Genomic DNA, 461373 nt, shown 5'->3' on the forward strand with positions numbered 1-461373 from the left:
GCATAGAACCGCCAACAAGATTCTCCCGCCATCCAATGGCCAGATTGGCAACAGGTTAAACAGCGCAATCGTCAAATTGCTTACCAAGAAAAAGCGGGCCCACTCTTCCGTCCATATCCCCATAAACCAAAACAAGTAGGAGGCAGCCATCATCACCATATTTAAGAAGGGCCCTGCCAGTGCCACGACAATCTCATCCAATGGATCCGTAGCGTATGAGTCTTCCATCGTCGCTACTCCACCAAAAGGCAGAAGCTGCACTTCTTTTACGGTCCATCCGAGCTCACGCGCCATCGCTACATGCCCTAATTCATGGATCAGCACGATGACAAACAAGGTAATGACCTCCAAAAAATGGCCTGTCACCACGGACAAGCCAATCACCACCCAAAATAGCAGATGAATGCGAAACCGAATGTCGAGCCAGCCTCCCCTATTCAAATGGAATCACTTCCAAGGGATTGACAAATTGCTCATTCACTTTCGCCCCTAGATACAGTTGACGTGATGTCTGATCCATTACCCGAGCGGTTCCGATGACCTTACCAGGTGCAAGGACCTCGTCCTTCGTCACCCCTATACTATCGAGATTGCCCAGCCATATCTCCCGCCCTTTGGTTAGGCGAACAATCACTGTCGTCCCATAATCAGGCTTTTCACCGACAAAAGCAACCCAGCCAGCTTCTCCGATCGTGATTTGATCGTTCATTCCCGTATGCAAGATCACATTTGCGCTCTCTGGATCATAGGATTTAACGATTTCCCAGCTACTTGGGAGCTTCCACACAGCAGCTACACCCTTTGTTGTGCTCGTAGCTGGCACGGCAGGGGGATTGGTAGGCATCGAAGGAAGCATCGTCGGAATCGGTCCAAATCTCGCTTCATACCAGTCCGCTACCCCAGAAAAATTAAAGTCCCGTGTCATGACTTCCCTCGCGGAGCTTTTCCAAGAGGCAGGGATCAGCGTTGTTTGAAACAATACATAAGCGGCACCAATCAATAAGACAGATGCTAAAATTTGCACGCCCCACTTTTCATGAGACGGTGGCTGGTCCATCATATCGTTCTCAGGCGGCGAGTAACTGAATGGGTTTGGCGTTTCTTCGATCGGATCTTTCCAATCATCGACGTAGGGAGTATAGCCGTCTCGTGACTGTGTTCGAATTCGTTCCAAACGCTCCCTCCGTCTTTCTTTTGCGCGATCTACTCTTTCAAACATGTCCATCCCTCCGCAGGCCAAGCCTTTAGTATCATCCTATGACTTGTCTACCTGCTTTATGACGACCGTCGCCCCTCTCCAACTCCCCAGCTTATCGGGTAGAAACATGCAAAAAAGACAGTCTCCCCATAGAGAGACTGCCTTTGAATCTGTCAATTTTACAGTTTAGTTACGCTAGCAGCTTGTGGTCCACGGCTACCTTGAACGATTTCGAACTCAACCTTTTGACCTTCGTCAAGAGATTTGAAACCTTCTGACTGGATTGCGCTGTAGTGTACGAATACGTCGTCGCCACCCTCAACTTGGATGAAGCCGTATCCTTTTTCTGCGTTAAACCATTTTACGATACCTTGTTGCATGAAACAAAACCTCCCTGAACATTACGCCCCACGAGGCGAAAGAGTGTAGCGTTAACCTCTTTTTTACAGATAAGCCTTTTGCGTCAAGGAAAAAAAGTCATACGAATTGCGATTGACAATTGGTGACGTCACTCACAATACGTACGACTCCATACCAATCAATCAAACACTATAACTTGTAAAAATGGTTAACTTAGGATGATTTTAGCATAAGTATTTGCATTTGTCACGCATTTCATGAGTATCCAAAAAGTCTTCTATTCCGCACCGAGAAAGCGGGCGAACTGAAGACTTTTTGGAACAACTATTTAATCAAAACGCAACTTGTCCTTACGCATCCCAATGTTGAGCACCACACCAATGATCAGGAAGTTGGTTACGAGCGAGCTCCCTCCGTAGCTAATGAACGGAAGCGGAATACCCGTAATCGGCATCAACTGAATCGTCATGCCGATGTTCTCAAAGATCTGGAAAGTAAGCATCCCTACGACACCCGCAACAACGTAGGAGCCGAACGGATCTTTTGCCTCCATCGCGATGCGGATCATTCGGTAAATCAAGACGAAAAACAAAATCATCAGCAAGCCCGCTCCGACAAAGCCCAGCTTTTCTGCAATGACGGTAAAGATAAAATCACTTTCTCCAACCGGCACCCATCCAAAGCTCGCTTGTGTCGGCGTATCAAGCCCTTTTCCGAACAGTTGCCCAGAGCCGATAGCAATCAATGCTTGCTTGAGCTGGAACCCTCGTCCCATCGGTTCAAGATCCGGGTTCATCCAAAAGACGATCCGATCCCATTGATACGGCTTGATAATCTTGAAAAAGATATCCTGCTTGTATTGATACAACAGTGTCATGGCGGCAAAAAAGCTGCCGACCAGCCCGCCCATATACAATACATGCTTCATCCGTATACCACCAACGATTAGCATAGTGGCAAGCATACCTGTATAAACCATTGCGGTACCCAAATCGGGCTGCATCAAAATCAAAAGCAACGGAAAGCCAACCAAGGACATTACCGGAATCAGTTTGTAAAAGTAGTAAAAGCGGTCTTGATCGTTTGCCCTCTTGGACAAGAAGCGTGCAACGGTCAATATCGTGAACAGCTTCATTGGTTCGGAAGGCTGAAACAACACAGGGCCAAGGTCGTACCAACTCGTGGCATTATTAATCGCCCTCGTCTGAAATACCCCGATCAAAAGAATCACACCGATCGCATACAAAACATAGGCCGTGTTTTGAAAGAGCCGGTAGTCAAATAGCAATGTCACACCTAGCACAATAAAGCCGATGACATACCAAAGGACCTGCTGATGCGCCTTATCTACACCTGCCGCAGAACCGGAAATCCCCAGATAGCTGAAGACACCTAGCCCTGCCAAAATCAAAATGATGGTCCAGTCAATTGTTTTTAAATGACGTTTTTCCAGGTCCATCCGTTTCCTCCTAGAAAACGTGACTCCCCTCTATAAAAGAAGGGAGCCAAGTATTACCTATTTTAATCCAAAGAATTTACGCATTTTGTGGAACACGCCCGCTTTTTCTTCCAATGGTTGCAATGGAACAGCTTCACCCAAAAGGCGTCGCGCTACGTTCCGATAGGCGATGGAACCACGCGATTCATGGTTCATCACAGCAGGCTCACCTTGGTTCGCGGATTTTATGATATGATCATCATCCGGCACTACACCAATTAAGTCAATGGCTAACAAATCCAAAATGTCTTCTACATCCAGCATGTCGCCATTTTTCACCATATGGGAGCGAACACGGTTGATCACCAGCTTCGGCATTCCGATTTTTTCTCGCTCTAATAGGCCAATAATCCTATCAGCATCACGCACAGCGGCTTTTTCAGGTGTAGTCACGACGATTGCTTGATCAGCCCCTGCCACCGCATTGCGGAAGCCTTGCTCAATACCCGCCGGGCAATCGATGATGACATAATCATATTCACGTTTCAGTTGCGTAATGATTTCTTCCATCTGCTCAGGAGTTACTGCGGATTTGTCCTTGGTCTGAGCAGCCGGGAGCAATGCCAGATTTTCAAACCGCTTGTCTTTGATCAGAGCTTGTGGCAGTCGGCATGCGCCTTCGGCAACGTCTACCAGATCATAAATAATTCGGTTCTCAAGTCCCATGACTACATCCAGATTGCGCAAGCCAATATCGGTATCTACCATGCACACTTTTTGTCCCAACAATGCGAGCGCCGTTCCCAAATTGGCGGAAGTGGTCGTCTTACCCACGCCGCCTTTACCGGAAGTTATGACAATTCCTATCCCCACGTCCGTTCCTCCTCTTTCCCTCAACCCTCACGCTTTTTCTCACCCAATTCAGGGCGGATTCGCGACAAGTAGTTCATTTTCGCTACCAGCATGATCTCATTTTCCAGATAGGCGAATTCTGTGCCTCCAGAATTATTCGTCCATTCCTCACCCGGCTTGCTAATCACTTCTGCAATCCGCAACTGAGTAGGACTCATGACTGCAGCCGCAATAATTACCTGTGAGTCACCGGAAATACCTGCGTGCGCGTACCCTCTGAGATGCCCTAGCACGTAAATGCTTCCTGTACTGCGAACCGTCCCCCCGGGATTGACATCTCCCAATAAGAGCAAATCACCGTCAAACTCCAGAACTTGCCCAGAGCGTACCGTATTTACCTGTATGGAAAAATGGGTTTTCAGGCGTTCAGCCATCGCTTCTTCCCGCGTGATCAAATCAGATTCGATTGTATGGATCACCAGGTTGCCCTTAGTTCGAATAATTTGAGTCAACTGCTCTTGTTGCTCTGGTGAGCAGTATCGTTTTCCCAATTTTATAGATACCCGAATGAGTGGCCCCGACAAAATCTGTTGGTGGCTATGCTCTATTTTTTCACGCATATCGGCCAGCAGTTCGTCGAAGGAACAGGTATCATCCATAAAGAAGACGAGACCCTCTTTAGTCCCTTTGATCGTGACCTTGCTTTTCACAGTCGTCACCGGTTTCACCTCGACCGATACCATTCGCCATGCAGAAAGATTTTTCCTGCTCTGCGTAAAAAAATTGCCGAAACGGGTCAGATAGTGGCGTTTTACAAGAGCTTGACTCAATTATTCTCTTGGGCTTCATTGCCCTGGACAACTTCTGGTTACTTCGAGGACGTTGGATTCGGCTTCGGAACCCCACCAGTAAGGACACCTGGATTCAGTTCATTGTAAGCTTCGAGCAATCGACGCGAGATCGGACCAGTAGCATCAGAACTGGATGTACCATCTCTCAAACTGTTCGGGGCAACGACGACGAAAACCAGTTGAGGATTTTCATAAGGCGCAAAGCCGACAACCAGTGCGTTTTCCGCTGGCTGCGACGTTTGTGCCGTACCAGACTTGGCTGCAACCGTGAACGGCAACCCCTTGAAGCGTTGAACGGTACCACCTGGTTGAGTAACCAGCCGCATCCCTTCTCTTACCACCTGTATATACTTCGGATCGATATCAACCCGGTTGAGAACTTCTGGTTCAATAACGGAGAGCGTTTGACCTGGTTTCTTCGGATCGGTGGTTCCTTTGCGAATTTCTTTTACAAGATGGGGGCGTATTCGATATCCTCCATTGGCAATGGTCGAAACGTATTGACCCAACTGCATCGGCGTGAACAGATCATATTGACCAATCATCACGTCCGCCAAGTTCCCGAAGTACATGTTCTGGTTTTCCCAACCAGTATGTTCATTCGGCAGATCCACACCTGTTTTCACACCAAGACCAAACTGGGCATTGTAGTAATCATAGACAGAGAACTGCTTCTCCCAGCCATCTTTTCCTTTTCTTGCTAAGCGAAGCGCCATTTCGTACATATACGTATTGTTCGACACCTGCAAGGCACGACGAGCGTTAACAGCTCCATGACCACCCGCCTTCCAGTTGCGTTTATACGTGTTTCCGACATACAATCCGCCTCGGTCATAGATGACTTCGTTCGGTGTAGTCAGCCCCTCCTGAAGCGCAATCATGACAGACAGTGGCTTGTAGGTAGAAGCAGGTGGATACGGCGTATAGATGAATCTGTTTGATTCGTTCGGCAAAATAAGCGAGGCGTAATTCTCGTTGAATTTCTTACGGTCGTAATACAGATTCAAATTGTAATCTGGATAACTCGCCATCGCCAATATTTCGCCTGTATTCGGATTCATCACCAATACGTGTGCGTCTTTAAATGCTTTTGGTGTAGACGGGCGCTTCTTGAATGCTTCAACCTCTTCTTTCAAGATGGCCTCTACCTTGCTTTGATAACGCCAGTCCAAAGCCAAAACAAGATCGTTTCCTGGTTCAGGGGCTTGGCGCATCTGCTTCTCTACCGTCTCCGAATTTTTGTTCACGTGCACTTCCATAATCCCGTTTTTGCCACGCAAATAACGTTCATAGGAGCTCTCCAGCCCAGTTACACCGACACGGTCGATAGCATTGTAGCCTTGTGCCTGATATTCTTTCAAGCTCTCAGGACGAATCGCATTGATGTACCCAAGAAAGTGAGTACCAAATGCCGAACCATCCGGATCTTCGAAAATTTGGCGCACTGGCTCCAACTCCACACTAATTCCCGGCAGCTCGGTGCGTCGTTCTTCGATTTGGAACATTTCCTGCTCTGTGATGTTGACCTTGACACGTCTTGGAATGTAGCTGGCCATCTGCGGTGAACGCATTTCCTGCAGCAAAGAGAGCTTGTGCCACTGAAATTGGCGTTGCTGCTCTGTCAACGGCAGTTTGACATCCATGTCGAACAACGAGGCATAGCGCAGCAAATCCATGTCAGACTTATCTGCTAAGCCTTCCGGGGTTGGCAAAGCTGAAATCTGTTCCTTCACTTTTTTGGCGAGGTCATTGCGATCTTCCTTGTCGAGTTTCAGAGCGAGGGTCATATTGGCGTTTATCGCCATTTTTAACAGCTCGAAGTCCGTGGTGTTCGCTTCCGTAATAGCGGGTGTACCTGGTTTGGCAGCATTCAGTTTCTTAATAAGATCTGCTTTCTCCTTGTCATCAAAAGGAGAACGAACGCGCATTCCCAGATATACAGCGGTTTTTACCAACTGGAAGTCAGACATCTGATCAACGGTCTCGACTTTCGGAACGACTTTTAACTTCGTCGCGACCTTTGCCTTGAGATCGTTCGTTTCTTGCCCATTGAAAGCAACAGGCAAGGTTGATCTCAATTCAATCGTCTTCTTTAACAATTCCTTATCCGTACCAATTTTGCCGCCATCGGGGATGAGGATTTTTGCCAGACGATCCGCAACTTTCTCTTCATCAATGTCCTGTCCTTGTTCTTCAACGTATTGCACAGTGTACACAGGCTTATTCGAAACGAGTACCTCGCCATTTTTATCCAAGATACGGCCTCGAGGAGCGGAAATCGGCAGTTCCCGAATACTGAACTTTTCCAATTCATGCTTGTACTGTTCGCCTTCCACCAGCTGCACGATGGATAGCCGCAAAATAATGGCGGCGAAGAACAAAAATACAATCACAAACAATATATTGAGCCGAATAGGTATGTCTGATTTCGGTTCTTTGACTTCTTCCACGAACTCTCCTCTCCTTTGTCCTTACTGCATGTGCATTTCCTTTTTCGCCAGAATCTTGTTGCATACATTCTTGATCGGAAAGTATACCAGTAAGCCAAAAGCGAGATTAAACAGCACACTAGGCAAAATTTGATGCGTCAAAATCCATCGAACATCGAAGGGGGCGGCGGAAAACAAGCGGAACAACGAATACAAAAGCCACTCATGTCCGAACAAAATCAGGAAGCTAGTAATGAAAACCATCCCGAATCCTCTCTGGAACAAAAGAACGATCATCCCTGCAAAGTAGCTGGCCACCATCATGGACATGGTATAGATTCCAATTAGTTGTCCAAATAGGACATCTTGTAAAAACCCGAAGGCGATCCCGTAATACAAACCTTCGCGCCTGCCGAGATACATCGAAATAAAGATGCAGCAGACAAGCGCAAACCGGGGTACCGTCAACCAAGACAGACCCCATGCATCAGGTGAAAATACTTGCATCACAGTTCCTTCCAAAACAAACACAATCACGACGCCCAACGTCAATAAAAATCGAGCCATTACTGACCACCCCCGCTAGCAGGTGGAGCCGGAGGGACAGTTTTTTGTGTCTGACCAGCTGGCTGTTGCGGGATCAATTCACCATTGGGGCCAATTGTGAAGTCTCGTTCCACAACCATGACTTCATTCAATTGTGAAAAATCAGCGCTTGGCTGGATGTAGGCGGTTTGAGTCAAGCCATAATCATCTGGCTCTACGCGAACAATATAGCCGATTGGCAAATTGCGAGGGACAACTCCTCCCAAGCCGGATGAAATAACTTGCTGATCTTTTTTAATTGCCTGTCCCCAAGGGATTTTGCGCATGACGAGCAATCTCTTTTGCGCGTCGTACTCTTCAATAACACCACTAACCTGACGGTACATAGGCTTGCCGTCAACGATCTGCTCAGTCAAAATATCCGCTGAGATATGGTCACGTCGCTCGTAGCTCGTCAACAATTCAACCGTAGCTGAAAAGTTGGCAACACTTTGTATGCGCCCGACCATTCCTTTGGCTGTAATGACAGCCATATCCTTTTTGATACCACTTTTTAATCCTTGATCGATGGTAACGACGTTGTTCCATGTATCAGGGTTTCTCGCCACAACTTCCGCGAAGTGAAGGTTGTAAGATTTAAGTGAATCTTTTGCCCCCACCATTTCTCGAAGGCGATCATTATCTGCCTTGAGTGTGTGCAATTCGGCACTTAGACGTGCGTATTGATCCAAGCTTGCCTTAAGTGCCTTGTTTTCTTCATACACGCCGTACGCTTCTTCTATTTCCTGAAAAAAGCCAGAAACAGCCTGGGCAGGACGATAAAAAAAGCCCTGCACCACGCTGAAGGTATCTTTGAAGAACATTTCTGGCCAGGTCAGGCTAACCCGTTCACGAGAAGTGAAGCCCACGACGGAGATAAGCAGGACCAAGCCTACAAGTACAATGATAAGCCGCTTATTCCCGAAAAACGACATGCCCTACCCTCCGTTTATTTACCCCGTTTTAGTCGGGAAGAGGTGATGCCTTGCTTGGATTTGAAGAGGTGAATGTTCTCCAATGCACGACCTGTTCCAATCGCTACGCAATCCAGTGCGTTTTCCGCGACATGCACGGGCATACCCGTTTCCTTACTTAACAGGCGATCCATGTTGCGCAAGAGCGCACCGCCGCCTGTGAGTACAATTCCACGATCCATGATGTCCGCCGCGAGCTCAGGCGGGCTTTTTTCGAGTGTTACCTTCACCGATTCCACGATAGCAGAAATGGTTTCCGCCAATGCTTCCGCAATCTCTGTGCTGCTTACCGAGAGCGTTTTTGGCAATCCGGTTACAAGGTCACGACCGCGAATGTCAACGTTTTCGACCTCATCAGGAGCAATCGCAGAGCCGATCTCCAACTTGAGTGTTTCTGAAGTCCGTTCCCCGATCATCAAGTTGTAACGGCGCTTGATGTACTGAATGATCGCCTCGTCCATCTCATCCCCGGCCACACGAATAGAGCGGGATGTCACAATCCCCCCGAGAGAAATGATTGCAACTTCTGTCGTACCGCCGCCAATGTCAACGACCATACTACCAGTCGGCTCCCACACCGGCAGGTCTGCACCGATCGCTGCTGCAAACGGCTCTTCAATCGTATATGCTTCCTTCGCCCCAGCCTGCTTCGTAGCATCTTCGACCGCGCGCTTTTCCACCGCAGTAATTCCCGAAGGTACACAGACCATTACGTTTGGACGACGTGTAAACAGCCCTTGATTTTTTTGTGCTTGATTGATGAAATAGCGCATCATTGTCGCAGTTGTATCAAAGTCAGCGATAACCCCGTCTTTCATTGGGCGAACCGCTACGATATTGCCTGGCGTACGACCGATCATACTTTTCGCTGCATTCCCTACTGCTTCAATGGAATTGTTATTCGTGCGGATCGCTACAACAGAAGGCTCACGCACCACAATTCCTTTCCCCTTCACAAAAACAAGTGTATTGGCAGTGCCGAGGTCAATCCCCAAGTCACGTGTAAATCCACCAAACATAAAAAAACTCCTTCCAAATATTAATCCAAATGACAAGCATAAGAGAACCTCTTTCGAGGCCTCTTCAAGGTAGAGCGACCGCGTTTTTGGGGAAGGTTTTCAAACATGCTACAAGTACCCTTGCTCTTTGAGACTAACGTACTTGCCTTCCCCGATAATAACATGATCCAACAATGAAATCCCCACCAGTTCACCAGCGTCACGCAATGTATGCGTAATCGCAATGTCTTCCCTGCTAGGTGTCGGATCACCGCTCGGATGGTTATGTAGGCATATCACCGATGCGCTGCTACGACGGATCGCTTCTTTAAAGACTTCTCTCGGGTGTACGATGGAAGCGTCCAGACTGCCTACAAAAATCGTCTGCTTGCCAATCACATGGTTCTTGGTATTCAGAAAGAGACAGACAAAATGTTCCTGTGTCAAATGAGCAAGCTCTGGCGACATCAAATCAGCTACGTCCCGTGGTAAACGGATAGAAGCCCTATACTCTCGAGGCACTCCCATCAATCTACGCCCAAGCTCAAACGCAGCATGCAATTCAATCGCTTTGACTGGACCAATTCCTTTTAGCTCTGTTAACTCAGCATGAGAGGCTTGGGCTAAACCACGCAGGTCTCCAAACCTGGCTAACAAGCGCTGAGCCAGCTGATGAGCCGTCTCTTGTTCCCTGCCTGTCCGCAGTAAAATGGCAAGAAGTTCAGTATCAGACAGATGGACCGCTCCTTCGCGAAGCAGTCGTTCACGTGGACGGTCATAGTAAGGGACGTTTTTCAACAGCATTTTGTTACAGGTATTTGTTGCCATTTTATATCCGCCTCCAGCCATATTCACATTATCGAAAACGGCTGACATGGAGATGTTCATGAGGCGTATGGCCGTCGCCGCTTGCTTCAAGCATGACAACTTTACAAAATTGGCATCCCAAAACGTGTCAAAAGAGTAGACGTCAGGCCTAACGGAAGACCAACAACAGTGAAGTAGTCTCCGTTTATTCCTTCCACGATCGTGGCTCCAATACCCTGAATGGCGTAAGAGCCCGCTTTATCCATCGGCTCACCTGTCGCGATGTACGACTTGATTTCTTGCTCTGTTAAAGCTCGAATTCTTACGTGCGTTAGACTATGTGAGACTTCAGTACGACCTGTCTCCACATCTATCAAGGCGACTCCACTATAAACGGTGTGCTCTTGCCCCTGGAGCATGGACAACATACGATATGCGTCCATTTCATCAACAGGCTTGCCCAGTATTTGGTCATCAAGAACGACTACCGTATCAGATCCTAAAACGACGCCTTCCGTCAAGCGAGAAGCCACTTCCTTGGCCTTGCGCAAAGACAATTCTTCTACTACTTCGCTCGCAGATAAATGCTCTGCGGTCGTCTCATCTACATCACTGGTGATGACGGTAAATGATAAGCCTAAAGTTTGCAGAAGCTCCCTTCGACGCGGCGAAGATGAAGCCAGAATGAGAGGAACATTTTTTTTCGTCATTTTTCAACCTACTTTATTCGTCGATGTATCCAAAACGCGAGGGCTAAGCCTCCGATACTGGCTAGATTTAGTTTTACCTGAAAGTTCAGTTCGTACTTCAAAATTTCTAAATCTGCCGCAGGCGACCAAGTAATCTCTTTACTCTTGGCCAAAAAAGGTAGCCAAGGACTTACAATCTCCCCGATAATGCTACCAAACAAAAGTCCACTCACCAACAGAAACACGAGAGTAAGCGTTTCTTTCCCCATTTTCCCAACTCCCTTTTTATAAGGGATTCTCTTTTTGCCAAACATAAGTTTAGCAAATGGGGAGAAGCGAAACAATCCCTGATTGCTCCTGGTAATTACTGTATAGAAAGAAAAGGCCTCCTGCAAGAAAACCTTGCGGAAGACCATATAAACTTGTATTTATGTGGATGAACGTGCCTTTTGAATCCAACTCGCGTAGCTCTCGAAAAAAGCAAGGACACCTGCCTGTACTTGCCACGCATAGGATTCCGCGCTTTCCACCTTTTTGCCAGCGCTTGCTTCCGCCATTTTGTCCCTGGCTGCCAGCGCTTGATTCACCCCATTTACCATCCCATCAAGCAATGGCTTCCAGGCCTCCTTGGCTTCCATTTTACGGCTTTCCTCCAGAAATTGGCGGTGAATTTCCTTTATTTCTGCCGTTTCTTTTGCGGTTGGCGAAAGTTGACCCGTCGTAATAATCAGCCCCGATTGTGCGGAAAGTGTTTGGACGAGTTTGACTCCGTGGGTGAAAAAGGCATTCACGTTAGGGTCACCAGATGCGTTGGCGGCTTTTCCCACAGGGATAGATCCTTCAAAAGCGGGAAAGGAGAATTCTTTGACGTATATATCCATGCCTTTGTTTTTCAAGCTGGCGGCAAAGCCTAGCACAGCATCTCTTGTGGGAGCAGCGGCTGCGAACATGTACTGCTTGCTTGCGTCTTTATAAAGCAGATGAGGAATGCCCGCCTTCTCCAGTGGTTCTACAGCTGTTTGCGGCGATGCATCCGGCTGGAATACTCCCGCCTGTGCAACGTACATGTTTACGGCTGGCAGTTGTAGAGCTACCGCTGTTTGACCCACTGCGTTACCATTCGTCGCGTTACCATTCGTCGCCTTACCTTTCGCTCGCTGACTTTCATCTGGCAAAGCGGGACCTGCCACGCCATTTTTCCCAGATGTTTGTTCAGTGCCTGCACCCAGCGCGGTCAGTGTCTGAACCGTTTCACTCAGAACATTTCCGTACGACTCGGAAAATTCCTTTTGGGAAAAGACCGTCAATACAAGAAATCCGAATAAGAGGCCGATGGCTACAGCCCCACCTGTTGTTAAAGTCGTACGCCAAAAGGGCCCCTCTGGCCATAACGCTTCGAGTCGACTCATCGGACGACTCCTGTATCCCTTTTCTTCGGTATCCTCGAAGGAAAAATCGGATTCGCTGGAGTCGTTTGGCGTCTGATCGAGTTCAATACTCGGCTTCGTTTCTTTTGCGGCAGCTCCTCGTAGCTGCATCATCCGTTCCCATGCTTCGTTGCCCTTCTCCTTAAACGGGTCAGTAAACGGTAAGGGGGGGGCTTGAAAACGAACACGTGGCGTATCGTCCTTTGGCGTGCGCTTTCTACTTGCTACCTTTGTGCTGTCGTCCCGCTTTTCATCCCAGAACCTTCCGTTCATTTTGACCGTCACACGATTTTTATTTTGTCCGCTCATACGCTTGCCCTCCTAGTCACAGGCTCTTTGTACTAGCATACGTTTTGCTCGGACGGGTTATGACTTCTATCTAGTGATTCTATCGAATTTGTTTCTACTACGATTCCACAAGGCATTTCAAGAGGCTTCACTCATAAATAAAAGGACAGCTAACCCCATCGTGACAAAAGGCGCAAACGGCACTTCGTATTTTATACTTACTTTTCGTATCAGCAACAAAACGAGAGAGACGAGCAATGCAGCCAAGCTCGCAACCGTAAGAACGACTACAAAATCGCGAATCCCGAGTCCATAGCAGACTAGAGCGAATAGCTTCACATCCCCCATCCCAAGCGCAAGAGGCTTGTAATAGCTAATCCATCCAAACACCAGTAAACTGAGAATCGCAAAAAGTCCAGCCATCAGCCATTCCATTGGCGAAGAGAGAGCGAGCTCGAGAAAAGAAATCAGTACAACCCCTGCAACTAATGCGCGATTGGGTATTCGTCTATGATGAAAATCAACCCACGAAAGGTAAAGGCAGAGTACGAATAATATCATAGCGTTCGCCATTTTTTGTTCCCCCAGTTGAACCTGTCCTCCGAAAAGGATATCTACCATTCCTGGGACAAAAAAACTGCCCAGAACAATTCTGGACAGCCTCTCCATTTTCGATATAGCCACTTTTACGGATTCCAAGTGAACAAAAGACCACCGTGGACGAGACCACCGCCAAACCCATACACCAGGATCGTATCCCCTGCCTTTACTTTGCCTTCCTTGATCCCCAAGGCGAGCGACAATGGGATGGTAGCCGCTGATGTGTTCCCGTAATGTGTCAGACTGTACAATGTCTTATCGAGAGGGAACTGACTCTTCTCACAAATGGATTCGATCATGCGCAAATTGGCACTGTGCGGGATAAACCAGTCCACATCTTCGAGCGTTTTACCCGCCCGGTTCACCACCTCTAGCATCCCCTTTGGAACAGTTGTTACTGCCCACTTGTACACTTCTCTCCCGTTTTGGACCATGCATCCATTCCCGCTCAATTCTCGTCCGTTCATACGCGTGGACAAGCCCGCTCGGTATACATGAATCCCTCCGTCTCCCTTTGAGCCTAAATAGGCGGACAAAAAACCAGGAGCTGTAGAATCCTGCTCAACCAGCACCGCTCCCGCTCCGTCCCCGAATAGGATGCACGTCGTACGATCCGTATAGTCAGTTACTTTTGTTAGCGTTTCTGCACCTACCACCAACACTTTGCGATGCAAACCAGAGCTGATGAGCGCATTAGCTGTATGGAGCGCATACGTAAATCCTGCACAGGTAGCAGAGAGGTCCATGGCTCCCGCCTGCTCGACTTGAAAATGCGCTTGGATTTGACTCGCGACGCTTGGAAATGGATAGTCTGGGGTACTAGTTGCGACCAAAATCATATCGACATCGCGGACATCCTTCCCATAATTTGTAATCATATCATGGATAGCAGCGATAGCCAGATCACTGGTAAATTCATCTTCCCTTGCCATACGGCGCTCATGTATACCCGTTCGTTGCAAAATCCACTCATTCGATGTATCTACTAGCTTTTCCATATCTGTATTGGTAAGAACGCGACTCGGCACATACGTACCGATGGCGGTAATTCGTGATTTGAAGGGGGTTGTATTTGTCATCATCCGAACATCACCTTTCGATTTTTATGATCTGATTATAACACTAGATATTAGTATCTGGTACTAATTTTTTAGAAAAATAAAAGTCTATGTTGAGTCGTCATAGGGGAGGAGAAGAAAAAGCACAGGTCTCTTCGACTCTGACACGCCCGCATGGGGGATTCACTGGACGTCTCCATTTAAAAAAGGGGACCGTCGATCCAAAGCCACCCTACGGGCGGACGTTTCTCAAGGAAGAAGTGTTCGACAAGCGTGGTCTCCTTTTTTAAGTTCCGACTGGGTAGGCTTTGTCAAGGTCTACGAGCCCTGTGCTTTTTCTTCTCACTAGCTTGGTTGGTAGCTCGATACTTTTTTAAATATAGGTAGATCAAAATAAAAAGACTTGAAACCCGTAGGTTCCAAGTCTTCATACAGCTCTATCTGTTATTTCTCTAGCCTTTCAGCCAGCCAGTAAGCAGATTTCCAAATGTCTCCTGCACCCATTGTCAACACGAGGTCGCCCTCTTGCAATCCTTTGAAGACATGCTCCTGCATTTGTTCCTTTGTAGGAATGTACTGCGCACGCGGGTGGCTGTTGGTGCGGATTTTTTGAACCAGCACCTCGGAGGTTACTCCTTCGATTTTTTCTTCGCCCGCTGGGGAGTAGATGTCCGTGATGATCACTTCGTCTGCTTCTGCAAAGGCACGGCTGAATTCATCCATAAGGAAATACGTGCGTGTGTAGCGTTGTGGCTGAAACACAGCGATTACACGTCTGCCCGATGCCCTTGCCCCGCTAAGTGTCGCGATAATTTCTGTCGGATGATGCGCGTAGTCGTCTACGACTAGGACACCTCGTGCATCCCCAATGATTTGAAATCTGCGCTTGGCACCGCTAAAGGTAGACAGCGCCTGTGCAATTTTATCAAAGGAAAGGCCAATATCCAGACATACAATGATCGCAGCTAGTGCATTTGCAATATTATGCTTGCCTGGGACTACGAGACACAATTCACCCAACCGCTCATCCTTGTGATAAACCTGGCACGTGCTGCAACGATCTCCACATTCAATCGAAGTGGCAGAAAACTGTGCTTGTGCCACAAAGTTCGGATCAACTGCATACGTCACGACCGTTTTTTCGACGGACGGCATGACTTCGCGCACATGTGAATCATCGATACACAGGATCGCTTTTCCATCCGGTTTAAGATGGCTCAAGAACTGGACATACGCCTGTTTCAAATTGTTGAAGTCGCCATCGAAATGCTCGAGATGATCTGGTTCGATGCTCGTCACAATTTCATACATCGGCCTGTATTCCAAAAAGGAACCGTCGCTCTCATCTGCTTCGGCAATAACATAATCACTGGTACCTGCCTTTGCGTTGGTACCAGCACTCATCAATTCACCGCCAATGATGAAAGTCGGGTCTACACCGCACTCTTCCAGCACGTGAGAGATCATCGATGTCGTGGTCGTCTTGCCGTGTGCTCCGGCTACTGCTACTCCTGTGCGTTCATTCAATATGCGAGCAAGCATTTGGGAACGGTGCATGACCGGAATTCCTAGTGCTTGGCCTGCGATCACCTCAGGATTGTCTTTAGAAATACTGGTGGAGTATACGATGCTGTCTGCTCCCTCCACGTGGGCAGCATTATGGCCAATATGAATGACCGCCCCTCTTGCTTCCAGCTTTTTCGCCAAATCGTTCATGGCGACATCGGAGCCGGTTACCTTGTATCCAAGGTCGATCAAGACGCGGGCAATGGCACTCATGCCATAACCGCCGATGCCCACAAAGTGGACGTGTTGGGCCTGATCCACCCTATTCACCTGCCTCTTCTACTATAGTGGGAAAGAATGCGCGTACTTGGGCGATGAAGTAGAGCGAACCGCAGACGACCAGCCAGTCATCCGCCTTCGCTAATTGCTTCTCCCGCATCCAAGAAAGGAGAAACGCCCGCCAGTCTGGGACTGCATCGAGAAACTCTTGCTCCCAGCCTCCGGCTAAAAACGACTCTTGTAAGCTATTGGCTTCGGCTGCACGCGGAAAATCAAAGGTTGTCACATGCAGCTTTTTGATTTTTGACTTAACTGGTGCGAGCGACTCTGCCATTTTGGCGAGCGGCTTATCTGCCAATCCAGAAAAGAGCAAATGCAACTGTACTCCGTCCGGCAACAACCGATCCAGACTGCTTACAAGCGCCTCCATTCCTTCCTGATTGTGTGCCCCATCCAAGATAACCATTGGTCTTGGAGAGATGACTTCTAGACGACCAGGCCAACGCGTTTGTTGCAAACCACGAGATATTTCTTCTTCCTCCAGCAAGAAAGAGAAGTAATTTCGCAGGACATCGATAGTCATTAAAGCAACGGCTGCATTGGTTGTTTGGTGAATGCCATTCATGGTAAGACGGTAGGATGCTTCCGCACGACGGTGAATGCTTTTGTAACGAAACTGTTGATCACCCAGCTGCTCCTCTACCTGCTCTGCCTGGAAATGTTCACCTATATGATACAGCGTACTCTTCATTTGTCTCGCGCGCTCCTCAAAAACCGCGAGAAGTTCCGGCCTAACCTCACCTGTGACTACAGGAACACCCGGCTTGATAATCCCCGCTTTTTCCCGGGCAATATCTTCCAAGCTTTCTCCCAGCACTTGTGTATGGTCCATGCCGATATTCGTGATGACTGAAACAAGCGGAAGGACGACGTTCGTCGAATCCAATCGCCCGCCTAGTCCTGTTTCCCAAACGACTACCGCTGGTCTCGCCACTCTTGAAAAATAAAGAATGGCGATCAGCGTAATCACTTCAAATTCGGTAGGGGAACCATACTCTGTTTCTTGTTCGCATCGTTGCACCCACACCTTAACTTCATTCACCAGCTGCAATAGATCTTCTTCCGCGATCATGCTGCCGTTATAACGGATGCGTTCACGGAAATCCACCAAATAGGGGGAGGTAAATGTACCTACACTATATCCGGCTTCCATCAGCATTTGCGTCAGGAATGCGCAGGTTGAACCTTTTCCATTGGTGCCAGCCACATGAATAAACGGGATTCTCCGCTCAGGATGTCCTACCTGCTCCAAAACCCACTGCATTCTCTCAAGCCCCGGCCGTTGACCGAACCTGAGTAGTCCATGCAGCCAGTCGAGCGCTTGGGTGTATTCTACAAACCCTTCTTCTGCATGCATACCACAATGCTCCATTCTCAAAAATATGCGATGGTATGGCGGATCATTCGCCCTTCAATTCAGCAAGTCGTGCAATCACCTTATCCCGCTTATCCATGTAGTCTGCCATCTTCGCTTTTTCCTCTTCGACTACTTTTTCAGGTGCCTTGGCCATAAATCCAGCATTGTTAAGCTTTTTCTCAATGCGCTCCACTTCGCCGTTGAGTGTCGCCACTTCTTTTTCCAGGCGCTTCAGCTCTTGCTCGATATCGATCAAGCCCGCCAGTGGAAGGAACAGTTCTGCTCCCGTGATTACGGAAGACATCGCTTTATCAGGCGTAGCTAGATCCAGGCTGATTTCCAGACGCTCAGGGTTGCAGAAACGAGTGAGATACTGCTCACCGCGTGTCAGTCGCTCAGCGGACAGTGCATCGCTTGGCTTGATCAAGAGCTCAATTTTCTTGGACATCGGTACGTTTACTTCAGCGCGGATGTTGCGTACGCTGCGGATGATATCCATCAACTGGTTCATTTCGCTTTCTGCTTCAGCAAACATCCATTGCTCGTTAACGGTTGGCCAAGGTGCTACTGTAATGCTCTCGCCTTGGTGCGGCAATGCCTGCCAAATTTCTTCCGTGATGAACGGCATGAACGGATGCAACAGCTTGAGCGTTTGATCCAGAACCGTTACCAGAACGGATTGGGTGGTTTTCTTCGCCGCTTCATCGGTACCGTACAATGGCAGCTTCGCCATCTCGATATACCAGTCACACAAGTCATCCCAAATGAAGTTGTAAAGCACACGGCCAGATTCACCGAATTCAAATGCATCAGACAGACGGGTTACATCTGCAATTGTTGCTTGCAGGCGGGAGAGAATCCATTTGTCTGGTGTAGACAGCTCACCGCTCAAATCGATTTCCTCGTATTTAAAGTCAGTCAGGTTCATCAAGGCAAAACGGGACGCGTTCCAAATCTTGTTTGCGAAGTTGCGATTTGCCTCCACCTTTTCCCAATAGAAGCGTTGGTCATTCCCTGGAGAGTTCCCTGTCGCCAGTGTGTATCGCAGCGCGTCCGCTCCGTACTTCTCGATTACTTCCATCGGATCGACACCGTTGCCGAGTGATTTGGACATTTTGCGGCCTTCGGAGTCGCGAATAATGCCGTGGATCAAAACGGATTCAAACGGACTTTTCCCGGTAAATTCAAGACCTGAGAACATCATACGAGCTACCCAGAAGAAGATGATATCGTAGCCTGTTACCAGGACATTCGTTGGATAGAAGTACTTCATGTCCTCGGATTCTTCTGGCCAGCCCAGCGTCGAGAACGGCCACAAACCAGAGGAGAACCATGTATCGAGAACGTCGTTGTCCTGCTCCAGCTTGTGGCTGTGGCAGCTTGGGCACTCAGTCACATCCGCGCGAGATACAATCGTTTCGTTACAATCTCCGCAATACCATGCAGGAATTCGGTGACCCCACCAAAGCTGACGGGAGATGCACCAGTCGCGGATGTTTTCAATCCAACGCAGGTAGTTCGTCTTGAAGCGCTCTGGGACAAACTTCACACTCTCAGGGCTATTTGCATTAGCCAGTGCTTCGTCAGCCAATGGCTGCATTTTTACGAACCATTGGGTAGAAAGGTATGGTTCTACGACTGCATCGCTGCGCTCACTATGTCCAACCTGATGAATATGCTCCTCAACCTTGAACATAACGCCTTGCTCCGTTAAGTCTTTGATGATTTGCTTGCGGCATGCAAAGCGATCCAAGCCTTTGTAGATACCGGCCAGCTCGTTCATCGTGCCCGTCTCATCCATGACAACGATTTGTGGCAACTGATGACGAAGACCCAATTCAAAGTCATTCGGATCGTGTGCTGGCGTAATTTTTACAGCGCCAGACCCAAACTCAGGATCAACGTAGTCATCTGCTACGATTGGAATTTCGCGTCCTACGATTGGCAAAATCACGGTTTTGCCGATCATGTCCTTGTAACGCTCATCTTCCGGATGTACCGCTACAGCCGTATCACCTAGCATTGTTTCAGGACGGGTTGTAGCTACTTCGATATAACCGGTGCCATCCGCCAATGGGTAACGCATGTGATGCAGCGCACCTTTTACTTCCTTGTAGATTACTTCAATATCGGACAAAGCCGTGCGGGCTGCAGGGTCCCAGTTAATGATGCGATTGCCGCGATAGATCAAGCCTTTTTCGTACAAGCGAACAAATACTTCGCGTACAGCTTGGGACAAGCCCTCATCCATGGTAAAACGCTCGCGGGAGTAATCCAGAGCAAGACCGAGTTTTTCCCACTGCTCACGAATATGCGAAGCGTAAATATGCTTCCACTCCCATACCTTTTCCACGAATTTTTCGCGGCCCAGGTCATGACGAGAGATGCCTTCTTCTCGCAAGGTAGCCTCTACACGCGCTTGTGTTGCGATACCGGCGTGGTCCATACCTGGCAAGAACAAGGCGCTGTAGCCTTGCATACGCTTGGTACGTGTAATGATATCTTGCAACGTCGTATCCAGTGCGTGGCCCAAATGCAATTTGCCAGTAACGTTCGGCGGTGGAATAACAATCGTAAACGGACGTTTATTCGGGTCACGTTCTGCCTTGAAAAATTGTTTTTCGATCCAATACGGATACCATTTGTTCTCTGCTGCTTTTGGATCATAGTTTTTCGGCAGCAATTGGTCGATGTCGGTTGTTGGCTGTGTAGACATGTACGACTCCTCCTATTAGCATGGCTTGCTTTGCAAAAAATAAAAAAACCCTTCATCGCAAAGGACGAAAGGATTATTTTCGCGGTACCACCTTTGTTAACACACGATAAACGTCATGCTTATGGCGTGTTCACTCTGACAAGATAACGGTTGCGAACCGGTCTCGGCTAGGCACATGCTTTCACCGAAAAAACTCCTGGGCGACCTTCAGCCATTCATGACCTTAGAGAATCTCGCAGCTACTGATTCTCCTCTCTGCCAAGGCGTCCTGACTTACTCTTCCCACTCATCGTTCATATCGTATGTAGTTGTCTTATTGTTAGCTTTCACTATTATATACAATCACGCTGTTTGGCGTCAAACCCGGGTTTCGCCCACTTTTCCAACTGCAATGCCCAGTGCTTCGGTAAAACCGAGAACGCCCAAAATATCGAGAATTTCTTCTCGGACATTGACGATTTCTACCTGCTTGCCCATGGCCAACAGTTCTTTCGTGGTAAAAAACAGGCTTCCAATACCGGAAGAATCTACAAAGGAGACACCTTGAAAATCGACGGTAACGGATTGATTTCGCCCTCCATACTGCTGGAGCAATTCACCCACTCGATCTCCTACAGCCATGTCCAACTCTCCGACGAAAAACAATGTAGCTTGTCCGTTCGCCTCTGTTGCGCGGTAGTCCATGCTCAAACTCCTCTCAATAGGTATCGGTACACCCAATCTGCTCGTCCTTTTACTATATTACCCATTTTCATTCACTTGCAAACATTTGGCTTTTTGGAAATCGTTGCTTAACGCGAAAGGTTACATTCTAAAATAAGCTTTGTACCCGCCAGCGAGCTGCTCAAATATACGCGATCACAGTATTGCAGGATCACGTGAAAGCCGGCTCCAAGTGAGTGGCGTGTAGAAAATCCTTGCTGTAAGGTAGCACGCGGAATATCCTCGAGCAAAATTCCTTGGCCTTCATCATGGATCACAGCCCGGCACATCTGCCTGTCGCTCGACAAGTATAACGTGACCACACCGCCATCTCCGTGCTTCAACGTATTCGAAGCAGCTTCGTTGACCGCAACGAGAAACTGCAGCAATCGTTTATCAGAAATGCCTTGTGGTTCCAAGGCCTGCTTGAACAATTTACGCAGTTCTGCAAGCTGCTCCGGTAAACGGATGTCGATCGCCAAGAGCTTATGCCCTTCCCGGAGCAAGAAAAATAATTCTTCATCACTTAGCAACAACAGCTTACCTTCCGTGACCACACCCAGAATATCTTTGTAGATCTCCCATTCCCGTCTTTTGCGTTTTCGTTCTTCTGCAATGACGGCGGTGACATCAATCAAGGCGATTCCACAGGTCCGATCTGGCAATACAGATGTGTATAAATCAAACACCTTTGTACCATCCGAGGTGACAATTTGCTCCCTCACAGGTCCGCCCGTTCCCGCCGCCTCTTCGACCAGGCGTTGCATTTCTCGCTCTACTTCCACACTTGCACGAGCGTCACCCAGCGGACGCACTTCCCCTTCATCGTAAAGATAGAGGAAAATGGTCTCGATCTGACGCAGTATCGATAGCTTTTGAATCTCTTGTTTGATTAATCGCCCCCGCTCGTCGTCTCGATCCTTCCAATGTAACAAGACGTCTGTAGGGTCCAATTCGCCACTCATGTGCCACGTGTGAAATTCTTCCAGAAGCAATCGCTCCAGGACATCTTCCCGTCGCAAAACCTTTTCGATATCGATAATGTGGTAAGGATCACCTGCTATACCACGCAATCCGCTACCGATAATTCGGAAATCATAGGCGAGCTCTATTTCTATGCGTCCGTGCAAATCATGATCAGAACTGCTTAACCCAATGGTCGTCCGACTCACTGCTACCAGCTTCGCCTGGTACGATTCCATCGTTGCTAGGTTCGTCACCTTAACAGTGCGGGGCGGAACGACTTTATTCGCTGCACCGCCAGAACGTAGCGCGACAAGGCAATTATCACAAGTGGGATTGTCCGGACAACGCTCACACAAAATCACAGTTCATCCTCCTATTCACTGACGCAACTACACGAGGGCTATACTCTCTTCAGGCTCAAATTGAAGAATCAACACAGAAATATCATCCGTTTGTTGTCGCTGCTGTGTTATCTCCATTAAGTAGGACTCAACTCGATCCATCGACTCCTGCTTATTGTCACCAGGCATATGTAATAAGGAGGTTAGTTCTTCTAGCCAATGCCTGCTTCCTCGAAACACATCTTTTCTCCCTGTATCAATCAGACCATCTGTGTAGAGTAATAGCATACCCTCTTCTTCTAAGGGTACCTCCTCCATTTGGTACGTGCTATCGGGCGAAAGCCCTAGGCCTACCCCACCCTTGCAACCTAATACGGTTGGATTCGATTTGGACAAATAAAAAGGCTGAGGATGTCCTGCCCTGCTAAATCGAATTTTGTGTTCCACCTCATCATAGACAGCAACCAGCATCGTAATGTAAGAACGGGTTTTCACCAAATCTGCATAAAGCAACTGATTGAGTTTTTCCAAAATCTCATCCGGCAAATAGCTGGACTGCAACACCTGCCGTACAGCAATCCTAATCCCCGTTGCCCAAATACTGGCCAAAAAACCGTGACCAGACACATCCGCAATGATAAAACAAGTGTAGCGATCATTAATTTGTCGATAATCGATGTAATCTCCGCCGACATAATCGACTGGTACGTAAACCGTTCTTGTTCGCAAACTGGTCAACTGCAATTCTTCTGTGGGAATGAGCATCGACTGCATGCGCCTAGCCAGCTTCATCTCCATCTCAATTTCTCGCTGTCCTGATGACTGGTCCTGTTGACATCTGAGAATCAACGCCCGGATGTTTACGAGGAGTAACCCATAAAAAGATTTCTCCAGTTCCTTTAGCTCACGGTCGTTGACGTTACTCTGGGCGAACAAACGGACATAACGCGGTGTTTGAGCGGTATCACACTGTTCCGAGACAACAATGCGCTCCTCTACTTCGCGCTGCACTTTTGCGCTCTCTTTGTTCCCACGCTCGATTCGAAAATAGACAAAACCTAAAGCCGATTCAAACGAGATCGACAGGAAGCAGGGCTTGTCCATTTTCACGAACCACGTATCGACCAACTCTTCTATAAATGGCATGAGACTCTCGTAATTGACCTGGCGCTTGCTTTGCTCATTGCTGGTCATCACCAGATACTCATAATTTTGTTTCAATTCCATTAGTTTGACCAATTGCTGATTCATCCCTGGGCCACTCCCATACACACTTTAGCATAATTCTTTCTTTCGGGAATTGCGCAAAGGGTTTTGGCAATTTTCAAAAACATTATGATCACCTTTATTCGTTTCGTCCTAGCCTTCCTGCCCTACACCTTCCCTTTTCAGGCGCCATTCAAACCACTATCTACTTTCCACGAAAATGTTTTAGGCGTTTGTTCAAGGTTGTAGACACTGTCCAAAGTTAACGCGCATATGCTGGAATGAGGTGATTGTGATGAATTTTCGTTGGAAGTATAACCCCACGTATTTACGGATCAAATACGGATGCAAACAGGTTCTCTTTCCGCTGTTGGTTTTTCAGTTTGTCCGAACGGTTGTGTTTCCTACCTCTTTTGATGTCATCCTTCTTGGTTTGCTGGCCATGCTCTATGTTGCCATCTCTCTTGAATGGTTATAAAAAGAAAAACAACGCCCCACGCGGTGAGACGTTGCTCATTAAAAGGCTTGCTGGACCCAACGATGCAGGCGCATCAGGCGGTCCATATCTTTTTCAAAACGTTGGACAGCGTAAAGCTCGCTCCACTCGCGGGGATGATGATAGTAAATATCCAGGTCCCTCATGATCCTCTCCGGATAGGACAGAAACGAAGCCATCAGTTCAATTTCTTCCGGTTGCAGCGGAAATATCTCGGCGTAGCGATGGAATAGTTGAGAAGCCCCAACCTCATCGCCCGCCATTTGAAAATAAGTGCGATAAAACAGCGTCAAATCGCGTACTGGTGTATCAAAACTGGCACGATCAAAATTAAGCAGCCGTCCTTTTCCCGATCGATCTGGCACAACATGCTCTGGATTCGGGTTACCATGGATCAACGATAAGCGAAAATGAGCATGTGTCTCATGACGTTCTCGCCAATCGGTCAATAAGTCTGTCGCTGTTTGGGCCATTTCCTCAATAAACTCCTTATTTGCCAAAAACACCAGATCAAAAGGAGAAGGGTATTTGCGCTCCTGCGCAAGAGTTGCCGCCTTATTCATTTGTTCTTGCCAATATTGCCAGCGGTTCAGCAAGGAGTCGACAAGCGGCTCTACCTGTCTAGGGTCATCGTAGCGATAGTTTTGTGTCAAATGATGAAGCTCCGCCAAACGTTCCAAGGCAGGGGGCGCCCAAGACAAGGGTTGCTCGGCCCATTCCTCACTCCCTGGCTGCCAGGGGGTTACATAATAGGCAGTGCTACCCTGTTGAACAAAAGGATCATCGTATTTCGTATACGTAAAAGGAACAGCCCCATCCCATCCGCGGTGCTGCAATTGGCGCAGCATATCGCTGACGAAAACAAGACGTTGCGCGGGTACTTGCGCTCGTTTGCATACGAAGGAGCCGTAGGGAGTCGTCGCCTTAAAAACATTTGGCTCCTTTAAAACGTCAATGCTCTGGGCATACATGTCATACTCTTTGAACAAAGGAGCAATGTCATCATACCGACTCATAGACTCCCTCCCTCCTCGAACGCTCGGCCCGCTCTGCAATATGTCGAAGTAGCAAGTCAACAGATTGTTGGCTCTGCAAGGCGTGCTCAATACCAGCGATCGACGCTTCTTGATTCAGTGATACACGTTTCACGTAGGATTCGATACCCCTGTACAGTTCACGGGGACGAGCCATAAAGGCTAGTATCAACGAATAATTTCCATAGGTAAGGGGCTTGATTTCTTCATAGCCGTCAAAAAAAGCGTCTATCTGCTTCAAATCCTTATGGGTTAAAAAATGATCGCGCAAAAAGGTGGCAACGTCGCGTTGCTGGACTGATATGACCGGTCTGAAGAAGCCTCTCAAGTACAGCTTCCCGTTTATCAATCCCCAGTTGTTACGCAAAAGGTCCCGATGGGATACAGCGACTGCCTCCGTGGTAATTCGCTCATGGGCCAACATCGTAGCGGAACGGTCCATTCTTTGCAGCATAGGGGTCATGAGTTCCGAAACCCAACGATTTTCCTTAGAATTCCTCTCATATTTGGCTCGAAATGATTCGACCAGCTCTTTGGCACGTCTTCCTTTTTCTTCTACTTGCTGCTTTTCCTGCTTGAGCAAATCACTTCCGGACAGTAAAGGACTCTCCTGCTGAGACTGATGCATCATCGCGATCACCCGTCCGCATTGCCTCGCAGTGTCCTGGCCAGGCTGATAGTCTTCGATTTGTCTGTGGTGGTCCGTCATGGTAACACCGCGTTTGCCCAAAATCAAAAATGGCTTGGTGTCTCTCGTCCGAATAAACCGCTCCACTTCTCGAAACCCCTGACGAGCCAGTCGTTCGCGCCAGGCAAACGACCAGCGCATCACATCTACACGCGGCCAAACGTGGAGTTCTTTGGGGCCCCGGTTTGTCTCCAATAAATAGCAATCATCAAGGGGCGTAATCCGGATTACGCGGGCTCGATATTGCTGGCAAACCTCGGAGAGATCAATTTTATCCACGGTCCCCCACTCCTCTATTGTGGGATGTACAGAATCTGCCCTGCTACGAGCTGCTCAGAAGTTAATCGGTTTACTTCCACGATTTTGGAAACTGGCAAGGAGTATCGCTGTGAAATATGCTCTAACGTCTCATCGCGCTGAATAATGCACATTTTCAGCTGACTGGAGCGCTCTTCTTTTTTCCGGACAAACGATGTGAGATTCTGCATGGCCTCCACCGTAGAAGGGCTGGCATTCGCCGCAGACCCATATCGTGAAGAGCTAGATGAAGATTCCGCCTCCTGCGCCATCGCTTCCTGTTTAGCACGACTCGCTTGAGAGAAGATGGAAGTAATGTTCACGCTACTTTTTTCTTCCTTGGAGGGTTTCCCTGAAATCGCCACTCGTACTTCTACATCTTCCGCGGCAGCCTCTGGTTCTGCTACGACTGCTTCTGCAACGACTGGTTCTGCTTCTTGCTCAGGTTCTGGCTCAGATACTACACTAGCTTCCACCGCTTCTTGCACAGCTTCCTGTGACTCTGCTTCGACTGATGAGCCAGTAGGTTCATTAGAAACTGGTTGGTATCCGATTGCCTGTTGATCGTGTAGAGCCAGTATTGGCTCCTCATGTCCTTGTTCTTTTTCGGCTATTTCTCTCATCTGTTCTTGCTCATCTGCCAATACCGGCTGCTCGGAATAGGAGTCAGAAGAATCGTACAAAGCAGTTTGTTGGGAATCGAAGTCATACGAAATCGGAGCAGTCTCCCAAGACTCTGGTGGATCGGGCTGAGCCACTTCCAGTACATCCCCATATTGCTCGTAGTATTCATCTTCATTGGATTGAGCAATAGCCGGGGTATCGAACATGGAAGGAGATTCGGTTGATTCATAGGATGCTGGCAATGCCTGCCGCTCCAATTCCTCCTCCAGCGCACTCAGCTTTTGATCAATGTCATCGAGGGACGTCTGCTCCGTATATTCTTGCCCATCATCCCCAGCAGCGAAGGTGTATTCCCATGCTTCTTGGTCTGGACCGGCAGCCTGCGTTTCGATTTGCTCTGCTTGTTCATTTCGATTCCCAAGGACTATCCCTAAAATCTTCAGATCGGCATCGATTAGCATTTGATGTGGTGATTCCAGTTTGTAGTCAAAGCTGTCCACAATCGCGTAGATGTCGCCGATCTCCGTAATCCGATCCAATGGAATGGTGATATTCAACGGAATGCGATGACCGATCTGTTCCTCCCAGCCATAAAAGGCTTGATCCGATGCTTCCTGGCGAAAGGGAGTAAAAGTCATGGCCTCAACCAGCGATTCTCCTTCGCCGCCTGTTGCTTCTGCGGCTTCCCTGATTGGCTCGTACTTCCCTACTAATTGCAAGCAACCCGTGATCGAGATGTAGGAATCGTTTTCCAGCACCTCCACATCTGGAACCAATTCCAGCTCTTGCAATTCACCTATTCCAGCTCTATCGGATGAGAGGAAAATGGTCTCCTTGATGGCAAAAGAGAGTTGCCCATCCTGTAATGCCATTCGTGCTCCTCCTTTCAAGTGCAGGACATTTCCCTATACTATATGGACAGGACGAGCCGTTTAGCACCGAAAAAAAAGGAAAAACCGGGGTTATCTATCTCCCCGGTTTTACTGACGCTATCCATTCTGCTATTGCTTTTTTCCCCTGATCAATACAATCTGGTACACCTACGCCACTGTACGACGCACCTGCCACGATAACACCAGGGAGTTTTTCTTTTAATTGATTGTTCACATCCTGCACCCAAGCCTGATGTCCAACAACATATGGAATGGCATTTTGCAAGCGTGATACATTATAAAAATCCGGCTCTGCTCGAATCGTCATGATCTTGCGCAGATCGCGGAGGACAACCTCCAAAATTTCCTCGTCCGTCTGCTCCATGAAGGATTGCTCTCCTGCTCTCCCTATAAAGCTACGCAGCAAGGCTTTGTTTTTCGGCGTCGTATGCGGCCATTTGCGATGAGCCCACGTACACGCCGTAATTTTTGCGCCAGAATTCCGCGGTACAATAAATCCTGTCCCTTCCATCCCTAAATCAATGGCTGACTCTGGAAACGCCATCGCGATGGTTGCCACCATATGCGGCTTCGCTTGTGGCAAGGTAGGAACTTGTACATACGGACGGAACAATGGCTCTGCCACAGCATGTGGTATGGTAAACAGCACCGTATCCGTCTCTAGCGTTTCTCCATTTTTCAATACCAAGGTGTACTTCCCGTCTGGCCGTTTCACCAGTTCTTTGACACCAGTATTCTTCGAGATGACTTCTTCAGGCAAGCTCTTCTCGATTGCCTCAACAAAAGACTGCAAGCCGTTTTTCAACGTCAGGAAGATGCCTTTTGGCTTTCCCTGCGTTTTTGCTTGCGGGCGCGAATGCTTCATCGCTACAATCAAGCTGCGATGCTGCTCTTCCATTTTAGCGAATTGAGGAAAACTCGAAAGCAAGCTGAGATTGTCGAGATCCCCTGAGTAGACACCGGACAATAAGGGCGCTATAAGATTATCAATAACTTCATTACCTAGCCTACGCCGAAAAAAGTCACCCACGGAGATATCGCCGCCTCCTTTTGAGGCAGGAAGAACGAGATCCAAAGCAGCCCGAAGCTTGCCCGGCCAAGAAATGAGATCGGTCGTGACAAAAGGCATGACCTTTGTCGGTACACCCATGACCGCTCCTTCTGGTATAGCCTTTAGGCGATCCTGATGCCAAATATAAGCTTGGCCTGTACTGTTGCGAACGAGATCATCCCCAAGCCCCAAGTCCACTGCCAGCTCAGCCGCGCTTGTCTTCCGCTCGAGAAACGAATCGGGACCTTGCTCAATGACAAATCCTTCGTGACGCCATGTCTTAATTTTCCCACCAAGTCGTCCCTGCTCTTCAAGCAGTCGAAAACGGATGGGCAAGCCTTTTGCTTCGATTTCCTTTTGTAAGTAAAAAGCAGCGGCCAACCCTGTTATGCCGCCGCCTATAATTGTAATATGATAGGTATTATCGCTCATATGATCGATCCCCTAATTCGCCAGCTTCTTTCCGACTGCATCAGCCAGACAGGAAATGAACGCAGCTCTGGCGTTAGGCATCGCTGGACGATAGTAATGTACCCCTAGCTCATCTGTAACCGCTTTGCATTCCACATCATTATCAAACAGAACTTCCAAATGCTCCGCAACAAATCCAACCGGACAGTAAACAAATGCTTGGTAGCCTTTTGCTTCGTACAGCTCTCTGGTCAAATCCTGTACATCTGGTCCCAACCACGGATCAGGTGTATTTCCTGCGCTTTGCCATCCGATTGCATAGGAAGTGATCCCTGCTTGCTCGGCAATGAGCTTTGCTGTCTCTTCCAGTTGCATTGGGTACGGATCACCTGACTTCAAGATTTTTTCTGGCAGGCTGTGAGCGGAGAAGATTACGACTGCTTGTCCACGCTCTTCATCCGTCATCGCGGCAAACGTCTCTTGAATAGCGTCCGCCCAATATCCGATGAAGCCTGGTTCCAGATACCAGCTCTCAATGCTGTGGATAACAGGGCCGCCAATTGCAGCGGAATGCTCTTGTGCTCGTCCATTGTATTCTTTGACGCTGTAGCTGGAATAATGAGGCGCCAGAACAAGACTGATCGCTTCCGTAATTCCATCGCGTTTCATTTGCTCTACTGCGTCTTCGACAAACGGAGCGATATGCTTCAAACCAAGGTACCCTACAAATTCACGGTCTGGGTAGCGTTTGTTCATTTCCTGCTCGAGCGCGCGCACTTGCTCATCTGTAATGTCTGCAAATCGATTCAATCCATCTACAGCCTCGTAACGCGCCATCAAATCATCGAGCAGTTCTTGTGGTGGCTTACGACCACGGCGAATGTGCGTATAGTATGGTTCAATCTGTTCAGGACTGCGTGGCGTTCCATACGCCATTAACAAGAGTCCAATCTTCTGCTTTGACATGTAAGCGCCCCTCCTGATTAGATGTCCCTTTTGTAACGATGGATGAACTTCGTGAGTTGTTGCAGCGTTTCTACTTTAGCGTCTGGGAATACACCGTGTCCCAGATTGAAAATGAAGCCTGGCTGTTTTGTGCCCTCATCCAAAATTTCCTTCGCCTTTGCTTCGAGCTTTTCCCACGGGGCCAGTAGAAGCGTTGGATCCAAATTGCCTTGCAGCGTCTTCGTCACACCCATTTCACGAGCAGTTGTAATCGAAGTACGCCAGTCCAGACCAACCACATCAACAGGCAAGCGGTTCCAATCCATCAAAAGATGACCAGCGCCGATACCAAAATAGATCGTTGGCACACCAGTATCTTTTAGTGCGTTGAAGATACGGGTCATGACTGGTGTAATGTACTCGCGGTAATCTTCGTCATTCAATGCACCGACCCACGAATCAAATACTTGAACAGCTTGCGCACCTGCTTTAATTTGCGCTTTGAGGTAGGTAATCGTCATATCGCCCAGTTTTTCCATCAGCGCCTGCCAAGCAACTGGCTCGGTATACATGAATGCTTTTGTCTTATGATAGTGCTTGGAAGGGCCGCCTTCGATCAAATAGCTAGCCAGTGTAAATGGTGCCCCTGCGAAACCGATTAATGGAACAGATAATTGCTGACGCAAGATCTTAATGGATTCAAGTATGTACGGCACATGTGTTTCCGGATCGAGCTCAAGCAGACGCTCAACATCCTTCAAGGATTCGATTGGGTTTGCGATTACAGGACCAATCCCCGATTCGATATTCACATCTACGCCAATCGGTTTTAGTGGCGTCATGATGTCTGCAAACAAGATTGCAGCGTCAACACCCAGTTGCTCAACGGGCAGACGTGTCACTTCCGCACAAACTTCCGGTATGTAATTCATTTCAAAAAAGCTATGCTTCGCGCGGATGGCGCGGTATTCTGGCTGATAACGCCCCGCCTGACGCATGTACCAAACCGGAACATGCTCTGTCGCTTCACCGCGACATGCTTTCAAAAACGTATCGTTAAAAGTTTTTGCGGTCATGAATAAACCTCGCTTTGCACAATTATGTTTCCTTCAATATGATACCATTCGTCATTCGACAAGGAATGTCTCTTTTGTGTCAAAATCTTTTCGTTTCTTCCGTTTCCAATCCTATCCACCATTGTTTCCAAACTTCTCCTATTGAATGCGAACGTCCCCAGTAGAACTTCGTACAGTCATTTTGGGTCCACCCGATCCAACCGATGCCTTCACTCTGTATTCCTCGTCTTTTTCATAGGTAAGGTTCGACCAGGTGGTTTCGATGGAACCTGTATCTGTCGTCACATCCAGCTGTGCTGCAATAGGCTCCTTGGCTACCGTCACTCGAATATCCCCCGTATCCGTTCGGATGGAAACGTCATGGGTCAGCTCTGGCATTGTCAGTTTATCAATCTCGCCAGTAGAGCTTACAATGGCAACGGCCGAGCGAACATTCGCCAAATTGATATCTCCTGTAGCTGTCTGGACGTCAAGCGCTTCTCCTTCATAACCCGACACGTTCACATCTCCATTGCCGGTGGATATTTTCGTGTTCTTTGCATGCAGCATTCCACTCTTGATATCCCCTGTCATCGTTTCAAGCTGGACGTTTTCATACACCTTTTCCGGCAGGAAGAGCTCCAGCTTTACCTTCCCATTGCGAGGGTAAAACATATTGACGTGAGGACGTTCACGCAGTTCTACGAGCAGCGTACCATCTGGTGAGATTACACTCCGAAACTCCAGTCGCTCCTGTTGTTGTTCAGATACTTCCCCGACCATCCGTACGCTCGCTTTTGATTGCTTGCTTGCCAAGATTTCCACATCAGATGCTTCCGTCCGCACCTCAATCGCTTTAACCTCTTGTTCGATCACGCGCTCTTCATTCACTTGTTTTAACGAAAAGGAGAAATTTTCTTGCTTTGTAAAGAGCCAGATGATTCCACATACACCGATGATGAATAAAAGAAGACTTATGCCAAAGAGTCTTTTCCCTAAATTTCGCATCTTATTTCCCCCTGATCATCTTTACGTTGAACTGGAGATAACGCAAGAACTGGCGATACAGCCATTTTGTCAATCGCAGCAAGCCGATGGCAAGCATACCCCCCAAGCCTACGGAAACCATGCTTGAGAATAACAAGAAAAGTCGCTCTTGAGATGGAGCAGGAATCCCGTAATCCAGGAATATTCCGACTGGCGCGACCAACAGTGCCGCAGTCATCGCATACAACCCCATCAGTATACCGATCAGGCCTAGAAATGGCCCCAAAACAAAGACGAGATTGAAAAAACCCAAGCTGATCGTCGCGACAATCGCTCTCGTCATATTCCCTACCGATGCAGTGGACTGAGCTTGATCAATTCGGTAGCCAGCCAAAAGCTCGCGTGCCACTAGCTTCGGACTTCCCAATCCTTCCGCAATTTCGTGCTCCGTCTTCCCTTGATTCATACCCGAGAGAAAATGCTCTGTATAATCGGCAAGGATGTCTAAGCGTTCTTTATCGGGCAAAGCGCTAAGTAATGCATTTAACTCATCCATAAACTCACGCCTTGTCATATCCGAGTCCCTCCTCTATGATCTCATTTACCCCGCGGTTAAATATTCGCCACTCCAAGATAAGGTCATTCATGTATTGACGTCCGCGATTTGTCAGCTGGTAATATTTCCGTGGGGGTCCCTCTTGTGATTCCGCCAAATAGGTCGTAAAAAATCCTTCCTGGGTCAATCGGCGAAGCAAGGGGTAAACTGTTCCTTCAGAGATATGGAATTTTTCAGAGATGCTCGCAACTAGTTCGTATCCGTATCTGTCCTGCTTAGCTGTCAAGACGAGAACACACAGCTCCAGAACCCCTTTTTTAAACTGTACGTTCATCAACATCACCCATGTAAAAGCTTACCAAATGGCTACTCTATATTGCAAGGTACTTCATAATAAAAGACGGACAGGGAGGTTTTTCTCCACCCCTGTCCGGTCAGACCTTATTTTTTCACTTCAACAATGCGGTCTTCTACTTTTGGATTGACAGTTTTACGCTTGACCAGACCTTCCTCCACAATGCTGTACATGGACAGGCCTGTGTTGAAGAATGGCTTTTTCAACGATTCGTAACCATCTCCACCTGCTGCCAGGAAGTCGATCGTTGCCAATTTATACGTTTTCGTCAGGTCAAGCGGCTTGTCGCCAACTTTTACTTCTACTACGCGCTCACCAGCTGGCTTGGATGGGTTGTACGTGAAGCTCATGCCGCTCACTTGCGGGAAGCGTCCTGCTCCCTCTTCTACCTTGCTCACGCCGTTTTCGAGGGCTTGCTTCAGCTCTTCGCCTGTTACTTCTACGACTGCCAGTGTATTGTTCTCGAATGGCAGGAGCGTGTACAGACCTTTTTTCGTGATATCGCCTGCTGGCAGCTGTGTACGAATTCCACCGCCGTTCGCCAGTGCTACATCTGCCTCATAGCCTTTGATGGACTTCGTGCGCTCCAGCATGATATCTGTGATCAGGTTACCAACGTTTGTTTCTTTCGTACGTACCAGTGCACGGTCACCATCGAGTGGCACTTCGGATTTCGCAATGACAACATTCATAACCGTATCGATTTTGCTCACGATTTCTTTAACCATCTTATCTACATCTGGATCAGCCACAACTGCTTCATCGTACTCTTTCAAACCGCCGCTGAATGCTACCAGTTCTTTTCCGAGGTAGTAGAGGTCAGCGCGTCCGAGAGACTTACCGTACTCCCAGTCTTGTACGATGTATGTGCCGTTTACGAGTTCAGGTTCTTTCAGCGGAGTATGGGAGTGACCACCAACGATCAGGTCAATGCCAGGAACGTTTTTCGCGATTTCACGGTCTACGTTCACGCCGATATGGGAAACAACAATCACGTGATCTGCTTCTTTTTTCAGCTCAGGTACAAGTGCTTTTGCCACTTCTACCGGGTTTTTAAATGTCAGCCCTTTTACGTTGTCAGGGTGAGTCAATACAGGTGTGTCTTCCGCTACGAAACCAACAAAGGCGAATTTCTTCCCGCCAATCTCTGCTTTGAAAACAGGTGGCAGCAATTCTTTTCCATCTGACTTAAATACGTTAGCAGAGATAACTGGATGCTCGAGCATGTCACGCAGCTTGAGCAGTTGCTCATAACCGAAGTCAAACTCGTGGTTACCTGCAGCCATTACGTTGTAGTCAAGGCTGTTGAGGATCGGAACAACAGATTCGCCTTTGAATTGGTTCACGAAAACGGTACCTTGGAAGGTATCACCAGCGTCCAAGAGCAAGAAGTTTTCGTTCTCTGCACGCCATTCCTTGAGCAAGGTTGCGATTTTAGCAAAGCCGAATTCTTTTTGGTTCTTGTCTTCTTGAATATGACCGTGTGTATCGTTGGTATGGGCAATCGTTACATGTGTGGTAGCCGCATCACCCAATGCCTGGAAAAATTCACCGCGCGTGACAGTCGCCTTGTTGTCGAGCTTCACTTTGTAGCCCAGTTTGTCAGCCATTTGTGTAAGCTTCGCAGATGTTACCGCTTGCGCAGGGTTTTTATAGTCATCTTGAGTAAGAGCACCTTTGCTCTTTGCCCAGTCAAAGTAAGGGGTAGACCAATGAGCACCTTTAGCGGCAGCTCCCACTTTTACCTCTTTCAATTTGGAGAAAACAACAGTCGCTTCTGCGAGAGTCACGGCACGATCCAAAGCAAGATCGCCATTTTGACCCGCTGATACAATTGCCTTTTTCACCATCCAGTCAACGTGCTGTACGGGATGCAAGGGTGCTGCAAATGCTGAGGAAGACATCAGCGATGCAAATACAACAGATGCAAACGCCGTCATCGTAATCCGACGTGCCTTTTTCATGATAATTTCCCCTCTCGTCTATGTATAAATAAATAGGATAACGTTTTCATTATAGCAAAATCTGCTAGGACTATGGTGTGATATTTGTTTAGTTTCTGTTTAGAAAGCTCTTGAAGGCTTCTGCCATTTTCTCTGGCGATTCAACCATGCCCATATGCCCAGCATCAGGCAACAGCACTTGTTCGACGTTATTTTTATCTACTGTAAAAGTTTTTTTAGCAGGAATGATCTGATCCTCTGTTCCTGCGACTAATAGCACAGGTAATGTCGTTTCTTGCAGCACATGATTGCGATCCACTCGATCACGCATAGCGATTAATGTTTGGACGGCTCCAACCGGGCTCGTCGCAAAGCCAATTTCTTTTGCCAGCTGGACTTCTTCTCTCATCGTGTCGATATGGGAAGGTGCGAACAGCTTCGGTACGAGGGCTTTGATAAACGGCTCCATTCCATTTTGGCGGATGTTGTCTGCGCCTTTATCCCGATTGGCTTTGGCAGCGTCGTCATCCGGATATGGCGTCGAATGGACCAAGCCAAAGCTCGCCAGTTTGTCCGCGTATTGATTTGCAAATGCCAAGGTCACATAGCCACCGAGCGAATGTCCAAACAGATGAATCTTCGCTAAACCAAGCTCCTCTACAAGCAAAGCCAGATCGTCTGCAAAGCGCTCGATCGAATACGGTTCATCAGGCGCCGAGCTGTCTCCATGACCACGCAAATCGATCGCAATGACACGATGCGTTTTAGACAAGAGCGGCACTAGCTTATGCCAGTAAGCTGAGCTCCCGCAAAAACCGTGGATCAAAACAAGCGATTCCCCCGTTCCTTCTTCTACATAGGCTATTTTGATGCCGTTACTTAGTTGGACTTCCTTTTTCATCAGTCATACTCCTTTATTGTTTGTTTACTTCTTGTCAAGAAGTGCTACTGACCCTTAGGATTGGAAAATAACCCTTGTTCCAAAGAACATGAAAGAGGTGTAGCTAGTAGATGGTATACCCAAAAACAGGTTCCGTGATCGTCAGGGACGGCAGAGAAATGACGTACACGCACATTCAGGCAAATCAGACGCCATCTCGCTCCGTCTGTTTTTTCTTTCCCGGAGCCAGCTATTCGTTCGACAGGCCGTATCTGTATTATTCTACCATGCTTTTTTTGAACAAACAGATCGATCTGGTCCATGTACATGCAAATTACGGACGAGAAAATACGGATTTATGGAATCGCTCATTCGGTGAACGAAGTGCTTGGATTAGCGAGGAGATGCAAACCGTTGTTTCACGTGTGCTGGATGTTCACGAGTATGAACGAGTTTTCTTCCTCGGGAAGTCACTCGGTACGGTGCCGATTATATGCGGATTACTCAAGGAATCTCGTTTTGCCCGATCATCAGCTATCCTGTTGACTCCATTGCTGGCTGAGGACATGTTTCATGCGGAGTTACTAAATCTTACCCAACAAGTATTCCTTGTCTCAGGTACTGCCGATCATTACTACAACCAGGATGTGGTTGATCAGCTTGCCACATCCAAACCGAACCTCCAGCTCCATCTCCCGCAAAACGCCAAGCACTCCCTTGATGTCGATCTCTGCGTCGATGATTCCCTTCAAGTGCTTCAGTCTGTCATGGGTGAACTGGCACGCTTCTTGGACAAGCAAATGGATTGACATCAAAAACAACACCTCTTGCTCGTGCAAAGTAGGTGTTGTTTACTTGTTTTTTACCGAAGCGGGATAAAAATTTCATACGCATTGTCGACGCGAGCAGACTCATGCACAGAGGGAACGTACCGCTGGTCGTAGCGCTCCATGCGAAGAGCTTGCTCGTTCACTTGATGACCATTCTCGTTGAGCCAGCCAAACAGACTGTGGTATGTGTTTTGGACCTGTTCCATCGGTCCTGTGTGAGTAAAACGAGCGTATGTCTTCGCTGGGATGGTGAACCCCACCATGCCCTCAGGGATATGCTCAAAACGCTCTACCTCCACCACAATGTACTCGGTATACATTTGGTGCGTCCGATTCTCGTCGCTGATGTCGTAGCGTACATCTGGTGAAATCACGAGAGGAATCTCATCCTGACGTTTCAAAAAAGTCTCCCATAGTTTGGGCATGTACTCGACAAGCATCGGAAAAGAACCGGAGAAGCTAAGCCCAATCAGATGTTTTTGCGGTACGTGAACAATCGTCCCTTCCATCTCTCCACCTCATTCATCGGCATTTTCCTTCGTATTTTGACAGGAGATAGGAAAATCCTGCTAAAAGTCAAAAAAAGCACCTCCCGCATCAGCAAGGAAGTGCTTTCTTCTTTTCATTCTTTATTCAAACGCTTTTTTCATCGCTTGGTAGCTTGCTTCAATCGTCCGTTCGATATCTTCATCCGTATGAGCCAAGGAAACGAACATACCCTCAAACTGGGACGGCGGGATCATGACGCCTTCCTCCAGCAGATAGCTAAAGTATGCTGAGAAACGCTCCAGATCGGATGTTTTCGCTGTTTCATAGTTGATCACCGGCGTCTCTGTGAAGAACAGGCAAACCATGGAGCCTACGCGATTGAGCGTGTGCGGAATGCCCAGCTTCTTAGCATTGTCAGCCAAGCCTTCAGCCAAACGAGCGGACATCTTCTCCAAGCGCTCGTAAGCACCTGGTTTGCTGAGCTCTTGCAAGGTAGTCAAACCAGCAGCCATCGCCAAAGGATTTCCTGACAGCGTCCCTGCCTGATAGATTGGCCCTGCTGGAGCCACTTGCTGCATGATCTCCCGTTTGCCGCCGTATGCACCTACTGGCAAGCCACCGCCGATGACTTTTCCCATCGTTGTCAAATCCGGAGTAATGCCGTACAGCTCTTGTGCACCGCCCAATGCTACACGGAAGCCAGTCATGACTTCATCGAAAATGAGCAGTGTCCCATGTTTCTCCGTAATTTCACGCAGCCCTTCGAGGAAGCCTGGCTGTGGAGGAACAACCCCCATGTTGCCGCCGATTGGCTCCACAATAACTGCTGCCAGATCATCGCCAAACGCTTCAAATGCCAGTTTGACACTTTCCAGATCATTGTAAGGAACCGTAATCGTGTTGTGTGCTGTTCCTTCTGGTACGCCTGGGCTGTCTGGAAGTCCTAATGTAGCCACACCGGAACCAGCTTTGATCAACAGGCTGTCGGCATGACCGTGGTAGCAGCCTTCGAACTTCATGATTTTGTTGCGTCGGGTATAGCCACGCGCGAGGCGCAGAGCGCTCATCGTCGCCTCTGTACCGGAGTTTACCATGCGCACGACTTCGACAGATGGCACGATCTCACAAACGAGCTTTGCCATTTCTGTTTCCCGCTCAGTCGGTGCACCAAAGCTGGTTCCAAGCGCAGCTACTTCCGTAATCGCTGCAAGGACACGCGGGTGCGCATGACCCAAGATCAACGGACCCCACGAGCCGATGTAGTCAATGTAGCTGTTTCCATCTACATCAAAAATGCGGGAGCCTTCTCCTTTTTCGATGTAAACAGGATTGCCTCCTACGCTCTTAAACGCACGAACCGGACTGTTTACTCCGCCTGGTATGTAATGCTGTGCTTCTGCAAATAACTGAGTAGATTTTTCTCTATTCATCTCGTGCTCACCTCGCCAGCCATTTTGCAACATCTTTTGCATGGTACGTAATGATCATGTCTGCACCTGCGCGTTTGAAGCCAACCAATGTTTCCATAACGATACGCTCTTCATCGATCCAGCCATTTAAAGCTGCCGCTTTTACCATGGAATACTCGGCACTCACATTGTAAGCCACGATCGGCAGGTTGAAGTTCTCACGCAGACGAAGAACCATGTCCATGAAGGCAAGACCTGGCTTGACGATCAAGAAGTCCGCGCCTTCTTTTACATCGGAAGCTGCCTCGCGCAGACCTTCACGTGCATTGGCCGCGTCCATTTGATAGCTTTTGCGATCGCCGAATTGTGGAGTGGAGCCTGCCGCATCGCGGAACGGCCCGTAGAAGGCAGAAGCATACTTCACCGCATAGGACATGATCGGAATGTGCTCAAAACCAGCCTCGTCCAAAGCTTCACGGATTGCAATCACGAAACCGTCCATCATATTGGAAGGTGCAATAATATCTGCTCCAGCTTTTGCTTGGGAAACGGCAGTCTGCCCCAAAAGCTTCAAGGTTTCATCATTCACAACTTCGCCTTCGTGAATGACACCACAGTGACCATGGTCGGTGTATTCACACAGGCATGTATCTGCAATCACGATCATTTCCGGATGGGCTTCCTTGATCAGACGCATCGCCTGCTGGGTAATCGCATCATCATTGTACGCCTCTGTTCCGCATGCGTCTTTATGTGTTGGTACCCCAAACATCAGAACAGCTTGAATTCCCAGAGCTACGATTTCCTTCATCTCTTCGGCCAGTGTGTCCAAGGAGAGCTGATACACGCCTGGCATGGACGGAATCTCGTTCTTAATACCGGTTCCTTCCACTACGAACAACGGGTAAATCAAGTCTTCCACCCGTACGTGGTTCTCCCGCACCAGATTGCGCATAGCCGCGCTTTTGCGAAGGCGGCGATGACGGTCAAATGTTTGTGCCATGTCGATTCCCTCCCAGATTCTCTATGATAGCTGCTAGTAATCCTTCCACGGTGTACTCACTTGCTACTGCATGAACAGAAAGTCCGTTTTGCTTTGCTGTATCTGCCGTTATCGGTCCGATACAGGCTATCTGAACGTGCTTAAGCCAGTCTAACGATGCATAGGGCTCCATCGTTGCCATGAAATGCGTCACCGTTGAAGAGCTGGTAAACAAGATGATATCAATGAGACCTTGCTGTAGCTTTTCCGCTGCTTCTGGAGCGTGCTCTGCATCAATAACAGTGTGATACACGTCTACCTCTGTCACAGCAAGCCCCAAGCGAGCCAACTCCTTTGGCAATGCCTTGCGCGCAATATCTGCACGAGGCAGCAGAACGCGCTGACCAGGGTGCAACTGATCATACAAGCTCGACAGCAAGCCCTCCGCGACGTAATCAGACGGGATGACAGCTACTTCGAGCCCGTGATGCTCAAGCGCCTTGGCCGTCTTCGGACCGACCGCAGCAATTTTGCCAGTGAACCCTTCAAGGCCAACCCCGACCTCGCGCATGCGCTCCAAGAAGAAGCGCACGCCATTCACACTCGTGAAGACCACCCAGTCGAATGCTGGCAACTGGGTGATGGCTTCGTCGAGCTTGGCAGTGTCCGTCGGCGGCATCATTTTTAGCAGGGGAAAAGCGTATGCTTCTCCACCCAACCGCTCGATCTGTTCAACGAGCTCGCGAACTTGACTTCTTGCCCGGGTGACCATGATGCACTTGCCAGTCAGCGGCTTGTGCGATCCGTGGACAATCATTGCTCATTCTCCCGCAATACTTCCGCAAGTACGTCTCCCGCTCCTTGCGCCAGAAGTGCTTCTGCTACTTGAATGCCCAGCGTTAACGGATCCTGGCCAGTCGCCGTGTTTTTGAACATTTGCTTCCCATCTGGGGAGCCAACCATTCCGGTCAACGTAATTTCATTGTTCTCTCCAACTGTCGCATATGCGCCAATCGGCACCTGACAGCCCCCTTGGAGCTTGTGCAAGAAGCTCCGCTCTGCCGTTACCGCCAAACGCGTCGGTGCGTCATCAAACTGCTTCAAGAGAGCGAGTGTCTCCTCATCGTCTGCTCGGCATTCGATGGCAAGCGCACCTTGACCGACTGCTGGCAAGCTGATTTCAACAGGCAGGAACTGTGAGATTTCCCCTTCAAAATTCACGCGCTCAAGTCCAGCCGCAGCAAGGATGATCGCATCAAAATTTCCTTCCGCAAGCTTGCGCATGCGTGTATCAATATTTCCACGCAAAGATTCGATTTGAATATCAGGGCGATAGGCGAGAATCTGTGAAGAACGGCGCAAGCTACTGGTCCCTACCAAAGCGCCTTGTGGTAATTCATCCAACGTCTTGCCGTCCTTGGAAAGCAGGACATCTCGAGGATCAACACGCTTCGGAATCGCGCCGATTACCAAGCCCTCTGGCAATTCAGCAGGCATATCCTTCAAGCTGTGTACCGCAAAATCGGTTTCCTTATCGAACAAGGATTGCTCGATTTCTTTGACAAACAATCCTTTTCCGCCAACTTTGGACAAGGTCACATCGAGGATTCGATCGCCTTTCGTCACGATTTCATGCAATTCAAAATCAGCCTCAGGTGCGAACCCCTTCAGTTTATCAACGACCCAATTCGTTTGAGTGAGCGCCAATTTGCTGCGACGCGTTCCCACTTTCCATTTTCCCATGACAGCCTCCTTATGAACAGCTCCTACCACCAGTCGTGAAATGTAGAAGTAGTGAAGCCTAAAAAATTGATAAGCAGTAACAAAAACGCCACGACGTTCCACTGCGCGAGTCTGCGCATCTGCATCGTATCCCGATAGCGCTGGTACAGCCACAGCGAATAAATCGCAACGACCAGCACGGAGAGCACTACTTTTGAATCTAGCAGAAATTTCTCCGGCAAAACCATTTTACCCCAAATGATCCCTAATACAATCGAGAGCAAGAGCATTGGTACACCCAGCATGTTCATTCGGTACGCGTAGCCTTCCAATTGATCGAGGCTAGGCAAACGCCTGAGCAACGGTGACCACCGTCTTCCCTTGAGCATTTTGTGCTGGAGCAAGTACATGGCCGAGAAAATCATCGAGAGCGAGAACGCCCCGTAGCTGAACATGGCCAGTGTCACATGCGTCAACAATAGTTCAGAGGTCAAAATGCTCGATACAGCCTCAATCGGCGTTTCCGGTAAAAACATCGACATAACGAGCACGACAAACCCGATAATATTGGTAAAAAAAACCAGCAAATCAATCCGAAAAAAATAGTGAATGGCAAGCGACAAGCCTACCAGCACCCATGAATAAAAAAAGAGTGTCTCAAACAGCGTAATGACTGGAAAATACCCCTTCATGACTGCTTGCGAGACAAAAAATGCGGTTTGCAAGGCCCAAACGACAACAAGCAACCCGAAAGCCAGACGATTGACTTTCCGGTTGCTTTGCAAGAAGTCGTTAAAATAGAAGAGAACACTTGCAGCGTAGAGAAAGATCGTCAAGTCGTAGATCCATCTCACCTCGGCCATGCACTCTCTCCCCCACTTTCCCAATCGGTTTCTAACAGTGCGTGTTCAAAAAGTCGGCTTGTATTAGCTTTCTGAGCTACTTCGTGATCAAAAGACGACTTTTTGAACAACCTCTAGTAGCAGATAGATTGTCAGGTCAGGTCAGCTTAGTCAGGGAACCGGGAAACCAATACTTGCTCCCGAGAAGAAGATGTCTGTTTATTTTTATCGTTAGCCCAGATTGCTTCCTGTTCTTTTCGCTCCAGGATCTCCTCCAACGCAAACATTTTCTCGAAAATATCCAGTACTTCTTCCCCATCTTTGGTAGCTGCCATTTCTTTTAAACGTACGACCGGATCGTGCAACAGTTGATTGACAATGCCCTTGGTTGTCTTGCGGATGATGTGCATCTCCCGCTCAGACAAGTTTGGCAGCTTGTTTTCGATTTTTCGCATCGCTTCGCTTTGGATCGTGTTTGCCTTGTCACGCAGTGCAGCGATCAGTGGTGCTACGCCAAGCGTTTGGTACCAAGTCGTGAATGCCACGATCTCTTCTTGAATCATGACATCCAGACGTTCCGCTTCACGAGAACGTTCCGCAACATTACTCGCAACGATGCCTTCCAGATCGTCAATATCATATAAAAATACGTTATCAAGATCATGCAAGTCAGGATTCAGATCGCGAGGAACTGCGATATCCACCATGAACAACGGACGATGCTTTCGTTGTTTCATGATCGGAGCCAGTTCTTTTTTACCGAGGACATAACCTGTCGCTCCGGTCGAGCTGATGACGATGTCTGCTGTGAGCAGTGCCTCAGGCAGCTGCTCCATCGTACAGGAGTCACCCTTGAACTTCTCTGCCAAAAGCTGCGCTCGCTCCAATGTACGATTGGCAACCATGACGCGTTCCGATCCATTTGCGTGCAGATGCTTGGCGGTCAGCTCGCTCATTTTGCCCGCTCCGACGATCAGGACAGACTTCCCTGCAAAGGAACCGAAGATCTTTTTCCCCAGTTCGACAGCAGCGTAGCTAACAGAAACCGCATTTTGTCCAATCGCTGTCTCTGTATGGGCACGCTTGGCAAACGTGATCGCTTGCTTGAACAAGGTGTTGAAGACAGTCCCTGTCGTTTGATGCTCCTGCCCCAACAGGAACGCATCCCGGACTTGTCCGAGGATTTGTGTTTCTCCCATTACCATCGAATCAAGACCGGAAGAGACGCGGAACAAGTGCTCGATTGCCTGTTCGTTCTCTTTTATATAGAGATGATCCTTAAATTGTTCTTTCTCCACGCCGAACCATTCAGCCAAAAAACGGCGGGTATAGTCTCGGCCTATATTTGCCTGGTCGCAAACGACGTAAATTTCCGTCCGGTTGCACGTCCCCAGGATGATACATTCTGCGATACTCTTCGTCTGGGAGAGTAGATGAAGAGCGCGTGCTGTCCCATCGTCGCTGAATGTAAACTTTTCGCGAATTTCGACAGGAGCTGTTTTATAGTTTAAACCCAGCAAAAGAATATCCATAATGTCCTCCCAGAATAACAAACCTGTTAGCGGCATATGTAAAATGCACTATTATTATATCATTATGTCCCGAATCGGATAGGAGTAATTGTGAAAAGTTTTTTAACGGAGCGCACTTTGCGTTTATCCTATATAATCCGCTTGCGTTCCTTCCGGGAATCCCTTATGATGTCGCCTATACATGAAAACCGAAGAAAAATTGTGAAAATGTCAGAAAGGAGAGGAAAGAAGCTTTGAGAAAACCTTGGATGGCAGATATAACGCTGCTCCTCGTCGCAGTTATCTGGGGAACTACGTTTTTGATCGTACAGCAGGCAATCGCATCGCTGCCTCCCAATACGTTTAACGCTGTTCGTTTTACCATTGCTGCGCTATTTTTATTGATCATCTATTTCATCCGCAATCGTCATCGTGGGCAAACCTCTGAATGGAGAGGGCCACTGCTTCGTGCAGGCGTCATTCTCGGCTTTTGGCTCTGTCTGGGATACGCCTTACAGACCGTAGGACTATTGTATACTTCGCCGTCCAAAGCTGGCTTTATCACTGGATTAGCCGTCGTATTGGTGCCGCTCTTCTCGTTTTTGCTCTTGCGTGAGCGCGTCAAGCCTTTCGCTATCTTCGGTGTGATTCTGGCAGCATTCGGCTTGTATTTGCTAACGCAGAACCAGTCATTCTTCTTTAATCTCGGTGATGCTCTGATCTTCGTCGCTGCCATCTGCTTCGCCATGCAAATCGTCTTTACCGGTAAATACGCACCTCGTTTTGCAGCATTGCCCCTTGCCATCACGCAATTAGGCACAGTAGCTGTAATGAGCTGGCTGTACGCCTTTTTCTTTGAGGATTGGAGTCGTGCTTTTGATCCGGCGATTTTGTTCATACCCGAGGTGGCCTTTGGTTTGATCGTCACTTCTATTTTCGCCACGGCACTGGCCTTTCTCGCGCAAACGGCCTTGCAAAAGCAAACCAGCTCGACGCGGGTCGCTCTCATTTTCGCTTTGGAGCCCGTATTTGCTGCAGTCACCTCCTACGTCTTTATTTATGAAATATTAAGTGGAAGACAGTTAACCGGATGTCTCCTGATTTTCACCGGCATGATTCTCGCTGAGCTGCCGATTCAAGAATGGGTGCGGAATTTCCGTCAGAGAAAGCCAAATGACGGTCGTGAATCCGCCTGATGCGAAAAGCAAAAAAGTTCCTTCTCCCCTGCGGGATTAGGAACTTTTTTTATGAGCTCTTCTTAACCTCTAGCATTACGGCATCCACAAAAAGCTGCATAACGGGTCCACACACTTCTTGCGGGTAACGCTCCGTTCGTTTGAGCCACTGTTTGAGGCGGAGCAAGTGATAGACTGCTTGTGGCATTCGCCCTCTTGTCCCATGATCGATGAGAGCGACTGCCGACAGACCGACTTTGGTCCACAGATGGAACTTCTCCACCCACGGCCTCGTTTCTGCTGCAAGCTTCTCATTCGCCATCCCTGCCAACAGCTTGTTTGCCGCCGCCTCCATCTTCTGAAAAAGAGCCGTCAAGTCCGCAATGGCCTTTTGTCGATCTCCTTCCAAGAAATGAAAGCGGAAGGTCAGGATCGCTTCTAGCAATAGCGGCGATTCCACCTCGCATAAAAACGAGCTTTGCACGTTATTCGCAAAGGTGAAGAAAGCATCCGCATCCTTTTGTCCCGCTACTTCCTCGACAGCTTGTTTCCATACCGTCTCAGGGTCGTAGCCGATCGGATCTCGCAAATAGGCTGCCGTCGTAATCAAAGGAATCTTCGAGCATTCTGGTCTAGACATCGCATTCGCCACATAGCCTGCTGCGTATTGCCAAAGGTCAGGGTCACGGTGACGCAATGGACCGATATGTAGTTCGTTCGCCATGGCCAAATCATTCACCGGGTAGTTGTCCCAATAAAATGGCTGATGACCGGTGTACTCTTGAAAGCGAATCGCATCACCGTCCGTCAGGTAAGGCGAGCAGACGAATCGTCCCGTCCAGAACAAATCGATTTCTGGAGGTAAATGCTTGCCGAGGTACATGATATACGCTTCTTTTCCTATCCCGTTGTATTGTGTAGGACAGACAACCAGCTTGACTGGATCGCCCCAGCTGCGTATCAAATCCCACACATAAAGCGTCGTATGGGCATGCGCCTCCGCCAAATGGGCAAACTCGGCTACATCTTTCTCATGCAACAGGTGCATGGGGATATCATCGAACAATAGCGCAAAATAACGCACACCGCGATCATACAAATCCCGATACTTCTTACCTAACAGCTCCAAGTGCTGACGATTCGTATATTCCATGCTAAGTCCGGGACCCAGACAATAAATAAACTGCATGTTGTGAGTCTTTGCCCGCTGGATCAGCTCATCTAACTGTTGATTGGCTTTCACAGGAAGCGGCTTCATCCAGCGTTCCCTCAGATACTCGTCATCTTTGGGAGCGTAGAAATACGCGTTGTAATCATATCGGTGTAAAAAGTCGATCATATCCAGCCGCTCTTCATGTGTCCAAGGTGTTCCATAGAAGCCTTCGATCACACCACGTACAGCAAAGCAAGCACTCCCGCTCACTTAGATGCTCCCTTCCCCACGACGAATTGGGTCTAAGAATTACTCACTGGCTGGAGCAATCTCTTCTGCCCTGGCAGCCGTCTCCCTTGCCATTTCCTCACCAGCACGGATACGACGCATGATTTCTGCCCACAGCTCATCCTTGCCTTGACCTGTCTCCGAGGAAAATACAATGATCGTATCATCCCCGCGCAAATTCAGGCTTTGACGGATGATCTTTGTATGCTGTAGCCAACGCCCGCGAGCGATTTTATCACCTTTCGTCGCTACGACTACGGTAGGGAGCCCGATTTGCTTGCACCAATCGTACATCGCAATATCGTCTTTACTCGGAGCATGGCGAATATCGACCAGTTGAATAATGAAGCGAAGCTCATTCCGGTTTTTCAAATAACCCTCGATCATTTTTCCCCATTGTTCCTTGATCGTCTTCGCTACCTTTGCATACCCATAACCCGGGAAGTCAACGAAGTAGAGCATTTGATTGACACGGAAATAGTTCAATGTCTGGGTTTTACCCGGACGAGAACTAATCCGGGCAAGCCCTTTGCGGTTCATCATTTTATTGAGCAATGATGATTTTCCTACGTTAGAGCGTCCTACCAACGCGATCTCATGGAGGCCATCTGTCGGATACTGCTTCGGTCCAACCGCACTGATAATAAACTCTGATGATGTTACTTTCATGCTTTGTCACCTACTGGCTGTTTAGTTAGCGCGTGACGCAGCACTTCATCTAAATGGTCAACTGGATAGAATGTCAGTTCACCGCGTACGCTCTCCGGGATATCCTCGATATCCTTCTCGTTGTCTTTTGGCAAAATGATCGTGGTTAAACCTGCACGGTGAGCGGACATGCACTTTTCTTTCAGTCCGCCAATCGGCAGTACCCGACCTCGCAAGGTAATCTCCCCGGTCATCCCCACCTCTTTTTTCACAGGGATTTTCGTGAGAGCGGATACGAGTGCGGTTGCCATCGTAATCCCAGCAGACGGACCGTCTTTTGGAATCGCCCCTTCCGGAAAGTGGATGTGGATGTCGTTCTTCTCGTGGAAGGCAGGATCGATTCCCCACTGTTCTGCACGGGAGCGAATATAGCTGAATGCAGCCTGCGCAGATTCCTTCATGACGTCACCCAGTTTCCCTGTTAGGGTGAGCTTTCCTTTTCCAGGCAAAATGCTGACTTCTACATTCAGCGTATCTCCGCCTGCTTGTGTCCAAGCCAGACCCGTAACGGAGCCGACTTGATCTTTTATCTCCGCCAGACCGTAGCGGTAGCGCGGTTTGCCGAGCAGCGTCTCCAACGTTTTGACCGTAACCACGACACGCTTTTTCTCACCGCCCACAATCAGCTTGGCAGCTTTGCGGCATACGTTTGCTGCTTCGCGATTGAGGTTGCGAACTCCCGCTTCCCGCGTGTACAAACGAACGAGCTTCAGCATCGCATCGTCGTTCATCTTCAGCTTATCTTTGCCCAGACCGTGATCCTGCATTTGCTTCGGCAAGAGGTAATCACGCAAAATGTTCAGCTTTTCCAGTTCGGTATAGCTGGAAATCGAGATGACCTCCATCCGGTCCAAGAGCGGACGCGGAATCGTATCGAGACTGTTTGCGGTCGTAATAAACATGACGTTCGTCAAATCATAGGTCTCTTCGATATAGTGATCACTGAATTTATCATTTTGGTTTGGATCTAGCACTTCAAGTAGGGCAGACGCAGGGTCTCCGCGGAAATCGGACGCGAGCTTGTCGATCTCATCCAGCAAAAAGACAGGATTAACCGTGCCAGCTTGCTTCATTCCTTGGATGATTCGTCCTGGGAGAGCTCCTACATACGTACGGCGGTGACCGCGAATTTCTGCTTCATCGCGCACTCCCCCCAAGGAAATGCGAACGAATTCACGCCCGATTGCACGTGCTACAGAACGGGCCAAAGATGTTTTCCCGACACCCGGAGGACCAACCAGACAAAGGATCGGTCCACGCATGGAGTTTACCAGCTTTTGTACTGCCAAATACTCCAAGACGCGCTCTTTTGGTTTATCCAAGCCGTAATGATCTTCATCGAGAACTTGCTGTGCATGATGAATATCCAGATTGTCTTCTGTCGCCTTCGTCCACGGTAGCGCAAGCAAGGTATCGATATATGTGCGAATGACTGAGCCTTCCGCAGAAGTCGCCGGCATCTTTTCCAGACGCTCGAGCTCCTTCTCGATCTTCGCTTTGATCCGTTCAGGAGCGTCCGATTTTTCGAGCTGAGCACGTAGTTCATCTACTTCACCTTGGCGGCCATCCTTGTCGCCCAGCTCTTTTTGGATAGCTTTCATTTGCTCACGCAGGTAGTATTCCTTTTGCGTGCGCTCCATCTGTTTCTTCACGCGGTTGCCAATCTTGCGCTCCAGCTCAAGTACCTCGCGCTCGTTGTTCAAAATGGTCAAAAGAATTTCGAGACGTTCCTTGATGTTGGTCGTCTCCAGAATTTCTTGTTTGTCCTTCATCTTGAGCGGCAGATGGGAAGCAATGACATCGGCCAAACGTCCTGGTTCCTCAATATCCTGCACAGAGGTCAGTGCCTCTGGAGAAACCTTTTTGGACAGCTTGATGTACTGCTCAAAATGACCCAGCAAGGAACGCATTAAAGCTTCCACTTCATTTTTCTCTGTCTTTTCATCTTGCAAATATGTAATCGACACGACGAAATAATCTTCCTGCTGAAGATACTCCTCGATCTTCGCGCGTTGCAAGCCTTCTACCAAAACACGGATTGTCCCATTTGGCAGCTTCAGCATTTGTTTCACACGCGCAACGGTACCAATCCTGTAAATTTGCTCAGCATCTGGCTCTTCTATGTGGACCTCTTCTTGTGTCGCAAGCAAAATCTTGTTATCGTCTACCATGGCTTGCTCCAATGCGCGGATGGACTTTTCCCGTCCAACGTCCAAATGGAGTACCATTGTCGGATAAACAAGCAATCCTCGCAACGGGAGAAGCGGTAATTCTCGTTTACCGGAACGTTCGCCCAAGCGGATGCACCTCTCCTTGTTGATCTACCCTCTTACAAAGAGCCTTATAACAGACAAAAACGGCCCTCAAAGCCGTTTTTTAAACGCCCACCCGGCCCCAAAAAACGAGACAAAAAAGATCATACACAATCATTTTTTGTGGAGCTCGTTTCAGGCCGGGCAAGGCCTCTGGCTCTTTGCAAGCAGAAGCTTTTTTCCATTGTAGCGCAAACACAATCCGATGTCTAATTTGCGAGCATACCCGACTGTTACAGGGATAGCGGAGAGGAAGCGAGATCCTCTTCTGGGATTTGCAAAGTAAATCCCGTCGCCTCCTCTTCTTGCATGGTAGCTTGCGGTACAGCTAGCTCGATTACTTCAGAGACTGTAGACACCGGAATGACTTCGATCCCATTCATGTCCACAAAAATACTTTGCCAGTTTTCCTGTGGAATGAGGACTCTAGTCGCTCCCGCCTGTTTGGCAGCTTCCACCTTTGCCACTACACCCCCAACTGGCTTTACCTTCCCATGTATACTCACTTCGCCAGTCATCGCCAGTAAATTATCGACAGGCTGATTCACAATCGCCGAGTAGATCGCAGTGGCAATGGTAATGCCCGCAGAAGGCCCATCGACAGGGATGCCTCCCGGAAAATTGATATGCAGATCATAATCATACGGACGGACGCCCATTCTGCTCAAGACAGTCAAAACGTTTTCGATCGAGCCTTTTGCCATCGACTTTCGGCGAATCGTCCGGCTACGGCTGCCCATTTCCTCTTCCTCTGCCATTCCTGTCATCGCCATTCGACCTTGACCAGGAACAGCTGCGGGTGATGCCGTCACTTCAAGCTCCATCACACTGCCCATGTTCGGACCGTACACAGCAAGACCGTTGACCAAACCGACCTGAGGTGTATCATGCACTTGTTTTTCGGGGCGAGGCGATTTTTGACTGCTGTGCATTACCCATTCCACATCGGCAGCCTGGATGTCTTGGCGTTCTTCCGTCAAGGCAATTCCCGCGGCGATTTGCAAGGTATTGATCGCTTCACGTCCATTGGTCGCGTAGCGCTCGATCACAGAAACAGCGCTATCTTCTATATTCATATTCATTTTAGGCACGGCTGTACGCACGATACACCCAATTTCCCCAGCCTTTAATGGACGGAAAAAGATTTCCAGGCAACGGGAACGAAGCGCAGCAGGCAGTTCTTCTGGCAGCCTCGTCGTCGCTCCAACCAGACGAAAGTCGGCGGGCAAACCGTATTTGAAAACGTCATGAATATGCGAAGGAATTTGGGTGTTTTCCTCGCTGTAGTAAGCACTCTCCAGCATGACTTTACGGTCTTCGAGAACCTTTAGTAACTTATTCATCTGAATAGGATGAAGTTCCCCGATTTCATCAAGAAAAAGCATACCACCGTGCGCTTTTGTTACAGCACCTGGCTTTGGCTGCGGAATCCCTGCCTGCCCAAGCGAGCCTGCCCCTTGATAAATCGGATCATGTACGGAGCCGATTAACGGGTCAGCAATCCCACGCTCATCAAACCGCGCAATCGTCGCATCGATTTCAATAAACTTGGCATCAGAAGAAAACGGCGATAGCTGATTTTTCTTCGCTTCTTCCAGTACGACCCTAGCCGCTGCGGTCTTGCCTACACCTGGTGGTCCATAAATAATGACATGCTGCGGGTTGGGACCGCACAAAGCGGCACGCAACGCACGAAGCCCATCTTCTTGTCCTACAATTTCTTCCAAAGTGGCCGGTCTTGTTCTCTCTGATAGAGGTTCTGTCAACGCAACCATTCTCATTTTCCGAATGGAATCAAGATCCTTGCGCGATTCCTTTTCGGTTGAGGTTTTCGTGTTTCTCTGCGCTCGCAGCAAGTTCCAAAAGTAGGTGCCGATCACGATACCAACAACCACTTCAATGACAGCAATGACCAATGTCGTATAGTCCATATGCAGTCCCTCCCATGCGTCTTCGCTTGCGGTCAACTTTTGTCCTCCGAAGAGAGAGGAACACGTTCATGACCGTTTTGTGCATATGTAAAGCTTCTCTTGAACGATATCAAGTAGTATTGCCCCGCAAGCGTAGACGTAAACCACCAACAAAAAAACCACCTCGCAGATAACGAGATGGTTTTTGTAGACAATGCTTAGGCTGTTTCTTCGTGCAATTCCTGTCCTTCTTTGGTCAACAGTTGCGGCTTCACTTTGTCGCGTACCGTTTCTTCGGTAATGACACACTTGTTGACGTCTTCTCTGGAAGGAAGCTCATACATCATATCGAGCATGATTTGTTCGATAATCGCACGCAGTCCGCGAGCACCAGTGTTGCGCTTAATCGCTTCTTTGGCGATTTGCAGCAGCGCACCGTTATCGAACTCCAGCTCAACACCGTCGAGACTCAGCAGTTTTTGGTACTGTTTCACCAAAGAGTTTTTCGGCTCTGTCAGGATACGAACGAGCGTCTCCTCATCCAGCGGCTCCAAAGTAGCCAGCACTGGCAAACGACCAACGAACTCCGGAATCAGACCAAATTTCAGCAGGTCTTCCGGCAAAATGTATTTCAGGTATTCTCCGGCTTTCAGATCGCCTTTTACGCCATCGCCGAAGTCTGCACCGAAACCGATGACTTTTTTACCCAAACGACGCTTGATAATCTGCTCGACGCCATCAAATGCACCACCGCAGATGAACAAAATGTTCGACGTGTCGATTTGGATGAACTCTTGGTGAGGATGCTTGCGTCCGCCTTGTGGTGGAACACTCGCAACCGTACCTTCCAAAATTTTCAAGAGCGCTTGCTGAACGCCTTCACCAGATACATCACGCGTGATGGATGGGTTTTCCGATTTGCGGGCTACCTTATCAATCTCGTCGATGTAAATGATTCCTTTTTCAGCCTTCTCCACATCATAGTCAGCAGCTTGAATGAGCTTGAGCAAGATGTTTTCAACGTCTTCGCCCACATAGCCTGCTTCTGTCAGAGAAGTTGCGTCCGCAATCGCGAAAGGTACATTCAGAATGCGCGCCAATGTTTGCGCGAGCAACGTTTTCCCGCTACCAGTCGGACCGATCAGCATGATGTTGGATTTTTGCAGCTCCACATCCTCGATCTTCGCCCCGGAATTAATCCGTTTGTAGTGGTTGTACACCGCTACAGACAAGGATTTCTTCGCCATATCTTGACCGATAACATAGTCGTCCAAGATTTTGCGAATTTCCACTGGCTTTGGAATTTCTTTCATATCGATTTCTTCTTCAGTGCCCAGTTCTTCCTGTACAATTTCATTGCACAGTTCGATACATTCGTCACAAATGTAAACACCAGGACCAGCTACCAGCTTGCGCACCTGTTCCTGGGACTTGCCGCAGAAGGAACACTTCAGTTGGCCTTTGTCGTCGTTAAACTTAAACATGCGCTTCACCTCACAACGGGTCAGTTTTTGCGTTCGATAATAGAGTCAATCAATCCGTAGGCCTTTGCTTCTTCTGCACTCATGAAATTGTCGCGGTCTGTATCTTGCTCTACGCGTTCATAAGGCTGACCTGTCCGCTCAGACAAAATCTCATTCAGCTGGCGCTTCGTTTTCATAATCCATTCCGCATGAATGCGGATGTCTTCTGCTTGCCCACGCACACCGCCGAGCGGTTGGTGAATCATCACCTCGGCGTTTGGCAGAGCAAAGCGCTTGCCTTTTGCACCAGCAGCCAACAGGAAAGCACCCATACTGGCAGCCATGCCCACACAAATCGTGGACACATCCGGTTTGATGTACTGCATGGTGTCATAGATGGCCATTCCTGCTGTAACAGAGCCACCTGGAGAGTTTATGTATAGCGATATGTCTTTGTCCGGATCTTCTGCCTGCAAGAATAGCAGCTGAGCGACAACCAGATTGGCGATTTCATCATCAATCTCGGTGCCCAAGAGAATAATCCGGTCTTTCAGGAGGCGCGAGTAAATATCGTAGGAACGCTCTCCCCTGCTTGTTTGCTCGATGACCATAGGGATTAACATTATGTATTTTCCTCCTTTGCCGAAAAAAGTCAATGGTGGAAAAACAAGGCACGATACACTCGTGCCTTGTGGTCTTGACAGCCAGCGTCAGGGTTAGCCTGCCCACTGACCAATCATGCGTTCTTCTAAGCTTATGCTGTTACTTTGCTTTCTGCAACCAGCAAATCTACTGTTTTGCGAGTTTGCACATCGCGGTACAGCGCAGCCATGCCATCTTGTGCGGAGAAGATTTTGCGCAGCTCATCTGCTGGGCGGCCGTATACGCCAGCCAGTTTATCCAGTTCTGCGTTTACGTCTTCTTCTGTTGCTTCGATGTTTTCTGCTTTGCCGATTGCTTCCAAAGTCAAGGAAGTGCGAACGCGGGATGTTGCGTCTGCACGCAATTGATCACGCAGTTGGCTCTCATCCATGCCGGAGAACTGGTAGTACAGTTCCAGCGTCATGCCTTGGTATTGCAGACGTTGACCAAATTCATTAACCATTTGATCCAATTCATGCTCAACCATTACTGCTGGCAAATCGATCTCAGCGTTTTCAGCTGCTTTCAGAACGAGTTGCTCACGAACATATTGATCTTTTTCTTGCGCTGTTTTTTCTTCGAGTTTTTTCTTGGTGTCTGCTTTCAGCTCTTCCAGCGTGTCGAACTCGCTCACGTCTTTGGCAAACTCATCATCCAAAACAGGCATGTTTTTGCGCTTCAGGCTGTTCAGCTTTACTTTGAATACCGCTTCTTTACCAGCGAGGTTAGGAGAGTGGTACTCTTCAGGGAAAGTTACGGTAATTTCTTTTTCTTCGCCGATGTTCAAACCAGCCAGTTGCTCTTCGAACCCTGCGATGAAAGTACCGGAACCCAGTTCCAGAGAATAATCTTCTGCTTTACCGCCTTCAAAAGCTACTCCGTCTTGGAAGCCTTCGAAATCGATTACAGCGATATCGCCTGTTTGTGCGGCACCCTCTTCTACTGCTACGAGCTCAGCATGACGCTCTTGCATGCGCTTCAGTTCAGCGTCAACGCTCTCTTCTGTTACAGAGAAGTCTTTTTCTTCGATGGACAGACCTTTGTAGTCGCCCAGCTTCACTTCAGGCTTCACAGTTACAGTCGCTTTGAAGATCAGGTTTTTCCCTTGTTCCATTTGCGTTACGTCTACTTCTGGACGATCTACTGGCTCGATACCAGCTTCACGAACAGCTTGTCCGTATGCAGTTGGAAGCAGAATGTCAAGAGCGTCTTGGTACAAAGATTCTACACCAAAACGGGATTCGAACATTTTGCGTGGTACTTTTCCTTTACGGAATCCTGGAACTTGAACTTTTTGAACCACTTTTTTAAACGCTTGATCCAATGCTGCGTCTACTTGCGTAGCATCTACTTCAATCGTCAGGACTCCCTGGTTATTCTCTACCTTTTCCCAATTTGCTGCCACGTAAACTTCCCCTCCTAAATCGAATAACAGAACATCGCCAGCCGCGCCATGGTATCTTCGCAGGCTCGGATGATAATATTCTAGCCATTATAACCATTCTAGTATAGCACAAATCTTTTAGTTTTCAAGAAGACCTCATTGGTCGACGAACAGAATAGTTCCCTCCCAATTGTGGAACCAGGTTGCCAGCATGATCATAAAACGCCACGGATATGTAAGTTTCTGTCGGACTCGTTCCTGTCTCTTCTAAAAGAGCGTATGTCGGTACGTGAAAACCTCGTGGCATTTGCAGGCTACCTGGATTTAGAAACAAAATGTCTCTTTCTACTCCACAGACAGGTACATGGGAGTGACCGAATACGACTACATTTGCCCCGACCTCTTCTGCACGGTAATGAAGGCGCAGAAGAGAGCCTTTCACTCCAAAAAGATGCCCGTGCGTTTGCAGGATGTGAAGGTCGCGCCATTTGGTCTCTTGCTCAGTCGGCACCTCTTGTGTCGAATCGCAATTGCCTCGGACAAGCGTCATGTTGGAAAACGGCTCGCGCTTATGATCGACACAAAAATCGCCACAATGCAGAATTTTTTCGACATGATGTCGGTTGACGACCTGGCTTACTTCCCGAACCAAGCCGTGGCTATCGCTCATGATGAGTATTCCCATCACGCTTCACTCTCCTGTTTTCTCTCTTGTCTACTTGAGGATTGCAAGCAGTTGCTGCATGGCACGAGCGCGGTGGCTAATCTGGTTCTTTTCTTCTGGCATGAGTTCGGCCATCATTTTGTCCATCGATGGGACGTAGAATACCGGATCGTAACCAAAGCCATTTGTCCCTTTTGGTTCACGCGCAATCACGCCCTCACAAGCGCCTGTGGCAATGATTGGCTCTTCCCCCGGAATCACCAACGCCAACGTACAACGGAAGCGAGCTGTGCGTTCCTCTGTCGATACCTCTTCCAGCTCTTTCAACAATTTACGCCAATTCTGCTCGTCTGTTGCATCTTCCCCAGCGAAGCGTGCGGAGTAAACACCTGGGCGTCCTTCCAGCGCATCTACTTCCAAACCGGAATCGTCACCCAAGGCTGGCATGTTCAAGTATGTAGAGATTTCGATTGCTTTTTTCAGCGCATTTCCTTCGAAAGTGTCCTTGTCTTCTACCACCTCAGGCACACCATCAAATTCAGCGAGGCTAATCCCTTCCCAACCTGCATCTGCGAACAGCCTGTTGAATTCTTTCACTTTTCCTTGGTTCCGTGTTGCGAGAACGACTTTTTTTCGATTAGGCATGACTTTCCTCCGCTACCGATTGTGCAAAAGAGAGCGTAACATCAGCGAGCGCCTCTTTTTGACTGTGGATCAAGTTGTCAATGCCGACTTTTGCAAGGGCAATCATTTCTTGTAGCTGTTCAGGCGAAAACGGTGCATCCTCCCCTGTTCCTTGCAGTTCGACAAACTTTCCTTTTCCCGTCATGACGACATTCATGTCGACAATTGCTGTAGAATCCTCTTTGTAGTTGAGATCGAGCACGGCTTCCTCGCCGACTACCCCTACTGAGGTCGCTGCCAGGAAATCGTTTAACGGAAGCTGTTTCCAGGTGCCACTATCCACCAGCTTTTGCATCGCGTCTACCATTGCCACAAACGCTCCGGTAATCGAAGCTGTCCGTGTACCTCCATCTGCCTGAATGACATCGCAATCCAGCCAAATGGTGCGTTCACCCATTGCTTCAAGGTTTACAACGGAGCGCAGAGCACGTCCGATCAGACGCTGGATCTCCATTGTTCGTCCACCGACTTTTCCTTTTGACGACTCACGCGCGTTGCGGGTCGCTGTTGCTCGGGGAAGCATGGAATACTCGGCTGTGATCCAGCCCTTCCCGCCACCACGCATAAAAGGCGGTACCCGTTCTTCCAAAGTCGCCGTACAAATCACCTTTGTGTCTCCGACTTCAATCAGGCAAGATCCTTCTGCGTGTTTAATGTAATTGCGCGTAATGGTTACTGGGCGCAATTGGTCATGGGCACGGCCATCCACTCTCATTCCAAGTTCCTCCTAAATCGCTTTGTTACACTCCGCTCATTATACCAGAGGCGGGAAACGATCTGCCACTGCACAAACGCCTCTTTCCTATTTACGTGAATTGCAAATATTCTTGTCACTTCCTTCCTCATAAAAAATTCCTTGCCGTCACTCAACTATTTAAAATATTATCTAATTAGATATTCAATTAATTTGATGGTAGGTGAATCTGCTTATGAGCTTCTTGTTTCTTTTGAAAAAACCGAATCTGCGGCGCCTTTTAACCGCCAATTTCTTAAGCGGAATCGGAGATTGGTTTAACAGCGTTGCTGTACTCGCACTGCTGCTCGAAATGACGGGAACAGCTATTGCGGTCGGCATTACCCTCGCACTACGCACGCTGCCTCACTTAATTTTTGGTCCCCTGGGCGGTCTGATGGCAGACCGTTTTGATCGTAAAAAAGTGATGGTCGCCTGTGATCTCGTTCGCGGCTTCGTTGCTCTTTCGTTTTTGTTCGTATCTGAAAAATCAGATGTATGGATGGTCTATGCAGGTACTTTTTCGTTAGTTGCCTTTTCTTCCCTTTACAATCCTGCACGAATGTCCCTGCTCCCCAAAATCGTTGACCCTGAGGAATTGGCGACTGCGAACGCACTTGATCAAAGTATCTATGGAATCGTCATGGCCATCGGTTCGTTGATCGGGGGTATTTTTATTGCACTGTGGGGAAGTGATCTCGCTTTTCTTTTCAATGCCCTCTCCTTTTTCGCCTCGGCTCTGTTTTTGGCTAGGCTGAAGGTACCCGCCTCCCCAAACGACTCCGTTTCTAACGTACAGTTGCAGCAGTCTGCTAAAGTCTCTTCCTACGGAGAGGTGATTCGCGCCATTACATCCACACCGATTGTGTACGCTATCCTTTTGCTGAAAGCGGTGTGGCCAATCGGCGGGGGGATCATCAATGTCTTGATCAGTGTCTATGCCTATCAAGTATTTACTGCCGGTGAATGGGGAATTGGTCTGTTGTACGGAGCGATCGGAATTGGCTTCATCATCGGAGGAATACTTGCTCAGCGCTTTCAACGATACTTTTACGAAGTGGCTGCCAGCAGCTTTGCTGTGGAAGGCTTTGGAATGCTTTTGACCAGCTTTTCACCCACGATTTATGTAACAGTACTGTTCTTTACGCTATCCACCGTGGCGGGAGGAATGGGAAACGCCAGCCTGAATACGTTGATCATGCGGCATGTCAACCCCAGCTACCATGGCAGAGTATTCGCTTTGGATGCGACGATCTCAAACATCCTGATCGGTCTGTCCATGCTCCTTGGCGGCTGGATTTTGACGATGGCAGACCCACGTATAGTCGGCTTTGTGGCAGGTCTTTTGATCACGATCCCTTCGCTTGGGCTCGGGCCCGTTATTTGGAGAACCGTACGGGCTGGTGACAACGAACCATTGGCGAACAAAAACCACGCTCGTTAATACGGGCGTGGCTCGTTCCTTACATCTGTATGGGATTGAGTTGAACCGGACGGCTCACTGGCTTGGTAAACGCGCCACTAGCGAGCGGTTTTCCTTCCACCAGCAGCTGCACTTGCTTGGCTCCTGTCGTCTCTGTCAATGACAAGACGAGCGATTGCAGAGCTTCTGGGCTCGCTTCCTTGCCATCGTCATACTTGAGGATGTCACTGCTCAAGTTGACTGTCACCAAATCTTTTTCCTGCTTCACATTCAGAACACGTGTCGTACGCAGCAAGGAACTAAAGAGCTGGGATCCTTGTTTCGGTCCTTTGATCAACTCTTCGACCGTTGCCTTGGCGATGTCAGTTGTTTCAGGAACCAGACGAGTGACCGGGACATAATACGTACGTGTATCATCCAGCTGACCTTGGAAATAAACCGTTACGCTGGAGGTATCTCCTGGCACTGCCCCATCGCCCAGTTCGAGATTGACTCCTTGATTCCGGTCTAATAGCGTGATGGGTGTTTTGGTTGCTGGCATTTCTGTTAATGGTGTTCCGTTCACCCAAATTTGCACAGTCTTGACGGTGCTAAATTCCGTCAACGCCCGGGTGACTGCATCGACAATTTTCTTCTCGTCCTTCTCTTCGTACGTTTTGAAGTCTTTGGAAAAATCGACAGTGGCTACGCCGTTCTTAATGACAAGTCCTTTTACTTCTGTCCCTTTCGGCAAGACAGCGGAGAAGCCACCCTGGAGCATGCTCTCAACCGGTCCACCTTTTACCATGTAGCTCAATACTTGTTTGGCAGGACCGTCTGATTTCGGAAGAGTCATCGAGACAGGAACGATATATCCGTTAGCATCCTGCAAATACACCATTCTCTCCCCAGTCTCCTGAACGACCGGTTGTGCACCTTCTTTTGCAGCATCCGGGGACGGCGTGCCGTTGGGCAAATCCACAGATACCTCTGACTGTGGTGGTGCATCAATACTAATCGTTTCCTTTTCCGGGCCAAAGAGACCGCAGCCCGACAAAAGCACTGCGCTAACTCCCAGCACGGCCGTCATTTTCCCGATGTGCCTTATCTTCATTTCCCCAGCCTCCTCCACACACTTTGTACTACCATGTATACGAGCTAGGCTTGGGTTTATGCGTTGAAAGTTTGTCTCGCCAGACAAGGTCTTCTATCAGGGCTGGACAGTTTTTTCCAGTGAGTTGTGCTGGACGTTCACTTTGCAATCTAACCATTCTTCTGCAATGGTCCGGAATTTGTTAGCATCCCCACTCGTCACAAACAGATGCTCCGGGCGCTCTAATTGCTTGCGTTCGGCGTCCGTCGCGATTTGTAGGGACAATTCTCGCGCTGTTTCTTCTGCGGAGTTAATCAGGCGTACTCGGTCTCCCATCACTTCCGAAATAATTGGTGCTAGCAACGGATAGTGTGTACAACCCAAAATTAACGTGTCCAAATCTTCGTGCAAGAACGGGGCGAGCGTTTCTTTTACAACTCTTCTTGCTTCCTCCGTATTTGCCATGTGGCTCTCCACAAGTGGCACAAATGCGGGACAAGCCATTCCTGCGACGTACAGATCAGGCTGAATCCGCAAAAGCGCACGTTCATACGCCTTGGTACGAATGGTCGTTTCCGTCCCGATGACACCGATCCTTCCGTTTTTCGTTACTTGAACAGCCGCACGCGCCCCTGGCTCAATCACCCCGATGACGGGTAGCGGCAAATCCCCTATCGCTTCCTCCAGCACGACGGCAGTCGCAGTATTACAGGCGATCACCAATGCCTTTAACGGTGTGCGCATCACATAGTCGATCATTTGAAAGCTGTAGGTACGAATCTCTTCCGGCGATTTGGAGCCATACGGACAACGGGCATTATCGCCTACATAAACAATCCGTTCTTCGGGTAGCTGACGCATGACTTCCTTCGCAACAGTTAATCCTCCCACTCCTGAATCAATAACGGCAATCGCTCGTTCTCTACTCATACTAATGTGTCTCCCCTGTTGAAATGAATATAGTACAGCATACCACTCAAACATTTGTGCTACTACCATATGCGTAGATGAAATTTCTTGTACTCCGCAAATGTCGCACCTTCTCTAGGCGCCTTTCATAATGTGAGGAGTGATGATGTGCCCACGAGGAGGAGAATCTTTTGGTAGAAGAAGCCAAGAATTTGCTGGACTGGAGCCAATGGGGGCGACAATGGATCGAACATTTGCGAAAACATAAGACCCTCAACCGAGAACTCGAACGGCATCTGCACAAATTCGAAGAAACATTTACACGGATCGGAAGGCAAGCATCCAAGCTTGATTCAACAAAAGACAGCGACGAACTCCCTACTCTCATCACTCGCGCAGAACAAGTGCAGGAGCAATTCCATCACTTTTTACGACTGGCACAGTTGAGTGAGGATGACCAACTGGAAGAAGAAGCGAAGGAACCTGTTGCGGAATCAATAAATGCACAGCCAGCGGTGGCAGAAGAAGTACAAGTGCCTGTTGTACCAGAACCCGTTTCCTATCCCGGTGCACGTGAGCCAGTCCGTGCGGCACGCCCCGTGGCTGTCGGTCGGCATACCCTCCCCCCGCTCCCTTATGCGTACAATGCTTTAGAGCCGTACATCGATGAAGCTACTATGCAAATCCATCACAACAAACTGCACCAAAAATATGTAGACGATCTCAATGCAGCAGAGAGGAAGCTATCGGATGCGCGAGAAAGTGGCAACTTCGATCTCATACGCCATTGGGAACGCGAGCTAGCCTTTAATGGGGCCGGTCATTACTTGCATACGATCTTTTGGTCATCCATGAGTCCAAATGGGGGTGGCACTCCCTCTGGTGATCTCGCAGCGGCAATCAATCGGTATTTCGGTTCCTATGACGCCTTTCAAAGACAATTTAGTCAGGCGGCAGAAAAGGTAGAAGGTCCGGGGTGGGCGATCCTCGTTTGGGCCCCGCGCGCACATCATCTGGAGATTCTTACAGCCGAAAAGCACCAGAACCTGTCACAATGGGATGTGATTCCGTTACTGGCTCTGGACGTATGGGAGCATGCCTATTTCCTGGCGTATCAAAACCAGCGAGACAAGTATGTAGAGAACTGGTGGAATATCGTCAACTGGACCTATGTGGAAGAGCGATTCGAAAAAGCACGAAAACTGCGCTGGGAGCCGTATTGACTTGTCTCTCCCCTTCATTGACAAACCCCCTCCTCATCCCAAATTTCAGGAATGAGAGGGGGTTTTTGTTGGCAAAACTTATTCGCTATACGGGACAAATTCGATCTTTTGTACCTTGATCGGATTTTGGATGGGCTTTGCATTCTCATCTGTTTTCTGGGCTGCGATCTTGTCTACGACCTCCATCCCGGCAAATACATGACCAAAAACAGTGTGACGATTGTCGAGGTAAGCTCGTCCGCCAATTTCTTTATACTTCGCTTCTGCATTCAGCGGCAGCGCCGACAAATCGAGGTACTCCTGATCTACCTTCGGGCTTTGTACAATGTAGAAATGCGTGCTATTGGTATTAGGTCCAGCGTTCCCCATGCTGAGTGCTCCTCTGAAATTGAACAGATCCCGGCTAAACTCGTCCTCAAACGACTCGCCGTAAATACTCGGCAGCTCCTTGCCATCGGGCCCTTTCAAATCTCCCGCCTGAATCATGAAGTCGTTGATTACACGGTGAAATATCATATTGTTGTATTGCCCTTTTTTCGCGAGTGTTTTAAAGTTTTCCACCGCTTTTGGAGCTTTGTTCGGGAACAGTCTCAGCTTGATCACACCCGCATCTGTCGTGATCACGCATACTTCTTCGCCTTTGCGCGGCTTCTCTAACTGAATCAGCTTCACATCTGACACATCGATGCCAGAGTCCTGCCAAATGACGCCCCACGCCTTCCAGTTTACCGGGTCTGTCCCGAGTCTTGCCAAGCCGAGATAATCCGTTTTTTCAATGGCCTTGTTATCTGCGGTATACCCGACGTATTTGAATTTTACAATCGCGCGATAATTATTGAAGGCGTCCTCTTTCGTGACGGTGTACAGCTTGTCTACCTTTGCTTCGATCACCTGAATGTTTTTGTATTGCGCCAATCCTTCCATATAGGTTTTCATCGCAAAATTCGTCAAGGAGTCATCTGCTACCAGCTTTGCTACTTCAGCAGGATTGGATCGTTGCTTCACCAAGGACGCGATGAAATCATTCACTTCCTGCTTATCTCCCCCATGTGGGCGGAACTGGTTGACCTGAACTTCATTCCGATAGTCATGAATAGCGTTTGCAGCTGCTTGTTGGACAAAAGTTGGACTTAGTAACGGGATCGCAATACTTGCAACGACTGCCAAAGAAACGAGTTTTTTCATTCTTTCCGCCCCCACTAATTAGAAGATTGTTCCATAAAGACAGTATAGCTCAATCCGTGAATTGATGTCTGAAATATTTTAAAATTCTGCTAAATATAGCGAGAAAATCCCGTTTTTTCCATGAAACATCTCGCATCTTTTTGCACCCTTCCCCCTTTTTAGTTGTCAGATTATTCTGGGAGGATAGAAAAGCTGTGAACAAGATAGGAAAGTTCCTGGCGACTCTATATAATAGGCTCTCAAGAGCGCTCTTTTTTGTTTGTTAGTTTATATCAGGGGGGTTCATGATGAATACCAAAACTGTTGTTTATGAAGCCAGCTATCGTGATCAATTGGTAGATATTTGGTATCGTGCTGTTTGCTGTACGCACCATTTTTTGACAAAAGAAGATATTGCGTTTTATAAAAACATGGTAAAAAATGAAGCACTATCTGCTGTTGAGGTATGGATGGAAATAAACGAAAAGAAAGAGCCTGTAGGCTTCATTGGGCTTGATGGAACGAAAATTGAAATGCTGTTCGTTGATCCAGAATATCACGGGAAAGGGATTGGGAGCAGATTACTCGAACATGCAGAGCGTAAGTATGGCCCGCATTTGAAAGTAGATGTCAACGAGCAAAACGAGGGGGCCCACGCTTTCTACAAACGGTATGGATTTGTGCAAACAGGACGATCTGAACTGGATGGTTCCGGAAGGCCGTTTCCTTTGCTTCATTTAGTTTTACAACGTTAATTTTCGGTTTAGCAAAAAACAAGACTGCCTCGTGTAGTAGAATTCTCTACTAGCGAGACAGTCTTGCTCTACTTATGTGTCTGAAAAACTACCAAGGGCATTCACACAATGGGCCATTTTTTATGCATCCTTTTTGGCATCCTGCAAATCCACTTGCTCCGAGCTTTTGGAGTAATTTCTTGAACATTCTGATCGCTCCTTTGGTATAAATTGTATTTACAGGTATATAATACAATGATTATATGAAAATTGAAAGCGTTTTCTGAAATTTCAGGAATTCATATGTTTGTCGCTTCTTCTACTGTACTCTTCTGCTGCTTCCATTTTATTAATGAACGTCCCGACCACCTTTAATACTTGAAACAAGACGACCAAAATTGCGATGACCGTCACCCATAATACCCCGAACCCAATCATCCAGCCTGTAGACATGTTCATCCCTGCCTTTTTCGCAAAATATGTTTGAACGTACTGATTTCTCCGCTAATCGCCATGAGCAGTGAGATGCATACACTCGAAAAGAAGATAGCCATAACTCCGTTGGTGATTTCGAAACTACCGGACATTAAATAATGGTCAACACTCGCCCAGCCCCCGCTCCATTGCCCCACACAGACTGCCAAACTGATGAATACGAGGTTACGCAATACAAGCTTCCACGATAAAAAATGGTTTCCCGCCATTCCGCCGCATCCGCATGAAATCTTCTTTCTCCCTTTTGCTAGATTGATACTGATCGCAAGTGTGTACGCCCCTAGCAACAAAATCGCCAAGAACAGTCCCAGCGTTGTAAAAAGACCGATTAGCAAGGATACCGCTACAGTGACTTGCAACCCCAGATCCAGATACGTAAAGCTTTTTGACCACGAGTAGGGTATGATCTGATAGGCTCGCACAATGGACAAATGCGTGCCCATATCCCTTATTTTTGAAATAAACGTACTGAGAAATAAAAACGCGAGAATCAGCCGAAACAGCAGCCCAAGCTCCTCCATAACACCCCTCCTTTGTTACGCAAACCATTTCGCCTGCATGCGGTACATGCGCGAATATTCTCCGTTTGCATCCATGAGCTCATCATGATGCCCGACTTCGATCAGCTGGCCTTGCTTCATGACAAAAATCCGATCCGCCATTCGTGCCGCAGCCATCCGATGGGAAATAAAAATCGCCGTCTTATTCTGGGTGAGGGCATCAAACTGCTGAAATACTTCCAGCTCTGCCTGCGGATCAAGTGCCGCCGTAGGCTCGTCCAGAATAAAAATCTCACCTCTTCTGTATAAAGCCCGCGCCAACGCGATCTTCTGCCACTGTCCACCTGACAAGTCTTCGCCATCCTGTAGCGTCCGCCCCAAAATCGTATCGTAACCACTGGGGAGCCGACGAATAAAGGTATCTGCACCGGTTTCAACCGCTACCTGCCTCATCTGGGCGGGATTGACTTCCTGCGTCACTCTCCCAATGGTGATGTTCTCTCCAGCAGTGAAGTTGTACCGTATGAAGTCTTGGAAAATGACCGTGATATTTCGTTGCAGGTCGGAAATATCGAGCTCACGAATCGACTGATTGTCGAACAGAATATTTCCCGAATGGATCGGATAAAGCCCCATCAGACATTTGACGAGCGTCGTTTTTCCAGAGCCATTATCGCCGACAATCGCAATACGCTCCCCCCGCTTGATCGTAAAGGAAACTTCATCGATCACATTGCGCTCCATTTTGGGATAGCAAAACGAAACCCGATCAAACGTAATACCAGATTGCAGCTTGGCGGGAAACTCAGCTTTGCCAGTGAGCTGCGGAATCGTTTTATCCTCGTATTCCAGAAAGTCAAACAGATCAGCGATGTACAAGCATCTGTTGACGATATGTGCGAGGTTAAAGGTCATTTGCGAAAGTAGCTGCTGCGTATTCTGTACCGCTTGTGCAATCGCTACAAAATCCCCTACCATCAGGGCACTTGCACGAAGCAAAGATACGACCAATCCCAAGCAGCCAATATACATCGAGGAGGTAAAGATCCCGGAGAGAATCAGTGCTTTTTCTCTGCGGTGGAGCAGACGAAGTACCTCTTTCATATTTTTCAAATACAGGCGAGACCATCTGCCTAGCAAAAAGTCCTTGAGCTGAAACAGTCGGACCTCTTTGGAGCTGTCGCGCTCATTCAGGATCGAGCTAATGTAGGAGGCTTCGCGAATCTCTGGCGTCTGTAGCCTTGCAAGATAGTATTCCGACATACCAAATTTGATTTGGACAATTAACAGCGGGATCACGGCCAGCAAGCTCATCACAGCTAATCCCCAGTGAATGCTAAACAAAAATACCGCAAATGAAATCAGAGTAATCAGATTTTTCCCGAGATCCAATACCCTTTCCAGAGGGTCCAGGAAGCGTTCCCCCATTGCTTCTGCCCGAATGCGGTGATGATGATTGTAAAATTCCGGATCATCGAAATAGGAGAGCGGAACAGATGCTGCTTTCTTTGCTACCATATGCTCCAAATGATATTCCAGTCGTTGCTCCGTATGGGCATTGAGAACACGCAAGACCGTTTCCAACGCATTCGTCACCAACGTCACGGAAAACAATCCAGCAAGCAGCCAAAGCAATGGCTGGTAATCATCCGTGTGGTCCAGCGCAATGGCTGTAACCTCGTTCACCATTTCTTTCATAATCCAGATCGTAGCTAACGGGGAAAATGCCAGGATGATTCTGAGAGCAATAGAACAAATGAGCCATAGCTTGCCATGTGTCCAAATTAATCGAACGGTTTTTGCAAAATAGGAGCGAATCATGCTGGTTCACCTGCTAGCGCCAGGAGCTTCTTTTTGGATTCCACGGCGGTTATCGGCTTGGCACGAATGACGTCCTGCTCATCGATCACAAAAACACTGGGGAAATGGTTGATCTGGTATGCTTCCAGCATGGGTTCGTTGCCGATCAATACTGGTATGCCGGATATGTTGTTTTCTTGTAGCCATTGGGAAGTGGAAATGTATTCGGATTCTGTCGAGATGATTACGGATGCATCTGTGAGTACCCTTCCCTCGGATAATAGTTCGTGCACATGATTGGCACAGTGCCCGCAGCCTGTATGGGTAAAGTTTACGATGAGTGGACGGGGCAGGTGATTTAGTTGTTGCTCTAGACCGTTTAGTGTGCGGAAAGGTAGCGATTGTAGTTTGGTGCCGATTGCTGGTCCGGTTTCTGGGATGAATGGGTGGAAGTGATGGACCTGATCTTGTGTTTGTTTTAGTAGGGTAAGAAGTTTTGCCAGTATGAAGGCAAAGATAAGTAGAAAGATCAGGTTTATGGCTATGAGCAAATCTATCGATCTCCTTTCGTGCGACTCGAGATTATACGCGAGGCGTGACGTATTTTTACAGAGAAAATACCATAATATTCAAATTTTGTCATTGTTTTATGGTTCAAATATGTTTATTGGTAGAAAAAAATTGGTGGTTGCAACTGGCTCTTGAAGGAGGGGGACTTGGGGTTAACCGCTTGCTTCGATTGCAAAGGGTGAGGTACATATATAAAAAACCACATGGAGTTATAAACTCACATGCGGTTGAAAAATTATATCTTCTTAATCTCAGTCCCTAAAAGAGCGATAAGTGATCATCCTCTACGTCACCGGATAAGTTAAAGATCATCTTATACATTCCGGCATATTGATCTTTGTAATGCATTCAAACGGCAACGATTACATGATTATAACCATCATCTGGCCAATTGGTGATTCGGAGGGAGACAGTATCAACGGACAGCTCAACATGGTTAGCATTGTAATCAGGAAAATCTTTATGAAATTCCACGATATTCTTTTTGGTAGTTATTAAAATAGTTCCAAAATCCAGTAATACTCCGCTCCTCCAAATGATGTGTCAGTACGAAATCTTTTTTCATCTGGATATTCAAATACTCAAGACATAGATTCTTAAATTCCTAGAAAGTCGCTCTTTCCCTGCTTCTCCTCACTACGAATCATTCCTTTTTGGGGAGCGCTAGAAGAATTTATTTTGTCTATAGCGATAACGATTTGTTTTTTTCGATCGGGTTTAATATTGTACGGAGTTGATATTTTATTCTCTATCAACCAAATTGCCCCCAATTTTTACCATTTAAATACTTATCCACGATTGCTCGGTAGATGAGGCGCTTTGTCACCTATTCTTATCATAATAATAAGGGAATGGCGGCTTGCCTTTTATCCATAAGGAATGCAAAAAATCGCAATGAATTAATCCTCTTGTCCAATTGCTTCAAAAAGATAACTTGATTTTATAATTTTTTCTAACCTTTCATCCCAATCACTTCCTAAATGGGAATTTAATAAAACTATGATGTTTTCGAAATTCATAATAGTTATCCTTTCATCAATATTGCTTAAAGAACCATTGGCATAACCCGTACAGAAAATTACTCCCCTATTAATCTTGTCGTTAGTAACTGTATATGCAAAAGACTTAACATGGGTAGTATTGAGTTCTGATGTATTGTATAGCTTACATTCAATGTAAACTCTTTCTTCTCCGTCAGGTCTAACAATTGAAGCGATAATATCTTTCCCTCCATCACGTGTAGCTGGAGTTAAATGTGTTTTGTATCCCATTGATGAATATAATCTCTCAATTAACCTTTCAAATTCAACAGGCTTTAGCTTTAATAATTTTTGTTTGGATTTATCGACATATATAAACTTTTCATAAATAATTTTTACGCATTGATCAATTCCAATAATTCTATCATCTGGTAAACCCATTTTTGAGTATGAATATCCTTCTAATGCGATTACCGCTTGGTACGGAGAGTATGGCAATAATTCTAACACCCAAGTTAAACCGTCCCAAGCATTATAACCTTCTTCAATTCTTTTATATTTTTCATTAGAATCCATACCATCTCTAAGTTTCATTAACTCACTATCTAGTTTTTTTTCTAGTAATAATCTCTCGTACATTTGATATTCGGTAATGTCTAGCATTCTGTTGATAGGAAAAAGCAGATGTCGTAATAAGGTTTTGACCTCTTTAATGCTTTTGCTTTTGACTTTTGCAAGATATTCTTGCAACCATTCGTCATAAGGAATCCTAATCTGAGGGTAAACATCTTCTCCATTAACAATAAGTTGAAACCATTCGTCAAAGGATTGATAGTTGTCTGAATATAAATGTTGGTTTAGTTCCATAAAAACCATCCTTATAGTAATGTTATGTATTATTTTAATTCAAATAAACACATTTAAGCTAAAAATAAGATGTTTTTACAAATAAGTGCAATCATTAAAGAGGACTGTAATTTTTAATAGTCTTCTTCTTTAGAAATGCGTCGAAAGCTACGTCACACCGCACGAACAATATCTGATCGGCGTATTCTCGAATTTGTTCGAGCCAATGACGGAAGTAAACAAGCGACTTCGGATAGATTTCAATCCTCAGCGTATTCTTACGGGTTTTCGGAGCAAAAACCAACTTGTAGGAGATATGCAGGAAGTGTTCTCCTGTATTGATTTTGATGCGGTATTGAAATCCTCGTTCCCCCACCGTCATCCTGACCCCGTAATAGTGACAGATCCGTTTATGGAACTCGTTGAAGAAGTCCTAGTATACGTCTGTAAAGTCGATGACAATACGCTCAATAGATACAGTGACCCCTTTCATGTGCCGCCCCCTCCCGAATTTTTTCATGAATTTCGGGCTTAATTAGAGGGCAGGTGGCTAGCCTTTAACACATGACCTTCCCGTTGATGATAATCATCAGATATGTCCTGACAATATAGTGGTCGGAATATCCTACAATTAAGTTGCGATGCTCTCGACACTATAATCATCGGGGTATCTATTCGTAAAGTTGCGATTATTTTCAATAACCTGTGAGAAGACGAAGATAACAAAAAAACAGGTCAATCATGGTGGTATCTGACCATAATCGACCTATTAAACGTAACGGAATAGCGTTATTTAGGGTATAAAATTCAAGCATTGATGTGCGTACAACCGAAATGGAGAAATCTTTATACGGGTATTGCATGGGTTATATGTGTTACTAGGTGAATGATGGGTTCATTCGTCACCCACCCCCTCAAAAAAAGAAACCCTGAAAGGCATTAAGCCAATCAAGGTTTAGACTAGTATCTCTCGGCAAAATTGCTGTAGTTCTCCTTAATTTCTATTCAACCAGATAAACCATAAAAGATTTAGCCTTACCTTCAACAACAACTTCTTTTACTTCCTCCTGCCAAAATGGCAAGATCACGTCAGTGAAATCGGTAATAATTTCTTTTTTAAGTCTCGGATCATCCTTAAGAAAATCAGAATAGCCATAAATAATTAGCACATATCCATCCTTGTCCAACCAATCTAAATCCCTTATCCAGTCAAGGTATCTATCCATGCTGTCTAAGCAGGACGTTGGGAACTTGAATTTCATTTGTATCTCGGAAATATAATCTTTCCAAGATTGAATATTTGCTCCACTCATTTCAACGATATGAAAGCCTTCGGTAGTCGCCAGTTCCACTTTAAGAGATTCTATCTTTTCTCTATTTGTTTCTAAGACTTTATTATTTGTAATCTCATCCATTTCTTCACATCCCTTATTTCACTTTAGTAAAGGTTACATAATGATCGTCTGTATAATATACTGAACCATCACTGCCTTGTACAAACCTTTGGGCATCTCTTCCTTGATTTGGAAGTTTGTTGTTAACATCGAACTCTTTATAGGTAACAGCATTTCCTCCACTATCCGTCCCAGGCAGCTTTCCATCTTTATTCAAATATTTACTTCCTGCTGCTGTTCCCTGTGTTTGACCGGCGACATTGCCTTTCCATCCATTAGCGTCGTATTTTCCAAACATGTCTTGTGCATTCTGAGGTAAAGAATCAAGCTTGCCGCTCTTTACAACTTGTCCCGTCCCCTTAGACGTATTTTTCAACGTCCCCGCCGCCAATGCACCGGTGGCAGAAGCTGCCAATCCCAAGTCGGGAGCATCTCCATGATTCACCCAAACCGCAGTATTAAATGTTACGACAGCTGTCGAAAGAACTTCCTCCTGTAAATGCGTTGGTACATACAGTCTTACTGCATCTTCTGGATCTATCCCTCTTGCATAAGCCTCCCTTGCAGCAACATTTGCCCAATGCACGTACTCTGCTACTTGTGATGAATAGCCCTCGAATCCTCCAACTCCTCTTTCAACTTGGTGCCCACTAGGATCAACATATTTCTGCGGATTATTATGCACATACGTATACCTGTTCAACGTCAACGGATTATCCACTTGCCCTTTATACGTATCCTCCGAGATAAACCGCCCTATCTTCGGATCATAATACCGGGCACGCAGGTAGTAAAACCCGCTCTCTTTGTCATACATCTCCCCCGCATACATAAACGGGTTGGAAATCGTTTCTTTGACCTTATCCGCAATCAAATTGCCCCAAATGTCATACTCATAAGTATTCAGGACATTCCCACTCGGGTCTTTGATCTTAACTACATCACCGTGGCTGTTGTAGTAGTAATTGCCTTCAAGATTCGACGCATAGTCTTTTCGCCAAATCAACTGGTTACCAAACACATTCCTTGCCTTTACTCTACCATCCTGCGTGAGCTCTTCAATGACTTGCCCATTCAGGTAAACGTAGTGGGTCGTATCCGTCACGCTGCCAGTCTGTTGCTTCGTCGCCCGCAGTCCACCTGGATAATACGTGTACGTCGTTGTCCCCTTCTCGTCCTTGTACTCCTGCAAACGATTAAACAAATCGTGCTTCATTTCATAGGAGCGCAGGATATCTACCGGAGCGTTTGCATACACTTGGCGGTTGCCGCGCTTGTCATAAGCGTATTGCTTGACGTTTCCTTCGACCGATTCTTCCTTGATCCGGGAAAGCTTGTCATACACAAACAATCCATAATTCGTACCGGAGCGCTTTTGACTGGTGATATTCCCAAACAGATCGTAGCCATTTGTCTCATTCCAGCCGTCTGCGTGATTCAAGGCTGTTTTTTCACCAAATGAGCTAACCGACTGCTGCATCGCTTTCGGTTGTCCCGGATACGATACTGCATTGGTTTCTCCTGAGTTACTGATATCGTACGTGTACGTGGTTGTTCCGACTCCCGGTATCACCACCGAATTTAAGCGGTTTGCGTTGTCATAAGTGTATCCGACACTTAGAGATGGAGCTGAACCAGATACCGCCCCCCTTGCCGGGTATACGAGTGTATCTATCGTATCGTCGTTATCAGAATAGAGAAGCTGGTAGTCCTTGCCCATCATCGTTTGGCGATTCTTCCGATGGAATCCATCGTAGCCATAGCTGATAGCGTTTCCTGTGTGATTATTTTCGCTCAAAAGCAGACCAGACTGTGGATCGTACACCCGGTCTTCATAGAAAGAAGCTCCGGAAGAAACTTTCTTCAACTCATTGAAAGGCGTGTAGTCGTAGTTGAATGTGACGCCGTTTTTGTCCTTGTAGCTCTTTACAAGACCGCTTTTTTCGTAGGTGTACGTCTCCGCTTTTGTCTCCGGATTCTTCTCCGAGAGCTTCCACGACAAACTATTGTAGGTATACTCTGCCGTAGTCGTGCCATTCTCCAATACACTGGTGAGATTGCCTAGCCCATCGTACCCGTATACATTTACGTTATTTTCCGGGTCCTGCAAATAAACCAGATTGTCGTTGTGATCGAAGCGCATACTCCAGGCTTGAGAAGTCTTGCCGTCAGAGATTTCTTTATTGGTTACTTTCCCGAATCGATCCGTTTGGTAGTTCGTCACGCGATGGTGACTGCCACTTTGGGTCGTCTCCTCTGTGCTCTCCACTTTTCCATACAAATCGCGGTAGGTGGTCGCGATAAAGCCATTTGGAGAGAGCGTTTGTTCCGTCAAACGAGGTAAGTATCTTGTTCCATCCGAGTAGGCATTATTTCGATGGTGCTTGGTGGTTCCTAGTGCATTCGTCGTTTGATACAAAAAGCCATCCCAGTCATACAGGTATGAGGTGCTTTGCTCCTGCTTCCCAAAAGGAACCGTGCGGCTAACCTCTAACCCATCCGACGTGAACTCGTTTTCTACCAATGGACGTTTCGCACCTGTCGTGCCCACCTGCTCTTGATAGGCGGTATCTCCATATGGCGTGTAATAAGTAATGAGCTTCGATGAATCTGGTGCAATTTTCTCCACGATGCCTGGTCCCTCTGTACTCGATCCAGAAGCTTGGCCGTCCCGATAGACATACGTAATGGTTCGTTTTGCGCCTTGATTTTGAAAAGTCTCTGATAGAGGTCTTCCTAATTCATCGTATTCATACGTAGCCTTGCTTCCGTTCGGATAGGTCTGGCTTTTGATTTGGCCTTTGTCATCGATGTCGTAGGAAAAATTCAATACATCCGATTTACCGCTTTCCAACTCAACACCTGCCAGTGCGATTTGTGTTGGCTGAATGCCATATTGATCATAGGCAGTAAAGGTCTGGGTCCTTGTCTTTCCTGCGCCAAAGTTTTCCGTAATCGAATAGAGCTGTTTGTTTGTGTACTCGTATGTCCGTTCAACCGATTGACTTTTGGGCGTATTGATTAAATTGACAGGGAACGAGTTGATCTCTGTTTCCTTCCGGAGCAAATATTGATCGTTGTACTCATAGGTGGTATTCGAATAATACGGATCACCAGAAGCTGTCGTTGATTGTGTTCTGGCTGCCTTCAATACAGAGAAGGTAAGGAAGCCCCGTGGATTCAGCGCCACTTCATCATATGTCCATGTGCTCATAATCCCGTTTGGCGCAATCTGCTTGATCAGTTGTCCATAATGGTTGTATTCCAGGTACGTCTCTTGTGCGTAATTGTTGATCTTGGCTGCATACCGTGAGCGATTGGAAAGGTTCGGGTCTTTCAAGTAGGAATTGTAAACATCCAGATCGCTAACTGCCGATGTCGGTTCCAGGAAAACGTATTGATACGTCGGCTTTGTGTTCCGGCCTGAATAGGCATAGGTTGTGTACGTAGTTGGATTGTACTCGACTCGATACTTCGCGCCAGATACATTTGTTCCGCCTTTGCTCACGCCTGTTGTCTTTTCGCTTCGCAGCAACGTATTTCCGTCCTGATTGACCTTGTAAATGGAATTCTTCGTGTAACGAGAAGCCTCAGATTCGGTGACCTGGATGGTATCCCCATGGCGTTCCGCAAAATTCTTCAATCGAGGCAGTTGTTCCTTTGGTACCTTCCATATTTCGCGGAGGTTGTCGTTATTGGCATAGTTCTTTTCGAGCTTATAGGTATTTGTACCACTCGGTGTTTTCTGCGTGTAGCTGTACGATACTTTATTGACTGGATGATAAGCTACATAGCTTAGTGCATGCTTGTCTTGAAAAATCCGTACGAGTCCGTCATTGAAGGTAGTCTGACCTAGTTGATAGGGACGATAGTCGTAGTTGATTTTTAATCCTTGCAACGGATAGGAAACCTCTTGCATGAGCAAGTAATCGATTTCCTTACGCTTCTTTGTATCCGACTCCCAATACTTAGATGAATCTTGAAGGCTTTGATCGGCTGGGAGCTTATCCAGCGTATATTTTTTGTTTAAATTGAAATAGGCTATGCCCTTTGTTTTGGGATCATGATAGGCATAATGCGCCACTGTATATGCGCTGCTTCCGCTTCCTGCTGTCGGCAAGACTTCTACTCGAACAAGCTGATGATAAGCGCTCAATGCGAACTTTCGTTCAAAATGGTAGCGAATGTGCTTGAGCACCGTGGTCTCGGTCTTGTCTTTGTAGACGATCAAGTCTTGCGTGGTGTCGTTTTGCTTTCGGTTCAATACCACATAGCGACCGACACTATCTTCGATGCTGCCCTTCTCTCCGTCGCTACTCAGATTGTACTTGATCGTATCCCCGTAAATATTGGATTTGACGACCATTCCTCGAGTCATATCAAATTCATACTTCAGATTACGGTAATGCAGCGTGTACTTCCGATTCACTTCGTCAATCGTGAAGCGGATGTCTTGATACGGATAATTCACAAACTTGTTGAACCGGTATTCTAAAGATGTACCGTCTTCTAAGGTAATGTAATACCGATTACTCGATGGATCCTTATCTACCTTGGTAGAGTAAATTTGTAGACTTGGATCATAGGCATCGTCCCTTACCGTTACGGCCTGCTCCCGACTGACGATATCCAATCTCGGCATATTAAAATCCCAGCCGGTTGCAAATTTGTCAGTGTCATGTAGGGCTTCATTCTTGTCTAGATCATCATCCCAGGTTGGCACACTGATTTTACTGCTCATGGAGTGGTATCTACGCTTTATATCCAGATCCAGTCCATTCTTTCCTGGCAAGTAGAGATCTTGCTCGACGAGGTTTGCAGCGCGATATAGATTGTCGACGGATTGCTCTGTTTTTGAACGAGCAAAGCGAAACTCCTGATCCTGTTCGGTGTATTTTACCGGAGGAAGCGAAGTGGATTGGACCTCCATCTGTTCTTCCAGTTGCTTGATTTCATTGATTTTAGATAAAACGAGAGGGGTTAACCGCTGCAACAGGTCTTTGCTTTCCTGACTCAAATTCTCGAATTGGGTGATAATCTGCTCAGAGGAAAGGCGTTTGACTTCTTCTTGTTCTTCTGGTGTTAGTAATTGCAGCAGTTCGGAATAGAAATAGGCTGCGAATTTTAACAATGCTCTGTCAAAACTGCGATGAATGTCAATAACAGTGTCTGTCTTTAGCTGCGTCCATGTAAGCGAAGAAATATCCGTTTCCGTGTACTCGGTCGGATTTTTTGCTTCTCCTTTGCCATTGGTGATTGACTCGCCCATGGCTTGTTGAATCTCTTCGATTGTCGTGTCAGGAGTTGCTGCTTTCTCACCTGACGTAACTGGAGAGATGGAGTCGGGTGTGGATTCATTTGCGAACGTCGTTCCAAGCGGCAGCATCGTCGTGCATAATGCAAGGCAAAGCACAACGATCATGAGTGATTTTATGGAAAAATGTTTCATAATGCCTCCGTTAGAGATATTCGTCCCCCCACGATGCGAAGGGGGGGACTGCATGAACATGGATTAGGGTACAACCGTAATCGTTATCGTTTTAAACTGTCCGTCGTAAGACACCCTGGCCTCTGTAGTTCCAGGATTCATCCCATACACAACGCCTTTCACGATAAATCCAACTCTAGAATCTACCACCGAGTAAAGGCCTTGTGTTGTTACATCCAGCGTACTGCCGTCCTCCTTTGTTGCTGTGACCTTGATCGGTCGCGTGCTGCCAGCTCGTACCTCCACCTTTTCCTGATCCACATGTAATACGGTTCCTTTTGGTGGAAGCGTCACTGCATGCTTGACACTTTTCAAAATGTTTCCATTCTCATCATGAATGAAGGTTACGGATTCTACGCCATTTTCTTTAATCGCCTTAATCCGATTGTTTTGATCGTATACGTACTCATAAAGAGTCCCACCAGGCGGGGGAGCAAAAACAGTGAAGGAAACACTCACCGGATAACTCTCGGTATTGGTCAATTTGATCGTGTAGTTCCCCATCCCCAGCTCATAATTGCTTTCGGAAGGAGTTGGCGTCTCTTTAGGAGTTATGGCATTTCCATTGGACAGTACCGTGACACCTGGATATTTATGCGTCTGATTTTTCAATTGTGTCGTCATGCGATACTTGCCAGAAATGATCGTATTCATGGCCATCTCTACCGTTTGACCAGGCTGAAGCGTAATTTCCTTTGGTTGGTTAAAGGTAAATGCCTCTCCACCCGGCTTTGCCAGGAGCGTAGCGTAGATGGAATCCTTAGCGACAATTTTTACATAATAGGTTTTTCCTGCAACAAACACGGGGTTGACTCTTCCGTTGGCACCCGCCGCAATCTCCTCATGTGCCTGCAGGCTTGCCGCTTTATAGACGGATAGGGTTGCATTTGCAGGTGAACCCGAATCGTTGTTTAACGTGAATAAATAGGTTCCATTTGTTCCGGCAACGATTTTCATGTATTGCGCCTCATTTGCAGGGAAATACATCCGCACGGGGCTATTCTCAACCATTCCATTAAAATTGCCTTCTGCTGGTTTCGTTTCAACCGTAATCGAACTGCCGTAGCTGCTAATTCCGGCTGAAGTATACGCCCAAAGTTTAATGGTATACACACGGGAAGGCTGAAGGCCCGCGATCGTATGATTAGTGACGTCACCCACTTTTTTAATACCGCCACCATCGACTTGGATTCCGTAGTCTATGGCCCCTACAGATGGACTCCAATAGATTTTGAGTGAATTGGTTTCGGCCTCCACGTTAACGATACTTGGTGCATCCGGCTTGTCTTCTACCGTTAAGCTTCCACTGTAATAGGCCACAATCGGCTCCGTCACTTGGATATTTTCGTACGTGCCCGATCCGAGTTCCCGCCCCGTCCAATTCAGCTCCCACTGACCAGAGGTTCCTGTTGTTGTGAATTTTTTGGCAGAATGAGAGGAGGACACTTTGGCTTCAATCGTTTCTCCAGAGGTAAGCTTCGTGTATGTTCCATCCAATGTAAAGATGTCATCAAGGTCCATGACTCTCTTGGCAACCGGCGTGTAGATCACGATTTTCGGAAGTGCTTCTTCCAGTCGGACGGAATAGTTAACCTCTGGTGTCCAAGCTCCCCGGTTATCCTGCGCCTGTACTGTCCAGTAAATGGTCTGGTGCAGCATATCTTTTGTAAGCGGGAAGGAATACCTGCTAACAACTTGTCTGTTTTGAGAAGCCTCCGGGATTAGCACCTCTTTTTCAACAATCTCGTTTCCACCTGGCGTGAAGCCCACTCGTAATTTTGTCGAAACGATTTTGTCTGTGACATCATTTTCATCGAGCGTGTAGTTGATGGTTCCTGTAAGCCATCTGTCCAAGGTGACAAACCCCGTACTGGCTACGACAGGTGCTTGATTGGCAGCCAGAACACTGAAATTCAACTTCGCCGTACCACCATAAACATAAGCAGGCGTCTTCGGCATAATCGTGCGAATTCGTGCTTCCACTCGGGCATTTTTCTCGATCACACTTGTATCAAACACGTAGGAACGTGCTGTGCCTGTCAATTTTTCGCGGATCGTTGAGGTGACACGCCCACCTTCGCTTATATAAATAAGTAATTCTTGCGATTCGATTTTACTGGAGTGCCCACCGTAGCCTACATATTCCCATGTCAGTAAAACCTTTTCTCCTTTTGAAATTTCGGTTCCATCCTTCGGAGATTTCCAGTCTGCGACAACCACAATGTCTTCCTTTTCGGCTTGCGCTATCATGTCCAGGGTGAAGTCTACTTTTTCACTGAGTGATCTTCCGGACTTTTGGTCGACTGCCCAGACACGAAGAGAGTAAAGAACATCCGGTTTCAGGTGATGAGTGGGCAGGTTGAACAAAAATGGTTGGGGCTTTTCCGAAGCCGTAAATCTCGTCAACTCTTGTGGATCTTCATCATCCAGCTGGTACCAAATGTTAACCTGATCTCCCATATTCGGGTCCATGGCAAAACCTGAGATCGCAACAACATCTTTGCCATCAACGGTGGAGACCGCTGCCCCCACAGAAGGGGAGGTCAAATAGATTTTGGGAGACGCATTATCGTTAACGGCGTTGCTCATGTAGGTAATTTCAGGTGTCCATTTTAGTAAATCGCCGATGCTATTTTCTTTTTGATCCACTTGAAACAAGAGCGCATCTCCTTGCTCTACCTCAAGTTCTTCTTGGATTTCCACACCAATTTCATCGTTGAATTCAATGGCTTGCCAGCCAGTAGCCGGCCAAATTTGTTCATCGTTTTTCATCAATCGGACGTTTACCCCATCGCCCTCATCGACTTGAATTTTGGAAATCCAACCGCTGACCTGGATTTTTCCTGATCGTGGCGCTTCCCATTTGATGACAGGGTTTGTGCTGCCAACTTTTATCCAGGTATTCCCGATGGCCGTATCGTGATTGCCCTTCCATTCTTCTGTTTGCTTATTCCATGTCAAATCAGCATGTTGATTCCATGACACCTCTTGATAGGACCAATTGTCCTTACCTTGCTGATCTGAAAATTGCAGCCAATAGGTGTATTTGTCCTGAATCGGTTTCACAATCGTGATCGCCTTTTCCATGCTGGTCTGTTTCCCGTCTTTTTCCGTTACCAGAACAGTCAGCTGATGCTGTCCCAAGTCCAGATCATTCACTTCCAATAGATAAGAAAAACCGGGTTTTACAGGTGGTGCCTCTGGGTACATTCGCAAAATATCTGGGCGCTCCAATCCATATTTCGCCTCACCCAATGCAACGCCATCCATCTGCACTTCGATTTTTTCCACTTCACCGGAGGTCATGAACCAGCCTGTTAGGTTATAGCTTCCACTAATCTGTTCATTCTCTCCTGGAGCATCAATCGCACCTGTCGTCGTTAGAGCGCCACCCTTCACATGAATAGGCACTTGCTGAACGATGCCAGCAAAAGTAACGGACAAAACGGTATTCCCTGGTGCTAGGCCCGTTATCACACCAGTTGCGTCTATTTTTGCAATGGCTGGGTCTTGAATCGCGTAGGTGGCTTCGCCCGTTACGTCCTTTCTACTCTTGTCCCGATAAGCTGCTACAACCGTGAGAGAAGCAGTCTTTTCTTTCTCAAGGTCAATTGAGGAGAGGTTGGTAGTAATCCCTGTTACGGGGCCAACTGTTACCTCTTTATCGAGGACGAGACTTTCTACTCCCTTTTTATTGGTTACTCGTACGGTTATTTTGTGCTCGCCTTCATTAAAGCCATTTGTATGGAGTTGATACTGAAACCCTGCATTTGCATTCTCATAGCGTGGATACAGGGCAAAAATGTCTGGGCGAGGTCCGCCATATACTGCCGTTCCTTGTAGCTGCCCATCCATCCAAACTTCAATCTTGGCTACAGCGTCCGGATCAAGAAGCCATCCTTGAATCGTTGTGGTTCCTCCAATTTCTGCTTTGTCCATCGGAATGTCGATCTGTCCTTTTGCAACCAGTGGGCCTGATTCTGTTTCCGTCACAACCACTGGAATCGTTAGGTTCTGACCTCCATAACTGACGACAATCTTGGTCATTCCTACTTCGAGTCCTGTGACGATTCCCAGTGGACTCACGTGGATCACATTGGCATTCTCGTACGAATATACGGCATGCGCAGTCACATCTTTTGGACTTTGACCAGCTGTAGTTGCGATAATCCGTAGCTTCTGCATCGACGATTTTGCTAAGCTAATTCCCGATTCCGTATGCTTCAAACTATCTGCCGGAGCTATTTCTCCAACCACAAAGCTTTTCTCTGGCAACGGATATTGTTTGCCTTCGCTATCCGTCACCACAACAGAAACCGTATGATGACCAGATTGCAAATCGGACAAGTCCATCGTATAGCTAAATCCTGCATGCGTATTCTGATAGTCCGGATGCAGTAGGGCAATGTCGGGACGAGCTATACCCGATTTGGCTTGTCCGACTTCTTTTCCATCAAGGAAGACCTGATAACGAGTAGGCGTAGAAGGATGCAAAAACCAGCCCGCTATCGTATACGAACCATGGATAACCGCGTCATTTGCTGGCGTTTCTATTTCGCCGATTGCCTTTTGTACTTCTGCTGCTGTAATGACGACTGGTATCTGGATACTCTGATTTCCGTATTTGATCGTAAGGCTCGTATTGCCCTGCGCGAGAGCCGTAACTACGCCGTCTGGACTCACTTTTGCAACAGATGGATTTTCTACGGTGTAGAGGGCTAGCTTGGTCACATCCTGCTTGCTCTGATCCTTTAGCTCTGCTTTGACAGTGAGTGGATGTGTTTTTCCTTGAGAAAGCTGCAGCTCGGCGATATCTACGTGCAATCCAATTGCCGGGATCAATTCGACCACCTGAACGGTTCTTGACCCCAGCATCGTTTGATTTCCATCCTTGGCTGTTCCACGAACAGAAATGGTATGCTTTCCTTTTTGGAGAAGAGCTGTGTCGAGGCTGTAATGAAATCCAACGTTGCTACCCGGTAAAGAAATATCCGTAATCTCGATTTCGGGACGTGGAACTCCATACGTGGCTTCACCGATTACAACGCCATCCACCAATACCTCAATGCTCGAGACGCCACTTGAGGCGATAAACCAGCCTGTTACAGGGTAGATTCCGCTAATCGTCGCGTTGTCGAGAGGACTGTCCAATCCCCCTTGGGAAGCTCCAGCAGCTGCTTTCACCGAGATCGGTAACGTCAGCACTTGTCCCTGGTAGTCGACAATCACCGTGGTCTGTCCCATCTGAAGACCAGTGATGATTCCGTGACCGGAAATGCTGGCAACGGTAGAATCCTCAAGGGTGTACTTCGCTTCTCTTGATACATCTCTGATTTGGTCATTTTGCAAAACAGCCGAAATGGTAAGTTGCTGTGTATTCCCTTGTGATAGCTCGACCTTGCTTACATTTGCAGCTATACTCTTGGCTGGTTGTGAACGCTCGATAGACACGGAGCGCTCCGCCAGCACTTGCTCTTTGCCTTCCTGATTCACAGCCATCACCGATATGGTGTGCTGCCCTTCCGTCATTTGAGTCGTATCCAAAAAATACTGAAAACCAGAAGTAGCATTTTGATAAGCTGGGTACGCCTGTGCGATATCAGGTCGCGATTGCCCGTAAAGAGCTTCCCCGACTAATTTCCCATCTACATGGACAGCTATCTTTGCTACACCTGCCGGATCTAAATACCAGCCTTTCATGAGAGAGACTCCCGTCATTGTGGAATGATCGGCTGGACTCTCTAGTTCCCAACGCGGTATGAGCGCGATTTTTTCCTGGATCGTGACAGGAAGCGTGATGGCTTGTCCTTCATAGCGAATCGTCACAATCGCTGTTCCCATTCCTATTGCTTTTACGAAGCCAGTTGGGGATACCGTTACGATACTTTCATCCGAAGAAGTGTATTCAGCCAGCATCGTGACATCTTTTAGCGTTTTATCATCGAGAATCGTAGAGACAACGAGCTGATGCGTATTCTCCTCCGTTAGCTCCAGCTTGGAAACATCCGCATGAAGGCCTTCTACTGGCTGCTTGGTGCCAATATAGAACGTATTTCCTTCGATAACCGACTGCTCTCCACTCTTGTTTTGAATGGCAAGCGAAATCGTATGCAATCCTACGCTCATTTCTCTTGTATCCAGGTTAAAATGAAAGCCTGCGTTTCCATTTTGGTACGCTGGATACTTGGCCTCAATATCGGGTCTTGAGTCACCATAAGTTGCCTCTCCAACCTTTATGCCATCAACCATGATACTGATTTGGGACACGCCTGCTGGATCTAGATACCATCCCTTCATTACATACGTACCGACAATGAATTCACCATTTTCTGGGGTATCAAGACCACCACGTGGGGTCAAAGGTACCTTTTCACTAACCACTACCGGGATTTCGATCGTCTTGTCTTCAAACGTTACGATCAATCGCGTCTCACCAATGCCAGTCGCGATCACCAGTCCTGTTGGCTTTACTGTAGCGATTTTTTCATCGTTACTGGCATAACTCGCTTGCTCGGTAATGTCCTTGGTCGTGTCATCTGTCAGCTTCGCCTTGATCTTCAATGGATAGCTCTGCCCTACGGAAATAGCCAGCTCGTTAGGATTAGATTCAATCGCCTGAATCCCGGTAGACTGTGTGCTTCCTCTCTCCAAGGCTTTTTCCAGGTTCACCAGCCCTTTACCATAAAAACGTGGCTCCCCTAAAGGTGTTGCACTCTCGATCAAAATATCCCGGACTTCATCGTTGGTTGCCTTTCCCTTCTTCGACCAAATGACTGCTGCGACACCTGCCACGTGAGGAGCAGCTAGCGAAGTACCCGAGCGCATTTCATATCCTTTGTGAAGCGAAGTACTTAAAATATCCACGCCCGGAGCCATCAGGTCCAAACCCGCTCCTACACTGGAGGTATCTGCACGCTGGTTATCCCGATCAACGGAACCTACCGACAAGGCTTCCGGATAATGTGCCGGGAATAATTGAGTATCCTCCCCCAGGCCTCGATTGCCCGCTGCTGCAATGATCAGAATTCCATGCTCATTTGCCCTTTTAATCTGGTCGTGCAACGCTTGACTGTCCACGGACCCACCTGCACTGATCGAGATAATATTCATGCCATTCTGGATGGCCCATTCTATTCCCTGAATCATACTCGAATACTTGCCATGACCTTTTTCATCAAGAACTTTGATCGAATAGATTTCCGCTTCTGGCGCGACCCCTACTATTCCAAGATGATTGTCTTTTCCTGCGATTACCCCAGCTACTGCGGTACCATGACCATGGGCATCATCGTAATCCACTTCACCTTCTACATAGGAAATGCCGCCATTCACTTTCAAATCTTCATGACGTGAGATTCCGGTATCCAAAATTCCTATCTTCACATTTTTACCTAAGTAATTTTTGCTATGTGCTTGAAGTGCACCTACATGCTCGACTCCCCATGGGATCTCCTGTTTTTCTGTCAGGTCGATCTCTGCTAACTCAGTGTCACTATCTTCCTCTATGTACGCGACATTTCGATCTTGAGATAACTCCTCCCTTTCGCTTTCAGTTAAGGTAGCCACCATAATTTTGGAGCTAAGTTGTTGCACAGACGTTCCTTGAATGGCGCTCCTTTTTGTTCGCTTACTGTCCTTGAAACCAATCAAGTAAGTTTTGCTTTTTTCCGTTGCGTGCGCCTGCTCAGGGACCGTTTGCAAAAACAGTAAAGAGAGCAGGATAAATACGTTACAAATACTGATGGAACGGATGAATTTACTGTTCATCTCTAAGACTCCCTCCCCCATACCGGTTCAAAACCGAAAGAAAATAAGTACAGGTAAAATTAGTGAAATATTCCTTAAACACACAATTCGAATTATAATGAATTCCTTATATTGGATCAACAGGAAATAAAGACAAAAAAAGACGTTCTTAGACAAGAACGCCTTTCACCTTTCCTTATTTATCCTCTCATTTGCCCCGCAATCGTCAAATGCGCCTCACCTGCTACACGAATAACAGGCTCCCCTCCAGATCGATCAACTGTTACATACAGCTTTCCTGGCCGACCAATCGCATGTCCTTGCCCTATGACGAGCTCTGTCACTTTTCCAGCAGGCAGCAACTCTTCCAATGCCAGATAGCCAGCCAGAGCCCCGTTTGCAGCACCTGTTACAGGATCTTCTGCAATCCCAATCGCAGGCGCAAAATCTCTCGTGTACAAGTCATAGCCTTCAGGAGCATCCCACGAAAACAAATGGGTGGTTGTGATGCCGTGCTCCCTATTCATTTCTGCGAGGGAAGCGAGCAATGGCTGTGCTGCATCGATTGCCTGACGGGTGCGGACTGGAACGAGTAGATGCCTATTTCCAGTGGAAGCGAGCTTCATCGGATAGCGATCATCCAGATCGGCCAATGTTATGCCTACCAGCCTCGCTACCTCTTCGCTGTCTACATCAATCTCCTTCACAGAAGGCTTGATTTGGGTCATTTCCACTCGCTGTAACTGGCCATCCTCCATCATCAATTGAACAGGAATCAAACCAACGTTTGTCTCAAACACGATACGACTACCCTTTTCCAACCATCCACGCTCTGTTGCCAATAGCCAAGCAGAACCCACTGTCGCATGTCCGCAGAAATCGATCTCAACCGAAGGAGAAAAATAGCGAATGCGAAAATCAGCTTCTGGATGGTCGGATGGCATCAAAAAGGCAGACTCAGGAAGATTCAACTCATTGGCAATTTTCTGCATTTGGTGTAAAGTCAAAGTACCTGCTTCCGGGATGACGCCCGCGGGATTGCCTGCAAACGGCTCTCTCGTAAAGGCGTCCACATGATATACGCTCACATGATTCATGGTTATTTCTCTCCTTTTGTTAAACGAATGCTTCTCTTGCTTTTCATCTTAAAGTGGTGCAAGCGCGCTGTAAAATGAAGCTTTCGCATACCAACCATGATAAAAACTTCATGAAAGGAGAAGCTCTATGACTTTGTTTCAAATGGAAGTCCTTGTGGCTGTCACCAACGCTGGCAACTTCACGCGAGCTGGGGAACAAATCGGATTGAGCCAGTCGGGTGTAAGTCATACGATCGGCGCACTGGAGAAAGAGCTCGGCATTTCCTTGTTCACCCGCAATCGAAGTGGTGTTAAGCTGACCGCAGCTGGCGAAAAAATCGTCGCCTCTGCCCGGATCATATTAGAAAACGTCTCAGTGATTAAACAGGTGGCTGCCGAATCAGGCGAGCATGTGGAGGCAACGCTCCGGATTGCTTCTTTTCCCAGCGTAACCGCTCAGCTTCTACCCAAATTGCTAAAGTCGATAGAAAGTCACTATCCGCATATACAAACAAAGCTATATGAAGGAAGCTATCAAGAAATAAAAGAATGGGTTCGCTCGGGGGTTGTCGATGTCGGTTTTCATGTGTGGCCAGATGACGAGCTGGAGGGAATTCTGCTGACGACAGACGCCCTGTATGCTGTCGTGCCAGGCAATCATCCTTTAGCAAAAGAGCACTCTCTCACCTTGGAGCAATTAGCCCGCGAATCGTTTCTCATGCCTATGGCGGGTTGTCACTTGTTGATTGGCGCGGAGTTTGCCAAAGCTGGGCTTACGCCGAATGTTGTCTATGAGATCGCTGATAATACAACGATACTAGCCATGGTAGAAAGCGGTGTTGGGGTGACAGTCGTTCCGTCACTGACTCTACCAGCGCAACTACCCGATGTCGCTGTCATAGAAATCACACCGCCTCTCTCTCGGCAAATCGGCTTGGCTGTACGCTCGCTTCGTGAAGCCCCACCTGCCGTTCAAGCTTTTTTGCGGGAGGCAGAGCGCATTGCACCCACACTATAAAAAGGACGTGCTTCTTCGTTGAAAAAATGGCCCATTCTCCTACTCGCTCTCTCCATAATCAGCAGTGTGATTTTAGGAATTACCATTCAAGCCGGTACGTTGGTGCCATTGATTAACCAGAGTTTTTTAATCGGTCTTTTCCTGTTGATCGTAGGGAGTATTGCCGTCGTGACACGCTCTGGGTTTTTCACGATTTTTCTGCGTGGATTCAAGCAATTGAAAGGGATGTTCTTTCGCAAGCCGCGCATGATGGACAGTGACATCGTCCAAGCTAACGACCCTGCTTTCGAAGAAAAGAAGGAGTCGTTCGTGCGAATCGGAACCTCGCTTTTTCTTACATCGGGCACTGGACTGATTGTCTTCTCAATCGTTCTTACCTGTTTCTACTATTTATAATCTCACAAGAAAGGGCTGTCCCATCGATCGGGAACAGCCCTTCTTCCTCTCTTACGACTCTATCAAATGACATGCCACCCAATGCCCGGGTTGTGCCTCTTGCCACCTCGGCACTTCTTCCGCACAACGAGATTGAACGAGTGGGCAGCGTGTGCGAAATCCGCAGCCACTCGGCTTGTTCGCTGGACTCGGCAAATCTCCCTGCAAAACGATACGCTCTCGCTTTACCGTCGGGTCAGGCACTGGCACAGAAGAGAGCAAAGCCTGTGTATAGGGGTGCAACGGACGAGCGTACAGCTCATAGCTCGATGCCAGCTCGACCATTTTGCCCAAATACATGACGCCAATCCGGTTGGAAATATGTTTGACCATGGACAGATCATGCGCGATGAACAAATAGGTCAATCCGCGATCATGCTGCAAATCCTCCAATAAATTGACGACTTGCGCTTGAATCGAGACGTCGAGTGCGGAGATCGGCTCATCGGCAATGATAAATTCCGGTTCCACTGCCAACGCACGCGCGATTCCGATCCGTTGGCGCTGTCCCCCACTGAATTCATGCGGAAAACGCTGCGCATGATCCTTATGCAAGCCCACTAGATGGAGCAGCTCCGCCACACGCTCTCGTCTCATCCCGCGGTTCAAATGGTGGATGTCCAAGCCCTCTGCAATGATATCCTCTACGGTCATACGCGGGTTCAGACTTGCTTGCGGGTCTTGGAAAATCATCTGGGCATCCCGATTGAACTGCCCCGCTTCTTTTCCCCGAAGCTGATGAACGTTCTTCCCTTTGAACAGCACTTCGCCATCTGTATGGTCATACAGGCGAATAATCGTCCTGCCCAGCGTAGACTTCCCGCAGCCACTTTCGCCGACCAGACCGAACGTCTCCCCTCTGTTGATCGTAAACGAGACACCATCGACTGCTTTCAAATCAAATCCTGTTCCAAGCGAAAAATACTTCTTCAAATCGCGAACATCAAGCAACGCTTCTGTCATACTCCCTGCCTCCCCGCTGCCACGAGCTCCTCTATTCGCGGTGCCCGTGGATCGTGAAGCCAGCAAGCAGCCTGATGTCCACGACCGAATTCGCTCGTCACGGGCATCTGCTGTTCACATATCTCCATCGCAAAATCACAACGGGCAGCAAACGGACAGCCGACTGGCGGATGAAATAAATCCGGCGGACTGCCTTCGATGGGAATCAGCCGTTGCTTTTCGCCTTCATCCAGACGCGGAAGCGAGCGCATTAGTCCCCATGTATACGGGTGACGAGGATTTGCAAAAACATCCTCAACCGTCCCAGTCTCAACCACCATCCCCGCATACATGACAACCATGCGATGAGCAATCTCGGCTACGACTCCCAAATCATGGGTAATAATCACCACTGATAACGCCTGTTCCTCTTGCAGTCGTTTGAGCAAATCCAAAATCTGCGCCTGAATCGTCACATCCAGTGCTGTCGTCGGCTCATCCGCAATCACTAGCTTGGGTTGGCAAGCAAGAGCAATCGCAATGACCACTCGCTGACGCATCCCTCCGCTGAATTGGTGCGGGTACTGATCGATTCGCTTTTCCGGATCGGGAATTCCTACGAGGGAAAGCATCTCGATCGCTCGCTTTCGCGCTTCCTCTCTCGATACTTGGTGACTGCGAACAAACCCCTCTACGATTTGTGTCCCTACCTTCATCGTCGGATTGAGCGCGGTCATCGGGTCTTGGAAGACCATGCCGATCTGCATTCCGCGAATACCCAGCAGCTCTTTTTTGAGCAGGTGGCTGATTTCGGCTCCTTCAAATACAACCTTTCCCCCGACGATTTTTCCAGGTGGATGAGGGATTAATCCCATGATCGCTTGAGCCGTAACGCTCTTGCCACATCCACTCTCCCCTACGATGGCAACCGTCTCCCCTTTGTCCACGTAAAAGGACACGCCCCGCACGGCCTGAACCTCTCCGCCATACGTCTTGAAATTCACCCGCAAGTCATCGATTTTCAGCAAATGCTGGTTCATCCTCATTCCCCCTGTCGTCTCTAATCGCGTAGACGCGGATCAAGCGCATCCTGCAAACCGTCGCCGAATACGTTGAAGGCGAACATCGTCAGCGAGATCATCAATGCCGGGAAAAACAGTCGCCACCAATCACCTGTCAAAATAACGCCCAAGCCATCGTTTGTCATCGTCCCCCAACTGGCGACGGGAGCTTGTACACCGAGTCCAAGAAAGCTGAGAAACGATTCCGCAAAAATGGCCGATGGAATCGTAAAGGTCAAATTGACGATAATGACGCCAAATGTGTTGGGAATCAAATGCTTAAGCAAAATTCGTGAAAACTTCGCTCCCAGTACTTGGGCAGCCAGAATGAACTCTTGATTTTTCAATTGCAGGATTTGTCCGCGCACCAACCGCGCCATGCCAACCCAACCCGTAGCAGACAGGGCAATAATAATCGTCAGCATTCCCGGCTCCATCACCACCATGAGCAAAATGACGACCAGCAAATACGGCAGCCCATACAAAACCTCGATAATACGCATGATGATCGTATCGATGCGATCCCCTCGTTTGCCTCGTCCTGCCATATAGCCTGCAATGCCCCCGACTGTCACCCCGATGACCAGGTCGATCAATGCCGCGACAATGCCAATCGTCAAAGAAATCCTCGCCCCATACCACGTACGGGCAAACATGTCACGTCCCAGCTCATCCGTCCCAAACCAATGCTCTGCGGAGATTTCCTGATTTTTGGTCAGCAAGCTCTGATCGGAATAACTATACGGCACGAGATTCGGGCCAATGATCGCCATGCCAACCAAAGCGAGAATAATGAACAGCCCAAGCATAGCCAGCTTGTTTTTCAGCAGCTTCCGAATGACCTGCTGCCCTTTGCTGAGACTGGGTCGTGCAATGACATTCGCCTGCGTGTTTTTCGCCAACGGACGAAATAACGGGTCCACTTTGTGCTCCATCGCCACAGTTTATCTCTCCTTGTTGGTCAGCTTGATCCGCGGATCAATCAGGGTGTATGCCATATCAATCAGGAAAATGGTAAAAATCAGAATCGCACTGTAAAAAATCGTCGTACCTAAAATGACCGGATAGTCACGGTTGAAAATGCCGTCTACGAAGTACTTGCCAATGCCGGGAATCGCAAAGATTTTCTCCACGACAAAGGTCCCCGTTATCAAACTGGCAATCAAAGGTCCTAGAAAGGTGACAACAGGCAGAATCGCATTGCGAATTCCATGTCTGACGACGATGATAAACATCGGAATCCCCTTTGCTTCTGCTGTTCGAATGTAGTTCTGGTTCATGACTTCAATCATGCTGGCACGCATGTAGCGGGTAATGACCGCAACTGGACCAATGGCGAGCGCCAGTGAAGGCAGTATCGTATGCATCCAGGTTCCCCATGTCGCAACGGGAAAGAGCGGCAGCTTGATCGCGAAAAAATTGATCAGAAGCGGTGCCATAATGAAGCTCGGAATCGCTACCCCCAATACGGCAAGCGCCATGGCAAGGTAATCCAGCCATTTGTTGCGATTGAGCGCTGCGATAATGCCCAATGTAATGCCGAAAAGGAGTGCGACCCCGATCGCTTGTGCACCCAACCAGGCTGATGCAGCAAAGCCATCGGAAATCATGTCATTGACTCCACGAGAGTCTGACTTGATGGATGGGCCCAAGTCGAGCATTAACAGATTTTTCAGATATAAAATATATTGAACAGGCAACGGCTCGTCCAGGTTGTATTTGGCACGTAAATTATTGAGAATTTGCTCGGGTAACTGATCCGACTCGGAGGCAAACGGGTTCCCCGGAATGGCATGCATCAAGGCAAACGTCAGCGTCACGATAATCCACAGGGTGACGAACATCATCAAAATACGTTTTACCAGATAGTTTGACATGGAAGTCCTCCTCGTTTACTTAGCCAGCTCGTAAATGGCATGCGCGTAAATCGCCATGGCACGCAGCAGGTCGTCAATCTCGGCATATTCATCAGCGAGATGGGCCATAGATTCCTTCCCCGGAAAGAGCGGACCGAAAGCAACACCATGCGGCATGATTTTGGCGTAAGTTGCTCCTCCTGAGGAAAGAAGGGTCGCTGGCTCTCCCGTGTGCTCCTCGTACACGCGCGACAAGGTTTGGATCACAGGATGCTCTTTGGGTACAAAATGCGACTTGGATGTCCGCAGAGCGGAAAGCGTCCAGCCCAGCTCAGCAGTCCTTTGCTTCAATTTCTCAACGTATTCTTCACAGGAAATGGTCGCCGGATAGCGGATATTGAGCCGAACTGTCCCCCCTTCGCTGGAATCGTAATGTAAAATCCCCGCGTTGACCGTCAGCTTACCTGACACTTCATCCTCGCAAGCCATATGGAGATGGTGAGCAAAATAATCTTCATGCAAAACATCAGCCAACATCGTAAGAAAGGACAAACAGGAGCCACCAAACGGGTACGCTCGTAAAAAAGTAGCCAACAAGGTTCCCGCATTCACGCCTTGGAATGGCGCCATCCCATGAGCTGGCTTTCCTGCGAGCGTGAATTGCAGCTGTCCCAGCCCTACCAGCTCCATACGACCAGTTGTGTGCTTTTCATTCAGAAACATCTCCCATTCTTCCGCCAATCGGGAAAGGACGACCTCCTGCCGTGCCTCGGAGTCCAGTCGTACTAGAGCGACTGCTTTTTCGGGTACACTGTTGCCTTGATCACCGGAGACAAACGACGCTAACTGCCATGCTCCATTTCGTTCGATTGGTTCCATCACGGGAATCGTCAATGTCGGGTTGATTTGTCCCTTCTCGGCATGTGTCATCGGGAAGGAGGAATCAGGTGAGAAGCCAATCGGCGGGATGCGATCATGCTGGGCAAAATGCTTCATGCACAGCCAGCCGCTCTCTTCATCCGTTCCGATGATCATGCGAACACGTTTGGTTAGTGGCAAGCCTGAATCCTTGACCAGCTTCAGCGCATAGTACGCAGCCATCGCTGGGCCTTTGTCGTCAATCGCTCCCCGCGCATAGATACGACCGTCGCGAATGCTCGGTTCAAAAGGCGGGGTCGTCCAGCCTTCTCCCACAGTGACAACATCAATATGAACGAGCACACCGATCTCTTCTTTCCCATCGCCGAACTCGATTGTCCCAGCGTAACCATCCAGGTTTTTGATCTGGAAGCCATCCAGCTCACCGCGTCCGAGCATGGCTTCAAGCGCCGCTGCAACACCTTCACCAAATGGCTTTCCTTCTTTTGCCGTCGTCATGTCTTCGATGCTGTTAATGGAAAGAAAGGATTTCAAATCATCCAGGTACTGCTCTCTTTGCAGAAGCGCTTGCTGCCTCCAGTAATCGCTCATATACGTTCCCCTGCTTTCATCCGATGTAAATAGGCAAGAAACGACTCACCTTTCGAGGAAATCTGACTCCCTTGTCTTCCTTTTCCCACTTGAATCAGCTCATCCTGCTGCAAAAGCTTCAGGCGATAGCGCAGCTGTTGCAACGTAACCGAGTGACCTTGTTCTTGCAACTGCGCAAGTAGCGTATAGCGCCCACCGCTTCCTTGTCTCAGCTCCTGCAAAATAGCGATGATTTCATTTAGAAATCCTCGCTTTTTATATTCAGTAACGATGCTCTCACATTCATTGTGTAGACCATCTACAGGCAACGGCGCTTCCGGTATTTCCCGCAGAAACGGCAAATGATACGGATACGCTTCCTCCTCCACGACATGCGCTAAATACTCGATCACATTTTCAAGCTCGCGAATATTTCCAGGCCAATCGTACTCATGGAGCGCCCTCATGGCTTCATTGGTCAACGTAAACGGCGGGCGGCGTAAATCATAGGAATATTTCTTTATAAATTGTTGGGCCAACCACGGGATATCCTCCCGTCTGTTCCGTAGCGGCGGCAAATGAATTGGCAAGATATTCAGGCGATAATACAAATCAGCACGGAAGGCTCCTTCCGCAATCATCCGCTGCAAGTCTTGATTCGTTGCTGCGATGACGCGAATATCTGTCGGGATGATCTTGCTCCCTCCTACGCGCATAATCTGACGTTCTTGCAATACACGCAGCAGTCGGTTTTGAATAGCGATGCTGGCATCCCCGATCTCATCAAGAAAAATGGTCCCTTTGTGGGCCAATTCAAACCAGCCGATATGTCCACCTTTACGCGCTCCGGTAAAAGCCCCTTCTTCATAGCCGAATAGCTCGCTTTCCAAAAGAGATTCCGATATGGCAGCGAAGTTGACCCCAACAAATGGCTCTCTTCTGCGTGGCGAAGCATTGTGGATAGCCTGGGCGAGCAATTCCTTCCCTGTCCCTGTCTCTCCCAACAACAGCACGGTGGAGTTGCTTCTGGCGATTTTGCGGGCAATCTGAATGACTTTTTGTACAGGGGCACTCTCCCCATAAAAATCATCAAACTGGTATTTGGCTATCAATCCTTTGCTGTAAAGGCGCATGCGGTAATCATGCTCCAGCTTTTCAATTTCTGCCGCCTGACGAAATAAAAGCAGACTCCCCAGAAAGCTGCCTTCCATGACGATGTGCATTTTGCGGAAAAAGTAGGTCTTGTTCGCCCAATCTACCAAAACATCCTTGTTCTCTTCACACTGCCGGATCAACTGATAAAAACTCGCGGGCAAGCAATTGGACGCCCGCTCACCGACGACTTCATTCCCTTCCATTTGCAACGTATCGATTGCTTTCTGATTGACAAAACGGATGTTTTCTTTTTCATCCATGGCAATCACTGCGTCCTCGATTCGATTGACGATAGCCTCCAAATATTTGCTCAACAGATGCGCATGCTGAATCTCGTTGTTCAGCTCTTTGGTGATATCGACCAACGATTGCATAGCGCGTGCGGTCACCTTTTGAAAATTACCGTTTTTAAAATGAGAGTAGATGGCAAGCCATGTAGATAAATCGATGATCCGATACCCAATATCGACAACTTTACGAATGTGCGTGGGGACATGCTCTGCCTCTCCTGGCGTAACCGCAATTTCGATGTCAGGTGGATAGTCAGCACCTGGATAATAGGGATACAGCTCAAAATCCATCCCTGAAGCACGCAGCAATTCCACATTTTCTTCAGCAGTTTCCTTCGTGTCACTGACGAGAAGCACTTTCACGCCTTTCGGGATTTCCAGCATGCCGCGTAAATTATGATACGGTAGCATTCGCTTGGCAATGATGATGCTGGATTCTTTCGGCATATACGGTTGTACAAGAGGGACGATCCTTTTGGTGGATACAATGACGAGAGCACCAGGCGTGATCGGGCGTAACGGAAGCTGGTCGACTCGCATCGCCTCGACATGGATATCATCGCCAATTCCTAATTCATGGTATTGACTAACGACAGACTGTAGAAACTCATCCATTCTCGCAATAAATATGATCGATTTTTTGTCCATTTCAGCCGCTCCAAGATGTAAAGTGAAGACAAGAACGTTTCGAATATTCGCTCTTGTCTTCGCTTATTTTACTTACTACTTATTGCCGATTTCTACCCATTTGTAGTCAATCGTACCGACTGGATGGCGAATAATGGCTTTTATGTTTGGCTGCTCCATAAATACTTTTGTCCCGAAATAGATAGGTACGAGTGGCATATCATCCATAAAAATTTTCTCCGCGTCATGCATGAGTTTGAAGCGCTCGGGTTCGTCGGCAGTGTTACGAATCTTCTCGACAAGTGCGTCATACTCTTTGTTGCTGTAATTGATACGATTCCCAGGATGGTCAGTCACGAACAGCTCCAGGTAATTGACCGGGTCTCCGTAGTCGGCAGGGATCGTCGAGCGGGAGAATTGGAGAGTGCGAGCACGCTGCTCTGCCAGGAATACTTTCCACTCTTTGTTTTCCAGCTTCACATCTACCCCAAGGTTTTTCTTGTACATTTCCTGCAAAACTTGCGCGATGGCCTTATGTGCATCACTGGTGTTATAGGTCATGGTAACAGGCGGCAGGGTTGTCCAGCCTTCTTCTTCCATCCCTTTTTTCAGCAATGCTTTTGCCTGCTCTGCATCGTTATCCTTGAAGAAATCTCCGCCCTTTGTGCGGAAATCCGCTCCGTCTGGCTCCGGGAAGCCCAATGGAACGTGGGCCATGGCAGGTGTTTGCTTCCCTTGCACGACATTGTCGATTAAGGTTTTGCGATCGATGGCCAATGCAAATGCCTTCCGAATGTTGGCGTTCGTGAACGGAGGAATTGTAGTGTTCATTCGGTAGTAGTAGATGGACGCTTCCGTCTCCACTTTTGCTTCTCCGGAATCGATCAACTGTTTCTTCATATCATTGGGAACGGTCTGGATCATGTCGAGCTGACCTGTTTTGTACATTTGGAATTGTGTATTTTCATCGTTGACCATGACAAACTCGATTCCCGCATATTTGATCGAATCACGGTCCCAGTAGCCATCGTTTTTCACCAGCTTCACTGTCTGGTCATGAACCCAATCTTCCATTTTGAACGGTCCATTCGTCACGATGCTTGCAGCGCCTTCCGCCCATTTCGGATTGCTCTCCACGACTTTTTTATTCACTGGGAAGAAGGTCGGCTGCGTCAGGATGTGGAGGAAATAACCTGTTGGCGCCTTCAGCTTTACCTCAAACGTCCTCTCGTCTACGGCCTTTACTTGTACGCCATCTGCATTTCCTGTTCCTTTGTTGAACGCTTCTGCTCCATCGATGTAATAGGCGAGGAAAGCAGAAGGGAATGCATTGTTCGGATCGACAATGCGCTTAAACGCAAACTCGAAGTCCTGCGCTGTCACTGGTTCACCATTCGACCATTTGCTATCGCGCAGGGTAAAGGTATACGTTTTTCCATCCTCACTCACTGTCCATTTCTCGGCCATGGCTGCTTGCGGCTTGTGATCCTTGTCCAGTCGAACCAAGCCTTCCATTGTGGCGTTCAACACCTCGTTGGAAGTACTGTCAAAGCCCTTTGGTGGATCTAGCGAAGGTGGTTCGGTCTTCAGATTGAGCTTGAGCTTTGCAGCGACATTTGCTTGTCCACCTGAATCTGTGGACGCTTGACCTGCTGTCCCTCCCCCTCCTGGCTGTGTCGGCGTTGCCGACTGACTACAACCCGTAATGGCAAGAACAGTGACAAGTGCAGCGGTACTAAGCAGCTTCCATCCTTTTCGCATGTTCATTGCATGTGACCCCCTTTTCTTTTTAAACAGCATGTAGCCTTTGATGCTTTATGAATAAACGGCACGCTGGGAATGCCATTTATACACGCAATGAAAAATCTGTCTTGGCGAGACGAAAGGAAGTCTCGATCCGTCCAACAACGTTCCCACTCATGTTTGTAATAGGCGGATTGGTATATTCCGCGAGCGCTTCCAATGGACCGTCCATGCCGATTCCCAATTGACGAAGCACTTCATTGACGACCGGGTTGATCGCTCGTGGTCCTCCATCCTCGATTTTGATGGCAATGCCCCATCCTGTTTCTCTATCGCCCAAGCAATACACAGACTCTGCGCCTGCCTTCCCTACGATACGACCGCTAAACGCTGACATGAGGTCTGTGCAATATCGATTCTCGCCCCCGACCATTTCGGGATGAGCGGTCATGGCATCCGTAATTCGCTGAACAGCTTTTCGTCGCTCGGGATTCTCAATCACCTCTGGTCTCGCCAGCTTGGCGAAGGCCCACGCGTAATGAGCGAGCGGCAATTGATGGACGGGAACCCCACATCCATCTGTCCCGAGGTTGATTTTGTCTTTGGGGTAGCCTGTTATGTCCTCGATTACTTCGAGAATTCGCTGTTGCACCGGATGAGTAGGCAAATGATAGGTAGTCACGTCCTCCCCCATATGTGTCGCAGTGGCAATCATGCCGGAATGCTTACCGGAGCAATTCGAGAATACGGGTGTGAGCGGCTTGCCCTCCCGGATTAGCTGTTTGTAGCTCTCCTCATGACGTGGCACATGTGTCCCGCATTGTAATGCCGCTTCTGGCTGACCTGCTCGCGCAAGCATCGAGAGCGCCCGTGTGCGATGGCGTGGCTCTCCACTGTGAGAAGCGCAACAGAGCGAGAGATCAGCCGGCTCAAAACCATACCGATCTGCCGTCCCCGTCTCGATTACCGGAATCGTCTGCAACGGTTTCATACTGGAGCGTGCATATGTGAGGCGATGGGGGTCCCCGTACGAATAGAGCAATCTCCCCTGCGAATCAACAACTGCGATATGTCCAAGATGTGAGCTCTCTACCTGTTCTCCCCGGTATACGTTGGCAACGACGTTCATAGCAAGTCTCCTTTGAGTGTGAATAGTAGAATGGTTGTACTTTTCTACAGTAAGCAATTAGCGTGCCAACGCAAGGATATGACAGTTAATATTGAATTTTCTGCTATTTTATCTGTGAGTAGTGGGACAAAAATAGCCATCCGCACAATGAATGAGTCACCCCATAAACATTAATAGGTTGTCCTTTTCGATAATCAGGCTACCTTCATGATCAAATAAAAGAAAAACACCCCTTTTTCTCCCGCAATCGGAAATAGGGTGTCCTGAATAGCCTTTCTCTTATTGTTTGGCAACCCTCTGCATATCCGCTTCGACCATCATGTAAATGAGCTCTTCCAGCTTCGTTCTCGGTGTCCAGTCGAGCTCTCTTTTCGCTTTTTCCGGATTCCCCAACAAAATGTCCACTTCTGCTGGCCGATACAATTCCGGGTCGATCACGACATAATCCAAGTAGTTCAACCCAACATAATCGAAGGCGATTTTGCACATCTCTTCCACCGTCGATGTTTTTCCTGTCGCGATGACATAATCATCTGGCTTATCCTGCTGGAGCATCAGCCACATCGCTTCTACGAAATCTCCAGCAAAGCCCCAATCCCGCTTCGCCTGAATATTCCCCAGCCGCAGTTCCTTTTGCTTGTTGGCGGCAATCCTTGCAACAGCATGCGTCACTTTCCTCGTAACGAATTCCAGCCCACGCAAAGGCGATTCATGATTGAATAAAATGCCGTTGGTGCTAAACATCTGAAAGCTTTCCCGATAGTTTTTGGTCATCCAGTAGCCAAACAGCTTGGAGACTGCATATGGGCTTCTTGGGTAAAAAGGCGTTTGCTCCGATTGCTGTGGCTCCTGGATTAATCCGTACAGCTCACTTGACGAAGCCTGATACATTTTGATAGCAGAGTCCGTTTCCCGAATCGCCTCCAGAACATGCAGGACACCCATTCCCGTTACTTGCGCGGTCAAAATAGGTTGTTCCCACGACGAACCGACAAAGCTCTGTGCACCTAGATGATACACTTCCGCTGGTTTACATGCCTTCAGCGCACGCGTCAACGACGACACATCCAATAGATCGCCGTCCTTGTACTCTACCTGATCTGCGATGTTCAAATACTCCAGCCGCCACCTGTCCACTGTACTCCGACGTGGAACCAGTCCCACCACATGGTATCCCTTCTCCAGCAGAAATTTTGCCAGGTAGGCTCCATCCTGACCTGTAATTCCTGTGAGGAAAGCTGTTTTCATCCGCTTCTACTCCCCTTCTTCAGGCTGTGCCGTAATGTTGATTCCGGTAAGTTCCCTTGAGCATCTCTTAAGCTTATGCCGGATCATGTTGATACGTTCAGTTGTCAGGGTGAGGGTCAAGAATAGAAGTCCGTAATAAACTAATGAAAGCAAGCAAGCCGTTGTCATAGATCAATAAGGAGGTAGGCAGGTGACATGTCGCTCATTACCGTCGTGATTCCAACCTATAATCGGGCGAAGTATCTCCCCACAGCCATCGAAAGTGTGTTGAACCAAACACACAAGGAATGGAAGCTCCTCATTGTAGATGACGCCTCTACTGATCACACACAAGCCATCGTCGAAAAGTACCTCGATGATCCCCGCATTCACTACGTGCTACTCCCTGAAAATTCAGGGATTGGAAAAACAATGGCTGCTGCTCTGGAACGAATTGATACGCCCTACTTTGTCTCACTTGACTCGGATGACTGGTTCGACGGAAAAACCTTAGAAATTTTGTTGGATGAGATGGAACGCCAGCCGGAAACCACGAACGTCGTGTTCTCCAACACCGTTTTTTGGAGGGAAGTGGGTGACACGCGTGAACTATCCGAAATCTTGCGGCCTCGGAGCTATGAAGATAAGTATGATTACCTGGAAGCCCCAATGGTTTGGCCTCGTTTTTATCGGACACAAGCGGTTCGTGATGTCGGCGGATTTGAATGTGACGATCCCATGCAGGGAAGGTTTTCTCATGACAAGTACATGTTATTAAAATTGATCGGAACAGGTGATATTCACTGGGTCGATGCGAACCTCTATCATTATTTGATTCACGAGAGCAACAATTCCCACACAAAGAACTGGCCGCAATGGACAAAAGCAAGAAAGTACATTCTAACGAAAATCTTGAAACTGTGGGGAGACGAGTACGAGCCTGTTTTTGTGTACACACCCCAGGGCTGGGTCTATGTGAGCAAGCTCATACCAAAAGAGAAGCCTTCCTAACTATTCTGCGACAATCTGCTTAAACAAGGTCAATGCCCGCGCCACCGCTTGATCCATGTTGTAGTATTGATAATCCGCGAGTCTGCCCGCAAAAAGCACCTGATCTCGTATTTGCTCTGCTTCTTGTTTATAGAGGCTGTACCGTTGACTGTTTTCCTTGCGGGGAATTGGATAATACGGCTCGTTTTCGCCAGGAGAATACGACTGTGGATATACGAAGGATATAGTTGTGTGAGGAACGACTTGACCTGTGAGGTGCTTTTGTTCGAGGATTCTGGTGAAATCATACTCATTGGGATAATTGACAGTCCCCACTTCTTGATACCATGCCTTTTGATGCGTTTCAAAATGAAAGCGCAGGCTTCGATAAGGCAATTGCCCATGCTTATAGCCAAAAAAGGAATCGATCGGGCCGGTGTAGATCATTCGTTTATACCTAAATTCATCCGCGATTTCTTGATAGTCCGTATTGAGGAGCACCTTTATATTCGGATGGTCGAGCATGCGATGAAACATTGCTGTAAAGCCATGCAACGGAATTCCCTGATACGTGTCCTGAAAAAACCGATTGTCCCTGCTGACACACACAGGAACCCTTGCGGAAACAGACGGATCCAGCTCCTCCGGCTTCAAATCCCATTGCTTGACCGTATACCGATGAAATACTTTTTGATAAATGAACTCAGCCAAAAAGCCAAGCTCTTCATGAGCACTTTCCCGAAGCTTCAGAATTGGAATCTTCGCCCCGAATCCATATTGACGGATCAGCAAGCTCTCCAGTTTCTGAGCATATTGCGGAGAAAACAATGCGGACAATGCATTTAGATTGAAAGGCAACGGTATTTTTATGCCATCGACATAGGCACGCACCTCATGGAAGTACGGCCGCCACTGGGTAAAACGCGATAAATAGTCCCAGACCAGCTTGGAATTCGTATGAAAGGTGTGCGAACCGTATTTGTGAATCAGTACCCCCTGCTCATCATAGCAATCATAGGCATTTCCTCCGATATGATTGCGTCCCTCTACCACCAACACTTTCTGATCAAGCTCATTGGCAATCCGCTCTGCGAGTGTAGCACCCGTGAATCCAGCTCCGACAATCAGCCAATCCACCTTCATGTTAGACTCACATCCTCCCGTCTTAATCACATCCACTCACTCACTTACCATTCCGTTAATACCCTAGTAAATGATGTCGTACTCTACACGCGGGAGTGAATTCTATATGAATGCAAACTGGTACACACACTACACACGCTGGAACGAGTGTGAATCCCTCGATTCAGAGCTTCGTCAGCAGTTAACCGCCATGCACGCTGATGAAAAGCAGCTTGCGGATTGCTTCTCTGCCCCGATTGCATTTGGAACCGGAGGGATGCGCGGGGTCATGGAGCCGGGAATAAACCGCATCAACCTTTACACGATTCGCAAAGCAAGCGCAGGGCTGGCTCTTTATTTACTCGAAACATACCCGGATCTGGCCGTCAAAAAAGTCGTCATTGCCTATGATTCACGGAAACACTCACAGATGTTTGCCAAGGAAACCGCCAAAGTTCTCGGGCAGTACGGGATTACTACATGTATATTCAAACAGCTGACTCCTACCCCTCTGCTTTCCTTTGCCGTGCGCCACTATCGTGCGTGTGCTGGCATTGTCATTACAGCAAGCCATAATCCGCCCGAATATAACGGCTACAAAATTTATGGCGCAGACGGGGGACAAATTACGCTCGCGACAGCCGAACGACTGATGGACCATATCGCTAATGCCGGAAATGAACTCGAAATCACTCCAGCAGATGAGCAAGAGCTGCACAAGAATGGACTGCTCCACTACATTGACGATTCTCTCTTGCATGCGTATTTGGAAAAAGTAAAGCAATTGCGCGTTCATCCAGACTTATCTCCTGCGATCCGAGAGCAAGTGAAAATCGTCTTTACTCCCCTGCACGGCACGACCCATGACTCGATCACGCGTGGATTGAAACAGTTCGGGTATACACAAGTGAGTGTTGTTCTCGAGCAAGCTATCCCCGATCCTAACTTTTCGACGGTAGACTCGCCTAATCCCGAAGAGCCTGAGGCCTTTCGATTAGCGATTTCATACGCCAAAAAGATGGATGCCGACATGATCATGGGGACGGACCCTGATGGAGATCGCCTTGGCGTGCTCGTCAAAAATAAGGCAGGAGACTACAGCGTCCTGACAGGAAATCAGTTGGGAGCCATGCTTCTTCATTACCTGCTGGAAACCAAACAAAAAAAGGGGGAGCTCCCCACAAACGGCCTTGTCTTGAAAACAATCGTCACGTCCGAAATGGGTAGAGCCATCGCGGCAGACTTCGGTGTATCGACAGAAGACACCCTGACAGGCTTCAAATATATTGGCGAAAAAATCGAAGCCTATAAAAAAAGTGGAGCGTACGTCTTCCAGTTTGGGTACGAAGAAAGCTACGGGTACTTAATCGGTGATTTTGTCCGGGATAAGGATGCCGTACAAACCGCTTTGCTACTTGCTGACATGTGCGCGTATTGCAAATCACAACACAAAAGCCTCGCTGACACACTGAATGACTTATTCGACCGTTACGGTCATTATGCAGAAGAGCTGATTTCTTTCACATGCAAAGGGGGAGAAGGCATGCAAAAAATATCGGCAACGATGTCTTCCCTGCGCAATCAGCCACCTTCCCAAATCGCCTCCCACCCCATCCTAGCCATCGAAGATTATGCCAGCGGAATCCGCACGGATTGTCAAACAGGTACAACCACACCGCTCACCTTGCCAGCCTCGGATACAATCAAATACTTTTTCCACGATCATGCGTGGTTTTGTGTCAGACCCTCAGGCACGGAGCCCAAAATCAAAATTTATTTAGGAGTGAAAGGAACGAGTAGTCAAGATAGCCAAGAAAAGCTCTTCACCTTGAAGCAAGCTGTCTTGCAGCTGCTCGATTTCTAGTCAGGACTAGATTTCCAAATAGGGACCGGACTGAGGAGGATGTCCGCCCGCGACTGATCCGTAACGAGGAGGATGATAAGCCTGTTCTGGTGTTAATTCAGGGAAACCGGATTGAAGAAGTAAGTCGCGTCTTACAAAAAAAGCGTTGACGCCCTTTGAATCTGTCCCCACCAAGGCATATCCCAAGCTGGTTCCCAAAATGGCCAGGGAACTCAAGCTGGCACCATAGTAGGTATTGCCACCCCATTTAAAATCCGGTTGATACACGATCACCATTTTTTGTGGAGGCGGAAAAGCCGCATTGTACTCAATAACGACAAGTCTCGGGGTGTAAGCAGAAAGAGCTTGCCATACCCAGTAGTCATTGCCGTCAATGTCGATAGAGAGCAGATCAAATTCTTTTTGGACACCATTTTTTTCGAATAAACCAGCAATATTTTCTCTCGTGATTAACTCATTCTTGATGATGACCTGGGGATAGGCAGCATAATCCGCAGACATTTTATTGCAGCTGTTCAGGTCGCCTTCCATCGCCAATCCGCTCCATCCATGCTGCGTGACGAGATTTTTTATCAAGCATTCCGAGCCATCGCCAACCCCGAATTCTACACAATAGCGATTCGTAGTTCCGATTCGCGAAAATATTTCTTCAATGATGCCGTCCTCTCCATTTTGAGAATACACTTGCCTTTCATATCGGTTTAACAGATCCATTCTCTCCATGCCTCCATTCACAACGTCCCTCTTTTCGTATCTTATTTATCTTTTTGCGGATACGATTGGTCATTCAATGAACAGGCCGCAAAACAGGCTATTTGCATGGTTTCAAGGCCCTCCTCGGGACAATATATTAGGATAGAGTTTATCAATAGGAGCCTAGCAGGCATTTTGTAAGACAGAGGAGATGTATAATTGTGAGTTTGCCCATCGTGTTTATTCACAGAACGGCTGAAGAGCATGTAGGATTATGCATGCAACAGGCGAAATACAGCAACCCTTCTTCTCGTGTCATTCTTATCGGGAGCCCAGAAAACAAGTATCTTTCTACCGGAAATACAGAGCACTTCCTGTTGAGTCATTTCTACCAAAGCGCCCAAGCTTTCTCTCATGTTTACAAGCACTCCACTTCCAACACCTACGAATACAATCTGTTTTGCTTCCAACGCTGGTTTATTTTGCGCGATTTTATGAGGAATCAAGGGATAGAACGTTGCTGTTATCTGGACTCGGACGTCATGCTATTCACCGATATCAGCAAGCGATACAACGAGGAGTTCGATGACTTTACATTTGAGTATACCTGGACGACTGTATGCGATCTGGAAAAACTCAATCAATTTTGCGATTACGCGACCAAATTTTTTCGCGACCCTCTTCACTACGAGACTCTGCTTCAATTCGCAAAAGAAATCGGAGATGTCCCCATTTCCGACATGGTATTGTTTATCCTGTTTCACAATTACGCGCTTCGCCGTAAAGCTACGTATGGTATAGTCGCCAACGGCTTTTTCGATCATAATCTCAACTGTCCTTTTGCTCCATCCTGCCCGCAGGCTGACAGTCAAGATGGGAAGAAGCAGATTTATCAAAAGGCTGGTGCTCTTTTTTGCAAAATAACGGGCACGACTGACTACCTTCCTGCTCATTCCTTGCATTTTCAAGGACACGCAAAAGCCTATATCCCCTTCTTTGGCTCACAGGCTATCCCGAACACAGATGATTTCATGTTTTTCGACTATGCGACCTGCAAATGGGTGCATGCCGAGCCCTGATCCCCATAAAATTCCCTCTGGAAACGAGCTGTACGCCGTGCCATTTTTCACGTTTTTCCATATTCATAATATGTTAAGCTGTTCATCCTTCGCTACGAGCATCATGGACAGGGGGGATTCGACTCATGAAGGCATTGATTACCGGAGTAACGGGATTTGCCGGCAGTCACTTGGCTGAGTATCTACTGTCGCGGGGAGATGTAGATGTTTACGGTACATTCCGGTCCCTTACCAAAAAGGAGCAGCTGGGGCACCTGATAGACCGCGTGCATATGGAAAACTGTGAATTAAAAGATCCCCAATCTGTAAATGAACTCATCCAGAGAATAAAACCTGATCTCATTTTTCACCTGGCTGCCCAAAGCTTCGTCCCCACCTCGTTGTCATCTCCTGCGGATACGATGGTGAACAATATTGTCCCACAGTTACATTTGTTCGAGGCGGTACGCAACCATGCTGTTGCTTGCAAAATTCAAATCGCATGCTCCAGTGAGGAGTACGGTTTGGTTTATCCGGAGGAAATCCCCATAAAGGAGACCAACCCACTCCGTCCTCTTAATCCATACGCGGTCAGTAAAATCGCCCAGGATTATCTCGGATATCAATACCACCACAGTTACGGTCTGGCGATCATCCGTACACGTACGTTTCATCATACAGGTCCGCGAAGAGGCGAAAGCTATGTGACCTCCAATTTTGCCAAACAAATTGCCCAGATTGAGCTTGGTCTGCAAGAGCCAAAAGTGCATGTCGGCAATCTTGAGGCCATTCGAGACTTCACGGATGTGCGGGATATTGTCAAGGCGTATTGGTTGGCGATTACCCGAGGTGAACCAGGCGATGTCTACAATATTTCCGCGGGTACTCGCTACACCATCGAGGACATGTTGAAGACACTACTGGCCTTGACCGATGTGCAGGTAGAAATACATGTAGACACCAATCGGTTGCGCCCCTCTGATGTGGACATTGTATTGGGAGACTCTTCGCTGTTCCGAGAAAAGACGGGATGGGAGCCTGAGATCTCCTTCCAGCAAACGATGGAAGATTTGTTGAATTACTGGCGCTCTGTACTACGCCAACAGATCACCCCTTGAAAACGTCGAGTGGATGAGTAGAAAAAATCAGGAGGGAACTTCTTATGTCCATGCAATCCCTTCCTCTCGTCAGTGTCATCACCCCTTCGTACAATCAGGCAAAATTTATCAAACGAACAATCGAAAGTGTACTGACACAGGACTATCCCCATATTGAGCATATTGTGGTAGATGGCGCCTCCACTGACGGTACACAGAATATTTTGCAGCAGTACAGCCACCTGGCAGACCGCTTCCGCTACGTTTCCGAACCAGATCGCGGCCAATCCCATGCCATTAATAAAGGATTACAAATGGCACGTGGCGAGATTATCGGTTGGCTCAATTCAGATGATACGTATTTCCCCGGTGCCATTCGAAAAGCTGTGACAGCCTTGCAGCAAAATCCCGATTGGGGCGTGGTATACGGTAAAGGGCTCCACATTGATGAGGATGACAAAGTAAAATATCCGTACATTTGGGTGGAGTTTGACAGAAAAAAATTGTTTCATTTCAACATCATCTGCCAACCCGCTGCTTTCCTGCGAAAGCATGCCTTTGAAGCAGTTGGTGGTGTAAATGAAGAACACGACTGGTGCATGGATTACGATTTGTGGAACCGGATTTCCCTGCATTATCCGATTGGAACGATACCGGAATTCTTGGCTAACTCACGCTTATATGACGCATGCAAAACGTTTGTCTATGAATTGGAGCCAGGGTTTTCCGAAATTTTGAAAACAAGCGTGAAGCATCATGGCACCATCTCAAATGAATGGCTCTATCACTATACGCAGAATCATTACAAGCAAGGAGCCTTTTGGTTTCTCAATAAACTAAAAGCGTATCATGCTTTCGGGCCCTCTCCCCAAATCATCGCATCCAACCGTTACTCGGACTCATGGGCTCCCCAAAACCTGCGAATGACCATCGAAGCCAGCCATGGACCGATGAACGCTTTGCTTATCAAAGGAAGCAATCAAGATATCGCCCCCCTTCTTCATTTCCATGTCATGAGGAATGGAAAATTCGTATACAAATTCCAAGTTACCCAAGGGCGTTTTCAAGTCGTGATTCCCATTACCTCAGAGGGACAGCAATGTGAAGTGAGTATTTTTTGCAGCCAGCAGATTCTTCAGAACCACCCCAACATTCCTGAAGTCAAACGCTCTGTCAGCTACCACCTGGAAGAAGTCCTCCCGCTTTCCTATGAGGAGTACCAATTTTATCAGGAATTTACCAAAGGCAAGGCCCAGATCGAAAATTGGGTAAATCGCAGAGTCCCTTCGCCTCGAATTTGAATGCGGACGAGAAAGGCAGGTTGACAAGAATTGAATCTGGCGAAAAAACGGATTGTGGTTACGGGTGGATCAGGATTTCTAGGAAGCCACGTCGTTCATCATTTGCGCAAGCTGGACTGTACGGACATCTTCATCCCTAGAAGCCATGAATACGATCTTCGCAAAGAACATGATGTGAACAAGATGTTGCAGGATTTCCGTCCTGATATCATTCTTCACTTGGCTGCCGTCGTTGGCGGAATCGGCGCTAATCAAAAAAATCCCGGGAAATACTTTTACGATAATTTGATCATGGGGACTCAGCTCATGGAGCAATCCCGTTTATTCGGTGTCGAAAAATTTGTAGCTATCGGAACCATTTGCTCCTACCCGAAATATGCTTCTGTACCGTTCCAGGAAGAAGATATATGGAATGGTTACCCTGAAGAAACCAATGCTCCGTATGGCTTAGCCAAGAAAATGATGCTGGTGCAATCACAAGCCTATCGCGAGCAATACGGGTTCAATTCCATTTATTTGCTCCCTGTCAATTTGTACGGCCCAGGCGACAACTTCGATTTGGAAACCTCACACGTCATCCCTGCCATCATTCGAAAATGCGTAGATGCTATTCGCAATGACGAGAAGAAGATCGTTCTCTGGGGAACAGGCAGCGTCACACGCGAGTTCATCTATGTCGAGGATGCGGCACAGGCGATTATTGCGGCAACCATGAACTATGATCAATCCGAACCGGTCAATATCGGTTCTGGTCAAGAAATCTCCATCAAAAGCTTAGCAGAAACGATCAAGCAGCTAAGCGGCTTCCAAGGAGAGATCGAATGGGATAAAACCAAGCCAGACGGACAGCCGCGCCGCCTTTTAGATGTGACCAAAGCAAAAGAGCATTTCGGCTTCGTGGCACAAACGTCCTTACTCGCTGGCTTGGAGAAAACGATCACTTGGTACATGGCACATCCTCACGTGCAAGGGAGGATCCCTACATGAGAGTCGGAATAAACCTGATGTCAGTGATTCCTGGCAAAATCGGCGGGATGGAGCAGTATGTCAGGAACTTGCTGGCCTACTCGATGAATGCTGGGGATGGCCATCAGTGGTTTCTTTTTTTATCCTCACACAATTTCCATACCTTTGAGGCGCAAAAAAATGTGCGCAAATTCATGGTCCCTGACCACGGTAATGCACACGCGATGCTTCATTTCTGGATAAACTCCCTGCAGTTGAATTTGTGGTTTTGCCCGCTGCTTGTATTGAATCCAGCCGATGTCACAATCCCTTCTGTGATCAACATTCCTGATATCCAGCACGAGTATTACCCGGAGTTTTTCGATGCACATTCCTTGCGTTGGCGACTAGACAACTACAAATCGTCTGCAGAGCGTTGTAGTGCCGTGCTGACGCTGTCGGAGTTTTCCAAACAAACCATCCTCCAAAAATTCGGGCTTGCTCCGCATAAAGTACATGCGATCCACCTGGATGCCTCCCGGGAATTTTCCTTGCCGCATAATGAGGCACTCAACCAACAGGTCATACAAAAGTATAAGCTGCCCAGCGAATACGGCTTTTTCCCCGCGAATACATGGCATCACAAAAATCACCTGAATGTATTCAAAGCACTTGTCACTTTGCGGGATAAACACCAAATCCGAATTCCCATGGTTTTCACCGGTTTTGCTCAAGAAGCTCATCAAAACGTCATGAATTACATCACAAATAACCAGCTATGGGACCAAGTCAAATGGCTTCATTACGTACCGCAGGAAGAGATGCCTTACTTGTATCGGAATGCCCAGTTTCTTTGCTTCCCTTCCCTCTTCGAAGGCTTTGGCATTCCGTTGGTAGAAGCCATGAAGTCCAACATTCCAATTGTTTGCTCCAATGCAGGGAGCATTCCTGAGGTGGTGGGTGACGCTGCTCTCACCTTCGACCCGAATATTTCCGATGATATCGCGGTGAAGCTCGCCCATATTTATCTGACACCTGAGGCACGAGCAGACCTGGTTGCCAAAGGCATCCATCAAGCCAAGCATTTTTCGTGGGAGAAATGCGCGCGCGAAACTTTGGCTGTCTTTTCTTCCGTCGCACGCTAATGTCATTTGAAAGGAGGTCATCCTTGTATGTCACGCATGCAGCAAATTCGGGATACGTGGAGGAAGGAGCGCCGAATCCCGTTTCCGTTAACCGAACAAGAAACTTGGGATTTTTGGCTGTTGGAAGCACCGACAAACGATTTGAAAAAGTCGAAGATCAAGCATATCGCAAAAACGATGGGCATCCGCACCTTGATCGAGACAGGTACGTTTAAGGGCGACATGTTGCAAGCAATGAAACACCATTTCGACTTGCTTGTTTCCATCGAGCTGGATGAAGCATTGTTTATCGCGGCAAAAGAGAGATTCTCAGGCGACAGCCACATCCATATCCTCCACGGTGACAGTGGAAAAGTATTGAGCAACCTGATGCACTCTGTTACATCACCTTGCCTGTTTTGGCTGGACGGTCATTACATCCCGCGCTCAACGGAGGCAGCCAAGGGGGACCTGGACACCCCTATCTTGCATGAGCTGGCTGCCATTTTGCAGCATTCTGTTTATAATCACGTCATTTTGATTGATGATGCTCGTTGCTTTATTGGTCCCAATCCATTGTTGAAAGATTATCCTACTATCCAAGAACTACGAGAATTCGTTCATTCTCTTCGTCCCGACCTCTTATTCGTCGTAGGAAATGACATCATCATGATCTACAATCCACTTGAAGGAGCAACAAATTCGATGAAGAAAGTTGACTTTCACCTGCCGTTTGACAATCAAACCTTTACCGTCTATGGGGACGACTCTGATCAAAGCGTCCTGTATTTTATGGAGTATTACAAAGGGTACTATGAAGACTACGTTATCCATCCTCTGAAAAAAATCGTACAACCTGACCATGTTTGCCTAGACATCGGAGCGAACATCGGTGCGATCTCGCTCGCCCTAAGCTATCTCGCGCCTCAAGGCAAGGTGTACGCATTTGAACCCTCCGATGTCAATTATCCTTATCTCCTGCGAAATCTTGCCGAGAATCACATCACCAATGTCGAGCCACTCCAGCTGGGAATAGCCGATCGCAACGGGAACATTCATTTTAACGACGACCCGCGTGGGGGCGGATGGTCTTATATCCCGCATGAACCAGAGGCCGTGGAGAAATCCACCCAATTCATATCATGTGTCAGGCTGGATGACTGGGTAGAGCAGAATATGATCTCGCGCATCGACCTGATTAAAATTGACGTGGAAGGCTCTGAGGTCATCGTCTTGGAAAGTGCCATGCGAACGCTTAAGCAGTGGGACCCGGATGTGATCATTGAATTCAACCCTGAGAGCATCACGGAAAACTTCGGCAGACATCCACTCGTGCTCTACACATTGCTGGAGAAATTGTTTACCCATCTGTATATGTTTAAACGGGACAATACAGTGGTAAAGGTGAAGAACTACAACCACTTACTAGACGAAATGAAACCTTTTCACGCTGATCTGTTTTGCACAAACAAGACGTTCCTCAATTAAACGCACATGAAAAAACATGGCTGTAAGCTCGCCATGTTTTTTGTTGCGTTGCTATTTGAAAGTAGCCATTACCTTCCTCAATCCATCCTCCAGCTTCACTCGATGATTCCACCCTAGTGCTTGCAGCGATTGTGTATCTGCTTGTGAATGCATGATTTCCCTATCTGTATACGCAATCGATCCGAACCTCAAGACCGTGCTTGATTGTGTCATCTGATGAACCAGTTCTACAAACTCTCGTATCGAAGTAGCCGTACCTGTCCCTACCTGGTATTCCGTAAAGCCTGCGGGTAGATGAGCAGCATGCGCCAACAGCACGCGAAAGGCAGCAACAACATCCTCCACATAAATAAAGTCTCTTGCTTGCTTCCCTTCTGTAAGCCTTAGTTCAGGTTGATTTTCGAGACAGCTTTTGATGACAGAAGTGACAAATTTATTCGCATTGTCATAAGGGCCATACACATGCTCCAGCCTGACGTTGATGAATTGTAGGGGAGAGGTATCTGCTAGGCATTTTCCCCATTCTCGAAACTGACGCTTCGTCAAATTGTATGGTTGCAGATGCTTGGATAATCGGATGGGCGCACTGGAAAACGTATCTGTATTTAGAAAAACAGGGGTACCAAAGCGCATGGCCATATCCAGCAGTTTCAGCGGAAAGGTCACATTGGCATCTACCATCGTGGTAATGCTCTCGTTGTTTCGTCCATAACAGGTTGCCGTATGGATGATTGCGTCGATTCTCCCCTGCTCAAAAAAAGGAGCTTCCCATTGACCGCGATCCGCATCATACGTAATCAAATCAGGCAATATGTCCTGGATACGCGAGCAATCGGAAGTACTCCTTTTCAAGATAATGACAGTATGTCCGTCCAATCGCAGCGCTTTTACGAGCTGGCTTCCGAGAAAGCCTGTCGCGCCGGTCACTAGTATCTTCATTCGGGATCGCTCCCCTTCACCTGCTCTACAATCGTCTTATATCCAGTTCAAGTCGATGTTGTGAATTTGTTTTTCTTGCATGACCCTCCGAAAGTGATCGGCTTTCGTTTTCAAGCCTTCAATCAGCCATTCATGATTTTCTACGACGATTTTTTCGATTTGCAGGTGTAAATTTTGCTCTACGATTTTTTCCAACAGTTCAAATTCTGCCCCCTCAATATCTATTTTGATTAATTTGATCGGCCGATTGAGCATCTGGATGAACTGTGTCAAATCAATGACCTCTACTTCTACATACTTATGGGGATTCGTAACAGGATGATTGTTCAAAAGGGAAGAGGCGTAAGCAGACCCTGCCGGATCCGTATGGTAATGTTCGTGCAAATGCAAGCGGAGCTTATCGTTTTTATGCCAAACGGCTTTGTTGATACATATGACATTGGGATAGGCGCCTACCCTTTTTTTCAATTCCTCAAATACGTATGGATTCGGCTCAAACGCAAAGACGAGAGCGCCTTTATCCGCCATTTTTTGAGAAATGACCCCATAATTTGCCCCACAATCGATCGTTATGTCCCCGTATCCGATCGGAGAAAAAACTTCTTCACTGTTCTCGTTTAATCCGCCCACTCCTGCTTCCTCCTTATGTTCGGCTAGATGCCCATGCTGCCTTTCCGGATTTCCACAGTTCTTCCAAGTAGTTTTTATCTCGGAGCGTATCCATTGGCTGCCAAAAACCGGTATGCTTGAAGGCCATTAGTTGATTCGCCTTGGCCAATCCCTCCAACGGCTCTTTTTCCAATACCGTCTCATCACCCGCCATATAATCAAATACGCCTGGCTCCATGACAAAAAAACCAGCATTGATCCATCCGCCGTCCCCTTTTGGCTTCTCCTGGAATCCTGTTACGGTGTTCCCATTGGCAATATCCAATGCTCCGAATCTGCCTGGCGGTTGAGTCGTAGTGATCGTTGCGAGTTTTTTATGCGTGCGATGAAATTTTACCAGCTGTTCAATATTGATGTCGGATAAGCCATCTCCATACGTCAGCATGAATGTATCTTCTCCCACATACTTCTGTATCCGCTTCACCCTTCCACCTGTCCCTGTGTCTTTCCCCGTATCAATCAATGTGACTCGCCACGGAGCAGCATTGTGATTGTGAAAAGTGACCTGATTGTCGTTACGAAAATCAAACGTCACATCAGAATGGTGAAGGAAGTAGTGCGCAAAGTACTCCTTGATCATGTAGCCTTTGTACCCGAGACAGATGATGAAATCATGGAAACCGTACTTGGAATAAATGGACATGATATGACAAATGATGGGCCAATCACCGATCTCAATGAGCGGCTTCGGACGAAGATGCGTTTCTTCTCCAATGCGCGTGCCATACCCTCCTGCTAGGATGACGACTTTCATTGGCTTCCCTCCTTTCTCTGTTGTTCACTTGGCCTCATTGGTATACGCCGCGATTTGAGCCAAACAAATTTCTCTTACGTCTTGCTTTCGCTGATAAGCCTTCTGCCAAGAAATGATACTGTCCAAGGTCCGTTCGAGCGACCAGTTGGGCTTCCAGCCTATTACGCCTTTGGCTTTGGAACAGTCCAGCTTTAAATATTTGGCTTCGTGCCATTGTGGCTCGGTTCGCTCTGCTTCAAAACGAGCACCAGCCCCCCAACGCTCACACAATTGCCGGACGATCCACTCTACCGATCTGGCATCTTCCTCATTCGGACCAAAATTCCAGCTCTCGGAGTAATCCTTGCCATTCGCCCACATTTTTTCAGCGAGCATCAAGTACCCCTTCAAGGGCTCCAGGACGTGCTGCCACGGTCGAATTGCTTTTGGATTTCGGACGACGATGGTCTCTCCCTTTATCAAGGCACTTAGGCAATCCGGTATCAAGCGATCCATCGCCCAATCACCACCGCCTATCACATTGCCTGCTCGCGCTGTAGCAACGGCGACGCCATGCTGATGATACTGGTCAGGGTGGAAAAAAGCATAGCGATAGGAAGCAGTCACTTGCTCCGAACATGCTTTACTGTTGGAATACGGATCATAGCCGCCCAGCACATCCTGCTCACGGTATCCCCACACCCACTCCCGATTTTCATAAACCTTATCCGTCGTAACATTGATAATTGCTTTGATTTTCATTCCGTTTTGCACAGCCACTCTCGCCGCCTCGAGTACATTCACCGTACCCATGACATTGATTTCGAAGGTTTCCGCTGGATATTGATACGATAAACGCACCAGCGGCTGAGCGGCCATGTGAATGATGATATCCGGGTTTGCTTGGTTGATTGCTTTTTGAACACTTTCCTTCGATCTGACATCGTCAATGATTGAATCAACCAATGAACTGATTTGGGCGCACTCAAAAATACTCGGATTTGTTGGCGGCGACAGCGCATACCCCGTTACCTTCGCCCCCAAGTCATGCAGCCATAAGCACAGCCATGCGCCTTTGAAGCCTGTATGACCAGTGATCAACACTTTTTTGTCTCGCCAGAACGCAGGATCAATCATTGTGATCACCGTGCTTCCCAATCTGCTCCAGAATCGCTGACCACGTCATCCCAAGTCGAACGATATCTTCTTCTACCAGCTGACTGCCCATCTGTACCTCGATGAATGCCAGCTCAGTCGTAGCTTTGATTGCATGCTTGGCTCCTACCGGGATTTGCAATACGTCACCAGGTCCAACCTGGCTCAGCTGATCATCCAAAATGAACTCTCCGCTGCCCTCTACGATGATCCATACTTCGCTACGGTGGTGATGGTACTGATAGCTCAAATTTTTCCCGGCGTATACATGGATTTGTTTCGTTAATACTTCCCCCGCGTCTTCATTTTTCTGAAAATGCATAACCTGATACCATCCCCAGCGCCGCTCTTCATACATTGGGCGCTTTGTCCAATCCAAAGACAAATTTTTGACCATATGACTTTGTTCCTTGGAAGAAACGAGGATGCCATCCGGACTCGCCGCCACGATCGTATCCGATAGACCGATGGACACGATAGGGATGTCCAATTCGTTGATAACGTGCGTATTGGTGCAGCTCTCATCCAGCAAAACCTTACCAATTGTATTCCTGCTCATTTCTTCCGTGAGCGTATTCCACGTCCCTAGGTCCTTCCAGGCTCCCTCATACGGGAGAACGACTACTTTCTCTGCCTTTTCTACAATCTCATAGTCAAAGCTGATGGCAGGCATTTGGCTATATTGCTCAAGCATGCGGTTGTATTCAGTAGGCAATCCTTTTTGCTCCAATTCGCGAATCAGATAGCCCAATCGAAAAGCAAAAATTCCACAATTCCACAGGGCCTTCTTTTCTACTAAATCCTGCGCTTGCTCAAGGGACGGCTTTTCTTTGAAGCTTTTTACTTTTTGATAGGCATGAGGCCTTTTACCCTGATCCGATTGTGATTCTAGCTGTGGAACAATGTAGCCGTATTTCGTAGATGGATACGTAGGTTTCACTCCGATTAATGCGAGATTCGCGCCAGATTTGAGGATGACGTTCTCTAGCTCCTTGATCCTGTCCATGAAGCGGTCCTCAACGAATGGATCTACAGGCATGATGGCAATGACTTCATCCGGGTCCAATGTCAAAGCAGAGTACAAATAGGTTACCGCTAAAGCAATGGCAGGGAAGGTATCCCTTTTTTCCGGCTCCACGATCAAAGGAACGTCTTCACCTAGTTGGCTTTGAAGCAAATCAACATGTGAGCGGCCTGTTGAAATATAAACAGGCTCCGACCAATTGCGGGAGGCTAGCTGCCTCCACACTCGTTGTACCATCGCCTCTGGTTGGGCATGTGCATTGCCTATCAACTTCAAGAACTGTTTGGACCTGACATCATTGGAGAGCGGCCACAGCCTTTTCCCAGAACCACCCGATAGTAATATCAGTTTCACTCAGGCCACCTCGATCCGTTTATCGTGTTGTATGCACCATCTTATGCGTCTGTCGCAGTCGATGCTCTATCGTCCAATGAAAATGGTCAACTAACACGAGGAATGATAGAAGCCTATAGAAACTGAATCCAACGGTTAGAAATATAGTCGAAAATGTAAGAACCGGCTTGCGGGAGAGAGGGAGCCGTGAAAAACTTCATATGGTGCTTCGTATATCCTTGAAAATGAAGAGAAAACACTGGAAGATATCGCCCCGTTGCCTTATCCTTGCAGCACAGGACACCATTTATCGAGTAAATTTTCTTATAGCCGTACAAATTTTCCATTGATGTCGCCTGCTGAATATTCCCGTCAATTAAGCCATCCTGAAACAAGCCATTCGTGATTTGGTAACCCTTGAGCCGCTCAAGAAAGAGCAAGGCCAGCACCATATCCGTTATGAGAGGTTGATTGAATCGTACGTGTTCCTTTCTCCGCATGGTATATTGAACAACTTGCGCGAATGCAATCGGATTGGCAAAATGAGACTTCATGAACTCACAATATAGTTCCAACTTCTGCCTATCTACGAAATTTGTCCATACGAATTCCATCGTAAAGTTTTCAAAGCGCGGATGGTTCACGTCGGTAAACAGCATGACATCCGTATCGATATAACAGCATTTCGGAATCTGATGCCTTTCCATAAACGCCAACAAAATAAACCATCTTTGAAAACAAAACAGATTGTACTCATAGGGCATAAAATGAATATGTTTATAGACTCTCGTCATTTCACTAGCAGCAGGCATGTAATCGTCTATCATCTCATGAATGATCCCGTTCACGGCATACCTTCTGTTTCCCCCGTTCCCTATCAGATAGACAGGCGAATGGGGATTACTTCTTTTCGCTTGCTGCAAGCTGTATGTGAGATAATCATCGTCCCCCCGATGGATGATCACGATGGGCAAGGGCATACTCTTTCCGCCTCCTTTTTCTCCCCATACTTTATGTATGTGACAGACAACGAGAAACGGGCATATGCCTTTTTTCCGAAAACCTCCTTGTTGCCAAGCAACTTTAGACGTGAATAGGACGAAATTAATGCATTTATATCATTTCCCCCAGCACGGTCCGAACATATCGTATAGGGCAAGCACTCTGCAGTGGAGGGGGACATGTCGATGGGAAGATTTTGGACAGATCAGGAAATCCTCGATGAGATCAACAAACGACGATGGTACCATAAAATCGAGTTGCGACCTGGTATTGTCACTCCCGGGATTACGCTTCTGGAAAATATATGGAATATGACGAGACAATCCAGAGAATACATCCCATATTCGGGGAAACGCGTTCTTGATCTGGCTAGCTTTGACGGTATGTGGGCTTTTGAAGCGGAGCAGCGAGGGGCAAGTCTTGTCGTGGCTACGGATTGTATGCAGCCGCTCTATTTGAATTTTGAGTTTTGCAAGAACATCCTGCAAAGCAAAGTTTTGCCGCTGTACAATACCAGCCCTTACAAACTATGGGAAGGGCTGCAAGTTTTGCTGATGGACGATTTTATAGAACCACTGCCATTTCCTCAACAAATACGGCACAATCAATTTGATGTCGTCCAGCATCTTGGACTGCTCTATCATCTGCGCGATCCGATGTGGACATTGTCGCAATGCCGAAGCGTGATTAAGCCAGGTGGGCACCTCTTGTTGGAAACTGCCTGTATTCTGGATACGAATCAGTCCATCATGGTCTACAACGGAGCTCCTGGACAAATGAATCGGATTTATAAGGACGATACGACTTGGTGGTTGCCATCCGTACTTTGCATTGAGGAGATGCTGAAGAGCACGTTGTTTGAAGTTATTCCTGAATCGGTTCGGACCATCCCCTCTGGCAAAATAAACAATTACGATGCGGGTCGCATCAGCCTCGTGGCAAGAGCCATTCCTGGTAGCGCGATCGACCAGAATTGTCACGCGGAGTTACTCCGTATATTCCGCAATCCGGGGATCATTCCGGACTACCTGTAATATCCGGGGAATTTGAAATCGGGTGCACAAGATCGACGATGCTTGTGTACCCGATTTTCCATTCTTTCATAGTCTGATGGTAGTGCATGCATTTTTTATGATGGAAAGATGGGAGTGAATCTCGTGTCCCACTCACAGCAACCATTAGTGAGTATCATTACCCCCTCTTTTAACCAAGGCCGGTTTATTCGTGAGACGATAAATAGCATATTGACCCAGGACTATGCAAACCTTGAGCATATCGTGGTAGATGGAGGCTCGACTGACGATACGCTCTCCATCTTGCAAGAATATGCACAAAAAGATCCGCGCTTCCGTTATATTTCCGAACCGGATCGCGGACAGTCTCATGCGCTTAACAAAGGTCTGGCAATGGCAAGAGGGGAAATCATTGGCTGGCTGAATTCAGACGATACCTATGTACCCGGCGCCATCATGATGGCTGTTCACGCTTTTGCGAGCAACCCGAGCTGGGGAATGCTTCACGGCAATTGCCAAGTGATGAACGAGTACGGTCAAGTATCTAGCACCTACCCGTCCGAACAGGCTGATTCCAAGAAGCTGTATCAGAGCTGCGTGATTTGCCAGCCATCCGCTTTCATCAGGACCCACGTTTTCAGGCATATGGGGGGCGTGGATGAAAAATTGCAATTTTGCATGGATTACGACCTGTGGATGCGCATCGCCAAATTTTATCCCATCGGTTATGTGCCTCACTACTTAGGAAACGCCCGAATCCACACGACCTGCAAATCAGCTACACAATGGCATTCTGTCGGCGTACCTGAAGTATTGCGTTCACTAGCGAAAAATTATTCGTCCATCCCCAGCCATTGGATATCGTACGTCCCACACTACAAAGGCATGGGTGTACTCGACCTATTGAGGATCTATAAGTCCTTTCCATCTAATACAACCAGAATTACAAGCATGAACCGGGGGATGGACTTGTGGGCGCCTCCTGTCCTGCGTGCGATTGTCGAATCAGATCCATCTGCACCGGCTCAAATGTTGTTAGTGAAGGGCAAAGTCCCTGGCTCCCCTGCAAAATTGCCAAAGCCCATTGTTTTGACTGCGCTCGTGAATGGCGTAAACGTAAAAAGCTACACCGTTGATAAACCCACCTTTGCCCTCGAAATCCCACTCGATCCGAATGCCACGACACACCGTGTGGACATCGCTTCTTCTAGTGTCGGTGTACCGAACACCCCGCAAGTCCAGCAAAGAATCGTGGGTGGATACATGGCCGAAGAGATTATTCCTCTTTCGTATGACGAAGTGATCGTGTACAGAATTTTTTCAAGGAGTTAACCATTCAACTCGTATATAGCTTCGTTTCAATGACAGCCGCCGCTCCGGCTATGGCAAGCAGGAGCAGCAACGGATAGGCGGCTGGCACATACATATACAACCCCACGATCAAGGCCCCCACCCAAATTCCCACGCACCAATGGCAGCTCAATAATCTGCCTATCCATTGGCGCACCCTTCCGCCTTTAAATTGAAAGTCCCGAACCATTTGCCCCGACTCGTCGGGTACATAGAACACCTGGTAAAATGGGTTTCGCAAAAAAGACGTGATCTCATCAAAAACAATCAAATGCGTGAGACGAAAGCTTGCCAGCACGAGAATGATTAGGTCGATCCAAGAGAGGTCAAACATTCCACCTCCACCTCTTTCCAATATTTTGTGCTTTTCTCATTTGTTCCACATTTAGTACCATTGTGGTGCGACAAAACAGAGAAAGGCGTGATGAGATGAATCGCAACATAAAGAAAATGGCAACCATCCTTTCCCTGTCCGTCCTCGTTACCATGATCGGACAACCTGCATTTGCGAAAACAAGCTTTACCTCTTTGAAAAAAGGGATGAAGAACTCGCGCGTGCTTGAAGTGGAAAAGATGCTCGATGCACTCCATTACGACTACAAGCTGGTAGTGGACAAGACATACAATAGCTACACAGTTTATAACGTCAAAGCTTTTCAGAAAAAATACAAGCTGCCGCAAACCGGAATTGTAAACAAAACCACCTACGATAAACTGACGAGCGTGTACCAAGCTCGCAAGCAAGTGCAGCCAACACAACCAGCACAGCCAAGCACACCGTCCAAGCCTAGCAATCCTGCTGAGTCCAATGATTACGCTACGCTAAAATTGGATGCTAGCGGTGAACGCGTGAAGGAATTGCAAACGATGCTCGCTGGCCTCGGTTACAAAGTAACAGCATCGGGACAATTCGATGAATCTACACGTTTTGCCGTCATGCTGTTCCAGTCGCGCAATAAACAAACCTTGACTGGTGAAGCCGATGCCAAAACTTATACAGCCATTCAAACGCAATACAAGAACAATCCCGTGCAGCCCAAACCAGATACGAAGCCAACCACTCCAACAAATCCACCGACTCCCGTAACACCTAACAAGCCTGAGCAGCCGCAAAACCCTGGTGCTGACGCGCAAGTTCCTCTACCCGCTGGTTTGACGGCTGAGGAAAAAGAAATGGTTCAGCTCGTGAATCAAGAGCGCACCAGCCGCGGACTCGCACCCTATCAAGTGGACATGCAGTTGGAGAACGTTGCACGTGTAAAAGCTCAAGAGATGGTAAACAAAGGCTACTTTAGCCACACCTCTCCCACTTACGGCTCACCGTTTCAAATGATGGACACTTTTGGTATTCGCTATTTGGCTGCTGCTGAAAATATTGCCCAAAACAATTCTGTAAGCAGCGCTCATCAAATGTTCATGAATTCCTCTGGGCACAAAGCTAATATCATGAATCCAACATACGACTACGTTGCCATTGCTGTTGTAAATGGCGGTCCGTACGGGAAAACGTTCGTACAAATGTTCTTGAAAAAATAAAGGCGCGGAACGGAAAAGCCATCATTTCTTCTGAAATGGTGGCTTTTCTTCTCTATTAGAACGACACGGCGATCCGGTTATTGGCGGAAAAGTGTACGGTCTGATCGTTGCACAGCACGACACCCTCGACGACGATTCCCTTCCCCGCTTCTTGTTTCAAAAATGAAATCTGGAAATTCTGGAAGGATTCCGTCGATTCCGGTGCAATGGTTACAGGCTGGATCGGCGCTATCCAATATTCCCCTCTCTCCATCGCTTGGGCAAACCAATCGTCTTCCAAGTATCTCCATCCTTTTAAACCCGATGTACCTTGCACGGCCATCGTCTCCACGAGCTTCGGCGGCAATACCTGGCCTCCCATTTTGATCGAATCGACAGGTGAAACACGCAGGCAAACGATTGGATTTTTCAGTTCAACGTTCCCCGTATTTTTCACCTGAAGCGTCCCAATCAACAGGTACGGCTTCTCAGCTGATTCTGAGTGAATCAACGTGTAATCAAAATACACTTCTGCCGCTGTACGCGTTTCAACCTGTTCTGGCACTTCTTCGACCGGGTGAATGGTCACTACTTGATCCAGCAGTTCTTCTTCTGCCAAGATCATCAGCTCTTCCCGTTCACTGTCTGATTCACTGTTTCCTTCTATATTTGAGTCACTGTCCTCAGCACTCGACTGGTTACTTTCCTGAATCGTGCTTTGTTCCTCTACCCATGGCTTTTCATCTGCTCCCTGCTGACTTTCGTTGTCAGAGGTAATGAGCATGGTGGAATAAAACAGCTTTAAAATAGTGGGTGGTAAAAACGCCATTGGTTGAATGTGCAATCCATTTTGGAAATACTCCAAAACCCCTGACGCTAAATGTAGCGCAATTTTTTCCGCATAGAGCTTACGCTTGCTCACTTCCGTAAAAAGCGGCAACTGCAACTGGATGTGAACGATCAATGGTTGCTTTTGGTTTTTGGTTACTTTGTAGTGACACGGGATTCCAGACTGCTGCAATTCTGCACGCAAACACTTGACCAGGTCTTGCCGCTTTTCATCCTCCGACTGAAAGAAAATCAGTCTTGGCTTTTCCAGGACTCTCATTTCCTTCAAGCTGAAACGTATAGCGACATCCGTATTTTTCGCCAGAGACGGATTGTTTTGGCTAATGACAACTTCCATCCCGCTATCAGAAAGAAATTTTTGAACGTTCCCCAATACCTCCCACTCATAGGCAGTTCCTCCTCCTGAAGATATGCCTGTAAAGAGAACGCAAACTTTTCCTTTCAACCCCGAATCCAGGTCAACTCTTTTATTCGTCGAATCCCACTTCAATTGAAAGCCATTTTGCTTGCAAAATAAACGAAACGCTGGCAGAGCCGCGTACGGCATGGTCCCGCCACGTTGACCACTGTAATATACCTCAACATCCATTCCCATCTCTCCTCACGAAACTTTCCGTCAGTCCGCGATATTGTATGAATGCCCAGTGTCCAAAGTGAACATTTTTGGCGATGACTGTTCCGAAGAAACGCTTTGCGCATACGATGCTACAGAAAGGAGTGGTCATATGCCCACCTCACAAATGCCCCTAATCTCCATTATCATTCCTGTCAAAAATGAGGGGGACAATGTGCGTTCTACCATCACTTCCCTTTTGAATACAAGAACCACGTTTCCGTATGAAGTGATCGTAGTCGATGATGCCTCAACTGATAACGGTTGTCACTTTTTACAAGGCCAAGGGCAGAATGAAAAAATAAAATTAATCACGACAGAAGGCATTGGAGCTGCAGCAGCACGAAACTTAGGTGTGAATCATGCCCGTGGCAACTACTTCATTTTTTGCGATGCCCATCTGTCTTTTGAAAACTTTTGGATCGATCGCATGATGGAGCTCATTCTGACAAAGAAAGCCGATGGCGTTGCTCCCGGAATCGCTTCCATGACAGAGCCACATAAAATCGGATATGGGCAAAATCTGAATCAGAAGCTCGAAATCACCTGGTATCCAAAGCCAACAGGCCCTTCACCGGTTGCGATATTGCCAGGGGGTTGCTTCCTGGTCACCCGTGAAGCTTTTATGAAGATCGGGGGTTTTGACCGTGGTTTTCGCATTTGGGGATTTGAAGATATCGAATTTTCCATTAAGATGTGGCTCTTTGGGTATACGTGTATGGTCCAGCCATCCGTAAAAATCTTGCATTTGTTTAGGCAAGTTCACCCTTACACAGTTGCACATGAGCACATTTATTACAATATGCTTCGAATGGCGTACAGCCATTTTAACGAGCGGCGGATTGAGGCTGCGAAAAAACTTGTGCTCTACGCAAATGCGAGTGAAATTGCGGATGATGTGCTGACTTGCGGAGCTGCTGCTCAGCGTGTTCGATACACTTCCCAAAGAAAATTCGACGACAATTGGTTCTTCCAAAAATTCCAAATTCCTTTCTGACAAGATAGTGACCTAAAAAATAGGCGCATGCTCAACATGCCAAACTCCCGTTGCCCACATAGTATGTAACTGCAAAGCAAACTCCCTAGGAAAGGAAGGATTCTTACGGTGAAACATCACGTGAAGCCCATTATGGGTCGCCAGCTCCCTACACCGACGCCTACAGCAACTCCTCCTATATCGAACAACCTGCAGGAAGAGTGCATTCGCGTCAATAAGGTGTATGACTGGGTAGTATTAGCGAACAGCTACCGAAACAAGATTGCCCTTCCCGACGATTGTCAAGCTCTGGTAGACGCTGCCATTCGTGCTGGGCAAGATATCACGCTCTCCTGCGTTGAGCCAGTTTCTCCTGGTCCTACTTGCAGAGTCGTCAGTATTCGCCGCGAGAACATTACAGTCAATGGGACCACTGTTCGGGTCGGAGTCGTTCGCTTTGTGTTCGGAGCCACTGTGCTCGTTCGCGTTTTCGCAGACGGAACGCCTCTCTGCGAATTCACAACGACAGTGCAATTCGATCAGGAAGTCGTTCTCTGCTTGCCTGAACCGCTTGACGAGGACAATATCTTGTGCCGAATCAGTGCTTTCGAGTGCTCACCGACCGGTACTGTTCTCCTCGGAGGCATGGTTCAACTCGACGTCATTGTCTGCGTAGAAATCCAAGTAGAAGCAGAAGTTAAACTGGAAGTATTGGCGAAATTCTGCTCTCCACGTCCAAACAGCATTCCAATTCCATCGCCAACGCCATCTTTCCGTTGCCCGCCGATTACATTCCCGCCACAATGCCCACCAATCTTCCCAGTACGCAACTGCGATTGCCAGGCGTCCGTCAACGCGTTGGTACCAAACGTTTCCATTTCTATTGGTATCCCACTCGCCGTTGCCGTCGGTACGATCCAGCTCATCGCAGATATCTGCCCAAGCTGCGATCCATCCAGCAGCTCGTTTACCTTTAACTTCTTTGATGCTCTCCTGCCTGATGTCCTTGGCGATCAAAGCTTCAGCTTCTCTCCAACGACTATCAGCTCTCCGACATGCATTACCGTACTGCCTATCCTGCCAATTGTGACAGGTCTGGTCGTAACAGGTACTGGTGTACGGACATTCACAGCAACAGGCGCACAAGAAACCCTGACCTACTCTCTGACACTCGCCGAAACAGGACTCGGCCTGCCAGACGTTATTATTCTCACACTCACCGACTCTTCTGGTGTTCTCGTCTTCAGCGCCACCATTACAGTCGTTCCGGACGAACAATTACTGGTTGCCGATTGCATCACGTTTGGGGATATTGTCATTACCACTCCATAAGAAAAAAAGATTCGTTTCCAATCAGGCGGGAGAAGACCACCACTTCTCCCGTTTTTTCTATAGAGGAACCGTCACTTCAATACAGGCACCAATTCCCACCCCGTACATATGTCTATATGGGTAAGCCAGACGGTAAAAGGAGGACAACACTGTGTACAAAAGGAGAATCTCCAATGCGAACAAGTCGAAAGAGAGAGAAAATGAGAAGCTCCTCCTGCTAAAAAAACAAGCACACTACTACGAAGAAAAAACAAAACAACTCATGCAAGAAGTGTGGCACCTACAAAAGCTGATCGAGGAAACATCCCAAAAAAACGAAACATATAGAGAGCAACTTGAACATCTGAACCAGAACCTCCACGATTTGGACAGCAAAGGGGCCGAATGGAAGCAGCGCTTGAACGATTCACAAGACATGCTTCAAGAAATGAAGGGCAAGCTCGACTACTACGAACATCTCTTGAAACAACGCGAAAATGCCATAACCGACCACCAGGAAACAGAGGCAAAACTAAAGCGTTCAATTGAGAGCTTGCAAACCGAGATCAGAGAACAACGAAAAGGTCCACGACTGGAAGAAATCATGTCCAAACATCAAGCCCAGGAAGCACACTTGCGCGAGCACATTGATTTGCTCCAGCGGCAAGTACAAAGCTACGAACAAAAAGAGGCACACTGGCAAAAGGCGTTACACGAGCAAGATCAGCAGCAGCTGAGTCAAATCGAGGAGATCCTGCATGAACGCCAGCAGCATTTAGACATGATCGCGCATCTGGAGCAGCAACAACTTACATGGAAACAAGCTTTGGATCATGCAAATGAAGAGTTTGAGAGTGCGCAGATAAGACAGCACGAGCAACTATCCAAAATTGAATCATTGAATCAGCAGTTGGAGGATGCACGGGCACGGGAAGAGCAAACACTCTCTAACCTACAGCAGCTTACAGTAGCAAGCGGAAATTGGGAGCAGCGGGAGCAGGAGCTACAGATGCGAGAACAAGAACTACAGGTGCGCGAGCAAAACCTCCACGCATTTGAGCATAGTCTCCAAGCTCACGAGCAGGAGCTGCACGATCTTGAACAAGAGCTGCGGGGGCAAGGGCAGGAACTGCAATCCCTATCGAGTAGCCTTGAGACGAAAGAGCAGGAGCTACACTCTCAGTCGCAACACTTACAAAAACGGGAGCAGAAACTGCTCGGTCTTGAACAAGAGCTTCAGACCGAATGGTTAGAACTGCATACGCAAGCGGATCACCTGCAGACCAAAGAACAGGAGCTGCTTGCCACAGATCAGAAGCTCGAGGCTAAGGAGCTGGAGCTGCATTCTCAGACACAAGAGCTTCAAGCACGACAGCAGGAACTTCTCGGTTTTGAACAAGAGTTGCACGGGCAAAACCGAGAACTGCAATCTTTAAAACATGACCTGCAGACCAAAGAACAAGAGCTGCTTGTTACTGAGCAAAAGCTCGAGACTAAGGAGCAAGATCTGCATTCTCAGACACAAGAGCTTCAAGTACGGCAGCAGGAACTTCTCGGTTTTGAACAAGAGTTGCACGGGCAAAACCAAGAACTGCAATCTTTAAAACATAACCTGCAGACCAAAGAACAAAAGCTGCTTGTTACTGAGCAAAAGCTCGAGGCTAAGGAGCTTGAGCTGCATTCTCAGACTCAAGAGTTTCAAGCACGGCGTCAGGAACTTCTCAGTCTTGAACAAGCGTTACAAGCGCAAGGACTAGAAATGCACGCTCAGGCACAAGACCTCAACTCACGTGAGCAGGAACTTCACGTTCTCAAACAAGAGCTTCAGACACAAGACCAAGAACTTCAATCCTTAAAGCATAACCTTGAGACGAAAGAACAACAGCTCCAGTCCCAAGAGCTAGTGCTGCATTCCCAAACACAAGACCTTAACTCACGAGAGCAGGAACTTCTTGATATCGAACAAGTGCTTCAGACAAAAGGCCAAGAACTTCAATCCCTAAAGCATAACCTGCAGACGCAAGAGCAACAGCTTCAGTCCAAAGAGTTTGAGCTGCATTCCCAAACGCAAGACCTCAACTCACGTGAACAAGAACTTCTTGAGCTCGAACAAGAACTTCAGACGCACAACCAAGAACTTCAATCCCTAGCTCAAAACCTGCAAACGAAAGAACAACAGCTTCAGTCCAAAGAGCTTGAGCTGCATTCCCAAACGCAAGGCCTCAACTCACGGGAACAAGAACTTCTCGAGCTCGAACAAGAGCTTCAAACACAAAGCCAAGAGCTTCAATCCCTAGCTCAAAACCTGCAAACGAAGGAACAACAGCTTCAGTCCAAAGAACTTGAGCTGCATTCCCAAACGCAAGGTCTCAACTCACGGGAGCAGGAACTTCTCGAGCTCGAACAAGAGCTTCAGACACAAGGCCAAGAACTTCAATCCCTAGCTCAAAACCTGCAAACGAAAGAACAACAGTTTCAGTCCAAAGAGCTTGAGCTGCATTCCCAAACGCAAGACCTCAACTCTCGAGAGCAGGAACTTCTTGATATCGAACAAGTGCTTCAGACACAAGGCCAAGAACTTCAATCCTTAAAGCATAACCTTGAGACAAAAGAACAACAGCTCCAGTCCAAAGAGCTTGAGCTGCATTCTCAAACGCAAGACCTCAACTCACGGGAGCAAGAACTTCTCGATATCGAACAAGTGCTTCAGACAAAAGGCCAAGAACTTCAATCCCTAAAACACAACCTTGAGACAAAAGAACAACAGCTCCAGTCTAAAGAGCTTGAGCTGCATTCCCAAACGCAAGACCTCAACTCACGTGAACAAGAGCTTCAATCCCTAGCTCAAAATCTGCAAACGAAAGAACAACAGCTCCAGTCCAAAGAACTTGAGCTGCATTCCCAAACGCAAGGCCTCAACTCACGGGAGCAGGAACTTCTCGAGCTCGAACAAGAGCTTCAGACGCAAAACCAAGAACTTCAATCCTTGGTTCAAAACCTGCAAACGAAAGAACAACAGCTCCAGTCCAAAGAGCTTGAGCTGCATTCCCAAACGCAAGGCCTCAACTCACGGGAACAAGAACTTCAATCCCTAGCTCAAAACCTGCAAACGAAAGAACAACAGCTCCAGTCCAAAGAGCTTGAGCTGCAATCCCAAGCGCAAGACCTCCACGGACGGGAGCAGGAAGTTCTCGAGCTCGAACAACAACTCCAGTCCAAAGAGCTAGTGCTGCATTCTCAAACGCAAGACCTCCATGCACGAGAACAAGAACTTCTCGAGCTCGAACAAGGACTTAAAGTTCAAGGGCAAGAGCTTCTCACCCAGACGCAATACCTTCAAGCTCGAGAGCAAGACCTATACACCCTTGAGCAAGAGCTACAAACGCGCGGGCAAGAACTTCACTCTCAGAATCATAACCTCCAGACAAAAGAACAAGAGCTGCTCGCTTTCAAACAAGAGCTTCAGGCCCGAGATCAAGAAATTCTCGAGCGGACGCGAGACCTTGAAGCACGTGAAGAAGAACTAAACGATGTTGAACAAGAGCTCCAGGCCCAAGGAAAAAAACTACATGCTCATGCACAGGCCTTGCAGGTTCAAGAACAAGAGCTCAAGAGCCATGAACAGGGGCTTCGGGATTGGGAACAAGCCAACCTCTCTCAGGAGCAAGCACTTTTAACGCAGAGCCAAGAACTACAGGTTCACGAACAAGGACTTCAATCCCGAGAGCAAGCGCTGCAGCTTCGCGGGGAAGAGCTTCTCTCTCATGAGCAGGAAATCCACTCCCACGAGCAAGAGCTACTCACGATGAAACAAGAGCTGAACGCCCGAGATCAAGAACTGCACAACCAAGAGCAGGAGCTGCACGCTCAAGCGAATACCTTACACACTCGTGAACAGGAGTTGCTTACTCGGGAGCAAGAACTAAACACACTAGAACAGGCACTACTCTCTTTGGAGCAAGAAATCCAAGCTCAAAGGCAAGGGCTGCAAACCCAGGAGCAGGAGCTACAAGTGCAGAATCAAGACATTTACACCCGAGAACAAGAACTCGAAGCGCAAAAACAAGATTTACGCACGAAAGAGCAAGAGCTAGAAGCCACTCGCCGTGAGATGTTGCAAAAAGCAATAGATCTCGAGCAAAGTTGGACAATAAAGCACGAAGAGACTTCTCAGCAATTAACGGAAGCTCTGCTTGAGCTGGAAGCAGCCCGGTTAACGAAAAATCAACTCGTCGCCGATTATAAAAAGCTGGCCGAATCGCATTCCCTGCATGAGCAAGAATTGCAGCAAAGCATCCAACAACGCGACGAAGAAATCCAACAAACACAAAACACTGTTAAGAGTCTCCATTCGGAGTTAAAAAAAGCTCAACAGCAATTAACCGATGCACAGGATCGTATCAAAGCTTTTCAGCAACAAGCCAAGGAAACCGATGAAAAGCTCTCGAACGTCTCTCTTCAAAAAAATAAATGGAACGAAGTACTGGAGAAAACAACCCAAAAATATGACTCTCTGTTAACAGAAAAGGAAAAAACCATTGAGCAGCTTACATCCCAGGAGCAAGTGTTGAAAAAGACGATAACCGGACTTAAAAACATGGTGAAAGAACACCAAAACAACGAAGAAAAATACAAGCAAATCATCAAGGAATTCACGCAAAAAGAAGCTCGATCCAATAAAGCCTTCAGTCAACTCCAGCAAAATGTCCAATTTCAGCCAAACACGCAATTTCAACCAAGCGCCCAATTCCACCCAAACACCCAATTCATGCCAAGCTCTGATCCCTCCACTCAACAGTTATCTTCATCTTCCACACCAGTAAAAATGCAGATGCCCTATCCCAAAAATGCCAACGAATTCAACCCGTTTCGTTGAAAAAGTGAAAATGTGCAAGAGCCGTTACCATGTGAATCTAACCTGAATACAACATAATACAGTCCAGAAAGGGAGGAAAAACCATGACCCCTGAACAAATGCGTGCACTGTATCATCAACGTCAACAACATCAAGTCCAACCTGCCCAGCGCCCATCGAAAATGCCGCGATCGCCATTGCCAAAATCCGGTCCGGTTCATAGAGTCCAACCGTCCGTCCAGACTAGAACAAGCGGAGGCTGCTGCGGCAGGCGTTGGCAGGGCTAATCTTTCAGAACCCCCCTTTTCCATGACCCGTACCGTCTGGGATGAGATCATCCGAGATTCCCTGGAGAAACGACCAAATGAAACGTGTGGATTGCTCTCCGGTAGAAATGGAAGTGCACAGAAGGTTTGGCGAATGGAAAATACGTTGAAAAGCCCGGTCGCCTTCGCTATGGACCCCAAGCAGATTCAACACGTTTTCCACGAAATGGCGTTGCGCGGGGAGCATTTGGTCGGGATCTACCACTCCCACCCTACTGCACCTCCCATTCCGTCACCTGAAGATATTGCTTACTGTCGCTACCCGGAGGTCGCGTATCTCATCGTTTCACTCGCTTCTCCACAACCAGTTCTCGGCTGTTTTCGAATTGAGGGGTCTTTTGCTCGGATGTATCCTTATACAGTCCGTAACTAGTGATCAAATTCCTCAAAACAAAAGAACAGCGGGAATCTACTCCTGCTGTTCTTTCTGTTTTGGAAGATCGCTTTGTTCCAATGAACTGGGCAACAGCCATTCCCTTTTCTCCCAGCTGACAAAATCATCTTCCCACATTATCTGGAAGCGGTCCTCCTCCATATGAATGACGACTCCCTTTGCCCCATCCTTTACATATATGACCAGATCACCTACTTGTATCACCGCTTATCGCCGCCCATTACCCGAGTCTGAAGATGATTCCGTGTCCACCCTTCGGATACACCCACTTGATATTTTCATACGGGCAACCAATACGGCAGCTCCCACATTCGTGACATCCTTCGTAACCGACGTGCATCCGCACTTCTTCCCATTTGTATACTTCCGCAGGACAAAAGATGGTACAGAGCTTATCAGGGCATTGCGTCGCACAAACATCAGCAGAGAGCACATGCAGATGTGACTCCGTATCCGCTTTGAAACGCACGAGATACTGTTTCTCCTCGATTGACTGGCCCTTCGGTATATCCTGCATCACTTCATCACCCTCCACGCATTCATCAAGTCACGCGCCATTTTCCATTTGTCCTTCGCGGAGCCGAGGTCGCTCCAGATTTTCTTCTGCTTGCTCCATTTCGAGCTGCCATCAACCGTGAACATCTGACTCGCCGCTTTGTTCATCATTGGAATATACTGTTCGAAATACTGCGGGAATTTTTCAAAGTGATGCGTTGCGTCCTTGTATTTTTTCAAATCTTGACCGACAAAGCTATTCAACAGATTGATTCGGTATCCGTCGAGCATTTTTTCGGAATAGTCCCCCGCCTCTTTTGCCGCCAGGATCGTTTCCGCCGCCATGACACCAGATGCCATCGCCATATTCGATCCCTCTCGATGGATCGCATTGACGAGCTGGGCAGCATCTCCTACGACAAGGACACCATTGCCGACAATTTTGGGAATGGAACGATAGCCTCCCTCGGGAATCAGGTGCGCCAAGTATTCCTGCTGTTCACACCCTTGGATATACGGCCGAATCATCGGATGATTCTTTACATAGTCCAACAACTCATACGGCTTAATCTTATTTTTGATCAGACCCGACAGCATCGTCCCTACCCCAATGTTCAAGCTGTCCTTATTCGTATACAACCAAGCCGTCCCCAAAATCCCTTTGGTCGAATCTCCGAAAATTTCAATCGTACAACCGTGATCGCCCTCTAGGTTAAAGCGATCCTCGATTATTTTACGATCCAGTTTCAGTACTTCCATGACAGCGAGCGCTACTTCATCTGGACGAAACTCTTTATGAAACCCTAACGATTTCGCCAGCAAGGAGTTCACGCCGTCTGCCAGAACGACAACATCTGCGTATAAATCCCCATCCGGTCGATCTGTTTTCACACCGACTACTTTGCCATTTTCAACAATGCACTGCAAAGCCACGGTCTCATTAAGTAAAAGTGCTCCCTGCTGCACAGCTTTGTCTGCAAACCATTGGTCAAATTTCGCCCGCAGCACCGTGAAATTGTTATAAGGTTCCTGGGCCCACTCCATGCCTTTATAACTGAAATTGATGGCTGATTCCCTATCGAGCATCATGAATCGCTGTTCGACGATCGGTCTCTCAACAGGCGCCTCCTTGTAAAATTCGGGGATGATGTCTTCCATCGTTTTGCGATACAAAACACCTCCCATGACGTTTTTGGAACCCGGATATTCCCCGCGCTCCATCAACAGTACATTTACACCCGCTTTGGCAAGCGTATAAGCACAAGCTGTTCCAGCCGGGCCTGCTCCGACAATGATTACATCAAATTTCTCAGCCATACGTTACCTCCTTGTCCGGCTCCTTTTGGAATGCTTCCATGAGCAATGGCACAATTTCAAAAGCATCACCGACAATACCGTAGTGACAAGCCTGGAAGATGAGTGCATTCGGGTCTTTATTGATGGCAATGATCAATCCTGAGTTACGCATGCCGACCAAATGCTGGATAGCTCCTGATATGCCGATGGCAAAATAGATTTTTGGCGTGACCGTCACTCCCGTCTGTCCGACCTGATGTTCATGACCGATCCAGCCAGCTTCCACCGCATCTCTGCTGGCCCCGACGGTTGCCCCGATTCGTTCTGCGAAGCGATGAATAAGCGCAAAGCCTTCCTTGCTTCCGAGTCCCTTACCGCCAGCGATGATCACATCTGCCTCATCCAACCGCACCTTTTCCTTCGTCTCCCGGACGATTTTCAGTACTTTTGTGCGAATGTCTTCTTCACGCAGCTCCATGGTTTCCTCGATGATCTCTCCTGTACGTGACTCGTCTGGCTCAAGCGCTTTCATGACTTTTGGGCGAACGGTCGCCATTTGCGGTCGATGTTTTTTGCACAAAATCGTCGCCATGATGTTACCACCAAACGCTGGACGGCTCGCCTCCAACAATCCTGTCTCCGCGTTCACATCGAGCATGGTCGTATCGGCGGTCAGCCCTGTCTCCAAATCCGTCGCAACAGCGCTAGCCAAATCTTTTCCCGTGGACGTCGCCCCATACAAGATAATTTCCGGCTTGTGCTTTTGGACACATTCGATGACAGCTCGCATGTAGGACTCTGTACGGTACTCATGAAAAATCTTCTGATCGTATACATACACTTGATCCGCACCGAAGGGAAACGCCGTGTGGGCCAACTCCTTAACTCCATCTCCGATTAACAAGCCAGCAAGCGGCACGTCTCGCTTGTCAGCCATTTGTCTTCCCGCCCCCAACAGCTCGAGTGATACTGGGGCGATACGGCCATCACTCACCTCTAAAAACACCCAGATGCCACGAAAATCATCCAGATTCATATCTGCTCCTCCTTCACCCGAAACAATCGCTGTTTATCGTGCAAAACTTCCATCAAGCGTGCGATTTGCTCGCTGACGCTTCCTTCGAGCATTTCGCCACCCTTTGGCTTCTCTGGGGGCCACACTTTTGCAACAATGGTAGGAGAGCCCTTCAGACCTAACTGCGTCCGATCGATATCCCCCAAGTCATCGACGGACCAAACAACAGGATTATACCTAGCAGCTCGAAGCATGTTGGGCAGCGGAGAATACGGTACCTCATTAATCTCCTTCTCCACAGAAAACAAACAAGGCAAGGTCGACTGGATGACTTCATAACCATCCTCCAGCTTTCGATGCACGATAGCGTAACCTTGTTCTTTGTTTATCTCTACTACTTTTTTCACACACGTAAGCGGCGGAATGTCCAACCGTCTGGCGACTCCTGGTCCGACTTGTCCCGTATCACCGTCGATGGTCATCTTTCCGCAAATGACGAGGTCGACTGGCTGGCTTTCTGCAATCTTCTCGATGGCTTTGGTAATCGCATAGCTGGTTGCCAATGTGTCTGCTCCAGCAAATGCACGATCCGTTACCAGATAGCCTGCGTCTGCTCCGATCTCGATGCACTTCCGAATGGCCTTCACCGCTGGCGGCGGTCCCATGGTGACGACGGAGACCACACCCCCATATCGATTTTTCAACCGAACGGCTTCTTCTACCGCATGTGCATCATACGGGTTAAGAATAGCTGGTGCACTGGCGCGATCCATCGTATTCGTCTTCGGATTCATCTTGATGATTTTGGTGTCCGGCACCTGCTTAATGCAAGCGACAATATGCAGCATGATTGATCCCCCCTTGCTGCCGGGCGCGATTCCTATGCCTGTACAAAAGGTTGCCTTTCTTACGCGCAATCAGTTCGGGCAGCTTGTCGTTCATTGTTATAGCCTATTTCGATGCAGCCGAGCTTAGACCAGTAATCAGAGAAACGAAAAAGACGCCAAACATCAGCTTGGCGCTGTGTGGCGTCTTTTGACTTATTCATTAATGTTTGTCAATGGAGAACTCAACCGTAGCATCCGTGAACTTCTTGGAAGCTCTTTTCAGTTTGATTTGCAAACCGATTTGCGGCAGGATTTTACCGACTTCCGGTACTTCTGGCATCGAGTAGTCATCACTGTCGTCAAACTCCTTAACGCCTTTCAACGGATCGTATTTCATCGTTCCATAGATGTAATCCAGATCCATACCGGATGTGTTGTTCGAGCTAAACGCAGCATCGTTCACCTGATAGCGGGAGTCTGCGATTGCGCTTTTGTTACCCTCATCATTGTTCCAGTAACGTACTTCCTGATGGGCATCTACTACACCGAGCAAGCCGTAGCCTGGATGCTGGCTCGTATTGTTATCACGTGTTCTTTCGTAGCGACCATCAAAGTACCAGATCACCATACCTGGATCATACGTGAAGAAGGAGTCATTTCGGCGGAAGTACTTCAGTCCAGCGTCAATTCCTTCGTGAGAGCGAAGCTCAACCAAATAGTACGAATCGTACATTTTGCCTTTTCCATCGAAGTGGATGAAGCCATCCAACTTGAACTTCTTCTCACCCTCTGCATCATCCGCGAAGATAACTTGCCCATCTGCCTCTACTTCAAAGTTATCGAGATAGAAGCCGTCCAACACGTAAGCGACGTCCGTCACATAGTTAAACTCGACTTGCACTTTTTTGCCGACAAACTCATTCAGGCTGATTTCTTCTTTGTCCCAGCCTTTTGTTACATCATCGAATTTCTGCACTTCTTTTTTCTCACCTGTATCCGCATCGATTACATTGACGGAGAGGTAATCATAGCCTTCCTCAATGTTTCTCCATGAGTCGAATTTCATCGTGGCGGAGCTGACCCCAGTCAAATCGATCACATCGGAAGTCATTTTGGTGTTCAATTTGTTTCCTTCATCCGAGAAGTATGCGTAGCCACCATCTTTTGGCTCAACCGGCGGTTTCTTTTCAACTTTCGGCATATTCAGCTTGACGACTTTTCCGTTTTTCTCAATGCTGCTCGCATCAATGAGCTGAACCGTTTTCTTGCGTTTTTCTACATCTTTGTAGTCCAGAACAGTCGGAGCAATCCAGTTGCCGCCAAACATTTGTTGTAGAACCATTTTGGACCAAGGATCAAGGCCTGTAGGTTCTGTTTGGAAGACCTTACCTGTATGGCTACCGGACGACATGAGGGACCAAGCGCCTACTGGCGAATCTTTTCCGGCTCTTGTCGTGTCATACAAGTCTGGCAAACCGAGATTGTGTCCGTATTCGTGAGTGAATACACCTGGGGCGCCATCTTCAGGCTGGATCATGTAATCAAATGCCTTGAGGCTTGTTCCAGGAATTTCCACCGGTTTTTTCAAAGTCCAACGGTGAGACCAGATCGCATCTGGATCTTCCCCTGTCTCTTCTCCGATCCCCGCATGAACGAGCATGAGGTTGTCCAGATTGCCATCCGGCTCCATTAGGTCTCCATCACCATCGATATCATACGGATCTCGCTGATCGTACAATTCCTCTTTCCCAGCAATGGATTCCCCAACCGCCGCCAAGGTCTCGATTACCAGATCGCGCGGATTGGAATCGTCACCAGCCTTGGAGTTCCTTCCATAATACTTGTAGCCGTTCTCTGCCATTTGCCATGGCGTTACCACACCATCAACGGTCCACGTTCTTCCCGATTGCAGATAGAAGTATTTCGCCATTGTTGTCATGCCGATTCCTTCAGGAGTTTTGTACCCCTCCTGATCAAACAGCATTTCTTTGTAATGCTTTTCGTTGAAGTCTTCCGTCCAAAGCGAGTCACTCACTTTTGGCAGCTGGTTATGCTCCCGGTCAGGGTACTCGACAAGAGCGACAACGATGTTATCGGTATGTAGACGCTTGGAAGCACGCACTTCATCGCCGTCTTCCATCTCAGCTATTTTCTGCACAGCATCAGCCAATGCTGCCTGCTGTCCTCTGCTCGCTTCCTTACCGTAAGAAGACGACTCATCAATGCCGTGCGGTACTTTTTTGTCTTCGAAGTACTCGAGCAACGCCTCGTCAATCTCTTCCTGATCGGCGTCTTCATCAATAATTCCTTGCTCCATTAACCCTTTAATCAGTCGATCCAGGTTAATAGTGGACAAATCTACATGCAGATCATGCTTGTCCTCTTTTGGTTTGGCCAAACCCGTTGCAGGTGCAGCCACGAAAGTACTGAGCACGAGTGAGGAGGAAAATAAAACGGATAAGAGCTTTTTGCTTTTCTTCACTGCGGTTCACCCTCTTTTTCTATCTATTTGTGATGCATCGGAAAATTAAACCCCCAATTCCGACTATTTTTAATTATTACGCGATACGTAATCTTTGCCAAATTTTTTCCTTCGACAAAAAAACCTTCACGTTCAAAAGAAATTGCTCAATAAGGCTATCGACCTACTTGCAACAAGTGCCGAATTTTCGGCTGATCATTTACACATAGGGTCTCTATTTGATATATGCTTGGTATGTCTACTGCCTAAGGACCTACAAGAATTTCGTCGAATTATGTCGAAAAAACCCGATAATTTTCGATAAAATATTCCTTTCGCCCCTCCTCTTTCTTGCAAAACACCTCGATTATCGGTACGATCGAATAAAAATGCTCGTGTTTTCCATGGAGGATTTTGATGCTACAAACATTTGGTTTTTCTCTGTATGAGAGTAAAGTTTATGAAGCGTTGGCGTCTAGCGGCGAGCCTCTCGATGCTGCAATGGTCGTGAAGCATTCGGGGGTGCCAAAGGCCAAAATTTACGAGGTACTCAATCGTCTGGTAGAAAAGGGGATGGTCCTTGACACCATCTCGGAAAAGAAGAAGCGGTATACAGCCCTTCCTCTGGATAGCCTGGTAGAAAAGCTGACCCGCCAATTTCAAACGGACGTCAAAAAATTGACCAGCTCCCTATCTCATAAAACCGTACGTGATGACCGAGTCTGGAGCCTGAAGGTTGACGAATCGATTCGCGCAGAATGCAAACAACTGATCCAACGAGCGACTCGGTCTATTCGTATCTCCGCCTGGTCCGATGATTTTTTAGAGTATGTCTCCCTACTTGAGAAGAAAGAAAAGGAAGGCGTCGAGATCGAAGCCTTGGTGATCGGGCAGATTTACACCACGCTTTCCTGTGTTCATTCCTTTATCCCGGTGCAAGAGCATCAAGGCTTGGAGCGCTATCAGCTAATCGTAGTGGACCAAGATGAAATGATTTTTGCAGGTGAGGAGGACACAGGCTGGCATGCGATCAAGACACGCGGTCAACCGTTCGTCAAATTTTTTGCCGATTCTTTTTACCATGATGTCGCACTGACAAAAATCACCCAAAAATATGTGGATCAACTGTTTGACGATGAAGAAATCCGCAAGATGATCATCCGTCTCCGATACTGATAATCCCTGGACTTTGGCTTTTTGCCGGAGTCTTTTCTATTTATATGGAGAATTTTCTAGTTGCACAAGAATAAAAAGGTTACTATTATGGTAGTAACCTTTTTTACTTGAGAGGAGCTATTGTCTTGAATCCACGTGTCTTCATCTTAGCGATTGCTACCTTTGTCGTAGGTACGGTGGAATTGATTATCGGTGGTACGCTCGATCTGATTGCTCGTGATCTTCAGGTATCGATTAGCGCTGCCGGACAATTAATCACCATTTTCTCGCTTGCCTTTGCCATTGCTGCTCCTCTGCTCCTGCATGTTACAAGGCGCGTCGAGCGTAAAAAGCTATACTTGTATGCATTAGCAGCCTTTTTCCTGAGTAATGTGCTCGCTGCACTTAGTCCGAGCTACGCTGTATTAATGACGGCGCGCGTCTTGAGCGCAGCAAGTAGCTCCATCCTGATTGTGCTGTCGATTACAATTGCAACGAATCTTGTGGAACCTGCTTATCGCGGCCGCGCCATTGGGGTTATTTTCATGGGGATTAGCGGTTCGCTCGTACTCGGCGTCCCTGTTGGACTGGCTCTGGGGAATGCCTTCGGATGGCGTGCCCCCTTTTGGCTCATTGCAGCTCTGAGTATTGTCGCGATGATTTTTATCCTCTTGTTTTTGCCAAAAGTTCAAACCGCACCGCCGATTCCGCTGCGTGATCAAATGACTACCCTCCGTAGCGGCAAGCTATTCAGCGCCTTGTTTATCGTTTTGTTAATGCTGACAGGTCACTTGACGCTGTATGCATACTTCACTCCTTATCTGCAAACGACGATGAATGTCGATGGAACGACACTGAGCTGGATTTATCTCTTGTTTGGGCTTGCAGCCGTTGCTGGCGGTGGGATTGGCGGTTGGATCGCAGATAAATGGGGAGCAACCAAAAGCATACTGTTCATCATCCCAGTGTTCGGCTTGATCATGTGTGTCCTTCCGTTTTTTACAGGCTCGCTTTATTTGTTCTTGCCGATCATGGTCATCTGGAGTGCGCTTAGCTGGGCTATTTCGCCAGCGCAGCAAAACTATTTGATCTCCTGCTCACCTGCTACTGCGGATATTCAATTGAGCTTGAATACTTCTGCCCAGCATTTAGGTATCGCCCTTGGCTCTCTGGCTGGCGGCCTCGTTGTCGAACGGTCATCCGTCATCTACACGCCTTGGATTGGAGCCGTGTTCGTCCTGATTTCATTCGGATTTGCCTTCTACTCGATCTCACGTCCATTTCATGCACAGGAAAACCAAGTGGTGCAGCCTGCGCCAGGACACCATGCATAGAGACTCGCAAAAGCAAAAAGCCGCCAACTGTTTGACGGCTTTTTCTTATCATCCTTGAATCATTTTTGTTATGAGCCTATTTCACTGGCAACCAGACGGTAAATCTCGTGATTCCCCGCTCAGACCAAACCTCAATTTTCCCCCTGTACTTGTGAACGACTGCATCTACGATCGTCAGACCCGTTCCACGCGAGCCATATTGTTTCTCTGTTTTCGTTGTATAGCCACGCTCGAAAATACGTGCACGTTGTTCTGGCGTTATTTCCGGGCCTGTATTTTCAACTCGGAAAATAACGTGTTCTTCATCACAGCAAAAATAAATGCTGACTCGCTTTTCCCCATCCGCTAATTCAGCCGCTTCAATTGCATTATCAATAAGATTCGATAAAATTTTGATCAGATCAATGGAAGGAATGCTATCGATTGGATCAGAACATTCTTCAAATTGCATCACGATTTGTTTGGATTTAGCCTGCTCCCATTTGGTGTGAAGCAATACCATTAAGGCAGGATTCGCAAACCTCACGGTGAGGTCCAAAAGCTTGGTTTCTTTCAGCAACGACTGCACGTAATCTCGTGCTTTTGGATAATAGCCGCATTCAATCAAACCGTAGAGCACTTGCATGTGATTGACGAAATCATGGCGTATGGAGCGCATCGAACAAATGACTGAGCGCAATTCATCCTGATAGGTTTCTTCCGTCTCGTCAACTGCTGCCTTGATGGCACGTTGGTACCAGCGTTCCATGCAAAGAACCAGGAAGATCAGTACGACGACAAACAAACCTTGAATCGCAAAAACAGGAATGCTGCTACGAACGACATCATCTCCAATGTCCTCGACAATGGCTACGTCTGTATCTACTCCGATGATTCCGATGATTCTTCCTTCTTTATCTCTAAGCGGCGCGCCAGCAGACAAGTAGACCCCGTAATTTGGATCCCTGATAATATCTGAGTAGTACGCTGATGATCCTTCGTAAATCATTTGAATGTGCTCAGAAGATAGAACAATAGGCATACCGATATCAAAAGTTTGCTTCGCATTTGGAGGCCTTGCGACGATCATTGCGCGACCACTCTGCCTGTCTTCACTGATTTGAATCGTGTATAAATACAGCAGACCGAACTGCTCACGCGCTTGATTCAATTGCTGTTCGATTCGATTATAGGCGGGGGTCCCTTTTACCGGATTTCGTAAAAACTCCTGATACGCGTCAACATCTAGACTGTCTGCTACTGTAGAGGCAGCTTTCATGCTTTGATTCGCAATGGAGAGTCGGACGGATTGAATCGTATTGAAATAAGAAATCGCGATGCTTACACAAGTCAAGATCAAAACAAGGATGCTAGAAACGAGCATAATGATTAGAACTCTGGGGTTTTTTGGGTGTGTACTCGTCATAATCTCCTCAATCCATCTGTGCAAAAAGTCGTCTTTTGTTTATTTGGTTGTACTAAAAACACGACTTTTTGAACATGTCTCTCTAATATTCTAGAGATTTCTACTGGAAATGTCTACATAATATGAATGTAGCTTCATTATAGTTATCGAAATCATACATTGAATTATGATTCGGAATATTTTTATAATAAGGCGAATACGAAATACCAATCTCTTTCCCTAGGAAAAAGGAGTGGGTTCGATGGAAGAAAAATGGTTTGCCCGGCTACAGGAGATTTATCCAGAGCTTGTTACATTCAGACGTGATTTGCATATGTATCCCGAGCTTTCCTTTCAGGAGGAAAACACAGCGAAGAAAGTAGCAGACAAGCTGGCTTCTTTTGGTATAGAGGTACAAACAGGTGTCGGTGGTATGGGTGTTGTCGGTCTCTTGAGGGGTGGAAAGCCAGGAAAAACAGTTGCGTTGCGCGCTGACTTCGATGCCTTACCCATCCATGATGAAAAAGAAGTACCGTATAAGTCCCGCATTCCAGGCGTCATGCACGCGTGCGGTCACGATATACATACCTCCGGACTTTTAGGAGTCGCACAAGTGTTGAGCGAGTTTCGCGATGAGCTCCCAGGAAATGTGGTATTCCTGCATCAGTTCGCGGAAGAGCTGCCACCCGGTGGCGCCAAAGCCATGGTGGAGGCGGGTTGTCTCGAAGGAGTCGATGTTGTGTATGGCGCACACGTTGCCTCCGAACTTCCCGTAGGCACTGTCGGAATCGGTCATGGCTACATTACAGCAGCAGCAGACAGCTTCGAAATCGTTTTGTACGGAAAAGGTGGACACGGTGCTTATCCTCATACCTCCGTTGATCCAATCGTATTGGGCAGTCAGGTTGTCATGAATTTGCAGCAGATTGCCAGCCGTCAGGTAGATCCGCTGAAACAAGTCGTTCTGTCTGTTTGCTCCTTCGTGGGCGGGGGCGAAGCGTTCAACGTCATCCCTGATCAAGTGAGGCTCAAGGGGACTGTCCGCACGTATGACGAGGAAGTAAGAGTAGCCGTCGAGCAATCTCTGAAACGTATCGTGGAAGCCAGCTGCCAGGCAGTCGGCGCTACTTGCGAAATCATGTACCAACGCGGCTACCCCGCTACTTGGAACGATGAGACAGAAACTCCGCTACTTGCAGAAGAAGCCAAACGTATTTTTGGTGAGGAGCGCGTCTTGAAAATCCCACCTGGCATGGGCGGAGAGGATTTTGCTTACTTTGCCCAAGAGCGCCCCGCTACCTTCTTCATGGTCGGTGGACGCAATCCGGAGATTCAAGCGACATATCCGCATCATCATCCCAAATTCGATGTCGATGAGCGCTCCATGATTCAAACCGGTCAGTTATTCATTGCAGCGTTGCTTGCCTATCAGGCACGTCATCAATAAGCGGAAAAAGTCGAAAGGCAAGGGCCTCATGCTCCTTGCCTTTTTTCTGCCGCCGTATTCACACCTCGTGTCCGACAATCCAGTCCAGTCTTCTGCTCTGGATACGGGCAGGGATCGTTTTTAGCAGGAAATGACGAGCCGCGATCGCGAGCGGATTTTCCCATTGGGTGACTGCCCCCATCAAGCGGGAGCCTTTCACAATCGCATTCGCTCGCTTCTTTCGTATCTCTTCATACATGCGCAAAGCGTGAGCCGAGTCCGTGTCGTTATCTGCCAGGCATCTGGCCAGCACAAGTGCGTCTTCCATTCCCTGACCCGCTCCTTGCCCCAGATTCGGCAGCATCGGATGTGCCGCATCGCCCACTAATGTAACCCGCCCCTCACTCCATTTCCTGAGTGGTGTACGATCGTAAATATCATGCCGCAAGATGGCTGCATCCTCTGTCGCCTCAATCACTGCACGTACTGGCTCATACCAGCCGTCCAGTCGGCGCAAAGTCTCTCGCTTCCGTCCCATCGGCCCATCTTGTTCTCCCTCAGGTGCATTGATGGCGGCAAACCAGTGTATTCGATTGTTGCCGATATGGGAAAATCCGAAACGAATTCCCTTGCCCCATGCTTCAAAGCCTCCCCCTGATTCCAGTGGATAACGAGGGTCTTGATAAGTAGCAATTCCGCGAATCGCCGTATACCCGGAGTATCTCATCAACTCTTCACCGAACAAGCTCTTCCGTACACGGGAGTGAATCCCGTCCGCTCCGATCAGAATCGTCCCATGTGTACGTGACCCATCTGCAAAAACGGCATGAACTCTTTCTTCTTCTGGAGAAAATGAAACGAACTGCTTGCCTAAAACCAATTCATGCGTCGAGATTTTCGCCAAAAGAGCCTGCTGTAGATCAGCCCGATGAATCAAGTAGCTGTCAGCCCCGTACCGTTCTGCTTGTTCCGCGACGGGCAGCTCGACTAACAAATTTCCTTTCCAGTCGCGAATCCGTGCTGAACGGACAGCTGCCCCAAGTTCGCGTACTTCCTGTCCAACTCCCAGCTTATCCAATGCCTTCATGGCATTGGCAGCCAAAACAATTCCAGCGCCGATGCCTTTATGCTCCTTTGCCTGTTCATAAAGCGTCACTTGCCAGCCCTTTTGCTTCAAAGCAAGCGCAGTTGCGAGCCCACTCAAGCCTGCCCCGAGGATCACCGCGTGTTTTTCGTTGCTCATCGCCTTTTCTCCTCATTAGAAAAGATTCATACTCAAATACCGCTCCCCCGTGTCAGGCGCAATGCAAACGACTCGCTTCCCCACTCCGAGCCTTTTGGCAATCGTGATAGCAGCAAAGACCGAGGCACCCGATGAAGGGCCGACGAGAATCCCTTCCAACGCTGCAAGCTGCCTCATGCTTTGTAGGGCGTCTTCGTCTGCGATTTGAATGATTTCATTATAAATGCTTGTATTGAGGATTTGTGGAACAAAACCGGGGCTCGTGCCCACCAGTTTATGTGGACCAGGCTTTCCGCCAGACAGAACCGGGGAGCCTTTTGGTTCAACGACAGCGATATACAGCTCCGGGAGCTTTTCGCGCAACGCTTCGCCTGTTCCGGTAATCGTTCCTCCCGTCCCAGCTGTGGCGACAAAAGCATCCAGTCGACCATTCATTTGCGCAAAAATTTCCTTAGCTGTCGTCGTTCGATGAATGTCCGGGTTCGCCTGATTTTCGAATTGCTGGGGAATAAAGCTGCGCGGAATCTCTTTTTGCAGCTCTTGCGCTTTGGCAATCGCCCCCGGCATCCTTAGCTCGCTCGGAGTCAAGACAACCTCTGCCCCATACGCTTTCAATATATTGATCCGTTCCTTCGACATATTATCAGGCATGACCAAAATTGCACGATAGCCTTTTGCTGCGGCATTCATCGCCAAGCCGATTCCGGTATTGCCGCTCGTTGGCTCTATGATCGTATCCCCCGGTTGAATCAGTCCTGCTTGCTCAGCCGTCAAAATCAAATTGTAGGCAGCGCGGTCCTTCACACTCCCTGACGGATTGAATTTCTCCAGCTTCACAAAAACTTCTGCTGCTCCTTCAGGAACCATGCGCCTCAGTCGAACAATCGGCGTGTTTCCAATCAATTCGGTAATGTTCTGGTAGACGCTCATCGTACTCCTCCTGGAAAATATGCCTTCATGTCATTATCCCTTAGTAATACTATAAGAATAATACAATTTTTCCGACCTGAAAACGATAAGGGTGCTTAAATGAGAAAAAGCTCTCGAAGGAGAGCCTTGTTCCTGTCTAAAAACCATACTTTGCTTTTGTCTGATTCAGTACATTCACCGCTTGTTGATACAGACCGTTCGCGGTTTCTTTCACTTTTGCTTGTCCGCTTTTGTCTACCGAGCCTTGGCGCTGCTTCGCCTGCGCGATTGAATCAGTCGCCGTCTTGATAGCCGCATGGACTGCTTTTTCCCGTTTCTCGGCATCCGGCACGCTCGCTTTGATTTCCGCCCAAATTGTTTGGAGGTCCTTCATGTCGGTCTCCATGATGGCGATCATTTCCTGCATGTTTTTGTTTTTATCCTGGATCGAGCCATCCATGGTGTTCATCCCATCGACCAACACCTTCATACTGCCCAGCGTTCCTTGCATGACCTCGAATTCCATCTTGCTCAAGCCTGGCTGCGTCGAATAGGTACGAATCTCTTCCAACAGTCTTTGCAGCTCCGCTATTTGATCGTTTAAAAACTGCGCCTCATCCGTAAATTGCAGCTCGTCCAAATACTTTGCCGTTTCAATCAGATCAGCCTCTAGCTTTCCTGTCTTTTCTACTTTTTTGGCGAAGTCCACACGCGCTTTTTCTTTAGCTTGTTGTTCTGCTGCTGCTTTCTTTTTTACCTCTGCTTCCTCGTTGATGCGCTTGGTTAATGTCGTCAATTTGCTTTCGTACGCGCTTTTGTTTGTGGCAACAAGACTCGTCTGTCCCTTATTTCCTTCCATCAGCAGCCCGTCAAATTGAAGCTCGTCCCCCTGCACTGTACCGATGATATCCTGACCAGTCGCCGGATTTTTGAGAGTCATCTGCTCCCCATCCATCGTTCCCTCTAGCAAGATCGACTCGGTTTTCAGAACGGGGATGCTGTCTTCCGTTTCGACGATGGAATCTGTTATTTCTACGTTTACTTTCTCGTTATTTACCGTGACACTCGTGTATACCATGCGTGTATCGTCTTCGTACAAATACCCTTCCGCCAGTGTCACAGGACCAAGGAAACGATAGCCTGCGTATCCCAGCAATGCGACGATGACCAGAGCCATTACGATCATGATGCTTTTGTTTTTTCCCTTCATGCTGCGGCGACCCCTTTACCCACAAATTCTATTACGTTTGACCTGTTTTTCCTGCCAAAACGTGCCATAGTTTTATGATACATGAATCGCGGGGGAAAACCCTATGAGTCTAAAGGCCAAAACAAGATTAATAGAACGTATTACCAAAATCGTGACTGAAATCGAGTGTTTGACCTTCTTCGATTGTAATCGTGGAGAGTTCATATTTTAAATGTAATAGACTAATCCTTACAAATGAATCCCAATTTCTGATGTAAGGTTTCAATATACTTGTGAAATATTCATCAATAGGCTCATTAATATTGCGAGTGGTTTGTGCTGATACGACCAAGATGTGATATTCTCCAGCCGGTAAGTTACCAACCTCGTAATTTCCATATCCATTTGCTTTTGCAGCAAATAATCCCACGTTTTTTTTTGGTACTGTACCTATTGCAAATATACTCTCTTCATCATCAGTGAGCGTATTCTTATCATAACCTTTGGAAATGAGTAGAATCCTTGCATTCACATCCGGCTTCGTCCCAACAAAATCGTTATACTGCCAAGTAATCGTACCCTTGAGCGATCCCTTTTGGGTAGGAATTGCTGGTTGTGCTACTTGTCCTACGACATTATTTTGTTGGCCTACCGTTTCAACCGGATAAGCTGCCGGCATCGCCACGTCCGTTGTACTTTTCCCCTCCGACGATACAGCTACAGCATTTGACTGCTGATTTGTGCCCGCTTCCTGACCTGTAGACACTGGATTTACGGGTGCAGGCTGATTCGTTTCCTTTTTTGCTACGGGGCGCGATCCTAGCAGATCCTCAAGGTTTTTCCCAGATAAATAGAAAATAGCACCGCTAGCAATTCCGAGGATGATGGCAATTACCAATAAAAAAGTAAGGAGTTCTTTGAAAAATCCGGGCTTCTTCGCTGCTTTTGCTGTTTTGGCCTCTGCCATGGTACCCCTCCGTTAGTCTCTCTATCATGTTATGTGAAGATTCTTCCAATCAATATTTACCAATAGATAGAATCTAGGTCTAGGCTCCTATGACTCGTTCATATACAGGAACAGGGAAAAGCCGATGTCTACCAAACATCGGCCTCTCGCACTTTCATTCCGTTATACCTCAACCATTTCACGCTCGGACGGATAATACATACCCGCTGCACCGAGCACACCTGCTTCCGCACCAATTGTCGTCAACTGGATGCTCGCTTGGTTTGCCATCCGAGAGATTGAACGCTCGCGAATGACGTTCTTCGCTTCTGCAAGCAGCAGCTGTCCGTTCTTCATCACACCGCCACCCATGACGATCACCTGCGGATTAAACAGGTGGATCAGATTAGTCAGTCCGACCCCGAGATAATAACCCGCTTCCTTCATCAAGGTCATGCTGAGCAAATCTCCGCGAACCGCTGCCTCTCCGACCTCTCTGGCCGTTATCCTGCTCAGGTCATTCCCATTTTCAACAAGCAACGAGCTTGTAACCCCCTGTAGAAGCTGCTCCCTGGCTCTGCTTGCCAAAGCCAGCCCAGATGTATAGTTTTCCAGGCATCCTCTATTCCCGCACACGCACAACGGTCCTTCTGGATCAAGCGAAATATGCCCGAACTCCCCGGCACTATCGCCAACACCAGTAATCAGCCGTCCTCCACTAATAATGCCAGCACCAACACCCGTACTGACCGTTACATAGATCAAGTCTTTCGTGCCTCGTGCACTTCCAAACGCCCATTCTGCTACCGCTGCTGCATTGGCATCATTGATCAATTGCACGGCTACACCAAACCGCTCCTGAAGCATCGCGCCGATCGGCACATCGCTCCAGTTTAGATTGCTCGCAAAAATAACCATTTGGCGCTGCGTATCAATAATTCCCGCAGTTGCAATCCCGATCCCGCGAATACGAGAGAGATGGATGCCGCTCTCGTCTAGGACCGTCTGCACCAAATCACCGATGCGTCCGATGACTACCTGCGCTGCCTCTTCTGTTTGGGTCGCTGCGTTCGCCTGCCTGAGGATGTTGCCATGCTCGTCGACGATCGCAGCTATGATCTTCGTGCCTCCCAGATCAATCCCGATGGCATATGGTTTGTCTTGATTCATCTTCCGCTTCACATCCTTGCTGTCCATTCACGATTGAAAAATGGCGTCCAACGCTTGGGCCGTATGCGCGATTAATTGCTCAGGCAACTGGCTATAAGGCGAGATTTCCGGGATGATGTAGCCGTCATACCCGATCTCACGCAACGCTTCCACCACGCGGTTCCATGGAATATCGCCAGCGAGCAGCGGCACGAAACCTGTGATGTTGCCTGTTGTTGTCTTAAAATCTTTGACGTGAATAGCTTGGATTCTCTTGCCCAAAATGCGAATCCATTGCTCAGGAAAACCGAATTGCAACACGTTGCCTACATCAAAATAAGCGCCTACCCACGGACTATCTACTTCATCGATCAAGCGAGCCATCTCCAGTGGACTAAGCAAAAACTTGTTCCACACGTTTTCGACACCGATGTATACCTGATGCTGCTCCGCCTTTTTCGCCAAGCGCTGCAATGCTTCACGTGCCCGTTCATAGGCCGTATCATACGACACCTCAGCTGTTACGAGACCTGGAACGACGAGAACGGTTCGCGAGCCAAAAATGCTTGCCGCCTCTATCATTTTCTCGACAACACGAATGCCTTGCTCGCGGGTCGCTTCCTCATTGTGCGTCAACGGATATTTCCATAAAAGAGCAGTAGAGACGCTTGGCAGCTCCAAACCGAGCTCGCGAGCCTCGTCTGCCAGCCCCTTTAATTCCTGCTCTGTCATCCCTAGATGAAAGGGAGCATCTCCCTCGTCCAAATTCAGTTCTACCCCTTGATAGCCATGCGCTTTCGCCTGGCGAAACATTTCTTGCACGCTCGTTTCCTTTGGGAAGCACCAAGCATTGATTCCCTTTTGAAAAGCCATGCGCCTCACTCCCCTTTTCTCAAAATGGTGACCGGCTTTCCTTCTTGTGCCGATTGATTCGCTGCCAATGTTACTTCCAGCGTCTTTCTCGCTGATTCATACGGCGACAGAATCAAGCTGCGATCCCCTGTAACAATTGCTGTGATAAACGCCCGATCTTGCTCCACGTACATATCCACTGTACTCTCTTTCGTACGCGCTCCCTGCTCATCGATGATCGATAATTGCTTCCCGTCAATCATGACGCGGAAATCTTTGCCCAAGATTTCTACATTCGTACGGTGATCCGGCTGAATGAAGCACGTATCCAGATGTCCTAGCGCCCCTGACTGAAACACCATACTAATGGAAGTCACGTCTGGAATATCGATGTTTGGAATGTCACGCGAGACGAGCAAGGCCATCTGCGCATAAACCTTCTCAATATCGCCAGCCAAATACCGCATCATGTCCAGCGTATGTGTCGCCTGCTCGACAAGCTGTCCACCCGACTTGCCCATTTCTCTCCACCAAGGTGTCGTGACGAACTTGGTCAAATAATGACCGCGGACGAGCGCAATCGACTTGCCTTCCAAGTACGCTTTCGCTTCCTGTACGATATCGAGATAACGCAGGCAATAGCCAGTCGCAGTGATAATCCCTGCCCTTTCAATCGCTGCTTGCTTTTCATTTACTTTCTGTATGTCCAGCCCAATTGGCTTTTCCACAAATAGATGAATCCCTTTCGCAGCCGCCGTTTCCTCAATCTCTTCATGGGCAAAAGGTGGGACGCACACAAACAAAGCATCCAGCTTTTCTACCTCTACTAGCTCCCGCCAAGAGGTGTAGCCATGCGCACCAATGCGCTCAGCAGTCTCAGCAGCCGCTTCTTGGTTCACGTCGCATACTGAAACGACCTTTACCCTCTCGTCGGTCAACAAGCCTTTTAGATGATGCTGCCCGATTCCACCTACGCCGATCATGCCTACACGTACACTCATGCGTCCTTCACCGTCCTAGCGTAATACGACTGGTTGCTTCTGTTCAGCGGATCGATAAGCGGCGAGTGCAACTTCCACAGCCCGCAAGCCGTCTTCACCCGTAATGGACGGCGCTTTCTTTTCTCGCACGCTGGTGACGAAATCCTTGACCAATTGACTGTCCATGTCATCGCCCCAGTTGACCCACTTCAAGCCTTTTTCATTGGAATACACATCCAGCTTTTGAGAAAAAGCGTCGAGCGAAATTGTGCCCTCTGTCCCGATAATTTCCATCGTCACGTCTCCCCAAGTTGGGAACGCCTTGTTGCGAGACCAGCTGCAATCGAGTGTAGCAAATACCCCATTCTCAAATTCCATGGTCAAAATGCCGCAATCATCAATCGGCGTATCGGAAAACTTGCTGTCTATCTCCGCGTAAACCTCACGCACTTCAGCGTTCATAAACCAGCGCATCAAATCAACAACGTGAACCGTGTGATCGATCACTGCACCTCCGCCGGATTTTTCCGGATCGACGAACCAACCACCAGGATTTTGTCCACGGTTCGTACCCCGGATTGCCATGATCCGCCCGACCTTGCCTTGCTCCACCAATTGCTTTGCTCGAACAACAGCTGGATGGAATCGCACTGGGAATGCCGTCTGCAAAATGACGCCCTGTTCACGGCAAAAGTCGATCATCTCTTGAGCAGCCTCTGCTGTTGTCGCCAGCGGTTTTTCGCACAGGATGTGCTTGCCTGCCTTCGCTGCCGCTATCGTATGCTCTTGATGCTTGGCGTTTTCCGAGGTCACGATGACCGCATCGATATCCGTTGCGAGCAACTCATGATAATTAGCGAAGAACGGAACGCCAAACTTTTCAGCCGCCGCCTTTCCACGCACGTCATCCTCGTCTGCTACCCCGACTAATTGAACCCCATCTAATTTCGCAACCGCATTTGCGTAACTGTAGGCATGCATATGTGCAACACTGATGATTCCGAGTTTCATGTCCAGTCCCCTCCTACACCAAAGTTACGGGTTTGCCCGTTTCGATTGACACAAGCGCGGCACGAGCGATTTCTACCGCTTTCACGGCGTCTTCTGCCGTCACGAGTGGCTCCAGATCATGGTCGATGCACTCGATGAAATGCTTCAGTTCTCTGAAATACGGGTTTTCACGCAACGGGCTCTCCGGAACTGCGACTCCATTCATGCCAGCTTGCTTCGAGCGATTAACCGCCACAAGAGGTTTTTCCTTCGAGCTGTCGTAGGAAATGATGCCTTCTTTGCCTGCCAGCTCCATTTTCATCGCGAAGCCTTCATGTGCCCACGAGCCTTCCACATGTGCAATCATGCCGTTCTTAAAGCGAAGCGTGACCAGCGCGTAATCCATCCGGGCAAAACCTCGACCAAGCAAGCCTTTCGCGTACACACGCTCCACATCCCCGAAGCACCAACGCAAAAAGTCAAAATCGTGAATGATCATATCTAAAACAAGGCTGCCACTGTTTTTGTAGTCGGCGTACCAGTCATTCCACGCTGTCGGGAAGATACCACCGCGGAACGTCCGTGCCACACCAACGTTGCCAATCGCACCGTCATTAACCAGCTGACGGGACTTTTCGTACTCCGGGAAGAAGCGCAGGACGTGTCCGACAAACAGCTTGACGTTTTTCTCCCGGCAATAATCAACGATAAAACGAGCTTCTTCCTTATCACGAGCCAACGGCTTTTCGCAAATGACATGCTTGCCTGCATCCGCAGCCTTTTTCACATAGGTCTTATGAAGGTACGTAGGCAAACACACGTCTACGATATCTACCTGCGCCAGTTTTTCTATGGCCTCTTCATAGCTCTCAAACCATTCTGTTTTTGTCTCGGCTGCCAGCTCTTTTCCTCTCTCGCTGCGGATATCGACGATCCCGACCAGCTTGACGTTTTCCATGGCAGCATACGATTTCGCGTGAACAGTCCCCATGGTTCCTGCTCCGATTACCAGAACATGATTCATAATGGTTTCACTCCTTTTGGGAAAAAGTCTATTTGGACCCAGTTAGGGTAATTCCCTCGACAAAATGCTTCTGCAAGAAAATAAAGACAATGATCATCGGCCAAATGGCAAGAACGGAGCCCGCCATCAAAATCGGGTAGTTCGTCAAATTGGTGTGCTCGCCCGTCAAGTACGCCAAGCCAGCGGAGAGCGGCATTTTATCAGGCGTGCTGTTGACGATCAACGGCCACATCAGGTCGTTCCAAGACCACAACGCTACGAAAATAGCGAGTGCGATCAAGCCGGGCTTCGCCAACGGCAGCATAATTCTCCAATAAATCTGAAAATGGTTGCAGCCATCGAGCTTCGCCGCTTCTTCCAGTTCTTTTGGCAGCGACATGAAAAACTGACGCAGAAGAAACGTACCGAATGCACTGAACAATCCAGGTACAATCAGTGCTGTCAACGTATTCAGCCAGCCAAGCTCCTTCATGATCATAAATTGCGGGAGCAGAAACACCTGACCTGGCACCATCAAAACGGTCAAGAACAGGATGAACAAGGCGTTTCGCCCTGGAAATTCAATTCGCGCAAATGCGTACGCCGCAAGCGAGCAAAGGAATACTTGTCCGATTACCTTCGCCACAGTTGTGATCACGGTATTCCAATAAAAGTCCAGGAAGGGCAGCATCTCAAAAATATGGGTGTAATTCTCCCACTGGTACTTGGTCGGCAAAATGACCGGAGGCACCTGTGTTGATTCACCTAGTGACTTGAGCGAGGTGAGAACCATCCAGACGAATGGCGCAATCATCACGAGAGCGCCTGCAATCAACAGCAGATGAATCAGCAACTTCTTGCCCATTTTGTTCCGACTCGTATATACACTCATTCCATATCCCTCCCGTCTGTTCAGCGTTGATTAATCATAGTGAACCCATTTTTTCTGCAACTTCATTTGAATCGCGGTAACAATCAGGATCATCACCAGAAGCACGACAGCAACTGCGGCCGCATAGCCACCGTTCCCTGATTCAAATCCATTCGTAAAGAACAAGTACGCCATCGTCTGCGTTTGTTCAGTCGCTGGATTGCCCATTTTGCTTCCAAGCATCAGGTAAATCAGGTCAAATACTTGAAAAGCCCCAATCAAGGAAGTGATACTGACGAAAAAAATCGAAGGAGTCAACAGCGGCAATGTAATCTTGAAAAACATGCGAACCGGCCCCGCTCCATCAATTTCTGCCGCTTCGTAATAGCTTCTCGGGATGCCTTGCAGTCCGGCCAGGAAAATCACCATGTTGTATCCGATGGAGCTCCAAACAGCAACGATAATCACCGCATACAAAGCAATGGCGGGATCAGATATCCAGCGTGGGCCCTCAATACCTATCGATCCCAGCAAATAATTGATCAGACCGTAATCAGCGTTGTACAACCATCTCCACACCATCGCCACAGCTGCTGCCATCGTCACAACAGGCAGGAAGTACAGGGTGCGATAAATCGCAATCCCCTTAATTTTCTGATTAAGTAGCACAGCGATAAAAATGGAGATAGCGATACCTACCGGAACTGCGATTACTGTATAAATCAGCGTATTTTTCAGCGCGATCCACAAGTTAGGGTCCTTCAGCAACAGCTCGTAATTATGTAAGCCAGCCCACTTGTACTTGCCGAAGCCTCCCCATTTGGTAAAGCTTAAATAAATGGTTTGTACGATCGGCCATAAGTAGAAGACACCCAACCCGATCAGTGTGGGAGCAATCATGAGATACGCCCAGAACCAATCACTTCTCTTCATGCGATTCAACGATTTATTCGTTTTTGGCTGGACGGCGGCGTGCATTTCAGGCTGCAACTGGCTGCTCATCGCATTCATTCCCTCCTTACATCAGCTTTTCAAAAAAGGATGGCCTCGTCCATGATGCGAAGCCATCCATCATAGACCTTTTATTCTTGGCTAAGCATTTCGTTCATTTTTTGCGCGAGCTCTTTGGATGCATCCTCTACGCTCATTTGTCCAGCCCAAGCCTTGGTCATGAGCTCTGTTTCCAGCTTGGCCCATTTTGCCGTGTCCTTCGAGATCGGATACGGTTTCGCCACAGCTGCCTGATCAATAAAAATTTTCAAATGAAAGTTCGGCATGGATTGCATCCATGTATCCTGTGTTCCGTTAAATGCCGGAATCGCAGCACCCGATTTTGCCAGAATTTCTGCCCCTTCTTTCGAGCCCAAGAATTTCACGAATTCCCATGCTTCCTTCGGATGCTTGGTATTAGCCGAAATCACGTTGCCCAGGCCGTGAATGACGCTTGTGTTCTCTTTTCCTTTTGGAAGATACGTCACGTCCACCTTGTCCTTCGTATATTCATTCTTATGAAAAGCGGATGCCATCCATGAACCGTTGTACATCATCGCGATCTTGCCTGACTCAAATAGCTGTGTTGCCTCTGTTTCGGACAATTGCGCTGCTGTTGGTGATGCTTTTTCGTTGATCAGGTCTGTCCAAAACTTGAGGCCCTCGATCGTTTCCGGTTTGTCATAGCCGGACGTTTTCTTGTCTTCCGAAATGATGTAGCCACCGTTTTGAAGGATTGTGTTATAGAAGCCGTCCTGTCCATAAGGAGGTGCTGCAATTCCCCAAACGCCTTTTTTCTCATCCGTCAGTTGCTTTGCTACTTCCTTCAGCTTGTTCCAATCCCAGGTTTCGTCTGGATATGGTACTTTTGCATCGTCAAACAGCTTCTTGTTATACCAAAGGCCAATGGTGTCGAAATCTTTCGGTAGCGCGTAGTTTTGTCCATCGTAGGTGTAGAGATCAACGAGAGCTTTCGGATAATTGTTCAGATCGATGCCATCTGCCTTAATTTGATCTGTTATCGGCAAGAGCATGTCATTATCTGCGTATTTAATGATACGCGGACCATTAATCCAAAAAATGTCCGGCAGGGTGCCACCCGTTGCGGCTGCCTCCATTTTTGTCCAGTATTGCTTGTTAGGTGTTAGCTCGATCTTGATGTCCACGTTCGGGTTCTTTTCGTTAAACTTTTTTGCCATTTCCTCCATCGCAGGCATTTGGTTTTTGTCCCACAGCGCATAGGTGAGCGTTACCTTTTCACCTGAAGCAGCACTGTCAGTTGTTCCAGCTGGTGCGGAGCTCTGCCCGCCGCCCGAACATCCTGCTACTGCTACCAAGAGAGCAGCCATTGCAATCGAAACCAACTTCTTCATCAGAAACCCCTCCTCGATTTACGTTCTCCTCTTTTACCCCCAAAATATGGCCCAACTCGACGCGCTTTCCTTTTCGACTCGCCCCCTTTCAACGAATTAGATGGGGTAAACTTTCTTTTTCCAATGACCAAATAAAGTATATAAAAAGATGTTACAAGCTGAAGTGAAAAACATCTTGTAACAAAACAGCAGCAGCAGCCTTGACCTCGAAATCAGCCCCCAGTACAGTTGGACGGAATTCCAGCCCTTCAACCATCGTCCCCATCGCTTGGGCCATCACTTGTTTTTGGATGCGCTCAAACAACACTTGGTTGTCCCGGATCATTTCTCCACCCAGAATGATCAGGCTCGGGTTGAACAAATTCACCAGATTCACGATGCCGATTGACATGTATGAAGCGATTTCGTCGACGATGTCTTGGCATACCTGATCCCCTTGATGCAGTGCTTGGCGAAAGACATCAAATGTGATTCTTGTCATATCTCCGTCAGCCAAATCCATGACGAGCGTTTCTTTTCCACGTGTAACGGCGGACAGTATGCCTGAGTAAATGGCCGGCCACGCCACGTAGTTTTCCAAACAGCCGACATTACCGCAGTCACAGCGCATCCCACTTCGATCAACAGTCGTATGCCCGAATTCACCTGCTCCACCTCGACTTCCGCGGAAGATGGAACCGTTTACAACGAGGCCCGAACCAACCCCTTCTCCTACAGTAACAAACAGGAGATTGTCAGCATTCAGACCACCACCGAAGTTTTTTTCCGCCAGGGCGATTGCATTGGCATCGTTGTCGAGCCATGTGTTTAGCCCAAAACGCTCTTCTGCCATGTCCTTTAATGGAACATCATGCAAACGTAGCTTGGAGTTGAAGCGAATGACCCCGCTCGCTGCATCGACAATCCCTGGTGCGATGATGGAAATGCCCAAACAACGGCTGACATCATCCACCGACTGGAGAAAGTCCCCGATCGAATCCAGCACATACTGGATGATCAGGTCACTCACTAGACCAGCTTTGACAGGATAGATTTTCTTTTGCTTTGTAGCCGCTTCCAAATTCATTTCAGCTATCGTAATCGCTGTATTCGTAATCGAGACGCCAATCAAAAACTTCCCGTCTGGACAAAAGCGAACCATAATCGGCTTACGACCACCCTTTGACTCACCAGTTCCATCTTCTGCAACCATGCCGTCACGGATTAGCTCGTTGACTGCCGAGGTGACTGTAGTGGGGCTGATGCCCTGCTTTTTGGCGATATCACTTCGCGAGATAGGCCCAAACTGGCGAATGGTGTCGAGTATAATAAAGCGATTGAGCTCTTGAATTAGTTTTAGATCTCCAGTTCTGCGCATCGTATTCGTTCATCCTTTATTTTTCCAATGACTTTATAAAGTGATCATACTGAAGTTTGTATTTTGTGTCAATTTCGTTTTTTCTCAGATTTCGATCAACTTTTTCTGATTGAATCCACTTCACCGATTTATACCTACTCCTTTTTGCAAAAACGGCTCCACCCACTATGAACGAACCTACCATTTTTATTATGAGGGAGATGTGGAAGCCAGGCTGGTGGAGATTGCCAATACTTTTAATCAAAATAACCTCCCTTAATCCGTTGGAAAGGGAGGTTATTCTTGCTTTATTTCTTATCTGTGGACCCGTAGGAATAAAACTCGCCCGACAACGCATCTATTTTTGCATCGAATAGCATCGGCAACGTATAGACGAGAGTAGCTTTGCCTTCTTCTTGCAAGATATACTGTAGCTGCAATGGATATTTCTTGAGCAAAGAGGCTGCCGCTTCTTCTTGGGAGATTGCCTTCTTCGGATCAGACATCACGCCATCGACCTTTTCATTGAGATCGATCCCCATGACTTTCCCGTTGCTGCCGTTGATCGAGATATGCGTCAGCCAATCCTCAACAGGAATCTCTTGCTCTTGCCTCACAAAAAAGAATTCGTATTGATTTGTACTTTCATCATATTCTCCGGGCTGAAGTAGCAGCAGCTCGCCTATACCAGCTGGAGTGATCTCTGCTAATTCATTTATGGCTAATTGCAAAGCCTGCTCTTGCGTCAATTTTTTGGTAGCGGTCTTTGACAAACTTGTATCGATGACATGATAGCTCACAATTGACCCTGTCTTCGGTTCGATTAGCATGCTCCCAATCCATCCGTCGTCTGTTCTCCACGAATAATTAGTACGTCCCTCCCATTTCTTTGTTTTCCAGAAATATTTGATAATCACGGGTTTTTCACCAGTTAAATCTTCAAAAAAGACATTCCCTTTTGCAAAATCATAACCCGTACGCTGAGTCAGATAAGCCTGCGCTTCTTCACGTGATTTTGCTACGAGCTGGCTGGTACCCTTTGGTTTCACATTCACTTTACTATGATAAGGCATATTTACGCTGTCTTTGTCTTTGCCGGACACAGCATCCAACTGACCGGAAAAAGCTGGGACGTAGAGGAGCTTGTACGTTTTTCCGTCTTGATCGAGGGAATACCGTAATTTCATATAGGTGGACAACTGTTTCTCGGCTTTTTCTTTGGATAAGATCTGATCTAATTTCACGAAGGAGATTTTTTCGATATTCATGCCAAGGGATTTTCCTGTGATTTGTCCCTCATGATCAACTTGTACCTGTATCATGTCGTCTGGAAAAGGAACCCCGTTGATCACACGCACAAATTGAATTGTATTTGTTTGGCCATCGAATACCTTCGCAACCCCATCCCCATCCAGTTGGTATCCTGCCATGTCTTCTCCGTACCACTTTTTCATAAAGGAAATGGCTGCTTCTTTCGATTTGTCGATCGGGTAAAGCGTTTGGCTCTGGTGATTATTTAGCTCGTATTTGCCAAACTCAAGTATGTCACCAGTATTTTTATCGAGCACTAGGCTAACAAATTCAGCAGTGTTTTCTTTAAACTTGTAGTTGTTCACGAGCAGATAAGGAGTGTCTTTCACTACTACTTCTCTAACAGGATAATCTTTCAAATAAGGGATGAGACTAGCTGCTTTCTTTACCCCTTTTTCTACCAGCCTATTTATTTCAGGAGTCATTTGCTCTACTTTTATTTTTTCCAGCGTATTCTCCCTAGCCATTGCACCAGTAGAAGATGACATCGCAATACTTGCAGCCATCAGGAGGAACACAGCGTGCGTAACTTTTTTCATCATTTCTCTTCCTCTCGTCTGTCCATATTTGTTTTCTCACACTCATTATTCGAACCTGAATCTGTTTTGTTTCATTTTCCTAAAAAAAAGTAACATATACATACATTCCTCAGATGAATCGAAGAAACGATGGGCGTCTATGCCCGCTCTGCCTTCCTTGGTAAGAAGGCGGAATGCTCCCCTTTGCTTTTCATAAGTCTCTAACAGTCTTATGGCTTGGCTTTTTTCTTGTGTATGTTAAAATTTACAAAAAAGGGAATGGGGCGTTAGTATGAGTGAGCAGCCCTTTTGGTTTAAAGCGACCGTGACCGTTGTTTTTGTCATTGGAATTCTAGCATTTCTGACAGGTGTCGCTTTCATTCAGCTATTAGCAATGGTAGGCTTAGTCGTTATGTGTGCCTCGAAAGGCGTATTGGAATGGAAAAAGAACAGAAACTGGGCTGTCAAAATTTTTGGACTAGTTGCCTTACAAATCGTTATTTTTATCAAGTCATTGTATGACTTTTTCACATAAGCCACTTATTATTTCAGTGTAGGTGGAAAATATTTCTTGATTCCTATTATGAACATTAATATAATAATAGTGAATTTGGAATTTTAAGGAGGGGCTTCTATGAATACGGCAATTGCGATCCTTACTTTTATTGGAGATCTTATTCCATTAGTCCTCCAACTGTTAAAAGCCTTTGCTTAATTTCCAAACGAACAAATAGGGGCTGTTCCTCCGTCATTTTCATGACTGGAGGGACAGCCCCTTCCTTACTTATTGAGTATCTGCATTTCCTTCTGTTTCCTCCAAAATCTCCTCATCTAAATAACCATCGACTTCTTCTACTGCTGCTTGCTGTTGAACCTGCCAGAGAGCTGGTACATTTGCTGGCTCCCACCCTACGAGAGAAGTGTGAGGTTGCAGACATTTGTATACCTTGCCTTGATAGCTGACCAAATCACCAGCTGCATAATTTACATTTGGCGCCCATGCAGGAGTTCCTGGATTTGACGCATCTGTTACGCCTACGACCTCGATGCTCTTTTGCGAAGCATTACCTGCTGCATCCTTCGCTACCACAGAGAAGGTATACGATGTGTTAGGTGTGAGTCCTGTGATAGTTGCAGTCGTAGTCGTTACATCCGCTGCTAATGCTGTCCCGTTGTAAACCTCGTAATTTGTCACCGCAATATTGTCTGTAGAAGCAGCCCAGCTCAGACTGATACTCGTGCTAGTTTTCCCTGTTATGACTAGATTGGTAGGTGTGCTAGGAGGTTGGTTGTCTGGCTGAATCGTATCCGTCGTAACCGTCACCTCATTGCTTGCTACTGAGGAATTCCCTGCTGCATCTTTCGCCTTCACAGTGAATTGGTACGTAGTGCTAGCTGTCAGCCCGCTAATCGTTGTATTTGTACCCGTTACCGTTTTCGCAAGCTGGGTGCCATTGTATACCTCATAGCCAGTAACCCCTACATTGTCAGTAGCAGCCCCCCAACTCAGGCTAACACTTGTTGCTGTTTTGGCGGTCGCTTGGAGATTAGCTGGTGCTGTCGGCGGAACGTTGTCGACTGGTGCTGTCCCGCCCAGAAGATCGCCATTCACTTTGTCTAGCAGAACTTTATTACGGTCCCCGCTAAATTCCCAGAACATTGCGCCTGCCAATCCTTTGGATGTAATATAAGAAGTTTTGTGACCGATTGAAGTCACATCGTCATAGCTAATATATGTTTTCGAAGCCGGGTTGAAGAGATAGGGCACTTTTGCAGCGTCATTCCAGTGGCGTGTGAAGCCATTTTTGTTCACATAATTATTTTGGATATCCGTGAAGTCAAGCATGCCAGGTTCCCACGTTCCTGTTGAAGCCCCTGTGCAATTTTGATATTCCCCATTGTTCGCTGTTCCGCAACCCGACCAGCCCCTGCCGTAAAACGGAAGTCCGAGAACGAGCTTGCTGGCAGGAACCCCGTCACGAAGATGACCCTCTACTGCTGTTTGGACGTTATAGGTCTCGGCATTTGGCAAACCTGCTGCTCCTGCTGCCGGATCATAGGCCAACGGTGCGTTATGTCCAGTCTGCTTTTGGAAGGCTCCATAGAAGTCGTAGGTCATAATATTGATCCAGTCCACAACCCGGGCAATATTTCCAAGCTCTGTATTTGCGGCATAGCTAGGGCTGGCACCAGAGGCAATCGTCAAATAGTACTGTTTGCCATCCGTTACCTCAGCCGCATCGAGTTTGTCCCTGACAGCCTGTAGCAACAACGTATAATTTTGCTTATCTGCTGGACGTGTGCTGTTTCCAGGCAAACCTCCACCAACCGGGTACTCCCAATCGAGATCGACCCCATCCATCTGATATTTCCGGATGAAATCGACTGAAGATTGTGCAAATACTTGGCGTGCAGCCGGATCTGCTGCTACATCCGAGAAGCGATTGGACCACGTCCAGCCCCCGATCGATATCAATGTCTTTAATTGAGGGTTTTTTTGCTTTAATTTTGCCAATTGATTCAGATTTCCGCGGATCGGCTGATCCCATGTATCCCCGGGATAGGATTTTTGCACATCAATCCATGGATCTCCGAGAACAACCGTACCATTTGGGGCATTAATATTGCCTACTTCATCCTGGCAAGCCCACGTTTGTGGATTGGGCCCCGTTGGATCTGGGTTGCCGTGTCTGCCATTCCAGCAAATATCCGCAAATGCATAGTTAATATGTGTTACTTTATTAGGATCGATATCCGTTACATTGTAGTTTCGTCCATAAGCCCCCCATGAGGGATAGTAGCCAATAATTTTGTAATTGGATACCGCAGTCGCCTCCGCTTGATTTTCCTCTGCTTGCGCCACCTGTGCCGCCATCGGCAAAACGGAGGTGACAAGCAGGGCCCCTACCATTAGCACATTCCTCACACATTTCTTGAATTTCATAGTATCCCTCTCGATCTTCGTGGATTTTATTACAAATCCATCTTATTACGCCTTACATTACAATATGCTAATGCGCTTACATAAATGGTAATAAAAGGTTAATCCAAAACGAATGTACATTAAAAAACCCTCCCTTCCGACCAAGGGAAGAAAGGGGGGCTCTGAGTAGGTTACCTTGGCCACTTTCACATCCAATAATTCCTTAACAGTTACATTTTTCCATTATCCTCGTATTTATTAATGAAACCAATTTATATGAAAGTAGGAAAAAATATGAAGATAAGGAATATTGTCGCTTTGAATCTTTTAACTTTAGCCGTTACTTTAACACCAACGGCTTTCGCAGCGGAGGCAAGTAATTTGAGTCAGCCTGGTAAAATGAACGAAGCACCCTTTTTGTTAGAAGCCCCTATTCATGATCCCTATGTCATTTTCTCTGATTTCGGCTTGCAAATAAATCCCGAAACCAAGAAATCAAAAGGACATAACGGATTGGACTATGCAACCACTAAAGGTACAGCTATCTTTGCAGCAAATGATGGTGTCGTTCTTTTCGCTGAAAGCACAGAAGGATTTGGAGAAACAATAATAATCAAGCACAATTCCGAATTCAGTACTCTCTATGGTCACATTCTCCTTGGTTCATTTCTTGTGAAGCCCGGAGATACTGTAAAGAAAGGTCAAAAAATAGCAGAAGTAGGGTCATCCGAAACAGGAGATATGTTGCATTTTTCTGTTATGAAACAAGGAACTATGGTAAATCCTATCGATTTTTTACCTAAAAGTACCCAATGAGGATCTAGTCACCTTCCGTAAGGAATGGTGGCTTTTTTCATTCACATACCCAACTGATTATTCGGTATCATTATCCATATATCGGAGGTGCTTTACATTGTTGCTCCTATCTAAAATTTTCTTAGCGTTGCTCCTTTTTTTGTGGGTTGGTGCGGAAGTTATCTTTTCTCCAAGTCCCAAAAAGGTTAGAGCAAGAATATTGTTTTTCATCGCATTAGTCGTAATCAGCGGAGCCATTTACTGGATAGGGTATTGGTTATAAGGTCTTGGTTTTCTCACTTCAATCTCTCCCCTTATCACAACACTTCCAAAAACCTGTAGACCAAAGGAATCTGCCGGGTAAACTATCAGCTACAAACTTAGGCCCTGTTCCCCTCCCTCGTTTTTGGTTTTTCTTGAATGAGATTCCGAAAAAACTCAATAAAATCTCTATATTCACATTTCTGTAACAAATTCACCAATACATCCAAAGGAAAACCATTGATAGACAAGAAATTCATATTGAATTGGAAATAAATTACAAATAAGGAGTGTTTTTCATGAAGCGAACCTTGTCTTTCCTTTCTGCTACATTACTTTTAGCAAGTATGTTAGCTACACCATCGTATGCCGAAGCAAATAAGACGACTGCCACCTCCCAATCTTCAAAGTCAAATCAGTCAATCCAAGCAATAGCAACAGATCCATCTCTATTGAATGGTTTTCGAGTGAAGGAAACGAACAGCGCAACTGTATATGTAGTCATGGATGGTAAAAAGAGAGGCATTGTCAGTGCCGATGTTTACTTTAAATTGTTTAATAGTTGGGATGGTATTAGGGAATATCCGTCTCTCAGCAGTATTCCTGATGGGCAAGTCATTGGCGAAAATGCTCAACTGATAAGGTTTCAAAGCAGTGCAACTGTCTATCTTTTAGATGAAGAAAACGGAAGAGTAGTTAAGCGTGGCATCACAAGCGCATCTGTTTTTAACAAATACAATTTTGATTGGAATAAAATTATGGTACTTGCTGACTCTCTAAAGAATGCATTTCCCGATGGTTCCTTACTAGACAAATAACAAAGTTTGCGAATAGACACACCTCTTACATTGGGTAAGAGGTGTGTTGCCGTTTGCGTAATCATTTGGAGGGTCCGAAATGAAGGTCAAACGAATTGTCGCCAATATAGACACCCAGGATATCGCCGCAGCTAAATGCTTTTATCAGGACATACTCGGCCTACATTTATTGATGGATCATGGTTGGATCGCAACTTACGGAACTGACGAAGAAATGAGCGTTCAAATTAGTTTTGCTTCACAGGGAGGTTCCCACACGCTTACTCCTGATCTATCCATTGAAGTCGATGATGTCGATACAGCGCTTGAACGGATGAAGCATGCAGGGTTTCCAATTGAATATGGGCCAGCAGATGAGCCTTGGGGTGTTCGGCGTTTCTACGTCCGCGACCCATTTGGCAAGCTCATCAACATTCTTGGTCATCTACAGTCCAATTGAAGCCTATTCATAATTCAGTGCTGTTCGTCCACTTCTGCCTGCCGTCGATTTCATGCGGCTAGCCACTCTAACCATGCAGTTGCGATCCATCGGTTTCACTCCCTACACATTGTGTCAACCACCATAAAAACAACTTTTTTTCCACCCATTATTTTTTTCATGTACAAACGCCCTTACATAATTCGTTAGATGACATACCTTAATTTGGGGAGTACCCTCAATCACAATTAAGGAGTGACATTCATGAGCGCTGGCTTTTTTGATGACTTTTCTTTAATTTTGGTTCTCTTCGTCCTGTTGGTAATTGTTGCTTGCAGTTGCGAGTAATTTTCAATGTTTTTGGGTAGCTTTATAAGCTGCCCTTTTTACATAATTTCCCGCTAAACTTGTCGTTCATTTGGATATGCCTTTAATAAATAAATTTGCGCATTCATTAGCACATTTACGTTTACCATAGGCTCGTATCAGTTGCCAAGCATCCCCTATTTGCATTCCCTATACCATGTGAGAGAAGCGAGTTGAGAAATCTGACGTACGGAGGCGAAGTATACGCATCTCTCTCACAAAAACATCAAATAGAGTATGCAAGATCGTTTAAAAGGAGGTGCGAGAATTGGCGGCACAAAAAGGTGTTACAACTTCGTCGAGAAGAGTGTCCTTAGAAATACAAAGAAAGAATCGGAGAAAAGCAGTCCGATTAATCAACAGAATCGTTGTAATAAGAACCATATTCGATACATTTACTGGATGTCTTCTCAGTGTCGGACCAAATGGTTATCGTGTTCGGGTCTACACTGGTAGCAATGAGACGTTCACCATCATCACCATTCCATTAAATTTCGTTATAAACCTCTTTCCTTTCCCTTGCAATTGCTAGGTTCAAGGCCCCGGTCCAACGGGGCTTATACATATTCCCTCTCTTTTTTTCAAACCTCTATTTGAGCATTGTGATAAGTCTTGTAAACAACGGCAATAATGTTCATGAAAAAGAATTTGAGGAGAAAACAAAGCAATGCTTATAAACATTTTGCTTGGCTTCGTATTTCCATGGATTTTTGGAATCTGGTTGTATTTGCGATCACCTAAAATAGTTCTCACGATTGGTCCATTTGCATCGGTCCTGTCGTACATCGTTAATGTCTGGGGGATTTATAACCATTACTGGATATTGACACCTGTTTTAGAGGTCAAGACCGCTTCCGTGCTTCCAATGAACCTCGGACTATTCCCTGTTATTGCCTGCTGTACTTACTTTCTCATTTTCCGAACGAAAACCCAGCCAGTTCTCTGGATACTATTGTTTTCTGTTGCCCAAACGCTTTTGGAATCTATCGCCTATTATTTTGGCAAAGTACAATATTTTAATGGTTGGAATATTGGAGGAACCTTCTTATCCTACTTGATCCCGGCCCTAATTACATACATATACTTCGCTCTTTTGATATCCAAAGGGGTATTGGAAAAGAATGATCCCCATTTAACCTAACGCCTGCATCCTGACATATACTTCACTCATAAGAACAGAAAAGCGAATCTTTCATTTTACTTCACCTTCTAGGGCAAAACTAATTGCAACAGATTAAGAGCAGCTTTATGATGATAAAAAACAGAGGTGTCCATTTTATGTATTTCATACCATTTACGGATGAGTTAATCTCAGAAGCTGGGCAACTATTGTCCAAACGTCATAAACTAGATCGGGAAATCCTTTCGGTACTACCAATTGAATGTGAAAATGAAAATTATGCAACGACTGCTGTTAAAACGATATGGTCAAGACCAAACAGTAGCGGAGTCGCAGCAATGGAAGATGGTAAATTAATCGGATACCTCATTGGACAAAAGATGGAAAACCCTCTTCGGGGTCGACATGTCTGGATGAATTTGGAGGGTCATGCCATTTCTCGCAATACCTCCGTTGAATTATATAGAGATCTTTATTCAGAGGCTTCTCAACTATGGGTAGATGAGGGATATTTCAGTCATTTTGCGCTAATTCCAGCCAGTCAACCGGAATTACTTCATTCCTGGTTCCGTTTAGGATTTGGCTTTGAACAAACACATGCATTACTCTCATTACTTGATCGGGAATTTCCCCTTCCCTTGAGCATTCCAAATGTGGAAATTCGCTTGGCATCCCCTGAAGATCGTAGTTTGGTAGAGGAGATTGCAAACATTATTAGAACTCATCAAAATAAGGCACCCGTATTTGCTTATTCTTTACGTGATGACCCTGAGGAATTACGTAAAGGTTATGCAGGTCTCCTTGATGATCATGATGTCGATTTCTGGATCGCCTTAAAAGATGGAAAAATTGTTTCTTTTCAAGGATATTTCCCCTTCGATAGAAGTAATGTAAATTTGAATGTACCGGATCGTTGTGTTGAATTAGGGGTGGCTGGTACTCTAGATCAATATCGCGGGCAAGGTATCAATTATGCACTTACACTACATGGACTTGCCCATGCGAAGAAAAAAGGATATGTCTCCTGCATGACAGATTGGAGAGAAACGAATTTACAATCTTCACGTTATTGGCCTCGTCAAGGCTTCCTTCCTGTTTCTTACAGAGTTTCTCGCCTTATTGATAGCAGAATAACCATGGTGAAAGAGTAGTAATTTCCTAACAAGCTGATCTACAATGGATCAGCTTGTTTTAATTTAAGAATGACACTTAATAGTGGGTGTTGGTAACTTCATTACCGAAACCGTCCCTTGTTCCCTCCCTGGGTACAAACCTAATGGTGTTTCACATTATTCACTAGCTGTAAATCCCTTGATAATTTCCCTTAAAATTGTCTCACACTCCTATATTTATGGTAAACTTTTCTTGCCGGACGAACTGCTAAAGTGAAGATGCCGAGGAATTCACTTCTGTATGATTTTTATGCCGAAGATTGAACTATATCGCTCAAAAAGGTAGCCTTGTTCATTGATAGATGAGATAAACAGATGACATATGAGGGTATCTCATACGAATTATATTTTTGATTTCAAACTTTTATTAAGGATGGCACCTGATGGAAAAAGATCCTCTTCTACTCGTTTTCGGTATCACAACAATTTTTTTTACGTTATTGATGATTTTTACAATGCTAAAAAACAAAGTGATTTTTGCCCGAGTGAATTTACTCCTACTAATAATTTCGTTACTTGCCTTCGTAGTAACATACATAGGGGTAACTAACAAATTCGCTAAAGTTAAACCTCCTAGCGAAGATCGAAAAAATTCTATAGCCCATAATTCTCAAACGGAGGGCAATCCCTCCAAAATCATCGAACCTCCTAAAGAACAAGATGCTTTCGAAACCAACGAACCTCCTAAAGAGCAAGATGTTTCCGAAACGATTAAATCTCTTAAAGAGCAAGATGTTTCCGAAACCATTGAACCATTAACCGCGCCTAAGCTAACCCTACAAGATCTACAAATTGGTCCGTTAAACACAGGATTGACTTCTTTAGATGTTCAAGAATTAATTGGCCGTCCACCAGATGAAACTTATATAAGTAATGAGAATCGCTTCACCTCATCCTGGGGAGAAAGGATCATCACCGGAGAAAGAGAGGAAAATTCCGGAATCATCTCCTTAATGTATGCAAACAATCAGCTTAACTACCAAACCCCACGTGGAATTAAAATAGGCGATTCTATTGAAGATGTACATAAGGCTTACGGTTATAAAAAATCAAGAAACAATATTGTAGGATATTACCAAATGTTGTCCGAGACCGATATTGGTTATATTTCTTTCGCAACCTCAAACGGTTTAGTAGTTGCAATCTATATCAGACATGAATTAAGGTAGATATCATCTACTTTCATTACCAAAGTGTCAGATATTACATCTGGCACTTTATTCATTTGATCTGGCTATGTCTAACTTTGAATGGTTCAGGTAATGTGGCTCCACTCTGCCATTACCGACTACATCCCACTGGGTTCAAATCTCTAGTTTACCAAGTCGAACGAGTTCGACTACTGCCTGAGATCGAACTTTGACACCTTTTGCATGGCATTTCTAATGTAATTGCGCACAGTCTTTTCACTGATGAAGAGTTGTTCGCTAATTGATAGGGGCTTCCTACTGGAGGCCTCTTTTTAATTTTTTGTGTATTTCACCCTTTTTGTAGATGCTCAATCTGTCGGAGTATCGGAGCCTTCCATTCAGCCAAATCTCACAACCACTCTCCATATGCACCTTCTTCATTTATTCGAAATATTGTCAATTTTAACCAGCATTCGACAAATTCTCTTAAAGTTAGAGGATCGCCTTTATGATAGGATGGTATATATTGGTATTTTAGGGAGGGGATGATAGGCACCCACCTCTTTTTTGCAAGAAATGCTATAACAATTGACCTCTACTCGATGATAGTTTCCAAACAACTTTTATCATGAAAGGTTGATGTTCATGTTTAAAAAAGCGCTTATTATCCTGTCATTAAGTTCAGTCGTCATAGTACCCTCTCTAGCCACACAAGTCCAAGCGGCAACGCCCCCTACACAGGAAAAGGCAACCACCTACGCTTCCAATAAAAACATCAGAACCGCCACGTATGGAGAAGAAATCTGGGTGTCGCTTACCTCACCTATTCCAGCCGGATGGGTTATCGTTAGAACGTTAGGAACGCAGAACCTGATCAGGAATATGAACGGTGCTTCTTATGGCACAGAGGTAGAGGTGCTGCTAGCTTCGCCTATCCCCAGCGGATGGGTCATGGTTCGAGCCTTTAGAGGATCGAATGTCATCAAAAATGTGAACGGTGCTTCTTATGGTACGGAGATAGAGGTGATGCTCGCCTCGCCTATTCCAGTCGGATGGGTCATGGTTCGAGCCTTTGGAGGATCAAATGTAATCAGAAATGTTCATGATGCTTCGTACGGGACGGAGGTAGAAGTGATGCTCGCTTCGCCTATCCCAAAAGGATGGGTCATGGTCCGAACCTATGGAGGTTCGAATGTGATCAGAAATGTCAATGGTGCTCCTAACGGAACGCAGATTGAGGTACTGCAAGCCTCGCCTGTTCCTGAAGGATGGATCATTCTCAGTTCAGGTGGAAAATCAAAAGTAATCAGGAAAATTGGCTAAAACAAAGAGTACATGGCAATGTATCTAGTCCGCGAGCTGACGTCGAGATGCAATCGGCATCAGCTTGTGGGCTTGTAACAATATGTTCGGAATGAATGTGAAGCCACCGCTAAAGTGATCAGAAAATACGATACTTGGTTTAATCAAGAATTTAGATTTACATGTTTTGTAAAATTGTGCTTGTTAGCGCGATTCCTTCGATACATCTCCCGCATGCCTCCAAATATTCAGCTTCTTTCTCGATGAGGATGAACCACGGCCTGTTCGTTTCGAAGCCTCTCCTGTGCTGCCGCTGCCAGCACAATTGTCATGGAAGGGGATTCTCAAATTGGTACTCAGATAACGCTGAATGGAGCAGCAATATCTATTATCAAGGTAAACCACCTGCAAACCTTAGAGACGACCTTCTGATATCAAGACTGGTATCCTGTCTGGGGTTCGGATTCTTGGGGAAATAAGATTTATTAAGATCCGTGTAAGCTGCGGCTCTTTTTTTCTTTAATGAGGGTTATCCTTGTTAGGGACATTACCAAAGTATCCGCCATGAACTCATATAATTTCCATCCCAAGTGTGCATCACGACCAAATGGCCTTTTTTAGCATCTTCTTTCCTCCTTATGCGTTATGTAAATTTTTGTATTTACTTCAAGTAATAATCATTTTAATGTATATAGTGTTTGAAAAATAAATCCGGGACTTGAAAGGTAGTTTATATGACTGTCTCAATACAATTGGTACTATTAGGTTTCATCACAGGTCTATTAATCTGTATTGCTTTTCCAGTTCTTCAAAAGGAAGCGACCCTGATGGGATTATGGATGATTCTGTGGAGTCGTATTAGTTTACGAAAAGGCTCTGTTTATGGAATCTGGAAGCTTTTAACTTACATAACATTAGTGATCGGCTGGATACTCTTGCTTTTCGGGATACTTTTGACAGCCTTAGAGTTCATTTTCTAAAATACCGTTTTGTTAAGCTGTTTCCCCATTCCTGCCATCATCACAGTAAGGTGGTGCCTAAAAAGGATATGGACATCATTTTCGAGTTATTGGAATGCCTTCGAAGCAACAAAGAAGAGCAGCGAATTGATTTTCCAATCTAGTCAAAGTACCAAATTTAAAAAATTGGAGTATAGCCCTTGTCCCCTTCATGACCTCCTGAATATTTTGGTACAAGGAGGTGATCTCTCATGGCAAAAGCACCGATTACGATCGGAGCAAATAGTATTGCAAAGATCGGAAACCAATTTTTCTTAATTGTTGAAGTGGAAGCAAAGGCGCCAGGTGTTGAAATTGACCCTGTTTTTGCAGTTCGTACAACGCCCCAACAAGCGAGGGCGCTCATTAAAGCAGGTGTGATGCGCACTATTATTCAGAACACACGACCGCGAGCTTGTCCAGGATTGAAAGTTGAATTTAAAGGCGTACTTTTCGCTAATGGTCGATTTTTCTCAGTCTTTGACGTTGAAAACTCAACAGATATTTCAGTACTTGTTAGAATCAGCCGCGAACGAGCGCAAAGGCTTATCCGCAATGGAGCACGGAGAATTAAAGTTATTAGAAGACCTTTCTAACGATTTCACTTAAAATCTGTTAACCTGCACAAGATTGAACCTATCTTGCTGCAGGTTTTTTTATGGAGTTTCACCTCCTCAAGATTGAAATTATGGTTGTCAATTTAACAAATCGTGTGTTAAATCCTGTTAACAGTTCCACTTGTGACCTTTCGGATGGTAATCCAGTCTAATATGTTAAGCAAAAGTACCCTTTAGTGCAGAAAGTGGTGATACAAATGAGTTTAATCATTACTGTAATTACCTTCGTTATTGTAGCTGCAATATTTTGGTGGATGTTTACATCAATTAATAAAAATCAATTACCAAAAAGAACAGATTTTACCCCTTACGACGATATGATGTCTGGGCGTGTTAAAAGAGATCCGCTTTACTCGTTTATGAATCAGGAAGAGGAAGAGAAAGAAAAATAGTTTGTTTCCAATGTAAATCACCACTCCTTCAACAGTATCGATCGCTCCTTGTTGAACAAAACAGCACCGCTACCGAAAAAGGATTCTAGATAAGTTGTATGACCCGACATATGACTGATAATCCAGGTCAGCCATGCTCCACTTGCTGCCGGGTAGTGCAAAATTCGCGGTATTTTACTCTCCTGTCGCGCCTCGTTCCGCTTCGTTTATCTCTGTGAGCAAGAGATACTATTACTATCATGATGCTGTCTATTTCTTACACGCGCTCATTTAAAGTGAAAATTCAGAAAAGACTGTATACAAATATCCACCTCCATGTGTTACTATTTAATAGAAAGTTAAATTCATCCATAAATAGGAGGTAATTAGGAATGTTCAAGAAACTTCTTCAAAAGTTAGGTAATCAACCCCAAGCTAGATGTACTCCTCCCTGCCTTTGGTTTCCACCCTACACGAAATGCATGTGTCCAGACTAAGTGAGATATTACCAAAGAGGCTATCCCATAGACCATGAAAACGGTAGAGGGGTGGTCTTTTTTTCATCCATCTTTCCTTGCTCCTTTCTTTGAGGGGTATCCGGGCAAAACAACATAAAAAAACCCTCCCTTCCGACCAAGGGAAGAAAAGGGAGGCTGGGTGGACTGGGTTCAAATCTCTAGTTCACCAAGTCGAACGAGTTCGACTACTGCCTGAGATCGACCTTTGACACCTAATTTTTGCATGACATTACTAATGTGATTGCGCACAGTCTTTTCGCTGATGAAGAGTTGTCCGGCAATCTCTTTGGTTGTCTTATCTTGGACCAAGAGTTCAAACACTTCTCTTTCGCGATTCGTTAACAACGGCTTGGTTTGGTCGCTACCCTTCAATCGTGCCACCCCTCCTTGTGGGCTCTACAGGAACAAGGTTGAGGGATTACAGAGTCACCTTATCCTATGATGGGGGGTGGGTGATGGTGCCGGAATTTCAAGGATTTTAGGCTTTTGCCTTACATCCTATTCAGAAAATGGGCAATGGGTTCCGAACACCGATGAGAAACCTCTTCGACATCCGCCGTGAATTTTTCCGTTCGAGACGACGATGGCCGCCAGTTGTTCCCCGTTCAGATCGCGACGAGTTCGCCTCGCCTGATGAGATTGCCATCGGAACCCAAGGCCAACACCGCCCCCGACACTCCAGTCTATTCATCCGAGACATATACTGCTCCCTACAATTCGACTTCCATTCCACTATTTTTAACCCGCTCAACCAAAAGTGCCCTTGATTCGTAAAAATCAAGAGCACCACAACTTAAATAAATGGGGTACGACTATACGTCTGTTCGAACTTATCACGCAATCCTTTGGCCAGTAGACTAAAGGAACCGATTGCAAGCATATAAGCAGCAAGTGGGATCAGGAAAATCCACGTGTAATTCGTGTAGACAAAGCTTCTGTAAGTCCCGAGCAGTCCTGCCCATTCATGTGTGATCGAGTGAAACTCAACCGGGTCATAGTACATAGTCGTGCCGCCTACATAAAGACCAAATATCCCGAGAAGCCCCATCAACGTCATGGTGGCGATCATCTCTGTCACCAGGACAATGACCAGATGCTCCTTCAAATGCGGTAGGATGTGGCGAAAGATGATCTGATCCCGCCCGGCCCCCAGCGAGGTCGCAGCTAATACGTACTGCGATTCCTTGATTTGCTCTGTTTTTTGACGGATGGACGCAGCTACCGAAGGCGTCCCTAGCACAGCCACGACCACTATGAAAAACAATACGAGCGTAAACGTTGGCAATTCAGGATTGATATTGATTCCTTTCAATAAAAAATAGACAGGAATAAATATAGGCATGTATCCCCAAGCGTTCTCAATCGCAATCCACCAGCGCTGCTGCTTGTCCAATATTCCAATATACAGTCCGATCCATGCTCCCATCAATAATCGCAATAACGCAATCATGAGCGTAATAAAAATCGTATACGGTGCCCCGTGGAGCAGTTTTGTAAGCAAATCATAGCCCCATTTATCCGTACCCAACAGATGCTCGCTTGACGGTGCCAAAGGAGGCGAAATGATCACTTGCTTCCCGTTCACCATCTCATTACGCACTTTCACCTGGTAATCAATGTCATAAGGGGCTAAATAGGGTCCGGCTACACCGATAATGATTAAAAATAATACCAAGATACTGCCTAGCCATAAAGACCAATTGAACCGTTTCCTCATACCATACCCTCACTCATTCCAAAAGAAGTCTGGGTTATTTATATACAACCGCGCGTTCAATCACATACAAAAAGAGACGAATCAATCCATAGACCAAAATGGATAGCAAAATGATACCTAACAATCCCATGACAGCAGCATTGAATTCGTAACTGCCATCTTTGCTAAAAATAAAGCGGGTCAATCCTACGACGTTTAATAGGTACTCAACAATAAACAAGTTGGCTACCGAAATCGCAATCGTCTTCTTTAAATCAGCAATGAGAAACGGCTTGATATTTTTATAGACATGGTGAATGAGAACATGCCAGATCCCCATCCCCTTGGCAAGAGCTGTTTTAATGTAGTCTTCGCCGCCGATTTGTGCATACTTCAGACTGACTACCTTCATGAGAAAAATCGTTGGTCCAATAGACAGTAGCGTGATCGGAAACCAAGTACTATCAGAGTCACTTACAGGTGACAGGGTGATAATTCGAATGTTCGTCATCTTGTAAAATCCCACCGCACCCACAATCGAAACAACGATCAGGATAAAATCAGGAATGGTGGCAAGTAAATTCAAAACCTTTTGAAATTGACGTACAATCCGAAAGCGCTGCAAAAGCAATCCAAAAATAATACTAGCAAAAACGGCGACAATCACACTTGAGAATAGTAGTTCAAAGGAGCTAATTGCAAATGGGAGGATATCCTCTGCGATGCTCCTTTCCGTTTGCCCGGAATAATAGGTTCCGAGGGAGCCCTCTGCAAACTGCTGAATCAGATATACCGCATGGACTACGATATTTCCTGGTTCGAACACGATTTCTTCCTTTTGCGTATATAGCATGAAAGGCCCGCCGCAAACGGCGATAACCAGGAAAAACATCCCAATTAATTGTTTTACATAGGTCAAGCTCTCATACCCCCTTACTAGTTCCAACAATACACTATCTATTAAAAATCATCTAGACAATAGAAAATATTTTATTTTTTAATTCTATTCAAACAGAAATAAAAAAGTGGCTGAGCAGGATAGCCTGTCAACCACTTCTCCATTCATGGGAACAGTTGATTCGAAAAAGATGATAGCTGATCGATTACTTCGTAGAAGAAGTAGCTACACGCAGCTGCTCATTTTTCATGAGAAGATTTTGAATCGAAGCAGTGAATGGTTTTCTTACTCCGTCTTTCAAACGTGGTACCATTGGAATCATCTGATAGACCTCCCTTCTGACAATATCTTCTTAAGAATAGCATTTTTCCTTATTTAACGTCAATTGCGTCCATTCCCAGATAGGAAGCGAGCTGATTGATTTCGGATAGGTAGATGTTTTCTTGTCCATAATACCCCTCCTGCTCCCCTGCAAGCTGTGCAAATTTCGAATAGAGCCGGTTCAGATAAACATGATTAGCATCTGCATGAAAGGTTACTTGTTTCACGTGTTCATTCTCTTCCTGGACCTGTCGGATAAGATGGCGAAAGCCTTTTAGAAATACCCTGCTCCTTCGATATTTTTCTTCAACGATGACGGAATGGATATAGCAAATTTCTCCCTCTGGGTCTGGTTGCCTTTCTGCTGTCAAGTATTGATAATGGCCCCATCCGATCAATTTACCTCGCTCGTCTTCTATGAGGATCAAATGAGAATCCGGGAGAAACGTCAAAATATGAACGAGCGTGTCACTAAGGGAAAACATACGGCTAAATTCCAATCGATTGCGCATAAAGAAGAGCGTGAATTGGGCAAAATCATTGTCACTGGTACATTTTCTAAATTGAACATGCATCCTTTACACACCGCCTCTCTTTTTCTGTTGGTTAACGTATCACTTCTACCTTTCCGCGTGCGAGGAGATGGAACTTCTCTGCTGCTTCTCCCATAGTCTTCTGTAATAGCCCCGCTTTTGCAACAGTTGAGAGTGTGTCCCTTGCTCCACTAGTTCCCCCTGCTCCAACACAAATATTTGATCCATGTCCGTTATGGTCGACAAACGATGTGTCACCGTAATGACAGTCCGATCGCTGGAAAGCTTCGCAAAGGTCTTGTTTATAGAAGCCTCAGTAATGGGATCGAGAGCAGAAGTTGCTTCATCCAGAATGAATAGAGAAGGATTGCGCAGAATCGCTCGAGCAATGGCAAGTCGCTGCCTTTGTCCCCCCGAGAGATTGCTACCCCCGTCCAAAACTAGTGTCTCGTACTTGTCTGGTAGACTCATGATAAAGTCATGGATCTCTGCTTGCTGTGCAGCCATCCTCAGCTCGTCGTTGGTCGCGTCGAGCTTGCCGAGCCGGATGTTTTCTGCTATTGTTCCGTGAAAAAGAAAGTGCTCCTGAAAGACAACCCCTACATGGTTGCGGAAGGCTCCCCGATTCCTTTCATCTAGTTTTGTGCCGTTTATCTCGATATGACCAGAACTAGGTTGATAAAAGCCTAATAACAGCTGAATGATCGTGCTTTTTCCAGACCCGCTGGAGCCAACAATCGCAATTTTTGACCGAGCTGGAATCTGCATGTTGATTTGCTTAATAGATAACTGATTTTCTTGATAGCCAAACGTAACATTTTTTATGGACACTTCAGTCGTACGCAAATCGATCTGTTCGGACGAAGAATGGTCGACTTTTTCACTAGGTTCATTCAGCACCTTCTGGATTCGCTCCATACTGACTTGTGCATCTGTCATCAGTGGAAGCGTAAAGGTCAGATTAAATACTGCATTCCCCATCGACGTATACATGGTGAAAAAGGCGACAAGCGAACCGACAGAGATTCGCCCGGTGAGTGCCAAATAGGAACCGAAGCCAATGATCGTAAAGTTGATGAGTAGTAAGCATAGCGCAGGAATTCGTTCCAGCTTCGCTGCCATCAAATTTTTGCGATAGTTGCTGACCAACAGCAATTCGAGTCTTTCCATGAATTTATCGATCATGACAGCTTGCAGGTTGAACCCCTTGATAACCATTTGCGCTTTCGTATTTTCCTGGACATCATTCGTCATAGCCGCGAGCTGTTCTTTATAGGCAGCATTGATTGCGTGGGCACGTCGTCCAAGCAAATAAGGGCCTGTAAAGATCAAGATTGCCCCAACCAAAATACACAGCGCCATCACCCATTCCAAATAAAACAACACCATTGTACTAATCGTCACGACCACCAATGACTGAATACCTGTCGTGAAGAGAATCGCTAACGATCTGTCAATGACAGGCAAATCCACTGAAAAGTGAGAGATCAGTTCGCCCGAACGCGTTTTATGGAAATAGCTGACCGGCAAATGTTGCATATGCGCAAACAGTTTTTGCCGCAAATCATTTTGCACACGTGCATTTAGTTTTGCCAGCACATAATCACTGATCATTCCAGCACTGATACAGATAAACCCGCTAATCGCCAAGACTGTCATGATAACTGAGAAAACGTGCATATCTTTGGGAACAATCGCTCTATCAATGATGATCTGGAAACTGAGAGGTGCCAAGGATAAAAAAAGTAGATCAAGTGCAAGCGTGAGGAAAAAAAGGGAACTCAGGAGCTTATAGGGGCGTAGGTAGCCAAACAGGTTTTTGATGACGAACAGCATCGTAACGTCTCCTTCTTGGATTAGAAAAATGGTTCATGTTGAAACCTGGCCGCATAGGATTGCCAAGCCCGAAATGATGCGCGATATTCATCCAATGGACCGTTTTCCGTTTCCACAGAAGCTACTCGATCTGCAATCTTGGCAAATAATTTGCGTAAAAAGTCGTCTGAGGAAGTCCAGAATCGAAACTCCTTCACGTCCTCCTCCATATAGGCGATATACTCAGTTACATACTGAAGGGCATGCAAAAAAAGACGACTGCTGCGATACTGTTCCAAAAAATAGATTACCTGAATTTGAACGATATGCTTGTCTTCGTACTGATTCTCACCTGTCCCGTAAATGTATGAAAAGGCACCGATCACTTCATCGTCATCGTTGAAGCAAAGAAATGCTTTCCCCTCCATTAAAACGGGACTCGCCAGAAAACTGAGCGCCACAGGAAAGGAATATGGCATGCGAAGCTGGTCGTAGTTTTCCAATAAAAAGGCCATGTATTTCTCGTAATACATCTCAGCTGAGCAGATCGAGAAGTAATGATCCATCTCTTTCCTTCCCTCCTTTGAATGATGAAGCGTGGGTACGTATCCTTCACAAAAAAGACGGCAATTAGCCGCCTCTATCTTATCACAATTATTTGAATATCCAGTCTGCCCATGTCATGAAGATCGAGCGGTGCAATCAATGCTGTCCCTGCCATGTCTTTCAAATCATGCTGGTGTAAAAATAAGGGCGGGGTTATGTCCACGATAACTCCTCGATTGGACAAAAGCGTACTCGCATTCCCGGAAATCATGTTCCCTAACTCGGAAATGGCACTTTTTCCGAGCTCATCCATCTCTTGCACAGGATAGCCACCCATCATGGCCGAGACAATGCGCAAAGCCAATTCCTCTTGCAGACCGAAAAAGACCTCACCTTGTAATTGACCTGTCATTCCGATTCGAATCCATGTATGGCCTTCTACATGGCTCCATTCTCTTTCAGCTAACTCTCCACGCGAAATGTCGACATTGCATACTTGTTGAATCACGGACGAAGCTGATTCAAGAAATGGATCAAGGTACTGGACTATCATCTGCATTCTCTTCCTTTCCCGGGCAATTCACTCTCAGACGTTGAACTCGTATAGGACTATCATAATGTCGATTTTTGGCAGATGCAATAGGATTACGAAAACTTCCTAGGTATAAGGTCACGAAAACAAGGTTTGCCAGGAAAATAATCCTCTACTTTTGTCTCATGACCAATGGTATAGATGGCCGTACACGTTCGCAAGTCTACTATTTCTACACCAATCTCATGCTTACTCAATTGCCACATCGGAAGCTGGACTCGATCAAAGGCAAAAACAGTATCTCCAAATGCCAAACATTCCTGTATACAGCGGACTTCATCGTAATCCTCGTCGGCCTCAAGCAAATGAACGGGTTCCAAACCGAATTGTTCGATCAGATGAATGCGATCCAACAATTGCTCCGCCCCACGTTTCCTTTTGGCTGTCCTTCTTGGTGAGAGCACTGGGTACTCTCTCATAACATATTCCCACATGATCCCATGGTAAAACATCGAATAGAATCCTCCCACAAAAAAATTTGGCCCGGCAATAGCCGTTTATCTGCTACTGACGGGCCCGCTACCCTATTTCTTCTTTCCGACGACGTTCATCTCCGCTCGGGCTTCCCTCCCCAGCGCATCGGTGGCAACAACCGTCACTTTTTGCTTGCCTTCCTCTACCTCATGAAGCACCAAGCGAAATAACCCTTGATCATTCGCGTTGGTCTGAAAGCTTTTTGATCCATAGTTGATTTGGAGGTTAACAGCACCAGCACCTGTCACTTTCCCTTCGATGGGCAGCGCTTCACCTTCCTTCCCTTCTAGCTGTTTGTTCGGTAGCTGGATCGTCGGTGCTGGCACTGTTCGCGCCTTGTAGGATATACGCTGCTCCCCATTGCTTATGACGACTGCCCCTGAATTGGCATCGACATACGCATACACCAGCAACATGCTTTGATTGCCTGCCCCGTCTTTCCCTTCGAGCAAAATGCGATTTTCTCCCTGCTTCATGTTCAAAATTTGCGTTACGTATTTTTGTGCAGGGATTTCCAATTGCTCTTCTTCAAAGTAGGACACGATTTGCCCATTGATACTTACCTGACCTTTGTATGTTTGATCTCTGTATAGGAAACGGACCGGAACGAGCATGTTCTTGGTTGCTGGATCGAACTGTACGTCTTCGCTACCATCGTTTAGCAATTGCAATATCGGAGGGCTCGTATCAACGATGACCCGTTGCGTGAATTGGCGCTTGTTTCCATACATATCCATTGCACTGTACATCACATAGTTGAGACCTTCCGTTAATCGCAGGATGGTTTCAAAGGAGCCATCCGTCGCCAGCTTTACAGGCGTTTTGTTAATCGACAAACGCACCCTGTCCATCATATCCTCGCCTGTTACTTTGCCCCTGAAGGCCACGTCTGGCTGCTTGGATATTTTCAAATAAGGAAACAAATCATCCGGGAACTCCACAAAGGGCGGGGTGCTGTCGCTTTTCCCGTTTATATGTGCCACACTGATATTCCCCGCGTAATCATGCGCTACCACACTCATTTTTTTATCCGGCTGATTAATAAGTGTGCTGGACACTTTTGGAGAATAGGGGCCTCCTACCCTTTTTCCGTTTACATAAAGGAAATAGGCCTGGATATCTTTATCACGGCTACTCCATTGAACCCGGTTACCTGACACAGAAGCTGTGATCACAGGAGCTTTTGTATCCACGCGGATGGGGAGTGTCATTGATTGCCAATTTGCATTGCGATCGTCTATTTTGGCCTTAATGGAGAAGTGGTACTGTCCATCAGGTGCCTGTATGTAGGCGCCTTTTTGCGGTGAAAAGATCTTTCCGTCCCAGCTCCACGCTTCCCTTTCCGTATAATAGTATGGCGTCCCCAGCTTGGATTGGTCGTACTTGCTCACCTTTTCATCGCGCACAAGAGTGCGAATCGGCTTGCCTGACTGATCGGTTACTTCGACGATAATATGACGGGCATTGCGCAAAAATGTAATCGAAGGAGCAGCGACATCGTAATGCCCATCCCCGTTTGGTGAAAAGGCGATATGATTGGGGTCGATTTTCGCGCCGCCATCGGCTCTGACACCTGTCACTCCTAGATAATCCCGGTAGCGCCACTTGTCATTGCGTTTATCGTGATACCAGCTTGTCTTGACACCTGTTCGTTTTTCCTGACTTTCTGCCTCCCATACGGGCTGATCCATAATCCTTGGCTCATCCCAATCGCCGTAAAAGCCATAAAACGGCGTGCGCAACGTAGGCAGCTCTTTATCATCTGGTTGAAAGGAAATAAATCCTTCTGCAAATTGATTGCGTGCGGAGCCTGGCGGTATCGTAAGCGTTACCTTCACTTCCTCTAGCTTCCCTGGCGCAACGGTAATCTTCGGGGCGGAAAATTGCAGTTCTGCCCCCTCGAAAAGAGTATCCGTTAGCATGTTGAGCCCATTCTTGCGCAAGTCAGTCAAGACACCAAACTCATTTTGCAGCTGATACGTAATCGGCTTTTTGCCAAACTTGTTATTAATAAACAGAGAAAAGGTCGTTGAATTCCCGATCTCGCCTAACGAGACGCCTGCTTTTCCTTTTGCAGTCACAACGATAGCTGGAGTCTTGATCGCTTTTGCGGTTTGCATCAACCCTGCCCCTTGAACCCGTGGACTGTAAGGTACTTTTTTTGCTTTCTCTTTATCCGCTGCTGGTACGCTGATTTGCGGATCGATAATCGGTTCTGCTGTATTCATGGCCGCAGCCTTTAACGTATTGACAAGCGATCTGCCTTGCAGGTTCCGCCCTTGCTTGAGATAGCCTTGCTTCAGCAATGCCATCCCGCCTGCCACATGTGGCGTTGCCATTGAGGTGCCACTTTTCACGGCATATTCAGACTCTCGCGTGAGTGACAGGATGCCCCCGCCTGGAGCTGCAATCTCCGGCTTGAACTGCAAATCGGGCGTTGGTCCCCATGATGAAAAAGCCGAGATTGTTCCTCCATCGGGATAAGGCATTGGATTTTGTCCATATTCACCGTTAAAGGAGACCGTCACTTTCTTGCCTTTTTTAATCGCTTGTGCCATTTGCTCGCCCATGTGCTTCAAGATAGAAACAGCCGGGATTTGTTTGGCGTGCTCCGCACTGATAATCAGTGGTCCCATTTCATTGTTGTAGATGACGGCACCAATAGCTCCTGCTTCTTTGGCGAGACGTAGCTTTTCGTCGAATGAAATGTCACCTCGCTCGAGCAATACCACTTTATCTTTTACGGAAACATTGTAGTCTTCCTTCTTCCCTTTCCCCATATAGACGAGCGGATACGGCTTCATCAGCGTCATGACTGGGTTTATTGCACCCCCGCCTTCCACATAGCCCGATAAATACACGACTTTCTCCATACCGGGTACCCCTTGCACCGTGAAGCTATAGCCAGCCAGTGCTGTTGCGTTAATAGAAGCAACTGAAAATGCATCAGGACTCAAGCCTGGAGAACCGATCATGGCGATATCCGGATTCTGTGCTCGTACCTTATCACTGCCGAAATACGCATCATTGCCGGCGGCTGCCACTACTACGATCCCATTATCGACTGCTCGCTTCACTGCCATTTGCTCCACATTTGTTTCATCTACATAACCCGCAGAGGAACCGAGACTCAAATTGATCACATCTGCTTTTTTCGTAATAGAATCATTGATCGCAAATAAAATCGATTCACCTAGCCCAGGAACCTCGCTTTGATAATTGGAAAATACTTTTTGGCTGATGAGCTGGGCTTCAGGTGCAACCCCTTTTACTTTTCCGTTCGCACCAATAATTCCCGCAACATGGATACCATGCTGAGATTCCGATACGTCTTCCGTTGTTTGCGTACGGTCAGCCCAGTTAAAGCCAGGAATCACCTTCTGGGAAGAGCCTGACTTTTGCATGGCTGAACGCTTATCATGTGGGGCAGGTAAATCGGGGTGGCGCGGATTGATTCCCGTATCGATCACCGAAACGAGCATCCCTTCCCCTTTTACCCCCGCTTCCTCCCAAGCCTTCGTCGCCTCAATCATTTCCAGCGAATCGACAGGCGCAGATTTTAATTGCTCACCTCGCAGTAGTAGTTCTTGTCGTTGCCATTCATCTGCCGTCGTTTTATATTCCTTGTCCGCCTTGCCTGTATGTAATGGCTCGTGCATTTCCGCGAGATCCTGCAAAATCTGCGTACGAATGGTCGCCGTTCCTTCAAACGCTGTTGTGCTGACAGTCGTTGCGGGAAGCAAAGCCAATATCAATCCAATGCTGCATACCTTTTTCTTCATCGTTTGCCCCCTTGCTGGAAGTCATTCCATTATGTTTTCAGTTTTCACTAGGAATGGCTTGGGTATTCCCTTCTTTTCGCGAAGGTTGACAAACGAAGTAATTTCAGCCAATATTTAATTGCGTTAAATATTGCATATCAAATATTCCCTTTCTCGAAGAAATAGATCAAATAAGGAGATGATACGAGCATGCCCTCCCCCTCTACAGATACGCTTGAGCGCTTGCAGGAGGCGTTTCGTACCATTATGCGCACGATGGGAACGCAATTAGCCGAACCTGTCTCTGGTTTAACCGGCCCCCAGTTCTACATTCTTCATCAGTTGGAACAGAAGGAAAAATGCACGGTCGGAGAGTTGGCTGAATCAATGGGGGTCAAACCAAGCGCAATCACAGCAATGGTCGACCGTTTGGATAAACACGGCTTCGTCGCCCGTGATCGTGATGAGGAAGATCGCCGAGTTGTTTACATTAGCTTGCGTGATTCTGGCAAAAAAATTCTGCAAGTAGCTAAGCAGAATCGGAGAGAACAACTAAATAAAATGTTTTCTCACCTCAGTGAGGATGAACTCCAGCAGTTCGTCAGCATCTTTGAAAAGCTGGCGATGGCGGCGGTTATCGAGGCGAGTGAATAAACTCCTTGTACGTTGCTGTTGTGGTGGGGAGAAAACAGGAGAAAACGCTCAGCTTCTAGGGCCACCCCCTGGGGGATTGACTGCACGACTCCATGTAAAAAGCGAAACCGCGGCCAAAGTGGTATCCTCAGGATGTTTTTCAGAGGTGGCCGCTTAAGGGCGTGTTTCGCTTTTTACATTGCGTCTCGGTCGGTGTCCCTAAGATCTTCGCTGTTTTCTCCTGTTTTCTCTACGAGCTTTCTATGTAATCCGATTTTTTAATGCTTTGAAAGCTGGAAAAATATGAGCAGTTACGACAGAGAAGAATATTTCCAGGCGTAGCGACTTGTGGAGTCCTACCGAGTGGAGAAGGGATTCGCGGGCAACAGAAACGCAACCGTGCCCATACGACGTAGCGGCTACCACTTTTGCGTTTCCCCGCGAATCCCTTCGGAGCGGACAGTCTCAGCCCCCAGCAGGACGGAGCCTGGAGCCTAGACTGGAAATATTCTTCTCTCCACTACAGCGACATCTACCTTTCCTCAACTGAAAAAAGGCGTGCATTCCGGATCACCGGTGCACGCCTTTTCTATTGCAAACAATTAGGAGAAGAAGAACTTCTTCACTGCATGTTTAGTTGTTTCTTTGTTCATGTGAGCGATCGAGGTTGTCAGCGGAATGCCTTTTGGACATGCTTGTACGCAGTTTTGCGAGTTACCGCAATCACCGATACCGCCATCTTCCATCAAAGCTTCCAGACGCTCATGCTTGTTCATCATACCTGTTGGATGCTGGTTGAACAGACGAACCTGCGAAATTGCGAACGGACCAATGAAGTCAGACTTCGCATTCACGTTCGGGCAAGCTTCCAAGCAAACACCGCACGTCATGCACTTCGAAAGCTCGTACGCCCATTGACGCTCCACTTCCGGCATGCGAGGACCAGGTCCCAGATCATGCGTACCATCGATTGGAACCCACGCTTTTACGCGCTTCAGCGCATCGAACATGCGGCTGCGGTCAATCGACAAGTCACGCTGTACAGGGAAGGTGCTCATTGGCTCAAGACGAATCGGCTGTTCCAGTTTATCTACCAGTGCCGAGCACGCTTGACGCGGTCTTCCGTTAATAACCATCGAGCACGCACCGCATACTTCTTCCAAGCAGTTCGATTCCCAGTTTACTGGAGACGTTTTTTGACCTTGTGCGTTGAGTGGATTACGTTGGATCTCCATCAAAGCACTGATCACGTTCATACCAGGACGGTAAGGGATTTTGAACTCTTCCTTGTACGGAGTGCTGTCAGGGCTATCTTGACGAGTGATAATCAAATGAATCAATTTTTCTGCCATGATCAGTTTCCTCCTCTCTTAATGCTTCTTGTCAGACGTATAGTCACGTTTACGTGGTGCAATCAGGGATACGTCGATGTCTTCATAGTAGATTTCAGGCGCAGTCGTTTCAGCATTGAACTTCGCCATTGTCGTCTTCATGAAGTTGTCGTCATCACGCTCAGGGAAGTCAGGCTTGTAGTGAGCACCGCGGCTCTCGTCGCGCTTGAGCGCACCGATTGTGATCGCGCGGGACAGTGCGAGCATGTTCCACAGATGACGGGTAAACGCCGCACCAGAGTTGCTCCATTTATTTGTATCGTTGATGTTGATTTTCTTGTAGCGTTCCATCAGTTCAACGATCTTATCATCCGTTTTTTGCAGACGGTCGTTGTAACGTACTACCGTTACGTTGTCAGTCATCCACTCACCCAGTTCCTTGTGGATCAGGTAAGCATTTTCTGTTCCGTCCATTTTCAGGATGCTGTCATATTTCGCTTGCTCTTTGCTTGTGAAGCCGTCGAAGAGCGTGGAAGACAGGTCATCAGAGGATTGGTTCAAGCCATTGATGTACTCGATCGCTTTTGGACCTGCTACCATACCACCATAGATCGCGGACAAGAGGGAGTTCGCACCCAAACGGTTTGCACCGTGCTGAGAGTAATCGCACTCACCTGCTGCAAACAAACCAGGGATATTGGTCATTTGGTTGTAGTCTACCCACATACCACCCATGGAGTAGTGAACCGCAGGGAAAATCTTCATTGGAACTTTACGTGGGTCATCCCCAACGAATTTTTCGTAAATCTCGATAATACCGCCCAATTTTACATCCAGTTCTTTTGGATCTTTGTGGGACAGGTCGAGGTATACCATGTTTTCGCCGTTGATACCCAGCTTCATATCTACGCAAACAGAGAAGATTTCGCGAGTCGCGATGTCACGCGGAACCAGGTTTCCGTAAGCAGGGTATTTATCTTCCAGGAAGTACCAAGGCTTACCGTCTCTGTACGTCCATACACGACCACCCTCACCACGAGCAGACTCGGACATCAGACGCAGCTTGTCGTCGCCCGGGATTGCAGTTGGGTGAATTTGGATCATCTCACCATTGGAGTAGATAACCCCTTGTTGATACGCCGCAGATGCTGCTGTACCAGTATTGATAATCGAGTTCGTCGATTTACCGAAGATGATACCAGGTCCGCCTGTTGCCAAAATAACGGCATCCGCACGGAAGGATTGAATTTCACCGGAACGCATGTTCTGTGCAGTGATCCCGCGACAGGTTCCTGTATCGTCCAAAACGGCTCCGAGGAAATCCCAATATTCGTACTTGGTTACCAGACCTTCAGCTTCATAACGGCGTACTTGTTCGTCCAATGCGTACAAAAGCTGTTGTCCAGTTGTCGCACCCGCAAAAGCGGTACGGTGATGCTTGGTTCCCCCGAAACGACGGAAGTCCAACAGACCTTCTGGCGTACGGTTAAACATAACGCCCATACGGTCCAACATATAGATGATGCCAGGTGCTGCATCGCACATTGCTTTAACTGGCGGTTGGTTTGCCAAGAAGTCTCCGCCATATACTGTATCGTCGAAGTGCTCCCATGTGGAGTCGCCTTCCCCTTTGGTATTTACCGCTCCGTTAATACCGCCCTGCGCACAGACAGAGTGGGAACGTTTTACCGGAACCAGGGAGAACAGCTGAACAGGAACGCCTTTTTCTGCTGCTTTGATGGTAGCCATCAAGCCGGCCAAACCTCCACCGACAATGATCAGTTTACCTTTTGCCATGTGTTTTGTCCCCCTATCCCTACAAAATGAAAGCCGACATCGCACGCAAGCCGATGAAGGTTACAATTACGAATACGCCCAAAGTCAGGAATGTTGCAATGCGCTGGGAACGCGGCCCAACTGTAATTCCCCAGTGAACCAGGAACGACCACAGTCCGTTGGAGAAGTGGAAAGTCGTGCTAATAATCCCGATAGTGTAGAATACGATCATTGCAGGACTGCTCAAAATGTTTGCCATCATGTCAAAATCCACGTGTGCACCCATTGCTTTTTGGATACGGGTTTCCCAAACGTGCCAAACGATAAAAATGAGGGTAATGACTCCTGTAACACGTTGCCACAAGAACATTTGGTTTCGGAAGTAACCGAAGTTCCCTACGTTTTGCTTTGCTTGGAACGCAATGTAGATACCGTAAATAGCGTGAAACAGGATCGGGAGGTAGATGAAAACAAATTCAAGCACCAATACGAATGGAACATTTTCAATCAAACCAACTGTTTGATTAAAAGCTTCGGCTCCACGGGTCGCTTGGTAGTTAGCTGTCAAGTGAAACAGCAGGAAGAGCCCGATCGGAAACAAACCAAGAAGTGAGTGGAGCTTGTGACTGAGAAAGCTATGGCCTTTCGCCATACAATGGTCCCCCTTTCAATGTATGTAACTCTCAATTTTGTGAAAAACGTCAAGCATCACCGCAAGCGGTCCAAAACGGCTTCGACCGTTTTGATAGACCTTTCCCCAATATCCTAACCCATTGCTTCACCCATTAGACATAGCAAAACCACCACGATCATTTTATGAACGGGATCTTGACGCTGTTCACAAAATGACTGCGTTCACTAGATCAAATGAATTTGTCGGAATGTGTCAAAATACGAGAAAAAGTTGGGCAAAACTATGACCAAATCCAATTGTACTCTTGTCGACACAGAGCGTCAAGACAATCAATGTACTAAATACATTGATAGAATAACTTTGTTTAGTCCAGCTATTTTTTCTATTCCGATGTCATGAATGCGTGTCCCTCCTCATAATCTAGTAAAGACAGGAGGGAAGCACATATGAAAGAGAAGGATCAGCTTGCAGCACTATTGCCGCCAGAGACCATTCCCTATGCAGAGAGAATGAATATGCCCTATCTTGGCTATCATCTTCTACGCGAAACGCTTACTAGCACCCTGCTAGGCGATAGTGAGAACCATATTCTCTATTGGATAGGAAAAAATATGGGCCGCCAAATCCCCATTCAATCTGCAGCAGGCCCGATTATGCCTTTTATTCGGCTTGGATTAGGTCAGCTAGACGTCCTCGAGGAGAACGAGCAAACGATCGTCTATTCACTCAATCATTCCATTTTTAGCTATCAGTCTATAGAAAGACTAGGTTGCAGTCTTTCCTTTGAAGCCGGGATCATCGCAGGTATGATTGAGCAGTGGAAAGAAAAAGAAGCGTTCAGCAAAATCGAAATGGAAAGCCCTTTAGACATACGCATCTCTGTACAAGTGGCGTCATGAACAAAATGCCCCCTCTACCTATAAGAAGGGAGAGGGAGCATCTTATCTTTTTATACTCCGTGCACAACCGCGGTTTCTTCAACATCCAGACCATAGGCCGAATGAAGACTGCGAACAGCCAGCTCTGTCAAAGCTGCTGGAATGACGCAAGAAACCTTGATATCAGAAGTTGATACCATTTTAATAGAAATTTCTTTTTCTGCCAGAACGCGGAACATTTCGGCAGCTACCCCTGGATTGTTGATCATTCCAGAGCCGACAATGGATACTTTGGTCAAGCTTTCCTCGAAATCGACTTTTTCAAAGCCAAGCTCGTCTTTGTTTCTGTCCAGCGTATCCAGTGCTTTTTTCAGATCATCCGCTGCAACTGTAAAGGAAATATTTGTAACAGTAGCATCATAAGAGCTTTGGATAATAATATCGACATTCACCTGATTGTCCGCCAGCGTATTGAACAGACGGGAGAGCGTCCCGACCTTGGCAGGCATGCCGACAACCGTGATTTTGGCTACATCTTCATCGTGTGCAACTCCACTTACTACTCTTCCTGTTTCCATGTTGGCAACCTCCTCAACGTACGTACCATCTTCGGCAGTAAAGCTAGAGCGGACGACCAGCCTTACCTTGTATTTTTTCGCAGCCTCAACTGACCTAGGATGAAGAACCCCTGCACCGAGGTTCGCCAGCTCCAGCATCTCATCATACGAGATCGTATCCAGCTTGCTCGCAGCTGGAACCATTCGCGGATCAGCTGTATACACCCCGGACACGTCCGTAAAGATTTCGCATTTCTCAGCGTTCAAACTGGCTGCGAGTGTAACCGCAGATGTATCCGATCCACCGCGGCCGAGCGTCGTAATTTCCCCTTCGTCACTGATCCCTTGGAATCCTGCCACGATCACCACACGACCACGACTGAGCTCGGATTGAATCCGTTCTGGATCAATCTGCTTGATCCGTGCTCTTCCGTGAATCGCCTCTGTGGTGATTCCAGCTTGCCAGCCCGTAAGAGAAATGGCATCGTAGCCTTTTGTATGCAAGGCCATCGACAAAAGCGCGATCGATACCTGCTCCCCCGTGGTCAGCAGCATATCCATTTCACGCTCAGATGGGTATGCGCTAATCTGCTTGGCCATGTCTACCAACACGTCAGTAGATTTCCCCATTGCAGAAACAACAACTACCACATCATGCCCTTCCTCTTTATAGCTGATAATTCGATCCGCAACTCGTAAAATTCGCTCAATGGTACCTACAGAGGTGCCTCCGTATTTCTGCACGATCAACCCCATGCGGCTTCTCTCCCTTTTTCTCATATCCAATATTGGTATTTATCTCGTATCGTATGGTTTTTCACTATTCTCTCTATAAGGAAAAGTCTTGCATTTTTATTTTACAAAAAAGGCACCGACAAGGAATAAGACCTGCCGCTGCCTACTGTTTCGACATACCGGTTCCTCCCTCCCAATACACGCGGACAACGAAGATTGACAGTTATCACCATCAAAACTCACATTGACACACCGTGAGATAGCTCTCCATCTGACAATTGGTCATTGTGCAGATGACAGTCCTGCATTTGTTCAACGCAGACCCAGCATGGAGAAAAGCGGGTTTCCCCCCACACTTCGGCGAATTCCCCTTTCCCGACCCTTCACAGATACCCGATCTCAGGGTGGTACTCTTGGTTTTCGCGCCTCTACCTCACTCCATAATGGAAGTGAGGCTAACTATTCTGTTTGAATCGGATTATATCATGAGTCTAAAAATGGATCAATTCCTTTTTAAAGGTTGTTCCAAAAGTCACACTGGCTATGTGTCCAGCTTACGCAGATGCCCGATGATTTCTTTTGCCAGCTTGTCGCCGATTCCCAATTGGCGGAAGTCTTCAACGGTCGCCTCGCGCATTTTTTTCAACGAGCCAAAATGAGAGAACAACAGCTTGCGCCGCTTTTCACCAATACCCGGGATCTCATCCAACTGCGAGGAAAGCATCGTTTTTGTCCGGGATTGTCTGTGGAACGTAATAACAAAACGGTGGACTTCATCCTGGATACGCTGCAACAAATAAAACTCATAGCTATCACGTCTAAGATTTACAGGCTCTGGCGGATCTCCGTACATGAGCTGAGCAGTGCGGTGCTTCTCATCCTTCGCCAGACCACAGACAGGAATATAGAGACCTAGCTCGTTTTCCAGCACGTCCATAGCTGCACTGATTTGGCCTTTACCACCATCGATCACAATCAGGTCGGGCATTGGCTGGTTTTCTTTCAGCAGACGAGAGTAACGACGGCGAACGACTTCGCGCATGGAGCCGTAATCATCTGGTCCCTCTACGGTTTTGATCTTGAATTTGCGGTATTCCTTTTTGTCAGGGCGACCGTCTGTAAACACAATCATCGCAGACACTGGCTCTGTTCCCTGAATGTTGGAGTTGTCAAACGCTTCAATTCGATGAGGAACCGGAATCCCTAAAATGTGACCGAGATTGTGTACTGCTTGGACCGTACGAGCATCGTCCTTGGACATCAGCGCGAACTTCTCCTGCAAAGCAATACGTGCGTTCTCGGTAGCCATCTTCACGAGCTCATGTTTTTTGCCTCTTTTCGGAGCATGGACTTTGATGCCCAACCACTCACTCAAAAGCTCTGGTTCACTCTCTTGCGGGAGCAGTATTTCTTTTGGCAGCGCATTTTGCTTGTCGTAGTAGAACTGGCTCACATAAGACATGAAGTCCTCGGTTTCGCTTCCATAGTATGGAAAGGAGGTCGTCTGACGCTCGATCATCTTCCCTTTTCGCATATAAAACACCTGGATGCACATCCAGCCTTTTTCCACAGCAAACCCGATAATGTCGCGGTCTATCGTATCGGTGAACGTGATCTTCTGCTTCTCCATTACGGCTTCGATGCTCTTGATCTGATCACGATATTCCTTGGCTCGTTCGAACTCCATGTTTTCTGCGGCTTGCAGCATTTTTTCCGTGAGGGTTTGCTTCATTTCCTCATGGCCACCATCGAGGAACTGGCTGATTTGATCCACCAAACGCTGGTTTTCCTCTGCCGATACCTCGTACACACAGGGCGCAAGACATTGTCCCAAATGGTAGTAAAGACAAACCTGCTTGGGCATATTGCGACATTTTCGCAACGGATAGAGCCGATCCAGCAGCTTCTTCACCTCGGAGGCATCTCCGGCATTCGGATAGGGCCCGAAATACTTAGCTTTATCTTTTAATACCTTACGGGTAATCTCCAGACGTGGCTGCGCCTCATTCGTAATCTTGATGTATGGATACGTCTTGTCATCGCGAAGCATGACATTGTATCGCGGGTCGTGCTCCTTGATAAGGTTACACTCGAGGATAAGCGCCTCAATCGCTGAGGATACCACAATGTACTCAAAGTCCACGATCTCACTGACCAACAGCTGCGTCTTCCCGTTATGACTGCCTGTAAAATACGAGCGGACGCGGTTTTTCAGCACCTTGGCTTTTCCGACGTAAATGATTTCCCCGTTCGCATTTTTCATCAGGTAGCAGCCTGGTTTATCTGGCAGGACGGCCAGTTTATCTTTTAAGGAGCTGTTCATGGCTGCTCCCTCCTCTTTGCTCTATATCTGCCTAGCATCTATTTGTTCTTGTGGATTGGCTTTTCCAATACATACAGTTCATCTTCTAAGGAACTCATCCGTTCCATCAGCAGCTTGCGGCTGTCTTGCACCCCTTGATTGTAATAGAAAGGGCCGAGCTCTTTTGAAAAAAAGGCAACCAACTCTTCCGTCTCCAAATTGCCGAGTGTCTCCGACCGTTCTTCTTTAAAATAGCGTTGTACTTGATGAACAAGATACTCCATTTGCTCTCTCGTCAATTTGGTTGGCATCGTATCCGGCTTCCTTCCCATTTCGCATCATAAGAGAATATACGTTCTATCCTTCATAGTACCATGGAATCCATACGAAAAAAACTGCCGCCTCATTCCATGGCGACAGTTTTTATAGGCAGACCTAGTGCTTGCGACCGCCCAAATACGCTTCTTTTACACGCTCGTCGTTTAACAACGCTACTCCTGTGCCGTCCAATACGATTTGCCCTGCCTCCAGTACATACCCGTAATCAGCGATTTTGAGGGCCTGCTTGACATTTTGCTCCACGATCAGGACGGTCGTACCTTCTGCATTGATTTCTTTGATCACCTTGAAAATGTCTGCCACCACAATGGGAGCCAAGCCCATCGACGGCTCGTCCAATAGTAGCAGCTTCGGTCGAGACATCAATGCGCGGGCAATGGCTAGCATTTGCTGCTGACCACCAGACATCGTCCCTCCCAATTGGGAAAGACGCTCCTTGAGGATGGGGAACCAGGTCATCATCTTCTCCATGTCGTCCTTGATGCCTTGTGCATCGTTGCGCTGGAATGCGCCCATCTCCAGGTTTTCCAGTACAGTCATCTTCCCGAGAATCGCACGCCCTTCCGGAACCAACGCCAGTCCAGCTTTTACGATTTGATGGGGTCTCGAACCCTCTATGCGTTGACCACAAAACGTAATCGTCCCTGCTTCAGGCTTCAGTTGACCTGCGATCGTACGCATAGTTGTGGTTTTACCCGCTCCATTCGCCCCGATTAGCGAGACGATTTTGCCCTCAGGAACTTCCAGTGTTATCCCGCGAATCGCCTTGATTTGACCGTAGGAGGTCGTCAAGTTTTGTATGTTCAGCATCTTATTCGTCCTCCTTGCCGAGGTAGGCTTCAATCACATCTGGATTGTTTTGTACCTCTGCCGGTGTGCCGTCAGCAATTTTGACCCCAAAGTTGATGCATACGACCTTTTCACACAGATTCATGACCAATCCCATATCGTGCTCGACCAACAGGACAGTCGTTCCGTCATCGCGAATTTTTTTGACCAGCTCCATGAGTGCTTTCGTCTCGGTCTCGATCATCCCGGCAGCAGGTTCGTCCAATAGCAAGAGTTTTGGTTCCGTAGCCAGTGCCCGTGCAATCTCCAGACGCCGTTGTTGACCGTACGCCAATGTATCCGAGCGGACGTCAGCAATGTCAGACAAGCCTACGAATTCGAGGAGCTCCTCGGCTTTTTTGGTCACCGCCTTTTCTTCCGCACGTTGTCCCGGTGTTTTCAAAAGGGAAGCCCAGAAGCCTGCCTTCATGCGCGAATGACATCCTACCTTCACGTTGTCCAACGCACTCATGTGACCGAATAAGCGAATATTTTGGAACGTCCTTGCAATCCCCATTTCGGTAATTTTGTTAGGCGCCATTCCATTTAGCTTCTGTCCGGCAAAAGTAAAGGTTCCCGTCGTTGGTTCGAATATGCCCGTCGCCATATTGAAAATGGTCGTTTTCCCCGCACCATTCGGACCAATCAAGCCGACAATCTCACCCTCTCCGACAGTAAAAGAAACGTCACGAAGAGCGGTGATGCCGCCAAAGCTTTTTCCTACGTTCGCAAGTTCCAGCAACATCTTATACTCCCCCCTTCGCTTCCTTGTCGGATGACTTGCCCCGACGACGCTTGAACAGCTTTTGGAACGTGTCGGCACCAATCAAGCCATGCGGGCGGAACGCCATTACACCGACCATGATCAAACCGTACATGAGCATTTTGTACTCGGCCAAACCACGCAGCACCTCCGGCAGTGCTGTCAAAACAAAGGCACCGAATAGCGGCCCCCAAACCACTTCACTGCCGCCAATAACGGCATAGGACAAGATTTCGACTACTTTATGATAGTTAAAATCATCAGGTGTAATCGTCGTCGTAATGTGGGCGAACAATCCTCCACATACACCAGCCAAAATGGAACCGATCACAAACGCAAGCATTTTATAATAGTTGACTTGCAATCCCATTGCTCGTGCTGCCGTTTCATCCGCTTTGATCGCTTCAAAAGCTCGCCCCAGACGCGAACGGTTCAGACGCAGCGTCAGGAAAAGAACGAAGGCAAACAGGAGCAGCATAAACACAAAGGTTGATAATGACTTCATTTGCATGACCGAAATGCCAAAGGTCTGTGCTTTTACCCCCATTGCTTTTTCAAAATCGTACAAGTAATTGCCAATCGATTGAAGTCCGGTCAATCCGAGAGCGCCATTTGTCATCTCCATATTGAGAAAAATAACGCGAATCACTTCACCAAAGCCAAGCGTAGCAATTGCCAGATACAGGCCGTGGAGCTTCAATGTCGGAGCACCGATCAACAGTGCAATCAGCCCTGCCACCAGTCCTCCGATGATAATGGCAATAAACAGCGGCATGTCCGCTTGCTTCGTCAAAATACTCGCCGTAAAAGCACCAATGCTCATAAAGCCCGCATGTCCCAAGGAAAGCTGTCCCGTCGAGAGCGTAATGTAAATACTGATCGCCAAAATACTGTTTAACAAGATAAAAGTCAGTACCTGTAAGTTATATGGATTGAGAATGTCCAATGTCTGCACCTCCCTTACGCTTTGCGTCCAAATAGTCCTTCCGGCTTCAAGAGCAAAATGAGAATGATCAAGCCAAAAGCAACCGCGTCCCGATACGACGAATCTCCGTATGCGACGGTAAACACCTCGATAATCCCGAGCAATACGCCACACACCATGGCTCCAGGAATGCTCCCCACACCGCCTAAAATCAAGACCGCCAAACCTTTGAAGCCAAGCGTCATTCCCATCGTCGGAATGAGAGCAGAGTACGCCATCCCGATCAATATGCCGGCGATGCCTCCCAGCGCCGAAGCAAGCATGACGGTCACGACAATGACCATATTCGTGTTAATCCCCAAAATATTTGCTGTATCCGTATTTTCAGCCGTCGCGCGAATGGCTTTTCCCATTTTCGTTTTTTGAATCCAGAAATGCAGAACGAACATCAGTAACACAGAAATCCCCAAAATAACGAGATCGACACTGCGAATTTGAACGAGCCCCAAGTCAAAGGTGGTGTCCCCAAAAGATTGCGGGAACGCACGGGAGTCAGCACCGAAAAACTTGTGCATGGCCTCCTCCATCAAAATGGCAAATCCGATCGTACTGATCAAGGATGCCAGATGGGGTACATTTTTTTTACGAAGGGGGCGAAGCGCTATATACTCAAGCACGAGACCCAAAATAGCAGATATGACGATTGCTACGATCAGCGCTACCCCTAAAGGCATATTCAGGCTGGTCATCAACACCAAGCCAACCAGTGATCCAAAAATAAAAATTTGGCCGTGTGCCATATTAATGATTCCCAAGACACCAAAAATGAGCGTATAGCCCAATGCAATCAATGAATAAGTGCTACCAACTGTCAAACCGTTGACTAATTGCTGCCAAAACAAATGCCTCACCTCACTGTTAAGTGGTTACCATCCAACGATGATTGGGTTATTCTCGCTGGATCAGCAAGCGAAAATATCATCTGATACTTTCTGATCCAGCGAGATAACAGATAGAAAAAGAAGCCCGGAGCGACCCCGGGCACGATCCTATTCAAACGGGACAAATTTGCCTTCTTTTGCGACAACGACCACCGCATCACCAATCGGATTGCGTTTCTCGTCAAAAGACAGTTTGCCGGATACACCTGTGAAGTCTTTCAGCTGAGCCAATTGTCCGCGCAACGCTTCGCGATCTGCTTTTCCTGCGGCAAGCAGTGACTGCGACATGATGTACAGTGAGTCGTATGCTTGGGCAGCGAACTGGTCAGGCTTTTTGTTGTATTTGGCTTCGAATGCTTTTACGAAGGCTTGTACTTTATCATCCTTCTTTTCAGGGCTGAATGGAGTGGCAACGATCAAGCCCTCTGCTGCTGGACCCGCAATTTCAAAAACTTTCGGATTATTGAAGCCATTCCCACCAAGAATGGTCCCTGTAAAGCCCAACTCACGTGCTTTTTTCACAACCATGGAGCCTTCTTTGTACAAAGCGGACACAAGCAAAGCATCCGGGTTTGTTTGCTTCAGCTTGGTCAACTGCGCGGAGAAGTCCACATCGCCATTTGCAAAAGTCGCTTCACCAGTAATCTCCAAGCCCAGCTTATCTGCGGTTGCTTTCATGACCTTGTAACCATTCACGGAGAAGTCATCGTTGGATGCATGGATGAGTGCTACTTTTTTCAAGCCATTTTTCTCCACGGCTGCTTTCATAGCTGTCGGGATTGCAATGGACTCAGGCAAAGAATTTCGGAACACATACTCCCCGATATCATTGATTCCTTCTGACGTGTTGGAGATACCAAAAATCGGAGTTTCCGCCTCGTTTGCAACTGGTCCTGCTGCAAACATTTCACCGGAAAGTGTCGGTCCGATGATCGCCACGACATTATCCTGATTAATCAGTTTATTTACCGCATTAATCGCGCCTTCTTTTTCTCCTGCGGAGTCTTCAAACTTCAGTTCGATCTTGAGCTTTCCTTTGTTCGCTTCATTCAGCTCGCCCAACGCCAGCTCCAATCCTGCTTTTTGCGCTTCTCCATATGCTGCACCAGATCCTGAAAGGAAACCAACGACACCGATTTTTGCTTGTATCTCTTGTCCGTCGGCGCTAGCTGCTTGTCCAGAGCCACCTTCTCCTGCTGCAGGAGCACTTGTATTTCCTCCGCTCGAACATCCGACCATCAATACCGCCCCTAGCGAGATCGCCGCCAGCGAGCGCATCAAATGAAATCCCTTCATTAGAAAAGCCCCCTTTATTTTCGAAATAAATTGAATATATGAAGTTTAATCAAAGTACTCTAAAAACGCAATTATTTTCGCTCAAGTAAACTTAATTTTTTGACAAACGATCGCTCAGAATTCAGTATTCAAACATAATAAAAAAGCGGCACATAACTATGCCGCTTCAGTCGTTGGATTGCTCTTACAGATGTTTGCCTACAGTTGCCATGAGCGCTTCTTTTGGTTGGAAGCCGATCACTTTGTCAACTGGTTGACCGTCTTTGAATACGATCAGGGTTGGGATGGACATCACGCCAAAACGACCAGCAGAATCTGGGTTGTCATCCACGTTTACTTTAACGATTTTGAGCTGGGAGCCCACTTCACCGTCGATTTGCTCCAGTACAGGAGCGATCATTTTGCAAGGGCCGCACCATGGAGCCCAGAAGTCAACCAGGACTGTACCGCCTTGCTCTACTTCCTGGGAAAAGTTTTGGTCGGTAGCATTTACAATTGCCATAGAAGTTACCTCCTTGAATTTCAATTACTAAATAAAGGTTCCTAACGGTTATCAGTATATCATTCAAACAACAAATTGACTACGCCGCTCCACACTTTGCCCTGCACTTCTCGCTATAGTCTGTCCAGTCTGACCGCACCTTATTGCCCGACTTGTTTGAGCCGGTTAATCTCCCGTTCGTGGTCACTAACTTTCCGATGCAGCAGGTCAAGGTCTGCATCGATATGTTTATTTTGACGTTCCAATCTGTCTAAGCGCGTAGCATCATCCCGAGAACCGAACATCTCAATGCGAAATGCGCATTCAACCCGATCACCTCTCCTTATCGGCTATTATACAAAAAAATGCGCCCCCAAAAGGAGCGCTTTGTTACCGTCTTTCTGTTATACCAATACTTTTTTGAACTCAGCCGTCAGCAATGGCAGCACTTCGAACAAGTCACCTACGATACCGTAATCAGCCACTTGGAAGATTGGCGCTTCCGGATCTTTATTGATAGCCACGATGACCTTCGAGCTGGACATACCTGCCAAGTGCTGAATCGCTCCGGAAATTCCGCATGCGATATACAAATCAGGTGTAACGACCTTACCTGTCTGTCCGATCTGCATGGAGTAGTCGCAATAGTCTGCGTCGCAAGCTCCACGAGATGCACCAACAGCTGCACCGAGCACTTCCGCCAGATCGTATAACGGCTGGAAGCCATCTGCACTCTTCACGCCACGTCCTCCGGAAATCACGACTTTCGCTTCGGAAAGGTCTACTTTGCCGCTTGTTTTTCGTACAACTTCTTTTACGATGGTGCGCAAATCCTTGATTTCCAATTCAACTGGAACCACCACTGCCGTTTTCGAAGGGTCAGCAGCACCGATGGCAATGTTGTTTGGACGAATCGTAATAAATGTTGTTCCATCAACGAATTTGCGTGTTTGCGTCGCCTTTCCGGCATAGATCGGGCGAATAAATACTGGGCCTGCTTCAACACCGGTTACGTCCGAAACCAGACCAAAACCGAGTCTCGCTGCTACGCGAGGTGCGATGTCACGACCGATCGCGGTGTGACCCAAAATAACTGCATCTGGAGAAGCCAGCTCAATCAACTGCGTAAGTGCCTGCACATACGCATCTGGCGTGTATTGTGCCAACGCTGTATGATCAGCCGTATACACCGTGCTCGCACCATGCTGCCCCAATGTCACTGCATGCGTTGCTGCATCTGCTCCGAATACACCTGCTACAATTTCGCCGCCCTCAGCCAATGCTTGTGCTGCAGTCAATGCTTCCAGCGACACGTTGCGAAGTTGTCCGTCACGTACTTCTGCCAATACAAGTACTTTTTTCATGGATATCCTCTCCCTCTCGCTTAGATCACTTTCGCTTCATTGCGCAACAGTTGCACCAATTCCGACGTTTGAGCTGCCAATTCGCCAGAGAGAATGCGGCCCGCCTGCTTTTTCGGAGGCAATGTCTGATCGACGATTTCTGTCTTTGCTTTTACCTCATCCGCAGTCATTCCCAAATCGTCTGCGCCGAGTCTATCCAAAGGTTTTTTCTTCGCTTTCATGATACCTGGGAGAGAAGGATAGCGCGGCTCGTTGAGTCCTTGCTGAGCCGTAATCAAAACAGGAAGGCTCGTCTCCACGACTTCCAGGTCCCCTTCTACATCGCGCTCTACGCGTACGTTCGTACCGTCCACTTCTAGCTTCACAGCAGTCGATACATGGTTAATTCCCAGCTCTTCTGCCAGACGAGGACCGCCTTGGCCAGCTCCGGAGTCTACAGCCATTTGTCCACCAATGATGATATCGAAGCCAACCTTTTTCGCTACTGCAGCCAATACTTTGGCGATTGTGAATTCGTCTCCGAACAGAGACTCGTCATCCACCAGAACAGCCTTGTCTGCGCCCATAGCCAAAGCAGTGCGCAGGGCACTTTCCGCACGATCTGGGCCGACGCTGATCACGGTTACTTCGCCGCCGTGCTCTTCCTTGAGCTTGATTGCCTCTTCCACAGCGTACTCATCGTAGGGATTAATGATGAATTCAACGCCATCTTCGGAAATTTGTCCGTTTTGGATGACGATTTTTTCTTCTGTGTCAAACGTCTGTTTCAACACAACCACGATATTCATCAGGATGCCTCCTCCTTAGTGGTACCTCATACTTGTGAAGCTATATGCTTAACTACCGATCTGCGAATTGCGGCTTGCGCTTTTCGAGAAATGCAGTCACGCCTTCTTTTACGTCCTCCGTCGCGAAAGCATCGCCAAAGAGCTTTGCTTCCTGCTCCAAGCCTTGTGATAACGAAAGCTCCGTTGTGTTATGGATGGACGCTAGGGCAAGCTTCAGGGTTATCGCGCTCTTACTCGCGAAAACAGCCGCCAGCTTTTGTGCTTCTGCAAGCAATTGCTCTACGGGATAAACCGCTTCCACAAGACCGATACGCAATGCTTCCTCGCCACCGATCATCTCAGAAGTGAGAATCATCTGTGTCGCTTTGCCACGGCCAACCAGACGTGGTAGACGTTGCGTACCACCGTAGCCAGGAATGAGTCCGAGATTCAGCTCTGGCAACCCAAGCTTGGCTTCAGGTGCTGCCAAGCGGATATGGCATGCCAATGCAAGCTCCAATCCTCCGCCAAGGCAAGCGCCGTTAATTGCTGCAATGATTGGCTTCGGGAACGTTTCCAAGCGATTGAACAACGCTTGACCCTTCTTCGCCATTTCTTCTGCATTTTCCCGATTCAGTTGGGTAAATTCTTTGATGTCCGCTCCTGCAATGAAAAACCGACCTTCGCCAGTCAAAACGATCGCTTTGATTTCATCGTTATTTTCCCACTGGTCCAAAAGTTCACTCAATTGACCGAGCACTGCTTGACTGAGTGCGTTAGCAGGCGGGTTGCTAATCGTAACCGTAGCAACGCGATCAACGATTTCTACATTCCAATGCGACGCCATTCCTCTCCCCCCAAACTCTCCCCATATATAAAAAACAGCTACTTTTCATTCCGAGCGATCGCTCAGTCTTACTGTTTCCATTGTAACAAACGTTTTCATGCAAAAAAAGCTTTTCTTTTCATTCTTTTCCCTTCATACCAAGCAGGAAGAGGTTATGAATGGAATCAACATAAGAGACAAGGTCGTACTTGCACTCTTTCATCACCCAAGATGTCGTCACTTCGTCCAGCGTTCCAAAAATCATTTTGCGCGTAATCCGCACCTCGAGATCAGATCGGAATACGCCCTGCTCCATACCCTCTACGATCACTTCGTCAATAAGGTTGAAATACTGCTTCATCACGTTGCCGATTCCTTCACTAATGAACGGACTGGATTGGCGGAGCTCGATTTGCGTTACTTTTGCCAGATCGTGGTCCTTGGATAGCTGGCTCAAGTGTGCATGGATGAGTACATACAGCTTTTGCTCAATGGTCGTCGCTTCCGAAATGCGTTTGCGGTTTGTCTCCACAAACTGGCCCATCTTTTCGTTAAACAGTGATATCAAAATATCATCCTTGTTTTCAAAATAGAGGTATATGGTGCCGTCTGCTACCTTCGCCTCTTTCGCAATTTTCGATACCTGGGCACTGTAATAGCCCTGTTTGGCGATTACTCGAACAGCAGCATCAATAATGGCTTGATACTTTTCCCCCGTTTTCTTTGCCATAACTACCTCCATGTTTACTAACATTGACGATGAAATGAATGATCACTCATTCATAATTAGTGTAATACAGGGCCACTCCTCTGTCAATCGCAAGAGGTCAGCAAAAAAGGCCGCTTTCCGCCTGGGATCGCAAGCCTCAAAACATCAGCTACTAGCTCGTTTTGATTTCTTCCTGGGCTTCCCTTTTCTTCTTGTCTTCTTCTTGTAATTGGCGACGCAATACTTTTCCGACCATGGTTTTGGGCAAATCTGTACGAATCTCGTATTGTCTCGGAATCTTATAGGCGGCGAGTCTCTGTCTGCAATGCGATTCCAGATCCTCTTCACTTACGAGCTGTCCATCCTTGAAAACGACGTATGCTTTGACTGTTTCCCCCCGGTAAGGATCTGGGACACCGATGACTGCTGCCTCCTGGATGGCGGGATGCTCAAACAGCACTTCTTCTACTTCGCGCGGATAAATATTGAAGCCACCAGCTATAATCATGTCTTTTTTGCGATCTACGATATAGAAATAGCCGTTTTCGTCCATATAGCCCATATCTCCCGTCAAAAACCAGCCATCCCTTAATACGGCAGCGGTATCCTCTGGGCGATTCCAATAGCCTAGCATGACTTGGGGTCCTTTTACGGCCAACTCCCCGACCTCGCCTTGGGGCATCTCTTCTCCTGTTGCCGGATCTACAATTCGGCAATCCGTATCTGGCCACGGCATCCCGATGCTTCCCGTAATGCCTTTTTCCCAAATCGGGTTGGAATGTGTTACGGGAGAAGCCTCTGTCATCCCATAGCCCTCGACCAGCTTGCCGCCCGTCAACTCCTCAAATTTGAGCTTCACTTCGATCGGCAACGGAGCTGATCCACTGACACATGCGTCGATCGATGAAAGATCATGCTTTTTCAAGTCCGGGTGGTTGATGAGACCGATATACATGGTGGGTGCCCCTGGGAAAAGAGTAGGCTTGCGCTTGTCGATCATTTCAAATATTTGCTTCACGTCGAATTTGGGAACGAGAATAATTTCTGCTGCGATACAAATCCCTTTGTTCATCACGGTAGTCATTCCATACACGTGGAACAACGGGAGCACACACAAAATCCGTTCTTTTCCCTTTTTCAGTTTGTAAAGGACCGCTTGGCACTGGACTGCATTCGCAATGAGATTGGCGTGCGTCAGCATGACGCCTTTGGCAACACCTGTTGTCCCCCCTGTATATTGGAGGAGCGCGATGTCCTTGGTCGGATCGACTGGTACTTCAGCAGGCTTGTTAGCGCTTTCTTTTAATACGGAAAGAAAAGGCTCAATATCTGCGCTGTATGTAACCTGCGGATTTTGTCCTTGTTTCTTCTGCACGAACGGATAGAGCCATTTTTTCAGTAAGGGAAGGAAATCGCCAACGCTTGTGATGATGATTCGTTGAAGTGAGGTAGCTGCACGGACTTGGGTAACACGTTTGTACAACAAATCCAGTGTGATGATGGTCTCGGCGCCAGAATCGTTCATTTGGTGAATCAATTCTCGCTCGGTATATAGCGGGTTGGTCATGACCACGATCGCGCCTGCAAAAAGCGCCCCGTAGTAGCTGATGACGGCTTGTGGAGTATTTGGCAGCATTATCGCCACGCGGTCACCTTTCTTTACACCGCGCTTGATCAATGCATTGGCAAATTGATATGACAACTGCAAAAGCTCTCGATACGTAATGCTTTTTCCCATGAAATAGATCGCGTTACTGTCTGGATACACAGCTGCTGATTGCTCCAGAAAATGCGTCAAAGGAACACGGGGGTAATCCAATGACGACGCAGTTTCGGGCGGGTAATTGGCAATCCAAGGCTTGGCATTTGACATGGTCATTCCCTCCATCCCTTAAATGGCCTTGCCTCTCCCTATGATCTACATTCATAATCTCTTCCTAATGACTATTGTATTCGAAACATATTCAATTTTCCAATTAAAATCATGTACGTTCCATCGGGACATGAGCATTCGACAAAAAAGGACACGACCTTTGATAAAGCCGTGTCCTTTACCCTTATGCTCTTTGTGTCTTACGATGTTATTTCCTTGATCATTTGCTGACGTGCTCTTTCCCGTTCAGTTGTGGGGACGAGATGATACCAGCCGACGATTCCATTATGCCAAATGCGCTCATCCTGCCCGACCAGTGTATCGGCTTGAATGGCGTTCGGAGTGCCATCGCCATAGGACAGTAACAGAGAGGCGATTTCCTGCTCGGTGAGGTCCGTTTTCACATGCTGACCCAGTATCTCCATGAGTGAAAATGCCTTGGTATACCCTTGGAGCGAGGTGCCTTTAGAAGCCAACGCTTTGAGAATTTCCTGCTGTCTGCCAATCCGCATGTAATCACTGTCTTCCTTGCCTAGATCACTTTTTCTATAACGGGCATAATCCAATGCCTGCTTACCTGATAAAGTCTGCAGCCCTGGTTGTATATCGATGTACGTGTCGTCGCTCGGATCGCTGTACTTCATACGTTTCTTCACATCGACAGTGACACCGCCCAGCTCGTCCACAATTTGACGGAAGCCATCGAAATCTACGGAGATATACCGATCAATTTTTATTTGTAAAAACTTTTCCAGTGACTCCTTCACCATCTTCGGACCACCAAAAGCCATCGCATGGTTCACTTTGTCGTATCCCTTTCCCGGGAGCTCCATGTAGCTGTCACGCGGAATCGCCAAAAGGTAGACGGATTGCTTCCCGGGATGAATCGCCGCAAGCATCATCGTATCTGAACGTGCACTTTCCCCGTCTCGACTATCTACGCCAAGAAGCAGGGCGACGAAAGGCTTCAATGGTTCTGTTCCTGTCAAAAGATCACGAGGAGGAAGGGACGCAGTCGCCTGTTTTGCGCTCCCTTTGGCTCCATCAATCGGAGCATACCACTGACTGGTCATTTGCTTGTATTGATAGGCACTGTAGGCAACCAGCAGCAACGCCCCGATCGCCAAACAGGATAAGGTATGAAACGCAATCTGTTTTCCATGTCGCTTGAAAAATGACCCTATAAACATGACAAAAGCCTCCCCCTTTGCTTCCATTTTTAACAGGGGAGACTTCGTTTAAACCTATGTGCGTTCGACAACCATCGCCATACCCATCCCGCCGCCAACACAAAGGGCAGCCAAGCCTCGTTTCAGCTGTCGCCGCTTCATTTCATGCAGCAAGGTTATGACAATTCGGCAGCCAGTAGAACCGACAGGATGACCCAGCGCGATACCACTTCCGTTCACATTCGTTATTTCCCGAGGCAGTTCTAGCAGTTTTTCTACGGCGAGGTATTGTGCGGCGAAGGCTTCGTTCACTTCGATCAGTTCGATATCCGCGAGCGTCAAACCGGCTTTTGCCAATGCTCGCTTCACCGCTGGAACGGGTCCATATCCCATCAAATCAGGCTCTACTCCCGCTACTGCCCACGAGACAATTTTGCCGAGTGGTTCGATCCCGAGCTCTCTCGCTTTTCCTTCTTTCATCAAAACGGCTGCGGACGCTCCATCGTTGAGCCCCGAAGCATTGCCTGGCGTCACTGTACCATTGTCACGAAAACTGGGTCTAAGCTTCGCAAGACTCTCCAGAGTCACTCCCCTGCGAGGGAATTCGTCTTCCGTAACCATGATTTCTTCCGAGCGTTTTTTAACAGGGACCCCGATGATTTCCTCGGCAAACAAACCGCTGTCTATGGCGCGGATCGCATTCTGCTGACTGCGCAAGGCAATTTCATCCGACTCCTCACGTGTGATCCCATAACGATCGACCAGACGTTCTGCCGTTTCTCCCATCAGAATTTGATGGTGGGGATCTGTTAACAACTCCCACATCGCATCGGTCATTTCTCCATGTGTCAAACGTTTGCCCCAGCGCGCATTTTTCAGGACATACGGGGCGTTGCTCATGCTCTCTACGCCGCCTGCCAAAACAATTTCACTGTCGCCTAAAAGGATCTGGGAAGCGCCGCTCACAATCGCTTGCATGCCGGATGCACATTGACGTTGTATCGTGAAGCCCGTCACTTCTTTTCCCAATCCTGCGTCCAATGCTGCCACTCGCGCTATGTTTGGTTCGTCTGTCCGCTGAATGCAATTCCCTAAAATGACTTCATTGATCTGAGAAGCTTCCAGGCCAGATCGATCCATGACACCACGAATGACGGTTTCTGCCAACTTGCGAGCGCTTACATCTTTCAAGACGCCACCAAACGTACCGATTGGCGTACGTCCAGCAGCAGCAATGACAACCTGCTCCATTTGTTTTCCCCTCCATTGAGTACCTTATTTTCTTTATTGTCTCACACGGAAGTTACAGGGCGGTTCTAAGCGATGTTTTTCAATACAACGGTAACCCATTCGTCATGTTGACTTTCTTTTTCTACTTGGAAGCCTGCTTGTTCAAATAAGGCGATGACAGCATCCCGATTCCATTCGACAATTCCCGAGAGAATCAAAGTTCCTTTCGGTGCCATTCTCTCCGTAATCATCGGAAGCATCGCGACATTTTCATCGCCCCCGATGTTGACCAGAATGAAATCAGCTTGGTCAGGCAATTGGGACTTCACTGCGTCCTCTCTCGCATCCCCAATGATTACTTGTACAGCGTGGTCAGGAAGGTGGTTATTGGTCGCATTGACGAGAACCTGATACTCGCTTTGTGGATTAATGTCCACTGCCCATACAGGATGCTTCGCTCCATTCAAAGCGCAGTACAAAGAGAGAATTCCTGAGCCAGCTCCTACATCAATGACTTGCTTACCCTCCAGATCCATTTCTTGCAAAAACAAAAGAATGTCCTGCGTCGTCCCATGATAGCCGGTTCCGAAGGCTGCACCTGGATCAATCCATAGGATATGCCGAGCCGACTCCAAGGCTGCGGGGTCCGTCCACGTTGGTGCCACCCACCAATCACCTATTTTGACTTCACGGAACTCCTCTTTCCACGAATCATTTTCCTCAGCGACGAGTTCTACATCTTTTATCGTGACTTGTCCATTCCACCGCTGAATGTAGGTCTTCAGGCGAGCTACATGCTCCTCTTCACGATCGTGCTGGGGTTCAAACAAATAACCAGCAAGTGGACCTTCCGTATTTTCTGCGTAATCATATCCGTTTTCCGTTGTCAGTACTTCGATTTGCGGTTCGATCCAGCCAAGCGTGTAGGAGCTGGTCAAAACCTCTGCCACAAACAAATCCTCAATTTCTGGTTCCACTAGTAATGTGTATTTGAGCCACATGTTTTCCATGATGAAAAATGCTCCTTCCCTTTTGCTGTTAGTCGCCCCTATTCTTGCGGACATCTATTCACTCATATGTAGATGGCAAGGATGATAGAGAACATGGTATGATAGTAGAATGGACTATCACAACCGCAGGGAGGCTTACCATGTTTGACGAATTTTTTTACCGTCGCCGCAAAAACAAGGGACTTTTTATCGTCATGATTGCCCTCATCGTTCTTGGCATCGGCATGTTCGGTATGGGTTTCCTCTATATGTTCTCGTAAGTCGGAACAACATCATTATACCCTACGAACCGTGCTGCACCCACTGTATCTGTCCAAACAATTGGAGCGGGAAGTTTTCTACTGTCGTTGCTTTACTTCCCCTTGTTTACTCGATTATACTTGAGAATGTATTTTTCCTGTACGTTTGATATAGAAAGAAGGTTCACTCCATGTCGCGAATTCTCATCTCCGGGTACTACGGCTTTAATAATGCCGGAGACGATGTGGTCCTGTACGGCATCATCAGCTCTCTTAAGCGGGAACAACCAAATATCTCTCTCGCCGTCTTGTCCAATCAGCCTGATCGGACTGCGGAACTGTTCGGGATTGAAGCCTATAACCGCTGGAGCTTTGGAACCATCGTCCGCGAGCTTTCGCGAAGTGACATGCTGGTGATGGGCGGCGGTACACTGATGCAGGATGTAACCAGTCCGCGCAGTGTCCTCTACTATTTGGGCATCGTCACCATTGCCAAGCTTTTAGGTAAACCCGTGGTCTTTTACGCGCAAGGGTTTGGACCCATCCTTAAATCGCTCAGTCGCACGATGATTAAACGCGTGGTGAATCACGTCAACATCATCACCGTTCGCGACTACGAATCAGGGGAGGACTTCAAAGCCTGCGGCGTAAAAAAAGCCCCTATCTATATAACAGCTGACCCTGCTCTGACGATATCCCCTGACGATATTGCAGATCAACGGGGAAAAGAGCTGCTCCATGGTATGTTTGATGATCCTTCCAAGCCTTTGGTCGCCATCTCTGTCCGGGACTGGAAGCAGGAACAGCAATTCAAACAGAAGATAGCCAGGGCAGCAGATTGGTTTATCATGCGCGGATGGAATGTTCTCTTCCTGCCGATGCATGTCCCTAGTGATTTGGCACCGTCTCAGGAAATCATGGACCAGATGAGCCAACCAGGAGCACGTCTTCTCGATGCACCCGTGACTTTTCATGACATTATGTCGGTACTGAAGCAATGCAACTACGTCGTTGGAATGCGGCTTCATTCACTTATTCTTGCGTGCATGCTGCGAATCCCTTTTATCGGTATCTCCTACGATCCGAAAATCGATCGATTCGTTGAACGCGCTGGAATGCCCAATGCTGGTCATATTACTCAACTCGATGAAACTACACTTTTGACCTTGCTCGCTGAAAAACTGGACAACCTCGAACACGAAATTGATGTGGTAACGAAGCATTCCCATCTGTTAGCGATCGAAGCTTCCAAAAGCAGTGAACTTGTTTTGCAGGCGCTGCGCAAATAAGGCTGACCTGGAAAGGAGGACATCATGTCCTTTTCTTCACAAGTGTTACTTCGTTTAAATCGATTATTTCCTCTCCCCGTTCACCCATTTAATCTGGCAAACAACGGGGAAATGAGCTATACAGAATGGCAATTTCAAAAAGGGGATCAAACGATTCAGTTTTTCCTCCCCTTCCATTCACAGGAGCAAATGTTCCGTGACAAAACGGTTTTGGACATCGGCTGTGGCGGCGGTGGAAAAACCTGTTATTACGCCACCTTTGAACCGAAAAAAATGATCGGCATCGACATCGTCCCCCACTACGCGGACGAAGGAAATGAATTCGCGAAGAAAAAAGGACTGGATCATCTCGTCTCCTTCATGACTGGTGATGCCGCGAGAATGGACTTCCCGGACAACACGTTCGATACGATCATCATGAATGACGCGATGGAGCACGTAGGCGAACCGGAAAAAACGCTGGAGGAATGCTTTCGGGTCTTGAAGCCTGGCGGGCATCTCTACATCAATTTTCCGCCGTATTATCATCCATACGGTGCTCATTTGTCAGATGCGATCGGCATTCCTTGGGTGCATGCTCTCTTCTCGGAGCAAGCCTTGATTGACGCCTATAAACAGCTAGTCCGCGACTTGCCAGACGGTTCTGACCGGATTGCTTTTCGCTTCGACAAGCTTCCTGATGGTAGAGATACGATCTCGTACATCAATCGCATGACGATCAAGCGATTTCGAAAAATTCAACAAGGCGTGGTGCAGCCTGCGGTTTACCAGCGAGAGATTCCGTTGCGCAATCAGTTGCAGACCTTGGCAAAATGGCCCGCTACCCGTGAATTTTTCGTGAAAATGGTCGTCTGTGTTTATCAAAAAACGAAATAAGAAGGACCACATAAAACCCCTTCCTCCGTTTGTGGAGAAAGGGGTTTTGTGATTGGTTTAATCGTTATTCGTATTGGACTTTAATGAAGAAGCTTGTTTCCTCCGAATGAATTGGATAAAAGTGCGCAGCTTGTTTCCGCCAGGCAGCCAATCCAACTCCTTGTCCTCAATGAGCGGAATAATGATGAGCAGTCCCAAGTACACAATGAGTCCTACACCGACTCCAGCAACGGTCTCTATCGCTCCCAACATGCGTACTGGTTCTCTTCCCCTGAACAGGAAATCAACTGCCTCTGTCGCTCCCCAAGCCAGAATCAGCATGAGGTTAGCCACAAGTAACGGATAAATGGTATCGAAGCGCCAGTTAATCGGAATCGATACGTAATGGTTGATGACTCGCATATTCAGTACGCAGACAAATGCAGTCGCAACCAGCCAAGACAGGGACAAGCCGTCCATACCGAACATCGAGGTAAACACGAGTGTCGCCAGTACCTTCACAATAACCCCATACAGCAGATGACGCGCAGGGATTTTTTCTTTACCAATCCCTTGCAAAATACCATTTGTAGCCAGTAACAAGGAAAGCGGGATCGCGGTGATGCCTAAAATCGCCATGGCACGTGTGCCTTCCATATCACCATACAACGCCAGATTCGCCCCTTCAGCTACAGCTGTCAGTCCCAGACCAGCAGGTAGACCGATTAGCCAAGCAAAACGCAGGGAGAGCTTGGTCAAGGTCGTAATCCGCTCCTGATCCTTTTGTCTGATCGCTTCGGCAATGGCAGGGACAATCGAGAGGGCAATCGATGATCCGAACAAGCTCGCCATTTGCAGAAGTGGTCCTCCCCTGCTGTAAATGCCAAACCACGTATCCGCCGTCAAGCCGTCCACATTCCATATGTAGCGGAAGATGTTAATCGCCAGAAAGGAATCCGTCAAGCTGAAAATCGGGATAACTAAGGCACTGATACAAATCGGCCAGGCAATTCGCCACATCGAGGCGAAGAAGGCACGATCATACCACCAAGTAAGGCTCCGCCACTCAGCCCCGCCAAATACGGAATTTTTCCGATTGTGGAGCCACATGAGTAACGCTAGAAACCCGAGACTTAAAAACGTACTGATCATTGTTCCAAAGTTAACTCCGGTAATCACGGTATCCGTATCTTCACCGAGTGACACGAGATACAGGGAAGCTACCAAAATAAATACGACGCGCAAGGTCTGCTCTACGATTTGCGAGAGCCCGACAAACAACATTTTTTGATGGCCGTAGAAAAAGCCGCGAATAACCGCAATCAAGGGAACGAACAGCAGCGACATGGAAATCGCTCGAATTGGCTCAATCAAATGCGGATTCCCCATGAGCTTTGCGATGAGTGGAGAGCTGACGTACAGGAGCCCAAACAAGACAAGTCCGATGGCGCCCATCATGACCATGCTACGGGCCAAAATTTGTCCAATAGAGCCTTGTTTTCCTTCAGCTAATGCCTCTGCAATCACTCTCGACAACGCTACTGGCACACCTGCTGTCGCCAATATGAGAAAGGTCAGGTAGAGAGGATATACTTCCTGATAGAGTCCGAGACCTCTGTCGCCAACTATCTCTTGAAGGGGAATTCGATAGAACATCCCGATAACTTTTGACAAAATCCCCGCTATGGCTAAGATCAACGCTCCCGCGAGAAAATGACTTTTTTTCAACATGGGTAACTCCTTTATTCGTCTCTTTGACTGGATACCCGTGGGGCAGCACCAATCGACATGAACCCACTCTCTATCCTACTATCATTTCCCTCTTCCAGCAAACAGGTATATCGATGGAATTTCGCAGGAATACTGGTGAAAAACAGATTCCATTGATTTTTTTTAATCATCTGCCTGTGTGATCTATGAGTAGGAGGGGATATTGTGCCCACAACCGGATTTTTGATCCGCCATGTACAGTGGCCGCTAATGGAGGCTTTGAAAGGAAATCGCATCCGTCCTTACATGAAAGAATTGCAAGCAACACAGCGTCTATCTGCCGAAGCGCTTACCGTGCAGCAGCGAGAAAAGCTGGTGAAACTACTCAATCATGCGATACAAAATGTACCAGCTTACACTGCCTTCGCCCCAGATTGGAGTAAAATGCGTGAGATGCCTGAACGTTTTTTGCAGCGGATTCCTGTTCTGACCAAAACACACTTTCGGCAAAACACTGATCAATATTTGAGCCAGGGCCGAGAAACAAGCAGGCTCATTGGAAATCGAACCGGAGGCTCCACGGGTGAACCTACCCATTTTTACCTCGATCGTCCAACTGTCGAGCGATATGAAGCTGCACGGTGGTTTGGGCTATCCTGGTACGGCATTCGCATTGGTGACCCGTGTGTGATGATTTGGGGCTCTCCACTCGAATTAAACGCCCAGCAAGCTCGCCGCTTCCGCTGGAAGGAACGCTGGTTGAAAAACCGCCTGATGATTTCTGCCTATGAATTGGACGAAAGACATTTGGAAGCAAACCTGCGCCTCATCCGGGAATTCCGTCCAGCCTATTTATACGGGTACTCCTCCGCGCTGCATACCCTCGCCATGATGATGCTACGACGTGGCATGGGACTGGGAATCCCGCTTAAAGCCGTGGTCTCTACAGCAGAAAGCCTGCACGAACACCAGCGGCAAACGATTGCCCAGGCTTTTGATGCGCCTATTGTGAATGAATACGGCGCTCGTGACGGTGGAATGATCGCCTATCAATGTAAAGCAGGGAGCATGCACGCCTTTTCCGGGAACTGTTATTTGGAGGTAGTCGATCCAATTACGCATATGCCCCTCAACAATGGACACCCAGGAGCACTGCTTGTCACTGACCTGCACAATACCGTCATGCCTCGCCTGCGCTACCAAATAGGAGATGTCGTCGCTCTGTCTGATTCAGCCTGCTCATGCAATCTCCCTTTTCCACTTCTTGCTTCGATAGACGGCAGAGAAGACGACATGTTCCTATCACGAAACGGAAAGTACGTGCACGGACATTATTTTAATCACATCGTTCGCAATATGGACAGCTTTCGCACCTTCCAGATCGTCCAGCATGAGCCGGAGCGACTGAGCCTGCGACTGGTGAAGGAGCCCGAACGTTTTTTGCCTGCCGATGAAGCCAAGCTTTTGGCAGGAATTCGCGCGGCGTTAGGTCAAGTGAGTATCCACGTTTCTTATGTGGAGACCATTCCTCCCGCTAGCTCAGGTAAGACTCGTTATGCCATCCGGGAATTCCCGCTTACGAGCGCCCCCCCGCTGGAGTAGACCGCTTGCGTACTTTTTGCAGCAGCTCTGAAACAAGTGGCTCGCGAACCAAAATGAGCACAACAAGATATAAAACAGCTGCACCCATAATTCCCAGCGATAAGTACAACCAGACAGGCAAAACGGATAACCATGGATCGACGAACAAAATAGCACCAGCCATGACTGCGCAGCCCAGAATGGTTTTCCCTGTAGTCATGAGGAAATTCGCTCGTACAGGGCTGCCTACTGCCCTCCATAGCAAAATGAACAGCAGGAGCGCTTGACTGATAGCCGAAACTGCATTGGCAAGAGCAATTCCGCCATGACCAAGCAGCGGAATGAGCAACCAGTTGGCAAGGGCATACACACCGATCCCAATCGCCCCGATCATAACGGGTGTCTTCGTGTTTTCTAGTGCATAAAAGGCGCGAGTCAGCAAGTCTCTCGACGCTAAAAAGAAAAGTCCCACGCCGTAAAACGGCAGTGCCCACGCTGTTAAAGCGACAGAATGCTCGTCGAACGCACCGCGCTCAAAAGCTAGACGGATGATCGGCTCTGCGTATAACGCAAGTCCAACTGTCACGGGCAGAAGCAAAATGAGGAGATAGGCAAGTCCCTTTTGCAGGATTTGCTTCATCTCCGTCATTTCCCCCCGCTTGACATGACTAGCCAACAGTGGGAATAACGGCAACGTAAACGCCCCGACAAAAATAGCCAGAGGCAATTGCATGATCTGATTCGCATTGGCGAGAGCGGAAACGACACCCGTTCCAAGCCCTTCCGCGAAGCCTCGCTCTAAAAAGGTAGTTGCCTGAGCAACAACCGCACCAATTAAAATCGGAATGACTCGCTCGCCCATGCCTTTGAGAGCAGTGTCCTCACGCCAAGCGAAGGAGAAGCGCTGCTGATAACCGAATCCGCGCAAAGTCGGGAGAATCGGCAACAGTGCAGCCAAGTAGCCGATTGTCGTAGCCATCGCCAAACCAATGGGTCCATACATCGGAACGAGTACATACATGCTGACAATTACCAAAGCACCATTGGCTACCGTGCCGAGCGTCGGTGTAAAGAAATGTTGGTGCGCATTACAAATACTCGACCACAGCCCTGTTAACCCGATGAAAATAGCTGATGGCCACATCCATTGCAGCATGCTAGCCGTGAGTTCAAGCTTCTCACCTGTCAGTCCAAACATTGCAGCAAGCTGATAAGAAAAGACAACTCCTAAGACAGACAGAGCAACGAATATACCCAAAATGATCGTGAGCATCTTCTGATAGAGGTCAGTCGTCCGCTCTCCTTTTTCCATCATGCCGCGCATGGTCGGAATCAGTACAGCATTGACCGCTCCCGGTATGACCAAGAACAGCGTCAGCGGGATCGTTGCCGCGATATTAAACGCATCTGCCTCCATGCCAGTACCGTACAAGTTGGATACATACACACTGCGAAAAAAGCCCAGAAGCCTTCCAACAAGAGTCAGCACGACAATCATGGAAGCAATTTTTAACAAACTCATGTCCACTTTTCTCCTATCCCTATTTGAAACCCTACGTTCCAGGCTTGGTTCTAACCCCTCAAACTACCTAGTTATCATATCTTATTTCTACCGTTCCTACCAACCTCTTTCCCCCCGGCTTGCTACCGGGTTGCCAGATTCATTATAATAGGTAGGTTAATCCCTACCTGTAGGAGGACTACAATAAAAATGAGAGAAACCGTGTTGAAGTGGGGAAGCCAATCAACTACATGGTTGTATTTGCTGTTGGCCTATCCAGTAATTGATTACGTCTTGCGACAGATTCTACCGATTCCAGTCATATCTTCTTTGTGGGATGAAGCACTGCTCATCGTTCTGATGCTGTTTACGTTTGGAGCCTTTTTGCAATCAAACAGAACGATGCCTGGAATCAAACATTGGCTGGGAGCCTTTTTCGTCCTGGGTGTTGCCATCATGGTGACAGACATGGCGAACTGGGAAGCGACTGTGGAAGGATTCCGCTCTGTCTACCAGTACATCCTCGCCTTTTTCATGGGCTTCTATTTACTGAAGTCGATGGAAGACCTGAACAAGTTCATGAAGGTACTTGTGCTGGTTGGTTTCGTAGCGGCACTGTATGGTGTCTTGCAAGTCATCGTGGGCGTCAAAACACCTGAATCATGGGTGCAGGAAGGGGAAGCAGTTACAACGCGTGCATTCTCCTTCGTAACGAGCCCGAACGTATTGGGCAGCTATATGGCGTTGGTTACACCGATCGCCGCTGGTCTGTTCATGACAGCTACTACTCTCAAGCAAAAATTGATTTGGGCCATTGTTGCACTGACCACCGTGCTTGCTTTGCTCTTAACCGGGTCCCGCGGTGCCTGGTTCGCTCTTGCCTTTGCCGTGTTCGTTTGCTTCTACATCTGGAACAAACGAGTAGCAGGATATTTGGTGATCGCAGGAATTATCGGGGTTGTAGCCCTGTTCTTCGTTCCTGATTCAGTTCCGCTTGTCGGAAAAGTAAAAGACCGCATTTTCACGCTGTTTACACCTGAATACTTCGAATCTAGCAGCCAAGGCGGACGTATTGGCCGTTGGGGCGAAGCCTATGACAAGATGCGCATCGAGCCATTGTTCGGCGTCGGTCTCGGTCATCACGGCGGTGCAGTTGCTACGCGCCATTTCGGAACGATTTATTCAGATAGTTATTTCTTCAAAAGCTTGGCGGAATACGGTCTGATCGGGATCATCCTGTTAATCGGTTCCGTGATCACCATGTTCAAGTATGGCGCCGGACTTATCCGCAACCTCCAAGGCTCGCCGCACTTTTTCGCGATTCTCGGACTGCTGGGCGGACTAATCGCGGTAGCAACGCATAACCTCGTGGAAAACATTTTCGAGGTGCCGTTCGTGGCCCTCTATTTCTGGCTGTTTGGCGGCTTCCTCTGCGCATTATTCGTCGACCAGACACAAAACAAAAGGTGGTGAGGGCATGCGCCGGAATCCTATTCTCGATACGATAAGCTGGGCGCTGTACGCCATTGCCCTGTTTCTGATTTATCATTTGCTCGTGAAACCCGCGTTCCTTGATTTAACGTGGATTGCTGTACTCATTTTCCTGCCACTGCTAGCATTTTGCTACTTTGTGGTACATCCGTCGGAACGTCGACAAGTGCTTGTGTTTACCATCGGCTTCTTGCTCTTGGATCGCGCACTGACACGCGTCGATGTGAAAACGACCGCTGCTCTGTTGATCGGTGGTGCAATCGCAGTCATCGTGATTGCGCTTCTCGTGAAATGGTATGGGCGCCTCAACTGGCGTGCAGTCGGCTCGTTGGTTTTGATCGCACTTTTGGCGAACGTGACGTTCAACAGAGATACTCTGACTGCACTGAGCCACTTTACCGTGACATACGAATCTGATCGTTTGTACAACGGCGATTGGGTAGATTATTTCCCGATCACGCTGCAAGACGTCAATGGCGATGGCAAGATGGAGATCATTACGTACGGCAATGCCGAGGAGCTTCCACTACCGGAAAAAATTGAAAAGCCAGAGACGGAAGAAGAGAAAAAAGCAATGGCGGAGAAGCTGCGCCATTTGCAGGCGGAACCTGTTTCTCTTTACGTCCTGACCTGGAAAGATGGTCAAATGGTGCGGATGCCGAATGATCAGATTCCGGCAGAAACCATGGAGATCATCAAGGAAAAACTGCCGACCGATTACCCAGGCTTCCCGTATTACACGATGAAAGATGGTCAATTGGTACCGAATGTCCAACGCCAACCATATGCGGAAGGCATGATGCAAATCGGAACGGCACCCTATCGTGCGTTTATGCTTGATATGGAGAACATCGCAAATCAACTGGCAGATAATGCAGGCAGTATAGATGTCCGACAAACACTGGGTTCCAAGTACACGGATCTACACATCAAGGATGGTATGCTGACAGGTAACTACGACGGCAAGCCTTTTGGCGGCACGACAAAAGCAACCAAGCTGATGACCACCATGATGCTACCAGATGGCCGCGAGGGAATCGTTGTCATGGGCGAGCACCTGAGTGTACTGTCTGTAGAGCCGGATGGTACACTGACAGAATCGTACACACTGACACGCAAACAGGCTGAATTGGCAACTGGCGAGTTCATTCCTGCTGATATCGACAACGACAAGGTTGATGAGCTGCTCGTGGCTGGCAAACCTTCGTACATCTTGAAACCAAAAGCAGACGGTACGTGGGAAATTTTGTGGGCAAGCGGTGACCACGATAAGAGCTTCCGCTTCTCCAACTTTGCTACGATTGGTAACAACGCCAAGCCTGAGATCGTAGCCAAAGCGAAAAGCTGGGTCAGTACCACAGATACTCGCTATTTGTCTGGCTATGACTACACGCCAGAGGGCTTGAAACAAAACTGGCGCATTTACATGCCGCTAATCAATGTGCAAATCGGCGACATCGATGGAGACAAAGAAAACGAAATCGTGGCTAATATGTACAATACGCATCGTATTCTCGTGTTTAAGCAGCACAACATTCCGGTACTCGGACTCACAATCGCGCTATTCGTGGGACTCTTGGGATACGGGGTCGTAAGGAGGTTTCGCCATGCGTAAAGCGACGAAAGCATGGGCATTGCTCGCTGCCATCTGCACAGCCTCCCTGCTCGGTGGCTGCACGTATGAGTCAGGGACGAAGGCTTTTGCCACTACCAATTTTGACCAGAAGCCGGATCAAACGACAACGGTCCAAACCGAGTCAGGGGCCGAGTGGTTGAAAACAGCTCTAGAAAAGGGCAAAACGGATGAAGAGGCACAGACCTACTGGTATAAAGGGTATGTGAAAAACACAATCCTGTCTCGTACCACGACGAGTATGTTCAATGGAGCTGTCATCAACGGGAAAGGCTATAATGTGGATGCTCGCATCGCGGCCCAACCGTATTCGTACTATCGAATTAACGACAAGCGCTATATCAAGGCGAATGAGCAGTTCGTGACCGCTCCAGAGGAGCCACTTGCCTTCGACGTATTGAAGGGCTTCGAGGACTGGCTGCCTTTCATGGATAAGGCCGTCCAATTGCCTGAGGAAAAGGTTATCGGTGTAGTCAGCGTTCCGTTCCAATTGAAAATGACAGGAGCAGAATGGCTGAAAAATAGCCAAAGCCCACTGTTTGAACCATTGAAAAAACAATTAGGAGAACGCCCTGATCTGGATTACATCTTGAAGGAATCCACGATCAAGACAACGATTTGGTTCGGTAAGGAAGACCGTCTGATCCACCAATACGAGACTTGGATCATTCTCCCACTTCCTGAAGCTGGAACAATGGACCAGCAAGTGATGTTCAACCTGTTTAAATACGGCGATACTGGTGGCATTCACATCAAGGAACCGGAAGAAGTAGAGAAATATTTGCTGTACTAAAAAAGCCTGCTACCTTAGCTTGGCAGCAGACAAGTCGGTACGAATCAGGACCTGGCGAACATCGTCAGGTCTTTTTATTTTGAAGCAGAAGAAGTATTCCTGCCACACGAAGAAAACCCCGAAGCTTCATTGGCTCCGGGGCGATGCTGTACTATTTTTTCACCAGTTCATCCATCAATTGCGCCAATTGCTTCGCCTGCTCACGGCGCTCATACGGTTTCACACGCTCTGCAAAATCCGCTCCGCGTTCCTCGCTACCCGTTTGTCCTTGCGCTTTCCACTCCTGATACAGCTTCAGGTATGCTTGCTTGATCTCGTCTTTTTGCTCAGGATCGGCTACTTGCCCAAGACGGAAATCTTCAATAATCTCTGTCGCTTCGCCTCTTTTGTTCAGAGCAAGGATCGGGTTGCCAATCCCCATGTATTCGTAGAGCTTGCCCGGAATATACGCTCCGGCGTCAGCGGACACATCCCCGATCAGCAAGAGAGCATTCGCGCCTTTCATCAATCCGAGCGCTTCTTTATGCGGCAGGTTCCCCAACACGCGAACGATGTCACTCAGCCCCAATACTTCCACACAATCGCGATTTTCGGAATACCCCGGGTAATCGAACACCCCAGCAAAGCTGAGCAAGAGATCATTTCGGTCTACTGCTTTTTCATCGATGAGTTCCCGGATGGCTTGCAGGAGAAGGCGTGGGTTGCGCTTTTGATACAAAATACCTGCGTACACCGCATGAAACTTGTCCGGAGCAGCATGGCTGGGAGCCAACCCTTGAAAATCAGCCTGATCAAACCCATTGTAGATCAGCTCCATCCGCTTGATGCGGTTCTTATGCTTCTCGCGAAAATTATAGGCGAAGGTTGCAGTAACGGTCGTGATCGCATCCGCTTGGGACATCACCGCCTCCTCCATTCGCTCTTCCATGCGCTCTCGCCATTCGATGCCAGAGGTGTGCATATTTTGCGTCCATGGATCACGGAAATCCGCTACCCATTTGCAGCCAAACTCACGGGAAAGCTTTTTCGCAATCAAATGGTTCGTTACGGGCCCCGATGTAGAAAAAATCACGTCGATCTTTTCACGTCGCATGATTTCTCGCCCTAGCTTGAGCGCATTCGGCATCCATAGGATTTGGTCGTCTGGAATCAACAAGTATGGCTTCACTTTTTTCAGCACGTTGACGATCTGTTTTTTTACCTTCGCCTTAAATGATGGCTGTGATGGTGTAGACGTTGTATTGGCACTTGCTGATGGGGCTTGTCCCCCTCGATTCGGCAGCAGCTGCCACTCCTTCGCACGGTGAATGGTGACATCACTCGGCAGTTGTGCCAAAAGGGATGGATCGAGCGTCGCATGATAAGCAGGATCTACTGTCAGTACATGGACATTCCAGCCAAACTCCCCCAAATATTTGGCCATTTTCAACGGTCTTGGCACGCCGCCTCCCCCAATAGGAGGAAATATGTAGCATATGATCAATACGTTGTGCGTATTCATTTACGTAACCGTCCTTCTCCATTTCAATTTTCCATCATCAACGATACCATAAGTGCTGTCTTATTGCGAATCTAGCAGGCATCTGCTATAGTGAAAATGGCTTTGTTTACAAATGATCGTTTATTTTTTCGGTACACGGCCTCTATTCGGTCGTGCCTCCATGTACATAACCTCAGTAGGGTTTTTAATTACGATTCGGGTGAATTCAGATGAGCAAATTACGAGTCCTCCACGTGATTGGCGGGGGGGAATTTGGCGGTGCTGAACAACATATTCTCAATTTGGTCACTACTTTTCCAGTCGACGAAGTAGAAGTCGCAGTCGTATGCTTCTATGATTCTCTTTTTGCGAGTAAATTGCGGGAATCAGGCATCCAAGTCATTACACTGAATCAGTTCGGACGTTTTGACTTACGATTGCTACAGGCTCTGCGGAATGCCTTTACCACATTCCAACCAGCGATCATTCATACGCATGGGATTAAAGCCAATTTCTTTTCACGACTGGCCGCTCGCGCTATGAAGGTTCCTTTGCTGACCACTGTTCACAGCTCACTCCGTTATGATTATACAAGCTCCTTGGCCTATGCCATTGTCAGCATGATGGAAATGAGCACGAGACATTGGAACCGTCATTACATCGCGATCAGTGGTGCGATTGCCGATATTTTGCGGGGGCAGGGTGTTCGCTCGTCTGACATTAGCGTGATTTATAACGGAATGGACATGAAGCCTTATCGGCAAAACCATTTACGGGAGAATGACCGCAATCGATTGCGTGCGGAATGGAACATACCAGAGGACGCCTTTTTGTTCGGGACAGCAGCTCGCTTTGTTCCTGTAAAAGGGCTCCCGATTCTGCTCGATGCTTTTCATACGCTTGTGGCGGACACGAAAGAGGCGTCTCCTTATCTCGTGTTGATCGGAGACGGTTCTGAACGTGCAATGCTTGAAGCGAAGGTAAAAGAATTGGGGCTGGAATCGCGTGTTCGCTTGGCTGGATTTCGGCAAGACATTCCTGCGTGCTTGCATGCCTTAGATGGATTTGTCCACTCTTCCTTGTACGAAGGGCTTGGTTATACCATCATCGAGGCAATGGCTTCGGAGGTTCCTGTCGTAGCAAGCAATGTCGGTGGTGTGAAAGAGTTTGTTTTCGATGGCGAGACGGGGCTGATCGTCGAACCGGGAAATCCTGCTTTATTGGCGCAAGCAATGGAACGACTTTGGACTTCACCACAATTGCGTGAGATCTTGGTGCAAAACGCGTTGAACAAAGTAGAATCGACTTTTACCATTCAACTCATGACCAAACAAATTGTTGCTCTTTATCGTACGTTACTGAAATGACGAAAGGCACGGTGAAACGCGAACAGCGGGCATCGTGCTTTTTTTATATGATTTATTTGAAGAATCTGTTTTTATAGTTGCCTACTCATGATCAATCTGGTTACATATGAATTGGAACTATTTTGTATAGCAAGCTGCACCAGACAGAAAGGGTGAAAATGAGATGAAACTATTTCTATCGGTAGACATGGAAGGTATTTCAGGCATTGTAGATACGAGCTATATTAACCCGAATTCGGGGGTTAACTATCAGCGTGGACGCCAATTTATGACAGATGATGCCAATGCGGTTATTGAAGCTGCACTTGAGTCTGGCGTAACGGAAATTGTCGTAGCAGACAGCCACAACACGATGAACAACATTCTCTGGGAAAAGCTCCATCCGAAAGCAAGACTGTTGGCAGGTTCTCCACGCGATTCATCCATGATGCAGGGTATCGATGAGAGCTTTGATGCAGCGATGTTTATCGGCTATCATACTCGCCAAGGGATTCCTGGTGTGCTCAGCCATACGATGTCCGGTGTGGTTCACAATATGTATATCAACGGACAAGTCGTGGGTGAGTTCGGCTTTAACGCCGCGATCGCGGGTATGCATAACGTTCCTGTTGTCATGGTGTCTGGTGATAATCTCATCGCCGTCGAAGCACAGGAACTGATTCCAGGCATCCAAACAGCGATCGTGAAGGAAGCGGTATCCCGCACAGCTGCTATCTGTCTCTCGCGCGAAGAAGCGACCGCTGAACTGAAACGCAAGACAGCCAATGCCTTGCGCAACCGGAACAACATCCAGCCATTCCGTACAGCTGTACCTGTAGAGCTGGCGATGGAATTCTCACACGCAGGACAAGCCGAGATGGCCGCAATTGTCCCGGGCACGCGTTATGAAACAGCAACAAACACAGTTTATTACAATGCAGCCAATCCGCAGGATATGTACAAAACAATGCGCGCTATGCTGAACCTGGCATCCGGTGCTGAATTTTTTTAAAAAGAATAAAGGAAGGAACGGAAGGGCTGAAATCAGTTCTTCCGTTCTCCATTTTGGCGGTAGATTATTCAAGCTCGCCTATTCTTCCGTTTCCGCGCTACTTGTGGCCGGAAGCCTCTTTTTCCCTTTCTTGCTATTGCTTTTCCCTTCGCTTTCTCCTTCTGTCTGTTGTTCATTCCTCGATTGGATGCCCGAGAGCCTGGCCCGCCTCCAACAGCGTGCTGTTGCTTCGTGTTGGAGCTTTCAATCGCAGCATTCGTACCACCTGTACTGTACGTGCCACCCCCACCTGCAACTTGTGTGGCGGAAGCATTTCTAAGACGTCTTGCCAGCTTGACTACTTGATCGTTTATCACCACAATGGCTTCTTTTCCATTTTTCTTTTTGCCCTTATGATGACCATGATACTCCGATTGCTTGCCGGCCATTCCCCGATTTCGCGCAATTCCACCAGCTCCCACGCTCTGTTGTTGCAGTGTGTTCGATGAATCGATGGCGGCATCATTACCGGCAGCACCGCTTCGTCCTGCTCCACTGGCAATTTGGGTGGTGTTTGGGGCATTCGTAAACTGCGTATTGAGTACGACAACCACTCTACTGGTTTCACGCAAAAATGTCTTCACGACCATTCGCTTTTTACCCTTTTGGTAAATGACTGTCAGTTTATCCTTCCGACGGGACATGTGCAGTTCATTCCTTTACATGAGACTACTACATGTAAATGCGAAAGACGGACAAAGCGTGTTGGACAAATGATGTGGATTTGCAAAAAATATACTATTGTTCGTATTCCGAAGCGTAGACTGGAAATTCACTTCTTTCCTCCACTGTAGTTACTACCCAAATAAAAAAGCAGACCCACCATGTGAGTCTGCTTGTCGTTTCAGCTTTTATAATTTCCGAACGTTCGTCGCTTGAGGACCGCGTTGACCGTTTTCTACGTCAAACTCCACCTCTTGCCCTTCGTCCAAGGATTTGTACCCTTCGCCTTGAATAGCGGAGAAGTGAACAAATACGTCATCTCCACCATCACGCTCGATAAAACCGAAACCTTTTTCACTGTTAAACCACTTTACTCTTCCACGTTCCATTTTTGCCTCCTAGCATGTAACCCTTACATGACATTTGAAATATTGTCTTACCTCGGTTACTATTGCCATTTACGAGGCTTATTATACATGACCGAATTTTTTTCTCCTACTTCGCAGCCTCTGTTGCTTCTTTGGCTTTGCTCTGGTCCACAATAAATTGTCCCTTCCAGTTGCCCTTTGTTTTACCGATCCGGTTCACATCGATATTTAAAGTGAGTGGCTGTGGTAGCTTGAATTCACGCGAGGTGAAGGCAAGAACGCCCTCTGGCTTGTTATGATCGGCTATTCCCACGTCTAATTCCTTACCGGACTCGTCTGTTAAGTAGAAAGGCAAATAACCTTCTTTGCTGGCCCCGAAAAAGCTTAGGAAACTTGTACCTTCCAAGCCTTTATCCTGGTACACGGGATTGCCATTTTCTTCGCCTACCACATCTAAACCTGTCGTATTGAATTCGAAAGGCACCAGTTCTCCATTTTGTTGTTCAATGCGATAGTGCAGCAGAACCTTGCTATCTTCCGCATACACTTCCGTAAAATGAATCGTAATCCCCTGATCGGTAATTTTTTGATCGATCGGAATGGACAACCCTTTTGCCGCTGCTTGCTTAACCTCTTCACCCACCAAACCGTTCAAGTCTTTTGGATTGTCTGCAAAATAAGAGGTTCCATTTAAAGCCGCATATACTCCAGTCGGCAGTATAATAGCAGCAACTAATCCCATCATAAGTAATTTTTTCTTCATCGATACAGTCTCCTTTTTTTTGTGATAGCGATGAAAGGACTGCCTGATGCGCTGATCGAGTTCATCAGGGATCGTGGTTTCGTCCATTTGTTTGGTGAGTGACTGTTTTATGATTTTTTCGATAGACATGTTTGGAGTGCCTCCTCATTCCATTCGACGTCAATCCACTCGCGGATTCGCTTTAATGCTAGATGATTTCTCGATTTTGCTGTCCCCACAGGTATTTGCAGCAATTCGGCAATCTGATCGTACGTATAATCGTAGTAATACCGATAAATCACGACGATCCGCAGCTTGAACGGCAGCTTTTGGATTGCTTGCTGCATCTCTGTGGCAGACTCCATCGCAAGCATTGGCTCATCCGGTGTTTCGACATGTTGCTCTTCTTCCAAGCTCTGTTTTCGTTCTAACAGACGGAATCTTCTCCAAATCTGTCTACGCCAGTTATTCACCTGTCTAATGACAATCCCATTCACCCAGAAAAGAAACGGACGCTTGCGATCATAGGCAGGCAGTGATCTCCATAGCTGATAGTAAATTTCGCTTACAATATCATGAACATCTTCTTTATTCGTGACCATGGCTGCTACGGTACCGTAAATTTTTGTCCGCGTCATGCTGTAGATCACCTCAAAAGCTTCTTGATCTCCTTCACGCAAACGGTCCAGCCACAGTTCTAACATTTGATCATTCATCGGAGGGCCCCCTGAAATTGTATACACCATGTATTGGCTCTCTCGTTCAATATGGTTCACTACTTTATGAAAAAAACCTCTCCAAACGCTTTTACGTGCGTTTAGAGAGGTTTTGGCATTCAAGTCAGTGGAACTTGTTCAAGAATTAAATGCGCACCACTGTCGCCTTGCTGACAAGGTCACGCGGGATGCGGTTCTTTGTATCGAAGAGGATCGGTGCGTCAGCCATCTTTTCAGCAACCTGTGCCCAATCTGCCTCAGCAAATTCCGTTTGTACAGCTGTCAGGATCAACGCATCTGCTCCATTCACTGCTTTGTCCAGGCTGTCAACCTTGTGATCATACACAGTCGGAACAGCCGGATCGTAGGAACGAACGTCTACTCCTTTTGCCATGAGCACCTTGATCAGGTCGTGGACAGGGCTTACGCGGTCGTCATTGGAAAAGTCCTTCATCGCCATTCCCAACACAGCTACACGGCTTCCTGCCAATGTCTTGCCATTCTTCTTCAAAGCTTGCTCGAGCATGCCGATCAACACTTCAGGTACCGCATCATTCGTGTTGCGAGCCAATTGCAGAATCGGCAGGTTTACTTCCAATTCACGTGCTTTAGGCTGCAAGTAGTACAACGCATTCGGCAAGCAGAAGCCGCCTACACCCGGTCCTGGCGATAACAGGTTTACACGTGTGTGCGTATTAGCAACCTTGATCAGCTCGAACGTATCGATGCCAAATGCCTCAGAGAAACGAGCGAATTCCTGCACCATCGCAATGTTCACATCACGCTGGATGTTCTCGATGACTTTTGCTGTCTCGACTACGCGGATATCCGTAATCGTAATGTCGGTCTCGCTGATGAAGGACAACAACTCTTTACCTTTTTCAGCGCTTTGTTCATTGATGCCACCCAAAACGAGCGGCATATGGATGAACTCTTCAAAAGCACGCCCTTCTGCAATTCGCTCCGAGCAGTATGTCAGGTAGAAATCGACACCCGCAACAAGGCCGCTTGTTTCCTCCAAAATCGGCAGAATCACATCTTCTGTCGTTCCTGGTACGACGGTACTGCGGATCATGATCGTATCGCCTTTTTTCAGTACACGACCGAGCGACTGTGCACAGCTTTTCAGCGGTCCGAGATCAGGATCGCCGTTATGAACAGGCAACCCAACTGTTACAATATAGTTATGGACTTCCGCAGCAGCTTCCTCGTAGGAGGACGTTGCACGGAAACGTTTTGCTTCAATCTGCTCTTTGAGGATCTCTGGCAACGTTTTTCCCTGATAGGACTCAAGGTGATGGGAATGTGCCGCATTGATCTCATCGACGACATGCGGTAAGACGTCAATACCGATGACGTTTGCTCCTTTCATGGCATAGGTAAGCGCCAACGGCAAGCCTACAAACCCCAATCCCACAACAGCTACGCGTACAGGTTGAGTCATTGCGTATCTCCTCTTTCACATTCTCCAAGTAAGGTCCGTATGACTGTAGAAGTCACGCGGCCAACTTGCGTATATTTTTAGGACAGGTAGTAAACACCTGCAGCGACAAAAAGCACACACAATCCGATGAGGACCTTGTACAACGTTTCCAAGGCTGTTCCTCCCCCATACAATCTTGGCTTGTCCTCTTTTTCGTAAAAAGGACGTTGATTGGGCAGAATAGTTTGGTACTCTTTCGCCAAATCAAATTATACTCTCGTTTGAAATATCGTTCAACCCGTCTAACGAGGCAAGGATGCCCCTATGATATACGAAAAACCGATGGACAGGACCATCGCAATAAAGCCAATGGCCCTGTTATCCTTCGCAATTTCCTGATCAACATTAAACGTTGGGGTCATGAATTCAAAAATGAAGTACGCAGACAGCAACAGGAAAAATCCGAATGTCGCCCAAATCAACGCTTCGCCCAAAGACAAATGCGCCTGAATGGAATAACGGAAAATGTTCGCGATCCCAAAAATTTTCCCGCCTGTTGCCATTGCTACTGCCATGTTCCCACGCTTCAATTCTTCCCAAACACGATATCGCGTCACCAGTTCAAAAATGGCTAAGAATAAAACCATCGCCAGTCCAGACACTGTAAAATAAGCTGCAGTTGCAAAATATGGATTGTGTAGAAGGCTTTCCATATGTCCCTCCCGACCTCTTATTTCAATTCGGCAATGGTAGCACCTACGCCGCCTTCTCCTTGACCGCCCAAGCGGAAGGATTTTACATTACGATGACTCCGCAAATACTCGTGCACGCCTTTGCGCAGTACTCCTGTCCCGTGTCCGTGAATAATAGACACCGAGTGCAAGCCTGCCAGCAGTGCATCATCTAAAAACTGATCGATTTCCCGAATGCTGTCCTCGACGTTGTAGCCGCGCAAGTCGAGATCCATCTTGATATTGTCACTGCGACGTTTCACAGAGGTATACGGAGCCGCTTGCGGTTTTTGCTGGATGGAGTTTTGTACATGCATATCATCGCGCTTTACTTTCATTTTCATGATCCCGATCTGCACGAGGAACTCTTCATTGTTTACCTTTTCCAGCACGGTTCCTTTTTGTCCGAAGCTCGTCACCATTACCTCGTCGCCCACCTTGATCTGCGTGGCGCGAACTGCTTTTGCCGGCTTCTTCACCTTTTCCTTCTCCAGCTCAAGCACGGCATTGCCCAAGCGCTTCTTCGCATCGATGAGACGATGCTCCTTGATTTCCATGCCTTCTGCCATCATTTCGCGCAGCTCGCGAATGATCGTTTCTGCTTCTTCTTTTGCGAGTTGGACGGCAATTCGCGCTTCGTCTTCTGCTCGCTCCATTCGTTTGTTTTTCTCTTCAGCAAATTGGGCGCGCTCTTCCTCGAGCTGTCTACGCAGTTCTTCCGCTTCCTGGCGGGCTGCCTTTGCTGCCAACCTGTCTGCTTCCGCCGACTTGCGATTACGCTCCAACGAAGCAATCATGCTCTCGACCTGATTGTCTTCCTCACTGATCGAGCCACGCGCTACATCAATGATGTGTTCCGGCAATCCCAAGCGTCTTGCGATGGCAAACGCGTTGGATCTGCCAGGCACCCCGATGAGCAAGCGATAAGTAGGACGCAACGTCTGTACGTCAAATTCTACGCTGGCGTTGATGACTTCGGGTCTATCGTAGGCATACGCCTTCAGTTCACTGTAGTGAGTCGTTGCAACCAATCTCGCACCGGAATCAATCACATGGTCGATGATGGACATGGCCAAAGCAGCACCCTCTGTTGGGTCTGTTCCTGCGCCTAGCTCGTCAAACAACACCAAGCTCTTGTCATCCATTTTCGCTAAGATTTGAATAATATTGGTCATATGGCTCGAGAATGTAGACAGGCTCTGCTCGATGGATTGCTCATCCCCGATATCGGCAAAAATGGAGGAGAATACAGTCATCTCGCTCTCTTCCTCCGCCGGAATATGCAAGCCCGCCATCGTCATCAAGGACAGCAGTCCGATTGTTTTGAGGGAAACGGTTTTCCCCCCTGTATTCGGACCCGTCACAACAATCGCCTGATACTCTCCACCTAGCTCCACATCTACTGGAACGACAACTTCACGTGGAATGAGTGGATGACGCGCTTTTCGCATGTTCACGTATCCGCGATCATTGATGCGTGGACAAATCGCCTTCATGCTCCAGGCAAGCTGCGCCTTGGCAAACATAAAATCGAGCTCTGTCAGTGCTTCTGTATTCTCGACCAAAGCCTCTACCGCAAAGGATACTTGCTCCGTCAACACATACAGAATGCGCTCCACTTCACGCTCCTCGCGCAGACGAAGCTCGCGAAGCTTATTGTTCATCTCGACGATCACTTCCGGTTCAATAAAGAGCGTCGCTCCGGATGCCGACTGATCGTGAACAATTCCACCAAATACCGAACGATACTCCTGCTTCACTGGAATGACGAAACGATCTCCACGAATCGTAACGATGTTTTCCATCAGCATTTTTTGGTACGTAGACGAGCGTGTCATTTGATCGAGCTTTTCGCGAATGCGCGACTCGAGCTGTCTAATCTCCTGACGCACCTGACGCAATTCAAGACTCGCACTGTCCAAAATATCGCCGTTTTCATCAACACAGCGGCGAATTTCGGTTTCCAACTCGCGCAGGCCCTCAATACGTTCTGCCTGCTGTTGCAATAATGGCAGCTCGTGATCGTCACACATATCGAGCAAAAACGTCTTGAGCCTGCGTCCGGCCATAACGGTGCTGGCGATATCCAGCAATTCCATCGGGGCGAGCATGGCGTTCAATCTGGCACGCTGTACGGGGCCGCGGATATCGCGAATGCCTCCGAGCGGTACGCTGCCTTTTAAGCGTAACACGGTTGCTGCTTGTTCAGTCCCTTGCTGAGCAGTAATGACTTCATCCAAGCGTAAAAAAGGAATCAGCTCTGATGCTTTTTCTTTTCCATATGTGCAAGATGCCTTGTCAATCAACAGGGCGACTATTTTATCGTATTCTAACGTCTTTAAAACCCGTTGTTCCACTGTGCTCCTCCTTCTTTATCCAGCGGCGACCGTTGTACCGTGCGGGCGGGAGCGACGGTCTGTACCGGCAATCATTACGATATCTCCCCATTATAGCATGGCAGCGGAGCTTAGAAAACTTGGGCAACGGATAGCTTCGGACAGGCACCACTAGCGAAGGATAATTTTACACGTTTTCGTTTGGCATAGTTCAGCTCCTTGCGTGAGAGAATGAAAGGTGAAACAACCCTAAAGGAGGAGTACACTTGACGATCATGCGCCATATCGTCCGCTTTATCGTCGCTGCCGTAGTCCTGATGTTTGTCGGCTTTCTGGTCCCCGGCTTTTCAGTTAGCAGTTTTTGGACAGCTCTGCTCGCGGCCGTTGTCATCGCACTGATTGGCTGGGCCGTAGAAGCCATCTTCGGAGAACGAATTTCGCCGTACAATCGGGGTATTATCGGCTTCTTGGTCAGTGCCGTCGTGATTTATCTCACACAGTTCATCGTCTCTGGCTTCCGCGTAACGATTCTTGGAGCGCTCCTGGCTTCCTTGGTGATTGGGATCATCGACTTGTTTATCCCGATCAAAACCCATATGGATTTGCGCAATGGAGATGCCGGGAACAAGCAGGAGACATAGGAAAAATGCAACAAAGAGCCATCCCATCAAAGACGGGGTGGCTCTTCTCCTTTTACCCACAACGTGAAAAGAGAGGCATTTCGCCCCTCTTTTCCTTAATCTATCGGTTTAGCCTTTGCCTCTTCCTGAATGATTTTCAGCAGTTCTTCGTACTCCTGACGTAAGCGGAAGTATTCATCCGCGATATTGACTGCAGAAAGTACGGCAATTTTGGCAGTATCCAGTCGATGGTTGCCGTTTGCGATTTCGTTCATCTTGTCATCAACGAAACCGGCCACCATGCGTATGTGATTGACACTTGCCTTGCCGCTGAGCCGGTATTGTTGGCCAAAGATGTCCACCGTCAAACGATTTTTCCCATCACCTTGCACGAGAGGTACCTCCCTACTGCGACCTTTGCTCTACATTATCCTTTTTTAGGTTACTGAAAATGTCAGAGTTCGTCAAGCTGTGTTACATGCGCAGTTCAGCACCTGTGTTGTTTTTCAAGGCTTCGATGACAGCAGTAGTCACTTGTTGAATCTCTTCGTCCTGCAAGGTACGCTCTGCGTGACGGAATACGAGGGCAAATGCCATGCTCTTCTTATCCTGGGCAATACGCTCACCCATGTATACATCGAACAGGGTTACGGACTCAAGCAGCTCTCCTGCCGCTTCACGAATCGTTGCTTCCAATGCACCAGCAGCTACACTGCGATCGACAACGAGAGCCAAGTCACGCGTTACCGCAGGGGACTTCGGCAGCTGATTGTAATGTCCAACCTCGGTAGCTACATCAATCAAAACAGCTACATCCAACTGGAATACGTACGTTTCGGACAGATCATACGCTTTTTCTGTGCCCGGATGAACTTGCCCCAGATAGCCCAGACGTTTTTCTCCTACCCATACCTCTGCTGTACGTCCTGGGTGCATACCTGCGATGTCCTGGACTGCTTTGTACTCGGTAGCTTGGATGCCCAACCGAGCGAAGAGTGATTCCACAATCCCTTTGGTTTGGAAGAAATCAACAGGCTGCTTGGCGCCCATCCAGTTTTGTGTGAGCAGTTGTCCAGTCAATGCACCCGCTACATACAGACGCTCTTCCGGAAGCTGGGTGAGTGTTTCTTCTTTTGTCAAGAACACACGGCCCAATTCGAAAATCGCAACATCGTGGTTTTGGCGGTTTTTATTGTAAGCGACTGTTTCCAAGAGGCTAGGAATCAAGCTCGTGCGCAGAACGCTATGGTCTTCACTCATTGGCATCATGAGCGCAACAGGGTTTACTTTTTCCTGATGCAGACCCGCTACTGCCTCAACACGATCTGGATGAACCAGTGCATAGGAAATTGCTTCATTCATACCAGTACCGATCAGGTGATGACGGATCGTACGGCGCAATTGCTGTTCTTTTGTCAGCTGTCCCTGTGTGGTCGAACCAGAAGGCAAGCTGGTCGGAATGTTGTCGTAGCCGTACAGACGTGCAACCTCTTCCACCAAATCCTCTGGCAGCGTAATGTCGCCACGTCTCGTTGGAACAGTTACCGTCCATTTCTCGCCCGCTACTTCATACGGGAATTGCAGACGCTCGAAAATCGGCGATACATCAGAAGCAGACATGTCGGTTCCGAGATGCTGATTGATTTTTGCAAGCGTAACGGAAACAACAGCAGGCGCAGCTTCGCTTACAACAGCAGAGCTGATTCCTTTGGATACGGTTGCCCCAGACAATTGCTGAATTAGCGCAGCGGCGCGCTCACCAGCTTCTTGTACACGTGCTTGATCAACGCCTTTTTCCCAACGTACGCAGCCTTCTGTACGCATGCCGAGCATACGAGCTGTGCGACGCACTGTTTTTGGCGTGAACCAAGCTGCTTCGAGAATGATTTCACTCGTCTCACCAGTAATTTCGGAGTTCGCTCCGCCCATTACACCAGCGATCGCCAAGCCTTTGGTCTGGTCGGCAATCAGCAAGGTTTGTGCATCCAGCGCGCGCTCTTGATCGTCCAATGTCACAAGCTTTTCGCCCTCGTTTGCCAGTCGAACGACAATAGAGCGATCAGCTACCTGTGTCGCATCGAAAGCATGCAGCGGCTGACCGTACTCGAGCAGGACGTAGTTCGTTACGTCTACCACGTTATTGATTGGACGAATTCCTGCTGCCATCAGGCGATTTTTCATCCATTGCGGAGATGTCGCGATTTTGGCGTTGGTGAAGTGACGACCGTGGTATTGATAGCATTCATTTGTCGCATCGATCTTAACTTGGATCGGGTTGTCGCCACCGTTTTCGGTCAGCTCGATTTGCGGGAATACCACTTCTTTGCCCAAGATAGCAGCAACCTCGTAAGCAACCCCCAACATGCTCAAGCAATCCGAACGGTTCGGGGTCAATCCCAATTCCAGCACGTAGTCATCCAAGCCGAGGTACGAAACAGCATCCATTCCGATCTCCGCATCCGCTGGCAGGACCATAATGCCTTCTTGCTGATCTTTTGCCAAAAGCTTGTCGTTTAAGCCCAATTCTTTTGCAGAGCAAATCATTCCTTGGGATTCTACACCGCGTAGCTTGGAACGCTTGATGTTAAGACCACCTGGGAGCTTCGCACCGATCAGGGCAACGAGAACTTTTTGTCCCTTGTCTACGTTCGCTGCACCACAAACGATTTGCAGGTCTTCTCCTTGTCCTGCATCAACCACACATACGTTGAGACGGTCTGCATCTGGGTGCTTGCTGCGTTCTTTTACATAACCGATCACAACACCGGATACACCTTCGTTGCGCGATTCAACTGCGTCTACTTCAATCCCGCTGCGAGTCAGCTTTTCAGCCAGCTCCTGGGGCGTCGTTCCACTCAGATCGACGTATTCAGATAACCATTGGTACGATACCTTCATCTTTACCTCTCCTCTCTAGCCTCGATTGAACTGACGCAGGAAACGAACGTCGTTGGTATAAAAATGGCGGATGTCCTCTACCGCGTATTTGAGCATCGCAATTCGTTCCACACCCATACCGAATGCAAAGCCGCTGACTTCCTCAGGGTTGTAGCCAGCCATTTCCAGTACGCGCGGGTGTACCATACCAGCACCCAAAATCTCGATCCAGCCGGTTTGCTTACATACACGGCAACCGTGACCGCCGCAGTTGAAGCATTGCAGGTCTACTTCTACGGAAGGCTCCGTGAACGGGAAGAAGCTTGGGCGCAGACGAATTTGCTGATTTTCCCCGAACATTTGACGGGCAAACGTCAAGAGGGTACCTTTCAAGTCACTCATCCCGATTTTTTTATCAATCACAAGACCCTCGATCTGCGTGAATTGGTGGGAATGTGTCGCATCGTCATCATCACGGCGATACACTTTACCCGGACAGATCATTTTGAGCGGGGTCTTGCCTTCTTTTTTCAACATTGTACGTGCTTGCACAGGGGATGTCTGCGTACGGAGCAGCAGCTCTTCTGTGACGTAAAACGTATCTTGCATATCGCGTGCCGGGTGATCCTTCGGCAGGTTCAGCATCTCGAAGTTGAAGTGGTCCATTTCAACCTCAGGACCTTCTGCCACCTCGAAGCCTAGGCCAATGAAGATGTCCTCGATCTCTTCAATGATCCGAGAAAGCGGATGCATGGTGCCTGCTGGTACTGGGCGTCCTGGCAGTGTCACATCGATCGTTTGAGAAGAAAGCTTGGCAAAGAGAGCCGCTTCTTCAAATGCTTTTTGTTTACCGGAGAACGCTGCCTCCAGCGCTTCCCTTACTTCATTCACCAGCTGACCGACAACTGGACGCTCTTCTGGGGACAGGCTGCCCATGCCGCGCAGCAGTTCTGTCAACTCGCCCTTTTTCCCCAGGTATTTGACGCGCAAATCCTGAAGTTGTGCGGCTTCTGTCACTTGGCTGATTTGGCCCAGTGCGGACTCTTTCATTTCTTGCAACCGAGTTTGCACTTCGAATCGCTCCTTTATTTCTGTTTTGGAAAAAGAAAAACCCGCCCCTCAAAAAGGGACGAGTTACTTTTTTCTCGCGGTACCACCCTTGTTAGACAATTCGCTTCCACCCTGTGACAAATCCATGACAATATCACTAGTGGAAAGAGACATTTGTCTCACTTCAGATCATTGGTAACGGGTATGACCCGGCTGCTCCTACTGCGCGAAAAGCGGTTCAGAGTGCGGCTTTGGAGTGAATTCGGCAGCTATCATGTTAAAGATGCTCGCAGTCTGTGGCATCTTCTCCCTGGAAAAACAGATAGGTCCTGCGTACTAGTCTCCGTCATCGCTTTACGTTATAATTGTGACGTAAGGAAAATTATAGCGTAACAAGAGAGAACTTTCAATTCTACAAATGTTACATATCCAGATTGTGTTTTCATGTGTATGTTACCCATTCGAAAGGGGATTTTGACATGATAGATAATGTTTCCGCCCTTTACGATAAGACAAGCAGCTGCCGCCATTGCCAAGCGACCTTTTCGACCAAAAGGATCAGAAGCGGCACGTTGACGATGGTCAACCGCGACAGCGATTTTTATACCACTTTTAAAGAACAATCTTTAAATCCCATTTTATATACCGTCAATGTCTGCCCTGAATGCGGCTTTGCTTTTACGGATCAATTCCGGGACAAGCTCGCCCCCTGGCAAAAGCAGATTGTGGATGAACAAATCTCCTCGAAATGGAAGCCAAAAGATTTTGGCAAGGTTCGACACGTACCAGAAGCCATTGTCAGCTACAAGCTCGCTATTTATGCAGCTGAAATAACAGATCAGCCCCATTCCGTAAAAGCGGGTCTGTATTTGCGCCTTGCATGGCTTTATCGATACCAAAAAAATGTCACGGAAGAAATGCGCTTTATCGATATGGCCGTGGAAGAATATGAACAATCGTATATTCATTCCGATTATACACGCGGTGACAAAGAAATGACCGAAGTCCGCTTGCTGTACTTGATTGGTGAGCTCTATCGCAGACTCGAAAAGTTTGACTTAGCCATTAAATATTTCGGCAAGGCACTCGCCTTTCGCAACCATACCATTGAGAGCGGCATTATCCGGATGGCGCAGGATCAATGGCAACTCGCGCGTGAAGAGTTTAAAGAGAAGAAGAACGAGCAAAAGATCGGCTAGACATGCCGATCTTTTTTTATATGCAAAAATTGAAAAAATATGGTAAAATAGTATATTTTATCTATATAATACAAAAGAGTGATTCTTGTGAAAAAGTGGAATCTTATCGCGTCAAGTCTGCTGGCAATCCCATTGCTTTTGGCAGGACAAGCTGGTGCAAGTGCTGCCGAGGTTTCGAACAAGCCTTCGCAGGCAGTGGTTGCCATGTCAAGCGTTACAGAAGTCAACGTTAATCTGGACATTTATCAAAACCCTATTTATGACAGACTCCCAACCAACAACCATACGAGTGTTATCTCATACGAGTCGACAAGGGGTGGGATTAGCATCGATTCCCAAGGCCGAGTGATTGCATCGTCTCCAGGCTACTACAAGGTTGATGTCTATTACGGTGGTACGCAAGTGTATATCTTCCATTTTAATGTAGGTCCCATGTAATCCTTTTCGGTGGATCACACAAACAAAGCCGATCATCCTTATTCTTCTCGGATGTCGGCTTTCCCTATTATCTTCTTTTGCGCTGTGCCTCATAGACAAATATTCCTGCCGCAACCGCTGCATTCAGCGACTCCGCTCCGCCGTAAAGCGGAATGTGGACGAATTGATCAGCTTTGGCAAACATCTCTTTGGAGACACCTCTTCCTTCATTGCCAATGACCAGTGCCGTCAGACCCGCATAATCAGCCTCGTCATAGGAAACACTGTTTTGCTCCAACGAACAAATGAGAACTCTCCCTCCCTTTGCCTTCCATTCATCAGCCGTGTCAACTAACGATTGCGTAAAGACCGGGATGCGGAACAGTGCCCCCATTGTTGCCCGTACCACTTTTCCATTGTAAATATCGACACTGCCACTCCCCAGTACAACACCATCGATTGCAGCCGCTTCTGCTGTACGCAAAATCGTGCCGAGGTTGCCCGGGTCTTGTATTTCGTCCAAAAAGAGGAGCAGTAAGCTTCCTTGTTCCTCTCTCTTCTGATCCACCCATTTTGCCCAATCTGCTGCTGTTTTTTTCACTTCGGCCACAATTCCTTGCGGTGACTTCGTTTCGGACAGCTTCGCCAGCACTGTCTCTGACGCAGCAATGACCTGAACAGCTTCCGGATGATTAGCCAAAGCACGCTGACAAGCAGGGTCCATGTCACGCTGCTGATCGTAAATCACCGTGACTACCTCCGCCCCACTTTTTAGCGCCTCTTCTACCAGATGCGCCCCTTCTACGAGAAAACGCTGCTGCTCTTCTCGTCCTTTCCGTGATAGCAACTGGTGCAATCGCTTTACCAGAGGGTTTTGTACTGAAGTAATGATATCATTTGTCATAAACCTATGCCCGCTCCTCAAATTCGCGTAAGTCTTTGTTGTTCCCGATCACCACAAGCACGTCGCCGTATTGGATGACTTCATCCGGGCTAGGAGCGATATTGAATTTATCTCCGCTTTTGATGGCAATCACGTTGACCTCGTATTTTTTCCGAATATCCAGTTGGCGCAAGTTTTGACCGACCAGCTTGGACGACACGACTACCTCCGCTACGCTGTAGTCCTCTGCCAGCTCAATAAAGTCAAGTACGTTCGAAGAGATCAGATTGTGGGCGACCCGAACCCCCATGTCACGCTCAGGGAATACGACACGGTCAGCTCCCACCTTGTACAGTACCTGTCCATGACGCTCATTCTGTGCTTTTGCCACGATCTTTTTAACACCCAAGTCTTTCAGCGTCAACACCGTCAGGATACTCGCCTGAATATCGACCCCAATGGCCACGACAACTACGTCAAAATTGCGGATGCCGATTTCCTTCAAGGCGCGTTCATCCGTAGAATCAGCTGCTACCGCGTGCGTTACATACTGAATATTTTCGTTAATGCGCTCCTCGTTCTCATCTATACCCATCACTTCATAATCCATCTCGTACAGCGTTCTCGCCACGCTAGAACCAAAACGTCCCATCCCGATAATGGCAAATTGCTTGGACATGTTAATCTTCCCCTTTACGGAACTTACCAATAACAAGCATTATAGCACAACCAAAACATCCCCCACAAAACGGTCATGAACGTTTTGTACGAAAAGCATGGTATGACAAATCAGCGTTTACAAATACTATTTCTTGAATTCATTCTCACAAGAGAGGTGCAAGCGCGGTCATGAATATTGCCTCACTCAATTTACGTCAAGCGATCATGTACAAAATGCAAGGCTCAGATCCAAACGAAGTGGAAGAGACCATCAGTGATGCTATCTCAAGCGGTCAGGAGAAGACACTGCCGGGGTTAGGCGTTTTGTTTGAAGTTCTGTGGCAAAACAGTGATGCTTCCTCACGTCAATCCATGATTACGACTATCGCGGAACACTTGCCTGAGCAAGCCGAAAAGCCAATCTAACCATTTCTTCTTCGAACAGACATGCTACAAAGGGAGGGGCTCCTATGTCCCTCCCTTTTCATTGTTCACTTCTCGACCTTTGTTGAACTGATTGCGTATGAATTGAGTGATTGCCAGCAAGATAGGGATAATGATGGTGATCAAATATCCTACATTGGTCAAATGCTGTGTATAAGAAAACAGCTCCACTATATTTTGCGGCACTAACGTTAGGAAAAAAAGAGGCACCATGATCACAATCGCGGTGATTTGCTGAAAACGAATGCCTTTGTGAAAAAAGCGCCGCAATGAAAAAATCGTCGCGTAAAGCATATTCCCGATTGTTGTAAATACGGAAGCAACCCAAATCGCAAGAAAGGCGGACTCAAAACGCTCCAAAAACCAGCCGGTTTTCTGCGTTACCTTGACCAGTTCAAGTGTAGGCCACACCAGCCTCTGCAATTCTTCATAGCCAAATACAGTAATGCCTGCGACAACTGTAATCACATAAACGACAAGAGCAAAGCTCATACCTGTCATGCTAGCCACCCCTAGCCTTGCCCCGGGAATAGCGAAGGCAAAGTAAACCATTAACAACTCATACCCAGTGTAGAGCGTATACGTATTCAGCCCCGTTTTCATGACGTTTGTCCATGACTCGAATCGGAATGGCAATAAATTGTACCAATCTGCGTTCATGAAGGAGACGAGCGGAATCAAGAGAGACGGCAAAAGGAGGAAAGGAATCAACAGCTCATTTACCCTTGCCACAACTTCAATCTCATGACAACAAAGAAACACGACCAACAATAGCAGCGTGATGATAATTACTTCCAGTGGTGTTTGCTGCAATACGGAGGTCACGACGACTTCCCCGAACAATCTGGCTGTGATTCCCGCATTAAGGAACTGATAGAGTATGAAAAGAAATATACACAGGGTACCGATGGCAACACCAAATATTTTCGGCATAAATTCCACAAAGGTAAGGCCAGGAAACTGGTTGCCTAAATAAACGATAGCCGCCACAGCCACGAGTGCTATGAAAGCACCTGCAATAGGGCCTATCCACCCCATTTGATGAAGAAGTTCGGTTGCCGTTCTCGGGATGATGAGGATACCCACCCCGATCATCGAACTGACCATAATGCTTGTCAGTTGCCAGGTACCAAAATTCCGTTTCTGATTCTCCACAGTGATCGCTCTCCTATTGCATTTCCATACCAAGACGGCGCAGCTTGATTGTGTATGTAACACGAATCGGAAAATCCTTGAAATCTTGCTTCCAGTTGTGCGTTTTCCAGTAGTCTTGGTAATGCTTTGCACGCAGTGTAAGTCCCAGTTTCAAAATGTCACTATTGTACTGCTTTTGTAATTGCTGCAAGAGCTTCTTTGCGCGGTTCTCCATTTCTTTTTTAATAAGCGCTTGCATTTGTAGGATGAATTGCTCTGGAGGCATTTTCAGGTTTTCTGTAAGTTCGACAATGTCTCCTTGGAGCTCGCATTGATAGGTAGCGGAAGTGGATTTGTGAATGATCACCTTTTTTTTTGCAAAATGCGGACGAAAGCTCACATATCCGTTCTTGGTTTTCGGCAAGGGAATCACAATGTCTCCACCTGGTTTTTCATTTCGCAGCTGAAGTAATACCCATGACTGCACGTGATCCAATATCCCCACCATTTTGTGTCCGCGAAAAACAGCAACCCCTTTCCAGCTCACCTCATTATTTCTTGCCTCTACGTAATTCAAAAACGGCTCCATGGTTAGATTAGAGGTCTGATTGAAATAGTCGCCCAACGTTTGGTCTGGAATTCTTCCTAATTTCATGCCATTTTCGATCAGCCCCATCATATAGACGACTGGAATCGGCTCGATTCTCGGTTTGATTTCCAGCAAGGTCGACGCTTTGCCCTTCACGACGATCGGCCACAGAAGTCTCCGTATTTGCGGTTCGCGACGAAAACTGTCCATAATATCTTGGATTCCCTTTCTAGCAATCTCCTCACTTACGGCAAGAATACGCGTATGTCCAAGAAACAATCGCTGGTTTAGCCGCATTTGCAAGTTGTTGGAAGCATCTGTCACCGTTCTTCCTGTCACGCTCATGATTTTCACGGCATCCGCATTATTTCCTCCGCCCTTCCCGCTACTCCCCGCGATTTTGATGGGAATAGGGATTTGGACGGTTATTTTGTACAGATTTTCATTTTTTTCATCCTGATCTATCGCAATGGCCAACACCGATGCGCGTTCTTCCAATTCACGTCTGTCCCAGCACCCTGTCAGCAGGATTGTAGAGATGATCAATAAAGCGAAGTATCTAAGCGACTTACCCATCCATATTCCGCCCCTCTCGTCGGGTCACCATGTCGCGGATGAGGATTGCTACCCAGTAAACGACAGGGATCAGCAAATTAATGACCAGACTAGACAACCCCAGGAACGACGCCATACTGAATACTTCCGTGATATTTTGTGGAATGAGGGCAAAGAAGAATAAAGGGATGAGAAGGACAGAAGCCACGATTCTTTGAAACCTGATTCCTTTACGAAACAACTGTCTCAATGAATAAACAACTACGTAATACGCATTGGCTACCGTAGTAAAAACAGCCGAAACCCACACTGCCAAAAAAGCGGACTCCAATCGTTCCAAGATCAATCCAGGCACCTGAGTCGTCTTGACCAATTCTAGTGTCGGCCACGTCACCCTTTGCAGCTCTTCGTAACCAAACACCGAAATACCCGCGACCACAATCAACATGTAGAGTGATGCTGCAATCAATAAACTGTACAATCCCGCTAATTCCCTGTTCGTGTTTTGTTGCGCATAGGCGAAAAAGATGAACATAATTTCAAAACCGGAATAGGAATAAATTCCTTCGTACACTCCTTCTACCATTGATCGGATCGACACATGATTAATCGGCAGGAGATTCCCAATTTCCGACTTTTGAAATGACGCAATCGCGATAAAAAGAAGGGGAAAGATAATAAAAGGAAACAGCAGCTCGTTTACTCGCGCTACTACCTCCACCTCATGCATACACAAAAATAGTATCAACAAAAACATCGTCATGAGCATAACTTCCAACGGAGTCTGCAACAGAACGGATGTGACAACTACCTCACCAAATACACGCGAGACGACGGCCGTGGAGAAATACAGGTATACCAGATAGATACCAATCCAAGGAAGGCTGAAAACTTTTCCCACCCAAGGCCGTTTGGCCGATCCCCACACCTTGTGACTGTATTCAATAAAGGTTTCCCCTGGATAACGCTTGCTCAATTTGACAATTAACCATAAGGAGACATACGCACCTGCTGAGCCAATCAGAGGGGCGATCCAGCCTGCCTCATATAATTTCGAACTGGTTGTGCGAGGAAGGGTCAAAACTCCGACACCGATTAAGGTACTTGTAATGAGACAAATTTGCTGCCACATCGATAGAGTCTGGTGCCAGCCGTGCCCTTCCCTCCTGTTCATTTCTGGTTATCCTCCTCTCTGATCCGGATTTTATCTTGAACATGAAACATCATCGGTCTTGTTTTCAACATGTGATGGGGTGCCCGTATGAACAAGTCCTTCATTCCATTCAGGTTGAGCGGACTAAGCGGGCTCATATAGGGCACTCCAAACGATTTCAGTGAAGACAAATGAATGAGGATGACAATCAAAAACAGCATAATACCGTATAGACCAAACATTCCTGCCAGAATCATTACCGGAAAGCGGAGCATGCGTATAGCAATCGCTGCACTGTAACTTGGGGATGCAAACGAGCCAATTGTCGTTACAGCCACGATGATCACCATGACAGGACTGACAAGCCCAGCCGTTACCGCTGCTTCCCCAACCACGAGTGCCCCAACAATCCCAATTGTAGGACCGATTGGCCCCGGCAGCCTCACACTCGCTTCCCTCAATATTTCAATGGCCAACTCCATAGACAGCGCTTCGATTAAAGAAGGGAATGGAACGGTAGATCGTCCTGCCGCCATCGCAATGACCAGTCGAGAAGGGATCATCTCTGGATGAAACGAACTAAAAGCGATATAAAGAGACGGCAACAACAAGGCAATGCTGATACTGATAATCCGAATGAAACGAATCAAAGTCGCGATATAAAACCGCTCGTAATAATCCTCAGGACTCTGATAAAACTGCGAAAAAACAGCCGGAGCAATCAATCCGAACGGAGTCCCATCTACCAGAATGCCTACCTTCCCTTCCAAAAGATTGGCCACTACTTTGTCCGGGCGCTCCGTATTTTGAATCTGCGGAAATGGAGACCATCTCCGATCCTGGATCATTTGTTCGATGTACCCGCTCTCCAGCACAGAATCCACCCGAACATTACTCTCGATTCGCGCAATCACTTCCTCTACCATCGGGGGATACGCAATACCCTCGACGTACATGATGTAAATGTCAGTCTGCGTTCGTTCTCCGACAACCATATGTCGCACTCTGAGATTCGGGTCCTTCAAGCGGAAGCGGATTAGTGCTGAATTCACGCACAACGTCTCACAAAAACCATCGCGTGGCCCTCGTACGACGGATTCCGTCTGAGGCTCTTCCACTGAACGCCTGTCCCAACCTCTCGTGTTATTCAAATAAGCATTTTGACATCCATCGAGGATCAGTACCGCACATCCAGACAAAATATTTCGGACGATCTGCCTCAGTTTGTCTGTCAAATCCAGCTCATTTGTCGCCGGATCATTATAGGTGATATCGGGAGTCGTCATATAGCGAATAATAAAATCACTGATGACATTTCGATCCACCATGCCATCTATAAAAACGATAGCGGCTTGCGTCTTTGTCTTCGTTTGAAAACGACGAACGACGAGATCGTCACACTTTCCAAGCTGCGCTTGAATCAATTGGATGTTTTCCTCCACATTTGTCGTGAGCGCAACATCCGATACGCTTTCCATGCTCTTGTCGGAGTGCTGCTCCAACGTTTTTGACTGGAGGGCTTCTTTTCTTTTTTTCCATGCTTGAAAAAACTGGCTCAAGCTGCTCACCCTTATCCATGGAATGTAGAATGTAGACTGTCTACAGGTACGGATAGTGTGCCCAATAATGGAAAGGAAATCCCGTAAATGGCGTATTACAAAAGAAAAACAGGTCCAACCTAAGTCGGACCTGTCAAGCGACTACCTCGCGCTTATTTTCAAATTTCTCGTAGCTCTTCTCCAGCATGATCGCCTTTAAGATCTGGACACTTTCCCAAACCTCTGTATAAGTCGTATAGAAAGCAACAGGGGCTAACCGGATGATGTTTGGGGATCGGAAGTCAGGAATAATGCCCGCTTCCTTCAAGGCCTTGCATATACGTATGGCCTCTTCGTGCTCAAGGCTGACATGCCCACCTCGGCGATCGTCCTGCTGTGGGTTCGCAATCGTAAAACCCATGTCTGCCAGCTCCACCTCGATCAAATCCATCATGAACCGCGTTAAGCCGAGCGACTTGGTACGGAGCTTTTCCATGGACACCTCCTGGAACATTTCCAACGAACCAAGCAGTGGGGCGAGACTCAGCATATGTGGGGTACCGATCTGGTAAGCGCCCGCACTTTCGCATGCCTCCAGCGTATGATCCATGTCAAATTGCTTATCCTTTTTCGAGCTGAACCATCCCGCCAATCCAGGAGTCCTGCCAAAATGCTTGCGATTGACATATAGGCTGCCCACGCTTCCAGGTCCCGCATTTACGTATTTGTAGTTGCACCAGTAGGCAAAGTCCACTCCCCATTTACTGAAGGAGTGCGGGATCGCTCCTACAGAGTGACATCCGTCAAAACCAATCAGAATGCCTCTCTCATGTGCGGCTGCTGTCAACCGTTCGATATCGAGCAGCTGGCCACTGCGATACAGGACGGTAGGAAGGACAACGAGTGCTACTTCATCCGTCATCGCATCGATAATATCCTCTTCTTCGATCAGGCGACCATCTCTTGACGCTACCCGAACCAAATGCTCTTCCGGGTCCAGCCCACGGAGCTTCATTTGACTCTGCAGTGCGTATATATCGGTAGGGAAATCCAGTTCAGTGGCAACGACCTTCGACCTCTTCCCAACAGGACGATAGAAGGTAGCTGACAGCTGATGCAGGTTGATCGTCGTAGATCCCGTGACAATCACTTCCTCCGGGCTTGCCCCTACAAGCGCTGCGCTCATCTCTGCCAATTTCTCCGAAAAGAAAAACCACGGATGACGACCCGTTGTCCAGCCTTCCACACCCAGCTCCTTCCAAGACTGCATCATATCCATGACGCTCTTTTCCGCTCTTTTTGACATGAGGCCAAGCGAGTTTCCATCCAAATACAGGCTCGGAAGCAAATAAAACTCTTCGCGATAGCTCGCGAGTTCATCCTGTGCATCCAATTGCTGTGCGTATGCTTTCGTTAAGCCGCTCGATTGAGACATAACTACCTCCTCAGCTTGTTCCATCGTTACTTCCATTATAGGCTGAATTTTCAAACAAGAGAATCCTTTTTACAAAAAGAAAATCCCGTGCCACCTACGACACGAGATTCTTATCCAAATATAGTTGTATTCCCCAAATAACTAGCAAGATTTGCGCGATGCAAAAGAGCGGGAGCAGAATGCGAAAAGAGGTATGCTTGGTCTTATGCCGTTGAATGAGCATACCCTCAAACGCCCCAATCCCTCCTCCTAAAAATGCGACCAAAAAAAGGCTCATTTCTGGAACCCGAAAACCTTTTTCTTTAGCCAGACGCTTGTCTGCCTGCATCAGGTAATAAGCATAGCCATTCACCAGTAAAGCTCCTGCCGCCAGCACCCAAACATTCGAATTGAAGTATCCGACCAAGAGGAGGGCCCAACTAATAACGAGCAGCAACATGAAATTGCGGCGGTGGGCAGCTAATTGTTGATGGTACATTTCTTATTCTCCTTTTGCCCGATATGCCCGATTTGCCATAAACTGCTTGCGTACGAAAAATACCACAGCCAATACAATCACGATCACCAGCAAAGCGTAGAAACCGTATTTACGGATGACCTCGATAATGGCTTCCACATTATTACCGAATACATGGCCGAGAAAGTAAAAGGCGATGGTCCAAATCAACCCGATCGGATATGACAGCACCGCATAACGCCGGAACGTCATACCACCAAGCCCGACCAAATAAGGTACGACATGACGGACAACCGGAAATAAGTAGCTGATGCAAAGAGCAGTAGTTCCATACTTCTCCAGCAAGCTCGTTGATCGATTCACGGCGTTCCTCATTTTCTCGGTTTTGCACAGCCACTGCAATATCGGTTTCCCAAAGTACTTTCCAAGTAAAAAGCCAATCGTCAATCCGGAGGCAACCCCTAAATATCCCGCCAAAAAAGAATACCAAGGGTTTAACATGCCAATGGAGGCAAGAAATCCTCCTGTAGCGACAACCAGCTCATCGGGAATCGGCAAGCCTACAATCCCCAGCCAAAGCATGAAAAAAATCGCTACGTAACCGTATTGCTCTATGATGGACATTAGCAGGTCGACTTCCATGAGGCAAAATCCCCTATCCTTGCCACAGTGCGGTCATTTCTTGACATACTAGCAGCTATGGCATCGCACGATATCTGACTCTATGTATTACGTTATGAACCTCAAAAAAGGTACTTGTTTATTGTGCAATAGATTTGCGTATTTTATCAAGCACAGATACAACAGACGACCCTATCCTGATAGATGCTTGAGCGCTTCACGCCTGGACAAACTCGCAAGTGGAGTCGCTTCTACAAATTCACGCACGGCTTTGGGATTGGTTTTCGCATACTCTCTCAACACCCAGCCGATTGCCTTCTGAATAAAAAACTCTTTGGAATCCGCGCATCTTTCCACCAAGGAAAAGAGCCGCCGCTGATCGGTCTTGTCCTTGTACGACAATTGAAATAAAATTGCCGTTCGTTGCAGCCACATGTTGGTCCCATCCATCCAAGCTGTCGTATTCAATTCGATCAGTTCGGGATGCACGGCGAACAATTTGCCCGTTGTATGGGAAGCCAAATAATCGACGGTATCCCACCACGATTTTGTCGTAATCAGTTCGACAACGAACGGGAGATGGTCAGGGGTGAGACGCTTTTTGGACTTCTCGAGTACGTCAAGCGCTACATACTGGTACTCTCGCGCTGGCAAAGCCCACAAGAAACGAACGACCTGCTCCCAATCTTCGGGTACACCATACTCACGAAAGATTTGTTTGGTCAGTTCTTTGCGCTGTGGTGATTTTATCCCCAGAAAAGGAAAATGATTTTTCATGTACTGCGCCATGGGGCCAGCCACAATCGAATCACTATGTGCACGCAACCGTTCCTCGACAGCCTCCGTATACTCACTAGCGTTCATCCGCGTCTCCTCCCACCCCATCTGATCATCCGGTGGTTTAGCCTGCTGCTTGGACGTCCTGCTTGACGACGGCAAAAGCATTTTGCTCTTCGTCTTTGTACGGATAATACACGACAAGTGTAAAATCTCCCTCGACAAGCTCACCGGTCTCCATCCATTTTTCAATATCAAAGGTCACCTTGGCAGTCAGCGTGTGTTTGAAATAATCTTTTTCCAACGCAGCATGTGCCGCAAAATCATCGCGGAGTCGCTCACGCTGCTCGGTTAGGACAGCAAACGTCTGCTGCATCTCTTCCTTGTCCATGACATCCTCCCACCACAGCTTGCGCGGGCGATGCTTCTGGTTGCGCAGGAAATCGAATTTCATCATGCTAAGCACATGACCCATACCATCCACTTCCTGGAATTGCAAAAACTTCTGCAAACGTACGAACAAATCCTCTAATTGATGACCGATTCGGCCCCAGCCCTGATTTTCCCAATAATCACCAAATGCCTGAAAGAAGTCAAAAGCCGTTTCGAACTGATTCGCCAACAGCCACTCCACTGTATAGTCCATCCGGTGCGCGTTCCAGTACTTTTCCAAAATGTCTTCTACACGCTTGATTTTTTGCATGTCATCAAAGGAAAGGACGTTGTTCCCCAAAATTTCGTAAGGAGCCTCATCCATAAAAACATAGCCGTGATTAGCCGCTCGCGCACGAACACCTGTCCCGCGCAGCATTTTCAAAAAGCCGAGCTGAAGTTCTTCTGGGCGCAAACCAAACACGTCGTTGAAGGTTTTGCGGAAGGACGCATAATCTTCCTCAGGCAAACCAGCGATCAAGTCCAAATGCTGATCGATTTTTTTCGAATCCTTGATCTGTGTCACTGTCCGCGCAAGGCGATCGAAGCGCTGAATCCGCTGAACAAGGCGGTTGGTCTCATCATTCGTGGACTGAACCCCAATCTCGAAGCGGAAAATACCTGGAGGTGCGTTCTCGGTCAAGAAGTCGAGTACGTCCGCGCGCAAAATGTCTGCCGTAATCTCGAATTGAAAGACCGTGCCATTGTGGTTATCGATCAAAAACTGAAAGATTTCCAACGCATATTTCTTATTGATGTTAAACGTTCGATCCACGAACTTGATCGTTTTGACGCCGTGATTGATCAAACGCATGAGATCTTCCTTCACTCGTTCCAGACTGAAATAGCGTACGCCGTCTTCAATCGAAGACAGACAGTATTGGCATTTGAACGGACAGCCACGGGATGCCTCGAAATAGACGACGCGGTTGTTCAGCTCGTCCAGATGATCCGCGTATGGGGAAGGAATGCTGTCCATCTCTTCAACCTGCGCACGCGGCATAGAAAAACGCACGTACTCCTCTTCGCGATAAGCGATTCCGGCTACATCACGCAAGCGCGGAGGCTGCTTGGTTTGCAGGGATTCCTGGTACACCTGCAAAAGCTCCAAGAAGGTTTGCTCCCCTTCACCGATGCAGATCACATCGATTTCAGGATGCTTCTTCATCCATTCGTCCGCATCATAGGTCACTTCTGGTCCGCCGAGGATAATCGGAACATCAGGGCAAATCTTTTTCAGCGTGCGCATGACACTGAGGGTCTCACGAATGTTCCAGATATAACAGGAAAATGCAACGACATCGGGCTTGCGCTTGTGTATATCTGCTACTATATTTAACGTCACATCGTTGATGGTATACTCCACTAGCTCAATCGAAGGAAATGCTTCCTGAGCATAGCTTCGCAAATAACGCAAAGCGAGTGAGGAGTGAATAAACTTGGCGTTTAAAGTCGATAGTAAAATCTTCATGGATGGGTCTACTCTCCTTGCAAAATTCGGCACCAAAAAACCATCTGCAATCGATGGTTCAGGTCTGACCGATCTTTTTCCTTTCGTAACAGTACCATACGAGGCTAGTAACGGCAAATCGTTAACGGTTTAATTCGCGCACCACATGCCCCAGCTCCGGCACGATCAACCGATTCATCGCCAGTCGCACCGCACCTGTCGAACCTGGCGTGGAAAAAATCATTTTCCCTTTCCGCGTCCCTGCAATCGCACGACTGAGCATCGCTGCCGAACCGATGTCTTCTGTAAAGCTCAACATCCGAAACAGCTCGCCAAACCCTGGCATTTCCTTATCGAGCAAGCCAGAAACAGCCTCAAAGGTATTATCTCGAGGGGAAATGCCAGTACCGCCATTGAGAAGAATGACTTGAACATCTTCATGTGCGATTCCCGCTTCGATCGCAGCTATGACCTGTACAGGCTCGTCCTTAACTATTTGATAAAGCGCAACGCTGTGACCTGCTTCAGTCAATAGTTGCTTCATTAATTGCCCGCTTTTATCTGTATCCTCTGTCCGGGTATCGGAAACGGTGATGACCATGCATGTGACTTGCTTGGGCGATAGCGCCTTGTGTTCCTGCGTACTCATCCGTATTTTCCTCATTTCTTCAATATATATCTCTTCTCATGATACCATGTTCCGGTTTCCAATACCCTCGTCGTTCCGGCAACAATTTCTTCACTCCCTATACCCGAGATGCTTCACTTTCCTATATAATGCTGATGACTGCTATTTTTTCGACAGACAAGGAGGCGTGCGCGAATGCCAGAGCGACCATATTTTTCTTTTCATTTCCACAAACAATCGCACACACCGATCTATGTACAACTCGCTGAACAATTGAAAACAGCGATTCTGCGTGGTGCCTTTCTTGTAGATGGACAACAATTGATATCGCTGCGAGATATGAAAACAATTAGCGGCTGCTCGTTGGAGACAGTCAAAAAAGCATACGATCATCTTGCGCTGGAAGGCTGGCTGGAAGCTGTGCACGGCAAAGGTTATTACTTGACGCAGCTTGCCAAAGAAGCTCGTTTGGAAAATCGCCTCCCGCTCACAGATATTCCGATCGCTTCCCTAGCTGATTCCTCCCCTCGTCCTAGCGAAGAGCTGGTGAAACGATTGCGTGGTGCTTTTTATGAGAGCCTGACCGTATTGGATGAACCGTCCGCGCAAAAGAAAATCAGGCGTATACAAGCTGCCAAGGTTTTTGCCGATCACCTCGGCCGCCGTGGGCTTCCTCACTCACCTGAGCGCCTCCTGCTTTTTAATAGAAGCACAAGCGGCTTCGCCTTTCTTGCCCAGCGTGTCATGAATTCACGTGATGTCGTCTATGTGGAGGAGTACAGCTATCCCGTTTTTCTTCGCCTATTGAGTCAGTGCGGAATTACCGTTCGCCCGATTCGCATGGATGAAGAAGGCGTTTGTATTCAAGCTCTCACAGAAGAGCAGGAGCATTACCCGGCGAATTGGCTTTTGATTAATCCGCATTATCAATTTCCTACGGGTATCAGCTATTCGTTGAAACGAAAGGAAGATCTGCTCGAATGGGCGCAAAGCCACAACGTACGTCTTGTGGAAAATGACCATTATGGCGACCTCTGGTTTGAAGAGCCGAGTGTTCCGCTGTACCAGATGGCTGCACAGGCAAAAAGCCCTGTGGAGGTCTATTATCTGCATTCGTTGTCAAAAACGTTGGCTCGCGATCTGCAATTGGGCGTATTGATGCTTCCTTCTGAATTATCGGATGACGAGTTGGAGCGCTACAGTCAGCTTGTTTCCATGACAGGAGCTGAGCCATCCTTGCTCGTCGTGGAATCCGCCGTCCGCCTCCTCGATGATCCATGGTTTTATGAAGAGTTTCTGACGGATCGGCGGGCCCTGTTCCAAACCCGCTTCCTGCGACTGTGGCAGGAAAGACGCCAGGCACTCCCTGATCACGCGCGAATGTACCCCATTTCAGGGGGCTTAAATACGTGGATCAAATGGGGCACGCCAACCGCAAGAGCAACCGAACAAGAAGAGAGAGTCGTCGCTATTCTGCGTGAGGAAGGACTCGAGCTGACTGGCGGTCATGCTTTTCGCGTAGCAGATGAGCCCGCCGACATTCAGCGCTGCCCGGCTGTCCGTTTTCCACTCGCTCCACTGGAAGAACGAGAGTTGAAGCATTGGCTTCACCGATTGGGTGCTGCTCTACTTCAGTAAGTTTTCCAAGGGAAATGCCATACTAAGAAATGGATTTCCCTCTTTTCCTTTTCACTAGACTCAAAAAAGCCGAGGTATAACCTGCTATGATTAAAAAAATCGTAGAAAAGCTTCACCTTGATCCACCAAAAACGCTTGTTCTTGGGTTTTCCTTGATTATCTTCTTAGGAGCGCTGCTTTTGACACTCCCGGTCGCTACAGTTGATGGACTTGGTCTGCATTGGCTTGATGCGCTGTTTACAGCCACCTCTGCTACGTGTGTAACAGGCTTGGTTGTCGTCGATACCGGAACGACTTTCACTACCTTTGGTCAACTCGTCATTTTATCGCTCATCCAAATTGGCGGACTCGGCTTTATGACGTTCGCTACCTTTTTCGCACTAATCATGCGCAAAAAGATCTCCTTGCGCGAGCGACTCATCCTGCAAGAATCCCTGAATCAGATGTCAATGGAAGGTATCGTTCGTTTGGCCAAAATGATTCTGGTCTTTACTGCCCTCACTGAGCTGATCGGCGGTGTGCTTCTCTCTATACGCTTTGCCTTTGATTTCCCATTGCCTAAAGCGATCTACTTCGGCTTTTTTCATGCTATTTCTAACTTTAATAATGCTGGCTTTGACTTAATGGGGGAATTCTCCAGCTTGACAGCCTACGTAGATGACCCGGTCGTCACACTCGTTGTTTGTCTGCTGATCATCCTCGGCGGGATCGGCTTCATGGTTGTGAGTGAGCTGTACGATTACCGTCAAACGCGCCGTCTTTCTCTACATACGAAGGTCGTTTTGTCTACGACCGGGATCTTAGTTGTCGCAGGAACTGCTCTGATCTTTATTTTGGAGTATGCGAATCCGAAGACCTTGCAGCCTTTGTCTATGATGGGCAAAGTGCTTGGCTCACTTTATCAATCAGTGACAGCACGTACGGCAGGTTCGAACACCTTGAATATCGGTGACATGTATCAGTCATCTCTATTCCTCATTATTCTCTTAATGTTCATCGGTGCTTCCCCAGGATCAACGGGTGGCGGTATCAAGACGACGACATTCGCCACACTGATCGGTGCTGTTGTCGCCCAAATGAAAGGAAAAGAAGACGTGATCTTCTTCCGACAACGCATCCTGCCTCACATGGTCTACAAATCGCTGACATTGACGATGATCTCCTTGTTTATTGTCCTTGTCATGACGATGGTGCTTTCCATTACAGAGACAAGTGCCCGATTCGAAATGATCCTGTTCGAGGTCACTTCTGCGTTTGCTACGACTGGATTGTCCATGGGGCTCACCCCTCATCTGACTCCAATCGGGAAAATCCTGATCGTATTGACGATGTTTGCCGGTCGGGTAGGGCCTCTCACCATTGCCTTTGCCCTCGCACAACGCAAGCAAAAGGAGTACTTCCGCTATCCAAAAGGGAAGATCACGATCGGATAAGTCGTATCATAATGGAGAAAACCCTGCCAGAGCACCCGAAGGACTTTGGCAGGGTTTCGTTTTGTGTATGGTTTATTGTGTTTGCCACTGTTTGGACAGCTCGTCGCGAACCAGTTGGCCCATCTCGATTGTACCAATCGCTTTGCTTCTGTCTGCTGCGATATCGCCCGTGCGATGTCCTGCTTCCAGTACGGACCAAACTGCGTTTTCCACCGCTGCTGCCGCTTCATCCATTCCGAGAGAGAGACGAAGCATCATCGCTACGGACAGAATGGTTGCCAGCGGATTGGCAATGCCTTTTCCAGCAATGTCAGGGGCAGAGCCATGAACTGGTTCATACAGGCCAAAGCTGCCAGCTGCCAGACTCGCCGAGGACAGCATCCCAATCGAACCAGTCAGCATCGCTGCCTGATCACTCAAGATGTCGCCAAACATGTTTTCTGTCACGATGACGTCAAACTGTTTTGGTTCACGCACAAGCTGCATCGCGCAAGAGTCTACCAACTGGTGAGACAGCTCTACATCTGGATAGTCAGCCGCTACTCGCTCGGCTACCTTGCGCCAAAGGCGGGAGCTTTCGAGGACGTTTGCCTTATCTACAGATACGAGACGCTTTTGGCGTTTGCGGGCAATGTCGAAGCCAACTCGAATGATTCGCTCGACTTCCGCTTCATGATAGATGCACTGATCTTCTGCGACTTCACCGTTTGGACCGTCATAGCGTTTTTTCTCACCGAAGTAAATCCCCCCGGTCAGTTCACGTACAACGATCAAGTCAACGCCAGAAACGACTTCTGGCTTGAGGGTGGACGCATCCACCAGAGAGCTGTGCATGGTAGCTGGGCGAATGTTCGCAAACAATCCGAGTGCTTTGCGAATGCCGAGCAGCCCTGTTTCTGGACGAAGATGCCCAGGATTTTGATCCCACTTCGGTCCGCCAACGGCACCCAAGAGCACAGCATCCGCTTGCTTTGCCACCGTTACCGTTTCTTCTGGCAACGGTGTTCCATCCGTATCGATTGCGATCCCACCGATCCGGCCTTCTTCACATGTAAAAGTGACACCTTCAAGTTCCCCTACGAGTGTAAGGACTTTGACCGCTTCCTGCATGATTTCTGGTCCAATACCGTCTCCAGGAAGAACGGCGATGCGATAGTTTTTCTTCATCGTTTATCCCGCTTTTCTATACGTAATGGTTTCCGAACGCTGCTGGTTCCTATGATCCTATCCACTTTAAACCCTATCTTTATATCGTTGCACTGACAGGAGTAGGCTCGCCTCGCCGCTCCATGATCTTGTTGACTGCCCGTACATAGGCAATGGCGCTTGCTTCCAGCACATCCGTACTCACACCGCGTCCTGTTACGATCAGATCGTCCTGTTGAAGGCGTACGAACACTTCACCCAACGCATCTTGTCCATGGGTAACAGAAAGAATTTTGTAGTCGACGAGGGAGACTTCTTCTCCGGTAGCGCGGTCAATCGCTTTGTAGATAGAATCAACCGATCCATTTCCACATGCGGCTTCTTCGCATACCGATCCGTCGGCACGAACCAGTCGCACACTCGCTGTCGGAACGGAAATGTTGCCGTAAGCGAGCTGCACGGATTCCAGCTGGAACGCTTCAGGTCCGCGAACCATCTTGGAATCGACTAATGCGAGGATGTCATCATCCGTGATTTCTTTCTTCTTGTCGCACAATACTTTAAATGCAGCGAACGCTGCGTTTACCTCTTCTTGCTCCAAGTGATAACCCAGATCAACCAATTTTTCTTTGAAAGCATGACGGCCAGAGTGCTTGCCGAGAACCAGTTTGTTTGACTTGAAGCCAACCGATTCCGGACGGATAATTTCGTACGTAGTGACCTCTTTTAACACACCATCCTGGTGAATACCGGATTCGTGCGCAAACGCATTTGCACCTACGACTGCTTTATTTCCTGGTACGATCATCCCTGTCAAACGGCTTACCAGCTGACTGGTCCGTGCGATTTCTTTCAAATTCAGCTTGGTCGTCGCCTGGTAGTAATCCTTGCGTGTCTCCAAGGCAAGCGCCACTTCTTCCAGAGCAGCATTTCCTGCGCGCTCTCCGATTCCATTAATGGTACCCTCTACTTGTGTAGCTCCACCCTCGACAGCAGCAAGACTGTTGGCGACTGCCATCCCGAGGTCATCATGGCAATGGCAGCTCAGGCGAATCAGATCAGTAGAAGGCACACGTTTTTTCAGCTCTCGGAAAATGTTTCCGTATTGATACGGCGTCATGTAGCCAACCGTATCTGGAATATTTACCGTGGTAGCCCCTGCCTTAATGACTGCCTCTACAACCTCTGCCAAAAAGTCGATCTCGGTACGCGCCGCATCCTCTGCGGAAAACTGAACTTCCGTAAAATACTTTTTCGCATAAGTGACCGCTTCCACCGCCCGAGCAAGGACTTCTTCCTTGCTCATGTTCAGCTTGAACTGACGGTGAATTGGAGATGTTGCGAGAAAGACGTGGAGGGAAGCGTTTTGTGCGTTGCGAAGCGCTTCGTATGCCTTATCCATGTCGTCTTTTACGGCACGAGCCAGACTGACGACGGTTGCATTCTTCACCCGTTTTGCAACTTCGGCCACAGACTTTTGGTCACCAGGGGAGGCAGCAGCGAAGCCCGCCTCCATTCTGTTTACGCCCAGCTTCTCGAGTTGAAGGGCGATCTCCACCTTTTCGTTCGTGCTAATATTGACGCCCGGAGACTGCTCCCCATCGCGCAGAGTCGTATCAAAAATCTCAATGGTCCGCATGAACTTTTCACCTCCACATTTTTCCCTACATTATATATACATTTTTTACACACCTATTTATTGACCGATTTTCACTTCTTCTTTTTTCGTATCTTTGTTGATCCAAGACATCATGCCACGCAGCTGCTCCCCTACTACCTCGATACCATGTTCGGATTCCAGACGGCGACGGGAAGTGAAGCCAGGACGGTTTGCTTGGTTTTCCAAGATCCAATTGCGAGCAAATGTACCATCTTGGATTTCTGCCAGTACTTTTTTCATTTCTTTGCGAGTCTCATCTGTGATGATGCGACGGCCTGTACTGTAGTCACCGTACTCAGCCGTGTCACTGATGGAGTAGCGCATACGAGCCAAGCCACCCTCGTACATCAGGTCAACGATCAGCTTCAGCTCATGCAAGCACTCGAAGTAGGCGATCTCAGGAGCATAACCTGCTTCCACCAATGTATCGAAGCCTGCTTTTACCAGCTCGCTTGCGCCACCGCACAATACTGCTTGCTCACCGAACAGGTCTGTTTCTGTCTCTTCACGGAAAGAAGTTTCGATTACGCCTGCTTTTGTGCAACCGATACCGCTGGAGTATGCGAGTGCCAGATCTTTCGCGTTGCCAGTTGCATCTTGGTAAATGGCGATCAAACCAGGTACACCGAAGCCTTCTTGGTATACGCGACGAACAAGGTGACCCGGGCTTTTTGGAGCTGCCATGATTACGTCTACATCAGCTGGTGGCACGATTTGCGCGTAGTGGATGTTGAATCCGTGCGAGAAGCAAAGTGCAGCGCCGGATTTCAGGTTTGGAGCGATCTCGTCGCGGTATACTTGTGCTTGACGCTCATCCGGCATCAGGATTTGTACTACGTCTGCGCGTTTGGTTGCTTCTGCTACAGTCAAAACTTCAAAACCGTCTTTCGCTGCAACATCCCAAGATTTACCTGGACGAAGACCCACCACTACTTTATAACCGCTGTCGCGCAGGTTTTGTGCTTGTGCATGACCTTGGCTACCGTAACCGATGATTGCGATTGTTTTTCCACGCAGTACCTCTTGTTTTACGTCCGCTTCATAATACATTTTTACCATTTGTATAGCCTCCCTAAAAATGTTTAGTTTGAATTTCTATTCTGAAATTTTTTAATTTAAACCGTTGCTGCGGCTGTTACTGGAACAATACTGCGCGCCATCGCTACTGAACCTGTTCTTGTCAATTCAATAACGCCGTAGCTTTGTAATAGTACGAGCAGCGCATCAATCTTTTCGGTGTCACCCGTTACTTGCACGATCAGTGAGCTAGGACCCACATCGACGATCGCGGCACGGAACGGCTCGACAATTCCGTTTAACTCTGCCAGCTGGCTGGGCGATGCCGTCACTTTTATCAATGCCAGTTCCCGTGAAACAAAAGGGTTCTCGCTGAGATTCGTGACTGAGATGACATCGATCAGCTTGTGCAATTGCTTCATGAGCTGATTGATTTGGCGGTCATCTCCCCCGGTTGAAATGATCATCCGTGACAGCCCCTGTTCTTCCGTGCCTCCCACCGTAATGCTGTCGATGTTGAAGCCGCGTTGGCCGAACAGTGTCGCCACTCTAGTCAAAACGCCTGGTTGGTCGTTGACGAGTACGGAAATGGTATGTTGCTGCATCCTAATCGTCCCCCAATTCCATCTGATCTAGTGTGTTGCCTGATGCAACCATCGGATATACGTTTTCTTCCTGTGCAACTCGGAAGTCCACCACGACTGGTCCATCATGCGCAAGTGCCTCTGCCCAAACTGTTTTGGCTTCCTCAGGCGTGTGTGCTCGCAAGCCTTTAACGCCATATGCCTCGGCCAGTTTCACAAAATCCGGGCTGCATGTCAGATCGATTTGGCTGTAGCGATTATCATAGAAGAGCTCCTGCCATTGACGAACCATTCCCAAGCACTGGTTGTTCACAATCGCTACTTTGACCGGAATGTTGTATTGGGAGACGATTGCCAGCTCCTGGTTGGTCATCTGGAATCCGCCATCCCCTACGACGGAGATTACCGTGCGATCTGGGTGAGCGATCTGTGCGCCAATTGCTGCCGGGAAGCCGAAGCCCATCGTGCCGAGACCACCGGAAGAGATAAAGGAGCGCGGGTGCTTGAACTTATAGTATTGAGCTGTCCACATCTGGTGTTGTCCAACGTCTGTTGTGACGATCGCTTCCCCATCTGTGGAGTTGTACAAGAGTTCAATCACTGCTTGTGGCTTCAATACGTCGCCATCTTTTTTGTACTTGTACGGATATTGTTCTTTCCACTCTTTCAACTGACTGATCCACGCTTCTGATTCACAAGCTTTTGCGAGCGGAATTGCTTTTGCCAGCGTGCTCTTCACGTCACCTGCTACTGTTACCGCTGTGTCTACGTTTTTCCCCAGCTCTGCTGGATCGATGTCGACGTGTACAATGCGGGCTTTTGGTGCGAACTCCTTCGTGCGTCCCATCGTGATCCGGTCATCAAAGCGTGCTCCCAGACCAATCACACAATCCGCATTCAAGAGCGCTTGGTTCGCTGTGTAATTTCCGTGCATCCCCGGCATTGCCAACGATAACTCGTGTGTTCCAGGGAAACCGCCCAATCCCATGAAGGTGTTGATCACCGGGATGCGTGTTTTTTCAGCAAAGTCGCGCAATTCTTTCTCTGCTTGAGCTGCAATGATTCCCCCGCCAGCCAAAATGACTGGACGCTTCGCTTCGCTAACGGCTTTGACAAACTCTTGTACTTCTTCGTCGCTTGGTACGAGTGAAGCGCGGTAGCCGCGAATTTCCACTTTATCCGGGTAGGTAAATGGTGCCTTCTCATTGGCGACGTCTTTTGGAATGTCGATCAATACTGGGCCAGGGCGTCCAGTTGTCGCAATGTGGAACGCTTCCTTTACAATCCGCGGGAGATCGCGAATATCGCGGACAAAGTAGCTGTGCTTCGTAATCGGGATGGTAATTCCCGTAATGTTCGCCTCTTGGAACGCATCGGTACCAATCAGTGACTGTGCCACGTTACCCGTGATGCAGACTAGCGGAACCGAGTCCATCTGAGCAGTTGCAATCCCTGTTACAAGGTTCGTTGCTCCCGGACCAGAAGTGGCGATACATACACCCGGTTTGCCAGTCGCTCGGGCATATCCGTCAGCAGCGTGGATAGCGCCTTGCTCGTGGCGAGTCAAAATGTGCTTGAAGTAGCTCCCGTACAGGGAGTCATAAATCGGGAGAACCGCCCCGCCTGGATAGCCGAAAATGTATTCGACCTCCTCCAGGATCAAACAGCGAAGCAGTGTTTCTGCTCCTGTCACCTCTTCCCCGAACTGAATCGGTGGAATGCCGTTCTTTTTCTGCAATTCGGCCATTTCAACACTCATTGCTCTCTCCTCCTCCCAATTCCAACAGGTATTGAAAATAACTATAGACACATAGAAAAACCCTTTCGCCCCGACACGGTTCGATTTCCATGTCTTTTGGGGCGAAAGGGTTCGCGGTACCACCCAACTTTATCGGCGCCTCGCGGTCAGCCGATCTCAGCCAGTCACAACAAATGTGGACTGTAACACGTTAACGGGTGTTAAGCGGTTTGGCCTACTACCTGCAAAGCAAGTTTCAGCAAAACGGCTCGGAGGTGAGCAATGCGACGTACCCTATACCCGTTTCTCAGCATCAGGGCTCTCTGTAAAAGGGGAAACGCGCACCGTCCTCGTCATAGCCTGCTATTTAAAAAATATTTTCAATATTGTTGTTGTCAGAATAAAGTGTTACGTCTGATTATAGCTAGGCACCTAGGGGGTGTCAACGAAAACAAAAAGATTTTACTAGACTTTCGTCCGAACGAATGCTCAGTTGGAAATGGCTTTACAGCGCGGTTTTTGCGTGAAAGCGGATACAACAAACGGTCAAAACCGTTTTGTTGACCGCAAGCGGTCGCGTATACTTTTATGAAAAACGCCGAGACGTTTTTCACCACACTTGTCCAGTTTTTGCAACGGAAAAAGAACGGCTTTGCCGTCCCTCTCCTGCTTTTCCGGTTCCATTTTATTGCGGGGATCTCAATCCCTCAATCAAAATCGTTGCGACTTCCGGACGTGTAAATTCCGGAGGTGGCGTCATCCCGTTTCTCAACATTTCCCTCACTTTTGTTCCCGATAAGGTCATATGAGAATCTCTGTCATGCGGGCACGTCTTGGTCGTCGCCATCCCTTGGCAGGCGTTGCAGTAAAAGCTGTGCTCAAAAAAGAGCAGCTGGATACCGAGCTCGCCAGGAGCAAACTCGGAAAAGATGTGCTGCGCATCATACGTCCCGTAGTAATCGCCTACCCCTGCGTGATCACGGCCGACGATAAAGTGTGTACAACCGTAATTTTTTCGTACCAATGCGTGGAACACCGCCTCACGCGGACCTGCATATCGCATAGCAGCCGGAAAAGCACCGAGCAGTACACGGTTGTGTGGATAGTAATTTTCCAGAAGGGCGAGATAGCTTTTCATTCGTACTTGTGCAGGAACATCGTCTGATTTCGTTTCCCCCATCAATGGGTTGAGAAAAAGGCCATCGACAATCTCCAATGCGGCTTTTTGAATATACTCATGCGCCCGGTGAACGGGATTGCGCGTTTGGAAACCAACCACCGTTTTCCAGCCATTTTCTCGAAATCTTTTTCTGGTTTCTGCCGGCGTCAAATAAAAATCAGAGAAGCGCTCAGGCTGTGGCTTTTGCAGGATTTCTACAGGTCCACCCACGTATAGGTTGGGCTTTTCAAACAGCTTTTTCACACCGGGGTGAGCGAGATCCACCGTGCGAAAAATGAGCTCTGCCTCACGCGTTTTATCTGGCTCAAAGCAGCTTTTCACCTGCAAAATCGCATAGTCCACTCCATCTTCCCCACGTAAAAGAATGCTGTCGCCAGGCACAAGATCGTCGTGCTCATCTGCATCGACAGCCAATGTCACCGGCAACGGCCAAATCGCTCCATTGGCCAGACGCATCGTTTCCACGACCGTGTGGTAATCCGCCTCTTCCATGAAACCAGTCAAAGGCGAAAATGCTCCGATGGCAAGACATTCGATGTCCGACAGGGTCCATTTGTCCACGATAATGGCTTTTTTGATCCCGTGCGGCAAAATCGCTTGCTTCACACCTTTCCCTCCTGCGCTGTTCATTTGTGCAGACCGCATTCGGTCTTTTCGAAGCCAGCCCACCGTCCCGACCGAGAATCTTGGCCAGGCAGGACAGCGCGCGTGCATACTCGGCAGCCAATGCTTGGATAGTTCCGGTCGTGCAATGGATTGTAAGGGACATCATGTGCATGGATATATTCCCATACCTGGGCCTCCGTCCAATCTGCTAGCGGATTGAATTTGACCAGGTTGAATTTTTCGTCCCACTCCACTTTTTTTGTATTCGCTCGGGTAGGTGATTGCTCGCGGCGAATGCCTGTAATCCACGCCTGATAGTTGGACAGGACGCGCTTTAATGGCTCTACCTTTCGAATCTCGCAGCAAAGATTCGGTTCTCGCTCCCACAGTTTGTCACCGTGTGTTTCTGCCTGCTCGGCTAACGTCACCTGTGGCTGCACTTGAATAAATGTCGTGCCGTACCTGACTTGCAGCTTGTCACGCGTATCGTACGTTTCAGCAAAATGAATGTTGGTATCAAGGTAAAATACAGGAATCGTGGGAGCCAATTTGTGCAGCATGTCGATTAAAACGACATCTTCAGCGCCAAAGCTGGCAGCTAGGATCAGACTTGCTGCATAGTTTTCCACGGCGTTCACAAGCACGTCTTGGGGCGCTTGAGTCTCCAGTCTGCTTGCCCATTCCTGTAATTCCTCATCCGCCATTTTCTGGCGATTGCTCATCAGCGAAACTCCTCTCTTGCTAGGATTCACCCACCATCATATGCCTAGTGACTGGAAGTGGCGCATCGTCCACCTATATCCAACTCGCCCAAACCAAACGGTCATGATCGTTTGATCGAATGCAAGCGGTCGCATCCCCTTTTATGAAAAACGTCGAGATGTTTCGATCCCCCGATGAGAGAGGACGCTTTTCACAGAAAAAAAGCCGCCAGACAGGGTCTGACAGCTTTCTTCTGCTTTATTTCTCCTCTTTTTCGTTTACGGTGGGGGCGAAAATAAAAGTGGTTCCGGTTTGTTGCGTGTTTTTGACCTCGGTTTTTTGAACCGTTGGTACGGCGTAAGAACCAGGGGTTACCAAGGAAGGTAGCACCGTGTAAGAATCATCCTTGTCTTTTGCAAACGCTCCTGGCACGAGCAATGCTGAACAGACAACTGCTGTTACACCCATCATCATCCATTTTGGTTTTCTCATCTATGTCTCTCTCCTTATCCAATGTTTTCCTGTAACGCTTTTTATTGTATGGCAGTAGGGAGTCTGCTCGACACGGACGAAAGATTGTTTTTTTCTCAGACTTGAGATGGATTCGTTTTTTCCAAAAGAAAAAGCATCCTGTTCGGATGCTTTAACCCATTAGTTTTTTTCTTTTTCGTTTACATTTGGAGCGAAAATAAATGCACTTCCTGCTGTTTGCGTACCTGCTGTTTGCGTACCTGTCACGGTATCTGTTTTCTGGGCTACTGGTGCCGTCGTGTTCGGAGCAGGGGCGAAGAAAGCATTCGTTACGGAATATGCGTCTTCTTTCTCTTTGGCAAACGCCCCTGGCACGACCATCGCCGAACAAACAACTGCTGTAATTCCTAACATCATCCACTTTTGTTTTCTCATTTTGATCTCTCTCCCTATCCAATGTTTTCCTCTTATGGCTTTATTGTAAGGGATTAGCCAGGCTGTCTAACACGGACGGGAGGTTGTTTTTTACTCAGACCTTAGGCGGATTCCGCTTTAGGACCATAGCCTAGTTCTGTAAACAACGACGCGAATATGTTCGATCGCATTTTTGCTTACACATCAATCGTTGTCCTTGTATGCTTATACAGCTCTTCAATCGTCTGTCCTTTTGCTCGGGCAAGTACCTCCATGCGCACACTCAGTTGCTTTTTCGCAAACTGCTTCAAATCAGTGATCTTCACTCCGAATGCACTCACCCCTTGTGGGTCATCCATCCAGTCGTACAGATGAGTTGCCATCGGAGCTAGCTCATCCATCTTTTTGGCAATGACATCGTAAATATGCGGATGCTCACAGATCAATCGCTGTAGCAGGAATGTTCCATAGCTGATGTGCCGCGATTCGTCTGTCTTCAAATACCCAATTCCTTGCATGAGACCAGGCATGAGCCCCGTTTTGCTGAGTGCTTCGTAAAACGCATAGTAACCTGTCTCTGCGAGCACGCCCTCCACAAACATGTTGTAGACAGTAGAAGCTTCTGCGATGGCTTCGGGGGATTTATCCGTTAATAGACGATGGAGTGCGTTCGGTAGGATCTCATGGAAAATTCGCTTGTACACATCGTCGTGAAAATGATGCAAGTCTCCTGACTCGCCGATGTTGTCGAGAACCAACCGGAAAAACTCCGTATGCTTGGCCTCTTCAAAGAGGAAGGTCGTCAAAAACATTTCTTCCTCCAGTCGCCCTTCCTCTGCAATGACCATGATCAGAGGCAAAAGATCGAGGGTGACAGCCTCTTCCCCACCAAGAAAACCAGCAATCCGTCCCAAGGTTTCTTCCTTCTGCTCTGGATTCATATTCGCGTAATCTTCGCGGTCTTGTGTAAAATCAATGTCCTGCGGGTTCCAAATGCCGTATCTCTTCGCTTTTTGATACAACTGGTATGGCAGTAGCTCCTGATCGAATCCTTTTTGGCTGATCGAAACAAAACCATTCCTCATCCCCATCCAACCTTTCTTTTTTCTGATACGCCTTCTATTTCGAATGAATGAAAGAAGTTGTGAAGTTGTTAATTTATACCAATTCCATTCTTTACGCTCCGATCTGCGGTTTGATAAAATGAAGGCGCTGTAGGTTGATTATAGGTCAGGCTGAACGGTCGTTCATATCCCCAAAAATCAGGGGGTGTTTATCACTCAAATGGAGGTGGCAATCACTCCATGGTCAGTCCAGAGCTGAACATGTACATCGATCGAATCGAAGAAACGGCATATTACGAGGAGAAACTAGTGCTTGCTGTACGCGGTTTCGTGGATCTCTTTCCTTTTACGGGAGCCATTCTGTGCAATTACTCCACGCTCAGTCAAACGGGTGAGGGACTATGGTCGATCCTTGACCAAGAGTTATGCTCCATCCGAAATATCCGGGTGGACTTGCGCAATATGCCCCTTATCCAGCAGGCGATCCGTGAACAGAGAGCCGTACTACTAGATTCTGAGGCGATTCGTGAGTTACCGCCCCATTTAGTGTACGGCGCCCCTTATGCGCTCATTCTCCCTATCAGCTATGGACCTAATGTACTCGGCTACGCCGGTATTTCCTGGCATCAGGATGGTTGTTCTGGCATCAACCATCCATTGGTACAATCTTTGAGCGCATACTGCTCGATGCTGGGCAAAGTATTGGCAACCGACTCCCTTCGCCCTAAAACCGTCAAGCTCTCACGCAGAGAAGTCGAAGTCATGCAGCGGATGTCATGGGGCGAAAGCGTTAAGGAGATGGCGAGCTGGATGGGAATTAGTGAGTTTACCGTACAGGATTACATCAAGTCCGCCTTAAAAAAGCTCGGTGTACAAAATCGCGCACAGGGTGTGGCAGACGCTATTCGCCAACGAATCATTTGTTGAATAGAAATAGAAAAACAACCGAATGTGAGCTCGGTTGTTTTTTCTTTGACTCAAACTTCTCTTTCTACGTTCTGATTTCTACCACGTTTCTCGGTGCTGTTCTCGTCCGTTGAATCTCCCTGATTTGAGAAGTAGTCAGATTTCGTCCCACAAAAATGAACGACGAGGTACGATTATTGAAGCCAAAATTACCGAGGTTGGCAATATCTCGATTGCCCCGAAAGACACGAAAATCGCCTTGATAAGCGGTTCCTGAAAACAGAACGAGTGTCACTCGGCCATTATTCCCTGCTCGTAATCGAAAACTCGACAGTACGTCATTGAATTCAAGAGCCTGACACTGTCTAACTGCTACCCCACGTCTACGAAAACGAATACGACGAGCTTCAAAGTTTCGACCTGCCCATAGGCTTACTCGTAATTCTGCCATGCCACTCACCTCCTTCTATCTTTGCTATAAGATATGACAAGGAGATTGATAGCGTGTGGACAGGTGTAGGATGCTATTCGTTTGATTTTGCGCTCTAGACCACAACAAAAAAGCCAACCTTGCCCTCAATCGGGAAGATCGGCTCTTCTATTCAAAAATTAAGCGTTCAGTTTGCTTTTTGCAACTGTTGCCAGTTCGTTGAACGCAGCTTTGTCGTTAACAGCCAAGTCAGCCAGCATTTTGCGGTTAACTTCGATGCCAGCAACTTTCAGGCCGTGCATCAAACGGCTGTAGGACAGACCGTTCATGCGAGCTTGTGCGTTAATACGAGTGATCCACAGTTTGCGGAAATCACGTTTCTTTTGACGACGGTCACGGTATGCATACAGCAGGGATTTCATTACCTGCGCATTAGCGGATTTAAACAGGCGATGTTTGGAACCGAAGTATCCTTTCGCCAGCTTCAGGATTTTCTTATGACGACGGCGTGTAACAATGCCACCTTTTACTCTTGGCATACTAAACTCCTCCTGGTCTTTCCAGCATGGCGGCCTACTGCTAGGCGCTTAGGGAGCTCATGCTGCGTAATGGTGTGTAATAAAGAAAAACTTACAGGTAAGTGAGCATTTGCTCAATACGTTTTTGATCGCCTTTGGAAACGAGTGCAGCTTTGCGCAGGTGGCGCTTAGCTTTCGTCGATTTGTTAGCGAACAAGTGGCTACCAAACGCACGGTCGCGCTTCAATTGGCCGCTTCCAGTCTTTTTGAAACGTTTCGCAGCGGCCTTGTTGGTTTTCATTTTAGGCATCTGAAAAATCCTCCTGTCTAAACTACTATCTTACTGCTTTTCCGCTTTCGGAGCCAGAATCATGATCATGCTGCGGCCCTCGATCTTCGGCTTGCGCTCAGGCGCAGCGAGATCTTCACACTGGGCAGCTACACGTTCCATAACGCCTAGTCCAATTTCGGAGTGGGTGATTTCACGTCCACGGAAACGGATCGTACACTTCACCTTGTGTTGATCCTCCAAGAACTTGCGGACGTTGCGAAGCTTTGTTTGAAAATCGTGTTCCTCGATGTTAGAAGAAAAACGCACTTCTTTCAGCTCGATGATCTTCTGGTTTTTACGCGCTTCTTTTTCCTTTTTCGCCTGCTCGTATTTGAACTTTCCATAGTCCATGATACGGCATACAGGCGGCTTGGCTGTAGGAGCAACGTTTACCAGATCCAATTCAGCTTCCTGGGCAATGCGCAATGCTTCCCTAAAAGGTACGACTCCCAATTGGCTCCCGTCAGCACCGATTAAACGGACTTCACGGGCACGGATCGCTTCGTTAATTAACATTTGATCCTTGCTAATACTTGCCACCCCCGTCAATTTCGAGAAGGAACAAAAATGTGCGAACGCATTCTGCGCCCGCACATATCTCACCTAAGCAATTTCATCGGATCCGAGGATCCTTGCGTAAGAGTTACCTGTCAACAGTCGTATACGACGTCGACCCAGGTGAGAAGCTGGGCGCCTCTGCTTGTTCTCGAAGTATGAAGTGTTGTTTATACACGCAATTTATATTACAAGGTAGCTTGGGTTTTGTCAAGGCTAATACCTAATTATCCCCCGATATGGGACATTTCGACCTTTTCACGCTTGTCGAGACCAGGCGTTTCACTTAGTCGTTCCTCCGAGTAGCGCACGTCACGCCGCTCCCAGATCGCACGTATCAGCTCGCGAATCTCTTCATCCGAGCGTCCATCGCGGACTGGTTCGCGCAAATCATCTCCGGATGAAGCGAAGAGACAATTGTACAATTTCCCTTCTGCCGACAGGCGAGCCCGCGTACAAGTGGAGCAAAAAGCTTGGGTCACCGATGAGATCAACCCGATTTCCTGGTTTGATCCCTCATAGCGATAGCGAGAAGCCACCTCTCCATAGTAGTTCGCTTCGGTCGCTACCAATGGCATCTCTTCATGGATCATACGCACGATTTCACGGGAAGGTACGACTTGATCCAGCCGCCAGCCGTTACTGTTTCCCACATCCATGAATTCAATGAATCGAAGGGTGTGCCCTTGCTCACGGAAGTACCGTGCCATCGGCAAAATATCTTGATCATTGACTCCGCGCTGTACCACCATGTTGATCTTGATCGAAAGCCCGGCATCTGCTGCAACACGAATCCCATCCAGTACAGCATCGACCTGATAGCCTCTTCCATTCAACATCCCAAAGCGCTCATTATCCAAGCTATCCAGGCTGACCGTGACCCGATCCAGACCTGCTTCTTTTAGTGCTTGCGCATGGCGGGACAAGAGAGAACCGTTGGTCGTCATCGCAATATCTTGAACGCCTTCTACTTCACGTATCATTCGAATCAATTCAGGCAAATTTCGGCGCATTAATGGCTCTCCGCCGGTAATGCGGATTTTCCCGACTCCAAGCGAAGTAAAGATCTGGGTCAAACGGGTAATTTCCTCAAAGGTCAGCAACTTGCTTTGCGGCAAAAACTCAAAATCCGGTCCAAAAATATCAGCAGGCATGCAATAACGGCAACGAAAATTACATTTATCGGTGACAGATATTCGTAAATCTCGGAGAGGACGGTTCCGTAAATCAAGCACTTTATCTGGCATAGCTGTTCACTCTCCTTTTATCTATAGGACGACTTTTCCCATTCATCTTCATCATACCGTATTTCGACTTCGTTCCAGTCTATTATCTTAAATCGAAATCGCCAAATTTTCAAACGCAAACAGCACATTGTGGCATAAATGGGTTCGCTTTGCAAAAAAAAGAGTACGAATTCCTGCTGACATTCGTACTCTTCCCGCTATGCATTCTTATATCTTAAATTTGCGAATCATTTTTTCCAGTTCGCGAGCCATCTGGTTCAAAGATTCAAATGAAACGGCAAACTCTTCCATTGTGGCCAACTGACCTTTGGAGGAAGCCGCCAGATTTTCAGCATTGTGCGCTGAGACCCTTGCAATTTGGGCAGTCTCATCCACAGATGCTGCTACTTGTTCCGATCCGGCGGACATCTGTTCAGAGACAGCAGATACCTCTTGAATTTGATCGGTTATCTGTTGAATTTCTTGTAAGATACGTTGGAAGGCTTCTCCAGACTCCAGGACAGTAGACAATCCAACCTGAACATCTTGATTGACGGAATCCATCGAGTTAACCGCCATGTTCGTATCTGTTTGGATCTCCTGAATCAGGTTGGCGATTTGTCGAGCAGACTCATCAGATTGTTCTGCGAGCTTTCTCACTTCATCTGCTACGACAGCAAAACCTCGTCCATGCTCTCCCGCACGAGCAGCTTCAATGGCTGCGTTCAGAGCAAGCAGATTCGTTTGAGAAGCAATTCCCGTTATCACGTCAATGATTTGCACAATTTCTTTGGAACGCTCACCCAATTGCTTGACCACGGATACGGAATGTTCCACAGAGCCACGGATGGAGTCCATTTGCTGGATAGCCTTTTGGATGGACTGGTTTCCTAACTGCGCTTCATCCGCCGTACTTGTAGATGATTCCGAGATAATGGAGGTTGTCTCCGCCACGCGTTGGATGCCAATCGACATTTCTTCCATCGCTCTTGCGGATTCTTCCGTACCTCGGAGCTGATTTTGCGCCCCGCTCGCTACTTCCTGTATCGTGGTAGATATTTTGTTCGCAGTATCTACATTGTCCGCCATGCGAACCGATATGTTGTCTGACGAAGTAGAGAGGGTGTTCACCGCTTTTTGGACTTCTCGAATGAGTCCTTGGATGGATACTTGCATCACCTGAATGCTATGACCAAGCATGCCGATTTCGTCTTTTCTATCCAAAAGGTTTTTGGGCAATTCCGCGGTAAAGTCACCACGACCGATCTGTGCAATCTGGTCAACGATGGCAAGCAATGGCTTGGTAAATTTATGCGAGAAAAGAACAGAAGCCACGGCCGCTAGTAAGGCAAACAAAATACTTAATGCCCCGATGGTGAAACCGATTTGATTGGCTTCAGCAGAGAGCTCAGCTTTTTCGATAAACGAAATATATTTCCAACCGGTTTTGTTGGAAGTAAAGACGTTTGCCAAATACTCGGTATCGTTCATTGTGACCGCAAAGCTGCTGGGAGTATTCTCTGCAATAGCGGCCAATTCAGGAATTTGGATATCTTTCAGGTTTTTCGAATTGAGCTCGGGGTTCTTGGGATCAGCTAAAATCGTTCCGTCTTTGCCCACCAGCATGAGATAACCCGTTTTCCCAATCTTAATTTCTTTCAAAATATCGGTTAGCCCTTTTAAATTCACATCCAGTCCAACAACGCCCAGTGGTTCACCCTTGTCATCCTTTAACGTCGTCACGTTACTGATCACGATACTGTTATCGCCCAAATAGAGATACGGATCTGTTGTGATCACTTTTCCGGGATTCTCCATTGGTTTTTTGTACCAATCCCTTGTACGCGGATCGTAATTCGCGATGACATCATCTGTCGGCCACTGTATGTATCCTCCGTATTTTGTCGCTAAATAAATAAAGGCAGTATTCGGATGAGAATCGACAAATCGCAGGAAATCTTGAAAAATAGCGGCCTCTACCCCGCCATTTTGCAGGGGGGTATGCTTGGTTTTGGTTGGTTTGTCCATATACGTCGTGATGGTGTTATCTGCACTCTTTAGTAAGGGACTGCCTGCTATCAGGTTGACGTTTTCACGAATCGAGTCGAAATACAAGTTAATCGCGTTGTCTACCTGAGCCACTTCTTTTGTCGAGGATTCAATAAAATAAGACTGGATTCGCTCCTCCATACTGACATATACAAATGAGCTAATCACCCCAATCGGGATTAAAATAATGGCAAGAAATGCTGCTATCAGTCTTTGCTTGATGCTTACCCGCATGCGAATCCCCCGCTGTTCTTCTTGATGTCGATAAGGATACTTACTCTACATCCTTTTCCCGTTCTTTTTTCCAAGTAAACGTATCAAGTAAACGTTTACTGAAAAAAAGCCGCCCGAAACTTCAGGGCGGCTCCACTTCTAAACGCTCTTACTTCATTTCATTGATTTCAGCGCGGATTTTCTCTACAAACGCATCCACTGTCATCGCGCCTTCATCGCCCACTCCGCGTTTACGGACGGACAGTGTACCGTCAGCCACCTCTTTTTCACCGATGACCAGCATGTACGGGATTTTTTCAACTTGTGCTTCACGGATTTTGTAGCCGATTTTCTCATTGCGGCCATCCAGCTCTACACGAATACCGGCTTGTTGCAGTTTTTCTCTTACTTGTTCTGCATATGGCATGTGCACTTCGCTGATGTTCATGATGCGTGCTTGGATTGGTGTCAGCCAAATCGGGAATGCACCTGCGTAGTGCTCGATCAGGATACCGATGAAGCGCTCCATGGAGCCGTACATCGCACGGTGCAAAACAACTGGACGGTGCTTCTCGTTGTCTTGACCAACATAAGTCAGATCAAATTTCTCAGGCATTTGGAAGTCCAGTTGGATCGTTCCACATTGGTGACGGCGTTTCAGCGCGTCGGTAATTTGGAAGTCGATCTTCGGTCCGTAGAACGCACCGTCTCCGTCTTTGATTTCATAGGCCATACCGAGCTCTTCCAACACTGTTTTCAGAGAGCTTTCTGCTGCTTCCCACAGCTCATCAGAGCCCATGGAATCTTCTGGACGAGTGGACAGAGCCACACTGTATTCGAAGCCAAATACCTTGTAGATGCTGTCAATCAAAGTGATCATGCCTTTGATTTCGCTCGCGATCTGATCAGGACGGACAAACACGTGCGCGTCATCCTGGCAGAAGGTACGCACCCGCAGCATTCCATTCAACGCCCCGGAGTACTCATGACGGTGAACTTGCCCGAACTCAGAGTAACGGATCGGCAGGTCACGGTACGAATGCATCTCATTTTTATAAATCAGCATGTGACCTGGGCAGTTCATTGGCTTCAAGGCGTAAGTCGCGTTGTCTACTTCTGAGAAGTACATATTCTCTTTGTAGTGATCCCAGTGACCGGATTCTTTCCAGAGACGCTCGTTCATGAGGAACGGAGAGCGCACTTCTGTGTATTGTGCCAATTGTTGCAGACGGCGGGAGAATTGCTCCAGCTCGTTGCGAACAGTGAAACCTTTTGGCAGGTAGAACGGCATGCCTGGTGCTTCCTCGGAGAACATGAACAGGCCCAGTTCTTTACCCAATTTGCGGTGATCGCGCTTTTTCGCTTCTTCGATGAAGTGCAGATATTCATCCATGTCTGCTTTTTTCGGCCAAGCTGTACCGTACACGCGTTGCAGAACTTGGTTTTCTGCTTTTCCGCGCCAGTATGCACCTGCCACGCTCATCAACTTGAATGCTTTGATGAAGCCAGTGGACGGCAAGTGCGGTCCACGACAGAGGTCGAAAAATTCGCCTTGCTCATACAGCGTGATAGTCGCATCCTCTGGCAGGTCGCGAATCAGCTCCAGCTTCAGGTGATCGTTCAGTTCTTGGAAAATCGCAGTTGCTTCTTCGCGGCTTACAACTTTGCGGCGAATCGGCAGGTCTTCCTTCACGATTTTTTCCATTTCTGCTTCGATTTTGCCCAAATCCTCTGGGGAAAGGGAAACCGGAATATCCATGTCGTAGTAGAAGCCATCTTCGATCACAGGACCGATTCCGAACTTCACTTCAGCGCCGTAAATACGTTTTACCGCTTGGGCGAGCAAGTGAGCTGTACTGTGGCGGTATACTTCCAACCCGTCGGCAGAATCGAGGGTAACGATTTCAATCGCTGCGTCATCTGTGAGTTCTGTGTACAGATCAACAACCTTGCCGTCTTTTTTACCAGCTACTGCCTTTTTCTTCAGGCTAGAGCTAATAGAGCCTGCGATGTCTTCGATAGTAATCCCAGCGTCGTATTGACGAACGGCTCCATCTGGGAAAGTAACATGAATTTGTGCCACTGTGGATTCTTCCTTCCTGTATCTGTTTTGGTTGAGAAAATAAAAAAACACCCATCCCCAAAAAGGGACGAGTGTGTTCTCGTGTTACCACCCTACTTCAAGTCTGCGCACAAAAACAGACTCCTCATTCCATGTAACGGTATCTAACCGGCATACCGATAGTAAAAGCCTACGCTTCGTTCCCGGCAGCTACTCGAAGGTGGTAGATCAATAACAGTTCGCAGCGAGCTTCCAGCCTGTGGCCCGCCTCTCTAGAGCGTCCTTACTATTGTCCGTGTCCTTCTCATCGTATTTATAAGCGATGTAAAGTTGTTGTTGCTATTATAGTTTAGAGGGATTATTCCCGTCAAGTACACGTCGCTCGGATAGACAAAGGGAACAAGAGTGGCAAGTAATGAGCCGACCGTCAAAAATACTACGGATCGTCTGTACAAGCCCAGGCTTTTCCGAAGCCATATGGAGCACGATACTCTCAGGAGCCAGTGTAACCAAAGCACTGACCAAATAATCCTCGTCTCGGCATTTTTGTTCGTCCATGTTCAGAACCGTATCCAACTGTTCAAGCCAAAGACGATCCCCTTTTTTATCATAAAGATGGAAAGGTTTGTCCACACTAGGAACGACATGAACGATTTCCTGCTTGGTTTCCTGTACAGCAATGAAATAGCGCAGCAGTTCGACAAACTCTTGGTATTGCTTGTCTTCCAGATATTCGTCAATGCCAGTTTCCACGAGTTCGAACAGCTCGTTCCAATGCTCCTGCAGTCGAAAGCGGATGAAACCCAATACGTTGATCGTTCTCTCCCACTCCAGATAGGAGAAGACATTGCGATATAGGTTTGCCTTGCGTGTCGTAGCCGTTAACAGTTCCCCGCCATCCAGCTCGACTTCTTGGCACATGCGTTGAATATAAGGAAAAATTTCCGCCCACTCGGTTTCCATCTGTTCGGTAGCGAGTAAGTCTGCGGCCATTTCTTCCATGATTTTCGGTTCCTTCACCTGAATGACCCATTCGGCTAATGTAAGAGCAACGAAGGCTCTTGCCCAATCGATGGTCTGCGCGTCATACTCACTCTCACACCAGCTTTGAAAGTAGAACAAGAGGTATCCATTCTCTTCTTGCTCCCTGTATGTAATGCGCACCGGTGCAGTGTTGACCCGCTCCGTCATCTCATTTACGATAGCCCGATACGTGTCACAATGCTCAGGGACATTCTCCAGCAATACGCGAAACGTCTGCATAACCATCCCCCCAACCCGCCATTGTAGTTACAGTATATGTCCCGTCAGGAGCGATATACTTTTAAACGGTTGGAAACTCAGGGAAGGTTGCAGGTAAAAAGTTCCTGATTAAAATACCAAAAAACGCTTCCCTGCCGATTTCCCTTTGTTAGGGGACAGAGAAGCGCCTTTTGGATTTATTGGTTTTTTAGTTTTGCATGACAAAATCACGTTCTGCCATCTCGCCGTCTTTGAAAACGCGCAGGATGTCATACTGTGTGTTGCGCTGTGCAGGAATTTTGCCTGCGCCGCGAATCAGCTCCAAAATTTGGTTCGTGTTGACCTTGTACGTACATGCTGCTGCGGAAACAACATTTTCTTCCATCATCGTTTGGCCGAAATCGTTCGCTCCATAAGAGAGAGAAAGCTGACCGTAATGCGGGCCCATTGTCACCCAAGAAGATTGGAAGTTTTCGATATTATCCAGCATGAGGCGGCTGATTGCCAGTGTTTTTAAGTATTCCTCCGGCGTGTTGTTGACAGCCTTCATGTTGGTGTTGTCCGGTTGGAAGGTCCAGACGATGAACGCTTTGAATCCGCCTGTCTCATCTTGTGCATCGCGGATGCGCAACAGAGAAAGTACGCGCTCCTCCATCTCTTCCCCAAAACCAATGACCATGGTAGCTGTACCAGGCAAGCCTGCACGGTGTGCGGCTTTTTGGGTATCAATCCACTCAGTCCACGAACCCTTCAAACGGGAAATCTTCCGACGTGTACGATCATCGAGGATTTCGCCACCCGCTCCCGGCAAGGAATCGAGACCTGCTGCCTTCAGCTCTTTCAGCACTTCCTCGACAGACATGTTAGAAACTTCCGCGATTTTCATCACTTCCGCGACAGACAGAGAGTGCATCGTAATCTGCGGGAAGCGCTCTTTGATCGCACGCAAGAGGTCGGTGTAATAATCCAGCTTTAGATCAGGATTGGTGCCACCTTGCATCAAGATTTCTGTACCGCCTACATCAACGGTCTCCTGAATCTTTTCGAAAATAGTCTCTCTGGGAAGAACGTATCCTTCAGAAGAGCCTGGGGGACGATAAAAGGCACAAAAACGGCAATACGTGTCACATACGTTCGTGTAATTGACGTTGCGACTAATAACAAAGGTCGCAATCGGATCTGGATGATGCTTCTGCATAACCAGATTGGCGTAATGTCCGATCTTTTCGATTTCATTGCTCGCAAACAAAGCCAGACCGTCTTCGAGACCCAGGCGTTCACCTGCGAGAGCACGTTCCAATATAGAATCGATCATAAGGATCACTCCTTGTACCATACGTAAATTCCATCCCACATCATAACACAATACCGGGACATCGGCTATAGCCCGAGGTGCTGGCAGATACACTTCCATACGCGAAAAAACCCTGCAAGAGACAGGGCTTGGAATCGCAATGATTCTTATTCTTCTTCATATCCAATCTGTTCGTACACTTCTGGCTCCCAGTAAATCACGGTTTGCGCTAATGGCAAATTCGTTTCGCGCGCTCCGTTTGGTTTTCCATTAAAATAGATGATTTCTGTTATGGATACCCGATCACCACGTACGTCAATTTCCCCTGATACTTGCAAGTTAGTCCCGTTTGGTGCATAGAAAACGACTTTTCCCGAACCCAATGTTTTCATTGGTTCCTCCCATGATGTTTGTCCTGTTTCCCTACATTTTAGTGGATAATCTTTCCTAGCGTCAATGAAAAAGCAAGGACTTCATTACCAATATTCGACCTAGGATCATCTCATTGGACCACTCATTTTTTAACCGTCTCCGTAACTTGATGATGATTCCGATTAAAATATATCTTCGATTGTTTGTTGTGGGTCAAAACCAAAAGAAGGGTTATATACAAGAGGGCGATCAAGAAAGTCCCATTGCTTATATCCAGTAAAATCGCAAAACTTATGCAGACAATCGACGACTTTAGTAACCTCATCTGTATGAAGATGAACAATACAGTGGTGATGATCAGTGGAAACATTAATCTTCCTTGCATTCTTCCTAACACGTAGCTTTGATCCAACATATCTTCTGGCATCGTCACCGCATTGAAAACCATTTTACTGGCCCAGTGGCTCAAGTTCATCGGATCTGCCTGTGAAACCACAAAATAGAGGCCTCCCAATACGATGACTTGCAACAGCATAAACCCTTGAATGACTTTGATAGATAATGGCATTTTCATTTAATAAATATCCCTTTCGTCATGACATACCACACTTACTTATATTCGGGATATTTTGGAAGTCACTTGATGGGCCAATCGCCCTATTTCCTCGTTTTTCCTCACGTCACCTAACTTCCGTTGTGGTCTTTCTTTGGACAAAGTGGCATAAGATGGCTACAATAGAAAAAACCCCGTAAGGAGATGCTCATGCTCGAACATATCACACAGCTATTCATGCAATATGGGATGTGGGGACTCGCGGCTATGGCATTTTTGGACTCATTTATCAGTCCAATTCCTCCGTTTTTTATGCAAATTGCGATGAGTCTGCTCGATCCAGGCTCAGCGATTCAGTTTGCGACAGTAGCCTTTACTGCTTCCGTCCTCGGCGCTCCCATCGGATTTTTGTTGGGGAGATGGCTGGGAAAACCACTTTTGCACAAGATTCTCCCTGAAAAATGGGTTATCGTAGCGACGGAAAAATTCGCAAAAAACGGGGATGCTGCCGTCCTGATCGGAGCTTTTACCCCCATTCCTTTCAAGGTTTTCACTGTGCTCTCTGGCGTATTCAATTACTCGCTGACCAAGCTCATGTTTTATGCGATCATCGGGCGGGGATTGAAGTTTTTCTTGATTGGCACCTTGTTTTATTTATACGGAAATCACGCAAAGGTTCTGATCGATGAATACTTCGAGATCACGCTGCTGGCGGTAGCAGCAGTGGTTGCTGCGACCTGGTTTATTTGGAGCATGCGCCGCAAGCGGTACGCGTAAAAATCAAAAGCGCCTTTGCCACCTCACCAAGTGGACAAAAGGGCGCTTTTTGATTATCGAGTCGGAACAATAGCAGACTGTTGGGCCCATTCTTCTACGCTGACAAACTCATACTCCACCAGTTGGGTAAAGAACTGAACATCCAGCAAAGAATCGTCTTGAATCCCCCGCTTTTCTCGTGAAGGGAAATGCTTTTCGGCATACAGCTTTGCCAAAATGTATTTGCGCGCATTTCCCTCACGTGTCACCTGATCCTCTGCTTCACTGACGATGCATGATAAAGTGTACAAATCTACCATATGGTCTGCGAGCGTTTTTAATTTGTACGTTATATAATCGTGGATCTGTTGCATGAGATAGGCGATATTTTCCTCCAGGATGGCCAGTTCTGTTCGAATCAGCTCGGCGTACGGCTGTGAAAAGGCATGCCTCCAGCCAGCTATGCGCTCCCGAAGCATTCTGCTAAACACTTCGTGGCTGTTTTCTTTTTGCATCACACGCAAAATATCGAGTGCCAGTATATTCGAGGTGCCTTCCCATACGGTCAAAACTTGCGCGTCACGCAACAGACGCGGCGTCACGTATTCCTCGATATAGCCGTTACCGCCATGAATTTCAATCGCGGTATGGGTTGATTTGACAGCTTCTTCCCCTGTACGGTATTTCAGCAAAGGAATCAGTAGGCGAGCAAGCGCGTTATCCTCTTTGCTCGCGGAATGAGACTGCAAGCGATCATAGACAGCAATCATATCAAACACCGCTCCCGTGCTGACCTCTGTATCCAATAAGAGGCTCACCAGCATTTCTTTTACCATCGGGTACTGATCAATTGGCTTCCCGAATGCACGGCGCTGCTCGGCATAATACCTCGCTTCGTAAAAAGCTCGACGCATAATCCCAATCGAAGCAATCGCGTTGCAAATGCGCGAGAGGTTCAGGGCTTCTGCCATGTATTTGAAGCCGTTCTGTGGCTCCCCGATCAAATAACCCTCTGCCCCGTTCAACAGTATCTCCGCAGATGGTACGGCGTTGACGCCCAGCTTTTCTTTCAAGCGGCGGACCTGGATGTGATTGCGTTCATTGTCAGGCTTTACCCAAGGCACCAAAAACAGTCCGAGCCCTTTTGTCCCCGGTTTCTCCTCATCGATTCTTGCCAAAACAGTCGCAACAAATGCTCCGGCATTGCTCGCAAAAAACTTTTCTCCTGTCAATCGGTACACTCCGGGACGACCTGCTACTGGCTCTGCAACGGTCAAATTCGCACCGACATCCGACCCGCCCTGTCTCTCGGTCAGCCAAGTAGCCCCTTCATACAAGCGAGTGCGGTCACGAGAGGTCAGTCCTGTCAGGTACTGCTCCTTCTGTTCTTCGCTGCCGTAACGATCAAGTAAATAAGCGGCTGACATCGACAAGGTGACAGGGCAATAAAAGCCCGGCTCAGACTGGCTCACGAGATAGCCCATGAAAAAGGAATAGCTGTACGGCGCTTTTCTCCCCAACTCAGGGATGTCTTGATACAAATAGCTGACGATGCCTGCTCCGTAAACCTCTGCTACTGTTTCCTTGTAGCCTTCATTGGTAATAATCTCGGAAATATCCTCGCCTAGCCGATTGTACTTGCGTAATCTCGGCTTGCCTTCCCTGTCTGTATAAGCGGCACGCTCATCAATGGGTCCTGCCACTTGCGCACCTAACCAGCTCAACTGCTGTTTGGCCCATTCATGCATGGAAGCAGGGAGATAACGTTCCAGCAAGTAATTGAGATTGGGATCTGCTTTGAAAAAGTTTTCCCCCTGTGGCATACGCGGGTGCGGGATGTTGTCACTGTAAGTTCGCTGATCGATGCTCGTTTGCAAATCACTCATCGCAGCTCCACTTCCTTCTGGGAACTGACATCACGCAATACATGCTTCAGGACTTTTCCACTCGTATTCCGCGGCAGCGCAGGGACAATATGGACCTGTCGCGGGAGCTTGTAATCCGCGAGATGGCCGCGCAAAAAGCTTTGGATTTCCTCAAGCCAATCTCGATTGTTTTCGACTCCTGATTTTAGCACCACATAGGCCGTCACCGTCTCGCCCCACTCCACATGTGGCAAACCAACAACAGCTACCTCGCCAATCAACGGATGACGCTCCAACAACTGCTCGATTTCCTTGGGGTAAACGTTAACCCCACCCGTGATCATCACGTCTTTTTTGCGATCCATCATCCATAGAAATCCATCCTCATCTACCCGTGCAATATCGCCCGTATACACCCAGCCATCTCGTATCGATTCTGCTGTAGCCTCTGGATTGTTGTAGTATCCTTTCATTGTCCCTTCCCCACGTAAGCGAATTTCGCCCACTTCGCCACTGGCGCATCGCTCTCCTCGCTCGTCTACGACCTCCATTTCGACGAACAATACACCACGATTGCCTATACTGCCGATTTTGTCTGGATGTTCTCGGTGCAAAAGACACATTCCGGTCGGCCCTGCCTCCGTCAATCCGTAGACGCACGCCAGTTTATCGCGTCCGTAAGCTTCTTCCATGAGCGCAGCCATCTCTTTGGACAAAGGAGCCCCGCCATACATCCAATATTCGATGGAAGACAAATCGTACGCCGCAAACTCAGGATGCTTCATCGTCAGCAAATACGCCACAGGCGCTCCGAAGAAATGCGTAATCCGATGCTGCTGCACCAGGTCCAAAAGAAGCTGCGGCGAGAAGGTCAGAGCCATTACCTGAGTGGCGCCAAGCATGAGCCCTGCAATGAAAAAGAGATGGAGTGGAGCCGAATGACTCAGCGGCATCAAATGTAAAATTCGAGAACGATGTGTCATCGTCAGTTCAATCGACATCATTTTCGCGACAGTCAATAAGCTTCTATGTGTATAAAGCACGCCTTTAGGTCGTCCAGTCGTTCCAGATGTATAGAGGATACTAACCTCGCTATCTTCGTTCATGTTCACCAAATAGGGCTGTAGAGAAAGCGCATTCATTTCATCAAGAAACACGTCAGTGGCATCCCAATCAGCAATGCCCTGCCAATTCCCTTGGCTCGTTCCTGTTTTGATGGCCACAAGCTGCGGCGTTTGAAGGACCCACTCATTCACGATGGGCACGAGGGCATCGTGAACAAGAAGTGCCTTTGCTCCGGCATGTTCACATATATGTCGTACTTCTTCTTGAGTTGAGCGCGCGTTGATCGGCACGACGAGTGCACCAGTGCGAATGACGGCGACGTAAAAAATGGCAAACTCCGGACAATTGGGCATCAGCATGACGACCCGATCCCCTTGCTCGATGCCAAGCTCCCGCAAATAGAAAGCCCACTGCGTAGAGCGTGTATCCCACTGGGAATAGCTGACCTCTACATCTCCTGCAACCAGAGCGGGCTTGTAAGGGTATTTCCTTCCGTTTGCTGCGAGCAGAGCTGATACGTTCATCGTTTCTCCTCCTCATTTTCTTCAAGCAATTTTTGTTCAAAGTTTTGCTTGTAGACGAGAATGTCTTCTCTGAGTTGTCGGAGTTCCATGATTTTCTCGTCGATCTCAGCCAGCTTTTGGTTGCCGTACTCAATCGTTCGCAAAAGCTGCGCCCGACCTGTACGATCCTCGTCGAACAGCTCAATCATCTCGCGAATCTGATCCAACGAAAATCCGAATCGCTTCCCTCGCAGAATGAGTCGCAGCCTGGCACGATCCTTGCGGTTATAGTGCCTGCTGCCCTTCTCTGTCCGACTGGGGAAAATCAGACCTAGCTCCTCGTAGTACCGAATCGTTCTGGTGCTGACATCTAATTGTTGAGCAAGATCAGAGATGGTCCACGATTCTTCTTTCTGTATTCCTTCTCTGCTCATGTCCAGCGCCCCTTACTTACATTTGTAAAATTCTAAATTTACCGAATAAAATGATTGTAACTGCCGTTTACGTAAACGTCAACTTGATGAAAAATTTATCGGGCCAATCACCAATCTATTATTCGCCCATATATTGTTATTGTGATTTTTGTGGAAGGAGGTGAAGCAATGGCCGTCATCAAAGCGAACTCCAAAGATGTCGATATGCTTGCCAGACTGATTCGAGCTGAGGCTGAGGGTGAAGGTGAGTTGGGCATGTTGATGGTTGGCAACGTTGGGGTAAATCGGATTTTAGGTAACTGCCTTGACTTTAAAAACATTCGCAGCATGCGTGACATGGTCTATCAATCTCCGGGAGGATTCGAAGCGGTCCAGAAGCCGTATTTCTATCAACGGACCAGGGATAAAGAAAGACGATTGGCACAGCGCGCAGTCAATGGCGAAAAGACCCGTCCGGCTAGCAACGCATTATGGTTCTACCGGCCTGCCGGAAACTGTCCAGCTACCTGGTGGGATCAACAAAACTCCGGTCGCTATAAGGCACACTGCTTCTTCGTTCCAACACCTGCAGATTGTCCACGCGTCTATTAAAAGGATTAGATAGATAAAGGAGCGAGTTCATCATGAGTCAACAAATGCCTTACACTGGTTACCCTCAACAACAATTCGGTTACGACATGTACCCATCCGCACAGTATCCATACGGCATACCTCAGCAACAGCAGCAGATGATTCAGCAGCAGCAACCTCAACTGGTTCCGATGCAACCAAGCGGATCCTTGATTCCTGGAATGCCCATTACTCCTGGGCAAGTGCTGGAAGAATCGTACATCGAAAACATCCTTCGCCTGAATCGAGGCAAAGTCATTACGGTGTACCAAACGTTTGAAAACAACAGCCAATGGAACGCTAAAATTTTCCGTGGCGTCCTCGAAACTGCTGGCCGGGACCACATCATTCTCAGTGATCCGCAAACCGGCAAACGCTATTTGCTCCTCATGGTCCACACGGATTACATCACCGCGGACGAAGAGTTGAATTACATCCCGCCTCAGCTTCCTACAGGAGTTCGGTAAACAAACCAAGCACAAAAAGACAGTTTCCTTCGGCTATCCCCGGGGAGAACTGTCTTTTTGACGTATCTATCATTCCATGCTATTAATGAGGGAGATACACAACCGCTTTGCAAAGGATGAGGAAGAGTGGCATTTGGGATTACACGAGACGAACTAAACCGTTGGAAGCAAGCCGTTAGTCAAGGCGAATTGGCATTTCTTACCCACTATTGGCTGGACCCCCGGTTTCCTGGAATCAAAACCGTTACAAAAGTAGGCTGTGCCAATTATTCGTTACTGACAGACTGGTGCCTTGCCAACGGACTCGATCCTGCCTACATTCATAATCGTGCGCCCTTCCCGCATTTTGATTTACTTGGCGAAAAACAAGTCCAGATCTTGCAAAAGGAAGGTCTGTGGGATCACTTGGAGCGCTTCCGCATGCTGGAGAATGGACGAGACTAGGACGGATCTTTTTGCACGTGATAGCCTCGATCACCATATGGCGTCAGCTTTTCCATCCATTTATCTTCGAGTTTTTCCAATGCACCTTTCAAATCAAAATACGGATGGTCTTTCTTTTCAACCTTCTCTAGCACTTCGATTTCAAAAGCGTCCGGACCGTATTTATACCAGTCTTTTTGCAGCTGTCGATTAGGATGCGAGCCATGCTGAAGCATGAACTTTCTACCGTTGATCGTTTTTAGGTTATTCGTGCTGGCGATGAAGACTTTGTCATTTTGCTTGTTCTTTATTTGATAAACACCTGCATCGGTTTCTACTTCCTTGTACATCTGCTTGAGCTCTTGCTTGCGATTCATCTGCTGCGCCCCCCGTTCCTCTCCTTCGTTTTCCACAGCGATCCTCCAATATTGACTACCGTCCGCCTGTCTATCCATCAATCCAGCATCGACTAAATATCTCCGCAAGGTCACATAATCATCGTAGAGACCTTCGAGAATCTCATTCACTTCCCGCTCGGTGTAGAAACGATCAAGCTCGAATTTTTTGGAAATCTCTTCGAGTAGGATGAGTTTATGCTTTTGCTTGCGTGGGAAGCGCTCTAATCGACCTGATAGTCCATTCGGAAGGAATTTCTTTACGACCGCGGCATATTCTGTGACATCGCCATCTTTCGAGTTGTTCTTTTGCTTGCTTGATTTGGCATCGTTGGACGATTGATGTTTATCCGCTTCATGCAATAACTCCATCATGACCAGGAACACCTTGGCCTGGCGTTCTTTCTCCTTGAGTGCAAAGCGGTGATTACGGATCGTCGATGCACTGCCGATCCCCATTTCATTTTGAACCTCGGCGTCTGTCTTTCCTTGGTAAAAAAGGCGAAGTAAATTAACTTGATGATCAGACAAGCCCGTCAATCGTTTATCCAACTGGCTCAGGTGGGTAAAGACAGAACCGTGCGCAACCTCGATATGATGGCGGATAAAGCGGGACGCTTCGTACAGGACACCCTCCACTGGATAAATGATGCCTTTCTCCACCTGTTCCCCGCAGAGCAAACACATAAAATGTTCGTCTTGTTCGATGTAACCTTGCTTCCATTCTTGAATAGAAGCGCTCCAAAATGCTTCGTGAAGACCCATATATAAACACAACCTTTATTCGTTTGAGTTATTATAGATAACTTATCACCGTGTTTATTCCCTGTCAAACAAAAAAGCTCTCCGTTGTATTCCACAACAGAAAGCCTTTTTATCTATGCTTCACTGGCTTGCATCGAAAGACTTGCTTGAGCCAACTCTTTTAAAAATGTCAAACGGTCACCTTTGTAGAAACGTCCTTCTGTTGCTGTACGTTTCTGCCGATAGCGGATGGCCAATCGGTTTACCATGCGATTAATCTCCAGATGTTGTTCCTCTTCCATCGTAAACCGTACAGCGTATTCGTAATAATCCGTTTCCCACGGAATCGTGCGAACTACGTGGCCGTACATTTTCAGAGCCTGTCCGCACAATTCCGTCGCAAACTGCAGAACGAGCTGGTCATTTGCTGGCATTTTGAGATGAGAAAGAAAACGAAGTCCACCTGCCCCAATATCCTCGATCAATACCTGCGTGCTCCCAATCTCCATGGTTTTCCCTTTGACCAGCACAATGGTCATGTCTGCACAGAGGGCGTATTCTAGACGTAAGCGAAAAAATTCACGTTGATGCCCCTCTGATCTACCTGGCATTGTTTTCTCCTTCTTTCTCATCTCATAGTGGGTAACACGCAAAAGAAAGAGCGCCTGTCATCTTGGCGCCTTTCTTTTTATTTTTTGGGCTTTCGGTATCTGATCTCCTGCTCCTTCACCTGAAAACGATTCCATAATTCCCTCTCATCATGTGTGATGGAATCATGCTTTTCCAGCCGGAAGAGGAGTCTAACGACCACCCAAACAATCAAAAGAAATGCAAAAAAGATAACCAGTGTTAGAAAGATCATAAATCGTACCTCCTCCCATTTACTAACAACATATGGGAGGAAGCAAAATAAGATAACCAAATGTGTCAAAAACGTGACGAACCTTCTTTTCTAAAAGGTTGTCACACTTCTCGGCTTCTCGGAAACAGCAAACAGTCTATCCAAAATGGGGAGCTTTTCTGGTGCATCCAGCTCCAACTGGCCGTATTGATACAGCTTGCGTGCCGTTACTACCCCCATCACGAGTGAAGAAAAATCCGAAATATCTAGCTCCACCGAAACGTCAGACTCCGCTGCCTCTCCTACTTCCGGACGTCCATCGACAAACTTGATGAGCCATGTCCCTTCATTCTCAGGCAGGAACGAATCGTGGATCGTCAGCTTTACATTCACTGTTTCCAAACCAAATCGGTGGTGGGACAGCTGACGGAAAAATCCCGGTACATCAATAATCCGATACATCAGACCGACTCCAGATACATGGCTCTCATGATAAATGCTCCATAAAATCGAATCCGTTCCATTGCCCGGGTCGGATAGCAACAAATGAAAATCTTCGTCCGTCGTCGTGAACTCGATTCGCTGAATCTGATCGGCCTGGCTCCGCAGGAAAGAGAGCAGTTGTGCAAGTGCTTCGCGGCTCTCATACTGAAGCTCTCTTACTTCTATGTTGTTGATGAGTTTGTTTTTTTCATGAGCGCTCTGGAACTGGAAAGCGAGATAGCCGGCGAATTTCCCTTCCTTTTTGTAACCGACGACAATCATTTCAGGGACATCGAAGAGTCTGTCCCACTCACGGTCTGTTCGCTTGATCATGCCATGGGTTTGACGGGCGATGCGATGATAGCAAGCAGACAGTTCTTCTTTGTCCTCTTTTCTTATATAAACGATTTTGTCCTTGCCTACAAACGGCAGGCTGGACGGTTTGAACTTGTATTGATGAACCTTGGTCCCTATTCCAAAGCCCATTTGCTTGTAAAAATCAACACGAAACGGATAGAGAGAGACCAGCGAGATTCCCCGTTCCCGATAGCTGGAAAGAAAACCTTGAAGCATCGACATGGCGACCTTTTCCTTTTTATGCAATAGGTCTACGGCGACCAGCCCAATTCCGCCAGTCAAAAGCGGTGTACCAAGAACATTCATAGGAAAATCGTACCATTTCATTATACCCGCTAATTGTCCATCACGGTAGCAGCCGTGGTAGCTGACATGTGGATCGTTTTCGATCGTCTCCCTTACGCGTTGGGCAAATCGCTGTCTGCTCTCTGCACCCAGTAGATTGCTTCCAGGGTAGCTCAGCGCTGCAATTCTCACGACCTCATCGATATCGTCAATGGAAACCGGGCGAATCTCCTCCATCATCTCATGCACTCCTGTCTGCAAGAAATTGGGCATCTAGGAAAATAGTATCGATGAATGTAACGGCTGGCAATACGAAGTTTGCATTTTTTGGAAAATTGTAACCAAATATTGAAAAACGCCCGCACGCGGCGGACGTCTTCGAATTAGTGTGTCTGCCTGACTCGGTTTCCTTTTGCGATCAAAAGGGTCAGAACAAAGCTGCTTATCGCAAGCACGAAGGTGCCTGTGAAAACCACATGAACACCACTAGCCAATAAGTCTCGGATTTGTGCCAGCTGGGCCACAGGGATCGATCCGTGTTCAAACGAGGCCCCTAAATTCGTATGGCCACTTGCTACAGTCACCATGTTGAACAACATTCCAAATACTGCTGCCCCGAAGGTTTGGCTAAATGTACCCGTGAATGTATTGAGGGCAATGGCAGTCCCCCTCTTGTCGACTGCAACAGACGATTGAATTTTTACCATAACGATTGGGGAAATGAGTCCCATTCCCAAACCAATTGAGCCCACAGCCACATAAATAAGGTATCCCGCTGAGTGAGTGGATAGGAAGCTCAACAATGTTGTCGCTACCATCAGAACGGCTGTCCCTGCGATAAATAACTGTTCCGCTCGCAGCTTTCCTAACAAGTTCCCCGCAAGGATAGAGCCAATCGTCCAGCAAACTGGCATCGGTGTCAGGACAAAGCCAGCCATCGTCGCGCTTTCGCCCAAGACTCCCTGGCTCCAGATCGGCAAGTAAACCACCATGCTGATTACAATTCCATTGGTCAAGAGCGTCAGCAGATTGATCATGGTTACATTTCGATTGGTAAAAAGCGAAAGCGGAATCAGCGGCTCAGGCGATTTCTTCTCCACCGATACAAACACTAGATAGGTCACCAAAGCAAATACGATCAAGGAAATCGTCACTGGACTGGTCCATGATTGATTCTGGCTACCTGTTAACAAGGCATACAACAAGGCGATGGTCCCGACCGAAAAAATAAGCGCGCCCGGATAATCGATATGGCGCTTTTCTTTGACGGCAAGCTTTTCCTTGTACAAAAAGATGAGCATGAAAAACGATACAAGTCCAAAAGGTAAGTTAAGAAAAAAGATATAACGCCACGTCAGTGTATCGACCAAAAATCCTCCGACCAACGGACCTGCCACACCGGAAAGTCCCCATACAGCACTAATCCAGCCCTGCGCTTTTGCCCGGGCAGTCTGCTCCGTATACAAATCACCGATAATGGTCATCGTAATCGGCATGACTGATCCTGCACCCAAGCCTTGAATGGCACGGAAAACAATAAGCTGCCACATTGACGTCGCCACTCCACAGAGCGTAGAACCTAACAAAAAGATGCCGATCCCGATTAACAACACATTTTTTCGGCCAAATAAATCAGCTAGTTTGCCGTAAATGGGAGCAGATACGGCAGTGGCTAGCATGTAGATGGCGTATACCCAGCTCACCTGTTCAAAGCCTGCCAAATCACTCGTAATGCGCGGTACGGCTGTACTCACAATCGTTCCTTCCATCGCAGCAAGGAATGTCGAGAGCATAAGGGCAATCATAATCTGTAGTCTCATCTCGATCTCCTCTCTCTATGTACGCATGATCACGAGTAGCGAAAAAGCATTGTTTAGTATACCACATGAAAGAACAATCTTTCTCGACCAACGAAAAACCTCGTCTTGTCAAATAACAAGCGAGGCATTGTTTTTCCGTTCAAGGCTATCGATTGGCTGGGTTGGCTGCGCGTCGTTTCACTGCTGCAAACACCTGCTGGTAATAATGCACTTTATGCGGTACAAAGTCAGCCTTGGCCGCGATCATTGCTATATCCTTTGGTTCACCATTTTCCGTTAGCAAAAATCCATTCACCGTCATCTGTCCGATCTCGCCCGCAAACAACCGCTCTAACTCACGCAGACTGACCCAAAACAGCCCTGTGACTTCTTCTTCCTGTATACGGTACTCGCGTAACGGTTGATCGCATTCATACAAAAATGTATGGCACATTTCCTTATCAATGATAGAGGGGGCAACCATTACATCACGAATTACGCCTAACTGGTCCAATTCCTCAAAGCTCACGGACAAGCCCAGCTCCTCCTCCAATTCCCGCACGCCGTCACATGGCTGTTCCGTGGCGAGAAGATGACCGGCAGAGGTAATGTCGAGCAGATCTGGACAAGTATCCTTTTGTGGATGTCTTTTTTGGAACAACATTTCGATCTGGTCATCTACTACACGATAAATCCAGCAGTGAAAGGTTTGGTGCCACAGCCCCAAGCGGTGTACTTCGCTACGCGCTTCTACCCCGATATGCTGTCCTGCTTCGTCAAATATGTCTAGCTGCTCTTCCTGCATGTTTTCCCCCCCATGACCTGTCTCTTGAGCATTTCTCTTCCCCAAGTTACATTCCCGGTCCAGAACGTGAATTCCTCTATTGACGATTGACGAAAAAAGGGACAGCGACAAGCGCCATCCCTTCTATCACCATTAGTTGATCGATACATCATCCAGCATCAAGTAGCCAACAGGGCTCAGCCAGAAGCCATTTACATTCTTCGATGTAACCGCCACATGATCAATCGTACGGATTGGAAGAATCGGTACTTCCTTCAGCTCGATTTCTTGCAGCTTTGCGTAAATTTCATTGCGTTTTTGCGCATCTTTTTCGCGACGTCCTTCTTCAATCAGCTTGTCTACCTCTGGATTGTTGTAGAACGCCATGTTACCTGCGCTGCCTTTCGAAGTGCTGTGGAAGACATTGTACTGGTTGTAGTCGCCATCCCCTGTTGCATTGCCCCAGCCCCCGATGAACATCGCATGCTCACCATTGTCTGCGTACTCCAGATACGCACCGTATTCCATTACTTTGATCTCCAAATCAATGCCGATGCCTTTCAACTGTGACTGGATGACTTCTGCTACGTTCATGCGCTCTTTACGGTCATCTGTCACGATGGTTGTCTTGAAGCCGTTTGGGTAACCTGCTTCTGCGAGCAGTGCTTTTGCTGCATTGACGTCATACGCGTAATCCTGAAGATTCGGGTTGTAGCCGATGACTTTTGGTGACAGCGAGGAAACAGCCTGTGTTCCTACATTGTTGTATACCCCTTGTACAATGGCTTGCTTTTCGATAGCATGTGCGACAGCTTGACGTACACGTACATCATCAAATGGCTTTTTCTGCACGTTAAAGCCGATGTAATCCACACCCAAGCCTTCTGCACGCACCATGTTCATCCCAGGAGATGCCTGTGCACGCTCTACTTCCGTCACGGGAAGCTGGTCGCCGATGTGCGCTTCGCCTGCTTCGATCATCGCTACACGCGTCGTATCTTCTGGAACAACCTTATACAATACTTCATCTACCTTTGGCTTTTCACCCCAGTAGGTATCATTTTTTGCGAGTTTCATTTCTTGACCCGGTGTCCATGATGTAAATTTGAAGGGTCCGGTTCCCACAGGCTGCTTCGCCAATGTATCGGAATGCTCGGCGATTGCTTTCGGGCTGATGATACTTCCTTCTGAGCTAGCCAAGATGGAGAGTAGCGGTGCAAAAGGATACTCCAGTACGAAATGTACTGTCTTATCATCTACGATCTTAATTTCCTTGATCATGGAGAAGTTGGATGCACGCGGTGATGCAACCTTTGGATCGCGTACACGTTCGAACGTCTTTTTCACAGCGTCTGCTGTAAAGGGTGTACCATCGTGGAACGTAACGCCCTCACGGAGCTTGAACTCCCATGTCAAGTCATCGAGCTGTTTCCATTCAGTTGCTAGAGTAGGCTTGTACTCGCCGTTTTTATCGCGAGAAACCAAGCTCTCATACACTTTTCCATACACATAGTTTGCCGAAGGAATATTGGAGATGAAATGCGGGTCCAGATTATTGGCGTCTGCCTTCCGAGCGACAATCAGGGTTCCCCCTTCTTTCGGCGCTTCAGCAGCAGTTGTATTCGTCGAACCGGATTGCTCCGAGCTCGCACCACCACATCCAGTCAGCGCAACACTAACCGTCAATGTCAGAGCCAACAAGGAACCGACCATGCCCGTTTTCTTCATTTGTGTCTACCCCCTGTAGAATACTGTCGAAAATTCTGAATGTATTTCTTATTTGCATTATACGGTAGATCCCCAACCGAACCTTTCAGCATCTTTACATCAATTTATAATATTTTTACTTTTATTTAATTTTGTACAGATTAAAAAGTGTGAAAATATACTTGATACCGTTGCTTCGGTGGAGAAGCGTGTTTCCAGTCTTCGCTTCAGCCTCCGCCCCGCAAAGGGGTGAAGACTGTCCGCTCCGGTATGAATGACGGGAGCCGCTTCAAAAGTGGTTGCCTCGAGGAGGTATTCGCACGTTGAAGCTAAAAACGCTCCCATCATTCATCCCTCCGCTTGGTCGGGCTCCAGAGGCGCTATGACTGGAAACACGCTTCTTTGACGTTGCTTGTGTCTATTTTTCGATCTATGTATGAAAAGCAACAAGAAAATGTTTGAAGGTTCTTCATGATTGTTCTTCTGTAGCATTCTAATATATGGATTTTGCTATGAAAATCATTTTATAGTTAGTTAAGTAATCAATTATCACCTTGAATCTACTTTCAAGATGTCCCCAAAGCTACGCTGGAAGAAGTGCATTTCCAGTCCAAGCGCCTCTGGAGCCCGTCCCAGCGTAGGAATGAATGGCGGGGAATTTCAGCTTCACCTATGAGGTACTTCCTTGAAATTATCTACGTTTGAAGCGCTCCCGCCATTCATTCCGAAGCGGACAGTCGATCCCCCCTTGCGGGGCGGAGGCCGAAGCGTAGACTGGAAATGCACTTCTTCCCCACTATGGCCACATTTATAACATAAAAAATCCGACCTTCTGGAGAAGATCGGATTGCGCTTACTATCTTTATGATTGTTTCTGCCAAACCACCTTGCCCGAGAAAACCACCGCTTCCTTCGGAGTTAGTCTAGCCACAGCCTCAGCGGAGCATTTGGCACGGACGAAAACCGCATTTGCCTCATCTCCGACTTTCGGCCAAACTTGATTGCCAGCTTGATCCAGTGGGGTCACGCCACCTGTAACGAATCCCAGTGCACGCGATAGAGATCGCTCATCGATCCACCGGAACCGTTCAGCCAGACGGTTTGCTTTTTGCAGCATATCTCCGGTTCCAAATGGGTCCCAATGATCAGTAATGTTGTCATTGCCCAATCCAACATGGACGCCTTTGGCATGAAGCAACGGAATTGGGATGGTTGGCATATCAATGGGAACAGCCGACATGACAGCGATTTGCTGCTCGGCGAAAAGCTCCGCGACCTCTTTGGCCACCGCAGTCGGTACCTCTCCTAGCCCGTAAGCATGGCTGACAGTGACTCGACCTTGCCAACCCGCATCCTTCGTCATTGCAGCCAATTTTTTCATAATATAAACACCCAAATGACCAGGCTCGTGCAGGTGAATGTCCACATCCGCATTCGCTTCAACCGCTATATCCATCATCGTATCAAGTGATTTCTCGATATCATCGTCAAACGTGGCAGGATCGACACCACCGACGAGTCCGGCTCCATGCTTCATCGCCTCACGAACGAGGGAAACAGAATCACTGCGCAGCAAGCCATGTTGGGGAAACGCGACAATTTCCCAGGAAAGTTTTTCACGGTAAGTCGCCAATGCCTCTAATGTGGCTTCCAGATTTTTCAGCCCAATGACCGGGTCAATGTTGCAATGCGTCCGCACGTGAGTAGCGCCGTGCGATTGCACTAGCTCCAGCAGCTTTTCTGCACGCTCACGGGCAACGGGAAGCTGGAGGGGTAGCAGTTCCTGCTCTTGCTCGATTCGAAAAAAACGATTGGGAGCAGGAAGAACAGCTTGCCACGGACCTCCATAAAATGTTTTGTCTAAATGAATGTGCATTTCCCGGAAAGAAGGAAGCATCAGTAGGCCTTGTGCATCCCAAACAGATACCCCGCCAGGTATATCTGACAGCGCAGGTACGATTTTCTCAACGCGACCGTCCGTGAGCAAGATGTGGAAACGCTCCGTCTTTGTTCCCGTCACGATGCCATTCTCCTCTATATACCCACATTCCAGACTCGCATTTTTGATCCACAAGCTTGCTTTCATGCTTCGTCTCCCATCCTTTTCTCTCTAAATGTTTGCGTTATTCGATCGTAATGCCTTTGATCATCATATACCCAGAAGGGCTGATCCAGAAGCCTTTGATGTTTTTGCTGACTGCAGCGACATGTTCAAGATTGCGGATCGGGATGATTGGTGCTTCTTGCTTTTCAATCTCCAACACCTTCCCATAGATTTGCTTGCGTTTTTCCGTATCCTGCTCGCGGCGCCCCTCTTCGATCAGCTTGTCCACTTCTTTATTCACATAGAATGTTGTGTTACCGCCTTTGCCCAAAGAACTAGAGTGGAACAGATTGTACTGGTTGTAGTCAGCATCTCCAGTGGCATTGCCCCAGCCGCTGATGAACAGCTCTGTCTCACCGTTGTCTTCTGCATCCAAATAAGCTCCATACTCAAGCACTTTTACCTCTACTTCAATGCCGATTCCTTTTAACTGGGACTGAATGACTTCCGCAGCATTAATCCGTTCCTTGCGATCGCCTGTCCACAAGGTTGTCTTGAAGCCGTCTGGGTAGCCTGCTTCCTTTAACAGGGCCTTCGCCTTATTCGGATCGAACTCGTATCCTTTTAACGCCCCATCGTATCCTAGAACCTTCGGACTCACTGCTGAATTCGCTTTCGTTCCGACATCGTTGTACACACCTTTGATGATCGCATCTGTCTCAATCGCATAGTTGATCGCCTGACGAACACGGATGTCGTCAAACGGCTTCTTCTTGGTATTGAACCCGATGAAATCTGTCCCTAAACCCTCTGTTCGGTACAAGCTCATATGAGGGGAATTACTGACGCGATCAATTTCCGTTACCGGCAATGGTTCAGCGATGTGCGCCTCTCCCGTCTCTACCATAGCTACGCGTGTCGTGTCCTCCGGTACGACTTTGAAGACGGCCTTCTTGAATTTTACCTTCTCTCCCCAGTAATTATCATTTTTCACGAGTACAATCTCTTGGCCAGGTGTCCACGATTCGAATACAAACGGTCCTGTACCTACGGGATGTTTGCTCAGGTCCTTGCCGTATTGCTCTATTGCTTTTGGACTGATGATGCTGCCTTCGTGGTTGGCGAGGATCGACAGCAATGGGGAGTACGGGTAAGCTAACTTGAATTGCACGGTGTAATCATCCACTACTTTTATTTCCGAAAGCATCTTAAACTGAGACGCGCGTGGAGAGGCGACTTTTTCATCGCGTACGCGTGCGAATGTTGCTTTCACCGCTTCGGCGTTAAACGACGTACCATCGTGGAAGCTGACTCCCTGACGCAACTTGAATTCCCAGGTGACATCGTCCAACTGCTTCCATTCCGTGGCTAGCATTGGTTTGAACGCCATGTTATCATCTCGCTGGACAAGACCTTCGTACACATTGTGATGGACCACACTCGCTGCATTGATCGCTGAAATAAAGTGCGGATCTAGATTGTTTGCGTCAGACTGCCGTGCAATCACCAGCGTCTGATCTGTTACCGGAGCTTCCTTCGCAGTCGGCGTCCCTGCCGTACCTTGCTCTGTACCCGATGAACAGCCTGTAAGCACGAGGCCAACGCTCAGAATACCTACCAGCATTGAACCTAGTATCTTCTGTTTTTTCACTAGACTCGCCCCCATTTTATTCTTTCTGTGTATAATCAATCAGCATAGCTCGTTCCCAATGGGCGAAGCTATGCTGATCGTGAAGCACTTTTTTGCTGAAATTATGGCATGGTTACATCGTCGATCTCAATGTGTCCTGCTGGGCTGATCCAAACTCCTTCTACGCCTTTTTGAATCGCTGCGAGGTTTTCTGAGAAGCGATATGGTACCATTGCCGCTTCGTCCATTTCGATTTGCTGTGCTTTTTCGTAGATTTGCTTCCGTTTTTCTTCGTCTTTCTCTTTGCGGCCCTCATCGATCAGCTTGTCCACTTCCGGATTGCTGTAGAAAGCATGGTTGCCGGCTGCCCCTTGCGACTTCGTGTGGAACAGATTGTATTGATTGTAGTCTGCATCGCCTGTGGCATTTCCCCAACCGCTGAGGAACAATTCTGTTTCGCCTTTGTTGGCTGCTTCAATATAAGCACCGAACTCTAGCACTTTCACTTCCAAATCGATATTGATTTGTTTCAGCTGTTGCTGCAGCACCTCTGCCAAGCTTACTCGTGCCTTGTTATCATTCAAGTAAATGGTTGCTTTGAAGCCGTTTCCGTATCCCGCTTCCGCCAACAGCTTTTTGGATTTTTCCAGATCGTAAGGCAAGTCTTTTACATTCGGGCTGTAACCAACCATGGACGGGGTAATGGAGGAATGAGCAACCGTCCCGACATCGTTGTAGACCCCTTGAAGGATGGTTTTCTTATCGATTGCATGTGCAATCGCTTGACGAACGCGTACATCATCGAATGGCTTCTTCGAGTTGTTAATCCCGATATGATCGCTAGCAAAAGCAGGGTAACGGCCAAGTGTCATACTCGGAGAATTTTTCACCCGATCGACTTCTGTCACTGGCAATTGCTCAGCTACATTCGCCTCTCCTGTCTCGACCATCGCGAGTCTGGTCGTATCCTCTGGAACGGTCTTGAAGACGACTTTATCCAGCTTCGGTTTGTCGCCCCAATAGCTGTCGTTTTTCACCAGGACGACTTCTTGACCAGGTGTCCATGATTCGAATTTATAAGGCCCTGTTCCCGTTGGATGCTTGGTCAAATCTTTCCCATACTGTTCAATCGCTTTTGGTGACAAAATTCCCCCCTCTGCACTGGCGAGCACAGACAGGAGTGGTGCGTATGGATAGTGCAGGATGAATCGAACCGTTGTATCATCCACGACCTTTACTTCCTTAATGGCTTCAAACAAATTGGCGCGGTTAGAGCCTACAGCCGGGTCTTGAACACGTGCAATCGTCTTTTTCACAGCTTCCGCATTGAATGGCGTGCCATCGTGGAATGTCACACCAGAACGGAGCTTGAATTCCCATGTCACATCATCGAGCTGCTTCCATTCAGAAGCGAGTGAGCCTACATATTTGCTTTCTTTGTCCATCCGAACGAGACCCTCGTATACCTTGTGATGAATGATGGCGGCGGAATTGATTTGCGTTAGAAAATGTGGGTCAAGGTTGTTCGCATCAGACAAGCGGGCGATGACGAGTGTCCCGCCTTCTTTGCCAGCTGGTGATGAAGCATTGGTTTGCCCTGAAGAATTGGAAGTCCCTCCTGCTTCAGGTGCTTGTGAGCAGCCTGCCAACGCTGTAGAAACCGCAACGGTCATGGCAAGCAGCGTCTGGAAAAAGCGCGTCTTTTTCATGTAGTTATCCCCCTCTTTTGTGAAAAACGTCTCGATGTTTTTCATCCATGTTGATGTGACCGCTTGCGGTCAAAAAAACGGTCGTGACCGCTTTTGGCGCCAGATGTACTTGAATATTTTGACCATTCGCGCATATCTCATTTTACCTACTATTCTGTCACGGCGTTTTCACTCTCTTTACTTGTATTTTCACTTTCTTTACTCTTTTTTTCACTTTTTCTACTTTTATGCGAATGATGCAAGAAAAAATAGAATTGGATTATATGGTGCAGTAGTGGTGGGGAGGAAACAGGAGAAAACGCTCAGCTTCTAGGGCCACCCCTTGGGGGATTGACTGCACGACTCCATGCAAAAAGCGAAACCGCGTCCAAAGTAGTCGATTCAGGAGGTTTTTCAGAGGTGGACGCTTAAGAGCGTGTTTCGTGTTTCGCTTTTTGCATTCCGTCTCGGTCGGTGTCCCTAAGATCTTCGCTTATTTCTCCTGTTTCCTCTACGAGCTTTCCATGCTTAAACGGGTTTTTAAACAATTAAAGATTGAAGAAGATCATCAGTTACGCCAGAGAAGAATATTTCCAGACGTAGCGACTTGTGGAGTCCTACCAAGCGGAGAAGGGATTTGCGGGCAAAAGAAACGCAACCGTGCCCGCGCGACGAAGCGGCTACCACTTTTGCGTTTCCCCGCGAATCCCTTCGGAGCGGACAGTATCAGCCCTCAGCAGGACGGAGCCTGGAGCCTAGACTGGAAATATTCTTCTCCCCACCGCAGCCACAATACTGGCTTCGCCAAGATTTTTGGTGAAGCCTTCGTACCCAAAGGGCAAAAGTCTTCCATGTCGATATGAATTTTTATAAATTCTTATCTACTAAAAAAGACCCTCTCCATTTGGTAGAGAAGGTCTCTAGCTACTGCTATTGAATTGTGACTTGGCTCACGTCAATGTACCCTGATGGACTGATGTACACACCCTGTACATTTTTTGCAATGGCTGCGAGGTTTTCACTGCTGCGGAATGGCAACAACGGCACCTCCTCCATCTCGATTTGCTGCGCCTCTGCATAGATTTCCTTGCGCTTCTCTGGATCTTTTTCCTTACGCCCCGCCTCGATCAGCGCATCGACTTTCGGATTATTGTAGAAGGAATGGTTGCCTGGCACACCTGCTGACGTGCTGTGAAAGAGGTTGTACTGGTTGTAATCGGCATCCCCGGTCGCATTGCCCCAGCCACTAATGAACATTTGCGCTTCCCCTTTTGCCGCCAATTCCAAATACGCGCCGAACTCCATCACTTGAATCTGCAAGTCGATCCCAATTCCCTTCAGCTGGGATTGCAGCACTTCTGCCACATTGATCCGTGCCTTGTTGTCATTGAGATAGATGGTTGCCTTGAATCCGTTGGCGTAGCCTGCTTCGGTGAGCAATTGCTTCGCTTTATTCAAATCGTAGTCTGGCGTTTTAATATTCGGGCTGTAGCCGATGACTTTTGGCCCTAATGACGAGATGGCTACTTTTCCGACATTGTTATAAACCCCTTTAATAATTGCTTCCTTATCAATCGCATGGGCGATGGCCTGACGAACGCGAACATCGTCAAAAGGCTTCTGCTTGACGTTCATCCCGATATGGTCAACCGCGAATGATTCGAACCGCCCCAAAGACATGCTCTGCGAGTTCTGTACCCTTTCCAGTTCGGTGACCGGTAGCTGTTCTGCGACATGAGCTTCCCCTGTCTCCACCACGGCTACACGTGTTGCGTCCTCAGGAATGGTCTTGAAAACGACTTTTTCCAGCTTCGGCTTGTTTCCCCAATACTTCTCGTTTCTCACCAAGACGATTTCTTGTCCAGGTGTCCATGATTCAAAGATGAACGGCCCTGTCCCTACTGGTTTCTTGGACAACTCTTTACCAAATTCCTTCATCGCCTTCGGACTGATGATGCCACCCTCGGCACTCGCCAGAACGGACAGGAGCCCTGCGAACGGATAATGTAAAATAATCTCTACCTTCAGTGGGTCAATGACCTTCACTTCTTTAATCATGCCAAACATGTTTGCTTTAGGAGTCGGATTGTCTTTGTCCAAAATGCGGTCGATCGTCTTTTTCACCGCTTCCGCATTAAAAGGCTCCCCGTCGTGGAAGGTAACACCGTCACGCAGTGTGAACTCCCAGGTGACATCGTCTTTTTGTTTCCATTCCTTTGCCAAAAGAGGTTTGTACTCGCTATTCCGATCCATCATGACCAGACCTTCATAGAGCTTGTGCTGCGTCACCGCCATGGAGTTAATCTGGGTACTAAAATGCGGGTCCAGATTATTGGCATCGGACAAGCGTGCAATAATCAGGGTACCACCTCCACCCGCTGCGGCGGATGAAGACGCGGGGCTAGTCGAAGCTTGATTGGAGTTGGGCGCGGAATTCGTCCCACTGGATGTCTGACTGCCACCACAGCCTGCCAAGACTGTGGAAACCAAGACGGACAGGGCGAGAATGGATCGTAGCATGTGCTTCTTCTTCACTGTGAATGCCCCCTTATTCTGGATGATAGAATGAAAAGAATATGACATGACTAAATATTACTAATTTTCTCACTATTAATCTTTTCATTATCTTTACCTTTCTTTTCATTTTCTTTACTATGTCGTTTTTGAATGTTAAAAATAACTCTATTGGAGCTACTTGCGCCATAGTGGAGGAGAAGAAAAAGCACAGGTCTCTTCGACTCTGACACGCCAGCATGGGGGATTCACTGGACGTCTCCACTTCAAAAAGGGGACCGTCGAGCCAAAGCCACCCTACGGGCGGACGTTTCTCGAGGAAGAAGTGTTCGACAAGCGTGGTCCCCTTTTTTAAGTTCCGACTGGGCTGGCTTTGTCAAGGTCTGCGAGCCCTGTGCTTTTTCTTCTCACTAGCTTGAGGTTTAGCGATAGCTTCTAAAACTTAATAAGATAAAAAACCATCCCTCAAAAAGGGATGGCCGTGCATGAAAGAACATTTATAGTTCAACATCTTTGTCCCACCGTCTTTCCAGATCCCTCACGGTCGAACTTTTCTCGACATCCTGTTCATTCTTGTAAGTTCCCAGCATTGCGTCAAAAACAGGGCTGGTAACACCGTACCAATAATGTTCGTTTTTGAAGTGATGCCATAGATGGAGCTTTTTCATCCAGCGCCCCCATGGAGAGATGGGTTGAACCGGGCGGTGGGCGATATAATGCGTCCATTCATAAAATAGCAGAAATCCGATCACGCCTGTAACAAAGGCATTGGTCACAATCACGTCAGAAGTGAGCAGATAACAAATGGCTCCGGTTCCTGCAATGAGCGGCAAGCTGTACCACACGGGCAAGAATAACAGGTGCAAGTTGTTGGGATCGGCGTGATGATCATAATGTAAGCGCTTTAACATTTGGAGAAAAAATGGGTTTCGAGGCGGTTTGAGGTGAAAGAGAAATCGATGAAACAAGTATTCGCTTGCCGCATATCCAATCATCCCCGCCACGAGTGCCACCCATGTTTTCAACACGTACCATTCAGAAAGAGTGATAGACAAGCTAATCAGAAATAGGATGCTCATGATGAGGATATCCGGAAACGTAAAGAATTCCTTTAGATACTTTGCCTTCAACAAAAACGCCCTCCTCTTGTGTTCCTTCACTTGTCTTGTTCCAACACGGTTCGGTTTCTCCACAGCTCCAAACTTTTTTCCATTGCCTTTCTGGCTACACGCTCTGCTTCGATGTAATCACCTTGTAAAGCGACGTTCAAAAGTTCATGGTAATAATGCCAAGATGCCTCGCGGTGTTCCGGGGTGGAAAAATACTTTCGTGCCATTTTTAGGTAAAAGGAATCAAAACTGTTTACAATCAGTAAATAGATAGGATTTGGGGAGAGCCTCGTCAGATTTTTCTGTAACTCCCAGTCAAACGCTGCATAAGAATCAGCATCAGGTTTCAGTTGATCGAGATTGGCAAGCAATGCGACCACCTTCGGCTGATGAGCAGCAACTGCGTTACGAATGTAAACAGGCGCCAACGATATCCGCAGTTCCAGCAAGTACGAAATAAACTCATCCGTAACATCGTCGTGGTTTTGAATGATATGGACTAGGGTCATTATATTGCCTTGATGCCAATAATCGTTGACAATTGCCGGATGTCCTTTCCGCACAGTGATCCATCCATCTCTTTCCAAGCGTTGCAGTGCTTCTCTAATGGTTGGCCGACCTACTCCGTAGTATTCTGCCAACTCCCGTTCCGGCCGTAGCGTACTTCCTGCAGGATACTCTCGGGTCAAAATTGCTCTGATTAATTTCTTCTCAATTTGATCCGACGACCGTTCCTTCCTTCCCCCTTTTTTCTCCATTGTCATGTTTCCCTCCCTGCATTGCTGGTCCTACAGCAAATCTTTGTGGTATTACCACAAAAGGTAATATTTTACACAATTCCTGTCAAGAGGTGAAATACTTGGACTTACCAGTACCCACGCGAAATTGAGTGCTCCTTCTCCAGCTCAAAAAAGGCATAGCCCTCTCCCGAAAAAGAGAAGGCTATGCCTCTTATATTGCTGGCGTGACTATTCTGTCACCTTTACCGACCAGCCAAACTTGTCTTCACGCTCACCGTACTGGATCCCTGTCATCTCGTCGTACAGTCTCGTGGTCAGTTCCCCTGTTTTTTCACCGTTGATGATCATCTGATGTCCGTTCCAGTTCAGATCACCGACTGGGGAAATAACAGCTGCTGTTCCCGTGCCGAATGCTTCTTCCAGCTCACCATTGACGTAAGCGGTATGCAGGTCTTCCATGGAAATCCGCTTCTCTACGACTGGAATTCCCCAGTCCTTGAGCAATTGGATGGTCGAATCTCTCGTGATACCCTCCAGGATGCTGCCGTTCAATGCTGGGGTCCACACTTCCCCTTTTACCTTGAAGAACACGTTCATGCTGCCTACTTCTTCAATATATTTGTTCTCTACGCCATCCAGCCACAGCACTTGCTCATAGCCTTTTTCTTTTGCTTCCACTTGTGCTTTCAGACCGCCTGCGTAGTTGCCTGCCACTTTTGCATTTCCTGTTCCGCCTCTTACCGCACGAACATAGTTGTTTTCTACGTAAATTTTCACGGGCTTCATGCCACCCGCATAGTACGCTCCAACTGGAGAGAGCACGATCACCAATTTGTACGTATGCGAAGCGCGCACACCAAAGCATGGCTCTGTCGCAATTACAAAGGGACGAATGTAGAGAGACTGTCCGCTTTCTGTTGGAATCCATTCTTTATCTACTGCCACCAGCTGTTTCAATGCCTCGACCATGAATTCCTCGTCGATCAGCGGCATGCTCATACGCTCCAATGAACGGTTCATACGCTTGAAATTTTGATCAGGACGGAACAAGCGAACCTTGCCCTCTTGATTGCGATAAGCTTTCAAGCCCTCAAAGACAGCTTGTCCGTAATGGAACACCATTGCTGCCGGGTCCAATGTCAGCGGAGAGTAAGGGACAATTTGTGGATCATGCCATCCTTTACCTTCAGTATAATCCATGGTGAACATATGATCGGTAAAATGCACACCGAACCCCAGCTTGTCAGAAGCTGGTTTCTCTTTTTTCTGTTCTGTCCGGGTAATTGTTAACTGACACTCCATCTTCTACATCTCCCTTAGTATGAAATCCGCGATTTGAAACTTGCTATATATACAAAATAGCAACAATTTTGCATGATTTCCAGCGTAAGTTTGTCCTTCCTCTATAATTTCTGGTTATTTAGCGAAAACTTCGCAAAAATTTCGTGTTCGATTTTTTTCTTCGCAGGCAGGATGAAAGGAATAGGTATCCCGAAAGGAATGGATAGTGACAGAATGAGGAGGGATATGTATGACCACGCACCTTCGCTTGCACGGAAAAATTGCCATAGTAACAGGAGCCAGCCGCCTTCAAGGGATTGGGGCTGCTATTTGTAAAATGCTTGCCTCACACGGAGCCGATATTTTCCATACATATTGGACCGCCTATGACCAATCCATGCCCTATGGAATGCAAAAGGATGAACCCTCCATCTTGCAGGAAGAGATCAGACGCTACGGAGTCAGATGCGCCGGGATCGAGGTCGACCTTTCCCAGCCCGATGCCTACAAGGAGGTGCTCGACGCAGCTACAGCACAATTGGGCGCTCCGAGCATTCTCGTCAACAACGCTTGCCATTCAACAAATGACGGCTTCGAGGCGCTGGATATCGCCAGTTTGGATACACATTATGCCATCAATGTGCGGGCAATCACAATGCTCAGTGTGGAATTTGCACGTCGCTTCTCCCAACAACGCGGAGGCCGAATCATCAACATGACATCTGGTCAGTCCAAAGGCCCGATGGTCGGTGAGATCGCGTATGCGGCAACAAAAGGAGCCGTGGATGCGCTGACGACGACACTTGCTGCCGAAGTAGCTACGAGAGGGATTACGGTCAACGCTGTAAATCCAGGGCCCACCGATACTGGCTGGATGAACGACGAAATCAAGCATTACCTTTTGCAGCAATTTCCATTCGGACGGATCGGTCAGCCCGAGGATGCAGCACGTCTTGTCGCTTTTCTGGCAAGTGACGAAGCGGAGTGGATTACGGGACAAATCATGCATTCCGAAGGCGGATTCATCCGGTAAGTGAAAAAGCACAATCCGCCGTTTCTAGCAGATTGTGCTTCTTCTATTTATTCAAGCTATGGTTTGCTTACGATTGGGAAAGATGGCTTGAACAGCTCTTTTTCGCCCAGCTGTTGATAGTCGCGCTCGACGTAGCCTAGACGCATTTTGTCAAAGTAACGCTGTCCTTTCACTCTGATCTCTTCCAGATCAACTCCTGGCAGGAGGCGGTCTTTCATCACGGTGCGCCCAGCAATGATGGAGAGCTTCACATCACGGCCTGAGCCACACGTGATGATCGTACGGATTGGATCATCAACCGCACCCATGTGGAAACCGTCCAGATCGATGGCAATGATATCTGCTTTTGCCCCTGGCGTCAATCGTCCCAAATCATCTCTGCCAAGGAAACGTGCGCCGCCCAATGTCGCTGCGCGGTAAATATCCGCGTAGCTGGAATCCGCGACATCGCCTTCCACCACCCGAGACAGCATGCTGGCTGTGCGAATGTTTTGGATGAAGTCAGGCGGGAACGTATCGGTTCCAATCGCGATGTTGACGCCGCGACGCTTGTAACGGGCAAACGATTCGAGTGCCTCACCGTGGCGGCCTACTACGAGCGGGCAGTGAATCACGGTCGTACCTGTCTCTTGCAGGATCGCCAAATCGTCTCCCTCGCCGAATTTCGCTTTACTAAAGCCTGGAATGAAATGTGCGTGCGGAATTGCTGTTTTCTTTCCGAGGAAGCCGATCTCATTCAGGAACTGAATCGGTGATTTGTTGTGACGACGATGGATTTCCGTATATTCATAGAGACCTTGTGCAGCGTGCAGACGGATCGGACACCCGAGCTCCTCGCTGTAGCGCTTTGTGTTGATCAGGTTCTCTACAGACTGTGACTCGATCCGCTCTGGTGCCAGCATTCCACGGATGAGTCCGTTGTGAGCCCCATCGAAATCTTTGACAAATTGGACAGCCCGCTCCAGCCCTGCTTGTCCTTCTGCTTCGTTCCACAGTACTTCGATCTCTCCATTTGCCTTCACAACACGCATGCCGGACTGATAGCTCGGCCCCATGTACATACGCAATCCCAAGCGCCCTGCATGAACAGCTGCGGCTGCCAGCTCCTCATAAGTTTCCGCCCAGCGCTTGTAGAAAACGGATGTAATCGGCATCGCTGTCGTTACTCCATTTAGAATCAGTTGACTATAGGCGTAAAGGGATTTGAATGCCTCTTCCTCAGGGGTCATTACCTCATGGTAGCCTTTACGATAGTAGTCTTCCGACCAGAGCATATTTTTGTTTCGAGCAGAGGCTTGCTCCAAATGTACGATGTCGTGATCAATATCACCCAACGCATTCAGGTCAATGAAGCCCGGACTGACTACTGCATTGCCCGCATCGATTACTTCATCTACCTCGCCATCAAAATGGTGCCCCACATACAAAATGGTGTCATTCTCGTAAACGACTTCCCCATCTTTGATAATCACATGATCTTCGCCGTCAAAACCGATGACATATTTTGCGGTTATTTTCTTTTTCATGATGATCCTCCCCACTCTTTTTCGTTCCGACCTCTCCACTTGGTTGTATCCTTCGTTATTATAGGAAATATTCTGTAAAATTTGTTTCAAAACCTTTACGTGTATTTGCACAATCTTTACTCCTTTTCGAAAACAGGCAAGATTCCATACAATACGTAAAGATCATGCAAAAACTAGTAAAAAAGATGAAAACCCTTGTTCAAAATATTCACTACAATTAAGAGAGACAGCTAGACTGAACTCTCATCCACTACTGCAAGATAGAGAAAGGGCTGATTTCTAGTGATACAAGCTTTTTGGTTAACCAACGTCCGTCTCGATAAAGGATTTGAAACAGGAGACGACGGCGTCTTTCACACAATCTCGGAGATCTGTCATTTAAAAATCGAAGACGGCAAAATCGCAGAGATCGTATCCGCGACCGAGCCACTCGACACCCCTTTACCGCAAGAAGATGCAAAAGGTTTATTGGCCCTCCCCTCTTTTGTTGAAAAGCATAATCATCTGGATAAAACGTATGCAGGCGCAACCTGGAAATCCTGCCTCCCTCCGAAAAAACTGATTGATCGCTTGGAGTTCGAAGCAAAAGAAATGCCGCTGATGACGGGGACGACCAAAGAGCGCGCACAAGCGATGCTCCAGCTCCATATTAAAGGCGGTGCCACTCATGTCCGCACTCACGTCAACATCGATCCATACATCGGGCTGAAAAACCTGGAGGGTGTGCGTGCAGCACTAGAAGAGTACAGTGATCGTCTGACGTATGAAATCGTTGCTTTCCCGCAGCAGGGGCTGTTGCGCACACAAGCAAGCTCCTTGATGAGACAAGCGATGAAGGAAGGCGCTACACTGGTTGGGGGCTTGGACCCGGCTGGGATTGATAATGAATTGGAAGGCTCCTTGCGTGAAATGATGGACATTGCGGTGGAAGCAGATGCAGATGTCGATATTCACCTGCATGATCCGGGGACACTCGGCTTTTATACGATCAAAAGACTGCTTGATCTAACCGAGGAAGCTGGCTGGCAGAACCGGATGGCAATCAGTCATGCCTTTGCGCTCGGAGATGTGTCGATGGAGGAGTCCTCGGACATGGCAGATCGATTATCCCAGCTGGGAACAATGATCATGACAACCGTTCCGATTAATCGTGCAATGCCACCTGTTCCGATGCTTCATACCAAAGGCGTACAAGTCGCGCTTGGTTATGATGGGTTCTACGATTCGTGGTCGCCATATGGTACAGGCGATATGCTGGATAAGCTAAACCGTCTGGTTGAACGCTACCGTTGGGTCGATGAGAAATCATTGGTGCAATCGTTGTACTTCATCACCGGAGGAAAAACAACGCTCGATAAAGATGGCAACCGTGCATGGCCAAAGGTTGGCGACGAGGCGAGCATCGTGTTTGCAGAAAGCTCCTGCTCTGCGGAAGCGATTGCGAGAAAATCTCGTCGGGCTGCTGTTATGTTTAAAGGGAAAATTGTGCATGGTGCTTTGGAGAGAATGGGAGAAACAAAGTAGCCAGTTAGATACGAGGGCTTCGCTGATTTTTCAGGGGAGCCTTTTTTCTTTGGGTTTAAATCGAGCCTTTGGTGGTGGGGAGAAAAAAGAAGAAAACGCTCAAGTTCTTGGGCTACCTCCTATGGGGGCATCCCTGCCCAGCTCCATGGAAAAAAAGAAACCCGCGTCCAAAGTCGCTCCTCTGCGAAGTATTTCAGAGGTGGACGCTAAAGGCAGGTTTCTTTTTTTCCATTGCGCTTCGGCTGGTATCCCAAAGACTTTCGCTTATTTCTTCTTTTTTCTCTTGCCAGCTTGGGTGTTTGTTCGCGACTAAAAGCTTGAGCTATTGAACCCGTCATTTTGTAACCAAGCCTTAGTTAAGAGCTTTACACCAAGCTGAATTTCATCAGTTGATAAATTACTGAAACCAAGTCTGACGATTGGGTGATCGGTTTTGTTTTTAATGAAGAAGAGTGAAGTCGGATAGACTTTAACTCCCTGAAGGGACGCTTGTTGAATGAGCCATTCTTCTGAACGCTCCAGGTGTACTTTGACTAATACGTACAGACCAGACTGCTCCCCAATGATTGAAATATGGTGTGTGAAGTGCTTCCTTAACTCACTAACGAAATGCTGCATTTTTCGTTTATAGACAAGACGCATGCGTTTAATATGGCGATTCCATTCCCCTTCTTCCATAAATTTCGCCATGGCGAATTGGCTAAGGAGTGAAGTGGTGCTCTCGAAATGTGCGAATTGATTTTTATAACAGTTGATCAGTGGCTGTGGCAATACCATATAACTTAAACGAATCCCTGGCAGAAAGCACTTCGAGAAGTTTCCGAGATAAATAACCCTCGTTGAATCGATGGAAGCGAGAGCCGGAAATGGTTGTTGGGTATAGCGGTATTCACTATCATAATCGTCTTCGATAATATATCCTTGCCTATTTTTTGCCCAATGGATGAGTGCATGTCTTTGCTGAATGGGCATACTTACCCCATATGGACTGTGATGGGACGGCGCCACATAAATTAATCGTGATTTCATTTGTTCCAGGTGTGAAAAATCAGCACCTGTCTCATAAACGGGTAACGTTTCTAGTGTAAAACGATTTAATTGAAAAGCTTTCCTAGCGCCATCATAACCAGGGTCCTCCACAATCACGCTAGAAAAATCATGTTTCAGGACAAGACCGAGATACACCAGCATTTGTTGGGTACTACTGCCGATAATGATGGCATCTGGTTCTGTTCTCACCCCACGAGACTGGAGTAAATAGGCTGCAATCTGCTCACGCAGGCCCCATTCACCAAAAGGTTCCCCGTACCGAAAGCTGTCCTTTTCCATCAATACCTGATTCGAAATCCTCCGCCACGTTTTTAAAGGGAAATGCGATTGATCGACAACGTCTGCGCGAAAATCAATGCGAACAGAGGGTACCGGCTCTGCTTGCTTGTGAGTAGAAGAGCTGCGGGCCTCATGAAATAAAACGGGCTCTAACTCCTTCACAAAATAACCTTTGCGGCCTTCTCCACGAATATACCCTTCTGCAACAAGCTGTTCATACGCCATTAATGTTGTATTACGGCTTACATGTAAGGAATCTGCGAGTTGACGAATGGAGGGCAATGGCTCATCCGCCTTTATGTCGCCTTGTTCAATAAACGATTTAAATTTCTCATAGATTTGTTTGTATTTAGGAGAGCTATCCTTGAATGTAAAAATGGTATTTTTCATTTTGAAACCCTTCTGACATGTATATTTGTTTGTTATTGTATCTTTTTTTATGTCAGTTTGTATCATAAGCTTGGTTCAAATACAAGTTGAAAGGATGGTTCCTATGTACATTCCTAAGCTATATCGTATGGAACATGATGAGGCCGTTCAGATGATGAAGGCTAACCCGTTTGCCCTATTGATTACGGTTGATGAACATCGCCCGTTGGCTACACATATCCCGTTGGAAATTCGTGAAGAGGACGGGAAAATCTATGCGACTGGGCACATCGCATACGGAAACATGCAGAAAAAAACGTTGGATAACGATAGAGATGTTTTGCTGATTTTTCAAGGACCGCACGCTTATATTTCGTCAAGCTGGTATGAGAGTGAACAGGTTCCCACATGGGACTATCTCGCTGTACATGCGTATGGGACAGCACGTATTCTCACGAAGGATGAACTCAAGTCGGCTTTGGATACGATGCTGACACACTATGAATCTCACCGAGAAAATGGTCGGCTCTGGGAGACATTTGACCCTGAATTGCTTGAGAGAGAAATGAAAGGAATCGTTGGTTTTGAAATTGAAATCACCTCGATCCAAGGGGCAGCCAAAATGAGCCAAAATCGCAACAACACCGATTATCAATCAATTGTGACAGAGCTTGAAAAATCAAAGGATCAAGAGGAAATTCAGGTTGCTCAGTGGATGCGTGAGCAACGAAAAGAGTTATTCAAGTGATCAGCCTATAGATACAACAAGGAGTTGCTTCTTATGGAGTTTTCAACTATTTGGCTATTTGTCGTTGCCGCTTCTACATTGTTAATCATACCTGGACCAGCTGTGCTCTATATTATGGCAAGAAGTATTGATCAAGGGAAGAAAGCAGGTCTAGTATCAGTTCTAGGAGTGTCTCTTGGTGGTTCTGTTCACGTTTTAGCTGGAGCAATCGGAGTTTCTGCGATCCTTATGACATCAGCAACAGCCTTCCATATCGTAAAATACTTGGGCGCTGCTTATCTTATCTATTTAGGGTGCAAGACATTATTTTCAAAATCTGATAGCACTACTTCCGAAATTCCAAAAGCCCCTCGCAAAAAATTACGAAAGATTTTTTACGAATCAGCGCTTGTGGAGGTAATGAACCCCAAGACAGCACTCTTCTTTTTAGCCTTCTTTCCGCAATTTATCGCACCTACTGCTGGGTCAGTCACCGTTCAATTTTTGTTGTTAGGAACGATATTTATTATCCTTGCTTTTATTAGCGATGGTCTGTATGCCGTTCTCGCAGCAAGTATGAGAAAGCGGATTGTGGGTAGTACAACGAGTTCGAAGGTAATGAATCGGGTCACTGGTTATTTCTATATTGCTCTGGGGATTTTCTCCGCCTTTGCGAGCCCCTCCAAAACATAATCAATGAAATGAAACGGAGAGATAGGTTATGTCTAGATTTATCGTAGAAGATGATTTCTGGTCGTTATTTCAGCATGCAAAAATAGGCATCGTGATATGTCAGGGGATTGATAATTCAAGTAGGGACGTTGAAAAATACGAGAAGCTGCTGCGGGAGGCAGAAAAAGAAGCACACAAATTTTTACGCCTGGAGGAATTCAGCAGTAATCCTGTCATTTCCGTTTGGCGAGAAGCTTTTCAGAAATTCAAGACCAAGAAAGGGGCAAGGTGTTCCATTGAAGCTTTATTAAAAAGAGTGAAAAATGGCAATCCGATCGGAAGCATAAACCCGCTTGTTGACATCTATAATTCCATTTCCTTGCGTTATGGATTTCCCTGTGGTGGAGAAGATATCGACACTTTTGTTGGCGATATTCGGCTAACGCAAGCAAATGGCAAGGAACCGTTTCTCCCATTGGGACAGGATGAAAATGCTTCGCCCTATGAAGGGGAAATTGTTTATAAAGATGATGAGGGTGCCATATGCAGATGCTGGAATTGGCGGGAAGCTCAGAGAACGATGCTAACAGAAAACACGAAAAATGCATTCCTCTGTATGGAATTAGTAGATGAAACAAGAATCGATGAATTCCATATGGCGCTAAAAGAATTGTCTGATCTCGTGCCACTTCATCTTGGCGGTATGGTGAAAATGGAAGTGCTAGATATCCATCAGAAGGAAATGACCCTCTATAGTTAAACAACCGGCAGCCAAATGTACTGGCTGCCGTACTTCGTATTTTAGAACATTCCATTCTCATTGGGGGAATCAGTCGGTATAGGTTGGCCTACATCCCATAATTCGGCGATCTGGTCGTTATGGAAACGGAAGATATGAACCACAGCTCCCCCAAGATCCTCTTGGTTTTGCTTCACATGAGAATGAACGGCAACGATATTCCCCTCTTCGATGGCACGTTTCACTTCGAGAATCTTATGCGGATTCCTTGCGGCGTTCTCTTCCATTGCGAGCATGAGAGAATGAGCATCGCCACGGAAAAAGGGATTATGGTGGCGGAAATTCGGATCCGTATATCTTTGGTATGCTTCTCGCACATTCCCCGACGCTACCAGTTGCAAAAACGACACCGCATTCTCTTTGAGAATAGTCCCCATAACCAATCATCCTTTCCGTCTATCTATGCCCACTTTTTGCATGTTGGAACGTTATCGCTATAAACTCCGTCATCAACGGTAAACAAGTGATACCGAGCCCACTCCTTACACATCGTTTGATTGCCTCAATGCTCCACAGTTCCATCATTTGCGAAAAGGCAAGCCCTTGTCTTCCAGGTATTTTCGAACATAGCGGTAGCATGACAAACGCGACATCCGCACTTCCATTCAGTAACGCTTTTTGATTATCTCCACAGGAGGCATTGCTTAGCTGAATACTCACCTGGGGATACTTCTTTCGATATTCACGCAAGATAGGTTCCAAACGATAGACCGTTATAGACTCAGGAGCCGCTATTTTCAACTCTCCTCATACATCCTCCGTGTCACTTGCTATGCTTTCAATCTTGCCATACGTATTTAGTATTTCTTCGGTATACCAAATTAACCTTTTCCCCACATCCGTCAGCTTTACTTTTCGCCCCATACGATCAAACAACGGCGCCCCTATATGTTCTTCAAGCCCCTGAATATGAGAAGTCACTGTAGATTGCGTGTAACCTAGTTGCTCTGCTGCTTGGGTGAAGCTTCCCGATTCCACGACTTTTTTGAATGTGACAAAATGACGTATTTCCATTCCCCCACCCGCCTTCCCCCAAACATGGAACTTATTTAACTGCTTACGATTGAAAGAAGAGATTTCCTCTATGAATGTTGCAGCCTTCCTTTCCTATTAATCTTTTAGTTTGGAAATAGATCAATGGCAAATACGTAGCGGTGTAACATGGAACGACAAACCTGAGCATGTCCGGCAAGCGATTTATGAATATTTAATCCAGAAAATGTGTTGTAAAGTACGCCACCACAAGTATGGATTTCAAGTAGTAGACGCTACAGCGGATAGTCGAAGTACAACGTGAATCTTTTTATCTGCCTTGAAACTTTACTATGGCGTGATGGTTAACAAAAAACACTATCCCTTCGAAAATAATCCACTTGTAGACGCATTTTCACTGCATGCTATTGAATCTCTATCAAACAGTGGGTTACCTAATGCAATCCGGAGCAATCGTGAGACCTTGCTTCCGAGGATAAAACCACGAATTGTCCATGTCCGGAAGACATTTCCAGACAGTCGAAAAGGAATAATCCACCACAAATGACGGAAAACGCCCGAATTTGGACATTCAGACGCATGTTAACATACCTATTATCGGGACCCAAAACCAACTTGTCCTAATTCCACATCTCAGGTTTCTAAATGGATATATATGATTTCAGAATTTAAATCATCTACCCATAAATAGAGATTTTTGCAGCGATGTGCAAAGTATCTGATAGCTATACTATCTTTCAATTCATTTGTCAGGTACCAATTTGTTGGCGTAATCAACAAATCATCATAGCTTTTGCAGAGAAATTCCATAGTTTCGTCAAAATCTGGGACATCAGCTACTATCACTTCTGAAGGGATGACTCTAAATATTGTTTTTTTCTCCCTGTGTGAATATTGCATTTTTAATTGTGTGTTAAACAGGTTGGCGACAATGGGATTTAATTTTCTCTCAAAATCTAAATTTTGCAATTCCTCTACGGCTTTTTTTTGAATCTCCTTCAAAATTAACTGCTGGGGTTTATCATCTACAAAAGCAGCTTTAATGTCTACAAAATGTCCACCAATTTCTGTTAGTGCCTTCTGAAATAGACTTTCATCAGAAAGAGTAGGTATATGTAGTACGTTGTCGGGTCCGTTCACCGCAGAAAGTGATAAGAAAAATTGTGAAAGTGTTGTTATTGGAATAGGGGATTCAAAAGGTGCAATCTTTCTTATCTTTCTATTTTGGATCTTAGTTTCTTCTTTACTTGTGAATATATTTGTGCTTTCATTTTTTTTAATCCAATTCAATTGAATACCTCTCCTTTTCTTCTTGTATGCTCCAAGTAAATTACATAGATTATATTACATAGATTATAAATCTAAAAATGTAGCCGGAGCTTGATCCGGCTACATTTTAAACATTATTCTATTGTAAAATTCGATGGGTTATCCGCTCCTGCTACATAAACACCATTATTAACGGTGGTAAAGGTTCCGCCTAATTTAGCTCGGTAATAACCAGGCTCATCTGCAATAAAAACGCTTTGATTTTCAATAAATCGGGACGCAGGATTCACTTTGTATTCAAATCTATCCGTGTCTACAGTCGTCCATCTTCCCGTGCTTGAATTCCATTGTTCATAAATAACCCAAACAGCTGAATAATTAATATAATCATTCGATACTTTAATATTCCAGTTGCAATATGCCGTATCTCCATCAATATCGTCGCATAGAATAACGCCCAAAGCGGTCGCTGTAGGCGATACTTCACTTGATAGAGCTGCATTTTCAGGCGTATATATAGTGCTTCCTTCTGACTGACTTGGAGTTTGGGCTAATGCAAAACTACTAGATAACATGACCAAAAGAGTTACCAACATTAGCGAGATAAACTTTTTCATTTTCGTACTCCTCCCTCTAAATTCGAAATTTTCAAACCACTAACTGTGATACTCTAGTAAAACCGAAATCAAAATAGGTATAAAATACCTTAATTGGAAAAGTTTATTTTTTAACAGGACTTTTTACTCAGTCTAACTGTTCTTAATGTGGAATTTTACAAATATTAGTCTTGGTCGGGTGGTGTCAGCAACGACACCGTTAGCTTACCAATCCCTAGTCTCCACATATAAACTAACGCTTAATAGCTTCATCAATACTTGAGTTTAAACGCTTTTACATGATTTTATGTATATAGGTTAAAAGCCAAATACAATAAGCAAAACAATATGGCCATGTGTTCGTTACTCCTCTATTCTGTCATTACCATTTTCTAGAGGAAACCGCTCATCTTGCCTGCTACGGTGAGGTATAATAGTCAAAGCAAAGGGGGCGGGAAGCTGTGGCATGGTTAATCGGTCTAGCCTGTAGCGCTGGGATTGCGGGGGCGGCTTATGTAAAACGGTCGCTGTCTGGTTCCGGCTTTTTGGCGGCGGTGATATTAGGCACCGTGATGTACGCACTCGGAAGCCCTATCTGGTTCGGCTCCCTCATCGCTTTTTTTGTCTCGTCCACCTTATTATCCAAGTGGAAAAAGCATAAAAAGGAAGAGGCCGAGAGTGGTTATGAGAAAACAGGGAGACGGGATGCTGGCCAGGTGCTCGCAAACGGCGGGCTCGGGTTGCTGTTATGTATGGCAAATTGGGCATGGCCGCATCCGTTTTGGTGGTACGCGTTTCTCGGCGTGATGGCGGCGGTCACAGCCGATACATGGGCGACAGAAATCGGCGGCTTGAGCCGGAAGCCTCCGCGATCGATCAAGACGGGGCAGCGAGTTGCGCCTGGTACTTCTGGCGGTGTTTCTAGTCTGGGCATGGGTGCTTCGCTTGCCGGTGGACTATTTATCGGCGGCGTAGCGTGGTTGCTGCTTGCCGTAGCCGGTCAACCCGCGCCGGATGTGATCACACCTGCTCTTAGACTGGCAGCGTGGATCGGCATAGCAGGACTGGCGGGCCTGGTAGGGTCACTGGTCGATTCATGGATCGGTGCAACATGGCAACAAATGTACCGTTGCAGCGTTTGCGGTCGAGAAATCGAGCAGGCCCGTCACTGCGGTAAGCCAGCCATCCGAATCCGCGGTCGCGCTGGTTGGAACAACGATGCCGTCAATGTCGCTGGCTCACTTGCAGGTGGTGCTTTCGCCGTCTTATTGGCGCTGGCAATCGGCTTACTGTTTGACCTATAAAAAAACGGAAAGACTTCGTATCACGAAACGATACTGAGTTTTTCCGTTTCTTTATGTTGAGGCACAAGTCTAGGCGATTTTCGTCACTTTCTTCGCGTTCTGTACCATTTTTGAGACACACGCCCAAAGTATAATCCCAATAAGGAGAAAGCCGACATTCATGCTGATGACGCCTCCCCATCCGTATGCGGACCAAAACATTCCTCCGAGTGTTCCTCCTACACTTGAACCCGTGTAGTAGAAAAATAAATACAAAGAAGAGGCCTGTGCTTTGTTCTGTAAAGCAAGCTGTCCTACCCAGCTGCTTGCGACAGCATGCGCTCCAAAAAATCCAAAAGTAAAAAATCCAAGTCCTACGATCTTCATCATAAGATTCGCTTCCCACGTCAAACAGACACCAATCAAGGCAAGGAATAAGCTTGTGAATAACAGCCTTTGCTTACCGTGACGATCTATTAATTTTCCTGTCCAGACGGAGCTGAACATCCCGATGATCATAATTAAAAATGTCCAGCTTATATGTGATTGGCTGAGTGAATAGGGCTTCTCGAGCAATACATAAGCGATGTAATTGAACAACGCTACATTACTCCCTAAAAGGATAAAGCCGATGACAAATAAACAAATAAGACTTGGAGCCTTTAGATGGTCCATTAAAGACAGACCTAACTTTCTCATTACGAATGGGCGTGCTTCGAAATTTTGTGAAGGCGGTAAGGTGTTCCAAAAAACCAGTGTGGCAGCCAAACTGATGAGGCCAATTCCCCCTATTGCGATCTGCCAGCCGAAGTAGTCACTCATCATACCTGAGAAAACCCTGCCAAACACAGCTCCAATTGAATTGCCGCATATATAGAGACCCATAGCCGCTCCCAAACTTTTGGATTCGATTTCTTCTCCAAGATAGGCCATTGCTATGGAGGGTAAACCCGCCAATGAAATACCTTCAATCGTTCGCATTACCAAGAGAACATGAAAATTCGAACTGAATGCTGTGAGAATACAAAACACAGACGAAGCGAGCATAGAAACAATCATGATTGGCTTGCGTCCCCATACTTCAGACAACGAACCAAAAATGAGCATACTGACAGCAAGAACCATTGTCGTAATGGAGAGGGAAAGGCTTGCTGTCGTTGGACTAACCGCAAATTCCTTTGAAAATTCTGGCATCAAAGGCTGTACGCAGTAAAGAATCGCAAACGTATTGAAACCAGCGGCAAAAAAAGCAAAGCTTGTCTTGCGGAAGAGTGATGTGCCTTGTTGTATCATGTGATCACCATATCATTTCAGAATGATTATGGATTCATGGTACCACCATTTATTTATGATGTATAATTCATTATAATTATATTTTTAATGCATTCATGTAATGATTAATCCAAACGGAAAGTGGTGCTTTCGAATGGAATGGCAACAGTTCGAATATTTTCAAACCCTGGCAAGAATTCAACACGTGACACATGCTGCCGAAGCTCTTTCGATTTCCCAGCCTGCCCTCAGTCGTTCGATTGCCCGATTTGAGGATGAAATAGGCGTGCCTCTGTTTGACCGTCAGGGACGTTCGATTCGACTCAATAAATATGGTCAGCTCTTTTTAAAGCGAGTCGAAAATATGATGAAGGAATTTCATGAAGGAAAACAAGAAATCATGGATTTACTTGATCCCGATAAGGGAGAGGTGTCTCTTGGATTTCTGCACACGTTAAGTACGAGTCGTATCCCTGATTTACTGGCTTCTTTTCGCTCCCACTACCCAAATATTCATTTTCGACTCGGACAAGGTCCCTCTCATACGCTTATGAATCAGTTGCAAGGAGGAGAATTTGATCTTTGTCTACTTGCTCCTATGGATATGAAATCTCCCTTTGTATGGAAGCCGCTTTGGGATGAAGAGCTTTTTGTGATTGTCCCCAAAGACCACAAATATGCAAATCGTACCTCCATTACTTTGAAAGAGATTGCAGATGAATCCTTTATCCATTTAAAAGAAGGATACTCCCTTCGTATCACTGTCGAGCAATTGTTTCAAGAAGCGGGAATTACACCTCCCATTACATTTGAAGGAGAGGAAGCAGATACCGTTGCAGGGCTGGTCGCTGCTGGATTGGGAATCTCCCTTTTGCCCAATTTAAAGGGAACGGACCAGAGTAAGATCACACAAATCCCTGTCGAAAGTCCGAAGTGCCAACGGACAATTGGAATCGCTTGGGTAGAAGGGAGATATTTATCACCTGCCACTGAAAAATTCCAACAATTTGTTATGGATCATGCCTTCGATTTTGAATAAGGGATGGGTGAATCTACGACTCCCCCACTTGCCTTGATTCCCGTCGCCAACTCATGAGTACCAAAGACAATGAGATTGTCGTGAGGATCATGCCAAGCACTTGCAAACCCTCGGTGCTAAACGTATCTCCCATTACTATGCTGATCAATAATGAGGAGAGAATGGTTCCCAGGTATCTCGATGTATTAAATAATCCGGATGCGACGCCGATGATTTCTTTTGGAGAGCTTTTGAACAAGGCTGCTTGCATTCCGACATTGTTTAACCCGTTGCTAATGCCGAATGCCGCTAACGCCACACAAACACTGACGACCTGTGAATCTTGGTCGAACATCACGAGCCACAATGACCCAAATGTCATCAGTATGGCGGATGCTAACAATGCTGGCCGAGGTCCTGAGTGATCAATCCATCGTCCTGCTAGTGGAGACACAATGAGTGAGCATAAACCTAAGCTGAGCATGAGCATTCCAGTATGAAACTCGCTGACATGACGAACCATTTGCAAGTAGGACGGAAGCCCGAAAAAAAGCGAATAAAAAAGGACGTTAACGAGCATGAATTCGATATTGACCCACGTCATCGCAGGATACTTCGCGAATGTCCTTAGAGGAATAAACGGCGACGTCGTTTTTAACTCATGTCGTACGAAAGCCCCCAATGCAACGAGGCCGATCCCTCCAACCATGATATGCCACCATGAGACATGCCCAGATGATTTTGCTGACAGTAATCCAACGAGCAGTGCAACCAGACCGACTGCGAAGAGCACGATCCCTGTTGAATCAATCAGCTCCAACCATTTTCGAAAGGACATGTTTTGTGTAACAGATGCTGCCGATTCATCCTTTGGAATCATCCTCCAGGCTAACAGCAAGCTCGCCACCACGAACGGAATATTAATGAGAAAGATCGCAGACCAATCCCAATAATGAAGCAATACCCCACCAATAAAAGGTCCAATCGCTGCTGCTCCAGATAGGAATATGGACAGTACGGAAAGCGCAGTCGCTTGCTTCTCCGTAATATGAATTCGTACAATGGCCATTCCAACGGCAACCATCATGCTTGTTCCGATCGATTGCACAATTCGGAATACAATGAGCCACCCGAAGTTTGGTGATAATGGAGCCAATAAGGAAGCAACGAAAGATACGACAAGCCCGGTAAGAAATATCTTCTTGCGGCCGAACAAATCACTTGCCTTTCCCATGACAGGTTGAGCGATTGCACTCGCAATGTAGAACGAGAAAATAATCCATGAAACAACCGTGAAATCAAGACGGTATACATTTTGCAGCCTTGCAATTGCAACAGAAATCATCGAAGAATTTAATGGGTTCAACAATATCCCTAGTCCAACGGCAATCATCAACCACCTGTTGTGAGCCCCCATTTCCAGCCCTCCTTAAAAGCGTTTTGATGATATCGTACTGGAAATGAAATATTTACTCCAACGCATTTCATGTTATGATTTCATGGATTGAAAGGAATGAATGGAGGAGCTACATGGAACTTCTTCAACTGCAATACTTTCTTACCGTAGCTCGTATGGAGCATGTGACCGAAGCTGCACGAAGTCTGCACGTAACCCAATCGTCTCTAAGCAAAACGATTCAACGATTAGAGGAGGATCTGGGAGTCCCTCTCTTTGATCGTACAGGGAGAAAGCTTCGTCTGAATGAGTTCGGAAGCAAATTCCTTTGCCGGGTGGAAAGAGCTTTGTTTGAATTGGAACAAGGGAAACTGGAGCTTCACGATTTGTCCAACCAGGAGCATGGCACGCTTGAATTAGCGGTGACTACGGCAAGCACCCTGCCCAATATCCTTCGAGAGTTTCGGAAAAAGCGTCCCGATATCCAATTCCATGTACAAATGCTCACCACGCAGGAAATGGTTACGCTTCTTCATAGAGGAGCGGTCGATTTTTGCTTGTCCTCCCCTCCTATCCAAGACGATGACATTGAATGTGAAATCGTGTTCATTGACCCTATTCTCGTAGCTGTTCCAAGGGGACATCGACTAGCAGACCGAAGTATCGTATCTTTGACAGAGCTGAAGGATGAATCGTTTGTCGGTGTAAAAAAAGGGTACGGTACACGCGATTTCGTAGACGCTATATGTAAGTCGGTTGGATTTGTACCTACCTATGTGTATGAGGGAGATGAACCTGCAAGGCTCATCCAGCTGGTGGAAGCAGAAATTGGCATAGCCTTCATCCCAAGCACGGCAAGAGATTCTCGTGAACAAATCACGTATCTAAGAGTCGAGAATCACGAATTGGTACGGGAAATCGCTTTATTATGGCACAAGAGTCGGTACATTTCGCGAGCTGCCCAAGAATTCCGTGAGGTCGTTGTCGATTATTTTGGGGATGTTTGCAAACTTGAGAGGTGATGAATCATGAAATTTCACGATTGCCCTACTTGTAATACCAACAGTCAAGAATGTATGATCGTCATCGAGAATGCGTTGCACCCTACAGCAGAGAGATTAACGTGCAAGAAATGTTCCTGGAGCGGAAAGTGGTCGGACATGAAAGTGCGCGAGATTCCAGACGATCCAATCCCGGGTGTCGAACCGATTACCGACTATGGTGTGCTACATTCCGATCAAATTCGACTTCGCTATACAGGTGGTTGTTGCCCTCATTGTGGGGGAGATGATCCTTTATGCTGGTGCCATGCATTTTAGGTGCAGGCAAATGAACACAAAAACAGACACGTCACAATCGCGTGTCTGTTTTTGTGGAGGCTACAGGAGCCTTTAGGATAATTCGATCTTCTTCCAGCTCGATTCGCAGCTTGCCGTCCGCCTGAATCGCCTGGAGGTACTCCATTGGGATCTGCAGCCTCCCCACCTGATCAAGCACCGCCAATTCCTCATGCGTGTCCGCGTTAGCTGACTCTTCCAACGAATCGGAAGTGTTTTCTTCCGTTCCTTTTCGCCGCAACAGCTCGCTGGACGTTTTCCCATCCCTAATAGCTACGACGCGATCCACTTTTCGCGCCAGCTCCAAATCATGTGTCACGATGACGACGGTTAGCCCAAAAGATCGGTTCAGCTCTTGAAACAAATCGAGAATGATAGCTGCCGTTCGAGTGTCTACACTGCCAGTCGGTTCATCTGCCAAAAGCAGCTTGGGTTCGTTCGCCAACGCGATCGCAATGGCTACCCGCTGTTGCTCCCCGCCGGAAAGTTCGCTTAGTTTGTTCTTTTTGCGGTGGCCCAGCCCCACCAGTTCCAACAATTCGTGGGCGCGCTCCCTTTTTCGCTTGCCCCGCAAAAGCATTGGCATCTCCACATTTTGCAGAGCAGATAGATAAGGGATCAGATTGCGGGCGTTGTTCTGCCAGACAAAGCCTACGGTCTGCAAGCGGTACTGAACCAATTCGGAAGTCGTCAATCGAAATAAATCAGCTCCCGCCACGGAAAGCTTTCCTGCCGAGGGACGGTCTAGCCCACCCAGCATGTTCAGAAGCGTTGATTTTCCGCTGCCGCTATTCCCGATGATCCCCATCAGCTCTCCGGTCTCTACCCGCAAATCCAACCCTTGCAGCGCCACCACTTCCAAATCATTTGCCTTGTAGATTTTCACCAAATTTTCGCATACGATCATTTGATTAGTCCTCCCCCAGCTTTACGGCTTGATGGATCTGCATCCGTGACAGCAGAATACCGACAACCCCGATTCCGATAACCAGTGTCACAGCAATGAACGTATAAATGATTTGTTCGTCTTGTGGCATCGAAATGACGGTAAAGGGAGGAACTTGCTTATCGGCATGCAAATAGAGACTGAGTGCAGGCAAAAACAGGCTATTTGCCAGCTTGCCAGCTGTCATTCCCATCGCAAAAGCGACGCCAAACGTCAAGAGCTGCTCCCACGCGAGTATGGCAAGAAGCTGTCTGAAGGGCATTCCCATCGCGCGGAACACGCCATATTGCAATTTTCTGGCTCCAAGTGTAAGCACCCAGTACAACACGTAGCCGATAAAGGTGACCAGCATGGAAAGCAGGAACCCAAGCGTCAGCGATCCGTTCAGCCCCAAATAAAATGCGTTGTTTTTCATCTGGATGACTTGCTGTTTGGCATTATTCAGCATGGCGAGCTTGACTCCCTCTTGTGACAGACCCTTGTAAAGCGATTCAGAAGACGATCCCTCTTTCATTTTGATCCAAACCTCATACGGCTCCAGGCGAATCTTGTCTTGCACGAACGGTAAGTTGGCGACTGCCAAATACTGTTCTTCTACGCTGTTTCCGTATGTGCTTTTTACAGGAGTAGGGTTCCATCCCGGCCAGTAATCCACGATGGCATATACAATCATTTCAACCCTGCGAGAATCCCCCCAACCGAGCAGGATGGTTTGTCCCTCCACCACATGCAGTTTGTCAGCGAGGCTGCGAGACAGCAAGAGGGCACGTGGTTCTTTTGCTATCAAATTCAAATAATCGTGGAAGTGATGCGGCAGCAAGTCAGACTTCATCCAAGCGGTCTTTGCAAACTCTTTGGGGTCGATCCCCATCAAGGTGATGTCCTTCACAGGATCGCCCTGAAAAGAAGCCTCCGCCAAGCCGTTCACAAAGACTTTTGTTGCATGCTCAACCTCAGGCAGCCGACTGTACATTTCGAAATCCGGCTCTACATACTGAACGGGAGGAGCTACGGGCGCTTGTACCACTTCTGCCCCCTCACCTTCTTCCGCATTCAATCCTCCCCGATAGACCGTTACTTCCGGTTTGTCACTCTGCCACTCGGCCTTCAAACGAATATCCGCGCCGATTTGGTAACGGATTCTCTCCTCTGCATTTTGATTGATCGTCCGTGCCATGCTTGCACTGAACATTCCTACTGCGACCGTAATCGTCACAAACAGCATGAGAAAATGATACTGCCGTGGAGCTCTCCCTACCTGAACCAGCGTCGTATGCAGAGAAAGCGGGAAGAAGGAACGTCCTGCCCAAGACATCAGACGCAGGAGCCACGGGTACAATCGGAGAAGCAGCAGGCCAAAACCGAGCGAGAACAGAACGGGCACAAAAAAGAGAAGGAAATCGATCGAGACGGCCGAAGCCCCTTCGCTCGTTTTTGCTGCGGTTTCAGCGGCGTTTTGATAGGAATACCATCCATACCACGAGACCGCAAGCAGCAATACGTCTAAAAACAGTCGGTGCCAAATGGCATGTCCACTCATTCTCGCCATGTTTTGCTTGTGCGTGACGATATTTTGCTTGGTTGCCAGAAATACAGAAATCAAAACGAGTGTGATACAGGCAAGCACCATCCACGCAGCATACACGAAAACTTCGCGACTTATGGTGACATCCAAACCTTTGCGATCGACGAATTCGAGAAATCCATTCGAGATGCCGAGTATCTTGCTAAGCTGTATCCCCACAAATGGACCAATCAGAAAAGCGCATAACCCCAAAATGGTGATCTCCATGAAATAAATAGAAAAAATCTGCATTCTGCTGGCTCCCCTGCTGCCCAGCACAGCGATTTCCGTTCGTTGCCTTTCCACAATTAATCCCGAAATCATGACGAGATAAATGCCCAGCATAATGAAAACGGGGATGTAGAGCGACCAGAGAATGGTTTTGAATTGCTTCTCTTGCTCATTGTACTTGCCGACGAGATTAGCCGCCGGAAACTGAACGTTGATCTCCGCTTTTTTCAATCCATGCTGTTGCAGCTTCCCTTCAATTCCAGTCACCAATGAATTCAGCTTCTCTGTATCGCTGATCCGAAAGGATTGGTAGTGAAGGGCCGTATACATTTGGCTTGAAATGACCAGATTTTTCTCTTCCAAAAACACACGCCGAAAAAGCCCTTCATCCAATACGAAGCCACTGGAATATTCACTCATCGAAGCAAACCAATAAGGATCGTTCCCCTCTTTTTCCTTGAAAACACCGACTGGCTTGATTCGCACCTTGAGTCCTTCTACCTGGCTCGTGGTCAGTTCATACAAGCTACCTAGCACCATCCGGCGGTCCTTTAGCGCTTTTTCCGTTACCAGCGCCTCGTACACGCCATCAACGGGGGTTGCAGCAGGCAAGCGACCGTCAACGAGCGTCATATGCTGCGCAAGTCCACTCAGCGAATAGATCCGCGAGCTGTCGGAACTGAGCGGGCTCTTCTCCTGTATGTTTTCCTGAATGGCATTAAACGGAATGGTCCGCAAAACTGTCACTTCTGCATACACCGGGACATTCAGTTGAGCGATTACTTCGTTTTGCAAATGAGCGGTCATTTCGTCTACAAGAACCGCCCCATTCTCCCCCAGTTTGTTTTGATTGACCGCGATCAGTAAGCCACCAGGGAAGCGCTTCACATTCTTCTGGTATTCCTCCATATCCTTGATCAACATGCGTTGAAGTACCCCTGACGTGAACGCTGGTATACTCGATACCAATCCGACAGCGACGACCAGCCCGATCAACAGACTGCCGACCAGCCAGCGGTTATTCATCATTTTTCGCAGGATCATTTGCAGCATCGCCACGACATTGTCCCCCTATTCCAAAATAACCAGTTGGCCTGCCGAAAGACCTTTGCGAATCTCAACCTCCGTCTGGGTCATGATCCCAGTTTCCACGTCCACTTCCTTCTTGCTATTCCCGTCGAGCACCCGGACGTACTTCCTGCCCGATAAATCATGAAGTGCTTTTCTCGGTATAAAAAGCGTCTGATCCTGCTTGTCCACAATCACTTCCATACTGACTCCTGTCCCGATCTCCAGGCCCTTTGGAGGGATTTTCGGTGTAATGAGTAGACTTCTCTGATACAGCTTCGTCAAATCCTCTGGTAAATTGGAAGGGACATGCAGGGGCGTCTGAACAACTGTCCCCTCGCCTTTTTCGCCGTCTTTACCGGTGAGAATCACTTTCATCCCTTCTCTCACATCTTGCAGGGCCTCTTTCTCAGGCGCGATATACATGACGAACAGCTTGTTCGGGTCGCCTATCGTTACCAACTTTTGATGCGCTTCCACCTCATCTCCCACCTGCCCGTTGCTTGTAAACAGCACGATGCCGTCAAAGGGCGCGATCAGTTTGGTCTCGTTCCAACGCTGTTGCAAGTTCTTCAGGTCCATCTCTTTTTGCTTCACGTTTAGTCTGGCACGCTCCACCACGTACTGCTGCTTCTTGGGATCCTGCAATTTCGCCAAGTCTAGCTTAACCTTTTCCAATTCGATCTTGGCTAGCTTGGTCTCGTTTACCTTGGCGTTCATCTCTGCCTTCAAAACGTCCAGCTTCGCGGATTCGACTTCGTAGTGATTATCCTGCTGGGCTTCAAGCAGCTCTAGTTTTGCCTTCTCCACTTCATACTTGGCCGACTCGATCTCCCTCTCCATTTCAGCCGCATCCAATTCAGCAAGTACCTGTCCTTTTTTCACCTTATCGCCGCCTTGGACAGAGAACGACTTCAGCCGCAGTCCCTTCGTCTCTGGGAAAGAGAGCTCCGCCGTTTTCACGGTCGTGAAGGAAGCGTTTCCTTTCACACTTTTTACGATTGGCCCTTGTAAAACTTCTGCCACTTCATATTTGATAGGCGACGGCTCTACTAATGGCGGAGCCAGAACCTCCTCCTCCTTAGGGAATAGGGAACAGCCCGTCAACAAGAGGAAAACGCTCAAGTACGCCCATTTTATTTTGCTATTCCTTGATACGACCGTCCTCCAATTCATAGACATCATCCGCCACCTCCATTACACCAGGATCATGTGTCGTCATGACAATGCTCATCGCACCTTCATCGACCAATTGACGAAACAAACGGCTAATTTGCAGACCCGTTTTACTATCCAGCTCAGCTGTCGGCTCATCCGCCAATAGTAGTGTCGGTCTGTTCGCAACAGCCCTTGCAATCGCACAGCGTTGCTGTTCTCCACCGGACATCTCAAACGGCCGATGATGCGCCCGTTTGGACAGCCCAACGAAATCGAGCGATTCGCGAACACGCTCCCTCCATTCGGCAGCAGGCGCACCTGACAGGCGGAGCCCAAACTCGACGTTTTCAGCGGCTGACATGAGCGGCAGCAGGCCAAACGACTGGAAGATAAAGCCCATGTTCTTTCGCCTGATCCTCGTTCGCTCATGATCCGATAGCTGGCCGATTTCTCGCCCCTGAAAGTAAACGCTTCCTACCGTCGGACGATCGAGTCCACCCAAAAGGTTTAATAGCGTCGTTTTTCCTGATCCTGATCTGCCTTTTAGTACGAGCAATTGTCCTGCTTCTACGCGCATTTTTACACCCGCAAGCGCTCTAACGGCAGCTGCCCCTCTACCAAAAGTGCGCTCTACGTTTTTTGTCTCTGCAATGAACGACAAAATGACACCCCCGAGTAAATATCTGAAAAATACAATTTTTATTAATAGTAACCGAATTGGAAACTATTGTTTAATAAAATTGGAATAAATTAAGATAAATGAATATAAACGAAAATAAAATACAAAAAGAAAAAGGCAAAACCCTGTGGCTCTGCCTTTTTGTTATTTCCTTTTCGATTTTACAAAGTCCCAGAAACGACATTCCCTCGGAACATGACTGCTTGGCGCTTCGCACGGCGTGCAACTGCTTCAGCTGCCGAGGATGCATGAACGAATACGATATCCGCTTCGTCGCCAACATTCGGCCACAGGCGGTTGCCCTCTTTATCCAACGGCGTCTTCCCACCTGTTATGAAGCCTAGTGCTTGGGACAGGGAACGCTCATCCTGCATGCGGAAGCGCTCAGCCAAGCGGCCTGCTTTTTCCAAGCTGTCTCCTTGACCAAATGGTGACCAGTGATCGGTAATACTGTCGTCTCCGAGAGAAACAGAAACACCTTTTTCATGCAGCAATGGGATTGGGATTGTTCCTCTATTCACTGGTACAGTGGAAGTGATCGAAATGCCCAGGCCAGCTAGCATTTCTGCTACTTCCCCTGCTTCTTCCAGACTGATGTCAGCAAGGGAGTTGGCATGGCTGATAGTAACACGACCTTGCCACCCTGCTTCTTCGGTCATTTTAGCGAGACGTTTGAATGTAAACACCCCAAGATGATCTGGATCATGCAAGTGAACGTCGATTGGTGCATTCGCTTCAACTGCCAGCTCAAAAATGGTAGCGAGCGATTTCTCGATGTTTTGATCCACTGTCGCCGGGTCCACACCACCAACGTAGGTCGCGCCCATCTTCAAGGCTTGGCGGATGTTTTCTACTTGGTTGCTTCGCAAAAGACCTTGCTGCGGGAAGGCAACGACCTCGCACTGCAATCTGCCACTAAATGTCTCCAGTGCAGCCATGGTCGCTTCCAGGTTTTTGAGTCCGATATACGGATCGATATTACAATGGGAGCGAATATGGGTGGAGCCTGCGGACAGCAGCAATTCCAGCATTTTTTCTGCGCGCTCCTGTGCTGTTGGCAACAGCTTCGGCATGAGCTGGCTCTCTTCTTCCAGTCGACCCAAGATGCTTTTTACTGGCGTCACGGCTTTCCAAGGGCCACCATAGTACGTTTTATCGATGTGGATGTGCATATCCCTGAATGACGGCAGTGCCAATAGACCGCTGGCATCCTTCGTTGGCAGCTCGGATTGTGGAGCTGCTCCACTCACTATCTGTGCAATTCGTCCGTCTTCGATTAATAGATGCGCCACTTCAGTATCTGTAGCAACCACCTTGTCATTTTCTTTGCGGTATCCGCTCTCCAAGCGGACGTTGGTAATCCAATAGGCTGTAGACATCTATCCATGACATCCTTTCTATTTAAAAGTAGTGCTACCACTCACCCGCGACCCGGTTGCCTTGGAAAAGAACGACCTTGCGCTTCGCACGTCTCGCAACTGCTTCTGCTGAACATGTCGCTTCGACCGCCATCAGGCTCGCCTCATCGCCAACCAATGGCCACAGGCGATTCCCGGTTTCATCGAGAGTGATCCGCCCCTCTGTCACAAAGCCGAGTGCTACGCCTAACGATCTTTCATCCGTCAAGCGGAAGCGTTCAGCCAGTCGTCCTGCTTTTTCCAACAAGTCTCCACTGCCAAAGGGGGTCCAGTTGTCTGTCAGGCTATCGTTGCCGAGCATGACGGCTACGCCTTCTTGATGCAGCAACGGAATCGGAATAGTCGGGCGATTGATCGGAACGGTCGATGCGATGGAGATGCCAAGCGAGGCGAGTCGTTGCGCCATCTCTCTGGCTTCTTCCTGCGAAACATCGCCCAATCCCATCGCGTGACTAATCGTGACACGTCCCTGCCAGCCTGCCTCTTCCGTCAGAGCAGCAAGACGCTTCATCGTAAATACTCCGAGATGCCCTGGATCATGCAAATGCATGTCAATGTCGGCATCCGCTTCTACAGCCAGCTCTAGCATCGTTTGCAGGGAACGCTCGATGTCGCCATCTACTCCACCCGGATCGACGCCGCCTACATGAGTGGCGCCTTGACGCAGTGCCTCACGTACCATGTCGCGTGCTTGTGTCCGCAGCATGCCATAATGCGGGAAAGCAACGATTTCGTGGGAGACGCGGTCTGCATACGTCTCAAACGCACTCTTTATTCCTTCCAAAAAACCTAGCCCAACCTGTGGGTCCACATGACAATGCGTTCTTACATGCGTAACCCCTGTTTCCACCAGCAGCGAGAGTATATTTTCTGCTCCTGTCTGTGCCTGCTTGAGATACATCGGCAAAAGCCCTCTGTCCTCAGCGTGGCGTTCGAACAAGTTTTTTACGGGAGTTGTTGCCTTCCATGGGCCGCCGTAATACGTTTTTTCCAGATGAATGTGCTTCTCGGCCATAGACGGCAAAATCAGTAAGCCCTTCGCGTCCTTTTTAGGCAGCCCATCCTCCAAAATTTCACTGGAAGGGACAATGCGTGTGATTTTTCCATGTTCAATGAGCAAATCGCACAGCTCTGTCCGCGTTCCACTGATCACGCCTTCTTCCCACTCATACCCGATTTCCAATCGAGCGTTGACCATCCAATAAGGAGAAGATTTCACCGGCTTTTCCCCCCTCTTAAACGTTCACTTCTTCCACTTGACCAGAAGCGAGGTTGCCTTTGAAGAATACAGCGTGTCGATCTGCACGGCGTGCGATCGCTTCTGCCGAGCAGGTCGCATCCACGAGGATCAGGCTCGCGTCTTCCCCTTGTACAGGCCACAGCTGTGTTCCGTTAGCATCCAGCGTCGTTTTGCCCCCTGTGATAAAACGCAGCGATTGAGACAAAGACAGCTCGTCTAGCCAACGATTACGTTCTGCCAGTCGCCAGAGGCGCTCCAGCACATCGCCATTTCCGTAAGGCTGCCATGTGTCAAAAATGTTGTCGCAGCCGACCGCAACGTCTACGCCATTGTGGTGCAGTAGCTGAACAGGTGGGATCACGCGGCTAAATGGCACGCTGGTGATAATTGTAATGCCTGCTTCCCGCAGGATCGTCGCCATCTCTTCAGCTTCTTGCACTGAGATGTCTCCGAGCGCAAACGCATGGCTGACTGCCACGCGGCCTTGCCAGCCAGCGTCTACGGTCATTGCTGCCAGTCGCTTCATCGTGTAGGTCCCCAAATGGCCTGGGTCATGCAAATGCAAGTCCACACCTGCGTTTGCTTCTACTGCTAGCTCCATCATTTGGTGCAAGGATTCTTCTATATCGCCATCTACATTAGCTGGGTCTACACCCCCGACATGAGTCGCACCTTGGCGCAACGCCTCACGCAAGAGTGCTTTTGCATCTGTACGCAACAAGCCATGCTGCGGGAATGCCACGATCTCGTGGGTGACTCGATCCGCGTAGGTTGCTAATGCTGCTTTTACTGATTCCAAATTGGAGATTCCTACTTCCGGGTAAATGTCCACATGTGTACGCACGTGTGTCGAGCCATAGGACAAGAGGATCTCCAACAGATTCTCCGCACGCTCTTGTGTCGTTGACGGCAATCCCGGCAGTGTACGCTTTTCAATTTCGCACCGTTCAATGATATTAGATACAGGAATGACAGCCCGCCATGGCTCTCCCTGAAGCGTCTTGTCCAAATGAACATGCTTCTCTACAAAAGATGGGAGTGCCAATAAGCCTTTTGCATCCTTTTGCAAAATACCGTCTGTAAGCTTCTCGGTCGCTGGTACAATACGCGTGAATTTTCCGTCTTTAACCAAAATGTGAAACAAGGATGCCTCTGTCCCCGTGACGACACCATTTTCCCGACGGTAGCCCGTCTCCAAACGAACATTGGTCAACCAATAGGTAACGCCCATCCATTATCCACCCTCTCTTTGTCTCTCTCCATTCCTTTCTCCCCCATTATCTAGGAAGCCGAAAGACTTGATTTGCACAATCTTTACGTCTATTTTCACTATTTTTACGACTTGTTCAAATTGCCTTTACTTCGTACATTTTTCTGATAACTTTGACGTAAGCAAAGGAGGGGTTACACCATGAAGGTTGAGATCGCACCAACCAATCAAGCTCTTCCGCCGAAAGCAGCGGCTACACGCCCTAGCAGATGGCGGACTTTTTACAGGAAACTACGAAAAAACAAACTCGCCATGGTAGGCGGCTGTATCGTGATTTTTTACATCGCGATTGCCCTGTTGGCACCTTTTATCGCGCCCCACGATCCATATGAGATTGACTTGGTTAACAAGTTGAAGCCACCATCTTCTGAACACTGGATGGGTACCGATGACAAAGGTCGGGATGTACTGAGCCGTCTTTTATACGGAACACAGCTCTCGATGTCCGTCGGATTTGTCGCCGTCTTTATTGGTGCATTTTTCGGAATTATTCTCGGCTTATTATCCGGTTACTACGGCGGCTGGGTAGATACGATCATCTCCCGTATCATCGATGTCCTCCTCGCCTTCCCGGGAATCCTGCTTTCTCTAGCCATTGTCAGTGCCTTAGGGCCGAGTCTCTTTAACGTTATGATCGCCGTTGGTATCTTCTCGATTCCTGTATTTGCACGGATTGTCCGCGGCTCTACTTTGACGGTGAAAAAACTGGAGTACATCGATGCGATCCGCTCACTCGGTGCCAATGACTTCACGATTATCTTTAGACACATTTTTCCAAACATTTTGTCTCCTATTATCGTACAGGCAACGATGCGCCTTGCTACCGCGATTCTTTCCGCCGCTGGCCTTTCGTTCCTCGGACTGGGAGCACAGCCTCCTCTGCCGGAGTGGGGCGCCATGCTCAGTAACGGACGCGACTTCTTGTTTACCGCTCCGCATCTGGCTATGTTCCCTGGTTTCGCTATTGCAACTCTTGTTCTCGGCTTCAACATCTTTGGGGACGGCCTCAGGGACGCTCTCGATCCACGAATGAAACAATAGGAGGGAATGCTACATGTTTGTTTACATTACTCGTCGCCTGCTGCAAATGATTCCCGTCCTGCTCGGTGTCATTCTGGTCGTCTTTTTGATCATGCAAATGGTTCCTGGCGACCCGGCAGTATTGCTTGCTGGTGAAGGCGCTTCTGCAGAAACGATTGCGAAAATGCGTACACAGCTCGGCTTGGATCAGCCGATTATGGTTCAATACGCGCAATATGTCGTTAACGTGTTCCAAGGCGATCTTGGGACATCACTTCGCTCCAACCTCCCCGTGTGGGATGAGATCATGGCACGCTTGCCTGCTACCATCGAGCTCGCTGTTGCCAGTATTTTTGTAACGGTTGTCCTCGGAATGATCGCAGGGATCATCTCTGCTACCAAGCAATACTCTGCTGCTGATATTACGATCATGGTTATTGCCTTGCTCGGTGTATCCTTGCCAAGCTTTTGGCTCGGTTTGAGCTTGATCTACACGTTCTCCGTCAAGCTGCAACTCTTCCCGGTCGCAGGCTGGGGCACCTGGAAGCACATGGTTTTGCCAGCGATCACACTCGGTACTGCCGGAGCCGCCATCGTTGCTCGTATGACTCGCTCCAGTATGCTCGACGTCGTACGTCAAGACTACATCCGCACAGCAAAAGCAAAAGGCTTGCGTGAAACAGTCATCATTTACAAGCATGCTTTGAAAAACGCCTTGATCCCGATTATTACCGTCGTTGGCTTGCAGTTCGGTTTCCTTTTGGGCGGTACGGTTCTCGTAGAATCTGTCTTTGCCATCAACGGCTTGGGTCGTCTGATCGTCGATGCGATCCGCATGCGTGATTTGCCTGTCGTACAAGGCGGCGTACTGATCGCTTCCATTATCTTCGTGTTCGTGAACCTGCTCGTCGATGTATTGTATCGCTACTTCAATAAACGAATTGATCTGAACTAAGGAGGGATCACCATGGCGGAACAACAAGATATCATCCTGGACGTTCGCAATCTGCAAACGCATTTTTTCACAGAAGATGGCGTCAGTAAAGCAGTGGACGGCGTTGATTTCTCTCTAAATAGAGGAGAGACACTCGGGCTGGTAGGAGAATCGGGCTGTGGAAAAAGTATCACTTCCCTCTCGATCCTGCGTTTGATTGCCAGTCCTCCGGGAAAAATTGTAGGAGGAGAAATCCTTTTCAAAGGGCAAGACCTGACGAAAAAATCAGAAGCAGATATGCGTGCGATCCGTGGCAACGAGATTTCGATGATTTTCCAAGAGCCAATGACCTCGCTTAATCCGGTTTATTCGGTTGGAGAGCAAATCGCAGAGGTATTGCGCCTGCACCAAAACATGGGACGGAAGGAAGCTTGGGACAAAGCAGTAGACATGCTGCGCCTGGTCGGTATTCCTTCCCCGGAAAAGCGCGCGACGCAAGAGCCGCATGAATTGTCTGGGGGTATGCGCCAGCGTGTCATGATCGCGATGGCTCTCGCCTGCCGCCCGGAGATTTTGATCGCGGATGAACCGACTACAGCTTTGGACGTTACCATTCAGGCTCAGATTCTTGAGCTGATGAAAAAGCTACAAGTCGAAATGGGCATGAGCATTATCATGATTACCCACGATCTTGGCGTCGTTGCAGAAACATGCGATCGGGTCGCGGTCATGTACGCAGGAAAAGTCGTAGAGTACACGACTGCACAAAACCTGTTCGCGAATCCACGTCATCCCTATACTGTAGGGCTGATGAACTCCCTCCCCCGTCTGGATGAGGACGTAGAAGAGCTGCAAGCCATTAAAGGGAATGTACCAAGTCCGTTCAATATGCCAGTTGGCTGCCGATTCGCTCCACGTTGCCCGCATGCAACAGAGCTGTGCCATACAAAGCTTCCTGAACTCTTGGAGTATGCAGACGGAAGCAAAGTACGCTGCTGGATGTATACGTCTGAGTGGGACGGCGACACCAAGACTGTTACGGAAGTGGGGGTATGACCATGATGACGACACAAGCGAATCCAACGAAAAAACCACTGCTGGAAGTAAAAAATCTCAAGCAGCACTTCCCGATCAAGGGCGGCTTATTGGGTCGTACCGTCAACCATGTGAAAGCCGTGGATGACATCAGCTTCACGATCCATGAAGGAGAAACACTGAGTATTGTAGGCGAATCCGGTTGTGGAAAATCCACTACCGGTCGTGCCATCCTCCGTCTGGACGAACCGACGAGCGGAACGGTACTATTCGAGGGACAGGATCTGCTGGCGATGTCCAAGAAGCAAATGCGCGACATGCGCAAGCATTTGCAGGTCATTTTCCAGGACCCGTTTGCTTCGCTCAACCCGCGCCAATCTGTATCCGCTATTCTCGGGGAAGCGTTGGCGATCCAAAATATTGTACCGGCTCATCAACGCCGCGAGCGCATTATCGAGCTGCTCGGCTATGTAGGCTTGCGCCCGGATCAAATCGACCGTTTCCCGCATGAGTTCAGTGGTGGGCAGCGCCAACGGATCGGGATTGCTCGTGCCCTCGCGATGCAGCCGAAGCTGATCATTTGTGACGAAGCCGTATCGGCACTCGACGTATCCATTCAGGCTCAAGTGCTGAATCTCCTGAAATCGTTGCAGAAGCAATTCAAGCTGACCTATTTGTTCATCTCCCATGACCTCGGCGTCGTTCGCCACATCTCGGATCGCGTCATGGTGATGTACCTCGGTAAAGTGGTAGAGATCGCGGATAAAAAGTCGCTGTTCGACAACCCGCAGCATCCTTACACACAGGCTCTCTTGTCTGCGATCCCGGTGCCGGACATCAATAAAAAGCAGGAACGAATCATTCTGCGCGGAGATGTGCCTTCTCCTATCAATCCTCCGCAGGGCTGCCGCTTCCATACGCGTTGTCCGTATGCGATTGATCGTTGCAAAACAGAAGTACCTGGACTGACAAGCCTGCACGATACGCACCAAGTAGCCTGCCACCTTGCCCAAGTCTAACCATAGAGAGATTAAAATTTTCTAAAAACGCAAGAGATCAAGAAGCAGCATGATATGATGGTAACTGCAAAATCTCTCCATACAGAAGGGATCTCATGATAAGCTTCGAAGGTTTCACATTACTCATTCTGCTGTTTATTTTGGCTCCTATCATAGGAGCTATTGCTTTATTGTTTCTGTTCATTTTCGAGAAGCGGATTGATCTGTTAGAAAACAAGAATCTGAAGATCGAGCTGGAAAAAGAATTGCAGCAAGCGCTCTACAATCAATTGAATCAACAAATCCAGCCTCACTTCTTGTTTAATACACTAAATGTCATTCTGAGTCTGGCGCGATTGAACCGAACGAAGGAACTGGTGAGAGCGCTCGAAGTCCTCTCCCAGTTTCTCAAATTCAAATACAAATCCACAGAGCCGTTGATTTCATTGGCGCGGGAGATTACGTACACGGAGCAATATTTGGAGATTCAAAAGCTGCGTTTCGGTGATCGGCTCCGAATTCAGCTAGATTGTGCAGATGATCTCTTGCAAGCATCCATTCCGCCATTCGTCTTGCAGACGATAGTGGAAAATGCATTTAAGCATGGATTGGAACGAAAAATGGGCGAAGCTATCTTAGACATCCGCATAAGCCGAAAAGATGACGATGTCCTGCTTACGGTCATCGACAACGGTTCTTCCGGACTCACAGCATTCCAGAATGAAAGTGAGATCGAAACTGAACAGCCACATGAGGAGAGCGGTCACGGGTTGGACAACATCCGCAGGCGGCTCCACCTTTGTTTTGGTGATCATGCACATCTGGAGCTTGCTCCGATATCTGAGGGAGGAACTCTTGTGTCTGTCAGGTGGCCCTGTACGTATGAACAAATCGATCTGAGGTGAGAAGATGAACGTACTACTCGTGGATGACGAACCGTTGGAGCTGGACCAACTCGAGTATTTGATTCAGCCCATGTTCCCCTTGTGGAAATTCTACAAGGCCGCAGATGGCAGCAGGGCCATGGCGATCAGCCAGAAGGTTCCTCTTCATCTCGCCTTTCTGGACATTAATCTTCCGGGGAAATCCGGGCTGGTGCTTGGCGAAGAGCTGAGAGCCCAGCACAAAGACATCGAGCTCATCATTGTAACGGCTTATCAAGATTTTCATTATGCCAAGCAATCGATCCGCCTCGGTGTCGTGGATTACATCACGAAGCCCGTCATTGAGAGCGAGCTGGTCGACATTCTGAAAAAATATCAGAAGAGCCCTGCCCTCTCTGCTTACACCCGAATTATTTCTGATGCGATGAACATCATTCATCAAAAATTCGCGGAGAAGCTGAATTTGGCTGATCTGGCCGCAGAGGTCCATATCAATCCGACGTATTTGAGCCGCCGTTTTCATGAAGAAGTAGGCGTCTCATTCTCTGAGTATTTAATGCAGTACCGCATTCAAATGTCGAAGAAGTTCCTGATCGCTCATCCTGATTGGAGCATATCGACGGTTGCGGAGCGGACTGGCTTCAACAGCCAACACTATTTCAGCACCATTTTTCGCAAGGTAGTGGGGAAAACCCCGAAAGAATACCGGGACAAGGGGAATGCATCTTGACCTACTTATCTTTTCGCGAATATGTGGTCGGTGCAGCAAAAATCGGCATTGGGCTTGGAGTCGTCTCGATCCTCGCCCGCTGGGTGACCGGAAACACGATCTTCGGTTCACCGGAAGCACTCGTCAAATATGGAATATTTGGCGGGATCGGCTTCGCTTTGATGGGAGCATTTGCCCTCAGTATGTTTGGACTGCTTGGGCGAAAGGTCCGCCGTGAGTTATCAGAAGGGATGACCATCGGGGATTACATGCGGGACAAGCTACACCCGTTTGGTTACTGGCTAATGATCATCATCCTTTTGATTACGACGATTGAAGCGATGTTCGTCCAGGGAATGGCTGGGGGCGTATTGCTGAACATCTTGTTTGGCTTGCCGATCCCGCTCGGCTTGCTCTGCTTTTTCGTATTTTGTGTGCTGTTTGCAGGCATCGGGGGAATCCGCTCGATCCATCGTTTTGCCATCGTGCAAATTGTCATTACGTTTGCTGCCGTCATCCTGATTCCCGTCTACTTTTTCGTCGGAAAAGGTGTCGAGCACGTCTATAACGGACTGCGCCTTTACCATCCTTACCTTCTGGTGCTCAACAACAACGAGGGTCTTTTTTTTATCATTACCGGGCTGTTGATCGGGTTTGGTCAAGTGTTTGTCGATCAGGCATCGTGGCAGCGGCTCTATATGATGGAAGAGAAAAAGATCGTCCCTACCTTTCTGGTGTCCGGACTCATTTTTGCCACCGTACCACTGGCGTTTTCCTCGCTAATCATCATCGTCCTTTTTACGGGCGGCTTTGATGATATTTACTCGCTGTTGTTTGATCTCGTACGCAAGATTGACACGATGATCTTGCTTGTATTATTTGTTCTCTGTGCCTTTGGTGCGATCATGTCCGCTTTCGGGGCGGGGCTTCATTCCATGATCAGTCTGATGGTCAACAACGTCTATCAGCTGTTCCGCCCAGACGCTTCGGAACGGCAAAAAATCCGTTTGGGCTACATCCTTGCCATTGCCATCGGTGCGCTTTCGTATGGTTTGACGATCTACTTCCAGCCGACCTTGCTGGATTTGCTGTTCTTCTTTGGCATTATGTATGCCTCGCTGTTTTTGCCTGTCGTCGTCATCGTGTTGACGAAGGGCAAAGCACCTACTTTCATTTTGATCAGCGCAGTAATGGGATTCGTCGCAGGCTATAGCAGCCGGATGTACGTCGATCCGATGATGGCAATCTGGATTGCCTCCTTATGTACAGCTCTGGTCTTAACCGCCTACTTGTGCATGACCTGGCTATGGAAACGGTACATCCGAACGCCGGATCACACTCGCTGACCCACAGGAAGGAACGAATCCTATGCTACGCTCCTACTTGCTGCTCATTTTTTGCGTAACCGCTTGGGGTAGCAATTTCGTCTTCGGGAAAATGCTCGTCGCCGAGTTTTCTCCGCTCTTTTTATCGGCTATGCGTCTCTTGTTTATCGTGTTGTTTCTGCTCATCTGGTCCAGAGGGCGGCTGAAAATGCCAAAGCTCTCTCGTACGGACTGGCTCTTGCTCGCGGTACTGGGAGTTGTTGGCGTATTCATTAACCAGTGGTCCTTCTACAAAGGACTCGTTACAGCTGATCCGACCACCTCTGCCCTGATCCTGGCGCTGACGCCGATTACAACCGCTCTCTTGGCTGCCTTGTTCTTGAAAGAGTCGCTGACTGGTCGCATGGCAATCGGTTCAGTAATCGGTACATCCGGGGTTATATTCGTCATTTATACAGGGGCAGAGCTGCATTTCGATGTCGGTATCCTCTGGATTGTATTGACGATGCTGACGTTCGCTACCTCGATCATCCTCGTCAGGTTGTTGGGACATCGACTCCCTCCACTCGTGACGACGCTCGTATCCAATTTGATCGGCTTCGGATCGATGCTGCCTTTTGTCCTGATCAGCATCCCTACGGCCATGGTAAGCACCAGCCTTTCATCCTGGCTTCTCTTGTTTGTCACCGGTGTCGTCATGCACGGCATTGTGACGTTAATCTGGAACAGCCAACTACAGAAGGTAGGCGCTGCCAAAGCCGCGATGTTTGCCAACCTGGAACCGTTTATTGCCATGCTTTTCGGCTTGTTATTGCTGGCAAAGCCTGTTACAGGCGTACAGTTTTTCGGTGCGATTCTCATCATCGCGGGCGTGACCTTGACCACAACCTCCAAGGAACCGCGTAAAAAGAAGAACCCCTCCTCGCTTTCATCCTGAGCAAAACAGCTCGCTGCACTTTTCATAGTAAAACAGTCGGAATTGTAGTTGAGAAGTACAATTTCATTGTTTTATACTAGAAGAAAGGCTGGCGATGTCTGTGCCGTTACATCGTGATAAGAGGAGGGACAGTCCATGTCTACCGTAAAGCTATCCCAGTGGGAAACGATGCTGTTAGAGGCAGCCCGTGCCCATGGATTCGTCGATGAAGAAATCATCCACAAGCTGAGAACAGGTGACCCTGCGCCTTTTTCGGACGTGGAGGGCGGCAAGTACGATTACACCCCTCTGTTTGAACTGTCCAAAAATGATCCCCTTACGCTGGAAGCTGCCATTCGCGAAGGCTACCAGATCAAGTTCACCACTTTTAACGGGATCAAGTTTTTGCTGAACAAACGTTACAACATCCAAGCGGAGCATGACTATCAAGTCGAGGAGACAGCGTTGCACCACGTTCGTTTACCAGACGATGCGTTGGCGTGGATGCGCAGGACAATCTCCCCTAACTGGCGAATTGTTGAACTAGAAAAGCTCGCAAACACCAAAGAAACGCTCGTCAGATTTGAACTGGCAGCATCGTAAATACGAAAGAGCACTTTCCTCAGGGGAGAGTGCTCTTTTTTCGAAATGCGGGGTATTGGAAGGAGAATCATGATGACAACGACAACGCAAACGTATATCCAACACATTCAAGCAATGTATCCAGAGTTGACCATCACTTCCGCCTACTTTAACGAGATGGGCCAAAACAATGATGTACTCATCGTCAATGACGCGTACGTGTTTCGTTTTCCGAAGTACACCGCCGGAATCGAGCAACTGAAGATCGAAACGAGCATTTTACGCACGGTAAGACCATATCTCTCCCTGCCGACTCCGGCTCCGATCTATTTGTCCTTTGCCGAGGAAGCACCTGGGCGAGTGTTTGCCGGATATCCGCTACTCGAAGGCGAGCCTTTTACCCGAGAAGCTTTTCAAGCAGCCTCGCGTCAAAATTCCGTACCGACTGTCGCTGCCCAGCTGGCACAATTTCTTCATGAGCTACATCAGCTTCCGGTCTCCTCCTTGCTCCCGGAGCTTCTCCCTGCCGATTTTGACATGGCCAAGCAGTTGACCGAGCTGTATGAACAGATTGCTTCGAAGTTGTTCCCTGCCATGCGTGAGCAAGCGAAAAAGGATGTAGCTGAGCGCTTTGAAGCATACCTGGCAAACCCTGCCCACTTTGATTTTCAGCCTTGCTTGACTCACGGAGATTTTGGCACAGGGAATATCTTGTACTCCCCCACAAAACAACGCATCACTGGCATCATCGACTTTGGCGCCTCTGGTGTAGGCGATCCGGCATACGACCTCGCAGGGCTATGTGCGAGCTACGGGGAAGCGTTTTTGCAGCATTTCACCCTGGTGTACCCCCAGCTTGAACAGGTGATGACAAGGATGAGATTTTACCGCAGTACATTTGCCTTGGAAGAAGCGCTGTTTGGTCTGGCAAATGACGATGAGACAGCTTACCTAGCTGGCATGCGAGACTACCTCTAGCCTTTTACGGCACCTTGTGTGAGCCCTTCCACCAAGTACTTTTGGCAAAAGGCAAACAATAGCATCGTTGGGATGACTGACAGCACTGTAGCTGCCGACATCGCTCCCCATTCGATATCGTATTTTTTGATAAAGGCGTTCATCGCGACGGGAATCGTTTTGACCGACTCTTCATCAATGAACAGAACGGCCATAATCAGCTCGTTCCAGCATTGAACGAAGGCGAAAATAAACGTGGCCGCAATTCCGGGGAGCATGATCGGTACGATGACGCGAAACAAAGCGCTCAATCGAGAGCAGCCGTCCATCATCGCTGCTTCCTCCAAGGCATTGGGTATCCGTTGGAAAAAGCCTGACATGATGATCGTACAAAAGGGAATCAGCATGACCGTGTAAATGAGCATCAACGAAAACAGGCTGTTCAAGATGTGCATTTTGGACATCATCACGTACAACGGCGCCATGCCAATGAACATCGGAATCATTTGGGTGACGAGAAATCCGAACATCACCTGACGCTTTCCTTTAAACGAAAAGCGAGCCAACACGTAACCGCCGAGCATCGCGATGAACACGACCATAGCTGAAGCGACCAAGGAAACGAGAAAGCTGTTCCAGATGTACACCTGGAAGTGGGAAATCTGAAAGATCTCCAGGTAATTGTTCAACGTCACCTGTTGTGGCCAATATTGAATCGGGAGCGAAAAGATTTCCTTTTGACCTTTGAGCGACGTAATGATAATCCAATACAGCGGGAAAATCGCAAAAGCAAGAAACAAGGTCAAGACAATCGCTCTGCCAGTCCTCCACCCTAGATGTTCACGATGCATCAGAAGTCCCCTCCCTTCTCTACTTTGGTCGCTTTCACGTAGAAGATCGTGAATAACATCAAAATCACCACGATGATGACACCCACAGCCGAGGCTTGCCCGTAGTCTTGACCGAAGATGACTTTATCGATCATGTAGGTAGCGAATATATGCGTGGAGCCTGCAGGAGCTCCATTTGTCATTGCGTAAATAATGTCCGGGAAATTGAGAATCCAGATAACCCGCAACAGGATCGTCACCAGCATCGTAGGCATGATATACGGCAGTGTCACCCGCCAAAACTGCTGAATCCTCCCCGCTCCATCCATCGCCGCCGCTTCGTACAGCTCCTCTGGAATCGATTGCAGGGCAGCCAGAATCATGATGGCAAAAAACGCGACGCCATACCAAATATTCGCGATAATGACGGCAGCCATCGCCCAAGTTCCGTCCGCCAAAAAGGAGATCGGCGCATCGATCAGTCCCGTTTTCAAGAGCAAATCGTTAATAACGCCAAACTGGGCATTGAACATCCACCGCCAAATCAGCCCAATCAGAAAGCCGGACATCGCCCACGGAAAAAAGAGAAATGCCTGATAAATCCCTCTCCCGCGAAATTTTTTACGCATCATAAGGGCCAGCATGAAGCCAAACAGCAATTGAAAGACAAGGGAGAAAAACACCCAGTAAAAGCTGTTCATAGCAACACGTGGGAAGTCCGGGCTTGTCAGTACGTTCACAAAATTGTCCAGCCCGATGAACTGAATATTCATCAAATCAAAAAGCGTGTAGTTCTGAAAAGACATGATGATTCCACGCACGAGTGGATAATACGTAAAGACCGAAACAAACAAAATGGCGGGTAACAGGCACAAAAATATAAAACAACCTTCTTTGGAAATCCGGAACGATTTCTTCCCTTCCGGCACAACCTGCTTCGTCATCATGACGATGGGTTTTTGTGTGTCCAAGCTACCATCCCCCCACGTCTACTTTCGCTCGGCTTTTTCTTTTGTCCAGTATTGATCCCATTTTTTCAACAGGTCCTCTGCGGTGAGCTGATCGAGCAAAAAGCTCTGAATATCTTTATCCGCCGTGCTTTGCCAAGCTCCCCAGCCTTTGTAGTCCACAGGACGTGAAACATCGAGGAACTTCGTCGGCTGCTGGCTCATCTCCATAAACGGCTGGAAGTAACCTGTCTTGTAAAATTCATCTTCTGCTGCGCTTTTCACGACGGGAATCGTGGAAGTCTTTTTCGCAAAATGAGTGCTCTGTTCAGGATTCGAGAGGAATGCAATCAGCTTCCACGCCTCTTCCTTGTGCTTCGAGTACGCAGTCATCCCCCACCCCGGTCCACCGACTACTTGTTGAGCGACACCTGAAGGACCAAGCGGAATCGGAGCGGTTGCCCACGTCCCTTCCTGCATCTTCTCCTTGGCTCCATCAATGACGTCAGGGTCTTGAATCAGCATGGCAGTCGAACCCGCTACAAAGCCCTGTACCATCTCCTGAAAGCCCCAGCTCACGGAATCTTTGGGAGAGCCTTCCTTGTAAAGCTGTTTGTAATACTGCATGGCTTCCAATGATTGCGGCGTGGAGAAGAGCGTGCGTCCATCCTTCATGAAAAAGGCAGAGTCAGGGTCGACCTCCGTCCCGTTGTAGGCCCACATCGTAATCAGCGCGTAATCCCACCCGGTCGCTCCTCCCCGGAAGCTGTACCCGTAGCGGTTTTTGGAAGGGTCCGTCAGCTTTTTGGCTGCGACCAAGAGCTCATCCCACGTCTTCGGCACCTCGATCCCTGCTTCCTTAAACCAATCCGTCCGATAATACAAGACGCGCTGGTACAGTCCATTCGGAATGTAATATGGAGTCTTGTCCACCCAGGTGGCACGCCGTTTGGCGACGTCCGTCAGCTGATCGTAATTTTGCCATTTGTCTGTGTAGGGCTTCAAATTTTCAATAAAGCCGTTCATCGAAAACTGCTTGGCATTGAATTCACGAACTTCCAGTACGTCCAGCTCTTCTTTTGCCATCAGCATCTGTGTGATCTTCTGATCCGCTCCTTCGAATGGAGGTGAAATCAGATCGACTTTGATCCCCGGATTCTTCGCTTCAAACTGGGTTAGCATGTCTTTTAACAGCGCAGTTCGTTGTGGGCTAGTAATGCTCTCGACCATTTTTAGCGTGACGCCATTCGCACCTGACGGCGATACTGAGTCAGGAGTGGCCGCTGGTTGACTACAGCCTACCAGCAATGCTGTCGCCATCGTTAATTGGAGCGCCACAGAAATCCAGGAACGAAATCCCATACACGAACCCCCTCATGTTATTTTTATCTGACAGTTCGTATTATATTAAATATTCTGAATTATAAGTTTTAATATCTTTACCAGTTTTTTCGTTTTCTTTACTCTTTTTTTCAATGAGGCTTTCCCGACACTCTTTATTTGACTAACGGGAAAAAATACGTTAGCATCTTATATGCTATAGCATATAAATAAAGGATAAAGGGGTTTGGATTCTCTATGGAATTATTCAATCTGACCGGATTTCTTCTTCACCGTACAGATATGAAAATGACGAACTATTTTAAGAAAAGGTTAAAGCAATTGGAGATCACGCCAGAGCAATGGGGCATTCTTAGCGTCATGGATGGAGAAAGAGCGATCACACAAAAGGAACTTTCGGATGCGATTGACCGCGATCAAACCACCGTCGTCAGAATGATTTACTCGCTTGAAAAAAAGGGAATCGTCATTCGCACTTTAAATGACGCGGATCGACGCTCACATAACTTGTTACTCAGTGACAAAGGGATGGAGCTAAAATCAAAGCTTCTACCAGTCGTTACCGATGCGCATAACCATGTGACGCAAAACCTTACCGATGTAGAGATTGCGGAATTGCATGCTTTGCTCGACAAACTCTATCAAGTCGTAAAAGATGAATAAATAGAGGTCATATACTTTCTCCATCAAATACATGCTATAGCATGCACTTAGGTTGATAATGAATAACGAAAGTGAGGAAGCCATCATGTTCCTAATCGTTTTGCAAGTCGTGGTAGCGATTTTCTTTATGTTTACAGGTACAAAAATTATTTCCGGTAAAATGGCGAATGAATTTGACCGCTTTGGACTCCCACCCATTTTTAACTTCTTAACTGGCTTTATCGAGATCATCAGCTCCATTGGCTTGATTATTGGAATATGGTTTTCGATCGCGGCATTATTATCTGGATTGCTTTTAGGCGTGACCATGCTGGTTGCTGCCTTCATCCTGCTTGTGATTGCTAGAGATCCTTTTCCGAAAGCAATACCGGCACTCGTTCTTTGCATTCTCTCCTTTTTCATCTCGACGTATCATTATTTAGCCTAGACAAGGGAATACCCATACAATCATAACAGCGGCGAGCCCAAGACTTCATGATCGTGTCTTCGGTCGCCGCTGTTTCATTTATGGAGTCCGTCTAGAACTTGGCTTCGCTCCTACAGAGCATCCTCAGCCCCATGAGGACCGCCCATGCTTGCTGCTGTTTTTTGAAAAAGAAACGGAGCGGTTGACCGTTTTGTACATCGATCAGCGTATCGTGGCTACTGGCCCGTAACGCGTACTCCATACCAGCTACCTCTGCTACAGGAGCATCCTCTCGAAGGAAGAGCCGCAATCTTCCGCCTTCTCTTGACGTGTACGTCCCGACGAGCTTTTCTAGCTCTTCTCTCGTTGGCGTATAGAGCGGGGCTTCGTCTTCTTTGTGTGTAAGCGGTAAACCAAGGGGGTCAAATTGGACTTCGTTTAAATAGGCAATATGCTCGGGAAGTTTCGTCAGTTCTTCACGGCGTAGCAGCGGTGGAACACCTGAAGTGTGAGAGAGCAAATGATGGATCGTGATTTTGTCAGTATGTATGTCTCCCTTTCCTTGTAAATCAGGCAAATAGTTGCGAATCGGGTCGTCAACAGACAGCTTGCCTTCTGCCACGAGCTGCATGATAGCGGCAGCCGTAAACGATTTGGTAACCGAAGCAATGCCGAAAATGGTCTCGGGTGTTACTGGCTGATTCGTCCCCAGATCGGTAACACCAAAGCCTTTTTGATAGATGGTCTCACCATCCCGAGAGATGCCAATGGAGAGCCCCGGCACCTTTTCCTTCTGCATGAACTGTTGCACAAATGCTTCCAGAGCTGAAACGCTCGCGTGGTCCATTCCATTCCCCTGCCTTTGGTTGAAAGATTCTAGCTAGCAAAAAGAGTGTTCCAAAAGTCATTCGACCTCTTCCCATTCAAAAGAATAGGCCAACACATCGATACATGAGTCATGCGCGCATAATACCCAATGCTTGACTCTAGGGGACGTAAAGCCAAATGCTTCTTTTACTGTAAAATCCCGATTTCATTAAATGTCATCCCAAAATAGCTGTACTTTACATGCACTCTGTCTATTGCTCCATGATGAACTACACTTAGTCCATAAATTTCATCGTTTTTCGTAGCAGTACCCTCATCCATTTTTTTAAAATAAGCAGAAGGAGATGTGCCAGTTTTTATCGCTACGTCCTCTAGATTCTGAAATCCATACGGCTTGGAGCCCGGATTATCAAAATCATCCGTTATGATGAACCCTTGTAAAGCATTACAAAAGCCCTTATTACCCATGCCCACAACAACAGATTTATGATCTTCGCTTGAAGCACGGGTGCCAATATCCAATGGCGGATTACCTTTTACAAGGGAATAAAAACCTCCCACAACGATTGCTAGAAGTAGTATAGAAACCCACAATCTTTTCTTCAATTTCCCCATCCTTACTCGTTGTTTTTTCCAGTGCTATTGAAAATGATATTTTGGTAAATTCCAGTAGAAACAGCCGATATCCTGCACGTAAGGCAGAGAATCGGCTGTCAGTTCCCTTACGAATTATGTTTGAACAAACTCCATCAGCTTCTTATTAAAGTCATCCGCCTGACATATCGGCAAGCCGTGTCCACTATTATCAAACGGAAACAGCTTCGACCCTTTGATTTGCTGCTGGGTGAGCTCGGCGCTTTTGAATGGAATTAATTGATCGTGAATCCCATGAAAAATTCCGGTGGGCACGCGGATTTGACCCAAGTCATTGATGACATTCTCTCTCACTGCTGCTTGCATGATTTTGATGAGCGCATAGGAAGCGGAATCTAGCCCCATTTTGACAAACCACTGGAGCGTAGCAGTCCCTAAATTTCGATTGAAAAACTGCAAGGAAACTGTGTTTAATAACTCAGGCAAATTGGCGTACATCTGACTGATCAGCCCGTCCGCTTGCTCCTTCGAGACGCCGTATGGAGAACCCGGCATTTTCACAAAGGAAGGAGAAACCGCATCCACTAACGCTAGCTTGGAAATATGCCGCCCCTCATAACGAGACATATACCGGATGGAAATGGCTCCGCCCACTGAAAAGCCTAGCAAGACAGCATCCCTAATCTGTAATGCTTCCAAAACGACAAAGATGTCATCTGCCAAGCGATCATACGTATAACCACTCCATGGTTTGTCCGATTGGCCGTTGCCGCGTATGTCCATGGCAACACAGCGGAAACCGTGCTGGGGAAGTACGTTGAATTGGTAGGAAAACATGTTATGGTTGAGCGGCCAGCCGTGAACGAAAAAAATCGTTTTGCTATTCGGGCCAGGATTGAGGTCTTCAACGAAAACCGTGACACCCTTTTCGACTTCAATGTACATAACCCTACCTCCTGTATCACACCATGCACCTCTTTACACTCAAGGTATGTCACCAGTTGTAGGGTTATGTTCCTACTGTCCTAAGCCCTGACTTGGATACGCATGAACGATGCGTCCTTTTCTTCCCTTGGTCGTGACTGCTTGCGCCAGTGAATGGTAAATGGCTTCTTCTGTCGCTTCTGCCGCAGCAGCAAACAGTTCGTTCATGATCGGATGATCCTCGCGTAGTTGCACACGCGTTTCCGTAATGGTTGTTGTCTGATGGGGGATTTTTTGTGCTGTGGAAAAAGCGATGACGATGTCGCCGCTTCCATGCCCAAAATGGCTGCCCGTTCGTCCCAAGCCGATTCCTGCGCGCTTTGCTACCCGAAGCAATTGTCGATCGCTGAGCGGCGCATCTGTCGCCAGTACGATGATAATGGAGCCATCCTCGGACTTCTCTACTGCGTTTTCATAGCTTTTGCAGCTTGTGAACAGATTTGCTCCCAAGAAATCATTTTTGTTGCCAAAGTTGCTGAGTACCAAACTCCCCAATGTATAGGCATGCTCCTCAGCCACTACGATACGAGAAGACGAGCCGATACCACCCTTATAACCAAAGGCAATCATCCCCGTCCCTGCCCCGACAGCTCCTTCTTCTACGGCTTGGTCCGTTGCGTTCTGAATCGCTTTTCTAGCATCTTCCGGGCGCACGACACAGCGGCGAATGGAATTGAGATGACCATCGTTGCATTCGCCTACGACAATGTTGATCGTCCCGGTCGTGTCCCCGATCTCTTCATTCGTATCCAGCATGTATTGCAGAGTCCCTTGTGTAACCGCAGGGACAGAAAACGTATTGGTGAGCATGATCGGCGATTCCAGCACCCCCAGCTCATTTACTTGCACAAGTCCCGTCGTTTTGCCGAAGCCGTTGATCACATAGCTGGCGGCGGTTACCTTTTCCCGAAACAAGCTGCCGCCATGTGGCAAAATGGCTGTCACTCCTGTACATGCATAGTCGTCGTTGTCCAGCTCATGCTGGATCGTCACATGTCCGACTCGGACTCCGGCTACATCCGTAATGTCATTTTTCTCACCAACCGGCAGTCTACCAATTGTCGCACCGAGCTGCCGCATTTTTTTCGTCATACATTCCATTCCTTTCGTGCATCTATGCCGATTGCTTACACGGGACGATTGCGCAGAAAGTTCTCATAGGCAAACCCGCGCACTTCTTCTTCCTTATAATGCTTGAGCAGCTCGTTGATCAGGTTTTGGCTCTGCCCCGCATGCTCCAAGCCCACGACCTTTGCGGTAATGCCGTCAAAGTCAGAGCCGAGCCCGATATGACGCACGCCACCGAGTGAACAAAAATGCTCGATGTGCTTGATTAGATCATCTATCGTGGTTGGTGTCGTTTCATTGATAAACTGGGTGCAGTAAACGACATGTACATTCGCGCCTTTGGCAAATAACGCTTTTGCCTGTTCATCCGTCAGATTGCGTGGATGGTCGCAGATCGCTCGTGCATTTGAATGACTCGCGATCGGATATGTAGCCAGCTCAATCGTATCCCAGAAGCTGCCCTCTCCTAGATGCGAGACGTCCGTCAACATTTTATGCTCATTGTGGAACTGAATGATTTCCTTGCCAAAGGTCGTCAGTCCGGCATTCCTCGGTTCCAGCGCACCATCCGCAGCGAGATTCGCGAAGTTCCAGGTGAGGCCCACAGAGCGAACCCCTAGCTGATAAAAAATGTGCAGCTTCTTCAAATCGTTACCGATTGGCTCAACCCCTTCCAACGTCAGCAACGCTCCGATCTCTCCCTCTTGCAAACGGTCGAGATCGCTCCAATCACGGATCTGTTTCATTTCTGGATGTTTTCCGAGAACCTCTGTATAAAAGTAATGAATTTGATCCAAAGCTTTTTGAAAACGTTGCTCCGTGGACAATTCAGGTGATGTCCAGATCGCATAGCACTGTAGCTTCACCCCGCCATCATGTAGCCGTTTCCTGTTGACGTCCAGCTCGTCCGCATCTGCAAAGGACAGAGCCCCATTTTTCTCCCAAATTTTCAGAAGTGCATCACAGTGCAAATCGATAATCGGCATTCTCGCCATTTTCATCCATCCCTTGGGCTATTTTCTTTTGATAACTCTACCTATTCTGCTAATTTTACGTTAATGTAATTTTATAAGCGATTCCAATTAAAATTTGCAATAGGCCACTTTAAAAATTCACATAATGGAGCCACTACTTATGAATATGGAGCAAATGGAAGCATTCATCTTTGTCGCCCTGACCGGGAGCTTCAGCAAAACGGCTGATTTGCTCTATCTGTCACAGCCCACGGTCAGCATGCGAATCAAGGCACTCGAAACGACTATGGGCTGTAAGCTGTTTCAACGTACGGGTCATACGATTTCTCTTACAAAGGAAGGCGATCTGTTCCTTCCTTATGCCAAAAACATCATGCATATGCTACAAGAGGGACAGCAAGCCATTCAGCGATCGCAAGGCGATGTAGAGGGAGAATTGACCATCTCCACGGTTTTTGTCTCCGCCTTTTACATTTTGCCTGACCTCGTCCAGCAGTTCCAGCAGTTGTACCCCAAAATCAAGCTGACGATCCTCACCGGACATTCTCATCAGGTGCTCGATATGGTTCTAAACCATGAGGTGTCGTTCGGAATTGCTCGTGCCGTTACCCACCCACAGATTAACCGGATTCAACTGATGCCGGATGACATGGTCTTAGCGATTTATCCTGACCATCCGTTTGGATTCCGCCACCAGGTTTCCATAGAAGAAGTCGCACGTGAACGATTGATCTTGTTCAATCGGGGCTCGCTCGACTGGAAGCTGATCAACAATGCATTCAGCCATTTTCAGCTACAAAACAACGTCATCATGGAGGCTGACAATATCGAGGTCGTGAAGCGAATGGTCAAACAACGGCTGGGCATCGCCTTTTTGCCTCGGTTTGCCATCTCCAAAGACTTGGACGAAGGGGAACTCCAGGAGGTAGACGTCTTGAATCTGCCGCAAATCAACCGGAACTTCGAGCTGATTTACCTCAAGGATACACCTGTTCACGGGATTATGCGTACGTTTATCGACTTTTTGATGCAGTGCAAAGCCTTGCAGCAGTAAAGGGAAAAGGATGCCATTGGGACGCCCCTTATCTGCCACATTCTATTCATTCAGATTCTCTGGAGGTGATTGCCCATGTCGTCTCAACTATTCGAACACGCAGCCAAAACATCTATTCTGCAACAGCCCGTCCAAAAAAGCATGCCCTCACCTTCGTCATCCATTAAGCAAGATAATAGCCCGTCACATCTTATCCAGCTGCAGAAGTCGATTGGAAATCGTGCCCTGATTCAATTAATGAAATCACAGAGACAAGGAATCGCGCATAACAAACTGCCTATCCAACGCTTTAAGGACGAGGATGGGCATAACACGCATCGTCGAGGAAACGCAGAAACAGCTAGAGGCGATGCTTTTCAAAATGATGAGATGCAAATGGATCATACCATCTCACAAAATTCCCTTATCACCTTCAGCGAGTTATTAGGAGAAATCCAGCAATTGCCGAATAAAACATTTGAGGCAACCAAGAAATCCTACGCTTCTCTTATCGCCGAAATAAAAAGGGTGTCCGCTAACGAAGAAAAATGCACGCGGATTCAATTGGTGAATTTCTATAAAAACTTGGTGCCTGGATTTCAAGGAACGACTGGGAATCCCGGTTCAAAATTCGATCCACAAATTGAGATGATAGACATGGATGAGGAGTCGACAATCATCGCCCGGGAAAAGGCAATCTCTGCAGTACTAAGAGAAATCGATTCGTATATACGTAAGCTCTACCATTTGACCGCGCTGTTTCCAAATACAAAAAAGGATACTGATCTGGCCGAACAGATGGATGAAGTGCTTTCAAAAATATTGAATAACATACAGACATGCTTGGAGAACGTACGTGAGGAGTTTCCAAAGGAACCAGTCTATGATGAAACCATCTGGTACAAATCTGCAACGAAAAATGTGAAGCGTGTCCCTGCGGAATGGCTGAAAACGGGAGCAGGCAAGTTAGAGGATTTGGGCTCAAAGCAGGATTTACTAGGGTATCGAAAAGTCAAAGAAGCGAAACCAAACACGCAAGTCCCACAAGATTCTTTCAAAGAAGTGACCTTTACTTGGGATTACCAGCTAACTGAATTTGATAAAAAAATCAAAGTGAAAGTAGTCATTTCGGAAAAATGCTGGAAGCACATTTATGCTCGGCATAAGCTGGAATACTTTGCGGGCGATGTGCAGGCGATCAATACATTTTGGAAGGACGATCCACACGAAAAAATTACCCAAGAGCTCCTGGAACCCGAGATCAACATTCTCATCGAAAGATCGACACTCCCATTACGTGTGTTGCAAGAGGGCGATAAAGATCCAATAAACGAAACAGCACACCATTTGTTCTTCCAAGGAAATATGGAGGTCGTGGAGGAAGTGCAAAACATCGCCGAACCTGTAGCGAACTCTCAACCAGTAACCAAAAGTAAAAACAAAAAGAGGAATCAACAGAAAAAGGTTCCCAATGCTGCAACCAAGCCCCCCATTAAAAGCATCCACATCACATTGGAATCTGTTGCACCGCAAAGCCCCGAGCTAGCCTACGCAGTTGAACCCACTCTTCTGCAAAATGAATATTACCAAAAACGAGGGTTACAAAGACTATCTCCCCCAAAACAAGGAAGCCAGAGCGTCGAAGAGAAGTAGCCATTCAAAAAGCTTCGCATCACCCCAACCATGTGGGTTCTGATGCGAAGCTTTTTTAAGGAAGCGCTTGCGTCTCTCTCATGCTTTTTTCCGTGCTCGCAATTTTGTACGAATGATGATCTCCGCCGTCACGACAAGTCCAATAATAGCGGCATATACACTGATTGTGTAGCTGAGCTCATACGGCAAGCCTACCACCTTCTCTACGATCAGCTTCATGAGATGAATCAGCATGTTGGTAAATAAGAAGACGAAACTCCGGACCATCCATTCCTTATGCTTCATGACTTGGCGCTTTTTTATTTTGACGAGCGCCGTAATAGTGATTGCCGGCCAGATAATGTTCAACAGGTGGAAGGGCCAACTCGCCACTTTTCCGCCCGTTACATAAGGAGCCATATACCCCGATGTGACTACCACAACCAACACACTAAAAAGATAAACATAACCTGTTACTTTATGTAGCTTGCGCTTCTGGGCGAGCAGCTTGTCCGAAAAGTTAGCCACCCCACAGATGAGGGCAATCAGGGCGAAAAACAAATGGACATACATGACCGTAAGCCAGATCGATGTATTCATTCGCTCTTTGTTGAAATCAGACTTGTGACTGAGAAAGCCTTTTGCTTCTGGGTCGATGATAAAGTTTTGCACGAGTGCATACGTGATCGCTATACAGGCGACGAAAATGACAATCGAATACGGTTTGATACGGTTCATCCTGTCACACAACCCTTTGTTCGATTTTTTGATACCGAACGGTTCGGTCTCTTTTTGATTTTACATGATTGCCTTCTTTCGTACATGAGAGAAATGTTACAATAACTTGGACGAATATAGACCGTGTTGGCCGAATGAAAGGACTATCGCGATGCGAAAAGGCGAAAAAACAAAGCTGTATATTATCCAGAAGTCAGCAGAGCTATTTAATCAATACGGATATACAGGAACCTCCATGCAAGACATCATGGATGCCACGGGACTTACCAAAGGTGCCCTCTACAGAGGTTTTGCCAGTAAAGATGAAATTGCCATAGAGGCCTTCAAATATGCGGGTGAAGTGTTACAAGAACATTTTGCGGCTGCACTAGAAAAACAGGACACAGCCACTGGAAAAATCGTAGCCATGGCAAAGGTGTATTCTGATGCGGTAAACAATCCCCCGCTCCAAGGTGGCTGTCCGCTTCTCAACACAGCCATCGAAAGTGACCATTCGTTCCCTGTTCTTCGCGATTATGCCCTCACCGCTTACCAAGAGGTCATTTCGTTCATGCAGAGATTGCTGGAAGAAGGAATCGCCCAGGGAGAATTTCGCTCCGAAATGGACGCAGAAGCAGTTGCTTCGTTTGTTTTTTCTTCCATTGAAGGAGCCATCATGGCAAGCAGACTCACACACGATAACAAGCATGTCCATTTTGCCAGCAAGCATATTGAGCAGCTTTTACAGTCATACCGGCCCTAGCAAAAAGAAAAGAGCAGTCGCGCAGGATGTGCTCCCCCTGCCTACCTGCTCTTTTTTCGTGGACTTTTCCTGCTACTTTCTATTTGATGTAGTGTACTTTTTCATGTCCGAGCAATGCTTCCAGCACTTGCTGTACTTTCACGCCTGTTTCAAATGTAACCAGTCTGGCATCGCCACCGTTCATCGCAATAGACAGCTCATCCAACAACAGGGAGAGACGGTCTTGCTGCGGAACTTCAGCCGGAACGAGCGCTTCGCCGTGTCCACCCACAAACAGATTGCTCCAGTTCACGACACTCAGCGTTCCTTTTGACCCGTACACGCGATAATCCAAATGCTCCTCATGCGCGATACCCGCCAAGCCATTGATCGTAACCGGGGTACCATCTGTCAGATGCAGAAAGGCCGATACACCTGTCTCACATAGCGCAGGATCTGCTGGATAGTCTACCTCTGAGTGGACTACATGCAGGTCTCCGAAGAGCTCGTAAGTCAGATGAGTGAAATGAGGCAGCACTTCTCGGATGAAACCGCCTTGCTCACGACCAGCCAGCCAAGGTGTTTGCTGCCATGGACGCGGCCACTGGTGAAAATGCGTCAGGATATCGATACGGCGGACATCTCCGATTGCTTCGAGTCTGCGGGATAGTTCAGGAAAAACACCTTGATAGTAGAGCGGGAAGTTCATCGCATGGACAACCCCTGCGTTATTTGCTGCTTCCAACATTTCTTGCGCTTCTGTCAATGAATTAGCTAACGGCTTTTCACAGAGCAAATGCTTTTTGTGCGCCAGCACATCCAGGGCAATCGCATGATGGAATTTCGGAGGAACTGCCAAATAGATGACGTCCAGCTCTACCTTTTTCAATAATTCCTTATAATTTGTGTACCAAGGCACATCGCCGGACTTTTGCGCGGCTTCCTGTGCTCTTTCCGCTGATACATCACTCACTGCAGCTACTCGAAATTTTTCGTGGGTACGGATCGCGTTCATCATGCGTTCGCCCATGACGCCTGCGCCAATTACCCCAACGTTCCATTTCACTTGGTCCATCTGCCTTTCCTCGCTTCCTGGTGAATGTTCGTCTTCGTGCCTCTACCCCTTTCTCCATTGATTTGAACATTCCTTCTGAAAAGCTCAGATTGTCAGTTGCTGCTGTCCTTCCTTTTTTACCCGATGTGCAAGCCTAAAGTTTTGTCTCCGATCGAAACGGTTTCCCTATCTGCTATTTTCGCAAAAGACACATCTGAAACGAGTACGCTCCCACGCAAAACATGATCAAAGCGCTCTAATGCTGCTCGTAGCTCATCGTCCACATCCAAGGTGAGCTGGACACGTTTATCGATGGGCAAATCCAGCTTTTTGCGTGCATCCTGAATGACGCGTATGACCTCACGAACCAAGCCTTCTTGCTCAAGCTCTTTTGTAAGTGTCGTGTTCAAGGCCACGTGAAGCTGATAGCCGGATGCAGAAGCGAAGCCTTGCTTCCCTTGCTTTTCCACAAGCAGCTCATCTAGCGTAAGCCGCACACTCTCGCCTGCGACCTCCACATCCAAGTAGCCATTGTCCACTGCCTTCTGTGCATCGGCTGCTTCCAATTCTTTTAAATACCCTTGGATTGGCCCAACGAGCTGGCCATATTTTTTCCCGGCTACCTTCAGGTTGAGCTTGAAATGATACGTCACAAAGCTGCTGTCGCTTTGCTCTACCCGAATGTTTTTGACATTGATCTCGTCTTCGATGATGCTAGCAAATCGCTCGAGGTTAAATGGCTGCTCCGTCGTTACGATCAGCTCGGACAGAGGCTGTCTGGTCTTGAGTCCGGTTTCGTTGCGGACATTTCGCGCCAGCTCCACGATGTTTCGAGCCGTTTCCATGTCCCGCTCAAGGGTTTCGTCGATTGATTCTGTGTTCACCTTCGGATAATCAGTCAAATGAACGCTGCCTTCTCCCCCCAGATTGCCATACAAATCTTCTGCGATCAGCGGCGCGTATGGTGCGATCATCTTCGCCAGCGTCAGCAACACTTCTCGCAGGGTCTGGTAAGCAGATACTTTGTCAGGCGTCATCCCGCTGCTCCAGAAACGATCCCGCGAACAACGGATGTACCAGTTACTCAACTCGTCGATGAACGTTTCGATATGCCCCGCCGGATTCATGAAATCGTAGGTTTCCAGACCTTTTACCACCTGCTGCAAGGTGGTATTCAAGCGGGAAAGTATCCAACGATCCAACTCGTTCACAGGTGGTTGCGCTGGATGCTCTTCTGACTTGAATGCATCGATCAATGCGTATAACGAATAAAAATCATGCGTGCTATGGATCTTATCGATCACTTTGTACTTCGCCTCGGCGACGATCCGCTTGGAGAAGCGCTTACTGCTCCATGGCGCACTGTCAGACAAAAGCGCCCACCGGAACGCATCTGCACCGAACTCCTCGATTACCTCCCACGGATCGATCCCGTTTCCTTTGCTTTTAGACATCTTCTGACCGTGTTCATCCAAAACGTGACCAGTAGAGATGACCGCCTTGTAGGGTGCTTTTCCGTTATACAGGGTAGAGACTGCCAACAAGCTGAAGAACCAGCCCCGCGTCTGATCGATTCCTTCCGAAATGATGTCGGCTGGGTACTGCTCCTCGAACACCTTTTCGTCTCCGAATGGATGATGGTATTGAGCAAACGGCATCGAACCACTGTCGAACCACACATCGATGACCTCAGGTGTCCGCTCCATCGTACCGCCGCAAGAGCAGCGTAGCTTCACCTCATCTACAAACGGCTTGTGCAGCTCCAGCTTCTCATCGATTGGTGCCACAGATTTCTCACGCAACTCTTTTACACTGCCTGGTGCATATTCACTGCCACAATCCTGACAAAGCCATAAATTGAGCGGCGTTCCCCAATACCGATTTCGGCTAATATTCCAGTCTACAAGCTCTTCGAGGAATTTCCCGAAGCGCCCTTCGCGCAAGTGGCCCGGATACCAGGCGATCTTGCTATTGTTTTCGATCAGCTGATCCTTGATGGCTGTCGTTTTGATGAACCAGCTCTCCATCGCGTAGTAGAGCAGTGGTGATTTGCAGCGCCAGCAGAACGGATAGCTATGCTCGTAGCGTTCCTTGGAAAACAGCAGACCGCGATGTGACAAATCTTTGACGATATCGACGTCGCAATCCTTCACGAACCGACCTGCGAAATCTGAGATTTGATCAGTATAGCGACCAGCCAAATTCACGACATTCACGAAATCAAGTCCATGCTGACGGGTCGTGCGATAGTCATCCTCCCCATGCGCTGGCGCAGTATGCACGATACCCGTTCCGCTCGTATCACTGACATAGTCCGCATCGACGACGATATGCCCATGGTTTACCTTGATATAGCCAAAAGGCGGCTCATACGGGGTACCAACCAATTCTGCGCCTTTGTGCGTGGTCAAAACCTCGTAGTCTTCCTTGAAGACTTTCTCCGCGAGATTTTTTGCTACGACGTACACTTCATCCTTGTGCTTGACCCTTACGTAATCGAGGTCTTTGTTGACAGCCAAAGCCACGTTGGCAGGAAGTGTCCATGGCGTCGTCGTCCACGCGAGGAAGTAGTCATCGCTTGTCTTGCTTTTGAATTTGACCGTCGCACTCAAGTCCTTCACGTCTTCATAGCCCTGCGCCACTTCATGGGAGCTGAGTGTCGTCTGGCAATCCGGGCAATACGGACTGACACGATGCCCTTTGTACAGCAGCTCTTTTTTATGAATGTCAGAAAGAATGTGCCAGACGCTTTCGATGTAATCGTTGGTCAGCGTCACATATGGATGCTCCATATCCGTCCAATAGGCGATGCCTTCCGTCAGCTCACGCCATTGCTTTTCGTACTCGAATACGCTGTTTTTGCACTCTTCGACGAACTTGGCCACCCCGTAGTTTTCGATCTCCTGCTTGCCGGAAATGCCAAGTCGCTTTTCCACCCCAAGCTCTACCGGAAGACCATGTGTATCCCAGCCTGCTTTGCGGACGACACGGTAGCCGGACATCGTTTTGTAGCGCCCGATAAAATCCTTGATGACCCGTCCGAGCACGTGACCGATATGCGGCTGTCCGTTGGCGGTCGGAGGACCTTCATAAAAGACGAAGTTTGGCATTCCCAGCCGATTGTCCATCGACTTGCGGAATGTATCGTCTTTCCTCCACTGATCCAAAACGCGTAACTCTCGTGCCCTTGCTTTTTCTTTTACGTCTACTTTCCTCATCATGTACACTCCTTCTTCTGTAGTTTGCGTAGAAGTGTAGGTTCATAGAACGCAAAAAAATCCCGCCCCCTAAGGGACGAGATTTGATCTCGCGATACCACCCTTGTTCCGAAATCTTCATGCAAGCATGTCATTTCGGCACCTCTACTACGTACCATCATACGCGTCCCTTGTAACGGTGGGATTCCGGGTCAGCTTACTCCAAATGCTTCAGCTTTCCTTCTCGGAGAGGATTTTCGGCTAAGTCTTGAACGTTGGCTTTCAGCACATGGCCAACTCTCTGGGGAACAAGGGGATTAGCTTACTCTTTCTCGTCAATGAATTTGTTGGTGTTTTTTTGTTACTTTCCTTTTTACATGGTTTTCTAAAAACTGTCAAGGGTTAGGCCACGACGCGCTTCACGCTGCGACGGCTTTCCACCTGCGACAATAATAAGCTAAGTACCAGGATAATCGCGCCGAACAAATACGGTGCGTTCAAATGCACCCCGTACAACGTACCTGCCACTGCTGGGCCAAAAATATTCCCCAGACTCATATACGCATTATTCATCCCCGCTACGAAGCCTTGTTCATCCCCCGCACGCTTGGAGATCAGCGTGTTGATTGCTGGACGCATAATCGATGTCAGGGTAAAGAAGAGAACCGTCATAATCAACATATACCAGAAGTTACCCGACAATAGCATCATCACCATCGAAACAGCAGACAAGAAGAACGTCACGTTAATGAGCTTTTTCTCGCCAAAACGAGTAATGAGCTTGCCGATCAGCGCTGCCTGCACAATCGTACCGGCAAGTGCTCCCACTGTGATAATGATGGAAATATCACGTGGAGTATAAGCGAACTTTGCATCGACGAACAGCGGGAAAATAACTTCGAAGTTCGCCAAGCCAAACGTCATCGTAAAGACCAGTACCAGCATGATGAAGTACGACGATTGGAACGACTTGCCGAGTTGTAAGAAGATGTTTTCCTGTTTGTCTTTGGCGTTTCGTGACGCGAGCTGCTTCTCTTTCGGAAGAGATTCTGACAAGAAGAAGATGGAACCGAGTGTAGCTACCGCACCAACTGCCGCGGAAATGTAGAACGGCATACGCAAGCCAAGCTCTGCCAAAAATCCGCCAATACCAGGTCCGATAACAAATCCGAGAGACATGGCGGCTCCGAGCATCCCCAGTCCTTTTCCGCGTTTATCCTCGGTCGTAATGTCCGCTACATACGCCAGCATGGACGGAATCATCGCTGCTGCCCCGATCCCGCCGATCAGACGAGAAAGGTAGAGCACCCATGTCTGTTCAGCCAAGGCAAAAACCAGGTTGGAGATCGTAAACAGGACGAGTCCCATTACAATCATGATTTTACGACCGTACTTATCTGACCATTCCCCCGCAATCGGAGAAAAAAGAAATTGAGTCACACCAAAAGCCGCCACCAGGTATCCAGCCGTCTCCCCACCCGCGCCGAACTCTTTAAGAAACTCGGGCAAAATCGGAATAATCAAGCCAATTCCCAGCATGGCAATAAACATGTTAATCATCAGGAAGAGAATCGGTCGCTCGCTATTCTCTTGTGCATTCATATTCATTTATCCAGTCCTATCCTTGTAGATTTTTCTCTTTAGCCTTGCAGCTTCGCTTTCACACTCTCAATCACCGTGCGCCAAATGGCCGGGTCTGTTGAAATCTGTTGCTTAAAGTTGCGGTACAGCTCCTTTTGCTTTTCCTCAAAATCAGGAGCGTCAGCAGCCGGCAATCCAGCACGGGCAGTCGTAATCATTTCCTGCACTTCTGGAGAACGAGGTCCCCAAACTCTCGCCTCGTAGCCATCCTGGTCGAGGAAAATAAAGATCGGAATCGCACGTGCTGTGCCATTGGTCAAGTACTGATCCATCAGCTCGAGATTTTCGTCACGGATGAGAAAGCGCAATTCGATGTTGCTTTCCTCGGCAATTCGCTGAATGACAGGAACACATAAGGAAGCATCCCCACACCAGTCTGCGGTCAGCACGACCCCTTTCCAATTGCGCTGGGAGAGATCCTTCCAGACAGCCAGATCCTCGTCAGTAAATGTGAGCTGATCGTACACGCGGGTCAGCTCTTCTTTATTGACGTTCATGCTTTCTGTGTACGCCGTAAAGCTCATTCCTTTTTCAAACCAACTGTTATGATTCACGACAGACATATTCCGTACTCCTCCTGTATAGTGAAAAATTATTGCTCCCAAATAGCAGAAGTTCCCAAGCGATTGCGAATGGAAGAGCTTCTTGTTTTGCGGGCTTCTTTCCCTGCCTGTTTCATGGTGCTTGCCTTGGCAGTCAGGTCCATAAACCACTCTCTATCTTTGGTTGCGAGGGCGAGGTCGATCAAATCATGCATATGCTCTTCATCATCAAAAGAGCCTACCGGAATGCGATCCATCCACTGTCTCGGAATCACCACCAGCTTGCCGATCGTCTCTTCGTTGTCGCATTGAACCACATATACTTTTGCGGTACCTCGCAATGAATCATCTGTTTCGACGAAGCCTTGAACTAACTCGCCGAATTTGGTTTTGCCCAATACCCATTCTCCGACTTCCAATAACTCATCTCGATTCATTCTGGTGCACCTCCCAATTGTAACGGAAATCATTACAGTTTCCATGTTAAAAATTTGTAAGGTTACTGTTGCGAACTCTCCTGACATCCATGACGGACTTTATCTAATACGGTTTGGATCGTGATTTGTTCCAAATATTTTGTAAAGTACATCTCTGCTTCGGTAAAAATCTGATCCATAACTCCGTGCATATTCGCAGAAACCTGACACGCTTCTTGCGGATCTCCCGAACACCAGTGCGGCTTCAGCGTACCATTCGAGATCGAACGATATATCTCGGCCAAGGTGACCTCATTCGGGTCGCACGCGAGTATATAACCGCCGCCAATTCCCTCTTTTGTCTTCACAAATCCGTTCTTACGCAGAATGCTCATGATTTTGCGAATTCTGGCTGGATTCGTACATACATTTTTTGCGATGAGCTCACTGCTTGCCATATGCTCTGGGATATGAGCCAACAAAGCCAAGCTGTGAACAGCAATGGTAAATTCACTATTCACGTCACAGACGGCCTCCTTGCGAAGAGTACTGTAATAATAATTCGTACAGTTACGAATGTCAACAATTGTGTGGGGGCAAACTTTTTTAAAAACCGAGAGGTTTTTCATCTGCGCTGATCGGGGGAAGCGAAGGCACATGTTTTCCAGTCGCCTTTTTCCTCACTACGTTCGGGCGGTCTCCTTCCAAACATGTACCTTCGCTTTGCGGGCAACAGTTGCTTCTGCGGGGCTATTTTTAAAAAAGATTTTTAATAAAAAGGATTTCATCGCGGATTGGGATGCCATTGTCTGCGATAAGGGGGATTTCTGGTTTGATTTGCCGGGCCTTGTCCACAGCATGGATGTACAGCTCGTGAAACTGATAGCCTCTTTTTTGGTAAAAGCCCATGGCGTGCAGGTTATCGTTGGTGGTGACGAGCTTCATCCGGTGGCAGCCTTTTTCTTTGGCGGTCTGCTCTACTTGATTGAGAAGGGCGGTCCCGATTCCTTTGTTTTCGATCACACTGTCCAAGGAAATGATTTCACATTCCTGATCTTCGAGCACATATGAAATAAATCCGTTGATTGCACCCTCTTCACCCATTATTGCGTAGCCGTCCAGCGCATCGCATTGGAAAACGCCACTGGAGATGACCATTTGCGGACTTCCCCAATGTTTGATAAAAAATTCAGTGATGACGTTTTTGTCCAGTTCACTTGTTGAAATCATCTGCATAACATTCACCTCTCCAAAATGATAGAGAATAAGCCCTCGCTTTTGAGTCAGCAAGGGCTCCACATCGTTACGAACGCACATCCAGCAGTACTTTTCCCGTACTCGCCCTACTCTCTACCAACGCATGGGCACTTGCTGCTTCTTCCAATGCAAAATGCTTGCCGATCTTGATGTCCAGCTGTCCATTCGCCAAATAGTCCAAAACTTGCTTGGCAGTATCCTGTAAAAAGTGTGGACGCAGCTTGCGTGTCGTACCAAAGCTAAAGCCTAATACAGAGCGGCAGCTTGCGTGCAAATCGATTGTCTTGATCTGACCGATTTCACCGCTGGCATTGCCAAAATGGACGAGTCGGCCGTACCAAGCGAGGCACTCGAGACTACGCTCGCTCACCGTTCCAGAAATCGAGTCCAAAATCACATCGGCTCCCGCACCATCCGTCAGCGCGCGTACACTCTCCACAAAATCTTCGCGATCATTGCAAATCACATGGTCGGCACCAACTGACAAGGCAATTTCCGCCTTTGCTTCATTACCGACTGTGCCGATGACACGACCTGCTCCGAGCAGCTTGGCTAATTGAATCGCCGTCGTCCCAATTCCGCCTGCCGCAGCGTGTATCAGTACGGTTTCCCCTTTGGCAATGCGGGCAACCTTCGCCAGTAGCTGATACGAAGTAAATGACACGACTGGGCAAGCGGCTGCTGTTTCCGTGCTGATTTGATCTGGCAGTGCAAAAGTCAAACACTCTTCCGCCACGATATACTCGGCGTATGATCCGTTGGCCGGAAACGCAATGACTCGTTGTCCCACCTTCAGGCTTTGCACCTCTGCCCCCACCTGTTCGATCACGCCAGTCGCATCGAGTCCCGGGATAAACGGCAGCTTGGCAGCTCCCTTTTTTCCATACCTGGATTTGATATCGGCAAAATTGACACTGGTCATCTCGACGCGGATCAGGACTTGTGTAGATGACATGGTCGGCATCTCGACTTCCGCATATTTCATCGTCTCCGGCCCGCCTAATTCCGTTACCAGGATCGCTTTCATGAGAACCCTCCAGACAAGAGTAAAATGGAATGTTAGTTTTGCAGAATGGTCATGATCGCAGCTTTTTTCGCTGCGAACTCCTCGTCGGAAAGCACAGGGGTGAACGCAGCTCGCGGAATATCCACCAATAGATCATGCCAAGATTTGCAGCCCTGATAAGCGGCGTCCATCGGAATTTCTACCGGCTGCTCTAATCGATACATCCGCACGAACAAAATGTGCAGCGGCTGTTTTTTCTTCCAATGCAAGCGCACATCTGCGAAATTATCCGTCCAGATGTGGAAGGGTGATAGCGCGCGCAGCTTGGCTTCGTCCATCAGTTCTACATCGTCGGTTACTTCGGCAAAATATTCGATCGTCACGGTCTTCTTGTCCATTGTCCAGCCTTCGAGGGTCGCATCTAACAGGTGTTGGTAGTCAGCCTTTACCATGTCGCGCTTCTGGTGCTCATAGGTCGGATACAAATAAAATTGATTATTTTCCAAGCGGAATTCTCGTGTTTCTTCGTATAACCCACCCTTGCGGATCGTGATGATCTGCTCACCTTCTCCAAGCGCTTTAACGGCGACTGCCCATTCCTTCAAGCTAAGGGGGGATAGCGGCTGTACGATCGACTGCATGCAGCACGGCTCCCTTCTACTGTCAGAATCGTTTGATGACTTTAGTCTAGCCCAATTCCAGCTCGTTGAGAAGTCGTCTTCAACAGTTGATCGACATGCTGCATAGCTCCTTGCAGTCTCTCGACATAATTTCCTCGCAATGTCACGTACGTAATTCCCCGCTCGTCCAGCATCTGACGCAGCTTTTCGTGATTGTGCAGGCGCACTTGCTCTTCTCCGTGCACACGCAGTCCATCATCTACCCATGCGACATCTGGCTCCATCAATAGCCACAAATCATACGCTTGCTCTTTGGCAATCTGGTCAAGAACAGAGAAGGTTTGCCCCGTGTACAGTTCAGAGTAAAACTGGGTGACAATCGCTTCGGTATCGATAAACAAGAGCTTGTTGGCTTGCTGGAGCGCTTTGTATTCTTCCATTTTGTGACCATACGCGATGTGCGGGAAATACTCCGGTGTCAAAATCGTATCGCAGCCCCCAACCTCTTCGCAGATTGTGCGCCCATACTCCTCGACAAACACGGTGTTGTAGATTTTCGCAAGATAACGGGTCAGGGTCGATTTTCCGCAGCTCTCTGTTCCTACCACGACTACCTTTTTGACGAAATAGGGCTGAACAATAGCCGGGATGTGCTGCCAATGAGCGAAGACCCCTTCGTTGCGAATCTGGGTAGCGGAGATCGGTACTTGGCTGCGCGATTCATCGAGAATGATGTGCGCTGCCTCCGGGTATAAACGGCGAAAAATCAGATCATAGGCGGACTCTGAGCTGAAAACCAGATCGATTTTTTTCCCGATCTCGCGCTTGATGTCCGCTGCTCCCGCCTCCCAATCGTAGCTCTCGTCGCTATCCGCAAGATCCTCAACTGCAAGCACACGGACATTTTCCATGTCCTTAACCAGCGTGGACAGCCATCTCAACCGTACTTCATAGGGAATGGACCTGATTCCTGCCTCCTCACACAGCTTTCGGTCGCGCGTAGGGCTGTGCGAGAGAACGACGTACAGCTCGTCGCAGCGGCAGGCTGCCTGTGTAATCGCGTATACATGTCCTTGATGAAGTGGCAAAAATTTGCCGCCAATGAAGCCTACGCTCCCCATGTTTGCTCCTCCCTTTGCTTGCGATACTGTTTTACCCAGTTCATCAAGCCGTAGATGGCATTCACCAAATAAGCGGACCACATGACCAGCATCGAGATATCGCTTCCGTCCTTCAAAAACGCTGCCAGCCACATGTAGATCGTGAACAAATCAATAATGATCCAGACCACCCATTGCTCGACTAAGCGCTTCACCATGAAAAGCATCGCGATGACGGAGAGAACAGCCGTCAAGGAATCAACAAAAGGTAAGGCCCCGCCCATTTGCTTCAATACAAACCCGTAGGCAATTGTTGCGATGATGCTCAAGATCGTCCACCAGATGCGTGCTCGGTTGGACAAAATCGCAATCTTGACGTCATTTTGTTTGACTTCGGAAACGCGGTTTTTGCGCCACAGATAGAGTCCTATGAATTGCATCGGCAAAAAATAGAGAAGATTCAGCATGACTTCCCCATAGTACTTTTGCCCATAGGCGACGAACGCGTACAAAACCACATTGATGATACCCGGGTAATAACTCCACGTCTTTCCTTTGGCGACGAGCACGACACTCAGCATCCCTGTTAAGGAGGCGATCAAGCCGATGAGTGTATCATCCAGCGCGAAATACAAGTAGAGGGTAACGAGTGTAAACGAGATGAGCCAAATTTTTTCAAACCAATTCCAGTCTGCTAAAAAGCCGGTGCTTTTCGCATTCATGCGAATCTCTCCTTGAACGCTCGCAGGTTTTCCTGGCGCGCAGAATTGTCGTAGACAGCAAAAACGATGTGGTCAAAAAGCTGTGCATACTGTTCCTCGATCAAAACAGTCGCAAAGTAATCTGCTACGTCCTCCGCTTTGTTGCGGAATACTCCGCAGCCGTACGCCCCCAAAATGATCGTCCGATGGTTGTGAATGGCTGCTGCCCGCAAAATTTTCCGGATGCGCTCCATCATGACAGGACCAATCTTTTCGATATTTTCAGGCTCTCGCTCACGAACAACCCCCGCATTCACAGCAGGCGCCGTTACGAAAGACAAGAGGTATGGATCAGGCAAAAGCTGATCGCTTTGATCGCGGAGCACGGGGACCCGCGGTGAATAAATCATGTAGTCGGAATAAAAGCAGGTTTTCAACTGGCGATGGTAGGTGTACATTTCCTGCATTTGCACGATGCAAGGATACAGACCAGAGGAACGCGCCAAGCTCTCTTCCTGCGCCTGACTTCCCCCTAGGAATCCTCCGCCCGGATTTTTGGCGGAAGCAAAATTCAAGCATACGGCATCTGCTCGTTTCTCAGAAACGACAAGGCGCTTGGCTGCATCCAGGCTGGATTCCGAGGTGACCTCGATCTTGGCACGCAGTTGTGCAGCTGTTGTTTGATGTGATGGCAGTTGTACTGTATCTGCAGCCAAATCATTTGGACGATACAAGACCGACTGGCTGATGGCAGCAGCTAGCTCCTCCGTAATGCTCTTCTTTTCACCCGCTTTGTTTACGTAGTAGCCCTGCTCTATGATTTGCAGCGTCTCTTGCGCGATTCGTACGCGTACGCTTCGATTATGTCCCTGATTCATTGTGATTTCCTCCCTGGTACGGGGCTACGTCTGATCCATCCATTCCGGGTTAAAGCGGAAAAACTTGGATGGGCGGTGCCCGGCATGTTTTCGATATTGATTCGTTTCCACCACTTTGTCGGCTACCTTCCTGCGAAACGCCGCTGCCAACAGCTCACGTCCCAAAATCACTTCGTACACCTGTTGTAGATCGCTTAGGGTAAACAGCTCCGGCATTAAGGCAAAGGCGATATCTGTGTATTCAATCTTGTTACGCAATCGCTCCAGTGCGTATTGAATGATTTTTGCGTGATCAAATGCAAGGTTGTTCGTCTCTACAATTTCGCGGGTCTCACGTACAGTGCGGCCCGTTACTGTTTTGGTAATTTTAATCGTGGCAGACAGTTGCTCTCTCTCATGTACAAGACGCAGCTCCAGCCATTTTTCAGTAATGGAGCCGTCAAGCGTCGCCGTCTTCGTTTCTTTTAGCCACCTGTCCTCGATGCGGTACCACTCCGCTTCCTCTGCATCATCCCCTGCCTGCAACTGTAAAGACGAGCTGTCTACCAAGGCCATGTACGACGTGCTTATAACCCATGTCCGTGGATCTCTGCCCGCATCGCCCCAGGTGTAGAGCTGCTCCAAGTAAATGTCGTCTACGTTTGTTTCCGTACGCAGCTCGCGTCTGGCTGCCTCCTCCAGACTCTCCCCAGGTGTAACAAACCCACCTGGCAACGCCCATTGGCCGATATACGGATGCTCACCACGCTTCACCAGCAATATTTTCAACGACTTGGGCGAGAGCTTGCGGTAATTCTCTTCCAGCTCATCCATCACGGTGAATACCAGCATATCGACTGTCACAGACGGTCGCTCGAATTGGCTGACATCATAAGCTTCCAAGTACTCCTGTTCGGTTTGACCTTGTTTATTGACAGAAGGTTTATCTTTCATCCAATCGCCTCTTTTTGCTGCTGAGTTGTTGTTGCCTTTTTGTTATTAACAAAATGTTATTATCAAGTTGTTGGTATCATATTACTCTTTCCTGTTTTTGGTGTCAACTAAAAAAGTTTGAACTGGGTAATTAGCAGAAATGCGCTTCTTCCTTCCACTTCAGCCACTTTTCCACGCAATGCAAAAAAGCCCCCTGCCAGTTAAATTCACTGACAGGAGGCTTCTTCAAACTATTAATAGCTTAGATTAAGCAGCACTCGGATCGGCTTTTACTGCCTGAACATAATCGTCTGCTTTCTTTTTGTCGAACTGACCTTCCCAACGAGAGATCACGATTGCTGCCAACGCATTCCCTACTACGTTAACAACTGTACGAGCCATGTCCATCAAACGGTCTACACCGGCGATGAAAGCAAGACCTTCTACTGGGAGACCTACAGAGCCGAGGGTAGCCAACAGTACTACGAACGATACTCCCGGTACACCAGCGATCCCTTTGGACGTAACCATCAATACGAGCATCAGCGTGATCTGTGTGCTAATTGGCATGTGAATACCATACATTTGCGCAATGAACAGAGCAGCCAGTGCCTGGTACAGTGTGGAACCATCCAGGTTGAAGGAGTAGCCTGTCGGAATAACAAAGGACGCGATCGCCTTCGGACAGCCCATCTTCTCCATTTTTTCCATAATTTTAGGCAGTACAGTCTCGGAGCTGGAAGTGGAGTAAGCCAACAACAGCTCGTCCTTCAGTACACGCAGAAGGGAAGTGATTTTGATTCCGCTAATACGTGCGATGATGCCCAATACCACTAAGATGAAGAACACCATGGCAACGTGAACCAAAATAACCAGTTTCCCCAATGGAATCAAGGAAGACAAACCGAATTTGGAAACGGTAACACCAATCAGTGCAAAAACACCGAACGGAGCGAAACGCATGATGGTGTTCACAACCCAGAACATGGCGTCCGCGACTCCATTGAAAAAGTTGAGAACCGGCCTTCCCTTCTCCCCTGCTGCTGCGACACCAAGTCCAAACAGAACGGAGAAGAAAATAATCGCTAACATATCACCACGAGCAAGCGAATCAAAGATATTCGTTGGTACAATCTTAACAAATGTTTCCACCATACCGTGACTCTGTGTTGCTTCTGCCGTGTCTACATACTTGTGGATATCAGTCTTGGTAAGGACTGTTCGATCCACGCCGACACCCGGTTGAAAGATATTGGCCGCCAAAAGACCAATGATAATGGCAATCGTGGTAACGATTTCAAAATACAGAATTGTCTTACCACCAATTTTGCCGAGCTTTTTCATGTCACCTACGCCTGCTACGCCCACAATAAGCGTGGCAACAACGATCGGAACGACAATCATTTTAATCAACCGGAGAAAAATATCACCGATAGGCTGTAAATAGGTCGCCACTGCCGGGTTGCCGTAAAAAATGGCACCCACCAGGATACCCAGAATGAGACCGACGACAATCTGCATCGCTAATCCAAACCGCTTCATTCCGACACCTCGCTATGAAAGAATAAGATGTGACTCTCAAGACGATATGCTTACACGCATCAAGCTTGAGTGGTATATAGGTGAGCATCATATCATGACTTTTTGTGTTTTCCCCTTTTTTGTATTCTTTTCATTTTTTTGTTTTTTCTGATATTCTCTATCAATTTCGCGATATGATTGGGCTCATTGTATTCATTTCTGGAAAAATGATAAAATAAGGGAATCAATTTTCAGCGACTTTTCACTCAGAATGGAGCGCAGTCATGACGATTCGGAAAATGATCATCCTGCTACTAGTTCTAGCAGTCGGGTTGTTTCTTTTGCCTTACTCCGTCCCCTTTTTGCTAGCACTGTTAACTGCAATTCTGGTTGAGCCGCTCGTCTTGTTTCTTATCAAAAGACTACGAATGAATCGGATGAGTGCGGTAATCACAGCCTTTTTCCTGTTTCTCATTTCTTTTGGGATTGTACTGTACTGGATCGGTACGCAGATTGTGATTCAGGGAATAGATTTGGCTCAGCGATTACCGGCTTATTCACAGCATATTTTTGAGTTGGTCGAGTCCTATTTGATGAGCTGGGAAACTTACTATGCGTCGTTACCTGCTGAAACCGTATCGGAAATCCAGAGTGTCTTCGCTGGGCTGAAAAGCTGGGCGCTTACTTCAGCCTCTACGGTTGCCAAAGGGATTCTCGGTGTGGCAGCCATCATTCCGGGCTTTTTGATCTCCACGATTATTTACCTGGTTGCCTTGTTTTTGATCAGTCTCGATTTGCCGAAGTTGCGTGCTGGGTTCATGAGAATGTTCACCGTATCTGCTCGTGAAAAGGTCGAGGTGGTTATCTCTCAATTGAACCGTGCCACCCTTGGTTTTTTACGTGCCCAAATCATCTTGAGTCTGATGACGTTCGCGCTGTCCTTATTGGGATTGCTCATTTTGCAGGTCAAGTATGCAGCCGTCATTTCGCTCATGATCGTTTTCGTCGATATTCTCCCCATCTTAGGCACAGGCTCGTTCCTCGTCCCATGGGCCATTTACACCTTCTTAATGGGTAACTCTTCTTTGGCAATCGGCCTGATCGTCATCTTCCTCGTGATTACGGTCGTCCGCCGCATTATTGAACCAAAGATACTCGCATCTAATCTGGGAATAAGCGCCCTGGCCGCTCTTGTCAGCATGTTCCTCGGATTTCAGGTGCTGGGATTTTTCGGGCTGATACTTGGTCCAGCGCTCGTCATTATCTACGAGGCGCTGAGAAAAGCTGGATTCTTGAATTTCAAAATCGATTTTTGATGGGCACAAAAGTATAGGTAGTGCTACCGCCGTTTTTCCGGTAATGGAATCGGAAAAGCGGCCGTTGATATAGAAAGATCTGGGGGAGAGCTTATGTGTGCATACAAAGAACTGACCACCTCACAACGGACAATCATGACGCCAGGGCCAGTCGAGGCCGAGCCTAGTGTTCTCCGCGTGATGGGGTCACCCATTTTGGGACAATTCGATCCAGAATTCACAGACATCATGAACGAAACAATGGAAATGCTTCGGAAATTGTTTCAGACATCCAATCATTGGGCATTCCCTATAGATGGAACTTCCCGTGCGGGCATCGAGGCCGTTTTGTGTAGCATAATTGAACCAGGAGATCGGGTGCTTGTACCCATTTATGGACGATTCGGGCACTTGCTCACGGAGATTGCGGAAAGGTACGGCGCAGATGTGATAACGATGGAAACGCGCTGGGGAAGTGTCTTTGAACCGCAGGACGTCATTGCCGAAATCGAGCGAGTTCAGCCCAAAATCGTAGCAATGGTTCACGGCGAAACATCCACTGGCTGTGTTCAGCCCTTGAAAGAAATCGGAGAAGCTTGCCGCCGGATGGATGTGCTGTTTGTCGTTGATGCTGTCGCTTCGATCGGCGGGACAGAAGTGAAGGTAGACGATTGGTATATCGACGCTTGTATTGGCGGCACACAAAAATGCTTGTCGGTCCCATCTGGAATGGCTCCGATCACGTTTAATTCTCGTATAGAAGAACTCTTGCTCCAACGGAAAAAGATTGAGCGTGGACTCGCTGATCCCTCTGCTCCGAAATCTGCTCAAACCCGAACGATCCGCAGCAACTATTTTGACTTGAGCCAGCTCATGGATTACTGGGGACCCGCACGGCTGAACCACCATACGGAGGCGACAACGATGCTGTACGCCTTGCGCGAAGGAGTGCGCATCGCCCTCACGGAAGGTCTGGAGGCGAGATTTGCCAGACATCGCTTGCATGGACAAGCCTTGGTCGCTGGTGTGTTGGCAATGGGATTGCAGCTCTATGGCGATCCGGCTTGCAAGCTTCCCGTCGTGACCTGTATCAAAATTCCGGACGGGCTCGACGGAGAGTCAGTCCGTGCTATGCTGCTCGAAGATTTTCATATTGAAATTGCCAGTTCCTTTGGGCCGCTAAAAGGAACAATCTGGCGGATTGGCACAATGGGCTACAGTTGCCGGAAGAAAAACATTTTGCATGTGCTAGGGGCGTTGGAAGCCGTTCTCATTCGGCATGGAGCCCGTGTACACGCTGGGCGCGCTGTTCAAGCTGCATTGGATATCTACGATCAGGAAAAAGGACAAAACAGCTAGCCCTCTTTAGTAGAAAAAGCCTTTGTCATCCCCACTCACTCAGGGGGCGACAAGGGCTTTTCTTCCTGCTGCACACGTGCCAATAAATCGACGATGTGCACGGCTTCCATCTTTCCTTCTAGTCCTGCTCGATGAATGCCTGCTTTCATTTGCAACAGACAGCCCGGATTCGAGGTCACAAGAACGTCTGCTTGGGTAGCCGCTACATGCCCCATTTTTTCGTCTAAAAGACTCCCGGCCATCTCAGGCTGCACCAGATTGTAAATACCCGCAGAACCGCAGCAGCGATCTCCTTCGCGAAGCTGTACGTATGTAGCCCCCGGAATGGCTTGCAAGAGGCTCACTGGCTCTTTGGTCACCTTCATCCCGTTGCGCAGGTGACAGGAGGATTGATAGGTGATTCGTTGCGGCAATGACTGCCATTCTTTTGGCTCAACGAGGCGTGTAAGCACCTCGCTAATATCCTTTACTCGTGAAGTGAACCATTGTGCTTTCTCCTGCCACTCGGCATCTTTTGCCAGCAAGTGGTCGTATTCTAGAAGCATCGCCCCGCAACCACCTGCATTGGATACAATGAAATCCACGTCAGCCTTGTGAAAAGCAGCCACATTTTTTCGCGCCAGATGGCGAGCCTGTTCACGTTCACCGCTATGTGCATGGAGAGCGCCGCAGCAAACCTGGTCTGGAGCGATGATGACCTCACAGCCTGCCTCACTCAAAAGCCGAACGGTGTTGCGATTCGTCTCATTGAACAGGACATCCATGATGCAGCCGTGAAACATCCCGACACGATACTTGCGCTCTCCAACGGCCGGAATGACAGTGCCGCCAAAGTAGTCCACAATGCCTTTACTGCTTGCTTCTGGCATAATCGCTTCCATTTCCCGCATTTGCTTTGGCAGGATGGACAGCACCCCCAGCTTGCGAACGGCTTTTTGCACACCTGAGCGTTGATAGAAGCGCAGGAGTCCGCCGAGCTGGTACATGCGCTTCTGATGAGGAAACAGGTGGAAAAACGCGAGCCTGCGGACGGCTTTGACCCACCATGGATGCTCCTGCGCCTCTTCGATCGCTTCTCGCGTCTGCTCGATCAGCTGACCGTACGGCACACCTGCTGGACATACCGGCTCACATGCTCGGCAGCCTAGACACAGATTCATTTGATCGACGAAATCTTTGTCCGGCTCCATGACACCGTCTGCTACGGCTTTCATCAAGGCGATGCGACCTCGTGGAGAAGCCGCCTCATAGCCAGTTTCCCGAAAGGTCGGACAGGCTGGCTGACAGAAGCCACAGCGCATACAGTTGGACAGTTCATCGTAATCGAGCTTCTTTACCAAGGCTTCTTTAAGCACGCTGGACCACCACTCTGTTCCGGGACTGTTTCGCAAACATTTTGTCAGGATTCAGGAGATTGTGAGGATCGAAAGCGTGCTTGATGCCTTTCATGATCTCCATACCTGCGGCCCCTACTTTCCACTCCAAATACGGTGCCTTGACGATCCCTACGCCATGCTCTCCCGTAATCGTACCGCCCAAATCGATTGCCGCCGCGAAAATTTCCTCGAAGGCATGCTCGACACGCTCGATCTCTTCCGTGTTGCGAGCGTCTGTCATGCAGGTCGGATGCAAATTGCCGTCTCCTGCATGGCCAAAGGTGCAAATTTGCAGCCCGTAACGCTCTGTAATCTCTTGGATCGCGGCAACCATGGGCGCAATCGCGGCACGTGGAACGGTTGCGTCCTCCAATATGGTCGTTGGACGCATCCGGGACAATGCGGCGAGTGCACTGCGTCTGGCAGTCATCACCTCATCAGCTTCCTCCGCTGTCGTCGCTACCTTGATTTGGACGGCTGCATTCTTTTTGCAAATAGCAGCGATCTGCTTCATATCCCGATCAACCGTCTGTGGCTCGCCGTCCTGACCGATCAGGAGGATCGCCGCCACATCTGTTGGAAGCCCGATCTGCTTGAAATCCTCGACAACACGGATCGTGCCCTGGTCGAGAAATTCCAGCGTTCCAGGAATAATACGGTTGGCAATAATATCGGAAACAGACCTCGCCGCCTGTGCCATATCTGCGAACATCGCGAGCATAACTCGCTGTGTCTGCGGCTTCGGAATCAGCTTGAGAATAGCCTCGGTAATGATCGCCAATGTGCCCTCGCTACCGACCAAAAGCTTGGTCAGATCATAGCCCGCTACATCCTTCATCAGCTTGCCCCCAGTACGGATGACCTCTCCGTTCGGCAACACAGCTTCGAGACCCAGCACGTAATCCTTGGTGGTTCCGTACTTCAACCCGCGCAGTCCACCCGAATTGAGTGCAATATTCCCACCAATCGTGGAGATGACCATGCTGCCTGGATCTGGTGGATAAAACAAACCGAGTGCCTCTACCGCCTGATGGATGTCGACTGTACGAACCCCCGGCTGCACCGTAATCGTCAAATTTTGCTCGTCAATCTCTACGATCTGATTCATCCGGCTCAACACCAAAACAATTCCGCCACCGACTGGTATCGTGCCTCCGCATAGATTGGAGCCTGCGCCACGCGTCACAATCGGGATGTGATGTCGTGCAGCGACTCGCATGACCTGTTGGATTTCGGCTGTGCTCTTCGGCATGACGACCACATCCGGTAATGCTTGCTGCATCGGCGTCGCGTCATACGAATAGGCGACTAATGCTTCCTGTTTGTCGAGACAGTTTTTCGCTCCGACGATGGTACGCAGCTCTTCGCGAATGGATGCTGGCAACATGGAATCTCTCCACCCTTTCCCAAAGTCTTAGTCCAACTGCTGAATGGCTTCCCTGATTCCCCCTGCTAATTGGCTGAAAATTCACTCCTATTATCACCCTTATTATATGAAGTAAAATTACACAAATCAACTAACCATAAGTAAATTTCATTTCATGATTAAGCAGCCAATGATTCCGTCTCCAAACGCAAACAAGCCGAACCTCTTTCAGAAAGGCTCGGCTTGTCTACTTATGTAAGGATCGTATTACGCAAACAAACTGATCAAGTTCCCATCCGGGTCTTTCACAATGGCATATCGCTGGCCCCAGAAGGCATCCCACGGCTCACGGTGACTCTCGTAGCCATGGGAAATGATTTTCGTATACAACGCATCAAGCGCCGCCGCATTCTCACACAAAAATGCCAGCTCAATCCGATGCCCGACAGGTGCTTCCCATCCTCCATACACACCCTTCGCAACGTCTATTGTATCAAAGGCCAGACGAACACCGTCCTGCGCTACCTCCACATGCGGCTCTTCATTTGCTCCCTCAGGAATATCGAAACCGAGTACCCGATAAAAATCCAACGCTTTTTTCATATCCTGTACAACAATTCCTACCATATCAAGCTTGATTCCCACATCACTCACTCCTATTCGCTCATGATTTCTTGCTGGACGCGCTTTGGCAGTTTTTGGAGCACCGTTTCGTAAGCATGCTCGATCATCCTTTCCCATAAGCCTTCGGGAATATCAGCGTCTAGGTAGACAGAATTCCAATGGGACTTGTTCATGTGATAGCCGGGTACGATCCCTTCGTAGGTCACGCGCAATTCCTCTGCGCGCATCGGATCGCATTTCAAGGTGAGGATGCGAACACCTTTAGAATCGCCTCCGATCATGGCAAAAATTTTGCCACCGACATGGTAGCGATCGCATTCCCAATCCATCTGATAGTCATGGGTGGCACCCGGATGCTTCCGGCAGTATGTATCTAATGTTTGTTCGTTCACATGAATTCACCATCCTTTCTTTAAGATAACGGGTCTCACCATAAGAAGATTGTAAAAAACGGACAACTTTTAAAGACTATCGATTCGCACGATCTGGCGAGATCATTTTACTTGGAGCAACACCGTAAAAAGTATGAAAGCTCTTGACCAAGTGCGACTGATCGTAATAGCCACTCTGGAGGGCTGCATCCGTAAACGAAGTGCGTATTCCCTTCGCCAGCATTTGCAACAGCCCTTGAAACTGAATGATTCGGCCCAGTTCCTTCGGGCTCATACCCAATTGTTGTTGAAACGTCCTGCGCAAGGTTCTCTCGCTGTAATTCACTTTCTCGGCGAGTGCTGCCATGGAAAGATTTCCTCTGTATTCATATAAATAGTTCATGCTGGTCAATAGCAACGGGTCTGCTGGATCATCCATCCACAATCGTTTGATTAGCTCCCGCTCCAACAAAGCGATCCGCTCCGCCGTATTGGAAGCTTCGAGCAAGGCTTCTGTCACCTCATCCGCCTCTTTACCCCAGATGTCTTCCAGATTGGGATGATGTCCGTTGATTATAGCGACAGGGTAGCGCAAAAAGCGAGCTGCTCCCTCCGCGTAAAATCGAATGCCAATCATGGATTGTGGTTCAGTCAATGGGATTACTTCATACGTCCTCATCAATCCTGTTAGAAATGCCCCCTTCTGATAGGAAGTGGCACCTAGATTGAAAATGATATCGACGCATCCATCGGGTATGACTCGGCTTGCAGGTGCTATCCCTTTACCGTCGTACTCTGAGGTCCAGTAGCAGGCGATCTCGTTCACCAGACATTTGCTGGGCATGTACTCCTGATAATGATAGGCATGTTGGGCGCTCGCTCGTTGCAGAGTCGGAGGTTGCACCGGACGGAATTGCCGCATGATTTTCGCCATCCTTCTCCTATGATTAGAACATATATTCCCCCATAATCCTTTAACTCCTTCTTACGTCCTTGGCATTTTTTGAAAAACGTCCCCTGTCAAAATAAAAACGGTCGCGAACACTTCTGCATATGCTGGGACGAATGGATTTTTCGTAAAGTGAGGTGCATGATGTGATCTCCTCCTCCAAGTGGAGCCTTCATCAGTTCTTTTCAAAAAGTCCTTACATTCGTCCTTACCTGCCGCCTACTGCTTTATATCAGCCCGCAAGCTTGGACTCGTATTTAGCGAAGTATTCTACCGTCTATATCAAACCGACGAGAACCCATATGGGGAAAGGCATTATTCGTGTCTGGAAAACAGATCGTGGGGACTATCAATTTGTGAAGGAGCGCGGAGAGCCTGTGCAAGCAAATTCTTTAGCTGACTTGAAGCAGCAGCTTGCCGCGCAGTGCACAGAAAAAAATTATGTCATACAAAAAGGGCTGGATTTAGCTGAAATCGACGCTCGTCCCTTTGATATTCGCGTCATGATGATGCGCAATGGCTTGGGCAAATGGCAATATGCCGGCATGCTAGCCAAGGTAGCCGGTGCCCATAGTATTATTACCAATGTCGCTCGCGGCGGCGGATATGCCGTCACAGTCCCGCATGCCTTGAAAAAGTCTGGAGCTGTCACACCCGACAAGATAAAAGGGATCGTCTCTCAGTTGATCCAAATCAGTCACCGTGTATGTGCCCACTTTAATAAATATCGGCACAGTGCGCAAATCGGCGTCGATTTTGCCATTGATAAAGCTGGAAACCTCTCCATTATTGAAGTGAATTACGACTTTCCATCCCATGGGCTGTTTGCCAAGCTCAAAGACAAGACCTATTATCATACGATTAAAAGACTTCACTATCAGTATAAAAACCGCGTGAAACGAAAACAGAGGAAGGCATAATCGCCCTCCTCTGTTTGTCTGATTCCTGAATATGTCTTATTCGTGTGCCAATGCCGTTCCTTTTGTCTCCAGCATGGAGGTGCAGTTCGGGCAGCGCGTAGCCTTGATCGGAATCGCGGAGATGCAATGCGGGCACTCTTTGGTCGTTACAGGCGCTTGCTCCACTTCTTGCTTGCGTTTGAAACGGTTGAGCTGCTTGATGACGATAAAAATAGAAAAGGCAATAATGACAAAATCAATCACAGAGTTGAGGAACAACCCGTAGTTCAACGTCGCAGCATGTGCTGCTTTTGCTTCGGCCATCGTCTTATAAGGAACTCCGCTCAAATTGATAAACAAGCCGGAGAAATCCACCTTGCCCAGAAGCAATCCGATCAATGGGGTAATAATGTCATTAACGAGTGAGGTAACAATTTTCCCGAAAGCCCCACCGATCACGACACCGACAGCGAGATCCATTACATTTCCCTTTAACGCAAACTCTTTAAACTCTTTTAACATAATAACTTCCTCCTTACTCACCTAAAACATTTTGTAAAAAATGGCTGACAAAACGTTCATGATCAACCTCCAGGCATACATCCACATTCGGCGGCTGCGCTGGATGTTCCCGTCTGTCTCCAATCGTACGGGCATCACTGGCTCCCCCGGATGTATCTACCGCAACATGCATCGGGACTGACTTCACAAACGTTGGATCAATGACGACACCTACCGCCAACGGATCATGCAGACCGCAGCCGCGCAAATTGCCCACTGTCGCGTAGGCATCCATGTACACCTCACACATATCCGCGAAAAAATGACTTAAGCGTGTATCCTTCGCTCTCCATTCCTGCAAGTGTTCGCGGGTAAGCAGCGTTTGCATCGTCACATCCAGGCCCACGAGCGTCACGGGAATACCAGACTGGAAGATGTACGCTGCGGCTTCCGGATCGGCGCAAATATTCGCCTCCGCTACTGGCGTGCGATTCCCCGGCACCGTTACAGCTCCTCCCATCACGACCACTCGTTTGACAAGGGATACGATTTCTGGAGCAGCCATAATCGCCCGCGCCAAATTGGCCATGCTCCCGACGGTCACGAGTGTCACCTCGTGAGGATTTTCCTTTATCGTAGAGATGAGAAATTGTGTGGCACTCTGTGGCTGAGCCTTTGTCGATGGATCTGGAAGGACGACATTGCCTAGCCCGTTTTCACCGTGGAACAGCCTTGCTTTTCCAGTAAGCTCGCGAACAATCGGCTTCGATGCCCCCTGATAGACAGGAATCGCAGACGCACCCAGCAGCTCGAGCACCTGTAAGGTATTGCGTGTTGCTTCCTCCACCGTGATATTGCCAAAAGTCGTGGTAATCCCACACACTTCAAGAGCAGGCGAGTGAACGGCATAAGCAATCGCCATCGCATCATCAATCCCGGTATCTACATCCAAAATGATTTTTTCCATGCGCTTATACCCCTCCCTGATCCAAAACGGTTTGCAAAAAGCGCTCTGCCTCTGCCATCTCAACCTCAACACATACGACCGTATCGGTTCCTACACTCGGTTTCGCACGTAAATCGGCTAAAATGGCACCGCGTGATAATTCGCTTTTGCATTCGACTGAGAGCTTCATCTGCTCCGTCCGTATCTTATCAGGCGAGAGAGCCGCGAGTATCGCTACCCATGCATGGAGCGCACCACCAGAAACGGCTAACTGCACGTCAGACATCGCCGTTCTATCGATCAGGCCAACTGCTTGTGCGAGACTCCCCAGCGTATGTACTTGCTCTTCCTTCAAACGAAACGAGCTGGTTGTATCTAATGGAACAAGCACAAGTGGCAAGCGGGCTGACAAAACGAGTGCAGCTGCTTCTGGATCACGATACATGTTTGTTTCGGCAATAGCCGTGACGTCTCCTGGTACGCGTATCGCCCCACCCTGCACAACGATTCTCGTAAATTTACGCGCCAACAGTGGATCACGCGTGACAGCCAAAGCTAGCGTGGTCAAACGATCAAACGTCACGAGCGTCAAGTCACTTTCCTCATCCTGCTTAGCTTCTGCAAGGAGCCTTACACCTTCCGAGGTGCTCGTCTCTATCGTTCCTGAGAAAAGGGGCTGCTTGGCACCTGTAACAATTGGAATTTCATAGCCTGGCTGTGCAAAATCAATCAGCTTGCTAGCCAAACTTGACTGCGTGTCACTGCAAATGATTCCTGCCACTTGAACATCAGGCGACCGCAAAGCATACAGCAAGGCCAACCCTTGACCAAATCCACCGCAAAACTCAATAATCAACCGGTGTTTTTTTGCCACAATCTCATCTCCCGCTTCTCGCTATTTCCATTTGTCAAAACCGCTTTTCCTATGCTATCCAAATCAAGAGCAACCGTCAAATATCCAAATGCTCATCTCTACCTTCTCTTCTCTTGCATCGAGCCGTTAACTATTTTACACTTATTCATAACTTCGACAGAAATCGCCATCACGAAAGACTAATGCCCCATGCCATGCAAAAGGAGTATAACGGTCATGCTTTCGTTGAACCACCCAACCATGGATGCTATTTCTCTCACGAAAAACCAACTGATCCAAGCGATTGTGCAGCACCGAACGAAGCCTTATCTGCCTATTTGGGGAGAACTGTTTACAGCTTTGCGGGAAATCCAAAAGGCTGGCCAGCATTCCCAGAAAAATATACACGTCTATTCCATCGAGCCGACAGGCCACCTCTGGTATTTGTACCTGGAGAATGTTTTTTCTGTCGATCTGCCTGGGATGGGCATTACGATTTCACTCACACAGGAGCAACTGATTGATGCCTTGCTAAAAGGAAGCTTTCAACCTACCCTATCGATAACAGAGCCGTCATGAGAAACGGCTTTTTTTGATGCATTTTGAACAAAAAAAAGCCCCAAGATCAATTCTTGGGAGAGAGTAGTACGTTATATTCACGTGAATAAGCTTATTTTATATCCCACTACTCACTCATTCCAGCTGTACATTCAGGTAATTGTACCTATTATATCCTATGAGTAAAAAAAAGAGGCGGCCCTTCTGCACAGATTGGGTGCCGCCATCCCGAACTTCCCCAAGTTCGTTCATATTCGAATTGTACTATGAAACAGTCCTATCGAAAAGTGTCAGGTTTTGTTTTCCTGTGAATTATTACAAACCCCTGACGCCTGCTTAAGGCCATCAGGGATCATTCTATTTGCTATCGTTATTGAGCACATCAGCAGCTCTTGGTCCAAAAATGATATACAAATAGACATATTGGCTGACGCTAACACGAGGAAAGACGAACGCAACACTGGTCTTGCCCTCTTGTTGTCTGACAAAATAACGCAATTTGCTTGTTTTGATCCTTTGCACAATGCGTGTCGCTTCTCGCCATGGTACGGAAAATTGAACGCTTTTTTCCATCAGCACCAACACCTCTCACGGCTAGTATGCCCCGGATTGGTAAAATTACACACTCACTCATACCGTAGTGCGTCAATGGGTTTGAGCTGTGCTGCTTTTCGCGTTCGAGAATACTCCATCCGCTTCGTCCAGGCAGCATCACATCCAGCAAAACGAGCGCAGGACTGTGTGAATCAAACTTCCGTTCTGCTTCCTCGCCGTTAAATGCCTGTTCAACCCGAAAGTTATTTTTTTCCAAGTACGCCTTCAATACCCGAGAGATGGGTAGTTCGTCTTCCACGATTAAGATGTTATGCATGCTCGTCCTTTCTCCCCTCTGCTCGGACTCATCCTCTCTTTAGCGTAGGACATGAATATGTCAAGTAGATGTCTGGAAGGAAGCATACTTTGTAAGTAAAATAAAGAGACGTGAATGCAAATAGGGAGGTTTTTCTCATGAAACGCTTAAGTGCGGAAGAAAAAAACGGTTTGTATAAAGCCATCAGCAATCGTCGCGATATTCGTACCTTTCGCCAAGACCCTGTCTCCCCGGATAAGCTCGCCATGATCTTGGCCGCAGCCCACCATGCTCCTTCTGTCGGATTCATGCAGCCTTGGAATTTTGTCCTGGTGGAAGACGACGCAACCAAGCAAACTCTGGCAGAGTGTGCGGATAAAGAACGCCGGGCGCTTGCCATCCACTACGAAGGAACCGGACGAGAGTCAACCTTTTTGGAGTTGAAAATTCAAGGGATCAAGGAAGCGCCAGTCACCATCTGTGTCACTTGTGACCCTACACGTGGCGGAGACCATGTACTCGGACGCAATTCCATCCCGGAAACTGATATTATGTCGGTCAGCTGTGCAATCCAAAACATGTGGCTGGCTGCCTACGCAGAAGATTTGGCGATGGGCTGGGTCAGTTTTTACAAGAAGGCCGACGTACGTCGTATCCTGAACATACCGCCGCATATCGATCCTGTCGCATTGCTGTCGATCGGCTACACAGATCATTATCCCGAACGTCCACTCTTGGAGCTGCACCAATGGAGACAACGTGAGGACCTGCAACAGTTGATTTATCGAGAGCAGTGGGGAAATAAAGCGTAAGCCTTGACCCTGTACGAAAGCAAGGGCGCTGCTAACTGCGGCACCCTTTTTTCACAAAAAAAAGACCGCCTGATTAACAGGCAGCCCAGAGAAATGGAGGGGGTAGTACGTGATTCACGGTATCTTCCTGACGTGCTAGGATACGAGGAAGGTTTCACAATTGACGTGACTCACGAACATCGAACTAGCAAAATGGGAAATTTCACCTGAAACGGAGCTCTTCCTCTCTGCCCGAATATACCTAGCGAATCGATTTATATGCGTGGACGCGTCCGGTTTGTCGGAATGGCCGCAAGCGGATCATCCGGCCAGTAATGCTTGGGATAACGTCCCTTTAAATCTTTTTTCACCTCAAAATACGCATGTGCCCAAAAGCTCGCCAAGTCCCGTGTCACTTGTACCGGACGATGTGCTGGCGAAAGCAAATGCAATGTCAATGGGACTCTGCCTCTGCCTATTCGCGGGGAGTCTTGCCAACCAAACAACTCCTGTAGCCGGACCGAAAGCACTGGAGCCGCTGGATCGCTATAATCGACAGGAATTTTGGAACCGCTCGGGACGATCACATGAGTCGGAGCGTGCTCGTCTAGCTGTCTGCGCTGCTCCCATGAGAGCATACTCTCTAGCAACGTCGTCACCGATAGCGACTGTAGGTCTTCCTTTCTTTTGAAACCATACACATGGGGAGCGAGCCATTCCTCCAAGGAAGCAAGCAGTGCCTCATCTTCCACATTCGGCCAGCCTTCCTCCAGACGATGCATAAAAATCAAACGCTCCCGATACTGTCTCGCCTGCCGATTCCACGGCAAAATCTCCAAGCCTTCTCCTTTTATTCCGTCCAAAAACGCTGTTAACACCTCATCTGGCGAAGCCTCCGCAGCCATATCCGCCAACAGGAGTGCCCCCAACCGTTTTTGCTTGCGGCTGCGAACTGCCCCTGCTGTATGCTCCCACCATACGTTCATTCGTTCCGTAATCTGCAACGCACAATCCTTCAACAGCTCGCTTTCTTCCACGCTAGCCGCCAGTAATATCCGACTATCTGCACCTTGATCATCGAGTTCTGCTGCCACAATATACGGCGAAGCAGCCAGTGGTTGCTGCACGGAAAAAGTCGCCCCACGCCCATTGCGAAGCAAATAACGTCCATCCGCCCTTCGCTGGGCAATCCGGTCCGGGTACGCAAACGCCAGCAGTCTTCCCGTCGCTTCTGTACGAGTGGAAGTGTCAGCAGACTGGTTGTTTGCCCATACCCGTTTGAAATGAGCCGCCTCCTTCCAAAGTCTTTGGCATGCTCCTACATCAATCGGGAGCTCCGTTCCACCACTCTGTTTATTTCCTACCCGACGAAGTAATTCAACACGCGTACGCATATCCGCATCTGTTGAGGCTTGGCGCCCCCTCACAATATCTCGTTCTTCCAAGAGAACAGCTAGCTCACAGGCCAGCTCACCTTCCCCCAGCTCATTCGCTTTCTGAATCATGTGACCCAATCTCGGATGCACAGCCATTCCAGCAAGCGCTCGTCCATGTGCTGTGATCTGCTTCCGCTCATCTAATGCGCCCAGTTGGAGCAGCAGCTCTTGAGCCTGTGCCATCGCTGGCTTCGGCGGGGGATTCAGCCAATCCAGCTCGTCCGACGACCCGACTCCCCACAAAGCCAGCTCTAATGCGAGCACAGCCAGATCCGCTTCCATGATTTCAGGTGCATGCTGTGGTATGAGCATACGATCTTCTTGCTCTGTCCACAGTCGAAAGCAGACCCCGGGTGCAAGACGTCCAGCCCTTCCTCGGCGTTGGTCAGCAGATGCTCTCGATACCTTTGCAGTCTCCAGTCTCGTCATCCCTGTTCGCGGAGAAAAGCGCGGGATCCGTTTTAATCCACTATCAATCACGATGCGCACACCCTCGACAGTCAAGCTTGTCTCGGCAATTGTGGTAGCGAGGACAATTTTGCGTTCTCCTGTATTCCCAGGCTGGATCGCCTTATCTTGTTCCTCCTGCGACAAATTTCCGTAAAGAGGCGCAATCCGTATGTTCGTGCCCACACCGCTTTGTTCAAGCAACTCTTGCACCCGGTGAATCTCTTTGGCTCCCGGTAAAAAGACAAGCATATCTCCCTGTTCTTGTCTCAACGCCTGGAGGATCATCTGGACAATCGCTTCTTCCAGACGCCCCTGCATCGGGGATGTCAAAAAGCGCGTCTCCACCGGGAACATCCTGCCTTTACTACTGACAATGGGAGCATTCCCAAGCAAGGCTGACACGGGCTTTGCATCGAGTGTAGCGGACATCACGAGAATTCGCAGGTCCTCTCGAAACAAGCTTTGTGCCTGAAGACTAAGGGCCAGCCCTAAATCCGCGTGCAAATTTCGTTCATGGAACTCATCGAAAATAACAAGACCAACATCAGATAGCTCCGGATCATCCTGTAGCATTCTCGTTAAAATTCCTTCTGTCATCACTTCAATTCGTGTGCCTGGACCTACTTTTGATTCACGCTTGACCCGATATCCGACTGTTTGTCCAACTTCTTCCCCCAGCAAGGCAGCCATGTAGGCAGCGGCTTGACGTGCGGCCAGTCGACGTGGGACCAGCATCACAATTCGGCGATTATGTAACCAAGCTTCTTCACGCAAGGCCAGTGGTACCCGCGTCGTCTTCCCCGCACCCGGAGCAGCAACCAACACTGCGTTTGTCTCTTCACGCAGCGTGTTTACCAGCTCGGGCAATACTTCATTTATCGGCAATGCATTCATGTTTTCACCTCATACGAGCAATCATCCCTTTTCATCATACACGATATAGGAATATAGGATGAGTGTGGATCGCAAACGAAAATGACTGAATAATCATTCAATAGTATAATGAAGCCATTACTATGGGAGGTGTGCGGTATGATTCACATTCATCACCATGAAGACGTGGCATGTCTGGAAGGGATTGTTCGCGTAGGGGATTGGGAATCGGCAATCTATGTTTATATGACCGATGGCATGCTGGTTGATACGGGCCCGAAAGTACTCGAGCAAGCTCTCGTTCACAGGTTTCAGGAAGCCTCGTTTGATTCGGTCGTATTGACGCACAGTCATGAAGACCATGTCGGTACCGCCTCGTGGATTGCCCGGCACAAGCAGGTCCCTCTTTTCATTCACGAAAAAGGCGTGAACATTTGCTCCCAAAAAGCACTGTACCCATTCTACCGACAGTTGACTTGGGGGATTCGCGATCCGTTTGTGGCCCACCCTTTGGGTGACGTCCATCACTCTCGTTCCCTCGAATGGAAAGTGATGGATACCCCCGGCCATGCCCATGATCATGTAGTTTTGCTGGACGAAATGAACGGTCGCTTGTTCTGCGGCGATCTTTTTATGGGTGTGAAAACGAAGGTTATTTTACGAGAAGAATCAATCCCCACCATGATGAAGTCCCTTCGAACCGTGCTGGCTTGTGACTTCCAAACAATCTTTTGCGCCCATTCCGGCTATCATCCAGACGGGAAAACACGCTTGCAGCAAAAGCTGGAGCATTTGGAGAATCTGTCTGGGGAAATCCTGCGTTTGCATAGCCAAGGGCTTTCTTCCCGCGAAATAAACAAGCAACTGTTTCCTTCTAAACCGCTGATCATCGCGGCTTCTTCTGGCGAGTTTGACTCGCTCTATATCGTCACATCTGTTCTTGCAGAACACCTTCCTTTTCCAACGCCGAATAGTATACTAGAAGGATAATCCTTACAATTCTATTTTTAAAAAAGAGGAGCGTATATGAAAGTCATCACTGTATTCCTTGCACTCATTCTGGGTTTATCTGGTATTTATCCTGCGGTTACACATGCTGCACCAAAATTTCATGATGTCGATCCGAAGAAATACGGCTGGGCCATGAATTCGATCTCCTTCATGGTAGATAAGGGGGTTGTTAGCGGTTATCCTGACGGTCGCTTTCAACCCGAAAGATTGGTAGACAAAGCGGAAATGACCGTCATGATCTATCGCCTGTTTGATCAATACAGACCGTACAAAGCTAACAAAAAAACAGATTACAGCAACTATCACATCGAGAAATTTGCTGACGTGCCTAAAAGTCACTGGGCGTACACAGAGATCAGCTCGATCGTCACAAGAGACTGGTGGAACGCTGTCCGATATTCGTCCAATGGCTACTTTTTTTTCCCAGACACGAAACTAAATCGAATTGGTGCGGCAAACGTCCTGCCCGTCTTTATGTTGGAAAACCAAGACATTCCAGCGGCAGAGGTCTTACAAATCCTTTCTGGCATGCGGGATATTCCCATCATCTTGAGTCCGTATTCGCTTGACCCAAACTCGCCTGGACACCTTTTCCAGGAGGATGGTCGGTACAACGAAGATGGGAGAGACCAAACGAACATCCTGTATCCGCTTCTCTTTGGCCAAGATGGCGATGAAATATTGTTTACGGATGACTACAGCGGAATCCTCGGAACCAATCTCGCCCTTTTGCAAAGAACAGGGATCATGACTGCATGGAACGGCAAGTTCGAGGGTGGAGAAATGCTGACTCGCGCCGAAGCCGTCACTATTTTGCACAGATTTTATAACCATTTGAAGCAAACAGGGACACTCCGCCAATACTCGAGCAAGTAAAAAACCTCCATCCCGGAGGTTTTTTTGCGACACTTTATTCTTTGTCGATCGGATTACTCATACGGTCCTCATACGGGTCGAAATAAATTTGTCCATTGGAGCTAATCACGGCGTAGTTCACTTCCTCGACACTCAAGCCTTTTTTGCCCACCTGTGAAAGTAGCCACTCGATGGTTAAGCTATGTTGGCGTAAATTGCTCTGGATGATTTGACCATCCATGATCAATTCAATTGGGAATATCTGTCTCTTCCCCATTTTCAGTTTCAAGTCCCCGCGAGTAACAGGTAAAAATTGCGGTTTTCTCAGGACGGATATCTCTCCATTCAACTCCAGCACAGCATATTGAACTTCTTCGATATTAAAAATGTTTCTTTCCCGCAGCTCTTGATTCAGCGTATCCAAAGACAGCTTTTGCTTACGCATGTTATTTTCGAGAATTCTTCCATCCTGGATGACCACCGTCGGCTGGCCCGAAAACCATTTTCGCAACTTCCGGTTTTTCAGGGAGAGAATCATCAACAAATAGGCGATACCACCAAAAGTGAGTAACGTCACAAGCATATGCGATATTTTGGCCATGTTGTTAAAGGCAAGATTTGCTGTAAGCGCCCCCAAGGTGATCGCCGCGACAAAATCGTGATACGTCATTTGCGCAATCGTCTGCTTGCCCAAGATCCGAGTAATGATCATCATGATGGCAAAAGCCAGCAGTGCTCTCGCAATTACTTCCACAATAGATTCCATGCTCCACCCCGGGGATGACGAAATTTTGCACCATACCCCAATTATAGCCATGTTTATCATTGGAAAACCTATCCTGACCGTTTCGCATACAGACATTTCCTACAAATTCTTCTACAATAGAAAAAAATCATACCCATGGAAAGGAATGAAAATGATATGGCGATTAAAAAGCTGGAGCATGTGGGCTTGATGGTAAAAGATTTGGACGCCTCAGTTTACTTTTACACCGAAGTGATTGGGATGGAGATAAAAGGAAAGCTCGCTCATTCCAACGGAGATATTACGCTTGCTTTTCTTGGATTTCCGGGAAGCACTGAGACAGAGCTGGAGCTCATTCACGGATACAGCGATTCCCTTCCGGTAGAGGGCAAAGTCCACCACCTGGCGTTTGCTGTGGACAACCTCGAAGCTGAAATCGACCGTTTGAAGCAACGACATGTAACCTTTATCGATCAGGAAATAACCATCTTGCCGAATGGTTCGCGTTATATGTTCTTCAAAGGTCCGGATGGGGAGTGGCTGGAGCTGTTTGAAAGCACAAGAACGTAGAGGGAAAAGATTCGCCTTTTCCTTCTACGTCCCCTCATCTATTTTACTTTGATTTCTTTTCTACGTCCCATATACCACTGATAAAAACCTTCCGCCAACTCTATCGGCACATCTGTTACCCCTCTATGACTCACTGGTTTGGCACGATTGACTGTTTTGATCGAAGCAAGCCCTAGCTGCTTTTGCAGGAGGCCTCTTTTGACGTTGACCTCAATAATCTTTTCTCGTTTGGAGATAAATAAAGTCGTAGTTAGGCTCCCTGTTTGGAACTGAATAAAATGATCATTCAAGATGTATCGCGTGTTGTAGAATTCAATGACTTCGAAGGCTAGGATAATCAGTGTCAACGCAATGGATATAACCCACCAGGCTTGCTCCCACCCCAAAATATTCGGCTTGAAATAGAAAAGCGCACCTGTGCCTATAATCCAAATCCAGCTCGATCTGACCAAGCGAACCCATAACGATTTTCTGGGAAGACTCGTCATTTTTTCCGTCACTTCATACGCAGGCAATATTTCTGCGATCATCTCATACGCACGTTTTATTGGTAGAAATGGATAGAGGGAGCTGACATCCTGTTTATCCTTATCCGAATCACTATCCCCGCCAACAACCGTCAGCTTGACTTCGGCGAGACCCAACATGCGCTTTAGCAAGGATTGTTTTATCTTAATCGCTTGCACTCTCTCCTTTGCGATCGAAAAAGTCGTTTCTTCAATGACTCCTTTGGCAATGTAAATCCGGTCGTGATCCGAAGAAATCTCGTATTTTCCGTAACGAATATAAGTCGTAACCATGCCGAATACGATGGACAGGACGAGTAGTCCAACGGCTGTCAGCGTGATCCATATCCACGAGCTCATAATCAGCGAATAAATACCTACGACCTGCTCCTCCACGTCGATATATTCGGTGAGTTTGAAGTACGCCCAGATCAGTAGCGTAATCATCCCGAGGAAGCTGAGAGAAGTGAAGGAAGCCTTGATAATCTCTTTCTTCGTTGGCGTAAAGTGAATGACTCGCTCAGGAGTGGTATACGGCGTACCGATTTCCTCCGGGGAGACTCCTGCTTTCCCTTCAGCCTCAGGCTCTATCTCTAATCGCACTGCCTGTTTCGTGTAGGCCTCCAGTCGATCTGCTTCGTTTACAGAAATCACCGCGAATTCCACTCTGGAATCATCGCCAACCATCCCTGTCTCAAACCGGATAGAAGTCACTTTAAAAATCCGGTGCAGCAACGTCGTATGTCGATTGACGTTTTGGATTTTGCTAAAGGGGATCGTTTGCTTTTTCTTCGTAAGAATCCCTTCGTAAAGATGGAAAGCCATATCATCCAGCCTATACTTATACGAAACCCATTTCAAAAGAAGATAGGCCAGCATCCCTCCTACATAGATGAAAAAAACAATTCTCCCGTATGTAATGAATGCGTTTGTCGAGTCATGGTTGAACACAAACAGAATCAACGCAGGAAAAAACAGATGCTTAACTTGGATGATGAGATCAAAAAGGATCGTTAGTGGATGGTATCGTTTTGCTTCCATCACTACTCCACTTCCTTTAGTTTGGCGTAGTGTGCAATCTGTTCTCTCAATTGAGAAGCGACATCCCCCGGCAACCCTGGAATTTCGTGTGAGGAGCCCATTGTTTTAATCGAGATGGTGTACAGCCCGTACTTTCGCAAAATTGGTCCTTGTTTCGTTGAGACTGCTTGAATTTTCGTCATGGGAACAAGGAAATGTTTCTCTGTGATCACCCCGAATTTCATTTGCAGGAAATCTTCATCGATATCATACCGCCAGCTTTTATATAAAAAATACGGCTCGACAAAAGACCAAATCGTCGCGATCACACCGATAACGAGCAATCCGTGCAAACACCAACCAATCCATTCCTTCCAGGCAAAACGATTATCTAGATAATAAAGAACGCCCAAAATTACAAGCCCGATTACAACCGTAATCCCCGCAGTAATAAGCTCTACCTTGAACGCATCCTTAGACAAGCTCTTCTGTGGTGCGCTAATTCGAGAAGGCATATCATCACTCCTGTATGTTTATTCCACTGTCCATGCTCCCTTTATTTCATACGTAAAACAATCCGTCCGGTTTCTACGAACGACTCGTCAATTTTTCATGCAGCAAACGAATACTCTTATGCCGTTCGAATCATACTAAATAATGGAGAAAACGGCTTGTAAAAATTATCACATTATAATCATTATAAAAAACTTGACTTACTGAATCATTTATTAAATAATAATCATTGTAAATTATATTCAAGCATGCCTCGTTACGCATGTCCTGAATATGTACTATACAAAAAACATATAAAGGAGCTAACACTATGTCACTCATCGGAACTGAAGTATTGCCTTTTAAAGCACAAGCATTCCAAAAAGGTAAATTCCTCGAAGTAACTGAAGCAAACTTCAAAGGTCAATGGAGCGTAGTTTGCTTCTACCCAGCAGACTTCACTTTCGTTTGCCCTACTGAACTCGAAGATCTGCAAAACCAATATGCAACTTTGAAAGAACTCGGTGTTGAAGTATACTCCGTTTCTACAGATACTCACTTCACTCATAAAGCATGGCACTCAAGCTCTGAAGCAATCAGCAAAGTAGAATACATCATGATCGGTGACCCTTCCCATGTGATCTCCCGCAACTTCGACGTATTGATCGAAGCTGAAGGTTTGGCAGATCGCGGTACATTCATCATCGACCCAGACGGTGTCATCCAAGCTGTTGAGATTACTGCAGGTGGCATTGGCCGTGATGCAAGTGCTCTGATCAACAAAATCAAAGCAGCACAATATGTTCGCAACAATCCAGGTGAAGTTTGCCCAGCTAAATGGCAAGAAGGTGGCAAAACACTGAAACCAAGCCTTGATCTCGTAGGCAAAATTTAAGGTGTGATATAAAATGGCCCTTGACCAAGAAATCAAAGCGCAACTAGAACAATATCTCGAGCTCTTGGAAGGCGATATTGTACTCAAAGTCAGTGCAGGCACGGATGAGGCATCCTCTGAGATGCTTGCACTGATTGATGAGCTAGCCAGCATGTCTTTGAAGATCAGTGTGGAGAAAGCCGAACTCACTCGCACACCTAGCTTTAGCGTAAACCGTATCGGCGAAGATACTGGCGTTGTTTTTGCCGGTACTCCGCTGGGTCACGAATTTACTTCCTTGGTATTGGCTCTCTTGCAAGTTAGCGGAAGAGCTCCAAAGGTCGAGCAAAGTGTCATTGATCAAATCAAAGACCTTCGTGGTGAATATAAGTTCGAATCTTACATCAGCTTGAGTTGCCACAATTGTCCAGATGTTGTCCAAGCTCTGAACTTGATGAGTATCTTCAATCCTGGTATTACTCATACAATGATTGACGGTGCCGTATTCAAGGACGAGGTAGAGAGCAAAAACGTGATGGCTGTGCCAAGCGTTTTCCTCAATGGTGAATTTTTCGAAAGCGGCCGTATGACCGTGGAAGAAATCCTTGCCAAGCTGGGTTCTGCTCCGGACGCATCCGAGTTTGACAATAAAGACCCCTATGATGTACTTGTTGTAGGCGGTGGCCCAGCAGGTGCTAGTGCGGCGATTTATGCAGCACGTAAAGGGATTCGTACTGGTCTCGTTGCTGAACGCCTTGGCGGTCAAGTCAATGACACATTGGGCATTGAGAACTTCATCAGTGTGAAATACATTGAAGGTCCTCAGCTCGCAGCCAACTTGGAAAAGCAAGTAAAAGAGTATGGCATTGATGTCATGAAGCTGCAACGTGCCAAGCGTTTGGAGAAGAAGGATCTGATCGAAGTTGAACTCGAGAACGGCGCTGTTCTGAAGAGTAAGACAGTCATCTTGTCGACAGGTGCTCGTTGGCGGAATCTGGGTGTACCAGGTGAAGCAGAGTTCAAGAACAAGGGTGTAGCTTATTGCCCTCACTGCGATGGTCCTTTGTTCATAGGCAAAGATGTCGCAGTTGTTGGCGGCGGTAATTCAGGTGTGGAAGCAGCGATTGATCTCGCAGGTATTGTGAAACATGTAACCGTTCTGGAATTCTCGCCAGAACTGAAAGCTGACGCAGTATTGCAAGATCGTCTTTACAGTCTGCCAAATGTCACTGTACTCAAAAACGTTCAAACCAAAGAAATTACGGGTACGGATAAAGTAAACGGCATTTCTTACATCGAGCGTGAGACAGGTGAAACCAAGCACATTGAATTGCAAGGTGTGTTTGTACAGATCGGTCTGGTACCGAATACAGATTGGTTGGGCGAAACGATTGAGCGCACTCGCTTTGGTGAGATCGTGGTAGACAGCCATGGTTCTACAAACATCCCTGGTGTTTTTGCTGCCGGTGATTGCACGAACAGTGCTTATAAACAGATCATCATTTCGATGGGATCTGGAGCTACTGCGGCTTTGGGAGCTTTCGATTATCTCATCCGCAACTAATAAACAAAGCCACTCCTCTTCAAGGGAGTGGCTTTGTTTATTTATTTGGTTACTTAGTACCCACGTTGATAAACGGAGTAGCTCCACCCGTTACGCTCGGCAGCTTTCCATCCCATTTGCGTATCGCTTCGAGTTGCGCCTCAATCTGTCTGAGCTGAATCAGCTCTGGCGTAACCTCTTGCTTTTGCAGACGCAGTGCTTGTGCCTGTGCTTCTGCTCTCGTGATTTCTTGCTCTTTCTCGATCTTGATCCGCTCCAGGTCCAGCTTCGATTTGAGCGCTTGCTGTTCGGCCACCTGCTTGGATTCAATGGCGCGGTTGAATTCATCACTGAAAGTAAACTCGCGAATATTGATTTCGTCGAGGATGATGTTATAATTCGACAGCTTTTTATGCAAGACTTCTTTTACCTTTTGGCTGACCTCGGAACGCTTGGATACCAGTTCTTCTGCTGTGTATTGAGCAGTCACGGCTTTAAATGATTCGGCAATGGCAGGATCAACAATTCGGCTATTGTACTCCAATCCCACTTGCTGATACAGTTTATTGACATTTTCTGCATCCAAATGATGGTTAACAGCAATTGTCGTAGAGACGGTTTGCAGGTCACGTGAAGCAGAAGTCTGGCTCATTTCTGATTTTTGCACCCGCACTTCCATCGGCACCACCGTTTGAATGAACGGAATTTTAAAATGCATGCCTTCTTGTAACACTTTTGGCTGTACCGCTCCCAGTTGCAGCACAACCCCACTATGCCCTGCGGAAATAATCGTAAAAGATTGCGTGCCAAGCAAGACCAACGCAACCAGTATCACAATCGTTGCGATCAGCTTTCCTCCTGCTTGAAAGGGACTCATTTTTACAACATTTTTGTCGCTCATACTCGTCCTCCCTCTATCTATACATGCTCATTCATGTATACGAGAGAGGGGGCTATAAGTTTCAAGAAATTTATGAAAAGTACATGTCATAAGCGCTCTGTCTTCGAAGCTTCTAACAGAACATGCGCCATGCGCTCTGCCTCAATTTTGCATAGCTCAAATTCGACTTCACCAGATACATACGAAATCAATTGGATGACTTCCTCACACCCGTGATTGCATATTAAAAACTGTCCCCACCGCACTTCCGAACGTGATACCTTGCGAGCGGAAAAGCCGCTTTGAAAGCCGCCAAGACTCATTTATTTCTCATCTCCATCCCAAAAACAATTATGCATCCCTCTCATCTTACCCTTTCTTTTGCAATCGAGGAAAAGTTGTTTATTGAAGGAGCTTCCCTTTCTCACTACTATAGAGAAAAGAAGGGAGATGATTCAAATGCGAGACCCTTATGTACGAAGAGCCGAATGCGGCTCTGAGCAAAGAGTTCTTCTTTCTCTTGGTTCAGAGCCTTTCCCATATTGAGTTGAGGATCTCTTTGCTCATCTATATACGCACATCACGCTATATAGACAGGAGCAAAGCACATGAAATACAAAAATGCACAAGAACTATTGCCAGACGATCTACTGCGGCAAATTCAGCATTACGTACAAGGAAGTTACTTGTACATCCCGATCCACCACGAAAACAAACGACAATGGGGCGCGTCCACAGACACAAAGCAATTGCTAAGCGAGCGTAATCAAGCGATTTGGCAAGCCTATCGCGAAGGGGCTTCTGTTAAAATGCTCGCCCAGAAACATTACTTGACCGAACACAGTATTCGGCGCATTATTCGTGGACATAAATGAGACAGAGAAAAGGTCGACCGTGTGTCTGCTCTACTCTTGCGTTACACTCCTTTTTAAGATGAGTCAGTCAGGAGGGACAACGTATGAACCAGATTCACTTTCTCGCCATTTCGTTTATGTACAATGGATTTGCACAGGTCATTACCCCTGTGCTGCTGCAAGATGAGCATGAACTGATTCTTGTGGACTGTGGTTATCCTGACTTTTTGCCACTGCTTCAGGAGGCCGCACACAAGCAACAGCTTACGCTCGACGACCTTACGAAGGTCATTGTGACGCATCACGATATGGATCACATCGGTTCTTTGGCAGCGTTAAAAAGAACCTATCCCCACCTCGAAATCATCGCCTACGAATCCGAAGCACCGTACATCGCTGGACAAAAGACATCTTTGCGATTGGAACAGGCGCAAGCAACACTGGACCATCTGGCGTCAGGTGAACAGCAGCACGCTAAGGAATTTATTCGCTTTTTGCGGTCCATCGAGCCCTCTGCGGTTGATCGAACCGTAACGAATCACGAACGCCTGCCTTTGTGCGGCGGGATCGAGATCATTCATACACCTGGACATATGCCAGGACATATTTCATTGTATTTGATCGCAAGCAAAACACTGATTGCCGGTGATGCTGTTGTCATCGAAAATGGTAGACTCGAAATCGCCAATCCGTCCTATACGCTGGATATGCAGGAAGCGATTCGCTCTGTCCGCCGTTTGCTCGATTATGACATCGAGCAGTTGATTTGCTATCACGGTGGATCGTTTCAGGGGGACGTCAAGAAAGCGCTGCGGGAACTACTCCAAGCCTACGACCCGACCCAGGAGGTTTTAAACGGATGAAACAGAACAAATACGATGAGCAAGGTTTTTTCACCACCTACAGTCAAATGGCCCGTTCGGTTGAGGGACTGAACTCCGCCGGAGAATGGCACGCGTTTCGAGAGCTACTGCCTTCCCTTCGCGAGAAAAAAGTGCTCGACCTAGGCTGCGGCTTCGGTTGGCATTGCCGATATGCGCGTGAGCAGCAGGCCCGCTCCGTTGTGGGTGTGGACCTTTCCGAAAAAATGCTGGCGCGTGCCAAAGAGACGACAACAGATCCCGCCATCGAGTACCTGCATCTTCCGATTGAAGACATTGATTTTGCTCCAGAGGAATTTGACGTCGTTATCAGCTCCTTGGCCATCCATTATGTGGAGCGCTTTGACTTGCTTTGCCAACGTGTTTATCACTGTCTTGCTCCTGGAGGTTCCTTCGTTTTCTCCGTGGAGCATCCCGTCTTCACTGCTCTGGCTGAACAGGACTGGCATTACGGACCCGGGGGCGAACGCTTGCACTGGCCTGTCGACAACTATCAGCAGGAGGGCATTCGGCAAACCAACTTTCTGGATCATGAAGTCTTCAAGTATCACCGAACGTTTTCAAGCTATATGAACGATCTTCTTGCTATCTGATGATAATAATGTTTTAGACTGGAGTGCTTGATATAACGCGGTTTATTAGATTGAAAATCGCCAGCCATCTAAAAATAAGTATTAGACTGGACAAAAAATCAAACAGCGGCAAACTAGGACTTGAAAAATAAAGTCTTAGACTTCCGCTGTTGTTATTGAAGTATCGATCCCCGTTAGTTCAATAAATTAGCGTAACTCCTATTATTAGTTAGCTCCAATTTAACATTCGATAGCTTAGCAAATACATCTGAGGCTGCTGGATAATGATCCGGCAGCCTCGTTTACTATTTGGCAGGATAGTTGAAAAATGAACCTATTTAACACAAGCTCAATCGTGATAAAAAAGCAACTCAATATGTTAAATCAGAGGGAAACTATGTAAAGACCAAAAAGAAAAGACTACTCGTTAAAGCAGTCTCGAGGTGTCTTCCTATCGGGTAAGAGGTAGACCAGCGCGTCGAGTAGGTAGATAACACCTAGCGTGAGCTTGAACCGTAACGGTAAAAGATTTAGCCAGACAAGTGGTTAACCTACTCAACTTTTTAGTTCTAGATGAAGTAAAGGGAACGGCTTTCCTGTTCCGTCTAGTTCTGATCGTCCTATCTGTACAAAGCCATACCATTTGTAAAAAGCGAATGCTCCCTCATTTTGCTCATTGACATCAACTTGGAGATTGGAACCTTTTATTTTTTCAGCATGTTTCATTAATCGACTTCCAATACCCTGTCCATGGTATTCTGGGTCGACGAATAGCATCTCTATTTTCGTTCCATCAAGTCCAATAAATCCTGTCGGTTCTTTATTTCCATTCAATTCAACCCAAACCTCAACTGCTTGTAAAGCTCCATTTTGAACTATGTGAAGGTAAAATTGAATATCCTTATCCGTCAAAAAATTGTGGGTTTGACAAACGGCCCGATACCAAATATCTACCAATTTATCATGATGCTTTTTTTGATAAATTACAATTTCGTTAAGCATTTTTAATCATCCACGTTTCATTTTTTATATAACATATTAGATTTACTGCGGGGGGTAAAAAGAAGTGACCGGAATTCCCAATGATGTTCAGGTCCGTACAAAGCTCTTGGGAGTGTAGGATTTTATATTACTTTTCAATTAAGGGACTTAATTCATATGAACATTGTTACCTTCCCTTTGTTTTATCTCTACGAAGGATCATGCAAATACATGTTCCATAGGCCACAAGACTTTGGTTCTCGTCAAATACACTGCAATCAATGAATCCAACGATTTGTCCTTTCTTCATTACCCTTGCTTCCGCCCTGATCGTACCACTCCATATCAGTTTCAAATTTCTTGGGGATTGGAGTGGCCCTCGGTCGCCTCATCTCAAACAGGACTTGACCGGGGGCAATGGATACAGGTTTTATGCCCAGCAGTTGTTCTACGGTTGATGATTGTATTCCACCTGTTATCGCTTTTCGATAGCGTAGTAGAAGCTCGTCCATTTTGCTATCCTTTCTGCATTCAATCGAATAGCAAAGACGTATCCTGAGATTCATAAATATGAGCCGTGCACGTGTCCAATAACGCTTGAAGCTTCCGATATAAGGCGCCCCCGAGACTTAGCCGCTTGACTCCAAGCTCCTGAAGCTTGTTGCAACTTGTAAGCCCTGGCACAGATATAAGGTTTAGAGGAGCGGCAATTTGCGCTACAGCCGCTTTGATTTCGTTATCATCCCTCAATCCAGGAACAAAAATTCCGCTTGCCCCGCTTTCCACATAGGCTTGCGCCCGGACCGTCGTTTCGTTGCTCGGGTTTATATTCAGCTTATAGGTATCTGTCCTTGCATTAATATAAAAATCTTTATAGCCGCTCTTCTCAAGTGCCATTCTTATTTTCAATAAAAGCTTGCATTGTTCGTTCAATGGTTTGAGTCTTGCTTGATCCTTGCAAGAATCCTCTATATTAATCCCCGCAACGCCTATATCCGCAAGTTTCAATACATTCTCGACGATCGTTTCCTCATCTTTTCCATAACCCGACTCTATGTCGGCAGAAACAGGGATGTTTACATGATCCAATATCGTTTTTATGCGATTTAGTATTGTGTCAAATTCAATTGTTTCACCATCCGGATAACCCAAGCTTTTCGCTATTCCCCAACTGGTTGTACCGATAGCTTTGAATCCGGCTTTCTCCAGAGACAATGCAGAAAACAAGTCCCAAGCATTTCCTAACAATAAAAGCTCGTTTGATTCATGTAATACTTTAAACTCCTGAATTTTGCTCATACCTTTATCCCCCTGCACCACTGAAATTCTTTGTAGTGAGCCCGAACGTGACAATACCAAAATGATACTGATCAGTCAGATTCAGCTTTGCAATGAATCCCATATTTTATCAAACGGATTTAACAAGCGTCGTGTCTCAAAAAAATGAATCGGCAATATAGATGCAAAGCTTAGTGGAGGTGTTATTATTCAAATTTTGTCGCATGAAAGAGAACAGATTCCCCCGTAAAACTCTGCAGACGGTCTCTCTCATCCTGAACCTCGTTCAAATAACACTTATAGCTCATCTTCCAACTGCTTCCGTCCTGGATCAAGCAATTCGCCCCTGTCGTACCCATCTAACGAATCTTCTCGAAAGGAATTTCCCGACACGGGAACCTGATCATCCCCCATGCGTTGCAGGTAGTATTAGCTACGTTGGCACTATTTTGTCTCCATAATCATTTTAGTTCCAACTCCATAAACACATCCGCTCTTACATAGGGCATGGGCCCGATCTGTTCAACAGAAACGTGCTTGAACCCAACCGATTCGTAAAGATGAACAGCGTTCGGTAGCTTGGTGCTACTGCCCAAAAAGAGCGATGTTGCGCCAAGCCCGCGTGCGCGGTTAATAGCGGCATGGATGATTCTCCGTCCGTATCCGCGCCCCCGCAAGTTGGATGTAACGCTCATCTTCGAGAGCTCGAACACACCTGCCCCAGTCGGAACGAGTGCAACGCATCCGACGATCGAATCGCCATCGCGTGCGATGAGTACGTCTCCTCCTTTGTTCACGATGTTCTCCACTGGGTTATTAAGGATAACCCGGTCCTCCTCTTCGATGGCAAAGAGGAGGGCGATCCATTCCTCGTTAAGTGTTTTGAAGGCACGAGCCTCTTCGGGCGTCTGCATCGAAGTGATCGTGAGCACGGTCTCAAGCATGCTATGTTTCCTCCTCTTGTATTGTTCTACGTGTTTCTTCTCAACCTCCAAAAGTTATTTCGCCTACAACTTCTCTTGTAGCGGGATTATAAATCGTTATTATGAAGAAACATTCACTAATGAGTGTTTTTTCTGAATTCTCTAACCTTAACAATTCGTTACTATTCTATCTCCCTTTATATTCAGGTTTGGTTTTTTCAATAAAAGCTTTGGTTCCCGTTCTATAGTCTTCTGTTGATGCAATTAATCCAAAAAAATCGGCCCCGAGGTGTGCAGATTCTTCTAGTGTTACATTTAGCCCGCGGTGAAGGGCTTCCCACGTTAGTGTAACGGCTATTGGTGATTGAGCTAAGATTTCTTGTAATAAGTTCTCGGCTTCAGGCAATAAATTCTCAGGCTCCACCACCCTATTTATAAGACCAAACGTATATGCCTCTTCTGCACTTATAGAGTTTCCTGTTAGTAATAACTCAGCAGCACGACCTTTTCCCACTAATCTTGGTAATCGAGTAATTCCGCCAAATCCAGCTACCGCACCAATACGAACTTCAGGATGACCAATTCTAGCATGATTGACAGCAATTCTAAGCATACAAGATTCGGCTATTTCAAGACCGCCTCCTAATGCAGATCCGTTAAGGGCAGCTACTACTACCTTACCTAAGGATTCAATTTTACAAGTGACTTCAACAGCTAGTTTTGCAAAATCTCTTACCTCAAGAGGGGTAGCGGAATTAAGGAATTTAATATCAGCACCAGCAGAAAATACTTTTTCTCCTGTACCTGTTATAATAACCGCCTTTACTTCTTGGTCTATTTTTGCTTTTTCTAAGACAACTGAAAGCTGTTCAAGTACTTCTCGGTTTAAAGCATTTAATGATTCAGGTCTATTTAGCGCAATGGTTGCAATACGATTTTTAATCGAATAAAGAACGACATCATTATGTGACATCATACATCTCTCCATTCTTTTGTAAGGCTACAGGAACTAAATGGTACTAATTTAATCTCGAAAATATAATCACCTCTTATTATAAATTTTTTTCACTTGATAAGTATTGAGAACTCTCGGTGTTTTAGAAACATTTAGTACTACTTGAGACTATAAAAAATGAGTTATGGATAATCCTGGTGTATGACTAGAAATATAAAGTACTAACATTCCGGAGTCAATCCCCCTTTAGACAAAAAAATCGTACTACTTCATTTACCTTTGAGGAGAATTTCTCTCAGAAGCGGAAAGCAGGCAGATGAAATATTACTTGTTATTAGGAATGAACATTACTAAACAAAACGGTCATGACCGTTTTTCACAGAAAAAAGGGATTCGGAAATTATAGTGGAAAAGGGCTTATAATTCGCCCTTCTCCAATTTTTCAATCAAGGTGGAAATGTAGATACCACGAAGCTGTTCGCCACGCTCACGAACCACACAGACGGGAGGCATATTATCGAGCATCGGGAAGTTGTAGTCTCGGAGTTCGTAATCATCCATAAGCTTTTGATATTTAGGCTTACGATCCTTTGCAAGCCCCTCTGTAAAAAGAATTTTGGCTCGCAGGGCATCGAATGAATAGCCCCTACCCAAACGGTTAATGACAGGGATAAGGCTGTTCAGAGACTCCGTATAAGCATTAGTAATGCGGTGGTCGAAGTAAGCGAATATCTCTTCGTCCCAATTCATCATGGCCTTTGTAAGAGGCTCAAAAGCGGATTGGAGTTCCTTCGGTATTTTGGCTTTCCAATCGTTATATTTGATGAATGCCTTTTGTCTTGAATCGCAATCCCAAATATCGAAGAATGATTCCTTCAAGTTATACGCAATACCGAGAGTGGGGTGATTCTTCGTCCATAGGTCAAGCGTTATTTTATCCATCTCTGTAAGCTCTTTATGGCGTTTCAGAAGGATAAATCGGTCGTGCATGAGCCCACGCCGTTCCGTTGGTGATAAATCCTCTCTTAGCTGTTTATGGATGGTTTCTAACGCTTGGTTCGCCATACGGACAACGTGAAACTTATCGATGATGATAGTAGCCTTTGGCAATACAGCCTTCACAGCGTCTCTATACGGTTTCCACATATCCATCGTGAAATACTGTATTCGCCCTTTGTTCGGAAGTCGTGAGAGATATCCAACAACTGTTTCCTTATTGCGATTAGGAAGAATGTCCAGCAATGTTCGTTCTTCAATGTTGGTTAATACGCAACGAGGCTTGATTATATGAATTTCATCTATGCCAAGCCAATTAGGTGTCACAAACCGAAATGTCATTTCGAGGTGGTTAATGTAATCGCGAAAGATATTGCGGATCGTCTTTTCGTTAAGCCCCACGTCTTCTGAAATACTGACGAATGTACGAGTAAGGCTTTCCTTCTCTACGTAGGACAACAATCGCTTTGTACAGTTCCGCTTTGCGTCAATGGTGTGGTCCAAGCGTTCCCAAAAGGTTTGAAAGCATTCACGACAACGATACCTCTGGCGCTTTATGAGAAGCCCTACACGCTTACCGTGAATAGGTAAGTCCATACAAACATGTTCTCTGTTACCGTGCTTGTAGAGGTTCGCTTTGCTTCCACAATGAGGGCAAGCTAAAGGTGGAGAGTTCGTCACTACTTGTATTAGAAATTCATATTCATTCTCACTAATACTTAGGATGTTGAATTTCGTAAGATTTAAAATATTCATTTTATTTTTTTGTATGCATTTATGATGCATAATCTTTTTCTGTTTTAGCGTGATTAGTCAAAATACCACTTGCTATAAAAGAGAACAACGAACCGGCAAAGCATATAGCCGCAAATATGCCTACGGCGAAAAAACCGTTAAATGTCGCATAAATCAAGCCGGCGAACCAAGAGCCGAGTGTTGTCGCAGCGTACATGATCGAATTGGCCAAGCTAGAGATCGTGCCACGAATTGTCGGATTTAATGAATTCAGCATTCCCATTATGAGCGGAAAGACGATGCCCATGGTTGCGAATACGAAAAAGTATACCCCTTCGAAAGACGCAACCGATGGCAGGTGAGGCAAAGCAATAAAACATGCAATAGAGACGAGAATGCCCACAACCATCGTATTGAAACGATTCAACATTTTGATCACATAAGCACCGCTAAAGCTTCCCACTATATTTCCTAGGCCAAGAAAAAACATTACGTACCCCACTTGATCAACCGAAAGGTGAAAGCGGTCCGTCATCCATTTTCCAATGAAAGAAAAGGCAGCAAAAAATCCACATTGAAATAAGAAATGAGCCAGGAAAGATCTTCTCACGATTCGGCTTGTCAATAGCGGGACGTATCTTTTAAATATCGGAAGCTTGGTTCTTAGGTCTTGATTCGGTTTCATTTCGGGTAAAGCATAAGGGATAAATATCGCCACCAACAACGAGCATGCACCGATTGCAAAAAAAGGATAAGACCAATGGTTTGCAGCAAGCATGCCTCCAATCGGTATGCCGAACGCTTGGGAAGCAGCCAAGCCTGCCATTACGATTCCTGATACTTTGGCGGTCTTTGCCGCAGGGAACAGAGCAGGAATAGAGGCCCAGACTTGCGGCGCTGTGAATGCTGCGCTGACTCCGGCTAAAAAACGGAATAAAAACATCGTCCAAAATCCTGTCGCAAAGCCGCATAAAATGGTTGAAACCGAGAAGCAAACCATGCCGGAAAACATTACTTTTTTGCGATCCCATCCATCGGAAAGCGGTCCGGCTATCAGAGCAAATATGGCATATCCCAACGCATATGCCCCGACCATCCAACCGGCATATTCGGTCGGGATATGAAACAATTTCTGAAGAGTGGGGATGAGCGGAGAAATCAAAAATGTATCTGTACCGATAACAAACATGATGAGAAAAAATAAAGCTGTTAACTTTATCATGAGATTCATCTTCTCCTATCGACACTAGTTTCGTTGTACAATAACTTTTGAACTAATGAAGAAAAAAAGAATTTCTTTCTACAACGTATCAAGAAATCCCGGCAAGTAAGATTCAAAGGTCTCCATGTCGATACTCGTATACTTCGTTTGAGCTTCTTTTCGTACCTTAATCAATTTCGCCTCCCTTAAAGTACGCAAATGATACGAAGTATTCGACTTCGAAGTATTGCAAATGTCCCCAACTTCCCCGCAATTCATCTCCTTCTTATTGGCGTATAGAACTCGTATGATTTCCAATCTTGTTTCATCAGCTAGTGCTTGAAACATTTTGACCCTGTGGTCATTATTCAATGATTTTTGAGTAGTCATAAAACCATTGTACTAAGATATTGCTACAAATCAAGTCTTTAGCAAAATACCACCATATTCTCCGATTTATAAGTGAGATGTTTTGAGTTTGTCTCCACTAAAAAATCCGAATACAAAAAAAAACAGACTGGATTGCCTGTTTTTTATTTCGCTTATATAGAGGTGAGCGGATGAGAAATATGTTACTCAAGAAGAAGAAAGAAGTTGTCTATTGTTTGTTTAATAAGTAAAGGGTCCTTCATCATTACTCCGAGAATAAGAGAACCTTCTAATGTGCTTAAGAATAATAATGCCATCTGTTTAGGGTGAACAGTTTTATTGAATTCATTATTATCCTTCCCTTGTTTAAATATTTTAATGACGATCGGTTCAATTTCACGGAAAAATAGAGTGATAGCATCCTTTATTTCAGAAGATTGTTCAGAAGACTGGATGTACAAAGAAATGAAGGGACAATTCCCAACTCCATTTCTTTCTATCACGCCACCTAAAAGTAGTTCAGTAAAATCACTTAAACGCTCTCTGACAGGTCGATAATCTTGCTTTAAGGCTTCTATCAGACAGGACTCATATAAACTAGTCCAATACTTTACAACAGCTAATTGAAGATCTTCCTTGTTTTTGAAGTGATAGTAAATATTGGATTTCGAAACTTTACTTATTTTCATCACTTCATCCATTGATGTATTGCCATTTTTCAAAAATAATTGTGCAGCGACTTGTATTACGTGTTCTTTATTTGTGATTTTACTATACACCGGTGTTGTCTTATCTATGAAGGATTTCGTACCGATTTTGAAGTCTTCAGTGGAAGCGACTAAACCAAAGTAATTCGCATCGAGTTGGGCAGACTCTTCTAATGTTAAATTTAGGCCGTGGTGCAGAGCCTCCCAAGTCAATTTTACTGCCATAGGTGATTGGGATAAAATTCCTCGAATCATATTTTCGGCTTCTATAAGTAATTTCCCAGGTTCAACTACTTTGTTTACTAGTCCCATATTATATGCTTGTTCCGCGTTGATAGAATTTCCAGTTAGTAACAGTTCCGCTGCTCGACCCTTTCCGATTAATCGTGGTAGGCGAGTGGTACCACCGAAACCAGCTACTGCACCAATCCGAACTTCAGGATGTCCGAGTTGCGCATGTGATGCTGCAATACGCAGCATACAGGCTTCTGCAATCTCAAGTCCTCCTCCTAATGCTGTGCCGTTTATAGCAGCAACTACTACTTTACCCAAGGATTCTATTTTATGAGTAATCTCGACAGCAAGTTTAGCTAGATCTCTTACCTCAAGGGGAGTTAAAGAGTGTAATAGCTTAATATCAGCACCTACAGAAAATATTTTTTCTCCAGCTCCAGTTATAATTACAGCTTTTACATTCTGATCTACCTTAACTTTATCTAAGGTTTCAGATAGGCTAAGAAGTAGTTCTAAGTTCAAAGCATTTAAGGATTCAGGACGATTTAAAGTGATTTTTGCTATTCCTTCATCTTGGGAATAAAGAATGAGATCTTTCATGTTTTCCATCGAAACACTCCGTTATCTCAATATTTACACATCTATTAAGACTCAAATTTATGATGTTACTAAAGTATACATCAGATAGTTTAAATCTTGATCATTATTTTAGAACTATATAGTTTCCACTTGTGAAAAGTCAATAATAATACGCTGTTTTCACCCTCACCGATTCGACTATTCAGTCAAAAAATTCAAACACGCAGAAAATAATAATACCACATTTTGGAAAATAAGTTATTCTCTGATCGTACGCTAATGGGGACAGAAAAAGACCATAACCTGAAGCCTGAAGCCAGACCTCTACACTGCCAGTTAGCGCTCTCCCACGATTGTTGATTTCACTGCCCCTGGACTGCACGAGGAGCTTTGAATGGGGGCAAATTAAGTATATATACTGAATATTTCCATCTATATTGATTCGAATCCCCGGCAACCCGTTTACTATAAGGAACGAATAAGAATACTTCCCTTCATACATTCTGAGCAGATTATGATGCAAATTAATGACTTTATCAAAGCCAATGATAGGAATCTGCGCAGCTCTTACTTTGCCTCCGCCGTCTGAATAGAAAACGACATTTTCACTGACTAGCTCAAGCAGTTTGCTCGTATTTCCTTGTATGAGAGAGTTCACAAACTACTTTATTTGACCCTCTGCCATCGAGATCAAAGGGGCTGAAATGCAAGAAAGGCTTCTTGTACAATGTCTTCCGCATCCATAACACTCCCGAGCATCCGATATGCTAACGAGAAAAGAGGCGTTTTATATAATTTATACAATGTTTCTATACTCATAGTTGAGGGCTCTCTCCATTTCCTCATGCGAGAGTATATGCTGTACAGCTCTTTTAGCGCTTGCTGTCGAAGCATCGACCAGTAGTTCACCGTGAGATGCCCACTCTCCTGCTACATATAACCCACTAATTTCCGGGACAGCGGGCCCTGGGTTCTCTTGACGTTTCATATGCATAAAATCATGGCAAACCGTGACCTTTGGAAAGGTATTGTTTGACAACTAATTCGTCCTGCCAACCTGGTTGAACCAAATCCAAGGTTTGTTCCAGTTCTTGTAAATCTCTTTCTGTATTTGTCTCTATTCCTTGATACTTGATCACGGATATGACGTGTGCACCATCTTCGCTTAGGTAAGCTGCGCGGGATTGATTGGAGAGAAAAACAGTTTGATCGATTCCATATACAAATTGTTGTTTCGGTTTTGGAAGTCGGCGCAAAGCTACATCTAAACAAGCTGCTCTGACTTCAATCGCTTGTTCTTTCCAAGTATGGAGAGCGGTTATTACTCATACATATACAACTGCATAGTGGGAACTTTCCTGCTCGTTAGCGTAGTAACGCCTCGCCAGTCTAAAACAATATTTTCACAGTCTATCACTTTATTTTCCGAGTCTACAACATTATTTTCTTCGAACACTTGCTGCCGGATTTCACCTTACAAAAGTCGCTGAACCTGGTCCTCCTGAGGAAAAGCTGGATATACCCGGGATGCGCGTCGGCCGATCTTCTTGTTGATCGCTGCCAGCAAACCAGCATCCTAACTATTAAAAAGCCCCCCGTCCTCCACGTCATTTCCGTGTTTGGACGGGGGGCTCTGTTATTCCCCAGCAGCCTCCAGATTTTTAAACTGGTTGTAAAACAATTGATAGTAGGTACCTTTTTGCTCAATAAGTTCATCGTGACTGCCTTTTTCCACGATCTCTCCCCGATCCACGACCATAATCGTGTCGGCATCCCGAATGGTATTAAGCCTGTGCGCAATCACAAAGCTCGTACGCCCATCCATAATGGTGAGGAGCGCATCCTGGATATTCAGCTCTGTCCGTGTGTCGATGCTGCTTGTCGCCTCATCGAGTATGAGCAGCGAGGGCTTGGCGAGTATGACGCGGGCAATCGCCAAAAGCTGGCGTTGTCCTTGACTCAGGTTGCCCCCATTTTCCGTCAGCATCGTATCATAACGCATCGGAAGCCGATTGATGAATACATCTGCATTTGCCATTTTCGCAGCGGCTACTACCTCCGTATCTGTCGCATCTGGCTTGCCGTACATAATATTCTCCTTGATCGTACCAGAGAACAAGTACGTATCCTGCAAAACAAAGCCAAAGCTGCGCCGCAAGCTGTCCCGCGAATACTCTCGAATGTCTTTTCCGTCCAAATAAATCGTACCCGAGGTCACATCATAAAACCGCGTGAGCAAATTCACAATGGTGGTCTTGCCTGCACCCGTCGGTCCGACTAACGCGATGGTACTCCCTGCCTGCGCCTCGAAGCTGATATTTTTCAAAATCAGTTGATCTGGACGATAGCCAAAGCTGACCTGATCGAACACAACGTGACCCTTTGGCTGTGCGAGCACAGTGGCACCCGGAGAATCCACTGGCTCCTCTTGTTCATCCAATACCTCAAACACCCGCTCCGCCCCAGCAACACCGGATTGAAGCACATTGAAAATATTCGCGAGGTCGTTCAGCGGACGGACAAACTGGCGGGAATAACTGAGAAAGCTCGCAATCACACCGACTGTGATCAATCCTTTGACAGCGAGAACGCCTCCGACAATCGCTACCATGGCAAAGCCGAGGTTGTTAATCACGTTCATGATCGGCATGAGAAAGCCCGTCCATACCTGTGCCTTCATCCCGATCTTGCTGAGCCGGTCATTGATCGTCGTAAAGTCCTCAATGGCTTTTTGCTCATAATTGAAGGCCTGCACTACCTGTATGCCTGAAATCGTCTCTTCAATGTGTCCATTTAGCTTACCTAACTCCATCTGCTGATTTTTGAACAGTACGCTCGTTCGTTTGGCAATCGTGCGTGTGAGTAGAAACACGAGTGGCACCGTGATCAGGCATGCAAGTGTCAGGATCGGAGACAAGACGAGCATCATCACCAGCGAACCGAGGATCACGATCCCCCCTGACATCAATTGCGTTGTCGATTGGGAAATGGAGCTGCTGACGTTGTCGATATCATTCGTGAGCCTGCTCATCAACTCCCCGTGCGTCCGCGAATCGAAATAAGCAATTGGCAGCTTTTGCAGCTTGTCAAAAAGGGATTGCCTCAGATTCGTGACGATCCGTTGTGAGATGCCTGCCATCAACCAGCTTTGCAAAAACGTCAGTGCCCCATCGAAGATATACGAGCCGAGCAAAGCAAGAATGAGGATTGACAAAAAGCTAAGAGCTTCCTCGCCACCTGTCATCGCATCAATCGACTTTCCAATCAAATAAGGCGCAGACAGCATGAGGAGTGCATCGACAAATACAATGGCGAATACGATCGGCAGCAGCTTTTTTTCTTTGCCAAAAGCTAACCAGAGTCTTTTTAGCGTACCTGAAAAATTTTTGGGCTTACTTACTGGACCTCTGGCAGCACCATGTCCAAAGCCCCGGCCAGGTCTCGGTGAAAAGACAGGTTGTTGTTGCTTCTGTTGACTCACCTTACTTCACCTCCCGGCCGATTTGTGACTGAAAGATTTCCTGATAGACCTGGCAAGAGGTCATCAATTCGTCATGCGTACCGATGCCCGCAACTTCACCATTGTCGAGCACGATGATTTTGTCCGCATCCATGACAGAGGTTATTCTCTGTGCAATCAAAATGCAGGTAAGGCCAGCCGCATAGGCTCGGAGCGCATCCTTAATCTTCCCTTCTGTTGCCACATCTACCGCGCTTGTACTGTCATCGAGAATGAGGATTTCCGGCTTTTTCACCAAGGCCCTGGCTATAGAAATACGCTGCTTCTGTCCTCCAGAGAAATTGACTCCTCCCTGTCCTACGCGTGTCTCATAGCCTTCAGGAGTGGCGGAGATGAACTCGTGAGCCTGCGCCATACGTGCCGCTAGCTCGACCTCCTCGTGGGTCGCCTCTGCCTTGCCCCAACGAATGTTTTCCATCACCGTGCCCGTAAACAGCATTGTTTTTTGCGGCACAATCGCCATTTTTTCGCGCAATCGCTTCGGTTCGATATCGCGTACATCGATGCCATCTACTCGAATCGTGCCTTCCGTTACATCATAAAACCGTGGAATCAAACCAACCAAACTGCTTTTTCCAGAGCCTGTCGAGCCGATAATCCCGACTGTCTCCCCCGGCAGACAAGTAAACGAAATCTGCTTGAGTACTGGCTGACCGCCTTCTCCATCATACGAGAAGCTGACCTCTTCGAAGTCGATGCGTCCCTTTTTGCCTGGAAGCTCGTGCGGTTGTTCCTCCTTCCAGCTCATTTGGTTTTCCTCCGCAAATACTTCTCCGATGCGTCCTGCCGATGCTTTGGCCCGGACAAACATGTTAAATACCAAGGAAATCATCATGAGTGAAAATAGGATTTGGGTCATGTAGTTCGTAAACGCGATAATATGACCGACCTCGATGTTTCCTTGTCCTACGCCAAGCCCCCCAAGCCAGAGGACCGCGACAATTCCGAGGTTCATCGTCAGCATGATCGCTGGACTGAAGATGGACATCACTCGCGTAGCCGAGACCGATTTGGACTGCAGCTCTTCGTTTGCCCGTGTAAACTTGCCACGCTCGAAATCAAAGCGATTGAATGCCTTAACGACACGTACCCCAGATAAATACTCACGCATCGCACCGTTCACTCGGTCGAGTGCTTGCTGTACCTTCAGGAAGAACGGAAAACCGATTTTCATATTCAAGAAAATAAACAGACCCACAATGGGTACGACAATGGCGAGAATCACAGCCAAATCCAAGTTCAATTGGGTTGCCATAAACAACCCGCCAATGCACATCAACGGCGCTTTGACGAATATTCGCATCATGCCGTTTACAAACATCTGCACTTGATTGACGTCATTAGTCAGACGTGTCACGAGTGAGGCTCTATCGAACTTGTTTAGGTTTTCAAAGGATAAGGATTGCACTTTGGAAAACAAATCTGCGCGCAGCTGCGCACCAAAGTTTTGCGACACGTATGTCGCCAGCACATTGCGGATCGATGCCGCGACTGCCCCCATTGCCGTAACGAGCAGCATCAGCCCGCCTGTCTTGAGCACGTAATCCATATCCCGGTTTCCGATACCCGTATCGATAATGTGAGACAGAATCGTCGGCTGCAATAGATCACATACCGCCTCCAACGCTAAGAAAAACATGGAAATCCCGGCGACTACGCCGTATTTTTTTATGTAGGTTGTATAGAAGCGCATCCGTTCACCCCATCTGTGTTCTTACGTACAAGATAACGCTTAGCTAGCGAAATGTCACGAGTGATTGTCTAAATGAAAGTGTGGGAATTACAGGTTTTTCCTACCATCGTCGCCGAAAATGGTAGGTGATTGATTTTTGGTCGAATGGGAGATGAAAAGATGGCTCAATCACTGTTAAAAGGCATGGAAGGGGTTTTTATACCTGTGACGGACCCAAGCGCGTCTGCAAAATGGTATGAAGAAAAGCTTGGGTGCAGACCTTTGTTTGACCCGGACGGGAATCCACTTGGGATGTGCCAGTATTAAATGGAAAAAGAGGGCAAAAAGCTGGAATCTTTTTTCGATCCCGTGCTTTTTGCCCTCAGTTCGTTTTCTTGGTCTATTATTCCTGTGGAACAGCGCCTTGATCCATATGCAAGAACTCCCACAGATGGCCGTCCAAATCTTGAAAGCTCCAACCGTACATGAAGCCATGGTCAACCGGGTCTTTCGCTGGAGTTGCGCCCGTAGCAAATGCTTTGTTTACGATCTCATCGACTTGCGCTCTACTGTCCGCAGACAACGCGACAATGACCTCGGTACTTCTGGTTGCATCCGTCAGCTCTTTTTTCGTAAACGTTTGGAAAAACTCTTCAACGAGCAGCATAGCAAAAATATTTTCGCCGATCACCATGCATGCTGCATTTTGATCCGTAAATTGCGGGTTAAATTCATACCCGATCGCCGTAAAGAAGTCGATCGATTTGTTGAGGTCCTTCACCGGTAAATTAACGAAAATTTGTTTGGATTGCAATGCCATGTGTACTTCCTCCTCGGGTTTGTTTTTCCTTGATGTCTATATCCTATCATTCCCGATTGCACGAGGCTTCTTATGGATTGCTATTTTGCCACGAAGGTATGTGGCTTCCCTATTGAGTTTCTATGCCGATGGACACTCAGAACGAGACCGAGGACAGCGAAATGAGCCAAAGAAGTCCCTATGTTGCCATAGCTGAGAAAAGGAATCTCAATATTCACGATTGGCAGCATGCCGGTTGACATCAGCAGTGGCCAAACGAAGAACAGGGAGAATAAAGGAACGATACTGACAATGAGATGCTTTCCATATGGCTCGTCCACTTCCTTGACGACCCGAGCCAGTCTAATTATAAACAGAGCAACGGCTAACAAGATCAAGATGCCCGCAATCCAGCCATAACTATGGATTAAGTACGTAAATTTGAAATCGGAGTCTAAATAAGACATTCTCGGTAATGGAGCATTGGAGCCCCTTCCCCAAAAACCTGCCGAGCGAATTGCTTCCATCGACGCTAGATATTCATATCCCTTTCCGAGCGGATCTTTGGTCGGTTGTACCCAGCCCTGCACCCTTCCTAGCGTGTATCTATCCAATAAACAGGCAGCTGTCCAAACAATAGCAGACACAATCACTAGATAGAGTTTTTCTTTCCGGACGGTTTTCGTATACATCATGAGTATCATGAATCCAAATAGGTACAGCATGAGTTCCATAATCGATCCAGCCATAACAAAGAGGCAAGCTGGCAGCAAAACAAATACGGTCAGCTTGGAAGCCGTGCTCCGAAATCGCCACGTCCTTGTAAGAAGCATACCCGCAACGCTTATGAGAAACAAATACATGGACATTGCCACAAAATCGATCCTAATCGTGCCACCAAGGTACATATATGTTTTTCCATTCATTGTATAGTCGTACGCAAGAATGAGAAAAAACACGCCCACAGTTAGCATGTACAAATGCAACGAGTACGGCAAAAGCTTGCGATAATCCGTGAAGGTAACAGCGAGCATCACCCCGATACCCAATATGCCATAGAACCAGTAACTGTCCAGTTTAAACTCGATAAAACTGACCTGCATTCCATACATCGTAAACAGACCAACAGCCAGAAAAGCCACCACATACACCAGAAGCCTCCACTCCACTTTGGGCTTATAAATCCGATGCAGCTGCTTCCCAACCGCAGCAGAATCACCCATATGCAAAATGGCTTGCCTCACCGCTTCTTCCTCTTCCACGCCCTCTTCCATGTGTTCATCCATTAAATCAAGCAAGTGACTTTCCAGCTCATCGCGAATTTTGCGATGCATTTCCGTTGCCCGCACATGGCGACATACATGATCGAGATAGTCTGCAATCAATGGATGTGTATTCGTCTGCTTCATGCTCTTCCCTCTCCCAGCACCCGATCAATCCCATCGCGGAACGTATGCCACTCGAGCTTTTTCTCCTTCAATTGTCCGCGGCCTTCTGCCGTAATCCGGTAATATTTACGCTTTCTGCCATCCTTCTCATCCCAATACGCTTCCACATAACGCTCCGCTTCGAGCGCATGCAAGATCGGATACAGCGTCCCTTCTTTTAGCGTAAACAGACCATTTGACTCCTTCTCGATGGCTTTCGCGATCTCGTACCCGTACATTTCCTTTCGATCCAGCATCGTCAAGATCAGGATCACGGTGCTGCCTTTTAAAAGCTCCTTATTGATTTTCATAGTGCCTCCCGATTTAACCGCAAATACCTAGATAAACAATACATCATAAATCTATGTATGTAATTCTATCATCCAAATCTTGTAAGATCAACACATGCGCGACATACACCTTTCGAGAAACATCTACCTTTTACGTACAAAAATAGAAAGAGAAAGTGATTCTACCTATGAAAAAGACCAACTACGTCAACATTCTGTTAGCTCTGATCCTTACTCTATCAAACGTTCCTTCTGTCGCACATTCCGAAAATGCCATCCGTTCAGACAGACCGGAAACGACAGTACTCAAGCACGTTCCGACAGAAAAAGAGATTCAGGTACCACCTGGACTAACGGAACCATTTTTCGTACCATTTGCAGGATCGAGTCCAAACGATCCCTTTTACAAAGAGTTCAAACATGAATGGTTCCCTCATTTTGCCCTTGTTTCTCCTACGGGGAAAGTAATCGATCAGCAGGAATCGTTAGCATATCCGGGGTACATGAGTCCGTTGCAAGACGGATACGGTTTTTTTCATATTATTACGTTCTACGGAAACAGCTCATTTATTATTTTCGATCAACAAGGCAACACACAGGAATTAGGTGCTTACAACAATTATTTTACGCAAATTGACGGAGAATGGTTTTTGTACTCCCCTACGAGCTATACGTCTTATCTGTATAATGCTCGTACGAAAACATCCAAGCAGATCACAGATGAGGAACTTTTCACGATCCCAAGTGAATATACGGGAGCTACCACTTTCGATATTCTTCACTACCCTTTTGTCAAACGTAACGTAAAGGATGGCATGGTTTTATCCTACAAATTTGGTTTAAAAGATATGAATGGCAAAATACACGCAAAGCCTTTCTTTGATGAGTACATGGGGTACAGCGAAGGATTACATCGCGTGAAAATAAATGGCATGACCCACTTTATTACGCACGAAGGAAAAGTCGTGCTGAAGCCTTCACGAAATTACAAGGTGGAATCCAACTTCCAATCCGGTGTTTTTATCGTGTCAGGCACGTGGCGAACAAACAGCCATTCCCGTTTCCGCACAAGCTGCTTACGCCTCCTAGAAAGGAAACCGTTTCTATGGAATATACGGTAGGTGGCAAGAAATATATCGGTACGTTTACGCATGATGGAACGAAGATATATGCCAGAGAGCTGAAATAGCTGCTGGATTAGCTCTGTTCCCGATTCTACTAGACGAAAGGACGTTATCTCGTGAAGCCAACTATTCTCACTCGCGAGGAAACACATGTCATTGGTATCACTTTTACGGCGAATGTGACAGAAGACTTGGGCAAAAAGCTCTCCGCTATTACCACTGGAGCTTTGCGAGCTAGAAAAAACGAAATTCACCATCAGGTTGGTGAGGGCGAATACCTGATCCAAATCTATCCTGACACTGCTGACTTCGATGCGGCGGTAGATCCTTTTACCACAATTATTGGCGTCGAAGTTTCCAGCCTCGCCGATATTCCTGAAGGGATGGTCAGTCACACGATTCCCGCGGGAACATTTGCAAAAGTAACCCACAAGGGACCTGAGACAAACTTAGGCGAGACATATGGTTCTCTCTACGGGTCTTGGCTCTGCGAATCGGGATATGAGTATGCCGGATTTGATTTTGAGTATTGGGATGAGCGCTACAAGCCAGGGCAGGAAGACAACGAGATTGATATTTATGTTCCGCTTTTCAAATAAGCGACATAGCGAAAAACCAGGGAATCTCCTCCCTGGTTTTTCGGTTGTTTCGATGTTATTAACTACGCACCCACTCCCCTGTCAGCGCATCCACCATATAGAGCGGGGTATCGTGATAATAAATATGATAGACGAGACGCGGCTCTACCCTTCCTGTAGTTGGGTTCTCCATCAGCTTATAGACCAATCGGAGTGGACGATGGGTGACGTATACGCTAGTCGCGTCTTCCCGTGACATTGCCTTGCTTTTGTCAGGAAGCGGCTTAGACTCCATGGTATACGTAGGATCGACTCCGATCACCTGTTTCCTGTCCACATCAAAATAAACCGTATACCCCCCCATAATCGGGACTCCCTGATGGGACTTAAAGAATTGATAGGTTTCAATGTTGCCTTTTCTAGTGGCAGAACCAAGTAGCAGTTCTTTGGTATCTAACGGAAGGTATTTCTGAAATTGCTCTGCTACTTCTTGCACGTTTTCCAGCTTCGGATGAGGGAGCTTTTCCTTTTTCTCATGGTTATTTTCATACCGATAGTTCAGAATTTTTCCTGTATCTGTTACTACGTCCAGTTCTATTTTCTGTTTGGTTCGCGTTTCCATTTTGTACGTATGTACGCCTGAGCCTTCTTGAATAACGAAGGAAAACGGAGGCTCGAATCCCCACTCCCGAAAAAGTCTATCTGCTTCTTCGATGTTGGGAGCTACCAGCTTTATGCCTCCCGGTTTCACAGGAATTGGTGGCATATCTACTAGACTGTAATCGGGATGATAGCGTTCTGTTGGGTAAATTTCTCCTGTAATGGCATCAATGTCACCTGAAAAAGGAAACTCATATTGCAATCGCCATTCCCACTCTGAATAGAGCAGCCGGGCGCTTTGCCCAAAAATTTGTTCTGCCTTTTTTACTGGCATTGCCTTATTGGGATCAGGAAAGACCATGCCTGTCGTATCGTTTGTCTGTACCACTTTTTTATGCTGCCTGCCCGCCTTGTCTATTGTAAACGTGTATTGGTCGTCGAGAACCGGAATGTTGTTAACCGTCTTGTTCATCACGACATGACCTGTTTCAGTATTGGACAGCATGCCGTTTACCGCATATTGGCTTGCATCTCGCCCTGCCAATTCTTGCAGCAGTTTCTTCGCCTGCTCGTATACAGGATGGGCGGGAAGCTGCGGACTACTTGTTGCCGTCACTTGAGGGTTCACGCTTTCGTTTTGCCCCATCCCAGCCATGATATACAGGCCAAATCCAGAAGCGATCACTACTGCTGCCATCCCCGCCTTCAACGGCTTCAATAACAGCCGTCTCCTCTTGCCAACCCGAATTGTTTCTTGTTCCAGCACTGTACGTAAACTCTCTACAAACTCCTTGCGTGGGGGTGTACTTTTTTGCAGAGTCACTAACCGTTCCAGCATATCTCGTTCATTTTGCCAATCCACTGTACAATTCCCCCTTCTTCGTATGCGAAAGTTTGCCATGCAGCAGCTTCAGTGCCCGGTGCATCGTCGTTTTCACGTTTGATTCAGAACAACCCAGTATTTCAGCAGTCTCTTTGACGCTGTACTCTTTAATGCCTCGCAGAATGACAACCATGCGGTAATGCGGTGGCAGTCCCTTAATCGCGGCAATCAATTCTTGTTCGTCCTCCCGGCTTTCTACTTCCTGTGCCGGATTCCCTTCCGAGGCTGGCATCACAACAGCCAGCCAGTCCCCTGACAACAGCTTTTGCCACTTGCGTTTTCGATAGGAATTCATTGCTGTATGCTTCGCGATCGCAAACAGCCATGTCTTCACGTCAGATCGCTCTTCAAATCGTTCAAGCGAGCGAATCACTCGCAAAAAAACCTCCTGCGTCAAATCTTCTGCATCATTCTGACTGCCGGCAAAGTACAGCAAAAATTGATATACATCATGATAATGCCGCTCATAGATGGCCATGACCTGATGTTTCATTTCTTCATACAAAGAAGCTCCTCCATTCTCTTGCTGTCGGCTGATCGACTACTTTCCTATGCGAAAATTTTCTTGGATACCCATTAGTGTCTTGAGCAGGAAAAAGGTTACAGCAGAATGTTTGAAAATGTTCAGGAATGCAACAGCGACGGATGGATCGGGTAGCCTATAATTTACATGAGTCCTGCTACTTTCCTGATAACACAAGAAGTAAGAACGGAGTGACCTGTATGTATAAACGGCTACTAGCTATCCCGATTGCTGCTTTGCTCCTCGTCCTGGCAGCCTGCGGAAATGGTGGACAAACGGGCGATTCAGCGGCAGCGAAACCGACCAGATCGATCACTTACTTAGGCAACACTTATACAATTCCGGCCAGAACCAAAGCTATTGTTTTCGTTGGCTTCCCTGCTTCGTATGAAGATTCTTTCTTGCTGGGAATCCCGCCCGTCGCAGCTACGGTGGATAAAAACGGAAAGTTTCCGGCGGAATATCAAGCCATGATCAGAAATGCCAAGCAGCTCCCCTATCATATAACAGAGAACCTAGGTGAGCTGGTTGCCCTTAAACCTGACGTCATCATGACAACTGACAAGACCTCCAAGGAAGACTTGGCCAAATTACAAACCGCTGCATCCGTCATTCCCGTCTCTACGAATGGAGCTCATTGGCAAGAAAACTTGCGTCTGCTCGCAGATGTTCGTGGAAGAGATGACAATTTGGATACCTTTATAGGTAAAGTGAAGCAAAATGCACAGGAACTCCGCGACAAGCTCGCTCCACTCCCGGAAAAGAAAGTGCTGACGCTGTGGTTCCAAGAAGGCTCCTTTTACGCCTATCCAAAGGATGAACGGTATAATAACCTGTTATATACGGACTTGGCCCTGCCTGTCCCAGATGTCGTCGCGAATATGAAGGAGCGTACCGCACTCTCTATGGATGCTTTGGCAAAAGAAGATCCCACCTACTTGTTTGTGATGGTCACAAAAGAAGACCAGCCCGCTTTCAAGCAGTTGCAAGAGCAGCCTGCATGGAAAAATCTACGTGCTGTCAAAGCCGATCAAATGTACGTGAATGCAGTTGAACCAGGATTAGCTGGTGGCACGGCCTACAGCAACCAACAGTTTTTAAATGCTATTCGAAAACAGATGCTAAAGATGAGTGAATAAAAAGATGGGCTTTGCTCATACTATACTCATCGAGCTCGGTGGTGTGTTTTCAATCAGGCTGTAGACCTTTACGGAGGCGATGTGCCATGGATGATTTACACGATCACCTAGTGAGTAAGGGAAACCGTACACTGCTTTAAGCTTCTAACTTCATACTGGAGGTAGATGCGTCGCACGTGATGATCGGTAGCACCTCAAAACTAACGAGCTCGATATATGCCGTCTCCTTTATGGAGGCGGTTTTATTTTCTTTTTATAAACCGTTTGACGGGCTGTCGTGGTGGGGAGGAAACAGGAGAAAACGCTCAGATTCTTGTCCCACCCCCAGGGTAGCGTAAGCTGCCCGGCTCCATGAAAAAAAGCGAAACCCGCGTCCAAAGTCGTTCTTTCAGGGAGTGTCTCAGAGGTGGACGCTAACAGCTTGTTTCTCTTTTTTTCATTGCGCCTCGGTCGGTGTGCCAAAGATCTTCGCTTTTTTCTCCTGTTTCCTCTACGAGCTTTCCAGATTAAGATGGGTTTTAAAAGCCTTAAAAGATTGATGAAATGTAAGCAGTAACGCTAGGAAGAATATTTCCAGACGTAGCGACTTGTGGAGTCCTACCGAGCGGAGAAGGGATTTGCGGGCAACAGAAACGCAACCGTGCCCGAGCGACGTAGCGGCTACCACTTTTGCGTTTCCCCGCAAATCCCATCGGAGCGGACAGTCTCAACCCTAAGCAGGACGGAGCCTTGAGCCTAGACTGGAAATATTCTTCTCCTCACCACAGCCAATACACAGCACATAAAAAAGACCCTTGTCCTAAAACAAAGGTCTTCACCATTGAAATCATTATTCACCTAAATCAACGTTATGGTACACCTGCTGCACATCGTCCAAGTCTTCCAAAGCATCGATCAGCTTTTCGAATTGAGCTTGTACATCTTCTGTTAGCGTTACTTCGTTTTGTGCATGGCGAGTTCTACGGTAAACTCGGTTACACCTACGTTTTTGAATGCTTCCTGCACAGTGTGGAACACTATTCTATTAAAAATATCAATGTTTATATACTCACTTATTGTATGAAAAGGTAATTAGTTAGTAGGTTTGTATATCACTGCTCATAGCTATTTATCAGATTAGTTAGTTACGAAGCTGGTTAACTTTCTATGCATTATCTATAAACCCTACGCTACCTCCATTTTTCCCTTGAACATTAAAATACTTAACTACATACTTTTGAAGATGTACCATAACTTCTAACTCTACTGGCAAATCATTATCAATAATTATTATTTGATGTAACTTGTCCTTCTCTAGAAATTTTTCCGATAGATTTGTTAAGAAACTATAGAGGTTTATAACTTTAGAAGGATCGTCTAATCCCTCTAATATATCTTCATTTGTATTTACTTCAATACTGTCATTACCATTTTTGGTTTTCCCAAGATATTTTCCAATAGTATCAATCATTACGATACTCGGAAAATTGGTGCTATTATTAAGACTATTTTGTAATAGACTCAGAATATATCCAACTGAGACTAGTGTCCTTAGTCCACCCGATGTTAGTTCGCTATAATTTCTATCTCTGACAATAGGTAAAAAGTTCTTTTTGCTTATCGAAATGCCGAATGGTTTGCGTATAGGAATCGCTTTTAAGAACAATTCTAGGCTACTACCTATATTACTTAGTACACCTTCAATAGAAGGAGCACCTGCTCTCAATTGATCCAACTTTTTGGTTAGTTGTCCAATTTGCTCGGACAAATGATTTGATTTAGTAATAATTTCGTTTAATTGCTTTCTTAGTTTTATTAGATATTCAACTTTATTCATTTTTTCTATTACAGTAGCCTTTTCAGCCACTAATTCATCTCTCTGTGCAATAAAAGGAGACACAAATTCTTTAGCTTCAATATCAAGCATTTGTCGAGCCTTTTTTAGATTTTCATTCTTATGGTTTTCCTCTGCTTCTATAGAAATAATATTTCTTCGCTCAGCATCTATTAACGTTTCTAATTCTTTTAATCTGTTTTTTATACTTTTTATCTCCATTTTGACAGTTTCAGAATTATTTTTTTCAAAATTTAATGCTAACTTAGTATATTCAATTTTACTACTACAGATGGGACAGTCGACCTCTTCTTTATGCTCTGGTAAACGCTTGATAATAGCTAAAGAGGATTCTAGTTTATCAATATCTTGTTGGTAATCCTTCTTTAATCGAACATGTTGTTCTAGCTGTGCTAACTTTAAGGATTTTGCTTCCGTATCAAGCTTTAATTCTGACTCTAATCGTAATATTAAATTTCGTAGATCGTTAAAATATGCATTATCGGAACGCATTTGTGTGTTAATTGATTGTATTTCTCGATTAATATTTTCTACTTCCTGCTTATATTCAGCTAAATCGTCACTCAATGTTTCAAGCGTTTGAATATTGGTATCTTTGAAAAACGATGAAATTACATTATAGCTTTCAAGTAGCTTATTCTTCTCATTGGTTTTTTCGCTAATCTGCCCCTGTAAGTCAGTAATTTGGCTATCTAATAAATTATGAAGAAATTTAAAAGTCTCCTTATTTTTTGTGAAAACACTAAAATTACCGCTATCAAGAATATTACGATTTCCAACATCATCTTGATCTAGATAATTGAATTTAAAAATATCTCTAAAACTTAATCTACTTAAATCTGAATCCATCTTGGATGGAGCTTGTTTAATCTTCACAAGAGGTATATTTAAGGCATTCAAAAGGAAATCCGAAAAATATCCTGCTGGTCCTTCTTTTTGATAGTTAGGGCCGTAAAGTGCAGGAAATAATTCCGACATGTTTTCAATACTTGTGGAATAAACCTCAATTAATTCCTCAGGCTTGAAAATATCTCTCTTAATAGTGTAAACACTTCCATTTAAATTAACTTCAAGTAAGGCATACTTACCGTTTTTTTCGATTTCTTCATACATGTAAACTTTTTTTGAACCCAATAAATAGTCTATTAAATTTAAAATACTTGATTTACCTGTATCTGAATCTCCATAAATTATATTCACACCAGGATTAAACGGAACACTATACTCTTTTTCATCATGTCCAACTAAAACTAATTTATTTATCAATAGTAAGGGAGATATACTTTTCATCTCTACACTCCTAAGATCGGATTTATTAATAGTTTAATTTTTGACGGAGCAATAGATGTTATGGGGGCGATTACATCACATAATTCTCTAATACGTAGCAAGTAATCTGTGTCAATTTCCCCAATAAATTCTTTACCGTTTTCAGTGATAACATAATATATTTCATTTTTTTCGGTCAGTATGTCAACGAATTGATATACCAATAAAATTTGGAGTGTTTTTCGTGTAGATGAATAATCGAACAAATTTTTTTTGTTAATAAATTTAGTTTGAACAGATCCCTTCTCGTACTCTTTAAGTAAGAAGTAAGGAACAGATTGATCAAGTTTTGTCATTTCATGTAGTACAAACGGGTGCTTAACTAAAAAGTCATATATCGAAATTTTATCCAAAGTTAAGATGGGTTTTTTTCTCTTCGTGAAAGACAGACAATCAAGTATAGTTAATAAAGTGCCCATTTTCAAATTCAAATCTTGTTCCGGAATAATAAAAGGGAGTTTAGTCATCTTCTTTCATCGCCTCCCTCAAACATTGTAAATCATTAATTGAATTTACTTTTGCCCACCATACATCTTTTTCTAAGTCGTTTGCTAATTGATGTAACATCCCCGTTTTATGATAAGCGTCAATTAAGGGAATTGTACTTTTAAGGAAAGCTTTATCTTCATCCAAAATATTTTGATGAATTTCCGTAACAAGGTCATTACTATCTTTTATCGTCCCGCCCAATATTTTTCCAAATGCAATTGAATAAAGATGTTCAATCTTTGAATATAGAGCCGTTAATTCTTCAATTCCTATTGATTGGTGTATTAAGAATTTCCTCATATATTCCGCATTAAAAAAAGTTGATTTTGCATTGTGAACGAGTGTTTTATGAACATCCGCCACCAATAGTTTTAATACGAATATTTCATGATCTAATTGCCCCTCATCTTTAAAGGGTTTAACCAACATATCATTCTCGCTTTGAAAGTTTACGATGAAGTCAACAAGGTATTTTTTTACAGCAACATAAACCAAACTATCTTTAGAAGATGGTTTAGTTATTGAGAAATGGTCATCATTACATGCTACTTTAGTAGGCTCTGCATTTTCGTAAGCAATAGCACTTTCTACAGATACAACCTCATCATACTGTCCATAGAAATATATTGTTTTTGGCATTTCTACTTGATTATGTATCCATTTTGTATTAATACCATTTAAGGTCTTGCTTAGCGGCTTTAAATCGATTAATTGAGGATGATTTCTCGAAAGAGCCTCCCCTAAACGTGCCCAATCAGTACCATTATGAGGAACTGCTAACGATAAAAATAATTTAACTTTTTTTGATTCAGTTTTATTGTTTAATAGGAACGATTTAGTAACAAGTCCTCCCATACTATGAGCCACTATAATTACATTTTTATAAGGAGAGCAGTAAAACTCTACAACCGATTTTAAAAACTCACCTAGCTCGGCTATTCCAATATTTTTGGAAATAGCAGACTTACCTAAGCCAAACATTCTTAAGAACGACTTCCCAGCAACTCGAGGTATGTAAAATTCAACAATTTTTGAATAATAGTTAACACACATTAAATCATAGTTACTTGATATTACTTCTTCCTCAACTAGCATTGAAGGAAAGGACTCCTTATCAGTCCCCCAAGTGTCAATTCCACCAGTAAATCCATGCACGAATAGAATCAAATTTTTATTGCTTTTTTGGTGAATATATTGAATAGGTATCATACTTTCCTCCAACTACATAAAAAGTCATTATATTAATACGCATTATCATATTTATAAAGATTTTCTTGCTCATTCTGTCACAATCCTCCATTTTTTACAATATTTTTTGCTTTAATAAAAATATGGCGTATGACGTAAATAGTCACACGCTAACATTTTAAAACAATTATTTACTTTCACATTCAAATGCAAATACTACTTAACAATCTTTATGCTTCATTAGCATTTGTAATTGAACCTATTTTGAACTAATTACCCCCCGATAATTACACTAGTGTTAAATCAAAATGATAACTGTCAGGAATGTATTAAACGGAAACTCTATTTTTTCCATTTTACTGTTGTAACACAAATTGAATCGCCATTATTTCCGAGAGGATCATTCTTAACAAGACCTATAACCAAAGACCTGTCATTTTGGCATTTATTTACTACACTTTCACTTGAACAGATGAACTTTCAAGTTCATTGACCCTAAGATAAAAGGTATTCGCCTTCATCCCAACCTTCCGCATTGCCTAAACCGCTGTAATTGCCCTAGATTTCCACTCACCATAGACTGCTATGAATTCCTTCGTTATTTCTCTCGATTAGCGCTGCTCATAAATGCGGAAATTCTCGTCTGACTTGACTTGTCCGATGCAAAAGCAGAATAATGGGCGGAGGCAAGATCGGCCAAGTAATACGATTTCCCATTCCCAGCCCATCCTATGATGCGGAAGTTATCAAGCCCATCTGAATAGGGGCTAATTTTGCCCTCTTGAGGATCGCCAAAAGGATAGGTGCACTTCGGGACTTGCTTGCTGGAGCGGATTACATATAACTATCGCGGGAGCTTACTGCTCCCATAAAAAACGCCTCTGCTGCAATCTGATGTCCGGCAGGTGACCAGAAGATTTTTGACAGGGTATCTCCATAGGACACGGGAGTCTGCATAATCACCTTTTTTCCCCTTTGCAAGTCTAATAAGTATTCTTCCGTATCTGTCCGAATATAACGGTACTTCATGTCATTGGAGTAAGAGGGAAACTGGGTCATTTTGTGATCGTATTTCCAGCCTGTCGACACGTCCAGTTCCTTGTATGCAGTTTGCGTTTGATAAAACAGCTTTTTGGAATTCGGCATTCAGTAGAACTTTTCTTCTGATTCGAATTCATCCTGCTTCCAAGCATACTGGTCGTTCATTTTCAAAAAGCAAAACCGCGTCCAAAGGAGTCCTTTCAGGATGTGTTTCAGAGGTAGACGCTTAAGGGCGTGTTTCGCTTTTTGCATTCCGTCTCGGTCGGTGTACCAAAGATCTTCGCTGTTTTCTCCTGTTTCCTCTACGAACTTTCCTTATGATCCGATTTTTTAAATCCCTAAAAGATTGAAGAATGTGAGAAGTTCCGACAGAGAAGAATATTTCCAGACGTAGCGACTTGTGGAGTCCTACCAAGCGGAGAAGGGATTTGCGGGCAACAGAAACGCAACCGTGCCCGTGCTTCGAAGCGGCTACCACTTTTGCGTTTCCCCGCAAATTCCTTCGGAGCGGACAGTCTCAACCCTCAGCAGGACGGAGCCTGGAGCCTAGACTGGAAATATTCTTCTCCTCACCACAGCCAATACACAGCACATAAAAAAGACCCTTGTCCTAAAACAAAGGTCTTCTCCATTAAAAACATTATTCACCTAAATCAACGTTATGGTACACCTGCTGCACATCGTCCAAGTCTTCCAAAGCATCGATCAGCTTTTCGAATTGAGCTTGTACGTCTTCTGTCAGCGTTACTTCGTTTTGTGGCAGCATAGTCAGTTCAGCTACGGTAAACTCTGAAACGCCGCCGTTTTTGAGTGCTTCTTGTACAGCGTGGAATTGTTCGGCATCTGCGTAAACGATGACAGCACCGTCTTCTTCCAAAATGTCGCGCACGTCTACGTCCGCTTCCATCAAGATTTCCAGCACTTCATCAGAGGATTTGCCTTCCAAGCCAAATACCGCTGTTGGGTCAAACATATAAGCTACCGAACCGGATACGCCCATGTTACCGCCGTTTTTGTTGAAAGCAGCACGCACTTCAGGAGCTGTGCGGTTTACGTTGTTGGTCAGTGCATCCACGATGATCATGGAACCGTTTGGCCCAAAGCCTTCATAGCGCAGATCGCTAAACGTTTCATCAGAGCCGCCCTTTGCTTTATCAATCGCGCGGTCGATAATCGCTTTCGGTACGCTGTACGTTTTAGCACGCTCCAGGACGACCTTCAGAGCACGGTTGGACTCTGGGTCCGGCTCGCCTTGCTTTGCCGCTACGTAAATTTCCTTCCCGAACCTTGCATAAATACGACTGGTGCTCGCGTCTTTAGAAGCTTTCTTCTCTTTAATATTGTTCCACTTACGACCCATAATCCCACTCTCTTTCAATATGACAGATTAAATATGAATACTCCGGATTCCTTTTGCACACTAGCCTATTATACCTCAATCTGATGAAGGATGTTAAGCAGTGGAAGAATTTAAAAGCACAGCCCCTGATTAGGAGAGCTGTGCTTTGCTTTTACGAAGCTTATTTCTTGGTCAATCCTTCGTAAATCGTCTTGATATTCCATTCCATCATTTTGATGTACGTATCACCATCTTCTCCCGGCTTTCCGAGCGAATCTGTAAATACTTTCCCGACAATCGGTACACCTGTTTCATTCGATACCATCTCCATGCTACGTGGATCGATACTCGTCTCTACGAACAGAGCCGGGATTTTTTTCGCACGGATTGTATCGACCACCTGTGTGACCTGCTCGGGTGTTCCTTGGTTCTCTGAGTTGATTTCCCAAATGTATGCCGCTTCAAAATCGTACGCTTCGCTGAAATATTTGAACGCTCCCTCACTCGTCACAAGCAAACGCTGTTCTTTCGGAATCTGGTTGTACTGCTTAACCGCTTCCTCGTGTAGCGCAGTCAGCTGTTCGATGTACTTCTTGACGTTTTGCTCATACGTTTCCTTGTGGGCTGGGTCCACCTTGATCAAGGCATTTTTTGCGTTCTCCGCATACTTGATGCCATTGCGTACATCTAGCCACGCGTGCGGGTCTTCTTCGCTCTCCTTGCCTTTGGTCGTCAAGTGCTTGGCTGCTACGCCTTCACTGAGACGGAACACGGGTGCATCCGGACCTGTTTTGCCTGCTGTGGTCATCAGTTTATCGAACCAGGAGTTACCTGCTTCCAAATTCAGTCCGTTGTAGAAAACCGCGTCCGCATCCGTCGTTTTTTGCACGTCAGCAGGTAGTGGGTCATATTCATGCGGATTGGAGCCAATCGGAGCGAGACTATGGATCTCTACTCGATCTCCCCCAACATTTTTCACGATGTCATACAGAATCGAATACGTGGTTACGACCTGCAACTTGTCACTCTCTGATTTCGTGGGCTCGTTCGCACTTTGCTGAGCACCACACGCTGCCATTAATCCGGTTGCTAGTAGAAAAACGAAAAACAGATTCCACTTCTTCATGACGATGATTCTCCTTTACTTTAAGAGCTCGATTCGTTTTTGCCGAGCTCGGATTGATTTCCATACCACCCCGTGTTTTCGGGAGAAGAGAAAGGCCAGGAAGAAGAGCACAGTTGCAACCACAACAATCGTGGCACCAGAGGCCAAATTATAGGTAAAGCTAAAATAAAGGCCGATAACCGAAGACAGCATCCCAAAACCGCCAGCCAAGAAGATCATGATCGACAAACGGTCCGTCAAAAGATAAGCGGTAGCAGCCGGTGTAATCAACATGGCGACTACGAGCACGATTCCTACGGTTTGCAAGGAAGCGACAGTTACCATCGTCAACAAGGTCATCAGCAAGTAATGAATGAGGTTGTTACGCAAGCCGTAGGCAGCAGCAATGGTTGGATCGAACGAAGTCAGTAACAGTTCTTTGAAAAAAGCGTAGACTGTCACGATGACGATGACCCCGATACCAACCGTCACCCACATATCTGACGAGCGCACAGCTAATACATTCCCGAATAAAATGTGATACAGATCGGTACTGCTTTTCAGCATCGTAACCATGATGATCCCGATCGCAAAGGCAGACGTGAACAAAATTCCAATCGCCGTGTCATTCTTGATGCGGCTATTTTGGCTCACGTAGCCAATTCCAACTGCGGTGAGCACACCCGTTAAAACAGCGCCCACGAAGAAATTGATCCCAAAAGCATAGGAGAGAGCCACCCCAGGCAAAACAGCGTGTGAGATGGCATCCCCCATCAAAGACATTCCGCGTAAGATGATAAAGCTACCGATGACGCCACAGATTAACCCAACCACTACAGATGTAAACAATGCTTTTTGCAAAAACTCATACTGTCCAATTGCCATCAAGAAATCCATTATGCAAGCACCTCGGTCTTTTCGAGAAATGGTAGTTGATAGGAATATGCTCTCGACATGACTTCTCGATTCAGTACTTCATCGACCGTACCAAACTTGATCAATTCTTTGTTCATGAGAAGAAGCTGATCAAAATACGCATATGCTTTGGACAAGTCATGATGGACGACCACGATTGTTTTATCCTGAAATTGCAGCTCTTTCAAAATGCGAATGATGGTGTCCTCACTCGCCACATCAATCCCCACAAACGGCTCGTCTAGAAGCAGTAGCTCCGGTTTTTGCGCAAGTGCCCTTGCCAGGAAGACACGCTGTTGCTGCCCGCCGGAGAGCTCCCCAATCTGCCTGTCGCGGAAATCCTCCAGCCCTACTCTTCTCAAGCATTCCAGCGCCCACGCTTTTTCCTTTTTTTTCGGAAATTTGAACAGTCCGACACTTGGATAGGTTCCGATCAGTACGGTGTCCATGACGGTGATCGGAAATGTCCAATCAATCATGCTCCGCTGTGGTACATAGGCGATTTTCTTCCGGAATTCATTTGTCTCTTTCCCAAAAATCCGCACATTCCCCTTGTCTCTTGGAATGAGGTCCAAGAGCGCTTTGATCAGGGTTGACTTCCCTGCCCCGTTTGGACCGATGATTCCAACCATACTCCCTAGCTCAACGTCAAACGAGACATCCCGAACAACTTCGTTCCCAAAGTAGGAGACATGCAAGTCCCTTACCGCGATAGCCGATTCCATGCTTCTTCCCTCCAAATGATAGCCCGTTGTATGATCCCGTCCAAAAAACGATGGTGAAACGGGTAATTCCTCTATGCATATATGCCTACACACAACAATGTAGTCTTGTACCAATAATATTTGCCCAAGAAAACTAATGTGGTTGTGTATAAAAAAGTTTCCCTAATGCAAAATTAAATGATTTCCATTCTCATGTCAATATCTTCTTTTTTCTGAAATACAAAAAAAGTGCGGCCTTTGTTTAAAAGAGCCAACACTTCCAAAATCTCACTATTCCGTTCATAATTAAAAGCTTTTTTTCTATAAAAATAAATAAACATATGTGAAACAACAATAGTTATGTTAATATGAACATTATCTGTTTGGTAAAAATCTAAAAATTAAAAACTAACTAAAAATAGAGAGAGGTGGATCGTATGCAGGATCAAAAATTGGAGAGAGGTCTGAAAAACAGACACGTACAACTTATCGCGATCGGCGGAGCAATCGGAACAGGATTATTTTTGGGCGCAGGAAAATCGATTCATTTGGCCGGCCCATCCATCTTATTTGCTTACTTGATTACAGGCATCATCTGCTTTTTAATCATGCGCTCACTTGGGGAGCTCCTGTTGAGCAATTTGAACTACCATTCTTTTGTGGATTTCGTCAAAGACTATTTGGGGAATATGGCCGCATTTGTCACGGGCTGGACTTACTGGTTTTGTTGGATTTCCATCGCCATGGCCGACCTGACAGCTGTTGGTCTTTATACGCAATTTTGGTTTCCAGAAATACCGCAGTGGATGCCAGGCTTAATCGCCCTCGTGATTTTGTTAATCATGAACCTGGCGACAGTGAAGCTTTTTGGAGAAATGGAATTTTGGTTCGCGCTGGTTAAGGTCATCGCGATTCTCGCCCTGATTTTTGTCGGCATTTTCATGATCATCAAGGGCTTTTCTACGAATGCTGGTGCGTCCAGCTTCACGAATCTATGGAGTCATGGCGGTATGTTCCCGAACGGCTTCAATGGGTTCCTTCTCTCCTTCCAGATGGTCGTGTTCGCATTTGTTGGAATCGAGCTCGTCGGTCTGACAGCCGGTGAAACAGAAGACCCAAAACGAGTCATTCCAAAAGCGATTAACCAAATCCCGATTCGGATTTTGATTTTCTACGTTGGCGCACTCATCGTCATCATGAGCATTTATCCTTGGAACGCGATCAACCCGTTGGAGAGTCCGTTTGTGCAGGTTTTCGCAGCGATTGGCATTGCAGCCGCTGCCGGTATCGTTAACTTTGTCGTACTGACATCTGCCGCTTCCGCATGTAATAGCGCCATTTTCAGTACAAGCCGGATGGTCTACTCCCTTGCCAAAGAAAAGAATGCACCTGTGCCCCTTACCAAACTGACTGCCAACAAGGTTCCGGCAAATGCACTCCTCTTTTCGACGATTGTTATCCTTATCGCCGTTGTCTTGAATTACGTCATGCCAGAAGGCGTATTTACACTGATCACTAGCGTTTCGACCGTTTGCTTTATCTTTATTTGGGGAATTACCGTCATCTGTCATTTGAAATATCGCAAAACGAGACCAGATTTAGCAAAAGCGAATTCGTTTAAAATGCCGCTCTATCCGTTTGCCAACTACCTGATCCTGGCATTCCTGGCCTTCATTCTGGTCGTGCTGGCACTCGCGGAAGATACACGAGTCGCCTTGTTCATCACACCTGTGTGGTTTATTTTACTCGTTGCGATTTACAAACTGCGGAAAACAAAGACAAATGAAATAGAGGTAGCAGAACACTAAACAGCGCCTCCTGTTTTCACTTTCAACAAAGGTGAAAATGGGAGGTGTTTTATTTTGGTATGTCCTCGTAATGTTCCCCTTCAAATACCCCTTCAATCACAAGCCCCTTTTTGCATTTGAGATAGTACATAAAAGGAAAATAAGAGATGAGGCTAAATAAGACTGCACCCAATCCATACAGTAGCGGTACAGAAAGCAACTGCAAAATTCCCGCTACCCATCCCTTTACCTGCATACTGAAGAGCAATGCTTTTGAAGTGCTCAACTGCCCCATTACGAGTAATAATAAAAAACGGAAGGCCCCATCCAAAATCCCAATTGAAACCCCAGCTCCCACGCACAGCTTTAGGTAGGACGATATTTTTAGGTATTTGACTTTTACTCTCGTCATCCACTGCACCCTCTTTTTTAAAATTTTTTCTAAAAGAAAACTAGCTTCCTTCCGCTTCGATGTGTACGATATGTAAAAAACCAAATCCAGCATGAGGTGATAGTAAACATGACACAGCAGCATTCGTCCTTTGCAAGACCTCCACTCGCAGATTGCATTCCTGATCTCGTTGCCTTTTCCAGAGGGGAGAAAAAAGCGACCCTCTTCATCCATAACGGCACTCTCGTCAATGTTCTCTCCGGTGAAATCTTGCCGAATATGTCCATCGCTGTTGTTGGCACCCGTATCGCCTACGTAGGTCCTTTTGTAGAAGGAATGACGGATGAATCCACCACGATCATCGATGCAAAAGGAAAGTATATGGCACCAGGACTGTTGGACGGGCACTGTCATATCGAAAGCAGCATGCTGTCCGTGACGCAGTTCGCCAATGCGGTATTGCCGCTTGGTACCACAGGCGGCTTTTTCGATGCGCATGAGATCTCGAATGTTCTCGGTCTACCCGGTTTGCGCATCATGCTGGATGAGGCAAGACAAACCCCGATGGCTGCTTACATGCAGGTCGCTTCCTGCGTCCCTTCAACGGATGCTTCTTTTGAAACGGCTGGGGCAGAATTCGGACCAGCGGAGGTCGCGGAAGCATTGAGCTGGGGACCCGATATGATCGCACTCGGAGAAGTCATGAATTTCCCTGGTGTCGTGTACGGAGACCCGAAAATGATTGGAGAGATTCAAGCGACACTTCGGGCAGGAAAAGTAGTGGATGGTCACTATACATGGCCGTCAAGCGATCCACGTCTGGCTGCTTATGCAGCTGCGGGTGTAACCGGCGACCATGAATGTGTGACCAGCGAAGATGTCGCACAGCGGGTACGCCTTGGCATGTATGCCAAAATGCGCCGCGGCTCAGCCTGGCACGATGTTGCGGCAACGATCAAGGCACACACCGAACAGGGCATTGACTCCCGCCGGATGATGCTCGTGTCCGATGACCGCATCTGTGATTCGTTGAAAGAAGAAGGACATATGAACTTCATCGTCAGACATGCGATCTCGCAAGGAGTCAAGCCTGTGACTGCCTTCCAGATGGCGACCATTAATACAGCAGAACGATTCGGTGTCGCACGAGATGTAGGCTCGATCGCACCGGGTATCATCGCCGATATCATTTTGCTCGATGGGAATCTGGCTGATGTGAATGTCGTGATGACGATCGCACGCGGTGAAGTAGTGGCGGAAAACGGTGAAATGACGCTCGAGCTTTCTCCGTTCCCTTACCCTGAGTTTGCCATCAACTCTGTGAAAATCAAGGCTGAGCTCACTCCTTCTGACTTCATCATCAAAACCCCCGTTCCGTCCGGGACGATCAAGACACGCGTCGCAGTTGTCCGCGAAAATCACGTAGAGACGGACGAAGTGTTTGTCGATGTGGCTGTCGCAAATAGTGAGCTACAGATTACACCCGAGAGTACCTTGTGCAAAATGGCTGTTTTCGAACGCCATGGGAAAACAGGCGGCTCTGGCATCGGGATTGTTGGCAATGTCGGATTTAACCAGCCAGCAGCGATTGCCATGACTGTCGCCCATGACTGCCATAACGTGCTTGTCATTGGAAACGACGATGAGCGGATGGCACAAGCAGCCAATGCTGTGATCAGCATGCAAGGTGGTATCGCTGTCGTGACTGGAGACGGCGAAATGGTGGAGCTTCCGCTGCGTTTAGCTGGACTGATGTCGACCGAGCCTTATGAAACAGTTGTACAGCAGTCCATGGAGATTAGCCAAGCCTTGGTGAAGGCGGGCTGCACGATGAACTACGCCTTTATGACATTGTCTTTGCTTGCTCTGGTCGTCATACCGACGTTGCATATTTCGGATACAGGCTTGATTCGCATTTCAGATGCAGGATTTGAGCGAGTATCACTGTTTGTGGAATAACGATGACATCCCCTCTTTTGCAAATGTGCAGGAGAGGGTTTTCTCTTTTCGCTACCCTATTCTTCGACCAACTGAACTACTTTGCCTAATTGATAGAAATAGAAAACTCCACGCATTTGTACGAGATTCATCTGATCCAGATAGCGCAGCGTTTCCAAAGCGATGTTTCGCGCCTCTTTTACATCCTCTTCATTCATGCTCGCAATGGCTTCCTTTAACTCCACAACCGATAAAGAATAGACAGCAGGTCGCAGCGTACGAAGCAGCATGATTTTACGGATTTGCGAGCGATTGAAAAGACGATAGCCATTTTTCTCATCGCGGGAAGTTGTAATGAGTCCAACCTTTTCCCAGTGGCGGATGGTTGAGCTAGGCAAAGAAGTCATGGTTGCTACTTCTCCAATCGTCATCCATTCGCTGATTCCAGCTTCCTCCACCTTACCTGCTCGGCCGTCTTCAAGCATCGCCAAATTTCGTTCCGCTAACTGCTTATCCCTCTGCAAATTAGCCTGTACCTCATTCACACGCCACAGAGCAGCCTGCAACTGTCTATCCTGGATCAACCGCATCACCTGCGCCGTCACATCCATCCCAAAGCCAGGAGACATGGCTTGAATACAGGTAAAATAGGCGACGTGTTCCTCCGTATACTTCCGGTATCCGCTCGTTGACCGCTCCACAGGTGGAACCAGCCCATGCGCTTCATAATTGCGCAAGGCGCTTGTACTCAGCTTCAGCTTACGTGCAATATCAATAGGGCGTATGGCAGACAGCCTCCTTCCGATTTTCTTCCATCAAGATTAAAGCTAAGTTGTAAAGTTACTTCAACCGAAATTTGCTTTATTCCTTTTATTTTGGAAAAACCTTTGAATTTGCACGAATGTTGTAAGATGAATGTGAAAAGTGGAGGGAGGCGCATTAACCCATGCACAGAGCAGAATTCGAACGGCAACTAACAACACTCATTCAAAAGGGCTATCCTGAAATGGCGGGCATGACAGCAGAAGCGTTCAGGAAAAGTCTGGTCCCGCTGCAACCACTGGCAGAAGCTCTTCCCATTCAAGAAGACGAACAGCAGGAGGGCCTTGTCCCTTTTGTTCTCGTGGTAAAAGGCGATTGGTTCGACGGAGAAAAAGCGATGCAAGCCATCGAGCGGAAAAAGAAAGCTGGCTTCAGTGTCATGGATGCAGAAGAAATCCGGCGATTTACACCCATCGAAGGCATCGAGATTCCTACAGGAATGGCTTACCTGATGACCGGAATTGATACAGGAAATGAGACGCTGAACATCACTCCGAATGACGCGATGCCCATCCTCTTGGAGCAACAGCGTTCTCCGCTCACACTGGAGGAAGGGATCGCCCTGATCACTCACTTCCCGGATCGGGTAAAGAAAAACAACGGCTTTTCCCTGCTCGGCTCTCGTTGTGGCGACCGACGTGTAACAGCCATGTGGATCAGCGAAAATAAACCGAAGCTAGGCTGGTGCTGGGCCGGCAATCCTCATACGTGGCTCGGTTCAGCTTCCTGCCTAGCACGTTTGGACGAAAAAACCCTTGAAGCTTGGTCTTCCCCCTATCAAGTAGACACAATATAAAAAGCCTAAGCAACCAATGTGTTTCGGTACTCGACCGGGGCACATCGCTTGAATGTTTGACCTTTTTTAGCCATGGAAAAATCCCCTCCAAGTAAAGTGTACCCCCCACCATTAGGTGGGCGGGCTTTTTACACTTTCTACTCAAAGAGGATACTATCAGTAATGCGAGCTTTTATGCTTACATCTATTTATTCTTCAAATTAATTTTAAATACATCACCCGCATTCCCACCAAAAACGATCATCCCGCTTTCAGGCAGTACTACCGAATGATTGTTACTTGCCTTTGAAAAGTTCACAGTCATTCCATCCTTGTCATAAACGGCGAATCCGCCGCTTTCCGGAGTCTCAACGTTCATGACTCGGTTGGCTGATTTTGCATCGATTTTATACCATCTAGCCTGACCATCCGATGGTATGATGCATAATGAATCTTTCCCATCATTAAAGGTTGGAATAGCATCTTCACTGATATAGGATAATCCATTGATCTTTACATACTCTTTTTGATTCTTCTGATAGAAATTCAAATCAAAAGCGTCTCTTCCGGCAAAAGCAGGAATCTGAATTACATTTACTGCATTATTCTTGTCAACAATTTTAGTGCCTGAAGCGTATCCATGGCTGATATCAACGGATATCGTTTTGGTCACAAGCGCATTGTTTAGATACATCACTGAAGTGATCTTTTCATCTAAAGCGTAGTATTTTTTTCCATCCCTATTTTCCCATACCGTTTTCATTGACTGTTTTAGTGGATTGGAAGCTAACTTTTGCAATTCATAGGATACCGAAAACGATTGACCTAATCCTGGATTATTGATATAAGCGTTAAGTTTTAAATAGGTTTTTCCATTCTTCGCTCGGTCAAAGCTTATCGTTGCATTCCCATCGTTGTTTATGAACTGTCCATTGCCGGTATATACATATTTTTGCGGCGGTAACCCTTCAAATGCTAGATCAGGTGAGTGAATCTCCCCGTTCTTTATCTCCAGTTTTACCGTTTTACCTACACTACCGTATAACCCAGAGTATGCAAGCATATCGGATGGCATGTCCACTTTCACTGGAGGTTCAAATGTTTTTTCAGGTAGAATTTCTTTAATGGTGCCTTTGGCTCTTAGATATTCCAATAAAATATTTGATGCAGCTAAACTATTATAGGTACTACCGCCTCCCGATGAAAGCACAGCAATCGTAATATCATGTTCGGGTAAGGTCACCAAAGCAGCGTGATACATAATCGTATCTCCACCTTTAAATAATGCTGTTATTCCGTAATCACTAAATGGTGCTAAACGGACAGCATCCCAACCAAGACCATAGTTAATCGAGTTTGTCTCTTCAGGAACCCACACGCCTTTTCTATACTCATGACTTTGCATAGCCTTTACTGACTTCTCAGATAAAATATCCGTTCGATTCCCGATTAATACTTCAGCGAATTCAGTTACTTCTTCAGCCGTGGAGTAAAGGCCTCCTGTCCCTAAGAGATTGGCATTCTCAACGGGTAAAGCTTGATCCACCCCAGGATAATAAGTTTTTATGAGCCTGTCTCTATCAAAAGAATCAAGTGGTGTTTTGGTCGAGGTCAATTGAAGAGGATCAGAAATATAGGTTTCAAGAAATTCGCTATAACGTAAACCGCTCACTCGTTCAATCAATATTTCAAGCAGCTGAAAACCATCATTGCAATATACCGAAAACTCGCCGGGGGTTGACTTTAAGCTTTCTGATTGTAATCTTACCAATAATTCATCATGATTTTTCGTATCATTATCTTCAAATAGGAAACTATTCCCATATTGACTACCGTAAATTCCTGAAGAATGATTCATCAACATACGTGGCGTAATCTGTTTATATCGTTTATCTGCCATTTTGAAGTCCTTGATATACGTGGTTAGCGGCTTATCAATATCAATTTTTTTAGAATCAGCCAGCATCATCGTTGCAGCAGTCACGTACATTTTACTTACCGAGCCGATTCCAAACATCGTGTCTTCGGTGATCGGACTCTTGGTCTCTTTATCGTATACACCAGCACTGCCTGATAAGACAATGGATCCATGATCCCTAATTGCATACTGCAATCCACTTGCACCATAATCGGATACGATCTTCGAAGCCTGCTCCTGTGCCTTTTCTTTAACAGTATCAGGATTCGTTAGAGCAAAAGCAGGGGTGACCGGTATTGCAATAAGAATAGCGGTCATGAATACAGAAACCACCTTCTTCATTGTTAATTCCTCCTCGTAATTCTTGCTATATTGTACTTGGCTGAAATGATCATACAAGGAAAAAGTCTGCTAGAATAAAAATGACCCTGAAACGAAAAAAACAATCCCTAAACAACATGTTGTCTAAGGATTGTGGCTTTAATATGGAAGTACGACCATATTATTAAATTCTTTATGTTTCGTTTCAATGGTCATATGACCACCGTACTTGTCACAAATTCTCGCTATGTTTGTTAATCCGATACCATGAAATTCCGCGTTTGATTTTTGGCTGTGCAAATAGACAATTTCATTCTCCATATGATTCAAGATGTGAATGAGAAGGGTAGACTCGGTAGAATATATTTTGATTAGAATGTACCTATCTTCTGCGATTTTCACTCGTTTAGAAGCTTCTATTGCGTTATCTAGCATATTTCCTAGAGCTACACATAAGTCATAACGGTCAATATTAACTTCCTGTGAATATAAGTTGATCTTCGTCTCTATTCTTATGCCATTGGCTTGTCCAATATTAAGCGTATTTGTGACAAGGGCATCTATAACTAGATTCCCCGTATTAACGCGATGATAGGCTCCTTCGACTTTATTTAAAGTAGTCTTAATATGTTCCATTGCCGCTTCTAACTCATTTCGCTTAATACATTCTTCGATATACAAAAGCTGTTGGTTCGTATCATGAATGATTCGTTTAATCGATTTGAAGCTGTGAACTGTTTTTTCGTAATTCGCATCTTGATAGTCCATTTGATGTTGCAATTGCGAATTCTCATGCATAAATTGAAATTTATCAACGATATTATCAAAAATATAGAAAAGAATAACGTTTAAGAGAAGAAACCCAATGACGGAAATGAAAGAATAAACGTCCTTATAAGTTAGAATACTCAGCTGGTATATACTTACGACAGGAATAACCAAGAATAATGCGTAGTAACGATTATCCAAAGAGAAACTTCTACGTTTTGCAAGTAGTCGTATGATCTGAATGATCGCAAACATGATCATGGAACTGAGTAAAATAGCTTTCGTATTGGCTATTTGATCTTGTTCATTTATAGAGTTAACGCTAAAGTCTACTGAATCTAGGGAATAAAATAAATATAGCGATATAAAATTAGAGAGAGATCCTAAAACACCGTAAAGTATAGAAAAAGTAAACTTCGTTTTAAATTCTACTGTATAAGATTGCGCAAAACTAAATATCACAAGAAAAGATAGCATCGAAGATAATATAAGAGAGGCTGGTATAACTAAATATAGGTAATCGAGCAACCCAAAGATAATGAAGTAAATGAATCGGTTTTGTTTTTTAGCTGATTTATCAAATACCGAATTAAAGAAAAAATTAACCTGCACACCCATCAGAAGTATAATGCAAAAGACAATCAGAAAATTATTTTGAATCATATCAATCGACCTTCATAATCATAAATTTGGTGTAAGTATCTTTAACCTCTTTCATTTTAGAACGACCTATAGGCAATTCCTTCCCATTGGACATGAGAACCACTCCGCTAGCAAATTTCTTCACATGAAGCAGATTAATAATAATGGAACGATGGATTTGTATGAAGTTACAGTCCTTTAAGGCCAGAGCATAATCAGAAATGATGCCTTTGCTTTCATAGGTTTGATTCGTGGTCGTAAAATGCAGCTTGCTTTTTATGGTTAAGCTTTTGGCAGCTTCAATACTAATAACTTCATCATATTTTAATACGACATCTTCATAGCCTGACTTGATGACCATATACTTTTTATCAAGTGCTTGAAAGTATTGGTGTAGCTTGATGATTTTCTCCTCCAAGATCGAAGGTGCAATGGGTTTTATCAAGTACTGATATGTCATGACGTCAAAGCTTTCCACCATATATTTTGGGTAACTTGTCAGAAAAATAATTTGTTCATCCAGGTTATTTAACCCTCTTATTGTTCGGGCTGCTTGAATTCCGTTCATTCCACCCATTTCAATGTCCAAAATTAAAATATGGAATGGAGTTTCTTGGCGCTCATAATAAGATACCAACTGCTCTCCCGAGTCGAATGATTCGATTACAAATTCAATATTTGTCTTTATCGACAAAGTAATTAGAATGCTTTTAACAAACTCTCTGTGTTTCTCCTCATCATCGCAAATAGCCACTCTATACATAAATGTTGTACCCTCATTCCATTACCTTTATTTTAAAGTTCTCTCATAAACATGATACAACCTTTGGACTTTATCTAGATAGCTTTTGGATGAAACGCAAATTTGAATCCCTTAAATCACAATAACGCACATGGCACTTGTGAATGGAAAATCAATGTCTGTTACTGATGTAGTCTTTGTAACCAACAATTTTACGTTCTAGCATACCATCCACATCGATTAAAGTTTTTATTTGTTGCTCAATATAGTGTTTATGATCTTCTAAAAGACTCAATCGAGCTGAGGCAGTATGTTCTCCCTCTAAAAACAGGGAAGCGTACTTCTTGATTTTCGAGATAGGCATTTGCGTTTCTTTTAACTTGATAACAAATCGCAGCCATTGAATATGCGAATCGCTATATCGCCTGTCACCGCTTTGATCGCGATCCGGAATCACTATTTTTTCCTTTTCATAATACCGCAGCGTATGTGTGCTTATCCCTAATAGATGTGCTACTTCACCAATCGTGCGCATGAGAAACCTCCGAATAGATTTTATACCCTTGACTTAGAGTTTACTCTAATCTGTATACTCAATGAAACATTCCATCTCATTGGAAGCTATTGAATAAATTCAGGAGGGGTATACATGAATTATACGGTCATTACGGGAGCAAGCTCAGGAATTGGTTTTGAAACCGCTCTGGCATTTGCTGCTCGTGGAAAAAACTTAATTTTAGCAGCTCGTCGAACGGAGGAATTAGAAAAGCTCCAATCAAAAGTGGCTGAAATCAACGCAAAATTGGATGTAGTCATTCGGACAGTTGACTTAAGTGTGCGTGCAAATGTTCATGACTTTTACGACAGTCTAAAGGATTATGAGATTGAGACCTGGATTAACAATGCGGGGTTCGGAAACTTTGCTTCTGTCGGGGAACAAGATTTGAATAAAATTGAGTCCATGCTTCACTTGAATATTGAAGCACTAACGATTCTATCTTCTCGTTATGCTCGTGACTATGCACATGTGAATGGAACACAAATCATCAATATTTCTTCAGGCGGAGGTTACAGAATCATCGCTAACGCCGTGACCTATTGCGCGACGAAGTTCTATGTTAGTGCCTTTACGGAAGGTCTGGCACAAGAATTGAGGGAGAACGGAGCAGCCATGCAAGCAAAAGTGTTGGCACCTGCTGCAACAGAGACCGAATTTGCGAAGCGTTCCCTTGATATGGATCACTTTGAATATGCTGGTGCAGTTCCTAAGTTCCATACAGCTAAACAAATGGCCGGCTTCTTGCTCGATTTATATGACAGTGAGAAGATCGTTGGAATCGTGAATGGAGCAACATATGAGTTCGAGCTAAGAGATCCAATCTTCACGTATGTACCGAGGCCAAGCAACTAGTTTTTTATCACTCTGAGACGTTTTCCGCATAAAAAAGAGGATGAGCAAGTCTCATCCCCTTTTTTGTGATTACACCATTACTTTGCAAATATCGTTCGTAAACTCTACCGGGTCTTGAATCGGCAAGCCTTCGATTAAGAGAGCCTGATTGTACAGAAGTGCCGTATACAAATTGACCTTTTCCTTGTCTGCGTCAAATGCACCCTTCAACGACTGGAACACCGCATGGTTCACATTAATCTCCAGTACCTTGTCTGCCTTCACACTCGGATTGTTTGGCATCGCGTTCAGGATTTTTTCCATTTCAATCGTCACTTCACCCTCTGTCGACAAGCAGACAGGGTGTGACTTCAAGCGCTTGGAAGCTTTTACGGCTTTGACTTTTCCTTCGAGCAGCGATGCCATATAGTCGAACAGCTCTTTGTTGTTCTCGTTTTCGGCTTCGGCTGCTTTTTCTTCTTCGCCCGGTTCGATTCCCAAATCCCCGCTCGATACGGATTTGAATTCCTTTTCCTTGTAGTTCATCATCATTTTGATCGCGAACTCATCGACGTCATCTGTGAAGTACAGGATTTCGTAGCCTTTTTCGGATACGAGCTCTGTTTGCGGCAGCTTCTCGATTCGCTCGATCGACTCGCCGGATGCGTAATAGATGTACTTTTGATCTTCTGGCATTCTCTCTACGTACTCTTGTAGCGTCACCAGCTTTTTCTCTTTGGACGAGTAGAACATTAGCAGGTCTTGCAATGTTTCTTTATGCGTTCCGTAGTCGCTGTACATGCCGTATTTCAACTGTCTGCCAAATGACTTGTAGAACAGCTCGTATTTTTCCCGCTCTGTTTTCAGCAAGCTTTGGAGCTGGCTTTTGATTTTGCTCGTGATGTTTTTCGCAATCAGCTTCAATTGACGGTCATGCTGGAGCATCTCACGAGAAATGTTGAGAGACAGGCTTTCGGAGTCAACCATCCCTTTAACAAAGCTGAAGTAGTCTGGAAGCAGGTCCGCGCATTTGTTCATGATCAGTACGCCGTTCGCATACAGCTCCAAACCTTTTTCGTACTCCTTCGAGTAGTAATCAAATGGCATGCTCTCCGGGATGTACAAAATCGCCTGATAAACAACGGCTCCATCTGCATTAATGTGGATGTGTCCCAGCGGCTTGTCGAAGCCGTAATGCTTGCTCGCATAAAACTGTTCGTAATCCTCAGTCGTCAGCTCGCTTTTATTTTTACGCCAAATCGGAACCATGCTGTTCACGATTTGTTCTTCCGTCACTTGTTCGTATTCGTTTTCGCTGCCCTCTTTTGGCTTATGCTGGGTAATGTCCATTTTGATCGGGTAACGAATAAAGTCGGAGTACTTTTTGATAATCGCTTTTAAACGGTACTCTTCCAAAAACTCGTCGTAGTTCTCTTCTTCTGTATTCTCCTTGATTTCGAGAATGATTTCGGTCCCGACCAAATCTTTGTGATAAGGCTCGATCGTGTAGCCATCCGCACCGCTGGACTCCCATTTGTAGCCCGTGTCGCTTCCCAGTGCTTTACTGATGACCGTAACCTTGTCGGCAACCATGAAGGCCGAGTAGAAGCCTACGCCGAATTGACCAATGATATTGTAGCCATCCTTTGCGTCGTTTTCTTTTTTGAACGCCAACGAACCGCTCTTCGCAATGACACCCAGATTATTTTCCAGTTCATCCTGCGTCATGCCGATCCCGGTATCTGTCAGGGTCAACGTTCTGGTATCTTTGTTAACCGCTATTTTGATAAAATAGTTCTCTTTATCAAACACCAATTGATCATCGACGAGCGATTTGTAGTAAATTTTGTCAATCGCGTCACTGGAATTAGAGATCAATTCACGCAAAAAGATTTCCTTTTGTGTGTAAATTGAATGGATCATCATTTCCAACAGACGTGTAGATTCTGCTTGAAACTGCTTTTTTTCCATGAAAAAATACCCACCCTTCCGGACTTCTTATGTATTCCTTTTTCAATATTAGCACTCTCACCTCGCGAGTGCTATTTACTATTTTTATAACAGCCTTAGATTTTTCTGTCAATATGAACCTGCCAGTCTGTGCGTCCATCTGTGACGAGGTGCCGCCCCTCCTACCGTTACGAACCACAAAAGCGAAGAAGAAACCCTCGGGTCAATTGCCCAAGGGTCTCCTTTACTTGCTACTTAGTTATTTCACTGGAATATAGCCCGTTTTTTCTACTAATTCTTGTCCCTGCGGAGACAAAATCCATTCGATCAGTTTCTCTGCATTCGGATTGTCCGTCCCTGCTGTCACTGCGTAAAACTCCGCCACAAACGGATACGCTCTGTTTTTTATCGTTTCCTTATTAGGCTTAACTCCATCAATTGCAAGTAGACGAATGTTTCCGTTTCGCACCATCTCCGTGGCATAAAACAAGAACGAGTAACCGATGGCATTCGAATAATTTTTGTAGTTGGCTGTTTGCTCGATGATTTCACCCATTCCTGTTACCACGTCTTCTTGTGGTGCTTTCATGAGCTCTTTACCCCCCATGATCTTCTTGAGCATCGTCTGACTTCCGCTATTTTCAGGACGCTGAAAGGATCGAATAAACTCATACCCGCCCCCGACTTGATCCCAGGAATTGATGTCTCCCGCATAAATGTCCTGAATTTGCTGGGTAGTGAGTCCCTGAACAGAATTCTCTGCATGGACAAAAAAGACAAAAGCTTCCTTTCCAATCGGAGTCAGCTTAAGCTCTACGCCTTTTTCTTTGGCTGCTAGGAGCTGTTCCTCGGAAGGAGCTGCCGCAAAGATGACATCGACTTTGCCATCCAGTAAATTTTCGTACGCTTTTGGCGTTTTGCTTACCATGACTTCGCTGTCGGCAAGGTCGTAATCCTTCTTGGGATAAACAGCCTGCACAAAGGAAGCGTAAAGAGGATACAAGGCGGTCGCCCCATCTATTTTGGGCAAATCAGACTGTAATGACAGTGTCGCAGGTTGATCAAGCTTTTTAATTTTGGAGCCTGTACGAAACGGTTTATATAGTTCCAGATCGACCTCTGCCTCACTGACAATAGGAATGCTATTATGGTAATAGCTGCTGATCTCATATCCTGCAACTGGCAGCGTACAAAAGAGAAAATAGACAAAGAGGGCTCTGTTCCATAACCGACTCTTTTGCGGGGCGAACATTTGCCCGATGATGTAAATGATAAAAACGACTGTCGTGACAGCGACAAGGAGGGAATAAACTCTTCCCTGTGCGTTCAAGGCAGTCATTACCATCGCCACGACTCCGATCACAGTAATGATCGCACCCAAAACGATACAGCCGAAGACTTTTCCTACCAATTCTTTATTCATTCCTTCTCCTCCCAGTTCTCCTACCGTTATTATAAATGATTGGAAGAGATTAGGAAGGAGAAGCATACCAAACGAGCCAATTCACTCGACACCTAACCATTCCTTATAGTTTGTTGCCCATTTTTGCAGATCATTAATGAACAGACTGGCGTGATAGCCATCACAAACCGCATGATGGACCTGCAAAGAAACAGGCAATAACGCTTTGCCTTCTTGCCCGAAATACTTTCCGCTCGTAATGATCGGCAGCAAATATCGCCCATCTCCCGAAATATTCAGATTAAACCCACTAAAGCTAACCCAGGGAATACACGAGACAGGGAACGTATAAGGCGGTTCCAACTCTTTTGCCACAAGACCTTTGTTGTCCCCGTACTGCTTCATATCCGCTACGTAATTTTGATAAAACACAGGGAACTCGTCTGCGAATTCCGTCCACATCGTAGAAAAAGTTTGATCGTCCTGGTGAAAAAAAGTATAGCTGGGTATCATGCTCTCCCAATAGCCCAACTCGCCATCCATATGAAAGGAAGTCCGAAATTCACGGTGTGCATTGACAACGTTTGTCACCATATACAGAAAAGCCGGGTACAGCTTCATCCCCTTTTGCCGTAGAGCGAGCAGCAATTCCGTTATATCTATGTTGGCAGTCATACTGAAAGTGCAATTCACTCGGTTCAGATAATGCTCGAAATAAGACCTTCTGCTCCAATTATCTAGATCGATTCGCTGAAATTCCATTGGATATCCCTCCTAAAATCGAAAACATCATGATTTTAGGAGGTGATTTTGCGTGTCCTTTTCATAACACCATCCCCTTCTCCAATCCTGCCTTACCCTTCCAGCATACCATTTGTATCTCTTCCTGACACTATTAGCGGATGGTTCTCTCTCAACTTATACGAGTAAATAACCCTCTCCAAAACTCTCATTTCGAAAAAGGAGCCCTCTCATTTGGAAGGCTCCTTTTTAGCAATTGCACCTCTTACTCCATCTGCATTTTGCTCATATCCATATACAAGCAGATTTCAGCGAAGACCATCCAAATCAGCGAACCCACTCCATACATTCCCGGACAGTACCGCTCATTCAAGAGGCAAAGTTATTTTAAATAGAGTCGTATACCGTTGATTTCTTTCCAAATGAATGGTCCCCTGATGTAACGTTATAATTTTTTTACAAATGGCTAGACCAAGTCCGGTGCTATCTTTCACAGGATTGCTCCCTTTTATGAACTCTTCAAAAATATGTTCCCTAACATCCTTTTGAACACCTATACCGTTATCACCCAACCACAGAACAACGCCGGTCTCTATTTTCTCGCATGAAACGAATAGCTGCGTTCCCGGCGGATTATGTTTTAGCGAGTTACCGATCAAATTCGTAATAACGCGGTTCATATGCATTTTGTCGAACATGACAAACAGCGGCTCCTCTGGAATTTTCACTTCCAATTGAAATCCCCTATCTTCTATTTCCGGATAAAATTCCGCAACAAGCTGCATAAACCACTTACTAATGTTCACCTTTTCTTGATCCAGTCTCACGTGCTGGTCTTCCAGCTTTGCCAGTTCGAACAAATTTTGAATCAAATGGGCCATATAAGACGATTTGTCGTTAATATATTGAACATACTGACGCCTTTGCTCTTCTTCTAGCTCCGGCCTATCCAGCAACAACTGAGAATACCCGAATACAGAAGTAATCGGTGTTTTCAGATCATGAGACAAATGCAACAGCATGTTTCTTTTGTTGCTCGCTACCGCTTCTTTCTCTGCAGAGGTCTGCTGTAGTCGTTCTGCCATTCCGTTAAATGCTTCTCGGATTTCTGCAAATTCCATTTCAGCCGAAAATGTAAGCCTCTTCTGATAGTTGAAGCCTTCCATCTCTTTAATGCCCTCTACAATTTGCCGGAGAGGCGCCTTCATCTTCAAGACGGAGTACCGGGTGTAGAAATAAAGGGCGATGAACAACAGAACGACAAACAACGCTATTAAGATTCCAAACGTCAATGATATAATTTCCGACCGCTCAGGAAATTTCCATAACAGAACATAGTTTTCATCCTCTGGCCCTTGCGCTTGATAGGCATGGTAGAAAATTGAATCATCATTTCGCAGTATGTCCACTTTAGCGTACAGCATTCCATCGCTATATGTCATGATATTGTCTTCCTTGTTGCCTTTTACATAGATGACTGTCCCCGATTCATCCACGATCTCGAACCAGCCGCCGTACTCGTCTAACAACCGACCATCAATCTTTTCAAAAGGGTACTGGTATATTTTACTGACATCCACTTGGGTCAAATCGGGCGTTTTATTAAAAAAGTTGTCCATCAACAGGTCTGTCCCAAAAAGAGCAACCATAATCACACATGAGAACAAACCGCTTATCACAACATAATGCCGAAAAAACAGTTGTTTTAACGGCCGCTTGTCGGGGATGCTCTCATTTTTTTTCAAAACGGTAGCCTAACCCCCTGATCGTAATAAGATAAACTGGCTTTCTTGGGTTATCCTCAATCTTCTCCCTGAGTTTGCTGATATAGACCATGATGAGGTTTTCATCCCCTATGTATTCCTGCCCCCAAACATGCTCGTAAATGGATGCTTTTGTAAAAACTCTCCCCGCATGCTTCATCAGTAAAGACAAAATCTTGAACTCGTACGATGTCACTTCTTTCTGCTGTCCATTTTTGTACAGCTTACAGCTTACCAAATCGAGCATGACATCGCCAATTTGTATGATTTCATGGTTCTGCTTTTCACCTTTGGAAAATACATCCATTCTCCTGAATAACGCTTGAACTCTGCTGACGACTTCTATGGGGTTAAAAGGCTTCCCCACATAGTCGTCAGCGCCAAGCTGCAGTCCAATAATTTTATCCATATCGTCCGATTTCGCGGACAGGAACAAAAACGGAACTTCGGAAATATGTCGCATCTTTTTTAATAACTCGTATCCATCCATCATCGGCATCATAATATCAGCAATAACCAGATCGATTTGCACGTTTGAGAATACAGCCAGCGCATCAACCCCATTACCTGCTTCATAAGTAGCAAACCCGTAATTTTTCAAATAAATACTGAGTAGTTCACGAATTTGTGCTTCATCGTCGATGATCAGTATCGTTTTGATTGTACTTCCCTCCATCGCCTCATGTCGCAACGAAGCACAAACAAGAAGTCACGGCTTGTTGTACACTAAAATAATTGGTCTGCAAACCGAGATAGTAACGCAGCCGCTTCTTTCCTTACCATCGGCTGCTCTGATTTATAATCGAGACTGCCATCTCTGTCTTTCACCACTTCTGGTCCGTATAATCCTTTTGCCACTACGAAATGGACTCCCTCTAAAGCCCAAGCATCTGTCCTACCACTCAAATTGGCTTTTTTCGGCTCTGCATGAAAATAGCCAAATGCCATGCGCCATACGATGTTTGCTGCTTCTTGACGCGTCAATGGCTCGTTCGGATAAAATTTGCCACCAGCAGATGCTCTTAGTAAACCTAACTCGTAAGCTGCTTGAATTTCCCGCGCATACTTGTTACCTGAAATATCCGTGTAAATCAGTTTATGCTTTGATGGGGCAACGCCACTCCACTTGATGAACCAGCCAACAAATTCTCCTTTTGTTATCTGTTGTTCGGGCGAAAAGAGATTGTCTCCTTCCATATCAGCAAAGACACCGATCTGTCTCAGGTGATAAATATAGGACGCATATGGATGGTCATTCTCCACATCCTGATAACGTTGCGGCTCAGGCATTTTTTCTGCCCAACTATCTGTTTTTAACTCGTAATAGAAAGCCTGCACATCTCCGTGATCGTTCAGCTTAAAAGCAGCTTTACTACCTTGTTCATCCTGGAATAAGAGTGGCTCCACCTCATATAGGACATGTTCTCCCAGCGAGTCTTTTACAATGAGTTTGCCGCCTTCAGCACGTATACGAGTCGTCCACATCCGGTTTCGCAAATCGCTGTATGTCCCTTCAAACTTCGTGAGTTCTTGTTTCTCTAACTCAAACGCTCCCTTTTTCTTCTCATTTTTCGGGTAGTAATGATCCATAAACGCTTTAATCAAAGGTATACGAATTTCGTAGTCCTTATTGACTGTAACGAATACTCCCACTTTTTCTTCCGGGATCAACCACATCCCGGTATGGTATCCTTGTAAATCCCCTCCTTTTTCAATAACATATTGTCCATTGTAATTTTGCTGGTTGCCATATTCGAAACCAAGCGCCATGTTATTCAGCTTTGGATGCACGGAAAGATGAGGTCTGTGCATTTCTGCCGCCGTTTCTTCTTCCATAATCGTCGCATTCCCAAGCTTTCCTTTATTGAGATGAGCAATCATGAATTTAGCCATATCAGAACCAGTTGAGAGCATTCCACCATCAGGAAGCTCAGTTGGTACCATTGCATAAGTCGGGATCGGCTGTCCGATAATATTATAAGGCACAGCCAACCCTTTGACTATTGATGGCGTCAGTCGAAAATCACTATTTTTCATGCCAAGCGGCTTAAAGATGCGTTCCTTCACGTATTTACCAAATGGTTTTCCTGCTACTTGTTCCACAACATAACCTTGAATGTCGAAGCCGAGGTTGTCATATCTGTAAAACTCTCCTGGCTTGCGAATGACATTTGGGAGATTGTCCATAACGTATTTCTTTAAAGAAACCTCCCGTTTCAAGTCGGTTGTTGAACCGTCAGAAGTGTCTCCAAAGTCAAATCCAGTGGAGTTCGTTAACAGATGTTTCATAGTAAGAGGAGCGCCTGTCTTATTCGGAATCCGGGCACCCCCCATATATGCGGATACATCTTTGTTCAAATCTATTTTTCCTTGCTCCGCCAATTGCATAACGGCTGTAGCTGTAATAACCTTGGATACTGACGCTACACGGAATACAGTTCGATCAGGATCGACCGGAATCTTCTTCTCTACATCCGCATATCCATACCCTTTTTTAAAAAGGACCTTGTCTCCTTTTACAACTACAAACGTAGCTCCTGCCATGTTGTTCTTAATTTCTGACTGGTTAAAAAATTCATCTGCAAATTGCTCTACCTCTCTCGGATCATCCGGCCCAGATACAGAAGATGCGAACACTTTGGTTGGAGAAACAACTCCGCTTACAAGGCTGACACTCATAGTAGTTACAATTACAGTCGCCATTAATGTCTGTAACTTCGAAAACATTTTCATAAGATTGCTCCTCTCCTTTACCCTTATTTCCTTCTCTAGAAGAGTAAACAATTAATCTTAATCGTATTTCTATACAACCTTAATAGAACATGAATTTTTTGCTTGTTCATGCAAAAACCCCTGATTTCTCAGGGGCACGCTCCTCTATTCTCTCGATATCTGTCTCATATCCATATACAGCACATTCCACCGATGACCATCCAAATCAGCGAAGCCTGCCCCATACATCCCCGGACCATGCTCCCGAGGCTCACTGAAAACAGTGCCCCCAGCCTCTTTCACCTGATTCACCAATTCATCCACTTCTTTCCTGCTCTCGGCATCGATCGAAAACAACACTTCCGTTCCGCGCTTCGTATCTGCCAGCTCATTTTGCGTAAAAGATTGGAAGGTAGCCTCTGGGAACAGCATGATGAGCATGTTTTTTTCGCCGATTACCACGCCCGCCATCTCTTTGCTATTCTCATGGCGAGGATGAAAAGAGAATCCGAGTGCGGCAAAAAATGATTTGGACTTTTCGAGGTCCTTGACGGGCAAATTGATCCAAAGCTCTTTTGTCATGGGAATTTCTCCTTCGCGTTTTGTTTGGATGATACTCATTCTTCTCCTTTAAAGCATAGCAGAATCATGCTCGAACGCTTCTTCTCGATTGCTATTTTTTGTTAAACCATTCATCCATATCATTTCCGATATTGACACTCGGAATTAGAACCGATAAAGTATTGGATAAACTTGGTTTTATAAGCGCGAAAATTCTAAAAATAATTACGAGGTGGGCACATGGCAAACGATTTGATTCAAGCAATTACCCTGTTAAAACAAAAAGAATGGGTCGATCTTACGCACACATTCGGTCCGGAATCTCCGCACTTCCACGCCTTTGACGCCGCCGAATTCCAGACACTGTTCACACATGACGACGGCTTCTTCGCCCAGCGCTTCTCTTTTCCTGGGCAGTACGGTACGCACTTGGATGCACCCATTCACTTCGTGCGCAACAAGCGTTACTTGGACGAAATCGAACTAAAAGAACTCGTATTGCCGCTCGTCGTCATCGACAAATCAAAAGAAGCCGAAGCCAACAACGACTATTCGCTTTCCGTGGAAGACATTTTGCATTTTGAAACCGAGCATGGTCAAATCGAGAGCGGCTCCTTCGTCGCCTTGCGCACTGATTGGAGCAAGCGCTGGCCAGATGTGGAGGCCTTCAACAATAAGGATGCAGATGGAAACAACCACGCTCCTGGCTGGTCCTTGGAGGCTTTACAATTTTTGTTCGCGGAAAGACAAATCAAAGCAATTGGTCACGAAACCTTCGATACGGATGCGACAATCGACTACCGGAAAAACGGAGCGCTCTTGGGCGAATATTTTGTGCTCGATCAAGACACCTATCAAGTGGAGCTGCTCAAAAATCTCGATAAGCTCCCGGCAAAAGGCGCTGTCATAGTAAACATTACACCCAAGCCTGAAAAAGCCTCCGGGTTTCCGGTTCGCTCGTTCGCCATATTGCCTTAAAGCTAAAGCCGAGTAAAAGCCAGGTATCATAAACGATCACCTGTCTTTCACTCGGCTTTTCAGCTGAAAATTCCCTACGTATCCAATGAGGATTTGCGGATAACCGCCACACTGGACTCCCTTACAATTAGCCGTGGCTCGAACTGCACACGTTCGTACGCGCCTGCCCCCTGCTCTCGAATCCGTTTCAGCAAAAGCTCAGTCGCCAGCCGTGCCACCTCTTCCCCCATGATCGAAACAGAACTGATCTGCGGAGTCGTAATCGTCGTCCACACATTGTTGTCAATTCCCACGACCGCGACATCTTCTGGCACCCGGACTCCGAGCTCCTTGAACCGATTCACGATCCCGATTGCCACCATGTCATTGACCGCATAGATGGCATCCGGCATGTTTTTCAAGCTAAAAAAGTAATCAGCAGCACGAAGGCCCGTCTCAAACGAGAAGTCCTCACCAAAATACACCAGCGAAGGATCGACGTGCTGAAGTGACGCCTCATAGGCAAAATACCGTTCTTCGATCTTGTCCTTCGGTGCACCTGCGTAAGCGATTCGCGTACGTCCAATTTTGATCAGATGCTCCATGACGAGTCGACCTTCTTGACGGGCCATGCTGACCACATCTGCTTTCACACTGTCTTCCAGCTTTTTTCCATAGTTAATAATCGAAACCGGAACACTCGCTTTGTTAATCATCTGGACCAACGTCTTCGGATAGGCGAGTGGCATGATAATTAGCCCGTCTACATGCAGCTTTTTGACCTCACGCACAGTCTCAAGCTCCATTCGGGCATTTCCTGCTGTATTAATTTGTACGACTCGGTAGCCATGCTGCTTGGCTGCTTGCTCGACTGACCAGGCGATATCCGGAATGATCGCGTTGCGAATGTCAGGGACAGCCAGTGCGATTTGATAGGTTTGGCGTACCTTTAGACTCTGCGCGGAAGTGTTCGGAATAAAGCCCAGCTCATCGATCACGTCCAGAATCAACGCTTTCGTCTTCGGACTGATCCCCCCGCTGTCATTGATGGCCCTCGATACGGTTGCAATTCCTACGCCAGCCTTCTTCGCCACGTCTTCTATTGTCACTTTATTTTTTGTATCCAACGCCTTGCTTTCCTTTCCATACCGGAATCGTTTTCTAAGTTTCCGAGCTAAAATGTGTTTTCCTATCGCAATTATAGCATACACAAAAGTAATGGTAACGAGGCGTGAGCAAAACATAACAGACTCTTGCCTAGGAAATCAAATTGACAAGATGCTGAACTTATGACATATTATTTTCGGAAACGTTTCCTATTTTACTTGCTGAATTTCATATAGAATCCAAATCGAACGAGGAGATGGCAGATATGAAAGCATTACGTTGGCACGGTTTGAAGGACCTCCGTTTGGAAACCATTTCGGAACCGGTTGCGACCAAAGGTAAAGTGAAAATCAGAGTCGAGTGGTGCGGGATTTGCGGAAGCGACTTGCATGAATACGTGGCTGGTCCGATCTTCATCCCACAGGGAGCTGAACATCCACTTACAGGCGAAAAAGCCCCGATCGTAATGGGGCATGAATTTTCCGGACAAGTAGTGGAAATCGGCGAAGGCGTAACTACTATCAAGGTTGGCGATCGCGTCGTCGTCGAGCCAGTTTTCGCTTGCGGAACATGCGCCGCGTGCAGACAAGGCAAATACAATCTTTGTGAAAAAATGGGCTTCCTCGGTCTCGCAGGCGGTGGTGGCGGATTCTCGGAATACGTGGCTTGCGATGAGCATATGGTCCACAAAATCCCAGACAGTCTCTCCTATGAGCAAGGTGCTCTTGTGGAGCCATCTGCCGTAGCCCTTTATGCCGTTCGTTCAAGTCAGTTGAAAGCTGGTGACAAAGCTGTCGTATTCGGCGCCGGTCCTATCGGCTTGCTTGTCATCGAAGCACTGAAAGCAGCTGGTGCAGCTGAGATTTATGCAGTGGAACTGTCCCCCGAACGTAAAAGCAAGGCCGCTGAGCTGGGAGCTATCGTCATCGATCCAAAAGAATACGACGTAGTCCAGGAAATTCACAACCGGACAAACGGCGGTGCAGATATCGCCTTTGAAGTCACAGGCGTGCCTCCTGTCCTCACGCAAGCCATCGAATCTACCAAAATCGCTGGACAAATCATGATCGTCAGCATCTTCGAAAGAGAAGCTTCAATCAAGCCAAACCACATCGTGATGAAAGAGCGCAACATGACAGGCATCATTGGCTACCGCGACGTATTCCCTGCCGTCATCAGCCTGATGGAAAAGGGCTTCTTCCCGGCAGACAAGCTGGTCACCCAGCGCATCAAGCTCGACGACATTATGGAGAATGGTTTTGAAGCGCTGCTAAAAGAGAAAAATCAGGTGAAAATTCTCGTTAGCCCGAGAGCATAATCGAAAACGATTCCATAAATATCGTGCTGTTTCCTTCCACATAAGGAAATACGCCATTCCGCTACCAAAAAAAAACGGAGAGAAAGCAGGGGTCATTCCTGTTTTCCGCTCCGTTTTTTCTTGTTACCCTCTTCGATTTGTAACCTTGCGCTCTGCACAGAAGAGGAAGTGTCATTACGCTTCCTTTTCTTGCGTATGCTTCAAAATCGCTTCGATGACGACATCCCAATCCCCATACGGAAGCTCATGCCCTGTCCCTTCCAACGTGAGCAAGATTGCTCCCGGAATGGTATTCGCAAGATGTAATGCATGCGCGAAAGGAATGAGTAAGTCTTCTGTACCGTGAATCACGAGAGCTGGTACAGCGATTTCCGCTGTCCGCAACAAATACGGTTCACTGGCCGTCACGAAGGCGTGGTTGTTTCTACTCGCATAGTGGTTGCTTCTGGCGATATCGATTTTGGCCAATTCACGAACGCGCTCCTCGTCAAAAGGATGTTTGGAACCACTGAGAACTTTCCAACTCGCAACCGCCGCCTCTAACGCCTCCTTCTCATCCTCCCAGTTGATCTCCCCCATCTTGCTGAAAAACTCCATCAGCTTCTCATCGATTGGTGGTAGGTCAGGAGCAAAATTCGATGTTGCGTGCAATATGATCGTGCGAACTCTTTCGGGATGTCGCAATGCAATCATTTGTGTCAACATTCCGCCCATCGACATACCAACGAAGTGTGCCTGCTGTACACCGAATGCATCCAGGACGTGAACAGCGTCATCCGCCATATCTTCAAACGTATAACCTGGTTGGCCAACTTCGTACGTCGTGGAGCGCCCGACATCCCGATTATCAAAACGAATAACAAAGCGTCCAGCGTCAGCTATTCGCTGACAAAATTCTTCCTCCCACCAAAGCATGGACATCTGGGCTCCCATAATCAGCAAAATCGCCGGATCTGTGGGCTTTCCAAAGCTTTCCGCGCATATTTCCACACCATTTACTTTTAGGATCTGTTCTGCCATTGTAAGTTTTCCCCCTCAACGAACTGTAATAAAAAAACACAGGCTAGGCTGCCTGTGCTTACGTCATCGAAAAAGGAAAGAGAAACGGAAACCATGGACATCAGATACCCGCATCTGATTGTACAGGATGGATTCCATTCTCTTTGCAGATCATGCAAATAGAGGGGGCAGCACGCTTGCCTTCCTCACTCCCATTTGCCCATGATTCAATTGGGTTACCGTAGCGGCAAACCATTTTTCGATTCGTATGCACACAACATAGCCTTTTCACGCTATATCATCGATTGTGTTGTGCGAATAAAGTATCGAAAAATTAATTTGCCACACGTAACCCTCCGTTCTTGATAAGTTGTGCCCATCCTACCACATGCTTTTTCATCTGTCAACGATTGGCAGTTTCAACGGTTGTTCGTAGCTATCATTTTTCTTCTTTGGCAGTGAAAAACAGCTTTCGCACCCGCTCATCCCGCAGCCACAATCCGCCCCACATTAAAATAGCGAGGTAGACAGCAAACAGTGTATGCGTAAAAAGAGGCGCATCGACACGGATCTGGGTCGCAATGACCCCACCGAAAAATCCAGTCAACAGAAGCGCACCCAAAACTGCTGTCCGGGGGATCGCATACAACACCGTTGATATAAGGGCGAGAATTCCAATCACACCAATGTGATGCTGCGCATAGCCAAGTACGAGGGTTCCCTCTACGACAGGAGCAGGCTGGATGAGTTTAAATACACCGTCAAAAAGCATAAAAAGAATGACTAGTCCGCTCATAATCCGTGCAATCCACAGACGTGTTTTCGAAATTTGACTCCGCATGGGGGTCCCACCTTTCATTTTTTTCCTAAGCAGATCGTAGCACATTCAAAGCGGAGAGATTTCTTCTGAATTGCTCTTTTGGGGAAATGTTCACTCTGAAACCTGGTTTTTCGAGCAACAAAAAGAAGTGCCAGCCTGCGCGCCGACACTTCCTATTCCAGCTCTTATTGCAATTGTTGCACCTGATAGCCCTTGGCTTTCAAATGATCGATAACCATGCCTTTCATGGAGAAGTGGGCAGCACCGACCACGACAAAAGAAGTCGTTTCTCCTTTTTTCTCCAACACTTCTGCCAGTTTAATAGCCATGTTTTTGTCTCGCTCACCGAGCAGGCGCTGGTTCACTTCGCCTTCACCAAAATCGCCTTTCGTCGTCATGATCTGGGTAAAGCCATTGAGATCGCCTTCTACCCATTCCGTCTGCATATCTTTTAAGAGCTTTGTGCCTTCCTCCAGCCCTTTTTCGGTCATCGCACTATCTAAAATAATGTTCAATTCTTTCTCCTGCTGCTCTGCCGGTACACCTGACAGCAAGTCTGCTTGCAGCTTAATGCCTTCCAGCTCCTTGATCGGCTTCTCATCCAGCATCGCCTTCGTCAGGAAGTACCTGTCGATGCCAGTCAGCATCGCGAACTGAAGATCCGTTTCACCGTCTGCGTAGCCGAGCGTTGGCACAGACAACGCAATAGCAAATGGCTTGTAGGCATCAAAAGAATTGGCTGGCAGTTGCAGCTTTACAAGCAATTTTTGCACCTTTTGGTACGTCTCAGCGGATACGTGATCCTTCAGTGTGGTGCCATCTGTGTATACCATCTTTTGTGTTAAATAATCATTGTCACCGTTAATAATATCGGCTTCGACCCACAGTTCATCCGACTCTTCATACGCTTCCCGGATGTCTTTTTGCATCGGGTACATATCTGCGATCCCCATGTGGATCGAGCCGAGTAAGTACATGGTATTTTTGCCATTAGTCACTTTCCACACGAGACCTTCGGCACCGCCGCCCACCGTATCGAATGCGAACTCGACCAGTCGGCTCGCCATCACCGTCGCTTGTTCAAGCGTGCTTGGCTGGTTCAGCTCCAGACCTGCGCTTGTCCCTTTGACCAAGCCTTTTTTCTTCATATAGTCAATCGGATTATCCCCGGCCATTTCGAATGCTGCTGGCAATTCGTAGTTCGCCAGGAGTTTGTACAGAGAAGTAATGACTGCTTCTCTCGTAATGACCTTATCAGTCGGAAAGGATAAGGAAGCGTTCTTCTTCTTCAATCCCAGAAGATCCAGCTTTTTCGCCGTTCCTTCCATCAACGAAATAAATTTGTCAGCAGGAATCGATTGCTGAAATGAACCGTCTTCATACCACGCCAGTGGAAAAATTCCGTATTTCTCCCCTTCGTTCAACGTGTTCACCGACCAAGGGCTGATTACGGGAGTTTGTCCGTGAACCGGAAGCACATACCCTAGCAAAAGCGCCAAACTGAGTGCACCTGTACCTGCCCAACGAGTCAGCTTGCTCCAGCATTTGTTTAATTTCATGAAACTTTCTCCTCTCGATTCTAAGCTGAATGATTTTATGCCACTCTATCTTAGTGGTAGATTATACCACAATTTTCTGGAAGAGATAACCGAATGATAGAAAAGAATAGAAAATAGGGCCTTTTTCACTATACATAAAAAGCAGCCATTCTGATCGTCAGGATCATGTTCATCACCATAAAAAAACTCACCCCCTATTTTACAGAAGGGTGAGTCCTTTTTCGAAATCGTTACTGAATGGATGCTTCTTCAATTTCTTTATACGCCCAATGACCAGGTGCGACATCCGGCCATCTTTGCGGACCAGCTTGGTTCTCTGGGACGCGATTCAGCACGCGATTGAGAATCGTTACGGCTTCGGCACGAGTCAGCGCTTTCTCTGGCTGGAAGGTGCCATCGGGGTAACCTGTCATGTAGCCTTTCGCAACAACCGCTGCAATGATTGGAGATGACCAGTGATCTCCCCTCACATCAAAGAAGGCAGTGCCCCCTCCTCCACCTTGCAAGGCCTTGTATTTATAAATGACCGCGGCTATTTCCGCCCGGGTAATGTTGGCCGATGGGCGGAATGTGCCATTGGTGTAGCCGCTCATCATACCCGCCGCACTTGCTTGATGAATCGGATTTACTGCCCAGTAGTTGTCGGCTACATCGAAGAACCTTCCCTTATTCGCAGAAGACTGGCTCACCATTCCGGCGTTCAGTAAAATGGCCGCCATCTCCGCACGTGTCACCGTGCGATCCGGTTGAAACGTTCCGTTTGGATAGCCGTTGATATAGCCACTTTGACTCTTACTTTTCTTATTGGTTGACGGGCGTTCCTCTTTCTTATCTGTAGAGCTGCCTCCCGTAAAAAAGCTGTTTGTCGGCGTGGTATAGGAACCTTTTTTACGGCCTTTGTCCCGATCCCGGTCTCTGTCCCGATATTTGTCATCCTCTAGATCTCTCCACGCTTTCTTCAAATCGTACAGAGCATCGTCTACCTCCGACTGCGTGGCATGTGGATCGTCGATGACATCCCATGCTTGTTTGAGTGCATCTTCCAAATCACGCCAGCTTGATCTGGTGTAGTCATCTTTATCCAAGTCTTTGTCCTCGATCTCTTCGACTTTGGCTCTCAATTCTCTTTTATAGACCGCGTCATCCTGTCTCTTTAAATCTTGTCTTGCTTTGATCAGTTTCTCAAGGGCAACATCTACGACAATCTGGCTCGCATGCGGATCATCCAGTACAAAGTAAGCATTCCCTAGTCGATTCTGTAGCTCTTTCCAGCTGGTCCTCGTGTAATCTTTTTCTTGCAGCTTTTCTACTGCAATTTCCTCTACTTTCGTTTGCAGTTTACTCTTGTCAACTGTACCTTCCTGCTTCTTCAGCCCGTCTCTTGCTATGACTAACACGGACAAGGCACCATCGATTTCTGCTTGGGTGACGTTTGGCTTCGTCAGTACCGCTTTTGCAGCATCCAACGCATACACAAGCTTGCTCCAACTGTCTGGCGTATATTTTTCCTGGATTAAGTTCTCGGCGTTAATTTCATTGACTTTTCCTTGTAAGTGACGAAGATCTACAGTGGCTTCTACCGCGGCAGGTGTTTCCTCTGCACTTGCTGCTTGGCTTACAGGCACGAATATGGATGCTTGGAAGATCAAGCAAAAGAGGCTAAAGAAAACCAGACTCGTTACGGCTCTGTGAAAACGTCCCAATTCCCATCCTCCGTTCTTTCCGATGACCTATCTGATCATCTTTTTTCCAACCATTTACATTGTATGATGGAGACCGATAAGTGGATTCATATTTTTAGAGGCCAAAAAACAAACAAAAAACCAAGTAGCCAATAGAGCAGCTGCTTGGTTTTTATTTCCTGATGCTACGCAGAAATAGGTTTTTCCGGGCGTTGCTTTGTCTTGCCGGAGAACGAAAAATTTGTCCACATACGCAATAGTCGTTCCACTGGACCATAACGGAATCGTTTTAGATACAGTGGGCTTAAGAAAAGCTGTGCCACATAAATCACGATCGCTAATCCACAACCAGCCAATATCCCGATCTTTCCGAACCATCCGAGTCCATATCCATAGAAGATCGTCGTACAAATAACGGTTTGCAAAAGGTAATTGGTTAAAGAGAGTTTCCCCACAGCCTCAAACCTTGGCAGCCAAGTTGATTCCGTGCCTCTGGAAAAGAACCAAACAAAGGCGAAAATGTAACCGATGGCAAGGATGCTTTCCCCCGTTATATCACCGACGCCACTCCACCAAGCTCCCGGCAGATACACATGTAGCGCTTTTAACAGAAGTCCCGCTGGCAAGAAGATCAGCATGTTTCGGAGATACGAGGTTCGTTCTTGCTCTGGCTTTTCGAACCACCTGCGCTTCGCAGCATACATCCCAAAAAGAAACATCGGTGCGCTCATAAGCGGCGCGATCAACAGCAAAACAAACATCATGTATTCTGGCAAATCAAGCGGATCTTCGTTGCTTCTGTGATGCACGATCTCCTCGTATGTTCCCGTGCCGTAGACGGTCATGGTTTTGACCACATAGGCTTCCATACGGGCAGAATCGGTAATACTCGCAGGATCATTCGGATCATTTGGAGCAAGCCCCATTAAACTGACGAGGCAGAGCAAGACAATCCCCCAAATGAGCAGAGTTTTCGGTTTCCGGTTCATGAACAGCAACAAAAAGAAGCCCATCATACCATAAAACCCCAAGATATCCCCTTCCCACAGGAAGTACGAATGAAGGAGACCAAGTCCGATCAGCATGAAAAACCTGCGGGTAAGGTAGCGTTTTTGTCTCAAGCCTTTGGCAGCCAAGCTTTGCTGCATTTTGATCATGCCAAAACCAAACATGAAGGCAAAAATCGGCATAAAGCTGCCTTCCACAAATATTTTCACAAGCTGATAAGCAGTCATTTCATAATCGGGGAGGGCGTACAACTCCATTTCTTGGCTTCCCCAAATCCCATACTGGAAAATCAGCATATTCGCCATCAAAATCCCTACTAAACTAAATCCCCGCAAGCCATCGATGATGCGAACGCGGTTCTGCTTTAGCTCCATGACAATCACCTCAAGTCTGATTGTAACGAGCTAAGCTTAATGGCTTCTAAATCACGCCTTACCGTTACCTTAATTTTACATTTATCGTAACTTGCGTATGATAGACGATCAGGAGAACTTCAACCGATCAAATATTTCGACGAATATTTTAGCGATGTTTCTGGCATCATCCATTCCACGATGATGCGTACCTTCGAGAGGGATATTTAACATTTGCAATGCCTTCCCCATCCCTACACCGCGCTCGGCTCCAATCATTTTGCCGTGTTGGTGCTTGATGCTGATATGGTGACGAATCCAGCTTGACGGCACATTGTGTAATTCACAATCCATTTTCAATTGCTTTTTATCGTAGAAGCCCCATGAACAAAGGTGATACTCACTGCCTATCCAGTTTTGAAAGTGGCTGATTGCTTCACCAAAGCTCGGTGCTTGATCCACCTCTTTTTGAGAAATGGATGTTAATTTTTTGCAAAAGTCTGAGAGAATAGGGTTTAGCTTTGGCTTGATAAAAGTTTGAAACTCATCCATCACGGCAAGGTTCTCATTCAGCTTTACCGCTCCAATTTCTATGATTTCATTTTGTTTCGTCCTGTCGTTTTCCCAGCATGTAGCTTCCAGATCAAAGATGATGTAATTCATAGTCATTCCTCCCACATAAAACATCGCATCATAAACCTTGTATGGTTTCTCTGCAAGTATACCAATTTTTCCCTAAAAGCTACTACCGCCGGCAATTGCACCTTGTCCAACTTGAAGCAAACCAATGCCTCCTGCCCCTCGTCTGCACCCAATATTGATCTCATCTGCACCCGATATTGATTTCTCTCTTCTATGATATGGCTATCTTGCAAGAAGGAGATATTGAGAATGAAAATGGTACAACGATGGGTAAGTATTTTTTTGTCAGTGGCGATACTATCGGCTCTCGTCGCCTGTGGTGCATCCGACGACAAGGGACAAACTCAGCTCGCTACGACACAGGCGCCTGCAGGTAGCTTTCAGGAATTGTTCGGCAGCAGCTTGTTCGTAGGCGACTCCATTATCGGAGGACTGACGAACGATGACCTACTACCTGAATCGAACGTTATGGGGGGATTGGGCGGAACGGTCCAATCTACGCTAGACAACGTCGAAGAGATCACGAGCCGCAAGCCGTCCTATGTATTCCTGTCAATGGGACAGAACGATCTTGGGGAACCGCTAGAGGAAGCGGAGAAGACATTCGTACAGAAATACACTCGGCTGGTCGATCGTATAAGGGAACTCCTGCCGGCGACCCGCGTCTACATGCTGTCGATTACGCCGGTAGATGCCGCATCGCCGTTCGGTTCGTCCATGAACCCACAGATTGAGACATTCAACGCAGCCTTGCAGAAGATGGCGAAGGAGAAGGGTATCGACTACATTGACCTTGCCCCCATTTTCCGGCAGCACAAGATTCAATACGATGAAGACGGCTCTCATTTCACGAACGCATTCTACCCAATCCTACTGCGCTATTTGAAGGAGCGGACCGATCTGGCTAATCAGTCGCGCGGTCCGGCGCTCATCGATACGAACGAAGCTTACAAAGCAGCGTTCAAGCACAGTGTTTTCCTGGGGGATTCCATCTTGGGGGCTTTGTCCTATCTGAATAAAGTAGATTCGGCGAATGTCATCGCCCCGAGCGGCGCGACGCTCTCTCTCGCCCTCATGAATGTCGAGAAACTCGCCAGCCGGGCACCGAAGCATGTATTCATTTTGCTGGGCAGCAATGACATTACATTGTCGGACAAGCAGGAATTCGTCGAGCGCTACCGCCAGCTGATCGACAGCACCCGGAACAAGCTGCCGAACGCCAAGCTCCACATCCTGTCGATCCCACCAGTCGCCGAGGAAACCCTGAAGAAAGTGCCGCAGTATGCGAACATTACGGACTTCAACCAAGCGCTCGAACAGCTGGCCGATGAAGTCAAAGTCGATTACGTAGACTTGTCACCCTTATTCACCGCCAACAAAATCCAATACGCAGACAACGGCGTTCACTTCAAACCCCATTTCTATCCGCTGCTCCTGGACTACTTGAAGGGAATTGTAAAGTAAGGAAATGGTCGTTTCGTTGGCAAGCGTCAAACAGCCCCCACCTTTTAACGAGGGTAGGGGCTGTGTATTTTAACTTTTGACAAAGTGGTTCCTGTATCCTTCCGTATTGATTTCCAACGCATTTAGTTGTCCGCCAGAATAGCCACACCCGCCATCTATTCCTATTTTATCACCTACTGTTGAATACCAAATTTGATTGGGTTCTGGATTCGATTTTATTCTCGAAGTTGGGGTGTGTCCAAATACCACAACTTTATCAATGCCTGTTGGACTTTCGATAAAATCCTCACCTATCCAGACAAAATCAGAAGGTGTTGTTTCTCGCCAATTCCTTGGAGAAACTCCTGCGTGTACAAAAATATGCCCTTCATCTTCAAAGTAATAAGGCAAATGATTGATAAAAGCAATTTCTTCTTTGCGCTCTACTTTGATTGTTCTTTTAACAAGCTCTATATCGTTAAAAACTGAATCATCCACACCTTGAAGAAAGCTTTCTATTGCGTTTATACCACCCATTTGATGTAGAAAAAATAAATCAAAGGAAGGGTTCCGAGAGTCTAAAAATTCAATCAAAGAATATTCATGATTCCCCATTAACGCAATTGCATCTTCTTCCTCCACCATTCTTTTTATCTCTGAAACAACTTTTAGGGATTCAGGTCCTCGACTTATATAATCTCCAATAAAAATAACTTGGTCCTGTATAGGCCTATAATTTACTTTTTCCAGTAGCTGCTTAAGTACATGAAAATAACCATGGATATCACCAATAATAAGTTTCCGTTTCATAGCTATCTCCTTCCTGCTTACTCTTATTATCCCATATTCAGATTCTTTTTCCGAAAACTAGCAACAATTTTGTCGATCATACGTACAACTCTTATAAGATACATCATTTAACAATGTAATCGAGGTGTTAACAAGCATGGAAGCATCAATCTCAATTGTCACCTACCGCCCTGAGCTAGCCGCAGCGGTCGCAGATATGTGGAATGCCAGCCGAGATAGCTGGGGAGGCGGAAATTCGATTACGACAGCCGAACAAATCAGACAAGAAGAGGCAGCCTCTGACGCTATCACTGTCTATCTCGCAATGGAAGGTGAAACGGTCGTTGGTTATTGCAGCCTGGCCGAATATCGGGAAGATACCGGCGCCCTCTACATCCCGTTGCTCAATGTACGTCCCGACTATCACGGAAAAAAGGTCGGCCGGATGCTACTCTCATGCGCGCTGGAAAAAACGATTGAGCTCGGCTGGCCGAGACTTGATCTGTATACGTGGGCAGGAAACACGAAGGCTGTTCCGTTGTATAAGAAGTTCGGCTTTTTCTGGGAAGACCGGGACGACGCCACCCATCTGATGAACATGATTCCTTCTGTGCTCCGTACCGAAGCAATCGCCCATTATTTTGAAGAACTTGACTGGTATCAGGACTCCACGCGGGAGATCGTCGTAGAGCCGGATGGACGCAAGGAAAACGGCTTTGATTACTTCACATACTCCTGGGCAAAAGGAGAACAGAGCTTGCGCGTGGAGTTTGAGCGGCGCGGTCGAGGCATGCGCCTCATCGAGACAGAAGATTATCTCGTGTCCGCCGAAGTGGAAAAGTTGGAGCTGGTCTTTGGACGGGAATATCAGATTCACTACCGGATCATCAACAAATCAGGCAAGCCGTTACAAATTTCGTTAAACGGGCAACCGAGCGACACGATCCGCTTTGATTATCAGCACGAGCTGGCTGTGACAGGGGATACCACGCTGTCTGCAACCTTTTTTGTCGATCCAATCGCAGAAGAGCAAAGCATCTGGCGCACGCATCCGCGTGTCTGCACCCACCTGCTGATCAACGGCAAGGCAGCGCTATTTGAGGTAGGAATCCTTCCCAAGTTTCCTGCTACCCTTTCCTTGCATGTACCTGGCCTCTCCTATCCGGGACAGACAAAACTGTTTTATTTGGACGTGGAAAACAACTTTGCGGAAGAAGCGGAATTTTCATTCAAGCTGCCCGCTTGCTCATTTTTCAGCTTACAAGAGCACCTTCACATACTAAAACTGTCCGGCAAAGAGCGCATTTCGCTTCCGCTTAACGCTGACCTGTATGAACACGGCTTTTACGAAGCCAACGTACAGGTGGAGACAAAACTCGCAGATGGCAGAGCGGTTTCTTTTGCCAAAAAAATCGGAGCTGCCTTTACCGGGCTAGGTGCGATGGTGTCGGGAGAAACGGAACAGGCTTGGCAAGTTCACCATGGCCGCCATTCGCTCTACTTGAACAAAGAAGATAATGAGATGACCGTTGTCGGCGGGACAGGCGGGGACCCAACTACTCTCTACTATCCCAAGCTCGGCAAACCGTTTTCCAGCGAGTTCTCGAAGAAGCGTGCCGAGAAAGTTGCGTTTATCGCTGAAAAGGGAGCGATCGGAATCCATGCGACGTATCACTCCAGTGCCTACCCGCAAATAGCGTTGGTTAGCAAAACGCTCCTGTTCGGAGATGGCACCGTAGAACACGGATTGGAGATAGAAAACCACTCGGCTGACAAGCTGGCTGCTGAGCTTTGGCTTAACCAAGGCTTTCATCACAGTTTTCTCCGCCCCATTGTGCCGTACCAAGGCCTTTATGTTGAAACACCATCCTCCTATGGCAGCGATATGGATTATTGGGATGCTGAGTTAGTCAGTGAAAACTGGCTGTTTACACAAGATAAAACGGCCCCATGGGGAATGTGCTGGCCTCCTGAATACCGTTTTGACATTCAAGGCTGGTATGTCACACTGGAAACCAATCTCGGCATGCTTGCCCCACATGAAAAAAAATCGTTCGGCCCGATCCACTTCTCGCATGGTGGCTATGCCGACTGGAAAGAGTTCCGCGCCTTTGCCCGTAAGGAACCTATGCCAGCAGACCTGATCTTGACCTCTCACCTGGAGTTGAGTGCCAATGGGCAGAATCCTTTTGTCTCAAGCACAGACGTGGATGTACAGGTGAAAGAGTACAAGCAGCAGTACTTGGAAGGAGAACTGATGGCATCTCTTATGAGTGAGTCAGCCTCCGGACAAACGCAGAGCTTTACAGAAGATGAGGAAGAGACGGAATCTGGCTTCTCCTTCAAGACGCCAGAAAAACCATATGACCTCGTACAAGTAGAGGGACGCTTTGCTACGCATGTGTCGCATTTGCAGAGCGCCATTTTCCCAATCGGTCAAGGTAAGGTCATCCAGGAGCAAACAGTGGAAGAGGGACAGCAGGTCTATATCGCCGACAATGGACGATTGCGGATCAAAGCAGCTCCAGATTTTGCCTCCACACTCTACTCGCTCACAAGCAATGGGCAGGAGTGGCTGGACAGCGCCTTCCCTGAGCGGAAGCCGAAATCTTGGTGGAATCCATGGACAGGTGGAATCGGCAACTATATGGAGGAGTTAAGTGCGTTTTCATTGGTTAAGGAAGAGCGGACGGCTTCGTTTGTCGAGCTAGTCGACAACAAGCAAAATGCGTGGCAGGGAATCAAGGTGAGCTACCATGTGAAAAAGCAGGAGAAGTATCGCGGGTTGACTTGCCACCAGTATTACTTGCTGCTGCCAGGAGTACCTGCCCTCTGTCATACCGTAGAGATTGAGCAGAATACCGGAACGTACTTTGCTGGCAAAGAATTGGCCACTGACATCTTTTTGCAGACAGGAACCGAGGACGCAGCGGTATGGCTGAAAACGGTCGGTACAAACGGTGAGGAGCTCAACTACACGCTGGCACAAGGTGAATTGGATGTCCTTGAAGTCTCCGATTATGTTCTGGGGCGAGCTAACAGCAAGGATCAGATGCATATCGTTACTGACCTCGATACTGCGGACCTCCAAGTATACGCAAACAAAGAAGTGGCCGTAGCTTCCGTCATACGCGAACTGAATCTGCCAAACAACAGCACGACCTTTACTCCGCCTGTCTTTTTCCTGTTTGCCGACAACACGCTCCCATCCAATGCCTTATCTGACTTACGGACGATTCGCTTTGCCAAATAAGGGAGGGCTTCACAATGAAAATCATTGATGCGCACATGCATTTATCCCATATCGAGGAATTCAAGCGGACGGCAGCTGAAAAGTCGTTTGTCGATTACTCTGTCGCTGGTCTCTTGCAAGAATATGCCGAAAATGGCGTGGTTCTTGGGATAGGCATGGGCTTGACAGAGACTCAGCCAGACGGCTTTCCCGATGTGGAAGCTCTCACTCCTATGGGACTAGACCTGACAGACGAGTTGCCACCACAGTTCGTCTATTGTCTGGGAATCAATCCGTTCAAGCTGGATGACGCAGCAGTGGCACGCTTGGAAGCTGATTTGCAAAAACCCAACGTCGTCGGGTTGAAAATCTATCTGGGCTACTATCCCTTCTACGCCTATGATAGCGTCTACGATCCCGTCTATGCACTCGCTGCCAAATACCAGGTGCCTGTCGTCTTTCACACCGGCGATACGTACTCAGAGCGTGGGCTCTTAAAATACTCCCACCCGCTCACACTGGACGAGGTGGCGGTGAAGCATCGAGACGTCAATTTCATGATGGCCCATTTTGGCGACCCGTGGGTACTCGATGGGGCAGAGGTTGTTTATAAAAACCGCAATATGTTTGCAGATCTCTCCGGCTTAATGGTCGGTGACGCAGCCAATTGCAAGCGACTCGCGGAATCTCCTCTCTTCTTCTCCCATCTGCGCCACGCGATCACCTATTGTGATCATTACGACAAGTTTTTGTTCGGAACAGACTGGCCGTTAGCACCAGTGAAGTCGTATATCCAGTTTGTACAGGACCTGATCCCAGCGGAATATCACGAGGATGTGTTTTACAAGACAGCATTGAAGGTGTTTCCAAAAATCAAGCCGTTAGTTGAGTAGACGATACAAATCCTAAATCCCATGTCTCTTCCTCTCGAAGAAACATGGGATTTTTCATTTGTTCAAGAAAACTTCTTCTATTTACGACAAAAAACGACAGTTTCCGTATTATGATACATATATGCGAGTTTACTTATACATCGTCAGGTTCGGACAACCATGACCCAAAACTTTCGAGAGTAAAGAGATAGCAAGGTTTCTACTAAATTGGGGGAGGACATGTTTCCTTGAAGAAAAAAATTGCCTGGGTTACAGACAGTACCGCGCTCATACCTGAACACGTCATGGAAGAGCATGACATCTACGTCGTTCCACTGGAGATTATCTTTGAAGATGGCACTTATGAAGACGGCATTGATTTAGCTCCTGAACAGCTTTATCAAAAAATTATGCAGGCCAATCATGCTCCCAAAACGTCGCAGCCTTGCTTAGGAAAATTTGTGTCGCTCTACGAACGATTAAAGGAAGAGTATGAATGCGCGATTGCTGTCCACCTCTCCTCTGATCTGAGCGGAACCTATAATACAAGCGCAACAGCAGCCAAGATGGTAGACTTCCCTGTCGAGTCGGTAGATTCCAAGCTGATGTCGTACCCGATTACCTCGATTATCTTAAACGGAATCGAGCAAGCCAAGGCAGGAAAAGGCTACCAAGAGATTGCCGCTTCCTTGCGCGAAGAATACAAATCTTTCGAGAACTATATCCTGGTCGGCAGTCTCGACCAGTTTTACAAGGGCGGCCGAATGACCGGTTTGCAATATTTCATCGGCAATCTGCTTCAGATCAAGCCGATTTTCCAAATTAAGGATGGGTTGTTTGAAGTATATGAAAAGGTTCGTACCGAAGGAAAAGCGGTCAAACGCATGCTGGAACAGCTGGAGAACGCCAAACAGAACTACTCCGTGAAGCACGTGCAGATTTTGCATGGCAACGTCTTGGACAAAGCGCTGGAACTGAAAGAGAACATTCAGAGCAAGTACGCCGATGTCGAGGTGTTGGTTGGGCCGATCAGTTCTACGATTGGGGCGCATGCTGGGATGGGGACGCTGGCGCTCGCGTGGAGAAATGAGTAGGGCTTGAACGTAAAAAGTCGCTCAGGTATTGAAAGATGATACCTAGGCGACTTTTTCTTACATTTCTATATTGAATTCCCCGCTAGACTTGCCATAAGCAACCCACTTGCACTACTTGGCTCGTCTTTCAAACACTGGTTATCGCCAAATACAAAAAAGTGATCTTTCGCCCTAGACACTGCAACATTCATTAAACTCTTGTTTGCATCAATAAAAAAGCATCCTTCGTTCCTTCCATATACTGTGGACATGAGAATGACATTTCGTTCTGCCCCTTGGAAAGTATGCACAGTACCGACACTTATCTTCGAACGTAAATGAGGAGCTTGCTTTGCAATTTCTGTTTGGATGCATCGAACCTGTGCCTTAAACGGAGTAATGATTCCAAGCAAATTGTGCTCTGCTTCCTTTGGATATGCAGCCTGAATGAGTGCAAAATGATCGTTCAACCATTCAGCTATCTTGGCTGCCTCCTGTCGATTGTATCGACTCGTTCCTTGCTTGCTAGAGTTTTCAGAGTTGATCTGTCGATATCCCATTTGAGGCCACTGTTTTATGGCTCGCCCCGCATGCTCCGTGCCTTTTCCTCGTTTAGGCTCCAAATTCCCTTTGTAAACCAGCTTGTTACAATAATCAATTATTTCGTTATAACAGCGACGATGCTCAGATAGAAACAATCCCCTCTCTTCATACTTTTGATAGCGGCAGCTTTTTGCAGCCACTCTCATCACGCTTGAGCCATATCCATTTAACCCGCATAATTCCAATTGCTCATACCTGGCCAATTCATGTATCGCTCCACTGGAAAGTGCAAGTGCTTTATCCAATGCCCGGTTTATGCTCCATACTGGCTCAATTTGATAAACGTCCCCAACAACGATCGCTTTTTTTGCCAGAGCAAATGCACCTGCACCGATTTCTGGAGATACTTGCCCCGCCTCATCCACAATTAACAAATCGATGTAGTTATAAAGAAAAAAATTAGTTTGGTCACCATATGCTAAGAATTGTTTCGGAAGCATGAAAAAAGTCATCACCAGACAGGGAGTAATCATCGCAAGCCGGTTATAGAACTTCTCCAAAACATTCTTAAAAGATTTTCCAACTTGCTTCTCGGTTAATGCATCCTCCCCGTTTACCCACCGACATTCAAAATAATGAACAGCTAGCCAAAACTCTACGTATCGAATCTTTTTATCTATCAGGTCGTTCGTCCTATCAATTGAAACATCATATTTGCTTGTTTCGTCATCATGCCATTCGACTCCATGTTGATTTAATAGCTGTAATTCGTTATCATACCGCTCGATCCATTTCAGTACAGCATCTCGTTTCTTTTGGAGATCCGTTAGCTTTTGATTATATTCAGCAAGGCGCACGCTGTACATTTCTTTGATTTCGATTAGCTTCATAGTGCCTTGCAAGAAAGTCCACTCTTCTTCGTTCATGAATAGCGTGAACTCTGTTTGTACACGCTTCGAGAACCATCTAAAGAAAAATGGAATCTTTTTATAGCAGCCTTCCCACTCCTTTACTCTCTTAGGAATTTCTCGAATCGACTTTTGAACCCGCTCGATCCCTTCCTCCAACAAATGGAGGTAGCTATCTATTCGCTCCCCATTGCATTCAAATTGATTTAACGTGTCACACAATACCAGTAAGGCTTGTTTTCTCTCTTCAAAAAACATTAATTCTTCGTGTAGCTTTGTTTGGCAGTCAGCTACTTGTACATATTCCGTTTCAAAATATTGATTGCAATTTTGTAGCAGTTTGCTCTTTGATTTTTCGAGATTTTCTCTCGCTTCAACACTGGCAACAAAATGCTCTCCTCTAGAATTCGTGAATTGATAACCATTATTTCGTGCTTCCTTTTCTTTTTGTCCCGATGGAAAATATGTAGCAAAACTAGTTACCCCTTCAATCCAACGTTCCTCTAGATTAGAAAGCCCAACGTTACTTATTTTTCCAAATGAAGCGATTATGTTCGTAACCGCTTGATTGTTCGTCGAGGTCGCTACAATAAGCGGCGCTTTTTCTTTCTTTATTGCCCTTTTGACATATAGATCAGCAACGATAGATTGCAGGAGAGTCGTTTTCCCCGTACCTGGTGGCCCATTGACTGCCAGAATATCGCCGTCTCTCATGTGATTAAAATGATTGACTGCCTCTCTTTGCGAAGGGGATAAAGGAAATTCTCCCCCCATTTGACCAGCGTGCAGCTTCATATTCGACAGACTATTCTCGATTAGGGAATCAAGAGTAGCAGGCTTGGTTGAAATGAAACGTTCATATAGACCCTTAGGTAGGTCATTCTCCAGTAAATGGTTGTACAAATTCATTACATGATAGGTAGAATTTACCGTGTTATCAATAAAGAGATACACATTACTCTCCAACTCGATCGGTAGATCATCGCCTCCTCGATTTGGAATTTCGTTTTGTTCGAATTTAGCTCCGGTAATAGACTCATAAAACGCTTTGAAAAATTCAACGTAATTGGACCATGTCTTGAGTTGTTCTATTCGATCTACATGGTTACTAATAAATTGGTCAACCTCATCCGCATAGCCAACAGACAGCTTTGGCTCCACCATGGGCTGAAGGTACTCTCTTGGAAACCATGGCAGTTTCTTATCGCTGCTATCATATCTAAACTTTCCATCTCTATGAAGAATCGCTGGAATAAAGAATAGGCCAGTCAATTCTTCTATTTCTTCTTGAACCTTGACATTAGACTCAAAGACAGTTTTCACTGTTTTGGCGCAAATCAGGACATTGATCGTGTCCTTTTGAGACTTGTTTTCTTCATTTGCAAAACCCTTGTTTACTTCCAAAAAGATTTTATTACAGACGTCCGCTTCTATCTGTCCGTTGATAAGCTCAACTGGATGCAAAATATAAAAGGGGTCCACCTTAAAATCAATGCCAGTCTGAGTATTCGCCGCGACTACGCTCCTGAAATACCTTGTGATTTCTTTACCTGTTGCCCCCATATCATTCTCCTAATCCTTCGCAAGTAGTAGACAATAAAAAAAGAAGGCCGAGGAACGCCTTCCCTAAAACTATCATAATACAGTTATTTCCTCTTTTTCAATTTTCCTTTTTAACCTCTTCCACCCTAATCACTACATTCCCCTTCTTCCGCCCTGTCTCCACATACCGATGAGCCTCCGGTACTTGTTCCAGCGAATAACGTCTATCAATAACCGCTTTTATCTTCCCTGCCTCCATCAACTCTTTGAGGAAAACCAAATCCTCCGTCCGCACCTTCGCAATCCCTAGCCCATCCACTGTCAGGAATATCCCGTTGGGCACTAATGCTTTTACACAATGGGACTTCGTTGCTTTCCCAACCGCATCAAATATAACGTCATACCGCTCTTCTTTTTTCGTAAAATCCTCTTTCGTGTAATCAATGACGGTATCGGCCCCCAACGATTTCACCAAATCGAAATTGGCGGAGCTACATACCGCTGTCACCTGAGCCCCCCAATACTTGGCAAGCTGTACCGCGGCGGTCCCTACCGACCCAGAAGCCCCGTAGATCAGCACTTTCTGTCCCTTTTGCAGCTTTCCTTTTCGAAAAAAATGCAAGGCAGTCGTTCCCCCAAAAGGAATCGCAGCGGCTTCTTCATGTGTTACATTTATCGGCTTTAAGCCCACGATTGTGTTTTCTTGCAGACAGATGTACTCCGCGTGCGCACCGCATCGCATCCCGCTTAATGCATAGACGTGGTCTCCTTTTTTAAATCGTTTCACATGTTTGCCGATCGCTTCGACTTCTCCAGATAGCTCCACACCAAGAATCGGATTTCTCGGTTTGGTGAGGCCGAGCACGAGGCGCATGGGAATCCAGAGCAAAAACGGACTTTCGAAGGCGCGTATTCTACAGTCTCCAGAAGTAACCGTTGTGGCATGAATTTTTATCAGAATTTCATTATCCTTAGGTATAGGCTGTTCTACTTCTCTTATCTCCAAAACATCTGGCGATCCGTATTTTGTACATATCACGGCTCTCATTGGCATCTCCCCTATCCACTTTGCCATGAGTATAGCGGGAGCACGGTATTGGTATACAGATACTTAAGTATTGTTTTTGGAAATTTACAACAAGCCCAACTGGCGAGCCCGTGCGACTGCTTCCGTACGCCGCTGTACCTGCAGCTTGTCAAAGATATTCCGGTTATGCCCTTTCACCGTGCTGAGTGCGAGGAACAGCTGTTGGGCAATGTCACGATTCGATAATCCTTTTTCGATGAGCTGCAAAATTTCAAGCTCTCGCTCACTAAGCGGCTCGATCAGGGAATCAGCATGGTGGGACTCGAATTCTGCAAGCAGTTTTTCTATATAGCGTGGCATCGTTCTATGGACTGTCGCATCGTGCAATATTCTTTTCATCGGGCTACCTTCTTCGACAAATGTGCGAATGAAGCCACCCGGCTCCGCTATCACCAATACGTCTTTCAATATTTGCGCAGCTTTTGCTTGATCACCCTGCACTTGCAGAGCAACCGCTTGCAAAAGCATGATTTTGAGCCGTTCATCTTCAATCTGTTTTGCCTCCGCCTGCACGAGTAATGGCTCGAGCACCGCAAGTGCTGCGGACGTATCTCCCTGTGCCAGAAAAACACGGGCTTGGAGTATGGGAAGGTCGTGCCTCAGTGCCAATCGGGCTGCCGCTGTCAGGTTGTCCTGGTGAAGCAAAATAAGGACTTGTACTTCGGCAATAGGAGGCATCTGCATGACAAAGCCTTGTTTGCGAGCCACATACTCAGCATTTGCAAGCATGGTAGCCGCTCCGCTAACGTCTCCCTGTGCTAGCTTCAGTCGTGCGAGAAACACCTGCGCTGCTACGACTCTATCCGTTTGTTCCAGCTGACTTGCTAATTGAATGGACTGTTGACCATGAAGCTCCGCTGTATGCAGGTCGTTCCATTCATAAAAAATCCGGGCCAAACCCAGATGCGCTTCACAAGCAACTGGCAACGGTGGAGAACCCGCCAATTTTTGTACATGCTGGTAAGTCTCAGCCGCCATATGGAGCTGATTATCTGCCTCCTGTAGCTTCGCTAGTCCAAGCGTAGCCATCATGGTGATCACAACATGGCCAATCTTCTTACTGATCGATAATGCCTCCTGGTAAGCCTTGGTAGCTGCGGTACGATTCCCTTGGAGGTGATAAGCATACCCCAGCGACCAAGTAGTGGCTGTGCGGACAGGCAAGTTGTCGGGGTGTAGGTACGTTAAGGCTCTCTTGGCCTCAGCTATGATGTCCTCTGATTGGTGCATGCTCACAGCCAATGTGGCACGTATAGCAGCGATATGCCCAAGAGTATCTCTAGCCCCTGCATCTTGGCCCATACCTTGCATTGCTTTTTCAGCGGCTAGCAATTTCGGTTCAACGCCAGTTATTTGACCAGTCATCAGCAATGCTGAGGCGTACATCACCCACAGCGCTGGCCTTACATCCAGCTCCTCGCGTGGTAACGACTCCAGCCAGTTCAGCACAGGAACTACTCCTCCACGAAAGAGCAGCGGCATCCTCTCGCCCTCCACCAGTCGTGCTGCTCGCGATAGATCATTGGCTGCTACTGCATGGTGAAAAGCTTCCATTTCAAAACCATTGTCTTCATACCAAATGCTTGCACGGGTGTGTAATTCTGCGAGAATTCGCTCGCCCTCTCCTGTTATCGATGAAACACGCTGTCGGAGCCTCTGCCTCAGCAAATCAGCAAAAAGGTGGTGATAGCGGTACCAACGCCGTTCGCTGTCCAACGGGACGATAAACAAATTGGCGCGTTCGAGGAATTCTAACGTTTCCTGGCCTGAACCTAAACACATATCACTTTGACTAAAAACGGCGTCACAAAGAGGACCAGATAATCGGTCGAGGATGGATGTATGCAGCAAGAATGCTTGAGTGCTTGCAGATTGCTTGGTAAGCACTTCGTCTACCAGATAGTCGAGAATAAAATGATGACTGCCCGAAAAAGTTGGAAGGAAGGTTGTGACATCTATTTGTTCTTTGATGGAAAGAGCAGCTAACTGTAGACCGGCAATCCAGCCTTCTGTGCGGGCTTCGAGCAGAGCGATGTTTTCTGGTAATAGCTCCAACCCCATCACTTTCTCCAGAAATTCAGCTGCTTCCGAATAGGTGAAGCGCAAATCGGATGCGCGGACTTCATTCAATTGGTTCCGTACTCGTAGGCGGGCAAGAGGCAGTCGTGGTTCCTCACGGGTCACAATTACCAGATGCATCTGCGGTGGCATGCGTTCAAGCAGGAATGAGATAGCATCATCAAGCGGCCCCGTTTTCAAAACGTGGTAATCATCGAGGACAAGAACAAAAGGGTTGGGTATTGCGATTATTTCATGAAGCAGAGTCGAGATCATTAACTCGATTGGTAGAGGTTGAGGAGAATGGAGCAAAGGAAATATGCCCGATCCAATATTCGGGCCAATATTTTGCAGCGCTGTGAAGAGATATGTAAAAAAATGCGCAGGGTCATTATCCCCTTCATCCATGGAAATCCAGGCGAAGGGTCGATCACCGCTAGCAAGCCATTCACTGACAAGTGTTGTTTTCCCGGAGCCTGCTGGTGCTGAAATGACCGTCAGTTTACGGTTTAGGCCCTCGTTTAACTGCTCGATTAGTCGATGACGGGTAACGGTCTTCAACCGTGGCGGGGGCATATACAGTTTGGTGGTTACAATTGGAATCGTCATAAAGAAATTATATGTACCGCTGTCTCTAAGCGTCAACTCCGCCGACTTTTTGATTTACTCTCTGCTTTTTTCAAGTTGCTCGCTACACGGTATTGGACGATTTTCCTAATCAGATCATAAGGTAAGGGCTGATTGATCGGAAATTGCAATGTCCCTTTCGACTTGTGATATTCCTTCACTTCCTCTTTGAATTCCTCTATACCACCTGGGGATGGATAAAAACCGATATGATTTTTGAAAGCAGCAAAATGCACCAGATTTCCATGGAGGGCAAAGGTAGGCATCTGGTAGCTGATCTTTTCCTTCGCATCCGGGGCCATCTCCTTTATTACTCCCCTGAGCGTTTGCAAAATCTCCTGAACCTCGGGAGCAAACGTCGAAATATATTCATCGATGGACGCATACGTGACTTTGGTTTCTTTCATGGAGGAATCTCCTTTCTCGATCAGAGGTGAATGCCTTTATTATCTCCCAATCGTGCATGACACAAAAAAACACGCCGCGCTGGCGTGTTTCGTTTTGGTGGCAAGGATGCTATTTCGTTATACGTTTTCCAATAGCCTCAACAAGCTCTCTCGTTGTCTTGGGCAGATTGGATTTTAGAATTGAATTAATCATAGGACCCTTCACACCGTGTGCGGTGATATCCAGACACCCCGTCATTTTCGTCCGTGCCTCCCCCAATGCCTTTGCTTTGAAGTAGCCATGACCGGTAAAATTCCCACTAATCTCGGTCAAGGTAAACCTCACCTCGGCCGGAGGCGTCCATTCGGTGATATCCACTTGCAGACTGATGGTCTTCTTCATGATGCCGATATCGCCTGTAAACGTCCAAGCGACACGACGTTCATTGATTACCTCGTGGCTGATGTAGCCAGGTACCAGTGGAACCCAATTCTCCACTATACTCACAAACTGCCATACCGCCCCGATGGGCTGGTTCAGCTCCACATCATGTATTCCTTGAGGCATGATTTGCTCATCCCTTCCCCCAGTGTTCTTTGGTATCTTGTTATGTTTATTGTCGGAACACGGGAGATATTTCAGGAATATGGCGGGTTAATCCCACCAAAAATGCCATACATCCTGTTTCATTAAATAATCCGCGTAATGCCCTAATGAAGGAAGCTCATCCAAGACGTACTGACAAAAGATGAAATGCTCTTTTGCCAGCTTAATTGCCTCCTCGTAGGTCTGCGGTCTTGAACCGGCTTGAAAAATCCACGTATCCTCTGTCACAGCGAGAATCTTGATCCCATAAGCCTCCTGCCAGTGCTTTACGATAACGGACTGGTAAACGGGCAGTGGGCATTCATTATAGCCGCCCATTGGGACCCACAACGGTGCTTCATAGCCGGATGCTTTCGGCAATTCCAGGACAATCAGGGCGTCATCTTGTAATCGATCCTGCACCCATTTCTCACTTATGCGGAAGGACTCCTTATCTGTTTCACTGAGTTGTTCATTGATCAGCTCGTTACCTTCCCATATGAGGGAATATGCCTGATAGATGCCTTCAAAGTTCTTTCCTTCCAAACTTTTCAGCTCGGATTCAATGTCTGTATACAAAAGGCGAGATTTCACAATTCGCCGAAAGACATCCTCCACAGATAAGCCGTGAACCTCCTCTAGCTGTTTATGTACATAATCAGAGAGTGACCCCTCTTCGTCCACTGCTTCTTCTATCATCTCTAGTATATTATAGCTTGGCAGAACCAAAATGCTGTGCTTATCTTCCTTTGTAGCAGGTACCCCGAAATCCTCCGCAGCAACCACTTCTATGTCACATTCTTTTAGGTAATTCGACAACTCTTCTACCATCGTCACACCTCTTCTGTTGGTTTGTGCAAATCATAGGATTACTCATCTATTTTACTTCAATTTCCAGAGTGAGTGGAAATGAACAAAAAGCAAAAAAAGTGCTTGGGTTCGGAGCAAACGCGTAAAAAGTGGGAACCCAACTGCATCCCTACTCTTGCTCTGTGCTTCTCGCATAGAATTTCAATTCCATCAATAAACGAGCTACATCAGCCTTTGTCAAAATCTTAGTAGGCTGCCCGGCAACTGATAAAGCTCCGTTCTTTTCTCCGCTCCTCTGTAGCAACCTGGAAATCATGTCTTTTGCTTCCGCGTTTGTGAGATTGCGATCTGGATCGAA

The 461373-nt window shown here is 47.1% G+C and carries 410 protein-coding genes, 6 pseudogenes, 1 riboswitch and 2 other annotated features (2 of these 419 only partly in view); of the genes and pseudogenes, 112 read left to right on the forward strand and 304 right to left on the reverse strand.

The genetic code is table 11. The annotated features are described in order from the left end of the window. The 22 genes from HP570_RS06730 to HP570_RS06835 all read right to left on the reverse strand — a co-directional run. On the reverse strand, positions 1 to 441 hold the 5' portion of the coding sequence (locus HP570_RS06730) for a M50 family metallopeptidase (RefSeq protein ID WP_012685560.1). The gene continues 396 nt to the left of window position 1, outside the view; only the first 441 of its 837 coding nucleotides appear in the window; it begins with the start codon at positions 439 to 441; the stop codon falls past the left edge of the window. Next, positions 434 to 1219, reverse strand: coding sequence for a M23 family metallopeptidase (locus tag HP570_RS06735; RefSeq protein WP_173625248.1), 786 nt, complete (start codon positions 1217 to 1219; stop codon positions 434 to 436). Before HP570_RS06735 ends, HP570_RS06730 begins: the two co-directional genes overlap by 8 nt. A gap of 158 nt (positions 1220 to 1377) precedes the next feature. Next, positions 1378 to 1578: a cold-shock protein gene (locus tag HP570_RS06740; RefSeq protein WP_005832370.1), complete on the reverse strand. Its 201-nt coding sequence runs from the start codon at positions 1576 to 1578 to the stop codon at positions 1378 to 1380. A gap of 308 nt (positions 1579 to 1886) precedes the next feature. Further along, on the reverse strand, positions 1887 to 3017 hold the full coding sequence (gene rodA / locus HP570_RS06745) for a rod shape-determining protein RodA (RefSeq protein WP_142495672.1): 1131 nt from the start codon (positions 3015 to 3017) through the stop codon (positions 1887 to 1889). A gap of 57 nt (positions 3018 to 3074) precedes the next feature. After that, a complete protein-coding gene (gene minD, locus HP570_RS06750) occupies positions 3075 to 3869 on the reverse strand; it encodes a septum site-determining protein MinD (protein ID WP_012685557.1) in 795 nt (264 codons plus the stop codon). Positions 3870 to 3889: 20 nt separating this feature from the next. Continuing rightward, entirely contained in the window at positions 3890 to 4567 is a 678-nt protein-coding gene (minC, locus tag HP570_RS06755) for a septum site-determining protein MinC (RefSeq protein ID WP_026133905.1), read from the reverse strand. A gap of 149 nt (positions 4568 to 4716) precedes the next feature. Beyond that, positions 4717 to 7149, reverse strand: a complete 2433-nt coding sequence (locus tag HP570_RS06760; RefSeq protein ID WP_173625249.1) for a peptidoglycan D,D-transpeptidase FtsI family protein — start codon at positions 7147 to 7149, stop codon at positions 4717 to 4719. Between the two features lie 21 nt (positions 7150 to 7170). After that, positions 7171 to 7695, reverse strand: a complete 525-nt coding sequence (mreD, locus tag HP570_RS06765; protein WP_173625250.1) for a rod shape-determining protein MreD — start codon at positions 7693 to 7695, stop codon at positions 7171 to 7173. Next, positions 7695 to 8648, reverse strand: coding sequence for a rod shape-determining protein MreC (gene mreC, locus HP570_RS06770; protein ID WP_012685553.1), 954 nt, complete (start codon positions 8646 to 8648; stop codon positions 7695 to 7697). Before mreC ends, mreD begins: the two co-directional genes overlap by 1 nt. A gap of 14 nt (positions 8649 to 8662) precedes the next feature. Further along, complete coding sequence (locus tag HP570_RS06775; protein WP_012685552.1) at positions 8663 to 9706, reverse strand: rod shape-determining protein; 1044 nt, start codon at positions 9704 to 9706, stop codon at positions 8663 to 8665. Between the two features lie 108 nt (positions 9707 to 9814). After that, positions 9815 to 10513 (reverse strand): RadC family protein, encoded by a 699-nt coding sequence (gene radC / locus HP570_RS06780; protein WP_012685551.1) that lies wholly within the window; start codon positions 10511 to 10513, stop codon positions 9815 to 9817. 101 nt (positions 10514 to 10614) lie between these two features. Next, the gene (locus HP570_RS06785) at positions 10615 to 11202 is read right to left on the reverse strand and encodes a Maf family protein (protein ID WP_016739187.1); all 588 of its coding nucleotides are present in this window, start codon (positions 11200 to 11202) and stop codon (positions 10615 to 10617) included. Between the two features lie 8 nt (positions 11203 to 11210). Continuing rightward, the gene (locus tag HP570_RS06790) at positions 11211 to 11450 is read right to left on the reverse strand and encodes a DUF4321 domain-containing protein (RefSeq protein ID WP_173625251.1); all 240 of its coding nucleotides are present in this window, start codon (positions 11448 to 11450) and stop codon (positions 11211 to 11213) included. A gap of 159 nt (positions 11451 to 11609) precedes the next feature. Then, positions 11610 to 12917 carry a hypothetical protein gene (locus tag HP570_RS06795; RefSeq protein WP_173625252.1) on the reverse strand — a complete coding sequence of 436 codons (1308 nt, stop codon included), beginning with the start codon at positions 12915 to 12917 and terminating at the stop codon, positions 11610 to 11612. 117 nt (positions 12918 to 13034) lie between these two features. Continuing rightward, entirely contained in the window at positions 13035 to 13469 is a 435-nt protein-coding gene (locus HP570_RS06800; protein WP_173625253.1) for a prepilin peptidase, read from the reverse strand. Positions 13470 to 13582: 113 nt separating this feature from the next. Beyond that, positions 13583 to 14578: a ketoacyl-ACP synthase III gene (locus HP570_RS06805; RefSeq protein ID WP_173625254.1), complete on the reverse strand. Its 996-nt coding sequence runs from the start codon at positions 14576 to 14578 to the stop codon at positions 13583 to 13585. Positions 14579 to 14998: 420 nt separating this feature from the next. Further along, a complete protein-coding gene (gene murC / locus HP570_RS06810; protein WP_173625255.1) occupies positions 14999 to 16381 on the reverse strand; it encodes a UDP-N-acetylmuramate--L-alanine ligase in 1383 nt (460 codons plus the stop codon). A 1-nt stretch (position 16382) separates the two neighbouring features. Beyond that, on the reverse strand, positions 16383 to 17756 hold the full coding sequence (locus tag HP570_RS06815; protein ID WP_173604948.1) for a bifunctional folylpolyglutamate synthase/dihydrofolate synthase: 1374 nt from the start codon (positions 17754 to 17756) through the stop codon (positions 16383 to 16385). Positions 17757 to 17799: 43 nt separating this feature from the next. Further along, on the reverse strand, positions 17800 to 20472 hold the full coding sequence (locus HP570_RS06820; RefSeq protein WP_012685543.1) for a valine--tRNA ligase: 2673 nt from the start codon (positions 20470 to 20472) through the stop codon (positions 17800 to 17802). 57 nt (positions 20473 to 20529) lie between these two features. Next, positions 20530 to 20771: a binding site (T-box leader), on the reverse strand. Positions 20772 to 20829: 58 nt separating this feature from the next. Beyond that, positions 20830 to 21156 carry an STAS domain-containing protein gene (locus HP570_RS06825; RefSeq protein WP_007726674.1) on the reverse strand — a complete coding sequence of 109 codons (327 nt, stop codon included), beginning with the start codon at positions 21154 to 21156 and terminating at the stop codon, positions 20830 to 20832. 107 nt (positions 21157 to 21263) lie between these two features. Further along, positions 21264 to 22502, reverse strand: a complete 1239-nt coding sequence (locus HP570_RS06830; protein ID WP_173625256.1) for an ATP-binding protein — start codon at positions 22500 to 22502, stop codon at positions 21264 to 21266. A gap of 27 nt (positions 22503 to 22529) precedes the next feature. Further along, positions 22530 to 23732 carry a PP2C family protein-serine/threonine phosphatase gene (locus HP570_RS06835; RefSeq protein ID WP_173625257.1) on the reverse strand — a complete coding sequence of 401 codons (1203 nt, stop codon included), beginning with the start codon at positions 23730 to 23732 and terminating at the stop codon, positions 22530 to 22532. 250 nt (positions 23733 to 23982) lie between these two features. On the opposite strand from HP570_RS06835, the gene HP570_RS06840 reads away from it, so the two are divergent. Beyond that, complete coding sequence (locus tag HP570_RS06840; RefSeq protein WP_026133903.1) at positions 23983 to 24165, forward strand: hypothetical protein; 183 nt, start codon at positions 23983 to 23985, stop codon at positions 24163 to 24165. Positions 24166 to 24203: 38 nt separating this feature from the next. Here HP570_RS06840 and HP570_RS06845 read toward each other — a convergent pair whose 3' ends face one another. From HP570_RS06845 to HP570_RS06895, 11 genes are all read right to left on the reverse strand, one after another. Further along, positions 24204 to 25199 carry a protein kinase family protein gene (locus HP570_RS06845; RefSeq protein WP_016739176.1) on the reverse strand — a complete coding sequence of 332 codons (996 nt, stop codon included), beginning with the start codon at positions 25197 to 25199 and terminating at the stop codon, positions 24204 to 24206. Then, positions 25186 to 26184: a phosphotransferase gene (locus HP570_RS06850; RefSeq protein WP_012685538.1), complete on the reverse strand. Its 999-nt coding sequence runs from the start codon at positions 26182 to 26184 to the stop codon at positions 25186 to 25188. Before HP570_RS06850 ends, HP570_RS06845 begins: the two co-directional genes overlap by 14 nt. A gap of 14 nt (positions 26185 to 26198) precedes the next feature. Next, a complete protein-coding gene (locus HP570_RS06855) occupies positions 26199 to 27698 on the reverse strand; it encodes a LysM peptidoglycan-binding domain-containing protein (protein ID WP_173625258.1) in 1500 nt (499 codons plus the stop codon). 94 nt (positions 27699 to 27792) lie between these two features. Further along, the gene (gene hemY, locus HP570_RS06860; RefSeq protein WP_173625259.1) at positions 27793 to 29202 is read right to left on the reverse strand and encodes a protoporphyrinogen oxidase; all 1410 of its coding nucleotides are present in this window, start codon (positions 29200 to 29202) and stop codon (positions 27793 to 27795) included. Positions 29203 to 29214: 12 nt separating this feature from the next. Then, a complete protein-coding gene (hemH, locus tag HP570_RS06865; protein WP_173625260.1) occupies positions 29215 to 30147 on the reverse strand; it encodes a ferrochelatase in 933 nt (310 codons plus the stop codon). Positions 30148 to 30164: 17 nt separating this feature from the next. Next, positions 30165 to 31202 (reverse strand): uroporphyrinogen decarboxylase, encoded by a 1038-nt coding sequence (hemE, locus tag HP570_RS06870; protein ID WP_012685534.1) that lies wholly within the window; start codon positions 31200 to 31202, stop codon positions 30165 to 30167. Positions 31203 to 31340: 138 nt separating this feature from the next. Further along, complete coding sequence (locus tag HP570_RS06875; protein ID WP_173625261.1) at positions 31341 to 32189, reverse strand: DUF4097 family beta strand repeat-containing protein; 849 nt, start codon at positions 32187 to 32189, stop codon at positions 31341 to 31343. Position 32190: 1 nt separating this feature from the next. Next, a complete protein-coding gene (locus HP570_RS06880) occupies positions 32191 to 32742 on the reverse strand; it encodes an HAAS signaling domain-containing protein (RefSeq protein WP_012685532.1) in 552 nt (183 codons plus the stop codon). After that, positions 32729 to 33058 (reverse strand): PadR family transcriptional regulator, encoded by a 330-nt coding sequence (locus HP570_RS06885; RefSeq protein ID WP_012685531.1) that lies wholly within the window; start codon positions 33056 to 33058, stop codon positions 32729 to 32731. Before HP570_RS06885 ends, HP570_RS06880 begins: the two co-directional genes overlap by 14 nt. 107 nt (positions 33059 to 33165) lie before the next feature. After that, positions 33166 to 35043 carry a bifunctional metallophosphatase/5'-nucleotidase gene (locus HP570_RS06890; RefSeq protein ID WP_142495658.1) on the reverse strand — a complete coding sequence of 626 codons (1878 nt, stop codon included), beginning with the start codon at positions 35041 to 35043 and terminating at the stop codon, positions 33166 to 33168. A gap of 88 nt (positions 35044 to 35131) precedes the next feature. Next, positions 35132 to 35923 carry an alpha/beta fold hydrolase gene (locus tag HP570_RS06895; RefSeq protein WP_173625262.1) on the reverse strand — a complete coding sequence of 264 codons (792 nt, stop codon included), beginning with the start codon at positions 35921 to 35923 and terminating at the stop codon, positions 35132 to 35134. Positions 35924 to 36033: 110 nt separating this feature from the next. Here HP570_RS06895 and HP570_RS06900 point away from each other — a divergent pair, with 110 nt between their 5' ends. Continuing rightward, positions 36034 to 36711 carry an alpha/beta family hydrolase gene (locus tag HP570_RS06900; protein ID WP_173625263.1) on the forward strand — a complete coding sequence of 226 codons (678 nt, stop codon included), beginning with the start codon at positions 36034 to 36036 and terminating at the stop codon, positions 36709 to 36711. Positions 36712 to 36764: 53 nt separating this feature from the next. On the opposite strand, the gene HP570_RS06905 is transcribed toward HP570_RS06900, so the two are convergent. From HP570_RS06905 to hemA, 7 genes are all read right to left on the reverse strand, one after another. Next, positions 36765 to 37241: a GyrI-like domain-containing protein gene (locus HP570_RS06905; protein WP_173625264.1), complete on the reverse strand. Its 477-nt coding sequence runs from the start codon at positions 37239 to 37241 to the stop codon at positions 36765 to 36767. 120 nt (positions 37242 to 37361) lie between these two features. Then, the gene (gene hemL, locus HP570_RS06910) at positions 37362 to 38651 is read right to left on the reverse strand and encodes a glutamate-1-semialdehyde 2,1-aminomutase (RefSeq protein ID WP_142495654.1); all 1290 of its coding nucleotides are present in this window, start codon (positions 38649 to 38651) and stop codon (positions 37362 to 37364) included. 7 nt (positions 38652 to 38658) lie between these two features. Next, positions 38659 to 39633, reverse strand: a complete 975-nt coding sequence (gene hemB / locus HP570_RS06915) for a porphobilinogen synthase (RefSeq protein ID WP_064200736.1) — start codon at positions 39631 to 39633, stop codon at positions 38659 to 38661. Continuing rightward, positions 39617 to 40429, reverse strand: a complete 813-nt coding sequence (locus HP570_RS06920) for a uroporphyrinogen-III synthase (protein WP_173625265.1) — start codon at positions 40427 to 40429, stop codon at positions 39617 to 39619. The genes hemB and HP570_RS06920 overlap by 17 nt, the downstream gene beginning before the upstream one ends. Beyond that, complete coding sequence (gene hemC, locus HP570_RS06925; protein ID WP_173625266.1) at positions 40426 to 41355, reverse strand: hydroxymethylbilane synthase; 930 nt, start codon at positions 41353 to 41355, stop codon at positions 40426 to 40428. The genes HP570_RS06920 and hemC overlap by 4 nt, the downstream gene beginning before the upstream one ends. 23 nt (positions 41356 to 41378) lie before the next feature. Then, on the reverse strand, positions 41379 to 42197 hold the full coding sequence (locus HP570_RS06930) for a cytochrome C assembly family protein (RefSeq protein ID WP_012685522.1): 819 nt from the start codon (positions 42195 to 42197) through the stop codon (positions 41379 to 41381). 146 nt (positions 42198 to 42343) lie between these two features. Next, positions 42344 to 43708: a glutamyl-tRNA reductase gene (hemA, locus tag HP570_RS06935; RefSeq protein WP_012685521.1), complete on the reverse strand. Its 1365-nt coding sequence runs from the start codon at positions 43706 to 43708 to the stop codon at positions 42344 to 42346. A gap of 233 nt (positions 43709 to 43941) precedes the next feature. On the opposite strand from hemA, the gene HP570_RS06940 reads away from it, so the two are divergent. Continuing rightward, on the forward strand, positions 43942 to 44883 hold the full coding sequence (locus HP570_RS06940) for a DMT family transporter (RefSeq protein ID WP_305852623.1): 942 nt from the start codon (positions 43942 to 43944) through the stop codon (positions 44881 to 44883). Between the two features lie 49 nt (positions 44884 to 44932). Here HP570_RS06940 and HP570_RS06945 read toward each other — a convergent pair whose 3' ends face one another. From HP570_RS06945 to rph, 10 genes are all read right to left on the reverse strand, one after another. After that, a complete protein-coding gene (locus HP570_RS06945) occupies positions 44933 to 46285 on the reverse strand; it encodes a protein O-GlcNAcase (protein ID WP_173625267.1) in 1353 nt (450 codons plus the stop codon). Positions 46286 to 46324: 39 nt separating this feature from the next. Continuing rightward, positions 46325 to 46972, reverse strand: a complete 648-nt coding sequence (yihA, locus tag HP570_RS06950) for a ribosome biogenesis GTP-binding protein YihA/YsxC (RefSeq protein ID WP_012685518.1) — start codon at positions 46970 to 46972, stop codon at positions 46325 to 46327. After that, entirely contained in the window at positions 46969 to 49308 is a 2340-nt protein-coding gene (gene lon, locus HP570_RS06955) for an endopeptidase La (protein ID WP_173625268.1), read from the reverse strand. The genes yihA and lon overlap by 4 nt, the downstream gene beginning before the upstream one ends. 248 nt (positions 49309 to 49556) lie before the next feature. Next, the gene (lonB, locus tag HP570_RS06960) at positions 49557 to 51254 is read right to left on the reverse strand and encodes an ATP-dependent protease LonB (protein ID WP_173625269.1); all 1698 of its coding nucleotides are present in this window, start codon (positions 51252 to 51254) and stop codon (positions 49557 to 49559) included. A 197-nt stretch (positions 51255 to 51451) separates the two neighbouring features. Beyond that, entirely contained in the window at positions 51452 to 52717 is a 1266-nt protein-coding gene (clpX, locus tag HP570_RS06965) for an ATP-dependent protease ATP-binding subunit ClpX (protein ID WP_012685515.1), read from the reverse strand. A gap of 20 nt (positions 52718 to 52737) precedes the next feature. Further along, positions 52738 to 53319, reverse strand: a complete 582-nt coding sequence (clpP, locus tag HP570_RS06970) for an ATP-dependent Clp endopeptidase proteolytic subunit ClpP (protein WP_007722241.1) — start codon at positions 53317 to 53319, stop codon at positions 52738 to 52740. A 131-nt stretch (positions 53320 to 53450) separates the two neighbouring features. After that, positions 53451 to 54743, reverse strand: a complete 1293-nt coding sequence (tig, locus tag HP570_RS06975; RefSeq protein ID WP_012685513.1) for a trigger factor — start codon at positions 54741 to 54743, stop codon at positions 53451 to 53453. 124 nt (positions 54744 to 54867) lie between these two features. Continuing rightward, positions 54868 to 55407 (reverse strand): metallophosphoesterase family protein, encoded by a 540-nt coding sequence (locus tag HP570_RS06980; protein WP_173604985.1) that lies wholly within the window; start codon positions 55405 to 55407, stop codon positions 54868 to 54870. A gap of 30 nt (positions 55408 to 55437) precedes the next feature. After that, entirely contained in the window at positions 55438 to 56031 is a 594-nt protein-coding gene (locus HP570_RS06985) for an XTP/dITP diphosphatase (RefSeq protein WP_173604964.1), read from the reverse strand. Next, complete coding sequence (gene rph / locus HP570_RS06990) at positions 56024 to 56785, reverse strand: ribonuclease PH (RefSeq protein ID WP_064200724.1); 762 nt, start codon at positions 56783 to 56785, stop codon at positions 56024 to 56026. The genes HP570_RS06985 and rph overlap by 8 nt, the downstream gene beginning before the upstream one ends. A 214-nt stretch (positions 56786 to 56999) precedes the next feature. On the opposite strand from rph, the gene HP570_RS06995 reads away from it, so the two are divergent. Then, the gene (locus HP570_RS06995; protein WP_173625270.1) at positions 57000 to 58247 is read left to right on the forward strand and encodes an MFS transporter; all 1248 of its coding nucleotides are present in this window, start codon (positions 57000 to 57002) and stop codon (positions 58245 to 58247) included. Positions 58248 to 58266: 19 nt separating this feature from the next. Here the strand turns inward: HP570_RS06995 and HP570_RS07000 are convergent, their stop codons facing one another. Next, positions 58267 to 59319, reverse strand: coding sequence for a GerMN domain-containing protein (locus HP570_RS07000; RefSeq protein WP_173625271.1), 1053 nt, complete (start codon positions 59317 to 59319; stop codon positions 58267 to 58269). A 96-nt stretch (positions 59320 to 59415) separates the two neighbouring features. Next, entirely contained in the window at positions 59416 to 60228 is an 813-nt protein-coding gene (gene racE, locus HP570_RS07005; RefSeq protein ID WP_173625272.1) for a glutamate racemase, read from the reverse strand. A gap of 170 nt (positions 60229 to 60398) precedes the next feature. Between racE and HP570_RS07010 the strand changes: the two genes are divergently transcribed. Then, positions 60399 to 61430 (forward strand): superoxide dismutase, encoded by a 1032-nt coding sequence (locus HP570_RS07010; RefSeq protein ID WP_173625273.1) that lies wholly within the window; start codon positions 60399 to 60401, stop codon positions 61428 to 61430. Between the two features lie 78 nt (positions 61431 to 61508). Here the strand turns inward: HP570_RS07010 and HP570_RS07015 are convergent, their stop codons facing one another. After that, on the reverse strand, positions 61509 to 62615 hold the full coding sequence (locus HP570_RS07015) for a peptidylprolyl isomerase (protein ID WP_041749336.1): 1107 nt from the start codon (positions 62613 to 62615) through the stop codon (positions 61509 to 61511). A gap of 287 nt (positions 62616 to 62902) precedes the next feature. Here HP570_RS07015 and HP570_RS07020 point away from each other — a divergent pair, with 287 nt between their 5' ends. Then, positions 62903 to 63349, forward strand: a complete 447-nt coding sequence (locus tag HP570_RS07020) for an acetyltransferase (RefSeq protein ID WP_173625698.1) — start codon at positions 62903 to 62905, stop codon at positions 63347 to 63349. Positions 63350 to 63619: 270 nt separating this feature from the next. On the opposite strand, the gene HP570_RS07025 is transcribed toward HP570_RS07020, so the two are convergent. The 9 genes from HP570_RS07025 to HP570_RS07065 form a co-directional block, all read right to left on the reverse strand. After that, on the reverse strand, positions 63620 to 63781 hold the full coding sequence (locus HP570_RS07025; RefSeq protein ID WP_173604971.1) for a hypothetical protein: 162 nt from the start codon (positions 63779 to 63781) through the stop codon (positions 63620 to 63622). Between the two features lie 2 nt (positions 63782 to 63783). After that, positions 63784 to 64344, reverse strand: a complete 561-nt coding sequence (locus tag HP570_RS07030; protein WP_173625274.1) for a MauE/DoxX family redox-associated membrane protein — start codon at positions 64342 to 64344, stop codon at positions 63784 to 63786. 15 nt (positions 64345 to 64359) lie between these two features. Continuing rightward, on the reverse strand, positions 64360 to 66144 hold the full coding sequence (locus HP570_RS07035; RefSeq protein ID WP_173625275.1) for an ABC transporter ATP-binding protein: 1785 nt from the start codon (positions 66142 to 66144) through the stop codon (positions 64360 to 64362). Further along, positions 66141 to 66674 carry a TlpA family protein disulfide reductase gene (locus HP570_RS07040; protein ID WP_173625276.1) on the reverse strand — a complete coding sequence of 178 codons (534 nt, stop codon included), beginning with the start codon at positions 66672 to 66674 and terminating at the stop codon, positions 66141 to 66143. The genes HP570_RS07035 and HP570_RS07040 overlap by 4 nt, the downstream gene beginning before the upstream one ends. Before the next feature lie 918 nt (positions 66675 to 67592). Then, positions 67593 to 68540: a restriction endonuclease gene (locus tag HP570_RS07045; RefSeq protein WP_173625277.1), complete on the reverse strand. Its 948-nt coding sequence runs from the start codon at positions 68538 to 68540 to the stop codon at positions 67593 to 67595. Positions 68541 to 69520: 980 nt separating this feature from the next. Next, entirely contained in the window at positions 69521 to 69934 is a 414-nt protein-coding gene (locus HP570_RS07050; RefSeq protein ID WP_173625278.1) for a barstar family protein, read from the reverse strand. Between the two features lie 13 nt (positions 69935 to 69947). Then, positions 69948 to 75362: an RHS repeat-associated core domain-containing protein gene (locus HP570_RS07055; protein WP_173625279.1), complete on the reverse strand. Its 5415-nt coding sequence runs from the start codon at positions 75360 to 75362 to the stop codon at positions 69948 to 69950. Positions 75363 to 75425: 63 nt separating this feature from the next. Then, positions 75426 to 83168 carry a S8 family serine peptidase gene (locus HP570_RS07060; RefSeq protein ID WP_173625280.1) on the reverse strand — a complete coding sequence of 2581 codons (7743 nt, stop codon included), beginning with the start codon at positions 83166 to 83168 and terminating at the stop codon, positions 75426 to 75428. A gap of 179 nt (positions 83169 to 83347) precedes the next feature. Then, positions 83348 to 84244 carry a PhzF family phenazine biosynthesis protein gene (locus HP570_RS07065; protein ID WP_173625281.1) on the reverse strand — a complete coding sequence of 299 codons (897 nt, stop codon included), beginning with the start codon at positions 84242 to 84244 and terminating at the stop codon, positions 83348 to 83350. A 127-nt stretch (positions 84245 to 84371) separates the two neighbouring features. Between HP570_RS07065 and HP570_RS07070 the strand changes: the two genes are divergently transcribed. Both HP570_RS07070 and HP570_RS07075 read left to right on the forward strand, forming a co-directional pair. Next, on the forward strand, positions 84372 to 85241 hold the full coding sequence (locus HP570_RS07070) for a LysR family transcriptional regulator (RefSeq protein ID WP_173625282.1): 870 nt from the start codon (positions 84372 to 84374) through the stop codon (positions 85239 to 85241). An 18-nt stretch (positions 85242 to 85259) separates the two neighbouring features. Next, on the forward strand, positions 85260 to 85637 hold the full coding sequence (locus HP570_RS07075; RefSeq protein WP_173625283.1) for a DUF3899 domain-containing protein: 378 nt from the start codon (positions 85260 to 85262) through the stop codon (positions 85635 to 85637). 51 nt (positions 85638 to 85688) lie between these two features. Here the strand turns inward: HP570_RS07075 and HP570_RS07080 are convergent, their stop codons facing one another. The 9 genes from HP570_RS07080 to gmd form a co-directional block, all read right to left on the reverse strand. Next, positions 85689 to 86639, reverse strand: coding sequence for an ABC transporter ATP-binding protein (locus tag HP570_RS07080; protein WP_173625284.1), 951 nt, complete (start codon positions 86637 to 86639; stop codon positions 85689 to 85691). Further along, entirely contained in the window at positions 86636 to 87658 is a 1023-nt protein-coding gene (locus tag HP570_RS07085; protein WP_173625285.1) for an ABC transporter ATP-binding protein, read from the reverse strand. The genes HP570_RS07080 and HP570_RS07085 overlap by 4 nt, the downstream gene beginning before the upstream one ends. Before the next feature lie 20 nt (positions 87659 to 87678). Continuing rightward, positions 87679 to 88614: an ABC transporter permease gene (locus HP570_RS07090; protein ID WP_173625699.1), complete on the reverse strand. Its 936-nt coding sequence runs from the start codon at positions 88612 to 88614 to the stop codon at positions 87679 to 87681. A 9-nt stretch (positions 88615 to 88623) separates the two neighbouring features. Then, positions 88624 to 89556 carry an ABC transporter permease gene (locus tag HP570_RS07095; RefSeq protein ID WP_173625286.1) on the reverse strand — a complete coding sequence of 311 codons (933 nt, stop codon included), beginning with the start codon at positions 89554 to 89556 and terminating at the stop codon, positions 88624 to 88626. Between the two features lie 15 nt (positions 89557 to 89571). Next, complete coding sequence (gene pepV, locus HP570_RS07100; protein ID WP_173625287.1) at positions 89572 to 91005, reverse strand: dipeptidase PepV; 1434 nt, start codon at positions 91003 to 91005, stop codon at positions 89572 to 89574. Beyond that, positions 91002 to 93077, reverse strand: coding sequence for a sigma-54 interaction domain-containing protein (locus HP570_RS07105; RefSeq protein ID WP_173625288.1), 2076 nt, complete (start codon positions 93075 to 93077; stop codon positions 91002 to 91004). The genes pepV and HP570_RS07105 overlap by 4 nt, the downstream gene beginning before the upstream one ends. Positions 93078 to 93152: 75 nt before the next feature. Beyond that, the gene (locus HP570_RS07110) at positions 93153 to 94823 is read right to left on the reverse strand and encodes a peptide ABC transporter substrate-binding protein (RefSeq protein WP_173625289.1); all 1671 of its coding nucleotides are present in this window, start codon (positions 94821 to 94823) and stop codon (positions 93153 to 93155) included. A 79-nt stretch (positions 94824 to 94902) separates the two neighbouring features. Beyond that, positions 94903 to 95928, reverse strand: a complete 1026-nt coding sequence (locus tag HP570_RS07115) for an asparaginase (protein ID WP_173625290.1) — start codon at positions 95926 to 95928, stop codon at positions 94903 to 94905. Positions 95929 to 96207: 279 nt separating this feature from the next. Then, a complete protein-coding gene (gmd, locus tag HP570_RS07120; protein ID WP_173625291.1) occupies positions 96208 to 97176 on the reverse strand; it encodes a GDP-mannose 4,6-dehydratase in 969 nt (322 codons plus the stop codon). 195 nt (positions 97177 to 97371) lie between these two features. Here gmd and HP570_RS07125 point away from each other — a divergent pair, with 195 nt between their 5' ends. Continuing rightward, on the forward strand, positions 97372 to 98166 hold the full coding sequence (locus HP570_RS07125; RefSeq protein ID WP_173606872.1) for a glycosyltransferase family 2 protein: 795 nt from the start codon (positions 97372 to 97374) through the stop codon (positions 98164 to 98166). Here HP570_RS07125 and glf read toward each other — a convergent pair whose 3' ends face one another. Continuing rightward, a complete protein-coding gene (gene glf, locus HP570_RS07130) occupies positions 98167 to 99288 on the reverse strand; it encodes a UDP-galactopyranose mutase (protein ID WP_173625292.1) in 1122 nt (373 codons plus the stop codon). Positions 99289 to 99394: 106 nt separating this feature from the next. On the opposite strand from glf, the gene HP570_RS07135 reads away from it, so the two are divergent. Next, on the forward strand, positions 99395 to 101131 hold the full coding sequence (locus HP570_RS07135; protein ID WP_173625293.1) for a phospho-sugar mutase: 1737 nt from the start codon (positions 99395 to 99397) through the stop codon (positions 101129 to 101131). 6 nt (positions 101132 to 101137) lie between these two features. Here the strand turns inward: HP570_RS07135 and HP570_RS07140 are convergent, their stop codons facing one another. After that, positions 101138 to 101845, reverse strand: a complete 708-nt coding sequence (locus HP570_RS07140) for a hypothetical protein (RefSeq protein ID WP_012685476.1) — start codon at positions 101843 to 101845, stop codon at positions 101138 to 101140. Between the two features lie 200 nt (positions 101846 to 102045). Here HP570_RS07140 and HP570_RS07145 point away from each other — a divergent pair, with 200 nt between their 5' ends. The 6 genes from HP570_RS07145 to HP570_RS07170 all read left to right on the forward strand — a co-directional run bounded on the left by HP570_RS07145 (position 102046) and on the right by HP570_RS07170 (position 108837). After that, complete coding sequence (locus tag HP570_RS07145) at positions 102046 to 102903, forward strand: hypothetical protein (protein ID WP_012685475.1); 858 nt, start codon at positions 102046 to 102048, stop codon at positions 102901 to 102903. A 125-nt stretch (positions 102904 to 103028) separates the two neighbouring features. Beyond that, on the forward strand, positions 103029 to 104000 hold the full coding sequence (locus HP570_RS07150) for a GDP-mannose 4,6-dehydratase (protein WP_173625294.1): 972 nt from the start codon (positions 103029 to 103031) through the stop codon (positions 103998 to 104000). 44 nt (positions 104001 to 104044) lie between these two features. Continuing rightward, positions 104045 to 105280: a glycosyltransferase family 2 protein gene (locus HP570_RS07155; RefSeq protein WP_173625295.1), complete on the forward strand. Its 1236-nt coding sequence runs from the start codon at positions 104045 to 104047 to the stop codon at positions 105278 to 105280. 30 nt (positions 105281 to 105310) lie between these two features. Beyond that, on the forward strand, positions 105311 to 106267 hold the full coding sequence (locus tag HP570_RS07160; protein WP_173625296.1) for a GDP-L-fucose synthase family protein: 957 nt from the start codon (positions 105311 to 105313) through the stop codon (positions 106265 to 106267). Continuing rightward, entirely contained in the window at positions 106264 to 107370 is a 1107-nt protein-coding gene (locus HP570_RS07165) for a glycosyltransferase family 4 protein (protein WP_173625297.1), read from the forward strand. The genes HP570_RS07160 and HP570_RS07165 overlap by 4 nt, the downstream gene beginning before the upstream one ends. Positions 107371 to 107397: 27 nt before the next feature. Further along, positions 107398 to 108837 (forward strand): FkbM family methyltransferase, encoded by a 1440-nt coding sequence (locus HP570_RS07170; protein ID WP_173625298.1) that lies wholly within the window; start codon positions 107398 to 107400, stop codon positions 108835 to 108837. Positions 108838 to 108888: 51 nt separating this feature from the next. On the opposite strand, the gene HP570_RS07175 is transcribed toward HP570_RS07170, so the two are convergent. The 6 genes from HP570_RS07175 to HP570_RS07200 all read right to left on the reverse strand — a co-directional run bounded on the left by HP570_RS07175 (position 108889) and on the right by HP570_RS07200 (position 114670). Beyond that, positions 108889 to 109776: an NAD-dependent epimerase/dehydratase family protein gene (locus HP570_RS07175; protein WP_173625299.1), complete on the reverse strand. Its 888-nt coding sequence runs from the start codon at positions 109774 to 109776 to the stop codon at positions 108889 to 108891. A 36-nt stretch (positions 109777 to 109812) separates the two neighbouring features. Then, a complete protein-coding gene (locus HP570_RS07180) occupies positions 109813 to 110406 on the reverse strand; it encodes an FkbM family methyltransferase (protein ID WP_012685468.1) in 594 nt (197 codons plus the stop codon). A gap of 13 nt (positions 110407 to 110419) precedes the next feature. Then, the gene (gene rfbF / locus HP570_RS07185) at positions 110420 to 111199 is read right to left on the reverse strand and encodes a glucose-1-phosphate cytidylyltransferase (RefSeq protein WP_064200896.1); all 780 of its coding nucleotides are present in this window, start codon (positions 111197 to 111199) and stop codon (positions 110420 to 110422) included. 24 nt (positions 111200 to 111223) lie between these two features. After that, positions 111224 to 112315: a CDP-glucose 4,6-dehydratase gene (gene rfbG / locus HP570_RS07190; RefSeq protein ID WP_173625700.1), complete on the reverse strand. Its 1092-nt coding sequence runs from the start codon at positions 112313 to 112315 to the stop codon at positions 111224 to 111226. After that, the gene (locus HP570_RS07195) at positions 112308 to 113711 is read right to left on the reverse strand and encodes a sugar phosphate nucleotidyltransferase (protein WP_173625300.1); all 1404 of its coding nucleotides are present in this window, start codon (positions 113709 to 113711) and stop codon (positions 112308 to 112310) included. Before HP570_RS07195 ends, rfbG begins: the two co-directional genes overlap by 8 nt. Positions 113712 to 113824: 113 nt before the next feature. Next, positions 113825 to 114670 carry a hypothetical protein gene (locus tag HP570_RS07200; protein WP_173625301.1) on the reverse strand — a complete coding sequence of 282 codons (846 nt, stop codon included), beginning with the start codon at positions 114668 to 114670 and terminating at the stop codon, positions 113825 to 113827. Positions 114671 to 114877: 207 nt separating this feature from the next. On the opposite strand from HP570_RS07200, the gene HP570_RS07205 reads away from it, so the two are divergent. Together HP570_RS07205 and HP570_RS07210 are read left to right on the forward strand one after the other, a co-directional pair. Beyond that, positions 114878 to 115726, forward strand: a complete 849-nt coding sequence (locus HP570_RS07205) for a DUF1698 domain-containing protein (protein ID WP_173625302.1) — start codon at positions 114878 to 114880, stop codon at positions 115724 to 115726. 123 nt (positions 115727 to 115849) lie between these two features. Then, positions 115850 to 117037 carry a glycosyltransferase family 2 protein gene (locus HP570_RS07210; protein ID WP_173625303.1) on the forward strand — a complete coding sequence of 396 codons (1188 nt, stop codon included), beginning with the start codon at positions 115850 to 115852 and terminating at the stop codon, positions 117035 to 117037. 4 nt (positions 117038 to 117041) lie between these two features. On the opposite strand, the gene HP570_RS07215 is transcribed toward HP570_RS07210, so the two are convergent. Continuing rightward, positions 117042 to 117389: a DUF1360 domain-containing protein gene (locus HP570_RS07215; RefSeq protein WP_012685460.1), complete on the reverse strand. Its 348-nt coding sequence runs from the start codon at positions 117387 to 117389 to the stop codon at positions 117042 to 117044. Positions 117390 to 117484: 95 nt separating this feature from the next. Between HP570_RS07215 and HP570_RS07220 the strand changes: the two genes are divergently transcribed. After that, on the forward strand, positions 117485 to 118591 hold the full coding sequence (locus HP570_RS07220; RefSeq protein WP_173625304.1) for a peptidoglycan-binding protein: 1107 nt from the start codon (positions 117485 to 117487) through the stop codon (positions 118589 to 118591). A gap of 55 nt (positions 118592 to 118646) precedes the next feature. Here HP570_RS07220 and HP570_RS07225 read toward each other — a convergent pair whose 3' ends face one another. Then, positions 118647 to 120008, reverse strand: coding sequence for a hypothetical protein (locus HP570_RS07225; RefSeq protein WP_173625305.1), 1362 nt, complete (start codon positions 120006 to 120008; stop codon positions 118647 to 118649). A gap of 136 nt (positions 120009 to 120144) precedes the next feature. Between HP570_RS07225 and HP570_RS07230 the strand changes: the two genes are divergently transcribed. From HP570_RS07230 to HP570_RS07245, 5 genes are all read left to right on the forward strand, one after another. Further along, positions 120145 to 121029: a glycosyltransferase family 2 protein gene (locus tag HP570_RS07230; RefSeq protein ID WP_173625306.1), complete on the forward strand. Its 885-nt coding sequence runs from the start codon at positions 120145 to 120147 to the stop codon at positions 121027 to 121029. Between the two features lie 108 nt (positions 121030 to 121137). Continuing rightward, the gene (locus tag HP570_RS07235) at positions 121138 to 122340 is read left to right on the forward strand and encodes a BMQ_0737 family morphogenetic spore coat protein (RefSeq protein WP_041749331.1); all 1203 of its coding nucleotides are present in this window, start codon (positions 121138 to 121140) and stop codon (positions 122338 to 122340) included. 151 nt (positions 122341 to 122491) lie between these two features. Beyond that, a complete protein-coding gene (locus tag HP570_RS07240) occupies positions 122492 to 127195 on the forward strand; it encodes a hypothetical protein (RefSeq protein ID WP_173625307.1) in 4704 nt (1567 codons plus the stop codon). An 83-nt stretch (positions 127196 to 127278) separates the two neighbouring features. Next, positions 127279 to 127461: a hypothetical protein gene (locus tag HP570_RS29355; protein ID WP_217364556.1), complete on the forward strand. Its 183-nt coding sequence runs from the start codon at positions 127279 to 127281 to the stop codon at positions 127459 to 127461. A gap of 22 nt (positions 127462 to 127483) precedes the next feature. After that, a complete protein-coding gene (locus HP570_RS07245; RefSeq protein ID WP_217364557.1) occupies positions 127484 to 127873 on the forward strand; it encodes a M67 family metallopeptidase in 390 nt (129 codons plus the stop codon). 36 nt (positions 127874 to 127909) lie between these two features. Here the strand turns inward: HP570_RS07245 and HP570_RS07250 are convergent, their stop codons facing one another. From HP570_RS07250 to HP570_RS07275, 6 genes are all read right to left on the reverse strand, one after another. Then, positions 127910 to 128098, reverse strand: a complete 189-nt coding sequence (locus tag HP570_RS07250; protein WP_064200905.1) for a hypothetical protein — start codon at positions 128096 to 128098, stop codon at positions 127910 to 127912. A gap of 16 nt (positions 128099 to 128114) precedes the next feature. Beyond that, a complete protein-coding gene (locus HP570_RS07255; protein WP_012685452.1) occupies positions 128115 to 128411 on the reverse strand; it encodes a ferredoxin family protein in 297 nt (98 codons plus the stop codon). Further along, a complete protein-coding gene (locus HP570_RS07260; protein ID WP_012685451.1) occupies positions 128411 to 129706 on the reverse strand; it encodes an FAD-dependent oxidoreductase in 1296 nt (431 codons plus the stop codon). Before HP570_RS07260 ends, HP570_RS07255 begins: the two co-directional genes overlap by 1 nt. Continuing rightward, entirely contained in the window at positions 129699 to 130721 is a 1023-nt protein-coding gene (locus HP570_RS07265) for an electron transfer flavoprotein subunit alpha/FixB family protein (RefSeq protein ID WP_173607152.1), read from the reverse strand. The genes HP570_RS07260 and HP570_RS07265 overlap by 8 nt, the downstream gene beginning before the upstream one ends. After that, the gene (locus HP570_RS07270) at positions 130718 to 131548 is read right to left on the reverse strand and encodes an electron transfer flavoprotein subunit beta/FixA family protein (RefSeq protein ID WP_012685449.1); all 831 of its coding nucleotides are present in this window, start codon (positions 131546 to 131548) and stop codon (positions 130718 to 130720) included. Before HP570_RS07270 ends, HP570_RS07265 begins: the two co-directional genes overlap by 4 nt. 199 nt (positions 131549 to 131747) lie before the next feature. Continuing rightward, on the reverse strand, positions 131748 to 134009 hold the full coding sequence (locus HP570_RS07275; protein ID WP_173625308.1) for an immune inhibitor A domain-containing protein: 2262 nt from the start codon (positions 134007 to 134009) through the stop codon (positions 131748 to 131750). 396 nt (positions 134010 to 134405) lie between these two features. Between HP570_RS07275 and HP570_RS07280 the strand changes: the two genes are divergently transcribed. Next, positions 134406 to 135164 carry a TrmB family transcriptional regulator gene (locus HP570_RS07280; protein ID WP_012685447.1) on the forward strand — a complete coding sequence of 253 codons (759 nt, stop codon included), beginning with the start codon at positions 134406 to 134408 and terminating at the stop codon, positions 135162 to 135164. Between the two features lie 125 nt (positions 135165 to 135289). Next, entirely contained in the window at positions 135290 to 136477 is a 1188-nt protein-coding gene (locus HP570_RS07285; protein WP_173607155.1) for an MFS transporter, read from the forward strand. 76 nt (positions 136478 to 136553) lie between these two features. Here HP570_RS07285 and HP570_RS07290 read toward each other — a convergent pair whose 3' ends face one another. Further along, positions 136554 to 137882, reverse strand: a complete 1329-nt coding sequence (locus tag HP570_RS07290) for a sensor histidine kinase (RefSeq protein WP_173625309.1) — start codon at positions 137880 to 137882, stop codon at positions 136554 to 136556. 241 nt (positions 137883 to 138123) lie between these two features. Here HP570_RS07290 and HP570_RS07295 point away from each other — a divergent pair, with 241 nt between their 5' ends. Further along, complete coding sequence (locus HP570_RS07295; protein ID WP_012685443.1) at positions 138124 to 139308, forward strand: amidohydrolase; 1185 nt, start codon at positions 138124 to 138126, stop codon at positions 139306 to 139308. 58 nt (positions 139309 to 139366) lie between these two features. On the opposite strand, the gene HP570_RS07300 is transcribed toward HP570_RS07295, so the two are convergent. The 14 genes from HP570_RS07300 to HP570_RS07365 form a co-directional block, all read right to left on the reverse strand. Further along, complete coding sequence (locus tag HP570_RS07300) at positions 139367 to 140530, reverse strand: FAD-dependent monooxygenase (RefSeq protein WP_173625310.1); 1164 nt, start codon at positions 140528 to 140530, stop codon at positions 139367 to 139369. Positions 140531 to 140545: 15 nt separating this feature from the next. Further along, on the reverse strand, positions 140546 to 141460 hold the full coding sequence (cysK, locus tag HP570_RS07305) for a cysteine synthase A (protein ID WP_173625311.1): 915 nt from the start codon (positions 141458 to 141460) through the stop codon (positions 140546 to 140548). Between the two features lie 136 nt (positions 141461 to 141596). Next, a complete protein-coding gene (locus HP570_RS07310) occupies positions 141597 to 142649 on the reverse strand; it encodes a hypothetical protein (RefSeq protein ID WP_173625312.1) in 1053 nt (350 codons plus the stop codon). 127 nt (positions 142650 to 142776) lie between these two features. Then, a complete protein-coding gene (locus HP570_RS07315; RefSeq protein ID WP_173625313.1) occupies positions 142777 to 143595 on the reverse strand; it encodes a hypothetical protein in 819 nt (272 codons plus the stop codon). 162 nt (positions 143596 to 143757) lie between these two features. Further along, positions 143758 to 144744 carry an ROK family protein gene (locus HP570_RS07320; RefSeq protein WP_173625314.1) on the reverse strand — a complete coding sequence of 329 codons (987 nt, stop codon included), beginning with the start codon at positions 144742 to 144744 and terminating at the stop codon, positions 143758 to 143760. Positions 144745 to 144771: 27 nt separating this feature from the next. After that, positions 144772 to 145596: a sugar phosphate isomerase/epimerase family protein gene (locus HP570_RS07325; RefSeq protein ID WP_173625315.1), complete on the reverse strand. Its 825-nt coding sequence runs from the start codon at positions 145594 to 145596 to the stop codon at positions 144772 to 144774. Between the two features lie 5 nt (positions 145597 to 145601). Beyond that, positions 145602 to 146576: a Gfo/Idh/MocA family protein gene (locus tag HP570_RS07330; protein WP_173625316.1), complete on the reverse strand. Its 975-nt coding sequence runs from the start codon at positions 146574 to 146576 to the stop codon at positions 145602 to 145604. A gap of 15 nt (positions 146577 to 146591) precedes the next feature. Beyond that, positions 146592 to 147566: a Gfo/Idh/MocA family protein gene (locus HP570_RS07335; protein ID WP_173625317.1), complete on the reverse strand. Its 975-nt coding sequence runs from the start codon at positions 147564 to 147566 to the stop codon at positions 146592 to 146594. 13 nt (positions 147567 to 147579) lie between these two features. Next, positions 147580 to 148569: a Gfo/Idh/MocA family protein gene (locus tag HP570_RS07340; RefSeq protein ID WP_173625318.1), complete on the reverse strand. Its 990-nt coding sequence runs from the start codon at positions 148567 to 148569 to the stop codon at positions 147580 to 147582. A 28-nt stretch (positions 148570 to 148597) separates the two neighbouring features. Continuing rightward, entirely contained in the window at positions 148598 to 149440 is an 843-nt protein-coding gene (locus HP570_RS07345) for a carbohydrate ABC transporter permease (RefSeq protein ID WP_016739348.1), read from the reverse strand. Positions 149441 to 149470: 30 nt separating this feature from the next. Then, positions 149471 to 150430 (reverse strand): carbohydrate ABC transporter permease, encoded by a 960-nt coding sequence (locus HP570_RS07350; protein ID WP_016739349.1) that lies wholly within the window; start codon positions 150428 to 150430, stop codon positions 149471 to 149473. Positions 150431 to 150501: 71 nt separating this feature from the next. After that, positions 150502 to 151782 carry an ABC transporter substrate-binding protein gene (locus HP570_RS07355; protein WP_012685431.1) on the reverse strand — a complete coding sequence of 427 codons (1281 nt, stop codon included), beginning with the start codon at positions 151780 to 151782 and terminating at the stop codon, positions 150502 to 150504. 151 nt (positions 151783 to 151933) lie between these two features. Beyond that, on the reverse strand, positions 151934 to 153139 hold the full coding sequence (locus tag HP570_RS07360) for an ROK family transcriptional regulator (protein WP_012685430.1): 1206 nt from the start codon (positions 153137 to 153139) through the stop codon (positions 151934 to 151936). A 287-nt stretch (positions 153140 to 153426) separates the two neighbouring features. Beyond that, the gene (locus HP570_RS07365) at positions 153427 to 154971 is read right to left on the reverse strand and encodes a YcdB/YcdC domain-containing protein (protein WP_173625319.1); all 1545 of its coding nucleotides are present in this window, start codon (positions 154969 to 154971) and stop codon (positions 153427 to 153429) included. Positions 154972 to 155239: 268 nt separating this feature from the next. Here HP570_RS07365 and HP570_RS07370 point away from each other — a divergent pair, with 268 nt between their 5' ends. Beyond that, entirely contained in the window at positions 155240 to 155482 is a 243-nt protein-coding gene (locus tag HP570_RS07370; protein WP_173625320.1) for a hypothetical protein, read from the forward strand. Positions 155483 to 155731: 249 nt separating this feature from the next. Here the strand turns inward: HP570_RS07370 and HP570_RS07375 are convergent, their stop codons facing one another. Then, complete coding sequence (locus HP570_RS07375; RefSeq protein ID WP_173625321.1) at positions 155732 to 157891, reverse strand: glycosyl hydrolase family 18 protein; 2160 nt, start codon at positions 157889 to 157891, stop codon at positions 155732 to 155734. Between the two features lie 255 nt (positions 157892 to 158146). Here HP570_RS07375 and HP570_RS07380 point away from each other — a divergent pair, with 255 nt between their 5' ends. The 7 genes from HP570_RS07380 (at position 158147) to HP570_RS07410 (ending at position 163989) form a co-directional block, all read left to right on the forward strand. After that, positions 158147 to 158686: a M23 family metallopeptidase gene (locus HP570_RS07380; RefSeq protein WP_254495117.1), complete on the forward strand. Its 540-nt coding sequence runs from the start codon at positions 158147 to 158149 to the stop codon at positions 158684 to 158686. 539 nt (positions 158687 to 159225) lie between these two features. Next, positions 159226 to 159744, forward strand: coding sequence for a hypothetical protein (locus HP570_RS07385; RefSeq protein ID WP_064200927.1), 519 nt, complete (start codon positions 159226 to 159228; stop codon positions 159742 to 159744). A gap of 79 nt (positions 159745 to 159823) precedes the next feature. After that, positions 159824 to 160183 carry a VOC family protein gene (locus tag HP570_RS07390; protein WP_173625322.1) on the forward strand — a complete coding sequence of 120 codons (360 nt, stop codon included), beginning with the start codon at positions 159824 to 159826 and terminating at the stop codon, positions 160181 to 160183. Positions 160184 to 160426: 243 nt separating this feature from the next. After that, on the forward strand, positions 160427 to 160510 hold the full coding sequence (locus HP570_RS07395) for a YjcZ family sporulation protein (RefSeq protein WP_012685423.1): 84 nt from the start codon (positions 160427 to 160429) through the stop codon (positions 160508 to 160510). A 685-nt stretch (positions 160511 to 161195) separates the two neighbouring features. After that, complete coding sequence (locus HP570_RS07400) at positions 161196 to 161669, forward strand: hypothetical protein (protein ID WP_173625323.1); 474 nt, start codon at positions 161196 to 161198, stop codon at positions 161667 to 161669. 107 nt (positions 161670 to 161776) lie between these two features. Beyond that, positions 161777 to 162799: a GNAT family N-acetyltransferase gene (locus tag HP570_RS07405; RefSeq protein WP_254495119.1), complete on the forward strand. Its 1023-nt coding sequence runs from the start codon at positions 161777 to 161779 to the stop codon at positions 162797 to 162799. Positions 162800 to 163203: 404 nt separating this feature from the next. After that, positions 163204 to 163989 (forward strand): hypothetical protein, encoded by a 786-nt coding sequence (locus HP570_RS07410; protein WP_173625324.1) that lies wholly within the window; start codon positions 163204 to 163206, stop codon positions 163987 to 163989. Between the two features lie 135 nt (positions 163990 to 164124). On the opposite strand, the pseudogene HP570_RS07415 reads toward HP570_RS07410, so the two are convergent. Continuing rightward, a pseudogene (locus HP570_RS07415) lies at positions 164125 to 164252 on the reverse strand (LuxR C-terminal-related transcriptional regulator); the annotation flags it as partial. Positions 164253 to 164595: 343 nt separating this feature from the next. Between HP570_RS07415 and HP570_RS07420 the strand changes: the two are divergent. From HP570_RS07420 to HP570_RS07430, 3 genes are all read left to right on the forward strand, one after another. Beyond that, complete coding sequence (locus HP570_RS07420) at positions 164596 to 165273, forward strand: hypothetical protein (protein ID WP_173625325.1); 678 nt, start codon at positions 164596 to 164598, stop codon at positions 165271 to 165273. A 1189-nt stretch (positions 165274 to 166462) separates the two neighbouring features. Beyond that, positions 166463 to 166846 carry a hypothetical protein gene (locus HP570_RS07425; protein WP_012685418.1) on the forward strand — a complete coding sequence of 128 codons (384 nt, stop codon included), beginning with the start codon at positions 166463 to 166465 and terminating at the stop codon, positions 166844 to 166846. A 218-nt stretch (positions 166847 to 167064) separates the two neighbouring features. Then, on the forward strand, positions 167065 to 167259 hold the full coding sequence (locus tag HP570_RS07430; protein WP_173625326.1) for a hypothetical protein: 195 nt from the start codon (positions 167065 to 167067) through the stop codon (positions 167257 to 167259). 647 nt (positions 167260 to 167906) lie between these two features. On the opposite strand, the gene HP570_RS07435 is transcribed toward HP570_RS07430, so the two are convergent. The 9 genes from HP570_RS07435 to HP570_RS29865 all read right to left on the reverse strand — a co-directional run bounded on the left by HP570_RS07435 (position 167907) and on the right by HP570_RS29865 (position 178413). Beyond that, on the reverse strand, positions 167907 to 168128 hold the full coding sequence (locus tag HP570_RS07435; protein ID WP_003387736.1) for a helix-turn-helix domain-containing protein: 222 nt from the start codon (positions 168126 to 168128) through the stop codon (positions 167907 to 167909). Positions 168129 to 168549: 421 nt separating this feature from the next. After that, positions 168550 to 169473: an ABC transporter permease gene (locus tag HP570_RS07440; protein ID WP_142495583.1), complete on the reverse strand. Its 924-nt coding sequence runs from the start codon at positions 169471 to 169473 to the stop codon at positions 168550 to 168552. Between the two features lie 34 nt (positions 169474 to 169507). Next, positions 169508 to 170371, reverse strand: a complete 864-nt coding sequence (locus HP570_RS07445) for an ABC transporter permease subunit (protein WP_173625327.1) — start codon at positions 170369 to 170371, stop codon at positions 169508 to 169510. A gap of 350 nt (positions 170372 to 170721) precedes the next feature. Next, positions 170722 to 171246, reverse strand: a complete 525-nt coding sequence (locus HP570_RS07450; protein ID WP_173625328.1) for a GNAT family N-acetyltransferase — start codon at positions 171244 to 171246, stop codon at positions 170722 to 170724. Positions 171247 to 171291: 45 nt separating this feature from the next. Continuing rightward, on the reverse strand, positions 171292 to 173040 hold the full coding sequence (locus HP570_RS07455; protein WP_173625329.1) for an ABC transporter ATP-binding protein: 1749 nt from the start codon (positions 173038 to 173040) through the stop codon (positions 171292 to 171294). A 20-nt stretch (positions 173041 to 173060) separates the two neighbouring features. Beyond that, the gene (locus HP570_RS07460; protein WP_173625330.1) at positions 173061 to 173585 is read right to left on the reverse strand and encodes a hypothetical protein; all 525 of its coding nucleotides are present in this window, start codon (positions 173583 to 173585) and stop codon (positions 173061 to 173063) included. A gap of 74 nt (positions 173586 to 173659) precedes the next feature. Beyond that, positions 173660 to 174118, reverse strand: coding sequence for a chemotaxis protein CheX (locus tag HP570_RS07465; protein WP_012685410.1), 459 nt, complete (start codon positions 174116 to 174118; stop codon positions 173660 to 173662). Positions 174119 to 174210: 92 nt separating this feature from the next. Further along, positions 174211 to 174609, reverse strand: a complete 399-nt coding sequence (locus HP570_RS07470) for a hypothetical protein (protein WP_142495578.1) — start codon at positions 174607 to 174609, stop codon at positions 174211 to 174213. A 72-nt stretch (positions 174610 to 174681) separates the two neighbouring features. After that, the gene (locus HP570_RS29865; protein ID WP_173625331.1) at positions 174682 to 178413 is read right to left on the reverse strand and encodes a S8 family serine peptidase; all 3732 of its coding nucleotides are present in this window, start codon (positions 178411 to 178413) and stop codon (positions 174682 to 174684) included. 189 nt (positions 178414 to 178602) lie between these two features. Here HP570_RS29865 and HP570_RS07480 point away from each other — a divergent pair, with 189 nt between their 5' ends. Next, entirely contained in the window at positions 178603 to 179046 is a 444-nt protein-coding gene (locus tag HP570_RS07480) for a MarR family winged helix-turn-helix transcriptional regulator (RefSeq protein WP_087345436.1), read from the forward strand. A gap of 581 nt (positions 179047 to 179627) precedes the next feature. On the opposite strand, the gene sdhB is transcribed toward HP570_RS07480, so the two are convergent. From sdhB to HP570_RS07495, 3 genes are read right to left on the reverse strand one after another with little or no spacing between them, the layout of a single operon-like run. Beyond that, the gene (gene sdhB, locus HP570_RS07485; protein WP_012685406.1) at positions 179628 to 180377 is read right to left on the reverse strand and encodes a succinate dehydrogenase iron-sulfur subunit; all 750 of its coding nucleotides are present in this window, start codon (positions 180375 to 180377) and stop codon (positions 179628 to 179630) included. Positions 180378 to 180395: 18 nt separating this feature from the next. After that, on the reverse strand, positions 180396 to 182153 hold the full coding sequence (gene sdhA / locus HP570_RS07490) for a succinate dehydrogenase flavoprotein subunit (RefSeq protein WP_173625332.1): 1758 nt from the start codon (positions 182151 to 182153) through the stop codon (positions 180396 to 180398). Between the two features lie 19 nt (positions 182154 to 182172). After that, the gene (locus HP570_RS07495) at positions 182173 to 182784 is read right to left on the reverse strand and encodes a succinate dehydrogenase cytochrome b558 subunit (protein ID WP_012685404.1); all 612 of its coding nucleotides are present in this window, start codon (positions 182782 to 182784) and stop codon (positions 182173 to 182175) included. Between the two features lie 428 nt (positions 182785 to 183212). Here HP570_RS07495 and HP570_RS07500 point away from each other — a divergent pair, with 428 nt between their 5' ends. Continuing rightward, a complete protein-coding gene (locus HP570_RS07500; RefSeq protein WP_173625333.1) occupies positions 183213 to 183665 on the forward strand; it encodes a YslB family protein in 453 nt (150 codons plus the stop codon). Positions 183666 to 183715: 50 nt separating this feature from the next. On the opposite strand, the gene HP570_RS07505 is transcribed toward HP570_RS07500, so the two are convergent. The 17 genes from HP570_RS07505 to HP570_RS07585 all read right to left on the reverse strand — a co-directional run bounded on the left by HP570_RS07505 (position 183716) and on the right by HP570_RS07585 (position 201759). Next, positions 183716 to 184957 carry an aspartate kinase gene (locus HP570_RS07505; protein ID WP_173625334.1) on the reverse strand — a complete coding sequence of 414 codons (1242 nt, stop codon included), beginning with the start codon at positions 184955 to 184957 and terminating at the stop codon, positions 183716 to 183718. 231 nt (positions 184958 to 185188) lie between these two features. After that, a riboswitch (Lysine riboswitch) is annotated at positions 185189 to 185375 on the reverse strand. A 102-nt stretch (positions 185376 to 185477) separates the two neighbouring features. Further along, positions 185478 to 187259 (reverse strand): excinuclease ABC subunit UvrC, encoded by a 1782-nt coding sequence (gene uvrC, locus HP570_RS07510; RefSeq protein ID WP_173625335.1) that lies wholly within the window; start codon positions 187257 to 187259, stop codon positions 185478 to 185480. Positions 187260 to 187297: 38 nt separating this feature from the next. Beyond that, on the reverse strand, positions 187298 to 187549 hold the full coding sequence (locus tag HP570_RS07515) for a DUF2164 domain-containing protein (RefSeq protein ID WP_173625336.1): 252 nt from the start codon (positions 187547 to 187549) through the stop codon (positions 187298 to 187300). A 124-nt stretch (positions 187550 to 187673) separates the two neighbouring features. Then, entirely contained in the window at positions 187674 to 188387 is a 714-nt protein-coding gene (locus tag HP570_RS07520; protein ID WP_142495571.1) for an ABC transporter ATP-binding protein, read from the reverse strand. A gap of 1 nt (position 188388) precedes the next feature. Continuing rightward, positions 188389 to 189150 (reverse strand): ABC transporter ATP-binding protein, encoded by a 762-nt coding sequence (locus HP570_RS07525; RefSeq protein ID WP_173625337.1) that lies wholly within the window; start codon positions 189148 to 189150, stop codon positions 188389 to 188391. A 1-nt stretch (position 189151) separates the two neighbouring features. Next, positions 189152 to 190123, reverse strand: a complete 972-nt coding sequence (locus HP570_RS07530) for a branched-chain amino acid ABC transporter permease (RefSeq protein ID WP_064200947.1) — start codon at positions 190121 to 190123, stop codon at positions 189152 to 189154. Positions 190124 to 190128: 5 nt separating this feature from the next. Next, positions 190129 to 190995, reverse strand: coding sequence for a branched-chain amino acid ABC transporter permease (locus tag HP570_RS07535; RefSeq protein WP_012685396.1), 867 nt, complete (start codon positions 190993 to 190995; stop codon positions 190129 to 190131). A 147-nt stretch (positions 190996 to 191142) separates the two neighbouring features. Next, positions 191143 to 192330, reverse strand: coding sequence for an ABC transporter substrate-binding protein (locus tag HP570_RS07540; RefSeq protein WP_173625338.1), 1188 nt, complete (start codon positions 192328 to 192330; stop codon positions 191143 to 191145). Between the two features lie 184 nt (positions 192331 to 192514). Beyond that, on the reverse strand, positions 192515 to 192832 hold the full coding sequence (gene trxA / locus HP570_RS07545; protein WP_007722428.1) for a thioredoxin: 318 nt from the start codon (positions 192830 to 192832) through the stop codon (positions 192515 to 192517). A 383-nt stretch (positions 192833 to 193215) separates the two neighbouring features. Further along, on the reverse strand, positions 193216 to 194175 hold the full coding sequence (locus tag HP570_RS07550) for an electron transfer flavoprotein subunit alpha/FixB family protein (protein ID WP_173625339.1): 960 nt from the start codon (positions 194173 to 194175) through the stop codon (positions 193216 to 193218). 20 nt (positions 194176 to 194195) lie between these two features. Then, positions 194196 to 194963, reverse strand: coding sequence for an electron transfer flavoprotein subunit beta/FixA family protein (locus tag HP570_RS07555; RefSeq protein ID WP_016739010.1), 768 nt, complete (start codon positions 194961 to 194963; stop codon positions 194196 to 194198). 52 nt (positions 194964 to 195015) lie between these two features. After that, the gene (locus HP570_RS07560; RefSeq protein WP_012685391.1) at positions 195016 to 195789 is read right to left on the reverse strand and encodes an enoyl-CoA hydratase; all 774 of its coding nucleotides are present in this window, start codon (positions 195787 to 195789) and stop codon (positions 195016 to 195018) included. A 118-nt stretch (positions 195790 to 195907) separates the two neighbouring features. Then, positions 195908 to 196498, reverse strand: a complete 591-nt coding sequence (locus HP570_RS07565; protein WP_012685390.1) for a fatty acid metabolism transcriptional regulator FadR — start codon at positions 196496 to 196498, stop codon at positions 195908 to 195910. A gap of 151 nt (positions 196499 to 196649) precedes the next feature. Further along, positions 196650 to 198350 (reverse strand): AMP-binding protein, encoded by a 1701-nt coding sequence (locus tag HP570_RS07570; protein ID WP_173625340.1) that lies wholly within the window; start codon positions 198348 to 198350, stop codon positions 196650 to 196652. A gap of 200 nt (positions 198351 to 198550) precedes the next feature. Next, positions 198551 to 199540 (reverse strand): LCP family protein, encoded by a 990-nt coding sequence (locus HP570_RS07575; protein WP_173625341.1) that lies wholly within the window; start codon positions 199538 to 199540, stop codon positions 198551 to 198553. A 54-nt stretch (positions 199541 to 199594) separates the two neighbouring features. After that, positions 199595 to 200770: an acetyl-CoA C-acetyltransferase gene (locus tag HP570_RS07580; RefSeq protein WP_173625342.1), complete on the reverse strand. Its 1176-nt coding sequence runs from the start codon at positions 200768 to 200770 to the stop codon at positions 199595 to 199597. A 65-nt stretch (positions 200771 to 200835) separates the two neighbouring features. Further along, positions 200836 to 201759 (reverse strand): 50S ribosomal protein L11 methyltransferase, encoded by a 924-nt coding sequence (locus HP570_RS07585; protein ID WP_173625343.1) that lies wholly within the window; start codon positions 201757 to 201759, stop codon positions 200836 to 200838. 430 nt (positions 201760 to 202189) lie between these two features. On the opposite strand from HP570_RS07585, the gene csaB reads away from it, so the two are divergent. Both csaB and HP570_RS07595 read left to right on the forward strand, forming a co-directional pair. Further along, complete coding sequence (gene csaB / locus HP570_RS07590; RefSeq protein ID WP_173625344.1) at positions 202190 to 203287, forward strand: polysaccharide pyruvyl transferase CsaB; 1098 nt, start codon at positions 202190 to 202192, stop codon at positions 203285 to 203287. Between the two features lie 24 nt (positions 203288 to 203311). Next, the gene (locus HP570_RS07595; RefSeq protein ID WP_173625345.1) at positions 203312 to 204163 is read left to right on the forward strand and encodes a class I SAM-dependent methyltransferase; all 852 of its coding nucleotides are present in this window, start codon (positions 203312 to 203314) and stop codon (positions 204161 to 204163) included. A gap of 57 nt (positions 204164 to 204220) precedes the next feature. Here the strand turns inward: HP570_RS07595 and HP570_RS07600 are convergent, their stop codons facing one another. Continuing rightward, positions 204221 to 205873 carry a putative polysaccharide biosynthesis protein gene (locus HP570_RS07600; protein ID WP_173625346.1) on the reverse strand — a complete coding sequence of 551 codons (1653 nt, stop codon included), beginning with the start codon at positions 205871 to 205873 and terminating at the stop codon, positions 204221 to 204223. A gap of 204 nt (positions 205874 to 206077) precedes the next feature. Here HP570_RS07600 and HP570_RS07605 point away from each other — a divergent pair, with 204 nt between their 5' ends. Beyond that, positions 206078 to 207454 (forward strand): phenylacetate--CoA ligase family protein, encoded by a 1377-nt coding sequence (locus tag HP570_RS07605; RefSeq protein WP_173625347.1) that lies wholly within the window; start codon positions 206078 to 206080, stop codon positions 207452 to 207454. Here the strand turns inward: HP570_RS07605 and murJ are convergent. Continuing rightward, positions 207429 to 208955 carry a murein biosynthesis integral membrane protein MurJ gene (gene murJ / locus HP570_RS07610; RefSeq protein WP_173625348.1) on the reverse strand — a complete coding sequence of 509 codons (1527 nt, stop codon included), beginning with the start codon at positions 208953 to 208955 and terminating at the stop codon, positions 207429 to 207431. The two genes, HP570_RS07605 and murJ, sit on opposite strands and share 26 nt — an antisense overlap. A gap of 189 nt (positions 208956 to 209144) precedes the next feature. Between murJ and HP570_RS07615 the strand changes: the two genes are divergently transcribed. The 3 genes from HP570_RS07615 to HP570_RS07625 are packed head-to-tail and all read left to right on the forward strand — an operon-like array spanning position 209145 to position 212851. Continuing rightward, entirely contained in the window at positions 209145 to 210407 is a 1263-nt protein-coding gene (locus HP570_RS07615; RefSeq protein WP_173625349.1) for an O-antigen ligase family protein, read from the forward strand. 4 nt (positions 210408 to 210411) lie between these two features. Then, positions 210412 to 212040: a hypothetical protein gene (locus tag HP570_RS07620; RefSeq protein ID WP_173625350.1), complete on the forward strand. Its 1629-nt coding sequence runs from the start codon at positions 210412 to 210414 to the stop codon at positions 212038 to 212040. Further along, complete coding sequence (locus tag HP570_RS07625) at positions 212033 to 212851, forward strand: hypothetical protein (protein WP_016739023.1); 819 nt, start codon at positions 212033 to 212035, stop codon at positions 212849 to 212851. The genes HP570_RS07620 and HP570_RS07625 overlap by 8 nt, the downstream gene beginning before the upstream one ends. A 151-nt stretch (positions 212852 to 213002) precedes the next feature. Here the strand turns inward: HP570_RS07625 and HP570_RS07630 are convergent, their stop codons facing one another. Continuing rightward, on the reverse strand, positions 213003 to 214352 hold the full coding sequence (locus HP570_RS07630; RefSeq protein WP_173625351.1) for a glycosyltransferase family 4 protein: 1350 nt from the start codon (positions 214350 to 214352) through the stop codon (positions 213003 to 213005). Positions 214353 to 214561: 209 nt separating this feature from the next. Here HP570_RS07630 and HP570_RS07635 point away from each other — a divergent pair, with 209 nt between their 5' ends. After that, positions 214562 to 215698 (forward strand): glycosyltransferase, encoded by a 1137-nt coding sequence (locus tag HP570_RS07635; RefSeq protein WP_173625352.1) that lies wholly within the window; start codon positions 214562 to 214564, stop codon positions 215696 to 215698. 163 nt (positions 215699 to 215861) lie between these two features. Next, the gene (locus HP570_RS07640) at positions 215862 to 216689 is read left to right on the forward strand and encodes a M55 family metallopeptidase (RefSeq protein ID WP_173625353.1); all 828 of its coding nucleotides are present in this window, start codon (positions 215862 to 215864) and stop codon (positions 216687 to 216689) included. Between the two features lie 68 nt (positions 216690 to 216757). Here the strand turns inward: HP570_RS07640 and HP570_RS07645 are convergent, their stop codons facing one another. The 7 genes from HP570_RS07645 to HP570_RS07675 all read right to left on the reverse strand — a co-directional run bounded on the left by HP570_RS07645 (position 216758) and on the right by HP570_RS07675 (position 223728). Further along, complete coding sequence (locus tag HP570_RS07645; RefSeq protein WP_173605933.1) at positions 216758 to 217372, reverse strand: hypothetical protein; 615 nt, start codon at positions 217370 to 217372, stop codon at positions 216758 to 216760. 207 nt (positions 217373 to 217579) lie between these two features. Beyond that, positions 217580 to 217780: a cold-shock protein gene (locus HP570_RS07650; RefSeq protein ID WP_012685372.1), complete on the reverse strand. Its 201-nt coding sequence runs from the start codon at positions 217778 to 217780 to the stop codon at positions 217580 to 217582. A 106-nt stretch (positions 217781 to 217886) separates the two neighbouring features. Beyond that, positions 217887 to 218651, reverse strand: coding sequence for a DUF4179 domain-containing protein (locus HP570_RS07655; protein ID WP_173625354.1), 765 nt, complete (start codon positions 218649 to 218651; stop codon positions 217887 to 217889). Beyond that, positions 218630 to 219217, reverse strand: a complete 588-nt coding sequence (locus HP570_RS07660) for a sigma-70 family RNA polymerase sigma factor (protein ID WP_173625355.1) — start codon at positions 219215 to 219217, stop codon at positions 218630 to 218632. Before HP570_RS07660 ends, HP570_RS07655 begins: the two co-directional genes overlap by 22 nt. 145 nt (positions 219218 to 219362) lie before the next feature. Next, complete coding sequence (locus HP570_RS07665) at positions 219363 to 220661, reverse strand: nucleotide sugar dehydrogenase (protein WP_173625356.1); 1299 nt, start codon at positions 220659 to 220661, stop codon at positions 219363 to 219365. Positions 220662 to 220942: 281 nt separating this feature from the next. After that, positions 220943 to 221353, reverse strand: coding sequence for a DUF350 domain-containing protein (locus tag HP570_RS07670; protein WP_007728502.1), 411 nt, complete (start codon positions 221351 to 221353; stop codon positions 220943 to 220945). A 17-nt stretch (positions 221354 to 221370) separates the two neighbouring features. After that, positions 221371 to 223728 (reverse strand): endonuclease MutS2, encoded by a 2358-nt coding sequence (locus HP570_RS07675; RefSeq protein WP_064200969.1) that lies wholly within the window; start codon positions 223726 to 223728, stop codon positions 221371 to 221373. Between the two features lie 245 nt (positions 223729 to 223973). Here HP570_RS07675 and HP570_RS07680 point away from each other — a divergent pair, with 245 nt between their 5' ends. After that, complete coding sequence (locus tag HP570_RS07680; RefSeq protein ID WP_041749319.1) at positions 223974 to 224348, forward strand: phage holin family protein; 375 nt, start codon at positions 223974 to 223976, stop codon at positions 224346 to 224348. A 95-nt stretch (positions 224349 to 224443) separates the two neighbouring features. On the opposite strand, the gene zapA is transcribed toward HP570_RS07680, so the two are convergent. The 3 genes from zapA to pheS all read right to left on the reverse strand — a co-directional run bounded on the left by zapA (position 224444) and on the right by pheS (position 228275). Beyond that, positions 224444 to 224719 carry a cell division protein ZapA gene (gene zapA / locus HP570_RS07685; RefSeq protein WP_007728510.1) on the reverse strand — a complete coding sequence of 92 codons (276 nt, stop codon included), beginning with the start codon at positions 224717 to 224719 and terminating at the stop codon, positions 224444 to 224446. Between the two features lie 82 nt (positions 224720 to 224801). Continuing rightward, positions 224802 to 227225: a phenylalanine--tRNA ligase subunit beta gene (gene pheT, locus HP570_RS07690; protein ID WP_173625357.1), complete on the reverse strand. Its 2424-nt coding sequence runs from the start codon at positions 227223 to 227225 to the stop codon at positions 224802 to 224804. Between the two features lie 15 nt (positions 227226 to 227240). Further along, entirely contained in the window at positions 227241 to 228275 is a 1035-nt protein-coding gene (gene pheS / locus HP570_RS07695) for a phenylalanine--tRNA ligase subunit alpha (protein WP_087345341.1), read from the reverse strand. Between the two features lie 458 nt (positions 228276 to 228733). Here pheS and HP570_RS07700 point away from each other — a divergent pair, with 458 nt between their 5' ends. Next, positions 228734 to 229453, forward strand: coding sequence for a DUF2225 domain-containing protein (locus tag HP570_RS07700; RefSeq protein WP_012685363.1), 720 nt, complete (start codon positions 228734 to 228736; stop codon positions 229451 to 229453). Between the two features lie 87 nt (positions 229454 to 229540). Next, positions 229541 to 229891, forward strand: a complete 351-nt coding sequence (locus HP570_RS07705) for a hypothetical protein (RefSeq protein ID WP_173625358.1) — start codon at positions 229541 to 229543, stop codon at positions 229889 to 229891. A gap of 67 nt (positions 229892 to 229958) precedes the next feature. Here the strand turns inward: HP570_RS07705 and HP570_RS07710 are convergent, their stop codons facing one another. Together HP570_RS07710 and HP570_RS07715 are read right to left on the reverse strand one after the other, a co-directional pair. Further along, positions 229959 to 230774 (reverse strand): TrmH family RNA methyltransferase, encoded by an 816-nt coding sequence (locus HP570_RS07710; RefSeq protein WP_173625359.1) that lies wholly within the window; start codon positions 230772 to 230774, stop codon positions 229959 to 229961. Between the two features lie 4 nt (positions 230775 to 230778). Then, positions 230779 to 231432, reverse strand: coding sequence for a potassium channel family protein (locus HP570_RS07715; RefSeq protein WP_007728524.1), 654 nt, complete (start codon positions 231430 to 231432; stop codon positions 230779 to 230781). Between the two features lie 170 nt (positions 231433 to 231602). Here HP570_RS07715 and sspI point away from each other — a divergent pair, with 170 nt between their 5' ends. Then, the gene (gene sspI / locus HP570_RS07720; protein ID WP_012685360.1) at positions 231603 to 231839 is read left to right on the forward strand and encodes a small acid-soluble spore protein SspI; all 237 of its coding nucleotides are present in this window, start codon (positions 231603 to 231605) and stop codon (positions 231837 to 231839) included. A gap of 42 nt (positions 231840 to 231881) precedes the next feature. Here the strand turns inward: sspI and HP570_RS07725 are convergent, their stop codons facing one another. From HP570_RS07725 to HP570_RS07770, 10 genes are all read right to left on the reverse strand, one after another. After that, positions 231882 to 233012, reverse strand: a complete 1131-nt coding sequence (locus HP570_RS07725; RefSeq protein WP_173625360.1) for a GerAB/ArcD/ProY family transporter — start codon at positions 233010 to 233012, stop codon at positions 231882 to 231884. Between the two features lie 13 nt (positions 233013 to 233025). Continuing rightward, on the reverse strand, positions 233026 to 234156 hold the full coding sequence (locus HP570_RS07730) for a Ger(x)C family spore germination protein (protein ID WP_064200975.1): 1131 nt from the start codon (positions 234154 to 234156) through the stop codon (positions 233026 to 233028). Then, the gene (locus HP570_RS07735) at positions 234149 to 235309 is read right to left on the reverse strand and encodes a GerAB/ArcD/ProY family transporter (RefSeq protein ID WP_173625361.1); all 1161 of its coding nucleotides are present in this window, start codon (positions 235307 to 235309) and stop codon (positions 234149 to 234151) included. Before HP570_RS07735 ends, HP570_RS07730 begins: the two co-directional genes overlap by 8 nt. Further along, on the reverse strand, positions 235306 to 236847 hold the full coding sequence (locus HP570_RS07740; RefSeq protein ID WP_064200977.1) for a spore germination protein: 1542 nt from the start codon (positions 236845 to 236847) through the stop codon (positions 235306 to 235308). Before HP570_RS07740 ends, HP570_RS07735 begins: the two co-directional genes overlap by 4 nt. A 133-nt stretch (positions 236848 to 236980) precedes the next feature. Further along, positions 236981 to 238261, reverse strand: a complete 1281-nt coding sequence (gene kynU, locus HP570_RS07745; protein ID WP_173625362.1) for a kynureninase — start codon at positions 238259 to 238261, stop codon at positions 236981 to 236983. Between the two features lie 94 nt (positions 238262 to 238355). After that, on the reverse strand, positions 238356 to 238739 hold the full coding sequence (locus HP570_RS07750; RefSeq protein ID WP_041749318.1) for a DUF1294 domain-containing protein: 384 nt from the start codon (positions 238737 to 238739) through the stop codon (positions 238356 to 238358). A gap of 3 nt (positions 238740 to 238742) precedes the next feature. After that, on the reverse strand, positions 238743 to 239360 hold the full coding sequence (locus HP570_RS07755; RefSeq protein WP_012685353.1) for a DedA family protein: 618 nt from the start codon (positions 239358 to 239360) through the stop codon (positions 238743 to 238745). A 171-nt stretch (positions 239361 to 239531) separates the two neighbouring features. Further along, entirely contained in the window at positions 239532 to 240203 is a 672-nt protein-coding gene (locus tag HP570_RS07760) for a DNA alkylation repair protein (protein ID WP_173625363.1), read from the reverse strand. A gap of 37 nt (positions 240204 to 240240) precedes the next feature. Then, a complete protein-coding gene (locus HP570_RS07765) occupies positions 240241 to 242019 on the reverse strand; it encodes a B12-binding domain-containing radical SAM protein (protein ID WP_012685351.1) in 1779 nt (592 codons plus the stop codon). Between the two features lie 121 nt (positions 242020 to 242140). Next, positions 242141 to 242647 (reverse strand): MogA/MoaB family molybdenum cofactor biosynthesis protein, encoded by a 507-nt coding sequence (locus HP570_RS07770; RefSeq protein WP_012685350.1) that lies wholly within the window; start codon positions 242645 to 242647, stop codon positions 242141 to 242143. 174 nt (positions 242648 to 242821) lie between these two features. Between HP570_RS07770 and HP570_RS07775 the strand changes: the two genes are divergently transcribed. Further along, positions 242822 to 244264 (forward strand): aminotransferase-like domain-containing protein, encoded by a 1443-nt coding sequence (locus HP570_RS07775; protein ID WP_173625364.1) that lies wholly within the window; start codon positions 242822 to 242824, stop codon positions 244262 to 244264. Positions 244265 to 244350: 86 nt separating this feature from the next. Then, the gene (locus HP570_RS07780; RefSeq protein WP_012685348.1) at positions 244351 to 245697 is read left to right on the forward strand and encodes a TrkH family potassium uptake protein; all 1347 of its coding nucleotides are present in this window, start codon (positions 244351 to 244353) and stop codon (positions 245695 to 245697) included. Between the two features lie 72 nt (positions 245698 to 245769). On the opposite strand, the gene leuB is transcribed toward HP570_RS07780, so the two are convergent. The 10 genes from leuB to HP570_RS07830 form a co-directional block, all read right to left on the reverse strand. Beyond that, positions 245770 to 246864, reverse strand: a complete 1095-nt coding sequence (gene leuB, locus HP570_RS07785; RefSeq protein WP_173625365.1) for a 3-isopropylmalate dehydrogenase — start codon at positions 246862 to 246864, stop codon at positions 245770 to 245772. Between the two features lie 79 nt (positions 246865 to 246943). Then, the gene (locus HP570_RS07790) at positions 246944 to 248482 is read right to left on the reverse strand and encodes a 2-isopropylmalate synthase (protein WP_012685346.1); all 1539 of its coding nucleotides are present in this window, start codon (positions 248480 to 248482) and stop codon (positions 246944 to 246946) included. 57 nt (positions 248483 to 248539) lie between these two features. Next, a complete protein-coding gene (gene ilvC, locus HP570_RS07795; protein WP_012685345.1) occupies positions 248540 to 249562 on the reverse strand; it encodes a ketol-acid reductoisomerase in 1023 nt (340 codons plus the stop codon). A 56-nt stretch (positions 249563 to 249618) separates the two neighbouring features. Next, positions 249619 to 250125, reverse strand: a complete 507-nt coding sequence (gene ilvN / locus HP570_RS07800) for an acetolactate synthase small subunit (protein ID WP_012685344.1) — start codon at positions 250123 to 250125, stop codon at positions 249619 to 249621. A 1-nt stretch (position 250126) separates the two neighbouring features. Next, complete coding sequence (ilvB, locus tag HP570_RS07805; protein WP_173625366.1) at positions 250127 to 251863, reverse strand: biosynthetic-type acetolactate synthase large subunit; 1737 nt, start codon at positions 251861 to 251863, stop codon at positions 250127 to 250129. Positions 251864 to 252527: 664 nt separating this feature from the next. After that, positions 252528 to 253667 (reverse strand): sulfate adenylyltransferase, encoded by a 1140-nt coding sequence (gene sat / locus HP570_RS07810; RefSeq protein WP_173625367.1) that lies wholly within the window; start codon positions 253665 to 253667, stop codon positions 252528 to 252530. Then, the gene (locus tag HP570_RS07815; RefSeq protein ID WP_064200986.1) at positions 253649 to 254350 is read right to left on the reverse strand and encodes a phosphoadenylyl-sulfate reductase; all 702 of its coding nucleotides are present in this window, start codon (positions 254348 to 254350) and stop codon (positions 253649 to 253651) included. Before HP570_RS07815 ends, sat begins: the two co-directional genes overlap by 19 nt. Before the next feature lie 238 nt (positions 254351 to 254588). Beyond that, the gene (locus HP570_RS07820) at positions 254589 to 254822 is read right to left on the reverse strand and encodes a hypothetical protein (RefSeq protein ID WP_173625368.1); all 234 of its coding nucleotides are present in this window, start codon (positions 254820 to 254822) and stop codon (positions 254589 to 254591) included. A 159-nt stretch (positions 254823 to 254981) separates the two neighbouring features. Then, the gene (locus HP570_RS07825; RefSeq protein WP_173625369.1) at positions 254982 to 255236 is read right to left on the reverse strand and encodes a hypothetical protein; all 255 of its coding nucleotides are present in this window, start codon (positions 255234 to 255236) and stop codon (positions 254982 to 254984) included. Positions 255237 to 255412: 176 nt separating this feature from the next. After that, on the reverse strand, positions 255413 to 256306 hold the full coding sequence (locus HP570_RS07830; protein WP_256435376.1) for a R2-like ligand-binding oxidase: 894 nt from the start codon (positions 256304 to 256306) through the stop codon (positions 255413 to 255415). 213 nt (positions 256307 to 256519) lie between these two features. On the opposite strand from HP570_RS07830, the gene HP570_RS07835 reads away from it, so the two are divergent. Continuing rightward, on the forward strand, positions 256520 to 257206 hold the full coding sequence (locus tag HP570_RS07835; RefSeq protein WP_012685336.1) for a helix-turn-helix transcriptional regulator: 687 nt from the start codon (positions 256520 to 256522) through the stop codon (positions 257204 to 257206). 64 nt (positions 257207 to 257270) lie between these two features. Here the strand turns inward: HP570_RS07835 and HP570_RS07840 are convergent, their stop codons facing one another. The 11 genes from HP570_RS07840 to HP570_RS07890 all read right to left on the reverse strand — a co-directional run bounded on the left by HP570_RS07840 (position 257271) and on the right by HP570_RS07890 (position 268051). Further along, positions 257271 to 257636 (reverse strand): hypothetical protein, encoded by a 366-nt coding sequence (locus HP570_RS07840; protein WP_041749316.1) that lies wholly within the window; start codon positions 257634 to 257636, stop codon positions 257271 to 257273. A gap of 158 nt (positions 257637 to 257794) precedes the next feature. Further along, positions 257795 to 258154, reverse strand: a complete 360-nt coding sequence (gene rplT, locus HP570_RS07845) for a 50S ribosomal protein L20 (protein ID WP_007728568.1) — start codon at positions 258152 to 258154, stop codon at positions 257795 to 257797. A gap of 91 nt (positions 258155 to 258245) precedes the next feature. Further along, entirely contained in the window at positions 258246 to 258443 is a 198-nt protein-coding gene (gene rpmI, locus HP570_RS07850) for a 50S ribosomal protein L35 (RefSeq protein WP_012685334.1), read from the reverse strand. Positions 258444 to 258473: 30 nt separating this feature from the next. Next, entirely contained in the window at positions 258474 to 258980 is a 507-nt protein-coding gene (gene infC, locus HP570_RS07855; RefSeq protein ID WP_041749807.1) for a translation initiation factor IF-3, read from the reverse strand. Positions 258981 to 259246: 266 nt separating this feature from the next. Next, positions 259247 to 260266 carry a GTP 3',8-cyclase MoaA gene (gene moaA, locus HP570_RS07860; RefSeq protein WP_142495531.1) on the reverse strand — a complete coding sequence of 340 codons (1020 nt, stop codon included), beginning with the start codon at positions 260264 to 260266 and terminating at the stop codon, positions 259247 to 259249. 207 nt (positions 260267 to 260473) lie between these two features. Further along, on the reverse strand, positions 260474 to 262528 hold the full coding sequence (locus HP570_RS07865) for a methyl-accepting chemotaxis protein (RefSeq protein ID WP_173625370.1): 2055 nt from the start codon (positions 262526 to 262528) through the stop codon (positions 260474 to 260476). Positions 262529 to 262676: 148 nt separating this feature from the next. Then, on the reverse strand, positions 262677 to 264590 hold the full coding sequence (gene thrS / locus HP570_RS07870; protein WP_012685330.1) for a threonine--tRNA ligase: 1914 nt from the start codon (positions 264588 to 264590) through the stop codon (positions 262677 to 262679). Between the two features lie 321 nt (positions 264591 to 264911). Continuing rightward, positions 264912 to 265832 (reverse strand): putative sporulation protein YtxC, encoded by a 921-nt coding sequence (ytxC, locus tag HP570_RS07875; protein ID WP_173625371.1) that lies wholly within the window; start codon positions 265830 to 265832, stop codon positions 264912 to 264914. 187 nt (positions 265833 to 266019) lie between these two features. Continuing rightward, positions 266020 to 267126 (reverse strand): cyclic dehypoxanthinyl futalosine synthase, encoded by a 1107-nt coding sequence (gene mqnC / locus HP570_RS07880; protein WP_173605912.1) that lies wholly within the window; start codon positions 267124 to 267126, stop codon positions 266020 to 266022. A gap of 146 nt (positions 267127 to 267272) precedes the next feature. Continuing rightward, complete coding sequence (locus HP570_RS07885; protein WP_012685327.1) at positions 267273 to 267497, reverse strand: hypothetical protein; 225 nt, start codon at positions 267495 to 267497, stop codon at positions 267273 to 267275. A gap of 122 nt (positions 267498 to 267619) precedes the next feature. Then, positions 267620 to 268051: a hypothetical protein gene (locus tag HP570_RS07890; RefSeq protein WP_173625372.1), complete on the reverse strand. Its 432-nt coding sequence runs from the start codon at positions 268049 to 268051 to the stop codon at positions 267620 to 267622. Positions 268052 to 268240: 189 nt separating this feature from the next. On the opposite strand from HP570_RS07890, the gene HP570_RS07895 reads away from it, so the two are divergent. After that, positions 268241 to 268807, forward strand: a complete 567-nt coding sequence (locus HP570_RS07895; protein ID WP_016739068.1) for a YqaA family protein — start codon at positions 268241 to 268243, stop codon at positions 268805 to 268807. A 53-nt stretch (positions 268808 to 268860) separates the two neighbouring features. Here HP570_RS07895 and HP570_RS07900 read toward each other — a convergent pair whose 3' ends face one another. Genes HP570_RS07900 through HP570_RS07910 form a run of 3 tightly spaced genes read right to left on the reverse strand, consistent with a single transcriptional unit; the run spans position 268861 to position 272653 of the window. Further along, entirely contained in the window at positions 268861 to 270672 is a 1812-nt protein-coding gene (locus tag HP570_RS07900) for an acyl-CoA dehydrogenase family protein (protein WP_173625373.1), read from the reverse strand. Then, the gene (locus tag HP570_RS07905; protein ID WP_173625374.1) at positions 270669 to 272240 is read right to left on the reverse strand and encodes a class I adenylate-forming enzyme family protein; all 1572 of its coding nucleotides are present in this window, start codon (positions 272238 to 272240) and stop codon (positions 270669 to 270671) included. Before HP570_RS07905 ends, HP570_RS07900 begins: the two co-directional genes overlap by 4 nt. Then, entirely contained in the window at positions 272237 to 272653 is a 417-nt protein-coding gene (locus HP570_RS07910) for a MerR family transcriptional regulator (RefSeq protein ID WP_173625375.1), read from the reverse strand. The genes HP570_RS07905 and HP570_RS07910 overlap by 4 nt, the downstream gene beginning before the upstream one ends. Before the next feature lie 168 nt (positions 272654 to 272821). On the opposite strand from HP570_RS07910, the gene HP570_RS07915 reads away from it, so the two are divergent. The 3 genes from HP570_RS07915 (at position 272822) to HP570_RS07925 (ending at position 274173) form a co-directional block, all read left to right on the forward strand. Further along, positions 272822 to 273244 carry a cell wall hydrolase gene (locus tag HP570_RS07915; RefSeq protein ID WP_012685322.1) on the forward strand — a complete coding sequence of 141 codons (423 nt, stop codon included), beginning with the start codon at positions 272822 to 272824 and terminating at the stop codon, positions 273242 to 273244. Between the two features lie 32 nt (positions 273245 to 273276). Beyond that, on the forward strand, positions 273277 to 273729 hold the full coding sequence (gene gerQ / locus HP570_RS07920) for a spore coat protein GerQ (protein ID WP_016739072.1): 453 nt from the start codon (positions 273277 to 273279) through the stop codon (positions 273727 to 273729). 126 nt (positions 273730 to 273855) lie between these two features. Continuing rightward, entirely contained in the window at positions 273856 to 274173 is a 318-nt protein-coding gene (locus tag HP570_RS07925) for a hypothetical protein (protein ID WP_173625376.1), read from the forward strand. Here HP570_RS07925 and HP570_RS07930 read toward each other — a convergent pair. The 10 genes from HP570_RS07930 to HP570_RS07975 form a co-directional block, all read right to left on the reverse strand. After that, positions 274170 to 275312, reverse strand: a complete 1143-nt coding sequence (locus HP570_RS07930) for a DUF2087 domain-containing protein (RefSeq protein ID WP_173625377.1) — start codon at positions 275310 to 275312, stop codon at positions 274170 to 274172. The two genes, HP570_RS07925 and HP570_RS07930, sit on opposite strands and share 4 nt — an antisense overlap. 113 nt (positions 275313 to 275425) lie before the next feature. Further along, positions 275426 to 275902 (reverse strand): PilZ domain-containing protein, encoded by a 477-nt coding sequence (locus HP570_RS07935; protein WP_142495522.1) that lies wholly within the window; start codon positions 275900 to 275902, stop codon positions 275426 to 275428. Positions 275903 to 275979: 77 nt separating this feature from the next. Beyond that, positions 275980 to 276153, reverse strand: a complete 174-nt coding sequence (locus tag HP570_RS07940; protein WP_016739076.1) for a hypothetical protein — start codon at positions 276151 to 276153, stop codon at positions 275980 to 275982. A 90-nt stretch (positions 276154 to 276243) separates the two neighbouring features. Further along, a complete protein-coding gene (locus HP570_RS07945; protein ID WP_173625703.1) occupies positions 276244 to 277494 on the reverse strand; it encodes a GNAT family N-acetyltransferase in 1251 nt (416 codons plus the stop codon). 146 nt (positions 277495 to 277640) lie between these two features. Beyond that, complete coding sequence (locus HP570_RS07950; protein WP_173625378.1) at positions 277641 to 279077, reverse strand: MDR family MFS transporter; 1437 nt, start codon at positions 279075 to 279077, stop codon at positions 277641 to 277643. Between the two features lie 145 nt (positions 279078 to 279222). Next, a complete protein-coding gene (locus HP570_RS07955) occupies positions 279223 to 279861 on the reverse strand; it encodes an NUDIX hydrolase (protein WP_173625379.1) in 639 nt (212 codons plus the stop codon). A 132-nt stretch (positions 279862 to 279993) separates the two neighbouring features. Beyond that, positions 279994 to 281568, reverse strand: coding sequence for a glutathione ABC transporter substrate-binding protein (locus HP570_RS07960; RefSeq protein ID WP_173625380.1), 1575 nt, complete (start codon positions 281566 to 281568; stop codon positions 279994 to 279996). Between the two features lie 841 nt (positions 281569 to 282409). Beyond that, positions 282410 to 283633, reverse strand: a complete 1224-nt coding sequence (locus tag HP570_RS07965) for an amidohydrolase family protein (protein ID WP_173625381.1) — start codon at positions 283631 to 283633, stop codon at positions 282410 to 282412. Positions 283634 to 283670: 37 nt separating this feature from the next. Beyond that, positions 283671 to 285242 carry a glutathione ABC transporter substrate-binding protein gene (locus HP570_RS07970; protein ID WP_173625382.1) on the reverse strand — a complete coding sequence of 524 codons (1572 nt, stop codon included), beginning with the start codon at positions 285240 to 285242 and terminating at the stop codon, positions 283671 to 283673. A gap of 101 nt (positions 285243 to 285343) precedes the next feature. After that, entirely contained in the window at positions 285344 to 286930 is a 1587-nt protein-coding gene (locus HP570_RS07975; protein WP_142495516.1) for a glutathione ABC transporter substrate-binding protein, read from the reverse strand. A 422-nt stretch (positions 286931 to 287352) separates the two neighbouring features. Here HP570_RS07975 and HP570_RS07980 point away from each other — a divergent pair, with 422 nt between their 5' ends. After that, positions 287353 to 287772 (forward strand): hypothetical protein, encoded by a 420-nt coding sequence (locus HP570_RS07980; RefSeq protein ID WP_173625383.1) that lies wholly within the window; start codon positions 287353 to 287355, stop codon positions 287770 to 287772. Between the two features lie 67 nt (positions 287773 to 287839). On the opposite strand, the gene HP570_RS07985 is transcribed toward HP570_RS07980, so the two are convergent. From HP570_RS07985 to HP570_RS08000, 4 genes are all read right to left on the reverse strand, one after another. Continuing rightward, positions 287840 to 289444 carry a glutathione ABC transporter substrate-binding protein gene (locus HP570_RS07985; protein ID WP_173625384.1) on the reverse strand — a complete coding sequence of 535 codons (1605 nt, stop codon included), beginning with the start codon at positions 289442 to 289444 and terminating at the stop codon, positions 287840 to 287842. Positions 289445 to 289920: 476 nt separating this feature from the next. Beyond that, positions 289921 to 290553 (reverse strand): sterol desaturase family protein, encoded by a 633-nt coding sequence (locus HP570_RS07990; RefSeq protein ID WP_173625385.1) that lies wholly within the window; start codon positions 290551 to 290553, stop codon positions 289921 to 289923. Positions 290554 to 290579: 26 nt separating this feature from the next. Further along, positions 290580 to 291296: a GntR family transcriptional regulator gene (locus HP570_RS07995; protein WP_173625386.1), complete on the reverse strand. Its 717-nt coding sequence runs from the start codon at positions 291294 to 291296 to the stop codon at positions 290580 to 290582. 204 nt (positions 291297 to 291500) lie between these two features. Continuing rightward, a complete protein-coding gene (locus HP570_RS08000; protein WP_012685307.1) occupies positions 291501 to 292574 on the reverse strand; it encodes a branched-chain amino acid aminotransferase in 1074 nt (357 codons plus the stop codon). A 229-nt stretch (positions 292575 to 292803) separates the two neighbouring features. Between HP570_RS08000 and HP570_RS08005 the strand changes: the two genes are divergently transcribed. Then, a complete protein-coding gene (locus HP570_RS08005; RefSeq protein WP_173625387.1) occupies positions 292804 to 293586 on the forward strand; it encodes an SDR family oxidoreductase in 783 nt (260 codons plus the stop codon). 56 nt (positions 293587 to 293642) lie between these two features. Here the strand turns inward: HP570_RS08005 and HP570_RS08010 are convergent, their stop codons facing one another. Further along, entirely contained in the window at positions 293643 to 295112 is a 1470-nt protein-coding gene (locus HP570_RS08010; RefSeq protein ID WP_173625388.1) for an amidohydrolase family protein, read from the reverse strand. 282 nt (positions 295113 to 295394) lie between these two features. Between HP570_RS08010 and HP570_RS08015 the strand changes: the two genes are divergently transcribed. Together HP570_RS08015 and HP570_RS08020 are read left to right on the forward strand one after the other, a co-directional pair. Then, positions 295395 to 296636 (forward strand): amidohydrolase family protein, encoded by a 1242-nt coding sequence (locus tag HP570_RS08015; RefSeq protein ID WP_173625389.1) that lies wholly within the window; start codon positions 295395 to 295397, stop codon positions 296634 to 296636. Between the two features lie 49 nt (positions 296637 to 296685). Then, on the forward strand, positions 296686 to 296949 hold the full coding sequence (locus HP570_RS08020) for a hypothetical protein (RefSeq protein WP_173625139.1): 264 nt from the start codon (positions 296686 to 296688) through the stop codon (positions 296947 to 296949). Here HP570_RS08020 and pdxR read toward each other — a convergent pair. Then, complete coding sequence (pdxR, locus tag HP570_RS08025; protein WP_173625390.1) at positions 296946 to 298355, reverse strand: MocR-like pyridoxine biosynthesis transcription factor PdxR; 1410 nt, start codon at positions 298353 to 298355, stop codon at positions 296946 to 296948. The genes HP570_RS08020 and pdxR overlap by 4 nt on opposite strands. 103 nt (positions 298356 to 298458) lie before the next feature. On the opposite strand from pdxR, the gene HP570_RS08030 reads away from it, so the two are divergent. The 3 genes from HP570_RS08030 to HP570_RS08040 are packed head-to-tail and all read left to right on the forward strand — an operon-like array spanning position 298459 to position 300493. Then, on the forward strand, positions 298459 to 299082 hold the full coding sequence (locus HP570_RS08030; RefSeq protein WP_012685302.1) for an FMN-binding negative transcriptional regulator: 624 nt from the start codon (positions 298459 to 298461) through the stop codon (positions 299080 to 299082). Positions 299083 to 299115: 33 nt separating this feature from the next. Further along, a complete protein-coding gene (locus tag HP570_RS08035; protein ID WP_012685301.1) occupies positions 299116 to 299754 on the forward strand; it encodes a LysE family translocator in 639 nt (212 codons plus the stop codon). Between the two features lie 28 nt (positions 299755 to 299782). Beyond that, positions 299783 to 300493, forward strand: coding sequence for a B3/B4 domain-containing protein (locus HP570_RS08040; protein WP_173625391.1), 711 nt, complete (start codon positions 299783 to 299785; stop codon positions 300491 to 300493). 41 nt (positions 300494 to 300534) lie between these two features. Here the strand turns inward: HP570_RS08040 and HP570_RS08045 are convergent, their stop codons facing one another. From HP570_RS08045 to HP570_RS08060, 4 genes and pseudogenes are all read right to left on the reverse strand, one after another. After that, the gene (locus tag HP570_RS08045) at positions 300535 to 300909 is read right to left on the reverse strand and encodes a nuclear transport factor 2 family protein (protein ID WP_173625392.1); all 375 of its coding nucleotides are present in this window, start codon (positions 300907 to 300909) and stop codon (positions 300535 to 300537) included. A 70-nt stretch (positions 300910 to 300979) separates the two neighbouring features. Further along, positions 300980 to 301546: pseudogene (locus HP570_RS30030) on the reverse strand (LysR family transcriptional regulator); the annotation flags it as partial. A 612-nt stretch (positions 301547 to 302158) separates the two neighbouring features. Continuing rightward, positions 302159 to 302815 (reverse strand): hypothetical protein, encoded by a 657-nt coding sequence (locus HP570_RS08055; RefSeq protein WP_173625393.1) that lies wholly within the window; start codon positions 302813 to 302815, stop codon positions 302159 to 302161. Between the two features lie 113 nt (positions 302816 to 302928). Beyond that, the gene (locus HP570_RS08060) at positions 302929 to 303411 is read right to left on the reverse strand and encodes a hypothetical protein (RefSeq protein WP_173625394.1); all 483 of its coding nucleotides are present in this window, start codon (positions 303409 to 303411) and stop codon (positions 302929 to 302931) included. A gap of 440 nt (positions 303412 to 303851) precedes the next feature. Here HP570_RS08060 and HP570_RS08065 point away from each other — a divergent pair, with 440 nt between their 5' ends. Continuing rightward, positions 303852 to 304694, forward strand: coding sequence for a DUF92 domain-containing protein (locus HP570_RS08065; protein ID WP_173625395.1), 843 nt, complete (start codon positions 303852 to 303854; stop codon positions 304692 to 304694). A gap of 69 nt (positions 304695 to 304763) precedes the next feature. Here HP570_RS08065 and HP570_RS08070 read toward each other — a convergent pair whose 3' ends face one another. Next, the gene (locus HP570_RS08070; RefSeq protein WP_173625396.1) at positions 304764 to 305966 is read right to left on the reverse strand and encodes an MFS transporter; all 1203 of its coding nucleotides are present in this window, start codon (positions 305964 to 305966) and stop codon (positions 304764 to 304766) included. 133 nt (positions 305967 to 306099) lie between these two features. Between HP570_RS08070 and HP570_RS08075 the strand changes: the two genes are divergently transcribed. Continuing rightward, positions 306100 to 306984 carry a LysR family transcriptional regulator gene (locus tag HP570_RS08075; protein ID WP_173625397.1) on the forward strand — a complete coding sequence of 295 codons (885 nt, stop codon included), beginning with the start codon at positions 306100 to 306102 and terminating at the stop codon, positions 306982 to 306984. Between the two features lie 13 nt (positions 306985 to 306997). Here the strand turns inward: HP570_RS08075 and HP570_RS08080 are convergent, their stop codons facing one another. Continuing rightward, positions 306998 to 308380, reverse strand: coding sequence for an MFS transporter (locus HP570_RS08080; RefSeq protein ID WP_173625398.1), 1383 nt, complete (start codon positions 308378 to 308380; stop codon positions 306998 to 307000). A gap of 113 nt (positions 308381 to 308493) precedes the next feature. Here HP570_RS08080 and HP570_RS08085 point away from each other — a divergent pair, with 113 nt between their 5' ends. Then, positions 308494 to 309381 carry a LysR family transcriptional regulator gene (locus HP570_RS08085; RefSeq protein ID WP_173625399.1) on the forward strand — a complete coding sequence of 296 codons (888 nt, stop codon included), beginning with the start codon at positions 308494 to 308496 and terminating at the stop codon, positions 309379 to 309381. 6 nt (positions 309382 to 309387) lie between these two features. Next, entirely contained in the window at positions 309388 to 309678 is a 291-nt protein-coding gene (locus tag HP570_RS08090) for a hypothetical protein (RefSeq protein WP_173625400.1), read from the forward strand. 31 nt (positions 309679 to 309709) lie between these two features. Here HP570_RS08090 and HP570_RS08095 read toward each other — a convergent pair whose 3' ends face one another. The 7 genes from HP570_RS08095 to HP570_RS08125 all read right to left on the reverse strand — a co-directional run bounded on the left by HP570_RS08095 (position 309710) and on the right by HP570_RS08125 (position 319231). Beyond that, positions 309710 to 310603 (reverse strand): ABC transporter ATP-binding protein, encoded by an 894-nt coding sequence (locus HP570_RS08095; protein WP_173625401.1) that lies wholly within the window; start codon positions 310601 to 310603, stop codon positions 309710 to 309712. A gap of 4 nt (positions 310604 to 310607) precedes the next feature. After that, complete coding sequence (locus HP570_RS08100) at positions 310608 to 313490, reverse strand: ABC transporter permease (RefSeq protein ID WP_217364585.1); 2883 nt, start codon at positions 313488 to 313490, stop codon at positions 310608 to 310610. An 18-nt stretch (positions 313491 to 313508) separates the two neighbouring features. Beyond that, a complete protein-coding gene (locus HP570_RS08105) occupies positions 313509 to 314690 on the reverse strand; it encodes an efflux RND transporter periplasmic adaptor subunit (RefSeq protein WP_234127354.1) in 1182 nt (393 codons plus the stop codon). Then, entirely contained in the window at positions 314650 to 315324 is a 675-nt protein-coding gene (locus tag HP570_RS08110) for an ABC transporter ATP-binding protein (RefSeq protein ID WP_016741088.1), read from the reverse strand. Before HP570_RS08110 ends, HP570_RS08105 begins: the two co-directional genes overlap by 41 nt. 179 nt (positions 315325 to 315503) lie before the next feature. Further along, the gene (locus HP570_RS08115; RefSeq protein WP_173625403.1) at positions 315504 to 316721 is read right to left on the reverse strand and encodes an amidohydrolase family protein; all 1218 of its coding nucleotides are present in this window, start codon (positions 316719 to 316721) and stop codon (positions 315504 to 315506) included. A gap of 34 nt (positions 316722 to 316755) precedes the next feature. Next, entirely contained in the window at positions 316756 to 317958 is a 1203-nt protein-coding gene (locus HP570_RS08120; RefSeq protein ID WP_173625704.1) for an amidohydrolase, read from the reverse strand. Positions 317959 to 317995: 37 nt separating this feature from the next. After that, a complete protein-coding gene (locus HP570_RS08125) occupies positions 317996 to 319231 on the reverse strand; it encodes an amidohydrolase (RefSeq protein WP_173625404.1) in 1236 nt (411 codons plus the stop codon). A gap of 180 nt (positions 319232 to 319411) precedes the next feature. On the opposite strand from HP570_RS08125, the gene nikC reads away from it, so the two are divergent. From nikC to HP570_RS08175, 10 genes are all read left to right on the forward strand, one after another. Further along, on the forward strand, positions 319412 to 320311 hold the full coding sequence (gene nikC / locus HP570_RS08130) for a nickel transporter permease (protein ID WP_012685286.1): 900 nt from the start codon (positions 319412 to 319414) through the stop codon (positions 320309 to 320311). A gap of 13 nt (positions 320312 to 320324) precedes the next feature. Beyond that, the gene (nikB, locus tag HP570_RS08135; protein WP_142495485.1) at positions 320325 to 321245 is read left to right on the forward strand and encodes a nickel ABC transporter permease; all 921 of its coding nucleotides are present in this window, start codon (positions 320325 to 320327) and stop codon (positions 321243 to 321245) included. Positions 321246 to 321257: 12 nt separating this feature from the next. Continuing rightward, positions 321258 to 322280: an ABC transporter ATP-binding protein gene (locus tag HP570_RS08140; RefSeq protein WP_012685284.1), complete on the forward strand. Its 1023-nt coding sequence runs from the start codon at positions 321258 to 321260 to the stop codon at positions 322278 to 322280. A 2-nt stretch (positions 322281 to 322282) separates the two neighbouring features. Next, positions 322283 to 323278 (forward strand): ABC transporter ATP-binding protein, encoded by a 996-nt coding sequence (locus HP570_RS08145; protein WP_041749311.1) that lies wholly within the window; start codon positions 322283 to 322285, stop codon positions 323276 to 323278. 95 nt (positions 323279 to 323373) lie between these two features. Next, complete coding sequence (locus HP570_RS08150; protein WP_012685282.1) at positions 323374 to 324162, forward strand: sensor histidine kinase; 789 nt, start codon at positions 323374 to 323376, stop codon at positions 324160 to 324162. A 4-nt stretch (positions 324163 to 324166) separates the two neighbouring features. Next, complete coding sequence (locus HP570_RS08155; protein WP_012685281.1) at positions 324167 to 324871, forward strand: response regulator transcription factor; 705 nt, start codon at positions 324167 to 324169, stop codon at positions 324869 to 324871. Further along, on the forward strand, positions 324868 to 326196 hold the full coding sequence (locus HP570_RS08160) for a sodium:solute symporter family transporter (protein WP_173625405.1): 1329 nt from the start codon (positions 324868 to 324870) through the stop codon (positions 326194 to 326196). The genes HP570_RS08155 and HP570_RS08160 overlap by 4 nt, the downstream gene beginning before the upstream one ends. A gap of 22 nt (positions 326197 to 326218) precedes the next feature. Next, the gene (locus HP570_RS08165) at positions 326219 to 327112 is read left to right on the forward strand and encodes a DMT family transporter (RefSeq protein WP_173625406.1); all 894 of its coding nucleotides are present in this window, start codon (positions 326219 to 326221) and stop codon (positions 327110 to 327112) included. Positions 327113 to 327247: 135 nt separating this feature from the next. After that, a complete protein-coding gene (locus tag HP570_RS08170; RefSeq protein WP_012685278.1) occupies positions 327248 to 327694 on the forward strand; it encodes a hypothetical protein in 447 nt (148 codons plus the stop codon). A 72-nt stretch (positions 327695 to 327766) separates the two neighbouring features. Beyond that, positions 327767 to 328651 (forward strand): phosphotransferase family protein, encoded by an 885-nt coding sequence (locus HP570_RS08175; RefSeq protein WP_173625705.1) that lies wholly within the window; start codon positions 327767 to 327769, stop codon positions 328649 to 328651. Here HP570_RS08175 and HP570_RS08180 read toward each other — a convergent pair. From HP570_RS08180 to HP570_RS08190, 3 genes are read right to left on the reverse strand one after another with little or no spacing between them, the layout of a single operon-like run. Continuing rightward, positions 328648 to 329481, reverse strand: a complete 834-nt coding sequence (locus tag HP570_RS08180; RefSeq protein ID WP_012685276.1) for a carbohydrate ABC transporter permease — start codon at positions 329479 to 329481, stop codon at positions 328648 to 328650. The genes HP570_RS08175 and HP570_RS08180 overlap by 4 nt on opposite strands. Further along, positions 329481 to 330431, reverse strand: coding sequence for a carbohydrate ABC transporter permease (locus HP570_RS08185; protein WP_173625407.1), 951 nt, complete (start codon positions 330429 to 330431; stop codon positions 329481 to 329483). The genes HP570_RS08180 and HP570_RS08185 overlap by 1 nt, the downstream gene beginning before the upstream one ends. 18 nt (positions 330432 to 330449) lie before the next feature. Continuing rightward, positions 330450 to 331769 carry an ABC transporter substrate-binding protein gene (locus HP570_RS08190; protein WP_173625408.1) on the reverse strand — a complete coding sequence of 440 codons (1320 nt, stop codon included), beginning with the start codon at positions 331767 to 331769 and terminating at the stop codon, positions 330450 to 330452. Between the two features lie 216 nt (positions 331770 to 331985). On the opposite strand from HP570_RS08190, the gene HP570_RS08195 reads away from it, so the two are divergent. Together HP570_RS08195 and HP570_RS08200 are read left to right on the forward strand one after the other, a co-directional pair. After that, complete coding sequence (locus HP570_RS08195; protein WP_137030092.1) at positions 331986 to 332411, forward strand: MarR family winged helix-turn-helix transcriptional regulator; 426 nt, start codon at positions 331986 to 331988, stop codon at positions 332409 to 332411. 85 nt (positions 332412 to 332496) lie between these two features. Then, positions 332497 to 332838, forward strand: a complete 342-nt coding sequence (locus HP570_RS08200; RefSeq protein ID WP_012685272.1) for a DoxX family protein — start codon at positions 332497 to 332499, stop codon at positions 332836 to 332838. Between the two features lie 91 nt (positions 332839 to 332929). Here the strand turns inward: HP570_RS08200 and HP570_RS08205 are convergent, their stop codons facing one another. The 5 genes from HP570_RS08205 to HP570_RS08225 form a co-directional block, all read right to left on the reverse strand. Beyond that, positions 332930 to 333664, reverse strand: coding sequence for a serine hydrolase domain-containing protein (locus HP570_RS08205; protein WP_173625409.1), 735 nt, complete (start codon positions 333662 to 333664; stop codon positions 332930 to 332932). 167 nt (positions 333665 to 333831) lie between these two features. After that, positions 333832 to 334260, reverse strand: coding sequence for a hypothetical protein (locus HP570_RS08210; RefSeq protein ID WP_173625410.1), 429 nt, complete (start codon positions 334258 to 334260; stop codon positions 333832 to 333834). A 114-nt stretch (positions 334261 to 334374) separates the two neighbouring features. Continuing rightward, a complete protein-coding gene (locus HP570_RS08215; protein WP_173625411.1) occupies positions 334375 to 335184 on the reverse strand; it encodes an alpha/beta fold hydrolase in 810 nt (269 codons plus the stop codon). Between the two features lie 72 nt (positions 335185 to 335256). Further along, positions 335257 to 336315 (reverse strand): P1 family peptidase, encoded by a 1059-nt coding sequence (locus HP570_RS08220; protein WP_173625412.1) that lies wholly within the window; start codon positions 336313 to 336315, stop codon positions 335257 to 335259. Positions 336316 to 336350: 35 nt separating this feature from the next. Next, the gene (locus HP570_RS08225) at positions 336351 to 337286 is read right to left on the reverse strand and encodes a dipeptidase (RefSeq protein WP_041749308.1); all 936 of its coding nucleotides are present in this window, start codon (positions 337284 to 337286) and stop codon (positions 336351 to 336353) included. Between the two features lie 139 nt (positions 337287 to 337425). Here HP570_RS08225 and HP570_RS08230 point away from each other — a divergent pair, with 139 nt between their 5' ends. Together HP570_RS08230 and HP570_RS08235 are read left to right on the forward strand one after the other, a co-directional pair. Further along, on the forward strand, positions 337426 to 338319 hold the full coding sequence (locus tag HP570_RS08230; protein ID WP_012685266.1) for a LysR family transcriptional regulator: 894 nt from the start codon (positions 337426 to 337428) through the stop codon (positions 338317 to 338319). Positions 338320 to 338394: 75 nt separating this feature from the next. Next, positions 338395 to 339951, forward strand: a complete 1557-nt coding sequence (locus tag HP570_RS08235; protein ID WP_173625413.1) for a hypothetical protein — start codon at positions 338395 to 338397, stop codon at positions 339949 to 339951. A gap of 78 nt (positions 339952 to 340029) precedes the next feature. Here HP570_RS08235 and HP570_RS08240 read toward each other — a convergent pair whose 3' ends face one another. Beyond that, entirely contained in the window at positions 340030 to 340668 is a 639-nt protein-coding gene (locus tag HP570_RS08240) for a DUF2306 domain-containing protein (RefSeq protein ID WP_173605406.1), read from the reverse strand. Positions 340669 to 340819: 151 nt separating this feature from the next. Here HP570_RS08240 and HP570_RS08245 point away from each other — a divergent pair, with 151 nt between their 5' ends. Further along, positions 340820 to 341410: a TetR/AcrR family transcriptional regulator gene (locus HP570_RS08245; RefSeq protein WP_173605405.1), complete on the forward strand. Its 591-nt coding sequence runs from the start codon at positions 340820 to 340822 to the stop codon at positions 341408 to 341410. 79 nt (positions 341411 to 341489) lie between these two features. On the opposite strand, the gene HP570_RS08250 is transcribed toward HP570_RS08245, so the two are convergent. The 14 genes from HP570_RS08250 to HP570_RS08315 all read right to left on the reverse strand — a co-directional run bounded on the left by HP570_RS08250 (position 341490) and on the right by HP570_RS08315 (position 356255). Further along, on the reverse strand, positions 341490 to 342464 hold the full coding sequence (locus HP570_RS08250) for a Gfo/Idh/MocA family protein (protein WP_173605404.1): 975 nt from the start codon (positions 342462 to 342464) through the stop codon (positions 341490 to 341492). A gap of 116 nt (positions 342465 to 342580) precedes the next feature. Continuing rightward, the gene (ileS, locus tag HP570_RS08255) at positions 342581 to 345661 is read right to left on the reverse strand and encodes an isoleucine--tRNA ligase (RefSeq protein ID WP_173625706.1); all 3081 of its coding nucleotides are present in this window, start codon (positions 345659 to 345661) and stop codon (positions 342581 to 342583) included. Between the two features lie 69 nt (positions 345662 to 345730). Beyond that, positions 345731 to 345988: a binding site (T-box leader), on the reverse strand. 54 nt (positions 345989 to 346042) lie between these two features. Further along, the gene (locus HP570_RS08260; protein ID WP_173625414.1) at positions 346043 to 347248 is read right to left on the reverse strand and encodes an MFS transporter; all 1206 of its coding nucleotides are present in this window, start codon (positions 347246 to 347248) and stop codon (positions 346043 to 346045) included. Positions 347249 to 347280: 32 nt separating this feature from the next. Further along, positions 347281 to 347844, reverse strand: a complete 564-nt coding sequence (locus HP570_RS08265; protein ID WP_173605400.1) for a thioredoxin family protein — start codon at positions 347842 to 347844, stop codon at positions 347281 to 347283. Between the two features lie 29 nt (positions 347845 to 347873). Further along, positions 347874 to 348260 carry an IDEAL domain-containing protein gene (locus tag HP570_RS08270; RefSeq protein ID WP_173625415.1) on the reverse strand — a complete coding sequence of 129 codons (387 nt, stop codon included), beginning with the start codon at positions 348258 to 348260 and terminating at the stop codon, positions 347874 to 347876. 62 nt (positions 348261 to 348322) lie between these two features. Then, positions 348323 to 348760: an RrF2 family transcriptional regulator gene (locus tag HP570_RS08275; RefSeq protein WP_016741060.1), complete on the reverse strand. Its 438-nt coding sequence runs from the start codon at positions 348758 to 348760 to the stop codon at positions 348323 to 348325. A gap of 235 nt (positions 348761 to 348995) precedes the next feature. Continuing rightward, a complete protein-coding gene (locus HP570_RS08280) occupies positions 348996 to 349475 on the reverse strand; it encodes a GNAT family N-acetyltransferase (RefSeq protein ID WP_173625416.1) in 480 nt (159 codons plus the stop codon). A gap of 67 nt (positions 349476 to 349542) precedes the next feature. Beyond that, positions 349543 to 350523, reverse strand: a complete 981-nt coding sequence (locus tag HP570_RS08285) for a quinone oxidoreductase family protein (RefSeq protein WP_173625417.1) — start codon at positions 350521 to 350523, stop codon at positions 349543 to 349545. Between the two features lie 32 nt (positions 350524 to 350555). Further along, complete coding sequence (locus HP570_RS08290; RefSeq protein WP_173625418.1) at positions 350556 to 351143, reverse strand: DUF1802 family protein; 588 nt, start codon at positions 351141 to 351143, stop codon at positions 350556 to 350558. A 41-nt stretch (positions 351144 to 351184) separates the two neighbouring features. After that, positions 351185 to 352243: a multifunctional transcriptional regulator/nicotinamide-nucleotide adenylyltransferase/ribosylnicotinamide kinase NadR gene (gene nadR, locus HP570_RS08295; RefSeq protein WP_173625419.1), complete on the reverse strand. Its 1059-nt coding sequence runs from the start codon at positions 352241 to 352243 to the stop codon at positions 351185 to 351187. Next, entirely contained in the window at positions 352231 to 352944 is a 714-nt protein-coding gene (gene pnuC, locus HP570_RS08300; RefSeq protein WP_173625420.1) for a nicotinamide riboside transporter PnuC, read from the reverse strand. The genes nadR and pnuC overlap by 13 nt, the downstream gene beginning before the upstream one ends. Further along, on the reverse strand, positions 352941 to 353801 hold the full coding sequence (locus HP570_RS08305) for a TIGR02452 family protein (RefSeq protein WP_173625421.1): 861 nt from the start codon (positions 353799 to 353801) through the stop codon (positions 352941 to 352943). The genes pnuC and HP570_RS08305 overlap by 4 nt, the downstream gene beginning before the upstream one ends. Before the next feature lie 24 nt (positions 353802 to 353825). After that, positions 353826 to 354734: an NUDIX hydrolase gene (locus HP570_RS08310; protein ID WP_173625422.1), complete on the reverse strand. Its 909-nt coding sequence runs from the start codon at positions 354732 to 354734 to the stop codon at positions 353826 to 353828. Positions 354735 to 354980: 246 nt separating this feature from the next. Next, a complete protein-coding gene (locus tag HP570_RS08315; RefSeq protein ID WP_012685250.1) occupies positions 354981 to 356255 on the reverse strand; it encodes a cation:dicarboxylate symporter family transporter in 1275 nt (424 codons plus the stop codon). 263 nt (positions 356256 to 356518) lie between these two features. On the opposite strand from HP570_RS08315, the gene ytvI reads away from it, so the two are divergent. After that, on the forward strand, positions 356519 to 357550 hold the full coding sequence (gene ytvI / locus HP570_RS08320) for a sporulation integral membrane protein YtvI (RefSeq protein ID WP_173605392.1): 1032 nt from the start codon (positions 356519 to 356521) through the stop codon (positions 357548 to 357550). Positions 357551 to 357643: 93 nt separating this feature from the next. After that, positions 357644 to 358888 (forward strand): pyridoxal-phosphate-dependent aminotransferase family protein, encoded by a 1245-nt coding sequence (locus HP570_RS08325; protein WP_173625423.1) that lies wholly within the window; start codon positions 357644 to 357646, stop codon positions 358886 to 358888. 35 nt (positions 358889 to 358923) lie between these two features. Here the strand turns inward: HP570_RS08325 and HP570_RS08330 are convergent, their stop codons facing one another. The 5 genes from HP570_RS08330 to HP570_RS08350 all read right to left on the reverse strand — a co-directional run bounded on the left by HP570_RS08330 (position 358924) and on the right by HP570_RS08350 (position 363559). After that, a complete protein-coding gene (locus HP570_RS08330; RefSeq protein WP_173625424.1) occupies positions 358924 to 360243 on the reverse strand; it encodes a (Fe-S)-binding protein in 1320 nt (439 codons plus the stop codon). Beyond that, positions 360236 to 361651, reverse strand: a complete 1416-nt coding sequence (locus HP570_RS08335; RefSeq protein WP_173625425.1) for an FAD-binding oxidoreductase — start codon at positions 361649 to 361651, stop codon at positions 360236 to 360238. Before HP570_RS08335 ends, HP570_RS08330 begins: the two co-directional genes overlap by 8 nt. A gap of 246 nt (positions 361652 to 361897) precedes the next feature. Further along, entirely contained in the window at positions 361898 to 362275 is a 378-nt protein-coding gene (locus HP570_RS08340; protein ID WP_173625426.1) for a VOC family protein, read from the reverse strand. A gap of 11 nt (positions 362276 to 362286) precedes the next feature. Beyond that, positions 362287 to 362646, reverse strand: coding sequence for an MmcQ/YjbR family DNA-binding protein (locus HP570_RS08345; protein WP_173625427.1), 360 nt, complete (start codon positions 362644 to 362646; stop codon positions 362287 to 362289). A 76-nt stretch (positions 362647 to 362722) separates the two neighbouring features. Next, positions 362723 to 363559, reverse strand: a complete 837-nt coding sequence (locus tag HP570_RS08350) for an AraC family transcriptional regulator (protein WP_173625428.1) — start codon at positions 363557 to 363559, stop codon at positions 362723 to 362725. Positions 363560 to 363720: 161 nt separating this feature from the next. On the opposite strand from HP570_RS08350, the gene HP570_RS08355 reads away from it, so the two are divergent. Beyond that, complete coding sequence (locus HP570_RS08355; RefSeq protein ID WP_173625429.1) at positions 363721 to 364494, forward strand: YheC/YheD family protein; 774 nt, start codon at positions 363721 to 363723, stop codon at positions 364492 to 364494. Between the two features lie 36 nt (positions 364495 to 364530). On the opposite strand, the gene mscL is transcribed toward HP570_RS08355, so the two are convergent. The 3 genes from mscL to HP570_RS08370 are packed head-to-tail and all read right to left on the reverse strand — an operon-like array spanning position 364531 to position 366794. Further along, on the reverse strand, positions 364531 to 364995 hold the full coding sequence (mscL, locus tag HP570_RS08360) for a large conductance mechanosensitive channel protein MscL (RefSeq protein ID WP_142495446.1): 465 nt from the start codon (positions 364993 to 364995) through the stop codon (positions 364531 to 364533). Positions 364996 to 365008: 13 nt separating this feature from the next. After that, entirely contained in the window at positions 365009 to 365941 is a 933-nt protein-coding gene (locus HP570_RS08365; RefSeq protein ID WP_087345002.1) for a nucleoside hydrolase, read from the reverse strand. Between the two features lie 4 nt (positions 365942 to 365945). Beyond that, complete coding sequence (locus tag HP570_RS08370) at positions 365946 to 366794, reverse strand: nucleoside hydrolase (protein WP_173625430.1); 849 nt, start codon at positions 366792 to 366794, stop codon at positions 365946 to 365948. A gap of 216 nt (positions 366795 to 367010) precedes the next feature. Here HP570_RS08370 and HP570_RS08375 point away from each other — a divergent pair, with 216 nt between their 5' ends. Continuing rightward, positions 367011 to 367352, forward strand: a complete 342-nt coding sequence (locus HP570_RS08375; protein ID WP_173605382.1) for a hypothetical protein — start codon at positions 367011 to 367013, stop codon at positions 367350 to 367352. A gap of 625 nt (positions 367353 to 367977) precedes the next feature. Here HP570_RS08375 and HP570_RS29925 read toward each other — a convergent pair. After that, a pseudogene (locus HP570_RS29925) lies at positions 367978 to 368202 on the reverse strand (response regulator); the annotation flags it as partial. 137 nt (positions 368203 to 368339) lie between these two features. On the opposite strand from HP570_RS29925, the gene bluB reads away from it, so the two are divergent. After that, positions 368340 to 368993, forward strand: coding sequence for a 5,6-dimethylbenzimidazole synthase (bluB, locus tag HP570_RS08385; RefSeq protein WP_173625431.1), 654 nt, complete (start codon positions 368340 to 368342; stop codon positions 368991 to 368993). A 254-nt stretch (positions 368994 to 369247) separates the two neighbouring features. Here bluB and hrpB read toward each other — a convergent pair whose 3' ends face one another. Then, positions 369248 to 371752 (reverse strand): ATP-dependent helicase HrpB, encoded by a 2505-nt coding sequence (gene hrpB / locus HP570_RS08390; protein WP_173625432.1) that lies wholly within the window; start codon positions 371750 to 371752, stop codon positions 369248 to 369250. A gap of 138 nt (positions 371753 to 371890) precedes the next feature. Between hrpB and HP570_RS08395 the strand changes: the two genes are divergently transcribed. After that, on the forward strand, positions 371891 to 372721 hold the full coding sequence (locus HP570_RS08395; RefSeq protein ID WP_173625433.1) for an MBL fold metallo-hydrolase: 831 nt from the start codon (positions 371891 to 371893) through the stop codon (positions 372719 to 372721). Between the two features lie 36 nt (positions 372722 to 372757). After that, complete coding sequence (locus HP570_RS08400; protein WP_012685226.1) at positions 372758 to 373618, forward strand: S-layer homology domain-containing protein; 861 nt, start codon at positions 372758 to 372760, stop codon at positions 373616 to 373618. A gap of 34 nt (positions 373619 to 373652) precedes the next feature. Here HP570_RS08400 and HP570_RS08405 read toward each other — a convergent pair whose 3' ends face one another. Next, positions 373653 to 374363 (reverse strand): DUF421 domain-containing protein, encoded by a 711-nt coding sequence (locus HP570_RS08405; protein WP_173625434.1) that lies wholly within the window; start codon positions 374361 to 374363, stop codon positions 373653 to 373655. 156 nt (positions 374364 to 374519) lie between these two features. Between HP570_RS08405 and HP570_RS08410 the strand changes: the two genes are divergently transcribed. Beyond that, positions 374520 to 374912, forward strand: a complete 393-nt coding sequence (locus HP570_RS08410; protein ID WP_173625435.1) for a VOC family protein — start codon at positions 374520 to 374522, stop codon at positions 374910 to 374912. Positions 374913 to 374950: 38 nt separating this feature from the next. Here HP570_RS08410 and HP570_RS08415 read toward each other — a convergent pair whose 3' ends face one another. Together HP570_RS08415 and HP570_RS08420 are read right to left on the reverse strand one after the other, a co-directional pair. Then, positions 374951 to 376462, reverse strand: coding sequence for a PH domain-containing protein (locus tag HP570_RS08415; protein ID WP_173625436.1), 1512 nt, complete (start codon positions 376460 to 376462; stop codon positions 374951 to 374953). After that, positions 376462 to 376953, reverse strand: coding sequence for a PH domain-containing protein (locus tag HP570_RS08420; protein ID WP_173608772.1), 492 nt, complete (start codon positions 376951 to 376953; stop codon positions 376462 to 376464). The genes HP570_RS08415 and HP570_RS08420 overlap by 1 nt, the downstream gene beginning before the upstream one ends. Before the next feature lie 308 nt (positions 376954 to 377261). Here HP570_RS08420 and ahpC point away from each other — a divergent pair, with 308 nt between their 5' ends. After that, entirely contained in the window at positions 377262 to 377825 is a 564-nt protein-coding gene (gene ahpC / locus HP570_RS08425) for an alkyl hydroperoxide reductase subunit C (protein ID WP_016741021.1), read from the forward strand. Positions 377826 to 377838: 13 nt separating this feature from the next. Next, positions 377839 to 379368, forward strand: coding sequence for an alkyl hydroperoxide reductase subunit F (gene ahpF, locus HP570_RS08430; protein WP_173625437.1), 1530 nt, complete (start codon positions 377839 to 377841; stop codon positions 379366 to 379368). Positions 379369 to 379417: 49 nt separating this feature from the next. Here ahpF and HP570_RS08435 read toward each other — a convergent pair whose 3' ends face one another. Both HP570_RS08435 and HP570_RS08440 read right to left on the reverse strand, forming a co-directional pair. Next, positions 379418 to 380248: a prohibitin family protein gene (locus tag HP570_RS08435; RefSeq protein ID WP_012685219.1), complete on the reverse strand. Its 831-nt coding sequence runs from the start codon at positions 380246 to 380248 to the stop codon at positions 379418 to 379420. Between the two features lie 86 nt (positions 380249 to 380334). Then, entirely contained in the window at positions 380335 to 380550 is a 216-nt protein-coding gene (locus tag HP570_RS08440) for a hypothetical protein (protein ID WP_173625438.1), read from the reverse strand. Between the two features lie 285 nt (positions 380551 to 380835). Between HP570_RS08440 and HP570_RS08445 the strand changes: the two genes are divergently transcribed. The 3 genes and pseudogenes from HP570_RS08445 to HP570_RS08455 all read left to right on the forward strand — a co-directional run. Beyond that, on the forward strand, positions 380836 to 381102 hold the full coding sequence (locus HP570_RS08445; protein WP_173625439.1) for a CD3324 family protein: 267 nt from the start codon (positions 380836 to 380838) through the stop codon (positions 381100 to 381102). Between the two features lie 83 nt (positions 381103 to 381185). Then, on the forward strand, positions 381186 to 381944 hold the full coding sequence (locus tag HP570_RS08450; RefSeq protein WP_173625440.1) for an MBL fold metallo-hydrolase: 759 nt from the start codon (positions 381186 to 381188) through the stop codon (positions 381942 to 381944). Continuing rightward, positions 381941 to 382549: pseudogene (locus HP570_RS08455) on the forward strand (class I SAM-dependent methyltransferase); the annotation flags it as partial. The gene HP570_RS08450 and the pseudogene HP570_RS08455, both read left to right, overlap by 4 nt. A gap of 540 nt (positions 382550 to 383089) precedes the next feature. Here the strand turns inward: HP570_RS08455 and HP570_RS08460 are convergent. From HP570_RS08460 to HP570_RS08520, 12 genes and pseudogenes are all read right to left on the reverse strand, one after another. Then, a complete protein-coding gene (locus HP570_RS08460) occupies positions 383090 to 383536 on the reverse strand; it encodes a GNAT family N-acetyltransferase (RefSeq protein ID WP_173625441.1) in 447 nt (148 codons plus the stop codon). Between the two features lie 510 nt (positions 383537 to 384046). Continuing rightward, the gene (locus HP570_RS08465) at positions 384047 to 384814 is read right to left on the reverse strand and encodes an isocitrate lyase/PEP mutase family protein (RefSeq protein ID WP_173625442.1); all 768 of its coding nucleotides are present in this window, start codon (positions 384812 to 384814) and stop codon (positions 384047 to 384049) included. 440 nt (positions 384815 to 385254) lie between these two features. Continuing rightward, entirely contained in the window at positions 385255 to 385737 is a 483-nt protein-coding gene (locus HP570_RS08470; RefSeq protein ID WP_173625443.1) for a GNAT family N-acetyltransferase, read from the reverse strand. Between the two features lie 166 nt (positions 385738 to 385903). Further along, a complete protein-coding gene (locus tag HP570_RS08475) occupies positions 385904 to 386692 on the reverse strand; it encodes an enoyl-CoA hydratase/isomerase family protein (RefSeq protein WP_254495130.1) in 789 nt (262 codons plus the stop codon). 396 nt (positions 386693 to 387088) lie between these two features. Then, complete coding sequence (locus HP570_RS08480) at positions 387089 to 388423, reverse strand: ISL3 family transposase (RefSeq protein ID WP_173625708.1); 1335 nt, start codon at positions 388421 to 388423, stop codon at positions 387089 to 387091. 19 nt (positions 388424 to 388442) lie between these two features. Next, a complete protein-coding gene (locus HP570_RS08485) occupies positions 388443 to 389624 on the reverse strand; it encodes an MFS transporter (protein ID WP_173625444.1) in 1182 nt (393 codons plus the stop codon). A 78-nt stretch (positions 389625 to 389702) separates the two neighbouring features. Next, positions 389703 to 389993, reverse strand: a complete 291-nt coding sequence (locus HP570_RS08490; protein ID WP_173625445.1) for an ArsR/SmtB family transcription factor — start codon at positions 389991 to 389993, stop codon at positions 389703 to 389705. Positions 389994 to 390175: 182 nt separating this feature from the next. Beyond that, on the reverse strand, positions 390176 to 391522 hold the full coding sequence (locus HP570_RS29870) for an enoyl-CoA hydratase-related protein (RefSeq protein ID WP_217364560.1): 1347 nt from the start codon (positions 391520 to 391522) through the stop codon (positions 390176 to 390178). A 675-nt stretch (positions 391523 to 392197) separates the two neighbouring features. Further along, positions 392198 to 392311: pseudogene (locus HP570_RS30035) on the reverse strand (sigma factor); the annotation flags it as partial. 179 nt (positions 392312 to 392490) lie between these two features. Continuing rightward, entirely contained in the window at positions 392491 to 392748 is a 258-nt protein-coding gene (locus tag HP570_RS08510) for a hypothetical protein (protein ID WP_173625446.1), read from the reverse strand. 380 nt (positions 392749 to 393128) lie between these two features. Beyond that, positions 393129 to 394973 carry an ABC transporter ATP-binding protein gene (locus HP570_RS08515; protein WP_012685214.1) on the reverse strand — a complete coding sequence of 615 codons (1845 nt, stop codon included), beginning with the start codon at positions 394971 to 394973 and terminating at the stop codon, positions 393129 to 393131. Position 394974: 1 nt separating this feature from the next. Then, complete coding sequence (locus tag HP570_RS08520; RefSeq protein WP_173625447.1) at positions 394975 to 396705, reverse strand: ABC transporter ATP-binding protein; 1731 nt, start codon at positions 396703 to 396705, stop codon at positions 394975 to 394977. Between the two features lie 159 nt (positions 396706 to 396864). On the opposite strand from HP570_RS08520, the gene HP570_RS08525 reads away from it, so the two are divergent. Then, the gene (locus HP570_RS08525) at positions 396865 to 397011 is read left to right on the forward strand and encodes a VOC family protein (protein WP_254495132.1); all 147 of its coding nucleotides are present in this window, start codon (positions 396865 to 396867) and stop codon (positions 397009 to 397011) included. Between the two features lie 76 nt (positions 397012 to 397087). Here HP570_RS08525 and HP570_RS08530 read toward each other — a convergent pair whose 3' ends face one another. The 3 genes from HP570_RS08530 to HP570_RS08540 form a co-directional block, all read right to left on the reverse strand. Continuing rightward, positions 397088 to 397504 (reverse strand): VOC family protein, encoded by a 417-nt coding sequence (locus HP570_RS08530; protein WP_173625448.1) that lies wholly within the window; start codon positions 397502 to 397504, stop codon positions 397088 to 397090. Between the two features lie 80 nt (positions 397505 to 397584). Beyond that, complete coding sequence (locus tag HP570_RS08535) at positions 397585 to 398892, reverse strand: FtsW/RodA/SpoVE family cell cycle protein (RefSeq protein ID WP_173625449.1); 1308 nt, start codon at positions 398890 to 398892, stop codon at positions 397585 to 397587. Then, the gene (locus tag HP570_RS08540; RefSeq protein ID WP_048031793.1) at positions 398889 to 399221 is read right to left on the reverse strand and encodes a PadR family transcriptional regulator; all 333 of its coding nucleotides are present in this window, start codon (positions 399219 to 399221) and stop codon (positions 398889 to 398891) included. Before HP570_RS08540 ends, HP570_RS08535 begins: the two co-directional genes overlap by 4 nt. Positions 399222 to 399388: 167 nt before the next feature. Between HP570_RS08540 and HP570_RS08545 the strand changes: the two genes are divergently transcribed. Together HP570_RS08545 and HP570_RS08550 are read left to right on the forward strand one after the other, a co-directional pair. Continuing rightward, the gene (locus tag HP570_RS08545; protein WP_254495135.1) at positions 399389 to 400321 is read left to right on the forward strand and encodes a hypothetical protein; all 933 of its coding nucleotides are present in this window, start codon (positions 399389 to 399391) and stop codon (positions 400319 to 400321) included. A 119-nt stretch (positions 400322 to 400440) separates the two neighbouring features. Further along, the gene (locus HP570_RS08550; RefSeq protein ID WP_173625450.1) at positions 400441 to 400923 is read left to right on the forward strand and encodes a GyrI-like domain-containing protein; all 483 of its coding nucleotides are present in this window, start codon (positions 400441 to 400443) and stop codon (positions 400921 to 400923) included. 58 nt (positions 400924 to 400981) lie between these two features. Here the strand turns inward: HP570_RS08550 and HP570_RS08555 are convergent, their stop codons facing one another. Together HP570_RS08555 and HP570_RS08560 are read right to left on the reverse strand one after the other, a co-directional pair. Next, entirely contained in the window at positions 400982 to 402364 is a 1383-nt protein-coding gene (locus HP570_RS08555; RefSeq protein ID WP_173625451.1) for a hypothetical protein, read from the reverse strand. Continuing rightward, on the reverse strand, positions 402348 to 402890 hold the full coding sequence (locus HP570_RS08560) for an RNA polymerase sigma factor (RefSeq protein WP_173625452.1): 543 nt from the start codon (positions 402888 to 402890) through the stop codon (positions 402348 to 402350). The genes HP570_RS08555 and HP570_RS08560 overlap by 17 nt, the downstream gene beginning before the upstream one ends. A 218-nt stretch (positions 402891 to 403108) precedes the next feature. Here HP570_RS08560 and HP570_RS08565 point away from each other — a divergent pair, with 218 nt between their 5' ends. Then, positions 403109 to 404047, forward strand: coding sequence for an ABC transporter substrate-binding protein (locus tag HP570_RS08565; protein ID WP_173625453.1), 939 nt, complete (start codon positions 403109 to 403111; stop codon positions 404045 to 404047). Positions 404048 to 404876: 829 nt separating this feature from the next. Here the strand turns inward: HP570_RS08565 and HP570_RS08570 are convergent. The 9 genes and pseudogenes from HP570_RS08570 to HP570_RS08610 form a co-directional block, all read right to left on the reverse strand. Then, positions 404877 to 405061 (reverse strand): annotated as a pseudogene (locus tag HP570_RS08570) (YebC/PmpR family DNA-binding transcriptional regulator); the annotation flags it as partial. A 130-nt stretch (positions 405062 to 405191) separates the two neighbouring features. Then, the gene (locus HP570_RS08575) at positions 405192 to 407171 is read right to left on the reverse strand and encodes a coiled-coil domain-containing protein (protein WP_173625454.1); all 1980 of its coding nucleotides are present in this window, start codon (positions 407169 to 407171) and stop codon (positions 405192 to 405194) included. A gap of 2 nt (positions 407172 to 407173) precedes the next feature. Next, positions 407174 to 407677: an ABC-three component system middle component 4 gene (locus HP570_RS08580; protein ID WP_173625455.1), complete on the reverse strand. Its 504-nt coding sequence runs from the start codon at positions 407675 to 407677 to the stop codon at positions 407174 to 407176. After that, on the reverse strand, positions 407670 to 408908 hold the full coding sequence (locus HP570_RS08585) for an ABC-three component system protein (RefSeq protein ID WP_173625456.1): 1239 nt from the start codon (positions 408906 to 408908) through the stop codon (positions 407670 to 407672). Before HP570_RS08585 ends, HP570_RS08580 begins: the two co-directional genes overlap by 8 nt. Positions 408909 to 409721: 813 nt before the next feature. Then, positions 409722 to 410033 (reverse strand): hypothetical protein, encoded by a 312-nt coding sequence (locus HP570_RS08590; RefSeq protein WP_173625457.1) that lies wholly within the window; start codon positions 410031 to 410033, stop codon positions 409722 to 409724. A 535-nt stretch (positions 410034 to 410568) separates the two neighbouring features. After that, on the reverse strand, positions 410569 to 411288 hold the full coding sequence (locus HP570_RS08595) for a YebC/PmpR family DNA-binding transcriptional regulator (protein WP_012685207.1): 720 nt from the start codon (positions 411286 to 411288) through the stop codon (positions 410569 to 410571). A 160-nt stretch (positions 411289 to 411448) separates the two neighbouring features. Continuing rightward, positions 411449 to 412393, reverse strand: a complete 945-nt coding sequence (locus HP570_RS08600; protein WP_173625458.1) for a metal ABC transporter substrate-binding protein — start codon at positions 412391 to 412393, stop codon at positions 411449 to 411451. 15 nt (positions 412394 to 412408) lie between these two features. Continuing rightward, entirely contained in the window at positions 412409 to 413269 is an 861-nt protein-coding gene (locus HP570_RS08605) for a metal ABC transporter permease (RefSeq protein ID WP_012685205.1), read from the reverse strand. Next, positions 413269 to 414012 carry a metal ABC transporter ATP-binding protein gene (locus tag HP570_RS08610; protein WP_012685204.1) on the reverse strand — a complete coding sequence of 248 codons (744 nt, stop codon included), beginning with the start codon at positions 414010 to 414012 and terminating at the stop codon, positions 413269 to 413271. The genes HP570_RS08605 and HP570_RS08610 overlap by 1 nt, the downstream gene beginning before the upstream one ends. 416 nt (positions 414013 to 414428) lie before the next feature. Here HP570_RS08610 and HP570_RS08615 point away from each other — a divergent pair, with 416 nt between their 5' ends. Next, positions 414429 to 415799 carry an amino acid permease gene (locus HP570_RS08615; RefSeq protein WP_041749305.1) on the forward strand — a complete coding sequence of 457 codons (1371 nt, stop codon included), beginning with the start codon at positions 414429 to 414431 and terminating at the stop codon, positions 415797 to 415799. A 49-nt stretch (positions 415800 to 415848) separates the two neighbouring features. Here HP570_RS08615 and HP570_RS08620 read toward each other — a convergent pair whose 3' ends face one another. Next, a complete protein-coding gene (locus HP570_RS08620; RefSeq protein ID WP_173625459.1) occupies positions 415849 to 416190 on the reverse strand; it encodes a hypothetical protein in 342 nt (113 codons plus the stop codon). 108 nt (positions 416191 to 416298) lie between these two features. On the opposite strand from HP570_RS08620, the gene HP570_RS08625 reads away from it, so the two are divergent. Continuing rightward, a complete protein-coding gene (locus HP570_RS08625; RefSeq protein WP_173625460.1) occupies positions 416299 to 418128 on the forward strand; it encodes an adenine deaminase in 1830 nt (609 codons plus the stop codon). Positions 418129 to 418184: 56 nt separating this feature from the next. Here HP570_RS08625 and HP570_RS08630 read toward each other — a convergent pair whose 3' ends face one another. Continuing rightward, complete coding sequence (locus tag HP570_RS08630; RefSeq protein WP_173625710.1) at positions 418185 to 418892, reverse strand: MerR family DNA-binding transcriptional regulator; 708 nt, start codon at positions 418890 to 418892, stop codon at positions 418185 to 418187. A gap of 161 nt (positions 418893 to 419053) precedes the next feature. Between HP570_RS08630 and HP570_RS08635 the strand changes: the two genes are divergently transcribed. After that, positions 419054 to 419725 carry a DUF5701 family protein gene (locus tag HP570_RS08635; RefSeq protein WP_173625461.1) on the forward strand — a complete coding sequence of 224 codons (672 nt, stop codon included), beginning with the start codon at positions 419054 to 419056 and terminating at the stop codon, positions 419723 to 419725. A 184-nt stretch (positions 419726 to 419909) separates the two neighbouring features. On the opposite strand, the gene HP570_RS08640 is transcribed toward HP570_RS08635, so the two are convergent. From HP570_RS08640 to HP570_RS08655, 4 genes are all read right to left on the reverse strand, one after another. Continuing rightward, positions 419910 to 421964: a serine hydrolase domain-containing protein gene (locus HP570_RS08640; protein WP_173625462.1), complete on the reverse strand. Its 2055-nt coding sequence runs from the start codon at positions 421962 to 421964 to the stop codon at positions 419910 to 419912. 138 nt (positions 421965 to 422102) lie between these two features. Next, a complete protein-coding gene (locus HP570_RS08645; protein WP_173625463.1) occupies positions 422103 to 423374 on the reverse strand; it encodes a sensor histidine kinase in 1272 nt (423 codons plus the stop codon). 1 nt (position 423375) lies between these two features. Continuing rightward, positions 423376 to 424116 carry a LytR/AlgR family response regulator transcription factor gene (locus HP570_RS08650; protein ID WP_173625464.1) on the reverse strand — a complete coding sequence of 247 codons (741 nt, stop codon included), beginning with the start codon at positions 424114 to 424116 and terminating at the stop codon, positions 423376 to 423378. Positions 424117 to 424267: 151 nt separating this feature from the next. Further along, on the reverse strand, positions 424268 to 424630 hold the full coding sequence (locus HP570_RS08655) for a MerR family transcriptional regulator (RefSeq protein ID WP_173625465.1): 363 nt from the start codon (positions 424628 to 424630) through the stop codon (positions 424268 to 424270). Positions 424631 to 424744: 114 nt separating this feature from the next. Between HP570_RS08655 and HP570_RS08660 the strand changes: the two genes are divergently transcribed. After that, the gene (locus HP570_RS08660) at positions 424745 to 425506 is read left to right on the forward strand and encodes an SDR family NAD(P)-dependent oxidoreductase (protein ID WP_173625466.1); all 762 of its coding nucleotides are present in this window, start codon (positions 424745 to 424747) and stop codon (positions 425504 to 425506) included. 69 nt (positions 425507 to 425575) lie between these two features. Here HP570_RS08660 and htpG read toward each other — a convergent pair whose 3' ends face one another. The 7 genes from htpG to HP570_RS08695 all read right to left on the reverse strand — a co-directional run bounded on the left by htpG (position 425576) and on the right by HP570_RS08695 (position 434635). Next, entirely contained in the window at positions 425576 to 427456 is a 1881-nt protein-coding gene (gene htpG / locus HP570_RS08665; RefSeq protein WP_173625467.1) for a molecular chaperone HtpG, read from the reverse strand. A 238-nt stretch (positions 427457 to 427694) separates the two neighbouring features. Continuing rightward, on the reverse strand, positions 427695 to 428858 hold the full coding sequence (locus HP570_RS08670; RefSeq protein ID WP_173625468.1) for a PstS family phosphate ABC transporter substrate-binding protein: 1164 nt from the start codon (positions 428856 to 428858) through the stop codon (positions 427695 to 427697). 81 nt (positions 428859 to 428939) lie between these two features. Continuing rightward, the gene (catA, locus tag HP570_RS08675; protein WP_173625469.1) at positions 428940 to 429599 is read right to left on the reverse strand and encodes a type A chloramphenicol O-acetyltransferase; all 660 of its coding nucleotides are present in this window, start codon (positions 429597 to 429599) and stop codon (positions 428940 to 428942) included. Positions 429600 to 429943: 344 nt separating this feature from the next. Next, positions 429944 to 431323, reverse strand: coding sequence for a HAMP domain-containing sensor histidine kinase (locus tag HP570_RS08680; protein WP_173625470.1), 1380 nt, complete (start codon positions 431321 to 431323; stop codon positions 429944 to 429946). Beyond that, on the reverse strand, positions 431310 to 432017 hold the full coding sequence (locus HP570_RS08685; RefSeq protein ID WP_007723834.1) for a response regulator transcription factor: 708 nt from the start codon (positions 432015 to 432017) through the stop codon (positions 431310 to 431312). Before HP570_RS08685 ends, HP570_RS08680 begins: the two co-directional genes overlap by 14 nt. 50 nt (positions 432018 to 432067) lie before the next feature. Then, positions 432068 to 434074 carry a serine hydrolase domain-containing protein gene (locus HP570_RS08690; protein ID WP_173625471.1) on the reverse strand — a complete coding sequence of 669 codons (2007 nt, stop codon included), beginning with the start codon at positions 434072 to 434074 and terminating at the stop codon, positions 432068 to 432070. 144 nt (positions 434075 to 434218) lie between these two features. Next, positions 434219 to 434635, reverse strand: coding sequence for a VOC family protein (locus HP570_RS08695; protein WP_173625472.1), 417 nt, complete (start codon positions 434633 to 434635; stop codon positions 434219 to 434221). A 219-nt stretch (positions 434636 to 434854) separates the two neighbouring features. On the opposite strand from HP570_RS08695, the gene HP570_RS08700 reads away from it, so the two are divergent. Continuing rightward, positions 434855 to 435592: a cyclase family protein gene (locus HP570_RS08700; RefSeq protein WP_173625473.1), complete on the forward strand. Its 738-nt coding sequence runs from the start codon at positions 434855 to 434857 to the stop codon at positions 435590 to 435592. Between the two features lie 74 nt (positions 435593 to 435666). On the opposite strand, the gene HP570_RS08705 is transcribed toward HP570_RS08700, so the two are convergent. Next, positions 435667 to 436698: a LacI family DNA-binding transcriptional regulator gene (locus tag HP570_RS08705; RefSeq protein ID WP_041749803.1), complete on the reverse strand. Its 1032-nt coding sequence runs from the start codon at positions 436696 to 436698 to the stop codon at positions 435667 to 435669. A 245-nt stretch (positions 436699 to 436943) separates the two neighbouring features. Between HP570_RS08705 and HP570_RS08710 the strand changes: the two genes are divergently transcribed. Next, positions 436944 to 437996 carry a 2,3-butanediol dehydrogenase gene (locus tag HP570_RS08710; RefSeq protein ID WP_142495402.1) on the forward strand — a complete coding sequence of 351 codons (1053 nt, stop codon included), beginning with the start codon at positions 436944 to 436946 and terminating at the stop codon, positions 437994 to 437996. A gap of 174 nt (positions 437997 to 438170) precedes the next feature. On the opposite strand, the gene mleBRB is transcribed toward HP570_RS08710, so the two are convergent. The 7 genes from mleBRB to HP570_RS08745 all read right to left on the reverse strand — a co-directional run bounded on the left by mleBRB (position 438171) and on the right by HP570_RS08745 (position 445080). After that, positions 438171 to 439016, reverse strand: a complete 846-nt coding sequence (gene mleBRB / locus HP570_RS08715) for a BRB family alpha/beta fold macrolide esterase (protein WP_173625474.1) — start codon at positions 439014 to 439016, stop codon at positions 438171 to 438173. A gap of 100 nt (positions 439017 to 439116) precedes the next feature. Further along, entirely contained in the window at positions 439117 to 439269 is a 153-nt protein-coding gene (locus tag HP570_RS08720; RefSeq protein WP_012685185.1) for a hypothetical protein, read from the reverse strand. Between the two features lie 165 nt (positions 439270 to 439434). Beyond that, complete coding sequence (locus HP570_RS08725; RefSeq protein ID WP_173625475.1) at positions 439435 to 439836, reverse strand: DoxX family protein; 402 nt, start codon at positions 439834 to 439836, stop codon at positions 439435 to 439437. Positions 439837 to 440000: 164 nt separating this feature from the next. Continuing rightward, positions 440001 to 441374 (reverse strand): TraB/GumN family protein, encoded by a 1374-nt coding sequence (locus HP570_RS08730; RefSeq protein WP_173625476.1) that lies wholly within the window; start codon positions 441372 to 441374, stop codon positions 440001 to 440003. 230 nt (positions 441375 to 441604) lie between these two features. Continuing rightward, positions 441605 to 443077 (reverse strand): S-layer homology domain-containing protein, encoded by a 1473-nt coding sequence (locus HP570_RS08735; protein ID WP_173625477.1) that lies wholly within the window; start codon positions 443075 to 443077, stop codon positions 441605 to 441607. 164 nt (positions 443078 to 443241) lie between these two features. Next, positions 443242 to 444438, reverse strand: a complete 1197-nt coding sequence (locus HP570_RS08740) for a DUF418 domain-containing protein (protein WP_173625478.1) — start codon at positions 444436 to 444438, stop codon at positions 443242 to 443244. Positions 444439 to 444546: 108 nt separating this feature from the next. After that, complete coding sequence (locus HP570_RS08745) at positions 444547 to 445080, reverse strand: 3'-5' exonuclease (protein WP_142495396.1); 534 nt, start codon at positions 445078 to 445080, stop codon at positions 444547 to 444549. A gap of 234 nt (positions 445081 to 445314) precedes the next feature. Here HP570_RS08745 and HP570_RS08750 point away from each other — a divergent pair, with 234 nt between their 5' ends. Next, positions 445315 to 446523, forward strand: a complete 1209-nt coding sequence (locus tag HP570_RS08750) for a GDSL-type esterase/lipase family protein (RefSeq protein WP_254495141.1) — start codon at positions 445315 to 445317, stop codon at positions 446521 to 446523. A gap of 69 nt (positions 446524 to 446592) precedes the next feature. Here HP570_RS08750 and HP570_RS08755 read toward each other — a convergent pair whose 3' ends face one another. After that, the gene (locus HP570_RS08755) at positions 446593 to 447312 is read right to left on the reverse strand and encodes a metallophosphoesterase family protein (RefSeq protein WP_173625479.1); all 720 of its coding nucleotides are present in this window, start codon (positions 447310 to 447312) and stop codon (positions 446593 to 446595) included. 136 nt (positions 447313 to 447448) lie between these two features. Here HP570_RS08755 and HP570_RS30110 point away from each other — a divergent pair, with 136 nt between their 5' ends. From HP570_RS30110 to HP570_RS08770, 3 genes are all read left to right on the forward strand, one after another. After that, positions 447449 to 450544 carry a GNAT family N-acetyltransferase gene (locus HP570_RS30110; RefSeq protein ID WP_173625480.1) on the forward strand — a complete coding sequence of 1032 codons (3096 nt, stop codon included), beginning with the start codon at positions 447449 to 447451 and terminating at the stop codon, positions 450542 to 450544. 14 nt (positions 450545 to 450558) lie between these two features. Next, positions 450559 to 451416 (forward strand): amidohydrolase family protein, encoded by an 858-nt coding sequence (locus tag HP570_RS08765; protein WP_173625481.1) that lies wholly within the window; start codon positions 450559 to 450561, stop codon positions 451414 to 451416. Between the two features lie 227 nt (positions 451417 to 451643). Beyond that, the gene (locus HP570_RS08770; RefSeq protein WP_173625482.1) at positions 451644 to 452489 is read left to right on the forward strand and encodes a DegV family protein; all 846 of its coding nucleotides are present in this window, start codon (positions 451644 to 451646) and stop codon (positions 452487 to 452489) included. Between the two features lie 65 nt (positions 452490 to 452554). Here HP570_RS08770 and HP570_RS08775 read toward each other — a convergent pair whose 3' ends face one another. The 7 genes from HP570_RS08775 to HP570_RS08805 form a co-directional block, all read right to left on the reverse strand. After that, positions 452555 to 455482, reverse strand: coding sequence for a DEAD/DEAH box helicase (locus HP570_RS08775; protein WP_173625483.1), 2928 nt, complete (start codon positions 455480 to 455482; stop codon positions 452555 to 452557). Positions 455483 to 455579: 97 nt separating this feature from the next. Then, complete coding sequence (locus HP570_RS08780) at positions 455580 to 456509, reverse strand: NAD(P)-dependent alcohol dehydrogenase (RefSeq protein ID WP_173625484.1); 930 nt, start codon at positions 456507 to 456509, stop codon at positions 455580 to 455582. A gap of 84 nt (positions 456510 to 456593) precedes the next feature. Beyond that, on the reverse strand, positions 456594 to 459215 hold the full coding sequence (locus tag HP570_RS08785) for a winged helix-turn-helix domain-containing protein (protein ID WP_173625712.1): 2622 nt from the start codon (positions 459213 to 459215) through the stop codon (positions 456594 to 456596). A gap of 32 nt (positions 459216 to 459247) precedes the next feature. Next, positions 459248 to 459640: an iron chaperone gene (locus HP570_RS08790; RefSeq protein WP_173625485.1), complete on the reverse strand. Its 393-nt coding sequence runs from the start codon at positions 459638 to 459640 to the stop codon at positions 459248 to 459250. A 109-nt stretch (positions 459641 to 459749) separates the two neighbouring features. Then, positions 459750 to 460187 carry an SRPBCC family protein gene (locus HP570_RS08795; protein ID WP_173625486.1) on the reverse strand — a complete coding sequence of 146 codons (438 nt, stop codon included), beginning with the start codon at positions 460185 to 460187 and terminating at the stop codon, positions 459750 to 459752. Positions 460188 to 460274: 87 nt separating this feature from the next. Further along, complete coding sequence (locus tag HP570_RS08800; protein WP_173625487.1) at positions 460275 to 461036, reverse strand: DUF4253 domain-containing protein; 762 nt, start codon at positions 461034 to 461036, stop codon at positions 460275 to 460277. 148 nt (positions 461037 to 461184) lie between these two features. Continuing rightward, positions 461185 to 461373 carry the 3' portion of an S-layer homology domain-containing protein gene (locus HP570_RS08805; protein ID WP_173625488.1) on the reverse strand. The gene runs 1908 nt beyond the window's last position, so only the last 189 of its 2097 coding nucleotides appear in the window; the start codon falls outside the window, past its right edge; its stop codon occupies positions 461185 to 461187.

The organism is Brevibacillus sp. RS1.1 (assembly GCF_013284365.1).
GTDB classification, from domain to species: domain Bacteria; phylum Bacillota; class Bacilli; order Brevibacillales; family Brevibacillaceae; genus Brevibacillus; species Brevibacillus brevis_D.

Bases quoted from the DNA above. Each gene is read 5' to 3' on its own strand.
- HP570_RS07465 (WP_012685410.1), bottom strand. From the start codon at position 174,118: ATGATAGTCCAGTACCTTGATCCATTTCTTGAATCAGCTTCGTCCGTG.
- HP570_RS07905 (WP_173625374.1), bottom strand. From the start codon at position 272,240: ATGAACGTATCAGCTCTGCTCGCAGCAAACGGAAGGAAATACCCTTAC.
- HP570_RS06880 (WP_012685532.1), bottom strand. From the start codon at position 32,742: ATGACAAGGCGTGAGTTTATGGATGAGTTAAATGCATTACTTAGCGCT.
- HP570_RS07560 (WP_012685391.1), bottom strand. From the start codon at position 195,789: ATGGCGTCGCATTGGAATGTAGAAATCGTTGATCGCGTTGCTACGGTT.
- HP570_RS08350 (WP_173625428.1), bottom strand. From the start codon at position 363,559: ATGGCGAAAATCATGCGGCAATTCCGTCCGGTGCAACCTCCGACTCTG.
- uvrC (WP_173625335.1), bottom strand. From the start codon at position 187,259: ATGAACAGCTCCTTAAAAGATAAACTGGCCGTCCTGCCAGATAAACCA.
- HP570_RS08565 (WP_173625453.1), top strand. From the start codon at position 403,109: ATGTATAAACGGCTACTAGCTATCCCGATTGCTGCTTTGCTCCTCGTC.
- HP570_RS08620 (WP_173625459.1), bottom strand. From the start codon at position 416,190: ATGACGAGAGTAAAAGTCAAATACCTAAAAATATCGTCCTACCTAAAG.
- csaB (WP_173625344.1), top strand. From the start codon at position 202,190: ATGTCGCGAATTCTCATCTCCGGGTACTACGGCTTTAATAATGCCGGA.
- clpX (WP_012685515.1), bottom strand. From the start codon at position 52,717: ATGTTTAAGTTTAACGACGACAAAGGCCAACTGAAGTGTTCCTTCTGC.
- HP570_RS07585 (WP_173625343.1), bottom strand. From the start codon at position 201,759: ATGGAAAACATGTGGCTCAAATACACATTACTAGTGGAACCAGAAATT.
- HP570_RS07390 (WP_173625322.1), top strand. From the start codon at position 159,824: ATGAAGGTCAAACGAATTGTCGCCAATATAGACACCCAGGATATCGCC.
- HP570_RS06795 (WP_173625252.1), bottom strand. From the start codon at position 12,917: ATGAGCGGACAAAATAAAAATCGTGTGACGGTCAAAATGAACGGAAGG.
- HP570_RS07450 (WP_173625328.1), bottom strand. From the start codon at position 171,246: ATGCATGTTCAATTTAGAAAATGTACCAGTGACAATGATTTTGCCCAA.
- HP570_RS07410 (WP_173625324.1), top strand. From the start codon at position 163,204: ATGGAAAAAGATCCTCTTCTACTCGTTTTCGGTATCACAACAATTTTT.
- HP570_RS07480 (WP_087345436.1), top strand. From the start codon at position 178,603: ATGCCCTCCCCCTCTACAGATACGCTTGAGCGCTTGCAGGAGGCGTTT.
- hemY (WP_173625259.1), bottom strand. From the start codon at position 29,202: ATGAGCGATAATACCTATCATATTACAATTATAGGCGGCGGCATAACA.
- HP570_RS08800 (WP_173625487.1), bottom strand. From the start codon at position 461,036: ATGGTAGAAGAGTTGTCGAATTACCTAAAAGAATGTGACATAGAAGTG.
- HP570_RS07080 (WP_173625284.1), bottom strand. From the start codon at position 86,639: ATGACAGAAGCGTTGCTTGATGTTCGCGATTTGAAGAAGTATTTTTCG.
- HP570_RS07580 (WP_173625342.1), bottom strand. From the start codon at position 200,770: ATGGAGCAGGTTGTCATTGCTGCTGCTGGACGTACGCCAATCGGTACG.
- mreC (WP_012685553.1), bottom strand. From the start codon at position 8,648: ATGTCGTTTTTCGGGAATAAGCGGCTTATCATTGTACTTGTAGGCTTG.
- HP570_RS07715 (WP_007728524.1), bottom strand. From the start codon at position 231,432: ATGTCCAAGCAATTTGCCATTATCGGGATGGGACGTTTTGGTTCTAGC.
- HP570_RS08310 (WP_173625422.1), bottom strand. From the start codon at position 354,734: ATGAAAGATAAACCTTCTGTCAATAAACAAGGTCAAACCGAACAGGAG.
- HP570_RS08000 (WP_012685307.1), bottom strand. From the start codon at position 292,574: ATGGAGTGTCAGTTAACAATTACCCGGACAGAACAGAAAAAAGAGAAA.
- HP570_RS07175 (WP_173625299.1), bottom strand. From the start codon at position 109,776: ATGAAGATACTAGTGACCGGCGCGACAGGCTTTCTCGGAAGCCAGCTC.
- HP570_RS07735 (WP_173625361.1), bottom strand. From the start codon at position 235,309: ATGAACAGGAGGGAAGGGCACGGCTGGCACCAGACTCTATCGATGTGG.
- HP570_RS08005 (WP_173625387.1), top strand. From the start codon at position 292,804: ATGACCACGCACCTTCGCTTGCACGGAAAAATTGCCATAGTAACAGGA.
- HP570_RS08765 (WP_173625481.1), top strand. From the start codon at position 450,559: ATGAAAATCATTGATGCGCACATGCATTTATCCCATATCGAGGAATTC.
- HP570_RS06805 (WP_173625254.1), bottom strand. From the start codon at position 14,578: ATGATGACAAATACAACCCCCTTCAAATCACGAATTACCGCCATCGGT.
- HP570_RS06890 (WP_142495658.1), bottom strand. From the start codon at position 35,043: ATGAAAAAGGCACGTCGGATTACGATGACGGCGTTTGCATCTGTTGTA.
- HP570_RS06835 (WP_173625257.1), bottom strand. From the start codon at position 23,732: ATGAATCAGCAATTGGTCAAACTAATGGAATTGAAACAAAATTATGAG.
- HP570_RS07245 (WP_217364557.1), top strand. From the start codon at position 127,484: ATGACCCGTACCGTCTGGGATGAGATCATCCGAGATTCCCTGGAGAAA.
- HP570_RS08375 (WP_173605382.1), top strand. From the start codon at position 367,011: ATGCTTTCGTTGAACCACCCAACCATGGATGCTATTTCTCTCACGAAA.
- HP570_RS08365 (WP_087345002.1), bottom strand. From the start codon at position 365,941: ATGGAAAAAATCATTTTGGATGTAGATACCGGGATTGATGATGCGATG.
- HP570_RS08175 (WP_173625705.1), top strand. From the start codon at position 327,767: ATGACAACGACAACGCAAACGTATATCCAACACATTCAAGCAATGTAT.
- HP570_RS06825 (WP_007726674.1), bottom strand. From the start codon at position 21,156: ATGGACTACCGCGCAACAGAGGCGAACGGACAAGCTACATTGTTTTTC.
- HP570_RS07200 (WP_173625301.1), bottom strand. From the start codon at position 114,670: ATGCCCTTGCCCATCGTGATCATCCATCGGGGGGACGATGATTATCTC.
- HP570_RS07115 (WP_173625290.1), bottom strand. From the start codon at position 95,928: ATGAACGTCGTTGCCAACGTATACCGGGGAGAACAGGTAGAGAGCTCA.
- lonB (WP_173625269.1), bottom strand. From the start codon at position 51,254: ATGGACTATACGACATTGGTCATTGCTGTCATTGAAGTGGTTGTTGGT.
- HP570_RS07790 (WP_012685346.1), bottom strand. From the start codon at position 248,482: ATGCGGACCATTGAGATTTTTGATACGACTCTGCGCGATGGGGAGCAG.
- rpmI (WP_012685334.1), bottom strand. From the start codon at position 258,443: ATGCCTAAAATGAAAACCAACAAGGCCGCTGCGAAACGTTTCAAAAAG.
- HP570_RS08625 (WP_173625460.1), top strand. From the start codon at position 416,299: ATGACACAGCAGCATTCGTCCTTTGCAAGACCTCCACTCGCAGATTGC.
- HP570_RS07820 (WP_173625368.1), bottom strand. From the start codon at position 254,822: ATGAGAAAACCAAAATGGATGATGATGGGTGTAACAGCAGTTGTCTGT.
- HP570_RS08460 (WP_173625441.1), bottom strand. From the start codon at position 383,536: ATGCTTAACGAAATTGTAATTTATCAAAAAAAGCATCATGATAAATTG.
- HP570_RS08290 (WP_173625418.1), bottom strand. From the start codon at position 351,143: ATGCAGTCGATCGTACAGCCGCTATCCCCCCTTAGCTTGAAGGAATGG.
- HP570_RS07615 (WP_173625349.1), top strand. From the start codon at position 209,145: ATGAGAGAAACCGTGTTGAAGTGGGGAAGCCAATCAACTACATGGTTG.
- HP570_RS07640 (WP_173625353.1), top strand. From the start codon at position 215,862: ATGAAACTATTTCTATCGGTAGACATGGAAGGTATTTCAGGCATTGTA.
- HP570_RS07895 (WP_016739068.1), top strand. From the start codon at position 268,241: ATGCTCGAACATATCACACAGCTATTCATGCAATATGGGATGTGGGGA.
- HP570_RS08395 (WP_173625433.1), top strand. From the start codon at position 371,891: ATGATTCACATTCATCACCATGAAGACGTGGCATGTCTGGAAGGGATT.
- HP570_RS06875 (WP_173625261.1), bottom strand. From the start codon at position 32,189: ATGCGAAATTTAGGGAAAAGACTCTTTGGCATAAGTCTTCTTTTATTC.
- HP570_RS07230 (WP_173625306.1), top strand. From the start codon at position 120,145: ATGCCCACCTCACAAATGCCCCTAATCTCCATTATCATTCCTGTCAAA.
- hemE (WP_012685534.1), bottom strand. From the start codon at position 31,202: ATGACCGCAAAAACTTTTAACGATACGTTTTTGAAAGCATGTCGCGGT.
- HP570_RS06815 (WP_173604948.1), bottom strand. From the start codon at position 17,756: ATGCATGCAGAAGAAGGGTTTGTAGAATACACCCAAGCGCTCGACTGG.
- HP570_RS08730 (WP_173625476.1), bottom strand. From the start codon at position 441,374: ATGAAATTAAACAAATGCTGGAGCAAGCTGACTCGTTGGGCAGGTACA.
- HP570_RS07645 (WP_173605933.1), bottom strand. From the start codon at position 217,372: ATGTCCCGTCGGAAGGATAAACTGACAGTCATTTACCAAAAGGGTAAA.
- HP570_RS08190 (WP_173625408.1), bottom strand. From the start codon at position 331,769: ATGGGATTTCGTTCCTGGATTTCTGTGGCGCTCCAATTAACGATGGCG.
- yihA (WP_012685518.1), bottom strand. From the start codon at position 46,972: ATGAAAGTAACATCATCAGAGTTTATTATCAGTGCGGTTGGACCGAAG.
- HP570_RS07950 (WP_173625378.1), bottom strand. From the start codon at position 279,077: ATGAGACTACAGATTATGATTGCCCTTATGCTCTCGACATTCCTTGCT.
- HP570_RS06905 (WP_173625264.1), bottom strand. From the start codon at position 37,241: ATGGAAGGGACGATTGTTCACGTACCGCAAAAACATCTGATTGGGCTT.
- HP570_RS07125 (WP_173606872.1), top strand. From the start codon at position 97,372: ATGTCGCTCATTACCGTCGTGATTCCAACCTATAATCGGGCGAAGTAT.
- HP570_RS06900 (WP_173625263.1), top strand. From the start codon at position 36,034: ATGGTATACCCAAAAACAGGTTCCGTGATCGTCAGGGACGGCAGAGAA.
- ilvC (WP_012685345.1), bottom strand. From the start codon at position 249,562: ATGGTAAAAATGTATTATGAAGCGGACGTAAAACAAGAGGTACTGCGT.
- HP570_RS08595 (WP_012685207.1), bottom strand. From the start codon at position 411,288: ATGGGTCGTAAGTGGAACAATATTAAAGAGAAGAAAGCTTCTAAAGAC.
- HP570_RS07360 (WP_012685430.1), bottom strand. From the start codon at position 153,139: ATGCGCAGAACTGGAGATCTAAAACTAATTCAAGAGCTCAATCGCTTT.
- HP570_RS08740 (WP_173625478.1), bottom strand. From the start codon at position 444,438: ATGGAGCTAAAGCAGAACCGCGTTCGCATCATCGATGGCTTGCGGGGA.
- HP570_RS08225 (WP_041749308.1), bottom strand. From the start codon at position 337,286: ATGGCGAGAATGCCGATTATCGATTTGCACTGTGATGCACTTCTGAAA.
- glf (WP_173625292.1), bottom strand. From the start codon at position 99,288: ATGAAGGTGGATTGGCTGATTGTCGGAGCTGGATTCACGGGTGCTACA.
- HP570_RS07015 (WP_041749336.1), bottom strand. From the start codon at position 62,615: ATGAAAAAACTCGTTTCTTTGGCAGTCGTTGCAAGTATTGCGATCCCG.
- HP570_RS08180 (WP_012685276.1), bottom strand. From the start codon at position 329,481: ATGCATCGTGAACATCTAGGGTGGAGGACTGGCAGAGCGATTGTCTTG.
- HP570_RS07220 (WP_173625304.1), top strand. From the start codon at position 117,485: ATGAATCGCAACATAAAGAAAATGGCAACCATCCTTTCCCTGTCCGTC.
- hemH (WP_173625260.1), bottom strand. From the start codon at position 30,147: ATGTCAAAGCAGAAGATTGGACTCTTGTTAATGGCGTATGGAACGCCA.
- HP570_RS07630 (WP_173625351.1), bottom strand. From the start codon at position 214,352: ATGAATACGCACAACGTATTGATCATATGCTACATATTTCCTCCTATT.
- HP570_RS07760 (WP_173625363.1), bottom strand. From the start codon at position 240,203: ATGAACGCTAGTGAGTATACGGAGGCTGTCGAGGAACGGTTGCGTGCA.
- hemC (WP_173625266.1), bottom strand. From the start codon at position 41,355: ATGGGAAAATGGAAAGTGGGAACGCGTCGCAGCAAATTGGCGCTCACT.
- pepV (WP_173625287.1), bottom strand. From the start codon at position 91,005: ATGAGCGATTACTGGAGGCAGCAAGCGCTTCTGCAAAGAGAGCAGTAC.
- HP570_RS07270 (WP_012685449.1), bottom strand. From the start codon at position 131,548: ATGCTGCATATTGTCGCTTGCATTAAGCAGGTGCCGGACACCAAAATC.
- HP570_RS07060 (WP_173625280.1), bottom strand. From the start codon at position 83,168: ATGAACAGTAAATTCATCCGTTCCATCAGTATTTGTAACGTATTTATC.
- HP570_RS07570 (WP_173625340.1), bottom strand. From the start codon at position 198,350: ATGTCAAATGCCAAGCCTTGGATTGCCAATTACCCGCCCGAAACTGCG.
- HP570_RS06800 (WP_173625253.1), bottom strand. From the start codon at position 13,469: ATGGCGAACGCTATGATATTATTCGTACTCTGCCTTTACCTTTCGTGG.
- HP570_RS07770 (WP_012685350.1), bottom strand. From the start codon at position 242,647: ATGAGTACGCAGGAACACAAGGCGCTATCGCCCAAGCAAGTCACATGC.
- ileS (WP_173625706.1), bottom strand. From the start codon at position 345,661: ATGAGGAAAGTAGACGTAAAAGAAAAAGCAAGGGCACGAGAGTTACGC.
- HP570_RS06735 (WP_173625248.1), bottom strand. From the start codon at position 1,219: ATGTTTGAAAGAGTAGATCGCGCAAAAGAAAGACGGAGGGAGCGTTTG.
- HP570_RS08280 (WP_173625416.1), bottom strand. From the start codon at position 349,475: ATGCAGATGATTTCAACAAGTGAACTGGACAAAAACGTCATCACTGAA.
- HP570_RS07865 (WP_173625370.1), bottom strand. From the start codon at position 262,528: ATGCGGGTAAGCATCAAGCAAAGACTGATAGCAGCATTTCTTGCCATT.
- HP570_RS06855 (WP_173625258.1), bottom strand. From the start codon at position 27,698: ATGGCATTACAGGATGGGCAACTCTCTTTTGCCATCAAGGAGACCATT.
- HP570_RS06775 (WP_012685552.1), bottom strand. From the start codon at position 9,706: ATGTTTGGTGGATTTACACGTGACTTGGGGATTGACCTCGGCACTGCC.
- moaA (WP_142495531.1), bottom strand. From the start codon at position 260,266: ATGCCAGATAAAGTGCTTGATTTACGGAACCGTCCTCTCCGAGATTTA.
- HP570_RS29865 (WP_173625331.1), bottom strand. From the start codon at position 178,413: ATGAAGAAAAAGGTATGCAGCATTGGATTGATATTGGCTTTGCTTCCC.
- HP570_RS08120 (WP_173625704.1), bottom strand. From the start codon at position 317,958: ATGGTCAACGCTCGATTGGAAATCGGGTATGAGTGGGAAGAAGGCGTG.
- HP570_RS07090 (WP_173625699.1), bottom strand. From the start codon at position 88,614: ATGGAGCACAAAGTGGACCCGTTATTTCGTCCGTTGGCGAAAAACACG.
- HP570_RS29355 (WP_217364556.1), top strand. From the start codon at position 127,279: ATGACCCCTGAACAAATGCGTGCACTGTATCATCAACGTCAACAACAT.
- HP570_RS08610 (WP_012685204.1), bottom strand. From the start codon at position 414,012: ATGGAATCGGCTATCGCGGTAAGGGACTTGCATGTCTCCTACTTTGGG.
- HP570_RS06895 (WP_173625262.1), bottom strand. From the start codon at position 35,923: ATGAAAAAGGAAGTCCAACTAAGTAACGGCATCAAAATAGCCTATGTA.
- HP570_RS08035 (WP_012685301.1), top strand. From the start codon at position 299,116: ATGGAGTTTTCAACTATTTGGCTATTTGTCGTTGCCGCTTCTACATTG.
- HP570_RS07890 (WP_173625372.1), bottom strand. From the start codon at position 268,051: ATGAAAATGCCATTATCTATCAAAGTCATTCAAGGGTTTATGCTGTTG.
- HP570_RS07135 (WP_173625293.1), top strand. From the start codon at position 99,395: ATGAATGCAAACTGGTACACACACTACACACGCTGGAACGAGTGTGAA.
- HP570_RS08650 (WP_173625464.1), bottom strand. From the start codon at position 424,116: ATGTATAGAGTGGCTATTTGCGATGATGAGGAGAAACACAGAGAGTTT.
- HP570_RS07500 (WP_173625333.1), top strand. From the start codon at position 183,213: ATGAAAGAGAAGGATCAGCTTGCAGCACTATTGCCGCCAGAGACCATT.
- gerQ (WP_016739072.1), top strand. From the start codon at position 273,277: ATGAGTCAACAAATGCCTTACACTGGTTACCCTCAACAACAATTCGGT.
- HP570_RS07355 (WP_012685431.1), bottom strand. From the start codon at position 151,782: ATGAAGAAGTTGGTTTCGATTGCAATGGCTGCTCTCTTGGTAGCAGTA.
- HP570_RS07380 (WP_254495117.1), top strand. From the start codon at position 158,147: ATGAAAGTAGGAAAAAATATGAAGATAAGGAATATTGTCGCTTTGAAT.
- HP570_RS07555 (WP_016739010.1), bottom strand. From the start codon at position 194,963: ATGAATATCGTGGTTGTGTTGAAACAGACGTTTGACACAGAAGAAAAA.
- HP570_RS08115 (WP_173625403.1), bottom strand. From the start codon at position 316,721: ATGTCTACAGCCTATTGGATTACCAACGTCCGCTTGGAGAGCGGATAC.
- HP570_RS06980 (WP_173604985.1), bottom strand. From the start codon at position 55,407: ATGGGAATACTCATCATGAGCGATAGCCACGGCTTGGTTCGGGAAGTA.
- HP570_RS07395 (WP_012685423.1), top strand. From the start codon at position 160,427: ATGAGCGCTGGCTTTTTTGATGACTTTTCTTTAATTTTGGTTCTCTTC.
- infC (WP_041749807.1), bottom strand. From the start codon at position 258,980: ATGTTAATTAACGAAGCGATCCGTGCCCGTGAAGTCCGTTTAATCGGT.
- HP570_RS08070 (WP_173625396.1), bottom strand. From the start codon at position 305,966: ATGATACAACAAGGCACATCACTCTTCCGCAAGACAAGCTTTGCTTTT.
- HP570_RS08220 (WP_173625412.1), bottom strand. From the start codon at position 336,315: ATGACGAAAAAAATGCGGCAGCTCGGTGCGACAATTGGTAGACTGCCG.
- HP570_RS08710 (WP_142495402.1), top strand. From the start codon at position 436,944: ATGAAAGCATTACGTTGGCACGGTTTGAAGGACCTCCGTTTGGAAACC.
- HP570_RS07035 (WP_173625275.1), bottom strand. From the start codon at position 66,144: ATGATTCGCTCCTATTTTGCAAAAACCGTTCGATTAATTTGGACACAT.
- HP570_RS08780 (WP_173625484.1), bottom strand. From the start codon at position 456,509: ATGAGAGCCGTGATATGTACAAAATACGGATCGCCAGATGTTTTGGAG.
- HP570_RS07635 (WP_173625352.1), top strand. From the start codon at position 214,562: ATGAGCAAATTACGAGTCCTCCACGTGATTGGCGGGGGGGAATTTGGC.
- HP570_RS07345 (WP_016739348.1), bottom strand. From the start codon at position 149,440: ATGAGTGTATATACGAGTCGGAACAAAATGGGCAAGAAGTTGCTGATT.
- HP570_RS08435 (WP_012685219.1), bottom strand. From the start codon at position 380,248: ATGAGCGACAAAAATGTTGTAAAAATGAGTCCCTTTCAAGCAGGAGGA.
- HP570_RS07730 (WP_064200975.1), bottom strand. From the start codon at position 234,156: ATGGGTAAGTCGCTTAGATACTTCGCTTTATTGATCATCTCTACAATC.
- HP570_RS07340 (WP_173625318.1), bottom strand. From the start codon at position 148,569: ATGAATCATGTTCTGGTAATCGGAGCAGGAACCATGGGGACTGTTCAC.
- HP570_RS29870 (WP_217364560.1), bottom strand. From the start codon at position 391,522: ATGGAAAACATGAAAGATCTCATTCTTTATTCCCAAGATGAAGGAATA.
- HP570_RS08250 (WP_173605404.1), bottom strand. From the start codon at position 342,464: ATGGACCAAGTGAAATGGAACGTTGGGGTAATTGGCGCAGGCGTCATG.
- HP570_RS08750 (WP_254495141.1), top strand. From the start codon at position 445,315: ATGGTACAACGATGGGTAAGTATTTTTTTGTCAGTGGCGATACTATCG.
- HP570_RS07470 (WP_142495578.1), bottom strand. From the start codon at position 174,609: ATGTTTTACCATGGGATCATGTGGGAATATGTTATGAGAGAGTACCCA.
- HP570_RS08265 (WP_173605400.1), bottom strand. From the start codon at position 347,844: ATGTCTGTCGTGAATCATAACAGTTGGTTTGAAAAAGGAATGAGCTTT.
- HP570_RS08475 (WP_254495130.1), bottom strand. From the start codon at position 386,692: ATGATGTCACATAATGATGTCGTTCTTTATTCGATTAAAAATCGTATT.
- HP570_RS07430 (WP_173625326.1), top strand. From the start codon at position 167,065: ATGAGTTTAATCATTACTGTAATTACCTTCGTTATTGTAGCTGCAATA.
- HP570_RS08725 (WP_173625475.1), bottom strand. From the start codon at position 439,836: ATGCGGAGTCAAATTTCGAAAACACGTCTGTGGATTGCACGGATTATG.
- HP570_RS08315 (WP_012685250.1), bottom strand. From the start codon at position 356,255: ATGAAGCGGTTTGGATTAGCGATGCAGATTGTCGTCGGTCTCATTCTG.
- radC (WP_012685551.1), bottom strand. From the start codon at position 10,513: ATGGCAACAAATACCTGTAACAAAATGCTGTTGAAAAACGTCCCTTAC.
- HP570_RS08285 (WP_173625417.1), bottom strand. From the start codon at position 350,523: ATGAAAGCGATCCTGGTAACGGAATTAGGCGGGCCGGAGACGATGAAA.
- HP570_RS07315 (WP_173625313.1), bottom strand. From the start codon at position 143,595: ATGGCAGAGGCCAAAACAGCAAAAGCAGCGAAGAAGCCCGGATTTTTC.
- HP570_RS07055 (WP_173625279.1), bottom strand. From the start codon at position 75,362: ATGAAACATTTTTCCATAAAATCACTCATGATCGTTGTGCTTTGCCTT.
- HP570_RS08060 (WP_173625394.1), bottom strand. From the start codon at position 303,411: ATGAAAAAGTTTATCTCGCTAATGTTGGTAACTCTTTTGGTCATGTTA.
- kynU (WP_173625362.1), bottom strand. From the start codon at position 238,261: ATGTCTCAATCGAGCGGCTTAACGAAAGCATACGCACAGCAATTGGAT.
- HP570_RS07215 (WP_012685460.1), bottom strand. From the start codon at position 117,389: ATGTTTGACCTCTCTTGGATCGACCTAATCATTCTCGTGCTGGCAAGC.
- HP570_RS08540 (WP_048031793.1), bottom strand. From the start codon at position 399,221: ATGAAAATCAATAAGGAGCTTTTAAAAGGCAGCACCGTGATCCTGATC.
- HP570_RS08655 (WP_173625465.1), bottom strand. From the start codon at position 424,630: ATGCGCACGATTGGTGAAGTAGCACATCTATTAGGGATAAGCACACAT.
- gmd (WP_173625291.1), bottom strand. From the start codon at position 97,176: ATGAAAACAGCTTTCCTCACAGGAATTACAGGTCAGGATGGAGCCTAC.
- HP570_RS06885 (WP_012685531.1), bottom strand. From the start codon at position 33,058: ATGAACGTACAGTTTAAAAAAGGGGTTCTGGAGCTGTGTGTTCTCGTC.
- HP570_RS08465 (WP_173625442.1), bottom strand. From the start codon at position 384,814: ATGAGCAAAATTCAGGAGTTTAAAGTATTACATGAATCAAACGAGCTT.
- HP570_RS07150 (WP_173625294.1), top strand. From the start codon at position 103,029: ATGAAGGCATTGATTACCGGAGTAACGGGATTTGCCGGCAGTCACTTG.
- HP570_RS07320 (WP_173625314.1), bottom strand. From the start codon at position 144,744: ATGAATCAAGACAAACCATATGCCATCGGGATTGATCTGGGAGGCACG.
- HP570_RS08420 (WP_173608772.1), bottom strand. From the start codon at position 376,953: ATGCCTTCTCGAATTAGCGCACCACAGAAGAGCTTGTCTAAGGATGCG.
- HP570_RS08530 (WP_173625448.1), bottom strand. From the start codon at position 397,504: ATGGCATTGCAATCCAAACAAATTTTCGTTAATTTACCGGTGAAGGAC.
- HP570_RS08690 (WP_173625471.1), bottom strand. From the start codon at position 434,074: ATGAAAATGTTTTCGAAGTTACAGACATTAATGGCGACTGTAATTGTA.
- rfbG (WP_173625700.1), bottom strand. From the start codon at position 112,315: ATGATTGATCCTGCGTTCTGGCGAGACAAAAAAGTGTTGATCACTGGT.
- HP570_RS08795 (WP_173625486.1), bottom strand. From the start codon at position 460,187: ATGCCTCAAGGAATACATGATGTGGAGCTGAACCAGCCCATCGGGGCG.
- HP570_RS07930 (WP_173625377.1), bottom strand. From the start codon at position 275,312: ATGGGTCTTCACGAAGCATTTTGGAGCGCTTCTATTCAAGAATGGAAG.
- HP570_RS06985 (WP_173604964.1), bottom strand. From the start codon at position 56,031: ATGCCTAATCGAAAAAAAGTCGTTCTCGCAACACGGAACCAAGGAAAA.
- HP570_RS08230 (WP_012685266.1), top strand. From the start codon at position 337,426: ATGAATATGGAGCAAATGGAAGCATTCATCTTTGTCGCCCTGACCGGG.
- HP570_RS08410 (WP_173625435.1), top strand. From the start codon at position 374,520: ATGGCGATTAAAAAGCTGGAGCATGTGGGCTTGATGGTAAAAGATTTG.
- HP570_RS07065 (WP_173625281.1), bottom strand. From the start codon at position 84,244: ATGAATCATGTGAGCGTATATCATGTGGACGCCTTTACGAGAGAGCCG.
- HP570_RS07495 (WP_012685404.1), bottom strand. From the start codon at position 182,784: ATGGCGAAAGGCCATAGCTTTCTCAGTCACAAGCTCCACTCACTTCTT.
- HP570_RS07070 (WP_173625282.1), top strand. From the start codon at position 84,372: ATGACTTTGTTTCAAATGGAAGTCCTTGTGGCTGTCACCAACGCTGGC.
- HP570_RS07885 (WP_012685327.1), bottom strand. From the start codon at position 267,497: ATGAAAACATTGGGTTCGGGAAAAGTCGTTTTCTATGCACCAAACGGG.
- ytvI (WP_173605392.1), top strand. From the start codon at position 356,519: ATGACGATTCGGAAAATGATCATCCTGCTACTAGTTCTAGCAGTCGGG.
- HP570_RS08590 (WP_173625457.1), bottom strand. From the start codon at position 410,033: ATGCCGAATTCCAAAAAGCTGTTTTATCAAACGCAAACTGCATACAAG.
- HP570_RS07550 (WP_173625339.1), bottom strand. From the start codon at position 194,175: ATGAAAAAAGTACTTGTATTGGCAGAAGTACGTGACGGACAACTTCGC.
- ilvB (WP_173625366.1), bottom strand. From the start codon at position 251,863: ATGAGTGTTGAAATGGCCGAATTGCAGAAAAAGAACGGCATTCCACCG.
- hemB (WP_064200736.1), bottom strand. From the start codon at position 39,633: ATGGCACAAACATTTGACCGTCATCGCCGCCTTCGCAAAAGCGCGGCT.
- bluB (WP_173625431.1), top strand. From the start codon at position 368,340: ATGAAACGCTTAAGTGCGGAAGAAAAAAACGGTTTGTATAAAGCCATC.
- HP570_RS08640 (WP_173625462.1), bottom strand. From the start codon at position 421,964: ATGAAGAAGGTGGTTTCTGTATTCATGACCGCTATTCTTATTGCAATA.
- HP570_RS07815 (WP_064200986.1), bottom strand. From the start codon at position 254,350: ATGAGCAATCGCCAGAAAATGGCGGATGAGGAATTACAGGAATGGGCA.
- mleBRB (WP_173625474.1), bottom strand. From the start codon at position 439,016: ATGGCAGAACAGATCCTAAAAGTAAATGGTGTGGAAATATGCGCGGAA.
- HP570_RS07265 (WP_173607152.1), bottom strand. From the start codon at position 130,721: ATGAATCTGGATGATTTTCGTGGCATCTGGGTGTTTTTAGAGGTGAGT.
- HP570_RS07995 (WP_173625386.1), bottom strand. From the start codon at position 291,296: ATGACAATGGAGAAAAAAGGGGGAAGGAAGGAACGGTCGTCGGATCAA.
- HP570_RS08615 (WP_041749305.1), top strand. From the start codon at position 414,429: ATGCAGGATCAAAAATTGGAGAGAGGTCTGAAAAACAGACACGTACAA.
- HP570_RS08400 (WP_012685226.1), top strand. From the start codon at position 372,758: ATGAAAGTCATCACTGTATTCCTTGCACTCATTCTGGGTTTATCTGGT.
- HP570_RS07755 (WP_012685353.1), bottom strand. From the start codon at position 239,360: ATGGAAGTCGACCTGCTAATGTCCATCATAGAGCAATACGGTTACGTA.
- sspI (WP_012685360.1), top strand. From the start codon at position 231,603: ATGAATATTGCCTCACTCAATTTACGTCAAGCGATCATGTACAAAATG.
- HP570_RS07670 (WP_007728502.1), bottom strand. From the start codon at position 221,353: ATGGAAAGCCTTCTACACAATCCATATTTTGCAACTGCAGCTTATTTT.
- HP570_RS07000 (WP_173625271.1), bottom strand. From the start codon at position 59,319: ATGAAGATAAGGCACATCGGGAAAATGACGGCCGTGCTGGGAGTTAGC.
- HP570_RS07780 (WP_012685348.1), top strand. From the start codon at position 244,351: ATGATTAAAAAAATCGTAGAAAAGCTTCACCTTGATCCACCAAAAACG.
- clpP (WP_007722241.1), bottom strand. From the start codon at position 53,319: ATGTTAATCCCTATGGTCATCGAGCAAACAAGCAGGGGAGAGCGTTCC.
- HP570_RS08695 (WP_173625472.1), bottom strand. From the start codon at position 434,635: ATGACAAAAGAGCTTTGGATCAATTTGCCCGTCAAGGACCTCGAAAAG.
- HP570_RS08040 (WP_173625391.1), top strand. From the start codon at position 299,783: ATGTCTAGATTTATCGTAGAAGATGATTTCTGGTCGTTATTTCAGCAT.
- HP570_RS08335 (WP_173625425.1), bottom strand. From the start codon at position 361,651: ATGTTGCCAGCATCCATTCGCGAAGAGCTGCGTACCATCGTCGGAGCG.
- HP570_RS07655 (WP_173625354.1), bottom strand. From the start codon at position 218,651: ATGTCTATCGAAAAAATCATAAAACAGTCACTCACCAAACAAATGGAC.
- HP570_RS08010 (WP_173625388.1), bottom strand. From the start codon at position 295,112: ATGAAAAAGAAAATAACCGCAAAATATGTCATCGGTTTTGACGGCGAA.
- HP570_RS08200 (WP_012685272.1), top strand. From the start codon at position 332,497: ATGTTCCTAATCGTTTTGCAAGTCGTGGTAGCGATTTTCTTTATGTTT.
- HP570_RS07030 (WP_173625274.1), bottom strand. From the start codon at position 64,344: ATGGAGGAGCTTGGGCTGCTGTTTCGGCTGATTCTCGCGTTTTTATTT.
- HP570_RS07225 (WP_173625305.1), bottom strand. From the start codon at position 120,008: ATGGATGTTGAGGTATATTACAGTGGTCAACGTGGCGGGACCATGCCG.
- HP570_RS08235 (WP_173625413.1), top strand. From the start codon at position 338,395: ATGTCGTCTCAACTATTCGAACACGCAGCCAAAACATCTATTCTGCAA.
- HP570_RS08605 (WP_012685205.1), bottom strand. From the start codon at position 413,269: ATGGATTTCTTGATGGCAATTGGACAGTATGAGTTTTTGCAAAAAGCA.
- mreD (WP_173625250.1), bottom strand. From the start codon at position 7,695: ATGGCTCGATTTTTATTGACGTTGGGCGTCGTGATTGTGTTTGTTTTG.
- HP570_RS08445 (WP_173625439.1), top strand. From the start codon at position 380,836: ATGAAATACAAAAATGCACAAGAACTATTGCCAGACGATCTACTGCGG.
- HP570_RS07540 (WP_173625338.1), bottom strand. From the start codon at position 192,330: ATGAAGGGATTTCATTTGATGCGCTCGCTGGCGGCGATCTCGCTAGGG.
- HP570_RS08210 (WP_173625410.1), bottom strand. From the start codon at position 334,260: ATGGGGAAATTGAAGAAAAGATTGTGGGTTTCTATACTACTTCTAGCA.
- HP570_RS07835 (WP_012685336.1), top strand. From the start codon at position 256,520: ATGGTCAGTCCAGAGCTGAACATGTACATCGATCGAATCGAAGAAACG.
- HP570_RS07050 (WP_173625278.1), bottom strand. From the start codon at position 69,934: ATGGATGAGATTACAAATAATAAAGTCTTAGAAACAAATAGAGAAAAG.
- nikB (WP_142495485.1), top strand. From the start codon at position 320,325: ATGTTTGTTTACATTACTCGTCGCCTGCTGCAAATGATTCCCGTCCTG.
- htpG (WP_173625467.1), bottom strand. From the start codon at position 427,456: ATGGAAAAAAAGCAGTTTCAAGCAGAATCTACACGTCTGTTGGAAATG.
- HP570_RS08170 (WP_012685278.1), top strand. From the start codon at position 327,248: ATGTCTACCGTAAAGCTATCCCAGTGGGAAACGATGCTGTTAGAGGCA.
- HP570_RS08525 (WP_254495132.1), top strand. From the start codon at position 396,865: ATGGCTCAATCACTGTTAAAAGGCATGGAAGGGGTTTTTATACCTGTG.
- murJ (WP_173625348.1), bottom strand. From the start codon at position 208,955: ATGAGTTTGTTAAAAATTGCTTCCATGATTGTCGTGCTGACTCTTGTT.
- HP570_RS07095 (WP_173625286.1), bottom strand. From the start codon at position 89,556: ATGTCAAACTATCTGGTAAAACGTATTTTGATGATGTTCGTCACCCTG.
- HP570_RS08755 (WP_173625479.1), bottom strand. From the start codon at position 447,312: ATGAAACGGAAACTTATTATTGGTGATATCCATGGTTATTTTCATGTA.
- HP570_RS08440 (WP_173625438.1), bottom strand. From the start codon at position 380,550: ATGAGTCTTGGCGGCTTTCAAAGCGGCTTTTCCGCTCGCAAGGTATCA.
- HP570_RS08125 (WP_173625404.1), bottom strand. From the start codon at position 319,231: ATGGGCGTTACCTATTGGTTGACCAATGTTCGTTTGGAGACGGGCTAC.
- HP570_RS07440 (WP_142495583.1), bottom strand. From the start codon at position 169,473: ATGAGGAAACGGTTCAATTGGTCTTTATGGCTAGGCAGTATCTTGGTA.
- sdhA (WP_173625332.1), bottom strand. From the start codon at position 182,153: ATGGCAAAAGGTAAACTGATCATTGTCGGTGGAGGTTTGGCCGGCTTG.
- HP570_RS07940 (WP_016739076.1), bottom strand. From the start codon at position 276,153: ATGATCTTTCTAACACTGGTTATCTTTTTTGCATTTCTTTTGATTGTT.
- HP570_RS07700 (WP_012685363.1), top strand. From the start codon at position 228,734: ATGATAGATAATGTTTCCGCCCTTTACGATAAGACAAGCAGCTGCCGC.
- HP570_RS08260 (WP_173625414.1), bottom strand. From the start codon at position 347,248: ATGAATATGAATGCACAAGAGAATAGCGAGCGACCGATTCTCTTCCTG.
- HP570_RS30110 (WP_173625480.1), top strand. From the start codon at position 447,449: ATGGAAGCATCAATCTCAATTGTCACCTACCGCCCTGAGCTAGCCGCA.
- HP570_RS07140 (WP_012685476.1), bottom strand. From the start codon at position 101,845: ATGGATCTGTTAAACCGATATGAAAGGCAAGTGTATTCTCAAAATGGA.
- HP570_RS08470 (WP_173625443.1), bottom strand. From the start codon at position 385,737: ATGCTTGAGACCGTGCTCACGATCACTTCGATGCAGACGCCCGAAGAG.
- HP570_RS07595 (WP_173625345.1), top strand. From the start codon at position 203,312: ATGTCCTTTTCTTCACAAGTGTTACTTCGTTTAAATCGATTATTTCCT.
- hemL (WP_142495654.1), bottom strand. From the start codon at position 38,651: ATGAATAGAGAAAAATCTACTCAGTTATTTGCAGAAGCACAGCATTAC.
- HP570_RS08660 (WP_173625466.1), top strand. From the start codon at position 424,745: ATGAATTATACGGTCATTACGGGAGCAAGCTCAGGAATTGGTTTTGAA.
- HP570_RS07515 (WP_173625336.1), bottom strand. From the start codon at position 187,549: ATGCCAACCAAATTGACGAGAGAGCAAATGGAGTATCTTGTTCATCAA.
- HP570_RS07775 (WP_173625364.1), top strand. From the start codon at position 242,822: ATGCCAGAGCGACCATATTTTTCTTTTCATTTCCACAAACAATCGCAC.
- HP570_RS07350 (WP_016739349.1), bottom strand. From the start codon at position 150,430: ATGAATGCGATGAGCAGCCAGTTGCAGCCTGAAATGCACGCCGCCGTC.
- HP570_RS08790 (WP_173625485.1), bottom strand. From the start codon at position 459,640: ATGAAAGAAACCAAAGTCACGTATGCGTCCATCGATGAATATATTTCG.
- HP570_RS07045 (WP_173625277.1), bottom strand. From the start codon at position 68,540: ATGGAACTAAACCAACATTTATATTCAGACAACTATCAATCCTTTGAC.
- HP570_RS08545 (WP_254495135.1), top strand. From the start codon at position 399,389: ATGAAAAAGACCAACTACGTCAACATTCTGTTAGCTCTGATCCTTACT.
- HP570_RS08535 (WP_173625449.1), bottom strand. From the start codon at position 398,892: ATGAAGCAGACGAATACACATCCATTGATTGCAGACTATCTCGATCAT.
- HP570_RS08490 (WP_173625445.1), bottom strand. From the start codon at position 389,993: ATGACTACTCAAAAATCATTGAATAATGACCACAGGGTCAAAATGTTT.
- HP570_RS08480 (WP_173625708.1), bottom strand. From the start codon at position 388,423: ATGAATATTTTAAATCTTACGAAATTCAACATCCTAAGTATTAGTGAG.
- HP570_RS08685 (WP_007723834.1), bottom strand. From the start codon at position 432,017: ATGGAGGGAAGTACAATCAAAACGATACTGATCATCGACGATGAAGCA.
- HP570_RS08245 (WP_173605405.1), top strand. From the start codon at position 340,820: ATGCGAAAAGGCGAAAAAACAAAGCTGTATATTATCCAGAAGTCAGCA.
- HP570_RS07660 (WP_173625355.1), bottom strand. From the start codon at position 219,217: ATGAATGATCAAATGTTAGAACTGTGGCTGGACCGTTTGCGTGAAGGA.
- HP570_RS07600 (WP_173625346.1), bottom strand. From the start codon at position 205,873: ATGTTGAAAAAAAGTCATTTTCTCGCGGGAGCGTTGATCTTAGCCATA.
- HP570_RS06845 (WP_016739176.1), bottom strand. From the start codon at position 25,199: ATGAGTCGGTATGATGACATTGCTCCTTTGTTCAAAGAGTATGACATG.
- HP570_RS07665 (WP_173625356.1), bottom strand. From the start codon at position 220,661: ATGACTCAACCTGTACGCGTAGCTGTTGTGGGATTGGGGTTTGTAGGC.
- HP570_RS07830 (WP_256435376.1), bottom strand. From the start codon at position 256,306: ATGGGGATGAGGAATGGTTTTGTTTCGATCAGCCAAAAAGGATTCGAT.
- HP570_RS07975 (WP_142495516.1), bottom strand. From the start codon at position 286,930: ATGAAAAAGACGCGCTTTTTCCAGACGCTGCTTGCCATGACCGTTGCG.
- HP570_RS07290 (WP_173625309.1), bottom strand. From the start codon at position 137,882: ATGACGAGTACACACCCAAAAAACCCCAGAGTTCTAATCATTATGCTC.
- HP570_RS08105 (WP_234127354.1), bottom strand. From the start codon at position 314,690: ATGATGTCTATGAATTGGAGGACGGTCGTATCAAGGAATAGCAAAATA.
- HP570_RS06790 (WP_173625251.1), bottom strand. From the start codon at position 11,450: ATGGGGAAAGAAACGCTTACTCTCGTGTTTCTGTTGGTGAGTGGACTT.
- HP570_RS07020 (WP_173625698.1), top strand. From the start codon at position 62,903: ATGAATACCAAAACTGTTGTTTATGAAGCCAGCTATCGTGATCAATTG.
- leuB (WP_173625365.1), bottom strand. From the start codon at position 246,864: ATGAAGAAAAACTATCGCATCGCCGTTCTTCCTGGAGACGGTATTGGA.
- HP570_RS07300 (WP_173625310.1), bottom strand. From the start codon at position 140,530: ATGAGCAACGAAAAACACGCGGTGATCCTCGGGGCAGGCTTGAGTGGG.
- HP570_RS07310 (WP_173625312.1), bottom strand. From the start codon at position 142,649: ATGAAGGGAAAAAACAAAAGCATCATGATCGTAATGGCTCTGGTCATC.
- HP570_RS07155 (WP_173625295.1), top strand. From the start codon at position 104,045: ATGTCCATGCAATCCCTTCCTCTCGTCAGTGTCATCACCCCTTCGTAC.
- nikC (WP_012685286.1), top strand. From the start codon at position 319,412: ATGAAGGTTGAGATCGCACCAACCAATCAAGCTCTTCCGCCGAAAGCA.
- HP570_RS08580 (WP_173625455.1), bottom strand. From the start codon at position 407,677: ATGACTAAACTCCCTTTTATTATTCCGGAACAAGATTTGAATTTGAAA.
- HP570_RS07525 (WP_173625337.1), bottom strand. From the start codon at position 189,150: ATGTTGCTGGAACTTGCGAACGTAGGAAAAAGCTTTGGCGGCATCACC.
- HP570_RS08485 (WP_173625444.1), bottom strand. From the start codon at position 389,624: ATGATAAAGTTAACAGCTTTATTTTTTCTCATCATGTTTGTTATCGGT.
- rplT (WP_007728568.1), bottom strand. From the start codon at position 258,154: ATGCCAAGAGTAAAAGGTGGCATTGTTACACGCCGTCGTCATAAGAAA.
- HP570_RS08670 (WP_173625468.1), bottom strand. From the start codon at position 428,858: ATGAATAAAGAATTGGTAGGAAAAGTCTTCGGCTGTATCGTTTTGGGT.
- sat (WP_173625367.1), bottom strand. From the start codon at position 253,667: ATGCGGTCTGCACAAATGAACAGCGCAGGAGGGAAAGGTGTGAAGCAA.
- trxA (WP_007722428.1), bottom strand. From the start codon at position 192,832: ATGGCAATTGTAAATGCTACCGACCAAAACTTTTCCCAGGAAGTAGAG.
- rph (WP_064200724.1), bottom strand. From the start codon at position 56,785: ATGAGAGTGGATGGCCGTGCCCATGACCAATTGCGCCCAGTAACCATT.
- HP570_RS06995 (WP_173625270.1), top strand. From the start codon at position 57,000: ATGAGCTTCTTGTTTCTTTTGAAAAAACCGAATCTGCGGCGCCTTTTA.
- HP570_RS08100 (WP_217364585.1), bottom strand. From the start codon at position 313,490: ATGCTGCAAATGATCCTGCGAAAAATGATGAATAACCGCTGGCTGGTC.
- HP570_RS08305 (WP_173625421.1), bottom strand. From the start codon at position 353,801: ATGAATCAGGGACATAATCGAAGCGTACGCGTACGAATCGCGCAAGAG.
- HP570_RS07110 (WP_173625289.1), bottom strand. From the start codon at position 94,823: ATGAACATGCGAAAAGGATGGAAGCTGCTTAGTACCGCTGCACTTGTC.
- ahpC (WP_016741021.1), top strand. From the start codon at position 377,262: ATGTCACTCATCGGAACTGAAGTATTGCCTTTTAAAGCACAAGCATTC.
- HP570_RS07165 (WP_173625297.1), top strand. From the start codon at position 106,264: ATGAGAGTCGGAATAAACCTGATGTCAGTGATTCCTGGCAAAATCGGC.
- cysK (WP_173625311.1), bottom strand. From the start codon at position 141,460: ATGAGCGTCTACCAGAACATTACCGAATTGATTGGAAACACGCCGATT.
- mscL (WP_142495446.1), bottom strand. From the start codon at position 364,995: ATGTTAAAAGAGTTTAAAGAGTTTGCGTTAAAGGGAAATGTAATGGAT.
- HP570_RS07205 (WP_173625302.1), top strand. From the start codon at position 114,878: ATGGGAAGATTTTGGACAGATCAGGAAATCCTCGATGAGATCAACAAA.
- HP570_RS07955 (WP_173625379.1), bottom strand. From the start codon at position 279,861: ATGCAGGAAGAGCAGCTAGACATATTTGACGAAGCAGGACAGCATATC.
- HP570_RS08150 (WP_012685282.1), top strand. From the start codon at position 323,374: ATGATAAGCTTCGAAGGTTTCACATTACTCATTCTGCTGTTTATTTTG.
- HP570_RS06840 (WP_026133903.1), top strand. From the start codon at position 23,983: ATGAATTTTCGTTGGAAGTATAACCCCACGTATTTACGGATCAAATAC.
- HP570_RS07280 (WP_012685447.1), top strand. From the start codon at position 134,406: ATGCTACAAACATTTGGTTTTTCTCTGTATGAGAGTAAAGTTTATGAA.
- HP570_RS07965 (WP_173625381.1), bottom strand. From the start codon at position 283,633: ATGAAAGCAAGCTTGTGGATCAAAAATGCGAGTCTGGAATGTGGGTAT.
- HP570_RS08450 (WP_173625440.1), top strand. From the start codon at position 381,186: ATGAACCAGATTCACTTTCTCGCCATTTCGTTTATGTACAATGGATTT.
- HP570_RS08600 (WP_173625458.1), bottom strand. From the start codon at position 412,393: ATGAAGAAGTGGAATCTGTTTTTCGTTTTTCTACTAGCAACCGGATTA.
- HP570_RS07945 (WP_173625703.1), bottom strand. From the start codon at position 277,494: ATGGAGGAGATTCGCCCGGTTTCCATTGACGATATCGATGAGGTCGTG.
- HP570_RS06785 (WP_016739187.1), bottom strand. From the start codon at position 11,202: ATGACGAAAAAAAATGTTCCTCTCATTCTGGCTTCATCTTCGCCGCGT.
- HP570_RS06920 (WP_173625265.1), bottom strand. From the start codon at position 40,429: ATGATTGTCCACGGATCGCACAAGCCGCTGACTGGCAAGTGCATCATG.
- sdhB (WP_012685406.1), bottom strand. From the start codon at position 180,377: ATGGCAGAAAAATTGATTCATTTGATTATCACTCGTCAAGATAGCCCT.
- HP570_RS07170 (WP_173625298.1), top strand. From the start codon at position 107,398: ATGTCACGCATGCAGCAAATTCGGGATACGTGGAGGAAGGAGCGCCGA.
- HP570_RS07565 (WP_012685390.1), bottom strand. From the start codon at position 196,498: ATGGCAAAGAAAACGGGGGAAAAGTATCAAGCCATTATTGATGCTGCT.
- HP570_RS08030 (WP_012685302.1), top strand. From the start codon at position 298,459: ATGTACATTCCTAAGCTATATCGTATGGAACATGATGAGGCCGTTCAG.
- HP570_RS07935 (WP_142495522.1), bottom strand. From the start codon at position 275,902: ATGCCAGGTAGATCAGAGGGGCATCAACGTGAATTTTTTCGCTTACGT.
- HP570_RS08585 (WP_173625456.1), bottom strand. From the start codon at position 408,908: ATGATACCTATTCAATATATTCACCAAAAAAGCAATAAAAATTTGATT.
- HP570_RS07330 (WP_173625316.1), bottom strand. From the start codon at position 146,576: ATGAGTGTACGTGTAGGCATGATCGGCGTAGGTGGAATCGGGCAGCAT.
- HP570_RS08045 (WP_173625392.1), bottom strand. From the start codon at position 300,909: ATGGGGACTATTCTCAAAGAGAATGCGGTGTCGTTTTTGCAACTGGTA.
- HP570_RS08195 (WP_137030092.1), top strand. From the start codon at position 331,986: ATGGAATTATTCAATCTGACCGGATTTCTTCTTCACCGTACAGATATG.
- HP570_RS07765 (WP_012685351.1), bottom strand. From the start codon at position 242,019: ATGAAGATTTTACTATCGACTTTAAACGCCAAGTTTATTCACTCCTCA.
- HP570_RS07520 (WP_142495571.1), bottom strand. From the start codon at position 188,387: ATGCTGAACATACAAAACTTGACGACCTCCTACGGTCAAATCAAGGCG.
- HP570_RS07960 (WP_173625380.1), bottom strand. From the start codon at position 281,568: ATGAAGAAAACGGGCATGGTCGGTTCCTTGTTGGCTCTGACATTGACG.
- HP570_RS08140 (WP_012685284.1), top strand. From the start codon at position 321,258: ATGGCGGAACAACAAGATATCATCCTGGACGTTCGCAATCTGCAAACG.
- HP570_RS07575 (WP_173625341.1), bottom strand. From the start codon at position 199,540: ATGTTTATAGGGTCATTTTTCAAGCGACATGGAAAACAGATTGCGTTT.
- HP570_RS07375 (WP_173625321.1), bottom strand. From the start codon at position 157,891: ATGAAATTCAAGAAATGTGTGAGGAATGTGCTAATGGTAGGGGCCCTG.
- HP570_RS07625 (WP_016739023.1), top strand. From the start codon at position 212,033: ATGCGTAAAGCGACGAAAGCATGGGCATTGCTCGCTGCCATCTGCACA.
- HP570_RS07025 (WP_173604971.1), bottom strand. From the start codon at position 63,781: ATGTCTACAGGCTGGATGATTGGGTTCGGGGTATTATGGGTGACGGTC.
- HP570_RS08095 (WP_173625401.1), bottom strand. From the start codon at position 310,603: ATGATCGTATGCGAAAATTTGGTGAAAATCTACAAGGCAAATGATTTG.
- HP570_RS07455 (WP_173625329.1), bottom strand. From the start codon at position 173,040: ATGCTGTTCGTCATCAAAAACCTGTTTGGCTACCTACGCCCCTATAAG.
- HP570_RS07750 (WP_041749318.1), bottom strand. From the start codon at position 238,739: ATGTACCATCAACAATTAGCTGCCCACCGCCGCAATTTCATGTTGCTG.
- HP570_RS07085 (WP_173625285.1), bottom strand. From the start codon at position 87,658: ATGAACCAGCATTTGCTGAAAATCGATGACTTGCGGGTGAATTTCAAG.
- HP570_RS08165 (WP_173625406.1), top strand. From the start codon at position 326,219: ATGCTACGCTCCTACTTGCTGCTCATTTTTTGCGTAACCGCTTGGGGT.
- HP570_RS07370 (WP_173625320.1), top strand. From the start codon at position 155,240: ATGAGTGAGCAGCCCTTTTGGTTTAAAGCGACCGTGACCGTTGTTTTT.
- hrpB (WP_173625432.1), bottom strand. From the start codon at position 371,752: ATGAATGCATTGCCGATAAATGAAGTATTGCCCGAGCTGGTAAACACG.
- HP570_RS07105 (WP_173625288.1), bottom strand. From the start codon at position 93,077: ATGGACAAAAAATCGATCATATTTATTGCGAGAATGGATGAGTTTCTA.
- HP570_RS07825 (WP_173625369.1), bottom strand. From the start codon at position 255,236: ATGAGAAAACAAAAGTGGATGATGTTAGGAATTACAGCAGTTGTTTGT.
- pdxR (WP_173625390.1), bottom strand. From the start codon at position 298,355: ATGAAAAATACCATTTTTACATTCAAGGATAGCTCTCCTAAATACAAA.
- ahpF (WP_173625437.1), top strand. From the start codon at position 377,839: ATGGCCCTTGACCAAGAAATCAAAGCGCAACTAGAACAATATCTCGAG.
- HP570_RS07420 (WP_173625325.1), top strand. From the start codon at position 164,596: ATGTTTAAAAAAGCGCTTATTATCCTGTCATTAAGTTCAGTCGTCATA.
- HP570_RS07710 (WP_173625359.1), bottom strand. From the start codon at position 230,774: ATGACAAATGATATCATTACTTCAGTACAAAACCCTCTGGTAAAGCGA.
- HP570_RS06930 (WP_012685522.1), bottom strand. From the start codon at position 42,197: ATGGCCGAGGTGAGATGGATCTACGACTTGACGATCTTTCTCTACGCT.
- HP570_RS08215 (WP_173625411.1), bottom strand. From the start codon at position 335,184: ATGTACATTGAAGTCGAAAAGGGTGTCACGGTTTTCGTTGAAGACCTC.
- HP570_RS07385 (WP_064200927.1), top strand. From the start codon at position 159,226: ATGAAGCGAACCTTGTCTTTCCTTTCTGCTACATTACTTTTAGCAAGT.
- ilvN (WP_012685344.1), bottom strand. From the start codon at position 250,125: ATGCAGCAACATACCATTTCCGTACTCGTCAACGACCAACCAGGCGTT.
- hemA (WP_012685521.1), bottom strand. From the start codon at position 43,708: ATGGATATTCTTTTGCTGGGTTTAAACTATAAAACAGCTCCTGTCGAA.
- ytxC (WP_173625371.1), bottom strand. From the start codon at position 265,832: ATGCAGACGTTTCGCGTATTGCTGGAGAATGTCCCTGAGCATTGTGAC.
- HP570_RS08520 (WP_173625447.1), bottom strand. From the start codon at position 396,705: ATGCGCTTCTATACAACCTACATAAAAAAATACGGCGTAGTCGCCGGG.
- HP570_RS07910 (WP_173625375.1), bottom strand. From the start codon at position 272,653: ATGAGCAGAGAAGGAATACAGAAAGAAGAATCGTGGACCATCTCTGAT.
- rodA (WP_142495672.1), bottom strand. From the start codon at position 3,017: ATGGACCTGGAAAAACGTCATTTAAAAACAATTGACTGGACCATCATT.
- HP570_RS08785 (WP_173625712.1), bottom strand. From the start codon at position 459,215: ATGACGATTCCAATTGTAACCACCAAACTGTATATGCCCCCGCCACGG.
- HP570_RS08645 (WP_173625463.1), bottom strand. From the start codon at position 423,374: ATGATTCAAAATAATTTTCTGATTGTCTTTTGCATTATACTTCTGATG.
- HP570_RS07400 (WP_173625323.1), top strand. From the start codon at position 161,196: ATGCTTATAAACATTTTGCTTGGCTTCGTATTTCCATGGATTTTTGGA.
- HP570_RS08155 (WP_012685281.1), top strand. From the start codon at position 324,167: ATGAACGTACTACTCGTGGATGACGAACCGTTGGAGCTGGACCAACTC.
- pnuC (WP_173625420.1), bottom strand. From the start codon at position 352,944: ATGAATGCGAAAAGCACCGGCTTTTTAGCAGACTGGAATTGGTTTGAA.
- HP570_RS07335 (WP_173625317.1), bottom strand. From the start codon at position 147,566: ATGAAACTCGGAATCATCAGTGTTGCACATATGCATGCCTACAGTTAC.
- HP570_RS08085 (WP_173625399.1), top strand. From the start codon at position 308,494: ATGGAACTTCTTCAACTGCAATACTTTCTTACCGTAGCTCGTATGGAG.
- HP570_RS08090 (WP_173625400.1), top strand. From the start codon at position 309,388: ATGAAATTTCACGATTGCCCTACTTGTAATACCAACAGTCAAGAATGT.
- HP570_RS07900 (WP_173625373.1), bottom strand. From the start codon at position 270,672: ATGAGTGATTTGCAAACGAGCATCGATCAGCGAACTTACAGTGACAAC.
- HP570_RS08745 (WP_142495396.1), bottom strand. From the start codon at position 445,080: ATGAATTACATCATCTTTGATCTGGAAGCTACATGCTGGGAAAACGAC.
- rfbF (WP_064200896.1), bottom strand. From the start codon at position 111,199: ATGAAAGTCGTCATCCTAGCAGGAGGGTATGGCACGCGCATTGGAGAA.
- HP570_RS07505 (WP_173625334.1), bottom strand. From the start codon at position 184,957: ATGGGGTTGATCGTGCAGAAATACGGAGGCACCTCTGTAGGTACCATT.
- HP570_RS07255 (WP_012685452.1), bottom strand. From the start codon at position 128,411: ATGCAGGATATACCGAAGGGCCAGTCAATCGAGGAGAAACAGTATCTC.
- HP570_RS07295 (WP_012685443.1), top strand. From the start codon at position 138,124: ATGGAAGAAAAATGGTTTGCCCGGCTACAGGAGATTTATCCAGAGCTT.
- HP570_RS08075 (WP_173625397.1), top strand. From the start codon at position 306,100: ATGGAATGGCAACAGTTCGAATATTTTCAAACCCTGGCAAGAATTCAA.
- HP570_RS06820 (WP_012685543.1), bottom strand. From the start codon at position 20,472: ATGTCTACACAGCCAACAACCGACATCGACCAATTGCTGCCGAAAAAC.
- HP570_RS07840 (WP_041749316.1), bottom strand. From the start codon at position 257,636: ATGGCAGAATTACGAGTAAGCCTATGGGCAGGTCGAAACTTTGAAGCT.
- HP570_RS08270 (WP_173625415.1), bottom strand. From the start codon at position 348,260: ATGAATCGAGATGAGTTATTGGAAGTCGGAGAATGGGTATTGGGCAAA.
- HP570_RS07325 (WP_173625315.1), bottom strand. From the start codon at position 145,596: ATGGCTTTTCAAAAGGGAATCAATGCTTGGTGCTTCCCAAAGGAAACG.
- HP570_RS08240 (WP_173605406.1), bottom strand. From the start codon at position 340,668: ATGAACCGTATCAAACCGTATTCGATTGTCATTTTCGTCGCCTGTATA.
- HP570_RS07620 (WP_173625350.1), top strand. From the start codon at position 210,412: ATGCGCCGGAATCCTATTCTCGATACGATAAGCTGGGCGCTGTACGCC.
- HP570_RS07650 (WP_012685372.1), bottom strand. From the start codon at position 217,780: ATGGAACGTGGAAGAGTAAAGTGGTTTAACAGTGAAAAAGGTTTCGGT.
- HP570_RS08775 (WP_173625483.1), bottom strand. From the start codon at position 455,482: ATGGGGGCAACAGGTAAAGAAATCACAAGGTATTTCAGGAGCGTAGTC.
- racE (WP_173625272.1), bottom strand. From the start codon at position 60,228: ATGAGTAGAGAACGAGCGATTGCCGTTATTGATTCAGGAGTGGGAGGA.
- catA (WP_173625469.1), bottom strand. From the start codon at position 429,599: ATGGAATTTCAGCGAATCGATCTAGATAATTGGAGCAGAAGGTCTTAT.
- HP570_RS07915 (WP_012685322.1), top strand. From the start codon at position 272,822: ATGGCCGTCATCAAAGCGAACTCCAAAGATGTCGATATGCTTGCCAGA.
- HP570_RS08405 (WP_173625434.1), bottom strand. From the start codon at position 374,363: ATGGAATCTATTGTGGAAGTAATTGCGAGAGCACTGCTGGCTTTTGCC.
- HP570_RS08635 (WP_173625461.1), top strand. From the start codon at position 419,054: ATGCACAGAGCAGAATTCGAACGGCAACTAACAACACTCATTCAAAAG.
- mqnC (WP_173605912.1), bottom strand. From the start codon at position 267,126: ATGATCGATTCTATATTGGAACGTGCTCTCGCAGGTGAACGCCTGGGT.
- HP570_RS08080 (WP_173625398.1), bottom strand. From the start codon at position 308,380: ATGGGGGCTCACAACAGGTGGTTGATGATTGCCGTTGGACTAGGGATA.
- HP570_RS07260 (WP_012685451.1), bottom strand. From the start codon at position 129,706: ATGGCTGAGAAATTTGATGTAATCATTGTCGGAGCAGGCCCGGCTGGA.
- HP570_RS08205 (WP_173625409.1), bottom strand. From the start codon at position 333,664: ATGGACCACGCGAGCGTTTCAGCTCTGGAAGCATTTGTGCAACAGTTC.
- pheT (WP_173625357.1), bottom strand. From the start codon at position 227,225: ATGAAGGTATCGTACCAATGGTTATCTGAATACGTCGATCTGAGTGGA.
- HP570_RS07425 (WP_012685418.1), top strand. From the start codon at position 166,463: ATGGCAAAAGCACCGATTACGATCGGAGCAAATAGTATTGCAAAGATC.
- HP570_RS07460 (WP_173625330.1), bottom strand. From the start codon at position 173,585: ATGGATCATTACTTCTCGATCTGCTCAGCTGAGATGTATTACGAGAAA.
- HP570_RS08575 (WP_173625454.1), bottom strand. From the start codon at position 407,171: ATGAAAAGTATATCTCCCTTACTATTGATAAATAAATTAGTTTTAGTT.
- HP570_RS08325 (WP_173625423.1), top strand. From the start codon at position 357,644: ATGTGTGCATACAAAGAACTGACCACCTCACAACGGACAATCATGACG.
- HP570_RS08145 (WP_041749311.1), top strand. From the start codon at position 322,283: ATGATGACGACACAAGCGAATCCAACGAAAAAACCACTGCTGGAAGTA.
- nadR (WP_173625419.1), bottom strand. From the start codon at position 352,243: ATGGGGAGCGTAGGCTTCATTGGCGGCAAATTTTTGCCACTTCATCAA.
- HP570_RS07365 (WP_173625319.1), bottom strand. From the start codon at position 154,971: ATGATGAAAAAAGTTACGCACGCTGTGTTCCTCCTGATGGCTGCAAGT.
- HP570_RS07405 (WP_254495119.1), top strand. From the start codon at position 161,777: ATGATGATAAAAAACAGAGGTGTCCATTTTATGTATTTCATACCATTT.
- HP570_RS06740 (WP_005832370.1), bottom strand. From the start codon at position 1,578: ATGCAACAAGGTATCGTAAAATGGTTTAACGCAGAAAAAGGATACGGC.
- HP570_RS08700 (WP_173625473.1), top strand. From the start codon at position 434,855: ATGGCAAACGATTTGATTCAAGCAATTACCCTGTTAAAACAAAAAGAA.